Raw genomic sequence first — 456067 nt, 5'->3', positions numbered from 1 at the left:
TCCACAGGGCCCAGAGCAGCAGGCCCTGAACCAGGGCCAGCAGCAGGGGCAGGAGCGCGGCGGGCAGATGGGTGGTCATGGGCGTCTCCGTGGTTCAGAAGGGCAGGCCCAGCATACCGGCCAGCAGACTCAGGATCTGGTCCAGGGCCGGGGGCGGCAGGTCATCCAGCAGGTCGGGGGCCAGCAGGGGCAGGAGCAGCAGGCGCACGGGCACTTCCCAGCAGAAGAGCAGGGCCAGCACCCAGCCCAGGAAGGAGCGCCACAGGCGCAGCACGCTGGAAGGGGCCTGTTCCGTTTCCCGTTCGTTGAGGCGTATCTGGGCGGCCAGCAGGTCCCGCCGTTCCCGGCTGCTGCCTGCCAGGTCGCGCAGCAGCCGGCCGCCCAGGTCGCGCAGCAGGTCCCACATCACTGCGCCTCCCGTTCCAGATCGGCCAGATGCTGGTGCAGGGCCTTCACCCTGTTGCGCCAGCCCGTCAGGAAGACCTTCATGGACGGACGGGACGCGGCCAGACGCCGGTAGAAGGCGTCCCGCAGGCGCAGGCTGCTCCGGGCCGCGTACCAGTCCAGATGCACGTCGGCCAGCGCGTTGGCCAGTTCGCGGGTGTCCGGGCCCATGATGCCGTCCTCGGTGATGGGGGAATAGTGGTCGAGCTGGGTCTCGCCCGTGGCGTTCATGGCTTCCTGCAACTGCTTCACGGCCCGGCTGGCGCCCATGTTGACTGCACCGTCATAGAGCGTGACGGCCAGCGGCAGGGGCAGGCGGTCGCAGCCCAGGGCCTCCCAGAAATGCCTGCGGAACAGGCGGGCCGCCTGCTCCCTGGTGCAGGCGCGGATGTCGTCGGCGTCGATGTCGCCGTCATGGTCCAGATCCAGGCTGAAATAGTCGCAGTCCGGGCCCGTGCGCCGGGGGCAGGTGGCGCATTGCCGGGCGTCGCGCAGGCAGCGCTCCCTGGCCTGCCGGGCCAGATCCGTGACCCAGCGCAGGGAGATGCCGTGATTGGTGATGCCGCCGGGATCGGCTTCATGGTCGGAAAGGCCGCCTTCCCAGCGGGCCGTGAACGTATGGGCCAGAGTGAAGTTGTCGCGCATATGCCCTCCTGCGTGGTGGTGGCGTGATGGCGGGGCGGTGCCGCCCCCGTGAGGCCACCATGCCGGAAAAGGGCGTGGGCGTAAGTTTGAAGGATTTCAGCAGGCGAGGGAAAGGCTCCCGGAAAGGAAGAGCATGAGAAAGGGGCGGCGGTGGGCCGCCTGGGGAGCGGAGGACGCGGAAGGCGGGGACGCGCAGGAAGGAATACGGTGCCGGATCGCGGGGATGTCCCGTCTTCCCGGGGGGCTGTCCGCCGCACGGGGCAGGCCGCGGACAAAAAAACGGGAAAGGCCGCAGCCTTTCCCGTCCGGCCTGAAAGGGAGATCGGGGATCAGCTCCGGAGGGGGGCGCCGGGTCCCTCGGGGACTTCGGCCGGCAGTTCCGCCTCCTGCTTGAGCAGCTGCCAGACGCGCCGGTCCGTGATGCCGTAACGGCGGGCCAGGAAGCGCACCTCGGCATTGCTGGAGGTCCCGGCGGCCGTATGGCGACTGAAGGCGCCGAGCAGCTCCCGCTGGCGTACCTGGCGGGCGAGACGGGCGCAGCGGGGGATGTACAGACAGGTGCCGCCATAGGCAGCCAGCAGGCGGCGCAGGGCGGGCCCGGGCAGCAGGGCGCGCAGCGGATGCCCTTCCGCCGGGAAGCGGCGGGGGATGCGCAGGGGTCAGGCCGCCGCAGCGGCGCAGGAGCGCATGCAGGGCGGCATCGTCTTCCAGCACCAGGCGCAGCAGGCGCACGCTTTCGGGCAGGAGGGGCAGCAGGCTGTCCCAGTCCGGGGCGGCAGGCAGCGTGTCGTGTCGCCGGCAGGGCAGGGCCGGCCCGCCGCTACTGGACCACATGGCGGGCCTCCGGGGCCAGGGGCCCGAGGGGGTGCAGGGGGGCGCGCATCCCCGGGGACCGTCCCGTGTCGTCCGGCGGCCGTCCGGTGGTGCGGGGCACAGGGGCCGTCATGGCTTCCGGGGCGGGAGGCACGGCAGCGCCGGACCGCCGGGGGCCGGTCTGCATGTCTTCCAGCATGCGGGCGATGCGGCGCAATTGCTCCGCGGCCCAGAGCAGGGAACCCTCGGCGGGCTCCTCCTCGCTGCCGGTGTGCTGCGTCAGGAGACGCTGGAACTGTTCCAGGGATCGTGTGTTCATGTCGGCTACTCCCTTTCTGAGGATGGGCACGGGGTCCCGCGCCGGATGGCTGCGGAAAAGTTGTGCTGTCAAAAAGTTTTCTTTTGCCCTGAAAAGGCAGGCCCTGCCCGCTGTATCCATTGCCATTAGTTACAGGTTGTTCTATGTTTGACAGCAGCCATAGCCGTACTATTTACATGTTTTCTTTTTTCAATCAAAGGAAAAATTTTTAACTTTTCTTTTAAAAACATTTAATATATTGTTTTTAATGAATAAAATTTTTTGGAGCGCGCATGGAAGCCAAAAATAGATTTTCCTTTATTTCAACACAGGGCTTTGCCGACCGCCTGCGCCGTCGCCGCCTTGCCCTCGGCCTGCGCAAGCAGGACCTAGCCGCGCAGGTGGGGGTCAGCCTGACCACCATCCAGCAGTATGAGAACGGCCAGCTGCCCAAGGGGGAGTTCGCCGTCCGGCTGGGGGCCGCCCTGCGCTGCTCGCTGGACTGGCTGCTGGCCGGACAGGGGAATGTGGAAGGGGCCCTGCAGGAGCAGTGGGCCGGTCTGGTCATGGTGCCCATGGTGGAGGCGCGCCTTTCCGCCGGGACGGGGAGTTTCGAGACCAGCGCCGACGTGGTGCGGCACTATGCCTTCCGCGAGGATTTTTTGCGCCGCAAGGGCAGTCCGTCGCACATGGCCCTGCTGCGGGTCTCCGGCGACAGCATGGAGCCGCGCATCTGCCACAACGACGTGGTCCTTGTGGACCAGAGCCAGAAAGACCCGGTGCCCGGCCGCATCTATGCCGTGAGTGTGGAGGACCTGGTCTACCTCAAGGTGGTCAATGCCATGCCGGGGCGCCTGATCCTCAGCAGCTACAATCCCGCCTATCCGCCCATCGAGGCCTGCACCACCGACCAGCTGGCCGACCTGGTGCGCATCGTGGGGCGGGCGGTCTGGGTGGGGCGTGAGCTGGATTGACGGCGCGGCCCGCGGGCAGGGGGCGATGTCGTCAAAACATAGTAAAAAACTTTATTTTTTTATTATGTAAAATCACTAGGATAACAAAAAATATCCGTGATGCAGGCGTTTTTTCGGCCTTCGCTGACACTTTGCTGACAGCCGCAGGCGCAGTGTGGAGATGCGGACAGGGGCCTGTCCGCCGGAGCCGGTGACGCAAGGCCGCGCCCCGACCCCCGATAGTTACGGCTGGCGGCCATGCCGCCAAAGGAGATACCCATGCGTCTGCTGCTTTCTTGTGTGATGGTTCTGGCTCTTGCTTTCCCTGTCATGGCTGCCCAGGGCGGTTTCCAGGGACCGGGACAGGCTTCCGGCGGTTTCCAGGGACCCACGTCCGGCGTCCAGGCCGATACCGTGGCCAAGGCCCTCAAAGCCTGGGACGATGCGCCGGTGATGCTGACGGGCCACATCGTGGAACGTGTGGCCGGCAGTGATGACAAGTACAATTTCCGTGACGCCACGGGCACCATCGTGGTAGAGATCGACCATGAGGTGTTCGCCGGACGCACGGTGACGCCCTCCGACCGGGTGCGCCTTTCCGGCAAGCTGGACAAGGAGATGATGGATCCCACCAAGGTCGACGTGAAGGTCCTGGAAATCCTCAAGTAGTCTAGTCTGACAGGCGGGCCGTGCGCCACCGGCGGACGGCCCGCCAGCGGAGTCGTGATGCGAATTGTTTCTGTGCTGCTTCTGCTGGCCGCCGGCCTGCTGCTGCTCCCGCCGGGTACCGGTGCGGCGGGCTTCGTGGGCCCCGGCGTCTCGCCGACGCTGACCCGCGCGGCCGACGTGCTCAATGCCTGGGACGACGCCCCGTGCGTCCTGGAAGGCCACATCCTGGAAAAGATCCCCCGCAAGGACCGTTATCTTTTTGAGGACGGGAGCGGCCGCGTGGTGGTGGAGATAGAACACGAGACCTTCGGGCACCTGACGGTCACCCCGCAGGACAAGGTGCGCCTGGTGGGGCATGTGGACTGGAGCTCCAAGCATCCCAATGAGGTGGAGGTGGACGCGCTGGCCATCATCCCGTGATGTTCCGGCCCTGCGGGGCCTTTTTGACGGCGGTCCGTCCGCCGGTTTTTCCATCCTTCAGGGGGCGCACGGCGCCCCGTCCTTTTTTGCGGAGGTGCGCATGGTGCCTGTCTCTGTCCTGCTGGTGGAAGATAACGAGGACATCCTCGCCAACCTGTACGCCTATCTGGAGCCCCTGGGCTATGAACTGGATTGCGCCCGCAACGGCCGTACGGGCCTCGAGATGGCGGCGTCCGGCCAGTTCGACCTGGTGGTGCTGGACATCATGCTCCCCGGCCTGGACGGCATCAGCCTGTGCCGCGCCCTGCGCGGGGAACACGGCGTGCAGGTGCCGGTCATCATGCTGACGGCCCGCGATACCGTGGCCGACCGCGTGCTGGGCCTGGACGCCGGGGCCGACGACTATCTGGTCAAGCCCTTTGCCCTGCGCGAGCTGGAGGCCCGCATCCGGGCCCTGCTGCGGCGGGGCCGCGCGCAGGAGAACGCCCAGGGCGGCGAGCTGCGGGTGGATGACGTCTGCATCGATGTGGCCGGGCACCGGGTCACGCGGCAGGGCCGCGAGGTCAGGGTGAGCCCCACGGGCTTCCGCATCCTGTGCGAGCTGGCGCGCCGGGCTCCCGCCCTGGTCCGTCGCGAGGAGCTGGAGCGCCGCCTCTGGGGCGACGACCTGCCCGGCGGCAGTGCCCTGCGGACGCACATCCACGAACTGCGCCAGCATCTGGACAAGCCTTTCGGCAGCCCCGTGCTGCACACCATCTCCCATGTGGGCTACCGCCTTGGCCGTGAAGAGGAGCCGGAGGCGTGAGCGGCGGCTCGTCCATCCGGCGGCGGCTGCTGGTCGCGTTCATGCTGCTGGCCGCCGGCCTCGGCCTGACCATGGGCATGGTGGGCCTGCTCTCCTATGACAGGCTGGGCACCCACCTGGTGGACTGGTACGCGCGTCCGGTCATGAATGCCCTCATCGAGGCCGAGGAGCGCTCGCGCCGCGCCGAGGACAGGGGACGGCACAACAATCTGGTCTACGGGGCCGATCTGGCGGGCCTCATGGATCTGCAGTTCCGGGTGGGCAAGCAGATCCCCCAGGAATGGCGCACGCTGGACCCCGGACTGCATTTCTTCGACCGCATGGAGAATTTCGTCTTCCTTGAGGAGCACAAGGGCGTGCGCTACGCCCTGAGCGGGCACACGGGCCTGCTGGTGACCATCAAGGCCCAGCTGACCCGGGTGCTGGGCCTGTGCGCGGGCCTGGGCCTGGCCGTGGCGGCCCTGCTGGCCTTCCTGCTCAGCCGGCGGCTCACGGGGCAGCTGACCGCGCTGACCCGCACCGTGTCCCGCGGCTCTGTGCCCCGTGCCGGTGACGACTATCCCGGCCTGCCTCCGTTGCCGCAGGTGGCCCTCAATGACGAGGTGGGCGTGCTGGCCCGGGCCATCGCCAGCCGCGAGGAGGCCCTGCGCCGTTTCGTCCAGCGCGAAAGCTTCTTCACCGGTGATGTGAGCCACGAGCTGCGCACCCCCCTGACCGTCATGCAGGGCGGGCTGGAGGTGCTGGAACTGCAGCTGGAGCGCCTGCCCGGCGCCGAACGCTGCGCGCCCACGGTGGAGCGCCTGCAACGCACGGTGCACGACATGTCCGCCACGGTGGGCGTGCTTCTGCTGCTGGCCCGCCGCCCCGAGAACATCGAGCTCGAGCCCGTGGATCTGGCCCTGCTGGTGCGCGAGACGGCCCAGGGGCAGGACTGCTTTTCGCTGGACCTTCCCGAAAGCCGGGAAGTGCAGGCACAGCCCGCCCTGGCGGGTATCGTCGTCAAGAATCTGCTGGACAATGCCCGGCTTTACTCGGAAAATGGCCGCGTTGCCGTGCACCTGGACGGACATGCGCTCCAGGTGTGCAATGCGGGGCGCATCCCCGAGGATATGGACATCTTTGCCCGCGGGGTGCGTGCCCGTGTCCGGGGGGATGCCACGCCGGGCGGCAGCGGTCTGGGCCTGTCGCTGGTGCGTCGCGCCTGCGAGCATCTGGGCTGGTCGGTGAGCTACCGGCACAGCGGAGAAAACGAGACACTGTTCGAGGTGCGTTTCGTGCCGGACAGTGATGGAGAACATGTGTGAAGATCAGCATGAGCAAGGGCCGCTTGCTGGCCGTACTGGCCCTGCTGCTGGGCTGCGCGCTGCTCTGGCGGGGATTTTTCGAGCCCGGCAGGCAGCGCGGCATGCCGCAGGACACGCCGCCGGTGCGCGTGGCCACGGCCCTGGCGCAGGACATGCCCCATTTCCTCAACGGGCTGGGCACGGTGGAACCGTCCAGCGACGTGCTGGTGACCAGCCGGGTGGACGGGCATCTGCAGCGCCTGCATTTCACGGAAGGACAGTTCGTCCGCAAGGGCGACCTGCTGGCCGAGATCGACCCCCGGCCCTTCGAGGCCGCCCTGGGCGAGGCCCGCGGTGCCCTGGCCCGCGACACGGCCCAGCTGGAGAACGCCCGCCGCGACCTGGGCCGCTATGAAAAGCTGGTGAGCGGCGGCCATATCGCCCGGCAGGAATACGACAACCAGCGCGCCCTGGTGCGCCAGTACGAGGGCACGGTGCAGTCCGACAGGGCCGCCGTGGATTCCGCGGCCCTGCAGTTGCAGTACAGCCGCATCACGGCCCCGGCCGACGGCGTGCTGGGCCTGCGCAAGGTGGACGAGGGCAACATGGTGCGCGCCTCCGATACCGAGGGCCTGGTGCGCATCACCCTGCTGACGCCTTCCTATGTGGTCTTCACCCTGCCGGAAAGCCGTGTGCCCCTGGTGGCGCAGCACTGGCGCGAGGCCCGCAAGAACGGCGGCCGCCTGCTGGTCCAGGCCTGGGACCGCGAGCAGCGGGCCCTGCTGGCCCAGGGCTTTTTGCTGAGCATGGACAACCAGATCGACACCGCCACGGGCACGGTGAAGCTCAAGGCGGAATTCGCCAACGAGGACCACACCCTCTTCCCCAACCAGTTCGTCAATGCCCGCCTGCTGGTCACGGTCCTGCCCGGGGCCGTCACGGTGCCCACCGCCGCGGTGCAGCTGGGCAGCCGCGGCTCCTACGTCTATGTGGTGGACAAGGATACCGTCCGCCTGCGCGAGGTGACGCCCGGCGTGCGTACCGACAGCCTGACCGTCATCGACAAGGGCCTTGCCGCGGGCGAGGTCGTGGTGGTGGACGGGGTGGACCGTCTGCGTGACGGCCTGCGCGTGCGCGTGACGGCCAGCATGGAGACCCCGCGCGTGACCGTGCCCGACACCGGGAGCGGGGAGTGATCCCCGGAGAGGGAAGGGGAGCCTCCGGCACTGCCCCGATGCCCGTGGCGCTGCGGCCGGCGGGCACGGCCTGCGGCCGCCTTCCGGCGGCGCGGACGCGCAAGGCGTTCCCCTGGGGCCCTGTCCCTTCTCCGGCGTGCTCTGCCCTGGGGACCCGCTCCCCGGCAAAGGGGGCGCGCGGTGGGCGACCGGTGCCGTGGACAGGGGGCGTCCCTTGCGTTGCGGAGCCCCCGCAAGGGGCGGCACTGACGGCCCGTGTCCCCGTCCCTCCAGGACAGCGGGCGCAGGCCCCATCCCTTCCTTTCCCGGCTTCCCGATCCTCCGCAGGGCGGGGGCCCGCCGTTTCCCGCTGACAGCTCCGCCCCCGGTTCCAGAAGACAGACGAGCAGCTCCATGAACATTTCCCGCATCTTCATCCTCCGGCCCATCGCCACCTCGCTGCTGATGGTGGCCCTGCTCCTTTCCGGGCTGCTGGCCTATCATTATCTGCCCATGGCGGCCCTGCCGCAGATCGACTACCCCACCATCCAGGTGCAGACCCTGTATCCCGGGGCCTCGTCCGAGGTCATGGCCGCGGTGGTCACCTCGCCGCTGGAACGGCAGCTGGGCACCATGTCGGGCCTTGTGCAGATGACCTCCCTGTCCTCGGCCGGGGCCTCGGTCATCACCCTGCAGTTCGACCTTTCCGTGCCCCTGGACGTGGCCGAGCAGGAGGTGCAGGCCGCCATCAACGCGGCGGACAACCTGCTGCCCTCCGATCTGCCCAACCCGCCGGTCTACAACAAGGTCAATCCGGCGGACCCGGCCATCATGACCCTGGCGGTCTACAGCGACGCCATGCCCCTGACCCGCCTGGAAGACCTGGTGGACACCCGGCTGGCGCAGAAGATATCGCAGATAACCGGCGTGGGCCTGGTGACCCTGTCGGGCGGGCAGCGGCCCGCGGTGCGGGTGCAGGTCAACCCCTCGGCCCTGGCCTCGGCCGGGCTGACCCTGGCCGACGTGCGCTCGGCCATCGCCTCGGCCAACGTCAACGACGCCAAGGGCAGCTTCGACGGCCCCCAGCGCACCAGCACCATCGACGCCAACGACCAGCTGGCCTCGGCCGAGGAATACGCGCGCACCATCATCGGCTACAAGGACGGCGCGCCCCTGCGCCTGGAGGATGTGGCCACCGTGGAGGAGGGCGCGGAGAATGCCCGCCTGGCCGCCTGGGTGGCCGACGGGCAGCAGGGCTTCCGCCCGGCCATCGTGCTTTCCATCCAGCGCCAGCCCGGCGCCAACGTCATCACCGTGGCCGACAGCATCACCCGCCTGCTGCCGCAGCTGCAGCAGGCCCTGCCCGGGCATGTGCGGGTGCAGGTGGTGACGGACCGCACCACCACCATCCGGGCCACGGTGCATGACGTGCAGCTGGAACTGGTGCTGGCCGTGGCCCTGGTCATCGCGGTCATCTGGATCTTCCTGCGCAACGTGCAGGCCACCATCATCCCGGCCCTGGCCGTGCCCCTGTCGCTGGTGGGTTCGCTGGGCGTCATGTATCTGGCGGGCTTCTCGCTCAACAACCTGACCCTCATGGCCCTGGTCATCGCTTCCGGCTTCGTGGTGGACGACGCCATCGTGGTCATCGAGAACATCAGCCGCTACCTGGAGAACGGCTACAAGCCCCTGCAGGCGGCCCTCGTGGGGGCCGGGCAGATCGGCTTCACCATCATCTCCCTGACCCTGTCGCTGGTGGCCGTGCTCATCCCCCTGCTGTTCATGGGCGACGTGGCCGGGCGCCTGTTCCGCGAATTCGCGGTCACGCTGGCCGTGACCATCCTCATCTCGGCCGTCATCTCCCTGTCCCTGACGCCCATGCTCTGCGCGGTCATGCTGCGGCCGGAACGGCACAGGGAAGGGGAGGAGACCTTTTTCCCGGCCCTGCTGCGCTGGTATGAAGGCAAGCTGGACTGGGTGCTGGCCCACCAGCGCCTGACCCTGGCCGTGGCCGTGGGCACCCTGCTGCTGAGCGTGGCCATGTACGCGCTGGTGCCCAAGGGCTTTTTCCCCACGCAGGACACGGGCGTCATCCAGGGCATCGCGGAATTCCCGCAGGACACGTCCTTCGCGGCCATGGCCCGGCGGCAGAAAGAGCTTTCCGACGTGCTGCTGGCCGATCCGGCCGTGGCCCGGGTGGCGTTCTTCGTGGGCGTGGACGGCATCAACCCCAGTCTGGCCACCTCGCGCCTGACCATCGACCTCAAGCCGCTGGAAGACCGCGACCACCGCGCCCCGGTCATCGCCCGGCGCCTCATGGAGCGGGCGGACAGCCTGCCGGGCATGGATCTGTTCCTGCAGCCTGTGCAGGATCTGACCGTGGAGGACCGCGTCTCGCGCACCCAGTACCAGCTTTCGGTGGAGGCCCTTAGCGACGCCCAGCTGGAAGGACGCATCCCGGACATCCTGGCGGCGTTGCGGGCGCGGCCGGAGCTGAGCCATGTGACCAGCGACCTGCTGGGCCGGGGCCGCATGCTCTGGCTGGCCATCGACCGCGACGCGGCCAGCCGTCTGGGCGTGAGCATGGACGTCATCGACAATGCCCTGTATGACGCGCTGGGCCAGCGCCTGATCTCCACCATCTTCACCCAGACCAACCAGTACAAGGTGGTGCTGGAAAGCGCCCCGCAGTTCCGGCGCGGCCCGGACGACATCGAAAAGGTCTACGTCAAGGGCAGCGAGGGCAAGCCCATCCCGCTCTCGGCCCTGGTGCGCATGGAAGAACGCTCCGCGCGCCCGGCCACCATGCGGCAGGGCCAGTTCCCGGTGGCCACCATCTCCTTCAACGTGGCCGAAGGCTCGTCCCTGGGCGCGGCCGTGAAGGCGGTGGAGGAGACCCTCGCCTCCCTGGAGCTGCCCTCGTCCCTGCGCTGCCAGTTCCAGGGCGCGGCCCATGCCTTTGCCGCGTCCACGGACAACCAGGTCTGGCTGCTGCTGGCCGCCGTGGTCACCATGTACATCGTGCTGGGCGTGCTCTACGAAAGCTACATCCATCCCGTGACCATCCTGTCCACCCTGCCGTCGGCGGGCATCGGCGCCACGCTGGCCCTCATGCTCTGCGGCATGGAGCTGGGCGTGGTGGGCATCATCGGCATCATCCTGCTCATCGGCATCGTCAAAAAGAACGCCATCATGATGATCGACTTCGCCCTGGAGGCCGAGCGGCAGGAGGGCAAGGACCCGCAGGCCGCCATCCGGCAGGCCTGTCTGCTGCGTCTGCGGCCCATCCTCATGACCACCATGGCGGCCCTGCTGGGGGCCCTGCCCCTGATGATCGGCTGGGGCATGGGCGCGGAGCTGCGCCGTCCGCTGGGCGTGACCATGGTGGGCGGACTTATCGTCAGCCAGGTGCTGACCCTGTTCACCACCCCTGTCATCTATATCTGGTTCGCGCGGCTGGCCGAAAAGCTGGGCCGCCGCGGCGGGGAGGCCGGTCATGGGCAGGCCTGAGGAGACGCCGCGTGCCCCTGTGCCCGGCAGGGAAAACGGCCACGCCCCTGAGGGGCGGGAACCGGCCCCGGCCGGGGGACGGCGCAAGCGCTTCGGGCCGGAGTTCATCCCCCTGAACCTTTCCGCGCCCTTCATCCGGCGGCCCGTGGCCACCACGCTGCTGACCATCGCCGTGACCCTGGCGGGCATGGTGGCCTTTTTCCTGCTGCCCGTGGCGCCTCTGCCCGAGGTGGATTTCCCTGTGGTCAGGGTCCAGGCCAACATGCCCGGGGCCAGTCCCGAGACCATGGCCGCCACCGTGGCCACCCCGCTGGAACGGGCCCTGGGCCGCATCGCCGGTGTGACCGAGATGACCTCCAGCAGCAGCCTGGGCTCCACGCGGATCATCCTCCAGTTCGATCTGGACAGGGACATCAACGGCGCGGCCCGTGACGTGCAGGCGGCCATCAACGCGGCCCGTTCCACCCTGCCCACCATGCCGTCCAACCCCACCTACCGCAAGGTGAACCCGTCGGGCGCGCCCATCCTCATCCTGTCCGTCACTTCGGACGTCCTGAGCCGCACCCAGCTCTACGACGCCGCGTCCACGGTGCTGGCCCAGAAGATCAGCCAGATCGCCGGGGTGGGCGAAGTGACCGTGGGCGGCGGCGCCCTGCCCGCCGTGCGCGTGGACATCTCGCCCGATGCCCTGCACCGCACGGGCCTGTCCATGGAGGACGTGCGCGCGGCCCTGGCCGGGGCCAATGCCTTTTTGCCCAAGGGGCATCTGGAGAACGAGGACACCTCCTGGACGGTGGTGGCCAGCGACCAGCTGCGCACCGCGGCCCAGTACCGCAAGGTCATCGTGGCCGAGCGCGACGGCGTCACCATCCGCCTGGGCGACGTGGCCACGGTGACGGATTCCAGCCAGGACATCCGCCAGATGGCCCTTTCCAACGGCAAGCCCTCCATCCTGCTCATCGTGTTCCGTTCGCCCGGGGCCAACATCATCGAGACCGTGGACAGGGTGAAGGCCATGATCCCGCAGCTGCGTTCCTGGCTGCCCGAAAGCGCGGATCTTTCCGTGCGCATGGACCGCTCGCAGACCATCCGGGCCTCGCTGCACGAGGTGGAGAAGAGCCTGTTGCTGTCCATGGCCCTGGTGGTGCTGGTGGTCTTCCTCTTTTTGCGCAACGGCCGCGCCACCAGCATCCCGGCCGTGGCCGCGCCGGTATCGCTCATCGGCACCTTCGGGGTCATGTATCTGTGCGGCTACACCCTGGACAACCTTTCGCTCATGGCCCTGACCGTGGCCACGGGCTTTGTGGTGGACGACGCCATCGTGGTGCTGGAGAACATCGTGCGCCGTCTGGAGATGGGCGAAAAGCCCCTGCGGGCCGCCCTGCGCGGCGCGCGCGAGGTGGGCTTCACGGTCATCTCCATTTCCCTGTCGCTGGTGGCGGTCTTCATCCCCATTTTGTTCATGGGCGGTGTGGTGGGGCGGCTGTTCCGCGAGTTCTCCGTGGTGCTGGCCACGGCCGTGCTGGTCTCCATGCTGGTCTCCCTGACCACCACGCCCATGATGTGCGCCACCCTGCTGCGGCCCTTCGACGAGGAGCTTTCCCGCCGCAGTGCCCGCCTGCGTGCGGGAGAAGGCGGCCGGCAGGGGATCTTCACCCGTGCGGGGCAGCTGTGGGGCCGCTTCCTTTCCTCCATGCAGGAAGGCTATTCCCGCAGCCTCTATGTGGTGCTGGACCACTGGAAGCTGACCCTGACCGTGCTCCTGCTGGTGGTGGCGGCCAATGTCTGGATGTACATCGTGGTGCCCAAGGGCTTCTTTCCCCAGCAGGATACGGGCGTCATCATGGGCGGCATCCGCGCGGACCAGAGCGCTTCTTTTCAGGACATGGAAGTCAAGCTGGCCCGGCTGGTGCGCATCCTCAGCGCCGATCCGGCCGTGGACCAGGTCTCGGCCCACATCTCGGGCGGTCGCGGCGGCGGGGGCGTGTTCATCTCCCTCAAGCCGCTGGAGGAACGCGGCATCAGCGCCCAGCAGGTCATCGCCCGCCTGCGCGGCAAGATGTCCTCGGAACCGGGGCTGCAGATCTTTTTGCAGGCCGCGCAGGACATCATGATGGGCGGGCGCAGCTCCCGTTCCCAGTACCAGTATACCCTGCAGGCCGATGACCTGGACAGCCTGCGCCGCTGGGGACGGCGCCTGCAGCAGGAGTTCGCGGCCATCCCCATCCTCAAGGATGTGGACAGCGACATCGAGGAGCGTGGCCTGCAGACCCTGCTGACCGTCAACCGCGATGCCCTGGCCCGCCTGGGCCTGACCATGAAGGATGTGGACGCGGCCCTGAACAATGCCTTCGGCCAGCGTCAGGTCAGCACCATCTACGAGGAGAAGAACCAGTACCGCGTGGTGCTGGAATATGCCCTGCCCTGGCTGGAAGGCGAGGATTCGCTGGGCAAGGTCTGGCTGCCGGGCAAGGACGGGGCCGTGCCCCTGCTGGGCGTGGCCGAGGTCTCGCCGGCCTTCGCGCCCCTGTCCGTGGCCCATCAGGGCCAGTTCGCGGCCGTGACCCTGTCCTTCAACCTGGCGGAGGGCGCCTCCCTTTCGCAGGCGCAGGCCGCCATCGACGAGGCGCGCGTGCGCATCGGCATGCCGTCCACCATCGTGGGCAGCTTCCAGGGCACGGCCAAGATGTACAGCGATACGGTCAAGGAGCAGGCGCTGCTCATCCTGGCGGCCCTGGCCGCGCTCTATATCGTGCTGGGCGTGCTTTACGAGAGCCTCATCCATCCGCTGACCATCCTGTCCACCCTGCCGTCGGCGGGCATCGGGGCCCTGCTGGCCCTGCGGGCCTGCGGCATGGAGTTCAGCGTCATCGCCCTCATCGGCGTGCTGCTGCTTTGCGGCATCGTCAAAAAGAACGCCATCATGATGATCGACTTCGCCATCGAGGCCGCACGCACCCGCAACCTGCCCCCGCGCGAGGCCATCCACGAGGCCTGCCGCCTGCGCTTCCGCCCCATCATGATGACCACTGCCGCCGCCATCCTGGGGGCCGTGCCGCTGGCCCTGGGCCAGGGCGACGGCGCCGAGATCCGCCAGCCCCTGGGCATCACCATCGTGGGCGGCCTGCTGGTGAGCCAGCTGCTCACCCTGTATACCACGCCCGTGGTCTACCTGTGCCTCGACCGGGCCCGGTTGCGCTGGCGCCGGCGCTGGTGGCGGCTGCGCTACGGTGAACGCAAGGCGGCCCTGCTGACGGCGCTCTGCCGTCAGGGCTAGGCGTGTCATCACGGTGCGCGGGAAGGGCCACGTCACACCCTCCCTGCATGGCACAATGGGCGCTGCGCGGCTGACACGGGGGGAAGGGCCCCCCAGCCCTCCCCCAGCGCGCTTTTCCCCGGAGGATGGAAACGGATGGGGAAGGCCCGGCTCTTGCCTGGGTGACCGTCCCCTGGAGTAAAGCAGGGCGACGGCATTGTGCCGCCCGCCTCCGTCTCTCCGGGCCACCGTCCCGGGAAAAAAGGCCGTCTGCCGGCGGGGCACCGGGGACGGCCCCCGCGCAGGCAGGAAGGGATTTGTTTTTCAGCATGGTATGCCACACTGCCGGGGAGCGTCTCACGACACGTCCTCCCCCTGGACACACAGCCTGCGGAGGGAGCATGAAGATCAGGGACTTCGGACTGGAGATCTTTTTTGGACGCTATGAATTCAGTGCGCCGTACCTGCTGGCGCAGTCGGACTGCGAGTCCCTGAGCATCCGCGAGCTGCTGGCTTTGGAGCCGGGTTCGCAGGAAGGCTTTCTGGACACCTGGCTGGGTTACAGCGAGAACGACGGCGCCCCGGCCCTGCGGGAGGCGGTCTCCGGCCTGTATGCGCAGTGCGGCCCGGAGAACGTGCTGCTGCATGTGGGCGCGCAGGAGGCCATCTTCGGGGCGCTCAACGTGCTGGTGGAGCCGGGCGAGCATGTGATCTGCCAGTTCCCCACCTACCAGTCCCTGTACGAAGTGGCGCGGGCCGCGGGCTGCGGGCTCTCCCTCTGGCCCCTGCATCAGGGCGGGGACGGCTGGTACTGCGATCTTGACGAGCTGGAGCGGCTCATCACGCCCAGGACGCGCCTGCTGGTGCTGAACACGCCCAACAATCCCACCGGCTATGCCCTGTCCGCCGACGAGCGGCAGCGCATCTGCGCGCTGGCCCGCCGTCACGGCCTGCGCATCCTGGCCGATGAGGTCTACCGGGGCCTGGAAGCGCCGGATGCCGTGCCCCCGGCCTTCTGTGACAGCTACGAACGGGCCTTTTCCGTGGGCGTGCTCTCCAAGGCCTACGGCCTGCCCGGCCTGCGCGTAGGCTGGATCGCCTCGCAGGAGCGGGACGCCATCGGCGCCCTGAGCCGCTACAAGAACTATCTCAGCATTTGCTGCCCCACGCCTTCCGAGGCCCTGGCCCGCATCGCCCTGAAGCACGGCCCGGCCATCCTGGCCCGCAACCGGGAGATCATCGCCCGCAACCGCCGCATCGCCGCGGATTTCTTTGCCCGTTATGAGCACGTCTTCCGCCACAACCCGCCCCAGGCCGGGCCCATCGCCTTCCACGGCCTGCGGCCGGACTTCGTGGCCCGCTTCGGCTCAGCGCTGGCCTTTTGCGAACATCTGGCCCAGTCGGCCGGTGTGCTGCTCCTGCCCGGCAATGTCTATGACATGGACGAACCCTATGTGCGCATGGGCTACGGCCGCGCCGATTTTGCCGACAACCTGGCCGTGCTGGACAACTGGTTGCAGCAGAACAGCTAGTTCGGACTTCAGGACCCTTGATGGGTTAGGGAAAGGACTTTTGGAGCAAAGTCCTCCATGGGAAGTTTCCTGTGACGCATCAATGATTTTTTCGGAGTTGTGTCCAATGGAAGTGCGTCAAAGCGGTATATCTTCATTTGTGTCAAATAAAAGCCGTTTTATTTGACACAAACTGCTGAAACCGGCACACCTCCCCATCCAAAGCGGGAAAAAGGGGAGATCTACCGGAAATTTTTTCTGCTCCCTCAGTGGAAAACTGTTCCACCATGTAAAAAAGGACGCCCTGTAGCGTCCTTTTTTACATGGTGGGCCACTCGTTGCCCACTTGAGGCGCGGAACCAAACAACACTCGCCATGCGGAAGGGCGGACTGCTATGGTATCATGTCTCCGTATCCCATCTGCCCATCAGGCTGAAATGTCCCGGACCGTGCGGCAGCTATGAAGGCCAGCAGCCATACTGGAATTTTCTTACGAAAGAAGTTCCATGAGGGCTGTGAATCTCCATACAGCGGGGGTTCTGCCTTTTCCGGGAGCGGCTTTGGCAATGATGTCTGCCTGCTCCAGTTTGTGCAGGATGTTTGTGAAGCCCTGTCGTGTACGTGCCGTGCCCACATGTTTTTGGAGATCAGGCTGGGTAAACAGTGGCTTTGAAAACATGTAATCCAGTATCTGTACAGCGTTGACTGATCCTGTGATGGCAGGAAAAGTACTTTTGGACTGCTCATAAAGATCGTTCATGGCAGTAAGCAGGTCTTTGTTATGCTTGCTGCGAAGGATGACGGCATTGAGAAAAAATTCTATCCATTCTTTCCAGCTTCCTTGCTGGGAAATGTTCCCAAGAGCCGTATAGTATTCCGTACGGTGTTCCTGAAGATAGGCGCTCATATAGAAACAAGGCTTGGTCAGCAATTTTTTTTCTGCAAGCAGCAGGGTGATGAGCAGGCGTCCCATTCTGCCGTTCCCATCACAGAAAGGATGGATCATTTCAAATTGCGCGTGCATGACAGCGGCCTGTATGAGAGGGTTCAAGTCAGCGCGGCGCAGGAATTTTTCCCAGTTTTCCAGAAGGGCGGGGACATGGACGGGATCGGGCGGGATATAAGTCGCCGTATCAGGAGTCGAGCCGGGACGGCCAATGTGGACCTGGATAGTGCGATATTGTCCAGGGCTCTTCTTTTCTCCGCGTGTCCCTCCAAGGAGGAGCGCGTGAAGAGACTTGACGAGGGACAGCGTAATATCCCGTCCGTTGTTTATGGCCTGAAGTCCGGCCTCTGTGGCTTCTTTGTAGTTGATGACTTCCCGGACATCATCTTGGCGTTCTGCGGGAACGACAACCCCGGCGTTTTCCCCCAGGATTTCTTCGAAAGTTGTGACGGTTCCTTCGATGACATTGGAGCTCCGTGCTTCCTGAAGCAGCCAGGTGAGCCAGAAGAGATCGGCCTTGGCGGAGGATCGCATCATGCCGTTGAGCTCCGCAAGAGAGGAAACGGCATTGAACTCCAGCATACCGAAGCTTCCCCAGGCATCCTCGGAAATTGTCAGGGGGAGAAGAGGAGGCAGATAAGGCGTCGCAGGCATGAGCGTTCCTTTGCTGACGGCGTATTTGTGTCCAATGAAAGTGAGTCAACGTATCATACCGTTATTTGTGTCAAATAAAAAGCCGTTTTTTTGACACAAAAGGTTAAGGCCGGTGGACCTTCCCGTCCGAAGCCATAAAAAAGGACGCCATAATAGCGTCCTTTTTTATGGGGGGCTCCAGGGAGGAAGCGATATGGAGGGCCCCTGTCAGGCGGGATGTCCCTGGCCACGAGACAGCGGCGGGGACCAGCGTCCGTACCTGAAAAAGTTTTTTGGAAGAGGGGGCCCGGGGGAGAGGACCTTTTGTCCACAAAAGGTCTCTCCCCCGGAATGCCCGCCATTTCTACAGTGGCGGCATCTCGCCAGCCTGGCCGCGTGCGGCCTTGTCCAGCCAGTCGGCCCAGCGGCAGCCGGTCTCGATGAGCCTGTCCTGCGACAGACGGGCGCTGTCATAGAGGATGAGGGCCGAACCGCTCAGGGTATTGAGTTCTATATCCCGCACGCCGTCCACACGCAGGAGGGCGGCGCGGGCCTTGCCGGCAATGGCCGCGTCACGCAGGGCAGGGTGCCGGACGCGCACGCGTCCGTCCATGAAGCTGCGGACGTATTTCACGAAGCGCAGGCTGTCGAGCATCAGGCGGCCTCCAGCTGGCGGGCGTGGCGGCCGGGCAGATGCGGCCGCATGGCATTGAGAGTCACGCCCAGGGTCGTCAGGTTGTGCAGCAGGGCCGAGACGCCGGGCGTCAGGACCATGAACAGGCCCCCGGCCAGGAACAGGCTGTTGAGCAGCATGGTGGCCGCAAAGTTGGTGTGGATGCGCCGCAGGGTGGCCCTGCCCAGCAGCCGGGCCGTGATGAGCCCGCTGAGGTCCGGCCGGGTGAGCAGCACATTGGCCACTTCGCGGGCCAGGTCGGCGCCGTCGCACATGGCCACGCCCACATGGGAGGCGGACAGGGCGGGGGCATCGTTGATGCCGTCGCCCACCATGAGGACCTTGCAGCCCTGGGCGGTGAGGTCGGCGATGACGTCGGCCTTGTCGGCGGGCAGGACCTGCGAGCGGTATTCCTTGAGTCCCAGCTTGCCGGCCACGGCACGGGCGGTGCGCTCGTCGTCGCCGGTGAGCATGAGGATGCGGCGGAAGCCCAGCTCCTCAAGCTGTCTGAGGACCTGCGGGCATTCGGGACGCAGGGGGTCCTCGATGGCCAGGAACCCGGCCAGCTTGCCGTCGATGGCCAGGTAGAGCAGCGAACGGCCCATCCGGGCCTGGGCGTCGATCTCCGCCTCCAGGGGCGAAAGGTCGATGCCTTCGTCGCATTCGATGTAGTGACGGCTGCCCACGCGCACGGCCTTGCCGTACAGGGTGGAGGCGATGCCGTGGGCCACCACGTATTCCACCTGGGCGTGCTCCTCTTCATGCTGCAGGCCTTCCTCCTGGGCGCAGCGGACCACCGCCCGGGCCACGGGATGGGGAAAGTGCTCCTCAAGGCAGGCCGCGAGGCGCAGGATCTCGTCCCGCTCATGTCCTGCGGCGGGGATGACCTCCACCACACGGGGGCTGGCATTGGTGAGGGTGCCCGTTTTGTCGAAGACCACGGTATCGGCTTCGGAAAGGGCCTCCAGGAAGCGGCCGCCCTTGATGACCACACCGTGGCGCGCGCTTTCGCGCATGGCGGCCAGCACGGCCAGCGGGGTGGCAAGACGCAGGGCGCAGGAATAGTCCACCAGCAGCACGGACGCCGCCTGCATGGGATTGCGGGTGATGAGCCACACAAGGCCCGCCAGGGCGAAGGTGAAGGGCACGGCCATGTCGGCCATGCGTTCGAACTTGCCCTGGATGCCGGCCTTGAGGGCCTCGGATTCTTCGATGAAGCGCACCACCTGCTTGAGACGGGTACCGTCGCCCACATGGGTGGCGCGGATGACGAGGTGCCCCTGTTCCACCACCGTGCCCGAGTAGACGGCAGCGCCCCTGCTGCGGGGCACGCCCAGGGGCTCGCCGGTCATGCTGGCCTGGTTGACCACGGCCTCGCCGTCCTCGACGATGCCGTCCACGGGGATGGAACCGCCGTCGCGGACCACGACCAGATCGCCTTCACGCACATCAGAGAGCGGTACGCTGGTCTCCACGCCATCGGCCAGCACCCAGGCGGTGTCCACATTGAGGGCCAGGCTCTCGGTCAGGCTGGCCATGGAGCGGCGGCGCGTCCAGTATTCCAGGGCCTCGCCCAGCCCCAGCAGCAGGGTCAGCACCGTGACGGTACGGAAGTCGCGCCGCAGCAGGGAAACACCGATGGCCGCGGCATCCAGCACGTCCACATTGAGCTTGCCCTGGAGGAGCGAGGCGAGGCCCTTGCGCAAAAAGGGAAGGGCCCCCATGACGCTGCTGGCCACACGCAGCTTGAACGGCAGGAAAGGACGGACGAAGAGGAAGCGCATCAGGGGGCCGAACCCCTGGGCCCCCGTCTCGTCATCTTCATGGGCCGGCAGGCGGCTGCCGGAAGCGTGCCGTTCGAGGCTGCTTTCCAGTTCCTGGGTAAGGGTGGACAGGACGCTGCCGTCGTTGAGGGCACCGGCGTCCTGGGCGGCCAGGGAGCGGAGCACGTCCTGCCGGGCCTGCGCATGCCGGTAGAGCACGAGGACGCTGGGCACGCGCGGGTTGACCCGCACGCCTTCCACGCCGTCGATGGCATCCAGGGTGTCGGCCAGGATCTCGGCCTGCGCCTGCGTCATGGGGCGGCAGGCACGCGCACGCAGCCTTCCGGCCCCGTTGGGGCAGCTCAGTTCATGAACCAGAAAAAAGCGCATGCGCGTGCCCCCTCATCAGGCCTGGGGATCGGCAGCTTCGGCCTTGCGCTTGTCAGCGGCCTGACGGGCTTCGGCGGCCAGGTCTTCCATATCTTCCCTGACGGCTTCCACCTTGCTCATGATGGCGTCTTTCATGTCCATGCCGCGGCTCACCAGGTCGGTGGCCAGGGGCTTGAGATCGAGCTTGCCGCGGGTGACGGCAACGGTGCCCACGACGCCCAGCGCCAGACCACCCAGGAAGAAAAGACCGTATTTCAGACCGTTGTTCATGCTTGTGCCTCCGTTTGCACAGGTAAAAGGATACAGAGGGCCATCCGGGCCATGTTCTGGCACGGCCCGGACAGCAGAAAACGCACGGTTGGGAGAAGAGTGGGGCTAGTGGGAGACGTCGACGGTGATGTGGTCGGCTTCGCTGTTGCGCAGGGTGACGGTCACCCCGGAAAGGCGCAGCGCAACGGGGTCCTTGAGGGGCGCGCGGCCCACGATGGAAACGGTGGTCCCGGGGATCAGGCCCATGTCCCGGATGCGGCGGCCCATTTCTCCCAGGGCTTCCACCGTGGCGATCCTGCCGCTCTGGCCGATCTGCATCTGACGAAGGCTGATGATGTCGCTCATGATCTTCTCCTTTGCTGGTACGGGCCCGGAGCAGGAACCGGCATACCTGCGCAGTGCGATCCGGCCGGGACGATCCCGACCGGGCTTGGGGGGCGGCTGATCCGGCATGCCGCATCGCTACTCCGGGCTTGCAAAGAAGCATGGCGTAAACTAGGTAGTGTCTACACGAGATTTATATTATGAGGAGTGCATCAATTCTGCAAGGATGTGCTTATGACGAATCCTCAACGCCGCCATGACATTTCGGATGCTGCGTGGGCCTTATTGGAACCTCATCTACCTGGGCAAAGCGGGCAATGGGGAGGTGTAGCAAAGGATAATCGCCTCTTTATCAATGCCGTCTTCTGGATATTGCGTACTGGTGCGCCGTGGCGAGACCTGCCACCGGAATATGGCAAATGGGGAACCGTTCATCAACGCTTTATTCGTTGGCGAGACAAACGAGTATGGGAAAAACTCCTTGAAATATTGATTGATGAGCCAGATTTTGAATGGTTGATGATCGATGCCAGCCATTGCAAAGTCCACCCCCATGCGGCAGGGGCTAGAGGCGGTAATCAGGGTATGGGCCGCACAAAAGGGGGCTCAACAGTAAAATACACCTGGCCGTGGATGCGCATGGTATGCCGGTCAGAGTTGCTGTTACAGCTGGTACCACAGCGGATTGCACACAAGCCGTAGCCTTGATTGACGGTATTACCGCTCAATGTTTGTTGGCGGATCGCGGATATGACAGCAATGAGCTCATAGATAAAGCAACTGAGACTGGTTGCGAAATTGTTATTCCCCCCAAAAGGAATCGTAAGACGCAACGTTGGTATGATAAGAGCCTCTATCGAGTGAGGCACTTGGTGGAGAATGCTTTTCTCCATCTCAAACGGTGGCGCGGTATCGCTACAAGATATGCGAAGATGCTCACTTCATTTGAGGCTGCTGCACAAATACGCTGTATAGCGATATGGCTTAAGGTATTAACTTAAACTCGTGTAGACACTATCTAGGATGAGTGTCAAGAAAAAAGAAAATCACTTTCATTTTTTCTTTTGATGGCCATGTAAAAATTTTTATCCTTTTATTTTAATCTCTTATCAAAGGAGTTTCAGTATGGAAGAAGTCTGTCTCGCCACAGGGAGCCTGACTGCCCCCGCACGGCCCGCGACCAGAAAGCTCAGCGGGCGCAAACTGGCCATGCGCATCATGCTGGGGGCGCTGGGCGCGTCGGTGGTGCTGGGCCTTGCCGGCAACAAAACGGCCCATGTGCTGACCGGCGCCGTGTTCAGCGCCCTGCTGGCCGATCACGTCTGGAAACGCCGCAAGGCCCTGTAAGGATCGTCGCATGGAGCGTCCTTCCGACAGGAGAACGGCCCTGCCCGCCGCCCCGGTGGCAGGCATCCCCCGGTGGCGGGCCCTGCTGGCCGGAGGCATCCGGCGTCTGGTCATGGGGGGGACGGGCCTGCTGGCGGCCCTGGCGGCCCTGCTGGCCCTGGCCCAGATCGTCTGTCTGGCCCTGTGTCTGCTGGCGCTGGTGATCCTGGCCCTGTGTTTCCTGCTGGCCTCCTATCCCGAGGAGTGCCGCCAGTTCTGGCGCATGCTGCGGGAGACGCGTGCGGAGGGACGCGACAGCGATGCCTGAACCCCGGGGCGGCCGTCGCGGCCTGGGGGGCCGGCCGCTCCGCAAGGGGAAGGCATCCTGCAGGAGGACCGCGGGCAAAAAAAAAGACCACCCGCAGCGGATGGTCTTTTTTGTCGGGGAGCGGAGGAGGACCTATTCCTTGGGCTGGTCCTCATCGGGCAGGTTGGCCGTCTCGTGCTGGCCCTGCAGCAGGTTGCGGTGGCCGATGATGATGTGGTCGAGCACGTCGGGCTTGGCCAGGGCCGTGGTATCGCCCAGGTCGTCGTAGACGTTGCCCGCGATCTTGCGCAGCATGCGGCGGATGACCTTGCCGGAACAGGTCTTGGGCATGGCCTCCACGAACTGGATGTATTCGGGAGAGGCCAGGGCGCCGATGTCGCGGCGCACGGTGTCGCGCAGCTTCTTGCGCACGTCGTCGCTCCAGGGCACTTCGTCACGGGTGACGACATAGGCGTAGATGCCTTCGCCCTTGAGGGCATGGGGCATGGGCACCACGGCGGCTTCCGCCACTTCGGGGCAGGAGGCCAGCACGGCCTCGATCTCGGCGGTGGAGAGACGGTGGCCGGAAACGTTGATGGAATCGTCCACGCGGCCCAGGATCCAGAAGTAGCCGTCCTCGTCCACCTCGGCGCCGTCGCCGGACTCGTAGCAGCCGAAGCGCGAGAAGTAGGACTGGTATTTTTCCTCGTCGTTGTACACGCCCTGCATCATGCCGGGCCAGGGCCTGCGGATGACCAGATGGCCGCTGCGGGCGGAGCCGTCGCCGTCTTCCCCGTCGCGGGTGGCGCTGCCGCCCATGACGGCCGCGTCGATGCCGGGCAGGGGCCGCGATGCCGAGCCGGGCTTGAGCTTGGTGGCGTAGGGCAGGGGGCTGATCATGGCGCCGCCGGTCTCGGTCTGCCACCAGGTGTCCACGATGGGCAGCTCGCTGCCGCCGATGTTCTTGTGGTACCAGTGCCAGGCCTCGGGGTTGATGGGTTCGCCCACGGAGCCCAGGATGCGCAGGGTGCGCAGGTCATAGCGCTCGGCCCAGGCTTCGCCCAGGCGCATGAGGGAGCGGATGACCGTGGGGGCCGTGTAGAGGATGTTGACGCGGAATTTTTCCACGATGCGCCAGTAGCGGTCGGGCTTGGGCCATGTGGGCACGCCCTCGAACATCACCACCGTGGCGCCCAGGGCCAGCGGCCCGTACACGCCGTAGGTATGGCCGGTGATCCAGCCCATGTCGGCCGTGCACCAGTAGACGTCGTCGTCGCGCATGTCGAAGACCCATTGCGTGGTATGCGCCGCATAGGTCAGGTAGCCGCCCGTGGAGTGCATGATGCCCGTGGGCTTGCCGGTGCTGCCGCTGGTATGCAGCAGGAAGAGCGTGTCGTTGGCGTCCATGGGCTCGCAGGGAAAGTCCACGTCCAGGGTGAAGTCCTCGATGAGGTCATGCCACCAGATGTCGCGGTTGGGGGTCATCTTCACGTCGTAGAGGTCGGCGTGGTTCACCACCACAACGTGGGCCACGGAGGGGCACTTTTCCAGGATGGGGTCCAGGTTGGCCTTGAGGGGCTTGATCTTGCCGGCGCGGATGGCGGCATCGGCGGTGATGACGACCTTGGCCTTGGAGCCCTGGATACGGCTGCGCACGCCGCCCTCGGCATAGCCGGAGAAGATGGCCGTATGGATGGCGCCGATGCGCGCGCAGGCCAGCATGGCGATGACCAGCTCGGGGATCATGGGCATGTACAGGGCCACACGGTCGCCCTTGTTGATGTGCAGGGAGCTCAGGGCGTGGGCCACACGGCAGACCTCGGTATAGAGCATCTGGTAGGTGAAGCAGCGCACGTCCATTTCTTTTTCGCCCTGCCAGATGAGGGCGGCCTTGTTGCGGCGGCCGGAGATGAGGTGGCGGTCGATGCAGTTGAAGGCGGCGTTGAGCTTGGCGCCGGTGAACCATCTGTACTTGTGCCGCGCTTCGTCGGCCTCCAGTACCTTGTCCCAGCGCTTGAACCAGTGGATCAGCTGCGATGCGCGTGCACCCCAGAAGTCATTGGGGTCTTCCAGAGCTCGCCGGCAGATGGCGTCGGCTTCGTCCTGACCGCAGATCCACGCGGACGATTTGCCGTGCTCGGGGGGGAGGTAGCTACGCTTCTCGGTTAAGAGAGTGGTAATCCGTTCCTGGGACATGATGGCAACTCCATAAGCTTAAGACTGCAGACAACAGTGGAAAATCATCCATGCTACCGGCGTAAAGTGATTTTTTACGGGCGTCAAGGGCCAGAAAACTGTTTGTGCTACCAGTCATTGTGGAGAAAAAAAGGACAAGGTGGGGAAAGCTGCCGCCGCGAAACGGCAGCAGGCGCCGTTGTGCACGGGGATGAGAGATCGTGAAATAAATCTCAATCACGGCCTGTTTTTTATGAAATTTTTTAAAAAATTTTTCCGTTCCCCAGGGACAGGGGGCATTTTTCGGGGCAGGACGCCCGGGCCGGCGGCAGTGGCCCCGGCGTGGCGGACAGCGGACAGGCGAAAAGGAAAGGGCGGCCTTACGACGAGACCGCCCGGGAAAGCAGGATGGGGAAACGGAAGGGATCAGGCCTCGGAGCGCATCCAGCCCCCTTCCAGCAGCAGGGCGGCCAGACGGCTCACCGGCAGGCCCACCACCGTGGACCAGGAACCGTGCACGCTTTCCACCAGAAAGGCCCCCTGGCCCTGGATGGCATAGGCCCCGGCCTTGTCGGCCGGTTCGCCGCTGCGCACATAGGCGCGGAGCACGTCGTCCGGCCAGGCGTGGAAGCGGACGGCGCTGGTATCGGCAAAGCCCGCGCTGCTCCCGTCAGGGAAAAGGCAGCAGACGCCGGTGATGACCTCGTGCCTCCGGCCGGAAAGGCGCCGCAGCATGTCCAGGGCGTCCGTGTCATCGGCGGGCTTGCCCAGGATGTCGCTGTCCAGGGCCACCACGGTGTCGGCGGCCAGGATCAGGCCGTCAGCCCCGGCATCCGCCGAGGCGGCCACGGCCCGCGCCTTGGCCGTGGCGGCGCGGAGGGCGTAGGCGGCGGGCGATTCCCCGTGTCCGGGGCGCGGCTCCACCCCCGCGGGACGGACGACGGTATAGGGCAGGCCCCATTCGTCCATGAACTGGCGGCGTCGCGGCGAGGCGGAGGCCAGCACCAGACGGATGCCGGGCCGCAGGACGAAGAGGGGCCGGAGCGGGACCGCGTTCATCGGCCCGCCTGATGGGACCAGTTCTGGCGGGGCCAGTGGCGCAGCACTTCCCTGCCTTCCATGTCGTAAACGTGGAAGCAGCCGTCCTCGTACAGGCCGTAACTGCGGGGGGAACCGCCCTTGGGCAGGCTGAGGGAGCCGGGGTTCCAGAAGTGCAGGCCGTCCAGGCTCTCGCCGCGCGGGATGTGGGTATGGCCGCGCAGGATGACCGTGCCCGGGGCAAAGCCCGGCAGGGGCGGGTTTTCCGGCAGGCGGTGGCCGTGGCTGGCGAAGATGCGCAGGGCATCGGCTTCTATCCAGGCGTTTTCCGAGACGGCGAAAGGCGTGAGCATGATGTCCACCTCGGCATCACAGTTGCCGCGCACGGCGGTGACCGGGCAGGGGAGGTGGTTCAGGCGGTCCAGTTCATCCAGCACGGCGCGGGTATCATAGCCGCCGGGCAGGGGGTTGCGCGGGCCGTGATAGACCAGGTCGCCCAGCAGCACCAGCATGTCGGGCGCCAGCCGTCGGGCCGTGTCGCAGAGGAAGCGCAGACTGTCCAGCGAGCCGTGCAGGTCGGAAGCGATGAGCAGACGCATGGGCGGCCCTACCCCTTGTGTTCCTCATCCCAGCGGGCGCGCTCCACAGCGGCGTCCACCAGCATGATGGGGATATCGTCACGCACGGGATAGACCACGTTGCAGGCCGGGCAGGCCAGACCTTCGGCATGCCCGGCGGAAGGCAGGGGCTCCAGGGAGCCCATGCAGCGGGGGCAGGCCAGGATCTGCAGCAATTCCTGTGTGTTCATCATGATGTTTCCTTGTCTTGGGGGGCGGTGCCTCCCTGTTTTTCGAGGGCAAAAGCATAGCGTGTTGCTGTCTGTTCTTCAAGCCAAAGCTGCCGGGAACGCCTGCCGGAAAGCGTGACCTGCGGGGCAGCGCCTATCTTGCGGCAGCGGTGAGCGGCTTGCTTTTTTTTCATAAAGTCGTAGTTTACTTGAAAAGAAAAAGATAACTATCATGGATGAAAGCATGCAATTCATTGATTTACATACGCATTCACAGGCTTCTGACGGAACGGACAGCCCCGGGCAGCTCGTGCGCAATGCCCATGCCCAGGGGCTGGCGGCAGTGGCGGTGACCGATCACGACACGGTCTCCGGTCTGGACGAAGCCGAGGCCGCGGCCCGGGAGCTGGGGCTGGAATTCGTGCGTGGATGCGAACTGTCGACCAGTACGGAGCTGGGCGAGATGCATGTGCTCGGCCTGTGGCTGCCCCGGGACCTGGCGCCCCTGCAGGACAGGCTCAAGTATCTGCGCGGCAAGCGCAGCGAGCGCAATATCCGCATCGTGGAAAAGCTCCAGGGCCTGGGTGTGGAGATCACGCTCGATGAGGTGCTGCACGAGGCCCGCGGCGAGAGCGTGGGGCGCCCGCACATCGCCGCCGTGCTGGTCCGCAAGGGCTATGTGAAGGACGTCAGCGAGGCCTTCAGGGAATATCTGGGCTATTACGGCCGGGCCTATCTGCCCAAGGAGGTCCTGCAGCCCGAAGAGGCCGTGGGCGTCCTTTCCTCGCTGGGGGCCACGGTCTGCCTGGCCCATCCCATGTTGCAGAAACTGCCTGACGGCTGGCTGGAGGCCTTCATCGAACGCCTCCTGCCCTGCGGGCTCACCGCCATCGAGGCCTATCACAGCGAACACTCCGAGGCCGCCTCCCGGCGCTGCCTGGAGCTGGCCCGGCGTTACGGCCTGGGCGTCAGCGGCGGCTCGGACTATCACGGCACCAACAAGCCCCGCATCCGTCTGGGCACGGGCTACGGCTCCCTGCGCGTGCCCTACAGCGTGCTGGAAGGCCTGCGCGAGATGCGCGCCCGGCGCGGCCTGCCCTGCTAGGGCCTGTTGACCTGTCCCGGCTTGTTTTGGGGGGAAGGAAAGCCCCTCATCTCGCTGTCGATGCCCGTAAAGCTCCTTCGTCGCTAACGGGCACGGCCCTGCGGGCCGCCATTCGGTCGCTGCCCGCGCGAGAAGGGGTTCCCTTTCTCCAAGCCCCATCCTTGCCCCAGCGCGCTTTTTCAGATGAGCGCGGGCACATGCGGCGAGCGTCCTCTGGGGAGGGAGAGCTGATCTTCTTTACTTAGTTGAAAAAATTGCATTGAGCGGCCCGGGCAAAGGGGGCCCCGGGCAGGCCATCCTCCCCCGGGGCGCTTTGGCAGGTCCGGCGTGTGCACGGGCCCGGTCCGTCCGGCCCGGCTCCCGTGACGGGAGCGTCCCGCACCGCCGTCCTTCCGCCCGTTATCTTTGTCTGTCTGCTCCTGTCTGCCGTACGGCCTCCGCCGGCGGCAAAAAAAGCGGGCCCCTCACGAGGGGCCCGCTTTTTTTGTCAGTGATGGTCAGGAGCGGTGGCTAGGCCTTGCCCATGCCGCAGCACTTCTTGTACTTCTTGCCGCTGCCGCAGGGACAGGGGTCATTGCGGCCCACGCGGGGCTTGGCCCTGGCGGGCTGGTTGCCGGCATCCGTGGTCTGGCTGCCGGAGTAGGCCAGGTCATCGCTCTCCTTGTGGCGCAGGCTCAGGGTGGGTTTGGCCCTGGGGGCTTCCTGCTGCGGGGCTTCGTCCTGGGCATGGCCCTCTTCCGCGGCACCCTCGGCGGGCGCGGGCTCGGCAGGCTGCACATGCACGCGGGTCAGGGCGCGGAACACGCCTTCGCGGATCTGGAAGAGCATGGCCTGGAACATCTCGAAGCCCTCACGCTTGTATTCCAGCTTGGGGTCCTTCTGGCCGTAGCCGCGCAGGCCGATGCCGTCACGCAGGGCGTCCATGTTGCGCAGGTGTTCCTTCCAGGTGCGGTCCAGTTCTTCCAGCAGGAAATAGCGCAGGATGTCCTGATACAGGGGGCCGGCCTCTTCGCGCAGCTGCCGGAAGATCTGGTGGATGCATTCCTCGCAGCCGGCGCGGTCGGGCACGGGGGCATCGGCCGCCAGCACGCGGCCCAGGTTGAAGACATCGGCCAGGCGGGCCTGCAGGGCCTTGCGCAGTTCGGCGGCCGTTTCGCTATCGGCCTGTTCCAGCGGCGTGTAGGCGTCGTCCAGGATATCGTTGCGGAACTCGCTCAGCACGGGTTCCAGGTCTTCTTCCACCATCATGTCGCGGCGCAGGGCATAGATGACCTCACGCTGCTGGTTCATGACGTTGTCGTAATCCAGCAGGGTCTTGCGGATCTCGAAGTGGTGCGCTTCCACGCGCTTCTGGGCGTTTTCCACGGCACGGGTGACCATGGCGTTCTCGATGGCCTCCCCGTCCTTGAGGCCCAGCTTCTCCATGAGGCCGCTGATGCGGTCGGAGCCGAACAGGCGCATGAGGTCGTCTTCCAGCGAAAGGTAGAAGCGGGAGGAGCCGGGGTCGCCCTGACGGCCGGAACGGCCGCGCAGCTGGTTGTCGATGCGGCGGCTCTCGTGGCGTTCGGTGCCCAGGATGTGCAGGCCGCCCAGCTCCAGCACGCCCTCGCCCAGCACGATGTCGGTACCGCGGCCGGCCATGTTGGTGGCGATGGTCACACGGCCTTTCTGGCCTGCCTGGGCCACGATCTCGGCTTCACGGGCGTGCTGTTTGGCGTTGAGCACGTTGTGCGGGATGTTGAGCTTTTTCAGGCGCTGGGAGAGCATCTCCGAGGTCTCGATGGAGATGGTGCCCACCAGCACGGGCTGGCCTTTTTCGTACAGCTCGCGGATGGCCTCGATGATGGCATCGTACTTTTCCTTGCGGGTGCGGTAGATGAGATCGGGGTAGTCCTTGCGCTGCATGGGCTTGTTGGGCGGGATGGAGACCACTTCCAGATTGTAGATCTGGTGGAATTCCACGGCTTCGGTATCGGCCGTGCCGGTCATGCCCGCCAGCTTGTCGTACATGCGGAAATAGTTCTGGAAGGTGATGGAGGCCAGGGTCTGGTTCTCGGCGGCGATGGTGACGTTCTCCTTGGCTTCCAGGGCCTGGTGCAGGCCGTCGGAATAGCGGCGGCCGTCCATGAGGCGGCCCGTGAACTCGTCCACGATGACCACCTTGTCGTTCTGCACGATGTAGTCCACGTCGCGCTTGAAGACGTGATGGGCCTTCAGGGCCTGCAGGATGCAGTGCTGCTGGGTGATGTTGGCCGGGTCGAAAAGGTTGTCCACATGCAGCAGGGCCTCGCAGTGGGCCACGCCTTCCTCGGAGAGCATGGCGGTGCGGGCCTTCTCGTCCACGGTGTAGTCCTCGGGGCCCAGCTGGCGCACGATCTGGTCCATGGCGCGGTACATGCCCACGCTCTCGTCGGAAGCGCCGGAGATGATGAGCGGGGTACGGGCCTCGTCGATGAGGATGGAGTCCACTTCGTCCACGATGGCGTAGTTGTGGCCGCGCTGCACCAGCTGCGTGGCGTAGAACTTCATGTTGTCGCGCAGATAGTCGAAGCCGAATTCGTTGTTGGTGCCGTAGGTGATGTCGGCGCCGTAGGCCTCCTTGCGGGCCTGGTCGTCAAGGCCGTTGACGATGACGCCCACGGAAAGGCCCAAGAAATTGTAGAGCTTGCCCATCCACTGGGCGTCACGGCTGGCCAGGTAGTCGTTGACGGTCACCACATGCACGCCCTTGCCGGACAGGGCATTGAGGGCCACGGGCAGGGTGGCCACCAGGGTCTTGCCCTCGCCGGTCTTCATTTCGGCTATCTTGCCGCGGTGCAGCACGATGCCGCCCACCAGCTGCACGTCATAGTGGCGCATGCCCATGACCCGGCGGGAGGCTTCGCGGACCAGGGCGAAGACTTCGGGCAGAAGGTCGTCCAGGGTGCGTTCACCGGCCTGCACCTGCTGGCGGTATTCCGCCATGCGCCGGGCGAAATCCTCGTCGGCCAGTTCCTGCATCTGGGGTTCGAGCGCGTTGATGCGCGCCACGATGGGGCGCAGGCGGCGCAGGTAGCGGTCGTTCTTGCTGCCGAAAATCTTTTTGAAAATGAAACCGAACATGCGTTCTCCTCGTTTGGCGGGATGGCCTGCCCCGGGGCAGGCGCGCGGCCGCGTGCATCCAGAAAAAAGCCGGACTGGCCGTGCGTGAAAGGGCCCGGCACCGGGGGCCGGGCGTCACAAACGGTCGCGCATGCCGTAGAAGTAAGGTCAAAACACGGCTTTGGCAATGCACCGGGGGAGGAAAATGCCCTCACGGGCGGGGGAAAACGCCGCCGCTGCCCCTGCCGGAAGCACGGGATGGCCGTGCAAAACGCCGCCGGGGCTTTCCCCGGCGGGCGGTCAACGTCCCGGGCAGGGAGGGCCTGCCGTGCCGCGGGAGCGCTGCTTTACGGAACACGCCGGGGCGAGGAAGAAGGGGAAGGGGCCCCGCGGGGGACCGGCCACAGCCGCAGGCGGGGATGATGCAGGGGCTGCGGCCGCGCGGACCGGCCCTGCGGTGGCCATCGTGCGCCTGCACCTGTCGCCATCGGCCCTGCGGCGCGGCCCCTCCTCCGATAGCGGTGCGGGCCCTAGGCTTCCGGGCCGTGCTCCTGTTTGATGACGGCTTCGGACTTGATGCGGTCCAGCAGCTCGGCAAAGGTGGCTTTGACGTTCTCGCGGATGTCACCGGCCACCACCAGCAGGAGCAGGTCGTCACCGGGCTGCAATTCGCCTTCATTGGCCTGGGCCACGATGGCGAAGATGCCGGGCCGCTGCTCCATCTCATGACAGATGGCGTCCATTTTGGCCTGGTCATGGCTGACGGTGACGGAGCTGACCGGCGCGTGATCCTTGCGCGACCAGCCGCGGACCACGCCGTTGTGTACCAGCATCATGCCCACATGATCGGTGAAGCCGGGGCGGGCCTTGAGTTCCTGCAAAACCTTGTTGACGTCCATGCTGACTCCTTTGTCTGCGGCGCCGGATCGTCCCGGCGCGGAGCCAGCATACACGTCCCGGGCCCGCGGATAAAGGGAAGACGACGCGGAAAAACAGCTTTGCACGCGGAGCTTCCTTCCCCAACATCCTGGAATGCTTTGAGAATAAAAAAATATTACTTATTTTTGCGCTAGGTATTGATTTTTTAATTAAGAATCATTACTATTCAAAAAAGCACATGGAGGAGTATATGAACCGCCTGCAAGATTATGCTCTTTACGATATCTCCTGGAACCTGAGCCCCGAGCATGCCGTGACCATGTATCTTGAATGGGGCAACAACGACTGGCATTCCGAATATCCGCCCGTGCGCTCCAAGGAAGATGTGTCCCACTATTTCGTGGTGGACAGCTGGGGCAAGGAGCCCGTCATCCGCCTGGTGCGCCGCAATTCCGAAAACGCTGAAGACCTGTTCACCATGCCGCTGCCTTCCCACCTGCTGCCCGAATACGAATCCGTGCACGGCAAGTGGCGCGGCATCAGCGAACCCACCCCCGCCATCAAGAGCTGGCTGCGCCACGAACTGGGCCAGTAGACAGCATTGACGTCATAACGACCTTCCTTCTTCATCCCCTCCTCGAAACCCGTAAACCTCCACACCAAACGCACCAGACAGGGCCCCGGCAACGGGGCCCTTCGTCGTTGGGGCGCAACGATGCAGCATCAGCGCCAGCCCGGACCGGACAAGGGAGCGCAGCGCCCGGCATCCCCGGCTCCTGCCCGCACGGATGTCCGCCACGGGACGGGCCGTTCCCCACGCGCATTCCCCGGCGGCGGGCATGAAAAAAGCCGGTGGCCAGAGGCCACCGGCTTTGCCATATCCGTCAGGCGCGTGTCCTACTTGTTGGTCTTGAGGAAGGTCTTGGCACGGGCTGCTTCGGGCGAGTTGGGGTACTTCTTGATGAGCTCGTTCATGCGCGCCTTGGCGGCGGCCTTCTGGTTCATCTTGCTGAAGCAGATGCCCTGCTTCAGGTAGGCGCCCGGCGCCCGGGAGCTTTTGGCGAACTTGGTGATGACCGTATCGTAGGCCAGGGCGGCATCGGGGAACTGGTTGCGCTGGAAGTAGCACTCGGCCAGATAGTACTGCGCGTCGGGGGCCATGCTGTGCGTGGGATAGTTCTTCATGAAATCGGCGAAGGAGCGCTGGGCCTCATCGTACTTGCGGGCCGTGAAGGCATTGAGGCCCGCGTCATAGAGGGCCAGGGACAGGTCCTTCTTCGCAGCGGGCTTGGCTTCGGGCTGGGGCGTGGGCTGCCCCCAGGTGCTGCCCGTGGCGGCCGGAGCGGCGGCAGGGGCAGCGGCGGCATCCCCGTAAGGGCCGGTGGCCAGACCGGCGGCGGCACCGGCGGCAGCACCGGCCGCGGCACCGGCGGCGGGTGCCGCATAGGGGTTCTGCTGCGGCTGGAACAGGGGCGCATTGGCCTGGGGCGCGGCGGCATGGGCGGGCGCGGCGCCGGCAGCGGGCATGGGCTCGCCCAGGTTGAGGTTGAGGGCCATGCTGGTCTCCACCTGGCGCAGGGCGGCATCATGGGCGCGCACGCGTTCCGCCAGGGCCGCGGCACCGCCCACGTTCTTCAGGTCGTCCACCAGGCCCTTGAGGGTGTTCAGTTCCTGGCGCATGGCCTGCACCTGGTTCCAGACCTCGGCCTGGGCGGGCTGCATCTGGCGCAGCAGGGCATCATGCTCCTGCACGCGCTGCTCAAGATACATGCTTTCGTTGGCAGCACTGCTGCTGCTCTGGCCCACGCAAGCGCCCAGCATGGCGGTGGCGCAGATCAGGCCACACAGAGGAAGAAGACGTTTGCTGTTCATAGAGTCTTGGTCTCCCGTTTTAAATTTTTTCACCGGCGTGCCTGCGACCGGCGAAAATATAGATCAGGCCCCCCAGCACAGGCAGGAACACGGCGATGACCAGCCAGACGGCCTTTTGCTGGAAGGAAGAGAAGCGGTGGTTCCAGATGTGCCAGATGCTCCAGAGGTTGGGCAGGATGGGGATCAGGGCCACCAGGACATGCCACCAGGCGAAGGTCATGATTTTTTCTCCTTGCGCTTTTCCGGGGCTTCCGGGGTACGCCAGATGACGATGCAGGCCAGGATGGCGCCGATGCAGATGGCCATGTCCGCCACATTGAAGGCGGGCCAGTGCCACTGCCCCACATAGACATCCACGAAGTCGATGACCGCCCGGAAGCGGATGCGGTCCACCAGATTGCCCAGCGCGCCCCCCAGCACCAGGCCCAGAGCGGCGCTGAGCCAGGCATTGAAGCGGGAGCTGCGCAGCAGGGCCACGATGGCCGCGGCGGCCACCACGGTCGCGCCCAGGAACAGCCAGAACTGCCACTGGATGTCGGAACGGTTCAAAAAGCCGAAGGCCGCGCCCCGGTTGTGGACCAGCACCAGATCCAGCAGGCCGGGGATGACCGTCACGGGGTGCGGGGGATCGATGGCGGCCACGGCCCACCATTTGGTCAGCTGGTCAAGCACCAGCGCCAGCAGGCCGTAGCCGCCCAGGATCGTATATTTTCGCATTACGCCTCGGGCAGTTCCGCCATGACCTTGGCACAGCGGGGGCAGAGGGTGGGATGCGCGGGATCGCTGCCCAGTTCGGTGCTGTAGATCCAGCAGCGTTCGCACTTTTCACCGGCGGCCTTGGCCACGCCCACGGCCAGGCCGGCCACTTCGGCGTCCTGCACGGCGTCGGCCGGAGCTGCGGCCAGGGGCGCCAGATGCAGCTGCGAGACGATGAAGAAGGCGCGCAGGTCGGTGTGCAGGCCTTCCAGGCGTTCACGCAGCTCGTCGGCCACATAGAGGGTCACGCTGGTATCCAGCGAATGGCCCACCACGCTGTCGCGGCGCAGGGGCTCGATGGCGCGGGTCACGGCGCCGCGCACGGCCAGCAGCACGTTCCAGTCGTCGCGCACGCCGTCTTCCAGCAGATAGGGCCTGCTGTCCACGGGCGGCAGGGCGAAGACCGTGGGCACGTCGTCGCGCAGGTCGTTGGGCAGGTGGTGGAAGATCTCTTCGGCGGTGAAGGACAGCACCGGCGCCATGTCGCGCACCAGCAGGCAGAGCAGGTGGTACAGGGCGGTCTGGGCCGAGCGGCGTTCCGTGGCGGCAGGGGCGGAGGAATACAGGCGGTCCTTGAGGATGTCCAGATACACGGCCGAGAGGTCGGTCACGCAGTAGTTGTGCAGGCTGTGGTAGACCTTGTGGAAATCATAGGTCATGTAGGCATCCTGCACGCGGTCATGCACCTGGGCGGCGGCATGGAGCGCGTAGCGGTCCAGGGGCAGCAGCTGGTCCAGGGGCAGCAGGTCGGCGCGGGTCAGGTCGTTGATGGTGCCCAGGATGAAGCGGCAGGTGTTGCGGATACGGCGGTAGGCATCCACCAGGCGGCCCAGGATCTGGTCCGAGATGCGGATGTCTTCGCGGTATTCCACCGAGGAGACCCACAGGCGCACGATCTCGGCGCCGTATTTGTCGATGAGCTCCTGCGGGGCGATGACATTGCCGATGGATTTGGACATCTTGCGGCCGTCGCCGTCCACCACATAGCCGTGGGTCAGCACGGCCTTGTAGGGCGGAACATTGCGGGTGCCCTCGGCCACCAGCAGGGAGCTGTGGAACCAGCCGCGGTGCTGGTCCGAGCCTTCCAGATAGAGGTCAGCAGGCGCGGAGAGCTCGGGGCGGGTCTCCAGCACGGCGGCGAAGCTGGTACCGGAGTCGAACCACACGTCGAGGATGTCGTCTTCCTTTTCCCAGTGCCGGCCGCCGCAGTGGGGGCAGGTGAGGCCTTCGGGCACGATCTCTTCCAGGGGGGCTTCATACCAGTAGTCGCAGCCCGTGGGGTGCTTGGCGAAGCGGTCGGCCATCTCGTGCATCCACTGGGCGTCGTTCCAGGCTTCGCCGCAGTCCTTGCAGAGCAGGGCCATGATGGGCACGCCCCACTGGCGCTGGCGCGAGATGCACCAGTCGGGACGGGACTCGATCATGTTGTAGATGCGGTCGCGGCCCCAGGCGGGGATCCACTGCACCTTGGTGTCGATGGCGTTGAGGGCCTTCTTGCGCAGGTCGTTCTTCTCCATGCTGATGAACCACTGGGTGGTGGCACGGAAGATGACCGGCTGCTTGCAGCGCCAGCAGTGCGGGTAGGAGTGGCTGATCTTGGCGGTCTTGAGCAGGGCGCCCACTTCGGTCAGCTTTTCGATGACCCTGGGGTTGGCCTCAAAGACGTTGAGACCGGCGAAAAATTCCACGGACGGCAAAAAGCGGCCCGCGTCGTCCAGGGGCGAATAGACGTCCAGCTTGTAGGCCAGGCCCACTTCGTAGTCCTCGCGGCCGTGGCCGGGAGCGGTGTGGACGCAGCCGGTACCGGCATCCAGGGTCACGTGGCGGCCCAGGATCAGGGGGGACTGGCGGTCATAGAAGGGGTGGCGGGCCATGAGGCCTTCCAGTTCCTGGCCGGTGGCGCGGCCCACCACGCTCACGTCTTCCCAGCCGAAGGACGCGGCGCAGCCTTCCAGCAGCTCTTCGGCCAGCAGGTACTGGCAGCCGCCGGTCTCCACCAGCACATAGGTGAATTCGGGGTGCAGGCAGACGGCCATGTTGTCCGGCAGGGTCCAGGGCGTGGTGGTCCAGATGACCACATAGGCGCGGGACGGGTCGGCGCCGGGGATGCGCCGGGCCAGGTCGGCGTCGTTGAGGGCGAAGCGCACGAAGATGGAGGGCGAGGTGTGGTCGCCGTATTCCACTTCGGCTTCGGCCAGGGCCGTATGGCAGGAGCAGCACCAGTAGATGGGCTTCTTGGCGCGCACCACGCCGCCCCTGTCCACGAATTTGGCCAGTTCGTGGGCCGTGGCGGCCTCATAGGCGGGGTTCATGCTCTTGTAGGGGTCGTCCCAGTCGCCCAGCACGCCCAGGCGCTTGAATTCCTTGCGCTGGATGTCGATCCACTTGCCGGCGTAGTCGCGGCACATCTTGCGCACCACATGGGCGGGCAGGGTCTTTTTCTTTTCCTTCAGTTCCTGTTCCACCTTGTGCTCGATGGGCAGGCCGTGGCAGTCCCAGCCGGGCACATAGTGGGCGCGGTAGCCCTGCATGTTGCGCGACTTGACCACGATGTCCTTCAGGATCTTGTTCAGGGCCGTGCCCATGTGGATATGACCGTTGGCGTACGGCGGGCCGTCATGCAGGACGAACGCGCCCTTGCCGGTGCAGTTTTCGATCATGGCCTCATAGGCCTTGGTTTCTTCCCACTGCTTGAGCTGCTGGGGCTCGCGCTGGGCAAGATTGGCCTTCATGGGGAAGGCGGTCTTGGGCAAATTCAGGGTTTTTTTATAGTCGCTCATGCTGGCTCCTCAGGCAATGTAAAAAGCGCCTAAGTTTCGGCAAATACGTTTGCAAAGTCAAGGAAAGGGCGGCAGGAAAGGCCGCCCTGTCCTGCTTTTCCGCGGGAAAATGCGGCCGGCGGCACGAGTGCCGCCCGGCACCTGCGGAAGCGGGCTTTGCCGGACGGGCCGAAGGCCGCAGCGACCGGCAGGGAAGGGGACCGGCAAGGGCGGCGGACGGCGGGGGAGCAGGCCGCGGGCGTGCACCGGCGGGAGCCCATCCCCGCTGCCGGATGACGAAAAGGGCTTTCCCGCGGGAAAGCCCTTTGCTGTCGCTGCGGATCAGAACAGGGGTTTCTGGCCTTCGATGGCCTCGGCCACCTCGCGCAGGGCCGCCAGGCTCTCCTGGGCCTGCTCGGGCGTGAGGCTGTGCAGGGCGAAGCCCGCATGGACGATGACATAATCACCGACCCTGGGCGGCTCGGGCAGCAGGAGCATGGAGGCGGTAAGGTAGGTCTGGCTTTCGCCCACGCGCACGCGGGCCATGCCCTGTTCCTGGAGTTCGACCACCTGGGCCGGAATGGCAAGACACATGACTCTTCCTCGATGGTTAGCAGGTAGTGCCGGGATCGTTCCCGGCGTATTGGCGGGACAGGCGCAAAATCTCCTTGCGGACCTCGTCCAGATAGGCGGGGAAGCGTTCCCGCACGGCCGGGGAAAGCTCCATGCTCCAGGACGTGTAGTCCGCGGGCTCCATGCCCATGACGGTAAGTCTGGGACGGGAGCCGTGGAGCATCTCGGCCATGCGCAGGGAATCCAGCAGGTCGATGTCGTGGATGGAGAGGCGCTGTTTCTCGTTGTCCACCAGCTGGCTCTCGCTCAGGCGATAGACCGTGCCGGGCCCGGCATGGCCGTGGACGATGTCCAGGATGAGCACATGGGCGAAGCCCTTGAACAGATAGAAGACATCCTGGGTGAAGGTGCCCGCTTCCATGATGGTGACGTTTTCGGGCCAGGATTCCCCGGCCAGGGTCTGGGCGGCATGGACGCCGACACCATCGTCGGTGAGGAGCAGGTTGCCGATACCCATGACAAGCACTTTGTCCATACAATCCTCGGTACAGGAGTTGCGCCCGGCAGGGCGAGGGGGGGCCGCCGTGCCGGGCCCGCACGGGCACCGGCCGTCCAGGCGCGGATGCCCCGGCAGGGGCGGCTGCGGACAGGCACCAGCATAGCAGCCCGGCGGGGCAGCCGCAAGGGGATGCCGGGGGAAGGGGCACAGCACGCTGCCACAGAAGGCCGCCACAGGAAGGCCGCCGGGAGCCGGGCACGAAAAAAGGGCGGGGTCTCCCCCGCCCTTCCGGTTTGTGGTGTGCGTACGGCCTAGTGCTCGTCGTCGTCACCGAAGAGCCAGGGGCCCTTCTTGGGGAACAGCAGGGTGTTCCAGTAGAGGACGTAGACGGGCAGGGTCACGAACATCATGACGTAGGCCCAGTTCTTGGTGTAGAGGAAGTAGTCGTAAAAAGTATGGAATTCCATGATGTTCCTCCTGTCCTAGTGGGCATCCTTGAAGTCGGGGTGTTCGTACAGCACCGGCATGTGATAGACGATGAAGCGGTACACGGTCACGATCAGGGTCACCACGAAGATGGAGATGCACACTTCCCAGATGCTGGGGAAGTAGCGCTCGTCAGCGGGCAGGGTGTAGTTGAAGGCGATCATGGACACGTTGAAGCGGTTCAGGACGATGCCCAGCACGGCATTGGCGGAAGCGAAGCGGCAGAGCTTGATGTTGCGGTCGCGGGAGCCCTTGGCATACAGCAGCGCGGGCATCAGCACGAAGAACAGCATTTCCACCAGCCACCACAGACCGTAACCGCTGCAGAGGTAGGGCAGGTTGGCCTGGACCAGCATGTCGATGAGCTTCAGCATGAAGTAGCCGAAAAGGATGAAGGCACCGGCCTTGGAGAAGCTGAAGACCACTTCGTCGGCTTCGCGCAGGTGTGTTTCGTCCATGTAGTGGTGCACGCCCTTGTGGGCCCACATGCCTTCAAAGATGACCATGGAGCAGCCGGCAGCCATGGAGCTGACGAAGAAGAACATGGGCATGAAGGGGGAGTACCACAGCGGATGCAGCTTGCCGGGGGCGATCAGGTAGAGGGCGCCCAGCGAGGACTGGTGCAGGGTGGACAGGCACACGCCGAAGATGGTCAGGATGATGGTGCAGCGCACCACGACCTTGCGCCACTTCTTGAGGAAGGGGAACTTGCAGGCCAGCCATTCCATGGGGGCCACCGAGAATTCGATGAACAGCACGGTCAGGTACGTGGCCACGCACAGGCCCACTTCGAACAGGACCGAGGTGGTGCCGGGGAAGAAGAACATGTAGGGCAGACGCAGCGGGTGACCAAGGTCATACAGCAGGGCGAAGACCACGAAGGCGTAGCCCAGGAAGGCGGTGGTCACGGCGGGGCGCACGGCCGAATGGAAGTGCTTCATGCCCATGACGTAGCAGGCCACGGTGGTGAAGTAGCCACCGGCGGCCAGACACACGCCGCAGAGCAGGTCGAAGCCGATCCACATGCCCCAGGGCTGGGTATCGGACAGGTTGGTGATGGAGCCGATGCCCTGGGTGAAGCGGATGAAGGTCAGTACGAAGCCCACGACCAGGATGACCGCGGTGATCATGTTGCCGGGGCGACGCAGGGAAAACTCACCAAGGTTGAACAGTTTGTCCTTGGTGGGGATCACGATTTGGTGCTGGGACATTTACTTATCCTCCCCGTGCTTGCAGCCGCAGCAGCCGTCGCAGCCGTTTTGAGCCTCACGGGCCTTGAGGGCCTCGATCATGGCCTTGCGGGCCTCATCGGCGGCCACGGGGCCCTGGTTCTGCTCGATGCTGCGCACAGCGGCGTCCATGGCGGCCGTCACATCTTCCTTGGCGGTCTGGACGGTCTTTTCCTGGGCGGCCTTGCTCATGGCCTCGCGGCGCTTGGTCATGCCGTAGGCGCCACCGAAGAGGATGGGCCAGAAGGCGATGATCATGGGCACGGCACCCAGGGCGCCGTAGGTCAGCTCACCCATGGGACGGTTGCCCAGGTGGGTGTCCAGACCCAGTTCCTTGAAGGTATGGCCGGCGTCGGCCGTACCGGCGGCCTTGACGGCCGACGGGGTGGGCTTGGGAGCCAGGACCATCCAGGCGGTGCCACCGGCGTCCCACTCACCATAGATGTAGTCCACATACTTGCCGGGGTTCTCGGCGATGCGCTTGCGGGCGATCTTGATGAGGTCGGAGCGGCGACCGAAGGTCAGGGCATCCATGGGGCAGGCTTCCACACAGCCGGGCAGCTTGCCTTCCTTCAGGCGGGGTTCGCAGAAGGTGCACTTCTGGACCAGCGGGTCCCAGGCCTCGTTGTACTGGAAGCCGGGCACATAGAAGGGACAGGCGATCATGCAGTAACGGCAACCCACGCACTGGGAGCCGTCGTAGGTCACGCTGCCGTCGGGCTGCTTCTGGAAGCATTTGGCGAAACAGGCGGAGGCACAGGCCGGGTCGTTGCAGTGGAAGCACTGCAGCTTGCGGAACACGGGCTTGCCGCCCACTTCGTACTTGTTGACCACCGTCCAGGTATCGGCGGAAGTACGGCGCCGCGTGTCGCAGACGGAAAGGTCGGTGAAGGGCTTTTCGGGCTTGGGCAGGTGGTTGACCTTGTTGCAAGCCTCTTCGCAGCTGCGGCAGCCGATGCAGCGGGTGGTATCGTGCAGGACGCCGTAGCTGTCTTCATAGTAAGGGAACATGTGGGTGCCGCCGGCCTTGGCCACTTGTGCCGTGCCCAATGCGGAAGCGACGCCAGCGCTGCCCAGGATGGTCAGAAATTTTCTACGATTCATAATCGTACTCTCCAGCTAGTTGGCGTTCTCGGTCGCACGCGGCTTGTGGCAGGACGCGCAGGACGTATCGAGGGGACGGGCAACGTCCATGCCGTCATGGCAACCCATGCACTGCAGATGATACGCGGCCTTCAGCGTGGGACGGTCGGGCACGCGGGGATCGATCTTGGCGGAATGGCAGCTGCCGCACTTGGGCGGAGTGGCCGACAGGGGGCTGCGATGGTGGCAGGTGGTGCACAGGATCTCGGGTTCGCTGTGGAACGCCTTGGCCAGATTGTCGCCTTCGATGCGCTTCATGAGCGAGGAGACGTGGCGACGATGGTTGAAGAGGTTGGGCTCGAACTTGTCGGACAGGCTGCCGATGACCACCTTGTAGGGGCAGGCTTCGGGGGCCATGTAGTCCACGGGCTTGCGTTCTTCGATGGTGGCTTCGGCCAGGGCGGTGCGGTCCTCGGCGGACAGCTTGCCGGCCACGCCCAGCTGGTACTGTTCGGGGGTCATCTTGGAGGTGACCACATGGCACACGCCACACCACCGGGCGTCACGCTTGGGGGTGACGATCTCGTGGCAGCCGGCGCATTCGCGGCGTTCCTTGTACTGTTCTTCGTGACAGCTCACACAGCTCTTGGGCGTGACGCCATCCTTGCGCGGGGCGATCTTGGTGGCGTGCATGGCGCGCTCAAGGGTGATGAAATTGCCCTCGGCCTTGCCTTCCACGGTATGACAGGTGCTGCAGGCCACCATATCGCCCGTGTGATGGCAGGCCGTGCAGTCGTCGATTTTGTCGACGTGGGCCTGATGGTTGAATGTCACCGGCGTCATGCTGGCGCCCTTGGGATTGGGCTTTTCGCTGACCGGAAAGAGAACCGTGGCATTAGGCATTTCCGCGTCGGATTCTTCCAGGCCCACCGCCACAGCGCGGTTGGCTTCGGGAAGCATCAGACAGGCCACGCCGGCCAAGGCAATCACCGCCGCCAAAAGCAGTGCTTTACCGTTCCTCATGTGCTCGTCCTTTTGAAACAGACTTTTCCCCATTCTCCCGCAGCGCAGGGCCGCGGGCGTCCTCCGGCTCTCATGAGCCAAACACACCAATAATGTGTGGCAAGTTACCGCAGGCACAAGGTCTCGTCAAGGGGGGGGCGCAGGCTGAAAAGCTTACTTGCACACTGGTATTGGGGCATCCGGGCGGGGCCGGGACGAGGGCGCGGCGGGAAAAATCCTTTGCGGCTGGCCCTGTTTCGGGAACGGAGCGGGCAAGGGGGGGAACGGCGGGCGGGGCCGGGGCCCCCGGCAGGATGCCGGGAAATGTTTTGAGAAATTTTCTGTGATCTGCGATGGGGCGGGGCTTCCGGCCGCTTCGGCGCGCCCGCCGCCCGGACGGGCCGGATGCAGGGGGCACGCGCCATTCCCCAGCCGGCGCCGTGCCGGCATGGTGCCGTGAGCCGTGGCGCGTGGCCGCCGTGCCGCTTCAGCAGGCCTGCCGGGCAGCCGCCAGCAGGCCGTCCAGATCCTGCGGCGCGAAGAAGCGGGCCCCGCTGCGGGCCCGGAACCAGGTACGCTGGCGCTTGGCGTAGGCGCGGGTGTTGTGCAGCCAGAGGCGGCGGCACTCCGCCAGGGAAAGGTCCCCGCGCAGATGGGCCAGCACCTCGGCGCAGCCGATGCCGGACCAGCCCGGGGCCGCGGCGTCGTCACAGCGCTGCCGGGCGGCGCGGGCCTCGTCCAGGGCCCCCTGTTCCAGCATCAGGTCGATGCGGCGGGCCAGGCGGGGCGTCAGGGCATCCAGCTCCATGTCCAGCACCAGCAAAGGCCCGGCGCAGGGCGGTGCGGGCATGGCGTGTTCGTGCCACCAGCTGAAGGAATGGCCGGTGGCGGCCAGCACTTCCAGGGCGCGCACGATGCGCTGGCGGTCGTTGGGATGGATGCGGGCCGCGTAGGCGGGATCTTTGGCGGCCAGTTCGGCATGGAGGGCGGCCGGGCCTTCTGCGGCCAGGCGGGCCGTGAGGGCGGCGGTGACGGCCGGGTCGACGGCCGGGATCTCGGCGATGCCGTGCAGCAGGGCCTGGAAATACAGGCCGGTGCCGCCCACCAGCAGGGGCACATGGCCCCGGGCCAGCACGGCCCTTGCCGCGGCCACGGCCTGGCCGGCCCAGCGCCCGGCGCTGATCTTCCGTTCCGTGGGCAGAAAGCCGTACAGGTGATGCGGGCAGCAGGCCCGCTCCGCGGGAGAGGGCTGGGCCGTGATGAGGGGGAAATCGCTGTAGACCTGGCGGGAGTCGGCGTTGATGACCTCGCCGTCCAGGGCTTCGGCCAGGGCCAGGGCCGCGGCGGTCTTGCCGCAGCCCGTGGGGCCGGCCAGACAGATGACGGGCAGGGGCGCGGCCATCTTATTTGGTGACGCGGAAGCCGCCGTAGGGGGCGGACAGGCAGGGCGTGGCCTGGCGCACTTCGCCGCGCTGGTATTTTTCCATCAGGCGCAGGCGCACGTTCTCGGGCACCAGGCCCACGATGTCGGCGCCGTGGCTGGCCGCGGCCTTGACGATGGTGGAGCTGATGAACAGCCACTGGTAGTCGGTCATCAGGAACACGGTCTGGATGTCGCGCTGCAGGCGGCGGTTCATGAGGGCCAGCTGGAATTCGTATTCGAAGTCCGAGACGGCGCGCAGGCCGCGCAGGATGGCACAGGCCCCGCGCCTGGCCGCGTATTCCACGGTCAGGCCGGTGAAGGGCTCCACCAGGATGCGCTCGTCGTCGCCCACGGCCTCGCGGGCCATGGCCACGCGCTCTTCCTGGGAGAAGAGGGGGAACTTGGGCGTATTGTCGGCCACGGCCACCACGATCTGGTCGAAGACGGCCAGGCCGCGGCGGATGAGGGCCAGATGCCCGTTGGTCAGGGGGTCGAAGGTACCGGGATAGAGTGCCAGTTTCATGCGAGTGTCCATATCAGTATGCGGGTTTGACCAAAATGGCGTTCCACCAGCAGTTCCAGGCTGTCGGGCGCGGCCACGGCGGCGTCTTTCTCGATCTCGGCGCAGACGAGGGCGCCGGGTGCCAGCCAGTTGCGCCTGAGCAGGCCCTGCAGGGTGGCGTTGAGCAGGTTCTTGCGGTAGGGCGGGTCCAGGAAGACCAGGTCGAAACAGCCCAGGGGCGTGTTGTTGAGGGTCTTGCGCACGTCGTCGCGGATCAGGCGCACGCAGTCCTCCACGCCCAGCTGGCGGATGTTGTCGGCCAGGCAGCGGGCGGCCGCGGCGGAGTTCTCCACCAGCACGGCCAGCGCCGCGCCGCGGCTCACGGCCTCGAAAGCCAGGCTGCCGCTGCCGGCGAAAAGATCGAGCACGCGCGCGCCTTCCCAGACCACGCCGCGCGAGGTGAGCATGGAGAACAGGGATTCGCGCGTCTTGCCCATGGCCGGGCGGTAGCCTTCGCCCTCCACGGTCCTGATGCGTCTGCCGCCCAGTCTGCCGGAAATGATGCGCATGGTTTTTCCTGTGTTTTCTGTGCCGTGGATGGACGGCGGTTGACGGTGCAAAGGCTGCCCCGGGGCAGGGAAATGACTTTTACCTGCGGGGCGGCCCTTCCGTCAATGGGCGGCTCCGCAGCCCTCCGGGAACGGCCCCGGCTCCCGGCAAGGACGGGCGCCGTCACGGGGCCACGGCACGATCCCCGCCCTTTGCCCTGTCGCCGGGGGGACTGCTGCGGGCAGGCCGCAGCCTCCCGGTGCCGCAGCCGCCCGCATGGCACGTCGTGGGGGAGGGGGGGACATGGGAGGAAGGGTCCCGTTCGCCCGCCAGGCAAAGGGACCGCTTCCCCCCATGAGACATGCGGACAGGCCGGCTCGCCTCACATGCGGGAAAGCAGGCGGGTCAGGGCATAGTCCATCTTGGCCAGGGCGTCCTGCAGTTCGGTCTGCTGGACCCAGGGGCTTTGCTCGATGTCGGCCAGCTTGCCCTTGAACATGTCCCACTTGCGTTCCACTTCGCCGGTGAGGAAGTCCCAGTTGACGCGGGGATGGGCCAGGGCCTCGTGCTGGACGGTCTGGGCCACCTGATGGCCTTCCAGGATCATCTCTTCCATGTAGCCGGGCACCAGGGGGGTCACACCGAACTTTTCCCTGATCAGGCCGGCAAGGACGGACTGGGCCTTTTCTTCTCCGTGGACCAGGACCACGTTGGCCTTGTCGTGGACCAGGGGCTCCAGCCAGGAGAGCAGCTGGTCCTGTCCGGCGTGGGCGGAGAAGCCGTTGATGGTGTAGATGCGGGCCGCGATCTCCATATCCTCGCCGAACAGGGTGATCTTGCTGGCTTTTTCCACGATCTTGCGGCCGGGGGTGCCCACGGCCTGGTACCCCACGAAGACGATGCTCGCCCCGGGCCTCCAGATATTGTGCTTGAGGTGATGGCGCACGCGGCCCGCGTTGCACATGCCGCTGGCCGAGATGATGATGGCCGGGCCCTTGTATTCGTTGATGCTCTGGGATTCCGCGGCATCCAGGGTATAGCGCAGGTTGGGCAGCTCGAAGGGGTCGTCGCCCTGATGGAGCATCTTCTGCGCGTCCTCGTCGAAGAGCTCGCGGTTGCGGCGGAAGACCTCGGTGGCCCGGATGGCCAGGGGGCTGTCCACGAAGACGGGCATGTCCGCGGGCAGCTTGCCCTTGCTCTGGAGGATGTGCAGGCAGTAGAGGATCTCCTGCGTGCGTTCCACGGCAAAGGCGGGGATGATGACCTTTTCGCCCTTGCTGTAGCTGTAAGCGATGGCGTCGGCCAGCTCCTGGTCGCTGATGTCCTCGTTTTTGTGGTTGCGGTCGCCGTAGGTGGATTCCATGAAGATGTAATCGGCCTTGGGCGGGCTTTCGGGATCGCGCACGATGAGGGCCTGGGGGCGGCCGATGTCGCCCGAGAAGATGATGCTGGTGGTCTTGTCGTCTTCGGTCACTTCCAGGCGCAGGGAACCGGAACCGAGGATGTGCCCCGCATCGTAATAGGTAACCTTGATGCCCGGGGCGGGCTCGAAGTCCTCATGGTAGCCCACGGGGTGCAGGAGCCCGGCGGTCTTGAGGGCGTCCTCGGTGGTGTACAGGGCCTCGGGCGGGTTCTTGAGGCCGCGGCGGCTGTATTTTTTGGCTTCCCACTGGGCTTCCATCTCCTGGATGTGGGCGCTGTCCTGCAGCATGATCTCCAGCAGCTCGCTGGTGGCCTTGGTGCAGTAGATGGGCTTGCTGAAGCCTTCGCGCACCATGAGGGGCAGCAGGCCCGAATGGTCGATGTGCGCGTGGGTCACAAGGATGAAGTCGATATTGCCGGGGGCGTAGGGACGGGGATTGCGATTGCGCTCCTCGATGGCCTTGTTGCCCTGATGCATGCCGCAGTCGATGCAGAAACGCTTGCCGCAGGCCTCTATCATGTAACAGGAGCCGGTAACGGTCTGGGCAGCGCCAAGGAACTGGACTTTCATGGGGTGCTCCGGGGTGATGTTCTGCTTGCCGGGTGCAAGCGGGTGATTCTTCACTATGCGCTTCCTGCCCCGGAAGCGCAAGGCCCCCCTATAAACCTTTGACGGCCTGTGCCCGGCAGTTTAGGATGAAGGTTCATTCTTCTTTCCTGCGATCCGCGCAACAAGGAGGCTTTCATGGAGATCCGGCAGAACGTCATCGACGATCTCAATGCCATGACCACGGAGTCCTGGCGTACCATCCGCATCATGGCCGAAATGGTCCAGGCCCTGGATACGCTGAACAAGCTGGACGCCAACTGCGTGTCCATCTTCGGTTCGGCCCGCTCCACGTCCGACAGCCCCGAATACCGGGATGCCGAGCGCCTGGCCAGGATGCTGGTGGAAAAGGGCTTCGGGGTCATCACCGGCGGCGGCCCCGGCGTCATGGAAGCGGCCAACAAGGGCGCCGCCGAGGCGGGCGGGGTTTCCGTGGGCCTGCATATCGAGCTGCCCCACGAGCAGGGCTGCAACCAGTATGTGAAGACGCGCTGCAACTTCCGCTACTTCTTCACCCGCAAGTTCATGTTCGTGAAGTACGCCATGGCCTATGTGGTCATGCCCGGCGGCATGGGGACCATCGATGAACTGTCCGAGGCCTTCGTGCTGGCCCAGACCGGACGTATCCGTCCCTTCCCCATCATCCTTTACAATGCTTCCTACTGGTCGGGCCTGCTGGAGTGGCTGCGCACGAGCATGGCCAACGGCCGCTTCATCAACAGGGAGGAGATCGACAAGCTCGTCACGGTGTGCGACACGCCCGAGCAGGTGGTGGAGCATCTGTGCAAGATCGTGATCCTGTAGGCGGCGGCGCCCTGGTGCGCCCCTGCGGCGGTCCCGTGCCCCCCGCGCCGCCGGGCTGGCGCTGGGAGGCCCTCATGCATCTGGCCCTGGACGAGGCGCGGCAGGCCGCCCGCGAGGACGAAGTGCCCGTGGGCGCGGTGCTGGTGGCGGCGGACGGCCGTCTGCTGGCCCGCGCCCACAACCGGCCCGTGGCCCTGCACGATCCCACGGCCCATGCCGAGATCCTGGCCCTGCGTGCCGCCGGGGCCGCCAGCGGCAATTACCGCCTGGGCGGCGGGGTGCTGGTGGTGACCCTGGAACCCTGCGCCATGTGCGCCGCGGCCCTGGTCCATGCCCGGCTCGCCGGGGTGGTCTACGGCGCGGCCGACAGGCTGGCCGGTGCCGTGACCTCCTGCACCGAGACGCTGGACCAGCCCTTCTTCAACCACCGGGTCTGGCATATGGGCGGCGTGCTGGCCCGGGAGAGCGTGGCCCTGCTGCAGGATTTTTTTGCCGGACGGCGGGACTGAGCCCGCTTTTTTTGCGGGTACGCCCGCGTACGGGACGACGATGCTGGAGATCATCGCTTTTTGTTGCGGCGCCCTGGTCATGGTGCTGGAGATGGTGGGCGCCCGCGTGCTGGCCCCGCATGTGGGCACCTCGGCCGTGGTCTGGACCAGCCTCATCGGCGTGGTGCTGGCCTGTCTGGCCCTGGGCGCCTGGCTGGGGGGCCGCCTGGCCGACAGGCACCTTTCCCGGCGCGGCCTGGCCCTCATCCTGCTGGGGGCCTCCCTGGGCAGCGCCCTGGCCGCCGGGACGCACCGTCTGGTGGGCGGGGCGCTGAGCGCCGCCATCACGGACATCCACCTGGCCGCCGTGGCCTGCGCCCTGGGCATCCTGGCCCTGCCCGCCCTGTGCTGCGGCATGATCAGCCCCTACATCATCCGGCTGCGCATCCGGGACGTGGCCACTTCCGGCGCCACGGTGGGGCGGCTGTACGCCCTGTCCACGGCGGGCAGCATCGCGGGGACCTTTCTGGGCGGCTTCGTCCTCATCTCCTTCTTCGCCAGCGGCACCATCCTCTGGGGCGTGGCCCTGGGCCTGCTGCTGCTCTCGCTGCCGGCCGAGCCTTCCCGTCCCTGGGGACGGCTGGCCCTGCTGTGCCTGCTGCTCCTGCTGGCCGTCTGGGACCGGCAGTGCCGCCAGGCGGACGGGCCCCTCATGGTGGAGAGCCCCTACAACTGCATGGTGATCCACGAGGGCCGCGACAGGGGCAGGCCGGTGCGCGTCCTTTCCACGGATCCCGGCTACAGCCAGTCCGGCATGTATCTGGACGACCCGGACGAGCTGTATTTCGACTATACCCGCTTTTACGCCCTGGCCGTGCTGGCCCGGCCGCAGGCCCGGGACATCCTCATGCTGGGCGGGGGCGGCGGCTCCGTGCCCAAGTGGCTGCTGTCCGGCAGGAGCGGTCTGGACGCCGCCGGCCTGCGCCTGACCGTGGTGGAGCTGGACCCCGGCATGACCGCCGTGGCCCGGCACTGGTTCCTCCTGCCCGGGGAAGACCCGCGCCTGCGCCTGGTCCACGCCGATGCGCGCACCTTCCTCAACCGGCAGCGGGAGCAGTATGACCTCCTGCTGGTGGACGTGTTCAACTCCTGCTATTCCATCCCCTTCCATCTGGGCACGCAGGAGGCCTTCGCCGCCATGCGCCGGGCCCTGCGCCCCGGCGGCGTGCTGGCCATGAACGTCATCGCCGCCGTGGAAGGCGAGGACGGCCGTCTGCTGCGGGCCATCCATGCCGGGCTGCGACGGCATTTCGCCCGGGTGGAGATCTTTTGCGTTACCAGCCCCCGGCATCCCGGACAGCTGCAGAACCTGATGGTGCTGGCCTTCAGCCAGGCCGCCACGGCCGCGGCCCTGCGTGACGCCCCGGGCCGTTCGCCGGAGATGGCGGCCATGCTGGCCTGCCGCTATCGTGCGCCCCTGCCGGCGGCGGAGCCCTTGCGCGACGATTTCGCCCCGGTGGAGCGTTTCGCCCTGTCGCTGCTGCGCCGCCCCTGAGCCGGATGGCCCGTGCCGCCGTGCCGTACCGGCTTGGCGGCCGCCTGCCGTCGTCCCCCTGCGGCAGGCCGTGTGCGGCCCCTCCCGCTGCCCGCGGCGCGGCATGCGGGCACGGGGCAGGCCCCCGTCCCCCGTTCCGGGCCCGGACGCCACCGCTTCCCGAGACGGGCCGGGAACGTGCCCGCCCGGGGCAGGCTTGCCGTTTGGCCACGAAATGCGTAGATTGTGCGCCATGAGAGGGGCGGCACGGCCCCGGCGGCCCGTGCAGACTCTTTACTTCAACCGCGCACGCTCCCGGGTGCGCGTTCGCAAGGGAAGGCAGTTTTGAGCGAATCCATCGATGATCTCACAGTGGAATATGAGGAGAACGGCCAGGTCATCCTCAAGGAACTGGGCAAGATCGTCCTGAGCAAGGGCGCCTGGACCACGATTCTCTTCCGCTATCAGGAGTGGAAGCCGCAGACCTCGTCCTACGGCCCCGACAAATATGTGATCCGCCGCTACAAGAAGGTGGGCGGCGAATACCGGCAGCAGAGCAAGTTCACCATCTCCAGTGCCGATCAGGCCCGCAAGATCGTGGATGCCCTGCAGACCTGGATCGGAGAGGCCGGGCAGGAAAAGTAGCCGGGACAGTCTGTGCCTTCCACAAGGTGCTGTTTGAGGAAAAAAGGGCGCTGCGCATGCAGCGCCCTTTTTGTGTCCGGGGGATGGAAAAGGACCGCCGCGAAGGGCGGTCCTTGAAGGGACGGGATGCGGGGGAGCAGTCCCGTCCGCGCGGGGGCGGGAAGGAAGCGCGGCAGCAGGCTGCCGGTCAGGAAATCATGGCGCAAGTATAGGATATCGTCCGCGCAAGGCAATGCCCCGGGCCCGGACTGTACAGTTTGATACATGGCGGCGCCCTTCCCGCAGGAGCGTCCTGCGGCCGGATGGTGGCGCGTCAAAAAAAGCAACATTTTTGTAGAAATTTATAATATAGTGGTATTATTTATTCTTTTATCATATTTCCCCCGCATGTTTTCTTTGAGTGCTCAAAGAAACAACGTTTTTGCAGTAGTTCCGGCCATGCCTGCCGTGCCTGCATGCGCGGGGCCCGGCAGACGATGCCCCTGCGGCCTTTGCGGAAAAAAACGGAAAGTATAATTATACCATATTGATATAATATATTTTTATTTCATGGGCCATAAGGTTTGGGGCCGGATGTGCCGGCTGTCCGGTGCCGGTGCGCAGCGATGGTCTCCCCTTGTCCGGGGGCCCTGTGCCGCAAGGCTGCGGCGCAGGGCGCCATATTTCCACATTTTTGTAACTTCAGGGGGGCTGCGCGGCCATCCGTCTGTTCCCTTTCAGGGATCAGTATCAAAAAAACATGTATTATCAATATGTTTTCGATGCATGTCCGCTGTGGAACGATATTTGCTTCATAGCCGGCAAGACATCCCCGAATCCTGGACGGGATGCTTGAAGTGAGGAGAAAGCATTATGAGAAGACGGGAATTCTTGAGACAGGCTGGCATCTGTGCGGCGACCGCGATGGCGACAGCGGGAGCGGCGAAGACGAGCTCCGCTGCGGAGCCCATCCGCTGGCGCATGCAGACATACGCCGGCGCGGCCCTGGCCGAGCATGTGATCAAGCCCCAGATCGATGCCTTCAACAAGGCCGCCAATGGCGAGATGGTCATCGAGCTGTACACCTCGGACCAGCTCGTGCCCACCAGCGAGCTGTTCCGCGCTGTCCAGCGGGGGACCATCGATGCCGCCCAGTGCGACGAGGATTCCATGTCGTCCCCCGCGGACGTGGCCATCTTCGGCGCCTACTTCCCCTTCGCCACGCGCTATTCCCTGGATGTTCCGGCCCTGTTCGAGCACTGGGGCCTCAATAAGATCTGGCAGGAGGCCTACGCCGAGATCAAGGGCGTCACCTGGCTGGGGGCCGGTTCCTGGGACCCCTGCAACTTTGCCACCACCACGCCCGTCCGCTCCCTCGCCGACCTCAAGGGCAAGCGGGTGTTCTCCTTCCCCACCGGGGGCCGCTTCATGAGCAGGTTCGGTGTGATCCCCGTCTCCCTGCCGTGGGAGGACATCCAGGTGGCCCTGCAGACGGGTGAGCTGGACGGCGTGTGCTGGTCAGGGATCACGGAGGACTATACCGCCGGCTGGGCCGACGTCTGCAAGTATTACCTGACCAACAACATCAATGGCGGCTGGATCGGCAGCTATTTTGCCAACAGCGAAAAGTGGAACGCGCTCCCCGAGCATCTGAAGGTCCTTTTCCGCCTGACCTGCGACAGTTCGCATTATTATCGGCAGCACTGGTACTGGTGGGGCGAGGCGCACTACCGTGTCACCGGCGGCAAGATGCAGCTGACGTCCATCCCGGATGCCGAGTGGAAGCAGGTGGAGACCGAGGCGCACAAGTTCTGGGACGAGGTGGCGGCCCGCAGCCCGCGCTGCGCCAGGGTCGTGGAGATCCTCAAGCAGTACAATGCCGAGATGGAAAAGGCCGGCCGTCCTTACCGTTACTGATCCTTGTCCTGATCCTTACCGGCACCCCCTGCCCCGCGGGGCAGGGGGAAGGGGGAAAATCATGTTCGCGTATATGAAGCTGTATGTGCGCTATGTGGATGCGCTCAACCGTCTGGTCGGGCGCTGCGTGATGTATCTGGTCTTCGCCATCATGGCCATCCTGCTGTTCTCCTCCCTGTCCCGCACGCTTTTCGACAGGCCCGTGCTGTGGGGCGTGGAGATGGCCCAGTTCGTCACGACGGCCTATTATCTGCTGGGCGGCGGCTTTGCCCTGCTGATGCATTCCCATGCCCGCATGGACCTGTTTTACGGCCGTCTGGGCGCCAGGGGACGCGCGGCCATGGATGCCGTGACCGTCATCTGCCTGCTCACCTTCCTGGCGTTCCTGCTTTATGGCGGGATCTCCAGCACCGTCTATTCCATCGAATTCAACCAGCACAACAATACGGCCTGGGGGCCCGCCGTGGCTCCGGTCAAGTGCTTCATGGTGCTGGGCATCGTGCTGACGCTCCTGCAGGCCGTTTCCGAATTTTTCAAGGACATCGCCCGGGTCTTCGGTGTCGTCATCGGACTGGACATCCCCGAGCTGCTGCTGGTTGACGGCAAGGACACGGAAACCCGGGATCCGGCGGTGCATCCCCAGCCCGCCCTGACCTCCACGGAGGTGAGCCACGCATGACCTTCACCTTTTCCTATGAGACAGTGGCCCTCATCATGTTCGCGTCCATGGGGCTGCTCATGCTCACCGGACAGCGGGTCTTTGGCGCCATCGGTTTCGTGGGGGCCGTGGCGGGGGCCTTCCTTTGGGGGACGGGCGGCACGGAGATGGCCTTCAATGCCAGCATGTCCCTGATGAACTGGTTCCCCATGATAACCCTGCCCCTGTTCATCTTTATGGGCTATATCCTGTCGGAATCGGGCATCGCCAACGACCTTTACCGGATGTTCCATGTCTGGATGGGGCCCCTGCCCGGCGGGCTGGCCATCGGTACCGTGGTCCTGATGGTGGCCATCTCGGCCATGAACGGCCTGAGCGTGGCCGGTATGGCCATCGGCGCCACCATCGCCCTGCCCGAGATGCTCCGGCGCGGTTACGACAAGCGCATGGTCTCGGGGGTGATCCAGGCCGGCAGCTCGCTGGGGCTCATGATGCCGCCCAGCGTCGTGCTGGTGCTGTACGGCATGATCGCGCGGCAACCGGTCAACAAGCTGTGGCTGGCCGGTGTGGGGCCGGCCCTGCTGTTCGCGGTGCTCATCATCGCCTACATCGTCATCCGCTGCCGGCTCAATCCCTCCATGGGGCCGGCCCTGCCGGCAGAAGAGCGGGCCATGCCGCGGGCCGAGAAGTTCCGTCTGCTGCTGGCCGGGCTGCTGCCCCTGGCCATCATCTTTTCCGTGACGGGCTTTTTCCTGCTGGGGGTGACCAGCCTGGTGGAAAGCTCGGCGGTGGGGGCGCTTGCCGCCATGATAGCCGCTGCCCTCAAGCACAGGCTGACGGCCAGGGTCCTGCGCGTCTCCCTGCTGCAGACGCTGAGCGTGACCTGCATGTTCATGTGGATCATGGTGGCGGCCCTGTGCTTCAGTTCTGTCTTTGACGGTCTGGGGGCTGTCCACGCCATCCGCCGCCTTTTCCTGGAGGACTGGGGCCTCAGTCCCTGGGGGGTGCTCATCGTCATGCAGCTCTCGTATCTGCTCATGGGGATGTTCCTGGACGATACGGCCATGCTGGTCATCGTGGCGCCGCTCTATATCCCGCTGGTCAAGTCCCTGGGCTTTGACCCGATATGGTACGGTGTGCTGTACACCATCACCTGCCAGATAGCCTACATGACGCCGCCGTTCGGCTATAACCTGTTCCTGATGAAGGCCATGGCCCCGAAGGAGATCACGCTTGCGGACATCTACAGCTCCATCATCCCCTTTGTGGGCATCATGCTCGTCGGGCTGGTGCTGGTCATGCTGTTCCCCGGGATCGCCATGTATCTTCCCGACAGGTTCCTGTAACCTTCAAGCCCATGGAAAGACGTTGTGAACGAACGTTCCTTGCGCGAACTGCTGGCCAAGGCGTCCCCCCTGCGCTCGGGGGACGTGCTGGCCGGCATCGCGGCCGAGAATGAGGAAGAGCGCATCCGGGCCCAGATGGCCCTGGCCGATGTGCCCCTGAAGCGCTTCCTGTCGGAATGCGTGGTGCCGTACGAGACGGACGAGATCACCCGGCTCATCCTGGACAGCCATGACGCGCGGGCCTTCGCGCCGGTCAGCTCCTTCACGGTGGGCCAGCTGCGTGACTGGCTGCTGACCCCTGCCGCGGATACGGCGGCCCTGACGGCACTGGCGCCGGGCCTGACCCCGGAGATGGTGGCCGCGGCCAGCAAGCTCATGCGCATCCAGGATCTGGTGCTGGTGGCCTCCAAGTGCGGCGTGGTGACGCGCTTCCGCGATACCATCGGCCTGCCGGGGCGTTTTTCCTCGCGCCTGCAGCCCAACCATCCCACCGATGACGCGCGCGGCGTGCTGGCCTCCATCATCGACGGCCTGCAATACGGTTCCGGCGACGCGGTCATCGGCATCAACCCGGCATCGGACAGCCTGCCCGCCATCGGGCGCCTGCTCCATCTGCTGGACGATGTCATCGCCCGTTACGGCATCCCCACCCAGAGCTGCGTGCTGACCCACGTCACCAATACCCTGGAGATGATCCGGCGCGGCGTGCCCGTGGACCTCTGTTTCCAGTCCATCGCCGGCACGGAAAAGGCCAATGCCAGTTTCGGCATCTCCCTGTCCCTGCTGGACGAGGCCTGGGACGCCACCCTTTCCCTGAAGCGCGGCACGGTGGGAGACAATGTCATGTATTTCGAGACCGGTCAGGGCAGCGCGCTTTCCGCCGGGGCCCACTTCGGCGTGGACCAGCAGACCCTGGAATGCCGCGCCTATGCCGTGGCCCGGCGTTACCGCCCCCTGCTGGTCAATACGGTGGTGGGCTTCATCGGGCCGGAATACCTGTTCAACGGCAGGCAGATCATCCGCGCCGGTCTGGAGGACCATTGCTGCGGCAAGCTGCTGGGCCTGCCCATGGGCGAGGACGTCTGCTACACCAACCACGCCGAGGCCGACCAGGACGACATGGACATGCTCCTGACCCTGCTGGGCGTGGCAGGCTGCAATTTCGTCATGGGCATCCCCGGCGCCGACGACATCATGCTGGGCTACCAGTCCACGTCCTTCCACGATGTGGCCTGGCTGCGCCGGGTGCTGGGCAAGCGGCCCGCACCGGAATTCGAGGAATGGCTGGAGCGCACGGGCATCCTGTCCGCCGCGGGCGAGCTGCTGCCGCCCGGCGGGCGCCGGGGCATGGCCGCGCTGGGCCGGGAACTGGAGGAGGGCCGTCATGGCAACTAGGCAGGATGCGCTCGCGGGCGCCGCGCCCGCCATCGTGACGCCGGATCCCTGGGAAGAGCTGCGCCGCTTCACCGATGCGCGCATCGGTCTGGGGCATTGCGGGGTGAGCCTGCCCGTGAAACGCTGGCTGGAATTCCGTCTGGCCCATGCCCGCGCCCGGGATGCCGTCATGACGCCGCTGGATGAGGAGCGGGTGCGCGCCGGTCTGGCCGCCCACGGTCTGGAGTGCCTGTCCCTGGGCAGCGCCGTGGCGGACAGGAACGAATACCTGACCCGGCCGGACAAGGGGCGCCGCCTTTCCGTGGCCTCGCGGCAGCTGCTGGATGCCTGGACGGACGCGCATCCCGGCAGCGCGCCGGACGTGAGCGTGGTCATCTGTGACGGTCTGTCCGCGCGGGCCGTGCACGAGAACGCCGTGCCCTTCGCCTCCCGTTTTCTGGAAGAAGCGGCCGCTGCCGGGCTCAGTGCCGCGCCGGTGGCTCTGGTGAAATTCGGCCGCGTGGCTGTGGGCGACGATGTGGCGGCCCTGCTCAACGCACGGCTGGTGGTCGTGCTGGTGGGCGAACGCCCCGGCCTCAGCTCGCCCGACTCGCTGGGCGTCTATATGACCTACGCGCCCACGCCCGGCCTGACCGACGAGGCCCGCAACTGCATCTCCAACGTGCGTGCCGCGGGCCTGCCCGTGGAGGAGGCCGTGCGCAAGCTCTGCTATCTGGTGGAGAACGCCCTTGCCCGCCGCCTGTCCGGCGTGGCGCTCAAGGACGACGTGCCGCCCGGCTATCTGCCGTTCGCCGGGATGCGGGCATTGGGATAGGCCCGAAGACAGGGAGGTTCCGGCAGGACGCCGGGATGCCCTTTGCAAAATGAAAAGGCAGGTTTCCATGAAGGGAACCTGCCTTTCAAATATTGGTGGGCCCACCAGGACTCGAACCTGGGACCTGCCGGTTATGAGCCGGAGGCTCTACCAACTGAGCTATAGGCCCGCGAAGGAAGCGAACTATAGCCGGAAGGGCGCGTCATGGTCAAGCCCTTCCGCAGGCGGTCCCGGCAGGCCCGGCCGGCGTGCGGGGAAGGGAAGGGGGGGCCGGGGAGCGGCAGCACGCCGTGCCTGTGGCGCGTCCCCGGCCGCCGCGCCGCAGGAACCGTGGCCGCAGGCGGCCCGCGTCCGTCCGGGGAGGGGGGGCAGGCCGCCCGGCCGGCGGCGGAGACAAGGGCCTCCAGGTCTGCCGGTGGCGGGCCGCAGGGCATCGCCGGGGGACAGCTGCGCGCCCCCGAGGGGATGGCCGCTCCGTGAAAACGGCCCGGGGCCGCCCGCACACGCGGACGGCCCCGTAAACAGGCGGATGATCGCAGCGGGGCGTTACATGGCGCCGCCGGCGTTGAGCTTGTTGATCTGTTCGTCCATGGCCTTCTTCAGGGGCGCGGGCAGGCCCATGATGTCCACGTTGAGGAAGCCGCGCACGATGGTGGAGGTGGCTTCGTCCTCGTCCAGACCGCGGGCCATGAGGTATTCGATCTCTTCCTGGGCGATCTTGCCCACGGCGGCTTCGTGGGAGAGTTCCACGCCGTCGCGGCAGCTGTCCAGTTCGGGGATGGCGTGCACGCGGCCGCCGCCCACGATGAGTCCCTTGCACTCCAGATGGCCCTTGACCGGAGTGGCCGAGGCGCCGATGAAACCGCGGTTGATGATGGTGCCGCCGGTGGTCAGGGTGCGGGAGATGATCTCGCCGCGGGTATGGGGCGCGTTGAGATGGATGGCGCTGCCGCTGTCCACATGGGAGCCCGTGGGCGTCACGATGACCGAGTTGAAGGTGGCCACGGCGCCTTCGCCGTTGAGGTCGATGCGGGGATAGGACTGCAGGCTGCCCACGCTCTTGAGCAGGATGTAGTTGTTCTGGAACACGCCCCCGGCTTCCACCACGCCCGCCGAGCGCGGCCGCACGGTGGTGGAGTCGCCCCAGTTGTGGATCATGGTGAAGGTGAGCTTGCCGCCCTTTTCCACATAGTATTCGGTGATGCCCAGATGCGCGGCGTCGTTGCTGTGCTGGGAGGTGGCGCAGCCGCCCAGGATGTTGAGCTCGGCGCCTTCTTCCACCACCACGATGTTGTGCACGGCCTGTCCGGCGGCATTGCCCTTGATGAACATGCAGGACTGCACGGGCTGGCTGATCTTCACGCCCTTGCGGGCGCGCACGAAGTAGCCGCCGTTGAGGTGTTCGCGGGCCATGCGGGTGATCTCGTCCTTGTCGGGATCGAGCAGCTTCCAGTAATACTGCGGCAGGCCGTCGAATTTCTTGAGGGCCGCGCGGATGTCCATGAGTTCCAGGCCTTCCTGCCGGGTGGTGCAGTGCACGTCGGCGTGGTTGAGCTGCATGAAGGCGCCGCTGACCTTGTCGTCGTGCACGTCGATGCCGGCCAGGACCAGGCGCTGCTGGTCTTCCCGGGGCAGGCGGGTCAGGTCTTCGATGGGGGCGGCGTTCTCGCCGCCGCTGAAGTTGAAACGGGAAAGGTCGATGCTGCTCATGCCAGGGGAGCCTCCGCGATTTTGCCGTACATGTCGCCGGCCAGGCAGCGCAGGCATTCCTGGTAGCCGTGCTGGGCGATATGGTCGAGGATGACGCGCGGGCGCGCTTCACAGCAGAGTTTGCCGTGATACATGACCTGCCCGCGGTCGGCATTGACATATTCAAGGATGTGGCCGGTGTGGGTGATGATGAGCCCGCTGGTGGAACGCTTGCGCCCCTGCTCGCGCAGGGTGGCGCTACAGCAGTCGGGCACGCCGTCCAGCAGCTTGCGCACGGTCTTGCCCACCAGGGCCATGTTTTCCAGATCCACGCCCGATTCCGGTTCATCGAAGAGCAGCAGGCTGGGCTGCTGGGCCATGAGCTGCAGCAGTTCGGAGCGTTTGATCTCGCCGCCGGAGAAGCCGGCATTGACGTCACGGTCGAGGAAGGTGTCGAAATGCACACGTCTGGCCATGGCGGGGATGTCCATGGCGCGGCCGCGGCCGCACAGTTCCACCATCTTGCCCGTGGGCAGGCCGTGGATGGTGGGCGGCCGCTGGAAGGACATGCCGATGCCCAGGCGGGCGCGCTCGTACATGGGGGCGTAGGTGATGTCGTGGCCCTTGAAGATGATCTTGCCCCGGGTCACCTCATAGCCGGAAAAGCCCATCAGCGTCATGAGCAGGGTGGTCTTGCCGGAGCCGTTGGGGCCGAACAGGATAAAGGTTTCGCCCGCTTCCACCTTCAGGTCGATGCCCTTGAGCACCGGCGTGCCGTGGACGGAAACGTGCAGGTCTTGGATCTCAAGCATTGTTTCCCTCAATTATGCCGGAAGCCCGATCCCTTGCGGGGGCCCGGCAGGCTTTCTAGTCCTGGGGTTCGGTTTCTCCCAGATATTCCATGACGTCGTAGTGCACGTGGTCCAGCACATGGGTCAGATAGGAGACGCATTCGTCGCCCACGGCATGGCCCAGCAGGTCCACGATGAAGGCGGCGCGCTTGGCATTGACAAGGGCGGCATGGCCGGGGGCACCGTCATCGGGGATGGCGCTCACGGCTTCGTGGAAGGCCGTGAGGTCATCTTCGCTCAGGTGCTTGATGGGCTGGGGCTCATCATTGATGTAGGGGACGCCTTCCCGCAGTTCCAGCATGACGGGCTTGCCGTGCATGATCGCGATGCAGACTTGCATGATGTTGTTACCTCGCTGTGACGTTGGGGGCATAGTGGCAAACTTGGACAGGCATGTCCAGTGGGGCCCCCGGTGCGGGACACGTGCCCGCTGCGGGCCGGCGGTCCTGTGCCTCCGCTGTTAAAGATGGGGATGCGGCGGCAAAAGGCAAGGCCGGTCCCGGCCGGGCCCCGGACTTTCGGGACAAAAAAAAGGCCGGGGCGGGGCCCCGGCCTGGAAAGGCGTGCTCAGGCTAGTTCAGCTGGGAGATCAGGGTCTCCTTGATGGAGTCGATGCTGCCTTCGCCATTGAGCTCGATGTATTTGGTCTTGCCTTCGGCGGCCAGGTTCTTGAAGAAGTAGGCCGCGGCCAGGGTGCCGTTCTTGGTGTCGTAGTAGATGTCGTGACGCTTGTTGATGGCGGCTTCGTCCTGGTCGTCGGAACGGGTGGAAAGCTCACCGCCACAGACGCGGCACCTGTCACCGTTGGGCTTGATGGCGTCGATGAAAATGTTGTTGGGATGGTTGTTGTTTTCCTTGCACAGGCGACGGCCCATGATGCGGTTCTTGGCGATCTCGCGGGGCAGCAGGATCTCGATGACGTAGTCCAGTTTCAGACCTTCGGCCTGCAGGGCTTCCCACAGTTTCTGGGCCTGCACCATGTTGCGGGGGAAGCCGTCCAGCAGCCAGCCGTCCTTGCCCTTGGTCTTCAGGGTCTCCAGCACCATGGGGATGGTGATGTCGTCGGGCACCAGGTCGCCGCGATCGATGTATTCCTTGGCCTTTTTGCCCAGTTCGGTGCCGCCGCCGATGTGTTCACGGAAGATGGCGCCGGATTCGATGTGAGCAAGATTGTACTTGGCCTTGACCAGATTGCCCTGGGTGCCCTTGCCGCTGCCGTTGGGACCAAAGATGAGGATATTCATGGCGCTTCTCCTTATTGTGACGGACCGTCGTTGGGTTTGTGCAAAAAAGAACAGATACGGCCTGTCTACCCTTTGCAGGCCGTTCTGTCAACGGGGGCGGGGAAAGTGCAAGGCCTTTTTTCCGGCAGGGGCCGGACCTGCCGGGACCGTGGCGGAAAGCCCCGGGGTGCGGGATCAGCGGAAAAGGTTCCAGGTGCCTTCCATGACACCGCCCAGCAGTTCGAAGATGCCGTGGGTCAGGCTGGTGACGGCGTAGAGGATGGCCGTGCCCGCGCTGACCGAGGTCTTGGGATCGTGGAGCGTGCCGGTCACGCGCACGGGGAACTCCTGCATGCGGTCGGTCTTGACGAAGAGGTTGCAGTCCAGGTCCTCGCTGTTGAAGTCGATGCGGCCGCCGCCGCGCACGCGCATCTCGGCATCCTGATAAAAGATGTTGCTGCTGCGGGCCACGCCGTTCTGCATGTTGCCCGAGGCGCTGAGGCGCTGGAAGCGGGTGGGCCTGCCGCCGGGCCGTCCGGCCTTGTCGCGGTCCTGGTAGCTGCCGTTGATGATGGCCACGCCCCAGGTGCCGGAAAGGGCCGCGGGCATCTGGCCGCCGCCGGTCAGATGGGCGCTCATCTCCGATTCCACCGAGGCCAGGCCCCGCACGGCGCGCTTGTCGTTGCGGTCGTTGCTGGCGGCGCCGAGGTCGATGTTCAGGGCCCTGACCCTGGTGGTGTAGCTCAGGCCGCGGTCGAAGTGGAAATCGCCCGAGGCACGCAGGCGCGAATTGTAGAAATCGCCCTCCAGGGCAGGCACGGCAAGGTGGCCGTCCTTGAGGCTGAAACGGGTGCGCATCTTTTGCATGCGCAGACGCATGAAGCGCACCCTGTCCACGTCCAGGCTCCCCCGGGCCTCCACGGCCTTCATGAAGCGCAGGTCCCAGGGAGCGCCCGGGGCCCTGTTCCGCCCCTTGCTGCGGGCCTGGTCGGGAAAGAGCTCCGCCAGCAGACGGTCCAGGTCGAAGTCCGCGGCGTGCAGGCGCAGGTCCAGCTGCGGCGTGCCGCTCCAGGTCACGGCAGCCTCGCCGTCCACCTGCTGCCAGCCCAGGCCGCAGCGCAGATCCCTGAGGCGCAGGCTGTCCAGGGTACCGGAGGCCGTGCCCCTGAGGCGCAGGCTGTTGAGGGAGGCGGGCAGGCGGGCGGGCGCGCTGCCCCGTATCTGCCGGAGGCTGTGCTTCAGGTCGCGGGCGGTGAGGTCCACGGTCCCGCCCCAGGTCAGGCCGCCGCGTCCGTTGCCGACGTCCAGGTCGCCCTTGAGCTGCAGGCCCAGTGCCGAGAGCGTGGCCTTTTTCAGCTTCAGACCGGCAGGGCCCGCGCAGCTGAACAGGCCGCCGGCGTCCAGATCCATGCCCTGGGGCAGCAGATCCTTTTCGCGGGACGGCAGGTGCAGGCGCAGGGAGCCGGGCAGCTCCTGCCAGGCCACGAACTCCTTGCCGCCGAACCAGACGAGGCCGTCCAGCTTCTGGGTCAGGGACAGGCCCTCCTCTTCCAGCGAGGCCGTCCAGCGGCCTTCGAAACCGGCCCGGGCCGGCGTGGGGCGCAGGTCGCGGCGGGCGCTTTGCAGGTCGAGGCGCAGCGAGAGCCTGTCGAAGGGCAGGCTCTTTTTGCCTCCGGCGGGCAGCAGGCCCTTGCTGCCCTCGGCCGTGACCGTGCCGCGCATGCTCTTCAGGAATACATCCAGGTCGCTGCCCCGGCTGGTGATGGCCGCCTGGGCGGACAGCATGCCGCGCCGCACGGGGATGAGGTCGAAATCCCTGGACAGCTTGCTGCCGTGGATCTTGTCCAGGCGCAGGTCGATGTCGAAGGTGGGCATGTCCGTGGGGCCGCCGATGGCGCAGCGGCCCTTGAGGCGGCCTTCGTAAAAGTCGCCCGTGGCGCGGATCACGGCCGTGCCGTTGCCCGCCTTGTCCGGTGTGCCGGGTTCGATGACCACGGCCGCGCCGGTGATGGTCACAGGGCCGTAGTGCACGGTGCGGGCATTGAGGCGGATGTCATAGCCGATGTGCAGGTCCGTGGCGGGATCGGGCGACGGCAGCGGCGTGGAGCGCGAGGCCCGCAGGCTGGTCAGGGGACCGTGCGGGAAATGGACCTGCAGGGGCAGGGTGCCCACGGCTTCCGGGATGGCCCGGCCCAGCGTGACTTCCGGGGCGGTCAGGTCCAGGGCCACCACCGGCTCGGCCCAGCGGGCCACGCCGCCGGAACCGGTGAAGCGCGAACCCGAGGCATGGGCCACGATACAGGGCACGCGCAGGCCCTCGGCGTCCAGCTCGAATTCCAGGAGGCTGTCCGTGAGGTTGTCCAGGGCCATCTGCAGGCCCGGGGCCAGCCCGCGGGCAAAGCCCAGCCAGCGTGTCAGGCTCAGGCGGTGGGCCTGCAGGCTGCCGTTGAGGACAGGGCCCCGCCGGCTGTCGAAAGTCAGGTTGCCGTCGAGGGTGGCGCTGTCCTCGTCCAGCTCCAGCCGGATGCGTTCCAGGCGTATGGGCGGATGCGTGCCGCCCGCGGCGGGCAGGCCGGGCTGGGGGACCGCATGGGCTGCGGGGGCGGATGCCGTGGCGGCGGTACCGGCGGCCGGTGCTGTGGGGGCCGCCGCAGCGGGGGGCATCGCCGGGTCTTCCTTCCCGGCGGCGGCCAGCTCCTGCGGATCGGGCAGGAAGACCTCGCGCAGCATGCGCCGTACCGAGGCCTGCGGCGCGTTCCTGTCCTGCACAAGACGTCCGGCCACGGCAAAGGGGATGGGCTCGTCGTCCTGCATCAGGTCGCCCTGGATGTCGTGATCCAGCTGCCAGCCCGCGGCCGTGGCCGTGAAATCGAGGTTCATGCGTATGCGGGGCAGGTGGGGCGGCAGATGCAGCAGGGCCCGCAGGCGCAGGCGGGGGGTATCGCTCAAGAAACGGAGCGGACGGCTGCGGCCTTCCACCAGCAGGTTCTCCAGGTCCAGCACGGGCGTCCCCTCTCCGGCGGCCAGATTGCGGATAAGGCCTGCCTGCAGCTTGCCGCGCACGTCCCGGAGGCCGCGCAGATGCAGCACGCAGGAAAGGTTGCCCGCGCGCAGGGACGAGGCGTCCCGGGCCTGGAAGGAGAAATTGCCCTGGTCTATCTCTATCTGGAGGGTACCGGGCAGCAGGCCGTCCAGCCGGGCCAGGGCCCCGGCATCGCCGCTGCCGCCCCCGGCGGCGGAGGAAAGCTTGCGCAGATCCAGTGTGGGCAGCGGCAGGCTGCCGGACAGCACGGGATTCTGCAGGGCCACGTACTCCAGCTCCAGCCGCCCCTGCAGCAGGGCCGTCAGGCGGGGCCGCAGCCGGGCCGTGCGCACGGCGATGTCCAGCTCCTGGCCGCGGATGCGCACGTCGTCGGCCTGGACGGCCGGAGGCAGCCAGGAGAGCCCGATGGATCTGACATGCAGGGCGAGCCCCGTGCGCCGGGTGAAGTCTTCCAGCAGGGCATGGGTGATGGCCACGGAATTGTGCTGCACATAGACCATGGCCGCGCCGGCCAGCAGGAGGATGCCCAGCAGCAGGGCTGCCAGACAGCGGAGGAAAAGACGCAGGCGGCGGGATGGTTCGGGCATGGCAGGAAGGCTGCTTGACGATGAAAAGGGGCGAGGCTAGGTTGACGAAGCGCTGTTGCGGCGTGCCGGAAGGCACGGTAAAAGCCCCGCCGGAGGGGAAAGCCCGTTTCCGGGCAAAACGGGCCGCAGGCCTAGCGGCCGCTGTCCATGTGCAGGTCCAGGCCCGGGTCCACCACCGGCGTGCGGGGCGCGGCCCTCCTGGCTGCAGGCGCATCGAAGCTCAGATGCAGCAGGGGGTCCTGTGCCGCGGGCGTGGCCTGCACGGCGGTTTCGGCCAGTTTGGGGGCAGGGCAGCCCAGGGCATCCAGGCGGGATTCCATGGCGCGCAGCAGCACACGCATCTGGGCGTGCTCGTCGCGCAGGGCGCGGTTCAGGCGTTCCTGGCTGCGCAGCATGTAGAACTGTACGGCAAGCATGCCGAGAAAACAAAGAAAAATAAAGAGCATCAGGGAAAACATGGGGCGGCCTCGCGGATATTCTGGCGGCCGTCGTGCCCATGTTTCCGGGGCTGGCCGCAGCTCCGCTTATATACATTCGGACGCGGCAGGGCAAGATGCCGCAAGGAAGGAAAATGGCAACAGCGAAGATCGAACCGCACATGGTCATGGCCGATGCCCAGGGCAATATCTACGATGATCCCGACCTGCTCATGGTCTGCCGCCGCGGCGAGGAATGGGGCACGCCCCGCCCTGACGAACTCATGCCCCTGCCCGAGGAGAGCGAGCTCTTCCTCCTGCCCGGCCGCCGGGCCGTGGGCCTGAATCCCGGGACCGGCGAGATAGAGCGCACCGAGGATCTGGCCGTGGCCGCCTTTGCCGCTCCGGCCCATACGCTCTCCGCCCATCCGGCCTACACCAGCGATGCCGACGCCCCCCTGCTGCCCCTGTTCGCCTACGGCGCCGTGGGTTTCGCCAGGGGACGCTTCTACATCTGCGCCCGCAAGGTGGATGCCGACCAGCGCCAGGAGTTCCGTCACATCCCGCGTTCCCGCATCGAAAAGAACGTGCGCGCCCTGCTGCGCCGGTTCCCCGGGAACCGGCTGGTGGGCCACATCCTCGAAGACTGCGTCATGAAGTACGACTGCCCGGCGGCCCGCAACTTCGCCCTGGGCCGCTTCGAGGCGCCCCTGCCCAGCTCGCGCACCTGCAATGCCCGCTGTGTGGGCTGCATCTCCGAGCAGGACAAGGATTCGCCCATCAACGTGACGCCCCAGTGCCGCCTGACCTTCACGCCCACCCCCGAAGAACTGGCGGAGGTCATGAGCTTCCATGCCAGCCGCGAGACGAAGACGCCCATCTATTCCTTCGGCCAGGGTTGTGAGGGCGACCCCCTCATGAATCCCGACCTGCTGGTGGAGAGCGTGCGCCTGTTCCGCAGCCGGGGCGGTGCGGGCACGGTCAACTGCAATACCAATGCCTCCCGCACCGAGGCCGTGGAGCGTCTGGCCAGGGCGGGCCTCTCCAGCATCCGCGTCAGCCTCAACAGCGCCCGCCCCGACGTCTACGAGCGCTATTACCGGCCCCACGGCTACAGCTTCGACGACGTGCGCCGCTCCATCGCCGTGGCCCGGCAGAACGGCCTCTGGGTCTCGCTGAACCTGCTCTTCTTCCCCGGCGTCACCGACAGCGAGGGCGAGCTGGAAGCCCTGGCCCGCCTGGTGGGCGAGAACGGCGTGAGCATGATCCAGTGGCGCAACCTCAACATCGACCCCGAATGGTATCTGGGCCTCATGCGCGGCATCGACCACGGTCCCGTCATGGGCCTCAGCCTGTTCATGAAGCGCCTGAAAAAGCTCTGCCCCTGGCTGCGCTTCGGCTACTTCAATCCCTATGTGGGCGAGAAGGCCGAGCTCACGGCCCCCCTGCCCGGACAGTGGCGGATGCCTGACCTCTCCGTGGCTGACGCGCCCCTGGCCGGGCCCGCTTCGGAAGATGCCGCCGGAGAGGCGGACACGGAAGCGGAAGAGTAGTTTTTGCGGAGGGGGGCTTGTTTTCCGGGAGAGGAGGGCGCTTTTGGAAAAGCGTCCCCCTCCTCCGGGCCCCCTCTCTCCGTAAAACTTTTGCTCTGGCACGGATGGCAGGTCCCCGTCTTCGGCTTGCGGGGAGTGATTTTGTCCCGTGACCGGGAAAGGGGGATGCTGTACGGCGCCCCCTGTGTCTGGAAGAGGCCGGGGCTGCCCGGGAGCATGTGGGGACGGCGGTTGTCGGACATGTTGCCGTGCGGGAGTCGTGCAGGGCGCAGGGCGCGATCCACGAGAAGGGCGACCCGGCCGTGGGATGCGGGACGCAAGGGCAGGAGAGGGCAGACACACGCACGGCGGATACAGATGGAAGGCGCAGCCGTGCGCTGGTCCCCTGTTGGATATTTTTGGGGTGGAAAGCTAATGTTTCTGGTTGGATATAAAGAGTTTTCATCGAAAGACGGTCTTTCGCTTGACGTGCGTCCTGTTCTTTTATAGCTTCTTTTTGAAATTGAATTTCTTTTTCTAAACATCCAACGGCGGCCGTGCCGCCAGGGAGTTGTCATGAGCAAAGTCCTGATCGTTTTTGGTTCCAGCACCGGCAATACCGAGGGCATCGCCCAGAAACTGGAAGAGATCATCGCCGCCGCCGGCCATGAGGTCACGCTGAAAAACGCCGCCGACGTGGATGCCGCCGGTCTGGCCAAAGGCTATGATGCCGTGCTGCTGGGCTGCTCCGCCTGGGGCGATGACGAGCTGGAGCTGCAGGACGATTTCATCCCTCTTTATGAAAACATGGAAGGCATGGGCCTTTCGGGCGTCAGGCTGGCGGCGTTTGCCTCCGGCGACAGTTCCTACACGCATTTTTGCGGTGCGGTGGACGCCATCGAGGCCAGGGGCAAGGATCTGGGGGCGCGGATCGTGGCCGAGGGGCTGAAAGTGGACGGCACGGCCAGCGATGCCCCTGATGCCGTGCAGGAATTTGCGGCCGCTGTTCTGGCAGCATTGTAGCCGCAAAAGGACCCCGGCCTTCGCCGGGGCGCGTCCTGTGCCTTGCGCGGAGTCTGGCCATGGACTCCGCGCTTTTTTCATGTCCGCCCCGTCGCCTTCGCGGTCCCCGGCATCCCGGGCCTTGCCAGCGGGAGGCAAACATCGTAGCGTGCCGCCATCATCATCTTTGCTGTGGAGGTCTGTATGGCGATCCTTGTTTGCGGCGGTGCGGGCTATATCGGTTCCCACGCGGTCCATGCCCTGGCGGCGGCCGGGCAGGAAGTCGTGGTGGTGGACAATCTCCAGACGGGCCATGCCGCCGCCGTGGCGGGCAAGGCTGCCTTCGTGCGGGGCGACATCCGCGATGCCGCCTGTCTGGACGGCATCTTCCGCCGCTTCCGCATCGACGGCGTCATGCACTTCGCCGCCGATTCCCAGGTGGGCGAGAGCATGGTCAAGCCCCTCAAGTATTTCAACAACAACGTGGGCGGCATGCAGAGCCTGCTGGAGGCCATGGTCCGTCATGGCGTGGGCCGCATCGTCTTCTCGTCCTCGGCGGCGGTCTACGGCGAACCCGACAGCGTGCCCGTCAGCGAGGATGCCCCCACCCGGCCCACCAATCCTTACGGGCACAGCAAGCTGATGATGGAAGCCATGATGCGCTGGGTCTCGGCGGCCCACGGCATCCGTTACGTCTCCCTGCGCTATTTCAATGTGGCCGGGGCCCTGGCCGACGGCAGCATCGGCGAGGACCACAGCCCCGAGAGCCATCTCATCCCCCTGGTCCTGCAAGTACCGCTGGGCCGGCGGCCGCATATCACCATCTTCGGTGACGATTACGCCACGCCCGACGGGACCTGCATCCGCGATTACATCGCCGTCACCGACCTGGTGGACGCCCATGTGAAGGCCCTGGACCATCTGCAGCGCGGCGGTGACGACCTCATCTGCAACCTGGGCAACGGGCAGGGCTTTTCCGTGCGCCAGATCGTGGACTGCGCCCGCAAGGTGACCGGTCATGCCATCCCCGTGGTCATGGGGCAGCGGCGCGCGGGCGATCCGGCCCGGCTTGTGGCTTCCGCCCGCAAGGCGCAACAGGTGCTGGGCTGGCAGCCCCGGCTGGGCGTGGAGGCCATCATCGAATCGGCCTGGCGCTGGCACCGGGAACACCCGCACGGCTACGGCGAGCGGCAGTAAGCCGCGCCGGCATTGCCGGGGCGCCGTCCGGGCGCCGCTCCTGGGGCGGAGGATCTGCCGCAGGGGGAGGCAAAGACAGGCTCGTCTGCCGGAAAAAGGCACCATGTCACCCGGGGAGGCTTATGCCTCCCTTTTTTTGTGTCCGTGCCCGGGCTTGCTTTTCCCCGGAGGCATCGCTATCTTCTTATTGGTAATTTATATTGATAAGGAGGTGCCATGTACGGCTATCCCTGCGCGCGACGCGCCTTTTCCTTTTTCATCCTGGCGCTGGTCCTCGCCGTTTCCGGGACCGGCGCCGTAGCAGCGGAATTTTCCCGCCCCACCTTCGACCCCTTACGGGAGAAAGCCCCCATGAATGACAGCGGTTTCCGAATCATTGCCCGCGGCGATGCCGCCGTGCCGCCCCTGACGCCCCGCGAGGCGGACATCATCCTCCGCAAGGCCACGGAAGCCCCGTGGTCCGGTGAATACGAAAAAAATACGGCCGCCGGGACCTATCTGTGCCGCCAGTGCGGCGTGGCCCTGTACCGTTCGTCGGACAAGTTCGATTCCGGGTGCGGCTGGCCTGCCTTCGACGATGCCCTGCCGGGCATGGTGCGCCGCCAGCCCGATGCCGACGGCCGCCGGGTGGAGATCGTTTGCGATCACTGCGGCGCGCATCTGGGGCATGTGTTTGAGGGCGAGGGCCTGACGGCCAAGAACACCCGCCATTGCGTCAATTCCCTGTCCATGCGTTTCGCGCCCGCGGGCAGCGACAAGGAAAAGCTGGGCCTGGCCCTGTACGAACAGGTGCGCCATACGCAGGTGGCCGTGCTGGCGGGCGGATGTTTCTGGGGCGTGGAAGATGCCCTGAGCAGGCTCCCCGGTGTGGTGGACGTGCGTTCCGGCTACACGGGCGGCCATACCGACCGGCCTTCCTATGAGGATGTCTGCCGGGGCGATACCGGACATGCCGAAGCCGTGCTGGTGCGCTTCGATCCCGAAAAGATCAGCTATGAGGCCGTCGTGCGCCGCTTTTTCGAGGTCCACGATCCCACCCAGCTGGACAGGCAGGGGCCGGACGTGGGCAGCCAGTACCGTTCCGCCGTCTTCTGGCTGGACGAGTCCCAGAAGCGGACCGCCCAGAAGCTCATGGATGAGCTGCGCGGCCTGGGCTATGACGTGGTGACCCGTCTGGAAAAGGCCGGGGCCTTCTACGAGGCCGAGGCCTACCATCAGGACTTTGCCCGCCGCACGGGCCGGGGCGGCTGCCATCTGGCCGTGCCCCGCTTCGAGCGTCGTGCTGACGGCAGCCCGCGCTAGGGAAAGCTCGTATCCGTAAACACGCTAAAATAAAAAAGCAGGCACGCCGCGACGGTGTGTCTGCTTTTTTGTGTCTTTCAGGAGCGCAGGAAAAAGGCGTTGTGTCATTTTTCCGCGGGGATGCCGGATCCTCCTTGAGCGTTCCGGGGGAAGGGGGGCGGAGGGACGGCCCCCTTTTTTGCAGGCGCTGGGCCTGCCGCCGGCCCGTGCCCGTCGTGCCGCAGAAAGCCGCGGGCTGGACAGGAGACCCGAGGGGCCTTCTTCCCGGAAAAGGGCTTTCCTGCCCTCAGGCCCTGATGCGCCGGACCAGAGGCGCCAGGCAGAAGATGGCCACGCCCACCACCACGATGGGCGACAGGGCCCAGCGCAGGTCGAACTGGTGGGAAAGGAAACCCACCATGGGCGGGCAGCCCAGGAAGCCCAGGAAGCTGAGGGACGAGACCAGCGAGATGGCCACGCTGGGCGGCACGCGCGTGGACTTGCCCGCCAGGCTGTAGCAGAGCGGCACCACGGAGGCCATGCCGAAGCCCACCAGGGCCAGCCCCGCCGTGGCGGGCAGCAGATCGGGCCAGAGCAGGGCCAGGCTCAGACCGGCGGCGATGGAGAGGCCGCTCAGCTGGAGCACGGGCGTGACCCCGAAGCGGTTCACCAGGCCGTCGGCCAGCAGGCGGCCCGTGACCATGGCGCACATGCAGGCCAGGTATCCGGCGCGGATGAGGCTTTCGCCCGGCTGGACCACCTGGGCGAAATAGACGGAGCTCCAGTCATACATGGCGCCTTCCGTGGCCATGCTGCCCAGGGCGATGCAGCCGAGCAGCGCCAGATAGAGGTCGGGACGGAAGGAACGCTTCCCGCTTTCGGGCGCAGCGGCGCCGATGCGCACTTCCCGGGGCATGGTCCAGGTGCGCAGGCAGCACAGGGTCACCAGCGTGATGACGAGGATGGCGGCAAAGTGGGGCAGGGGCGCCACGCCCAGCGGCGCCACGATGGAGCCGATGATGCAGCCGGCCACCCCGCCCAGGCTCCACATGCCGTGGAAGGTGGCCATGATGCTGCGGCCGTAGAGGGTCTCCACGCCCACGGCCTGGGCATTGAGGGAGATGTTGAGCATGTTGTTGGCAAAGCCGAAGCCCAGCAGGGCCGCGGCCAGCCAGTGCGGGCTGCCGGCCAGGGCCAGGCAGAGCAGGGCGCAGGGCATGAGCACCAGCCCCAGCATGATGACGCGGCGGCTGCGGAAGCGGGCTATGAGCCAGGCCGTGGGCACGATGGAGAGCATCTCGCCCAGCGGGGAGGCCAGCAGGACGCTGCCCAGGGCCGCGTCGTTCATGTGCAGGGCGGCCTTGATGTCCGGGATGCGGACGGCCCAGGAAGCAAAGACCATGCCCATGACGAAGAAAAAGGCATTGATGGCGGTACGGTAGAAGGCCCGGGGGGTATGCGGCAGGATGCGGGCCGCGGAAAGGCGGGCGGTGGCGATGGTCAGTTCCATGACGTCTCCTCCAGAGGACGCTGGTACGCTCCCGTGATACTGTTTGAGCGCACACACAACCTGTAGGCACTTTCGTGCGCCTTGAAAAGGGGCTGGCGGGGTGTGAAAAAAATTTTTTGCCCGAGACCGGCCCCAGGCCGTTGACAGCGGACGGCAAAAACGGGGAAGAATGGAGGCCTGGCTGTGGAGATCGGCAACGATGACAGGCGCATGCGCAACACATGGATATGACCGGGTACGGACCATGACATGCATCATCGATCTGGGCAGGATGCCCTACCGGGAGGCGCTGGCTGTCCAGCATGCCCGGCATGAGGCGGTCCTCCGGGGCGCGGAGGATACGCTGCTGCTGGTGGAGCACCCGCCCGTCATCACCTTCGGGCGGCACGGCGGCGAGGAGAACCTGCACTGCAGCCGGGAAGAGCTGGCCCGCCGGGGCGTCGATGTCGTGCAGACGGAGCGGGGCGGCAACATCACCTGCCATTTCCCCGGGCAGCTGGTGGTCTATCCCATCTTTCGCATCGGCAGACGGACCGGCGGCCTGCATGGCTTCGTCCACCTGCTGGAAGAGACCGTCATCCGCACGGCGGCCGCCTTCCGGGTACAGGCCGCCCGCTGGCCCGGCCGCCCCGGGGTCTGGATAGGGCACCGCAAGCTGTGTTCCCTGGGGCTCGGGGTGCGCCGCTGGGTGACCTTCCACGGCTTCGCGCTCAATGTGGGGCGCGACCTTTCGCTTTTCGATGCCATAACCCTGTGCGGCCTTGCCGATGCCCGGGCCACGTCCCTTTGCCGTGAGCGGGGCGACGATGCCCTTTCCCTCCAGGAGGTCAAAGATGTCTGTGTCCGAGAATTCCAGGCCCTCATTGCGCATCCCCCCGTGGCTGCGCGTGAAGCTGCCCTGTAGCCCGGCCTATGCCGCCACGGGCGCGCTGGTCCGGGACATGGAGCTGCACACGGTCTGCCGGAGCGCCCGGTGCCCGAACATTTTCGAATGCTATTCCCGCAAGACCGCCACGTTCCTCATCCTTGGCGATACCTGCACCCGCGGGTGCGCCTTCTGCAATATCGGCAACGGCGCGGTCCGCGAGCCTGACCCGGACGAGCCCGCCCGCGTGGGCAGGGCCACGGCGGCCCTGGGGCTGCGCCATGCCGTGGTGACCTCCGTGACGCGCGACGACCTGCCCGACGGCGGCGCGGCGCATTTCGCGGCCACCATCGAGGCCATCCGCCGGAGCAACCGCCCCTGTCCCACCATCGAGGTCCTGATCCCGGATTTCCGGGGCGACGAGGCGGCCCTGCGCACGGTCATGGCTGCCGTGCCCCATATCATCAACCACAATGTGGAGACCCCGCCCGCCCACTATGCCCGCATCCGGCCGCAGGCGGACTATGCCCAGAGCCTGGAGCTGCTGCGGCGGGTGCGGGAAGGCGGGCACGTCTGCAAGAGCGGCCTGATGGTGGGCCTGGGCGAGACCGACGGGGAGGTCTGCGGCGTGCTGGAAGATCTGGCCGCTGTCGGGTGCGACATCGTGACCATCGGCCAGTACATGCGGCCGTCGCGCCGTCACCCGCAGGTGGAGCGCTATGTGCATCCCGACATGTTCGCGGCATACGCCCGCAAGGGGCGGGAGCTGGGCATCCCCTTCGTGTTCTCCGCGCCGCTGGTGCGCAGCAGCTACAATGCGGAGCAGGTCCATGCGGCCCTTGCCGGGCAGCGACGGCTCCCCGGCCCGGCGGCATCCGGCGACGCTGCGTGCCGCCCCGCCTGAGGGCTCTGCCCGGTCCGTCCCGCTGCGGCGGCCTTCCCGGACAGGCGGACCCTGGTGCGGCTCCCTGCCCGCGGACAGGACGGGGCACGTCAACGGGGGACCGGGAGGGCGGCATCCCTGTCCGGCGGCAGGGGATCCGGCCTGCAGGGCAGGGCGGCACGAGGCGCAGGGCCCTGCAGGGACGATGATGTGGGGAACGCACAAGGAGGCATGTCATGGGAAAGATGCTGCGGATCAGCCTGGTGATGCTGTTCCTGCTGGGCTGGGCCCTTCCGGCCGCGGCCCTGGAGATCCATATCGACAACAGCCAGGCCCTGGGCGGGAGCCTGGCCCTGCGCTATCTGCGTGCGGACGGGGTGTGGGTCACCAGGGGCTGGGTGAACTTCGGCCCCCACAGCAGGCGGACCGTGAGCCTGGAGACCTGGGAGCCCGTGTTCTACCTGCATGTGGAGATGGACGGCGGCGCCTCCGTGGAGCTGCCGGGCGAGAAGCACCTCTTCTGGGTGGTACGGGACGTCTTCGAGCTGGAAGGGGATGCCCGTCCGGCGCATGGCCGGCAGGCGGACTTCGTCAAGGTGGAGGTCCGGGGGGATGTCCCCCGCTTCACGCTGCGTTTCTGATCCGTGTGCCGTTGTGGCGGGCACAGGAGGGCACGGCCAGGGCATGCCGGTCCGGCGGTGGCCTTTCCGGCCGGCCCGGCGGCTTTCGGGCCGGATGACGGCATCCCGCTAGCGGCAGTTGCAGAGCGTCCTGTCGCGCAGGGAGGGCAGGCGGATGCCGCCGCGCGTCAGCTCCAGGCGCAGTTCGGCAAGACGGCGCTCGATGGCGGCGGGCAGGCGCACCCCGGCATGACGGGCCCAGACCTGCGGCGGGACGATGTCCACGCCGCCGTTGGCCAGGTCATAGGTGATGATCTCGTTCCCGGCAAAAGCGCCCTGGGCCGTGGCTTTGACGATCTCGAACACGGCGCGGTCGGCCCGCTTGACGATGCTGGTCAGCATCAGCCCGGGGGCCAGGGCCTGCTGGTCCCTGTCCGCGCCCACCACGGGCCTGCCTGCGGCCACGGCCGCTTCCACGGCGCCCAGTCCCGAACGCCCGGCCAGCACGGCCAGGGCATTGATGTCCAGCCCCAGCAGTTCTTCCGCCTTGGCCCGGCCGGCCTCAGGGGAGCTGTAGCTGCCCGCCACGCCGTTGATGACGCGCGCGCCGGGGCTTTCCAGCCGGACCCCCTCCACGAAACCGTTGAGCATGGACTTCAGCTGCGGGTCGTCTTCTCCGGCCAGCCAGCCGAGGGTCAGCTCATCGCCGCTGCCGCGTGCCCCGGAGGCGGGCAGCAGGCCGTGCCGGTGCAGCTGGGAGAGCAGGGCACCGGCCAGGAAGGCGGCCTGCTCGTCGGCAAAGGTCACGCTCATGATGTTGGCGGCGCGTATGCCCGTATCGATGCAGCCGAACTTCGTCTGCCGGAAGTTGGCGGCATTGTCGCGCAGGATCTCGTGCAGCCGGGCCCCGGAGAGCAGGACCAGGTCGGCCTGCCGGGCGGCAGCCTGGAAGATGGCCTCCTGGGAAAGGCCGTTGCCGCCCCGGGGCGGGGCCACCACCACGGCGGTACGGACCCCGAGCTCCTTCCGGGCCTGTTCCAGGCCCTGGCGCAGAAGGTCGTTCCAGCCCTGGTCGGGGGCTGCGTCCTCCAGCAGCAGGGCCACACGCAGGCCGGAAGCCCCGCCGGACGGCGCGGCCGGGGCGGCGGACAGGCACACGACGGACAACAGGATGGACGCCAGCAGCAGGCAGGTGATATCAATGCATTTTTTCATGGCAGACTCCCGGCGGCATACTAGCAGGAGGACGGAGGGGCCACAAGGCTCCGGCAGGGCTGCGGGAGAAATGTTGAGCAGCTGAACAATTTATATACTAAAAATTTCATATTTTTTAACCTATTGTTTTTTAATGCTAAAAAAATTGACATGAAAAATGTCATATCATTTTTTGCCGTTTTGTCATGCGTTGCGGCATTTTTCTGTGAAAAAAAGAACTAGGCAAGCTGTGAAACTTGTGCTAAGTGTCCTGGTCAGGAAACGTGTACGCGTGTTTCGTCCCTGCGTATGGGTTGCGCAGGGGCGGGATGCAACTCCTTGGGACATTGCTTGGAAGGATACGTTATGTCTGCATACGAGCTGCCTGCATGGCTTGACACCCGGTTCATCGAAAACGCGCTCAGTCGTACGGCTGCACCGGACAAGGCGGAGCTCCGGGATATTCTGGACAAATCTCTGGCTCTGAAGTCACTGACCATCCAGGAGGCGACCGCTCTCATGCGGGTGACGGATCCTGAAGACGTTGCCCTGATGATGAAAACGGCGGATGCGGTCAAACAGAAGGTCTATGGTGACCGTATCGTGCTGACCGCTCCGCTGCACATCTCCAACCATTGCGGCAGTGAATGCCTTTACTGCGCCAACCGCAAGAGCAATACGCTCATCCAGCGCAAGTACATGACCTCGCCCGAGATGCGCGAGGCCGCCGGCAAGCTGATCCGCCAGGGGCACAAGCGCATCGTGCTGGTCTCCGGCCAGCTGCCCAATGCCGATGTGGAGTACCTGGCCGAAGCCATCAGCATCCTGTACACCGTGTTCGACGGCCACGGCGAGGTCCGCCGCGTCAACGTCAACGTGGGGCCCCTGAGCGCCGACCAGTACAGCGTGCTGCTGGATGCCGATGTGGGCAACGTCCTGATCTATCAGGATACCTACCATCCCGATTACTACAAGGCCGCCCATGTGGCCGGGCCCAAGAGCCATTACGAAAAGCGCCTCAACGCCCCTGAAGTGGCCCTGGGCGCCGGTGTGCGCGACGTGGGCCTCGGCCTGCTGCTGGGGCTTTCCCCCTGGCAGTTCGATGTGCTGGCCCTGATGCTGCATGTGGCCCATCTCAACCGCCTGTTCGGCGCCGGCGGCCACACCATCAGCATGTTCCGTCTGCGTCCCGCGCCGGGCAGCCTGTTCGTGCCCCCGCATCCGCTTTCGGACGACGAGTTCCTGCGCTGTGTGGCCATCATGCGCCTGGCCGTTCCGCCTGCGGGCATCGTGGTCACCACGCGCGAACCCTCCGGCCTGTGGCGCGATGCCTGCAGCCGGGGTGTCTCCCAGGTGTTCACGGGCAGCGTGGGCAGCGCCTACGAGACCTGGAGCGAAAAGCCCGGGCCCGAAGGCATCCCCTTCCCGCTGGGCGAAGACACCCACCTGGACGAGGTGGTGCGCTTCCTCATGGAAGAAGCCGAGCACCTGCCCTCGTTCTGTACCGCCTGTCCCCGTCTGGGCCGCAGCGGCGCGGACTTCATGGGCATGGTGCACGAGTGCGGCATGCGCAGCCAGTGCGGCCCCAACTCCATCGCCTCCTTCGAGGAGTTCCTCATCAATTATGCCACGCCCTACACCCGCGCAGTGGGCGAACGCCTCATCGCCCGCAAGCTCCCGCAGATGAGCGAGGTGGAGCGGGGCGCGGCAGAACGCCTGTTGCAGAAGGTCAAGTCGGGCCGCATGGACGAATTCATCTGACAGGCAGCGGCCAGGGCCGTTCTTCAGCGAAACCGCCGCCACCGGCTGCCACAAGGCAGGCGGTGGCGGTTTTTCATTTTTATTGGCATAGTTCCGTTATCCTGCTTTTCCCGCATCGGGCAGCAGGCAGGGAAAAAAGGAAGACGCTGTGGCAAGACTCACTGACCGTATTTTTTTTGACAGGCAGGACAGGGACATACTCGTCCTGGTCAACCGCATCCTTGAGGCGCCCAACGTGCCCTCGCGGGACAATCTCTTCAACCCCGAGCTGCATCCCCACGGCATCAAGGAGCTGGTCACCTCTCCGGCCTCCCGCATGGCCTATGCCGTCATCAACCTGCTGCGCAATCTGGAGGTCGGCGGTTCGCGTGACCGTCTGCTGGCCCTGCAGACCCTGTACGACGAGGTGCTGACCAGCGCCCATTCGGCCCTGCGCCGCAATACCGCCCGTGCGCTCATGCAGATCATGAAGGACATGGTGCGCGCCCACGGCGACGAGACCCGCCAGCTCATGCTGGCCCACGACTTCCGCAGCACCGCCCTGGGCACGCCGCGCGTGGTGCGCCGCATGCTGGCGCGCTACCATCTGCCCGAGATGCCCGAGGCCTGGAACCAGCTGGCCTTCGATGACCATGTCTATGACGTGAACACCAAGGGCCGCAAAACGCCCACCCACCTCATCATGGACGCCTGGATCAAGGGCCTGCGCTCCATCACGGTGGTCTATGACAACAGCGTGGATCTGGAGGCCGCCACCGAGGTCATCCATGCCTCGGGCATCGTGGGCATCTCCGTGCGCATCGGCCTGGAATTCAGCGTGCCCTTCTATGACCGCTTCGTGAACCTGGTCTGGATGCCGCGCGGTTTCAGTTCGGGCAAGGGCTTCCTGGACTTTTTGCGCAGCCCGCAGATGCGGGAGATGCTGGAAAAGGGGCGCGAGGTGCTGCACTGGCGGCGCGAGGTGGCCCTGCACACCCTGGAGGTCTGGAACGAGGACGAGCGCCCCCGCCTGGAAAAGCTCTGGGGCGTGTCCGTGGCGCCCATGGGGCTGGAGGAGTTCCTCGATTTCGTGGGGCGCGGCCATGCCTCCCTGCTGCGCCTGGCCGAATACCTGCACAAGCACATCCAGCCCAGCCTTCAGGCCCGGGCCGAGATCCTGCGGGCCCGTCCCGATGACCCCGAGGCCCGGGAGGAACTGCAGCGCCTGGACAATCTGGGGCCCGACGACGTGCAGGCCCTGTGGCTGGACCCGGGCCGCAACCCGCGCATCCCCAATACGGAACGGCCGGGCGCCTGCGACAGCCTGCCGGAACTGATGCGCATGAGCGCCCAGGCGCTTTCCGCCTATCTCAGCGGCCTTGCCACGGGCAACCGCCTGATCCTGGGCACCGAGGGCCTGAGCGTGGAGGACGTGGTGGAGCTGCTCTGGGACTGCGAGGGGCGCATCACCCATCTGGAGCTCTTCAACATGAAGAGCTGGGTGGAAGGGCACCTCAACAATATCGCGGCCATCAACGAATTGCAGCGCGTGCTCAACCAGGGGCTTGCCCCGCGCATGAAGCAGATGGTGCGCCAGATGATCCGGCAGATGGAGGTGGTGGGCGACGAAGAGCGCCTGGAAAAATTCCATGCCATCCTGCGCGACATCCCCAAGCTCTGGGCCGCGTACCGCCACGAGCCCCTCAAGTCGCGCCTGGGCAGCAATTCGGCCAGCCGCTCGCGTTCGTACGGCATGGGCCTGGCCATCCGCGAGACCCTGCCGCGCCGGGCCCTGGCGTCCATGAAGAAGGCGGGCAGCCAGCAGTCCGCCATCCCCATCTATTCACCGGTGGAAGAGCAGATCCGCTACAACGAGCCGGAGAACCCCTCGCCCGGGCAGGCCCTGCTGGCCCATTTCCGTTTTTTGCCGGGCTGCGGCCATCTGGGCATGGAGCGGCGCCGCGTCTGGCGGGCTGCCAGTGAGGACTGCCGTGTCAGCAACAAGGGCAACATGGTCAACCTCGGCGGCCTGAGCCCCTTCCAGGGCAACGGCCTGACCGATGCGCCGCAGGGGGAGGAGGCAAGGCCCGGCGGCCGGTATCTCAACAGCAGCCTGAGCAACTGCCTCAAGGTGCTGCTGGGCTTCATCCCGGCCTTCGTCTCCTTCATCTATACGCAGGACTGGTGGTTCCTGGCCTGGTTCGGCACCTTCATCTGGTTCGGCATCACCGGCGTGCGCAACGTGGTCCAGATGGTCATGGCCGCCCGCGGGGCCAAGCGCAGCACCCTGACCCACTGGCGGGAGCACGTCAGCGTCAAGCGCATCTGCGACTCGCTCATGTATACGGGCATCTCGGTGCTGCTGCTGGAGGTGATGATCCGTGTCTGGCTTCTGGAGGACTGCTTCGGCGTGACCGTGGCGGAACAGCCCGTGCTGGTCTTTACCGTGCTGAACATCGTCAACGGTTTCTATATATTCGCGCACAACGTCTACAGGGGCTTCCCCCGCGAGGCGGCCATCGGCAACCTGTTCCGCAGCGCCCTGGCCATCCCGGTCTCGTCCCTGTATGACTTCATCCTCTTCCACCTGCTGCTGTTCTGGGGCATCGCCGATCCCCATCTGTACCTGGTGCCCAGTGCGGCCGTCATCTCCAAGATGGCCTCGGACACCGTGGCCGCCATCATCGAAGGCTACGCCGACAGCCAGGTGAACCTGCGCATGCGCCGCTGGGACTATGAAAGCACCATCAAGCGCATCTTCGACTGCTATACGCAGCTGGAGCTGCTCTTCCCCCGCGAGGACGCCCTGATCTGCCTGGCCCGTCCCGGCGGCCTGCGCGGACGCGGCGGCGAAGAGGCCCAGCGCCTGGAGCGCATCCTCATCATCTGCGCCCTGGACCTGATGTACTTCTGGTTCTACCAGCCGCGTGCCCAGGAGGCCTTCCGCCACAAGGTGCGCTCCATGGCCGAGGCCGACAGGGCCGTGTTGCTCAGCGCCCAGCTGGTGCTGATGCGGGAACGGGAGGTGAGCCAGTTTTTGGTGGACGGTCTGCTGGGACGAAATTTTTCAAAGCCGTTGGCCTTCTTCCTCGACAGGCGCAAGGAATACCTGCGCCTCATGGCCCGCATCTGCATACTCTCCAAGCCCCGCGAAGCCCCGGCCTGTCCGGTCCTGTTCGGGGAGGACAAAAAAAGTTGAATCCATTTTATAAAATCTTATTGCCATGACGGGGCTGGTCGCGTATGTTGATTCCAGTACATCCACAAACGTTTCCAAACCGGGCCTGAGCGGGGATCCAGACCGTTCAGATGCCCAAACCAAGGAGTTGCACAATGAGCACGGATGTCAAGAGCATGCATATGGGCCAGATTACGTCCTTCTTCATCCCCACCGTGACTCTGGTCGGCCAGAACTGCTCTACCCAGATCCCCGATCGCCTGAAGAGCCTCGGTGGCAAGAAACCCCTGATCGTCACCGACCAGGGTATCGTGGCCGTGGGCATCCTGAAGCAGATCACCGATATCCTTGACGCCGCCGGCATGCAGTATGCCGTGTACGACAAGACCGTGCCCAACCCCACGGACAACAACGTTGCGGAAGCTACCGAAGCCTACAAGAGCAACGGCTGCGACAGCCTGATCACCCTGGGCGGCGGTTCCTCGCATGACTGCGGCAAGGGCGTCGGCTTTGTGGTCAGCAACGGCGGCAAGATCCACGACTACGAAGGCGTGGACAAATCCAGCAAGCCCTTCCCGCCCTATGTGGCCGTGAACACCACCGCCGGCACCGCCTCTGAAATGACCCGTTTCTGCATCATCACCGACACCTCCCGCAAGGTGAAGATGGCCATCGTCGACTGGCGCTGCACCCCCAGCGTCGCCATCGACGACCCGGTCCTGATGATGGGCATGCCGCCGTCCCTGACCGCCGCTACCGGTATGGACGCCCTGACCCACGCCGTGGAAGCCTATGTTTCCACCGCTGCCACTCCCATGACCGACGCCTGTGCCGAAAAGGCCATGGAATACATCAACCGCTATCTGCGCCGCGCCGTTGCCAACGGCAAGGACATGGAAGCCCGCGAAGGCATGTGCTATGCCCAGTACCTGGCCGGTATGGCCTTCAACAACGCCAGCCTGGGCCACGTGCACGCCATGGCTCACCAGCTGGGCGGCTTCTATGACCTGCCGCACGGCGAATGCAACGCCATCCTGCTGCCCCATGTGTGCGAGTACAACCTGATCTCCAGCCGCCGCCGCTTTGGCCGCATCGCCAAGCTGCTGGGCGAACGCGTGGACGGCCTGAGCCCCACCGACGCTTCGCAGGCTGCCATCAAGGCCATCCGCATCCTGTCCAAGGACGTGGGCATCCCGGAAGGCCTGATCGCCCTGGGCAAGAAGTACGGCAAGGAAGTGAAGGAAGAAGACATCCCCACCATGACCGCCAACGCCCAGAAGGACGCCTGCGGTCTGACCAACCCGCGCATCATGAGCGACGCCGCCGTGGCCGCCATCTACAAGGCCGCCCTGTAGTCCTCGCTGCATAGCTGCATAATGGAGGCCCCCGGGAAACCGGGGGCCTTTTTGTGTTTTGGGCTCCAGCCTGCTGGGCGTCACGGCGCGAAACGAAAAGCCACCCGCATGGCAGGCGGCTTCGATACTTCGCAGGATACGCTTCAGGCTGCTGGTGATGATCCGGGCCCGGTCTGTTTTTCTGCGGGGAACGTTGTCTTGTCTCGGCAGTTCTTCAGAAAAACATGCCGGGAAAACGCGGAGGGCAGGGAAGGAGGGCCCTTTGCCCGGAAAGGTCTCCCCCGTGATGCGGCCTTACGCGAACATCGCCGGCCGGGCGGCACGGCAGACGGCTCCTGCCACGGCATCGGCGGCCAGGGCCCCCAGCAAAAGCTCGTTCCAGGGGCCGTGCCCGTCGGGCAGGGGCTGTTTGCTGGCCAGCGCGAACACGATGTCACCGTCGAAGAGCATGTGCGCGGGGACGATGTGCCGGGCCAGCCCGGTGGCGGCCATGCGGGCCAGTCGGCTGCACCGGGTCTTGTCCAGGGGGACATTGGTGGCCACCACGGTGAGCACGGTGTTGCCGGTGGGGACGTCTCCGGCCAGCGCGTCCAGGGCCCGGTCATGGGGCACGGGCGTGCCGTCGGCGTAGCGTCCCCCGGCCAGGAAGCGCCCCTGGGCGTCATAGACATTGCCCAGCGCGTTGAGGACCACCAGGGCCGCCACTCGTATGCCCTGCCGCTCCAGGCACAGGCTGCCCAGGCCGCTCTTGTCCGAAAGGTCCAGCGGCCTGCCCGCGGCATCCCGGCAAAGGCAGAACAGGCGACCGCAGCGGGCCCCGCAGGCCGCTCCCACGGCCCCTTCGGCCAGCGGCGCCGCAGAAGCCGCCCGGGCCGCGGCATAGCCCATGGCCGCATCGGGCAGCACGCCCGGCCGGGCATTCATGTCCAGATCGTAGATGACGGCCCCCGGGACGATGGGGATGACGCCGTGGGGCATGGCAAAACCGTGCCCCTGTTCGCGCAAAAAGCGCATGACACCGTCGGCGGCGGCCAGGCCGAAGGCGCTGCCCCCGGCCAGCAGCAGGCCGTGCACGGTGTCCACCTGGGCTTCGGGCCGCATGAGCTCCGTCTCGCGGCAGCCCGGCGCGAAGCCCGGCACGGCGATGCCCGGGGTGAAGCCCTGCGGGCAAAGGATGGCGGTGCAGCCGGTATGGTTCCGTTCGTCCGTGGCATGGCCTGCCAGCAGGCCGTCGATGGCGGTCAGGGTGGTATTGGTCATGGGAGCTCCTGTGTCGGCGGGTGCGGCCGTGCCCGTGCGGCCGTGCGTCGGGGGCCGTGGGACGAATCTTGCATGTTCGCGCGGAAAAGGAAAGCCCCCCGCTGGGGGAGCGTTCCCCGCAGGCCGCCCTGCGCTGGTGCCGGGCAGGGCCGGGGAGGGCAAGCCCCGCCCGGTGGGGCGTGCGCCGGATGCCGCCCGGGGAAGGAGCGCCGTGATGCAGCGTCAGGCGACGGGCCGGAGCGTCTTGAAGGGAAAGGCGACGGGAGCCCTGCTGCCGCCGTCCGTCGGAGCATGAAGACGGAAAGCCCCGCGCGGAACAGCGAATGTCCGGCGCGGGGCCCGTTGTGTGACGGCAAGTGCCGCGGATCAGGCCAGCATGTCCAGGAAGTACCGGTGCAGGCGCAGGTCCGGGGTCAGTTCGGGGTGGAAGGAGGTGGCCAGCACATGGCCCTGGCGCACGGCCACGATGCGTTCGCCGCGGTCGGCGTCCAGACGGGCCAGCACCTGCACGTCCTCGCCCACGCGGCTGATGAGCGGCGCGCGGATGAACACGGCCCGCAGGGGCCCGCCGGCCAGACCGTCGATGTGCAGGTCGGTCTCGAAGCTGTCCACCTGACGGCCGAAGGCGTTGCGGCGCACGGTGGCGTCCAGCACGCCCAGGCGCGGCTGGCCGGAGCCTTCGATCTCCTTGCAGAGCAGGATCAGGCCCGCGCAGCTGCCGTAGACGGGCATGCCGTCCAGGATGCGCCGGCGCAGCGGTTCCAGCATGTCCCATTCCACCAGCAGCTTGCCGATGGTGGTGCTTTCGCCGCCGGGGATGACCATGCCCTCAAGGCCTTCCATGTCCTTGAGCTGGCGTACTTCGCGGACATCGGCGCCCAGACGGCGCAGTGCCGCGGCATGTTCGCGGAAGGCCCCCTGCAGGGCCAGGACTCCGATACGGGCCATGCTACCAGCCCCGCTCCTGCATGCGTTCGGCCGGCGGGATGGTGGAGATGTCGATGCCCACCATGGCTTCGCCCAGGTCGCGGGAGATCTCGGCCAGCAGGGCATAGTCCTTGTAGTTGGTCACGGCCTGCACGATGGCGCGGGCACGCTTGGCCGGATCGCCGGACTTGAAGATGCCGGAGCCCACGAACACGCCGTCGCAGCCCAGATGCATCATCATGGCGGCGTCGGCGGGGGTGGCGATGCCGCCGGCGGCAAAGTTCACCACAGGCAGGCGGCCTTCCTTGCGCACGGCCAGGCAGACTTCCAGGGGAGCGCCGTTTTCCTTGGCGAAATTGGGCACTTCGGCCTCGGGCAGGGAGCAGAGCACGCGGATCTCGTCCATGACCTGGCGGCAATGGCGCACGGCTTCCACCACGTTGCCGGTGCCGGGCTCGCCCTTGGTGCGGATCATGGCCGCGCCTTCGGCGATGCGGCGCAGGGCCTCGCCCAGGTTGCGGCAGCCGCAGACGAAGGGCACGGTGAAGTCGCGCTTGTCGATATGATACCGGTCATCGGCGGGGGTCAGCACTTCGCTCTCGTCGATGTAGTCCACGCCCAGGGCCTCAAGGATGCGGGCCTCCACGAAATGGCCGATGCGGGCCTTGGCCATGACGGGGATGCTCACCACTTCCATGATGCGCTTGACGATGGTGGGGTCGGCCATGCGGGCGATGCCGCCGGCGGCGCGGATGTCGGCCGGGACGCGTTCAAGGGCCATGACGGCGCAGGCGCCGGCTTCTTCGGCGATCTTCGCCTGTTCGGGGGTGGTCACGTCCATGATGACGCCGCCCTTGAGCATTTCTGCAAGACCGGTCTTCAGGCGAATGGTGCCCTGTTCCATGAAAAAACTCCTTTGTCCATACAGCGGGACATGCAGCGGAAGGGGAAAAAGGCCCTTCTGTCCACCGCTGGGAACAGAAGAGCCGCCTGCCCGTGGCCTTTTATGGATGCATATATCGAAGGGGGGGATATGCCGGTCATCCACAGGCAACGACCGGCTGCAGGCTATGCGGGCAGGCAAAGTTCAGACAGAAGGCGCTCGGGTTCCGGCTGGGGGGTGCGCGCCCGGATAAAGGCCGCTGCTTCGGACAGTCGCTCACGGAGCAGGACGGCCGCCGTCAGAGCGATGTCGGCCAGCAGCTCAAGTTCCTGCCGGGTGGTGATCAGCATTTTCAGCGATCTGTATTCTTCCCGGCTGGCGAGTAATGAGAGCATGGCAGCCTGTCCCGGCCAGAGGCCGCCACCGGCGGCTGTGGCATGGACAGCCTGGCTCATGAAAGAGGTGCCGCCGATCTCCTGCTCCAGGATGTCGGCGAGGGCAGCCGCCAGAGCGACTTTTTGGGCGGAGGTCCGGGCCCTGGCGTAGTCTTGTCCCAGCTTGGAAATCTTTCCTCCCAGGGCCTGGGACGCCCGGTCAAGCTCACCGGGACGGCGGGGATAGGCCCTGTCATTGACGACGGCCCGGGCATGGCATTGCCGGGCGGCCTGTACCAGACACCAGCCTACGGTGGGATTGTCGCTGTCCTGGTTCCAGCGGATCCAGGGGCGGCTGGCCGCAAGGCCGTCGCTGTCGCCGGGGCTGTATGCCTTGGATTCCAGAACGATGCAGGGGATACGGCACATGCCCAGTTCCTGCATGAGCCGCCCCTTGCTGCCCACAGGCAGGATGCCTTCGCTGTCTTCCACCGGTCCGCTGCCGTCAGGAGAGGCATTGATCGTCAGCATCCAGGCGCAGGCCGTTCCCTCGAGAGAAAGCATGCCGCCCAGAAATTCACCGCAGCTGCCGGGGATGTCGTCCGTGATGTGGCGGACCCCGGCGGGCCAGTGCCGGCGGATGGCGTCCAGCAGGGCACGGGCGTGGGCCAGGATAAGGACGGCCCCCCTTTTGTCCATGCCCTGGCCGCGGATCCTGCCCAGGACCCTGGTGGCCAGGGTCTGCGAGGAAAGCTCGCAGAGGCCCGTGCCCCGTTGCAGCAGGTCCGCTTCAAAGGGAGAAAAACCGCCGGGCAGGGAAGCCTGTCCCTGTCCTCCGCAGGCCAGAGAGACCGTCAGCCTGTCCCCGTCCGTACAGATGGCCGTCACGGTCATATCCAGCGGGCATATCCGCAGGAGCAGGGCCAGCAGGGCGGCAAAACCGGCGGCATCGTCCTGGACGAAGCCCTGGTGGCTGTTGACGTGCCCGACACCGATATGTCCGGCAAAGGCCAGATCCGCTTTGTGATCGCAAGGGAGGGGAAAAAGTTTCATGGCAGTGCGGGAATGGTGGTTGTCCACCCGGAGGGGCGAGCGGACAACCACCCAAGGAGGTTGCTAGGCGTTGTTCGCCGCCGCCGGGATATCCAGCTTGCGGTTCCAGCCCGTGATGGCGGAGAACAGCAGCACCACGAGCAGGGTCCAGGAATAGGGATTGTACAGGGCCGTGCTCAGGGCGGGGGCCGGGATATTGTAGCTCTGGGCAGCACTATACAGGGCACCGTACCAGGTCGCCACTGCGATATGCCAGGGCAGGATATAAAAAACGGTGCTCACGGCGCAGTCCATGAGATTGGCCCGGCGGGCGGCACTCAGGTTGAAGCGTTCGCCCATGGGCCGGACGATGGAGGGGCCCACCAGCAGCTCGGCCGGAGCATTGGCCGAGATCGGGATGGAGGCCAGCACCGTGACGCCCACGATGAAGAGCTCGGCCTGGCGCACCGTGCTGACCAGAGATTTGTGGGCAAAGTCGAGGATGCGCTTCATGATGCCGCATTCCACCATGATCTGGGTCACGGCAAGGATCAGGATGGCGAAGATGATGGGGCCCACCACGCTGAGGATACCGTTTTCGATATAGCCGGTGGACTGTCCGGCCTGGGCAGGGATGCCGAAGATCTCCGTCGGCTTGATATGTCCGGTAAGGATGGCGATGACAGCAGCGCAGACGTTGCCGTAGACCAGGGATTCGATGATGTGACGGCCCAGCATGGCGGAGCCGACGACCACCACCAGGGCGAGGAGCATCAGCACGCCGGCGGGGTCGAAATCCTTCTGGATATCAGGCAGGGCCGCTGCCTGGTCCGCATTGCCGAAGATCAGGAAGATGACCATGGCCATGACGGCGGCGGACATGGAGAGCGGGAAGCGGCTGCGGACGACCTCCTTCATGGTCGCGCCCTGGGTATAGGCGGAAACGATGGTCGTATCAGCGATGGGGGAAAGGTTGTCGCCAAAGGCCGCACCGGAAAGGATGGCCAGACCGAGCATGGCCGGGTCGGCACCCAGAAAATAGCCGGCAGGGTAGAGCACGGGCGTCAGGGCGATGCAGGTACCGGTGGAGGTGCCTGTCCCCAGGGCGAACAGCATGGAAGCAAAGAAGACGAGGCCCACAAAAATGCTGCCCTGGGCACCGGTGCTCATGCCCATCCAGAGCAGACCGTCCACCAGACCGCCGGCAGCCATGAGCTGGCCGAAAACACCGGCGAACAGCCAGGCCGTGATGATGACGATGCCGTTTTCATCGCCGATGCCGCGCATGGCGGCAAGGCAGTAATCTTCCTTTTTGCGGGCAAAGAACAGGCCGATGACAAGAGCCAGCCAGGCACAGGCCCAGAACGGCTGGGTACCGCCACGTTCCGCAAGACAAAGCCAGATGAGGCCGACGATGAGTACAACCAGAGGAACGGCACCGCCCAGGATACCGCCATACATATCGAGTCTTTTTTCTTCAGGCATATGCCCTCCACGTCTACGGGCTGATGGTTTGGAGGTGGGGTGCAGCAAGGGGACGCGACCCGCAGGCCACGCCCCCTCGTATTTTAGCGGAAGCAGGGCAGATAGGCGTACAGAGCCGGCGAACCGCCGGTGTGCAGGAACAGCACCTTGGAGCCCTTGGCGAAATAGCCCTTGCGAGCCAGGTCGATCAGGCCGGACATGGCCTTGCCGGAGTACACGGGGTCCAGCAGGATGCCTTCGGTCTCGGCCAGCATCTTGACGGCTTCGACCATGGCGTCCGTGGGCAGGGAGTAGCCGGGGCCCACATAGTCGTCAAAAGCCACGACCTTTTCGGCAGGCACGCGGGCTTCCACCCCCAGCAGATCCAGGGTCTGGTTGGCCAGGGTGTGCACGGCATTTTCCTGCACGGGCTTGGGACGGTTGACGCCGATGCCGGTGACAGGGATGTTGATGTTGTTGCCGATCATGCCGGCGATGATCCCGGCGTGGGTACCGGCGCTGCCGCTGGGCACGACCATGTGGTCGAAGTTGAGGCCCATCTCGAACATCTGGTGCATGATCTCTTCCATGCAGCCCACATAGCCCAGGGCACCCAGAGGCGTGGAAGCACCGCCGGGGACGATGTAGGGCTTTCTGCCTTCGGCCGTCAGCCTGGCAGCCACTTTTTCCATGGCTTCCATCATGTTGCTGCCGCCGGGCACCACGGTGATGCTCTTGACGCCCAGCAGCTGGAACAGGAAGTTGTTGCCGGAGGCTTCAGGATTGTAGCTGTCTTTCACGCGTTCTTCCAGCACCAGATGGCAGTCCATGCCTTCATGGACAGCCCAGGAAAGGGTCAGGCGGCAGTGGTTGGACTGCACGGCGCCGCAGGTGATGACCGTGTCGCAGCCTTTCTGCAGGGCCTCGGCGATGCAGAAGTCCAGCTTGCGGGTCTTGTTGCCGCCGGCGGTACCGGGGAGCATGTCGTCACGCTTGATATAGACATCGATGCCCGCGCCCAGGGCCTTGGAGAAATTGGGACAATACTCGATGGGGGTGGGGGTGGTGACATAACCGCGACGGGGGAACTGGGCAAGATTCATGAGGACCTCCTGGGATGATGCGTGCATCCCGCAATGATATTTTTGTCCGCAGCAGGGCTACAGGACGACGATGGCTTCGATTTCCACAAGCCCGTTGAGGGGCAGTTCCTTGACAGCAACGCAGGACCGGGCGGGGCAGTCCGTGTCGAAAACAGCCGCGTAGGCTTCGTTGACTTCCTGGAAGTCGGCCATGCTGGTCAGGAACACGGTGGTTTTGACGACGTTCTTTTCCGTGGCTCCCACTTCAGCCAGCAGCGCCTGGACATTCTTCAGGGACTGGCGGGCCTGGGCGCCTACACCGCCTTCAGCCAGTTTGCCGGTTGCGGGGTCGATGCCCAGCTGGCCGGAAAGGTAGACGGTATCTCCGGCCCGGTTGCCCTGGGAGTAGGGGCCGATGGCCGCGGGCGCCTTGCTGGTGTGGATGATGTGCTTCATGGCTTCCTCGTGCGTAATTTAACATTCGTATGTCGAATGTCGACATTTTAAAAATACACAAAAAATAAACAGCTTGGATTACTGCGGCCTTTTTTGTGATATTTTCTTGCCGAATGTCGACATACTACATTTGACAACTTTTGAAGTCAACGGCAAAAGGGGGCTTCGTGAAAAATTTTTTAAAGGCCAGGGCACTGTTGCTCCCGGGGCTGCTCTGGAAAGGAAAACCGGGAAGGGGGGAGCCGCATGGCCTCCGTGAGCAGAGCAAAACGCCGCCAGGCGGCATAAACGACAAGCGATTGGTATGGTATTCAAAAAACAGACGTATTCCACTGTGGTTGCGGACTACATCAAACGGCAGATCCAGCAGGGCGAGTTGCTGCCGGGACAGGCCATCAAGGAGGTGGCGCTTGCCGAGCACCTGGGCATCAGCCGGGCGCCCGTCCGCGAGGCCCTGGAAAGCCTGGTGCAGGAAGGCCTGGTGACTTCGGAGCCGCAAAAGGGCAAGCGGGTCCGCCTGATGTCGCCGGAAGAGATCAGGAACAGCTACAATGTCGGCGGGATACTGGAGGCCACAGGCGTGGCCGACAGCCTGCCCGACTGGAGCGATGCGGAAGTGGACGAACTGGAACGCGTCCTCAAGGACATGCATAAAAGCAACCCGTCGTCCGGGGGGCAGCTGGGACTGACCGAGCTGGATGACATCTTCCACGGCAGGCTGCTCATGCATTGCCACAATCCCTATCTTGTGGATCTGGCACGCCATTCCTGCTCTACCATCTCCAAATATCTGATGTACCGGCAGTGGACGGCCTTCTACTCGTTCAATGAACTCTACGAACGGCATGTGATGCTGGTGGAGGCCATGCGGAGCAGGGACAGGGCGGCTGTGTGGAAAAAGATCCGTGAGCACTATGAGGAGCTTGGGGCGTATATGGCCCAGCTGATGGAAAAATCAGACTGGACACAGGAATAGGAAAGCCCCGCGCGGAACAGCGAATGTCCGGCGCGGGGCCCGTTGTGTGACGGCAAGTGCCGCGGATCAGGCCAGCATGTCCAGGAAGTACCGGTGCAGGCGCAGGTCCGGGGTCAGTTCGGGGTGGAAGGAGGTGGCCAGCACATGGCCCTGGCGCACGGCCACGATGCGTTCGCCGCGGTCGGCGTCCAGACGGGCCAGCACCTGCACGTCCTCGCCCACGCGGCTGATGAGCGGCGCGCGGATGAACACGGCCCGCAGGGGCCCGCCGGCCAGACCGTCGATGTGCAGGTCGGTCTCGAAGCTGTCCACCTGACGGCCGAAGGCGTTGCGGCGCACGGTGGCGTCCAGCACGCCCAGGCGCGGCTGGCCGGAGCCTTCGATCTCCTTGCAGAGCAGGATCAGGCCCGCGCAGCTGCCGTAGACGGGCATGCCGTCCAGGATGCGCCGGCGCAGCGGTTCCAGCATGTCCCATTCCACCAGCAGCTTGCCGATGGTGGTGCTTTCGCCGCCGGGGATGACCATGCCCTCAAGGCCTTCCATGTCCTTGAGCTGGCGTACTTCGCGGACATCGGCGCCCAGACGGCGCAGTGCCGCGGCATGTTCGCGGAAGGCCCCCTGCAGGGCCAGGACTCCGATACGGGCCATGCTACCAGCCCCGCTCCTGCATGCGTTCGGCCGGCGGGATGGTGGAGATGTCGATGCCCACCATGGCTTCGCCCAGGTCGCGGGAGATCTCGGCCAGCAGGGCATAGTCCTTGTAGTTGGTCACGGCCTGCACGATGGCGCGGGCACGCTTGGCCGGATCGCCGGACTTGAAGATGCCGGAGCCCACGAACACGCCGTCGCAGCCCAGATGCATCATCATGGCGGCGTCGGCGGGGGTGGCGATGCCGCCGGCGGCAAAGTTCACCACAGGCAGGCGGCCTTCCTTGCGCACGGCCAGGCAGACTTCCAGGGGAGCGCCGTTTTCCTTGGCGAAATTGGGCACTTCGGCCTCGGGCAGGGAGCAGAGCACGCGGATCTCGTCCATGACCTGGCGGCAATGGCGCACGGCTTCCACCACGTTGCCGGTGCCGGGCTCGCCCTTGGTGCGGATCATGGCCGCGCCTTCGGCGATGCGGCGCAGGGCCTCGCCCAGGTTGCGGCAGCCGCAGACGAAGGGCACGGTGAAGTCGCGCTTGTCGATATGATACCGGTCATCGGCGGGGGTCAGCACTTCGCTCTCGTCGATGTAGTCCACGCCCAGGGCCTCAAGGATGCGGGCCTCCACGAAATGGCCGATGCGGGCCTTGGCCATGACGGGGATGCTCACCACTTCCATGATGCGCTTGACGATGGTGGGGTCGGCCATGCGGGCGATGCCGCCGGCGGCGCGGATGTCGGCCGGGACGCGTTCAAGGGCCATGACGGCGCAGGCGCCGGCTTCTTCGGCGATCTTCGCCTGTTCGGGGGTGGTCACGTCCATGATGACGCCACCCTTGAGCATTTCTGCAAGACCGGTCTTCAGGCGAATGGTGCCCTGTTCCATATCTTCTACTCCTTACGGCACCGTCGGGCGGTGCGCTGGTTACGTGGGGCCGTTAGCGGCCAGAAGGGCCTTATATGCCATATCGTTGCCAGTGACAATAACTATACGCAGACAGGCTGTTTTTCCGGCAGGTTGCGGCTATCGGCCTGCTGCCCGCATTTCGGGCGCGGGCCTGGAAGACCTGTCCGCCGCCGCAGGACAGGCTGCCGGGGAAGCACGCCTGCCCGGCCTTCCGCCGTCATCGGGGGGCCGCCAGCCCTGACCTCCTTCCCCGCACGGGCCCTTCTGCGGGCAGGCGCCGCAGCAGTCAGGGAATGACGGCTTTGGCCTTGCAATGGTGTCCCCCTGTGGCGTATGCTAAAAACTCCAGCTTAACCAAGGATGAGACATGTCCGCACTCTGTATCCGTGTCCCCGCCCTGCGCGGTCCCCTGCCCGGGGAGGCACCGCTTTCCCCTGCGGCGGGTTGCTGTCCCGTGTTGCGTCTGTGGCCCGGCCTGCCGGAAGAATTTTCCCGTCCTGCCGCCGGAGGGCTGACGGCATCCGGTCGTCGCGCCGTGACCGTTACGGTCCCGGCTCCCCAGGGGCCGTGGCATATGCCGGACAACCTGCCTTTTTCGCCGCGTGAGGCCGCGGTCTGCCTGGATGACCTCCAGCGCATGGGGGATGCCGCCCTTTCCGGCCAGCCGGTGGGCACTCTGGGCGCCGATGTGGGCCGCGCCCGCCGCAACAGCGCGGAAAGCGCCCTGCGCGCCGGCCTGATGGCCGACGGCACCCTGGAGACGGCCCAGGCCCTGGAAGCCGCCCGCGAGGAGCGGGAAAAGGCCTGCGCGGCCCAGCGCATGCTGCTCTGGAGCTGGCTGCAGGAAGAACGCCTGGCCGAACTCCAGGCCCTGAGCTCCAGCCTGAGCAGCAGCAATGCCCGCTTGCAGGCCGCGCTGGACATGGACCCCGCCGATCCTGACGAGGCGGCCCTGCTGGCGGGCGATGCCCGCGATACGGAAGCCGCCCTGGCCACCCTGGCCGCCTTCAACAGCCCCGTGCAGGTGGACGATTCCCTGCTGCCCGCCTGGCCCCGCCTGCTGGACGCCGTGGTGCGCTTTGTCCCGGCGGACTGCCTGCTGCTGGCCGAGGGCCGCATGCGCCGCGACCTGCTGGACGGCCAGGGCGAGCTGGCGTTCCGGCCCCTGCCCGGTGACGGCCCCCTGCGCCTGTGTGATGCGGACGGCCATGCCGTGCCCCTGCTGCAGGCGCGCGCCCCCCTGTGGCGCATCCTCGGGCGTCCGCGTGCGCCCCGCTGCTGCCCCGGCTGGCAGGAGGAACGTACCGTGGTGCTGCGCGGGGACGACTGATGGGCAGACTTTTCCCGCACGGCCTCACCGGCATCATCTTCGACTGTGACGGGGTCATGATCGATTCCCGCGCCGCCAACGCCATCTTTTACAACAAGGTGCTGGCGGCCCTGGGACTGCCGCCCCTGACCCCGGAGCAGGATGCCTATACGTTCATGGCCACGGCGCGGCAGGCGCTGGAATACATCGTGCCTCCCGAGATGCACCGGCGCATGTATGAAGTGGTGCGGACAAAGGTCATCTATTCACGCGACATCGTCCCCCTGCTGCAGATCTATCCCGGTTACCGGGAATTCCTCGAGCTTGCCCGCGGCCACGGCATGCGCCTGGCCGTGCATACCAACAGAACTGCGGAAGGGATGCAAAGGGTTCTGGACTTTTTGGCGTTGCCCTCCTATTTTAATCCTGTAGTCACGGCAACGGATGCCGCCCCCAAGCCCGCCCCGGACGGCGTGCGGCTGATCCTTGAACAGTGGGGGGCCGATCCTGCGCAGGTGCTTTTTGTGGGCGACAGCCCCAATGACCAGAAAGCCGCCACTGCCGCTGGCGTCGTGTTCGCGGCATTCGGCGGGGATCTGCAGGGCCCGCTCGCGGCGGCCGGTTATGACGAACTGGCCGGGCTGCTGCAAAATGAATGGGAGTAGGCATGTTTTTTGTACAGAACGTCATCCTGGCCGTGGTCGATCTGCTGGCCATAGTCCTCAATCTGTATTTCTGGGTTGTCATCGTGGCGGCCGTGCTCTCGTGGGTGCGGCCCGACCCCTACAACCCTGTGGTGCGCGCCCTGCGCACCCTGACGGAACCGGTGTTCTACCGGGTGCGGAAATGGCTGCCCTTCACCTACACCAACGGCATCGATTTCTCGCCGGTGGTGGTGCTGCTGGTCATCCAGCTCATCAACCGCATCGTCATCGCATCACTGGCCCAGTTTGCCGCTACTCTGGTGTAGCGGTTTGCCGTAACGGGCGCCATCCGTGGCGCCGAACATCTAACGCTGGAGATTTCTTATGGATCAGCATGAAATTGAACTCATCGAACAGCTACTGCCCACTGATCCGGAGCTGAAATCCCTATGGGAAGACCACGTCCTTTACAGCAAGCAGGTAGACAAGCTGGAAGCCAAGGCTTTCCGTACTCCCACCGAGGAACAGACCCTGAAGCAGCTTAAGAAACAGAAACTTGAAGGCAAAACCAAGCTCATGGAGCTCTTGGATAGCCATCGCGCCGGAGCATAACTGCTGGCGCAGGAGTTGACCCTATGGAACTCACAGGTGCGCAGATTCTCCTTGAATCCCTTAAAAAAGAAGGTGTTGATGTACTGTTCGGTTACCCGGGCGGTGCTGTGATTGATATTTATGACGAGTTGCCGCGGCATCCCGAACTGAAGCATGTTCTGGTGCGGCATGAACAAGGGGCTGTGCACGCGGCTGATGGCTATGCCCGTGCCTCCGGCAAGGTAGGGTGCTGCCTGGTCACTTCCGGACCGGGTGCCACCAATACCGTTACGGGCATAGCCACAGCCTACTGTGATTCCATTCCGCTGGTCGTCTTCACGGGACAGGTCCCCACGCAGCTCATCGGTAACGACGCCTTCCAGGAAGTCGATATCGTGGGCATCACCCGTCCCTGTACCAAACACAATTTTCTGGTGAAGGACGTGCGCAACCTGGCCAAGACCATCCGCCAGGCCTTCTATCTTGCGCGTTCCGGACGCCCCGGGCCCGTCCTCGTGGACCTGCCCAAGGATGTCATGCAGGCCCGTACGGAATTCGTCTGGCCCGAGGACATCTTCATGCGCAGCTACAACCCCACCTACAAGCCCAACCTGAACCAGCTGCGCCGTACGGCCGAAGAGCTGGCCAGGGCCCGCAAGCCCGTCATCCTGGCGGGCGGGGGCGTCATCATGGCCGATGCCTCCGAGGTCCTCTGCGAACTGGCCCACGAACTGGACATCCCCGTGGCCACCACGCTCATGGGGCTGGGGGCCTTCCCCGCCAACGGGGACCTGTGGCTGGGCATGGTGGGCATGCACGGCACCTATGCCGCCAACATGAGCATCAACCATGCGGACCTGCTGGTCTGCGTGGGCGCGCGCTTCGATGACCGCGTGACCGGCCGTCTGCAGGACTTCGCCTCCCATGCGCGCATCGTGCATATCGACATCGACCCCACCTCCATCCGCAAGAACGTGGAAGTGGACGTGCCCGTGGTGGGCGACTGCCGCCAGGCCCTGGAAGGCATCCTGGAGATCTGCCGCGCCAAGATGGCCGATACCGACTGGTCGGGCATGCATGCCGACTGGCTGCAGACCGTGCACGAATGGAAGGCCAACCATCCGCTGGCCTACACCAGGAACGGCCACATCAAGCCGCAGCAGGTCATCGAGGCCATGTACGCCATCACCAAGGGCGATGCCATCATCGCCACCGAGGTGGGGCAGAACCAGATGTGGGCCGCGCAGTTCTATACCTTCACCAAACCGCGCACCCTGCTGACCAGCGGCGGGCTGGGCACCATGGGCTACGGCTTCCCCGCAGCCATCGGCGCGCAGTTCGCCTTCCCGGACAAGCTTGTCATCAACGTGGCCGGTGACGGCTCCATCCAGATGAACATCCAGGAACTGGCCACCGTGGTGCAGAACAAGCTCCCGGTCAAGGTGGTCATCCTCAACAACGGGCATCTGGGCATGGTGCGCCAGTGGCAGGAACTCTTCTACAATCGCAACTACAGCCATACCAATATGGAGGCCCAGCCCGACTTCGTGAAGCTGGCCGAGGCCTACGGCGCCGAAGGCTACCGCATCAGCAAGCCCGAAGAGCTGGAAGACGTGCTGCGCAAGGCCCTGACCTCGCCCAACCCGGCCTTCATCGACGTCATGGTTGAGCGCGAGGAAAACGTCTATCCCATGGTGCCCGCCGGGGCCGCCCTGGATGAGATGCTCTTGGTGTAGAGGAGGGACGCCATGCAAAGACATGTTCTTTCCGTGCTGGTGGAGAACGAGCCCGGTGTGCTCAGCCGTGTGGCCGGCCTGTTCAGCGGCCGCGGTTTCAATATCGATTCGCTCAATGTGGCGCCGACCCTGGAGGACGGCGTCTCGCACATGACCATCACCACCTACGGCGACAGCCAGATCCTGGAGCAGATCATGAAGCAGCTCCACAAGATCGTGACCGTCATCAAGGTGATGGATTTCGCCGACATGCCCGCCATCGAACGCGAGATGATGTTCGTCAAGGTCCAGGCCGAAGGCCCCGCCCGCAGCGAGATCCTGCGCACCGTGGAGATCTTTCGCTGCAAGGTGGTGGACGTGAGCTCCAGCGAGATGACCATCGAGGCCACCGGCGACCACGACAAGCTGGACGCCATCCTCAGCCTGCTGCACCGCTTCGGTATCAAGGAAGTGGCCCGCACCGGCTCCGTGGCCATGCGCCGCTCCAAAAAATGTGAATAGCCTCTTCCGGCCCGGGGCCGCAGACAGCCCCGGGCCGGAAGATGACGGCAAATTTTCCCGGGGCCTGCCGTAGCGCTTGACATTTGCGCCACGGCGGCCGAAATAGAAGTTTCCCCCTCGGGGATACCGAGTATTTTTCCATTGAAAAGGACAAGAGCCATGAAAGTTTACTATGATCAGGATGCCGATCTTTCCGTCTTGAAAAACAAGACCGTGGCCATCATCGGTTACGGCAGCCAGGGCCATGCCCATGCCCAGAACCTGCGCGACTCCGGCGTGAAGGTCGTCGTGGGCCAGCGCCCCGGCGGTGCCAACTACGAGCTGGCCAAGCAGCACGGCTTTACCCCCGTGTCCGCTGCCGAAGCCGCCGCCCAGGGCGACCTGATCATGATCCTGCTGCCTGACGAAGTGCAGGCCGCCGTGTACGAAAAGGACATCAAGCCCCATCTGACCAAGGGCAAGGCCCTGCTGTTCGCCCACGGCTTCAACATCCACTTCAACCAGATCGTGCCTCCCAAGGACGTGGACGTGTTCCTGATCGCCCCCAAGGGCCCCGGCCATCTGGTGCGCCGCACCTTCACCGAAGGCGGCGGTGTGCCCTGCCTGGTGGGCATCCAGCAGGATGCCACCGGTGAGGCCCTGAAAGTGGCCCTGGCCTACGCCAAGGGCATCGGCGGCACCCGTTCCGGCGTTATCGAGACCAGCTTCCGTGAAGAGACCGAAACCGACCTCTTCGGCGAACAGGCCGTGCTCTGCGGCGGTATCTCCGCCCTCATCAAGGCCGGTTTCGAGACCCTGGTGGAAGCCGGTTACCAGCCCGAAATGGCCTACTTCGAGTGCATGCACGAAATGAAGCTGATCGTTGACCTGATGTACGAAGGCGGCCTGTCCCGCATGCGTTACTCCATCAGCAACACGGCTGAATACGGCGACTATGTGACCGGCCCCCGCCTGATCACCGACGCCGTGAAGAAGGAAATGAAGGCCGTGCTGAAGGACATCCAGAGCGGCAAGTTCGCCCGTGACTTCATCCTCGAAGCCCGCGCCAACTATCCCATGTTCATGGCCACCCGCCGCAACGAAGCCAACCACCAGCTGGAGCAGGTGGGCAAGGAGCTGCGCGGCATGATGACCTGGCTGAAGAAGGACAAGAAGGACTAGTTCCGCTGTCCGTCATGACGCTCGCAAAGGGGGACTCCGGTCCCCCTTTTTTGTTTTTCGGGTCTGGCCGGAGGGCGTCCCGGAGAAGCCTGTGATGTGGTCAGGCAGTCCGTGACCGGCCATCCTGCTCCGGGACTTCCTGCGGCAAGGCAGCGGCAACGGACAGGCCCTGCGCCCCTTCCGGGAAGGGCAGGGCCATCCGCCCATGACCGGCTATGTCCCGGCACCATGAGATGAAGGGAGGGCGCCTATGGCACCGGATACGGCATTCTATGACCAGCGCGCGGCCAGCTACGCTGCGGCATCCCATGATATGGACCTGCGGCCCCTGTATGCCCGTTTTTTGCCGCATGTGCGCCCCGGCGGGCGCATCCTTGATGCCGGTTGCGGGTCGGGACGGGACGCGCTGGCTTTCCGTCAGGCGGGCTTCCGGGTCGAGGCCTTCGATGCCTCGCCGCAGATGGCCCGGCAGGCAGCGCTCCTGCTGGGGCAGGACGTGCCTGTGCTCTGTTTCGAAGAGGTGGTATGGCAGGAGCGTTTCGACGGCATCTGGGCCTGCGCCAGTCTTCTGCATGTGGCCCCGGCGGATCTGCCCGACGTCTTGCGGCGTTTGCAGCGTGCCCTGCGTCCCGGCGGCGTGATGTTCTTCAATTTCAAGTACGGTCAGGGGCAGCGCCACAGCCCGGACGGGCGCCGCTTCACCGATATGGACGAGGCCGCTGTCCGGGACCTGCTGGAGACGCTGCCGGGGCTTGTCTGCCTGGACATGCGGACAGGGGAGGACGACCGCGCAGCGGAGCTGCGGGAGCGCTGGATACAGGTCCTTGTCCGGCGCATCCCGTCCTCTGATTGAGGCGGCCTATACCGCCCAGCAGGCCACGCTGTGGCCGTTCTCGCAACGGGCCACAGGAGCGCTTTCAAAGCAGCGCGGCAGGGCTTCGTCACAGCGCGGGGCAAAGGGGCAGCCTTCGGGCATGTTGTCCAGGCGGGGGACGCTGCCGGTGATGGCGGGCAGGCGCCGCATGCCCATGGCCGCGCGTCCCGGTGCGGAGCGCATGAGCCCGCGCGTATAGGGATGCAGGGGATTGCGGAACAGTTCGGCCGTGGGGGCGTGCTCCACCAGATGCCCCGCGTACATGACCCCCACGGTGTCGGCGATGCGGGCCACCACGCCCAGGTCGTGGGTGATGAAGAGCACGGCCATGCCGCGCTTGCGGCTCTGCTCCGTGATGAGGCTGAGGATCTGGCCCTGGATGGTGGCGTCGAGGGCCGTGGTGGGTTCGTCCGCCAGCAGCAGGTCGGGCTTGCAGGCCAGGGCCATGGCGATCATCACGCGCTGGCGCATGCCGCCGGAAAGCTGGTGGGGGTAATCGTCGTAACGGCTCTCCGCCGCGGGGATGCCCACCTCGGAGAACAGGCGGACGACCTCCCGCCGGGCCTCGCTGCGGGACAGGCCCAGGTGCAGGCGCAGGGGCTCCGCGGTCTGCATGCCCACTTTCAGCACCGGGTTGAGCGAGGTCATGGGCTCCTGGAAGATCATGGCGATATGGCGGCCCCGCAGGGCGCGCATCTCTTCCGGGGTCATGGTGCGCAGGTCGCGGCCGCGGAACAGGATGCGGCCGCTGATATGGGCATTTTCGGGCAGCAGATGCAGGATGGCGCGGGCCGTGAGGCTCTTGCCGCAGCCGGATTCGCCCACCAGGCAGGTGATGCCCGCCGGGGGCAGGCTGAGGCTGACGGCATGGACGGCGGGCAGGACGCCGTCGTCCGTGCTGAAACTGACGGAAAGCTGTTCCAGAGTGAGGGTGTCGTCCAGGTTCATGGGCTGTGCGGTCCCCGCTGTTGGGTTGGGCGGCCGGTTCCTGACTGGGACACGGCACGGCGGGCTGGAAAAGGGGAAGGAGGCTTTCCTTGCGGAAGCGGCTCCTTCCCCCGGATGGCGTCGGGATGGCGGCGGCTCAGCGCTTGACGCGCGCCTCGCGGTACTGGATGTAGGCCTCGCGCACGGCGATGTACGGGTCCACGGCGATGCCGCTCAGGCTCTCGTAGGTGGGCAGCAGGTCGTCCAGGGCATTGAAGCGCAGGTAGAGCTCGGAGGCCGTGGCCAGCTCCCAGGGATGGACGAAGAAGAAGACATCGGTGGCGCAGTCGCCCGCAAAGCCGATGGTCTCGCGCACGGAGCTGGGCCCCAGGAAGGGCCAGACGATGTAGAAGCCGTGCCCGATGCCCCAGCGGCCCAGGGTCTGGCCGAAGTCCTCGCCGCCGGGATCGATGTCCACCAGGATCTTCTTGGTGCTGGCCACATCGGCAAAGCCGCCCAGGCCCACGGTGGTGTTCATGCAGAAGCGTCCGAACTCCACGAAGGCTTCCTTGATGCGGAACTGCAGCAGGCTGTTGATCATGCGCCTGGGCATGAGGATGTTGGCATAGAAGTTTTTGACGCCGCCCCGGATGGGCTGGGGGACGATGGTCTCGTAGAAGTTGTAGACCGGCTTGGCGACATGCAGGAAGAAGATGTCGTTGAAAGCGAACCAGAAGCGGTTCCAGGGCTCCAGCGGGTCGGCGATGCTGGTCAGGGGCTCGCTGTCGTAATCGTCCAGGGAATCCCCGTCGGCCATCTGCTCGTGGGCATAGGGATGCACGGAGATGGCCCCGGCCGGCATGGTGGGGCTGCTGCTGTCGTACAGGCTCGACGGCGCGTGTTCCGTGGCCGGAGCGGCCGGAGCGGCACCGGCGGGCACGGCGCACAGGAGCGTCAGCAGCAGGAGCGGGACAAGGATGTGGGGACGCATGCTCTCTCCGTTTGGCGGCTATTTGCCGACCGGCTGCTTGCGCACTTCGTCGGCCTTGGCCCTGACGCGGGCGATGAGCTCGTCAGGGGTGCCGCTGGTCAGGATGTCCTGGAACTGGGTGCGGTAGTTTTTGACCAGGCTCAGGTTCTCCACGATGATGTCATAGACGCGCCAGCTGTTGTCCTTGGCCATCATGCGGTAGGCCACGGGCACGCGGGTGCCGTCCTTCATGGTGATCTCGGTGCGGACTTCCACACGGGTCCTGGCGGCATTGGCGATCTCGCCGGTATAGGCCACCTGTTCGCCGTTATAGCCGTCCACCTTGTTCAGATAGGTGGTCAGCAGCAGGTCGGCGAAGGCATTGCTGAAGCTCTTTTTCTGGGCGGCGGAAAATTCCTTCCAGCGGGGGCCCACCGTACGGGATGAGAACTCGCCGAAATCGAAGATGTGGTAGACCTCGTCTTCGATCTGGCGGCGCAGGGGCGGCCGGGTGGCGGGGTTCACATAGTCGGGGTTCTTGATGCAGTCCAGCACGCGGCTGATGGACACCTCCAGCGCCTTGCGGGCCGGAGAGGCCTCGGCGGCGACGGCGGCGGGGGCAAAGGCGGGCAGGGACAGACACAGGGTCAGGGCAGCGCCGGCCAGCAGGCCGAGCACCGTGCGACGGTTGTTCATCTTACACACCTCCCAGGGCGTATTTGCTGATAAGGGATTCGATGTCCACGGCGGATTCCGTCTCTTCCAGGGTGTCCCCGGAGGCGAGGACGTCTTCGGAACCGCCGGCGGTCAGGTTGACGTACTTGTCACCGATGAGGCCGCTGGTCTTGACCGAGGCGATGGTATCGGCGGGCAGCTGCAGGTCCTTGTCCAGGATCAGGACCACGCGGGCCTGGCGCCGGGTCAGGTCGTCATCCAGCCTGATGGAGGCCACGCGGCCCACGGGCACACCGGCCATCTCCACATCGGCGCCCACGCGCAGGCCGGAAACGGAATTGAAGTTGGCCACAAGCTCAAAGCCCTTGCTGTCAAAGACCTCCATCTTGCCGAGCTTGATGGTCAGGTAGGCCACACAGACAAGGCCCAGCAGGACGAAGATGCCGACAGCGGTCTGGCGGAAAGGATTCATGGCAATTTCCTTGTGCGGCAATGCCGCGCTATGGTTATACGCCCGGCAGGGGCAATCTTCAAGGTGCGTCCGCAACGGTATACGGCAACGTTCGTTGGCGGCTCGCCGGGTATCGGACAGGGGATGCGGCCGCACGGTCCCTTTGCAGGGCCGCAGGGCCGGAGGATATGCCGGCCCCGCCTAGGTCCTGAACCATCTGTCCAGGGCGGCGCTCACGCGCGGGTCGGCGGGAGCGTCGGCCAGGCTCTCCTCGTCGCCGCCCTCGCGGCGCAGGAACTGGCGCAGGTACGGATCCCGGCTGGCCTCCAGTTCCGGCAGGGTGCCGGAAAAAATGGCCCTGCCCTCGCGCAGCACCAGCACATGGTCGGCGATGCAGCGCAGGCTGGCCAGGTCGTGGCTGACCACCACCAGGGTCATTTCCGGGTACTGGCGGTGCATGGCCTGCAGCAGGGCATCCATGCGCGCGGCCGTGATGGGGTCCAGGCCGGACGTGGGCTCGTCACACAGCAGGATGCGCGGTTCGGCGATGAGGGCCCGGGCAAGGCCCGCCCGCTTGCGCATGCCGCCCGAAAGCTGGTTGGGGAAATAGTCGGCAAAATCTTCCAGGCCCACCATGCGCAGGACGCGCAGCCCGGCTTCGCGCAGGACGCTCCTGGGCAGGCGCAGATGCTCGCTGAGGGGCAGGCAGACGTTCTGCACCAGGGTCAGGGCGCCCAGCAGGGCACCGTCCTGGAAAAGCACGCCCATGCGGCGGCGGATGCGCCGGGCCTCGGCATGGGGCAGGCTGAACAGGTCCTGGCCGCCGATGCGCAGGCTGCCGCCGATGGGGCGGGAAAGGCCGATGATGTGGCGCAGCAGGGTGGACTTGCCGCAGCCGGAGCCGCCCAGGATGACGGAGACCTTGCCGCCGGGCAGGGTGGCGTTGATGTCGTGCAGCACGGCGTGGTCGCCGTAGCCTACGGAAAGGGAAGAAAAGGAGATGTCCCAGGCGTTCATGATCACCTACAGCAGGAAGGAGGTCAGCACATAGTCGGCCACCAGGATGAGCACGCAGGAGATGACCACGGCCGAGGTGGTGGCGTTGCCCACGGCTTCGGGCCCCACGCTGTCACGCCGCAGGTGGGTGGTGTAGCCCTGGTGGCAGCAGACCGTGGCCACCAGCAGGCCGAAGACCAGGGATTTGATGAAGCCCCCGGCCACGTCGTTCATGGTCACGGAGCTGGCGATGCGGTACAGGTAGGCGCCTTCGTTGATGTGCAGCATGAGCACGCCGGTCAGGTAGCCGCCGATGATGCCGATGACGTCGAAGATGGCCGTGAGCAGGGGGAAGGCCAGCAGCGAGGCCACCAGGCGGGGGCTGACCAGATAGGCCATGGAATTGATGTCCATGACGTCCAGGGCGTCGATCTGGTCCGAGATGCGCATGACGCCGATCTCGGCCGCCATGGAGGACCCGGCGCGCCCGGCCAGCATGATGGCCGTGAGCACGGGGCCCAGTTCGCGGATGAGGCTCAGCGAGACGGCCGAGCCCAGCATGCCCACGGAACCGAACTGGACGAGGGTGTAGTAGCCCTGCAGGCCCAGCACCATGCCGCAGAAGATGCCGATGAGCAGGATGACGAACAGGGATTTGTAGCCGATGACGTACAGCTGCTGGATGGTTCGGGGGACGATGCGGGGACTGGAAAAGATGTGGCGCAGGCCGTCGAGCATGAAAAGGGTCACGGCGCCCAGACTGTCCAGCATGCGCAGCACAGCGGCGCCCAGCCGGTTGCAGAACGTCAGGATGCTGCTCATAAAGGGTAACACGCCTCACTAGCGGGGGCGGGGTTTGCCGCCCACCTGTTTTTTGGATTTTTGCAGGGGAGAACCGAGCCGCATGCGTTGCAGCTCTTCTTTCAGGTTGGCGGCGTCCAGATCCGTGCCGCGCATGTGGACCATGACCAGGGTCAGTTTGCCGCTCTTCTGGCCGCGGGTGCGCAGGCCCTGGCCTTCCAGACGCTGGCGCAGGCGGTCGGCGTCGTCCACATTGCGGAAGGCCGCCACCTGGAACACGAAATCATACAGGGGCACGGTGGGCGCCGTTTCACGGGGCTTGCTGGCCGGGGCCGCCGTTTTTTCGGAAGCGGGCCGTGCCGCGCCCTTGGGGGCATTGCCCCAGGCCGCGAGCCCGTCGCCCGAAGGCGTGTTGAAGGGATGCGAGCTTTTGACGGCCGGGGCCCCGGCTGCGGCCGGTGCGGCGGCAGCCCCGTCAGGGGCGGCAGGGGCGCCGCCCACGGGCTGCTGGGCCAGGTCGGCCAGTTTGTCCCGCAGGCCCGCCTCCTCGGAACCGGCCAGGGCCTTGTCCATCTCGGCCAGGGTCTCCCTGTCGGGGCGGCCGATGCCGGTCAGTTCGCGCATCTCTTCACCGGGGTTCTGGCCGTGGCCCACCATATAGCCCATGAAGAAGGCCCAGCCCGTGCAGGCCAGCATGACGACGCAGACGGCCGCCGCGGCCAGGGGCGGCAGCGTGAAGCTGAAACCGCCCCTGGGCACAGCGGGAGCGATACGCTGGCGGATCTTGCGCAAAGGCTGGGCCATAGGGTCTACATGGCCTCGGGAGCGCTGACGCCCAGCAGGTCAAGGCCGTTGCGCAGCACCTGGCTCACGGCGCGCAGCAGGGCCAGACGCGAGAGGGTGCGGGCCGTGTCGTCGGCCAGCAGCACCTGATGCCTGGCGTAGTAGCTGTGCAGCATGCCGGCCAGGTCCATCAGGTAATGGCTGACGTGATGCACGGCCAGGGCCTGGGCAGCGGTGGCCACCATGTCCTCGAAACCGGCCATCTTGCGCAGCAGGGCCATGTCTTCGGGGGTGTCCAGGGCCGCCAGCAGCTCGTCCGTGGCGGCGGCGGGCAGGGTGATGCCGCGTTCCCCGGCACGGCGCAGCACGGCGCAGATGCGGGCGTGGGCGTACTGCACATAATACACCGGGTTGTCCAGGCTGCGCTGCTTGGCCAGCTCCAGGTCGAAGTCCAGGCTGGTGTCGCTCTTGCGCGAAAGGAACATGAAGCGGGCCGCGTCGGCGCCCACTTCCTTGACCACGTCGGCCAGGGTCTCGAAGGTGCCGGCGCGGGTGGACATGCTCACGGGCTTGCCGCCCTGGAGCAGGTTCACCAGCTGGATGAGCACCACGTCGAAGCTTTCCCGGGGCTTGCCCATGGCGGTGATGGCGGCGCGCATGCGCGGCACGTAGCCGTGATGGTCGGCGCCCCAGATGTCGATGAGCCAGTCATAGCCGCGCCGGAACTTGTTGTGGTGGTAGGCGATGTCCGAGGCGAAATAGGTCAGGCTGCCGTCGGACTTGCGCAGCACGCGGTCCTTGTCGTCGCCCAGGGCCTGGGTGGCGAACCAGAAGGCGCCGTCCTTGCTGTAGGTGTGCCCGGCTGCGGTCAGGGCGTCGAAGGCGGCCTTGACGGCGCCGCTCTCCACCAGGGTCTTTTCCGAGAACCAGTGCTGGTGCTCCACGCGGAAGTCGGCCAGGTCGGCCTTGATGCCGTCCAGGATCTCGTTCATGGCGCGCTCGTAGCAGCGGTCCTGCCCGGCCTGGTCTTCCATGTCGGGCAGACCGGGGTCTTCGGCCAGCATCTCGCGGGCGATGTCGATGATGTAGCTGCCGCGGTAGTAGTCTTCAGGCCATTCCACGGGACGACCGGCCAGTTCCTTCACGCGCAGCCACACGGAAAGGCCCAGGATGCGCATCTGGCGGCCGGCGTCGTTGATGTAGTATTCGGTCTCCACGTCGAAACCGGCCTTGCGCAGCAGGCGGGCCAGGCTGTCGCCCACGGCGGCGCCGCGGCCGTGGCCCACATGCAGGGGGCCGGTGGGGTTGGCGGAAACGTATTCCACCAGGGTCCTGCGGCCCTGGCCCACGCTGCTCCGGCCATAGTCGGCGCCGGCGGCTTCCACTTCACACACGGTCTTGCGCCAGAAGTGCTGGCTGAAGGTCACGTTGCAGAAACCGGGGCCGGCCACTTCCACCTTTTCGATGTCGGCGCAGCGCTGGGGCAGCTTTTCCACGAAGACCTGGGCCAGTTCGCGAGGGTTCTTGCGGGCCTCGCGGGCCAGCAGCATGGCGATGTTGGCGGCCAGGTCGCCGTGTTTGGGGTCGCGGGGCGGTTCGATGACCGCCTTGGCGGGCCAGGCAAGGCCCATCTCTTCCACAATGCCCATGAGGGCGGAGCGCAAAACGTCAGTAGCGCGCATGTATCCTATCTCCTGAGGCGGGGCTCGTGCCTACGCCGAAAAATTTTCCACGCTTTCGAGGCTGTTGACCAGTTCCACCCGCAGTTCCTGGCGGGCGGCCTCGTCCAGATGATTGAGGCAGGCGGGCACCATCTTGCCCAGCACGGCCTTGGGCCCCACTTCGACCCAGCGGCGCACGCCGTCGGCGTACTGGTTGCGCACGGTCTCGATCCAGAGCACGGACGAGGTCATCTGCCTGAGCAGGCTCTCCCTGGCGCTTTCGCCGTCGGTGACGGCGCGGCCGTGCAGGTTGCAGTAGACCGGGAACCGCGGCTTGCGCCATACGGCCTTGCGCAGCAGGGGCTCCAGCTCGCGGGAGGCCTTTTCCATCATGGGGCTGTGGAAAGCGCCGCTCACCTTGAGTTCGATGGCGCGTCCGCGGTGTTCCTTGGCCTTGCGGCAGGCCAGGGCCACGGCGTCGCGGTGGCCGCTGACCACGAACTGGGCCGGGGTGTTGTAATTGGCCACGATGAGCAGGGCGTCGGCTTCGGCGGCGGCCTCGCGGACCAGGGCCTCCACATCTTCCTGCTTCATCTTGAGGATGGCGGCCATGCTGCCCGTGCCGTCGGGATCGGCCTCGGCCATGAGGCGGCCGCGCAGGGACACGATCTGCAGCACGGTCTCGGGATCGAGCACTTCGGCGGCGGCCAGGGCGCTGAATTCGCCCAGGCTGTGGCCGGCGGCCGCACAGGGGCGCACCTTGCCCGCCAGCTCGCGCCAGAGGTTGATGTTGACCACGGTCAGCGCGGGCTGCAGGGCGCGGGTGTCGCTCATGGCGGCGTCATCGCCTTCCCAGTAGATCTCGCGCAGCGGCAGGCCGCTGACGGCTTCGGCGCGCTTCCAGAGCGTCATGGCTTCAGGACGGGCTTCGGCCAGCTCCCGGCCCATGCCCGCTTCCTGCGAGCCCTGGCCGGGAAAAAGCAATGCACACGATGTCATTCTCATAACTCCAAAAATGGATTGGCAAGCGGTATAAAGTTGTCTTTTTTACGACAGAGCGCCAGAGCTTGCAAGTCCCGCCGCCAGAGGCTACACAAGGCCCATGAAGCCCAATGCGAAACACGACGACATCCCCCTGTCCGCCCTGGCGCAGTGCGCCCGGGAGGCGGGCGTGACGGTGCCCGGGGCGGTCCTGCCCGGGCTGGCTGACTATCTGCAGCTGCTCTGCCGCTGGAACAGGGCCATGAACCTGGTGGGCGCCCGTCACTGGCGCGACGTCATGCAGCGCCTGGTGGCCGACAGCTTCCATCTGGCGGCCTTCCTCGACGGCCTGCCCCTGCCCGAAGAGCCCCTGTGCTGGGATCTGGGCTCCGGTGCGGGCCTGCCCGCCATCCCCCTGCGCATGGTCTGGCGGCGCGGCACCTGCTGGCTGGTGGAGGCCCGCGAGAAGCGGGCGCTCTTCCTTTCCACGGTGCTGGCCCGCGTGCCCCTGCCGGGGACCCGTGTTTTCCGGGGCCGGGTGGAGCACTTTTTCCCCCAACAGGCGCGCAAGGCCGACTGCATCACCAGCCGGGCCTTCATGCCCTGGCCGCGGCTGCTGGAACTGGTGGCCCCGCATCTGGCCGATGGCGGCATGGTGGTGATCCTGGCCCGCGAGGAACCGCCCGCCGCCGGGGACATCGACGGCTGGGAGCTGGTGGGTTCCCTTGCCTACACGGCCGGCAGCGCGCACCGCTGGTTCTGGGCCCTGCGCCGGAGGGCCGAAGGATAGTTTTTTTGAGGGAAGGGGCCCCTCTGTCCATGCGGGAGGCTCCCTTCCCCAGGCCCCTCCCCAGCGCGTTTTAGCCGTGTCCCCGGATACGTTTTCCTGCTGAAAACTCTCTGCCACAAAGGAGAGCACGCATGACGGACAAACCGGTCTCCGTCTATTTTACCGCCGAGAACCGCACGTTCTGGCTGCACGGCCTGTTCTGGGGCCTGGTGACCTTTGGGCTGGCCTTTGCCCTGCGCATGGTGGAATGGCCCTGCTGGCAGAACCCGGAGTACCGTCTGGGCTCGGAATGGCTGCTGGCCACGCACGACGCCTACCACTGGGTGGCCGGTGCCGAAGGTTTCGGCCATGCGGTGGGGCATCCCATGGCCGTCATGCTGCGCGGCATGGCCGACCTGCTGGGGACCTATCCCGCGGCGGTGGCCTTCTGGTTCCCGGCGTTGCTTTCCTGCTTCGTGGCCGTCATCGTCTACGCCTGGGTCTGGGCCCTGGGCAGCATGGAGGCCGGTGTGGCGGCGGGCCTGCTGACCAGCCTGGCGCCGGGTTTCCTGGCCCGTACCCTGCTGGGATACTATGACACGGACCTCGTGACCCTGTTCTTCCCCCTGCTCATGACCCTGGCCCCTGCCTGCTGGGCCATGCGCTACATGCTCCTGCCCCAGCTGATCCTGAAAAAGCTCATCGTCGGTTCCGGCCTGGCCGCGGCCAAACGCCTCTGGGGCAGCTCGCTGGCCGAGCAGGACCTGCGTCTGGGCAATCCCCTGCGCTGGCAGTGGGTGGTGCTGCTGGGCGTTTCCGGCGTCATCTCCTGGTGGACGCAGGAGTGGCATTCGGTCTTCCCCTATCTGACCCGCTACAATGTCTGCCTGCTGGCCTTCATGAGCCTGGTCATGGCCCCGCGCGGCCGCCGCAACCTCCTGCTGCTGGGCTCGCTGGCCTACGCCCTGCCCACGCTGGGCGGCCCCCTGTTCTTCGGCTTCAGCGCCCTGCTCATGACCGCGGGCTGGACGCGTGCCCGCCAGATGTACCGCCTGCGCCAGTGGCTGTGCCGCCCCTGGGTCCTCATCCTCCTCTGGCTGGGGGTGGGCTTCCTCTTCCTGTCGGGCGAACTGCTGCAGACCATCACCCACCAGCTTTCCCTGTACATGAAGAAGGCCGAGGTCTCGGGCGGCAGCGGGGCGCTGGCCCTCATCTACCCGCCCGCGGGACAGGCCCTCACCGAAGTGCAGGACCTGGGCCTGCTGGCCGTGCTGGCCTATTTCCATCCCTGGCATGAGGCCGCGGCCCTGGGGCTGCTGGGCTTCGTGTGGGTGATCTTCCGCCGGCCCGGCGCGCTCTTCCTGCTGCCGCTGGCGGCGCTGGGCCTGCTCAGCACCAAGATGGGCGGGCGCATGGTCATGTTCGGCGCGCCCATCGTGGCCGTGGGCCTGACCCTGCCCCTGTACTGGCTGCTCCAGCGCCTGCTGCGCAGGCTGCGCCCCGACGTGACGGGCATCCTGACCTCCGCGCTGCTGCTGGCCCTGCTGGTGGCCCCCTTCGTTAACATCATCCCGGCCATGTCGCAGGGGCCCATGATCAACCGCCGCCATGCCGAGATGCTCAGCCGGGCCCAGACCGTGGTGCCCAAGGACGCCACGCTCTGGCTGTGGTGGGACTGGGGCTATGCGGCCCATCATTTCGCCCGTCGCCACACCATCGCCGACGGTGCCCGCAATGCCGGGGCGCCGCTCTACCTTTCGGCGGCGGTGCTGGGCACGGACAATCCCCGTTTCGCCCGTCAGCTCATCCGCTATACCAGCCGGTTCGCCAAGGGGCGCGACCCCTTCGACGAGGAGGTGGCCGGCGCGGTCTTCGCCGGGCTGGATGCCCAGCAGGCCCAGGATCTCATGGACAGGCTGCGTTCGCCGGAAACGGCGCTGGTGGAAGGCGAAGGGCGGCAGTTCGTGACGGTCAGCTTCGAGATGCTGCGCCTGGGGTTCTGGATCAGCAATTTCGGCAACTGGGATTTCGTGACCCGGCAGGGAGAGGGCGCGGCCCTGTCCATCCTGCCGCAGGCCCTGGCCTACAACCTGGACAAGGGCGAGGTCCTGCTGGACGACGGTGCCACGCCCATCCGTCCGGCGTCCATCAGTGTGTTCGAGGAGACGGGCGTCACCCGCCGGGACTACATCCAGCAGTGGTTCGACAGCCATCCGCGGGCCACGGCGGCCCAGCGGCAGGAGTTCCTTTCCGGGCGCCGCAACGTGCATTTCTTCTTCAACCGCATCACGGACGAGAAGCTGGCCATGGATGCCAACCTCTACAATTCGCTCATGGTGCGCCTGCTGGTGGGCAACCCGCAGGATCCGGCCATCTCGCCCTATTTCAAGCTGGTCTACGACAACGTGTTCTGCCGCATCTACGAAGTGCTGTAGGGAAGGCGGGCGGTGGGGGCCCTCATGAGCTGGGGCCTTCGGGCTCTTCCCTCTCCCCGGCCCCTCCCCCTTTCCCCGGCGCGTGCTGCCGGAAGGATGGGGAGCCCTTTGGCCGGCCCCCGGGGCAGCCCCTTCCCTCAGGGAGAGCGGCGTCCGCAGGCCGCATCAATGATGGTAGGGCACCTTGCGGATGATGCATTCCGCGCGGTAGAGCTGCTCCAGCAGGAGCACGCGGGCCAGCTCGTGGGGGAAGGTCATGCTGCTGAGGCTGACCAGCTTCCAGGCGCGCCGGCGCACGGCCTCGTCCAGGCCGTAGGCGCCGCCGATGATGAAACAGGCGCGGCCCAGGGCGTCGTCATCGATCTTTTGCAGCAGCCGGGCCAGCTGGGGCGAGGTCAGGGCGGTGCCGCGCTCGTCCAGCACCAGGGGCACGTCCTGCGGGTCCAGGGCCTCCAGCAGGCGGCGGCCTTCCAGCTCGTTGCGCCGGGCCTGGGGCAGGGCGGGGTCCCCGTCCCGGACTTCCACACATTCCAGACGCCGCCAGCGGTTGATGCGCTGGCTGTAGTGGGCGGCGGCGTCTTTCCAGAACGGTACTTTCAGTTTGCCCACACTGAGCAGGCGCAAGGGTTTCCCTGTCATGATTCCTCGATCGTTATGTCAGATATCCACGGCGGAAGACGCCGCCCGCAGACTGCGCGAGGGCGGCGTGCTGGCCTTTCCCACAGAGACCTTCTACGGCCTGGGCTGCTGTGCCGACCAGGCCCTGGCCGTGGCGCGAGTGTATCAGGCCAAGCGCAGGCCCGTCCATATGCCCCTGCCCCTGCTGGCGGGCAGCCTTGACCTGCTGCGCCCCTATGTGACGCTGGAGCAGGCCCCCGAAGCGCTGCTGGCGGCCTTCTGGCCCGGCCCGCTGACCGTGGTGCTGGCCGCCCGGCTGACGCCGCTGGAAGGCCGCCGGCCCCTGGCACCGCAGCTGGTGAACCCGCGCGGCAAGGCCGCCGTGCGCCTGACGCCCCATCCGCTGGCGGCGCGTCTCTCCTGTCTGGCCGGGGCGCCGCTCACGGCCAGCAGCGCCAACATCAGCGGACAGGCGGCCGCCCGCGTGCCTGACGAGCTGGACGAACGCCTGCTGGCGGCCCTGACCGGGCCCGGCGACGGCGTGGTGGTCAGCGGCCCGGCCCCGGCAGGCGGCGTGCCGTCCACCATCGTGGAGCCGCTGGCCGGCACGGACCTGCGCGTGCTGCGCCTGGGGGCCGTCAGTCTGGAGGCCCTGCGGGGCGCGGGCTTCACGCCGCATTTGTCCTGATGCGGCCATCCCGGCCTGTCCTGACGTGACCTGCCTGCCGACGGGGGCGGAGGCAGGGCCTTGCGGGGCGCCGGGACCCTGTCGAACATGGAGCTTGCGGCCAGCATGCTGCTGGCGTACCATGCGCCACTGGAGGCACCCATGCAGAAAGAACTCACCTGTCCCGCTTGCGGCCACAGCGTCATCCGGTATCTGAACCCCGCGCCCACCACCGATGTGGTCATCCATGAGCCCGGAAGGGGCATTGTGCTCATCGAGCGGGCCAACGAGCCGCACGGCTTTGCCCTGCCGGGAGGTTTCGTGGACGACGGCGAGCAGGTGGAACATGCCGCCGTGCGCGAGATGCGCGAGGAGACCGGCCTTGATGTGGAGCTGCTGGGCGTGCTGGGCGTGTACTCGCGCCCGGACCGTGACCCGCGCCGCCACACCATGAGCGTGGTTTTCGTGGGGCGCCCGCGTGACGCGGCGGCCCTGCAGGCCGGGGACGATGCCGCCCGGGCGGCCTTCCATCCTCTGGACAGGCTGCCGCAGCCCCTCTGTTTCGACCATGCCCGCATCCTGGCGGACTTTGGCCGCTGGCTGGCCGGGGAACGCACGCTGGCGCCGGTGGAGCCGTCAGGGGAGGATGCCTGATGGGCTACCGCAACCTTCAGGAGTGCGTGGCCGACCTGGAAAAGACCGGACAGCTGCGCCGTATCGATGCCCCCGTGGACCCGTATCTGGAGCTGGCGCACATCCAGCGCCGGGCCTTCCGGGCCAAATCCCCGGCCCTGCTGTTCACGCGGGTCAGGGGCTGCGCCTTCCCCATGCTGGCCAACCTGTTCGGCACCAGGGAGCGCCTGCACTACATTTTCCGCGACAGCCTCGCCGGGGTGGAAGCCGTGCTGGCCGCCAGGGCCGATCCGGCCGCGGCCCTGAAGCATCCCCTGCGCAGCCTGCGGGCCCTGCCCGCCCTGCCGCGCATGCTGCCCCGCCGCACCTCCAGGGCGCCCGTGCTGGAGAACCGCTGCGCCCTGTCGGCCCTGCCCCGTCTGGTGGGCTGGCCCCTGGACGGCGGGCCCTTCATCACCCTGCCGCTGGTCTACAGCGAGGATCCCGCGCGTCCCGGCCTGGATGCCTCCAACCTGGGCATGTACCGCGTGCAGCTGGCGGGCAACGACTACGCCGCCGACGAGGTGGGCCTGCACTACCAGATCCACCGCGGCATCGGCGCGCACCATGCCGCGGCCCTCGAACGGGGCCAGAGCCTGCCGGTGAACATCTTCGTGGGCGGCCCGCCGGCCTTCACCGTGGCGGCGGTCATGCCCCTGCCCGAAGGCCTGTCGGAACTGCGCTTCGCGGGCCTGCTGGGGGGGCGGCGCGCGGCCATGCATTACAGCCGCCGCCTGCCGCTGCCGGTGCTGGCCGAGGCGGATTTCTGCATCAGCGGCCACATCCTGCCGCATCTCAAGCCCGAAGGCCCCTTCGGGGACCATGTGGGCTATTACAGCCTGCGGCATGATTTCCCCGTGCTGCAGGTGGAGGCCGTGCATCACCGCACCGGCGCCATCTGGCCCTATACGGCCGTGGGACGCCCGCCGCAGGAAGACACGGTCTTCGGCGACTTCATCCACGAGCTCACCGGCGCGCTGGTGCCGCAGGTCTTCCAGGGCGTGCGCGAGGTCCACGCCGTGGACGCCGCCGGGGTGCATCCCCTGCTGCTGGCCCTGGGCAGCGAGCGCTACACGCCGTACGAGGCGCAGCGCCGCCCGCGCGAGCTGCTGACCGCCGCCCTGCACATGCTGGGCACCACGCAGACGGCCCTGGCCAAATATGTGCTGGTGGCCGCGCATGAGGATGCGCCGGACCTGCGGGCCCGGGACGTGGTGGCTTTTTTCCGCCATCTGCTGGAGCGCACCGATTTCGGGCGCGACCTGCACTTCATCACCCGTTCCACCACGGACACCCTGGACTACACCGGTTTTGCCCTCAACGAAGGTTCCAAGCTCATCTGGGCCTCGGCGGGCGGGAAGCGCCGGGACCTGGGGCTGGAGGTGCACGATCTGCCGTCGCTGCCCGAAGGCTTTGGCGACGCCCGCTGCGCCGGGCCGGGCATCCTGGTGCTGCGCGGTCCCCGTCATGAGCTGGGCCGCAACGAGACCGATCCGCGCATGGACGGGCTGGCCGCCTGCCTGGCCCGCTGGCCGCAGCGCGAGGCCTTCCCGCTGGTGGCCGTGGTGGACGATGCCGCCTTCTGCGCCGCGGATTTCGACAATTTCCTCTGGGTGGCCTTCAGCCGTTCCGACCCCGCTGCCGACATCTACGGCACCGGGGCCGTGGTCCGCGCGCGGCACTGGTCCTGCGAAGGGCCGCTGCTGCTGGATGCCCGCGTCAAGCCCTTCCATGCGCCCGCCCTGGAGGAAGACCCCGCCGTTCAACGCCGTGTGGATGCCCTGGCCGCGCCGGGCGGCCCGCTGCACGGCCTTATCGAATAAGGATCGCCTATGAAGATCGCCCTCTTGCAATGCAATACCGTCACCGGAGACGTGGCCGGCAATGCCGAGCGCATCCTTGCCGCCGCGCGTGAGGCCGCCGCCCAGGGCGCCGACCTGTGCGTCACTCCCGAGCTGGCCCTGTGCGGCGCGGCGCCGGGCAGTTATCTGCGTGCCGAAGATTTCGCCGAGGGCTGCAAGGCCGGCTTGCAGATGCTGGCCGATGCCCTGAAGGACGGGCCGCCCCTGCTGGTGGGGGCCCCCGTGGCCAGCGTGTATGCCTCGGGCCTGCTTTCCAACGCGGCCATCCTGGTGCAGAAAGGGCGCTGGTCGGTGGTCTCGCGCAAGGTCTACCAGACCTACGGCCAGGACAGCGAGGCCCGCTTCTTCGACCGGGGCGTCTCCTGCGGCATCCTTGCCCTGGACGGCTGGCGTCTTGGCGTGGTGCTGTGCCAGGAGTCGGCCACCGAGGACGGCGCCTTCTGGAAGACCCAGTATGCCAGCGGCCACAACCCGCTCATGGAACTGGTGCAGCGCGGCGTGGACGCCATCGTCCACATGGCGGCGGTGCCCTTCAGCAAGGGGGTGCAGCGCCTGAGCGAGCAGATGCTCTCGCATGTGGCGGCGCGGCATCATGTGCATCTTTTTTCCGTCAACATGGTGGGCGGCAACGACAGCCGCGTCTACAACGGCCAGAGCCTGGCCTTCGATCCCACGGGGCAGATCCTGGCCCGCGGCAAGGCCTTTGCCGAGGATGTGCTGCTGGTGGACACCGCGGGCAGCGGCGGCATCGTGCACCCGCGTCCCGCCTGCCTGCCCGAGGCCATCTGGGACGCCCTGACCCTGGGCGTGCGGGATTTTGTCCACAAGTGCGGCCTGGAAAAGGCCATCGTGGCCCTTTCCGGCGGCATGGACTCGGCCCTGGTGCTCTGTGTGGCCGTCGAGGCCCTGGGCGCGGACAACGTGACGGCCGTGCTCATGCCGTCGCCCTACAGCAGCGAAGGCTCGGTGACCGATGCGCTGGGGCTGGCCGAAAATCTGGGCGTGCGGACCGTGACCCTGCCCATCGCGCCGGTCATGGAGAGTTTTTCCGCGGCCCTGGCACCGGGGCTGGACCTGTTCGGGACCTTCCCCGGTGACACCACTTTCGAGAACCTGCAGGCCCGCATCCGGGGCGTCATAGTGTCCTCGCTGGCCAACAGGGCGCGGGCCCTGGTGCTCAACACGGGCAACAAGAGCGAGTGCGCCGTGGGCTACAGCACCCTGTACGGCGATACCGTGGGCGCACTGGGCGTCATCGCCGACCTGACCAAGACCGAGGTCTACACCCTGGCCGGCTGGTACAACCATCACCGCCAGGCCGCCATCATCCCGCAGGCCATCTTCGACAAGGCCCCCTCGGCCGAGTTGCGGCCCGGGCAGAAGGATGCGGACTCCCTGCCGCCCTATGACGTGCTGGACCCCGTGCTGGAAAGCCTGATCTTTGCCGGGCAGGCGGCGGCCCAGCCCCAGGATGCCGACGAGGACCTGCGCAGGGAAGTGCGCCGCAAGCTGTTCGCCGCGGAATTCAAGCGCCGCCAGGAGCCCCTGGCCCTGCACATCAGCCGCATGCCCTTCGGCACGGGCTGGCAGGTGCCGGTGGCCGGGCGCTACCGTATGCCCTAGACGGGTACGGCGGCCCGGGGGAAGGGCATGTGCCGCAAGGCGCGCAGGACATTTGCTACCAAGGGAAGGCGGCTGCGGGAACGAGCATGGCCGCCGAGACGCTCGCAGGAGCACTGACAGACATCATCCGTATCGGAGGAGAGACCATGCCTGAAGCACCAGAGAAAAACCTGGCTCTTGACATCGTTCGCATCACGGAAGCCGCCGCGCTTTCGTCGGCCCGCTGGCTGGGCCGCGGCAACAAGGAAGCCGGTGACGGCGCCGCCGTGGACGCCATGCGCAACAGTTTTTCCACCCTGCATGTGGACGGTATCGTGGTCATCGGGGAAGGCGAGAAGGACCACGCCCCCATGCTGTACAATGGCGAGAGCGTGGGCATGGGCGACGGCCCGCAGCTGGATGTGGCCGTGGACCCCGTGGAAGGCACCAGCCTGCTGGCCTATGGCCGTCCCAACGCCATCTCCACGGTGGCCGTGGCGCCGCGCGGCAGCATGTTCAATCCCGGCCCCAGCTATTACATGCAGAAACTGGTGGTGGCCCGCGAGGCCCGCGACGTCATCGACCTGGACGCCCCTGTGGCCGTCAACCTGAACAATGTGGCCCGCGCCCTGGACAAGAACGTGCAGGACCTGGTGGTCTTCGTGCTGGACAAGCCCCGCCACAAGAAACTCATCGAAGACATCCGCAGCACGGGGGCGCGCATCCAGCTGCATACCGACGGTGACGTGGCCGGCGCCCTGATGGCCGTGGACCCGCGTTCCGAAGTCGACATCATGATGGGCACCGGCGGCACCCCCGAAGGCGTGCTGGCGGCCTGCGCCATCAAGGGGATGGGCGGCCAGATCCTGGCCCGTCTGGATCCCCAGTCCTATGTGGAGAAGGAAGCCATCAACGAGGCCGGCATCGACATCCGCGAAGTGCTGACCGTGCACGATCTGGTGCGCAGCGATGATTGCTTCTTTGCCGCCACGGGTATCTCCGGCGGCGATTTCCTGCGCGGCGTGCGCTACAGCGCCCGCCATGCGGTGACCCATTCCCTGGTGCTGCGCGGCAAGACCGGGACCCTGCGCTATGTGGAATCCTACCACAACATGGACAGGCTCTCCAAGATCAGCGCCGTGCAGTACTGAGCGAGGCTTGTTGCTTGATGAGAAAAACAGGATGCCAAGGCTGGCTGGCCGGCGGGCTGCTCTGCTGCCTGCTGCTGTGCGGTCTGACCGTGGCGGCCCCGGCGGGCGCGGATGCGGCCGCCGTGACGACGGTCTATGACGGGCAGGGCCCGGTGGAAGAAAAGGAATTGCTGCGCTTCCTCGAGGTGCTGCCCCAGTTCCGCGGCTGGGCCCGTGAGAACAGGATCGAGGCCCATCCCGTGGCCCGGAAGGGCAAGGCGGATTTCCTCTATGCCGATGAGGCCGCCCGCTGGGTGGAGGCCAGGGGCTGGGATGCCCGGCGCTTCTTCTGCGTCATGGGCCGCATGGCCGCGGCGCTGGTCATCGTGGAAGAAGGCAATGACCTGCAGGTCCGCCCCAGGGACATGCCCGTGGTGGACAAGGCCGAAGTGGAGCTGGCCCGCAAGCATCTGGGGAGCCTGCTCAAGGTGAGCATGCCTGACGAGGGCATGTCCCGCTAGCGTCGGCAGGCCTCCTGCCTGCTGTTTGGGAAAAAGCGCCCGTCCCGTGAGGGAGGGGCGCTTTTTTCATGCCCCGTTCGTAACGGCCCGGTATCAGGCATGCGCGGGAGGGGCCGAAGCGGGATACGTCCCCTCCCGGCGGCCCAGGAGACAGGGCAGGCAAAAGGGGAGGGCCCGGGCAGGCTCTCCCCTTGTTTTTTTGTCTGTGGACGGGCTCTAGCGGGCCGGAACGGCTTCCGGCGGGATGGGCGCGCCGTGTTCAGGCCCGGCGGGCAGGGGCTGCACGGCGGGTGCTTCCTGCGCGGGTTCGTCAGGCTGCGCGTTTTCCGCAGGCGCGGGGGTGCCTTCCGCGGGAGCGGGGGCCGCAGCTTCCTGGGCCGGGTCAGCCTGTTCAGCCGGAGCGGCAGCTTCCGGCGTTTCCGGGGCCGGGGCGGCTTCTGCCGGAGCAGCGGTCTCAGGAGCGGCAGGGGCCGTGCCTTCCGTCGCGGGAGCGGCCTCGGGAGCCGGAGCCGCTTCCGGGGCTGCCGCATCAGCAGGCGTTTCCGGTGCGGCCGTTTCAACAGCGGCTTCGGGGGAGGCGGGAACGGCGCTTTCCTCAGCAGCGGCCGGAACGGCGGGGGCAGCGGCGTTCAGGGGCTGGGCGGCGGCGAGCTTGAGCTCGGCATGTCCGGCCAGCTGGGGCGCCAGCCACAGATGGGCGGGCTGGGCCAGGAGGATGGCGAACAGGGTGCAGACCAGCAGGGAGCCGCCGGGCCAGGCGCGGCGGGTGAAGCGGGCCAGCAGCACGGCAAAGACGATGCACAGGCCGCCCAGGACGGGCAGGGCATCCAGGCTGGTCAGCAGGGCCTCATACTGCCGGGGGATGGCCAGCGAGGTGGACGTGCGGAGCCATTCCAGGGCCACGGGGAAGTGCAGGGCGGCCAGCAGCATGCCCGCGTGCAGGAAGAGCAGGGCGATGACCAGGTAAAAGAACTTGCTGCCCAGGCTGCCCATGCGGACCAGGGCGCGGCCCAGCAGGATGGCCAGCAGGCAGAGGGCGGGCGTGGCGCCGGCAAGGCCGGGGCCCAGCAGGGACAGGGGCAGGGAGAAGACCAGGGCGATCCAGAGGAAGGAGCTGCCGCTGTTTTCCTTGCGGCTGGCCCGCAGGGTCTTCCAGCTGGTGGCGAACACGCGGCCCCAGTTGACGCCGGTGACCACGAACAGCCAGGGCAGGAGACCGAGCACGGCCAGCGCCGGGGCCAGCCACCAGAAGGCGGGCAGGGGCCAGGGCAGGCTGATGAACTTGCCCGACACGGCCTGGGCGTAGCCTTCGGCCTGCACCCAGAAGATGATGGCGGCCGCCCAGAGGGCGCCCAGCAGCAGGAGCAGGAGGAAGCCCGCCAGCGCGTCCAGGCGCTGGGCGCGACGGATGCGCCAGGTCCAGAACAGGTGGACGAGGCTGGTCAGCAGGGGCAGGAGCAGGAAGACCAGGCCGCCGGTCAGCGCGGCCAGCCCGGAGGTCAGGAAGGCCAGAGGCAGGGAGATCCAGGCATGTTCCTTTTTCCAGCCCAGGCAGAAGAAGGCCAGGGAGAGCAGGCACAGCCCGGTGGCCAGCCCCTGCGGGCCCATGAAGTGCGCCAGCTGCGGGAACAGCAGGCTGGAGAGCAGGATCAGGCCTGAGGCCAGGGCCGCCTGAGGGCCGGAACCGGCGGCACGGCTCAGGGCCCAGGTGCCCCACAGACAGGCCAGACCGCCCAGGGCGGCGCCCGCCGGCCAGACGAAGGCCGCAAGCTGCGGCACCATGCGGGCCGCCAGATCAAGGGCCGCCAGCAGCCAGACGAAGACGGGCAGCTGGGCGTCACCGTTGTGCAGGGGCGCGAACCACTGGCCATTGGCCAGCGCTTCGCGGACGGTATCCATGAGTTTCATTTCCGGCGGGCAGTACAGGCCGCCGGTCAGGAAGGTGGGCCAGAGCTGGCAGGCCAGGAGCAGGAGCAGGGCCAGGGGGCCCATCTTGGCCAGCACGGCAAAGATCTTCTGGGCGGGCCCGGCCTCCAGCACGGCCACCGGCGCGGCGGCGGGAGCGGCCGGGGCCTCTTCTCCGGCGGGCGCCTGGCCGTCTTCCGGCAGGGGGGCGGCGCCGGGGACCGGGATCTGATCCCCTACCGCGGCGGGCTGCATGGTGGCCAGGCCGCGACGGCCGCTGCGGGGCACACCGCTCATGGCGGCAGCCGCGGCGGCATCGGCAGGCACGGCCTCCGCAGGGAGGGGAGCCCCGGTGTCGTCGGCCTTTTCTTCTTCGGCCGTGGCGGCAGGTCCGGCCACAGGCGCGGGCCGGGCCGCGTCGGCAGGGGCGGCAGGCGCTTCTCCGTCTGCCATGCTCAGGGGCGCTTCGGGCGTCGGCGAGGGGGCAGCGGCGGGGCTTCCCACCGGCGCGGCAGCGGGCGCCGCAGGGGCGGCAGGGGCCTCCTCAGGCTGCACGGTCTCTGCGGCGGGCATGGGGATGGGGGCCTCTTCCTGGGGGGCGGGCGCCGGTTCCGGGGCCACAGACGGTGTGCCGGGGGCCGGGATCTTCTGGCCGTCGGCAGGGGCGGGGCGACTTGCCCGGGCCCGGGCCTCTTCATCCAGCTGGGACCAGGGCGTCATGCCCACGGGGATCTCCTCTTCAGGGCGGGCCAGCTTGCTGGCGGCATCGGGCGTTTTTTCTGTCATGATGGCTCCTTGGGCGATGCGGCGGCTCCGACCAGGTAGTGCCGGGCAGAACGGCCGTTCAGGGTCACGGTCAGACCTCCCTGGACAGCCAGGGACGTCTGGTCAACGATATCTTGCGCTGCCCCGGAAACGGGCAGGGGGATGCGGAGGGTGGCGCTGCCGCTGCCGAAGTTGGCGGCCAGCACCCAGCAGCTGCCGTCGGGCAGGCGGGTGACGGTGGCCAGGGTCCCGGCAGGGCCGCTGACCACGCGCAAGAGCTGACCCCGGGCCACACCGGAGACGGCGCGGGCATGCAGCAGCCGGGCCATGACGCTTGCCGGGCTCCGGGGCAGGCGCAGCTCTTCCGACAGCGGGCCGAAGGCCAGCGGTGCGGGGGCCGCTTCTCCGGCGGTGGTCTCCGGCTCCAGCAGGGGGACGAGACCGGCACTGGCAGCCGTGCCCGGCGTGGACCTGGGCAGGGGCAGGGCGCCCTGCAGTTCCTGCGGGCTCACGAAGGCCAGACCGGGCAGGGCCACGCGCCAGGCAAGCAGCAGCAGGCAGGCCTCTTCCAGTTCCGCGTCGCGCCGGTCACGGGCGGGAGCGGCATCGGGCTTGCGGCCCAAGGCTTCCCGGGCCAGACCGGCGGGCGTGGTGGGCCAGAAATAGTCGTCGTCATGCAGACCGGAAAGACGGCGGGCACGCTGGAACAGGGCCTCGCCGCCGGGCAGGTCGCGCAGGGGGCGCCAGTCCACGCCCCGCCACTGGTGCAGGCCGCGGGCCAGGCCTTCCTGCCGCACACCGCCGCTCATGGACTGGCGCAGCAGGGTGGCCAGAGGCGCGGCATCCCCGGTCAGCAGGGCGTATTCGGCGGCGGGGCTGGTGACGGTATCGCGGGTCAGGTCCACGGGGGCCCGCTGGATCAGGGGCGTCAGCGACGGGGGCAGGATGTCGGCCTGCATGGCCCAGCCGCCGTAGCGGTGGATCTCGCGGGCAAGGGCGTCCAGGGCCTCCAGACCGGGGGCCAGCTGGTCACGAGGGGAGGGCGTCCCGCCGTCGGGCGGCACGTCCAGCCCCATGATGGCTTCGAGGTGCAGTCCGGCCAGGGTCTGCTGCTGCAGGCCGGTATGCCGGATGACCGCGGCGGAGAGCACGCGCCGGGCCTGTCCCGAGGGATCCTGCCAGAGCAGCACGGGGCGCAACACGTTGCCCGCATAGCGGTACAGCCAGCGTCGGGGCTTGCCGTCGGCCCCGCGCACTTCGCCGGTGACGGCCCAGCCGCCGGGCGTGGCCCAGGGCAGGCTGTCGCGCAGCAGGGCCGGGGGCAGCAGGCCCTTGTCGGTAAGGGCGCGGCATTGCTGGGCGTTGAGGGGGAGGCACTCCCATTCCTGGGGCGAGGCGGGCAGCGTGCCCCAGAGGGAGGCCGGGGCCTCCATCATGGCGTACAGACCGCTGAAGCGGCTGGCGTGGCGGGCCTGGAGGAAAAAGTCAGGGCCCAGGCCCGTGGCGGCCGGGGGCAGGGAGCCGCCCAGCTGGAAGCCGCCGGTGGCGGCGCGGGCGTTGAGCCGGGCGAACTGTTCGTCGTCGCCGCTGCGGGCGTCGAAGGCCAGGGACGTGGTGCCCGTGCCGAAATCGGGGCGGAGCTGGTTGTGCCAGAGGGCGCCCTGTTCCTGGGACGGGGACAGGTAGAGGCCGGAAAAGCCCATGCGCCGGAAGGCTTCCAGGGTGCCGGAGCGGGCCAGGGTCTGCATGGCCGTGGCCTTGCCCCGCAGGGTGTGGGGATTGACCTCCAGCCAGCAGGGGGCGGCGTCCAGCAGCAGGGGCAGGCGGTCATTGCTGCCGCTGTTGCCCCACAGGCGTTCCGAGCCCGAGACCTCGGCGGCCAGGTCGTCGGCATTGCCCAGCATGGACTGGCGTTCCAGCCACTGGATGTAGCCGGGATCGGCGCGCAGCAGGCTGCCGGGGGTCCTGTCGGGGCGTTCCGCCCCGGACAGGAGCAGCGGCTTGCGGCCGTGCGGGCCCATGACCTCCTGCGCACAGGCGCAGAGCAGCAGGGCCAGCACGAGCGTCAGGAGCCGCCAGAGGGCGGAGGTCGCTACCGGGCGGCCTTTTCTTCTTCCTTGGCCGCGTTCCACAGCTCGTCCTTCTCATCCAGCGACAGGTCGGGGAAGTCCTTGCCCTGCTGCCGGGCCAGTTCTTCCATGCGGGCAAAGCGGCGCAGGAAGCGGGCCGTGGCCAGGTCCAGGGCCTCGCTGGCCTTGATGCCCTTGCGGCGGCCCATCTCGGTGATGCTGAAGATCAGGTCGCCCAGCTCGTGCTTCTGGGCTTCGGCGTCGTCCCCGGCGGAGGCGTCCAGCCATTCCAGCCATTCGGCTTCCACCTGCTGTTCCACGTCTTCGTCCTCGGGCCAGGTGAAGCCCACGCGGGCGGCCTTGGAGTGGATGCGGTAGGCCTTGGTCAGCGGCGGCAGGCTGGCGGGCAGGGAGTCGAACAGGCCCTGGGGCTTGCCGTCGGCATCGGCATGCTCGGCGCGCTTGATCTTTTCCCAGGTCTTGAGCTGCTCGTCCAGATTGTCGAAGGTCACGTCACCGAAAACATGGGGATGGCGGCGCACCATCTTGGCCCGGTTGTTGTTCAGGGCGTCGTCCAGGCTGAACTGGCCGCGCTTCTGGTACAGATGGGCCACGAAGAGCAGCAGGAAGGCCACGTCGCCCAGTTCCTCGCACACGTCGGCCGTGTTGCCGGAACGGATGGCGCTGACCAGCTCGTGGCTCTCCTCGATGAGGTATTCGGTCAGGCTTTCGGGGGTCTGCTCCCTGTCCCAGGGGCAGCCGTTCTCGGCATCGGTCAGCCGTTCGATGACGGCCTGCAATTCTTCCAGAGCGCTTTTCATGAAACTGTTCCTTATGGAGGGTTAAAGTCCGAAACGGCTGATGAGGTCAGGCGGCAGCCAGCCGCGCACCTGGCTTATCAGGGAATTGAAATAGGGCAGGGCGCGCGAGTGGCGCAGGAACTCGGCATCGCCGAAGAGCTTCTGCAACAGCAGCAGGACCACGGCGCAGAGCAGCACGCCCTTGGCCAGGCCCAGCAGGCCGCCGGTGAGCTTGTCTATCCAGCCCACGAAGGAGAAGGCCAGCAGCTTTTGCAGCAGCCGCGCCAGCAGGCCCACGGCGATGAGCACGCCCAGGAAGAGCAGCACATAGCTGGCGATGTTGCGCCAGGCCGGTTCGGTGATGAAGGTGAGGTGCGGGGCCAGCACGGTATGGAAATGGTGGGAGACCCAGAAGCCGCCCACGATGGACAGCAGCCCGGCGACCTCGCCCACGAAGCCGGTCCAGAACCCGCGGGCCGCGAAGGCCGTCAGGACCAGCACGATGATGACGTCGAAAATATCCTGTCCCATAAGCTCCCTGTAAGGAAAAGATCCTCCTGCGGCCGTCGGGGCGGCACGGTGGCGGGGCGCCGGAGTTTCCGGCGGCCTGCGGCGGGCCGTGTCCGTTCGTGCAGGTACGGGCGCAGCATAGCAAAAGGGGGGGCAGGACACAATCCGTCCGGCTGTACAGATGGGGCCCGATACGCTATGCTTGCGGGATGGATACGCGACAGGGACACATGACGGAACAGGACGGGCCGGCCTGCAGCAGCGGGGCGGAATCTCCGGCGGCAGGGGCCGCTCCCGGAGCCGGGGAGGAAAGCCACGGCCTCACGGCCTACACTCCCTGCATCTCCGTGAGGGCCTGCGGCCGTTTGTGGCGCCTGCAGCGCGCCGCCGACCTGGAGAGCCTGTGGAACGCCATGCTGGACGATCCGCAGGACTTCGAGGACGAACGCCTGCCCTACTGGACGGAACTGTGGCCTTCCAGCATCGCCCTGTGCCGCTGGCTGGAAGAGCGCCGCGCCGAGATCGCCGGGCGCCCCTGCCTGGACCTGGGCTGCGGCCTGGGGCTCACGGCCATGGTGGGCCAGTGGCTGGGCGCGCAGGTCATCGGCATGGACTATGAGGAAGAGGCCCTGCGCTTCGCCAGCCTCAACGCCCGGCACAACGGGGTGTCCCCGCCCCTGTGGACCGTCATGGACTGGCGGCAGCCCGCCGTGCGGCCCCGCAGCATCTTCCGCCTTTGGGGCGGCGACATCATGTACGAAAAGCGCTTCGTGGCGCCGGTGATGCGCTTTCTTTCCCATGTGCTGGCCGACGACGGCGCGGCCTGGGTGGCCGAGCCCGGACGCGGCGTGTACGAGGCCTTTTTGCAGGCCCTGCACGGCGGCGGCTTGGAAGGGCGGCGCGTGTTCAGCGAGCGCGTGGAGCCCCTGTACGCCCAGCCCGTGCCCGTCACGGTGGCCGTGTGGGAGATCCGCCGCCGCGTCCGGCCCGCATAGACCGGGAGCGCCGGCGGGGGCCCCTCCCGCCCCGGTATCATCCGCCCCTTGCCTGTGCGGGCACGGGACCGTTTGCAGTCTTGGAATGTCGGATAAGATCGAGGAACCCTTGCCTGCGCGGGCGCGGGACCGTTGCCCGCAGGCCTTGCGGCCGGGATGCGCCGGCCGGGGCCTCCCGCATCCTCTGCCGCAGCGGCTCCGGCATGAGGCGCGCCTGCGGCCGTCATCCGGCCTGTCTGCCTGTTGCGGCCCATTTTTGCGAGGGGCGCCGCGCCGGCGGGCAGGGCCGGGGAAAGGCCTCTGGATTTTCAGGAAGATTTTGCTAGATTCACCACCGGGCACCGCCGGACGGTGTCCCGGCCGCATGAGGGCGAACAATGGGAAAACTGACACGTTTTGGTGTTTCTCTGGATGAAGAGCTGCTGGAACCTTTCGACGCCCTGTGCGCCGTCAAGGGCTACAGCAACCGCTCCGAAGCCATCCGTGACCTCATCCGCAAGGCCCTGGTGGCCGAGGAATGGCATCAGGCCGACGGCCAGGGCGCGGGCACGCTGACCCTGGTCTATGACCATCACAAGAACGATCTGGCCCGCCGCCTGACCCAGATGCAGCACGACGAGCATGACATCATCATCGCCACCCTGCATGTGCATCTGGACCATCACAACTGCCTTGAGGTGCTCATCCTCAAAGGCGAGGCCGCCCGCGTGCGGGCACTGGCCGACAAGCTCATTTCCTGCAAGGGTGTCAAGCACGGCACCTTCAGCGGTACAACTACAGGACAGGATCTCGCATAATGGAAGACGTGCAACGCCATGCCCCCAAGGTTCCCATCAATATCGACCGCGTCGGCATCCGCGGCATCACCGTGCCGCTGCTGGTGCGCGACCGCGCCCAGGGCAGCCGCCAGACCGTGGCCCGGGTGGATCTTGGTGTGGATCTGCCCGCCTCGTTCAAGGGCACGCACATGAGCCGCTTCATCGAAGCGCTGGAAGGATGGAACGACGAAATCAATTACCAGTCGGTGCGCCGCCTGCTGGCCACGGTCAAGGAACGTCTGGGGGCGCGGCGCTCCTATGTGCGCTTCTGTTTCCCCTATTTCGTGCACAAGCCCGCGCCTTCGTCGGGCATCAGGAGCATCATCTCGTATGAATGCCGCCTGACCGGGGAGCTGGACGAGAAGGGCCAGTCCTTCCTGCTGGAAGTGGACGTGCCCGTGATGACCGTGTGCCCCTGCTCCAAGGCCATCAGCCGCGAGGGCGCGCACAGCCAGCGCACCATGATCCGTCTGGCCGTGCGCATGTCGGGCTTCAGCTGGATCGAGGAATTCATCGAGATGGCCGAGGCTTCGGGCTCGTCCGCCGTCTATACCCTGCTCAAGCGCGAGGACGAGAAATACGTCACCGAACACGCCTTCGCCCAGCCCACCTTCGTGGAGGACGTGGTGCGCAACGTGGCCCAGCGGCTGACGGAGCACGAGCATGTGCGCTGGTTCCGCGTGGAGGTGGAGAGCATGGAATCCATCCACAGCCACAATGCCTTTGCCTGCATCGAGCGTGACCTGCGCACGCAGGACGGACAGGCCTAGCAGGCACGGGAAGGAAGCCGGGATCTCCCGGCTTTTTTTTTGCACGTCGCTGCGGTCAAAAAATTTTTCCCAAAAAGTTTTTTACACTGGACAGCTGCCTGTGCTAAGACACTCACGCCCAAGCTTCGTATGGCCTTGGGGCGGGACAGGCCGTCCGGCCGCTGCCCGGCCCCTCCAGGGACTGTCCCTCTGCCGGCGGCTCACGACCCCATCCCTGCCGCCCGGGCCCTTCCCCCCGTTTTGGTTGCGATTTCTTACCCCGGAGAAAGCATGCGTCTTGTTCCAAGACTGCTGATACCCCTTGTCATGGGCCTGCTGGCCCTGAGCGCCGGTTGCGCCTCCCATTCCGGGTCCGGCTCTTCCGGCTATCCCGAGGAATCCTGGTACGCGCAGCGCCAGCGCGCGGCGCAGGAAGCCCGCTTCCGCCGTTCCTATGAAGCCGTCTTCGATGAGAGCGTCGAGGAGAGCGGCCCCCGGCAGGCCAAGGCCGTGCAGGTGGCCCGTTCCGCCATCGGCACCCCCTATGTGCCCGGCGGACGCAATCCCGGCGGCTTCGACTGTTCCGGCCTTGTCCAGTGGGCCTACAAGAGCGTGGGCATCAACCTGCCGCGCACGGCCCGGGAACAGGCGGTTGTGGGCAAACGCATCACCCGCGTGGAAGACATGCGCGCCGGTGACATCGTGGCCTTCCACCATCCCCGCCGCGGCTACCATACGGGCATCTATGTGGGGGACGGGAAGTTCGTCCACAGCCCCCGCCGCCGGACCCGCGTGCGCATCAACAGCCTTGACGATCCCTATTTCAGGACTACCTTCATGGGAGCCCGCCGCGTGGAAGGCAGCGACGCCTTCAGCGCCGAGGAACTGCGCATGGCCGCCTATGCCGAAGAGCAGGCCGTGCGCGAGATCTCGCACAGCCGCAGCAAGAGCAAGGCCGGTGTCAGCCAGAAGAACACGCGGGACAAAAAGAGCAGCGTCCAGAAGAGCAGCCGCGGCAAAAGCAAGAGCAGCGTCAGCCGGAAGGGCGGCAGCGCCCAGAAAAAGAGCAGCGTCCAGAAAAGCAGCCGCAGCAAAAGCAAGAGCAGCGTCCAGAGAAAGAGCAGCGCCCAGAAAAAAAACAGCGGAAAGACGTCTGCCCGGCGCAGCAGCCAGGGACGCACGACCAAGAAATAGCCCGTCCTTTCGCCGGCAACGGGAGGGCGGCATGACCCGGACCCGTGCGTCCGGCATACACGGGAGTGAACCATGCTTCCCCTCATGAGCCCCCAGGACGTCCAAAGGAAACTGGAAGCCGGCGAGATCCGGCTCGTGGACATACGCGAACCTGACGAAGTGGCGTCCCTGCGCATCGAAGGCGCGGAGATCGCCCCCCTGTCGGTCATCCGCTGGCAGGATTTCCGTCCCGTGACCGACAAGCCCGTGGTCTTCACCTGCAACTCGGGCCGCCGCACCAAGAACAGCAGCGACCTTCTGGAACAGCTGGCCGCCGGTGAGGCCTGGCAGATGGAAGGCGGGGCCGCGGCCTGGGACAAGGCCGGTCTTCCCGTGGTGCGCGGCCGCCGCAGCCTGCCCATGTTCCGCCAGATCCAGATAGGCGCGGGCGGCATGGTGCTGCTGGGCCTGGCCCTGGGCCTTGCCTGGCCCCAGTGGCTCTGGCTGAGCGCCTTTGTGGGCGCGGGCCTGGTCTTTGCCGGGGTGACGGGCTTTTGCGGTCTGGGCCTGCTGCTGGCCCGCATGCCGTGGAACAAAAAATAGTCTGCCCGCGCAGATGATGTTTTCCCGAAGGGGAAGGGCGCTCCTGCCAGGGGGGCCCTTCCCCTTTCGTTCACCCTTCACCATACACAGACGGCCCGTACCGGGCGTTTTCGGAGGCGGCATGACCTTCTCCTGCGTACTGCCCAGCAGCCTGCACGCATACTGTTATCATCCCCCCTCACCGTCGGCTCCCCGTCCCCTGCGGGGACGGCTGGCCCCCAGTCCCACGGGATACATGCATCTGGGCAATGCCTGGGCCTTCCTCCTGGCCTGGCTGGCGGTACGCAGCGCCGGCGGGACGCTGGTCCTGCGCATGGAGGACATCGACCCGCAACGGTCGCGCCCCGCATATGCCAGGGCCCTGGTGGAGGACTTGCGCTGGCTGGGGCTGGACTGGGACGAGGGCCCGGCCGTGGACGGCGTCATCTCGGCCGACGGCAGCGACATGACGGAGCAGGGCCCGTGCGGCCCCTATTTCCAGAGTGCCCGCACGGCCCTGTATGATGCCACGCTGGATGCCCTGGACCGTGCCGGGCTGGTCTATCCCTGCTACTGCACCCGCAAGGAGCTGCGCCAGCTGGCCGGAGCGCCCCATGTGGACGATGCCGGGGCCCCCTATCCCGGCACCTGCCGTCATCTGGGCCCGGAAGAGCGGCACCGGCGCGAGGCCCAGGGGCGGCGTGCCTGCCTGCGCCTGCGCTGTCCCGAGGGACGTTTCCATTTTCAGGACGGCCTGCTGGGCGGGCAGTCCTTCACGCTGGAGGACTGCGGCGGCGATTTTGCCCTGCGCCGTTCCGACGGTGTGGTGGCCTACCAGCTGGCCGTGGCGCTGGACGATGCCCTGATGGGCATCACCCAGGTGGTGCGGGGGCGCGACATCCTGATGTCCACGCCGCGCCAGCTGGCCCTGTTGCGCCTGTGGGGCTTCGAGCCGCCCGCCTATGCGCACATCCCGTTGCTGCTGGACGGGCGGGGAGAGCGTCTGGCCAAGCGTCACCAGAGCCTGGGGGTGCGCGAGCTGCGCCGCCAGGGGGTAACGGCGGCGGAGATCGTGGGCGTTCTGGCCCTTCTGGCCGGTCTGCGCCCGGACATGCGGCCGGTGGCGGCAGCGGAGCTGCTGCCGGACTTCCGGCTGGAGCGGCTGCCCCGCCATGACGTCTGCCTGTGCGATCTTCCCCGCATACCGGACTGGCTGCGCCCCCTGTGTCTGCCGTGCTGACGGGCGGATTTGTCTTTTATGAAAAAAAAAGCTATGTTTAGCTCTTAAAATTTCTTGCCCGTTGTCGGGCTGGAGGCAATATGAGCAAGGTTCTTGATAAGGCCTTTCTTGACAGCGTGTTCCCCCCGGAACGCACGGAGGCGTTTTTCGACGCCCTGTTCGGCGGTGCTGAGGAAGGCGCCTATGACATCGTGCTGGTCTGCCGCTCCGAAGGAGAAGGAAAGGCGGAACTGGCTTTTGAGCTGCACCAGCGTCCCGGAAAATGTCTTGCCTGCAATCTGACCTACGGCCTGCCGCAGGTCTTCCAGCGCCATCCTGTCCTCAATGTGGCCGGTGTGGCCCGCGCCGTGGCGGAAAAGCTGGGCTGGCCGGCGGACAAGGTCCGCTGGTGGCTGGGGCATACCGAGGAAGTCAGCCGCAGCCTGCACGTCATCCCCCTGTACCTGGAAAGGACTGCCGACTGATCTGGAAGGCAGGACATATTTCCGCTTGACAGTCAGGCCGTATTTTGACACAACAAACCGTCCGCCAGCTTAGCTCAGTTGGTAGAGCAGCTGATTCGTAATCAGCAGGCCAAGAGTTCAAGTCTCTTAGCTGGCTCCAGAAAGAAATAAGCCCTTACGGAAATCTCCGTGAGGGCTTTTCTGTTTATGGGCTTTAGCCTGTTGAGCGCCTGACAGGCGCGAAACAAAAAACCACCCGCTATGCGGGTGGAGACAATACGTTATACACACAAAAACACCTTTCCGATACGATGAAGTTGTTCAAGCCCATCACAACGTTAACGGAAAGGTGTTTTTGTTATGGGAACCAAGGCTCATAGCCTAGCGCATGCGAAATGGTTGTGCAAGTATCATATCGTCTTTACTCCAAAATATAGAAGGAAAATAATCTTCGCACAGCTCCGTGAAAGTATAAAAGAAATTCTGCAATGCCTCTGCAAATATAAAGGGGTTGAGATTCTGGAAGGGCATCTGATGCCGGATCATGTCCACATGCTGGTGTCCATTCCTCCTAAAATCAGTGTGGCAAATTTCATGGGCTACCTGAAAGGGAAAAGTTCGTTGATGATATTCGATAAGCACGCAAACCTTAAGTATAAGTTCGGCAACAGAAAATTTGGGGCCGAAGGATATTATGTCAGTACGGTGGGGCTTAATGAGGCAACGATCAAAAAATATATCCAGGATCAGGAACGCCACGATATTATAAGAGACAAGCTGACATCACGCGAATATCAAGACCCCTTTAAGGGGTAGCCAAGGCGGCAAGGGCACTGGGCTTGAACAGCGTGAAAGCCAGCGTCTTTAGGCGCAGCCGGTAACAGGCCCTTACAGGGCCAGAGCAAACCACCCGCTTTGCGGGTGGTTCTGATTGGGGTTCCACCGGGGGCCATGAAAACGAAAATCAAAGGGTGCGTGCGTGAGGATGGGGGCGCGGATCATTGCCTATACCGCTTAGTTTCTTCTTGGGGATAATACCAGATGTTATGTCAAAAGAAGCATATTTCATTTTGTAGTTATATGTTATTGATAAATAATCTTTAGTTATCTTTATGTTAAATATATAGATAGTTTATTATTAATTTATATAAAATCTACTATTTAACAGTTCAAGATATATCAATCATGGTCTTGTGCGTTTTCTGAAATTTTCTCGCCTGAGCTCCAAGAAGTGAGGAAATCAATTTTGCTTTATCACAAACTTCATTTATCAATAATGAAGAAAGTTCTTTAGTTATTCTTACTGTAGGTACAGAACACCCTAATGTTGCAACGATGCTTCCACTATAGTCGAATATTGGTGATGCAACACATCTGACACCTTCGAAAATCTCTTCATAGTCAAATGCGATTCCTTCATTCCTGACATCTGCAAGTTCCTCAATGAAGGATGTGATGTCTTCTGCAGAAATCTTTGGATTTTCTTGGCAGATCTGGCCAAGTACACGCATGACATCCTGTTCATTTTGAAAGGCAAGCCAAATTTTTCCTGATGCTGAAGGATAGATTGGAAAAGATGAGCCAATTATAGAGTCAAGACGGAGATGGTGGCGGGACATCTGCTGATCGACAACGACCATATCGCTCCCCGAAGCCATGCAAAGGTTGACTGTCTCATTGACGATACCGACCAGTTCCCGACAATGCGGGCGGGCGAGTTCAACAAGATTGTTGTTGCCTACGATCCGGCGCCCTAGCTGAAAGAATTTTAAGGTCAGCGCATAGGCTCCACCACGATGTTCCTGGCGCACATAGCCTAGTTCTTCAAGAGTTAGCAAGATGCGTTGCAGGGTCCCTTTTGGTAAGGCTGAGACTTTTGCCAGCTCTCGAAGATCCCAGAGGGATTTATGTGTCATGAGTTCAATGACGGAAAAAGTTTTCGCAAGGCTGCTTATAGTATAGTATTTTTGTTCTGCCATAACGATTCCTGCGATCCTTCTGCAACAGGGTAGCAACATAGCACAATCGAAATTATTTTGTAATTATAGGTTATTATGCCATCGTTTGACAAGGCCGTTCTCCAGGCCCATCTGGTCGAGTATCCTCCCACAGAAATGCACCAGTATGTCTTCTATATTTTGTGGTAAAACATAGAATGCGGGCATGAAAGGCATGAGTACGGCCCCGGCCATGGCCAGCCTGTGCATATTTTCAATATGGATGACATTGAGAGGGGTTTCCCGAGGGACGATGATGAGCTTTCTTCCTTCCTTGAGTGTGACATCCGCAGCCCGATGGAGCAAATTCATGCCGGCACCACTGGCAATGGATGCCAGCGAGCTCATGGAACATGGACAAATGATCATGCCGTCATGGTGCCAGGATCCACTGGAAGGGCCTGCCGCCATATCGGCCGCATCATAGACGGTATGGGCATAAGCTCGGAAGGAATCCGCCTTGCAATGGCATTCATGCTGCAAGACGCGTTCTGCCCCAGGTGATACTATAAGATGAACTTCCACGTCGGCCAGATAATGGAGGTTCTGCAGCAAGCACGCTGTCAGCGGCATGGCGCTGGCCCCGCTGACGCCAACGATCAATCTTTTCATGTCCGAGCTCCTTGAAGGGGATTATTGTGCCAGCCGCCGGCGCTCCAGGATTTCCATGCCGATTTTGACAATGCATACACAGATGCCCGCCGTGATGAACATCATGAACAAACCGCTGAAAACCGCCATGCCGCGCAGACCGGAAAGGCCTGTCGTCGAGATCAGCAACAGGGCCATCACTCCGGCAGTGATGCCCCAGACGGCCTTCAGCCGTCGGGGAGCCTCTTCATTGATGGACAGTCCCTTGGTGGATAAGGTTGCCAGCACCGTGGTCATGGGATCTGCCAGGGTGGCGAAAGAGGTCATGGTACAGATGATGAACAGGAAGATCAGTACCCCACTCAGGGGGAAGGTCTGGAGAACGGCGACCACGGTGGATTCCAGTCCGTGGCTTTGCACGAAGCCCCAGACGTCCATGACGTTGTTCCACTGAAAGTAGATGGCAACGCTGCCAAAAGTGTTGATCCAGAAATATACGAAAATGGTGGGCGCGAAGATGTTCATCAGCAGGAATTGGCGCACGGTGCGGCCTTTGCCGAGACGAGCCAGGAACAGGCCGATGGGCGGCGCATACCCAAAGAAAAAGGCCATGTAGACCACCAGCCAGGAGTTGGACCAGGGGTTGTCCATGAACTTGGTGCTCATAAGCGAGCTGTTGTGGAAAAAGGAGCTCAGCGTATAGCCGAAGACTTCCGTGCCCATGGTCAGGATGAAGGAAGTGGGGCCCACAAGGAAGACGAAGAACATCAGGAAGATGAAAAGGCGCGTGGTCTGTTGCGAGAGGAAAGACATGCCCCGGCGCAGGCCGCTGATGGCCGAGATGACGAACAGGCCGGTACCGGCGACGCAGATAAGCGTGTCCATCATAAAGGAACGCGGCAGGCCCGTCAGATGGGAGAGCATGCTGGAGACCATCATGATCAGGGAGCCCATGCTGCTGATGACAGCGAAGCACAGGGAGAACAGGCAGATGGTATGCACCACGCAGCGGCTGAGCTCAAAATACCTGGAAGGCACGATGACGGCGAAACAGTCGATGATGGAGAGGGGACGGTTGTTGTTGAAGCACATGACCGCGAAGGTCACGCCACAGATAGAGTAGAGGCAGTACTGGGCCACGCTCCAGTGCATGATACTCTGCGAGATGGCAAAAACAGCGGCCTGGTGAGAGCCGGGGGCAATACCAAGGTTCTCGGTGGGGGGCTGCATCAGATGGTAGATGGGTTCACCTATGCCCCAGAACAGGATGCCGATACCGATACCGGCACACAGAGAAATGGCAAACCAGCGCCACAGGCTGAAGTCGGGCTTGGCATGGCGGCCGCCGATCCTGATGGAACCAATGGGAGAAGCGATGATGCAGAGCGTGAAAACGACGATGCATACGGAAAGGAAGACTGTGAGCCAACCGGTATTATTGAGCAGAAAAGTTTGGACGACCTCCATCATTGCAGTGAAATTCGCAGGAAAGATAACAGCGATAAGTACAAAAAGGAATATGATACTGTAGCCTATGGCAAAAGTCAGTTTGTCTACGCTATATGGTGATTCACTCATGAAAATCTCCTTAAGAACGCGGCCCAGATAGCATTTGGGGTATCATGAAGACAAAAAGGGGGAGCTGATGCTCCCCCTATGCCATTGTGATATCCTGCATTTGTGAGGCTGGAGTCGCATGCCTCGATGAAGAGTGCCTTACAGATGCACCGTCATGGCGCTGAAAAAATAGCTGTTGAGGAAGGCAGTGCCGCCCCCTGTCTTTGTTCTGTCCCGATGTTATTCCACGACGCACACACAGTCGAGTTCCAGCAGGCAGCCATGCGCTATATTGCTGACTTCGACACAGACACGGGCAGGCCGGTGCTCACCCATGAAATCGGCATACACTGTGTTGAAGGCATCGAAGTCGTGCATGTCCGTGATGAATACGGTCACTTTGGCGATATGGGCGATGGCCAGCCCGCAGGCATCCAGCACCGCTTTCATGTTGGTGAGGGTCTGGGTGGCCTGTTCGGCCATGTCTTTTCCCACCACTTCACCCGTCACGGGATGGAAAGGCACCTGGCCGGAAAGGTAATAGGTGTTACCGGCCTTGACGGCGTGGGAATAGGGGCCGACAGCGGCGCAAGCCTTGGGAGCATGCACAAATTCCATGATGACCTCCAGAGAGCGTATTGGATAGGGGATGCTATGGGAAAGGAGGCGCGGGGCGTAGAAGGGAGCCGCCCCACGCCAGGCACATGGGAGCTAGATTTCGCTTTTGGCGTTGAACTCCTCCCACATCAGGCGGGCGGTGGCGCCGATGGTAGGCAGGGGTTCCGGCGGCAGGTGGCTCGGGGTGGCGATACGGCGCAGGAAGCGCAGCTCCTCGCTGTCGATGCCGTTGATCCATTCGGCCACATAGTGGCCCATCAGGCAGGTCTTGGCCACGCCGGCACCTTCGCCGCTGGCCGAGGCGTACACGCTGGGATGCTTTTGGATCATGAGCGGCCGGAAGTTCATGGTCATGTTGATCATGCCGCCGTAAAGGTATTCGAAGTTGACATGCTTGATCTCGGGGAAACGGTTTTCAAAGGCCCGGCGCAGCTTGGGAACGGCCCGGCGGATGCGCTGGAAGGAGGTGGTGCGATGCGTGGCGTAGCTGAAACCGTTCCGTACGAAGATACGGTTGTCGCAGGTGAAGCGGACGGTGGTGCCGGCGGGATGTCCCGCGGTGCAGCCCCAGGGCTTGACGTCCTTGAAGTAGATGAGCTCGTCTTCGTTGAGCTGGCGGGTGAAGGCGCCGTAAGAAAGCACGGGGCAGAACGTGTTCTTCACAATGCCGAATTCCTCGATGAAGGGGCCACCGGTGACGACGACGTTCTTGGCCGTCAGTTCCTTGCCGTTGAGCAGTTTCACGCGGGCACGGGCGCCTTCCTCAATGCTCATAACGGGGCACTCTTCGAACACGTCAACATTTTCGGGCAGCACGGTGAACAGTCCGCGCAGCACGTCGGCAGGGTTCACCAGCAGGGTCCCGGGGGTGTAGAGGGCCTTTTTGTAGTAACGGGTGCCCAGACGCTTGGCCAGGACTTCGCCTTCATAGATCTCATACTTGACGTTCATGTGCTCGAGCTCTTCGACTTCGGTATCGATGAGCTTGAAGCTCTTGGTCTCGGAGCAGCACAGATATTTGCCGCAGGGATCCCAGTCCACCTTGATGCCGGAATCTTCGATGGCCTTGCGCATCCGGCCGATGATGAAGGTGTTGAGCTTATAGTACATGAAGTTGTCTTCAAAATTGGAATTGCCCTGGTCACCGAAATTATGGGGCACGTCGATGATGAAACCGGCATTCTTGCCGCTGTCGCCGTTGCCGATCTTGATGGCTTCGAAGACAGCGATTCTGGCACTGGGCTGCAGTTCAGCCAGACGGCTGGCGCAGCCGTATCCGCCGTAACCGGCGCCTACGACGATATAGTCATATTCCTTGGCGATCTTGTCATGGCTCTTGAACAGATGATCTTTGAAAGAGGACATCTCAAGCCAGCTCTGACCAGTGGTGGTGGGGAAACGCTTCACTTCACGCATGGTAGTTCTCTCTTCCTAAAAGATGCTTGTGCATACGCCGGCGGATCGTGCCTGCCGGCGGTCTGGCGGGCAAAAGGACGCTACTTCACGGGATGCAGGACGATGCGGGCATCGGCCACGGCCAGTCCTTTTTCCCAGGCAAAAACGGGGTTGAGGTCGACTTCGGCGACATCACGCAGCTCATCCACCAGGTGGGAGACCAGACAAACGGCCTCGGCCAGGGCTTCCAGATCGCAGGGCTTGGCGCCGCGCGCACCCTGCAGCATGGCCAGACCGCGGATTTCACGCACCATCTTGCGGGCGGAGGGCATGTTGATGGGGGCCACGCGGAAGGACACGTCCTTGAGCACTTCCACGAAGATGCCGCCCAGACCGAACATGACCGTGGGGCCGAAGGTCACGTCATGGCTGGCGCCAATGATGCATTCCACGCCGCCGGGCAGCATGGGGGTCATCAGCACGCCGAAGATGTCCGCGTCAGGCTTGTAGGCCAGGCCGTTCCTGACCAGGCGCTCAAAGGCTTCACGGGCGCTCCCGGCGGATTCGATGTTCAGGGCCACACCGCCGGCATCGGTCTTGTGCAGGATATCCGGGGATACGATCTTCATGACGGCCTTGCCGCCTATCTTCTGCCACAGCTCTGCCGCTTCGTCGGCGTTGCGCGCCAGGTAGTGCGGAGCCAGGTTCAGGCCATAGGCTTTGAAAATGTCGCGGGCTTCTGTCTCGACCAGGTTGCAGCGGTTCTGGGCGCGCACGGAATCGAGGATGGCACGAACTTTTTCGTGGCGGTCGGCGGGCAGTTCCACACTGGCACCGGCCAGTTCTTCTTCCAGGGCCTTGCGGCGGTCGGCATAACTCACCAGCGTACCCATGGAGCGTACGGCAGCGTCCACGGAACCGAATACCGGGATGCCGTTGTCGCTCAGGTAACGCAGGCATTCAGGCTGCTGTGGCTGGTAGATGGAATGCATGACCACAGGCTTGTTGGCCTTCTGCACGCGGGCAGCCATGCTCTTGGCCACGTCCATCTCCATAACGCGGAATTCTTCGGAAAGATCGGCATAGCCGCCATAAAGGCCCACGATGATCACACCATCCACATCGGGGTCGTCCAGCAGGACCTCCAGGCACCGGTCGAAGACCCACATGTCGGCTTCGGGCGTGCCGGCCAGGTCCACAGGATTTTTGATGGGGCAGTGCGGACGCAGGATGGCGCGCAGCTTTTCCTGGGTGGCCTGGGACAGCACCGGGGCTTCCAGCTTGAATCGCTCGCAGAAGTCGGTAGCCATGACGCCGTGACCGCCGCCGTCGGTGAGCACGGCCATGCGTCTGCCGATGGCGGGCTTGCACTTGGCGAAAGTCTCGGCGGTATCGAGCAGTTCGTTGGGACTGTCCACACGAACGACGCCCGCCTGCTCCAGGGCCGCGTCGAAGATTTTTTCACTGCCGGCCAGGGAGCCGGTGTGGGAAGCGGCGGCACGGGCACCGGCGGCGCTGCGGCCGATCTTGATGGCGGCGATGGGCGTCTTGAGCGAGGTCTTCTGGGCGGCCTTCAGGAACTTGCGGCCATCTTCCTCATCTTCCACACGCAGGCCTTCCATGTACAGCAGCAGTACCTTGGTATTTTCGTCCTGTCCGATATAGCTGACGAAGTCATTGAAGCGGATATCCATCTGATTGCCGATGGTGGCCCAGCAGCTGTAACCGAGGTTGCGGCTTTTGGCATTGAAGTTGATGTCGATACCAAAGTTGCCGCTTTGCAGCACGAGGCTCATGGGGCCGGGGGCCAGATCGATGATGCTCGCATTGAGGCTCACGGCAGAACTGTACATCCCCATGCAGTTGGGGCCCATGATGCGCAGATTGCCCTTGCGGGCCACTTCCAGCATCTGGCGTTCGATCTCCTTGCCCTCGGGACCGGTCTCGCCAAAGCCCGTGGAGACGACGATGGCGGTCTTCACGCCCTTTTCGGCACACTGCTCGATGATGGGGACTATATGCCTGGGAGCAATGGCCACGATGGCCAGGTCCACTTCACCGGGCACGGAAAGGATGTCGGGATAGGTAGGGTGACCGAGGATTTCACCGCCGGATCGGGAGACCAGATAGATGTCACCCTGGAACTTGTTGTCTATCAGGCTCTTGGCTGTCCAGTAGCCGTATTTCTTCGTATCGGACGAAGCGCCGATAAGAGCGACGCTTTTGGGACGAAAGAGAGGGACAAGGTCAGACATTGCATTCCTCCCGGGAGCTCTTGCAGTCACGCTGCCCCCGATGGCAGCGTGACCCGGTACATCTTGCCGTTTCCTGAGGAGCTAATCCTCCACCACGACGCCAATAGCCACATCCGGGCAGACGATGCCGCAGATATTGCATTTGATGCATTTTTCAGGATGGACCTGTTCCACATAATTGTATCCCTGGCCGTTGATATGGGCACTGATGGCCAGTACCTGCTTGGGGCAGGCATCCACACACAGGCCACAGGATTTGCAGCGACGCGCGTCAATGATGTGAACTTTAACCTTGCTCATAAGTTACCCCTTCAGGCCCGCTTCATAGCCGGTGTGCAGTGCCTTGATATTCATTTCCAGCAGGGCAGGCTTTTTGGCGCCCATGGTCTCCGTGAGGACCTGTTCGACGGTCTCCAGCTTGAGCAGGCCTGTCCTGGCCAGGACAGCTCCCAGCATGACCATATTGGCAGAGCGGACGGAACCGGCTTCCATGGCCATATCGGACACAGGCAGGCCCACCTGGACGAAACCCTCAGGGGCCCGGGGCTCTTCCACCAGCGAGGTGTTGCAAAACAGGGTGCCACCGGGAGCGGTGCCTTCGAAGCACAAGTCATAGATGGATTTGCTCAGGGCGACGGCCACAGTGGCATCCTTTTCTACGATAGGGCTGCCGATGGGGCCATCGGAAACGATCACATAGGCCGTGGAGTCGCCACCGCGCTGTTCGATACCGTAGGTCTGGGTCATGACGACCTTGAGCCCTTCCTTGATGGAGGCCAGGCAGACAAGCTTGGCCATAAGAGCGGAACCCTGACCGCCAGAACCGGAAAACATGCATTTAGTCAGCATTGTTCTGCTCCATTTCGTCCTTGAAGATTTGGGGCTGGAAATAACCGTTCATCTGGTTGGCACACCAGTCATAGGAGTCGCGTACGGATTTCTTGAGGCCGGTGGGACAGGGGACGATCATTTCCACGAAGGAGTAACCAAGACCGCGAACCTGACATTCGAAGGCCTTTCTGATGCTTTTCTTCGCGTGCATAATATGTTTGGCAGTGGCCACGCTCTCGCGTGCCAGGAATTTCACACCGGGCATGGCGCGCATCATCTCGGGAACCAGCAGGGGATAGCCCTGCCAGGTCACGTCACGTCCCTTGGGCGTAGTGGTGGTCACCTGGCCTTCGAGCGTGGTGGGGGACATCTGCCCGCCGGTCATACCGAACACGGTATTGTTGATCATGATGGTGGTGATGGGCATGCCCTTGTTGGCCGCATGGAGAAGGTCGCCGATGCCGATGGCGCTGGTGTCGCCGTCGCCGGCGTAGGTGAAGACGATGTTGTCGGGACGGGCCAGCTTGTATCCCACGGCGAAGGAAGGTGCGCGGCCATGGGTGGCTTCGATGGCATCGATGTCCATGTAGTGATGGGAAAAACCACCGCAACCGATGCCCACGATGGCTATCGCACGCTGGCGGATGCCCAGCTCTTCGATGGCTTCCGCCACCAGGCGGGTTACAACGCCGTGACCGCAGCCGGGACAGTAGCTGGTGAGTTTATCCAGGTTCAGGGTCTGGCCGTAATTCTTGCTAAGATTCTGCATCCGCTTACTCTCCCAGCAGGCTGTTGGTTTTGGCGATCATTTCATTGAGCGTGTACATGGGCATGTCGCCACCGGTCTTGCCGAAAAAGTGCACGGGTACACGGCCGTTCACGGCGAGACGCACATCGTCCACCATCTGGCCCAGATTCATCTCCACTACCAGAATCTGCTTCACACTGGCAGGGAGCTTGTCGAACGCCCTGACCGGGAAAGGCCACAGGCTGATGGGACGGATGCTGCCGACCTTTTTCCCTTCCGTACGCAGTTTGCGCACCAGATCCTTGCACATACGGCCATGGATGCCGAAAGCCACGACCACCAGTTCCGCGTCGTCGACGCTGTCCTCTTCCCACAGCTGCTCGTTTTCTGTGATGATCTCACACTTTTTACGCAGGCGTTCATTCATCTGGTAGCCGTCTTCGTGCGAGTAGCTGCCGGTGATCAGGGCGCGTTTGGGGTGGTCCTGCGTGCCGGTATAGGCCCAGTCGGACGTATCGAATTCGGCAGCGTAGTCATGGTACGCGGGAAGGATGGCGGATTCCGTGGTCTGAGCTGTCACGCCGTCAATAACGAAGAGCACCGGCGTGCGGTATGCATAGGCCAGGCGGATGCCGCGCGGCATGAGATCCACGATTTCCTGGCCGGAGGCAGGGGCCAGCACAGGGATATGGTAGTCACCGTGCCCACCGCCGCGGGTAGCCATATAGTAGTTGCTCTGTGCCCCTACGATATCGCCATCACCAGGGCCCACACGCATGGAGTCCAGCATGATGCAGGGCAGTTCGGCGCCGGCCATGAAGGAGATGGCTTCCTGCATCAGGGACATGCCGGGACCTGAGCTGGATGTAGCCGCCAGTTTGCCGGTGCAGGCCGCGCCGGCCAGAGCGCTGGAAACAGCCAGTTCGCTCTCCATCTGCATCATTTTGCCGCCGTATTTGGGCAGGATGACTGCGGTGCGCTTCATCACGTCCGTTGCCGGGGTGATCGGATAGGCGAAGTGATATTTGACACCGCAACGCGCCATGCTTTCGGCAAATGTTTCCGTATTTTTCAAGAACAAGGTTTCCTGCGACATATCCACCTCGGTGCTGTGAGGTCCTGGCCTCGATGAAGGTTGTTGCATTCTTTCCTGAAAAACTCAGAAGTCCTGATTGGTCGTTTTGTTTGTACCGTATTACGGTATTATATACCGTTTTTTAGACGGTACGCAGTTAGAGCTTATGTGTCAACGGGTTTACGGGATTTTATGAAAAAAAATTTTTAAGAATTTTTTGGGAAGGAAAAATTTTCCTAACCATTGACAGGAAATTTTTTTCTAAATATCGTTTGATATGGTATATAATACCGTAATACGGTATTATAAAAACAGAGCCATTACCCTCTCCCGGCCTGGAGCTGCTCACGCCGGGCCCTCACTTCAACCCGACCGGAGGGAACCATGTCATTCGCCACACCTATCAGCTTCGAGGAAGCCACACCGCACGCCATTCACAAGAAAGTTGCCACCGGCGCTTTCCTTGGTGTGATCACTGACGGCTACATCCTGGGCATCGTAGGCATCGCGCTCAGTTATGCCCAGGGCCCGTTGGGGCTGAACAGTTACTGGATGGGCCTCATCGGTGCCGGTGCCATGCTGGGCATCCTGTTCGGCAGCCTGCTCATGGGCCCCATTGCCGACCGCATCGGCCGTCGCAAACCCTTCCTCATCCTGATGGCTCTGTCCGTGGGCCTGTCCCTGTGGCAGTTCTTCATCACGGATCCCGTCTGGCTGGCCGTGGTCCGCTTCCTGCTGGGTATGACCGTGGGCGCCGACTACACCAGCGGCATCCCTCTGCTGAGCGAATGGACCCCGGCCAAGAGGCGCGCCCACATCCTGAGCTGGCACCTGGTCATGTGGACCCTGGGTTTCGTCATGTCCTATATCGTGGGGTCCTTCGTAGGCAGCCTTGGGGCCGAGAGTATGGGAGATGACGGCTGGCGCTGGATCATCATCTCTTCCGCAGTACCGGGACTGGCCGCTTTTCTCTATCGTTTCGGAACGCCCGAATCTCCCAGCTGGCTGGCCCGCCAGGGACGTGAAACCGAAGCTCTGGAGTTGATCCATACCTGGCTCGGCAAGGGCTACTGCCTTCCTGATTTGCAGGAAGAGCAGAAGGCTTCCGGATCGTGGTGCCGTTTGTTCAGCCCGGAATTACGCTACAACACGCTTGTTTCCGGTGTATTTTTTGCTGCCCAGGTCGTCCCTTTCTTTGCCATCGGCATCTTCCTGACCATCGTGCTGGAACAGCTCAATGTCAGTAACCCGCATGTATCCGGTATTCTGTATAACGTCTTCACCATGGCAGGGGTGCTGATCGGCACCTGGATCATTGATAAGATCACCCGGCGTTTTTACCTGCTCTCAACGTTTTATGGTGCGGCGGCTATCCTGACTGTTATGATTCTCTGGCAGACCATGCCGGGCACTCTGGCCATGATCCTGCTGGCGGCGCTGGCTCTGGTACTGGCCATGTCCATCGTTCTTGAATTCGCGTATCCCCCCGAGCTTTTTCCCACGGAACTTCGCGCATCTGGCGTGGGCCTGACTGTTGCCGTAAGTCGTATCGGGGCCGGCGGCGGTACATTCCTCCTTCCGGTTATCAGTGATGCCTGGGGGATCTATGCCTCCCTCTGGATGTGTGTCGGCGCGTTGCTCGTCGGTGGTATCGTGTGCCATTTGTGGGCGCCCGAAACTTCCGGCAGGGGCAGTAAGTAAGCATTCCAACCTTTCTTCATATCGTACCAAAGACACCCGCTGGAACGCTCCAGCGGGTGTCTTTGGTTCATCTGGGCTCAGGCCGCCCTGCGGGAAGATTCATTATAGGCGATCCTGTTATTCCCACCCGTATCGCAGAGCCAACGACTGACATGCCGAGTCCACAGGGGATACCAGCAGGAGCAGGGGGATGACTGGGGGCTGACACCCCTTTTGTGCCAATGTCGGTATCGCCTTGTAGGCGGTATGGGGGATTGGCGCCGGGTGCCAAAAAAGTGCTTGAAAAGTTGAAAATGGAAGGGAGAATTTTTATATATTATAAATAAAATGAGTATAATAGAGAAAAAGAACACGAACTTTCCATAAACTCCATGATCTGGAACGATCCCGTAGCAGGATGGGACATTCACTGCCGGACAGTGTCACCCCATCCCTGAGAGGTCAGCCATGCCTGTGTGTCCCACCTGCGGTTTCCCGGGAACGATCTACAAATGCGATGTTTGCGGCGATGTCCGTTGCAACGGCCATACGGTGAGCGCCGGCGGCCAGCGCGGCGCCTGCGGCACCACCAAGAGTCCCTTCGGTACGGCACAGCCGGCTGTGCCCAACGGCCGTTGCCGTGTCTGCCGCAAGGGCAGGTACAGAAAGATCTAGACCCCGCCGGGCGGTCCCGTCATGCGGGCCGCCCGCAAGGCCGGCCGTGCCCGGAAAGGGCGCTTCCCCGCATCGGGGCGGCGCCATGCCCGCAGGATGATGGCAAACGCCCTGCGCCGGTGCTATCCTCGCGCCCGGAACGGAATGTCCGGGCAGGAGGCTGTCCTGGAGGTCATGCCCGGCCTTCCTTTCCTTCTCCCGTGGAGTGCCGTTTCGGGAAAGCGTCCTTCTCATGGGCGCATCCCTTGCGGCGCTTCGTCGTGCCGTCACAATCTACCAAGGAGAGCTGTCATGCTGGGAGCCATCATCGGTGACATGGTGGGCAGTCCTTACGAGTTCCATCCCTGGCGGGGGGCCGCCGAGGCCTTTCCCCTGTTCTCTCCCCGTTCCCGCTTCACGGACGATACGGTGATGACCGTGGCCGTGGGCCGGGCCCTGATGCGGTCCCACGGTCAGGAGCAGGCCTGCCGGGAGGCCTTCATCGACGCCATGCACGAATATGGGCGTGCGTACATCCGGGCGGGGTACGGACAGCGTTTTTTCCGCTGGATCGTCACGGGCAGCCGCGAGCCGTACAACAGTTTCGGCAACGGCTCGGCCATGCGCGTCTCGCCCGTGGGCTGGGCCTGCGGCAGCCTGGAGGAGACCGAGCAGTATGCGGCCCTGAGCGCCTCCGTGACGCATGACCATCCCGAGGGCATCAAAGGGGCCTGCGCCACGGCGGCGGCCGTATTCCTGGCCCGGGACGGCGCCGGACGGGATGCCATCCGTGATTATGTCGCCTCCCGCTACGGCTATGACCTGGACCGCTCCCTGGCCGGGATCAGATCCTCCTACCGCCACAAGGAAAGCTGCCAGGAATCCGTCCCCGAAGCCATCATCGCCTTCCTGGAGAGCCATTCCTTCGAGGAGGCCGTGCGCAACGCCGTCTGGCTGGGGGGCGACAGCGACACGCAGGCCGCCATCGCGGGCAGCATCGCCGAGGCCTTTTACGGTGGCGTGCCGCAGGCGCTGCTGGATGCGGCGCTGGCACTCCTTGATGACCGTCTGCGCGGCGACGTGGCGGCCTGGTATGCCTGGCTGGCGGAGCACAGGGGCATCCGGCTTGACAGGAGGGCCGTTCCCGTTCAGGAACAGAAGACAGCTGTATCCGCAACAGGGAGGGACCGCATGGAGACCATGCCGAAAGCCGGGATGACAGGACAGTGGGAAACGACGGTGGACGAAGGGATGCTGGCCGCGGCAGTGGGCAGCGGGGAGGTCCGGGTTCTGGCCACGCCCGTGATGATCATGGGCATGGAGCGCGCCGCCATGGAGGCTGTCCGTTCCTGCCTGCCGGAAGGCGTGACCAGCGTGGGCACCCGTGTGGAGGTCAGTCACATGGCGCCGACACCCTGCGGCATGAAGGTGCGCTTTGCGGCCAGGCTCACAGCGGTCTCGGCCAACGGTCGCGGTCTGACCTTCGCGGTCTCCGCCCATGACGAGACGGGCCCCATCGGGGAAGGCGTCCATGAGCGCGTGGTGGTGGACAGGGAAAGATTCCAGAGCCGTGCCCAGGCCCGTGGCGGTCAGGGCTAGCACACAGGCCGCCAGGCCGGGCAGGAGCGCGGCGAAAAGGACCAGGCTGTATGGACAGGGAGGGGCAAAAGCTCCTCCCTGTTTTGGTGCCAGGCCGGAGCAGCGGCAAGGCTTTCGTGCCGTTGGGAGGAACAGGCGTGCCCTTCCGGCGGCGATCCCCCGTTTTCCCGTACGGTGCAAGGAAACGCTCTGGTCCGGTGCTGCCCGCCGCTACAGCCGGGGTGCCGGTGCATGAGACAGGGCCGGCGGACGGGAAAGGACTTGCCCGCCCGGGGAAGGGTAGGGTCAAAAAGTCTTTCCGCGGAGAAAAATGCGGGCCGCAGGATACGGCGGGCCGTGCCTGTCCTGTGCGACGTTCCCTGGTCATGGCCCCGGGCCTGCGGCTCCTGCCGTTACGGAGCCTGCGGCCTCACCGGCCTGCACGGGGCGCCACGGACAACATGGCTTGCCCTTTGCCGCGATACTGCGTACTTGTCTGGCAACCGCTCCCCCGGCCGCATGTCCCGGGGACGAAGACGGTACGGCAGCCCCCTGTTCCGTGCCGGATCGCAAGGCATCGAGGAGGCACGCGTGTTTTTTATCGGCTCACTGACCTGTCTGAGCATCTTTCTGGCCTGGCGCCTGGCCGCGCCCTGGTGCGCGCCGTTCCTGGCGGTCTGCGTGACAGCCCTGCTGCAGGTCCTCGCGGCCATGGGGGGCGTCTATCATGAAGTCCGCCTTGCCGTGGCCGTCCTGTCCCTGCTCTCCCTGCTGCCGGTCTGCCTTTCCCTGTTCGCCGCCGGGGCCCCCTGGCGCCGTTATGCCCGGACGGCGGCGCCTTCCCTGCTGTTCGCGGGCCTGCTGCTCCTGTTTGCCTGGCATTATGCCGGGGCCAGGCTCGTCTACTGGGACGAATTTTTCTGGGGCGGCTTCGTCAAGCACCTGGTGCTGGAGGATGGCCTCTGGACCTGGGGGGCCGTGCTGCCCCGTCATGACTCGGTGCTGCTCTATCCGCCCATGGTCACCATCCTGCAGGCCCTGCTCCAGCCCATGGGGAGCTTTTCGGAGCCTGCCGTGGCCCTGGGCGAGGCCGCAGTCCTGCTTTCCGCCACCGGTGTCGTCATCCATCTGGCCCGCGAGCGGGGCCTTTCGTTCTGGCCGGTCTGCTTTTGTGCCCTGGTGACGTTCGGCCTGCTGCGTTCCCTGGGGGCCCATGTGGATTATGGTTCCTATGTCTTCGGCTATGCGGAAAGCCTGCAGGTGGCCCTCTACACGGCATTGGCCATGCTGGTAGTCTTCTCCTGCCAGGAACGGTTGCCATATCTGATCTTGCAGGCGGGCTGCGCGGTGCTCATCCTGTGCAAACCCACCGGGATATTGCTCGTCCTGTGCGTGCTGGGCGCCTTTGCGCTGCGGCAATGGCACGGTGCGGCAAAGCAAAGATGCCGCCATGTGGCGTGGTCGATCGCCAGAGTGGTCTGGCCGGCTGTCCTGTGCTGGGGACTGTGGAAGATCTACCGTGCCATCTGCATCACGGGGGCGGCCGGAGCGGATTTCTCCGCCATGACCAATGCCTGGGGCCTGGAGACCATCGTTGATGCCGTGCTTGTGTATGCCCGGGCGTTTCTGATGCGGCCTCTCGTCAGTATTCCGGCCATAGGCCTGCTGACGTTCGCGACCGGCACGGCTCTGTTGCTGCTCCTCTCCTGCGGCGGGAGCTGGTACCTGCTGCGCAAGGATCCCCGGCTGCTGCCGGGGGGCAGGGGCCTTGCCGCACTTCTTCTGGCGGCAGGTTTTCTGGCCTGGGTGGCAGCCCATGCCTATGCGACCATGGCCTTTATGGATGCGCGGGAGCTGGCTTCCGCGGCCAGCTATGAGCGTTATGCCGCTGTCGGCATGGGGCCTTTGCTGGTCGGGACGGTCTTTCTTTTTCTGCTGCATGCCGCACAACAGGGGCATCTGTGGCAGGCCAGGCTCGTCCGCTGCCTCACTGTGGTGCTCATGGCCGTGGTCATGTATTTTTCGCTGCAACGGCCTGCGGGTGTCCCCGGACATCTGGCCGAGATGGAACAGGCCGCCCGGCTCCTGCAGCGATCTACGCCGGAGGGGGCTTCCTGGTGGCTCGTGGCCGGAGAGGCTTCCTATGAATATGGCATGATCTGCCGTTATCTGGTAATGCCGGAACGCAGCGCTGGTCGTGTGAGCGAGCGGGTGGAATTCAATCCCGTGGATTCCCTGGAGGAACAGTTGCTCGGCGGCAGGCTGCCTGCCGATTTGCGGGAAACAGCCCGGCGGCAGAATGTGGATTATCTGCTCCTGTGGCGTGTCCCCGACGATTTCGTGGCGCGCTACGGCAAGGAGCTGGGCTTGCATGAAGGTGAGGGGTTCCCGCTCCTCCTGCGTCTTGATGCCTGGCGCGAGGGAGCACGGGACTTTCCTGAGAAGATCGTCCTGCCGGCGGGGAACGGCCGGTGATGGAGGCGGGATGCGGTGCGGCCGCATCCCGGCCAGGGGAAAATGCTATGGAACATACGTGTGAACTGACTATCCTGATGCCCTGCCTGAACGAATCCGAGACACTGGCCACCTGCATCATGAAGGCCAAGGCCTATCTGGAGCGCTCCGGCGTCGACGGAGAGGTGCTGATAGCGGACAACGGCAGCACGGACGGATCCCGGGAGATAGCCCGCGGCCTGGGGGCCCGGGTGGTGGATGTGGCGCAGAAAGGCTACGGTGCGGCCCTGCTGGGAGGCATCGCCGCGGCGCGCGGCAAATACATCATCATGGGTGATGCCGATGACAGTTACGATTTCTCCAGCCTCCAGGTCTTTGTGGACAAGCTGCGCCAGGGCGTGGATCTGGTCATGGGCAACCGCTTCAGGGGCGGGATCGCTCCCGGGGCCATGCCGCCGCTCCACCGTTATCTGGGCAATCCGGTCCTGAGCTGGATCGGGCGCCTGTTCTTCCGTATCAGTATCGGGGATTTCCATTGCGGGCTGCGTGGTTTCAATACCGAGGCCATCCGGCGCTGCGGCCTGAAGACCACAGGCATGGAGTTCGCCTCCGAGATGGTGGTCAAGGCCTCCCTCTACGGCCTCAGCATGGCCGAGGTGCCCACCACTCTGGCCAGGGATGGCCGCAGCCGCCCGCCGCATCTGCGTACCTGGCGCGATGGCTGGCGTCATCTGTGCTTTCTGCTGACCTATGCGCCGCACTGGCTGTACATGTATCCGGCGCTGGCCCTGATGGGCGTGGGCCTGCTGGGCGTGCTGCTCCTGCTCTCCGGTCCCCTGTCCGTGGGCAGCGTGACCTTTGCCAACAAAAGTTTCGTGACCTTCGCCATGCTGCTCATGCTGGGCATGCAGGTCATGGGGCTGGGGGTCGTGGCGGCCGGGCTGGCCGGGACGCATCTGCCGGGCCGGGGCGTCAGCCTGCTGGCACGCCTGGCCTCCCGTGACAGGCTGGCGTTCGTGGCCCTGGCCTTCCTGGTCCTGTTCGGGGTCAGCTACGGCTATTGCTTCTCCGCCTGGTCAGGTGCCGGTTACGGTGATATGGCATCGCCCTTTGTGGACAATCTGAGCATCCTCGCCATCGTCTTCGGCGCCATGGCTGTTTTTTCCTTCATGCTGGCGTTCATCATCGCCGTGTGCAAGGAATTCGGCATGCGGCAGTGAGCCCCGGCAGGCGCGGGAAAGAGAGAGGGCCGGAGCCGGGGCCTTGCCTGCCATCATCAAAACAGGTAGGGGATCAAGCATGAGATACTGCGCTCTCTTGCTGTGCTGCCTCCTCTGGGGGGCCCTGACCGTCGTCGCCTCCCCCCTGGATGCGGACAGCTTCTTCACCGTGGACATCCCTGAAGGCTGGAGCATCGAGGCCCGGGACAAGGGCTCCGTGACCTTGCTTTCCCCGGATGCCGGCATCATGGTGAGCCTGGTGACGGGCCTCAACGGGGGGCGCAGCCGTGCCGATATCGTGGAAGCGTACCGCAAGATGCTGGATGCGCCGGATGTCCGCCCCCGGGCCGATGATGTCTACGAGCTGCAGGGCCATGCGGGGGAGATCCCCATGCGGGGCGTGCTGGCGCTGGGGGCCGACCGGCATGTGCTCGTCCTGCTGGCCGGGAAGGTGGACGATGCCCGGGCCCAGGCCATCGTGGATTCGCTGGCCCTGAAAAAATAGCGTGCGGGCCGTTCCGCTTCCTTGCGGGGGCGGGGCACCGGCCCTGATCCTGAAAACGCATCTGTCCCTCGCGGGGACGGAGCGGCATCCCCCCGGCATGGGCGCCGGGGGAGAGCCCGTCCCGCATGGGGGGCCGTCTGTCCTGCCAACTGAAAATTTCAAATGGAAGCGTCCGTCCCGCATGGGAGAGGAGCGGACCTTGCGTGAAGAAAGATCGTCGTCCCTGGGATGGCGGTCTTTTTTTATGGCAAGGAGAAAGGCGACGCGTACGGCTGCCCCGGCAGGCGGCTGTCCGTGCAGGGAAAAGATGGCGCGGTCCCGGGCCTGGGACCATGCCCGCCGCCGGCATCAGGGGCGGGAGGACGTGAGGGGTCTGGCACGGGACCGGCCGTGTCGGGCGGGCCGGGAGGACATGGCAGGGATGGCGGGTCGCACCACAGGCGCGGCCGGGGCCGGAAAGGCCGCTGCCACGCGCAGGATGCGGCTGCCGGCCCCTTGTGGGGCGGCTGCAATGGGTATATGCTCCAAAGATTCCGCCTGCCTCTGGCGTGAGCAGGCGCACCGTTTTTACAAGGGATGTTTTCCATGTCGAATCATAGCGAGTACCTGAACAAGGTGTTGTTGAGCCGGGTCTACGACGTGGCCGTCGAGACCCCGCTGGATGAGGCCGTGAGCCTTTCCCGCCGCCTGGGCAACCGCGTGCTGCTCAAGCGGGACGACCTGCAGCCTGTGTTTTCCTTCAAGCTGCGCGGCGCCTACAACAAGATGGCCCGTCTTTCCCCCGAGGAGCTGCGCCGCGGCGTCATCGCCGCCTCGGCCGGCAACCATGCCCAGGGGGTGGCCTTGGCCGCCCGCCGTCTGGGCTGTGAGGCCGTCATCGTCATGCCCGTGACCACGCCCGCCATCAAGGTGGACGCCGTGCGCCGCCTGGGCGGACAGGTGGTGCTGTTCGGTGAGTCGTTCAGCGACGCCTGGCGGCATACGCTGGACCTCATCAAGGAGACCGGCTACGTCTTCATCCCGCCTTTTGACGACCCCGATGTCATCGCCGGACAGGGTACCATCGGCATGGAGATCCTGCGTCAGCATCCCGACCCCATTCACGCCATTTTCGTGCCCATCGGCGGGGGCGGGCTTGCCGCCGGCGTGGCCGCCTATGTGAAGAACCTGCGGCCCGAGATCCGCGTCATCGGTGTGGAACCTGTGGACTCCGACGCCATGCGCCGTTCCATCATGGCCGGGCACCGCGTGGAGCTCAAGGACGTGGGCCTGTTCGCCGACGGCGTGGCCGTGAAGCTGGTGGGCGAGGAGACCTTCGTCCTCTGCCGTGACCTGCTGGACGACATCATCACCGTGGACACGGACGCCATCTGCGGCGCCATCAAGGACATTTTCGAAGATACCCGCGTGGTGGCCGAACCGGCCGGCGCGCTGGCCCTGGCCGGTCTGCGCGCCTATGCCCGCGCGGGCAATCTGCGCGACACCACCCTGGTGGCCGTGGTCAGCGGCGCCAACATGAACTTCGACCGCCTGAGCCATGTGGCCGAGCGGGCGCGCTTCGGCGCCAACCGCGAAGCCCTGCTGGGCGTGACCATCCCCGAGAAGGCGGGCAGCTTCCGCCAGCTGGTGCAGGCCATCAGCAACCGCAACATCACCGAGCTGTGCACCCGCTTCGCCGACCCGGTCAACGCCCATGTGCTGGTGGGCATCGACATCAAGAACAGCGACGAGGTGGCCTCCGTGCTGGAAGACCTGCGGGCCGCCGGTTTCACCGCCTGCGACCTCACGGACAACGAACTGGCCAAGCTGCACCTGCGCCACATGGTGGGCGGCAACGCGCCCCAGGTGCACAACGAACGCCTGATCCGCTTCTTCTTCCCCGAGCGGCCCGGTGCCCTGCTCAATTTCATGGACGCCATGCGCGTGACCTACAACTTCACCCTGTTCCAGTACCGTTATCACGGGGCGGACTTCGGCCGCGTGCTGCTGGGGGTGGAGGTGCCCGAGGAACGGCGCGAGGACTTCGAGGAGTTCCTGGCCCGCGTGGAACGCATGGGCTATCCGCATGTGGACGAGACGGACAACCCGGCCTACAAGATGTTCCTGGGCTGGCATCACGACAACTGATGCCGGTCCGCACGGGCAGACCGTTCCGTGTTCAGGAGGCCGTTCCTTCGGGGGCGGCCTCCTGCCGTTGGGAGGCCGGAGGCACGGGGGCCGGGGCGGAGCTTCCATGCCGCGGCGCAGGGCAGGTCCGGCGCCGCCGGAATGGCCGCGGCCGCGCGCCGCAGGCTGTACGGGACCTGTCCCGGCCCTCCCCGGCAGCCGTCCCGTCGTCATTGACAAGCCGGGACAGTTGGCCGAACATGGACAAAACCGGTATCGCCAACTTTTTACCGTCTGGCAGGACGCTATGATTCGCATTCAGGAAATTCTCGACAAGGTGGCGGCCAACAACCATGACGCCAATCTGGAGCTGATCCAGAAGGCCTATGTGTTCGCCGCCACAGCCCACGCGGGGCAGACGCGCCTTTCGGGCGAGCCCTATCTGTCCCATCCGCTGGCCGTGGCCTATACCCTGGCCGACATGGGTTTCGACGAGCCCACGGTGGCGGCGGGCCTGCTGCACGATACGGTGGAGGACACCGGCACCACCATCGAAGAGATCGACGACAAGTTCGGCGAAGATGTGGCCGACATCGTGGACGGTGTCACCAAGATCAGCATGATCGTCTTCGAGAACAAGGAAGAGGCGCAGGCCGAGAACATCCGCAAGATGATCCTGGCCATGAGCCATGACATGCGCGTGCTGATGGTCAAGCTGGCCGACCGCCTGCACAACATGAGCACCCTTGATTTCCAGAAGCCCCACAAGCAGCGCCGCATCGCCCAGGAGACCATGGACATCTACGCGCCCCTGGCCAACCGCCTGGGCCTGTACCTGCTCAAGCGCCAGCTGGAGGACCTGAGCTTCAAATACCTGCGGCCGGACATCTACAACCAGATCGACCACTGGCTGGACGCGCATCAGGTGGTGGAAAAGCAGATCATCGAAAAGGTGGTCTCCCTCATCCAGGACCTGCTGGCCTCCAACGGCCTGGAGGGGCAGGTCTACGGGCGCATCAAGCACAAGTACAGCATCTACAAGAAGATGCAGTCCCAGTCCCTGACCCTGGACGAGATGCACGACATCATGGCCTTCCGTGTGCTGGTCAAGGACATCCGCGACTGTTACGCGGTGCTCGGTCTGGTGCACTCGCAGTGGAAACCGGTGCACGGGCGCTTCAAGGACTACATCTCCATGCCCAAGGCCAACGGCTACCAGAGCCTGCACACCACGGTCATCGGGCCCGAGGGCGAGCGCATCGAGATCCAGATCCGTACCGAAGAGATGCACCGGCAGGCCGAGCACGGCGTGGCCGCGCACTGGCTGTACAAGGAGAAGGGACGGGTCAACTCCAAGGACCTGGAGCAGTTCTCCTGGCTGCGCGAGATCTTCGAGCGCCAGAGCGACGAGGCGGATTCGCGCGAGTTCATGCATTCGCTCAAGCTGGACCTGTTCAAGGACGAGGTCTACGTCTACACCCCTGCCGGTGACGTGAAGGAGCTGCCCGAAGGCGCCACGCCGCTGGACTTCGCCTTCCACATCCACAGCAAGGTGGGGCACCACTGCGCCGGGGCCAAGATCAACGGCCGGCTCATGCCGCTGGGCACGCCGCTCAAGAACGGCGACATCGTGGAGATCATCACCGATCCTTCGCGCAACCCCAACCGCGACTGGCTCAAGATCGTCAAGACGGCCCGCGCCCGCAGCCGCATCCAGCGCTACCTGCGCACCGAGGAGCGCGCCCACGCCCTGGCCCTGGGCCGGGACATGCTGGAAAAGGAAGGCCGCAAGGTCAGCCTCAACGTGGCGCGCGCCCTGAAGGACGGACAGCTGGCCATCGTGGCACAGGAGATGAACTTCGAGAACGTGGACGAGCTGGTGGCCTCGGTGGGGTACGCGCACATCACGCCGCGCCGCGTGCTCAACAAGCTCTATGCCGTCCTGCACCCCGACAATGCCGCGGCCGCGGAACCGGCCACGCCCACCATCAAGGAAAGCAAGGAAGCCGCCAAGCGCAAGAGCGACGGGGTGGGCATCTCCGGCTGCGACGGCGTGCTCATGCGCTTCGCCAAGTGCTGCAACCCGGTGCCCGGGGATCCCATCATCGGCTACATCAGCCGCGGCATGGGGGTCACCGTCCACCGCGCGGACTGTCCCAATGTGAGCAATATGGAGCCGGAGCGCCTCATCTCCGTCCATTGGGACGGCGAGGAGAAAAAGCCCTACGAGGCCGGCATCTTCATCCTGGCCCAGAACCGCAGCGGCGTGCTGGCGGGCATCGCCCAGCTGCTGGCCCTGCAGGGCATCAACATCACGGCGCTCTCGTCGCGGGCGCTGGTGGACGGGCGTGCCGAGCTGCGCCTGACCGTGGAAGTGTGCAACGCCACCCAGCTCTACGATGTCATCGAGGCCATCCGGGGCCAGTCCGGCATCCTGGAAGTGGTGCGCGATACCGAAGAGGCCTAGCCCGGAATGCCGGGCTGCCGTGGCACGGCCTTTTTCCGCCGGGGAAAGACGCAGGGGACACCGCACGGTGTCCCCTTTTTCGTGGGGCATACCGCGACAGTTTTGGGCAACAATTTGCCAGGAACGGGTCTGTACCCGGCAGCCGTGGCGGCGTATCCCGGGATGCACAGGACAACGGTCCGTCCCCCGGCCGTGATCTGCCGGAGCGGGCGGGCACTGCCGGGCTGCGCCGACGGGAAGCGGAGCGCATCGCTGGGCTCCCTTCCCGGGCATGGCGGCAGCGGGCCTTCCATGCCGGGTATCCGGCACAACCGTGGCACCACAGGGTGGGAAGAGTATGGACAGGATACGGAAAGCAGAGGCGTACAGGAAGGAACAGGGAAGGACGGGGGCGTCGGCACTGGCCGGCACCGACCCCGAACTGGCGGCCATCCGGGACCGCCTGGAATATGGCGAGATCGCCGGGCAGGGCTGCCTGGATGCACGCCAGCGCCGCCTCATCACGCTGGTGGTCCTGGCCGCCATCCAGACGCCGGAGGGCATAGGGGAGGAGACACGGGCCGCCCTGCATCAGGGGGTGCGTCCCGAAGAGATCCGCGAGGCCCTGTACCAGTGCGCTCCCTATATCGGCTTCCCGAGGACGGAGGCGGCCCTGCGTCACGCCGATGCGGCCCTGGAGGCGGCGGGGATGGCCCTGCCCCTGCCTGAAGGCGGCACGGTGAGTGAAGAAGACCGCTTTGAGAAGGGGCTCGCCGTCCAGACCGGGATTTTCGGGGACGCCATCAGCAAGATGCACGCGTCGGCCCCCGAAGGGCAGCGGGAGATCCTCGTCCGCCATCTTTCCGCCTTCTGCTTCGGCGACATCTATACGCGCACGGGGCTGGACCTGCCGCTGCGGGAGCTGCTGACCTTTTGCATCATCAGCGCGCTGGGGGGCTGCGAGGCCCAGGTCAGGGCCCATGTACAGGGCAATGCCGCCGTGGGCAACGGCAAGCAGCTGCTGGTGGACGCCCTGCTGCAGATGCTGCCCTGCATCGGCTTCCCCCGCACGCTCAATGCCCTTGCCTGCGTCAACAGCGTGCTGCCCGAGGCCTAGAGCGCCCTGGCAGGCGGGCCCGGGCGTGCCGGACGCTTTCCCGTGGCGGTCTCCGGGGACACCGGGGAACGGTCACCGGGGCGGAGCGGCGGGGACGGCGCCGTCCCCGGGAAAAAGGGCGCCTGCTGCGGTGGCCCGCCTTCCCTGCCGGGCGAAGGGCCGGGTGCATCCCCACGCCTTTCCCGGACATGGAGAGGCCCGCAGGCACATGGCGCGGCCTGCGCCCTAAAGACCGCCTGCCCCGGTTTCGCCCAGGGGCAGAAGCGTGCGTTTCCGGCGGATGTCCCTGTGGGGCGGCTCGCCGAACAGGCGCTTGTACTCCCTGCTGAACTGGGTCACGCTCTCGTAGCCCACGGAAAGGGCCGCCGAGGCCGCCCGCATGTCCTCCATGAGCATCAGGCGCTGGGCCTCGTGGAGCCTGAGCTGCTTGAGGTATTGCAGGGGGCTCAGGCCGGTGACGGTCTTGAAATGGCGGTGGAGCGTGGACAGGGACATGCCCACCTGCCGTGCCAGCGTCTCCATGCGTACCGGGGCGCCCAGGTCCCGGCGCAGGATGGAGACGGCCTGCAGCACCTGGCTGTTCTGCGATCCCTGGGCATAGAGCCCGCGCAGCACATGGCCCAGGGGCCCGATCAGCAGAAGGTAGTGCAGTTCCTGCATGATCATGGGCGCGCGGATGGCGATCTGCTCCGGCTTGTCCAGCAGTTCGGCCAGGCGCAGCACCGCTTCCAGGAATTCCGGTTCGGCATCCGCCACGGCGACGCCGGGGCCGCCTTCCTGCGGCGCTTTGCCGGCAGGCCGCATCCTGAGCATGAGGTCCGTCAGGATCTGCCTGTCCAGATGGAAGAAGAGCGAGAGGAAGGGCTGCCCGGGGGCCGTATCGAAAAAGGAAGACGAGCTGGGCATGTCGATGCCGGAGACCAGGAACTGCCCCCGCCGGAAGATGAATTCCTGCGAGCCGATGAGCGAGCGCTTGCTCCCCTGGACGATGACGGACGCCAGGGGCTTTTCGAAACAGCGGTCAGGCGCGGGCGGGTCCTCGCGCCGGACGAGCACCAGGCCGTCGATGGGGCTGGGGCGGATCTCCGGGGCGGGAAGGTGCCGCAAGAGGATGTCTTTCAGTGCGGCAAGGAGCGTTTCGGTGGTGGGCAGGGCTGGAGACGGCATGGGATCCTCCCGGTTCTGTGTGTCCAGTGTAACCAAAAGACGGCATGGAGAGAAGATGCCGCGGATGGTGCCCGCAGGCAGATGGCACAAACGGGCAAATGGCCGGAGGAGGCCGTCTGTCTTCCCTGAGGAGGCTCCGTGCCCCGGGGCCGCGCGCTGTCCCGGCCCTGGTGAGGCTGGACATGCGGCAGGAACACCGGCACGGCGGCCCGGACATCGCCGGTATGGCGGGATGTCCGCAAGGCCGATGCGGCCGGACATGTCCGTAACACGCAACACAAGGAAACGATCATGCAGGAGAACAGGGGGCCTTTCGCCCGGGGCGGTGCCAACACGGCCTATGCCCGCTATTTTGTCGGCAACAGTTACTTGAACATGCTTTCCACCGAAGGGGTCATCATCGGTAACGTGACCTTCGAACCGGGATGCCGCAACAACTGGCACATCCATGAGGCCGCCAGCGGCGGCGGGCAGATACTGCTCTGCACAGCCGGGCGCGGCTGGTACCAGGAGTGGGGCAGGCCCGCACGCGAACTGCATGCGGGCGACGTGGTCCACATCCCCGCCGGGGTCAGGCACTGGCACGGCGCGGCCCGGGACAGCTGGTTCGTGCATCTGGCCGTGGAAGTCCCCGGTGAGGACTGCCGCTCCCGGTGGCTGGAGCCTGTCAGTGAAGAGGAGTATGCCCGTCTGCCCTAGGCAGGGGCGCCTTGCGTCCGGTGCCCGCGGCGCCGCGTGAGCCCGCCGTGCCGCCCCGGGGCAGGGAAAAAAGGGGCCGCCGCTGTTCCTGCAAAAAACAGCGGCGGCGGGGCGCGCGGGAAGGAGAAGCACGCGCGGGAGGGGGGCGGGGACCCGCCCCGGGAGGACTAGAAGGAGTAGGCGAAGATCAGCTGGGCTTTCCAGGCGTCCTGCTTGGACCAGTTACGGTCGCTGACGTAGCTCTTGTCCCAGGTGTCCCTGTCCATCATGTTGATGATGTAGCCGAGCTCGAGGTTGGCCTCCAGGTTCTCGTAGATCTGCCAGGAGTTGACCAGGTTGAATTCCAGCAGGCCGTCGTTGGTGGTCAGGTACGGGCCGTCCTGGACGGCCGTGGTGTCGTCCCAGGCCACGGCGGAACCCATGTACTTGACCATGGAGGGGCTGTTGGTGCCGCCCCAGTAGGCCACGCGGAAGGTGTGCTTGAGGTCTTCCACAAAGCTCACGTCCGCGATCTGCAGGCCGATGCCCCAGGTACCGGCGTAGGTCAGGTTGTTGTCGTAGAAGTTGTAGCCGGTGCCCCAGGCCAGGTTGCCGTCACCCATGAAGGACGTGAAGTTGCCCGATCCGGCGATGGAGGGCAGGCGTTCGGACCCGTTCTTGACGTTGCCGTCGTCACCGGAGGCATACCAGCCGAAGATGCCGGGGGTGCCCCAGTCCATCTTGTATTCCACCAGGGCCTTGACCAGCCAGCCTTCACGCTTGCTGTTGCCCAGTACCGATTCCACACCGCGCTTGAGCACGTCGTAGCGGCCCATGGCTTCCACATAGCCGTAGTTGATGTCGAATTCGATGTTCAGGGGATCGAAGGCCGTGATGGCCACGGGCAGGCCGGCCCAGAACATGGAACCGTAGGACTTGCCGGTGTGGCCGAGGCCGCCGGGGCCGAAGTTCATGCCGGGGTAGTAGCCGGGCAGGGTCACGTTCAGGGCGCCGTCGGCGGTCTCCACGCCGCCTTCGTTGAAGCGGGTGTTCTTGCCCTGCAGGCCGTACATGGCCCAGGGGGTCAGCTCCACGCCGTCGAACTTCAGGGGCAGCATGAGGGCGAAGAGATCCATGTTGTCCAGATAATTCTTGTAGCCGTTGCCGTAGGCTTCGCCATCGGCATTGGTGCCGGTGTAGTTATCGTTGAGCGGGCGCATCCAGAGGGCGGTGAGGCCCACGTTCTCGTTGAACTGGTAGCTGGCGACCACGGCGGCGGCGTCACCGTCCATGATGGCCGAGCCGCCGGCCACGTTGGGCAGGGCCACGGCCTGCAGGCCCATGCGGAGCTTGAGGTCGGTGTTGGGGACCATCCAGTCGATGTAGGCGTTCTTGAGCTTCACCACGCTGGTGGAGTCGGCCCCCAGGGCGCCGCCGCTTTCGGACTGGCCCCACATCTGGTCGCCGATCTCGAAGAACACCGTGCCGGACAGGGTCTCGGAGGCCACGGCATCCAGCTGCAGGCGGACGCGCTGACCGGCATTGAACGTATCCTCATGGTGGCGCTTTTTGTTGTCCACATCCTTGATGAGGCTGCCGTCACCCAGACCGAAGCCCACCAGCCATTCGCCGGAAGCCTTGAAATCGATGGCCCGGGCGCCGCTTGCGGCCCCCAGGAGCATGCCGGCGGCCAGCATGAGGGTAAGAATTTTTTTCATGACCTTCTTCCTTACTGTTTGAGGTTCACATCCATCAGGCGACAGCGGCGCCCCCCGACGCCGTGGCCGCCGCCCGGGCCGTATTCCGCGCCCTGGCGCGGGCCTTTTTGTCCTTGCAGCGGCAGTTGGGGCAGGTGCCCTTGCAGACATGCTTTGCCCTTTCAGGAACGATGAGGACCTTGTTGCCGCTCGCCGCCAGCTCGAAGCCGCGGGAGCCTTTATAGTGGATGCGCTGCGGTGCTATGCAAGGCTGGGGCGCGCCGCGCAGGGCGGCTGCCGCAGCGGGCTGGATGCGGGTCACGTGACGCACGTCGATGAAAAACTTGTTGCAGTCGCTACTGTGGCAGCGCATGAGGTTCAGGATGGCACGGGCCTGTTCCAGATCCAGATCCTCACCGGTGGCGATGTGCAGGTTGTTGGCGCTGCGGCGGAAAGAAAGCTGGTTCCGGGGAAGGTTTTCCAATCTCGGCATGGTGGCTCCTGTGATGAGGTGTTTTGTTGGGGACAACATGTCATGATTGAAAACAAATGTCAACGGAATTGAAAATTATTTTCAATTAGTCTGCTTCTTAAAAATAAAAAAGCAATCATATCAAAAGAATGAAAGCCATGCTGCTGATCCTCGTCTTCCGGGATGCAGGCCATCACACCGGAACGCCGTCCTGTCCTCCGGCTGTTTTTTACGGGGAGGGCAGCGGCGGTGCAGGATGGTTGTAATACTTTTTTAAAAAACGTGCTACTTTTTAGCCATTGTCATCACGGATGTCAACATTGGAGCCGGGCCGGGATGGCCAGCGGGGCCCCGCCGTGCGGGCGGCTCGAAAAATCTTTCACTTTGCGCTATGGTGCGCCACAGGAAGGCCTCGGGGAAGATCATGGCGACAGCCGCCTGCCTCGCCTGCCCCGAAGGCCGCCCGGCACCAGGCGGCGGAACGGGCATCCCGCCGGGGCTGACGGGATAGACCTTTAGCAAGGGATGGGCTGCGGCCATGAAAGATACGGCATCGGAAACATACCGGTCCACGGACCTGGTCCTGGTCCTGCTGGCGGGGCTGTTCTGCTGGTGCGCCCTGCAGGGGACGCTGGATCTCAACCCCCGGGGCATCGGCATGGACAGCGACCTGCAGAACTATGCGCAGATCCTGGAGGCCGCGGAATGCCCCGCCGCTTTCGCGCTGGACTCCGTGGCGCCTTTTTTCCCGCAGGATCCGGGCGTCCCCAACCTGCTGACCGCCCTGGCGGGCCTCTTCCCCGGTAGGGACAACGCGGCCACGGATATGCTGCGCGTGGGCGCGCTGGGCGTCTTCTTGCACTTCCTCGCCTATTATGTCCTGGGCCGCTGCCTGTTCCGCAGCCCGTCTCTGGCGGCCCTGCTCTCGATTTTGATGGGCATCGCCGTGCACTGGTCGTTCGGCACCTTCTGGGGCAGCATGCGCTCCGACCCGGTGCCGCGCATCTTTTACGCCGACCTCTGGCCCTTTCTCCTGCTGCTGGCCTGCGCGGCCGTCAAGCGCCCCCTGCTGCAGCCCGTGACTATGTTCCTGGCGGGCTGCGCCATGCTGGTGCACACGGTCAGCGCCCTCATGGGCGGGGCCATGTTCTTCATGGCCTTCTTCCTGCTTTGGCAGGGCAGAGGGCTGTGGCGCCATGCGGGCCTGAGCCTGCTTAACCTGTTGAGCTTCGCGGTCCCCGTTGGTATATACGGGGTGCTCTTCCTTTCGGATACGCCCGCGCCGCCGGCCGAACACGCCGGGCTTTTCGCCGGGGTGCGCGCCCTGCGCTACAGCAAGGACTGGCATGATGTCTGGCAGAGCCTCGCGGACATCCTGCGCTACTATACGTTCGTGATCCCCATCTTTCCCGCGGCGGCCGCGGCGGCCGTGGTGCTGTTCAGAAAACGGCAGCAGCTGGCCGGGCCGGTGCGCACCCTGCTGCGGCTCATGCCGGGCATGGTGCTGGGCATCGCGGGCGGCTGCGTGCTTTGCGCGCTGGAGATGTGGCTGGCCCGCCATCTGGGGCGGCAGAACATGAGCCAGGAGATCCTGCGGGGCACGCGCTTTCTGGTGCCGCTGTCCTGGCTGCTGCTGACCTGCCTTTTATCCCTGTACTGGCGGCGTGCCGCTCCCCTGCTGCGCCGGGGCCTCGTCGTCCTGCTGGTCCTCGTCCTGCTGGCCCTGGGCCAGGGCAAGCAGGTGGTGGCGGCCCGGCACGCCCTGGCGGACGCGACCGGCATGAGCTGGCTGGATACGGAGGAGGCCCGGCAGATCAGGGCGCGTTCCCTGAGGCTGCAGGAGGCCCTGCAGGCCCTGCGCGCGCAGGCGGGGCCGGACGAGATCGTTTTCAGTGACGGGGATTGCATGGCCGTGCGTTTTGTGGCCCGTATGCCCATGCTGCCCGTGCACAAGGACGGGAACATCATCTATTATGCGGGCGATCCTGCCCTGGCCCGGCGCTGGCTGGCCATGCAGCGGCGCATGGCGGCCGATGCCGCCGGTTATGTGGAAGTCTGGCGCACAGGGCAGGCCGCCTTGCTGCTGACGCGCCATGTGGAGCACAAGGCGCAGCTGCTGCGCCACGGCTCCCTGCTTTTTGAAAATGAAGACTGGCTGTTGTTGCGGCGTTCGCCGTCTGCTGCCGCGGACGGCGATGCACAGGCCACGAGGAGTGGACATGCAGACTGAAAAAAAACGCGACAGGATCGCGGTCCTGATCCCCTGCTATAACGAGGCGCTGACCATCGGGAAGGTGGTCAGGGACTACCGGCAGGCCCTGCCGGATGCCGATATCTATGTGTACGACAACAATTCCACCGATGAAACGGCCCGCCTGGCCCGCGAGGCCGGAGCCATCGTGCGTCCCGAGCCCCGTCAGGGCAAGGGCAACGTGGTGCGGACCATGTTCCGCGATATCGAGGCCGACTGCTATCTGATGGTGGACGGGGACGATACCTATCCGGCTTCCCAGGCGGCGGCCCTGTGCGCGCCCGTGCTGGAGGGGCGTGCGGACATGGTCATCGGTGACCGCCTGTCCTCCACCTATTTCACGGAGAACAAGCGTCCCTTCCACAACAGCGGCAACATGCTGGTGCGCCGCTGCATCAACATGTTCTGGAAGCGCGGCCGGCATGTGGAGGACGTCATGACGGGCATGCGGGCCATGTCGCCCCTGTTCGTCAAGTCCTTCCCCATCCTTTCGCAGGGCTTCGAGATCGAGACGGAGATGACCATCTTTTCCCTGGCCAACAGCTTCCGCATCACGTCCATGCCCATCCAGTACCGTGACAGGCCGGAAGGCAGCTTTTCCAAACTGAGCACGTTCCGGGACGGCTTCCGGGTCCTGCGGACCATCGCCGTCCTGTTCAAGGACTATCGCCCCCTGCTGGTCTTCTGGTCACTGGCCTGTCTGCTGGCCGTGTTCTCCCTGGGGCTGTTCCTGCCCGTGCTGGGGGAATACATGTCCAGCGGGCTCGTGCCCCGCTTCCCTTCCCTGATCGTGTCCGGTTTCTGCATGCTGGCGGCCCTGTTGAGCTTTGTCTCCGGCCTGATCCTGGATTGCCAGCGCAAGCGGGCCCGGCAGGCGTTCGAGATCCAGCTCAATGTGCTGACGCTCCTGCTGCGCCAGGAAAGGACGGCAGCGGCCTCCGGCGGGGACAGGCCGGCGCGGGACGAACAGGCATAGCTGACGAAAGCCGGGCGGGGAGCCCGGCTTTCGTCATTTTGCGGCAGCGCGGGGAAGGCCGCGCAGGGAAGGCCGCGCAGGCGGGCGCCTTTCCCTGCCGTCTAGCTGAGGGCCTTGCGCTTCATGATGTAGTTCCAGATCATGACCACGCCCGTGGCCACCACTTTGGCCAGCATGTAGTGCAGGGCCAGCCTGTCCACCAGCAGCCACATGCAGATCTGGTTGATGCCCAGACCGGCCAGGCTCGAACCCGCAAAGACAACCTGCCGGGCAAAGCTGCGTGCCGCCTGATGGAAGACGAAGAACACACAGAGATAGTAGTTGACGATGACGGCCACGATGAAGGCCCAGGCGGACGACCAGAGGTAGTGGACGTCCAGCACGCTGGTCAGCAGGAACAGCAGGCCGTAGTCCACCAGAAAGGTCAGGCCGCCCACGATGCAGAAGCGGAAGAATTCCGCGCCGCGGCTGGCAAGGGACATAAGGACTCCTTTGGGATGGGGGCTGCCCTGACTTACCCTGTTCCCCGCCGGGGCGCAAGACGGACGGACAGGCGTGCGGCACAAGGGACGCGCGGGAACAGCCTGTCCCGGGATGCCCGCGCTGAAGGGAAGGGACAGGCAGCCCGCTGCCGCAGGGACGGCAGGGCGGAAAGCGCAGGCCCCGTGAACCATCAGGCATCACGAGCCGCACGACGCGTTGCATGGCGGGGAAAGGCAAGGCCCCCTTGCCGGGGATGTGCCCTCCTGCCGGTGGCCCCGTCGCCGGGCGCTGTCCTCCCCGGTGCCTGCCGTGCGTGGGCGGGCATTCAGGGACGTGAGGGCCCTTCTGGCGTCTCCTCCGGCCCGGCGGGGCGGATCCGGCCCTTGTCCAGGAGGAAGAAGGGGGCGCCGGGCTGCATCTCGCGCAGCAGGGCCGCCGTATGGGGATGGCAGGTGAAGAAGAGCAGCTGCTGCCGGACACCGTATTTCCCCTGGCTGAAGTCCCCCAGGATGCGGGCCGTGCGCCGTGCCCGGCCGGGATCGAAGTCCACCAGCACATCGTCCATGATGACGGGCAGGGGGCCGGCCTGTGCCGCGTGATCCTGGATATAGGCCAGGCGCAGGGCCAGATAGAGCTGCTCCTGTGTGCCCCGGCTCAGCTGTTCCGGGCTGACGGGCTCGCCCTGCGGCGGCATGACCCGCAGGCCGGAATCGCCCACCACGGCCCCCACGTCCTGCCAGGCGCCCGCGGTGATGTCCCGGAAGATGGCCGCGGCACGGCGGATGACACGGGGCTGGCGTTCCTTCTCGAAGGCCAGTTTCGCCCTGTGGAGCAGGGCGTGGGCCAGACGGAGGCGGCACCAGGCGCGGGCCTGGCGCTGCAGTTCCTCCCGCTGGCCGGCTTCCTGCTGCAGCAGGTCGGCCAGGGTTCCGTCCTGCTGCATGGCCTCCACGCGCACGCCCAGAGCGGCGACATCTTCCGCCAGCGCGTCTTCTTCCTGCCGCAGTTCTGCCAGCAGGCGCTGCTGCTCGTCGCGGCCCTGTTCCTCTTCCTCCCGGGCCTCTTCCCGGAAAGCGGCCAGAAAGGTCTCCAGCGGCTGGTCCCCGGCCACCAGGCGCAGGCTGTCCTCCAGCAGCAGGCGGCGCTGTTCCGCCTGGTGCCGTTCTTCCAGCAGGTCCGCTGTCTGCAGGAACGCGCCGTCGTCCCGGGCTTCTCCCTGACGCAGCAGGGCCGCCAGGTCGGCACGGATGCCATCCAGATCGTTTTCCGCACGCTGGCAGGCCGTTTCCTGCTCAGCCAGCAGCCGACGCAGGCGGGCCTGTTCCGCGGCATGATGGCGGGCCTCTTCCGCCGCCTCGGCCAGCATGTCCAGGTGCCGGAGCCAGTCGGCGTCCTGCGGCGGCACGGGCCGCCCCAGCTCCGTCAGCAGGGCCGCCAGCGGTGCCCGCAGGGCCTCCACGTCGTGGTGCAGGCGTTGCAGGCGCGAGTCCTCCTGCTGCAGCTCCGCCTCAAGGCGCAGACAGGCGTCCATGCCGTCCAGGGCGGCATGGACGGTGCCAGGGGCCAGATCTTCCGGCAGGCCCAGGGAGCGCAGGCCCGCTGCCCAGCCTGTCCGGGCCGTCTCCAGCTTGCGGGCCGCTTCCCGCGTGCGGCAGCGGCTGTCCTCCAGGGCCTTGCGGCAGCGTTCCAGCAGCCCGGCACCGGCCGTGGCCTCGGCGGCTGCCTGCTGATGCCTGGTGCCGGCCTCTTCCACCTCCCGGCAGAGGGCAAGAGCGCGGCGGACGGCCTCCGGCAGGTCGGGGCAGGCGGCATCGGGAGGAAGCAGGGCCAGCAGGTCGCGCACGGCTGTTTCCGTCTGCTGCAGGGACAAGGCCGCATGTCCGGCATCGTCCCCGGCCGTGCGCAGGGCCTCCGCCAGCGTGGCGGCGGTGGCCGCCCGTTCGAAAAGCAGTCCCGCCGCTGCCGGTGCAAAGGCCGCCGCGGTGGCTGCGGGCAGCATGGCCTGCCAGCGTTTTTCCCCTTCCTGCACGGCGGCGAGGAGCTCCTGCTCCTGTTCGGCCAGGCGGGCCAGCGTTTGCCTGACGCTTCTCAGTTCCTGCCGCAGGCTGTCATGCTCCAGCAGGAGCTGGTCCAGCTGGCGGCGCAGGAGCTGCTGTTTTTCCAGCCGGGCTTCCAGTTCGTCGGCATCCGGGATGTCATCGGCCACGGTGCGCGGCAGGGGCAGCTGGGCAAGGCGGCGCTGCTGTTCCCGCAGGCGGCCGGAACAGGCTTCCAGCAGCTGCCGGAGGCGTTCCGCTTCTTCCCGGCGTCGGCGTTCCTCCTTTCCGGCATGGGGCATGCCGCCCGCCAGCAGGGCGAGCCCGCAGAGCGCGGCCAGCCCGCCTGTCCAGGGCGGGGCCGCCGGCCCGGGCCAGGGGAGCAGCTCCGGGGCCCAGTGCCCGGCCAGCAGGAGGGCCAGACCGGAGAGCAGGAAGACGATGCCCATGCAGAGCAGGGGCAGGCTGCCGCCTGTCAGGGGACGTGCCAGCTGCCGGGCCTGCTGGGCCAGGCCTTCCTGCCGGACCGTCTCGGCGGCGATGCCGGCCCGGAGCGTACGGCACTGCCGCACGGCAGCGGCAAAGCTTTCAAGGGCCTCCTGCTCCGGGGCCGGGTGGTGGTCGATGGACGGGACAAGGGCTGCCTCGCGCTGCTGCAGGGCCTCCTGCTCCCGGCGTGCGCGATCCTGACGGGCCCGGAGGCTGTGCAGCTCCTCTTCCAGCCTGTGCAGGCGGGCCGACAGGGACAGGGCCTCGTCCCTGTGGCGGAGCAGCCGCTCCGGCCCGGCAAGATCGTTTTCATCCAGGTGCAGCGGCGCGCAGGCGCGGCAAAAGGCTTCCCGGGCCCGTTGCTGCCGCCGTTGCCAGCGGGGGAGATCGTCCTGTTTTTCCTGCCGGCTCTCCAGCAGGCGTTGCAGGCGTTGCTGCTGGTCGCTGTCCAGAGGCGGCTGGCGGTGGGGCAGGGCCGCAAGGCGTTGCAGCTGCGCCTGACGGGTCTCCTCCGCCTGTGCCAGCGCGGCGGCGGCCTCGTCTTCCCGCCGGCGGGCCATCTGCAGGGCCGTCGTGCCGGTCGCCAGCGTGGCGGCCTGCCGTTCCAGCGCCTCCCGGCCGAAGACAGAGCGGTCTGCGGCCCGGATGCGGGCGCAGTCCCAGCCGGGGCCCAGACGGGAAAGCCCTTCCTGCAGACGGCGGCAGAGCTGTTCCTTGCGCAGGTGTGCCAGCGGCAGGTCGGCCAGGGCCTGCCGGTAGGTGGCGCTCTGTTCCGTCAGGGCGCGCAGGCGGGGCAGGACCGCCGCAAGGGCCTGATCCGGGCACAGTTCCCGGAGCTGTCCGCGCGTCCGGGCGCACTGTTCCCGCAGGCCCTGCAGGGCACGCCGGTTATCCTCCTCCCGTTCCCGCAGGCGGGCCAGACGCTCGCGTCCCTGCGGCGGGAAATCCTGCGGCAGGCCGGAAAGACGCTCCAGCCGCATCCCCAGCAGATGCCACTCCCGCCACTGTTCCCAGACGGAAAGGCGCCGCTCCGTACGGCGCAGGCCGGTCTCCAGCTCCGTCTTGCGGCGGCGGAGGCCCTCCAGATCCTGTTTGCGCTGCTGCCACCGGGCGCACAGGTCATCGTAGCGGCTGCTCCGGGCGTCGGCCTGACGGATGCGGGCCCGCAGCTCCTGCCAGCTCCCCGCCTGGACGTTGAGGGGCAGCTTGCGGCCCTGCGGGCGATAGATGGCATCGGCCTGCTGTTGCAACGCACGCAGCACATCGGCCGGGGAGCGCAGGCCCGTGCCGAAGCTGGCCCCGTAGAGGGCGTGACGCACGGCCTCGTCGTCCAGGCTCTCGAAGCGCTGCAATTCCCCCAGGCTGAAGCCGAACACATTGCGGTAGACCTGACGGTCGATGCCCCGGAAGAGCTGTTCCAGCAGGCTTTCCGGCACAGGGGAGCCGTCAGGGCCGGTGAGCTGCAAACGGCCGCTGCCCGGGCCCGGGCGGCGATGCAGGTGCAGCAGGCCGTGGGGGCCGCCTTCCAGTATCAGGCTGCCCCCGGCCTGGCCGCCGCGCAGGGGCTGGCCTGCCTGCCGTTCCTTGCGCCCGGAGGGATAGCCGGTGAGCATGGCCCGCAGGAAGGTCAGACAGGTGGATTTGCCGGCTTCGTTGTCGCCCAGAAAAATGTTGATGCCCGGGCCGAGGCCCTCGGCGCCCGTTCGGGCGAGGATGCCGAAACCGTCCGCATGGAATGACAGCAGGCGCATCACTTCCCCTCCAGCATGTCCAGGCAGAGATAGCGGGCCTCATCCAGCAGGCGCTCAAGTTCCTCCCCTTCCGGCATGGTGAGCATCCCGGCGGGGCAGTGCCGGAACAGGGGGGCCAGCTCCTCCTCGGCAAAGGCGGCCAGCGCTTCGGGCTGCCGTTCAAGTCCTTCCGCCAGGCGCAGGGCCTCGCCCAGCAGATCCTGGCGTTGCAGGCAGGCGGCCATGTCCACAGCGGGGGCCGTCTCCACGCACAGATCCTTGATATGGACGGGCAGGGGCAGCGGAGCCTGATGCAGGCGCTCCCGCAGGTCGCGGCAGGTCTCCGGGCGGCGCAGCAGGCTGTCCAGGGGCGTGCGGCCCCGCAGGCAGAGGCGCACGACCAGGAGCGTGCAGGAAGCGTCAGCGGCTTCCGTGGCCGTGCCCAGGGCCTCCAGCAGCCTGTCTTCCACGGCATCGAGCCGGTCCACGGCCTCCAGAGCGATGACCAGACGCCGCCACTGCACCGGCCCCAGCGGCAGGAATGTTTCCCGGCAGGCGAAGCCGCCGTCGCAGGCCTCGGCAGTGACCAGCAGGCAGCCGCGCGGGCCGTCCTCATGGATGTGCCGCCCCTGGGTGTTGCCGGGATAGGCGATGAAGGGGCGGCGGGACAGGACGCGGCGTTCGTGCACATGGCCCAGGGCCCAGGCATCCAGACGGGCGGCGCGCAGGTCGGCCAGCGCGCAGGGGGCGTACCTGTCCTGCGCGGGGCTGCCTTCCACGCTGCAATGCAGCACGCCCAGCTGGAAGCACGCCATATCCGGCTGACGGTGGAAGAGGAGCGCCAGGTTGCGGGCCTCCCTGATGCGGGCATGGCTGATGCCGTGGATCACGGCCACGGGGGCCCCGTCCCGGTACAGCACATGCTGCCCGGGCTCCGGGCCGAAGATGGTCACGTTGCCGGGCCAGTCCACGGTCTTCAGACGCGAATCCAGCGGATCATGGTTGCCGTGGGCCCAGAAGACGGGGATGCCGCAGGCCTGCAGGCGCAAACAGCCGTCGCGCAGGGCCAGCTGGGCTTTGACGCTGTGTTCTTCCTGATTGTAGATGTCCCCGGCCAGGACGAGGAAGTCCGGCCGCAGCTGTTCGCACAGGTCGAACAGGCGTTGCAGGGCCGTGAAGGTGGCGTCGCGCAGCTGCGCTTGCAGGGCCTCTCCGGCATCGCTGCGGGTCAGGCCCAGGAAGGGGGTGTCCAGATGCAGGTCGGCGGCGTGGATGTATCGGAGGCTGTTCATGGCGTGTCCTCGGCGTGGGCTCCTCCGGCAGAGATATGTTTTTTCCGGCAGCAGGACAAGGTGCCCGTGGCAGGGCATGCGGTTGACGCTGCCACAGCCCGTTGGTATGACTAGCGTTCATATCACAGGGGGAAAGAATGGCGCGAATCCTTTACGGCATCCACGGGACAGGGCATGGCCATGCCATGCGCGGGCTGACCATCGCCCGCCGTCTGGGCGCACACGAATTCCTGTTCGTGGCCAATGACGACGCCCCCAAGATACTGGAGCCCGAATTCCGGGTGCACCGCATCCCCAACCTGGGCACGGTGTTCCGCAACTATCAGGTGGATGTGGGGGCCACGGTGCGCAAGGCCATCCCGCTGCTCTGGCACCGCCGGCGCTATGTGGATGAAGTGCTGCGCCTCATCGACCAGTTCAGGCCCGATGTCTGCATGACGGACCTGGAATACTTCGTGCCGCGTGCGGCCGAAAAGGCCGGTCTGCCCTGCCTGACCCTCGACCACCAGCACGTCATCACCTGCTGCCGCCACGGCTGGCTGCCGCCGCGCATGTGGTGGGATCACCTGTTGCAGGGCATCACGCCCCGCTACCTGTTCCGGCCCACGGAGCAGAACCTGCTGGTCTCCTTCTATGCGCCGCCGGTGCAGCCCCGCTACCATGCCCGTGTGGTGCCGCCCATCCTGCGCGAGAGCGTGCTGCGCCTCAACCCCCGTGACGACGGTCATGTGGTGGTCTACCAGAGCAATTCCACGCACCGCAAGCTGGTGGACTTTTTGCTCCAGGCCACGGACAGGCCCTGCTACGTCTTCGGCTATGGCCGGACGGAAGGCCGGGAGGGCAACGTCATCTTCATGAAGAAGAGCGAGGAGGGCTTCCTCAAGCTGCTGGAAGGCTGTTCCTACGTCATCCAGGGCGGCGGCCACACCCTGATGACCGAGGCCCTGCACCTGGGCAAGCCCATCCTGAGCCTGCCGCTCAAGGCCATGGTGGAACAGTGCTTCAACGCCCTGTACCTCGAACGTTTGCACTACGGCATGCAGGCCGACATGATGACCCTGGAGCCCGCCCTGCTGCGCCGCTTTGAGGAACGCCTGCCCGAGTTCCGGGCCGCCATCGCGCGCGGGCATTTTTGCGGCAACGACCTGGTCTTCGGCCTGGTGGACACCTTCATCCGCACCGGCACCCTGCCGGTCTCGGGCACGCCAAAGGTGGTGGAGTAGGAAAGACGCCACCTGTCCAGGGCAGGGGCCCATCCCTGCGTTCCATGATGTCCAAGAGCCTCTTCCGTCCGGTACGGGAGAGGCTCTTTCGCTGAAGAGCCCCACGCGTGCGGGGCATGCGGACAGAACAGCGGGCGACGCGAGCTTCGCATGAAGATCCTTGCGGCGTTCCCGCGACCCCAACGATGCGCTCCCTGTCCGGCTCATCCCTGCCTGCGGCCCGTATCGGCAGACAGACAACGCCCGTATTTTTTCAGTCCATCCCTGCCTGCGGGGGATGCCCTTCCGCACCCTGCCGGGATGACAGGCGGTGAGCCGCGCTCCGCGCACGGCCGCGCCATGCCCGCGGCGCGCTTCTCCGGGGACCATGACAAAGGGGAAGGAGCGTTGTGCAACACGGCCCCTTCCCCCCGCAAAACACTGCCCGGCAGGGGGCAGTCATGATGAGCTGCTGGTCTTACATGCCCAGATAGGCGGAACGCACGTCCTCGCTCCTGAGCAGGTTCTCGGCGCTGTCGCTGGTGACGATGCGGCCGTTCTCCATCACATAGCCGCGGTGGGCGATGCGCAGGGCCTGGTTGGCGTTCTGCTCCACCAGGAAGACCGTGGTGCCGTTGGCATTGACGCGCTGGATGATCTGGAAGATCTGCTGGATGATGATGGGCGCGAGGCCCAGCGAGGGTTCGTCCAGCAGGAGCAGCCTGGGCCGGGCCATGAGGGCGCGGCTGATGGCCAGCATCTGCTGTTCGCCGCCGGACAGGGTGCCGCCGGTCTGCTTGCGGCGCTGGGCCAGGATAGGGAAGAGATCGAACACATAGTCCATGTCTTCCTTGATGCCCTGCACGTCCTTGCGCAGGAAGGCGCCCAGGTCGAGGTTCTCGCGCACGCTCAGGTCGGGGAAGATGAGGCGGCCTTCGGGCACCTGCGAGATGCCCAGGCGGACGATCTCGTGCGGGGGCAGCTCGTGGATGGGCTCGCCGTTCCAGAGTATCTCGCCCTTGCGCGGCCGGTTGATGCCGCAGATGGTCATGAGCGTGGTGGATTTGCCGGCGCCGTTGGCGCCGATGAGGGTCACGATCTCGCCGTCATCCACGCGCAGGGAAACGTCGCGCAGGGCCTGGATGTTGCCGTAGTAGGTATCAATGCCCTTGACTTCAAGCATCTTCGCTCTCTCCCAGATAGGCCTGAATGACGCGCGGGTTGCTGCGCACTTCCGCGGGGGTGCCGGCAGCGATGCGCGAACCGTATTCCATGACATAGATGCGGTCGGACAGGGACATGACCATGCCCATGTCGTGCTCGATGAGCAGGATGGAAAGGTCCCGGTCGGCGCGGATCTGGAGCACCAGCTCCTTGAGCTCGTTGGTCTCCTGCGGGTTCATGCCGGCGGCGGGTTCGTCCAGCAGCAGCATGCGGGGCTCGGTGGCCAGGGCGCGGGCGATCTCCAGGCGGCGCTGGGCGCCGTAGGCCAGGTTGCAGGCCTTTTCGTTCCACAGGTCCTGCAGGTGCACGGCCTCCAGCAGGCTGTAGGAGATGTCGATGGATTCCTGCTCTTCACGGCGGGCGCGGGCGTTGCGGGTCAGCGCGCCCCAGATGCCGGCCCTGGTGCGGCAGTGACGGCCGATCATCACGTTCTCCAGCACGGTCATGTCGCTGAACAGGCGGATGTTCTGGAAGGTGCGGGCCATGCCCAGCGCCGTGATGAGGTGGGGCTTGCGCCCGTTGAGCAGATGCTTCTCGCCGTTGGCGCCGTACAGGTGCACGGTGCCTTCCGTGGGCTTGTAGATGCCGGTGACGCAGTTGAAAAAGGTGGTCTTGCCGGCGCCGTTGGGGCCGATGAGGGCCACGATCTCGCCTTCGTTGACGGTCAGGTCCAGCTCGTTGAGGGCGCGCAGACCGCCGAAGTCACGCGTCAGGCCCTTGACTTCAAGAACGGGTTTCATGCGCGTTCTCCTTTGCTGCCGCCCTGCAGGGCGGTGATGCGGTAGCGGCGGCGCTCGCCGGTGACGAGCCCCTGGGGCCGGAAGATCATCATGATGACCATGATGGCGCCGAAGAGCAGCATGCGGTACTCGGAGAAGGCACGCAGGTATTCGGGGGCCAGGATGAGGATGGTGGCGGCGATGACCACGCCCACGATGGAGCCCATGCCGCCCAGCACCACCATGGACAGGATCATGGCCGATTCCATGAAGGTGAAGCTGGCGGGATTGATGAAGGTGGTCTTGGCCGCGAAGATGACACCGGCGAAACCGGCCCAGCAGGAGCTCAGGGCAAAGGCCGAGAGCTTGACGCGGGCCAGGTCGATGCCCATGGCCTCACAGGCGATCTCGTCTTCGCGCAGGGCCTGCAGGGCAAGCCCCACACGGGAGTTCTTGAGGCGGCTGATGACGATGATGGTCAGGATCACGGCCAGCAGCACCAGATAGTAGATGAAGATGGTGTTGGCGGCGATCTCCAGCTCCTGGCCGAAGAAGGAGGGGCCGGGGATGTTCTTGATGCCGCCGGAGCCGCCGGTGAGGCTGGTCCAGTTGAGCAGCACCAGGCGCACGATCTCGCCGAAGCCCAGGGTCACGATGGCCAGATAGTCGCCGCGCAGGCGCAGCACGGGGAAGCCCAGGGCCAGACCGAACACGATGGCCATGAAGCCGCCCACGGGCAGACAGGCCCAGAAGCCCAGGCCGAAGGCCTGGTTGAGCAGGGCGTAGGAATAGGCGCCCACGGCGTAGAAGGCCACATAGCCCAGCACCAGCTGGCCGGCGATGCCCACGGCGATGTTCAGGCCCAGGGCCAGGATGACGTAGAGCATGGCCGAGATCATGATGTTGGTCTGGTAGAAGGAGCTCACCAGAGGCATGACGATCATGACGGCCAGCAGCAGGCCGAGGCTGGTCAGGCGGGTGGCGGTGCTGCGTCCGGGCAGGGTGACCAGCCTGTGCAGGCCCCTGCCCAGGCCCTCAGGCAGGCGGATCAGCGGGATGCCGCGGGCCTTGCGGCTGAAACACCAGTTCCAGAGCATGGAAAGGAAGAAAATGGCCACGCCCAGCAGGATGACCCTGTCGAACTGCCATTCCACGGTCTGGTCGACGCTGTTGAGCTTGATGCCCATGACCGGAAAGGTCAGGAGCATGAACCAGCAGGCGGCCAAAAGGGCTTTTGTGAGATATTGCATCATGATTGGCTACACCTTCTGCACTTTCGCTTTGCCGAGGATGCCGTCGGGGCGGAAGATGAGGATGAGGATGAGCAGGGCGAAGGCCAGGGCATCCTCATAGTTGCCCGACAGGTAGCCGGTGGTCATGCTCTCGGCGATGCCCAGCACGAGACCGCCCACCATGGCCCCCGGGATGGAACCGATGCCGCCGAGCACCGCGGCCGTGAAGGCCTTGAGGCCGGCCAGGAAGCCGATGCCGAAGTTGACCTGCCCCATGTGGGAGGCGATGAGCACGCCGCCCAGGGCCGCCAGGGCCGAGCCGACGATGAAGGTGAGCGAGATGATGCGGTCGGCGTTGATGCCCAGCAGCAGGGCCATCTTGCGGTTCTGCGCGGTGGCGCGCATGGCCTTGCCCATGCGGGTGTAGCGGATGAAGAGGCTTAAGGAGACCATGGCCAGCGTGCTGGTGACGAGGATCAGGAAGTCGCTGGGCCCCATGATGTTGCCCAGGTAATCCAGAAATTCCATATCCGGCAGCAGGCGGGGGAAGGGGACGTAGTCGGAGGTCTGCGCCAGCAGCACATAGTTCTGTAGGAAGATGGACATGCCGATGGCCGAAATGAGGGGCGACAGGCGCGGGGCGCCGCGCAGGGGTTTGTAGGCCACCTTTTCCAGAGTATAGCCGTAGGCCGCGCTCCAGACCACGGCCGCGAGGGCCGCCACGATGAGGATGCCTCCGGCGGGGAAACCGACGATGCCCAGCACGCCGGCTACCAGCAGGGCCGTGAAGGCGCCCAGCATGTAGATCTCGCCGTGTGCGAAGTTGATCAGTTCGATGATGCCGTACACCAGCGTATAGCCCAGGGCGATGAGGGCATAGATGCTGCCGCGTGTGAGGCCGCCGAAGAAAAGTTCGATAAAGTACTGGAAGTCCATGCCGTTACAGGGGCTGCGGTTTACCCGGGCGCAAGCGGGCAAGAGGGCGCGGAGGCCGTGCCCCCGCGCCCGTGCGCCATCGTATCCGATTAATGCAGGGTGATGCTGTGGTCGCTTTCGACGAACTTGCCGTCCTTCACCACATAGACGGACAGGCCCAGACCGGTGGCGTCACCGGCCTTGTTGAAGGACATCTTGCCCAGGGGGGTGTCCACTTCGGTGCTCTTCAGAGCGGCCATGATCTTGTCGGTGTCGGTGCTGCCGGCCACTTCGATGGCCTTGAGGAGGGCCTGGATGGCGGCATAGGCGTTGTAGTAGCCGAAGCCGGGCTCGCTGCCGAACTGCTTGACGTGGGCGTCGCGGGCCTGCTTGTACATGGGCAGGGTGCTGGTATCCTTGGGATAGGAGGCCATGACGCCTTCGCTGTCCTTGCCGGTCATCTTGAGGAAGGTCTCGTCCTTCACGCCGTCAGGGCCGATGAGGGGGGTCTTGACGCGGTCGCGGCGCATCTGCTGCACCAGCTTGGAGGCGGTGTTCTGGTAGCCGCCGAAGACCAGCACGTCGGCCTTGGCGCGACGCAGCTTGCGCACCACAGCGGAGAAGTCCACGGCGTCGGGGGTCACGGCTTCGAACAGGACGGTCTCGACGCCGGCCTTTTCGAGGATGGTGCGGTTCTGCTGGGCAAAGCCCTTGCCGTATTCGCCGTTGTCATGCAGGTAGGCGACCTTCTTGGCCTTCAGCACATCGGTGATGTAGCTGCTGGTCAGCTGGGCCTGGGCATTGTCGTTGGCCACGGTGCGCAGGAACAGGGGGTGCTTGCCTTCCAGGGTCAGGGCAGGCGTGGTGGCCGTGGGAGAGATGCTGATGATGTTGGCGCTTTCGAACATGGGCAGGGAGGCGTTGGTGGCGCCGGAGCAGATGGGGCCCATGATGGCCACGACCTTGTCGGAGATCAGCTTGGTCGCGGCGTTGGTGGCCAGTTCGGGCTTGCACTGGTCGTCCTGGGACACCAGTTCGATCTTCTTGCCCAGCACGCCGCCCTTGGCGTTGGCTTCTTCAATGACGATCTTGGCGGCATTGAGGCTGGGGACGCCGTACGAGGCCAGGTCGCCGGAATGGGCGCCCTGCACGCCGATCTTGATGGTGTCGGCGGCCACGGCGGGAGCCGCGACGGCAACGCTGCACAGCGCGGCCATGAGCCAGGTCATGCACTTTTTCATTTTCTCCCTCCTTGAGAGACTCCATGCACTGCCGCGCGCCGCACAACAGCAAAGCGACGTCTACCTTGCGGCAGTATAAGCCCTTTCTATTGCATCTTTACCTGATTCCTGTCAATGCGGTCCGCCAGATGGACAGACAGGTCCCGGCATCCGCATCCCGCTTTTTTTACTGTGATTTCTTGTGGCTGGAACGCAGGTGCAGGCGCATGGGCGCATGCGTGATGCCGAAGATGCGGCGCAGGGCGCGTTCCAGATAGCGGGCATAGCTTTCCGGCACGCGGTCGGCGTCACTGACGAAAAAGACGAAGGTCGGCGGCTGGGACTCGGCCTGGGTCAGATAGAAGAACTTGGCGCGCACGCGCTTGACCACCGGGGGCTGGTGGCGGGTCAGCACTTCTTCCATGGCCCGGTTGAGCTGGCCGGTGGGCACGCGGATGGCGCATTCCTCATGGATCTTGCGGGCCAGGGGCAGGATCCTGTTCAGGCCCGTGCCCTTGAGGGCCGAGACCGTGAGGATGGGCACATGCCTGCAGAAGGCCAGCATCTCGCTCACGTTCTGCAGCAGCTGCCTGAGCTGGCCGGCGGGCACCAGGTCGCATTTGTTGACCAGCACCATGAAGGGGATCTTGCGGGTATCCAGCAGGTCCATGAGGCGTTTGTCCTGCTGGCTCACGCCTTCGGTGGCGTCCAGGGTCAGCAGGGTCACGTCGGCCTTGGTGGTGGATTTGAGGGCCGCATTGACGGAATATTTTTCCACGATGTCCGTGATCCTGGTACGGCGGCGCACCCCGGCGGTATCCACGAAGACGTAATCCTGGCCGTCGCGCGCGAAGCGCACGTCCACGCTGTCGCGGGTGGTGCCGGCCACATCGGAGACGATCATGCGTTCCTCGCCGGCCAGGGCGTTGATCAGGGAGGACTTGCCCGCGTTGGGGCGGCCCAGCATGGCCAGGCGCAGGGCCGGGGGCTCGTGCACGGCCTCGTAATCCTCGGGCAGCAGAGCGGCCAGTTCTTCGGTGAGGGCGCGGATGTTGTGCCCGTGCTCGGCCGAGACCGGCAGCAGGGGGAAGCCCAGGCTGTGGAACTCGGCCAGCAGCTCGTCTTCCTTTTCCAGACCGTCCACCTTGTTGACCACGCAGAGGGTGGGCAGGCCCATGCGGCGGATGTGGGCCGCCAGATATTCGTCCAGGGGCAGCAGGCCGTCACGGCCGTCCACCACGAAGGCCACGGCACAGGCGTCCTTCATGGCCGCCTCGGCCTGGCGCAGGATGTCGGACTCGAAACCGCGGATGCCTTCGGGGCCTTCGGTGACCATGGCGTGGGCGTCCAGGGTGATGCCGCCGGTGTCCACGATGCCGAAGTCAGGGTGCCCCTTGCGGCGGACCACCCCTTCCATGCGGTCGCGGGTCACGCCGGGACGGTCATGGGTGATGGCGCGGTTGCTGCGGATCAGGCGGTTGAACAGGGTGGACTTGCCCACGTTGGGGCGTCCCACCAGAACGATGCAGGGTAATGAGGACATGGGTCTCCCTTTGGCCATGACAGGCCGTTGTTGCGGAAATGGGGCCGCGCAGGGGCGGCGGGCATGGCGCGGGGAAGCGGGATGGAAAAAAGGCCCCGTCAAGCGGGGTGAGCGCCACACGCTGCGCTTGTGTAGCATCCTTGAGGCCGTTTGAAAAGCAAAAAAATATCCTTCGGGCCCCAGCGGGGGGCACGGCCGGAGAGGGGCTGGCAACATGGCGGGATGACAGGTTTTTTCGAGGGGACGGGCGGTGCGGCGGACGGGACGGGGCGCCCGCGCGAAAAAAGCAGCCCCTGCCGGCCGGAGGGGCTGCAGGGGCTGCGTGTGCGGCGGTGTCCGCCGGGGGCGCCGGAATGCCGGTCCCGGCAGGGGGGGCCGTGAGCGCGGCGGCGCGGGAAGGGATCAGGGGGTGTCTTCGTTCCGGCCTCCGGCCGCGGGCAGGGGCAGCAGCAGGCGGAACAGGGCCCCGCCTTCGGGGCGGTTGGCCGCCGTGATCCGGCCGCCGCGGCCGTGGGCCAGGCCCGTGGCCACGGACAGGCCCAGACCGGCGGCCCGGCCCGCCTGGCGGTGGGTGGTGAAGAAGGGCTCGAAAATATGGGGCATGATGTCGTCGTCGATGCCGGTGCCGTTGTCGGCCACCCAAAGCTCGTACCAGGCGGTGCCGTCGGCATCGGCGGGCAGCAGCCGGGCGCCGATGTCCAGCGTGCCGCCCTCCGGCATGGCGTCCAGGGCGTTCTCCACCAGATGCAGGCAGATCTGCTCCAGTTCCAGCGCCGACCCCAGGGGGCGGGGCCCGTCCTCGCCCCATTCCGGCGGGAAATGCAGCCGGCAGGCCACCTTCAGGCTGTCCATGCGGCCCTGCAGCAGGGTCAGGACGCGGGAGACCACGGCCCGCACGTCCATGGGCGCGCTGCGGGGGTCGAGGCCCACACCGGCCATGAGCAGCTTGCGGGTGATCTCGCGCACACGCATGCTCTGGGTCACGATGGTCCTGAGGGACTCGCGCAGGTCTTCGATGTCGGGCAGGGCCCCGGCCTCGGGACTGTCCAGGCTGTCGCTCATGAGGCCCGCGGCCTGGACGATGATGTTCAGGGGGTTGTTGACTTCGTGGGCCACGCCTTCGGCGATGCGGCCCAGGCTGCGCAGGCGGGCCTCTTCGGCCAGGCGGCGGGCCTGGCGCCGGGCGTCGGCCCGTTCACGGGCCTTGCGGCATTCTTCCAGCACCGCGTCCAGGGAGACGGGCTTGGCCAGCCAGTTGAGCGCGCCGCGCCGCATGGCCTTGACCGCCTGGCTCATCTCCGTGGCGCCGGAGAGCATGACCACGTCGGGGCGGGGCTCATGCTCCTGCAAAAGCTTGAGCAGGGAGACACCGTCCATGCCCGGCAGGCAGACATCCAGGAAGACCAGGTCCCACTCCTGCCGGGAGAGCATGTCCAGGGCCGTTTCCGCATCGCCGGCCACGGCGGCCTCGATGCCGCGCAGCTCCAGGCGTTGTGCCAGCGGTTCGGCAAAGGCCTGTTCGTCGTCGACGATGAGTACACGCATGACGTCCTCCCCCTTGCGGCGATGCGGAAACATGGGGCACGGCCGGGGGCCGTGCGGGGTCTTTCCTGTCCGGCGGTGCTGCCGCCGGACAGGGGCAATGGCGGCCTAGAGCTTGTGCTCGGCCAGGAGGTCTTTTTCGTTGAGGACATCCTGGGCGGAATCGAAATCACCGCCTTCGGCCAGGCTGACAGCCACCATGGCGTTCTCCACCTTGTCACGGTAGGCCATGCGGATGCTGTTCAGCAGTTCGTCGATGTCCATGGGTTTTTTGAGGAAGTTGTAGGCGCCCATGCGGTAGGCCGTCTGTTCTTCGGCATCGCCGCCGTGGCCGGTCAGGATGATGACCTGCACCTGGGGGTTGCTCTTCTTGACGCTGCGCAGCACTTCGAAACCGTCCATGCCGGGCATGCGCAGGTCCAGGACGATGACGTCGGTGGGGTCTTCAACGGCTTTGAGGGCCTGCGGGCCGTCATAGGCCACGCGCGCTGAAAAACCGCGCATGGCAAGGCGCTCGGCAAGCGTGTCCACAAACTGTTTTTCGTCGTCTACCAGCAGAATCTTGATCTCTTCCTTGCTCATGCCATTCTCCTTCACCCGGTGATGCCGGGAAAAATGTCGTTCTAGTCTTCACTCCCGCAGGCGGAAATGGAGAGGAAAAAGCGCTGTGCCGGATCGCGCCAGGGCATCAGCAGGGCCTGCCAGCCGGGCCGGGGCCGGGCATTGAGCAGGGGGCTGCCCGTGAGGGCCGCCAGGGCCATGTCGCGATTGGCGCCGTCGCAGACTTCGATGATGATGCCTTCCACCTTGTTCTGGCGACCGGCGGAAAAGCGGAGTTTCACCTGCCCGCCCACGGAGGCGCACAGGTCGAAGATGTCCAGCAGGGCACGCAGCACCGCCAGGGCGGGCACGGCGGACCACACGGGCTCCTCGCTGCCGGCGGATTCCAGCACCATCTGCACGGCGCGGGCCCGTCGGGCCGCCATGAGGCAGAACGTGCCGGCCACGCGCACCAGGTCGCAGGGCGCGTTCTCGTTCTCGCTGTGGCTGATCTGGGCCAGGTACTCCATGCACTCGGCCAGGGCCGCGCCCCGCAGTATCTGCTGCTGGGCCTCCTTCAGGGCCTTGATGACGCGCGGATCGGCGGGCTTGTCCGGCCCGGCGGCCAGCTGCACCATGTCCTGCGCCAGCCCGGCGGATTCGCGGATCACGGCCAGCACGTTGCGCATGTCGTGCGTGGCCGAGGCCAGCAGGCGTCCCATGCATTGCGAATCGGTCATGCTACGCCCCCCTGGCCGGATTCGTGCCGTTGCCGCCGGAACGGGCCGCGGCTTCCAGCGTTTCCAGGAACATGCCCAGGCTCAGCGGCTTGGTCAGGCAGGCGAAGGCACTGGCCACGGGGCTGTCGCCGGAATCGTCCACGGAGTCATGCCCCGTGAGCACGATGACCGGCAGGCCGGGATAGGTCCGCCGCACCTGCTGCAGGACGGCGTCCCCGGTCATGCCGGGCATGAGCAGGTCCACCACCATCACATCAGGCAGGGCTTCCGCGGCCGCCATCTCGTCCAGGGTGGTCAGGGCAGCCTTGCCGTCCAGGGCCACCCGCACGTCGATGCCGCGCAGGTCCAGGCGCTCGGCCAGGGTCTCCACGAATTCCTTCTCGTCATCGGCCAACAATACACGCAGTGCCATCTCAAGCCTCCACAGGACGTTCCGGCGGTGTAAGCGGCAGCGTGATGCTGACCGTCGTGCCCTTGCCTTCGGTGCTGTCCACGGTGATCTCGCCGCCGAGACGGCGCACGATACCGTAGGTGATAAACATGCCCAGACCGTTGCCCTTCTCCTTTTTGGTGGAATAGAAGGGCTCGAAGATGTGCTTGATCACTTCCGGGCTCATGCCCTTGCCGTTGTCCGTGACGCGCACCAGCAGGCCGCCGCCGTCCGTCCGGGTGCAGGCGATGTCCACCTTGCCGCCGTCGGGCACCGCATCCAGGGCATTGCCCATGATGTTGAGGAAGACCTGCTGCAGCTGGCCGCGGTCGGACACGATGTCCGGCAGGCCTTCGGCGAAGTCCGTGCCGATGTTCACGCCGCGGTTCTTGGCACCGCGTTCCAGAAAGCCCATGGTCTCGGTCAGCACTTCGGGCACGCTCAGTTCCTGGCGGTTGGCCTCCATGCGCCGGGCAAAGCCCAGCAGACGGTGGGTGATGCCGCGGGCGCGTTCCACGGTGCTCTCGATGGCCTCCAGCAGGTTGATGAGCCGGTCCTTGCGCTCGAAGTCGCCGCTCATGTGCAGCAGGTCGAGGCCAAGGCCCGCCTTCTCGTTGATGACGGCCAGGGGGTTGTTGACCTCATGGGCCACCCCGGCCGCCAGCCGGCCGATGGAGGAGAGCTTCTGGTTGTGCTCCATCTGGGCGAAGACCGCCACGCGGCGTTCGTCGCTGGCCTGCAGGCGTCCCACCAGATGCTTCATCAGCAGGTGCGAGACCAGCACGATGACGGCGATGCCGCCGCAGAAGACCAGCAGCAGTTCGCTGCGCAGGGCCGTCCAGGGTTTGTAGATGTCCAGGGTGGGCTTGACCGCCAGGAGCATGAAGTCCGTGCCCGTCAGGCTGGTATAGGCCACCATGAGGTCCTGTCCGCTGTCATCCTTCCAGGGCCGCACCGTGGTCTCGAAGGACTGGGGCGGCAGGGTCAGGGGCAGCTTGTCCAGCACCTTGCCGTAGAAACGGGAGTTGGTCTGGAGGATGCCCCGGCTGTCACAGAGGAAGGCGTCGGTGTCCTGCATCAGGCCCACGGCGGCCACCAGGCGTTCCAGCCGGGAGGTGTCGATGGTCACGCGCAGGGTCCATTCCCGGCCGCTCTCTTCCATGCGGTGCACGGCGATGACCATGTGCGGGAAGCCGCGCAGCCCCAGGAAGACATCGCTGATGTAGCGGCCCTTGACCTGGGCCTCGCTGAGCCAGGGCTGCCCGGCGTAGTCGGCGTCCTTGAGCTTGTAGGGGCCCACATAGGCCACCTGCCGCCCGTTCACGTCCACCAGGCCCATGTCCACGAAGCCCTGGAACTCGCTCTTGAGCGCCAGGAAGACGCGGTTGAGGGTCTGCTCGTTGGTCAGATCGTCAAAGCTGTAGGCATGGGCGATCAGGCTGACGGTGGAGGCCCGCTCGCCGAGGAAAAGCTCCAGCGAGGCCTGCGATTTGCGCACCATGGCGTAGAGCGGGTTTTCCATCTCCCGTTCCAGGGTGCTCATGTACTGGGCGTGGTTGATGCCGGTGAGGATCAGCAGCGGCGTCACCGACACCGTGACCATCAGGATGGTCATGATGCGCCGCAGTGAGCGGTAACGCGCTGGTGATACGGCATCCGGCACTTCCAGCAGATGCCCGAAATACGTTTTGATTGCAGAGAACATGCGACCTCCCGCGCAGGATCGGCGCGGCCTGTGCTCCGTCGGCCTAATGGCCGCCGCCCACCAGGATGCCGGAGGCGGCCAGCACCAGCACCAGCACTTCGAGGATGGCGATGACGCACAGCAGCCACTGCTTGCGACGCGCCAGCGAGAGCGCCAGCTGGACGAAACAGACGATGGTCAGGCCCGCCAGGATGATGATGCCCACAAAGTTGCAGATGTCGCCCTTGCCGATGAGGGACAGCCAGCCCCAGCCCTGCGGGATGTGCCCGGCGGCGCGGTAATCGGCGGCGCTGCCGGTCCACAGGTGCGGCAGCTCGTCCAGGGGGATCTGCGGGGTGAGGATGCCCGTCACATACAGGATGTAGGTGATGAGCATGATCACGAAACCGATGAGGGAACCATAGAACAGAGTATCGGCATAGCGCAATTGCGCGGGCGAAGCCTGGATGTCATTCTTGTTCATTTTTCTGTCTCCTTCACTGCCCGGCGCTTACCAGCCCAGGCCCTTCAGCAGCGCCTTGGCGCCAGAGAAAAACAGCACGGCGATGACCATGATGCGGATGAACTTGGGCTTGGCCTTGGCCAGCAGGCGCACGCCCACCACGGAACCGAGCATCAGGCCCACGATGGACGGGATGGCCATCAGCGGGATCACGCAGCCCTGGTTCAGATAGACCCATGCGGCGGAGGTGTCGGTGATGGAAAGCAGGAACTTGGAGGTGCCCACGCTGACCTTCAGCGGCACGCCCATGAGCAGGTTGAGCACAGGCACGTTGGCCCAGCCGGCGCCCAGGCCGAACATGCCGGCCATGATGCCGATGACGATGAACAGCAGCAGACCGGCCAGGGTGCGGTGGGTCTTCCAGTCCACCACTTCGCCGGTGCTGGGTTCGAGGAACACGCCGTTCATGCCCAGGGCCATGCCCACGGCGTCCTGCCTGCTGACCTCGGGACGCACGGAGTTCTTGGAGAAGAAGAGCAGCACGGCGATGCCCAGGATGGTCACGCCGAGGCAGATCTGGAGGATGTCGGTGGGCAGGGCCAGGCCCAGCATGGCGCCCGCGATGGAGCAGGCCGAGGCGATGAGGGCCACGGGCAGGGCCAGACGCAGGTTGGCGAAGTTACGGCGCAGCAGGCCGGGACCGGCAGCCAGGGCACCGGCCAGGGCCACCAGCAGGCCCGCGCCGCGGACGAAGTCCAGGTGGAAGGGGAAGAAGCCCGAGACCAGCGGCACGAAGAGCACGCCGCCGCCCACACCGGCCATGACGGCGATGATGCCGAGGATGAAGCAGAAGAAGAGCAGCGCCACGGGCCAGAACCACCACGGGTGGTTGTCCACGACCGGGGCGGTCTGCACGTCGCCCGTGGTGGCGGCCACCGGCGAAGGCGTCACGGCCGCATCCTGGGCATCGGCCACGGTGGTGACGACGCCCGTCTGGGCGGCAGGAGCCGCCGTGGCGGCGTCGGCCGCCATGCTGATGGCCGGACACGCCAGGGCGAAGGTCAGGAAAAACAGAACGAGCCACTGCCCGGCAGCGGCTTTGACGGCACGGGCCGTCGTTGCAAGTGCGTTGCGCGCCATGTGATCCCCCTTTACTGTCTGGTGGGGCGATGCCCCACATGCATTCCTTTTGATGGCTCCAGCCTACGCGCCCGGGGGGACATCCGGTATCAGGAGAATCCTGAAATTGGGGCAAACAGCCGCCAGCGGCCGGGAAATGATGGACAAGGTTCTGTTTTTGCTTGGTTATTTTCTTCACAAAAAACATCTCCCGCCCGTATACGGGAGGGAGGCTGCCCTAGGAGGAGGCCCCGGACATGGGGAAATCTCCCCATAGCGCCGGGGTCCTCCCGGGAGGCGGGACAGAAGAAAGCCCCCGCGTAAGCAGGGGCTTTCCGGTCAAGAGCGGACAGCGGCAGGATATGACGGATGCCGCTGCGGGGCGCACCGGGCAGGAGGGGGATCCCCCGCCCGGGGGCTAGCTCTCGGAGCTGCTCCCCTGTCTCAGGGAGCGCAGGTAGGCCATGGTCTCGGCCTTGACCACGGGCGTCAGCATGATGAGGCCTATGAGGTTGGGGAAGGCCATGAGGGCGTTGAAGATGTCGGACAGCACCCAGACCAGGTCCAGCTTCATGGACGAGCCCAGGCCCACGGAGATGATGAAGGCCCAGCGGTAGGGGACGATGGCCTTGCTGCCCAGCAGGTATTCGATGGCCTTTTCACCGTAATAGCTCCAGCCGAGGATGGTGGAGTAGGCGAAAAGGATGATGCCGATGGTCACGATGAGGCCGCCCAGTTCGCCGGGCAGGCCCGTTTCGAAGGCATAGGAGGTGAGGGGCGCGCCGTTCTTGCCGGAGGTCCAGACCCCGGTGACGAGGATGACCAGGCCGGTCATGGAGCAGACCACCAGGGTGTCGATGAAGGTCTGGGTCATGGAGATGAGGGCCTGCACCACGGGCTGGCTGGTGCGGGCGGCCGCGGCGGCGATGGGGGCCGAACCCAGGCCGGATTCGTTGGAGAACAGGCCGCGGGCCACGCCCAGACGGATGGCCATCATCACCGTGGCGCCGGCAAAGCCGCCGGTGGCCGCCACCGGTTCGAAGGCGCTGGACACGACCATGGCCAGGACGCCGGGGATCTCGGTGATGTGCATGATGAGCACCGCCAGCGCCCCCAGCACATAGAGGGCGATCATGACGGGCACCAGCAGGGCGGTGACGCGGCCGATGCTGCGCACGCCGCCGATGATGACGGCGGCGGTCAGGCCCATGAGCACGATGCCGGTGATGCCGGGAGCGATGGAGAAGCTGTGGTTGAGGGCGTCAGCCACGGAGTTGGACTGCACCATGCTGCCGATGCCGAAGGTGGCGATGGAGGCGAAGAAGGCGAAGAGGGTGGCCAGCCATTTCCAGCCCAGCCCGCGCGAGATGTAGTACATGGGGCCGCCGCTGAAGGTGCCGTTCTCGTTCTGCACGCGGTACTTCACGGCCAGCACGGCTTCGGCGTATTTGGTGGCCATGCCCACAAGGCCGGTCATCCACATCCAGAACAGGGCGCCGGGCCCGCCGATGTAGATGGCCGTGGCCACACCGGCGATATTGCCGGTGCCCACCGTGGCCGAAAGGGCCACCATCAGGGCCTGGAAGTTGGAGATGTCGCCCTGTGCCTTCTTGTCGGGCGTCTTGCGGACGATGAGGCCGAAGGCGTGGATCAGATGGCTGAACTGCAGGGCACGCAGGGAAAAGGTCAGCCACAGGCCCGTGCCGACCAGAAGGATCATCAGGGGCCATCCCCAGACATAACCAGCGACCACGTTCAAGAAATCCAGCATGTTCCCTCCCGGAGAAGAGGCTGCGCCCTGCGCGCCTCCCGGCGTTTTCGATTTAAAATAAATACGCCGTTGTTTACAAACATTAAACCATGCTATAAAATTTTTTTGCGACTGCAAAGGGGTTTCAGCCGCAAAAGTTCACATCGTCCACATTTCATCCAATGCCGTTCCCGCGGGGACGTCCCGGGGAGCGGACACAGGGGGAACCATGATCCGTTCACTTCTTTCCTGCCTGCTGATGCTGCAGGTGCTGCTTTTTTCCCTTCAGGTCGCCACGGTCCAGGCCCGCGCGGATGCCGCCACGGAATACCGGATCCAGACCTTTCCCCTGGAGCGCAACGGCATGGCCCTGCACCTGCAGCGTCTGACCGTGGCCGGGACGCAGCCGCAGCGCCAGATCCTGCTGGTGCATGGCCTGACCTATTCCTCGCATGAATTCGACGTGGATTATGCCGATTACAGCCTGGCCCGCTATCTTGCCGCGCGCGGCTTCGCCGTCTGGACCTTCGATGTGGCGGGCTATGGCGAGTCCCAGGAGGTGAAGGACGGCTTCATGCCCGATTCCGACTATGCCGCCGAGGATGCTGCGGCGGCCGCTGCCGAGATCCTGAAGGTCTCCGGCCAGAAGAAGCTGGATGTGCTGGGCTGGAGCTGGGGCACCGTCACCAGCAGCCGCTTCGTGGCCCGCCATCCCGAGATGGTGAAGAAGCTGGTGCTGTACGCGCCCATCATGGTGGGCCTGGGGGCGGCGGACGTGAAGGTGCCGTTCAACCACAACACCTGGCTGCATGCCGCGGGCGATTTCCAGACCACCAAGGACGGCGCCATCGATTACAGCATCGTGGATCCGCAGGTGGTGGCCGTGTTCCAGTCCAACTGCTGGCGCTATGACAAGGATTCCAGCCCCAACGGCGGCCGCCGCGACCTGCTGGTCTCCGCCGAGACCCCCCTCATCGATCCTGCCTCCATCCAGGTGCCCACGCTGGTCATCGGCGGAGACAAGGACCCGTACCTGAACCTCGACAGCATGCGGGCCGCCATGAGCAAGCTGCCTTCCGGCTCCAGGCTGGAGATCATGCCCGGCGCTGCCCATGCCATGATGATGGAAAAGCCCTATTACAGGGAATTCCGCCAGAAGGTGGTGGCCTTCCTGGAACACTAGACGCGGGCCGGGGCAGACCGGACCTCGCGGCTTGACGGGAGCGACCCGTCCTGACATGCCGCCCCGTTCACCGGCCTGCGCCGACAAACGGGGCGGTATCCCGTTTCCGGGAAGAAAAGGATGTGACGGCGTTTTTCCGCCGTACCGTGCGCACGGCACGGCCGTATCACGGGGCATCCTCCGGCGGGACGGCAGCGGCAGCCGCGGCGGCGAAGGGCGGCACGAAAGGGCGGGGATCTCCAGGCGGCCTGCGCGGCCGTGCCCGTCACGGCGAGGTGAGCCGGGGGCACCGGCAGCAGGGCCAGGGGCCATCCCCCGTCATCCGGCTGGCCGCTGTTAGGCCTCCATCTCCACAGGCAGGCCGAGCATGGCGCGGCGCAGCATGTCCAGGGCATGGCTGGCGGCGCGCTGGCGGGTCCAGGCCCGGCCCATGTAGCGGCCGTGGGGGCGCATGACGCGCAGCCAGGTCCGCCCCCCGTCGCTGAGGGCGATGTAGACCAGGCCCACGGGCTTGGTGGCCGTGGCGCCGCCGGGCCCCGCGATGCCGGAGATGCCCACGCCCCAGGTGCTGCCGTAGCGGGCGCAGGCCTGCTGGGCCATGCAGCGGGCCACTTCGGGGCTGACGGCCCCCACCCTGGCCAGCAGCTCTTCGGGCACGCCCAGCAGGCGGGTCTTGGCCTCATTGGCATAGGTCACGAGGCCCTGATGGAATACCGACGAGGCACCGGCCACATCGGTGATGCGCTTGGCCAGCAGGCCGCCCGTGCAGGATTCGGCCGTGGTCAGGGTCTCGCCGCGTTGCAGCAGCAGGGGCACGACGACGCTCTCCAGATTTTCCACATCCACGCCGTAGACGTGGTCGCCCAGGCGCCGGCAGACGTCCTCCCGCACGGGGGCCACCAGTGCCGCGGCCTCTCCGGCGGTGGCGGCCTTGGCCGTGATGCGCACGAACATCTCGCCGTCGGTGGCGTAGGTGGCCACCGTGGGATTGGCGCCGCCGGTCAGGTCGCGCAGCCGCAGTTCGGCATCCCCTTCGCCCAGGGCGAAGGTGCGCACCATGCTGGACTGGATGCAGGCCCCGGTCTTGCGGGCGAGCCAGGGCACGACCCCGTCATGCAGCATGGGCAGGAGCTCGGACGGCGGTCCGGGCAGCAGGATGACCAGCTTGTGCCCTTCCGCGGGCACGGCGCAGCCCGGGGCCGTGCCCACGCTGTTGGCGAAGGCATGACTGCCGCGCGGCAGCCATGCCTGCTTGTACTGGTTCTCGCCCACGGGCCGGTCACCGAAGTATTCCCGCAGCCTGCGCAGGCTGTCCGCGTGCTCTTCCAGGGGCAGGCCCAGCACGCGGGCCACGGTCTCCTTGGTGAGGTCGTCACCGGTGGGGCCCAGGCCGCCGGTGGTGATGACCAGGTCGCTGCGTTGCAGGGCGGCGCGCAGGCACGCTTCCAGACGGGCGGCGTTGTCGCCCACCACGCAGGCATGGTGCAGGTCGACGCCCAGGGCGGAAAGGGCGCGGGCCACATGGGCGGCGTCCGTATTGATGGTGTGGCCGAGCAGGAGCTCGGTGCCCACGGCAATGATCTCGGCTTTCATGTGCTGCTCCTTGTCTGTGGGGGCGCCGGGGGCTCAGGCGGCGAAGACGCTGTCCAGCCAGCGGCGGAAGAACTTCTGTCCGGCGGCAGCGGCACGGCCGCCCAGGTCGCGGGCATCCTGCCGGATGGCCGCCACGTCCAGGCGGGCGGCGGCCAGTTCGCAGGCATGGCCCATGAGCCAGTGCTCCATGCGGGCGGCGTCGGCCTCGGCATGGAACTGCAGGGCCAGCTGTCCCGGCCCGGCCCGGAAGGCCTGGTGGGGCGTGATGTCCGTGGAGGCCAGCAGGCTGGCGCCGGGCGGCAGGTCGAAGGTATCGCCGTGCCAGTGCAGCACGGGGGCCCCGCGCAGGGCGGCCAGGGGCGAGGCTTCCCCGGCCTCCGTCAGGTGCAGGCCGCCCCAGCCGATCTCCTTGGCCTTGCCGGCATAGACGGCCGCGCCCAGGGCCTGCGCCATGAGCTGGGCGCCCAGGCAGATGCCCAGCAGGGGACGGCCTTCGGCCAGACGGCTGCGGACGAGTTCCTGTTCCCGCGCAAGGAAGGGGTAGGCCGCCCCGTCGTGGACGCCCATGGGGCCGCCCAGGACGACACACAGGTCGGCATCGAGCCAGTCCCGTGCGGCGGGCAGCCCGTCCGCCACATGGCAGGCCCGTATGGTCCAGCCCGCTTCACGGAGTACGGGCGCGAAGGTCCCGAGGTCTTCAAAATCAAGATGTTGCAATACAAAACAGCGCATATGTCCCTCCTGTCCGGGAGGCCGGCCGGGCGGGCGCGGCCTCTCCGCTGCTCCCTGTCATACACGCGGAAGGCCGGGAGGGAAAGGCTTGCCCCCCCGATATGCTTTTGATAGGAAATAACATATGATACCCGGATGGACCCTATGAGTGATGTACCGTTGCCGGCCGACTGGTTCGAATCTCATGTCATGGATGCTGCAGATCCCCTTTGGCAGTGGCGTGTCCACAGTGACCGCGTCGTCCTGAGCCCGGAGGCCGCGAGCCTGCTGGAAGGCGGGACCGCAGGGAGCTACCGGGGCGGATCCGCTGCGTTCTGTGCCGGTCTTGCCGCCGGCCGCCAGGAGGGGGGCCGGCAGCTTTTCGGCACCCTGCGCCGCTCCTCCGGCAGCGCCCTGGAGATCCTGCAGGCCGTGGGCGGAGACATCATCTGCTGCCGTGCCATCGTGCTGGAACGCTTCCCCTGCGGTACGCCCCGTCTGCTGGTGGGGGCGCTGACACGCCTGGACGGCAGGGGCAGATGGTACCAGCCGGGCGCTGAGGGCCGGTGGATCTATGACCGTGCCCGGGAAGAGTACACGCTGGACAGGAACTGCGCCCGTCTGCTCCATCTGCCCGACAGCGGCGCCCTGCGCCTTTCCCGGCAGGCCATCCGGGACATGATGGGGCCCGAGACGGTCCGGGTCCTGTCCACCCGTTTTTCCCGGCTCCTGTCCGCCCGTGACCATGACGGCAGCTTTGTGGAGCGCGTGCTGCTGACCCTGCCGGACGGCAGCCGCAAGGACTTTCTGGCCTGCGGCACCCTGGTGGGCCATGACGACAGCGGCACGCCCGTCTATGTGACGGGGAACCTTGTGCCGCGGGGCGGGGAGGAAGGGCAGGAGGCCCTTTCCAGCAAAAACTGCGAGATCTCCCTCATGGCCCTGTTCGGCAGCGGTGACGGCCTGTGGGACTGGAACATGGAGACCAACACCATCTATTACAGTCCCCGGTATATCGCCATGCTGGGCTATGACCAGCGCAGGTTCGGGCATACCTTCGAAAGCTGGCGGGACAAGCTGCATCCCGATGAACGGCCGGCGGTGCTGAAGCGGCAGATGGACATCATCATGTCGCCCCGTTACGGGGACAGTTACGAACAGTCCTTCCGCATGCTCAAGGCTGACGGCACATACTGCTGGATCCTGAGCCGCGCCCGCGTCCTGCGGCGCAACGCCCACGGCCGTGCCACACGCCTTATCGGCCTGCATACGGACATTACCGCCACCCAGGGCGAACGTGACCGTCTGGCGGAGATGATCGAATATGACTCCCTGACGGACGTCCACAGCCTGGTCTATTTCCACAACGAGCTGGACCGGCTGGACAGGCAGCCCGACAGGGAGGTCAGCGTCATCAGCTGCGATGTCAACGGGCTGAAGCTGATCAACGACTATCTGGGGCACGACACCGGCAACAGCATGCTGCAGACGGCCGCCCGCCTGTTGCGGAGCTCGCTGCGTTCCACGGACTGCGTGGCCCGCCTGGGCGGCGACGAGTTCGCCGTGCTGCTGCCCCGGTGCAACCTGCGCGACGCCGCGCGGGTCCTGGAGAAGATCAGGGAAGTTTTCCGGCATTACAACGAACATTCCGGCCATGTGCCGGTCATCATGTCCTTTGGCCTTTCCGGTGCGGAAGAGGCGCCCTCCCTGCGGGAGGCCCTGGCCCTGGCCGACCGCCGGATGCTCCACGAAAAGCACGGCAGCCGGCTGGTTTCCGGCCATGCCATCAAGGCCTGGATAGAAAAACGCAAGGATTGCGTGGTATCCCTGGAGGAGAGCCGCTATGATGGGTGAAGCGCCCGACCCCAATACAGTCACCGTGGATCCCCGCGAAGGCGGGCAGAAGCTGCTGCAGTTCCTGCAGCGGCGCCTGGACTTGCCGCCGTCGCTGCTGCACCGCTGGATCCGCACGGGTCAGGTCCGCATCAACGGAGGCCGGGCGAAACCGTTCGGTCTGGTGGCCGCGGGCGACGCCGTGCGCCTGCCCCCCTTCGCCCTGGGCATGAGCCGCAGGAGCAAGGCTGCGGGGAGCCTGTCTTCCCCGGCACCGGGCCAGGAGCCGCGCCCGCGGGCGCAGGCCCTGCCGCCCCTCCCCCGTCCCCTGCTGCAGGACGGGGACCTCTGGGTCTTCTGCAAACCGGCCGGGCTGCCCACCCATCCCGGCACCGGGCATGAGGACAGCCTGTCCAGCCGCCTGGCGGCCCGGGCGGGCGATGCCCCCTTCAAGCCGACGCCTGTCCATCGCCTGGACAAGGACACCTCGGGCATCCTGCTGGTGGCCGCCAGTTTTTCCGTGCTGCGCGAGCTGACCACGGCCCTGCGCGAGCGGCGCATGAAAAAAGAATATCTGGCCTGGGTGGAAGGCCGCTGGCCCCATGCCGGCGTGCGCCTGTTCCGGCACTGGCTGCGCAAGGAGACCGGGAACGGCCGGGAACAGATGCATGTCCGGCAGACGGGCGCGCCGGGCAACGGCGAGACGGAAGCCCTGCTGCTGGTCCGGCCCGTGCGCGTGGAGCAGCGGCACAGCCTGCTGCTGGTGCGGCTGCTGACCGGCCGCACCCATCAGATCAGGGCGCAGCTCTCGTCCCTGGGGCATCCCATCGAGGGCGATGTCAAATACGGGGCCCGGGGACGCGCCGCCGGGACGCCCATGTACCTGCACGCCATGCGGGTCATCCTGCCGGACGGGCGGCGTTTCGCCTGCCTGCCCGACTGGCCCGCCGACAGGCTGCCGCAGGCCCTGCCGGACGAGATCGACGAGGCAGCGGCCCGGCAGGGGCACTGAATCCCGGGGGCATCTCCGGGACGACGACAAAAAAGGGGGACGGCATGAAGCCGTCCCCTTTTCGCATGCCGGGGAAGACGCGGAGAGCGGGCCGCCCCCGGAAAGGCAGCCTGGGGGGGGGCTTGTCCCCGTGCCGGAGAGCGCTGGCCCGCGTGGCGCCGGGGCCGCGGCGTTTTCCAGGGGCGCCCTAGCGGGGCAGGGGCACGTTGGTCTGGAAGCCGGTGGCCATGCACCGGGCCACATGGGCCCCGCTGCCGTCATAGACATTGACATCGTAGGTGAGCACATGGGCGCCGTTGCGCACCAGGCGGGCTTCGGCCTTGAGGGGGCTGACCATGCCGGGGCGCAGGTATTCGATGGTGGTGGACAGGCTGACCACGCCGTGCTCGTTGCCGGCATTGGCCGCGCAGCCGAAGGCCACGTCGGCCAGGGAGAAGATGGCGCCGCCGTGGGCCACGCCCATGCCGTTCTTGTGGTTCTCGGTGATGGGCATGGTCACGCGGGCATATTCGCGGCTGGCTTCTTCGATGCACATGTCAAGATAGCGCACGAGCTTGTCGTGCTTGCGGACATAACATTCCATGTGAACTCCTTGTCCCGTCTGGCGGGCATGAAAAAGGCCGGAAGAACTTCCGGCCCGATTGACTAGTAACAGTTCTTCTTTGCGTAGCTTACGCCACTTGCTGGATGCCGTCCAGCTTCCAGGTGCCGCCGTCGAGCTCACGCACGAAATGCCAGATCTCGCGCACGTTGGACGGTGTGGTCTGGTCAGGACGTTCGCGCATGAGGACATCGAAGTAGACCTGGGCGCGCTGCTCCTTGTCTTCGTTGACCACGCTCAGGAGCTGGGCATTGACCAGGAGGATCTCGGTCTTGCTGGGTTCGGTCTCTTCGGCCAGCTGCTGGCGCACGGCATCCATGACGGCCGGGCTGGCGAACTGGGCGATATCGTTGAGGTCACGGTTGTCCCAGGCAGCCTGGAGGCGGTTGTAGGCCATCTTGGCGCCGCGCAGGAATTCTTCGGCATCGAAATCGGCGGGCATGGGGATGACCACTTCGGGCTGGCTGTTGTAGGTGCTGCCCTGGCTGCTCAGGCTGTCCCAGCCGGTGGCCGCGGTATCGCTGCGCTGCAGGGGGGGCTCCATGCCGCCCGCGGGGGCGGTGCCGGCACCGGCGGGCGCGGGCGCGGTCTTGTTGCGGGCACGGGCGAAGAGCTTCAGGCCCACGAAGAGCAGGATGCCGAGCAGCAGGATGTCCATGATGCCGCCGCCGGAGAAGCCGCCGCCAAAGAGCAGGGAGCCGATGAGCGAACCGGCCAGAAGGCCGCCCAGCAGGCCGCCCATACCGCCGAGGAAGCCCTTGCGCTGGGGCTGCTGGGCCTGGGCCGCCTGCTGGCGCTGCTGCGTGGACTGGCGCTGCATGGCGCTGGGGGCCTGGGCAGGCTGGGACATGGAGGGACGGCTGCCGAAGGAGCGCCCGCCGCCCAGACGGGCCGCATCGGCCGTGTCGGGCAGGGCGTACATACAGGCGCCTCCCAGCATGATGAGCATGGTCAGAATGGCTTTGATCTTCATGGGTGTCTCCGTAAGGGTGAAAGATGCGCGTGTGCTTCTTTTCTCAATAGCATGTACTATAGCTGGCTTGGTCAAAAAGGCAAGGGGCGCAGGGCTCTCCCGGAGGGACGGCCGGGCCTTCCCGAGGATAATCACGGGAAATAGCTGTCAAAAAAAGTGTGTTTCCCGGCCCTAGCGATTTTTGTCGGGCTGCTCCGCCGCGTCCACATACAGCCAGAGGACGCTCCCCAGGACCAGGGGCATGGGCTGGCCGTCGGGCCCCTTGAGGGGCTGGCCGGGGACCTCCACCACGCAGCACCACCAGCCGGGCGCGCCCGGGGTGAAGGTGAACTGGCCGTCGGCGCCGGTGCGGGCTTCCAGGTCATGCTGCCAGGGCAGGGGGCCTGTCTTTTTTTCCGTGCGGATACGGTCCATGTAGACGCGGGCATGGGCCAGGGGACCGTCAGGCCCCAGGGCCCTGCCCGTGAAGCTGCTGCCCGCGGTCAGGCCGAAAGGCCGGGTCAGGGGCAGGATCTCCAGGCGCAGTCCGGCAGGCCGGTCCCAGCCGTCTTCCACGCCGCAGACCGGCAGGATGCTCTTGACGTACTGCTGTTCGAAGCACTGTCGTTCCGCATTGAGGCGCGGGCGGGTCTCGGTGATGAACTGGTAGAGGCCGGGCCGGTCGATGGCCACATTGGCGCCCCAGGCCCTGGTATCCAGGTACAGGCTCTCTTCCATGTCGCCCAGCAGGTCGCGGCGTTCGGGCTGGGGCGTCCCGTTGACGAAGCGTGTCCCGGCATCATGCCGCAGCACGGCGAAGAGCTGGGGCATCTCCAGGGGCTGGGCGGCATGTTCCCGGGGACGCATCAGGCTGATGAGCATGTCCACTTCCTCATCGAGCGGCGGCGGGGCGGGCTGGGCAGCCGCCTGGGCCTTGTCCTCGCCGTCCGCGGGGACGGCCGCGGCGGGGGCTTCCGTGCCGCTCTCCCCGTTCCGGGCCTCCTTGGCGGCGGGCGCTTTGACGGCCTGGCCTTCCGCTCCTTTCTTCGCGGCGGGAGCGTCGATGACGGTACGGCTGGGGATGAGCAGGGTGACTTCGGCGCGGGCCGGGGCGGGGACGGTCAGGGAGACGGCCAGGGACAGCATACAGCCCAGCAGGGCGGCACGTGGCAGTGACATGCTTCAATCCTTATTTTATGGGTAATACAGGGAAGATGTAGCAATTTTCCCCGTTTTTGTCATGCGTCATTTCCGGGGGCTCAGGGCAGGGGCGTGCGCGCCAGGGCCAGCACGTCCACGCGCGCGGCCCCGGCACGGCGCAGCTCTTCACCGGCGGCCCGCAGGGTGCTGCCGGTGGTGATGATGTCGTCCACCAGCCACAGGCGCAGCCCCCGGACACCGTCGGCCCGGAACGTCCCGGCGGCGTTGCGCCGTCGCCGGGAGGCCGTGAGCCCTGTCTGGTGCGGGACGGCCGCCGGCCGCCGCAGCAGGCCGGGACGGACGGGGAGGGAGAGCATAAGCCCCAGCGCCACGGCCAGCTCGTGTGCCTGGTTGTAGCCGCGCCGGCGCAGGTGGTCCTTATGCTGGGGGATGCCCAGCACAGCGTCGGGCAGGGGCAGACAGGACGCGGCATCCAGCAGCAGACCGGCCAGCAGGAAGGCCAGGGACGGCCTGCCGCCGTGCTTGAAACGCAGGATGAGCCGGCGCAGGGCCCCGCGGTACTGGCCGTGCAGCGCCAGTCCCTGCCAGGGCGGCGGCGAGGCCAGACAGTCCCCGCACAGCAGCGGCTGTCCGGCGGCGGGCCAGGGCAGGGGCAGTCCGCAGGCCCGGCAGCGCCCCCCGCCGGAAGGGCGCAGGGCCCGGGCGCAGGCGGGGCAGAGCCCGTGGGCCAGCATCCCGGCCTCCGGGCCGGAGAGATCCTTTCCGGCAGCGTCCACGGGCGTGCCGCAGACCGGGCAGCGGTGCTCGGTGAATCCCAGCAGCCGGGCCAGCCGTATCAGGGGGAAGGGCCGCCGCGGCGACGCGTCCCGGTCCCTCTCCCCGGCGGCATCCTGCCCGGCGGGCATCACGGGCGGGCCTCCGCCAGGCGGGCGGCCCAGTCCCGGCCCCAGCGCTCAAGACCGGCGCACAGGTCGGGACGGGAGAGCAGGTCCCCGGGACAGGACAGGCCCCGCAGGGTGCGGGTATCCGCCATCCGGGCGCCGAAACTGGCGAAAAAGTATTTCAGGCCCAGCAGGCTGCCGGTGAAGAGCTGCTCCCCGCGCGGACGGGCCGCCGCCAGGGCCGCCAGCACCAGGGGTCCCTTCCCGGCGGGACGGCCCGCCTCGACCCCGGCCCAGATGCGCTGGGAGCGGTCCACCAGGGCCTTGGCCTGGGCGGGCAGGCCATAGAAATAGACGGGCGATGTCCACAGGACCACGTCCGCGGCGGCGATGGCCGCAAAGACGGCCTCGGCATCGTCCGTCCGTGCCAGCGGGCAGGCATGGGGCGCGGCGGCACAGCTCTGGCAGCCCCGGCAGGGGCGGATGTGCTTTTCCCGCAGGGCGATCTCCTCCACCGCCCCGCCGCAGGACAGCCCTCCGGCGATGAGGCGGGCCACGGTGTGGGTGGTGCCGTTGGCGCGGGGGCTGCCCAGCAGGGAAAGGATGCGCATCAGACGAAGTCCCCGCAGAAGGGGTTGTTGCGGCGTTCGTTGCCGATGCTGGTGGCCGGGCCGTGACCGGGCAGGACGGCCGTTTCTTCCGGCAGGGCGAAGAGCACCTTGCGGATGGAGCGCAGCAGGGTGTCGTGATCGCCGCCGGGGAAGTCCGTGCGGCCCAGGGAACGGTAGAAGAGGGCGTCGCCGGTGAAGACGGCCTTTTCGTCCGGGAAGTAGTAGGAGACACCGCCGGGGGTGTGGCCGGGAGTGTCCAGCACGGTGCAGGCCATGCCGCCGAAGACCTGTTGTCCCGTGGGCAGGTCACGGCTCTCGAAGGCGGGCACCGGCGGGAAGCCCCAGATGCCGCCGTCGGAGGATTCCGTGCCGATCAGGCAGGCATCGTGGACGGGGGAGTAGACCGGGGCGCCGGTCTCTTTCACCAGCGTGGCCACGCCGTACATATGGTCGAAGTGGCGGTGCGTGAGGCAGATGGCGGCCAGCGTCAGGCCCTTGGCGCGCAGGTCGTGCAGGATGGGGGCGGGGTCGCCGCCGGCATCGATGACCACGGCCTGACCGTCCTTGTGGACGAGATAGCTGTTGGTCTCCAGCGGCCCCAGAGGATAGACGGAATACGGCATGGGATCCTTCCTTTTGCGAGATGGGGTTTTCTTCTTGGTAGCGCAGGAGGGAGCGGGGGGCAAGCCCGCTCCGGGCGGTATGTCCCGGGCATCATTTCTTGATTTTTTCTAGACAATACGGAGGGGGACAACTACACTGGCGGCATGAATACCGCTCCTTCCGCCTGTGACCTGACCCGCAGGGACCTCATGGACATGGACGCCCTCCTGATGCAGGAACTGGGCAAGTTCATCCAGTGTTCGCACCATGCCCTGTATTTCCCCACCGCCCATGCGCCGCGCCAGCCGGAACTGCTGCCGCGCGAACGCCGCCTGCTCCTGCCCCTGTACCGGCAGGGGAGCCTGCTGGGCGTGCTCATGCTGCACGGCGTCAAGGTGCGGGATGCCCGTGCCCTGCTGCCGCAGCTGCCCGCCATCGCCGGCCTTTGCCTGGAGCTGCTGGCCCGGGTCAAGGCCACGCGCGTGGATGCCGTGACCGGCCTGGCCACGGAGAACGTGCTCTACGGCGCCATGGAAGACGAGGCCGCCCGGGTGCGCGAGCTCTTCGCGGACCCTTCCCGGGGGGACGGCGAACACTCGCCCCTGCACCGGCTGTGCATGGGCCTGGTGCTGCTGCATTTTTCCAACGGGCGCGAGATCGTGGGCCGCATGGGCTTCCGTTTCGCCGATGAGCTCATGCGCCGCGCGGCCGAAGCCCTGCGGGAGGAGCTGCCGTCGGATGTGGTGGCCGCGCGCGTGGGACGCTTCGGCATGGCCCTGCTGCTGCCCTCGGTGAGCGGCCGCAGCGCCTGCCAGAAGACGGCCGAGGCCGCCCTGGCCCGCATGGCCGGTGCCGCCCTGCCCGCGCCCCTGACGGGCAGGACCATACGTCCCCGCCTGAGTGCCGGTCATGCCGTGTACCCGCAGGACATGGAAGGCGCGGAACTGCGTCTGCCCATGTTCGAGCAGGCCCGCATGCTCATGGAGCGCGCCCGGCTCGCGGCCCGCATGACCTCCCAGCCCGGGGCGCCGCGCGTCATGCCCTTTGCCCGCATCCTCCAGGACGGCGGCACCGTGCTCCGGGCCCTGCCCCAGGGTCGGGTGCGTGTGGGCCTGGGGGCCCAGGCCAAGGCCCGGGAAGGCATGCGCTTCGCTGTGTGGGGCCCTTCGGGACAGGACGGGGCCGGCAATCCGTACAAGGGCGAAGTGGTGCTGCTGCAGGTGCGGGAATTCCATTCCGTGGCCGAGACCGTGCATCTGGCCGATGCCACGGCGCCGCTGGAAGCCGGTGACAGGCTCAGCCTGCTGGAAGTGCCCTCCCTTGCCGCTTTCCCTCATGCGCCGGGCGGCAGGGCCGCTGCCGCCGATGTGCCCGGCACGCCCGGGCAGGAAGGAAGCGCCGCGGCGGATACGGAGCCGGACGGGGCCCCCGCCGCCGGGAGCGTGCGGGAAGGGCGCGCCCGCATCCCGGCGCTGGAGGACGGCGCCTGCGCGGGCATCTACGGTCATGGGGATTTTTTGCATCTTTTCGCCCAGGAGAAAGAGCGCACGGGGCGTTTCGTGCTGGCCATCGTGCGGGTGGATGTCCCGCATGACGCACGGCAGGAAGCGGCCCTGGGCGAATGCCTCGCGGCCTGGCGGCAGATCCCCGAACTGTGCGCCGGAGAGCCTCTGGCCGGGCTGTACGGCAGCAATGCCCTGATCTTCTTCCATGCGGACAGCAGTGCCGAGGCCCTGCTGCCCCACTACACGGCCCTGTGCGCCCGCCTGGAAGCGGCCGGGCTGCCGGTCTCGGCCGGTCTTGCCGGCTATCCCTTCCTGCATTACCGCAAGGGCGAGATGCCCGACTGCGCCCTCAAGGCCCTGGAGTACGCCCAGCTGCTGCCCCCGCCGCGCGCGGGCCTGTGCAACTCCCTGGCCCTGAACATCAGCGCGGACCGCCGCTATGCGCTGGGGGACGTCTTCGGCGCCATCGACGAATACAAGCTGGCCCTGCTGGCCGATGCGGAAAACGTGCTGGCCCGCAATTCCCTGGGCGTCTGCATGGCCGCCCTGGGCCGGTATCACGAGGCCCGGCGCCACTTTCTGGAGGCCCTGCGCTACAAGGGCGATGCCGGACCGGAACGCCAGGCGCGCATCGCCCAGACCCATTACAATCTGGGCACGGTCTGCCAGCAGCTGGGCGAGCGCCGTTCCGCGGCCCGCTATTACCGGGAATGCATCAAGGACGCCCCGGAGCATGTCTATGCCCATCTGCGTCTGGGGCAGCTGTGCGAGGAAGGCGGGCGCCGCAACGAGGCCCGGCGCTTCTACGAGCTGGCCGCCGCCATCGAGGACAGGCAGTCGGAGCAGGCCGGGGAACAGCGGCCCAGCCTCGCCCGGCGCTATCTGGCCCGGCTCGCGGCCCGGCAGCGGCATGGCGGCGAGGCCCGCGAGCTGCTGCACGATACCCTGCTGCGCAATCCGTTCGATGCGGCGGCCATGCTTTTGCTGGCCCGCCTGTATCTGGACGGTGACGAGGATCCGGCCATGGCCGAGCTGCTGGCCCGCAAGAGCGTGGGCCTGCGCGACACGCCCGAAGGCTGGCAGGTGCTGGCCCGGGCCCTGCGCGCTCTGGGCCGCGAAGAGGAAGCCAGCCTGGCCGAGGCGCACGCCTCCGTGGGCTAGCAGGAAGGCGCGGAAGGACGGGGAAGGGAGCCCGTGCACCGTCACGCCCCGTGTCCGTGCGGGCGGGGACGCGTCCTGCGCATGGCAGGGGCGCCGCCGGCGGCCCCAGGCCATTCCTTCCGAACGGGACGCGGGAAGGAAACGAAGAGGGCGGCATCCGCCATCTGGAGGGCAGGAAGATATTTCTCCGCTTCGTGTGTCCGGCGGAGAGGATGCGGGGACGGATCATCCGTGCCGTGCATCGTGGAGGGGGGGCCTGCGGGCCCTCCCTTTTGCTTTGCCGGAAGCGGGCATGAAAAAAAGGGCCACCCGCATGGCGGATGGCCCGGATGGCTGCGGCAAGGGCGGAGGCTAGCGGCCCAGCAGGGCCTTGCTGGCCGGGGTCAGGCCGCGCAGGCTGTCCACGACCCTGGCCGTGCCCAGTCCGGCGGGGTCCTGTTCCATGATGATGAGGATGCGGGCATCATCGGCGCTGACGCGGGTCAGGGTCTCCATGGCCAGGGCCCGGCTGCGGGGCGTGCCGCGGAAGGTCCACATGGTGCCTTCCTGCTGCAGTTCGGTGGGCGCGTCCTGCATCTCGCGCATGCGGGAGGCGAAGGTCCTGGCGTCCATCCCGTCCTTGTTGGGCAGGATGAAGATGCTGATGTGGGCCTCCACGGCTTCCTCGCCGCGTTTGCCCAGCAGGAGCATGTACTCGTCCGGGTGGCCGCTCTGGAAACCGGGACGTTCATCGCTGGTCCAGCCGTCGGGCAGGTCCACGGCGAACTGGCTGAAGGTCTTTTCGGCGGCCGGGGCACTGACGGCGGCGGCCAGCAGGAACACGAGAGCAAGAAGAATGTGGCGCATGGCAGATCCTTTGGAGTGGGATGAGGGGTCCCCGCCAGCATAGCCCGCGGCAGGGCCGGGGGCAAGCGGGGTCAGGGCCGCGTCAGTTGCAGCTGGGCGAACGGCACGGCCATGCGGATGATGAGGAAGCCCCAGGGCAGGAGTTGCAGCACGAGGCTGCGGGCCTTCAGGGGCCGGTACAGGAAGACGCTCCAGCCGATGATGGCCAGGGCCGCCAGCACCGAGAGGACAAGGGCGTGCATCTGGGGCAGGATGTCGAAGGGGATGCCGCTGTGCAGACTGCGCAGCAGGGCGGCCAGCAGGGTGCTCCAGAGGTCGATGATGGAGGGCAGGTAGCCCACCACGGCCCAGACGGCGCACCAGCGGACGGCCAGGCTGAACGTCCTGTCGTCCGTCAGCGGCCGCTGGTGGCGCAGCTGCCAGAGCCGGAGCAGGGCAGCGCCGCCCGCCAGCGAGAGGTAGCGGAAGAGCAGATGCAGGCCCTGGCGGATCTGGAGCAGGATGAAATCGCTGCGTTGCATGCCCTGCGGCGGGTCCAGCAGCAGGCCCGTGGACAGCAGGCTGCCCAGAAGGAAGAGCAGCAGGGCCAGCAGGCAGCCCCAGAGCGTCAGGCGCAGGTCGCCGGTGCGATAGGCCGTGATGCCCGGGTCCGCGGTGTCGGGCCAGTGCCGGGAGGCGCGCAGCAGGGCCCAGAGCAGCAGGGTGGCCGGCAGCCAGGCCAGCAGGGCCACGATGGCGGGCTGGACCAGGAGATCGGCCAGGGGAGGCATCTGCGGTCGCCGCAGGGCCTCCGGCAGGAGCATGAGCGGGAACAGGGGCAGGGCCACGGCGGCACAGAGCAGGCCCAGGCGCAGAAGCTGGCGGCCGCCCCAGAGGCACAGGGCCGCGTTGCCCCTGCGGCCGGCCAGCAGGGTCATGAGGATGAGGAAGGGCAGGGCCTGGGCCGTCTGCGCGAGCAGGGCCTGCAGGTTGCCCAGCCAGTATATGAGGATGAAAGTCGTTTGCATGGGTCACTCTCCTGCCCGCTATATAAGCGTTGCCCGTGCGGGCCGCAAGAGGAGGGCCCGCACGTCCCCGTCGTCTCCCGCGGCACGCGCCGGACGGGAGACCTGCCGCGCGGCCGGGTGATGGCGCCGGGCCTTTGCCGGGCGGCCCCCCGTCCTCCGTCCGCTGCCGTGCCGGGGGAGGCCCGCCGGGAGGCTTGCCGCCGCCGTGCGCTTGGGGTATGACTCGTCTGTTTCACCTCCGTCAACCTGCGGGATGCTCCATGTCGTTCTTTACTGTTTTTCTGCTGGCCGTGGCCCTGTCCATGGATGCTTTTGCCGTGGCGCTGGCCTCGGGATGCGCCATCCGCGAAATACGTCTGCGCCAGTATGTCCGGGTCAGCGCGGCCTTTGGCTTTTTCCAGTTCTTCATGCCGGTGCTGGGTTGGTTCCTGGGACAGTCGGTGCACCATTTCATCGAAGCCTGGGACCACTGGCTGGCGTTCGTGCTGCTGGCATGGATCGGCGGCAACATGCTGCGCTCCGGCATCGGCGGCCTGCGCAAGGCCGAACCTGTCGCCTGCCCCCGGAGCGACCCCACCGCCGGCTGGAACCTGCTCCTTCTGGCCGTGGCCACCAGCATCGATGCCCTGGCCGTGGGCCTGACCTTTGCCATGACGGATACCAATGCCTTCCTGCCTTCCTGCCTCATCGGGGTGGTCTGTGCCTGCATTTCGGCCTGCGGGCTCTTCCTGGGCAAAAAGCTGTCTTCGCTGCCCATGCTCAACGGCTGGGCCGAAGTGCTGGGCGGCGTGGTGCTGCTGGGCATCGGTCTGAACATCCTGCACGAGAGCGGCGTCTTTTAGGCGGGGGCGCCTTCCCTCCGCCTCTGCATGTCGCGGAGGAGGGGAGCGCTTTTCCCGCATGGGAGCGGCAGGCCCATGCCCCTGCGGCGGGAGCGCGCCGCGCGCGGCCCTCTGCCCGGGCCCTGCCGGGAGAGTTGCCGAGCCGCGTCAAGATGCCCTATAGTGCCGGAGGCCCGGAACCCGCCCGTGCCGCACATGGACGACGCCGTCCGGCGTGCCGGAGCGTTGAGAGGAGACGATGATCAGTATCTGCCGTTATCATGACATTTCCGTGGGGCACCGCATCTGCGGCCACGAATCCCACTGCGCCCGCCTGCACGGGCATAATTACCGTATCCATTTCACCTGCACCGCCGACGAGCTGGACGCCCTGGGCCGCGTGCTGGACTTCCAGGTGGTCAAGGAGCGCCTGTGCCGGTGGCTGGAAGACCACTGGGATCACCGCTTCCTGGTCTGGGACAAGGACCCCCTGCTGGAGGGCCTGCGGGCGCTGGATCCTTCGGTGAGCGTCCTGCCCTGCAATCCGTCCGCCGAGAACATGGCCCGCTACCTGGGCGAAGTGGTGGGCCCGGCGCAGCTGGAAGGCACCGGGGCCCGTCTGGTGGCCGTGGAGGTGGAGGAGACCGCCAAGTGCAGGGCGCGCTGGAGCCTGTGATGCGGACCCTGGCGGTCAACGAATTTTTCGTCACCCTGCAGGGCGAGGCCGCCTTTGCCGGGACGCCCGCCGTGTTCGTCCGTTTCCAGGGCTGCCCGGTGGCCTGCCCGTGGTGCGATACGCAGTATGCCGCCCGCCTGGACGGCGCGACGCTGGACTTTGCCGCCGTGCGTGCCAAACAGGGGCCGGGAGCGGGCTATGCCGACGTGGAGCCCGCCGCCCTGCTGGCGGCCATCCGGCAGGCCGGGCCGCGCCATGTGGTGCTGACCGGCGGCGAGCCCTGCCGCCATGACCTCACGGAGCTGACCTCGCGGCTGGTGGCGGAGGGCTTTCGTGTGCAGATCGAGACCAGCGGTACCATGCCCATCCGCTGCCATGCGGCGGTCTGGGTGACCCTGAGCCCCAAGCTGGGCATGCCCGGCGGGCTGGACGTGCGTCAGGATGCCTGGGAACGGGCCGGCGAGATCAAGTTCCCCGTGGACACGGCCGAGGACCTGGTCCGTTTCGAACAGGCGCTGGCAGCGGCCCGCAGGGCGGCGGCCCGGCCGCTGACGGAACTGGTCTGGCTGCAGCCCGTGAGCCAGGGGAAGGAAGCCACACGCTTGTGCGTGGAGGCGGCCTTTGCCCGTCAGTGGCGTGTGAGCGTGCAGGTGCACAAATATCTGGAGCTGCGCTGATACCCTGCGCTACAGATAAGAACACAAGGGATGTGAAAGGCGGCGTGCGTCGGCATGTCGCCTTTTTCCGTGGCGGCGCGAGCGTTGCACGGGCGCCCGGCTGCTTTCCCCGCCGGGAGGCTGCCGGGAGAGGCGGGCATCAGGCCAGCGGGTTCTGCCCTGTCTCCGGCGCAGGGGGCTGGCAGCGTTTTGCCGGAGAGACGGGGCAAGGATCATGCGGGGCATCCATGCCCACAGCCGCGTATCCGGCGAGGCGCGCGTCCTTCGTGGCGTCCAGCCACGGTGCTCGCCACCTGGGCAAGGAGGGGAACACCTTCCTGCCCGCGGAACGAAAAAAGCCACCCGGAGGTGGCTTGCTGTGTGCGGCGGCGTGCGGCTAGTGGCGCTTCAGGCGCTTCATCTCGTCCTGCATGAGCTCGAGGCCCACCAGGATATTGCGGCGCATGGCTTCCATGAGTTTGTCATCGTCCTTCTCCCGCATGGCGCTGAGGATGTCCTTGTGCTGCTGGATGAAGAGCGAGATGTCTTCGGGGGAGTAGCGGCGGGTATTGAGGAAACCTTCCACATAGTCCAGCAGGTGGCTGTCTACGGCCAGCAGATGATGCATGCGCGAAAGGGAATAGAGCTGCAGGTGGAAGTCCCTGTCCTTGTGGAAGAAAAAGTCGGCATCACGGGTATCGGCCAGGTCGCCGGCCAGCTGCTCCAGCCTGTGCATGTCCTCGGCGGTCGCCTGGTGCATGGCCTCCCTGGCCAGGGCACACTCCACCTGTATGCGCAGGTTGAAGATGTGCTCGATCTCCTTGGAGGAGGGCGGCATCATGACGATGGCCCCCTTGTAGGGGATGTTCTGGACCAGGCCGGACTTGTCCAGACGCATGAGGGCATCCCGGATGGGACCGCGCCCCACGCCGAGCTTTTTTTCCAGATCCACAAGGACGAGACGGGTGCCGGGCAGGGCCTCGCCGGACAGGATCATGTCACGGATCAAATCGTAGGCCGCCAGCGATTTGATGGTAGAAGCAGTACTCATGGAAACTCCTTCTGTAAGGTACATATTTTGATAAATAATTTATAAAATTATGTCAAATGGCCCCCTGGAGGGCGAAAAAGGGAGGGAACCCGCCCGCATGACACGGGTTTTTGCGGCCCCGCACGGAAGGGTGTGGTCTTTCGGGCGGCCTGCAACAGGGGATCACAGGCGGGGAGGGCACGTCCGGGTACGAAAAAAGGGGCTTTCCCCAAAGAGAAAGCCCCCGGAATGGCTGGAGCGGGAGACGGGATTTGAACCCGCGACTTCAACCTTGGCAAGGTTGCACTCTACCACTGAGTTACTCCCGCGCGGGATGCGGAACGATCCGCTATGGATAAGGACTTCAGAAAAGTCCGTGTCGGCTTTTGGAGCGGGAAACGGGACTTGAACCCGCAACCTTCAGCTTGGGAAGCTGACACTCTACCGTTGAGTTATTCCCGCCCGGAAGGGCAGTTTTTTATGGAGCGGGAGACGGGATTTGAACCCGCGACTTCAACCTTGGCAAGGTTGCACTCTACCACTGAGTTACTCCCGCATGCATACGGTATATCGCGATCGTTTTTTATGGAGGCGACATCCAGATTTGAACTGGAGAATGGAGGTTTTGCAGACCTCTGCCTTACCACTTGGCTATGTCGCCTTATGTTGTGGAGCGGGAGACGGGATTTGAACCCGCGACTTCAACCTTGGCAAGGTTGCACTCTACCACTGAGTTACTCCCGCGCATACGCACGGCATATCCACCGATCGTTTTTTGGAGGCGACATCCAGATTTGAACTGGAGAATGGAGGTTTTGCAGACCTCTGCCTTACCACTTGGCTATGTCGCCTCATCTGTTGGAGCGGGAGACGGGATTTGAACCCGCGACTTCAACCTTGGCAAGGTTGCACTCTACCACTGAGTTACTCCCGCTCAACGAAAGAGGGTTCTACGCTAGAGACCCCCTTTCTGTCAAGCAGCTTTTTCCATTTTGCCGGAAAATAAAAAGGGTATTTCCCAAGGCACTGCTTTTAAAGGAGTTATTCCGTAGGCCGCTTGTCGATGATGCGCTTGGCCTTGCCTTCGGAGCGCTGGATGGAATGCGGCTCCATAAGGCGCACCTTGGTGGTGACGCCCAGGAATTCCTTGATGTTCTTCTGGATGGTGCTTTCCAGGCTCTGCAGCTTGCGGATCTCGTCGGCGAAGAGGGTCTCGTTCATCTCCACCTGGACTTCCAGGGTGTCCAGGTTGTTCACGCGGTCCACGATGATCTGGTAGTTGGGGCTCAGGTTCTGGTTTTCCATGAGCAGGGCCTCGATCTGCTGCGGGAACACGTTGACGCCGCGGATGATGAGCATGTCGTCGCTGCGGCCCCGGATGCGGGTCAGGCGCACATGGGTGCGGCCGCAGCGGCAGGGGGTGTAGTCCAGGCTGGTGAGGTCGCGGGTGCGGTAGCGGATCAGCGGGATGCCTTCCTTGGTGAGGGTGGTGATGACCAGTTCGCCCACCTCGCCCTCGGGAAGCTGCTCACCGGTGACGGGGTCGATGATCTCGGGCAGGAAGTGGTCTTCCCACAGGTGCATGCCGTATTTGGATTCCACGCATTCCATGGCCACGCCGGGGCCCATGACTTCGGAAAGGCCGTAGATGTTCAGGGCGTTGATGCCCATTTTCTGCTCGATGTCCTGGCGCATCTCCTCGGTCCAGGGTTCGGCGCCGAACACGCCGGTGCGCAGGGGCAGGTCGCGGAAGTCGATGCCCACTTCCTGGCCGGCCTCCCACAGGTGCAGGGCGTACGAAGGCGTACAGCACAGGGCCGTGGCGCCGAAATCGCGCAGCAGGTAGGCCTGGCGGCGCGTGGCGCCCCCCGAGGCCGGGACCACCGTGGCGCCGATGCGCTCGGCCCCGCCGTGGGCGCCCAGGCCGCCGGTGAACAGGCCGTAGCCGTAGGCCACGTGCACGATGTCCGTCTGGTTGACGCCGGCGGCGGACAGGCTGCGGCCGGCCAGTTCGGCCCAGTTGTGCAGGTCGCGGGCGGTATAGCCCACCACCACGGCCTTGCCGGTGGTGCCGCTGGAGGCGTGCAGGCGGACGATGTTGTCACGGGGCACGGCGAACAGGCCGAAGGGGTAATAGTTGCGCAGGTCCTGCTTTTCGGTGAAGGGCAGGTTCTTCAGATCGGCCAGGCTCTTGATGTCGCCGGGTTTGATGCCGCTCTCGTCAAAGCGTTTGCGGTAGAAGGGCACATTGGCATAGACACGGGCACAAAGATTTTGCAGGCGGCGCAGTTGCAGGGCTTCGATATCCTCGCGGGGCAGCGTTTCTTTCTCGATGTTGAAAATCACGGCATCTCTCCTTGAAATCCTGAGTAGTATAATGGATGACGCAAAAGCCCCCCAAGGTCAAGATATCTCCTTGAAAAACATGGATAACATATTGCAATGCAATGGCTTTTTTTATGCCGCGCGCAAGGCTCCGGCGTCTCCGGCCCCGGCGGGATTGTTGCCCTCGGGTACGCTTTGGGGTATGGGAGGGGCATGCAAAACCTTATCTCTACCCCCAAAAAATATTCGGAACTGCCCACGGCGGAAAAAATGGCCGTCATCAGGGCATGGCTTGAGGAACACAAGGCCGTGGACGTGACCGGGATCGACCTTGCCGGCCAGGGGGCCTTCACGGACGCCCTGCTGGTGGCCAGCGCCACGTCCGTGCGTCATGCCCAGAGCCTGGCCGACGGTGTTTCCGCCCTGTGCCATGAGCGGAACTTCGAATATCTGCGTATGGAAGGCTACACCACCGGCCAGTGGATCCTGGTGGACTGCAACGACATCGTGGTCAATATCTTCCAGCAGTCCGTGCGCGACCTCTACCAGCTGGAAAGCCTGTGGGGCGCGGCCGCCGCTGCCCTCAACAAGGAGCCCCGTGCATGACCCCCACCCTGTTGCTCATCCTTGACGGCTGGGGCCTGGCGGACAAAGGGGAAGGCAATGCCCCCTGGGTGGCGGCCACGCCCCATCTGGATGACCTGACGGCGCGCTGTCCGCACAGCCGCCTGGCCGCCTCTGGGCGCGAAGTGGGCCTGCCTGCCGGCTATATGGGCAACTCCGAGGTGGGGCACCTCAACATCGGCGCGGGACGCATCGTCTATCAGGACATGACGCGCATCGACCTGGCCCTTGAGGACGGCTCCCTGCTCCACAACCCCGTGCTGCTGGACGTGCTGGAAAAAACGCGCCGCAGCGGCGGCCGCCTGCATCTGGCGGGCCTGCTCTCCGACGGCGGCGTGCACAGCCACATCAACCATCTGGTGGCCCTGTGCGCCATGGCCTTTGCCGCCGGGGTGCCGGTGCGCATCCACTGCTTCATGGACGGGCGCGACACCCCGCCCCGGAGCGGCGCCTCCTATGTGCGCAGCCTCCTGGAACAGATCGTCCCCATGAAGGATGTGCGCGTGGCCAGCCTGGCGGGGCGCTTCTACGCCATGGACCGCGACAAGCGCTGGGAGCGCGTGTCCGAGGTCTGGGACCTCATGGTCCACGGCAAGGGCCGCCATGCCGCGGATGCCGTCCAGGCTGTGGAAGACTCCTATGCCGAGGGCGTCAGCGACGAATTCATCAAGCCCGTGCTGCTGGAAGGCGGGGACGCCTCCACCCTGCAGGACGGCGACGGCCTGTTCTTCTTCAATTTCCGCGCCGACCGCATGCGCGAGCTTTCCCAGGCGTTCGTGGATGCGGACTTCACCGGATTCGAGCGGGGCCGGGTGCCGCAGCTGGCCGCCGTGGCCTCCATGACGGCCTATGACGCCCACTTTCCCCTGCCGGTGGCCTTTCCCAAGGAATCCGTGAGCATGGGCCTGGGCGAGGTGGTCTCGCGGCAGGGCATGCACCAGCTGCGTCTGGCCGAAACGGAAAAATACGCGCACGTCACCTATTTCTTCAACGGCGGGGTGGAAGAGCCCCTGCCGCTGGAAGACCGCATCCTCGTGCCTTCGCCGCGCGATGTGCAGACCTATGACCAGAAACCGGCCATGAGCGCCCGCGAGGTCACGGACAAGTTCGTGGAAGCCTGGCAGAGCGGCCAGTACGATCTGGTGGTCTGCAATCTGGCCAATGGCGACATGGTGGGCCATACGGGCGTGCTTTCCGCCGCTGTGGAAGCCTGCACCGTGGTGGACGAATGCGTGGGCCGCATGGCGGCTGCCGTGGAGGCCCGCAAAGGACGGATGCTGCTCATCGCCGATCACGGCAACTGCGAGGTCATGAAGGACGGACAGGGCAGGCCCCAGACCGCCCACACCACCAATCCCGTGCCCTGCATCCTGCTGGACGCCTCCGGCAGGGAATGGCGCCTGCATGACGGCAAGCTGGCCGATGTGGCCCCGACCCTGCTGCGCATGTGGGGCATCGCCCGGCCCGATGTCATGACAGGGACGCCGCTGGTGGAGGAAGTCCATGTCCGGTAGCCAGAGACCCCTGGAACCCGTGGCGCCTGACGGTATGGAGCTGCTGTTCTTCTACCGCTGTCCCCACTGCCTGCGCCATGTGCCGCTGGTCAATCCGGTGGAGCCGCGCAACGTGCGCTGCGACGGCTGCGGCAAGCAGTTCCCCATCATCCCGGTGGACGAGCACGGCCTGCATTACGTGCGCATCATGCTGGCCAACGGCAAGGCCGCTGCCGATCCCGACTATCTGTAAGCATCGACATCCGGCCGGAGGGGCATCCCTCCGGCCGTTTCCTCTGCTGGTGATGCGGCTCTTCCCATCCACGCTTCCAACCACAGCGAGCAAACGACATGAAGATCTGTCCCGTCATCCTCTGCGGGGGCGCCGGCACACGCCTGTGGCCCCTGTCACGCCGTAAATATCCCAAGCAATTCATGGACCTGGGCGGTCATACGCTGTTCGGGGACACGCTGCAGCGCCTGGCCGCGCTGCCCGGTCTGGCCGCGCCCGTGGTCATCTGCAATGAGGAGCAGCGCTTCCTGGCCGCTGCTGCCTTGCAGCGGCAGGGCCTGGAGGGCCGGATCCTGCTGGAACCGGAACCGCGCAATACGGCACCGGCCATCGCCGCTGCCGCCCTGGCCGTGACGGCCGCCTGCGATGTGGAAGACGGCGACCCTGTCCTGCTGGTCCTGCCTTCGGACCATGTGCTGGAAGATCTGCCGGCCTTTGCCGCCGCTGTCAGCCGGGCGGTGGACTGCGCCCGCGAAGGGGCCCTGGTCACCTTCGGCGTCACGCCCGACCGGCCCGAGACCGGCTACGGCTATATCGAAAAGGGCGATGCCCTGGCCTCCGGTTTCGCTGTCCGCCGTTTTGTGGAAAAGCCCGCGCGGGAGGCTGCCGAAGCCATGCTGGCGCAGGGCGGCTATTTCTGGAACAGCGGCATGTTCGTGTTCCGTGCCTCCCAGTACCTGGCCGAGCTGGAGGTCCAGGCACCGGCCATCATGGCCGCGGTGCGCAAGGCCTGGGCCCTGCGCCGGACCGATTACGACTTCATCCGCCTGCATGGCGAATCCTTTGCCCGCTGCCCCTCCGACTCTGTGGACTATGCCCTGATGGAAAAAAGCGCCCGTGTGGCCATGGTGCCGCTGCCGTGCCGCTGGAGCGATCTGGGCTCGTGGGAAGCCGTTTACGAGAACAGCGCCAGGGATGCGGAAGGCAATGCCTGCGTGGGCGACGTGCTGGCCCAGGACAGCCGGGGATGTTACATCCATGCCGCCAGCCGCCTGGTGACGACCCTGGGGGTGGAGGATCTTGTGGTGGTGGAGACCGGCGATGCCATCCTGGTGGCCGACAGGGCCCGCAGCCAGGAGGTCAAGGCCCTGGTGGCCCGTCTTGCCGCCCAGGGGCGCCACGAGCAGGATATCCATCTGCGCGTCTACCGGCCCTGGGGCTGGTATGAGACCCTGGCCCTGGGCGAGCGTTTCCAGGTCAAGCGCATCCAGGTCAATCCCGGTGCCGCGCTTTCCCTGCAACGGCACCGGCAGCGGGCCGAGCACTGGGTCGTCATTGCCGGGGAAGGCCTGGTGCGCGTGGGGGACGAAGAGATGCACCTGCATGTGGACCAGTCTGTCTACATCCCCCAGAAGACCATGCACCGTCTGAGCAATGCTTCGGCGCAGCCGCTGGAGATCGTGGAGGTCCAGACCGGGGATTACCTGGGAGAAGACGATATCGAACGGTTCGACGACCGTTACGGCCGTGGATGAGCCCTGACACAACGGAAGGACCGGTAATACAGAGAAAGGCTGCGGGAAAACATCCCGCGGCCTTTTCTATTATGGGGTTAGTTCGGGGCGTTAGCGGGGCGTGCCACGACGTGAGAATGAAAAAACGCATGACGGATGATTTTGATGATGCCTTCAGGAGCAGGGATCCGGGCAGATGACCGGCGGCTCCTCGCGATCCCTGTATGTGCGCTGCATGACATGGTCCGCAGCCGTGGATGGCGAGGGCGCCGGATGTGTTCTTCCGATCGTCCAGGGGCTTTCCAGGTGGCACAAGGCAACCGCGGGACAGAGGGGCAGACCCGGAAGAACGTTTTTGGGAGAGGAGGGGAGTGCGAGGGGGAGGACGCACCTTTGGCGCATCACAGGGAAGCCTCCCCCGCGCGGGGCACAGGGAAAACGCTGCTGCCGGCGGAGGTGGTGCCGCTTCTCCCGTTCTGCGGGCACAAAAAAAGGGGAAGCATGACTGCTCCCCCCAAAAGGCTGCAATGGTTGAAGATTACTCTTCGTCGCCTTCCCACTTGATGAAGCCGGGATTGACGTTGACCATGGCGTTGACGATCAGTTCCACCAGGCCGCCGTAGGCGAAGCTGTTCTTGGTGTACAGGTCGCTGTGTTCCAGCATTTCACGGATCTGGCCCTTGCAGTTGGAGCAGGGAGCGCAGATGTACTTCTTGGTCTCGGGGCCAAGGCAGTCCTTGAAGGCCTGGGCGATCTGCCACATCTTTTTACGGCCGGAGATGTTGCCGCGCCATTCGTCGATGTTCTGACGGGTCATGATGGCGAAGCCGGAACCACCGCCGCAGCAGTAGTTGTCCACGCCGTGGCAGGGCATTTCGCGGAACTGCGGGGCGATCTTGTGCAGGATCTCGCGCTGGGGCTGCACGATGCCCATCAGGCGCACGGCGTTGCAGGGGTCGTGCAGGGTGACGGGGAAGTTGTTGCGCGAGGGATCCAGCTTCAGGCGGCCGGACATGACGATGTCGCGCAGGGTCACGTAGCAGGATTCGCGGGGCACCTGGTATTCGTAGGGGATGACGCGGTCGGCGATGACGGTCATGGCCTTGTGGGCGTGGCCGCATTCACCGATGACGATCTTCTTGACGCCCAGTTCCTTGGCGGCCTGCATGTGCTGCAGGGCGATGCGGGCGGTCTGGGCATCGTCGTAGAACACGCCGTAGTTCACGCCGTCATAGGCCACAGCCTTGCTGGACAGGGTCCAGGACAGGCCGGCTTCCTGGAAGATCAGGGAGAAGCTGGCGATGTTCTCGGGCCAGGCCATGACTTCGCCGGCGTTGTGGATCAGCAGGATGTCGGCGCCCTTCACGTCGAAGGGGGTGTGGATGCCCACGCCGGTGATTTCGGTGTAGTCCTCGTCGATGAACTCCACGTTTTCCTTCACCACATCGGGGGTCATGCCGGTGGAGGAGCCCACCTTCATCTGGTTGATGGTGCCCTTTTCATGCAGCTCGCGGGGCGAGAAGCCCAGTTCCTGGCTGAACAGCTTGCGGATCTCGCGGGCGATGAGGCCGTTGTCCACGCCGATGGGGCAGGTCTGGGCGCAGCGGCGGCAGAGGTTGCAGCGGTAGGCCAGTTCGCCCAGGCGGGCAACGGTCTTCCAGTTCAGGCCCATGTCACCGTAACGCCATTTGGCCAGAGGCTCCTTCTTCACATACTGCTTGTAGATGCGGCGGAAGATCTCGGAGCGGAAGTTGGGGCGGTACATCTCGTTGTGGCCGGACATCTCGTACAGATGGCAGGCGTCGGAACAGGAGTTGCACTGGGCGCAGTAGTCCATGCTGGTTTCCAGCATGGGCAGGAAGGTCCAGTTGTTCTCCTTGCTGAACAGTTTGCGCATGCCGTCCAGGAAACGGTTGACCAGCTCTTCTTCTTCCTGGGGGGTCTGGGGCTTGGGGATGTTCAGCACGCAGACTTCGTCCAGGATGCAGGCCACCTTGGCCTTCTGCTCGTCGGTAACGGGCTTCCAGGGCATCTTGACGAGGTCAAGGCCTTCCACATCGGGGATGTCCTTGAGGTCGATGCTGACCATCTGGCCTTCGGCCGTGGAAATATCAGTCAAACGCAGCGTATCTTTCATGATGTACTCCCTAGTCCTTCTTGGGGGATTCGGTAGCGATGTCCAGCCAGGTCTTGGTGCCCTGACCGTTGATGTGGTCGGCAGCCCAGCTCACCTTGAACTGCAGGGCCTGCTTCATCTTTTCGTTGTTCTTCTGGCTGAAATCGGTGGGGGTGTCGCCCCAGCGGATGTCATGGTAGGTGAAGTACTTGAAGATCAGGTGGCCCATGTGGGTCATGGGGATCCAGATCAGCACGAAGAAGCCCAGCAGCATGTGCAGCATGAAGGTGCTGCTGTTGATCTCGGCAAAGTTGAAGGTGAGCAGGTTGTAGATGAAGTCACCGGACAGGCGGGCGAAGGAAGGATTGAAGGCCCAGGCCACCAGACCCACCAGGGCGAAGACGATGAACACGCCCAGGTTGAAGAAGTGTTCGGGGGTGGTGTACTTGCGCAGGCCTTCGTCGTGCAGGCGGCGGCAGATCAGGCCGATGCCGCCACCGATGATGCCGAACATGCCCAGCAGGCTGATGGCATTGATGACGTTGTGCACGAAGGTCAGGAAGCCGCCGTCAGGGTTCATGCCGAACAGGCGCAGGAAGGCGGCGATGACCAGGATGATGGTGCCGCCCATCAGCATGTACAGGCCCAGGTGGAAGGGGTAGGTGCGGAACCACAGCTTGAGGTTGTGGGTGAAGGTGGCGTGCAGGAAGAGCACTTCTTCCAGCAGGGCCTTGATGTCGCCCAGGTGGTCCACGTGACGGGGCTTGGTCCACCAGTCGGTCTCTTCCATGAAGCTGCCGCCATAGGAGCCTTTGGGGCCTTCATGCGGCACGGGGTAGAGCTCCCAGCGGGCGTGCAGGGGGCTGGCAGCCAGGTAGCCTTTCACCTTGATGGCGGCAGTCGCCACAAAGCCGATTACTGCAAGGTAGGCCAGGATGTAGAACAGAGTTGTCATGCGTTTTCTCCCATGAGTCGAGATGCCTGCGGCATCGTGGTTTCTGCGCATGGCCGAGCCAGATCCGGTCATGAGCAAGAGGTGCTGCGCACCAGGAACCAACCTCTCCAGAACGATGCGCCGGGAGCCGTCGGGGCGGACCGTGCCGGGGCATGATCCGCCGCCGCCTGGTCTCAGGCGCGGAACAATTCCTGCCTTCTACCGTAAAATGCAAGAATTGCAAAGATGGCACGCAGATTCCCAAAATACTCCGTCTTGGCTATGTTTTTTAATTTATACAATTATTTTATTGTGTTGCAGTAAACGAAGCCTTTTTCGGCGCATGAAAAATTTTTTGACCTCCTTTGCATGGCACGGCGGCTCCGGCGGAGGGGGATGCGTCTTTGCCGGCAGGCCCTCCCGGTTTTGCCGGAAGGAGTCCTTTCTCTCTTATCAGGAATTAATCACAAAAAGAAAGGTGGGAAGGGGCGCCCCGCATTTTGCGGCAGACGGGGCGGCCAGCGCCGCCGGCAGGCCGTCCCCGGGGGAGGGCGCGGCAGGGGGCCGGAAGGCGGCGGAGACGGCTGCGGGCACGGGCCGCCATGACGGGCGCGCAGCGGGCGGAAAAAAAGGGCGACCGCCAATGACGGTCGCCCTGATAGGAAGCGGGGGGAAGGCCTACTGGCCCAGATCCACCAGCACGGGGTTCTCTTCCAGATCCTCCAGGAACTTGTCCGGGCGTTCCTTCTGGTCGGGCACGGTGATGTCGCCGTGGACATATTCGCGATAGCCCGTCCCGGCGGGGATGAGACGGCCCACGATGACGTTTTCCTTGAGGCCGCGCAGGTAGTCCATCTTGCCCTTGAGGGAAGCCTCGGTGAGCACCTTGGTGGTTTCCTGGAAGGAAGCCGCCGAGATGAAGGACGAGGTGGTCAGCGAGGCCTGGGTGATGCCCAGCACCAGCGGTTCGGCGGTGGCGGGCTGGCGGCCTTCGATGATGGCCTTGTGGTTCTCGGCCTTGAACTCGGCCTTGTCCACCTGCTCGCCCACCAGGAAGCTGGTGCCGCCGGAATCCAGCACGGTGACCTTCTTGAGCATCTGGCGCACGATGACTTCGATGTGCTTGTCGTCGATGCCCACGCCCTGGAAGCGGTACACTTCCTGGATCTCGTCCACGAGGTAGCGGGCCAGGTACTTTTCACCGCGGGTGCGCAGGATGTCGTGCAGCTCGGGCGAACCTTCGGTCAGCGGATCGCCGGCTTCCACAAAGTCGCCGTCGGCCACGGTGATGTGCTTGCCCTTGGGCACCAGGTATTCCTTGGCGTCACCGATCTCGGGGGTCACCACAAGCTTGCGCTTGCCCTTGGATTCGCCGGCGTAGGACACGGTGCCGGAGATCTCGGAGACCACGGCCATGTCCTTGGGCTTGCGGACTTCGAAGAGCTCGGCCACGCGGGGAAGACCACCCACGATGTCCTTGGTCTTGGACGTTTCGCGGGGCTTGCGGGCGATGATGTCGCCGGCCTGGATGGCCTCGCCGTCCTTGACCATGATGATGGAGCCCACGGGCAGGCTGTACACGGCGGACGCCACGCTGTGCGGACGCTGCTTGACGTTACCGTTCTCGTCGCAGACCGAGATGGACGGGCGGTAGTTGGTGGTGCGGTATTCCATGATGGTCAGGGAGGCCTGACGCGTCACGTCGTCCACCTTTTCCTGCACGGTCTTGCCGTCCACGATGTCGGTGAAGCGGATGATGCCCTCTTCCTCGGACACGAAGGGTTCGTTGAAGGGGTCCCACTCGGCCAGCACGGTGCCCTTGGTCACTTCCTGACCGTCGGTCACATGCAGGCGGGCGCCGTTGGGCAGGATGTACTTTTCGCGTTCGCGGCCCTGCGGATCCACGATGGTCAGCTGGCCGCTCTTGCCCAGCACCAGCTGGATGCCGTCGCGGTTGGTGACGGCGCGCACGCGGTTGAGGATGACGCGGCCGGTGTTCTGGGCTTCGAACTTGTTCTTTTCGATGGTGCTGGATGCGGTACCGCCGATGTGGAAGGTACGCATGGTCAGCTGGGTGCCGGGTTCACCGATGGACTGGGCGGCGATGATGCCCACGGTCTCGCCGGTGTTGACCAGGTGCCCGCGGGCCAGGTCGCGGCCGTAGCACAGGGCGCAGATGCCGCGCTCGGCCTGGCAGGTGAGGGGCGAGCGCACCGTGATGGAGCTGACGCCGTGTTCACGCAGCACAGCGGCCTCGGCCTCGTCGATGAGGGTGTTCTCGGGCAGCAGCACCTTTTCCGCGTCTTCGGGATCGTAGACGGGGTAGAGCAGCACACGGCCCATGGCGCGTTCCCACACCGGGGTCTTGATGTCGCCGCCTTCGCGCAGGTGGGTCAGCTCGATGCCGTCCACCGTGCCGCAGTCGTGTTCGGAGACGATCACGTCCTGCACCACGTCCACCAGACGGCGGGTCAGGTAACCGGAGTTGGCCGTCTTCAGGGCGGTGTCGGCCAGACCCTTGCGGGCGCCGTGGGTGGAGGTGAAGTACTGCAGCACCGACAGGCCTTCGCGGAAGGACGAGGTGATGGGCGTTTCGATGATCTCACCGGAAGGCTTGGCCATCAGACCGCGCATACCGGCCAGCTGGCGCATCTGGTCCTGGTTGCCTCGGGCACCGGAGGTGGACATCATGAAGATGGAGTTGAAGCTCTGGTTCTTCTCTTCACGGCCGGTCTTGGGATCCTTCAGGATATCGTACGAGATCTCCTTGATCATTTCCGTGGAGACGTCCTGGGTGGCCTTGGTCCACACATCGACGACCTTGTTGTACTTTTCGGTACGGGTGATGATACCGTCGCGGTACTGGCGTTCGATGTCGTCCACCTCGGCCTGGGAAGCGGCCAGGATGTCCTTCTTGCGGGCCGGGATGATGAGGTCCTTCACACCGATACTGACACCGGCGCGGGTAGCGAACTCATAACCCATGTTCTTCAGATTGTCGCAGAGGATGACCGTGGCCTTGATGCCGCACTGGCGATAGCAGTTTTCCACCAGCTTGGCGATCATCTTCTTGGTCAGCACCAGGTTGACGTTCTCGAAGGACATTTCCTTGGGCAGGATGTTGCTCACCAGCACGCGGCCGGGCGTGGTGCGGTACTTCTTGCCGTCGGGCATGCGCACGTTGATGCGGGCGTGCAGGGACACGGCATCGGCGTCATAGGCGGCCTCCACTTCCCAGGGACCGCAGAAGGTCATGCCCTCGCCCTTCTCGAAGCTGCGCTCGGAGGTCATGTAGTACAGGCCCAGAACGATGTCCTGGGAAGGCACGATGACAGGACCGCCGTTGGCGGGCGAGAGGATGTTGTTGGTGCTCATCATGAGCACGCGGCATTCGATCTGCGCTTCCACGGAAAGCGGGATGTGCACGGCCATCTGGTCACCGTCGAAGTCGGCGTTGTAGGCCGAGCAGACCAGGGGATGCAGACGGATGGCCTTGCCTTCCACCAGCAGGGGCTCAAAGGCCTGGATGCCCAGGCGGTGCAGGGTAGGGGCACGGTTGAGCATGATGGGGTATTCGCGCACCACTTCCGAGAGGATGTCCCAGACCACCAGCTCCTCACGCTCCACCATCTTCTTGGCGCTCTTGATGGTGGAGGCGTAGCCGCGCTTTTCCAGCTCCGAATAGATGAAGGGCTTGAACAGCTCCAGGGCCATCTTCTTGGGCAGGCCGCACTGGTGCAGCTTGAGGTAGGGGCCCACGGTGATGACGGAACGGCCGGAGTAGTCCACGCGCTTGCCCAGCAGGTTCTGGCGGAAGCGGCCCTGCTTGCCCTTGATCATGTCGGACAGGGACTTGAGCGGACGACCGTTGGTACCGGCGATGGCGCGACCGCGGCGGCCGTTGTCGAACAGGGCGTCCACGGCTTCCTGCAACATGCGCTTTTCGTTGCGGATGATGATGTCGGGAGCGCCCAGTTCGATGAGGCGCTTCAGACGGTTGTTGCGGTTGATGACGCGGCGGTACAGGTCGTTGAGGTCGGAGGTGGCGAAACGGCCGCCGTCCAGGGGCACCAGGGGACGCAGCTCCGGCGGGATGACGGGAATGACTTCCATGATCATCCATTCGGGCTTGTTGTTGGACTCCAGGAAGGCCTCGACGATCTTCAGGCGCTTGGTGAGCTTCTTCTTCTTGGTCTGGCTCTTGGTGGTCTCGCTTTCTTCGCGCAGTTCGGTGCGCAGCTTTTCCAGATCCAGCTCTTCCAGAAGGGAGCGCACGGCCTCGGCGCCCATGCCCACGGTCAGGGCGTCTTCGGTGCCGTAGTGGTCCAGGATCTGCAGGTACTGGTCTTCAGAGATGACCTGGCGGCGCTGCAGATTGGTCTGGCCGGGATCGAGCACGATGTAGGAATCGAAGTACAGGACCTTTTCCAGATCGGCCATGGTCATGTCGAGCAGGGTACCGATCTTGGAGGGCAGGGTCTTGAGGAACCAGATGTGGGCCACGGGCGCGGCCAGTTCGATGTGGCCCATGCGCTCGCGGCGCACCTTGGAGGCAATGACTTCAACGCCGCACTTTTCGCAGACGATGCCGCGGTGCTTCATGCGCTTGTACTTGCCGCAGTTGCACTCGTAGTCCTTCACGGGGCCGAAGATCTTGGCGCAGAACAGGCCGTCGCGCTCCGGCTTGAAGGTACGGTAGTTGATGGTTTCCGGTTTCTTGACCTCACCGTAGGACCATTCGCGGATGGCTTCGGGCGAGGCGATGGAAATCTGGATGGCTTTCAGGTTGCGGATGTTGGTCACATTGGCCGACGTGCCGCGTGCAGTGAAGAGATCGTCCAGGCTCATATATCTACCTTGCTTGTCAAAAGCTCGTTACAGTCGTTGTGGCGTATGGTTGACGCTCCGTCCCGGGGAATGGCGCGGCCGGGCACCGCGCGCTGGCGTGATGCCCGGCGCATCCATGAACTATTCCTCGGGTTCCTGGTCGCGCATGAAGCCGATACGCTTGGGCTTTTTCTTGCCGTCTTCCTGATGCAGGGTCACGTCGAGGCCCAGGCTCATGAGTTCCTTGACCAGAACGTTGAAGGATTCGGGCAGACCGGCTTCCAGGAAGTTGTCGCCCTTGACGATCTTCTCGTACATCTTCACACGTCCGGTCACGTCGTCGGACTTGACGGTGAGGAATTCCTGCAGGAGATAGGCGGCGCCGTAGGCTTCCAGAGCCCAGACTTCCATTTCGCCCAGACGCTGGCCACCGAACTGCGCCTTGCCGCCCAGCGGCTGCTGGGTGACCAGGCTGTAGGGGCCGGTGGAACGGGCGTGGATCTTTTCGTCGACCAGGTGGTGCAGCTTCAGGATGTACATGACACCGGTGGTCACGCGGTTCTTGAAGGGCACGCCGGTGCGGCCGTCGTACAGGATGGTCTTACCGTCGCTGTCCTTGCCGGCCTTTTCCATCCAGCCCCAGATCTCTTCTTCGGTGGCGCCGTCGAAGACCGGGGTCTTGGTCACGATGCCGTTGCGCAGCTTCTTGACCGAGGCGATGAACTCCTCGTCGTCCATCTTGTCCACCAGCTCGCTGATGGCCGGGGAGTCGAAGACGTCCTTGACCTCGTCACGCACCACCTGCAGGGCCGCGCCGGAATCCAGCAGTTCGGCCAGCTGGCGGCCAAGTTCCTTGGCGCCCCAGCCCAGGTGGGTCTCCATGATCTGGCCGATGTTCATACGCGAAGGCACGCCCAGGGGGTTGAGCACGATGTCCACGGGGCGACCGTCGGCGAAGAAGGGCATGTCTTCTTCGGGCAGGATGCAGGAGACCACACCCTTGTTGCCGTGACGGCCGGCCATCTTGTCGCCCACCGAGAGCTTGCGCTTGATGGCGATGTGGACCTTGACCATCTTGATGACGCCGGGAGGCAGGTCGTCCCCTTCGGTGACCTTCTCGCGCTTGGAGTCATAGATGGCGTGCAGGTAATCCACCTGATGGTCGTAGTCCCTGAGCTGGTCGGCCACGATGTCGTTGACTTCCTTGCTCTCGAACAGGCCCTGCAGCTTCTTCACCGGGATGGCGTCCAGCTGCTCGCGGGTCAGGGCGGCACCGGCTTCCACCAGCACTTCGCCCTTCTTGCTGCCGGGGACGCTGACGGCGGTCAGCTTGCCCAGCACATGGGGGGCCAGCACCTGGCGGGTGCGGTTGCCCAGGGCGCGCATGTGGTCGGCTTCCTTCTGGTCCAGCACGGCGGTGTCGTGGGCCTCGATGGCCAGGGTGCGGTCGTCCTTCTCACCGGAGCGGCGGTTGAACACCTTGACGTCGATGACCGTGCCTTCCACTCCCGGGGGCACCTTGAGGGAGGTGTTCTTCACGTCGCGGGCCTTCTCGCCGAAGATGGCGCGCAACAGCTTTTCTTCCGGGGTCAGCTGGGTCTCGCCCTTGGGGGTGATCTTGCCGACCAGGATGTCGTCGGGCTTCACGGCCGCGCCGATGCGGATGATGCCGCTGTCGTCCAGGTTGCGCAGCATGTCTTCGCTGACGTTGGGGATGTCGCGGGTGATCTCTTCGGGTCCGAGCTTGGTGTCGCGGGCCACCACTTCGAATTCTTCGATGTGGATGGAGGTGAAGATGTCCTCTTTCACGGTACGTTCGGAAATGAGGATGGAGTCTTCGTAGTTGTAGCCGCACCAGGGCATGAAGGCCACCACCAGGTTCTTGCCCAGGGCCAGCTGGCCTTCGTCGATGCCGGGACCGTCGGCGAGGATCTCGCCCTTCTTGAACACCTGGCCGGGGTAGCAGGTGGGCTTCTGGCCGAAGCAGGAGTTCTGGTTGGACTTGTGGAACTTCAGCAGGTCATAGGCACGCACGCCGCCCTGTTTCTTGTACAGGTCGCCTTCGTAGGAGACCACGATGCGGTCGGCGTCGGCGTATTCCACCTTGCCGTCGGCCTGGGCCACGATGCAGGCGCCGGAGTCGCGGGCCACGTCGATTTCCATGCCGGTGCCCACCAGGGGCTTTTCGCTGCGCAGCAGCGGCACGGCCTGGCGCTGCATGTTGGAACCCATGAGGGCGCGGTTGGCGTCGTCGTGTTCCAGGAAGGGGATGAGCGCGGCCGAGATGGAGACCATCTGGCTGGGCGAGATGTCCATGAGGGTCACCTCGTCACGGGAGCGCATTTCCACTTCGCCCTTGACGCGCACGGTCACGAACTCGTCCAGGAAGTTGCCGTCGGCGTCCACGCGGGCGTTGGCCTGGGCCACCACCTGGTCGCCTTCGCGGGAGGCGTCCAGATGCACGATCTCGTCGGTCATGCGGCCATTGCGCACCACGCGGTACGGGGTCTCGATGAAACCGAAGTCGTTGACCTTGGCGAAGGTGGTCAGCGACACGATCAGACCGATGTTGGGACCTTCGGGCGTTTCGATGGGGCAGATGCGGCCATAGTGGGAGGTGTGCACGTCGCGCACTTCGAAGCCGGCGCGCTCACGGGTCAGACCGCCGGGGCCCAGGGCCGACAGACGGCGCTTGTGGGTCACTTCGGACAGGGAGTTGGTCTGGTCCATGAACTGCGACAGCTGGGAGGTGCCGAAGAATTCCTTGAGCACCGCGGCCACAGGCTTGGGATTGATCAGGTCGTGGGGCATGAGCGTGGAGATCTCCTGGATGCTCATGCGTTCCTTGATGGCGCGCTCCATGCGCACCAGACCGATGCGGTACTGGTTTTCCACCAGTTCGCCCACCAGACGCACGCGGCGGTTGCCCAGATGGTCGATATCGTCGGCCGGGCCGTGGCTGTCCTTCAACTGCACCAGCACCTTGATGGCGGTGAGGATGTCGTTGTCGGTCAGGGTACGGGAATCTTCGGTGTCGGGCAGGCCCAGGCGCTGGTTGAGCTTGTACCGGCCCACCGGCGACAGGTCATAGTAGTCCGGGCTGCGGAACAGGTTGTCGAAGAAGCTGGCGGCGATCTCGGCGGTGGGCGGGCTGGAAGGACGCAGACGACGGTAGATCTCTTCCTGTGCCTTTTCCTGATCGGGGATGCGGTCCTGCATCAGGGTGTCGCGGATGGAGGAAGAGGTGTCGGTGCCCTTGGTGTGCAGCACGGCGATGCGCTCGATGCCGGCTTCGCGCATGCGCTCCAGCAGGCCGGGCGTGATCTCGTCGGCGGCTTCGGCCAGCACTTCGCCGCTGCCGGGGGCGATGACGTCTTCGGCCAGGAACATGCCGTCCAGGGTGTCGGGACGCACTTCGATGGCCTTGATGCCCGCTTCACACACCTGGCGCCAGCCGCGCTTGGTGATGGGCTTGCCGGCCTTGATGAGCACGGTGCCGTCTTCGGTGACGATGTCGGAGTAGGCGTTGTCCTTGCGGTACAGGGACTTTTCCACTTCCCACATCAGGGTGTTGTGCGGCTTCAGCAGGTAGTGCTCGCGGGTGTAGAAGTACTCCAGGATGTCCATCTTGCTCATGCCCATGGCCTTGAACAGGATGGTGGCGGGCATCTTGCGGCGACGGTCGATGCGGACATACAGGATGTCCTTGTGGTCGAAGTCGAAGTCCAGCCAGGAGCCACGCATGGGGATGACTCGGCAGGAATAGAGCACCTTGCGGCTGGTGTGGGTCTTGCCGCCGTCGTGTTCAAAGATGATGCCGGGAGAACGCTGCAGCTGGTTGACGATGACGCGCTCGGTGCCGTTGATGATGAACGTGCCCTTTTCCGTCATCAGGGGCAGGGTGCCGAAGTAGATGCCCTGTTCCTTGATGTCGCGGATGGTGCGGTTGCCCGTGGCTTCATCGGTGTCATAGACCACCAGGCGCACCTTGATGTGCACCGGGGCCTCGTAGGTCAGGCCCTTGGAGATGCACTCGGCCTGGTCGTACTTGGGCTCGCGGATTTCGTAGCTGACGAATTCCAGGCTGGCGGTCTTGTTGAAATCTTCGATGGGGAAGACGGTGTGGAACACGCCTTCCAGACCTTCCTCCTTGTTCCGATCGGCTTCGGCAACGCCTTCCTGCAGGAACTTGCTGTAGGAGTCGATCTGAAGATTGAGGAGGTGCGGAATGGGGAGAGTAACGTTGATTTTGCCGAACTGTTTGGTAAGCTGGCCCATGCGATACCTCAAGGTAGGTAGCGGTTGCGCTTCGGCTGCCGGCGTTGCACCGGAACGTCCGGTCGGCATTCTGCCCGTGCAGACCGCTGTGGACAGACTGCCAAAACGCCAGTCATGCCGCGATCCGAAGCGTACAATCTATATCTCTCAGTGGGATCCGGTTTTCACAACGCGCAAAAAGGACAAACGACACTTCCCCGCGTTACCGGCAGGGGTGAGGCCGCTTGTCTTGAAAGAAAAGGCTATGCGCGTCGGGTGTTGTCTACCAGAAAAACCAGATACTTCTCCCACAACAGTTTTGGAACGAAGAGAGATACCGCAGAAGCATGGTTTTTGCAAGAACTTTTTCCGCGATCCGGCAGCTCCCGTCAGAAGGGGAGCGGAAGGGGCAGGAGGCGCCCGGGCCTGCGGCATGCCGCGCCGCGGGGCGGGGCTGCCAGGGCATCTCCGTCTTTTGTGTATGGAAAACGGCGGGGCGTCAATGGAAAAAAGCAGACGGCATCCAAAAAGACACAAAAGCGGCAGCCGGGGTGCGCCGCAGGCGGCGTACGGGCAACAAAAAAAGGCGGGGTTCACACCCCGCCTTCAAAACGATCGGAAAAACCGAACTTACTTCACTTCGACGACAGCGCCGGCTTCGGTCAGCTGCTTCTTGGCTTCTTCGGCTTCTTCCTTGCTCACGCCTTCCTTCAGGGTGGAGGGGCAGCCGTCGACCTTTTCCTTGGCTTCCTTCAGGCCCAGGCTGGTCAGAGCGCGCACGACCTTGATGACGCCGATCTTGTTGGCGCCGGCTTCCTTCAGGATGACGTCGAATTCGGTCTTTTCTTCGGCGGCGGCAGCGGCGCCACCGTCAGCGGGGGCGGCCATCACCATGGCAGCGGCGGGAGCGGCAGCGGACACGCCGAACTTTTCTTCCAGTTCCTTGATGAATTCGGACAGTTCCAGGACGGTCATGTTGGAGATGAACTCAACAACCTGTTCTTTGGTCACGGACATGGTAAACTCCTAGCTCTTTGGCTAAAATTTGGTTGATTGCTTTTTTCTGCTGCGAAAGCCTTAGGCGGCTTCGCCCTTCTTTTCTTCGATGGCCTTGAGCGCATAGAGCAGGCCGCGGAGAACGTTGGCGAACAGCGAAACAAAATTGGTGGGCACGGCGTTCATGGTGCCGAGCAGCTGACCAAGGAGCTGTTCCTTGGACGGCAGCTTGGCCAGGGCTTCGACCTGTTCGGCAGACATTTCCTTGCCTTCCAGGCTGCCGCAGCGCAGCTGGAACAGCTTGCTCTGCTTGGCGAAATCACTCAACGCCTTGGCCACCGCCACGGGGTCGTCGAAACCAAGGGCAATGGCGCTGTTGTCATGGAACTTGTCCTTGACAACGTCATGCGTGCCACCGGTAAAAGCGATACGGGCCAACGTGTTCTTGACGACGTAGAATTCGCCGCCAGCCTTGCGCAGGTTCACACGGAGGTTCGTCAGCTCTTCCACCGTCATGCCCTTGAACTCGGTCAGCACCGCAAAGGAAGCGCGTTCAGCATTGGCTTTGATCGCTTCGATGACGGCTGCTTTTTCAGACCTGGTCACGTGATACCTCTCACGTTCGGGGTTGCCGGGTGGAATGCCGAGCCAAAGATAAGTCTGGACAGGTAAATTAAAGGCCATGCGGCCTGCCTGCCGTCTTCGACTCGAATTCCCTTGCCTTAGCCAGTAAATCAAATGCGGGGATTGCTATTACTGCAATCCCCGCACGATGTCAACTAAAAAACGGGCTTAGCCTTCCAGGAATTTTTTCACCTGGGACATGTCGATCTTGAAGCCGGGGCCCATGGTGGTGGATACCGCCATGGAGAGCATGTAGGTGCCCTTGGCGCCGGAGGGCTTCAGACGATTCACGGTTTCCAGCAGGGCCTTGAGGTTGCCCAGGATCTTTTCGGGACCGAAGGAAACCTTGCCCAGAGGAGCGTGCAGAACACCGGCCTTGTCGACCTTGAAGTCCACGCGCCCGGCCTTCAGTTCGTTGACGGCCTTGGTCACGTCGAAGGTGACGGAACCGGTCTTGGCGTTGGGCATCAGGCCGCGGGGGCCGAGCAGACGGCCGATCTGGCCCACCAGGGCCATGACGTCAGGGGTGGCCACGGCGGCGTCGAAGTCCAGCCAGCCTTCCTTGATCTTGGCCACCAGGTCTTCGGCACCCACGAAGTCGGCGCCGGCGGCGGTGGCTTCGGCCTGCTTTTCACCCTTGCAGAAAACGGCCACGCGGACGGTCTTGCCCAGGCCGTGGGGCAGGGTCACGGCGCCGCGCACCATCTGGTCGGAGTACTTGGGGTCAACACCCAGGCGGATGGCCACGTCGACGGTTTCGTCGAACTTGGCGAAGGAAGCGCCCAGGGATTTGCTCACAGCGTCTTCAACGCTCAGGCGTTCCTGCAGGTTCACGCCTTCGAGAGCTTTACGGAAATTTTTGCCATGCTTGGGCATGTCTTTATCCTTTCGTTTTATCTCCTGCCACACATGGACTGCTCCAGGTCTGGCAGTACAATTGATCAACGAGGGGCAGCCAGGCTGCCGTCATCCGGTAAACCGGTCCCTACTTGATTTCGATGCCCATGCTGCGGGCGGTGCCGGCGATGGACTTCACAGCGGACTCAAGGGTGGCGGCGTTGAGATCGGGCAGCTTCAGCTTGGCGATTTCTTCCACCTGGGCCATGGTCAGGCTGCCGACCTTGTTACGGTTGGGTTCACCGGAGCCCTTTTCGATCTTGGCGGCCTTCATGATCAGCACCGCGGCCGGGGGGGTCTTGGTGATGAAGGTGAAGGAGCGGTCAGCGTAGACCGTGATGACCACAGGGATGATCATGCCCTTCTGGTCCTGGGTACGGGCATTGAATTCCTTGCAGAAGCCCATGATGTTCAGGCCATGCTGACCCAGGGCGGGACCCACCGGCGGGGAGGGGTTGGCGGCGCCGGCCGGGATCTGCAGTTTGATTTTGGCAACTTCTTTTTTGGCCATGATGTTCTATCCTTATGACTGGAACAGCGCCCTGCGGCGCTGCTCCGATGCTAGCCCTTGGAAACCTGCACGAAATCCAGTTCCACCGGGGTCTGTCTTCCGAAGATGGAAACGGACACGCGCAGCTTGCCCTTTTCGTAGTTGACATCGTCCACGACGCCATTGAAGCCCTCGAAGGGGCCCTCGATAACCCGAACGTCGTCGCCGCGTTCGAAGTTGAACTTGGGCCGGGGGGTCTCCTGGCGACTTTCCATCAGCGAGAGGATGCGCGCGGCATCGCTTTCGCTCATGGGAGTGGGGCGGTTTTTCCCCCCCACAAAACCGGTGACCTTGGGGATGGACTGCACCAGATGGCAGGAAAGATCCGTCATAATCATGCGGATCATCACATAGCCGGGGTAGAATTTGCGGGTAGTGGTGCGAGGCTGCGAACCGTTCTTGGAAGGTTCGATGACCTTTTCGGTAGGCACGACCACTTCCTGGATGAGGCCATTGTCCTCGCCGGAATCCATCATCGCCTTGATGGTCTTCTGCACGCGCTGCTCAAAACCGGAGTAGGTGTGCACGATATACCAGCGAGACTTCTTCCCCAGTTCGGAGTTCTCGTCGATAACGGGAGTGTTCATATGTGCCTTCAGGAGAGGATGCTCTTGATGATGGCCGAAAGCCCCAGATCCACGAGGCCGAGCACGACCGCCATGACGGCAACAAAGCCCAGAACCGCGAACGTCGCTTTGCGCGTTTCCTTGAGCGTGGGCCACGTAACCTTACGCAGTTCGCCGCGAGAATCTTCGATATATTGCGCCAGACGGGAGATGGGGTTGGGGGTCTGTTCGGTCTTGGAGTCGGCTTGCGCGGATTTCTTTACCATGGTGCTTCCCACAAGATAAAAAATGGCAGGGCAGGAGGGATTCGAACCCCCAACTTGCGGTTTTGGAGACCGCCGCTCTAGCCGTTAGAGCTACTGCCCTGCGTACCGTCCGGGGGGAGGGGACTCCCCCCGGCGGAAGTATTGTTACCTGGTTTCTCTGTGAAGCGTGTGCTTCTTGTCCCAGGGACAATATTTTTTCATTTCCAGACGCCCGGTGGTGTTCTTCTTGTTCTTCCGGGTGCTGTAGTTGCGACGCTTGCACTCAGTGCAGGCAAGGATGATGTTCACTCTCATGGTACTACTCGATGATTTCGGTCACCACGCCGGAGCCCACGGTGCGGCCACCTTCACGGATGGCGAAGCGCAGGCCGGCTTCCATGGCGATGGGGGCGATCAGTTCCACCAGGAACTGGCTGTTGTCGCCGGGCATGACCATTTCCACGCCTTCGGGCAGGTTGATCACGCCAGTGATGTCAGTGGTGCGGAAGTAGAACTGAGGACGATAGCCGGAGAAGAACGGGGTGTGACGGCCACCTTCTTCCTTGGACAGGACGTACACTTCAGCCTTGAACTTCTTGTGGGGCGTGATGGACTTGGGAGCAGCGAGCACCTGGCCGCGTTCCACTTCGTCACGCTTGGTGCCGCGCAGCAGCACGCCGATGTTGTCGCCGGCCTGGCCCTGATCCAGCAGCTTGCGGAACATTTCCACGCCGGTGCAGGTGGTCTGGGCGGTGGGCTTGATACCCACGATTTCCACCACATCGCCGACCTTGATGACGCCGCGTTCCACACGACCGGTGACCACGGTGCCGCGGCCGGAGATGGAGAACACGTCTTCAATGGGCATCAGGAAGGGCTTGTCGATGTCGCGTTCGGGATCGGGGATGAAGTCGTCGCAGGCCTGCAGCAGGTCGATGATGCACTTGGCTTCAGGGGCGTCGGCGCTTTCGCATTCCAGGGCCTTCAGGGCGGAGCCGCGGATGACGGGCACGTCATCACCGGGGAAGTCGTAGGAAGACAGCAGTTCGCGCACTTCCAGTTCCACCAGTTCCAGCAGTTCTTCGTCGTCCACCAGGTCGCACTTGTTCAGGAACACGACCAGCTGGGGCACACCCACCTGACGGGCGAGCAGGATGTGCTCACGGGTCTGGGGCATGGGGCCGTCGGTGGCGGCCACCACCAGGATGCCGCCGTCCATCTGGGCGGCGCCGGTGATCATGTTCTTGATGTAGTCGGCGTGGCCGGGGCAGTCCACGTGAGCGTAGTGACGCTTGTCGGTTTCATATTCCACGTGGGCGGTGGCGATGGTGATGCCGCGTTCCTTTTCTTCGGGAGCCTTGTCGATCTCGTCGTAAGAAACGAAGCTGCCTTCGCCCTTCAGACCGGCGATCTTGGTGATGGCGGCGGTCAGCGTGGTCTTGCCATGGTCGATGTGGCCGATGGTACCGATGTTAACGTGGGGCTTTTTGCGTTCGTATTTTTCCTTGCCCATTGTACGTCTCCCTGAGGATAAAATTTGTTGCGGTTACTGTACTTTCAACCTTGAGCATGGTTTCGAACGCCTGCTCCCGGTTTCTTGCCACTGCCCGCATAAGTCCCTGTGTTGTTGCCCAGGGAACGTGCTTTGACAGGAAAAAGGATGACTGGAAGGGAAAAATGCAGGAATGGAGCGGGAAACGGGATTCGAACCCGCAACCCTCAGCTTGGAAGGCTGATGCTCTAGCCGTTGAGCTATTCCCGCACTTTCGAGGCGCGTTGTCGCAGGCCAGCCTTGCTGACCCCCGGGCATCGGCATGCCCGGTACTGCACCGTAGTTCCCGACAGTCAACCTGTCTCCTACAGCCAAGGCAGTTGTTAGCATGTGCCACACTTCTTGTTCAGAAGTGGTGGAGGGGGGTGGATTTGAACCACCGAAGTCTTACGACGACAGATTTACAGTCTGTTCCCTTTGGCCACTCGGGAACCCCTCCACTCTGAGTTGCAAGCGATGTCGGCTTGCAAGATTTTCAGTCTGGCGTGGGCTTGTCCGGCGTTGTTTTCCGGTGCCCTGCTGCCCCGTCCGGCTTTCGCTTTCGTGAGGCATTCGTCAGCAGCAAGGATGTGTTTACGGAAAACCGGCCCCTTTGGCAAGCACTTTTTCGTGTTTTTTCGATTTTTTTTCTTCTGAAAATAAAAAATAAACAATATCAATATATTGCCTTTTCATTGCGAACGCCTTTCCTGCCTGCCCCCGGGCCTGTCAGCGACTTTTTCGATCAGGCGGGCCTCGGAAAGGGCCCGGAAAAGCTGGTGGAGCTCGTGCCGGATGCGTCCTTCAGGGACGCGGGGGAAGGTCTCGGCCAGCAGGGAGGCGGCCTCGTCCCGCGAAAGCGGTGAGGCCAGCAGATGCCAGACCGCGGCCCCGGTGCCGTCGAGCCGGAAGATGCGGTTGCCGGGGCCGTCACTGAGGAAAAGGCTTTGTCCGGCCTGCCGGCAGGCCAGGCCCGGCCGCTGCCGCCACAGCGTGCTGCTGTCCCCGTCGTCCTCCCGCGGAGGGAGGGAAGGGGGCCGGCCTTCGGGGATGGGGCGTTCCGGCATCGGGGGCGGGGCGTCGGCCAGGGGCGCGGCCGGCGGCAGCAGGAGGGCCTGCTGCGCCACGAGCCCTGCGGCCTCGTCCAGGTCATCATAGCGGAGGATGCGGCAGGGCAGGGAATCCAGCAGCTGTGTGCCCAGCCCGAGGATCCCCGGTGCGCCGCCGCCAGGGATCAGGAAACGGGCCAGCACGCTGTCCATGCCGGTGGCGGCAGGCGCGGGCAGCAGGGCGGCCCGGCTGCGGGGCGTGCGTTCCAGCAGGATCACGGCGTCCGGGCGGTTCCTTTCCCCCCAGGGGGCCAGTCTGTCCGGGCCTGTCGCCAGGTAGCCGTAGTGGCGGTCCCGTATGCCCGGAAAGGCGGCAGCGAAGCGGCGCAGGACGGGAGAGGCGGGCAGGGGCAGGCGCAGCCGGGGAGGCACGCCGAAGGAGAAGACCCTGCCCTGATGGAGGGCCAGCATGTCGTCACCGAGGCCTCGTGCCGTATCGGCCATGAGGCGGGCGACCAGCGTGCTCTTGCCGGCGCGGTTGTCACCGCAGAAAAGCAGGGTGCGGCCGTGCAGGCGTACGGCCGCGGCATGGAGGGACGCCAGACCGGGGCAGGCGTGGCAGCAGGCGGCCGCCAGCTCTATGGCCAGACTGCACAGCAGGCAGGCCCCGGACGGCTCGTGGCGGGGAGCGGGCAGCCAGGGAGAGCGCAGGCGGTAGCCCCGCCCCTGCGGAAATATCGCCAGCAGCGGCCTGGGCCCGCGCCGGGCGGACGGAGGCGTGCCGGGGATGGCGGGGAGCCCTTCAGGCTGCGGGGCATGCGGCCAGAAACGGAAAAATTCGCCCAGAGCGGGCAACAGTCCCTCGCAGTCGTGCAGGCGCACGGCCCCCGGCACACCGGCGAAAAAGATGTCCCGGCAGGTCATGCCTAGCGGTCCGGCCGGAAGCCTCCTCCCAGCGTGTCCTGGAAGGTGTCGCGCAGGCGGTCCCCGGCCTCGCGTCGCCAGCCCTCGTCATAGCGGCCGTCGTAACGGTCATCATAGCGGTCATGGTAATCATAGTTCCGCGAGGGACGGCTGCGGCGGCTGCGCCTGGAGTATCGGCTGCGGCGGGAATACCGGCTGCCGTGGCTGTACCGGCTGCGCCGGCGGTGCGAGGGCCGGGAATGGGCCTCGGCCTCATTGACGCAGAGCAGGACCGGTGTCGCGTAGATCAGGCCCGTGGCGGCCAGACCGGCCAGGAGCGCGCGGCGCCTGCTGCGGAGCCTGTCTTCGGAAGGGGCGGACGGTGCTGTCTTCATAATGCCCTCCTGCCCGGGAACGGGCCGGGTAAACGTCGTCGGGAAAACGGTCGATGCACGATTCTTCCAGGCATAGTGCCAGTAAAGCGAGGGCTTGCCAAGGGGCAGCCCCGCGAGGCAGATGCGGTCCTGAGGGCGCCGGGGAAAAAGGGGCAGGAGGACGGCACATGCACAGGGATGATGCCGCTGCTGCCCGGGGCGGCCCCTGCGGTGAAAGGCCTTGCCAAGCGGTCAGGATTCATCTAAAAGTGGAGAGATGCTGGTGTGGCTCAATCGGTAGAGCAGCTGATTTGTAATCTGCAGGTTATGGGTTCAAGTCCCTTCACCAGCTCCAGGAAAAAGCAAAAAGCCCTCACGGAAATTTCCGTGAGGGCTTTTTTGTTCGGGGTTCCTCGGGGCCTGTGTGCTTGGTTTGCTGCCGGGCCCGGCGGCAGCCCGTGAGGTGCCGGGGGCATGGAAAAAGTCCCCTGTCCGGGACGGGCAGGGGACTTCGGGCTTCAGATGGTGTTCACATCTACTTGTTTTCGGCCAGGTTGGCCTGCTCGAATTCGTCCAGGGCCTTGCTCACGACCTTGGCCAGGCCGATGAGGGCGATAAGGTTGGGGAAGGCCATGAGGCCGTTGAACATGTCGGCCAGTTCCCACACCAGGTTCACCTGCAGCAGGGAACCCATGACGATGAAGCACATCACCACCAGGCGGTAGGGGGTCACGCCGCGGGTCCCGAACAGGTACTTGACGTTCTGCTCACCGAAGAAGTACCAGCCCACGATGGTGGAGAAGGCGAAGAAGAGCAGGCAGATGGCCACGAACTTGATGCCGAAGGCCCCCAGACCGGTGGAGAAGGCCTTCTGGGTCAGGGCGATGCCGGTGGTGGTGCCGTCCAGGGCGCCGGTGACGAAGATGACCAGAGCGGTCATGTTGAGCACGATGAAGGTATCGATGAACACGCTGACGATGCCCATCAGGCCCTGCTGGGCAGGATACTTCACCTTGGCCACGGCGTGGGCATGGGGGGTGGAGCCCATGCCGGCTTCATTGGAGAACAGGCCGCGGGCCACGCCGTAACGGATGGCCTCCTTGACACCGGCACCAATGATGCCGCCGGTGGCGGCCGAAGGATCGAAGGCGCCCACGAAGATCATCTTGAAGGCGGGGATGATCTGGTCGGCATTGCTGAGGACCACGAACAGGCCGCCGATGACATAGAGCAGGGCCATGAGGGGCACCATCTTTTCGGTCACGGCAGCGATGCGGCCGATGCCGCCGAAGAAGACGAAGGCGCCGCAGGCGGCGATGATCACGCCCATGACCAGGGGCGGCACGTCAAAGGCGGTCCTGAAGGCATCGGCGATGGAGTTGGACTGCACCATGTTGCCGATGCAGCCCAGGGCGATGATGATGGACACGGAGAAGAACACGGCCAGCTTGTGGCTGCCGAGACCGTTGGAGATGTAGTAGGCGGGGCCGCCGGTGATGTGGCCGGCGTCGTCGCGGGTGCGGTAGACCTGGGCCAGCACGGCTTCGGCAAAGATGGTGGCCATGCCGAAGAAGGCGGCGATCCACATCCAGAAGATGGCGCCGGGCCCGCCCATGGCGATGGCGGTGGCCGCACCGGCCAGGTTGCCGGTGCCCACCTGGGCGGCGATGGCGGTGGCCACGGACTGGAAGGAGCTCATGCCGTGCTTGTCGGCGCGCTTGCCCTTCAGGGAAAGGTCACCGAAGAGCATGCGCACGGCCTGTCCGAATTTGCGGACCTGGATGAACCGCAGCCGGATGGTGAAGTATATGCCCACACCACACAGCAGCGGGATAAGGCAGTACATGCCCCAGATGAAGCTGTTGATGTTGGAGACAAGTTTCGTCAATTCTTCCATGGTTTCCCCCTCAGGCTATCCGGCCTGCATGTCATCCGGCAAGAGGAGCCCTGTGTCCGTCCGTCGTCTGGCAAGGCATGTCGAATATGAAGTGATGGTGTTGCACATCCGGCAGCCGTGCGGGATTCACGCATGAGTGAACAGGCTGCATCCATACCGTCGCAAAAAAACAGTCTCCCCTCCGCATCCTGCCCGGGTCCCGTCCCGGAGGGGATGGGCATGGAAGGAGGAGACTGCCGCCTGTCCGGTACGGCGGCGCCGCCGTACCTTCCCCGTCATGGTTGTCGGCAATTTATCCATGCATCTATGACATTAAATCGTAACGGGAAAAATGTCCATGCCGGAATTGATTGGGAAGGATTTCTCAACTCCCGGCGGGCCGCTGTCACCGATACCCGCCGCCTGCCGGTCAGGCAGGGGGAGGGCGGGACGGCCAGGCGGCAGAGGAGGATGTGCCCGCCCGTCAGGGGCAGGGCGCAGCGCGCACGGAGAGGGCGGGCGATACGGGGCGGGAGCAGCGGCGGCGGGCGCCGCAAAAAAGACATGGCCGGAGCGGAAGGGCAGGCAGGGCAGCGCAGCCCCGCGCCAGGCAATGACGCCGGAAGGGGCAGGGATCCGGCCCCGGAAGGGGAAAACAAAAAAGGGACCGCGCGGATGGCCGTCCCCCAAAGGCATCAGTCCTCGTCACGGACGCTGCTGCGGCGTCTGCGGCGGGGCTTTTCTTCTTCCACTTCCTCGGGCAGGTCGGGCGTGGAGAGCTGTTCGCGGATGCGGTCGCGCTCCTCCCGGGGCTTGGCCACCAGGCGCAGCTGCTTGACCAGCACCTTGCCGATGACCAGCACTTCTTCCACATCGGCCAGCTGGTCGAAATCCGGGGCATCGGGGCTGAAATCGTCGGGAGCGTCCCGCAGTTCTCCAGAAGTCATCCTGAAAATATACATGACGTGCCTCCGTGGCAGCAGTTTGGAGTTTTTCGTGTCCAGCTGGACAAAGGGCGACGTGCGCAGCAGGGCCAGCCGTTCTTCCGTCATGGCGCGACAGGGGAAATGCCGGCAGGCCAGACAGGCCAGCAGGGGCCGCTGATGCCCCTTGAGCGGGCAGCGGATGGCTTTTTCCGTGGGGTCTGCGTATCTTCCCATGACGAACACCGTTGCCTTGCTATAGCAAAGAGTGTCTTCCGGGCCTAGCCGGGAAGAAGGGAATTTTTTCGCCCGTGTCCGGCCTTGGGGCGTGCGGCGTGCCCGGCGGAATATGCGGCGGGACGGAAGGCTGGTCCCGTCCTTCCCGTACAGGCCGCTGCGGGGAGCGGAGGTGGAAAAATGTTATAAAGATGGACGCAGCTCACGGGCGGCACAGATCGCAGGGCCTGTCCGCGTCCACGATGGCGTGTGCCGCAGGGGGAGCGGAAGGCAGCCCCCGGGCCGTTCCCGCCGGTGCGAACCGACAGGGCGTCCGCCGCCCTTACGGATTTTCCTCCCGGCGGATCAGGCCCGGCGGGCCCAGGTGCAGCGGTCCAGCCCGGCCAGATCCTGCTCGGTGCGGGGCGCACGGTAACCGGCTTCCGCCAGCAGGCGGCGCACGGCCCCGCCCTGGCGGTAGCCGTGTTCCATGACGATGAGGCCGCCCGGTTTCAGGGCCTGCCGCCCGGCGCGGATGACGGCCCGCAGGTGCCGCAGACCGTCCTGCCCGGAAAAGAGCGCGCTGTGCGGTTCGTGGCGCAGGACTTCCGCCATGACCTCGCCTTCTTCCGCGGCGGCGATGTAGGGCGGGTTGCTGACCAGCACGTCCAGCCCGCGCGGCATGAGCGGCGGCATGAACATGTCCCCCCGCACCAGGGCCAGACGGTCCGCGGCGTGCAGGCTGCGGATGTTGCGGGCCGCCACGGGCAGGGCCCCGGCACTGTATTCCAGCAGCAGGCCCCGGCTGTGCGGCAGCTCCAGGGCCAGCGTGATGCCGATGCAGCCCGTGCCCGTGCCCAGATCCGCAAAGCGCACCTCCCCGGGGCCTGCGCATTCCCGCAGCACGATCTCCAGCAGCAGTTCGGTCTCCGGCCGGGGGATGAGGGTCTGCGGGCTGACCTCGAAGTCCCGGCCGAAGAATTCGCGCCGCCCCGTGATGTGGGCCAGCGGTTCTCCGGTACAGCGGCGGGCGGTCAGGCCGCGGATGGCGGCGGCCGCGTCCTCCGCCACAGGGGCGGGTATGGCCAGCATCAGGCCGATGCGGTCCAGGCGCAGCACATGGCCTGCCAGCAGGCGGGCCTCCAGCGCGGGAGCGTCCGTACCTGCGGCCTGCAGGTCACGGATCAGCGGGGTCAGCAGTTCCTGAAGGGTCATATCCTTGTCCTCTGCGCGGCTGGGCAACACAAAAAAGGCCCGGGGCAACGCCTTGTCGCCCCGGGCCGTCCGCGTCTCCACCTTCCGGGGCGGCAGCGGCGTTATTTCGTTTCCGCGGCCGGAGCGGCTTTTTTGGCGCGCGCGGCCGTCTTTTTGACAGGTTCGAAGGCCAGGGCCAGCACATCGTCATAGGTGTGCGCGGGGTGGACCTTGATCTTTTTCAGCAGTTCTTTGGGGACCTCTTCCAGATCCTTGACGTTCTGGCCAGGGATGATGACATGCTTGAGCCCGCGTGCCACACCGGCCAGGATCTTTTCCTTGATGCCGCCCACGGGCAGTACCCGGCCCTGCAGGGTGATCTCGCCGGTCATGCAGGTATCGGCCCGCACGATGCGGCCGCTCAGGGCCGAGATCAGGGCCGAGGTCAGGGTGACACCGGCGGAGGGGCCGTCCTTGGGCACGGCACCGGCAGGCACATGGATGTGGATGTCCTGCGTGTCGCTGAAGTCCGCGTCGATGCCCAGGCTGTCGGCCCGGCTGCGGATGTAGCTCATGGCGATGCGGGCGCTTTCCTTCATGACGTCGCCCAGCTGGCCCGTGAGCTGCAGGTTGCCCTTGCCCTTCATGCAGGCGCATTCGATGGTCAGCACCTCGCCGCCGGCCGGGGTCCAGGCCAGGCCCAGGGCCATGCCGGGCATGAGGCGCTTGTCCTTCTCGTCCTCGATGAAGCGCGGCGCGCCCAGCAGCTTTTCCACCGCGGCGCTGTCCACGGTAAAGCTGCCCTTCTTGCCTTCGGCACGCTGGCGGGCCAGCTTGCGGCAGATGGCGCCCAGCTCCCGCTCCAGATTGCGCAGCCCGGCTTCGCGGGTATAGCCGCGGATGACGGTGGTGATGGCGGTGTCGTCCATGACCACGTCCCCCGCCTGCAGGCCGTTCTCCGCCACCTTCTTGGGCAGCAGGTGACGTTTGGCGATCTCCACCTTTTCCTGCATGGTGTAGCCGGGCAGGCTGATGACCTCCATGCGGTCGCGCAGGGGGGCCGGGATGGTCTCCAGATGGTTGGCCGTGCACAGGAACATGACCCTGGAAAGATCGAAGGGCACGTTCAGGTAGTGGTCGCTGAAGGTGTGGTTCTGTTCGGGGTCCAGCACTTCCAGCAGGGCGGACGAGGGATCGCCCCGGAAATCGGAGCCCAGCTTGTCCACCTCGTCCAGCACGATGACCGGGTTGCGGGTCCCGGCCTGCTTGATGGCCTGGATGATGCGGCCGGGCATGGCGCCGATATAGGTGCGGCGGTGGCCGCGGATCTCGGCCTCGTCATGCATGCCGCCCAGGGACAGGCGCTGGAAATGACGGCCCAGGGCCCGGGCGATGGAGCGGCCCAGCGAGGTCTTGCCCACGCCTGGAGGGCCGGCGAAGCAGAGGATGGGGCCCTTGGACTGGGGATTGAGCTTGCGCACGCTGAGGAATTCCAGGATGCGGTCCTTGATCTTGTCCAGACCGTAATGGTCCTCGTCCAGGATGGCCTTGGCATGGGCGATGTCCAGGCGGTCGCGGGAAAGCTTCTTCCACGGCAGTTCCACCAGCCAGTCCAGATAGGTGCGCACCACGTTGGCCTCGGAGGAGTCGGCGTGCATGCCGGACAGGCGGCGCAACTGCTTGTCGGCTTCCTTGCGCACCTCTTTGGGCAGGCCGGCCTTGTCCAGGGCCTTGCGCAGCTCGTCCAGCTCTTCTTCGCCTTCGGAGGCCGCGTCGCCCAGCTCGTGGCGGATGGCCTTGATCTGTTCGCGCAGGAAGTATTCCTTCTGCGCCTTGTCCATGCCTTCGCGGGCCGTGCTCTGGATGTGGGCCTGCATGGTGGCCACTTCCACCTCGCGTTCGAGCTGGATGTTGACCAGCATCAGGCGTTCCACGGGGTTCACGGCTTCGAGGATGCGCTGGGCATCGGCGGTCTTCATGCGCAGGTTGGCGGCGATGAGGTCGGCCAGACGGCCCGGCTCGTCCACGCCCTGGAGCACGGCCAGGATGTCCGGGGAGGCCACGCCGCGCAGCTGGAGCACCTTTTCGCTCTGTTCGCGGGCGGAGCGCAGCAGGGCTTCTATCTTGGCATCGCGCGGGGGCGTCTCTTCCTGCAGGACGGTGATGCGGGCCTCCAGATAGGGTTCCACGCGGTGGTAGCCCTCCACCCGGGCGCGGCTGGCGCCCTGCACCAGGATCTTGATGCGGCCGTCGGGCATCTTGAGCATGCGCATGACCTGCACCACCGTACCGGCGGTGTAGAGGTCATTGGGGCCGGGATCTTCGGTGGATTCTTCCTTCTGGGTGCAGACCAGCAGATGGCGTCCCTTCTTGAGGGCGGCCTCCACGGCCTTGACGGATTTTTCGCGACCGATGAACAGCGGCAGGATCATGTAGTTGAACACTACGACATCCCGAACGGGCAGCACCGGCAGCAGGTCGGAGATCTGCTGTTCGCCGGGGGCCGCTGCCTGTTCGTCGCCGGTGGTCCCCTGGTCCCGGCCGGCGGCTTCCGTCGCCTGGCTCAGGGCATCCTGCAACTGGGACAGCATGTCTTCCAGCGGATGGTCGTTCTTTTTCTGATCAGACATATATACTCCCGGACTGCCTACAGATGTCTGCACTGGCAGATGCTGTAGCAGCCATTGTCGGTGACGATCACATGGTCCAGAAAGCGCAGCCCCATGTTGACGGCCAGCTCCCGCACGGTATTGGTGAAGACGAGGTCGGGACGGGAGGGCCGCGTCTGGCCGCCCGGATGGTTGTGCACCAGGATGATGCCGCTGGCCTTGTAGCGCAGGGCGGGTTCCAGCACGTCACGGGGCAGCAGGGGGACACTTTCCACATTGCCCTGGCGCAGGCGTTCCCAGGCCACGAGGCGGTTGCCCGCATTGACCATGGCCAGCCAGCATTCTTCCTGCTGGCTGCCGGCCAGACGGGCCCGGGCCATTTCGGCCACGGCCTGGGGCGTCGCCATTTCCACCCCCTGCAGCAGGGGGGCAGCCGCATGGCGGGCCAGCACTTCGCGCAGCACCTGCCACAGGGAGAGCAGACCGGGGCCGAAGCCCGGCACGGCCAGCAGCTGTTCCGGCGGCGCGTCCAGCACGCCGCGGATATTGTGGAAACGCAGCAGCAGTTCCCGGGCCAGCGGCTTGGTATCCTTGCGCGGCTGTCCGTAGCCCAGCAACAGTTCCAGGACCTCATAATCGGCCACAGCCAGAGGCTCGCGAGCCAGTCGCTGACGCAGGCGGCTGCGGTGGCCGCTATGGGGAGAGGCAGAGGATACGGGCATTGCGGTCATAAAGTAAGATGCATTTTGGCAAGCGCAAGGGGGGGAGGGTATCTTTTGGGGGGAACCCCTCATCTCTGCTGTCGATGCCCGTAAAGCTCCTTCGTCGCCAACGGGCACGGCCTGCGGCCGCCTTCGGTCGCTGCTGGCGCGAGAGGGGGTCCCCCTCAAACTCCCCCTTCCCCAGCGCCCTCTCTGGCTTCGTGACAGTCATAAGGTCGAACGAGCTGATGATGCAGTCCTTTCCCCACTGTGGCAGAGAGTTCCATGACCGTTATCGACGATTTGTTAGCATAAAGCATGGTTGGAGAATTGGGGCCAGCCGTGTCTCATGCTTTTCTGGAAGACACGGCCCTTTTGAGCCGAAGGTCTGACCGTCATGCAAAAATTTTTCAGAAGAAAGCGCGTTTGGGGGAGGATGGGGGTCCCTTCCCCCAAAAAAGCGCCGCAGGCCGCGCCCGCCGGCGCCACAGGAGACCTGCGGCATCGACAGCGGAAGGGGGCCCTTCCCCCCCCAAAAAAATCAGCGGGTTCCCCAAAAAAATCTAGCGCCGGGCAGCGGCGAAGAGGGCCACAAGATCGGTGGCCAGCTTGTCCAGGCTTTGTTCAGGCGTGCAGCGGCCGCTCTTGACGGCCAGTTCGGCGTCCATGACCATGCCCAGGCAGCGGGCCAGGGCGGCGGGGCCCAGACGGCGGGCCAGCTGCTGCTTGGCACTGGCCTCGGAGGGATGGAAGCGGACCTTCTCGCCCGCGCAGGCTTGCCAGAGCTGGCGGAACTCGCGGGCCAGCAGGGAGAGCAGGGGGAAGAGCAGGCCTTCCACGTCCTTGCGGCCCCGGGCCAGCTCTTTCCAGACAGCGGCCAGGTTGCCGGCTTCCATATGGCGGATGCAGGCGAAGATGTTGCATTCCGGGGCCCAGGAACTGGTGGCCAGCATGTCCGTGGTGACGGACCAGGGCATGGCCTGCCCGTCAGCCGCCGGACGCAGGAGCAGGAGTTTTTCCAGCTCGTTCTCCACGGCCTGGGCATCGGGGGGCACGGAGGTGCAGAACTGTTCGAAGGCGTCGGCCTCGAAAGGGATGCCCAGGGCCTGGGCCCGGTCGCGGACATATTTCTTGAGGCTGCGCTCGCTCAGGCCTTCGCTGCGCCAGATCCAGCCCTGCTGGTCGGCAAAGCCCAGGCAGCGCAGCTTGGCGATGTGGGCCGGGATCTTGGGCTGGCCTTTTTCCCAGGGCACTTCCAGACAGAAGAAGGGCCAGCACTGTTCCGAGGGCCGGGCCAGGGCGGCGGAGATCTTTTTCCATACCGCGGCGGGCCAGAGATGGGCCTGCCGCACCACCAGCAGGCGCGGCGTGCCGAACAGGCCCTGGAGGGTGAGCTGTTCCCAGAAGCGCGGGGAGGGCTCCTCGTCCCCCCAGTGGACGTGCCGTTCCCAGCGGCTGCTGCCGCCCTGGGCGCTCACGAGGGCTTCCAGACGGGCCTGCAAAAGGCGGCTGTCCGGGCAGACGAGAAAGGAAAAACCGGGTCTGGGCATGGTACGTCCTGGGTTCGGGAGGGAAAAACGACGTTGCGGGGAAAAAAGGCGGACGGCATGTCCGGGCCTTCTTCCCCCGCAACGGTTGGGTTCATGGGGTGGAGCGGGGCTCCCTGCGGGCTAGTTGGCCACCACGTTGACCAGCTTGCCGGGCACCACCACGACCTTGCGGATGGTCAGGCCGCTGGTGTGGCGCTGCACGGCGGCGTCGGCCAGGGCCACTTCTTCCATCCGGGCCTTGTCGGCACCGGCGGGCACTTCGATGGTGCCGCGCAGCTTGCCGTTGACCTGCAGGGCGATGGTGACGGTATCCTGCACCAGGGCGCTTTCCTCGCATACGGGCCAGGCTTCTTCCTGCAGGGAGGAGGTGTGCCCCATGCGCTGCCACAGTTCCTCGCACAGATGCGGGGTGATGGGCGAGAGCAGGGTCAGCACCGTGGCCATGGCCGAAGAGAAGACGCGGTTCTCGGCGTCGCTCTTGCCCAGCTTCTCGCGGGACAGGTACATGGCGTTGACCAGTTCCATGACCGCGGAGATGGCGGTGTTGAACTGGAAGCGGTTGCCCATGTCCTCGGTGACCTTCCTGACCGTCAGGTGTTCGCGACGGCGCAGGTCGCGGGCTTCGGGCGTGGTCACGTCGCCGGCGCCGGCGCCGCAGGCCTTGACCGCGGACAGGCGTCCGGCCTCGTCCATGAACAGGCGCCAGACGCGGTGCAGGAAGCGGGAGGAGCCTTCGATGCCGCTGTCGGACCAGTCGAAGTCACGCTCCGGCGGCGCGGCGAAGAGACAGAACAGGCGCACGGTGTCCGCTCCGTACTTGGCGATCATGGCCGTGGGGTCCACCACGTTGCCCTTGGACTTGGACATCTTGCTGCCGTCCTTGAGCACCATGCCCTGGGTGAGCAGGTTGGTGAAGGGCTCGTCCAGACCTTCGGGGTAGAAGCCCAGGTCGCGCAGGACCTTGGTGAAGAAGCGGGCGTAGAGCAGGTGCAGGATGGCGTGTTCCACACCGCCGATGTACTGGTCCACGGGCAGCCAGTACTTGAGGGCGTCCATATCGAAGGCGCTCGCGGTGTTGCGGGCGGCGGTGTAGCGGGCGAAGTACCAGGAGGACTCCACGAAGGTGTCCAGGGTATCGGTCTCGCGACGGGCCTCGCCGCCGCAGACGGGGCAGGTGCAGCGCACGAAGGAATCGGTCTCGGGCAGGGGGGAGCGGCCGTCCTCGCGCACATGGGCATCCAGGGGCAGGAGCACGGGCAGGTTCTCTTCCTTCTCGGGCACCACGCCGCACTTTTCGCAGTAGATGACCGGGATGGGGGCGCCCCAGTACCGCTGGCGCGAGATGTTCCAGTCACGCAGGCGGAACTGCGTGGTGGCCTTGCCCTTGCCTTCCTTCTCCAGGCGTTCGGCCACGGCCTTCTTGCCGTCGGTGTTGGGCATGCCGTCGAAATCGCCGGAGTTGACCATCACGCCTTCGGCGGTGAAGGCGGCCTCCATGCTGGCGGGGTCGAGGACCTGGCCTTCGGGGCTGATGACCACCTTGACGGGCAGGCCGTACTTGCGGGCGAATTCGAAGTCGCGCTGGTCGTGGGCGGGCACGCCCATGACGGCGCCGGTACCGTAGTCGGCCAGGACGAAGTTGCCCAGCCACACGGGCACCTGCCGGCCGGTGAAGGGATGGGTCACATAGGCGCCGGTGAAGATGCCTTCTTTTTCCAGATTGTCGGACTGGCGCTCCAGACGGTCCATGTTGCGGATGCGGGTCACGAAGGCGCGCACTTCGTCGGCCTTTTCGTAGCCTTCGATGAGCTTTTCCACCAGCGGATGCTCGGGGGCCAGGGTCAGGAAGGTCACGCCGAACACGGTGTCGGGACGGGTGGTGAAGACCTCCAGATGGTCGACGCCGTCCAGGGGGGCGGGCAGGCCGAAGCGCACGGCCGCGCCGGTGGACTTGCCGATCCAGTTGCGCTGCATGGAGAGCACGCGGTCGGGCCAGCCGCCTTCCAGCTTCTGCAGGTCCTGCAGCAGTTCGTCACCGTAGGCGGTGATGCGCAGGAACCACTGGGTCAGGTCCTTCTGCTCCACATGGCTGTCACAGCGCCAGCACAGGCCGTCGATGACCTGTTCGTTGGCCAGCACGGTATGGCAGGAGGGGCACCAGTTCTGGGGCGCCTTCTTGCGGTAGACCAGGCCCTTTTCCAGCAGGCGCAGGAAGAAGCCCTGCTCCCAGCGGTAATATTCGGGACGGCAGGTGGCCACTTCGCGGGACCAGTCATAGGAATAGCCCAGGCGGCGCAGCTGCGCGCGCATGTTGTCTATGTTGGCATAGGTCCATCTGGCCGGATGGGTGTTGTGCTTGATGGCGGCATTTTCCGCGGGCAGGCCGAAGGCGTCCCAGCCCATGGGGTGCAGCACGTTGAAGCCCTGCATGCGCTTGCAGCGGGCCACCACGTCACCGATGGAATAGTTGCGCACATGGCCCATGTGGATGTTGCCCGAGGGGTAGGGGAACATCTCCAGCACATAATATTTGGGTTTGTCGCTGTGATGGTCGCAGGCAAAGGCATCCTGCTGCTGCCAGCGCTCCTGCCATTTCTGTTCGATGTCCTGCGGGGAGTAACGTTCTTGCGTCATGGTACTTGTCTGCTTTTAGTTGGTGGAATCCTCTCCGGCGGAGAGGGAACCCTTTTCCAGAGCCTTGGCGGCGGCGTCCAGAATACCGTTGACAAAACTGGTGGCATTGTCTTCGCCGAACTGGCGGGTCAGCTCCAGGGCCTCGTTGATGGCCACCTTGGCGGGCACGTCCTGGCGGTACAGCAGCTCGTACATGGCCAGGCGCAGCAGGGTCAGCTCCACGCGGCCCATGCGGTCCACGCGCCAGTTGCGCGAGAAGCGGCTGATGGTCTTGTCCAGTTCGTCGCGCCTGCTCCACACGCCCTGCACCAGATCCCAGGCGAAACCGGAAGGCAGCCCGTCCTCTTCGCTCTCCTGATGGTCAGGGGACTGCAGGAAGGCGCGGCGCACGTCTTCCGGCGAGGTGGCGTCAGCGAAGGACAGCCCGTACAGAACCTGAAAAGCCTGGGCGCGTTCGCCCCGGCGGCTGGCGGATTTACCCTTGCTCATGGATTACAGCTGCTCCAGCACGCGGATGGTTTCCAGCATGGCGGCGGCAGCTTCCACGCCCTTGTTGCCGCCTTTGGAACCGGCGCGTTCGATGGCCTGCTCGATGCTGTCGCAGGTCAGCAGGCCGAAGCCGATGGGGGTCTTGGACTGCAGCATCACCTGGGCGATGCCCTTGCTGGCTTCGCTGCACACATAGTCGAAGTGGGGGGTGGCGCCGCGGATCACGGCGCCCAGGGCCACGATGCCGTCATACTTGCCGCTGGTGGCCAGCTTCTGGCAGACCAGGGGCATCTCGAACGCACCGGGGATGCGCACGATGGTGATGTTCTTGGCATCGAGGCCGTGGCGTTCCAGATAGTCCAGGGCGCCGCCGGTCAGGCGGTCCACGATGAAATCGTTGAAACGGGTGGCCAGGATGGCGATCTTGAGGCCTTTGGCATCAAGCACGCCGCTGATGGTAGTGGGATTGCTCATGGTCTGCTCCTAAAGAAAACCGTTTTGCAGTAAAAATTCCTTGTTGATGCCGCTGCTCTTCTGCGGCGCGGCGGGCCCGTCGGCCTGGCACTGCATGATGCGGCGCACATACTTGCCGATGAGGTCCGTCTCCATGTTCACGCGGCTGCCCGGGCGCCAGTGCAGCATGGTGGTGCGTTTCTGGGTGTCCGGGATGACGTTGACGGTGAGGAAATCCTTGCCGCAGGCATTGATGGTCAGGCTGATGCCGTCCAGGGTGACGGAGCCCTTTTCGATGACTTCCGCCGCGAAGGCCGGCGGGAAGGCCAGCGTGCAGCGCAGGGAGGAGCCGGCCTGTTCCACGGAACGCACCGTGGCCACGCAGTCCACATGGCCGCTGACCAGGTGCCCGCCCAGACGGTCGCCCAGGGCCAGGGCCCGTTCCAGGTTGACCAAGTCGCCCTTGCGCAGATCGCCCAGGGTAGTGCGGGACAGGCTCTCGCCCGAGGCATAGACGGTGAAGGTGGCGCCGCTGTGCCGTTCCACGGACAGGCAGGCGCCGTTGTGGGCGATGGATTCCCCGTCCACGATGTTTTCCAGGGGGAAGAGGGGGCGCACGTCCATGCGGCATTCCTGGCCGCTGCGGCGCAGGCCCACGATCTCGCCCTGTCCCTGGATGATGCCGGTAAACATGGTCTACTCCTGAGGAATGGCCGGGCGCAGCTGCAGGTGCACATCGCCGTCACACAGGGAGGTGCGGCAGACGCGCAGTTCCAGGGCCTCGGCCATGGTGAGGGGGCTGCGGCCGTCGAACAGGGGAGCGGCCTCGTTGTCGCCCAGGATGCGCGGCGCCAGATGCAGCAGGAATTCGTCGGCAAAGCCCGCTTCCAGCAGCGACAGGGCCAGATGCCCGCCGCCTTCGCAAAGCACATAAGGACAGTGCAGGTCCTCGTACAGCATGCGGAACATGGCCGCGAAATCAGGACAGCCGCGCTGCCCGGGGCCCAGGGCCAGCACCCGCACGCCCATCTGGCGCAGGGCGTGGGCCGCCGTGGAAGCCGCCGCAGCAGGCGAGCAGAGGAAGACGGCCTGACCGGGACGCTCCTTGAGCAGATGGATGTCGCCCGCCGGATTGGGCAGGCGCGAGGTCAGCACGCAGGCCAGGGGCTGCCGCTCCACCGTCTCGCCGGGGATGCGGGCCGTGAGGCAGGGATTGTCGGCCCGGAAGGTGCCGCCGCCCACCAGCACGGCGCCCCCGGCACGGCCGATGCCGGCACGCAGGCGATGCACCAGGGCGCGCGACCCCTCGCTGCTGATCCAGCGGGAGTGGCCGGTACGGGTGGCGATGCGCCCGTCCATGGTGGCGGCCAGCTTGAGGATCACATAGGGGCGGCCCTGCTGCCAGGCCAGGAAGTCGGCCACCTGGTCGCGGCATTCCTGCTCGCAGACCGGGCCGATGACGTCCACACCGGCGGCGCGCAGGCGTTCGGCGCCGCCCGCCGCCTTGGGGGTGGGATCGTGCAGGCCGATGACCACCCGCCGGATGCCCGCGGCCAGCACGGCTTCGCTGCAGGGCGGGGTCTTGCCGTAATGGTTGCAGGGCTCCAGCGTGACCACCAGGGTGCACTGGGCGGGATCGATGCCCTGACGCTGCGCGTCGCGCAGGCACTCCACCTCGGCGTGGGGCTGCCCGGCGGCATGGTGCCAGCCGCGCGCCACCACCCGGCCGTCGCGCACCAGCACGGCGCCCACCGTGGGATTGGGGCAGGCGCTCCAGCGGCCGTTCTCGGCCAGGGCCAGGGCCTCACGCATGAAAGGGGCAAAAAGGGACTCAGACATGCTGCGGTCCTCTGGGCATGTCGGGCGGGAAGGGGATCTGCTCAAAGGTCACGCCGGCCTCGCTGAGCATGGCCAGCCCCAGTTCGTCGGGATAGTGCTCGCTGTACCAGATATGCCTGATGCCGCAGTTGATGAGCATCTTGCTGCACATGGCGCAGGGGAAGGTGGTGCAATAGAGCTCCGCCCCGGCGATGCTCACGCCGTGCACGGCGGCCTGGATGATGACGTTCTGCTCCGCGTGCAGGCCGCGGCAGATCTCGTGGCGCTGCCCGGAAGGGATGCCCATCTGCTCGCGCAGGCAGCCCGTCTCCAGGCAGTGGCGCACGCCGGAGGGCGCGCCGTTGTAACCGGTGGCCAGGATGTGCCTGTCCTTGACGGCGATGGCGCCCACCTTGCGGCGCAGGCAGGTGGAACGCTCACGCACCAGATAGGTGATGTTCATGAAGTAATCGGGCCAGGGCATTCGTTGCATGACAGTACTCGCAATAAAAAGTTGGACTACCTTACACGCAGCCGGGGCAAAAGCCAAGCCCGCCGGCGGCAGGACCACGGACGGAAAAGGCCGCCAGAGGCGGCCTTTTCACAAAGAGGGGCGTTCCGTGGGGCGCCCGCCACGCAGCGACGACCGGCAGGTCGGGGCCGCCGGCGGGCACGGCGGGAAAAAGGGGAGGGGCGGCGTCCCGTGCGGGACAGCGGCGGCCTTTCCCCTGTGGTGCGCCGTTACCAGGTGAACAGCGGGTAGGCGCGGGCGAACTCCTCCACGCGGCCGCGGATGGCGGCCAGGGAGGCGGGCTCGTCGCGCTTTTCGATGGCCTCCACGATGAAGGCCGCCACCTGGCGCATCTCGTCTTCCTTCATGCCGCGGGTGGTCAGGGCGGCAGTGCCCAGACGCACGCCGGAGGTCACGAAGGGCGAGCGGGTCTCGAAGGGGACGGTATTCTTGTTGACCGTGATGCCGGCGGCATCCAGGGCGTGTTCGGCATCCTTGCCGGTCACGTCCTTGTTGGTCAGGTCCACCAGCATGAGGTGGTTGTCCGTACCGCCGGACACCAGATTGAAGCCGGCGGCGGTCAGGCAGTCGGCCAGCACGGCGGCGTTCTTGACGATCTGCCGGGCATAGGTCTTGAAAGCGGGGCGCAGGGCCTCGCCAAAGGCCACGGCCTTGGCCGCGATGACATGCATCAGCGGGCCGCCCTGGATGCCGGGGAAGATCTGGCTGTTGAGGCCCTTGCCGCGGGTCGCGTCGGAAAGGATCATGCCGCCGCGGGGACCGCGCAGGGTCTTGTGCGTGGTGGTGGTGGTGATGTGGGCGTACGGGATGGGGCTCTCGTGCAGACCGGCGGCCACCAGGCCCGCGATGTGGGCCATGTCCACCACGAGGACGGCACCCACCTCATCGGCGATGGCCCGGAAGCGGGCGAAGTCGATCTTGCGGGGATAGGCGCTGGCGCCGGCCACGATGGCGGCGGGCTTGTGCTCGCGGGCGATGCGGGCCACTTCGTCATAGTCGATGCAGCCGGTCTCGCGGCTCACGCCGTAGAAGACGTTGCTGAACAGCTTGCCCGAAAAGTTGACGGGGCTGCCGTGGGTCAGATGGCCGCCGTGGGTCAGATCCATGCCCAGGATGGTGTCGCCGGGCTTGAGGAAGGAGAAATAGGCGCCCATGTTGGCCTGGGAACCGGAGTGGGGCTGCACGTTGACGTATTCGCAGCCGAAGAGCTTCCTGGCGCGTTCGATGGCCAGGTCCTCGACCATGTCGACATATTCGCAGCCGCCGTAATAGCGCTTGCCCGGATAGCCTTCGGCATACTTGTGGGTCAGCACGCTGCCCTGGGCTTCCCGCACGGCCGGAGAAACGAAGTTTTCCGAAGCGATCAGTTCCAGTTTGGTGACCTGGCGCTGGGATTCCAGGGTGATGGCACGGGCCAGTTCCGGGTCCTGAAGCAAGATTTCGTCCATTCTACCGCTCTTCCTTTGGGCTAGTGGTTCCACTTCTTCAGGATCAGGCTGGCATTGGTGCCGCCGAAACCGAAGGAGTTGCACATGGCGTATTCACAGGGGATGTGGGCGGAGCCGCCGGCCATGTAATCCAGATCGCAGTTGGGATCGGGATTTTCCAGATTGATGGTGCCGGGCAGCCAGCCGGTGTGCAGGGCCATGGCGGTGAACACGGTCTCCACACCGCCGGCGGCACCCAGCAGGTGGCCGGTCATGGACTTGGTGGCGGAGATCTTGATCCTGGAAGCGTGCTCGCCGAACACCAGCTTGATGCCCTTGGTCTCGGTCTTGTCGTTGAGCTGGGTGGAGGTGGCATGGGCATTGATGTGCCCGATGGCCTCAGGTGGCAGACCGGCGTCGCGCAGGGCGTTCTGCATGGCGCGGGCCATGCCTTCGCCGGAGTCGGCGGGAGCGGTCATGTGGAAAGCGTCGTCGGAAGCGCCATAGCCCACCACTTCGGCATAGATCCTGGCGCCGCGGGCCCTGGCATGTTCCAGTTCTTCCAGCTGCAGCAGGCCGGCGCCTTCACCGATGACGAAGCCGTCGCGGTTGGCGTCGAAGGGGCGGGAAGCCCTGGCGGGTTCATCATTGTAATGGGTGGACAGGGCCTTCAGGGCCGTGAAACCGGCCACGCCCAGGGGGGTCACGGTGGCTTCCACGCCGCCGGTGATGGCCGTGCTGATACGGCCCAGCAGGATCTCGCTGAAAGCGGTGCCGATGCCGTGGATGGCGGAGGCACAGGCCGTGGTGGTCACGATGTTGGGGCCCTTGGCGCCGGTGAAGATGGCGATCTGGCCGGGCCCCATGTTGGAGATGAGCATGGGGATCAGGAAGGGCGAGACCTTGCCGGGGCCACCCTGCAGCAGCTTGGCGTGATAGGTCTCGATGGTCTTCAGGCCCCCCAGGCCGATGCCCAGGATGACGCCCACGTCGTAGGCGTTGTCGTCATTGATGACCAGGCCGGAGTCTTTCAGCAGCTGCTGGGCGGCCACCACGGCGAACTGGGTGAAGCGGTCCATGCGGCGGGCCTGTTTGGCAGGGATGAAATCTTCGGCAACGAAGTCTTTCACTTCGCCGGCAACGCGCGAGTCATAGTCGGTGGCATCGAAAAGGGTGATGGGGGCGATACCGGATTCGCCGGCAAGCAGGCGCTTCCAGGTGGTTTCAAGGTCATTGCCCAGGGGGGTGATGGCGGAAAGACCGGTGATGACAACGCGCGGACGATTCATGGATACTCCTTGGACAGGCGGGGTCTTGTGCCTGGGAAAAAATACTCGTGTTGACCGGCCGGAAGGGGAAAACGCACCGGGCAAGCCCGGTGCGTTCCAATTTTTCCGGCAGACAGGGAAAACTTAGCCCTGCTTGCTTTCGATGTAGCTGATGGCGTCCTGCACCTTCAGGATCTTCTGGGCGTCGTCATCGGCGATCTCGATGTCGAATTCTTCTTCCATGGCCATGATCAGTTCGGTCAGGTCCAGGGAGTCAGCGCCCAGGTCTTCCACGAAGGAAGCTTCGGGCTTCACTTCTTCAGCGCTCACGCCCAGCTGGTCCACGATGATTTTGGTCACTTTGGCTGCAACTTCAGACATGGTTATCCTCCAACTCGCTTTGTGTTTTCAGGTAGTGGGAGCGGCAGCATGCGCGGCCGCCGTTTGTCAGCAGTACATGCCGCCGTTGACGGCCAGCACCTGGCCGGTGATGTAGGCTGCCCTGTCCGAAGCCAGGAAGGCCACGGCGTCGGCGATCTCCTGGGCGGTGCCCATGCGCTTCAGCGGGATGGCGGCCTCGTAGGAGGCGCGCACCTCGTCGCTCAGGGCGGCGGTCATGTCGGTTTCGATAAATCCGGGGGCCACGGCATTGACCGTGATCTGGCGCGCGGCCAGCTCCTTGGCGCAGGACTTGGTCAGGCCCAGCAGGCCGGCCTTGGCGGCGCTGTAGTTGGCCTGGCCGGCATTGCCCATCTGGCCCACGACGGAAGAGATGTTCACGATGCGGCCGTGACGGGCCTTGGTCATGATCTTGGCGGCCTCGCGGGTGCAGATGAAGGCGCCGCGCAGGTTGATGGTGATGACGCGGTCGAAATCGTCATCCTTCATGCGGACCAGGAAGCCGTCCTTGGTGATGCCGGCGTTGTTGACCAGCACGGCCAGATTGACCTTGCCCTTGATGTGCTCGGCAAAGAAGGCGGCCACGGCCTCGCCGTCGCCCACGTTGAGGGGCAGGGCCAGGGCCCGGCCGCCGGCAGCTTCGATCTCCGCCACGGTCTTGTCGGCTTCCTCGGGACGGCTCACATAGGTGAGGATGACCTGACGGCCGTCACGGGCCAGGGTCAGGGCAACGGCACGGCCGATGCCCCGGGAACCGCCGGTAACCAGCGCGGTGGGGGTGGTGGGATCAAGGGTACTCATGATGCTGCCTCAATGGATTGTATGATATAGCAGAAAAGGGCCGAGTTCAACGCCGCGGCAGCCTAGAACTGCAGCAGGGCCGCGCCCCAGGTCAGGCCGCTGCCGAAGGCGGTCACCAGCACACGGTCCCCGGCCTTGATGCGGCCCTGGGCCAGGGCTTCCACCAGGGCCAGAGGCACGGAGGCGGAAGAGGTGTTGCCGTATTCGGCCACATTGGTGAACACATGATCCAGATCGATCTTCAGGCGGCTGCCCACGGCCTCGATGATGCGCATGTTGGCCTGGTGGGGCACGAAAAGATCCACGTCGGCGGCCGTGAGGCCGTTGCGCGCCAGCAGTTCCTGGCAGACGCCGGACATCTGGCGCACGGCATGCTTGTAGACCTCGCGGCCCTGCATGGTGATGAAAAAGTCGTCGCCCACGGGATCGCCGGGCTTGTAGCGGCAGCTGGTGCCGCCGCCCACGATGATGAGGTCGTGCAGGCTGCCGTCGCTTTTGCAGATGCTGTCCTGCACGCGGGCCAGGGCATTTTCGGGATCGCTGTTGAGGATGCAGGCACCGGCGCCGTCACCGAAGAGCACACAGGTGCTGCGGTCGCTCCAGTTGACGCGGCGGGTCAGGGCCTCGGTGCAGACGAAGAGGATCTGGGAAGCCGGGTCCTGGCAGAGCAGGGCGTCCGCCAGATGCAGACCGTAGAGGAAACCGGAGCAGGCGGAGCCGAAATCGAAGGACATGGCCGGACCGGCACCGATGTTGCCGCCGATGATGCAGGAAAGCGAGGGGCTGAGATGGTCCGGCGTACAGGTGGCCGTGAGGATGTGGGTCAGCCTGGCGGCGTCGAGGCCGGCATTTTCCAGAGCCTTGCGGGCGGCATGGGTCCCGAGGTCGGAGGCGTTCTCCTCCCCGGAAAGCCGGTGGCGACGCTTGATGCCGGTACGGGTGGTGATCCACTCGTCGTTGGTCTCCACCAGTTTGCTCAGGTCGTCGTTGGTCAGGACCTCGGCGGGAACATGGCTGCTGAGGGCGTGCAGGTAGCAGTTTGGCTTCATAGAAATACCCGTGGCTTAGATGGCGCGTGAGAAGCGGGTGAGTTCCTCGTTGGCCAGGATGGTTTCGGCAAGACGGTCGTTGGTGCCCTTGCGCACGAAGGTACCGGCCATCTTGATGGCGTTCTGCATGGCGCGGGCGCTGGAACGGCCGTGGCAGACGATGGCCAGGCCCTGCAGGCCCAGGAGGGGGGCACCGCCGTATTCGGCGTAGTCGATGGTGGTGGCGAACTTTTTGAAAGCGCCCTTGGCCAGCATGCCGCCCAGGGCGGGCAGGAAACCGGAGGTGAACAGGCGCTTGAGCATGCGGACCAGGGCCGAGGCCAGGCCTTCGCTCATCTTGACCACCACGTTGCCCACAAAACCGTCACAGACCACGACATCGATATCGCCCGTAAAGATGTCGCGGCCTTCGGCATTGCCCACGAAGTTGAGGTTCTGGGCCAGTTTGAGCAGTTCGTAGGCTTCCTTGACCTGGCTGTTGCCCTTGCCTTCCTCTTCGCCGATGCTCAGCAGGCTGACACGCGGGGCCGCATAGCCCAGCAGGTCTCGTGCGAAGGCATCGCCCATGAGCCCGAACTGGAAAAGATGATAGGGCCGGCAGTCCACATTGGCGCCGGCGTCCAGCACGACCACGGGGTTCTTTTCCGTGGGCAGCAGGGCAGCCAGCGCCGGGCGTTCGACGCCCGGCAGCCGACCCATGATGAACATGCCGCACGCGACCGTGGCGCCGGAATGACCGGCACTGACCACGGCATCGGCCTTGCCGTCCTTGACGAGACGGCAGGCCACCTGGATGGAAGCGTTTTTTTTGCGGCGAAGGATGTCCGAAGGCTTTTCATTCATGTGCACCACATCATCAGCCTGGACGATGTCGAAATGCACGTTGGCAAGGTCGAGCTTGGCGAGTTCCGCTTCTACCTTGGGGGTATCCCCCACAAGGAGGACGTGCAAGTCATGAAGCCTGGCGGCATCGATGGCGCCAGGAACGACCACGGAGGGGCCAAAATCCCCCCCCATGGCATCAACGGCTATGATGGGGCGCGCGTTCATTACTCGGCTTCGGTCTTGGCGATCACCTGACGGCCCTTGTAAGCGCCGCAGTTGGGGCACACGCTATGGGGCACGGTGGGCTCGCCGCAGGAGCAGTAGATGACGGTGGGGGTGGCCACGCGGTCGTGGGAACGGCGCATGCCCTTGCGGGAACGGGACTTTTTGTTTTGCTGGACAGCCATGATGTTCTCCTTCTCCGAGAGATCGGAAATGATATGCTTTTGGGCGTGAGTGACCCTATGGGCCAAGCTCAAGAGGCAAGAGTCTAGCAGAAAAAATTTTTGATGTCTAGTTTTTGCGCAATTTCAACCCGCGCAGGACGGCCATGCGCGGATCGCCCTCTTCGGGGGCGCACCGGCAGGGGCCGTCATTGAGGTTGGCGCCGCACTGGGGGCACAGGCCCTTGCAGTCAGGGCGGCACAGGGGATTGACCGGCAGGGCCAGGACGAACTCTTCCCAGCAGATGGCGCCCAGATCGAGATACGACACGCCGTTCTCCGTGACGACGCGGCTTTCCAGCAGGTCTTCGCCGGTGGTCGCGGCCTCTTCGTCCTCGGGCTCGGCGGCGGTCTCCTCAAAATTTTCAAAATGCGCATCCACGGTCACGGTCACGTCTTCGGCGCAACGGTTGCAGGGCAGCACCACGGTACCGGTGATGCTCCCGCGCACCAGATAGTCGCCTTCCAGGGGCATGATGCCGAGCTCGGCCTTCAGGGGAGCGACGATGCGGCAGTCCATCTGGAACTCGGCCAGCGGTCCCTGCCAGATGGCGGGATCGTCCAGCGTCATGTCCTTGCCGGAAGGGGGAATCTCACTGAGCGGGATACGATAGTTCTGCATGGTCACCTCAATGCGGCCTTCTTACTCGGGGCTCAAGCCCGTGTCAAGCCCGGCGGGGCGGCGGCACAGGGCTTTGCGCGGCTCAGGCCAGCCAGGAGACGACCAGCATCACGGCCAGGACCACGAAGACCAGGCCGGCCACACGGTGCATGAGCATCTGGCCGCGCGGCGAACTGTTGAACCAGAGCGCCAGACGGCCGCCCAGGGCCGAGACGGCCGTGAAGACGAGGAAGGCCGCCAGCATGAAGAGCAGCCCCAGCTCCATGACCTGCAGGGCCACGCTGCCGCGTTGCGGCACACAGAACTGCGGCAGGAAGGCCAGGAAGAAGAGCGTCACCTTGGGGTTGGTGATGTTCATGAACACGCCGCGCCGGTACAGGGCCCCGTACCCCAGAAAGCGGCTTTCCTGCAGATGGGCCATGCTGGCCCCGGCCCGGAAGGAGAGCCAGGCCAGGTAAAGCAGGTAGGCCGCGCCGACGAGGGTCAGCAGGCCGAAGGCCAGGGGCGAGGCCATGAGCAGGCCCGCCACGCCCACGGCTACTATTGTTGTATGGAAGCACAGGCCGGAGATGAGACCCAGGGTGGTGGCCACACCGGCCCGCATGCCGTAGAGGGCGGACTGGGTGAGGACGAAGATGATGTCCGGTCCCGGGGCAAGGGCCAGCAGGAGGGCGGTGGCGAAAAAGGTCAGGACGGTATCCAGGGGCAGCATGGGGAAAACTCTTTCAGGGCCTGTTCCTTGCGGGAGCGGGGCAGTCGTTTGATGTGATGTTCCAGGCGCAGGGCCTCCCGCCGGGAGGTGCAGGCCCGGGCGAGCAGCAGGGCCACCGGCCTGCGCGGGCGTGTGTAGCGGGCCCCGCCGGCCAGCCGGCCGTTATGCTGGGCCAGGCGCCGGTCAAGGTCGGTGGTCACGCCGCAGTACAGGGTGCCATCGGCGCAGCGCAACAGGTAGACATGCCATCTGGCATCACTGGAAGCCACCGGAAAGCCAGCCTACCAGCACGAAGCTGATGGTCCAGCTGAGGATGCGGCCGGGCCAGGGGTTGGGAGGGTTGCCCGCCAGCAGGGAGCGCATCTCGCGCATGGAGTTGAGAACGGAGCCGATGGCATGGAAGACCATGAAGCCGATGCTGGCCAGCAGGCCGAACTGGATGCCGGCGATGATGATCAGGGCCAGGGTGATGCCGGGCGCAAGGCCCGCCTGCCGGCTGCCGCCCGAGGTCCAGATGGTCTGGAAATGCAGGCCGCCGTTCCAGGGGCTGCGGCTGCCGCGGAACTGTTCCCGGCCGTAACCGCCCCGGCAGGAGTGGCCGTAAGGGCCCTGGTCCCTGCCGCCGTCACAGCCGTCATGGATGATCTCGGCCTCGATGACGCGCTCACCATCGCGGGACTGGCCGTTGCCGTCCCGGGGAGAGGGGTATCTGTTCTGGGGATCGGGATTGTAGGGGGACATGATGCTCCTGTATCAGGTAGGAAGGTTAAAGCGGGCGGCGATGGCCCGCAGCACGCCCCTGCCCAGGCAGCGGGCCCGTGGGGACACCTTGTCCAGGGGCACGTGGTCCAGCGGTTCGATGTCGCATACCTTGGCCCCGGCGCGCACCGGAAGGCCGGAGCGCAGCAGGCCGCGCAAACGGCCGGACAGGGGCGCCGGGACGGGGACACCGTCCACCCGGCCCACTTCCTGCCCCCGGAGGACATGGCCGCCCAGGGGCAGGGGGCTTGCGAAGACACCGGCACACGGGGCACGGCCCACGCGCTGTTCGGGGCGGCCGTTCTCGCAGGGGATGCCGGTATCGGCAAGGGCCTGTCCCTGCCAGAGGCAGCGTCCCGTGTCCGGGCCGAAACTTTCGATGATGCAGTGGACGTCCCGCCCGGCTTCGATGCCAGGCCCCAGGGCGATGACCAGATCCGCCATGTCCGGGGAAAGGCCGCGGGCCTTCTTGCTCATGGTGGCATCCACGAAGACCTGGGGGCGAAGCTCGCGCAGGCTCGTGCCGTCCTCGTCCACCAGCAGGGGCAGGGCCTCCCCGCTCTGCCGCAGGGCGCGGCAGGCGGCCACATCGGGACACAGACGGGCCTCAAGCCCTTCCACCCGGGCCGCGCCTTCGAAGACCGCCTCGGAAAAGACCACGAAACGGCGGATGGCGCGCGGCCGGGCGCACTCCAGCAGCACGAGCCCGTGCAGGCCCGCGTGCCACAGCTCCAGGGCCACGCCGGTGCCCATGTCTCCGGCGCCCCGGATGACGATGAGGGGGCAGAATCCTTTGTGCATCATGACAAAAATGCATCTTGCCGGGCCAGTCGTCAAGGGCAGGGGGATGACAGGACGGGACGCTTGTGTCCCGCCGGGGGGCGGCGTATGCTGGCCTGCACGCGTGCCCCGGCCTGATGCCGGCAAAGGAAACGGCACGCAAGGAGAAATCATGAACAAGATACTCGCAACAGGCCTGCTGGGCCTTGCCCTGGTGAGCGCTCTCCCTGCCGTGGCCGCGGACAGCAAGGCGGACAAGACCTGGCAGGAGGCCTGGACGGCCTACAATATCGGCCAGTACAAGAAAACGCTGCGCCTGCTGCAGCCCCTGGCCACGGAAGGCGATGCCCGCTCGCAGGTGCTGCTGGGCCGCTGCTACGAGAACGGTCTGGGCGTCCCCCAGGATCTGGCCACGGCCTTCAAATGGTACATGCTGGCGGCGGAGCAGAACGATGCCGAAGCCCAGACCCTGGTGGCCTACATGCTGCGCTCCGGTGCGGGCGTGCCGCGCGACACCAGCGGCTATCTGCAGTGGATGCAGCGCGCGGCCCAAAGCGGCTATGCCGAGGCCCAGTTCAACATGGCGCTGATCTGCGCCGACGGCGAACTGGTGACCAAGGACCCTGAACAGAGCTTCGACTGGGCCAAGCGTGCCGCCGAACAGGGCAATGGCCAGGCCCAGCGCTTCCTGGGCGCCTGTTATGAAGTGGGCTTCGGCGTGCCGCAGGATGCCGCGGAGTCCGCCCTCTGGTATGCCAAGGCTGCCCGGCAGGGGCTGGAGCGGGACGGCAGCATCTTCTCGCACATCCGCCAGTATCCCAAGCCGTAGACCTTTTCCCGCCCGCCACCATCCTGCGGCAAGACAGTATGCCGCAGCTGGAGTCAGATGGATAAAAAAACAGGGCCTGCCTCCCTTTCCCGGGGAGGCAGGCCCTGTTTCATGAGCAATCAAAAAAAGGGTGGCGCACCGGCATCTCGTATGCGCGCCGGAGGGCGCCCCGTATCGGGCCTGATCCTGTCGCCTGGCGCATCGCATGCGCGGCGGCAAGGCGCCTCGTGCCGGGGAGCAGCCCTTCTTGCCATCATGCCGGGCAACGTTCTTCCCCTTCCCGTATCATGCCGGGGACGGTGAGTCGCGCACAGCCTGCGCAACGCGGGACCTTGCCAGTCATCCGGCCAAAAGTTTTTGGCAGGGATGGGGGAGTTTGAGGGGGAAGGAGAGACCTTTTTCAAAAAGGGGCTCCTTCCTCCGCATCCCTTTATTGCAGCTCTTCGGCTTCCATATCGGCCAGCAGCTGGCGGATGCCGTCCAGACGGGCGGCGGCCGTGTCCTTGAGACCGGCGTGGAGCTCGTTGCCCATGATGTCTTCCAGGGTAGCGGCCAGCCAGGGGAAGAGGCTGTCGGCCAGGGCCTCGGCCCGGGTCACCGAAGAAAGACCGTTGAGGGCCTGACGCTGCATGCGGATGTAGATCTCTTCCGCCGTGGCCAGGTTGCGGTGGCGGGCGGTGAACAGATCGCCCAGGCAGGGCGTGGTGCAGTCCCGCGCGGCGGCTTCCAGCGACTGGCGCTGGGCCTGCATGGTCTGGCGGAAACCGTCTTCGGGCAGGCCGTCCTTGTCTTTTTTGTTCCGGGCATAGGTCTGGGCAGCGGCGGCATAGGCCTGGGCATCACAGACCAGGGGCAGGAGCTCGGCGGCCTGTTCCAGGCTCTCGCGCTGGCGTTCCAGACTGTGGATGATCTTGCGGGCAAAGGCGGCCATCTTGCAGGCCCCGGGCTGCCCGGCGGCATGACCGGCTTCGGCGGCCTCGGCCTCCTGCATGGCCAGGTTCAGGTCTTCGGCCACATGCAGGATCTCCAGCCCCAGCATGGCCTGGAGGTTGTTCCCGGCGCGGGCCTGTTCCAGCAGCAGGATGTCCAGACGGGTCTCCCGTTCCAGATCGAGATATTCGGGCGACATGCGGCAGACCTGATCCATGACCAGGGCCACATGCTCTTCCCAGACCTGCTGCAGCACGCTCTGGTCGGGTTCCTTGACGTGCTTCTGCTGTGAGGGCAGGGCGGCCACATCGATGCCGTCCAGATTGAAATTCTCCAGTCCCTTGGGGCCGTAGCAGCGGGCCAGACGGGCGGCCAGGGCCTGATCCAGCGGGTACTGGCTGATGAGGGCGGTGATGGCGTTCTCGTCGGCGCCCACGCGCTGGGCCTGGGCGATGTCCTGCAGGACGCTTTCCTTGTACGCGGACAGCTCTTCGGGCTGCATCATGACGAACTCCTGAAAAGCCGGGCGATCCCGGCGTGTCATCTGTTGAAGGTACGGCGCGGCCCCCGTGTCTCGCGGGACGGACGGTGCCGCGGGCGGCCGTGCTGCCTGTCCCTGACTGTCTGCCGGAACAGGAGGTCAGGCGGGAGGGCCGGGCCGCAACGGCGATGCCCGGGCACGGGAGGCGTTCCCTGGTCTGCCGTTGGGGCTGCCGTGTTCAAAGGGTAAGCCTCAAATGGATTCTGTGAAGGATGCGGAAGGAAATTTCCGGGGATTTCATGGCAGCGGGCAGACATGCACAGGGCAGGGGCGAGTTCCGTCCGGGAGGGGGAAGGGCGCCTGCGCACGCTGGCGGCGATGTCGCGGAGGCGGGGCCGGGGCGGCAGCCCGGGAGGGCCGCAGCTGCCCGTGACACGCAGCCCGTGGGGGGCCGCGGCAGAGGGGAAGAGGGGGGCGGGGGACGCGCTACCCGGGAGCAGCAACGAAAAAGGCCCCTTCCGCAGGGGAAGAAGGCCCTTCGGCACTATGGTGGGCGCGTGCTAGTCGGCCACGGGCTGCCAGTCCTTGATGCCCACATCGATGGAAGCCACGCCCCGGTAGTAGTCCAGGCGCGGCGTGTAGGCCACACGGATGCGCGAGCCCACGGAAGAGGGCGGGAAGGCCGTGGCCATGTTCCAGCCCTTGGCCATGAGGGTGATGCCGCTGGCGCTGTCCTTCAGGCGCAGGCGCACATGGTCGCCGCTGTAGCCCAGGGGGCTGCGGTCCACCACGGTGAGTTCCGGGGAGGCGAAGACCGGCTCGGCATTGCCCGCCCCAAAGGGCTGCATGAGTTCCAGCTCCTGCAAAAAGGCGGAATCCGAGGCCTGCTGGAAATCCAGCTCGCATTCCAGCAGCAGGGCCGGGGTCAGGGGCTGCCCGCCCAGTTCGTCCGCCACGACCTGTTCGAAAGCCTCGCGGAAACGCTCCAGCTGGTTGGGTTCCAGGCGCACGCCCGCGGCCAGCTTGTGACCGCCGAAGCCCGCCAGCACATGGGCCGTCTTCTGGAGCCCGGCGTACAGGTCGAACTCGCGGATGGAGCGGCCCGAGCCCTTCATCATATTGTTGTCGTCGCAGAGGATGATGGTGGGCCGGTAGAATTCTTCCACGATGCGCGAGGCCACGATGCCCACGATGCCGGGGTGCCAGTCCCCGCCGTAGAGCACCAGGGCCGGGCGCTGGCGCTGCTCCAGCTGGCGGCGGGCCTGCTCGCGGGCGGCGGCCCAGATGCGTTCCTCCTCCTCGCGGCGCTGGGTGTTGAGGGCATCCAGATGCCGGGCCAGGCGGAGGGCCTCCACATGATCCTTGCTGCGCAGCAGCCGGAGGGCGGTATCGGCCGCACCCATGCGTCCGGCGGCATTGATGCGCGGCGCCAGACGGAAGACCACCTGTCCGGCGTTGAGGCGGGCGGCCGCGTCGGAACCGCTCACGGTCTTGAGGGCGGCGATGCCGGGACGGGCGGCCTCGGCCAGCTTGTCCAGCCCGCCGCGCACGAGGATGCGGTTCTGCCCGCCCAGGCGCATGACGTCGGCCAGCGTGCCCAGGGCCACCAGGTCCAGCACCCTGTCCATCTTGAAGCGGCGGCCCGTGTGCGGGGCCAGGGCCGCGTTGACGGCGGCCATGAGGAAGAAGGCCACGCCCACACCGGCCAGATGGGGGCAGGGCATGTCGTCTTCCGGGCCCAGGCGGGGGTTGCAGATGGCGTCGGCCGGGGGCAGTTCCGGCGGCGGCAGGTGATGGTCGGAGACGACCACGGTCATGCCCAGCTCGCGGGCGCGGGCCACGGCGGCCACATCGGAGATGCCGCAGTCCACGGTGAGCAGGATGCCGCAGCCCTGGGCGGCCAGTGCCTCGATGGCCGGGACGTTCAGGCCGTAGCCTTCGCTGCGGCGGTCGGGCACATGCCACAGGGTTTCCAGACCGTGGGCTTCCAGCACGTCCAGCACCAGCGTGGAGGACGTGATGCCGTCCACGTCATAGTCGCCCCAGACGGCCAGCTTCTTGCCGTCCAGCAGGGCTTTGCTGATGACCTCGGCCGCCTGCGGGAACTGGGGCCAGCGGGACGGCGGCACCAGATCGGGCAGACGCGCGGAAAGATAGGCGTCCAGCTCCTCGGGGCTGTCCAGGCCGCGCCGCCAGAGGATGTCCAGCAGCAGGGGCGAGATGGAGAGCTCACGGGCCAGACCGCGCGGCGGCGAACCGGCGGGGGGCTCACGGAACAGCCAGCGCTTCATGCCGCCACCTCCACGACGGACGTACGACGCCGCATGCCGCGGCGACGGGACGTGACTGGGGTGCGGAAGAGGGCAGGAAGGGGGCTGGCTGTCATGCTGTCTCCTTTAGACGGCGGCTTGCATCTCGGCCTGGATGGCACGGGCGGCCCCGGCGGGCGAGGGGGCCTTGAGGATGGGACGTCCCACCACCAGGAAGTCGGCGCCGGCCTGCACGGCACGGGCGGGCGTCATGATGCGCTGCTGGTCGTCGGTATCGGCGCCCGCGGGACGGATGCCGGGGCACAGGCAGCGCAGCCCCTGACAGGAGGCCTTGATGCGGGCGGCCTCATGGCCGGAACAGACCACGCCGTCCAGGCCCCAGCCGCGGGCCTTGCCGGCCAGCTCCAGGGCAAAGTCCGAGGGATCGGCGCTGATGCCGGGCATCTCGCCGGGGCCGAAGCTGGTCAGGGCCGTGACGCCGAAAAGCCGGGGAGCCTTGCTGCCGTAGCTGTCGGCGGCAATACGGGCCTCGCTGCACATGCGCTCGCCGCCCTGGCAGTGCAGGGTCAGCAGTTCCGCACCGGCGGCGGCAGCGGCCTTGACGGCCTGGGCCACGGTGTGGGGGATGTCGTAGAATTTCATGTCCAGGAAGACATGGAAGCCGAGGTCGTGCAGTTCGCGGATGATGTCCGGGCCGGCCAGGGTGAACAGTTCCATGCCCACCTTGCACCAGGGCACGGCGCCTTGCAGTTCGCGGGCCAGGACGAGAGCGTCTTCCTTGCGGGGCAGATCCAGAGCGACAATGAGTTGGGCAGCCATCGTTCTTCTTCCTTAAAGGAGGTGTCCGTTGTTCAGGGCCTCCACCAGTCCGGGGCGGCAGCGGGGGGCCAGGGTCGCGGCCAGGTAGGCGGCGCGCAGGTGGTCGTAAGCCGTGTCCAGGTCGTCATTGACGATGAGGGCATCATAGTGGGGCGCTTCCTGCATCTCGGCACGGGCGTTGGCCAGGCGGCGCAGGATGACTTCCTCGCTGTCCAGGCCGCGGCCGCGCAGACGGCGTTCCAGCTCTTCCACGGAGGGCGGCAGGATGAAGAGGAAGCGGGCGTCGGGCATGTTCTTGCGCAGCTGGGCGGCACCCTGCACGTCGATGTCGAACAGGATGTCCTGGCCTTTGGCCAGCATCTCGCGCACGGGGGGCAGGGGCGTACCGTAGAAGTTGCCGTGCACTTCGGCCCATTCGGCAAAATGGCCCTGGTCGCGCAGCTCCACGAAGCGCTCGCGGCTCAGGAAATGGTAGTCCCTGCCGTCCACTTCGCCGTCGCGGGGGGCGCGGGTGGTGCAGGAGACGGAATAGCCGAAGGTGGGGAATTCCTTGCGCAGGCGCTTGATGAGCGTGGTCTTCCCTGTCCCGGAGGGCGCGCTGATGACCAGCGCGATGCCGAGTCTGTTCATGATGTCAAAATCTCCTTCCGCAGGCGGGGCCCGCGGAGCTCAGTGTCGGACGACCGTGACGGCATACCGCCGGCTATTCGAGGTTCTGGACCTGCTCGCGGCACTTTTCCAGTTCGTTCTTGAAATCGACCACCATGCGCGAAAGCTGCACGTCGGGGATCTTGTTGCCGCAGGTGTTGATCTCGCGGAAGCATTCCTGCAGCGTGAAGTCCAGGCGGCGGCCGGCATCCTTGCCGGCATCCAGCAGCTCGTGCAGACGGGCAAGGTGGGTATGCAGGCGGGTCAGCTCCTCGGTGACGTCCAGACGGTCGGCCAGGATGGTGATCTCCTGCAGGAAGCGGTTCTCGTCCAGGCCGTTGACGGCTTCCAGCGCCTCGTTGAGGCGTTCGCGCATGACGGCGGCGCGCTCTTCCTTGATCTCGGGCGCGCGCTCGGCGATGAGGCCGGTCCATTCCTCCATGCGCAGGATGCGGGAATGCATGTCGCGGGCCAGGGCGCGGCCCTCGGCGGCGCGGGCGTCGTTCCAGTCCTCCAGGGCCAGGGAAAGACCTTCTTCCAGGGCCAGGGTCAGGCCCTCGTCCACTTCGTCACCGGCATCGCCCCACAGAGCGGGCAGGGCGAGCAGGGCGTTGTAGTCGGGGGTGAAGGTCTCGCCGCGGCGGGCGGCCAGTTCTTTCAGGCTGTCCAGCATGGCGTCGGCCTGCATGGCGTCGAAGCGCGGCGCCGGGCCGGTGCCGCCGGTGTACTGGAGGGTCAGGCTGATGTCCACGCGGCCGCGGGAGGCGAAGCGGCGCACCACTTTTTCCAGGCGCGGCTCAAGGCTGCGCACGCTCATGGGCAGGCGCCATTTGAGGTCCAGATGGCGGCTGTTGACGCTTTTGACTTCCCATTGCTGGGTAAAGCCTTCGCTCTCTACCAGGCAGCGGCCGAAGCCGGTCATACTGCGCAGCATAATATCCCCCTGAAGTGAAAATATTCCGAAAGAATAGGCCAAGCAGCTCCATAATGCAAGGAACGCGCCCGCGCGGCCGGATACATGCCGCGGAAGGCGCGTTCCAACGATGGACGCCTCCTGACAGGAGACGCGGAGCCTAGGCTCAGGAGAACTTGCCGTTGCCGCCGCAGGCGGAACCGGAGCCGGGCGCGGCGGGGGCGCTGCCACAGCCGCCGGCCTGACCGCAACCGGCAAGGCCCTTGCCCATCCTGGAGGCCAGCGGATGCACCGGGCCGGGCTTGAAGGGGAAGGCGCCGGTCTTGAGCGGGCTGGGCACGCTCATCTGGCGCTGGGTCTCGGCATGGCCGCACTGGGGACAGGCGGGCGTTTCGTCGCCGAACGCCAGCTCCTCGAACCGGGCCCCGCAGGCGGGGCAGACAAAATCATACAGGGGCATGGAGCACTCCTTGCCATGTTTGGGGCCGCGACCGGGGCCGCGGGACAGTGAGGTGTATCGGCAGGCAGCCGGGACGGAAAAGCTCCGGCCTGCCTCTTGTCTGTAACGTTCCGCTGCTTATATAAGCAGCATATGAACGATGGCAAGAGCGGGCCCGGCTTCTTTGTCGGGGCGGGACGCCTTGCCGCACAGGAGTGTCACGATGAAAAAGATTCTGCTGCTGGCCGGCGATTATGTGGAAGATTACGAAGTGATGGTGCCTTTCCAGATGCTGCTGATGCTGGGCTACGAAGTCCACGCCGTCTGCCCGGGCAAAAAGGCCGGCGACTTCGTGCGCACGGCCGTCCATGACTTCGAGGGCGACCAGACCTACAGCGAGAAGCGCGGCCACAACTTCGCCATCAACCATGACTTCGACAAGGTCGATGTGGCCGATTATGCCGGTCTGGTGGTGCCCGGCGGGCGCGCGCCCGAATACCTGCGCCTCAACGAGCGCGTGCTGGAGATCGTGCGTGAATTCGACGCCGCCGGCAAACCCATCGCCGCCATCTGCCACGGCCCCCAGCTGCTGGTGAGCGCGGGCATCCTCAAGGGCCGCACCTGCACCTGCTATGCGGCGGTCAAGCCCGATGTGGTGGCCGCGGGCGCCACCTGGCATGACTTCAACGCCACGGCCAGCAACGCGGTGGTGGACGGCAACCTGGTCACGGCTCCGGCCTGGCCCGCGCATCCGGCCTGGATCGCCGCCTTCGTCAAGCTGCTGGGCGCCCAGATCAGCATCTAGCCGGTAAATATCCCCTGACGGGAAAAGAGGGAGCCCTGCCTTGCGGCACGGCTCCCTCTTTTGGCATCTGGCGCTGGCCGGTTGAGCGCCCGGGGCGCGAGACTGCACTCCACCCGCCATGCGGGGGCGGGCCGGTCAGCGTGTCCGTCCGCTCCCTGCGGCATCGGCAGCGGCACTGCGGCGAGGGCCCTCCCTGGAGCCCCCCGGCAACGAGGCCTAGTCCGCCAGCGGTTCCACCAGCAGGCCCTTGTCCGTGACGGAAAGGGGACGCACGGCCAGCAGGTCGCGACCGGGATGGGCCCCGGCGGGCAGGATGCAGGGCACATAGAATTCATTGACGCCCTTGACGGCCTTGCGACGGCGGGCAGGGGCCTGGCCGGGGGCGGGGCTGTCGGCGGCCAGCAGCATGCGCGGCAGGGCCAGCTGGGCCTGCCAGAAAGCCTGACGGCGCTCCTCCACGGCGGCGCGGACACGGGCGGCCCGCTCCTGCTTGACCTGCTGGGGCAGGTGCCCGTCGAAACGGTCGGCGGCGGTGCCGGGGCGGCGGGAATAGGGGAAGACGTGGGCACAGCTGAAGGGCGTCTCGCGCACGAAATCCAGCAGGCAGGCCACATCTTCCTCACGTTCGCCGGGGAAGCCCGCGATGATGTCCGCCCCCAGGCCCATGACGGGCCAGTGGGCGCGCAGGCGTTCCACGGCGCGCTGGAGCATGGCCGCCGTGTAGTGGCCGCGCCCCATGCGGCGCAGCACGGGCTGGCTGGCATGCTGCAGCGAGATGTGCAGCTGCGGGCAGAGCATGCGGCAGGACATGAGGGTCTCCACCCCTTCGTCATCAAGCTGCGAAGGCTCCAGGGAGCTGATGCGGAAGCGGCCGCGCCCGGCGAATTCCGGGGCCAGGGCGGCATCCAGGCGGCGGAGCAGGCTCCAGAAATCCCCGAAAGCGGCATGGTCCCGGCCATACTGGCGCAGATTGATGCCCGAGATCATGATCTCGGCATGTCCGGCCAGCAGCAGGCGCCGGGCCTCGGCGATGACGTCTTCCGGCGGACGGCTCAGGCAGCGGCCGCGAGTGAGGGGCACGATGCAGTAGGTGCAGCGGTGCTGGCAGCCGTCCTGTACCTTGAGCACGGGGCGGGCGCGCCGGAAGCCGCTGATGGCAAAGGGCGGGTAGGAGGGGGCCCGCGTTTCTTCCGCCGGAGCCCGGGCTTCTTCCGTCCAGGGCCCGGCCAGCAGCAGGCGCTTGTCGCCCTGGGGCAGGACGAGGTCCGGCTGCACGCAGTCCTCGTGGCCGTGCCGGCGGAAGTCCTCGAACAGGCGGGCCGCACAGCCGGTCAGGATGAGGCGGGCGGCGGGGGCCGCACGGCGCAGACGGAACACGGCATTGCGGGCATCGCGTTCGCCCCGGGCCGTGATGGCGCAGCTGTTGACGCAGACCACATCCGCCTGGGCGGGGTCGTCGCACTCCACACCGCCACGGGCCTGCCAGGCCTCGCGCAGGGATTGCGTTTCGTACTGGTTCACCTTACAGCCAAAGGTAATGAAGAAGAATTTCCATGCTTGCATGGCTGCTATGTAGGGCAAAGGCCGTCCCCTTGACAAGAGGCGGCCGGGACCCGCTGGAGATGGACGATGAAAGGACGTGTGTGGCGGCATCCCTCCCGCTGGGGCGGGCTGCTGCTGTGGCTGTGGCTGCTGCCGCTGTGCTGTATGGCGGAGACGGATGGCGGTGAAAAGGGCGGGGCGCTGTCCGGCCTGTCCGCCGAGGACCGCATCAACCTGCTTTGCCTGCGTTCGGCCTATCCGCAGATAAGGGCCGTGGAATCCGGGCCCGAGGGCATCTGGCTGCGCCTGGAAGGGGAGCGGCGGGTGCTCTATGCCTCGGCAGCGGAACTGGCCGCCCATCCTTATGAGGATGCGACCCTGCTGGACAGGGAGCAGCGCCTGGCCCGGCGTCTCGATCCCGCACGCATGGATGTCTCGCTGCGCGCCAGCATGCACCTGCCCTATCTGCCGGACCCGGAACGGGCGGCCACGCCGCTGGGCTATTCGCCCGGTCGCTGGCGCAGCTATGCCTTTTTGAAGGCCCTGTACGGCGCGGACGCGGCCGCGGTCCGCCGGGGGCTGGGCGGGACCTCCCTGCAGGGCCGCAAGGTGCGGATGAGCGGGGCCGCCGTGCGGGCGCTGGCCGCTGTGGATGGCCGTTTGCGCGAGACCGTGCGGCGGCGGCCGGAGCTCAGGCCCTGGCTGGTCTCGGCCGGAGGCTTTTTGTGGCGCCCCATCGCCGGGGAGCAGCGCCTGAGCCCGCATTCCTTCGGTATCGCCATCGACCTGAGCCCGCAGCGGGCGCCGTACTGGCGCTGGGCCAGGGTGGAGCGGCATCCCCTGCAGCAGTCCTACGACAGCGAGATCGTCCGGGCCTTCGAGGCCGAGGGCTTCATCTGGGGCGGCAAATGGCACGAATATGATCTGATGCACTTCGAATACCGGCCCGAGATCATGGCCAAGGCCCGGCTGCTGCACCAGCTGGAGACGGCGGGCGGGAGCGCGCTTGAAGGCGCCCCGGGCGGGCCCGGCCGGGATGGCGGGAAAGCCGCCTCCCTCCAGGATCCGCCTGCCCTGTCCCGGACGGAAGGCAATAACAGCTGAAGGGCGCGTATCCCCGCGGGCCGCTCCCCGGCAGGGCAGCGGCCCGGGGATGACCTGGGGCGTGAGACGGCGGCGCAGAAAGCGTCCGCAAAAAAAGGAGGGGTCCCGCGGGGCCCCTCCTGTGTCGTCATCATGGCAGGACAGGCTAGTCCTGGCCGGTGGCCGCAGCCTCGTCCACGACCCAGATCAGGTCGCCCACGCCGGGGCGCACCATCTGGGCGGGCAGGGTGGGTTCGGCCAGCAGGTCCAGCACCTGGCTCAGCACCTGATGCTTTTCCTTGCCCGTGACCAGGAACATGCAGCAACGGGAGTTGTTGATGACCGGCAGGGTCAGGGTCAGGCGGTCGGCCTTGCGTTCGGGCACATACTGGTCGATGACCAGGCGTTTGCGCTCGGCCAGGGCAGGGGAGTTGGGGAAGATGGAGCCGGTGTGGCCGTCATCGCCCATGCCCAGGATCATGAAGTCGAAGCGGGGCAGGTCGTTGGGCCCGATGTTGAAGTCCTGGCGGATCTGCTGCTCGTATTTGACGGCGGCTTCCACAGGGTCGATGTCGCCGCGCATGCGGTAGAAGTGGGTGGCGGGCACATGGCTCAGCAGCTCGCGGCGGGCAAGGCCGTAGTTGCTGTCCGGGTGTTCGGGGCCCACGCAGCGTTCGTCCACCCAGAAAAAGGTCATCTTGTCCCAGGGCAGGCGGTCGGCCCAGTCTCTGGCCGCCAGCAGACGGAACAGGGGGATGGGCGTCTGCCCGCCGGAAAGGGCGATGCGGAACACGCCGCGCTCGGCCACGGCTTCCTCACAGGCGGCGGCCAGGATATGGGCGGCGCGCTCGGCCATGGCGGCAGGATCTTTATGGATATGCACGGAAAGATGGATGGATCTGCTGCGCGCTTTCATGGTGGTCTCCTTATTATGGACTGTGCAATAAAAACGGCGCGGCGCGGGATGCCGCCCGTGTTGCTGGCATTTCCTTCAGGACGTACCACCATAATGCAGGCCGGTGCCGGCGGCAAGCCCCCAGAGGCCTGTCCGGGGATATCTGGGGGGCGGGAAGGCCGCGAATCCCCTGCCCTGCGCTGTCCGGGAACAGAAAAAATTTTTCCTGTGATTCAGGGATGCTGCTTTTGTGCCGGCGGGTGTCCGCTGGTGCGCAGGGCGTCGCATTCCATGACGGGGCGGGAGGTGTCCAGACGGGGACGCAGGCGCAGGGGCAGGGGCGTGCCCGTACGGCGGGGCGCCATGTCCAGGCGCAGGACGCACCAGGCCCCGAAGGGCAGGCGGGAGAGGGCCGCGGCGCGCACCTTCGTCCCGTGATGCCAGCGGCAGGCGGGCCGCCAGAGGCAGCTTGCCGCGTGCAGCCGTCCCGGACGGGCGGCCAGCAGGCGCCAGACCGTCCAGAAGGGCAGGGAATGCCCGGGCCAGGCATGGCGACGCCCGTGCAGCCGCCAGGCCAGCCAGGGCAGCGAGGCGCTGTTCCAGAAGGTGATGATCAGACCGCAGGCCGCCACGCGACAGGCTTCGCCCAGTGCCGCGGGCAGGGCGGCGGGCGGCAGTTCGTCGGCCCGCAGCAGCACCCAGTCGAAGCTGTTGTCGTCAAAGGGCAGCCAGTCCGGGGCCGCGGCTTCGATCTCCACGCCTTGCGGGGCCCGGTGACGGGCCTGTTCCCGCAGGGCCGGAGAGGGCTCGCAGGCGCTCAGGTCGAAGCCGCCCTGCCAGAGCGGGGGCAGGATATGCCCCGCGCCGCAGCCGGCCACCAGCAGTTCCCTGCCCCGGCGCGGCCAGGGGGCCAGCATGGAGAGCAGCAGGGCTGTCCTTTCCGGCAGGGCGATGTGCTGGTGGAACGGGTGTGGGGGCTGGAGGGGCATGCGGGCTCCTTGGTGGGGGTTCTCTGTCCTGTTACTGTAGGGCCTGCCGGAGGGTCAGGCAAGGGGGCTGCGGGATGCGTCCCCGCTCCCGCAGGGGGAGCGGGCCTGCGGGAGAGGGAAAGAGGGGCCGGTGGATACGGCTCAGGGGGCGACGTCTGGCTGCGGCGCGCGCAGGACCAGCAGCAGGATCTCGGAAGGCACGCCCAGGCGCAGGGGAAAGCCGCCCCACAGGCCGCTGCCGGGCCCCACATACAGCCGGGCCTTGTCCCGGGCATACCAGCCGCGCACGAAGCCGCCGTTGAACAGGGCCACGCCCTGATCCAGCAGCAGGGCCAGCCCGCCGTGGGTATGGCCGGAAAGCTGCAGGTCGATGTCCGGGGCCGTCTGGAGGAAGAGCTCCGGCTTGTGGGCCATGAGGATGCGCGGCCGGGGCGTCCCCTCCAGGGCCGTGTGCGGATCGGGGCCGGGCAGGCCGAAGCGTCCGGCCGCATTGTCGGTGACACCGGCCACGGTCAGGTGGCTGCCCCGCACCGGCAGCACCACGGCCCCGTTCTCCAGCAGGGTGATGCCGTGGGCGCGCAGCACAGGCCGCCAGGCGGGCAGGCCGGAATAATATTCATGGTTGCCCGGGCAGGCGAAAACGCCCAGCGGCGCCCGCAGGTCGGCCATGGGAGCGAAATCCCCGCGCCGCAGGGCGGGGCTGCCGTCCATGAGGTCGCCCGTGAGCAGGATGAGGTCCGGCCTGAGGGCATTGGTCCTGTCCACCACGGCCCGGGTCCATGCGGCGGGAAAGTTGCGGCTGATGTGCAGGTCCGTGAGATGGGCCACGCGCAGGCCGTCCAGGGCGGAGGGCAGACCGGGCAGGACGATCTCCTGCGTGCGGACCTCGGGGATGCGCAGGGCCGCGGGCACGGCCAGGGCCGTCATCACCAGGGCCATCAGCAGCAGGACGGCCATCTGCCGGTTGCTGCCGGGCAGGGCCGGAAGGCCCGGACGCAGGCGGCGTGCCAGCCACCAGACAAGGCAGGCTCCGTCCCGGAGCAGCGAGAGCAGGGCCAGCAGGAAGAAGAGCACATGCGGCACGCCCGTGCTGACCAGGACCCAGCGCGGCAGCTCGGGGTTGAAGGTGGCGTAGAGCAGGGAAAAGATGTGCAGCCGGAAGCCCACCAGCAGTACCAGCAGGGCCAGCAGCATCTTGAGCGGCCGCGTGCAGCGCAGGGGCAGCACGCAGCGGACCAGCATGTAGACGCAAAGGAGGGTCGTGACGATCTTGAGCATAGGCAGGGACGAAGCGGAGCGGGGGGCGAGGCTCCGGGACAGGCGGCAGGGAGAGCGCCCGGGGAACGCCGGGGCCGGATGGGGGAAGGAGGGGCATCCCCGGGGGACGCCCCTCCCGAAGGGGCCTAACGGGCGGCGATGGCTTCCACTTCCACCTGGGCGCCCAGCGGCAGGCTCTTGATGGCCACGCAGGAACGGGCGGGGAAGGGTTCGCGGAAGTACTTCTTGTAGACTTCGTTGACCTTGGGGAAGTCGTTCATGTCGGCGATGAACACGGTGGTCTTGACCACATGGGCGGTGGTCAGGCCCTGGGATTCCAGCAGGGCCACCACGTTCTTGCAGCACTGCTCGGCCTGGGCGCAGATGTCGCCTTCCACCAGCTTGCCGGTGGCGGGGTCCAGCGGGATCTGGCCGGAAAGGAAGAAGATGTCGCCCACGCGGATGCCCTGGCTGTAGGGGCCCACGGCGGCGGGAGCGTTGGGGGTGCTGATGACGTCCTTGTTCATGGGGAACTCCTTGGATGTTGCTGCTACTTGAAGACAGGCAGCAGGTTGAAGACGTACAGGGTGTGGCAGACGGCCACGATGATGCCGTAGACCAGCAGCAGGGGCACGGTGGTGGAGCCGCCGGGCACGCGGTACAGGCTGGCCTGGAACTTGCGGCGGCTGGCGCGCAGCAGCAGGGCGGGCACGATGACCGACCAGATGGAGGCCGCCAGACCGGCCCAGCCGATGGCGGGCAGGAAGCCGTCGGGCCAGATGATGCCGCCGATCATGGGCGGCACGAAGGTGATGAGCATGGTCTTGGTGCGGCCCAGGCGGCTGTTGTCGAAGCCGCACAGGTCGGCCATGTAGTCGAACAGGCCAAGGCCCGCGCCCAGGAAGGACGTGGCGATGGCGAACAGGGCGAAGGCCTCCAGCATCTTGAGGATGATGCCGCCCAGGCTGGTGCCGGAAGCGGCCACCAGGTCGCCCACGTTGGTGATGTGCTTGAAGTCCTCGCGCGGGATGATGCCGTCGGCGGCGGCGATCCAGACCACATAGCAGAGCAGGGCGATGACCGTGCCGATGCGCAGGCAGCTGTTGATGGTGCGGGCGTCCTTGCCCAGATATTTGATGAGGCTGGGCACCGAGGCGTGGAAGCAGAAGGAGGTCAGATAGGTGGAGGCCGCGCCGAAGATGAAGATGAATTCGCCGCTCTGGCCATCCAGGCCCAGCATGGCATCCAGGCGGGCCTGGCCGATCATGCCGCCGATGGACAGCAGGAAGGTGATGACCATGCCGCCCATGAGGATGGCGGACAGGCGGTCCACCGCCCTGGAGCTCCACCAGACGCAGGCCGTGAGCAGGATGGTGAAGATCAGGCTGGTGAGGACGCGGGGCGGCGTGATGCCCCAGCTGGACTGCAGGGCATGCTGGACCACGGAGCCGCCGCTGCTGACGTAGGCATAGACCAGCGTGTAGAGCACGAAGGCCACGGAAAAGCCGTTGAGCACGCTCCAGAAGGAGCCCAGGGTGTTCTGCACCAGGGTGTGCAGGCTGTCGCCGGGCTCGAAGAGCAGGTTGACTTCAAGAATGGCCTGGCTGGCGCGCAGCATGCAGAACCACGAGAGCAGCATGAGCACCATGGACCAGTTGAACCACATGCCGGCCGAGGTCATGGGCAGGGCCAGCATGCCCGCGCCGATGGCCGTACCGGCCACCATCATGGAACCGCCCAGAGTGCGTTGGAAACCCTCACCGAAAATGAACTTCATGAATCCTTCTCCCCGGAATCAGACGTTACGGGACGCGTTGCCCAGAAGTTGGAGAGCAGCGCGCCGGAAATGTTCTGCCAGACGCTGAACAGGGCGCCGGCAATGGCGGCGGCAGGCGTGAAGTGCGCCAGCGCCAGGGCTGTGGCCAGCCCGGAATTCTGGGTGCCTATCTCTATGGCCAGGGCGCGGCGGCGCGGCGGCGAAAAACGCAGCCGGCAGGCGGCGAACCAGCCCACGGCCAGGCCAAGGCCGTTATGGGCGATGACCGCCGCGAAGATGGCGGGCCCGGCCGAAAGGATGTTCCGCGCATTGACGGCGATGATGCCGGCGATGACCAGGGTGATGACCAGGGCCGAGGCCAGCGGCAGGAAGGGCATGAGCCTGTCCACCAGGCCGCGCTGGAAATGGTGCAGCAGCAGGCCCAGCAGCACGGGCACCAGCACGATCTTGACGATGGACCAGAACAGGCCGCCCATGTCCACCGGCACCCAGACGCCGCCCAGCAGCCAGGTCAGCGGCGGGGTCAGCAGCAGCGAGACCAGGGTGGCCGCCGCCGTCATGGCCACGGAAAACGCCACATCGCCGCGGGCGATGAAGGTCAGCACGTTGGAGGCCGTCCCGCCCGGGGCCGTGCCCACCAGGATCATGCCCATGGCCAGTTCCGGCGGCAGGGCGAACACATGGCACAGACCGAAGGCCAGCAGCGGCATGCAGCCGAACTGCACCACCAGGCCCAGCCCCAGGTCACGGGGGTGCCGCAGCACATGGCTGAAGTCCTGCCAGTGCAGGGTCATGCCCATGCCCAGCATGATGATGCCCAGCATGGCGGAAATATGCGGCGCCACCCAGGAAAAGATCCAGGGCTGCCACAGGGCCAGCGCCGAGAAGGCGATGATGATGCCACCCATGAAGCGGGTCAGGGCGACACTGAGCCTGCGCAGAACCGACAGCATGCGGCCTCCTCCTTTGCGGACAGGATGAACCATGCATCTTGGCAGAGTCAGGGCGGCAAATCAAGCCGTTCATCCGGCCGCGGGAACAGGCGGGCCTCCGGCCGGGGATGCGGCCCAAAGGCCGCCCGCGCTCTCCGGCCGCCGGGCGTGTGCCCGTGCCTGCGGCGCGTGCTTGAAATGTGGCGCAAGCCCGGCTAGACTGTACGCCCTGCCGGCCTGGCCGGCACACATCACTTTTGAGGATACTATGAGCAACGAACCGGACAAGATCATTTATTCCATGATCCGCGTGTCCAAGCGCCACGGCCAGAAAGAAGTGCTGAAGGACATCTCCCTCTCGTACTTCTACGGGGCCAAGATCGGCGTCCTGGGCCTCAACGGCGCGGGCAAGTCCAGCCTGCTGAAGATCCTGGCCGGTGTGGACGAAGCCTTTGACGGCAAGACCGTGCTGGCTCCCGGCTACACCATCGGCTATCTGGAGCAGGAACCCCTGGCCGGGGAGACCCGCACCGTGCGCGAGGTGGTGGAAGAGGGCGTGAGCGAACTCATGGCCATCGCCAGGGAGTTCGAGGAAATCAATGCCCGTTTCGCCGAACCCATGGAACCTGAGGAGATGGACGCCCTCATCGAGCGCCAGGCCCAGGTGCAGGAACTGATGGACCACAAGGGCGTGTGGGATCTGGATGCCCGGCTGGAAATGGCCATGGACGCCCTGCGCTGCCCGCCGGCCGACATGCCCGTGGACAAAATCTCCGGCGGCGAGCGCCGCCGCGTGGCCCTGTGCCGCCTGCTGCTGCAGGCCCCGGACATCCTGCTGCTGGACGAACCCACCAACCATCTGGATGCCGAGTCCGTGGCCTGGCTGGAGCGTTACCTCTCCACCTTCCCCGGCACGGTCATCGCCGTGACCCATGACCGCTACTTCCTGGACAACGTGGCCGGCTGGATCCTGGAGCTGGACCGCGGCCGGGGCATCCCGTGGAAGGGCAACTACTCCTCCTGGCTGGAACAGAAGCAGAAGCGCCTGGCCGGTGAGGAAAAGGCCGAAGCCGACCGCCAGAAGACCCTGGCCCGCGAACTGGAGTGGATCCGCATGTCGCCCAAGGGCCGCCACGCCAAGGGCAAGGCCCGCATCAACGCGTACGAAGCCATGCTCTCCCACGAGAGCGAGAAGCGCGCCCCGGATCTGGAGATCTACATCCCGCCGGGACCGCGCCTGGGCAAGAGCGTCATCGAACTCGCCGGCGTCAGCAAGAGCATGGGCGACCGTGTGCTCATGGAAGATGTCAATGCCATCATCCCGGCCGGTGCCATCGTGGGCATCATCGGTCCCAACGGCGCGGGCAAGACCACGCTCTTCAGGATGCTGGTGGGCCAGGAACAGCCCGATACCGGCACCGTCAAGGTGGGCGATACCGTGCAGTTCGCCTATGTGGACCAGGGCCGCGAGTCCCTGGAACCGGGCAAGAGCGTGTACGACATCATCAGCGAGGGCCACGACACCATCAGGCTGGGCAGCCGCGAAGTCAACGCCCGTGCCTACTGCACGCGTTTCAACTTCCACGGTGCCGACCAGCAGAAGAAGGTGGACGTGCTTTCCGGTGGCGAGCGCAACCGCCTGCACCTGGCCCGGATGCTGAAATCCGGCGCCAACGTGCTGCTGCTGGACGAACCCACCAACGATATCGACGTCAATACCATGCGCGCCCTGGAAGACGCCCTGGACAACTTCGCCGGCTGCGTGCTGGTGGTGAGCCACGACCGCTGGTTCCTGGACCGCATCGCCACGCACATCATGGCTTTCGAGGGCGACTCCAGCGTCATCTTTTTCGAGGGCAACTTCAGCGAATACGAGGAAGACCGCAAGAAGCGCCTGGGCAAGGAGGCGGAGACCCCGCACCGGCCCAAGTTCCGCAAGCTGACCCGCTGATGCCCGCCGCGGCTGCCCCGTTGCTCCGTGCCCCTGCCGGCACGTCCGCCTCGGGGCAGCCCGGCCCTTGCCGCCGGGACATGCCGGCAGGCAGGGCCTCCCCGGAGGCGCGGCATGGTGCCGCGTCCCCGTCCCGGCCGGGGCACCCTTCCCGGCCTTTTCCGACGCATTCCTGTCCGGGGCGTCCGTCCCGGGTATCCCGTTTTCCTTCCCCGGTCTGGACCCGGGCCGCCTGCCGGTCCCGGACAGGACGACATCACTGACTTGGAAAGTCAGGAACAGGATGATGAAGCAAAAGACAACCGGACACCGTCGTATCCCTTTCCGCCTGCTGGGGGCCTCGCTCCTGCTGGCGGGCATGAGTCTTGTCCCCGTATCCGGGCCGGTCTGGGCCCGCGAGGGCGCCACCGCGGCCACGTTCGGCCTGGTGGACGAAGCGCCGCACACCTTCCTGCGTCCCGCACATGTTTCCCTCTTCCCCACCCATGCTCTGGTGCAGGGGGAAGAAGAGCTGGAGGTCCGTGTGCGGGACGGCGTGGGGCGTGTGGAACTTTTTGTGCCCGAGGGCGCCCGCAACCTGCAGTTCGATCTGGGGGACGTGCGTCTTGCCAGCTGGCGCAGCCGGGTGGCTCCGGCCGCCGTGGGCGATGGTGACGCCCGCCGCCGCCAGGACCTGCTGGCCCGCAAGCGCGCCGTGGAAGGCGAGCTGGAGGCCGTCTCGGCCCGTCTGGGCCTGTGGACGGCCCACGCCGGGGAACGGAGCCTTGAGGCCCTGGAAAAACTGGATGCCCGCATGGCCGAAGTCATCCCCCGGCTGCGTGAGCGCCAGGGCGCCCTGCAGCGGGAGCTGAAGACCCTCAGCAGCGTGCTGGTCAGCCTGCCGCGCGTGACGGAGAGCGGCCAGCTGGTGATCCTGCTGCTGGACGGCATGCCGGCCGGGAAGGTCCGCGTGCGCTATGCCTACACGCTGGACAACAGCGGCTGGGATCCCGTCTATGACCTGGACGCACGGCCGGAAGAAGGGATCGTGCGCGTGCTCCTGGCGGCCCGGCTGCGCCAGAACTCGGGCATGGACTGGCGCGGTTGCGACCTTTCCATCGTCTGGCAGGACGCCCGGCCGCTGGATGCGCCCGCCCTGCCGGTCTGGCGGGTGGACGAGGGCCCGGTGCCGCGTCCCTATGCCCGGGCCGCCGCGGAATTCAAGTCCGCGCCCGTGATGCTGGCCGACAGCGCGGCCGGCGCTCCCGCCGCGCCCGTGCCGGTACTGGACAAGGGCACCTATGCCCGCTGGGACCTGGGCCGCGTGACCCTGCCGCAGGGACAGGAACACCTCGTTTTGCGGCAGGAGGAATGGAAGGCCCCCCTGCAGTGGGTGGCCCGGCCCGACGGGCAGGGCAGCCCGGTGTGGCTGATGGTGGAACGGGTGCTGGACAGCACCCCCTGGCCTTCGGCACAGGCCGAGTTCTCCGTGGACGGCCTGCCGGTGGGCTCTGGGCGTTTCGTGCCCGAGGGCAACAGGGTGCGCCTTTATTTCGGGGTGGACCCCCGGGTGTCGGTGACCACCACCACGGACGACAAGCGCCGTGGCGAGACCGGGATCATCGGCAAGCGCCAGACCTGGAGCTGGAACTGGACTTATACGGTGCACAATGCGCGTGCCCGGGCCGTGACGGTGCGCGTGGAGCGCCCCGAGCCCCTGCCGGTCAACAAGTCCGTGGACGTGTCGCTGGACGGTACCCGGCCGCAGAAGGGCGGGGACCACAGCCTGTTCTGGAAGGTGGAGGTGCCCGCGGGCGAGAGCCGCAGCATCAGCCACGGCGTGAACGTCAGCGCACCGGCCGAGCTGGACCTGAACCCTGTGGCACCGTGATGCTGTTTTTTTGACGTGATGCCCTTCCCGCCGTCGGGGCGGCAGAAGGGCAGAAGACAAGGGCGGGGCATCCCGCCCTTTTTCCGTTCCCGCCCGGGCTGTCCGCCGGGAGGGAAGCGGGAAGGGAAAGGCATCCGTGCATGCCTGGAGAGCGGGCATGGTATGCCGGGGGAAGGCGGGGACGTTTTTTGTAAAAACTGTCCCCGCCTTCCCCCGGACCCCCATCCACCCCTGAAAAAACGTTTGTCCAGGTCTGTCTGCCGGTCCCCGTCGCTGGCTGGAGAGGGAGCAGGCAGGGCATTTGTCCATATCAAGGATGGCAGGGAAAAAAGGCAGGCTGGTACCCGGCAGCATCGGCCAGGGCGATGCGCCGGAGAAGGGAGTGCCCTGGGCGCAGGGCAGCCCGGTCCATGCGGGGCGGCAGGCCGAAGGAGCGCGTGCGCGTCCTGCCGGGGCGGATACGGCAGGGCGCCCTCCGGGGGCACAGGGATGCGGTGCCGGTGCGCGCGGCACCGGCGGCCATGAGAGCAAGGCAAAATGCCGTATGTGATATTTTATAAAATAAAACCGGGGAGTTCCCCGGATTTTAGGCTTGCGGCCCGCGGGCGAGGGGCCTATAGTCGCGAACCTCTGCGGAGCTGTTCCGCTGTTTTCTGGCCTTAGAGGGAATGAGGTGCGTCATGTCAGAACATACGCTGCACTATGGTGATATTTCCTGGACCATGCCGGTGGCCGACAAGAACCTGGCGGCCGTGCTGGAGTCCAATCCTGTGTCTTTGCCGGTCATGGAACCGGATCAGGCCGTGCGTGAGGCCCTGCGCCATCCCATCGGCTCGCCCTGCCTGAAGGACATCGTCAACCCCGGCGAGAAGATCTGTCTGCTGGTGCCCGATGTGACCCGCTTGTGGCAGTCGCCCGCGGTCTACGTCCATGTGATGGTGGAAGAGCTCAACGCCTGCGGCATCCCCGACAGTGACATCCTCATCGTCACGGCCACGGGCACGCACCGTGCCCATGTGGGCGACGAACAGGCCCGCCTGCTGGGCGAGGACATTTGCCGCCGCATCCGCGTCATCGACCACGACTGCCGCGATACGGCCCATCTGGTGCATGTGGGCGATACCAGCCGCGGCACGCCGGTGTGGTTCAACAGCTACGCCATGGCCTGCGACAAGATCATCATCACCTGCGGCGTGGTCTATCACTTCCTGGCGGGCTTCGGTGGCGGCGGCAAGATGCTGCTGCCCGGCATCGCCGGGTACGAGACCATCCAGCGCCACCACAAGCAGGCCCTGAACCCCGGTTTCGGCAACGGCACCAATGCCGACGTGCGCAGCGCCAACATGGCGGACAGCAACATCTTCCATGCCGACATCTTCGAGGCCGCGGCCATGGCCCGCCCCTGCTTCGGCCTCAATGTGGTGGTCAATGACGACTACCGCATCCTCAAAGCCTTCGCCGGCGACTGGGTCCAGTCCCATGCGGCGGCCTGCCGTCTGGTGGACAGCATGGAGGGCGTGACCATCCACGAGCGCACGCCCCTGGTGGTGGCCAGCGCGGGCGGCTATCCCAAGGACATCAACCTGTACCAGACCATCAAGCTGCTGAGCAACGCCCTGAGCGCCGTGCAGCCGGGCGGGACCCTGATCCTGCTTTCCCGCTGTTCCGAAGGCTTCGGCAACCCCGACACGGAGAGGCAGATCTGTGCCTACAGCGACATGCAGGCCCGCGAGAAGGCCCTGCGCGATACGTTCTCCATCGGCAGCTATGTAGGCTTCCTGTTCGCCGAGGCGGCCGAGAAACACAACCTCATCCTGGTGACGGACATGGATGCCGCCCTGTTCGGCAAGACGAAGCTGCACGTCTGCCACACCCTGGACGAGGCCCTGGACATGGCCCGCCATTTCCTGGGGCAGGAGCTGGACGTGCGCACCACCATCATGCCGCACGGCGCCTCGACCCTGCCCAAGCTGGCGGTCTAGCGGCACCAGGCCGGCGCGGGCATCCCCGGGGTGCCCGCGTCAGGGACAGGAGGGCTTCCGGCCGGATGGCGCGGCCCGGGCGGTACGCCATCCGTGCCCGGGGCCGTGCCGTTTTCCCTGCCCTGTTTTTCCGGGGGAGGCCTGTTCCCCCCCGCCGGAAGGGGACGCCCGGCCGGCCGGGAAGCTGTGAAAAACAGCGCAGGCAGCGCGGCCTGCAAAGCCGGAAATCCCGCCAGCCCAGAGCTGGCGCGGGCTTTGGCAAATTGCCTGTCTTGGCGCAGAGTTGCGATTTTTTACAAGTATTTCAAGTTGTTAAAAAATACTTACAAAAAACCTGTGTTGACACTTGAGGCACCTTTTGCCATCTTGAGCGGGCAGAAGCGCTGCTACGAGCTTCATCGGGAATCCCGTGAGATCCGGGAGCGGACCCGCCGCCGTAAGTCGCAGAACCTGCTCCCCCCGTGGGCCACTGGCAGCCGCCGGGAAGGCCGGGAGCAGGGTGACGAGCCGGAAGACCTGCTTCTGCCGCTTGTCCATGGGGACAGCCTCACGGCAACGGGTTTTTGCCGCTGGGAAGGGACGTCATGACAGTCTGTCGCCGTATCGGCCGCCGGACGTCCGCATCTTTTTTCCACCTTTTTCGTGATTTTTCAGGGCCCGGGACCTCCCGCACAGGGAGGGTCTTTTGTGTTGACCCTAAAACGGGCCGCAACAACAACCATCTTGGATCTGGAGCAGGAAAACATGCTTGCGAGCATCATCAAGCGGGACGGGACCGAGGTCGCCTTCGATTCCGTCAAAATTCTCAATGCCATCACCAAGGCCAACAAGGCGTCCGGCGAGGACATGTCCCCCACGGATCTCCTGTTCGTCACCGAAAAGGTCTGCCGCAAGCTCGAAGCCCAGAACCTCCGCCATGTGGAAGAGATCCAGGACGTGGTGGAAGAGACCCTGATCCAGTACGATTACGCCAAGACCGCCAAGGCCTACATCCTGTACCGGGCCGAGCACACCAAGCGCCGCAACGCGGAATCGTACCTGATGGAGATCTACAAGACCCTGACCTACGCGCCCGCCATCGAGGAAGACATCAAGCGCGAGAACGCCAACATCGACGGCGATACGGCCATGGGCACCATGCTCAAGTACGGTTCCGAAGGGGCCAAATATTTCACCGACAACTACGTCCTGCCCAAGGACGCCTCGGCCGCGCACATCAACGGTGACATCCACATCCATGACAAGGATTTCTACATGCTCACCGAGACCTGTTGCCAGATCGACCTGATCCCGCTGTTCCGCAACGGCTTCTCCACCGGTCACGGCCATCTGCGCGAGCCCAATTCCATCGAGAGCTATTCCGCCCTGGCCTGTATCGCCATCCAGGCCAACCAGAACGAGATGCACGGCGGCCAGAGCGTGCCGCATTTTGATTACGCCATGGCCGGCGGCGTGGCCAAGACCTTCCGCAAGGAATACCGCCATGCCTTCACCGCCTTCGTGCGCATCAGGACGGGCATGGATGCCGCCCGGGCCGAGGAGTTCAGCCAGCAGATCCTGCTGCCCGTGATGCCCGCCATCCGCATGGCCGATGTGGACGAACTGGGCAAGCGCCTGGAAGGCCTGGTGGCCGGGAACGAGCGCGAGCTGGTGCGTGCCGCCCATGCCTACGCCGCCGAGGAAGCCCTGCGCATCACCGACCGCCGCACCTATCAGGCCATGGAAGCCTTTGTGCACAACCTGAACACCATGAATTCCCGCGCCGGCGCGCAGGTGCCCTTCAGCTCCGTCAACTACGGCACCGATACCTCCGCCGAGGGCCGCATGGTGGTGCGCAACCTGCTGCTGGCCACCCAGGCCGGTCTGGGCAGCGGCGAGACATCCATCTTCCCGGTGCAGATCTTCAAGGTCAAGGAAGGCGTCAACTACAACGAAGGCGACCCCAACTACGACCTGTTCAAGATGGCCATCAAGACCTCGGCCATGCGCCTGTTCCCCAATTTCAGCTTCCTGGATGCGCCGTTCAACCTGCAGTACTACAAGCCCGGCGACTACAACAGCGAAGTGGCCTACATGGGCTGCCGCACCCGCGTGCTGGGCAACGTGTACGACCCCGACCGCCAGGTGACCTGCGGCCGCGGCAACCTGAGCTTCACGTCCATCAACCTGCCCCGTCTGGGCATCGAGGCCAGGGGCGACCAGGACCGCTTCTTCCAGCTGCTGGATGACCAGATCGACCTGGTGTTCCGCCAGCTGCTGCACCGCTTCGACATCCAGTGCTCCAAGAAGGTGCGCAACTATCCCTTCCTGATGGGCAACGGCATCTGGCTGGATTCCGAAAAGCTGGACTGGGACGACAGCGTGGCCGAAGTGCTCAGGCACGGCACCCTGACCGTGGGCTTCATCGGCCTGGCCGAGACCCTGGTGGCCCTGACCGGCAAGCATCATGGCGAGAGCGAAGAGTCCCAGAAGCTGGGCCTGCGCATCGTGGAGCATATGCGCAAGCGCTGCGATGACGAAGCCGCCAAGACGCATCTCAACTTCACCCTGATCGCCACGCCTGCCGAGGGCCTGAGCGGCCGCTTCGTGGCCCTGGACCGCAAGAAGTACGGCGTCATCAAGGGCGTCACGGACCGGGAGTACTACACCAACTCCTTCCATGTGCCCGTGTATTTCCCCATCAAGGCCTTCCGCAAGATCGAGCTGGAAGCGCCCTACCACAGCTTCACCAATGCCGGTCACATCACCTATGTGGAGCTGGACGGCGATACCTGCAAGAACCTGGAAGCCTTCGAGACCATCATCCGTTTCATGCACGACAAGGGCGTGGGCTACGGATCCATCAACCATCCGCTGGACCGCGACCCCGTGTGCGGCTATGTGGGCGTCATCAACGGCCAGTGCCCCCGCTGCGGGCGCAAGGAGGGCGAGGCCGTGAGTCAGGAAACGCTCAAGATGCTGCGCCGCAAGTATCCGCACATGCCCCGCTGCTGCCGTTAGTTTCCGTCACTTTTTACCCCAAGAGGAGGAGCCTGGACCATGCTGATGAAATCTGAACTGACCGAGACCAAAGCCGAAGTGAAGATGGTGGGCGAAGGCGTGCCCTTTGAGCGCGTGCGCCGCATCACCGGCTATCTGGTGGGGACGCTTGACCGTTTCAACAACGCCAAGCGTGCCGAAGAACGCGACCGCGTCAAGCATGCCTAGGCTCCGCATCAGCGGCATCGTGGAAGAGTCCATCGTGGACGGCCCCGGCCTGCGCTATGTGGTCTTCACCCAGGGCTGTCCCCATCATTGCCCGGGCTGTCACAATCCGCAGACCCATGATTTCGACGGTGGAGAATTCCGGGACACGGACGACATCCTGCGCCAGTTCATGGAAAATCCCCTGTTGGCGGGCATGACCTTTTCCGGCGGTGAACCCTTCGTCCAGGCCGGGCCCCTGTGCCACCTGGCCGATGCCGTGCACGCCGCGGGCAAGAACGTCTATGCCTACAGCGGCTATACCTGCGAGGAGCTCTACGGCCTTGCCCGGAAGATGCCGGCCGTGGGGCAGCTGCTGGACAAGGTGGACGTGCTGGTGGACGGCCCCTATGTGGAGGCCCTGCGCGATCTGGAGCTGGACTTTCGCGGCAGCTCCAACCAGCGTGTCCTGGACAGGGCCGCCATCGAAGCCCTGCGCCCCGTGGAGGCGTGATTTTTAGCGGGGGCCCGGCAGGGGGAAGGGGCGTTTTTTGTAAGAACTCCCCCTTCCTTCCCCCAGGCCCCCATCCAACCCCGAAAAAACTTTTTCAGGGCTGCATGCCGGTCCCCATCGTTGTGCGACGGTGGCTGGTGTGGCAGCCCTCCTGTCAAAACGCCTGCCTTGTGCAGGCTTTTTTTGTCGCAGGAAAAGACGGCCTGCCGGCGGCAGTCCCGGAGGGCGTGTCCCGCTGTTGCCGCATGCCTCGGCCGGATGGCGGGGAAAGGGGGCTGTCTGTCGTCATGGCGGTGCCGAAGCGGACGCCTCAAGACCAGGGGCCGGGTGACCGATGTCGGCCTGGGGGCGATGTCTGTCCCGCCTGCGGGAAGACGGCGCGGCCTTCAGCATCCATACGGACACCGGGCGTGACGGCGTGCAGTGCGGCGTCGATCTGGCGGTTCCGCGTCATCTGGACGAGATTTCCGCCGTGCCGGCCAGCAGCCGTTGGTCTTCTCCCGGCATCCCCGGCCGCACGGGGCAGGGGGCTCCGGGAGAAGACTCCAGGCTAACTCGTGCGCAACAGGATCATGCCGATGATGAGCAGGCCCATGCCGGCAAAGGCGCAGGGCCTGAGACGCTGGCGCAGGAAGAGCCAGCCGCACAGCGAGGTGCCCAGAATGCCGAGGCTGCCCCACATGGCATAGGCCACGGCCAGATCCATGTACTGGACGGCCAGCGAGAGGCAGTAGAAGGCCAGACCGACCAGCGCCAGCGCGCCGATGCCGGTCAGGCGTTTTTTGAAGCCGTCGGAGCGGGCCAGCATGAGGTTGGCCGCCACGTCCAGCGCCGCGGCCCCGGCCACCAGACCGGCGGAAAGAAGGAGATGCAGCGTTTCTGTGCTCATGGCGGCCCCCTTATCCGGCATCGCGGCCGGCATGGACGGGATCCTGATCCTGGACAGTGCCGTGATGGACCAGCAGGGCGCCGCCCAGGGCGCAGAGCAGACCGGCCAGGCGTTGCAGGGAAAAGGGCTCGCCAAGGATGCAGATGCTGGAGAGCGTGATGAGGGCCAGGCCCAGGGCTTCCCAGAAGGCAAAGGCCACGCCCACGGGCAGACCGGTGGTGGCTTTGGCAAGGGAGTAGTAGGAAAGGCCGATGGCGATCCACATGAGGACAAGGCCGGCAAGGGCCGCGTGGGCAAAGCGCCAGCCAAAGGACAGCTTCATGACGGTCGTACCGGCGACCTCGAAAAGAATGGCCGCCAGCAGGCAAAGCCAGTGGTAGGGACGTGCGGGATTCATGATGCACCTTCCAGGATACACGGTCGAACGCAAAGGGCCCCGCAAGGGTATTGCGGAGCTGCAGCAGACGTGCCGGGCCGGAGCGGCCTGGCGGCAAGGGGCATCGGGATTACAGGTGGCTGCGCCAGTGTCGCTCTGCCATGACGGCGAAGAAAAGCCGTGAGAGGATGGGCAGAGGATGTTGCATCAGTATATGATAGGCCAGAAGATGGCGTGAAGCAAGCTCACCGCCGCCCCGGACAGGAGAGGGACGGGGACTGAAGGCGTGGAACGCTGATACGGGGCGATGGGCCCGCACCGCGCAAAGGTGCCGGAGGGCCCATGCCGGGAAGGCGTCCTTTTTGGGCAGGCCGGAAAGAGGCATGTGCCGCATGCGGAGCAGGCCCTGTGAAGGACGGCAGGCCCGGGAAGGGGGATGCTGACGGCGGATGCCGGGAGCGGAACCCGCCGGAGTCCGGCCTCCCCGCCTGTTCCAGGGATGCCGGAGGCATCAAAAAAGGGAAGGAGACGTGAGCTCCTTCCCTGTGCTGTTTGCCGTATCCGGGGGTTATTGCTGGGCGGCGATCCAGGCGTTGGCTTCCACAAGGTCGAGCGTGCCCTCGTACAGGGCACGGCCGCTGATGGCGCCCTGCAGGTTTGCCTGCGTGCTGAGCGGGTACAGGGCCTGCACATCGGCCAGCGTGGCCACGCCCCCGGCAGCGATGACCGGCACGGTGGAGGTCTCGGCCAGATGGCGCAGGGCCGTCAGGTTGACGCCGCACTGCATGCCGTCACGTTCGATGTCCGTATAGATGATGAAGGCCGCGCCGTCTTCCTGCAGGCGGGGCAGGACGTCGTCCACGCTCAGGCCGGCATCGGCCACCCAGCCCTTGGTCTTGAGGCGTCCGCCTTCGGCATCAAGGGAGACCCCGATCCGGCCGGGAAAGGTCTTGCAGAGGGCAGCAAAGGCCTCGGGCTGCTCCAGGGCCATGGTGCCGATGATCAGGCGCTGCACCCCGGCTTCAAGATAGGCGCGGGCCGTCTGCTCGTCACGGATGCCGCCGCCCAGCTGCACGGGGATATCCAGCTCGCGGCAGATAGCGCGCACGATGTCCCGGCTTTTGGGCAGCCCGTCGAAAGCGCCGTCCAGATCCACCACATGCAGCCAGCGGGCGCCCTTGTCCCGCCAGGCCACGGCGGCGGCCACAGGATCGGGGGAAAACACGGTGCTTTCGTGGGCACGGCCCTGTTTCAGGCGGACGGCCTTGCCGTCCTGGATGTCGACAGCGGGAAAGATAATCATAACTTCAGATCCTTTACGGCCTTGATCATGGCTTCGCGGGCCAGCTCCTCAGCAGTGACCCACTTGCCCTGGCGTTTGAAGAAGTCGCCCACGTTGAGCAGGTTTTCCGTCAGTCCCTGCTGCTCCACCTCGTAGACGGAGTGACCGATGATGGTGCCTTCCTTGATGTTCAGCAGGAAGAACTCCAGCCGCACATGGGCGGGTTCGGTGACACCGGCCGCCGAGCCCTGCCGGTCCCGCCAGGTGAGGACCTGCGGGATGAACAGGATGTCCGCCGACGTCTTGCGGGCGTATTCCACCCACAGGGGCAGGGCCTGGGGCCGCTCCGAGGTATGGAAACGCTTGAGGTCCGGCAGGGGACGGGTGCGGGGCAGGAAGTCGTAGGAACGTTTGGTCGTGGTGTACAAAACGTCACGCAGCTGGCGGTCCTGGGCCATGAGCACGTCACGGGCGGCCAGCCCCTGAGGCTGGGGGATCTGGCCCATGATGAGCTGGCTGGTGTCGCGGGGCTGGGTGAAGGGGGCCACCGCGATCTTGTACTGATGGGACAGCGAGCGCGGCACGTCCGCCGTGCTGGCAGGTTTGCGGTTGCAGCCGCCCGCCAGGAGCAGCAGGGACAAAAGCGCACACACTATCCACAGGAAACGGTTCTTCATCAATCCAGCCCTCCCTTGGTGCTGCGGATGACGTTCCCGCTACGCCGGACAGCCTGGGCAAGCGCCAGTCCCAGGCTTTTGGCGACGGATTCCAGAAGGTGGTGACCATTTTTGCCGTAATGCATGGTCACATGCAGGTTGCAGCGGGCGCTGCTGGCAAAGGCCTTGTAAAACTCCCGCCAGAGGTCTTTTTCCTCACCGGCGATGACCGGGGGCAGGAGCTCGTCACCGCGCCATTCCAGCCAGGGGCGCCCGGAAAGGTCGATGGTGACATCGCTCAGGGCCTCATCCATGGGGACGCGGCCGTAGCCCACACGGGCGATGCCCACGCGGTCCCCCAGGGCCTCCAGCACGGCCTGGCCCAGGACCAGGCCGATGTCCTCGGCACTGTGGTGGGCGTCGATGTGCAGGTCGCCCCGGCAGCGCAGGTGCAGGTCCATGCCGGCCCAGAAGGCCGTCAGGGTCAGCATGTGATCCAGCATGCCGAAGCCGGTCTGGATATCGGTCGTGCCCGAGCCGTCCAGGGTGAGGCTCAGGCTGATGTCGGTCTCGGCGCTTTTGCGGGCGTGCCGGGCCGAGCGCTGGGGCAGTGCAGTTTCCATCATCATTCCTTGTCCTTGGCGGGCGTTGCGGGCTCGTCGTCAGCGGCAGGGATTCCTGCCACGGCAGCGGTGTCGTCCTGCTGTGCTGCGGGCGTCGCCGCGGCGGTATCGCCGTCCGTGGTGGCTTCCTCCGCCGCGGGACTGTCCTGCGGCGTTTCGGAAAGCTCTGCCGCGTCCTGTTCCTCCGGTGCAGATGTCCCGTCCGTGGTGGCCTCGTCCGGCTCCGTGGCGGGAGCGGGCGTTTCCTCTTCTTCGGGCGGCATGCGCTGGGCGTCGTCATCGCTCATGGCAGTCATCGTGGCGGCAGCGGCGGCAGCAGCCACCGTCGTGCCGTCCGGGCCCTCGGGAGCGGGGGACGCGGGCGCGGGATCCGCAGGCGCAGGGTCGCCGGGCGTGCCGTCTTTCTCTTCCTTCTTTTCCTTCTTCTTGCGGCCAAAGGCCGCGGCCACCAGGATGCTGATCTCGTAGAGCAGCAGCATGGGCATGGCCATGAGCAGCTGGGAGACCACGTCCGGCGGCGTCAGGATGGCGGCCACGATGAAGATGCACAGGACGGCATAGCGGCGCGCCTTGCGCATCATCTGGGCCGTGATGACCCCCATGCGGGAGAGGAAGAAGGAGAACAGGGGCATCTCGAAGATGAGGCCGAACGCCAGGAGCAGCTTGATGACGAAATCAAGGTAGTCCGTGATGCGGGGCATGGCCTGGATCTGTGCGGACGAGAACCCCAGGAAGAAGTTGAAGGCATAGGGGAAGACGATGAAGTAGCAGAACACGCCGCCGCCGATGAAGAAGACGGCCGAGAGCAGGGCGATGGGCAGCAGGCCCTTTTTCTCTTCCTCGTACAGGCCGGGGGAGATGAAGGCCCAGATCTGATAGAAGATGTACGGGCTGGTCACGAAAAGGCCGGTCACGAAGGCCACGAACATGCGCACGAAGAAGGGTTCGGGCAGGGTGGTGTACATGGCCGTGCCGTGTTCGGGCAGAGCACTGAGCAGCGGGGCCGTGATGAAGTCGAAGATGGGCTCGACCACAGCCCAGCAGAGCAGGAAGCCCACACCGGCGGCGATGAAGCAGCGCACCAGGCGCCAGCGCAGCTCGTTGAGGTGATCCATGAGGCCCATGGTCTTTTCCTCGGGCTCGGGCGTCCCGCCGGCGCCGGCGGCGGCCGTGGCGGGCGGGACGGGGGGCTGGCCCGCGTCATCCCCGCCGTGCGGCGCGGGAGCGGCCACGGCATCAGGAGCCGGGGCGGCCGTATCCGGCAGAGGTTCGGCAGAAGCTTCCGCAGCCGCGGAGGCGGCATCGTCTGCCCGGGCTTCGGGAGTGGGGGCAGCAGGCTGCTCCACAGGGGCGGGGGCTTCCTCGGCTTCGGCCCGGGCCTTGGCAAGGGCCTGGGCCAGAGGGCTGTCCGCCGGAGGTTCGGGCACGCCGTCGGCCGCTTCTCCGGCCGCGGCGCCAGGGACGGTGGTCTGCGTCTCCTGCGCAGGGGCTGTCATGGATGCGGGCGACGGCGCGTCCACGCCGGATGCCGGTTCAGGCCCTGTACCGGAAGTCGCGGCAGGAGCGGCCCTGTCCGCGGCGGCTTCGGGCAGATCTTCGCCCGCCGCTGTTTGCGGGGCCTCGGAAGAGACGGGCGCGTCCTGCGGGGAAGGCGTGACCGTGACGGCCAGATCCTGCTTGTCCTGGATGGTGCTCATGCTTTTGCTCCGCTGGCAGGAGTGGCGGCAGCCGGGGCCGCCGTGGCAGGGCTGCCGGCTTCGGCCTGGGCCAGGGGGCTTTCCGCAGGCGGTACGGGCGCGGCAGCGGGGACGACTTCCGGCTGGGCGGCGGGACGGGCGGCCGCGGTCTCCGTGGCGGCAGGCGCGGCGCCAGCTGCGGGAGCCGCCTGCGTCTGGGGGGCCGCGGGTTGTGCGGCTGCCTGCGCCTGGGCGGCTGTCTGGGCCGCATGTTCGGCACGGGCTTCGGGGCTGAAAAATTCCTTTTCAGCTTCCTGCTTGCGCTTGAGATGCTCCTCCTGCTCCACTTCGGCATTCAGCGTGCGCTGAAAATCGGTGGAGACGCGGCGGAATTCTCCCATGGCCTTGCCGAGGGTGCGGGAAACACTTGCCAGGCTCTTGGGCCCCAGCACCACGAGGGCCACAAGAAGGATAACCAGAAATTCCGTACTGCCGATACCGAACATATCTTCCTCTGCTTTTTAGTCCTGTGCGTCAGGGACGCGGAAATGCTAAAACGCAAAATTACCTGAGCCCGCAGGCCTTGTAAAGTACATCGGCCGCCTGCCGCATCCACTCTTCGGCGGGGCCTTCCCGGCGGCTGTGCAGGCCGCTGCCCCTGGCCGGGCAGATGCCGCAGCTGTTGAATGCCGCGGCCGGGAAGGATAGACTGTCATGGTAAAAAATATCCTGAAAGCACCTGCCATCACGAGGGGGACCGGCTGTGGCATTCAGCAAGACGATACAGATGTATATTTTTGACGGCAATCCCAATGGCCGCATCATGTGCGAGCTCTCCAACTGGAACGGCCGTGTCTACAAGGTCTCGCGCAATGAGCTTTCCGTCTTTTCCCAGAGGGCCGATGCCGGGAACACCGGCGTCTACTTCCTGCTGGGGAAGGATGAGAACAATACGGATACCGTCTACATCGGTGAGGCGGAAAAGGTCTGCACACGCCTGAAACAGCATCTGCATGATGCGGACTACTGGAGCGATGCCATCGTCGTCATCAGCAAGGACGATCTGCTCAACAAGGCGCATGTGATATCTTGAGAACAGGTTCTATTGCCTGGCCCAGGATTCGGGGAGAGCGGTCATCCTCAACAGCACGATCCCCACATGCTCCTCGATCTCGGAATATGACGAGGCCATGTTGCAGGAGTTCATCGGCAACGCCCGTCTGCTCGTCAATACGCTGGGCTACAAGTCTTTCGATACGCTGGAAGAGAGCAGCGTGGGACAACAGGATGAGCCGACCTGCTTTTTCATCAAGACGGCCAAAGGGGCCGATGCCAGGGGACTTGTCGTGGCGGATGGCTTTGCCGTGCTCAAGGGCTCGGCCATCGCCGCATCGGTCGTGCCCAGCATGGCGAAAAGCCTGAGCCGTCTGCGCGACAGCCTGTTTGAGAAAGGGATCGTCGATGCGGAATTCCATTTTGTGAAAGACCATATCTTCACCAGCCCTTCTCTGGCGGCCTCTGTGGTCCTGGGCAGGAACGCCAATGGCCGTGCGGTATGGAAGACGGCGGGGAACAGGGCGCTGCGCGATGTGGAGGAAGACGGGCTGGCATAGCGTTGCGGCACCTTGATAAAAAAAGAGCCGACAGGCTTGGCTGTCGGCTCTTTTTTTATGCTGTCTTCACAGTGCGCCGGACTGTGGCCGGGAGCAGGGCCGTCCCGGGCCTTATTCCCACTCGATGGTGCTCGGGGGCTTGGAGGAGACGTCGTAGACCACGCGGTTGACGCCCTTGACTTCGTTGATGATGCGGCCGGACATGCGGGCGATGAGGTCGGCGGGCAGGCGGGCCCAGTCGGCGGTCATGGCGTCCACGCTGTCCACCACGCGCAGGGCGATGACGTGCTCATAAGTACGGCCGTCGCCCATGACGCCCACGGTCTTCAGCGGCAGCAGCACGGCAAAGCCCTGCCAGACCTTGCGGTACCAGCCGGACTCGCGCAGTTCTTCCTGCACGATCTTGTCGGCCTGGCGCAGGATGTTCAGGCGCTCTTCGGTGATCTCGCCCAGCACGCGGATGGCCAGGCCGGGACCGGGGAAGGGATGGCGCCAGACGATGGAATCGGGCATGCCCAGTTCGGCGGCCACCTTGCGCACTTCGTCCTTGAAGAGTTCGCGCAGGGGTTCCACCAGCTTGAGCTTCATGGTCTCGGGCAGGCCGCCCACGTTGTGGTGGCTCTTGATGACGGCGCTGGGACCCTTGTGGGACACGGATTCGATGACGTCGGGGTACAGGGTGCCCTGGGCCAGGTATTCCACTTCGGGTAGCTTTTTGGCTTCTTCGTCGAAGATGTCGATGAAGGTGTGGCCGATGATCTTGCGCTTCTTTTCGGGATCTTCCACGCCCTTGAGCAGGTCGAGGAAGCGCTTCTGGGCCTGGACGAAGTTGAGGTTCAGGTCAAAGTGCTCACGCAGGTAGCTGACCACTTCCTCGCCTTCGTTGAGGCGCAGCAGGCCGTTGTCCACGAAGATGCAGTGCAGGCGATGGCCGATGGCCTTGTGCAGCAGCACGGCCACCACGGTGGAGTCGATGCCGCCGGAAAGGGCGCAGACCACGTGCTTGTCGCCGATCTTTTCGGCCATTTCCCTGACCACGCGCTCCACGAAGCTGGACATGCTCCAGTCGGGCACGATCTTGCAGACCTTGAACAGGAAGTTGCGCAGCATGGCGTCGCCGTCCACGCTGTGGTGCACTTCGGGATGGAACTGCACGGCGTAGATCTTGCGGCTTTCATCGGCCATGGCGGCCACTTCGAGGGTGGGGGTGCTGCCGGTGATCGCAAAGCCGGGCGGGGGGGTCTTGACCTTGTCGCCGTGGCTCATCCACACGCGGCTGGCCTTGGAGCTGTCCAGGCCGTCCCACAGGGCGCAGGGGGCTTTCAGGGTCAGGTCGGCCGGGCCGTATTCGCGCGTCAGGGACTGGGCCAGTTCGCCGCCCAGGTTCTGGGCCAGCAGCTGCATGCCGTAGCAGATGCCCAGCACCGGCACGCCCAGTTCCAGGAAGCCCTTGTCCAGAGTGGGGGCATCGGCTTCGCCCACGCTGGCAGGACCGCCGGAAAGGATGATGGCCGAAGGAGCCATAGCGGCCACTTCGGCGGCGGTGACGTTGCAGGCATGGATTTCGGAATACACGCCGGCTTCACGCACGCGCCGTGCGATGAGCTGGGTGACCTGCGAACCGTAGTCAATGATGATGACCTTGCTGTGCGCCATGAGTGTTCCTTGCAATGTATGCGGACGCCGCCCGGAAGGGACGGCGTCCTTTTGTAGTGTCATGAACGGGCAGCCTGGCTGCCGGAAAACGGGATGCGGGCATCAGACGGCTGCGGGCGGTCGCTGCAGCGATCGCCCGCGGGTCGGAGACTAGTTGTCGATGCGATAGTTGGGGGCTTCCTTGGTGATGATGACGTCGTGCACGTGGCTTTCACGCAGGCCCGCCGCCGAGATCTCGCAGAAGGTGGTGTTGTTGAACAGGTCGTCGAGGGTGCGGGCCCCCACATAGCCCATGCCGGAGCGCAGGCCGCCCATGAGCTGGTAGATGGCCTCCATCACGTGACCGCGGTAGGGCACGCGGCCCACGATGCCTTCGGGCACCAGCTTCTTGCTGCGTTCCTGGAAGTAGCGGTCGGAGCTGCCGTCCTTCATGGCGTCGATGGAGCCCATGCCGCGGTAGATCTTGTAGGTACGGCCCTGGTAGAGGATGGTTTCGCCCGGGCTTTCTTCGGTACCGGCGAAGAGGGAGCCGATCATCACGGAGTGGGCGCCCACCACGAGGGCCTTGACGATATCCCCGGAGAACTTGATGCCGCCGTCGGCGATGCAGCAGCGGTCCATCTCGCGGGCGGCGCGGCTGCCGTCCATGACGGCGCTCACCTGCGGCACGCCCACACCGGCCACGATGCGGGTGGTGCAGATGGAGCCGGGACCGATGCCCACCTTGACGGCGTCGGCACCGGCTTCGAGCACGGCACGGGCCCCTTCGTAGGTGGCCACGTTGCCGGCCACCAGCTGGCAGTTGGGGTAGGCGGTCTTGACCTTGCGGATGGCCTTGAGCACGTTCAGGGAGTGGCCGTGGGCGGAGTCCAGGACGAGCACGTCCACACCGGCCTGGATGAGCTGTTCGGAACGCTCGTCACAGTCGCGGCCGATGCCGATGGCGGCGCCCACGCGCAGACGGCCGGCGCTGTCCTTGCAGGCATTGGGATATTTCTGGACTTTGTCGATGTCCTTCATGGTGATGAGGCCGCGCAGGCGGGCATTCTCGTCCACCACGAGGAGCTTTTCGATGCGGTGTTCGTGCAGGTGGCGCTTGGCTTCTTCCAGGGAGGTGCCCATGGGCACGGTGACCAGGTTCTTGCTGGTCATCACTTCGCCCACGCGGATGGCGGAGGCGTCCTCGATGAAGCGCACGTCACGGTTGGTGAGGATGCCCACCAGCTTGCCGTCGTCCACGACGGGCAGCCCGGACACGCGGAAATCCGCCATCAGGTCCAGGGCTTCCTGCACGGAGTTGCGGGAAGACACGGTAACGGGGTCAAGGATCATGCCGCTTTCGCTCTTCTTGACGCGTTCCACTTCCAGGCGCTGGCGTTCGATGGGCATGTTCTTGTGGATGATGCCGATGCCGCCCATGCGCGCCATGCTGATGGCCATGGCCGATTCGGTGACCGTGTCCATGGCGGCGGAGAGCAGGGGGATGCGCAGTTCGATGGAAGGAGTGAGCCAGGTGGAGATGTCCACGGCGTCGGGAGTCACTTCCGAAAAGCTGGGGACAAGCAAAATATCGTCAAAAGTCAGGGCCTTGCCGCGATTGGTGAACATATTTGCCTCGTAATGTGCTGGAATTGTTCAACAAAATTTAATATACAATCATATACGTTCCTCGTGTCCATGTCAATGCAAGAAAAGGGCCGGAACGGTCGCGGCAGCTGGCAAAAATCTTTACGGAACACGGGACGCGGGAGAAAGCTGACCGGTATACGGCATGTCCCGTTCCCGAAAGGCCACTGGCGGTGCGGGGACCGCGACGCCGGACATGCCTCTGAAGGGGCGGCGCCGCCCGGCTTTCCACGGGCAGGAGCGCGAAGGATGAACATTGATGAATATTATATAAGGATGGAAGCCGCGGCTCTGCCGCGTGCCCCCGGAAGGAAGGCCGGTTCGTATGGCGGGCTCCCTTCCGGCACGCACGGGACGGCAGACGGAGGGCGGCGACGTGGCAGACGACTGTGCCGGGATTCCCGGCTGGGGATCGGACAAAAGCCGTTACGGGAGCTCTGGTCGATGCCGGGGCGACGGGGCATGCCTTCCCGTGGCGGGGCTTTCCCGGCCGGGGAAGAGCCCGGGGGCGTGGCTCCGGCTGCCGTGCCCTGTTCCGGCGACAGGGCGGGGGCGGGCACGGACCCCGTGTTTTCGTGATTTTTTATGGGTTTTCACATCATATTTTTGTACGGATATTCCTGTGTATCTCATTAAAAAATTTGATTTTTTCTAATATGGAGAAGAGCGTTCCGCATCGGTGATATCGTTTTTCCATAATAATATTGACAAACAGATAAAAGGGGTTTAAAAATTTTTACAAGTTCGACGGGCAAGCAGGCTTGCGTGCCGCGGACTTTCAACAACGAGCTTTTGCTCCGGCCGTACCGGCCGGGATCCCTGCTCCGCTCCGCACAGGGCAGGGATGGGGTCCCGCAAGGGAAAAAGATCCCGCAGAGGGCGGGATCGAAAGATGCGGAAGTAATGAAGGAAGGTATATCATGAAGAAGCTTATGACTCTCGCTCTGGCTGCCGCTATGATGCTGGGTGCCGCTACCGGCGCCAACGCTATCGACTTCAAGGCCAAGGGCCAGTGGATCATGTCGTTCGACTACGGCATGCACGGTGATTTTGCCAAGAGCAAGGCCGCCCGTAACTCTGGTTACACGAATAGCAAGGGCAACGAAGACGAATTCGAAGCCCGCCAGCGTGTCCGCCTGCAGTTGGACGCCGTGGCCTCCGAATCCCTGTCCGGTACCGTGTTCTTCGAAATCGGTGACCAGCTTTGGGGCCAGAATGAGACCGGCGGCGCCTTGGGTGCTGACAACAACAGCGTGGTGGAACTGAAGCGCGCCTACATCGACTGGATGGTTCCCCAGACCGACCTGAAGGTCCGCATGGGTATCCAGGGCCTGGCTCTGCCTGCCTTCACCACCAACGCTTCCCAGATCCTCGACGATGACGTGGCCGCCGTCAGCCTGAACTACCAGTTCAACGAAAACGTGGGCCTGACCGCTTTCTGGGCCCGTCCGTACAACGACAACTACGGTTACAAGAGCACCGATGCTGGTACCAAGTGGGACAACTACATGGACAACATGGACATGTTCGCTGTGCTGCTGCCCCTGACCTTCGACGGCGTGAAGGTGACCCCCTGGGTCATGTACGCTGCCATGGGTCCCGGCATGTATGGTGATGGCACCAAGAGCTATGGTTCCGCTTGGGGACGTGCTTCCAAGGGCCTGGTGTCCGGTTTTGTGGGTACCGATAACAATGACTCCTACGGCAATGCCTTCTGGGCTGGCGTGACCGGCGAAGTGACCTACTGGGATCCCTTCCGCATCGCCTGGGATGTGAACTACGGTTCTGCTTCTTACGAAGACGAAAAGATGAACCGCGAAGGCTGGCTGGCCAGCCTGCTGCTGGAATACAAGCTGGATTGGGGTACTCCCGGCATCTACGGCTGGTATTGTTCCGGTGACGACAGCAATCCGCGGAACGGTTCCGAGCGTATGCCTGTGGTGAGCGCCAACGGCAACAATGACTTCTCCAACTTCGCCTTCAACGGCAACCCCTACATCGCCCGTGAATGTGTCCTGGGTTCCACCATGGTGGGTACCTGGGGTGTGGGTGTTCGCCTGAAGGACGTGAGCTTCCTGGAAGACCTGAAGCACACCCTGCGTGTGAACTTCATGGGCGGCACCAACGCTCCCAAGATGGCCAAGTATGTGCGTGGCGCTGCTGAAAAGCCCGGTACTTTCGTGAGCGGTCCTGCTGCTCCTTACTATGATGGTGCTTACGACCCGATTTATCTGACCACCGAAGATTACGCTCTGGAAATCGGCCTGACCAACACCTACAAGATGTACGACAACTTCACCATCATGCTGGACGCTGCCTACATCGCCATGTGGCTGGATGACAGCCGCAGCACCTGGGGCAAGAACCCCATGTCTGGCTTCACCGGTCGTGATGGCGGCACCTACGACGCCTGGAACGTGAACCTGTCCTTCGTGTACTCCTTCTAAGCTTCGGCTTGAGAAGTTCGACCGTGGGGGCTCCGGCCCCCCGGTCTTCCAGCCCCGCTTCGGCGGGGCTTTTTCATGTGCTTTGCCCTGCGTTGCCTTCTGGAAGCGGTATTGTTCCTTTCATGGACTTCCCGGAAGGGCATGAGTCGTTCCAGGGGGCAGCCAGGGGGCGGGGGGGCATGCAGGAAACGTGAGGTACCGGGGCAGCCAGTCAGAGGGCACAGGGCCGGGCCCCCATGACAGAAGCCCTCCCGGCCTGGACCGGGAGGGCTTCTGTCATGGAAGTATGGAGCGTTTTTTGAAGGGAATGGTGCGGGGAGGGGCTCCCCCTCCCCGCGATCCTTGCTAGTTCTTGAACGGCGAGATGTCGCGCAGGGTCTTGATGACCAGGGGCATGTTCTCGATCACGAAGTCGATCTCTTCTTCCGTGGTGTAGCGGGAGAGGGAGAGGCGGACGGAGCCGTGGGCGTAGTTGAAGGGCACGCCCATGGCGCGCAGCACATGGGAGGGCTCCAGGCTGCCGGAGGTGCAGGCGGAACCGGAGCTGGCGCAGATGCCCAGCTGGTCCAGCATCAGCAGGATGGCTTCGCCTTCCACATTCTTGAACGCGATGTTGGTGGTGTTGGGCAGGCGGTTCTCGGGATCGCCGTTGACCATGCAGTCAGGGACGGCAGCCAGCAGGCCCTGTTCCAGCTTGTCGCGCAGGCGGGCCACCCGGGTGCGCTCTTCCTGCATGTGCTGTCCGGCCAGCTGGGCGGCCGTGCCCAGGCCGACGATGTAGGGCACGTTCTCGGTACCGGCACGGCGGCCGCGCTCCTGGTGCCCGCCGCGCAGGAAGGGACGGAAGCGCACGCCCTTGCGCACATAGAGCACACCGATGCCCTTGGGCGCATGCAGCTTATGGCCGGACAGGGAGAGCATGGAGATGGGCTGCCTGCCGAGGTCGATGGCTTCCTTGCCCACGGCCTGCACGGCGTCGGTATGGAAGAGCACGCCCTTTTCGGCGGCCATCTCCGCCATGCGGCTGATGGGGAAGACATTGCCCACTTCGTTGTTGGCGTACATGATGGAGACCAGCGCCGTGTCGTCGGACAGGGCGGCGGCGTATTCGTCCAGATCCAGGCGGCCCTTGCTGTCCACGCCGAGCAGGGTCACGCGGTAGCCCTGGCGCTCCCAGTACTGCGCCACGTTGAGGATGGCGGGATGCTCCACGCGGGTGGTGATGAGGTGGCGCTTTTCGGGCTGGGTCTGCAGGGCGGACCAGATGGCGGCGTTGTCGCTTTCGGAGCCGCAGGACGTGAAGATGATCTCGTCGGGATGGGCGCCCAGCAGGGCGGCCATGCGTTCGCGGGCTTCCTCCACGGCGCGGCCCACCTGGCCGCCGAAGGTATGCATGCTGGACGGGTTGCCGTACAGGTCCGTGAGGTAGGGCAGCATGGCCTCCCGGACTTCGGGAGCCACGGCGGTGGTGGCGTTGTTATCGAGATAGATGGTCTTCATGGCTAGGCTTCCTCGACGACGATGTCGGCTTCCACATGTTCACGCAGGACACGTTCCACCAGGTTGCGGATGGTCACTTCGCTGGAGCGGCACTGGGCGCAGCGGCCGCGCAGGGACACGACCACGCGCTTGCCGTCCACGTCCACCAGCTCGATGTCGCCGCCGTCGGCGGCCAGCTGGGGCCGGATCTCCTCTTCGATGGTCTTCATGACCAGCTGCATGCGCTGCACATTGGTCATGCGGGGCTTGCTGACCGGGCGCAGCTCGGTGAGGGGCTTCTGCTGGAGTTCGGCGGCCAGGATCTCGGCGATCTGGTCCTGGCAGTCTCCGCAGGCGCCGCCGGCCTTGGTGTAGTTGGTGATCTCTTCCACGGTCTTGAGGCCGTTCTCGCGGATGGCGCGGATGATCTGGGCATCGGTCACACCGAAGCACTTGCAGACCAGGCGGCCTTCCTCATGGGCGTGGGGCACGGGCGTCTCGCCCTTCCACTGGCGGATGGCGGCCTCCAGGGCTTCCTGGCCCATGACGGAGCAGTGCATCTTTTCCTTGGGCAGGCCGCCCAGGGCTTCGGCGATCTCCTTGTTGGTGAGCTTGAGGGCGTCCTCGGCCTTCATGCCCTTGACCATGTCGGTCAGTACGGAGCTGGAAGCGATGGCGCTGGCGCAACCGAAGGTCTCGAAGCTGGCCTTTTCGATGATGCCGTCATCGTTGATCTTCAGATAGAGCTTGAGGGCGTCGCCACAGGCCAGGCTGCCCACTTCGCCGATGGCGTTGGCGTCTTCCATGGGGCCGGCGTTGTGCGGATGGAGAAAATGTTCATGGACGGCGTTCGTGTAGTTCCACATGATGTTCTCCCGGATCCTGGCAACAGGATCTTTCTGATTCGATGATGTTTTGCAGGGTCTGGTGGCGCAGGAAGTCACGGACGTGTTCGTCCAGCTGGTGCCAGAAGGCCCTGGTGGAGCAAAGCCCCTCGCGCTGGCAGACCTTGCCGCGTCCGAGGCAGGAAACGGGGGATATCTCGCCTTCCAGATGCAGGAAGACATCCTCCATATTGATTTCTGACGGTGGTTTGGACAGGGCGTAGCCCCCGCCGGAACCGCGCACGGCCCGCAGGATGCCCAGCGGCTTGAGGGCCCGCACGATCTGTTCCAGGTAGCCGGGGGAGATGGATTCCTCCTGGGCCACCTGCCCCAGCTGGAGCAGGGAGTTGTCGGGCTGGGCCGCCAGGCGCAGCAGGAAACGGAGACCGTAGCGGGTTCTGGTGGAAAACTTCATGGCAGCCTCGCTCAGGAGTTTTGGCCCTGCATGACGAAGTCGTAGGGGGTTTCCTGATAGACGTAATAGTTGAGCCAGTTGTTGTAGAACAGGTGGGCGTGGGCCCGCCAGTTCATGCGCGGCAGCTGGCTGGGGTCGTCATTGGGGTAGTAGTGGCTGGGCACATGGGGATCCATGCCGCGGGCCAGGTCCCGGCGGTATTCCGCGTCCAGGGTCCCGCGGTCATATTCCAGATGACCGGTCATGAAGACCTGGGAATGGTCCAGGCTCTCCACCAGGGTCAGGCCCGCCTCGTCGGACTCGGCCAGGATGCGCAGATTGGGCGTGCGGCGCACGTCTTCGGCGCGGACTTCGGTATGGCGCGAATGCGGCGCCGGGAAGTCGTCATCAAAGCCGCGGAACAGACGGCAGTCGGGATGCAGCACCTGATGGCGGAAGATGCCCGACCGTTTTTCCGGCAGTTCGTACTTGGGCACGCCGTAAAAGTGGTACAGCGCGGCCTGGGCGGCCCAGCAGATATAGAGCGTGGAAAAGACATGCCCGTTGGCATAGGTCATGATGTCCAGCAGTTCCTGCCAGTAGTCCACCTGCTCGAAGGGCAGATGCTCCACGGGGGCCCCGGTGACGATCATGCCGTCGAAGCTGCGGTGGCGGATCTCGCTGAAGGTCTTGTAGAAACGCTCCAGATGCTGCAGGGGCGTGTTCTTGGACTGATGCTCCGCCGTGCGCAGCAGGGTGATGTTGACCTGCAGGGGCGAGTTGCCCAGCAGACGCAGCAGCTGTGTTTCGGTGGCGATCTTGGTGGGCATGAGATTGACGATCACGATGTCCAGCGGGCGGATGTCCTGCCGGATGGCGCGTTCGTCCGTCATGACAAAGATGTTTTCGCTTTCCAGAGCGCTGCGTGCGGGCAGGTCGGCGGGAATCTGGATGGGCATGTCTTCCTCGTTGGTCAGGATGTGTTCCTGTCTAAAACATAGTTTTCAGCTATGTTTTTGTCAAGATTATTCCGGGATTTTTTGTAGGGATTTACCGGGGCAGGTGGACGGTGTGGCACTGCAGGGCGGCATGGCTGCCGGCGGCTTCCTGCGCCTGGCGGGCCAGATGTTCTAGCGCGGCGCAGCAGGGGACGCTCATGCGCAACAGGGTGACGCTGGCGGGCCGCATGGCGAACAGGCGTGTCAGACGCTCGGCATAGTCGCCGTTATTGTCCAGCTTAGGGCAGGCGATGACGGGGATGCGGCCCTGCAGCCAGTCGTCATGCAGGCCGGGCAGGACGAAACCGGCGCACTGGGCGGCCAGCAGGACATGGGCCCCGCTCAGGAAGGGGGCCTGGGGCGGCAGCAGGCGCAGCTGGATGGGCCAGCTGGGGGTGCGGGCGCGCAGGCTGGGGGGGACGTCGTTGCCGGCGGCGGAAATGAGGGGCGTCAGGGCGGGCGCGGCTGCGTTGCCGGGGACAGCGAAGGTGCGCACCCGGCTGCCGGGGCAGCCCTGCGGACGGGCCTGGCCGTCGCGGGCGGCCTTGGCGGCCAGGGCCGCGGCCTCGTCAAAGGCTTCGGCCTCGCGCATGACGATGCGCAGGGCGCCTCGGGGACAGTTCAGGCAGGCGCCCAGGCCGTCGCAGTAACTGTCGCGGATCAGGCGGGCCTTGCCGTCCACCACGGCAAGGGCCCCTTCGGCGCAGTCCAGCACACACTGGCCGCAGCCGTCACACTTTTCTTCGTCGATTTCGATGATGGGACGTTCCATACTACCTCAGGCTCTCAAAAGGATATGTGCAAGTTCTTCGGCATCGGCGGCCACCCTGTCCGCGCCGGCGGCCTGCACCTCGGCCGCTCCCCGGAAGCCCCAGGCCACGCCCACGGCCGTCATGCCCGCGTTGCGCGCCGTCATCATGTCCACGTCGCTGTCGCCCACATAGGCGCAGTCCCGCGGGGCCACGCCCATGCCCGCCGCCATCTGCAAAAGGACCGTGGGGTCGGGCTTGAGGGGGGCGTCCTGCCGGCCGCCGCGCACCGCATCGAAGCGGACGGCGGGAAAGTGCAGCGGGACCAGGGCGCGGGTGAGGTCTTCCGGCTTGTTGGAAAGCACGGCCAGCCGGAGCCCGGCATCCTGCAGGCGGCCAAGGACCGCGGCAAGGCCGGGATAGGGGGCGGTGCGGATGCTGAGGTGCGCGGCGTAATAGCGGCGCCCCTCCTCGGTCAGGGCATCCAGACGTGCTTGCGGGCCCTGGGCCACCACGGCCCCGGGCAGGGCCCGGCGCATGAGGATGGGGAAGCCGTTGCCGACCATCTGCCGGTAGGCGCTGACAGGATGGACAGGATAGCCGTGGGCGGCAAGCACGGCATTGCAGGCCCCGCCGATGTCGGCAAGGGTGTCCAGCAGGGTGCCGTCCAGATCAAAAAAACAGGCTTTCATGTGACCTCCGAAAAGACGGGCCGGGCAGGGGCCCTCAGGGCAGGAAAGAGTATAGCCGCAAAATCGTCCGGCGGCAAATGTCGTGCCGTTTTCACAAGCCGCGGATACCATGCAGCTTCTGGACAGGGGCGCGGGCTGTTTGTTATTCTGGAGGCCAGTGGCGGATCTGCGTCACTGTCCGATTTGGGAGGTTGTTTATGCCCCGACACGTTTTGACACTCAATGATCTTGGTGAAGAAGGCTCCTGGCTGCTGGTGCAGCAGGCACGCGGGATCCCTGATGCGAAGGGCCGTACCGACTTCATGACGGAGCGCACGGCGGTCCTGCTGTTTGCGCAGGATTCGTTCGCCGAGCGTTTGTGCGTCTCGGCGGCTGTGCGGCAGATGGGCGGTTCCATCGTCTTCCAGGGTGCCACGGGCGGCTGGAAGTCCGAAGTGGAGCGGTACCAGCGCCAGATGCTGGCCGTCATCGATTATTTCGTGGACTGCATGTATGTGTACGGGATCCCCGGTCTGGCCACCAAGGTGGACAGGGATCTGGTGCAGTTCCCCATCATCAATGCGGGCAGCCCGGACGCCCATCCGGCCCATGTGCTGGCCGACGTGGCCTGCATGCTGCGCTATACCCGTGACGATCTGAAGAAGGCCCGCGTGGGCTGGCTCGGTTGCACCAACGGCACGCTGTTCTCCCTCATCGAGGGCCTGCGCTACTTCCCCTTCAGCCTGCAGGTGGCCCTGCCGCCACTGGAAGACCGCCCCACGCTGGAGACCTATGCCCGCCATTGCGGCGTGAAGGTGGACTTTGTGGATACGCCCCAGCAGGCCGTGGAAGGCTGCAATTTCGTCTATGCCGGTTGCCGTTCGGGCCTGGACGAGGAGATGTCGCAGCAGTGGAAGGTGGATGATGCCCTGCTGGCCCATGCCGCTCCGAAGGCGCGCGTGCTGCTGGGCACCAGCCCCATGCAGGCCATCGAGGTCGCCAGCGACATCCTCGCCAGCCCGGCCTCGCTGCTGCTGCTGCAGTCGGAAAACCGCCTGCGCGTGCACAAGCGCCTGCTGCACTGGGTCTTTTTGGAAAACGAACGGGCCATCTAGCCCAACCATCCTCCAGATGTTCGCGATGGCTGTCCGGGCTTTCCGGGCAGCCTTTTTTTCTGGGCCTGGCCGTTGCCTGTCTGCGGCCCCTGTTCCTGCTCCTGCGATCCCGTCCTGCCCGCCGCAGGACGTTCCCCACAGCACACGGGCATTTTTCTTTTCATCCCGCGCCTCTTTCATTTTCCCTTTCCGCGTGTGGTTCTGCCCTCCTACGGCAGACCAGGCATGCGTCGGATGGCATGCTGGCTGGCTCCAGATGCTTCGCTGTCTCTTTGCTTTCACCTCTTTTGCCGGGGGACCGGCAGACGACGCGCCTGCCTGTATCGCCCCGTATCCGTTTTTGACCGGAGCAGCGGTTTTGGGGGTGAGGGGGAGAGCACGAGAGGGGGAGAGGGACTTTTTTCCGCTGGAAAAAGTCCCTCTCCCCCTCTCGTCCAACAAAACTTTTCTGAATAATGCGCTGCCTAGTCCGCCGCGATCTCGTACTGGTCCAGTTTGTCCCAGATGGCGGTGATGACCAGGGCCATGACCGCGGCCAGACGGGCCTGGATCTTCTTCAGGGTCTCCGGGGCGATGCGGCTGTCTTCATCATAGCCCAGACGGCGGCAGAAGAGCACGGGGCACTGGTGCTGCTTTTCCTGCGCCAGCAGGGGCATGTAGGCGGCAAAGGGGCCGTCCACGAAGGCATTGAGGCTGTCCTCGGTGACCGGCACGGCCTGGGCAGGCAGGCTGGCGCCTTCGGCTTTGGCCGTGGCGGCCAGCAGCTCGCCGGTGCGGCGCAGATAGCCCACCAGCACGGTGTTGGGCGCGTGCTGCATGAGCCCGGCCGTGACCGTGGCATGGACGAAGGCCCGCCACTCGGCGCAAAAGTCGGGCAGGGCGCCGGGCTCTGTCAGGCAGGCTTCGGGGATCTCCGCGCCAAAAGCCAGATTGACGATGTGTTCGCGCTTGCTGTTGAGCTCGAAGAGGATGCAGGCGGCATCCATGCCCTGGGCGGCGGTCAGGTGTTTTTTGTCTGCCATGAGGGCCTCACTTCCGGTGATAGCGGGAAAGATAGACCTCATAGCCGTGGGCGCGCAGCTTGCAGGCCGGGCAGCGGCCGCAGCCGTAGCCCCAGGGATGGCGCTCACGGCGCGTGCCTTCATAGCAGGTGTGGCTCTGCTCAAGGATGCAGTCCACCAGCGGCATGCCGCCCAGTTCCTCGGCCAGACGCCAGGTGTCGGCCTTGTCCCGCCACATGAGCGGCGTATGCAGCACGAAATGGCTGTCCATGCCGGCATTGAGGGCCACCTGCATGGCCTTGATGCTGTCGTCGCGGCAGTCCGGGTAGCCGGAGGAATCGCTCTCGCACACGCCCAGCACCAGATGGCGGATGCCCTTGCCGTAGGCCCAGGCCGCGGCGTGCATGATGAACAGCAGGTTGCGGCCCGGCACGAAGGTGTTGGGGATGCCCCCGTCTGCCTGCTCGATGGGCATGTCCGAGGTCAGGGCCGTGTCGGCCAGCTGGCGGAACAGGCCGATGTCCAGCAGGGTGTCGGGCCCCAGGCGGTCCCGCCATTCCGCCCTGAGGGCCGCGATGGCGCTGCGGACCTTGCCGCGGCAGGCCAGTTCCACGGAATGGCGCTGGCCGTAATCGAAGCCCAGCGTGCGCACGGCGGCAAAGCGGGACAGGGCCCAGGCAAGACAGGTGGCCGAATCCTGGCCGCCGGAAAAGATGACCAGGGCCTGCCGGTCGGAAAGGGGGGGCTGATGGGACATTAATTTTCCTCCGGCCAGAAGGGGCAGACGCGCGCCGGGGCGTAACCGGCCATGAAGGCATCCATGAGGGTGCCGAAATGGATGCGGTTGCGGGGCTTCATCTTCCGGGCGTCAGGGCAGTCAGACGGGAAGAAGCGCAGGGAATTGCGGTTGCCGGTGTAATTTTTCAGGGCTTCGGGGCGGGAGAGCACCTCGGCCCACATGCCGCGCCGTTCCTTGATGGCCTCGGCCTGCAGGGCCAGCAGCCAGTCCTGGTAGGTGGTGTCCAGCCCCTTGTGGGGATAGAAGAAGGCCGCGCCTTCGCGCACCATGATGCCGTTGAGCGAGCGCCCGTCCTTGAGACGCACGTCCGCGATGATACGGCCGTACTTGTCCCTGTCCTCCTTGCCCACGGCGAACAGCAGGATCTCCTGGCCGCGGGCCAGACGGGTGAGCAGTTCCCGCGCCTCGCGGGCGTAGAACTGGGGCTTGCCCTTGCGCGGCTTGAGCTCCGGCGTGTCGATGCCGGCCAGGCGCACGCGGCTGCGGTTGGTGAGCTGCATGGTGTCCCCGTCCAGGCAGGAGGCCACCACGGTCTTGCCCCGGACGGTCATCTGCTCCAGACGGGGCAGGGCGTCCGTCTGCGCGCGGCCCGTGCCGGGGAAGGCCCCGGCCACGAGCACGCCGCACAGGAAAAGGATGAGGCAGAGACTACGCAGCATGGCTAGTTTTCGTAGTAGGAACGCAGGGGCTGGCTGCGCACGGGATGACGCAGCTTGCGCAGGGCCTTGGCCTCGATCTGGCGGATGCGTTCACGGGTGACGTTGAAGAGCTTGCCCACTTCTTCCAGGGTATGGTCGCTTTTTTCGGCGATGCCGAAACGCTTGCGCAGCACCTGCTCCTCGCGGGGGGTCAGATCGGCCAGCACGGCCGCCAGCTGTTCGGACAGCTTGGTGTTGATGACTTCCTCGGCGGGGGCCACGGCCTTCTTGTCCTCGATGAAATCGCCCAGGCTGGAATCTTCCTCGTCGCCGATGGGCGTCTCCAGAGAGATGGGTTCCTTGGCGATCTTGAGCACCTTCTTGACCTTTTCCACCGGATATTCCATGCGTTCGGCGATCTCCTCGGGCGTGGGGTCGCGGCCCAGTTCCTGCACCAGATACCGCGAGGTGCGGATGAGCTTGTTGATGGTCTCGATCATGTGCACCGGGATGCGGATGGTGCGGGCCTGGTCCGCGATGGCGCGGGTGATGGCCTGGCGGATCCACCAGGTGGCGTAGGTGGAGAACTTGTAGCCGCGCTGGTATTCGAACTTGTCCACGGCCTTCATGAGGCCGATGTTGCCCTCCTGGATGAGGTCGAGGAACTGGAGGCCGCGGTTGGTGTACTTCTTGGCGATGGAGACCACCAGGCGCAGGTTGGAGCGGATGAGCTCCTGCTTGGCGCGCATGGCGGCGGTATTGCCGCGCTTGATGCGCCACAGCACTTCTTCCAGGTCGGTGACGTTGTGGCAGCACTTTTCCTGCAGGCGGCTCAGGATCTCGATCTTGCCGATGATCATTTCCTTGAAGGAGAAGAGCTCGTCCACGCTGAGCTTGAGCTCGCGGGCGGCATCGCTGGGATTGATGGTGCGCTGCTCAAGGCCGGTGAACATCTCCTGGATCTCGGCCTGGGTGCGGCCGGTGGACAGGATGTAGGCCGAAAGGTCACGCTGGCAGTTGTGCATCTGGCGCACGTAGTCCTCGACCGTTTCGATGATGCGGTCGATGAGGGTCTTTTCCAGCTTGATGTCGCGCAGGCGGGTGACGATCTCTTCCTTGTAGCTGATGATCTCCTTCTGGATGGCGGTCACCTTGCGGTCAAGGGTGTTGCAGTCGTCCAGCTTTTTATAGATCTTGCGCTTTTTCTTGAAGATCTGCTTGATCTCGTCCAGCAGCAGGATGACGCGGGAGCGCTGGTTGAGCTCGTCTTCGCTGGGATCGTCCTCTTCGATGGTCTTGACCACGTCCTTGAGCTTGATGCGGTTCTGGCGCAGGTCCTCGCCCACGTTGATGAGCTCTTCCACGGCCACGGGCACTTCCACCAGAGCGTAGAGCACGTCCTGTTCGCCCATCTCGATCTTTTTGGCGATGACCACTTCACCGTCGCGGTCCAGCAGGGGCACGGCGCCCATCTCGCGCAGGTACATGCGCACCGGGTCGGTGCTGCGCGAGGAATAGTCGGCGGACTCTTCGTCTTCGGTCAGCTCCAGGGAGCTGTCCATGGCGTCATCGTCGGTTTCGGTGGGCGTGGCGGAGATTTTTTTGCCGTCCTTTTCGGAATCGACGATGGCGATCTCCAGCTGTTCAAAGATGCCGATGATCTCCTCGAACTGCTCGGGGGTGTTCATCTCCACGGGAAGGGCTTTGTTGACCTCGTCGAAGGTCAGGTAGCCCATGCCCTTGCCCTTGGCGATGAGGCTTTGAATTTGCTGGATCTCTTTAAGATTGCTCATGTCCCTGCTCCAAGGTTTCCTGCAGTGCGCGAAGATATTCCAAATCAGCGGCAAAGTCGCCGGTGCCGGTGTTCTGCCGCAGGGCGGCCGTCACGGACTGGCGCTGGGTTGCCGCGTAATAGGCATCAAGATCATGGCGCAGGGCTGCCAGTTCCCTGTCGCCACCGTCGCGGGGGGCCGCTTCGGCGCCCCGGCAAAAGGACCAGAAATTCTTTTCGCGCTGGTCCAGATGGTAGGGGGCCTCGTCGGGGCCCCATTCTTCAAGCTTGTCCCACAACTGGCGGGCGATGTCCGACTGCAGGGCCAGGTCAGCGCCCAGGTCCCGCAGAGCGTCCAGCCGGTCGGGGTAGCGGACCGCGTACATCATGATCTGGCGGTCACGCATGTTCTGCCGCGCCCTGCCGGGGCGCGCGGCCTGTCCGTCAGGGCCGGGACGTCGGCTGTCGGCCAGTCCCTGACGCAATTCCGCCTCGGAAAGCTGCAGATGTGTGGCCAGCCGTGACACGTAGGGGCTGACCAGCTCCGGCACTTCCACATGGCGCAGAAAATTCTTGGCCCATTCCACGGTCTCGCGCGGGGCCAGGGCGCGCAGCACGTCCAGACAAAAACGCAGCCCGTCCGGCGCCTGGGCCTGCAGGGCCTCGAAGGCCTCCACGCCCTGCGTGCGCAGCAGGCTGTCGATGTCCTCGCCTTCGGGCATCAGGACCACGGTGCAGGCCAGGCCGCGGGTGAGCAGCATCTCGCAGGAGCGCAGGGCGGCCTTGCGGCCGGCGCGGTCCCCGTCGAACAGCAGGGTGAGCTGCGAGGTGAAACCCGAAAGGCGCTTGATCTGGTCCGGGGTCAGGGCGGTGCCCAGCACGCCCACGGCATTGTCGTAGCCGAACTGGTGCAGGGTCAGCACGTCCATGTAGCCTTCGGTCAAAAGGGCCCGTCCCTTTACAGTAATGCCTTTTCTGGCCTGGGCAAGACCGTAAAGATGCTCTCCTTTCTTGTAGATGGGCGTATCGGAACTGTTGATGTACTTGGCTTCGTCCTCGTCCGCGATGATGCGCCCGCCAAAGGCGATGATCTGGTTGGAAAGGTTCTTGATGGGAAAGATGAGGCGGCCCCGGAAGCGGTCATAGACCGAGCCCCGTTCCGAGCGTCCCACCAGTCCGGCCTCGGCGGCCAGATGCATGTCATAGCCCGCGCGCTGCAGGGCCAGATCCAGCGAATGCCAGTCGCGCCGCGCCCAGCCCAGGCCGAAGCGCTCCACGATCTCCGGGCTCAGGCCCCGCCGCTGTATGTAGGCCCGGCATTCTTCGGCCTCCGGGCTTTTGAGGGCCGCGGCGAAGTGGGCCGCCGCCAGTTCGTACATGCGCAGCATGGTCTGGCGGGAAGAACGCCGCTGCCGGTCTTCTTCCTGCCGTTTTTTGTCCGCGGGCCCGCGCTCCAGGGTGATGCCGGCCTCGGCGGCCAGCTGCTCCAGGGTCTCGCGGAAATCCAGGCCGTTGATGCGGCCGTAGAAATCGAAGATGTCCCCCGAGGCCTGACAGCCGAAACAGTAGAACAGGCCCTGTTCCTCGTTGACCGAGAAACTGGGCTTGGTCTCCTGATGGAAGGGGCAGGGCGCCACCCAGCGCGGTCCGTTGCGCTTGAGATCCACATAACGGCGCACGATATCCGTGATGTTGAGCCGCTCCTTGATGGCGCGGATGGCATCTCTGGACTGCATGAGGCCCCCGCCGGACTGTCCGGCCGTGCTAGCGCAGGTTGACGATGGTCATGCCATCGCCGCCGCGATCCTCCGGGGCGGTGGCAAAACGGGCCACGGCCGGGAAGGAGCGCAGGAAATCATGGATCTGGCGGCGCAGGGCGCCGGTGCCGCGGCCGTGCACGATCTCCACTTCACTGAAACCGGAAAGCAGGGCCTTGTCCAGAAAGCGTTCCACTTCGGCCTGGGCCTGGTCGGCACGCATGCCGCGCAGGTCCAGGCGCAGGGCGGGCGCATCGTCGCTGGCGGCGATGGCGGCCTTGACCGGGGAGACGCGCTGGGGCGCACGGGGGGCCGCAGCCTGGGCGGACTGGCCGCTCTGGCGCACATCCTTCATGGCGGCCCACAGGCTCACGCCGTTGAGGTCCACGCGCACGCGCTTGCGGCGCTCGTCCACGTCGGTCACCACGCCGCGCTTGTTGAACACGGTATGGAAGACCTGCTGGCCGGGCGCGAAATGCTCGATCTGCGGCAGCACCGAGGTCTCTTCCCGCGCCACGGGCGCGGCCAGGCCGGCACGCAGGCGCGACATCTCCTTCAGGGCCTGCTTGTGCGTGGCGCGGCCTTCCTTCCAGGCGCGCATGAGCTCACCGGCCTTGGCGCGCACTTCGTCATGCAGGCGCAGGCGCTCCTTCTCGGTCTTCTCGCGCATGGCCTGGATGTCGCGGCGGGCCTTTTCCTGCTCCTGGCGCAGGCGGGCGATCTCCTGTTCGCGTTCGGCGGCCAGGGCATTGAGGCGGCCCAGCAGGGCGCTGGTGTCCTGCCCGTCCTGCAGGAGATAATGCTCCGCACGGCGCAGGATGCTTTCCGGCAGGCCGTGCTCGCGGGCCACGTCCAGGGCCTGGCTGGCGCCCACCTGGTCGTAGGCCAGCTTGAAAAGGGGCTTCTTGCTCTGCGGGTCGAAGAGCACCGAAGCGGCCCGCGCGCCTTCGCGCGACAGGGCGTAGGTCTTGAGGGCCGGGAAGTGGGTGGCGGCCAGCACGAAGGTCCGTTTGTCCAGCAGGCCGTCCAGCACGCCCTGGGCCAGGGCCGCGCCCTGGGCGGGGTCGGTTCCGGCACCGAATTCGTCCAGCAGCACGAGGCCGGTGCTGTCCAGATGCTTCCAGGCTTTGGCCAGATGCCGGATCTGGGCCGTGAAGGTGGAAACGTTGTCTTCCAGGCTCTGTTCGTCACCGATGAAGGCATCCACGCGGCCGAACCAGGGCAGGTGTGAGCCGGCGGCCGCGGGCACGGGCAGGCCGCTCAGGGTCATGGCCACGCACAGGCCCAGGGTCTTGAGGCAGACGGTCTTGCCGCCGGCGTTGCCGCCGGTGATGATGAGGGCCCGTTCGCCGGGACGCAGCACGATGTCCAGCGGACGCACCTGCTGCAGGCCGCCGTTCCTGCCGTGTTCGTCCCTGCGCTGGCGCAGGCTGGCCAGGGCCAGCAGGGGATGGCGGGTCTCCAGCAGGCAGACGCCTTCCTCCACGGGCGAGAGCGGCACGCAGCGGCCGTCGTATTCGGCGGCCAGGCGGCGCTTGGCCTGCAGAACGTCCAGCTGGGCCAGCAGTTCCAGGGCGGCGCGCGCCCCGGGCAGTTCGGCCAGCAGCAGGCCGCGCAGATAGGCCAGCACCTTGTGCTCTTCCTCGCGCTCCTCGCGCTTCAGCTCCTGGAGGCGGTTGTTGATCTCCACCAGGAACATGGGCTCGAAATAGCAGGTCTCGCCGGTCTGGGACCAGTCATGGATGATGCCCTGCATGCGGCCCTTGAAATTGGCCTTGAGGGGCAGCACGTAGCGGTCCGAGGAGAGGGTCATGAACTCGTCCTGCAGCCAGGCCAGCATATTGTACTGCATGGCGTAGTCCTTGACCCGGCGCATGCAGTTCTGGTGCAGGCGGCGCAGTTCGCTGCGCACCTGGAAGAGTTCGGGCGAGCTCTCGTCGCGGATCAGGCCGTCATCGGAGATGCAGCGCAGCAGGGCCGCCGTGAGCTGCACGGGCAGCGGCGTCTCCTGGGCCAGGGCCAGCAGGTGCGGCCACTGGTCCTCGGCTTCGGGCAGGGCGATGGAGGCATGGGCGGCCCTGGCCAGCCGCAGCATCTCGCGCAGGGCCCAGAAGGCATCGGTATCGGGCTGCAGGCCGGGCTTTTCGGCCACCCGCAGGAAGGCGCCCACATCGGGGAAGGACCCCAGGGCAAAGCCGCCTTCGCCCGTGGGGCGGGCGGCCCAGACGGCGGATTCGTCATACAGGCGCGCCGCGTGGGTGACGGCGGCGGCGTCTTCCAGCGGACGCAGCTCAAGAGCACGCTCGCGGCCGGCCGGGGAAAGGCACAGGCCGGCGAGGTGCTCCGTGATCTGCGGGAATTCGAGCGCGTGGAGGGTGCGGCTGTGGATCATGGAGGCTCTTAGGCGGTCAGGCGGGCCTTGACGGCGGCGGAAAGGGCCTTGCCGTCCACACGGCCCTTGTGGGTGGCCATGATGGCGGAGATGACCTTGCCCATCTCGCGGGGCGAGGTGGCGCCCACTTCGGCGATGGTGGCATCGATGAGGGCGGTCAGTTCTTCCTCGGTCAGGGGCTTGGGCAGGTAGCCCTGGATGACGGCCAGCTCGGCGGCTTCCTTGTCGGCCAGGTCCTGGCGGCCTGCGGAGGTGTACTGCTCGATGGAGTCCTGGCGCTGCTTGCCTTCCTTGATGATGAGGTCGAGCATCTCGGCGTCGTCCAGGGTGCCGCCGGGACGGCACAGGTCCACCAGGCGGTTCTTGACGGCGGTCTTGAGCAGGCGCAGGACGGTCAGGCGCACGGCGTCCTTGGCCTTGTAGGCCTGGACGTAATCTTTTTCGATGGTTTCAAACAGGCTCATGGCGTTGGGATGGGTAGGGGTGAAAAGAGGAACTGCGGAAGACCACGAGGGCCTTCCGCAGTTCAAAGGTGACGTGCAAGGCCTGAGAACTAGGCCATGTTCATCTTTCTGATTTTCTTCATCAGGCGCTTACGGGCAGCAGCCTTCTTCTTCTTGCGCATCACGCTGGGCTTTTCGTAGTGCTGGCGCTTTTTCATTTCGGACAGCACACCGGCCTTTTCCACCTGCTTCTTGAAGCGGCGCAGCGCGATATCGAAGTTGTAATCGTCTTCGTTCAGAAACACTCCGGGCACGAATATCACCCCCTCCTGCGAGAGCTCCGGCCAGGCCGGGCAATGACGCGGGCGTCATCCGACCTTGTTTGCAAGGTCAAGGACAGTCTTGTAGTCCTGATGCCCGAAAAAGGCAAGCGTTTTTTTGCAGGGCAGCATAAAGGAGAGGGCAGCGGGCGCGGGCCCCTGCCGGAAGGTGCCGAAACGGCGGAAGGTCTACTCCTCCTCGTCGTCTTCTCCGCAGGCGTCAAAGACGCTTTCCTGCATGTCCAGCAGCAGCTCCACATAGCGGCGCAGGTTGCTGCGGAAGAGTTCCGGCGTGGCCAGGCCCTCCACACAGAAGCGGATCTCGAAGCATTCGTCCTCGATCTCGCCGATGTAGGCCTTGGCGATCCGGTATTGGCGGGAGGCTTCGGAGGCGGCGCTGTAGAAGAGCTCCAGCTGATCCATGTCGTCCACTTCGAAGGCGCAGACCAGGGAGAAGAAGTCCTTGTCCTCCTCGTCGAGGAGCAGGGAAAGGGAGACCTCGCCCGCCAGGAAGGAGATGTCGCCGTCTTCGTCGATCTCGGGCTGGAAGCCTTCTTCGGCCAGGGCATCGAAACAGAATTTCTTGTCCATGGGGTGATCCTTTTCCCGGCGTGGCCGGGGGCGGGGCTTGGCGGTCCTGGGGACCAGGGGGAGGCGGCGGAGAAAAGATAAAACAGGCGGGGGCCTGTTTTATCTTTTCAGGAAAAAGGGTCGGCTAGTCGAGGGCGTCCTTGAGCATCTTGCCGGGACGGAATTTCACCATCTTGCAGGCGGGGATGGTCAGGGTCGCGCCGGTGCGGGGGTTGCGGCCCTGGCGTTCCTTGCGGGTCTCCACCATGAAGGTGCCGAATCCGGTCAGGGTCAGCTTGTCGTCCTGGGCCAGGGATTCTTCCACAGAAGCCAGGAAGGCATTGAGCGCACGTTCGGCAGCGGCTTTGGTCAGATTGGCCTTGGCGGCAATCTTTTCAACCAGGTCAGCCTTGGTCATCGGGATATCCTCCTCATCTCGTCAGTGATATGCCATGTCCGCCGCAGGGCGGATCCCCTCTGGCGTGTCGTGTCCGTAAGACTCTTTGTCAGGCAATCAGTTTTTCAAGGGGTTGTCAAGCAAGGAAGCCCCGAAACGGCTGATATGCTGAAAGTCCGCCACCGTGAGCTGCTCCGGCCGCAGGGTGGGCGTGATGCCGGCCTGTTCGATGGCCGCGGACAGCCACGGCGCCGGCGGACAGCGTCGGGCGATGCTGCCCAGCTGCTTGCGGCGCTGCTGAAAGCAGATTTTGATGACCAGGGCCAGCAGTTCCGGGCGTTCCGGGCGCTGGTCCAGGGGCAGGGGCTCGAAGGAGAGCACGGCGGAATCCACCCTGGGCGGCGGGCTGAAGGCGCCGGGGCCCACGACGAATTCCATGCGCGGCCGGGCGAAGCTCTGCACCCAGACCGACAGGGCCCCGTAGTGGCCGTTGCCCGGCGCGGCGGCCAGGCGCTGGCCAACTTCCTTCTGGACCATGAAGGCCGCCCGCACCAGGCCCGTGGCCCGTGAGAACAGGTCCCACATCATGGGCGAGGCCACATTGTAGGGCAGGTTGCCGATGATCTTCCACGGATCGGCGGGCGTGATGCGGCTCCAGTCAAAGCGCAGCGCGTCCGTCAGCACGGCCTGGGTGCGCGCCGCGCCCAGGCGCTGGCGTTCGGCCGCCCAGTGGCTGTCCTTTTCCAGCAGCACCAGCCGGGCATGGGGCTGGGCCTCGAGGGCGCGGGTCAGGGCGCCGGGGCCGGGGCCTATCTCGATGACGTTGTCCGTGTCCCTGGGCAGCAGCAGGGAGGCGATGCGCTTGCAGATGCTCTCATGCCGCAAAAAGTGCTGGCCCAGACTTTTTTTGGCCTTGGGTTGGGTGTTTTCGTTCATCAGGGCAGATCGAAGCGGTCAAAGGTGAGCACGAGCCCGGCCCGGCCCTGGGTGGCCGAGCGCAGGGAGGTCGAAAAACCGAAAAGCTTGCGCAGGGGCGCCAGACCGCGCACATGCTTGAGCCCGGAGCGGTCCTCCAGGTCTTCCACACGTCCGCCGGCCGTGCCGAACAGGCTGATGGCCGCGCCCAGGAATTCGTCGGGCACGCTGATCTCCACCTTCATGAGCGGCTCCAGCGCCACGGGCGATGCCGCGGCCAGGGCCTCGCGCAGGGCCATGCCCGCGGCCATGTGGCAGCCGGGCACGGTGGTCTGGCCCTCGCGCCGCTCCACGGCGGTCAGGGTCACTTCCACATCTTCCACGGGATAGCCGGTCAGGGCACCGCTCTGCAGGGCGTCGCGCACGCCTTCCAGGGCGGCGTCCAGCAGGGGCCTGGGCAGCAGCTTGCGCGCCTCGGCCTCGTCGGCGGGCAAAAAGTCGCCCACCAGCACCCGGTTGCCCGTGCCGCGGGGCAGGGGGCGCACATGCAGCTCCACATGGCCGAAGTGATGCTCCTTGCCCAGTTCGCGGTCGAACTCGCCCCGGCCGTCGGCCTCCTTGCGCACGGTCTCGCGCAGGATGACCTGCGGATGTCCGGCCCGGGGCGAGATGCCGTATTCGCGGGACATGCGTTCCAGCAGCACGTCCAGATGCAGTTCCCCCATGCCGGAGACCATGCGGCAGGCCGTTTCCTCGTCCATGCGCACTGCCAGCGTGGGATCCTCGGCGGCGTAGCGCGCTAGGGCCTCGTCCAGCACCTTGCCTTCGTCGGCATTGCGCGGCTCCAGGGCCAGGGTGATGACCGGCGCGTAGGAATCGATGGCTTCCAGGGCCAGCAGGCGGCTTTTGTGGCAATAGGTCTCGCCGGTATGCGCGCCGCGCAGGCCCACGAGGGCCACGATCTCGCCGGTGGAGGCGCTTTCCAGCTGCTCGCGGCGGTCGGCGTGCATGCGGTAGATGCGGCTGATGCGGTCCTCGGTCCTGCCGGCGGTGTTGGTCAGGGCGTCGCCTTCGTGCAGGCTGCCTGCGTAGACGCGGGCAAAAGCCAGCTTGCGGCCGTTCTCCATGAGCACCTTGAAGATTAGTACCACGGCGGGCGCGGCGGCATCGGGGGGCACGGGCACCTCGTGGCCCTCACTGTCGCGGCCCACGGGCGCGGGCACGTCCAGCGGCGAGGGCAGCAGGTCGCAGACCGCATCCAGCACGGGCTGCACGCCGCTGTTGCGCAGGGCGGAGCCGCAGAACACCGGGGTCACGGCCCGGCTCAGGGTGGCCCGGCGCAGGGCGGCGCGCACGTCGTCCAGGCTGTATTCCCCGCCCAGATAAAGGTCGAGGAAGGGCTCGTCGGCCTCGGCCAGATGCTCCAGCAGGCTTTCCCGCCAGGGCTCGGCCACAGCGGCTTCCGCATCGCTCCAGGGGCGGCGGGTCACGGTGCGGCCCTGGTCGGCCTGGTCGAAGTCCAGATGCTCGCGGGCCAGCAGGTCCAGCACGCCGTCGAACGCCTCGCCCTCCCCGTTGGGGATGGTCAGGGGCAGGGGATTGGCGCCCAGGCGTTTTTTCATGCCTTCCAGCACATTGGCGAAATCGGCACCCATCCGGTCCATCTTGTTGATGAAGGCGATCTTGGGCACGCCGAACCCCTCCGACTGCCGCCAGACCGTCTCGGACTGCGGCTCCACACCGGCCACGCCGCAGAACACGCCCACCGCGCCATCCAGCACGCGCAGGGAGCGCTCCACCTCGATGGTGAAGTCCACATGGCCGGGCGTGTCGATGAGGTTGATGGTGTGCCCGTTCCACTGGCAGGTGGTGCAGGCCGACATGATGGTGATGCCGCGCTCCTGCTCTTCGGGCATGTAGTCCATGGTGGCGGTGCCGTCGTGGACTTCCCCCAGGCGGTGGATCTTGCGGCTGTAGTAGAGCATGCGCTCCGAGAGCGTGGTCTTGCCCGCGTCGATGTGGGCGATGATGCCGATATTGCGGATGTTCTTCATGGCAGTCTCGTCAACGTGTGGGCCGGGACATCCCGGCAGGATGGCGAAAGTATGCGCTTTCCCGCCGTCGCGCGCAAGCGGCGGGCCGGTGGGGGCTGTGGAGCCGCGGGCATCGACGGTCTGGCCGGGCGGCTTACGGCAGGCTGAAGGCCCGGCGACGGCAGCGGAAAAAGTCCGGTGTCAGGCCAGGATGCAGCCAGAAGGCCTCGCAGCCGGGCGCGAGCAGCAGCTCCACCGGAGAAGTCTCGTCCGTCATGGCCAGGCGGGCCGCTTCGTCCTCCTCCAGCACGGCGGCGGGCAGGCAGGGACCGGGCAAAGGCCCGCCGTCCAGCACGGCCCGGGCGGCCTTGCCATGCAGGGCCTGTGCCGCGCAGTCCGGGCCGTGGGCGAAGGCCAGCAGCTCTTTGTCCACGGCAACGTCCTGCGGCAGCAGGAACAGGGGCAGGGCGTCTTCGCGCCAGATGCGGCCCGGCAGCCTGTCGCGCTCCGGCAGGACGGCCCCGTCCAGGCCGTGCAGCAGGGCCACGCGGCACCGGGGCAGCTCGCCCGCCAGGCGCGCGAAGTCGTCGGCCGGAAGGGCAAAAGCGTCTTCCACACCGGCCAGCTCCAGGGTCACCAGCGCTTCGGGCGTGGGCTCACCGCCAAGACAGAACGCTCCTGTCAGCGGCACACCGGCCAGGATGGCGGGCATGAGGGCCGCCGCCAGCCGGGCGGGCGAACGCAGGGACGCCGGGAAGGCCACCAGGGCAAAGGGCGCCGGGCCGTCCGTAGCCGTCCGGCGGAAGCCCCGGCGGGGGAAACGCTCGTCCCGGCAGGTCCGGCTGTCCATCTCCCCGGCATGGGCCTGATGCAGGGCCAGCGCGGTCTTGATGGCGGCACGCAGATGCGCGGGCGTGCCCTCGTAGGCCGCGGCGCGCGGGCCGTCAGGAACCCGGAAGGTGTCCAGCCACTGGGGCCAGAGCGGGCCGCTGTCCTCTTCCGCGAAGATGTCCTCACAACCGGTGGGCATGCGGATGCTGTCCATGAGGGCCTCCTACAGGCTGTCGCAGGCCAGGGCGTACAGGCGGGCCTCCATGAGGCGGCGGGCCGCCAGCCGTTCCGGCCAGAAGACCGCGGCACGGCGCAGGGCGGCATCCGAAGCCCGGTCGGCGGGCGCAAGGCCGTGCCAGGAGAGCACGGCGGCATCATCGGCGGCCAGGGCCAGCAGCTCGTCCGTGAGGGGCCAGCCGCTGGTCAGGGGCGCGGCGGCGCACTGTTCCGGGCCCTGGCCCATGCACACGGCGTGGGCGTTCTCCAGCACCAGCTCGGGATCGCGGCTCAAAAAGATCTTGGCGCCCGCGCGCAGGGCCATGTCCAGCAGGGAATGGTCGGGCTCGCCCCATTCGGGCAGGGCCATGAACAGTTCGAAGGGCGCGTAGATGGCGGCCGTGATCAGGTCGCAGGCCAGACCGCACTGGGCACCGCCCAGCCAGGCGATGCGCAGGCTCTCCCAGTCCCCGTGCCGGTCGGCCAGCAGGGCAAGGTCGGCCAGGGCCTGACCCGGCGCGCCCTTGTCGTTGCCCGCATTGACCACCGCGCCCGGCAGGCCGGCGGCCAGGCAGTCCAGGGCGCCGCCCTTGAGCCCGGCGGTCAGACAGAGCCCGGCATGGGCGTAGAGCGGGGCCTGCAGGTCACAGGAGGCCATGTCCTGTGCCCAGAGCGCGGGCGGCAGCAGGTCCACGTCCATGCCCAGCTCACGGGCCGCGGCCGTGGCGGCCAGCACGTCCTGCGTGTCGGCGCCGTCAGCGGCCAGCAGCAGGGCCGTTTTGCCGGTCAGGGGGGCGGGCTGGCCCTCCATCTGCACCAGTTGCCAGAAGGTGGCCTGCCCCAGGTCACGGATACGCAAGATCTGCCGGGCCATGATAACTCCTTGTGCTGTACATGAAGGCGGCGAAAGGGTGGGACGAGGGGGAAGAGGGAAACCTTTTGGAAAAGGTCTCCCTCTTCCCCCTCGAGCTCCCCCATCACCCTTGCCAAAACTTTTTGTTCAGGTCCATGGGACTGTGCCGCTGCGCCGCAGGCAGCCGTCCCGCTCCGGTCCCCCGGTGCTGTGGAGGGACTGCCCGGATGGAAGTCCGTGTACTCCCTGCATCGTCATGTCCGGGTGGCGCCAGCAGCGTGTCCCGGCAAGACAGCGGGAAGCGTTTTCTAAAACTCCACGGGCAACAGCGGCGGAAGGGGCCGGGCTCCCGGCGGAGGCAGGCGAGGACTTCCTTTTTTAGCTGCCGGAGCGTGACGGACATCAGTCCGGCACAGCCAACAGGCTGGACAAATCCTGCGCTATGGTCTGCCACAAATCAAGAAAATTTCTGTTTTTTGCGGGCAGGGTCCTGTGGACGGCGCCGGCGTCCTTTGGGGGCGAAGGGCAGGGACGGGCAAATTTGTCGTACGGCGGCGGCAAGAGAGCGATGGCTGGTTCAGAGAGCGGAGGGAAAAGATGGCGCGGAGGGGGGAGAGCCCGGGCTGTCAAGACGGGAAAGGACGGCAGTGGTATCCGCGGACAGGCAGGAATGCCGTACCGGGCCGCGGTGCAGAAGGTGCCTGCCGCGTTGGGCCTGCGCCGGAAGGACTTATGCCGGAAGGAGAAGGTCCGGCCGTGTGTGCGGTTCCGAAGCCACACGGAGCATTGGCATGTCCCGGGCCGAAGGGCATGTCTGCTTTTAACGATTCAGGACCGTACCCTTTTGCAGAAAGTCTTGCCCTGATGAAGCGCGCTGGGAGGGGGAGGGACTTTGAGGGAGGGGGGACCTTCCCGCGCTGGCAGAAGGTCCCCCTCCCTCAAGAAAACAGCCTCCTCTGCTCAGGGCCGGGGACATTCGCGCCAGCGGGCGTTGAGCAGGAAGTGGGCGTCGGTCTGGACGCCGGGATCCTTCATGGCCTTGGCGGCAAAGGCCCCCCAGGGCAGGGTGGCGCAGTCCCTGGCGGCGCTGCGGGCGATATGCATGAGCTTGCCTTCGCGCTTGTGCGGATCGAACAGGAGCACGGCGGCCACGCAGGCGGCATCGAAGCGGTCCATGTCCAGCGATTTGTCGATGAGGGCCGCCAGGCGGGCGTCCTTGCTGTCATGGGGAGCGAAGCCCGTGGAAGCATTGGTGATGGACTCGCGCAGCAGCTTGCCTTCCGGGTCGGCGTCCAGGTCGATGTGGTAGGTCTGGGCCGCAGCCACGAGACCGGGCTCCAGCGGCGGCACCTCGGGCTTGTCCAGATTGCGCCACAACCAGGTGCCCAGCACGGCCACCCCCATGACGGCGCAGAAGAGCAGGGGCACTTTCCAGCCGGTGGCTTTTTGCTGGCTCATGCGCGCTCCTGCAGCCAGGTACGCAGCTGCTCGATCTGGCGGGCCACGGAACGGGGGCCGGTACCGGCGGGCGTTTCGCGGCGGCGTACGGCGGCGGCGTAGTCCAGCACGGCATAGACGTCATCGGTGATGCGGGCATCCAGCTGCTGGAGCTCGGCCAGCGAAAGGTCTTCCAGGCCCTTGCCCTGTTTTTCGGCCAGGGCCACGGCATGGCCCGTGACATGATGGGCCTCGCGGAAGGGCAGGCCCTTGCCCACCAGATAGTCGGCCAGTTCCGTGGCATTGAGGAAGCCGCGGGCGCAGGCGGCGCGCATGCGGTCGGTACGGAAGGTCAGCTCTTCCAGCATGCCGGCCATGAGCATCAGGGAGGCGTCCACGGTGCGGTCGGCATCAAGGAAGCCTTCCTTGTCTTCCTGCAGGTCGCGGTTGTAGGTCATGGGCAGGCCCTTCATGATGGTCAGCATGCCCATGAGCGCGCCGTAGACGCGGCCGGTCTTGCCGCGCATCAGTTCGGCCACGTCGGGGTTCTTTTTCTGGGGCATGATGGACGAGCCCGTGGAATAGCCGTCGGAAAGCTGCACGAAGCCGAAGGCCGGGTTGGCCCAGATGATGAGCTCTTCACACAGGCGGGACAGGTGGGCCATGATGCAGGAGGCGGCGAACAGGGCCTCCAGCACGAAGTCACGGTCGGAGACGGCGTCCATGGAATTGCCGTAGATGCCGTCGAAGCCCACCTCGTCGGCCACGCTCTGCGGATCGAGGGGATAGGTGGTGCCGGCCAGGGCGGCGGCGCCCAGCGGCGAGATGCGCACGCGCCTGAGCACGTCGTCCAGGCGCATACAGTCGCGGCGGAACATCCAGGCATAGGCCAGCAGATGGTGGGCCAGGCTCACGGGCTGGGCGGGCTGCATGTGGGTGCAGCCGGGCAGGATGTCGTCCTGATGGCCGTCGGCGCAGGACACCAGGGTGGCGCACAGGTGGGCGGCGCGCTGCTGCCAGGCCGTCAGGCGGTCGGCCACGAACAGGCGGAAGGTCAGGCCCACCTGGTCGTTGCGGCTGCGGCCGGTGTGCAGTTTTTTGCCCACGTCGCCGATGATCTCGGTAAGGCGGGCCTCGATGTTCATGTGCACGTCTTCCAGCGCCGGTTTCCAGACAAAGGCGCCGGATTCGATCTCCTGCTTCACGGCATCGAGACCGTTGACGATCTGTTCGGCCTCTTCGGGTGTGATGACGCCCTGGCGGCCCAGCATGCGGGCGTGTGCCTGGGAACCGCGGATGTCCTGGGCATAGAGGGCGCGGTCATAGGTCTGGGAATCGGTATAGGCGGCCACGGCTTCTCTGGGGCCTTCGGCGAAGCGGCCGCCCCAGCTCTGATTGGTGCTCATGGAAGGATCTCTCTGCCCCGGGAGGGGCCGGTGTATGCGCTGCGGCGCGCGATGACAGGGGGCCGGAAACGGCGGCGCCCCGTGCGGGATGCGGACGGGGCGGCCTTCCGGGCGGAAAGGACGGGGCGGACGGGTCGCCCCGTCCGCCGTAAGGAAGGCTTACTTGCCCAGCTTGTTCCGGACCGCGGCGTACATGCCGAGGCGCAGGCAGTTGAGACGGATGAAGCCGGCAGCGTCCTTGTGGTCGTAGTTGCCGCCTTCGAAGGTGGCCAGGTCTTCGGAGAACAGGGAGAAGGGAGAGGTGCGGGCCAGGGGCCACACGCCGCCCTTGTACAGCTTGGCGCGCACGGTACCGGTGACGGTCTCCTGGGACTTGTCCATGAAGGCCTGCATGGCTTCGCGTTCGGGCGAGAACCAGTAGCCGTTGTATACGGCGTGGGAGTAGGGCACGGCCAGCATGTCGCGCAGCTGCAGCAGTTCGCGGTCCATGCACAGGCCTTCCAGGTCGCGGTGCAGGGCGTAGAGCAGGGTGCCGGCGGGGTTCTCGTACACGCCGCGGCACTTCATGCCCACATAGCGGTTTTCCACCATGTCGTCACGGCCGATGCCGTGCTTGCCGGCCAGTTCGGCCAGGGTCTTGATGATGGTGTAGGGCGACATCTTTTCGCCGTTGACGGCCACGGGGTTGCCGCGCTCGAAGCTCACTTCGATGATCTCGGGCTCGTTGGGGGCCTGTTCCACGGGCACGCAGCGCTCGTGGCAGGACTCGTGGGGCGCGTTGCCCGGGTCTTCCAGCTCGCTGCCTTCGAAGCTGGTGTGCATCATGTTGGCGTCCATGCTGTAGCGCTTGGCTTCCTTGGAGATCGGGATGCCGTGCTTTTCGGCAAAGGCGTTGAGGGCCGTACGGGACATCAGGTGCCATTCGCGCCAGGGGGCGATGACCTTCAGGTCGGGGGCCAGGGCCTTGGCGGCGAACTCGAAGCGCACCTGGTCGTTGCCCTTGCCGGTGGCGCCGTGGGCGATGGCGTCAGCGCCCTCCTTGCGGGCGATGTCCACCAGGGCCTTGGTGATGATGGGGCGGGCGATGGAGGTGCCCAGCATGTAGCGGTTCTCGTACCGGGCGGCGCCGCGCATCATGGGGAAGACGAAGTCGCGGGCCATCTCTTCACGCAGGTCCACCACGTAGGCCTTGGAAGCGCCGGTCTTGTAAGCCTTGGCTTCCACACCGCTCAGGTCTTCGGGCTGGCCCAGATCGGCAGTGACGGTGATGACGTCGCACTTGTAGGTTTCGATCAGCCACTTGAGGATGACGGAGGTGTCCAGGCCGCCGGAGTAGGCGAGCACAACTTTCTTGATGTCTTTGTTCATCGTAAGGCCTCGTAAAAAAGATTGAGAGGGAAGCAGTATTCTCCAAAAGCCCGCCCTTGGCAAGTACGAAAGGGGCACAAGGCCCGCAGGCGCCCGCGCCTGCCGTCCTGCCGGGAAGGAGGGGCAGCATCTTGACGAAGACGGCGCGAGCGGATAGAAAAAAACGTTTTAACCGGATGTCTTCTGTGCAATGCGCCATGGGGCGGCAGGGGAGGCGCCCGGAGGGGCAGGGCCGCACCCCTGCGATTTCCCCAACCATACAGGAACATCCAATGCCCAAACGCACGGATCTACACAAAATTCTGGTTATCGGCGCAGGTCCCATCGTCATCGGCCAGGGCTGTGAATTCGACTATTCCGGCTCCCAGGCCGTGAAGGCCCTCAAGGAAGAAGGCTACGAGGTGGTGCTGGTCAATTCCAACCCGGCCACCATCATGACCGACCCCCACATGGCCGACGCCACCTATATCGAACCCATCGAGCAGCAGACCCTGGCGGCCATCATCCGCAAGGAACGCCCCGATGCCCTGCTGCCCACCCTTGGCGGACAGACGGCGCTCAACGCCGCTCTTGGTCTGGCCAAGAGCGGCGTTTTGGCGGAGTGCGGCGTGGAGCTCATCGGTGCGCGTGCCGAAGTCATCGAAAAGGCCGAAAGCCGCGAACTGTTCCGGCAGGCCATGGAGAGCATCGGCCTCAAGGTGCCTGCCAGCGGCATTGCCCACAACATGGATGAAGTGCGCGCCCTGGGCGACGTGCTGCCCTTCCCGCTCATCATCCGCCCGGCCTTCACCCTGGGCGGCACCGGCGGCGGCATCGCCTACAACATGGCCGACCTGGAAGAAGTGGCCGGTCACGGCCTTTCCGCCAGTCCCGTGTCCGAAGTCATGATCGAGCAGAGCGTGCTGGGCTGGAAAGAGTTCGAGATGGAAGTCATGCGTGACAAGAATGACAACTGCGTCATCGTCTGCTCCATCGAGAACGTGGACGCCATGGGCGTGCACACCGGTGACTCCATCACCGTGGCCCCGGCCCAGACCCTGACCGACGCCGAGTACCAGATGATGCGCGACGCTTCCTTCGCCATCATGCGCGAGATCGGTGTGGAGACCGGCGGCAGCAACGTGCAGTTCGGCATCAATCCCGACAATGGCGAGATGGTGGTCATCGAGATGAACCCGCGCGTGTCGCGTTCCTCGGCCCTGGCCTCCAAGGCCACCGGTTTCCCCATCGCCAAGCTGGCCGCCAAGCTGGCCATCGGCTATACCCTGGACGAACTGCGCAACGACATCACCCGCGAGACCGCGGCCAGTTTCGAGCCGGCCATCGACTACTGCGTGGTCAAGATCCCGCGCTTCACCTTTGAAAAATTCCCCGGCGCCAAGGACGAGCTGACCACCTCCATGAAGAGCGTGGGCGAGGCCATGAGCATCGGCCGCACCTTCAAGGAAGCCCTGCAGAAGGGCCTGCGTTCCATGGAGATCGGCGCCTCCGGCCTGGGCTTCAACTTCCGCCGCGAGCTGCCGCCCCTGGCCGAGATCATGGCCGGTCTGCGCAAGCCCCATTCGCGCCGCGTCTTCACCCTGCGCCAGGCCCTGCTGGCCGGCGTGAGCGTGGAAGAGATCCACGAGGCGTCGGGCATCGACCCCTGGTTCATCCGCCAGATGCGCGACATCGTGGACATGGAGACCCGCATCCGCGACTTCGGCCTGGCCAACGACATGACGCCCCTGAACCCCGAGCTGCCGGAGATCCTGCGCGAAGCCAAGGAATACGGCTTCTCCGACCGTCAGCTCTCCGAGATGTGGAAGCGTCCCGAGACCGACATCCGCCGTCTGCGCAAGGAGATGGGCATCGTGCCCACCTTCTACCTGGTGGATACCTGCGCCGCGGAATTCGAAGCCTACACGCCCTATTACTATTCCACCTATGAAAAGGGCGACGAAGTGCAGACCAGGGACTGCCGCAAGGTGCTGATCCTCGGCGGCGGCCCCAACCGTATCGGCCAGGGCATCGAGTTCGACTACTGCTGCTGCCATGCCTCCTTCGCCCTGCGCGACGCGGGCATCATGGCCATCATGGTCAACTCCAACCCCGAGACCGTCTCCACGGACTACGACACCTCCGACCGCCTGTACTTCGAGCCCCTGACCTTTGAAGATGTGATGAACATCGTGGAAAAGGAAAAGCCCGAGGGCGTCATCGTGCAGTTCGGCGGCCAGACCCCGCTGAACCTGGCCGTGCCGCTGATGCGCGCCGGTGTGCCCATCCTGGGCACCTCGCCCGATGCCATCGACCGCGCCGAAGACCGCGAACGCTTCCAGGCCCTCATCGAGAAGCTGGGCCTGCTCCAGCCGCCGAACGGCACCGCCATGGACCTGGATCAGGCGCTGGAAGTGGCCGAGCGCATCACCTATCCCGTGGTGGTGCGTCCCAGCTACGTGCTGGGCGGCCGCGCCATGGCCGTGGTCTACGACAAGGAAGAGCTGGTGGAGTACTTCCGCGAACAGGTGCCCGAAAAGCCCGAGCATCCCATCCTCATCGACAAGTTCCTGGAACATGCCGTGGAAGTGGATGTGGACGCCCTGTCCGACGGCAAGGAAGTCTATGTGGCCGGCATCATGGAGCACATCGAGGAAGCCGGCATCCACTCCGGTGACTCGGCCTGCGTGCTGCCTTCCTTCTCGCTCTCCTATGATCATGTGGCCCTCATCGCCGCCCAGGCCGAAGCTCTGGCCCGCGAGCTCAAGGTGGTGGGCCTGATGAACATCCAGTTCGCCATCAAGGGCGACGACCTGTACATCCTGGAAGTGAACCCGCGTGCCTCGCGCACCGCGCCCTTCGTCTCCAAGGCCACCGGCGTGCCGCTGCCCTACATGGCCACCCAGGTCATGCTGGGCAAGACCCTGGACGAGCTGGACCCCTGGAGCATGCGCCGCGGCGGCTTCACCTGCGTCAAGGAAGCCGTGCTGCCCTTCCAGCGCTTCCCCGGCGTGGACATCATCCTCGGACCCGAGATGCACTCCACCGGCGAAGTCATGGGCATGGGCAGCGATTTCCCCGAAGCCTACTACAAGAGCCAGCTGGCTTCCGGCCAGGATCTGCCGCAGGGCGGCAATGTCTTCATCTCGGTCAACGACCGCGACAAGCCCATCCTGCCCGAAGTGGCGGCCATGTTCGCCGACTTGGGCTTCCATCTGCTGGCCACGAGCGGCACGGCCCGCTACCTGCGCGAACGCGGCCTGGAAGTGGAAGAAGTGCTCAAGGTCTACGAGGGCCGTCCCAACATCGTGGACCGCATGATCAACGGCGACGTGGCCCTGGTCATCAATACGGCCTCGGGCAAGAACACGGCCCGCGACTCCAAGTCCATCCGCCATACGGCCGTGAGCTACGGCGTGCCGTACTGCACCACCGTGGCCGGTGCCAAGGCCTCGGCCATCGCCATCGGCAAGCGCCGTGAAGACACGCATGTGGAAAGCCTGCAGGAATACTACGCGCGGGAAGCGCGGGGGTAAGATATGAAAGCATTACTGGTACTTGAAGACGGTTTCTGCCTTCAGGGCAAATCCTTTACCGGCGATTTCGAGACCGGTGGGGAAGTGATTTTCAATACAGGCATGACCGGCTATCAGGAAGTGCTCACCGACCCCTCCTATTACGGACAGATGGTGTGCATGACCTATCCGCTCATCGGCAACTACGGCATCACCGCCGAAGACATGGAATCCGGCCGCGTGCACATGCGCGCCCTGCTGGTCAAGGAATGCTGCAAGGAGCCCTCCAACTGGCGTTCCAGGGAATCCCTGCCGGACTTCCTCAAGCGCTGGAACGTGCCCGGCATGGAAGGCCTGGACACCCGCGCCCTGACGCGCCACCTGCGCATCAACGGCGCCATGCGCGGCGTCATCTCCACCCGCGACCTGGATGTGGAGAGCCTGCGCGCCAAGGCCTGCGCCCTGCCCAGCATGGAAGGCCAGAACCTGGTGCCCTTCGTGGCCGCCCGGAAGCCCTACATCCTCACGGCCGACGGCCCCAGGGACGTCCAGTTCGACGCCGACGGCGCCTATGCCTGGCAGGGCACGGGCATCCCGCTGCTGGTCTATGACTTCGGCGTGAAGTGGAACATCCTGCGTCTGCTGGCCGAAGCGGGCTTCGAGCCCCTGGCCGTGCCGCCTTCCTTCACGCCGGACCAGGCCCGCGCCAGCGGTGCCAGGGGCGTGTTCCTGTCCAATGGCCCCGGCGACCCCGCCACCCTGAAGGACGAGATCGCCATCATCCGCGAACTGGTGAAGGAATTCCCCGTGACCGGCATCTGCCTGGGCCACCAGCTCATCGGCCACGCCCTGGGCGGCACCACGGCCAAGCTGAAGTTCGGCCACCACGGCTGCAACCATCCGGTCAAGGATCTGGGCACGGGCCGCATCGAGATCTCGTCCCAGAACCACGGCTTCCACGTGGTGCTGGACGGCCTGGACGATGTGGAAGCCACCCACATCAACCTCAATGACCAGACCCTGGAAGGCCTGCGCCACAAGACCCTGCCCGTCATGAGCGTGCAGTACCATCCCGAGGCGGCCGCCGGTCCCCACGACGGGCGCTACCTCTTCGAGCGCTTCCATGAGATGATGAAGGCCGCTCTGGCCTAAAAGATATACGGCCTGAGGAGGGGAGCTCTTCTTCCTCCCCAGCGCGCGTTGTTGAGCGCATCGGTGACAGGGCTCTTTCCGTGCGGGAAGGGCCCTGTTTTTTTGTCGTGGAGGGAAGGGGCGGTGATGGATGCGCAGGGATGGACCTGCGGCAAAAGGGCAGGGGAGCCCCCGGGGATGCGGACAATATCCGTCCAGGGATAGCCGCTGACGAAAGCTCTTGAGCCGGCACAGCCATAGCGGGGATGCGCGGCTGTCAGCGGGCGAAGAGCTCAGGAGCGGGAAAAAGAAAAAACACCGCTATTCCCGGGCCCTGACGTTTCGCTCACACGAGCGGTGCCAAGGTTTCGGCACAGGCTTGCCATCACCTGCGCACTTGGGCTATCGTCGTGATACCGGTCCGAATCTGCGCAGGCAGGTCGGCCTTCAACCGTCCGCAAGGGCAACGGATCAAAGGAGTCTGGAGTGAAAAAAGCCATCATGAGCCTTTGCCTGGCTGCAGCGCTTGTTTTCGGAGCTGCCGGCGTCCAGGCGGCAGACCAGGACAAGGGCAACAACCCCGTGCTGCAATTCACGGGCAGCGTGTGGCAGAAAAGCAGCCTGGACAACAAGCTGAGTTTCCTGTTCGGTATGGATACTGCCATCGTCACGGAATATTTCGTCAACAGCCGGGAAGCCGAACTGGCCGCCAAGAACGGCAAGATGCCCGTATCCAACCTTTCCAAGTTCGAAAAAGGCTGGATGAAGGCGTTCAAGGACGTGAAACGCACCACCATCGTGGAAGAAGTGGATGCCTGGTATGCGGCCCATCCTGACAGGCTGGATCGTCCTGTCCTGGGTGTGCTGTGGTTTGAACTCATCGAGCCGCGTCTTGCGGCCGCTCAATAACGGATCGTCCCTCACGAGCTGATACGCCGATGCGTATTGTGGAGACTTCTATGAAAAAACTGTTTGCGATCATCTTGATGGCCGCCTTCATGGCGACGGGCGTCGCCTGCACCAACATGTCCCCCACCCAGCAGGGCGTGGCCAGCGGTGCCGCGCTGGGTACGCTGGGCGGTGCCGGTGTGGCCGCCATTTCCGGCGGTTCCGTGGGCTGGGGCGCGCTGGCCGGTGCCGGTATGGGGGCTCTGGCCGGTGGTATCGTAGGCAACCAGCAGGAAAAGAGCCGTTACCACCATCGCGGCTGGTAATCCCTCTTTCTTTGTCCTGTGACAGCGACCGCTCCCTTCGGGGGGCGGTTTTTTTATTATGGCTTTGACCTTGTTGCGCTCCACGGTGCGAAAGGGAAAACCATCCGCCATGCGGATGGCCTTGATCCCCGGGGCATCATTTTTCCACTTCCGCTCCTTGTGCCTTTCCATATGAAAGATGCCGGATGGACCTTCCCTATATTCCCGGGGGACAGAGGCGTCGGGCACGGTCTGCCACGCTACTTCATCCTGCCATAGACCAGAGCAAACGTTTTTGGGAGAGGATGGGGGACTTTGAGGGGGAAGGAGAGGACTTTTTCCAAAAAGTCCTCTCCTTCCCCCTCATCACATACTTGTTTCAGCTCCTCGTATCCGAAGGCCCCTGCCAGCGGCGGCATAACTGGTGGGACAGCCCCAGCTGGTCGAAGATGCGGCCGCAGAACTGGCCCATGAGCCCTTCGAGCGTATCCTCCCCGCTGTAGAAGGCGGGCATGAAGGGCATGATGACGGCCCCGGCCTCACTGGCCCAGAGCATGTTGCGCAGATGGATGCGGCTCAGGGGGCTTTCCCGGGGGACGAGGATCAGGGGGCGGCGCTCCTTGAGGGCCACGTCGGCGGCCCGGTGCAGCAGGTTGGTGCCGGCACCGGTGGCGATGCAGGCCAGGCTGCTCATGGAGCAGGGGCAGACCACCATGCCGTCGTGCTGCCAGGAGCCGCTGGCCGGGGCGGCGCCCAGGCAGGCTGCGTCGTGGCTGACGTCGGCCAGGGCGTGCAGGGCGGACGGGGCAAGGCCGCATTCCGCTTCCAGCACGGCGTGGGCCCCGGGAGAAAGGATGAGGTGGCTCTCCACGGCGGGCAGGGCGGCCAGGTGGCGCAGCAGGCCCAGGGCCAGAGGCATGCCGCTGGCGCCGCTGACGCCTACGATGATTCGTTTCATACAAGCTCCTTGGCCGTATCCGTCCCGGAGGGGCATCCCGCCGCGGGCAGGGGAGGGCCGGTACTCCGCACCGGACAGGCTGAAGGGAACGGGGACGGGAAGCCGAGGATACGGTGGGAGAAAGGAAAAGAAAAGTCCCCCCCGCCGCACGGGCAGGGGGGACAAAGCGACAAATCGCGCGGAACCTAGCCCAGGTTCACGATGGATTCTTCGCCGGTCTCAGCGTGCAGCACGTGCACGGCACAGCCCAGTCACGGGTCGAAGGCGCGGATGGTGCGCCCCACATTGACGGGGTTGTTGATGTCCGGGACCTGCACGCCGATGAGGGCTTCTTCCAGAGGACCACGGCGGCCCTTGTCGTCGCGGGGCGAGCAGTTCCACAGGGTGGCGGAGATGATCTGGTAGCTGTCGATCTTCTGGTCCTTCACACGGATGTAGTGGACCAGGGAACCGCGGGGCGCTTCGGAGCAGCCATAGCCTTCGGCGCTCTGCGGGATCTCGAAGGGGGTGAAGGTCTCGCCGTCGGGCTTGACTTCCTTCAGCCAGCCTTCCACGGCATTGGCGATGAGCAGGGCTTCCTCGGCGCGGGCCACATGGCGGCCCATGATGGAGAAGACCTTGTCCCAGCCCAGGTCGCGGATGGTGCGGGCCTCGATGCCGAACTTTTCCTTCAGCATCTTCACGCCCACTTCGGACAGCGGCGCGTTGGCCACCCACATGCGGGCGGCGGGGCCCACTTCGATGACTTCGCCGTCGTAACGGGGAGCCTTGACGAAGGAGTAGGCGTCCTTCTTGTCCAGGTCGGGGCTGGTCTCGGCGCCGGCGGCACCCTTGCCGGTGGTGGCGTCGTCGTACCAGGCGTACTTGAGGTCTTCGGTGATCTTCTTGGGATCGAATTCCACGTCACGGCCATTGAGGAAGACACCGGCCTTGAGCAGGTGGGTCTTGCCGTCGTCGGTCATGGGGAACACGCCGAAGCAGGAGCAGCCGTGCACGCCCTGGCCCTGTTCGAACAGGTCCTTGTACACGGAGCCCACGATGTAGGTGATGGGCAGGTATTTTTCGACGATGAACTGGCGCACCTTCTTGAAGCGGGCCGCGTATTCCAGCAGGGCTTCCTTGGTGGGCATTTCCGTGGCGCCGCCGGGCACGATGCCCTGCACATGGGGCATGCGGCCGCCGAAGAGGGCGACCATCTCATGGGCGATGCGGCGCACTTCCAGGGCTTCCAGATACTGGTCCACGCCCACCTTGTTGGCTTCGGGGGGCAGGCGCAGGTCGGGCTGGGCGAAACGCGGCACGAAGGGCGCGGTATCGGGGCCGGCCACGAAGTCCAGGGCGGCCAGATGGTAGAAGTGCAGGATGTGCGACTGCAGGTAGTTGGCGCCCAGGATCAGGTTGCGGGTGATACGGCCGTTGCCGGTCACCTTGATGTTGAAGGCGTCTTCCTGCGCCAGGGCGGAAGCCATGGCATGGGAGGTGGGGCACACGCCGCAGATGCGCTGCACGATCTGGGTGGAGTCACGCGGGTCGCGCCCTTTCAAAATCTGTTCAAAACCGCGGAACATCCCACCGGTGAGGTGGGCGTCCACAACCTTGCCGTTCTCCACCACCACTTGGGCCTTGAGATGGCCCTCGATTCTGGTGACGGGATCGATGGCGATAGTGGCCTTGGCCATAAAGCTCTCCTTTGAACGTCAGAAAAAATGGAAACGCCGGGCCGCTTCTAGTTGCTGTAGAAGGGGCTCTGTCCGTCGGGGAACGTGGGCTCGGTGCAGCCGATGCAGATGGCGTTGGCCACGCACCAGTTGACACCGTTCCATTTGCGTTCAAACGAGTCGCAGTACGCACCGGGGCCCTTGCAGCCCAGGTCGTAGCGGCAGCCGTCCTTCTCGGTGAAGGTGGCGGAGAACTTGCCTTCGTCGTACTTGCCCAGATAGGGGCAGTTCTCGTGCACGTTGCGACCGTAGAAAGGCAGCGGACGGCCTTCGCTGTCCAGCAGGGAGACCACTTCGGCCAGACCGGCTTCCAGGCCCTTTTCCTTGATCTTCTGGAGGGCCAGGGCGATGGTGCCCACGATCCAGTCGGGCTGGGGCGGGCAGCCGGGGATGTTGACCACGGGGGTCTTGATACCGGCCTGCTTGAGCAGGGCGCCGGTCCCCACGGCTTCGGTCACGGAACCCTTGGCGGCGGGGATGCCGCCGTAGGCAGCGCAGGTACCCAGGGCCAGCACGGCGGCGGCGTCGGGAGCCAGCTTTTTGACCAGGTCGGCCATGGTGATCTCGGTGTGGCCCTCTTCGGCCACCACGCAGTAGCGACCATCCTTGGCCAGCGGGATGGAACCCTCGATGGCCAGGAAGAACTTGCCCTTGAAGTTCTTGGCAATGTTCATCATGTGGGTGTAGGCGTCGTGGCCTTCACCGCCCATGACGGTAGGATGGTACTCGAGGCTGATGATCTTCAGCAGCACATCAGCGATGGAGGGGTTGACGTTGTTCAGCAGCGACACTGAACAGCCGGTACAGCCCTGTCCCTGCAGCCAGATGACAGGGGGGCGCTCGCCAGTCAACGTGCCGGCCAGGGCTTCGCGCACCGCAGGATGGAACATCTGCGCCACGCCGAAACCCGCCACTGTGCCGGTGCACAGTTTGACGAAATCACGCCTGTTGAGACTCATGCATGCCTCCTCATGTTGGCGTAGTGAAAAAAAACGGCAGTCGGGTTATGCCAAATGACATAAGTAATATGGATGTACCAAGGCCGGAAGATTGTGTCAACGTAACAATCCGAAGAAACAGGCTTGGGACAAGGGATTCCGAGCTCTTTGCGTGTTTTTTTGACGGGCCTTTCAGCAGCTGAAGATACGCAGTCCGGCATAGCCCACGACGTGTTCCGTATCGTGCGACACCGCGGCGGACGTCTCGTGCATGACCAGGGTGGCGCGCACTGCCGCACCGGGCGCCCAGGCGCGCAGGGCGTAGAACGCCAGGGCCAGCGGCGCGGCCCCGCACATGCTGATGCCTTCCCGGGCCACGGTGACCAGCAGGGCATCGGCATCGCCCCTGAGGGCGGCCTCCAGGGCCAGGTCGTCCTTGCGCAGGGTGGTCTGCTGGTCTTCGTAGTGGTTCATGTCCGAGCTGACCAGCAGCAGGGGGCGCCGGCCGTCGCGGACCCGGCAGCGTTCCAGCACCCGGGCCAGACGCTGGCCGGCGGTGCGCAGCACGGGGGCCTGCCCGGTGCCCACGCAGACCGGCACCACATGCAGGGGGGCATCGCCCGCGCAGACCTGGAGGAAGGGCAGCAGGACCTCGATGCTGTGTTCCCGTACATGGCCCATGACATCGGCGCTGAAATCCTCGTCGGCCTCGCAGAGCAGGCGGGCCATCTCGCCGTCCACGGGCACGGGGCCCAGCGGGGTCTGCCAGGCACCGGCGGGCCAGACGGACAGGGGCGTGCCCAGGCCGGTGTGGTTGGGGCAGAGCAGGAAGACGGTGCGCGGCAGGCGCACATGGGCCAGGGTGGCGCCGATGACCCGGCCGCTGTAGACATGCCCGGCATGGGGGAGCATGAGCCCCGCCAGACGGTCCGCATCCCCGGCGGCGAGGGCCGAAGCGGGCAGGGCCGCCCCCTGTTTCAGGAACGACTCCACTTCGGCACGCAGATCGGCCGGGACATCAGTATAAAAACGGCCTGCGACAGCAGGCTGGCGAAGATGCATGGCGGTATCCTCCCGAAAAGATCTTGGACTGGAAGAAGCATAGCGCCGGCGGCGGACAAAGGCCAGCGGGAGCGGACGGCTTTCCCGGCGGGAAAAGACGACCGGAGGAAAGAGGCGATAACGGCAGGGAACGGTCTGCGGAGGGGCGCCGACAGCCCTTCCGCAAGAGCCGTGTACGGGTCTGGCCATGATGTGCGTACTCCGCCCCCGCTTCCTTTGGGGCAGGCCATGACCATATGAAAAAGAAAAAGGCACTTTTGTTTCTCAAAGGTGCCTTTCCGCGTCCGTGCGGCTGCGTCCGTCAATGCTCGGCAAATGTCCGGCAGCGGTGGAAATATCCTCCGTGTGCGGGCACAACGTCGGCCGCAGTCCGTACCTTTGCGACAAAGGTATCTGTCACCAGCAGCCGCGATGCAGGGATCCCTTTCCCCCATGCGACGAAAAGTGCCATGCCCGTCGGCACAGACACCGTTCGGGCATGGCACAAGGTTACAAGGGCTTTTCCCTGTTTCTAGAACAGCTGTACGCCGCCCAGCCAGTGATGGCGGACGCGGCCCTGCATCTCCTGGCCCAGGAAGGGGGTGTTGCAGCTCTTGGAGTACAGGGTCTCGCGGCTGACGGTCCACGTTTCTTCGGGATCGAAGAGGAAGAAGTCGGCCGGATCACCGGGCTCGAAACGGTTGAGGGGCAGCTTGAAGATCTCGGCCGGGCGCACGCTCCAGAGGCGGTGCAGGTCGGCCTCGCTGATGACGCCTTCGCGCACCAGCCGCCAGGTCAGGGTCAGGGCCAGATCCATGCCGGTGAAGCCGCAGGGGGCCTCGTCCAGGGTACGTTCCTTCTCGTGGGCGGCGTGGGGGGCGTGGTCGGTGGCCAGGATGTCGATGGTGCCGTCCTTGATGGCCCGGCGCAGGGCCTCGCGGTCTTCGGGGCGGCGCAGCGGCGGGCTGACCTTGGCGTTGGTGTTGTAGCCGTCCAGCGCGGATTCATCCAGCGTCAGGTAATGGGGGCAGGTCTCGGCCGTGACCCTGACGCCGCGGGCCTTGCCCCAGGCGATGATGTCCACGGTGAGGGCGCTGGAGACGTGGGCGATGTGCACGGGCAGGTTCAGGTATTCGGCCAGCATGATGTCGCGGGCGGCCTGCACGGCCTCGCCCACCGGGGGCTGGCCCTTGACGCCCAGGCTGCCGCTGAGGGGGCCTTCGTTCATCACCCAGCCGCGGGCCAGGGTGCTGTCCTCGCAGTGATCGATGAAGGTCAGGCCCAGGTCGGCGCCGTATTCCATGACGCGGCGCAGCAGTTCGGTGCCGGGCATGGGGCGGCCATCGTTGGAGACGGCCACGCAGCCAGCGTCCTTGAGCTCCTGCAGGGGGGCCATCTCCTCACCGGCCAGGCCCACGGTGGCGGCGGCGATGGGGCAGAGGCGCGGACCGTGGGGATGGGTCTGGGCGGCGCGGTCCAGCATGAAGCGGGTGACGCTGGCGTTGTCGTTGACGGGCCTGGTGTTGGCCATGCACATGACCGAACCGAAACCGCCGCGGGCGGCGGCTTCCAGACCGGTATTGATGTCTTCCTTGTACTCGAAGCCGGGCTCGCGCAGATGGACATGGGCATCCACCATGCTGGGCATGAGGATCAGGCCGCGGGCGTCCACGATCCGGCTGCCTTCAGGCGCGGCATGGTGGCCGGCGGGGGTCATGGTCACGATCTTGCCGTCCCGCACCAGCAGGTCCACGGGGGCGTCCAGGTGGCGGGCGTTCTTGATGCACAGGGTCATTTAGCAACCTCCATCGTTACGGGTGGCCAGCAGGTACAGGACGGCCATGCGGGTGGCCACACCGGAGGCCACCTGATCGAGGACCAGGCTGCGCGGGTCGTCGGCCACGTCGTCGGAAATCTCCAGCCCGCGGTTCATGGGGCCGGGATGCAGAACCTTCACGCCGGGGTGGGTGAGCTCCAGATGGCGTTCGGTCAGGCAGAAGCGGCGCGAGTATTCGGCCAGGTCGGGCAGCAGGCCCGCCTGCTGGCGTTCCAGCTGCAGGCGCAGGCACATGACGGCATCGGTATCGCGCACGGCCTGGTTGAGGTCGCCGTACACGTCCACGGGCCAGGATTCCACACCGGCGGGCAGCAGGGTGCGCGGCGCGCACAGGCGCACCCTGGCGCCCAGCATGGTGAGCAGGTGCACGTTGGAGCGGGCCACGCGGCTGTGGGCGATATCGCCCAGGATGAGCACCTGCTTGCCGGCAAAGGCATCGCCCCAGACCTGCCGCAGGGCGAAGCTGTCCAGCAGGGCCTGGGTGGGATGGGCATGCCAGCCGTCACCGCCGTTGACGATGCCGCAGGAGACGCGCTCCGCCAGGAACTGGGCCGCACCGCTGCTGGGATGCCGGATGACGATGACGTCAGGCCCCATGGCCTGCAGGGTCAGGGCCGTGTCCTTGAGGCTCTCGCCCTTGTTGAGGCTGGAACCGGACTTGGCCAGGGAGTAGGTGTCGGCTGACAGGCGTTTGCCGGCCACATCGAAAGAGGTCTTGGTGCGGGTGCTGTTCTCCACGAAGAAGAGCACCACGGTCTTGCCCTTGAGGGTGGGCACCTTTTTGACGGGTCTCAGGTTGATTTCCTGGAAACTGGCGGCCACGTTCAGCAGATGGCGCACGTCCTGTGCGTCGAGCTGGGTGACGTCCAGCAGGTCTTTGTGCGGCCAGCGGTACGTAGTATCTGTAGTCATGGCGTCGTGGGGTTGCAGGATTAAAAAAAAGCCCGCTCAACGGCGGGACAAGAGAAAAACCGGGCAGAACCCCTGCGAACGGCGTTCACAGGGCGCAGATCACCGCGGTACGTTGCCAGACATTTCATGGGGGCAAAACTAGACGCTGCCGGGCGCTTTGTAAAGGAAAAAGTCAGTTGACGCCTTGGGGGGCTTTGTCTACTTTCTGGGGGATTGCGCCGGACCGGCGGCAGAGGTCCGGCGGCTGCACCCGGGGCGTGACGGGGCCTGTGATCCGGCGCCTTTTTTTTGTTTTTCTGCCGTTTCGTACCGCGATCGCGCCTCCGGGCACGACCTGCGCTGTCATGGAGGAAGGTCGTCATGCTCGTTTCCATCCTTGTCTATCTGTGCTGCGGCGCCGTGGCCGGTGTGCTTGCCGGCCTGCTGGGCGTGGGCGGCGGGATCGTCATCGTGCCCATGCTGGTGGCGGTCTTCCCCAGCCAGGGCATCCCTGCCGAGTATGTGCAGCAGCTGGCCCTGGGCACCTCGCTGGCCAGCATCATGATCACGTCCATCTCCAGCAGCCGGGCCCACCACAAGCGCGGCGCCGTCCACTGGGACATCTTCCGCAACATCACGCCCGGCATCCTGCTGGGGACCTTTGTGGGCGGTCTGGTGGCCACCCATATGCCGACCCTGTTCCTGAAAGTCTTCTTCATCTGCTTTTTGGGCTTCGTGTCCCTCCAGATGCTTTCCAGCTATCGTCCCCCGGCCAGCCGCGAGATGCCCGGCCCCCTGGGCACCGCCGGCGTGGGCGGCATCATCGGCCTGGTCTCCAGTTTCGTGGGCATCGGCGGCGGCACGCTCTCCGTGCCGTTCATGAGCTTCTGCAACGTGCCCCTGCACCATGCCGTGGGCACCTCGGCCGCCATCGGTTTCCCCATTGCCGTGGCCGGTACGCTGGGCTATATCGTGGGCGGCTGGAACACGCCCGGCCTGCCTGCCGGCTGTCTGGGCTTCGTGAACCTGACGGCCTTCCTCGGCATCGCCGTCGCCAGCTTCATGACGGCCCCCCTCGGCGCCAGGCTTTCCCATTCCCTGCCCACGGCCAGGCTCAAGAAGGGCTTTGCCGTCTTCCTCATCATCGTGGCCCTGCGCATGCTGCTGGGCCTGTTCTAAGATCCTCCCCGGGCGAAGCGGGACCGCTCCGCCGCGGGTCCCGCGGCCCCGCCGGGGGCTTCGTTCTTCTGCCGGAGCGCCGCCGCCCCGGACGGAACGGGCTCCCTCGCCCCTGTCTCAAGGCTGGCACGCGGCCTTCCTCCGTAACCATTCCGATCCGGGAGACCCATGAAGCTGAAAACATACAACAGCAGGCTCGCAGAGTCCGTCTGGTGGAACCTGCTCTGGCTGACCATCGGCGCCTTTTTCGTCACCGTATGCATCAAGAGCGTGGTGGCCTCGCATGCCATGCTGTCGGGCGGGGTCCTGGGCATGGCCCTGCTGGTGTTCTATACCACCGGCCTGCTGACGCCCCTGGTCTGGTACCTGCTGCTCTCCATCCCCATCTGGGTCTGGGGCTGGTTCTTCGTGGGGCGCCGTTTCCTGCTCTATACGGCCTACGGCACCATCTGCACCACCATCTTCGGCATGTTCGTGGACTTCCAGATCCCCATCAACAATGAGGTCTACGCCGCCGTGGTGGCCGGGGTGCTGCACGGCGCCGGCGTGGGCATGATGCTGCGCACCCTGGGCAGCAGCGGCGGGACGGACATCATCGCCGTGGCCCTGAAGCAGCGCTGGAACATCCCCATCGGGCAGTTCAGCTTCGCGGTCAACGTCTGCATCTTCATGGCGGGCGCGTTCAGCCTGTCACTGGACATCATCATCGCCTCCACCATCATGATGTTCATCTCGGCCAATACCCTGGAATACGTGGTGGGCCTGTTCAACCACCGCAAGCTGGTGATGATCATTTCCGAGAAGGGCGAGGAAGTCAGTGAGGCCATCCTGGCCAGCGAGCGTTTCGGCGTGACCCTGATCCGGGGCAAGGGGGCCTACTCCGGCGGCGACAGGGAGATATTGCTCACCGTCACCAACAATGTGGCCCTCAAGCGTCTGGAGAACCTGGTCTTCATGGTGGACCCCAAGGCCCTGTTCGTGGTGGAAAACACCTTTTACGTTGCCGGCGGACAGTTCTCGCGCCGGAGCTGATGCCCTATGCTGCAGGAACATGACGACAGGCTCCGCGTCATCCGCGCGCGGACCATCCTGGACATGCTCGGGGAGCGCCCCGCCACGGGCCGCGACCTTTTCCGTCCCCTCAGGGGACTGGACAACGCCGCGCTGCTGGTGCGCGGCGGGCGTGTGCTGGACGTGCTGCCCTGGAAGAGCGTGCGCGTGCCTGCCGCGACCCCGGTGACGGACATGGGCGACGTGACCCTGATGCCCGGCTGCATCAATGCCCACTGCCATCTGCAACTGTCGCACACGGCGGGCAGGACGCTGTTCGGCGCGGGGTTCACGGCCTGGCTGCGCAGCCTCATCGCCCTGCTGCGCGAAGAGCACGACGGCACGGCCCTGGCCCTGGCCTGCCGGGACATGGCCGCGGCGGGCACGGCCCATGTGGGCGATTACGCCGGGGACGGCCTGCTGGCGGTGGATGCCGCCGTGCGGGCGAATGGCATGGGCGTGACCCATTTTTGCGAGTGGTTCGGCGGGCAGGCCCCCTTCATCGACGGCGGGCGCCCCTGGCCGCCGCGCTGCCGCGCCCTGCTGGAGCCGCGGCCCGAAGTGGCCGCGCACTGCGCCCCGGCCGGGCATGCCCTGTATTCCACGGATGCCCGGGTGCTGCAGGACGCGCGGCAGTGGTGCCGCCTGATGGGGCGGCCTTTCGCGCTGCATCTGGCGGAATCCGAGGACGAGACGCGCCTGCTGCTCGACGGCGAGGGCCCCCTGTGGGACTGCTACCGGGGCATGGTGCTGCCGGAAGACTGGGCCGTGCCGCATCTGCGGCCCGTGGCCTATGCCCGGCGTCTGGGCCTGCTGGGCCCGGGCACGCTGGCCGTGCACGGCGTGCAGCTGGAGCCCGCCGAGGTGGAGGCCCTGGCCGCCAGCGGCAGCGCCCTGTGCCTGTGCCCCCGTTCCAACGAGCATCTGGCCGTGGGCACGGCGCCCGTGGCCTCGCTGCTGGAGTCCGGTCTGCTGTGCTGCCTGGGCACGGACGGCCTCAGCTCCAACACGGATCTGGATGTGCGCCGGGAAGCCGTTTTTTTGCGCGAAACGCTGGACGTTGCCCCGCAGGCCCTGATACGGTGCCTCACTGTGAACGGGGCCGCCGCGCTGGGCCTTGCCGGCCACGGGCGACTTGAGCCCGGGAGCAGGGCCGTTTTCAGTGTGCTGCCCGGGAGCCTCTCCGTCTGATCCATGCCCTTTCGGCCGGCATGTCTCCGGCCTTCCACGACAGTTGTCCTTCATATTCACCGAATCATTCAGAACGAGCAATAACGGGAAAGGTTATGAGCGAAGCAATCCTTGACTGGAAGGAAGCCATGACGCGCGTGGATACCACGCGCGGGCTCTATGTGAAGCGGCTGCGAAACTTCATCGAGACGGAACGGGACACCTCCGTGAAGGTCTCGGTGGCGCTGAAGAACGGCCGGCAGGAAGAAGCCCGCGCCATGGTCCACGCCACACGTGAAGCTGCCGCCGAACTGGGCGGCAAGGCACTGGCAGCGGCCGCGCTGGAGCTTGAGATGGCCATCAAGGCCGGTGCGGACACCACGGCGGCCCTGCACCGTTTCGACAGCGTCACCACGGACACACTGGTGGCCATGGCCACGGTGGCCGCGCAATAGAACGGATGTTTTTTTGCCCGTCCCGCGTCCGTGATGCGGGGGAGGGGCAAAAAAGCCCTTTTTTTTCCATCGTTGTAACTGTTGCGGGATGCCCTTTCCGCCCTGGACGGGGAAAGAGGAAAGGGCTTTTTCTTTTGGACGTTTTGGGATATGCTGTCCGCTTGCAACAACTCGTACCTTTGGGAGAGTAGCTTATGAAAAAGCTCGGGCTTTTGCTGGGAGTGGTAGCCTTGCTCGTGCCTTCGCTGGTTCTGGCGGGCGACATCAAGATCGGTCTGATGTGCCCGTTGACGGGCAAATGGGCCTCCGAAGGGCAGGACATGAAGAATATCGTGAGCCTGCTGGTGGATGAGACCAATGCCAGGGGCGGCATCAACGGCAGCAAGGTGGACCTGGTGGTGGAAGATGACGCCGGTGACCCGCGCACCGCTGCCCTGGCGGCCCAGAAGCTGGCCTCCGCCGGTGTGGTGGCCGTCATCGGCACCTACGGTTCCGCCGTGACCGAAGCCACCCAGAACATCCTGGCGGAATCCGAGCTGGTGCAGATCGGCACCGGTTCCACCAGCGTGCGCCTGACCGAGAAGGGCCTGCCGCTCTTCTTCCGCACCTGTCCGCGTGACGATGCCCAGGGCAAGGCCGCTGCCGCCGCCATCATCAAGGCCGGCTACAAGAAGGTGGCCCTGCTGCACGACAACTCCTCCTATGCCAAGGGCCTGGCCGAAGAAAGCCGGGCGGCTCTGGAAAAAGCCGGCGTGAAGATCATCTTCTATGATGCCCTGACCCCCGGCGAACGCGATTACACCGCCATCCTGACCAAGCTGAAGGCCGCCAGCCCCGACCTGATCTTCTTCACCGGCTATTATCCCGAAACGGGCATGCTGCTGCGCCAGAAGAAGGAAATGGGCTGGGACGTGCCCATGATGGGCGGTGACGCCGCCAACCATCAGGACCTGGTCAAGATCGCCGGTCCCGAAGCCGCCGCCGGCTACTTCTTCGTGAGCCCGCCGCTGCCGCAGGACATGGATACCGACGAGGCCAGGAACTTCCTGAAGGCCTTCAAGGAACGTTACAAGACCGTGCCCGTTTCCGTGTGGGCCGTGCTGGCCGGCGACGCCTACAAGGTGCTCGAAGCCGCCATCGCCAAGGGCAACGACGATCCCGAAAAGATCGCCGCATGGCTCAAGCAGCTCAAGGATCTGCCCACGCTGTCCGGCAAGATGGGCTTTGACGAAAAGGGCGACCGTGTGGGCGATTTCTACCGCATCTACAAGGTGGACAACGCAGGCAAGTTCGAGCTCCAGGCTCGATAGACAGTCATCCGAGGCGGGGCGGCGGGCAGTGGCCCGCCGCCCCGCAAACTGCGCCGCGGGGCGCATGACCGAGACATGGAACAGTTTTTTCAACAACTTTTGAACGGCCTTGCCGTGGGCGGCATCTACGCGCTGGTGGCCCTGGGCTACACCATGGTCTATGGCGTGCTCAAGCTCATCAACTTCGCGCATGGCGACCTGTTCACCATCGGCGCCTATCTGGGCCTGACCCTGCTGGTGAGCTGCAACCTGGCGGGCGTGCTGCCGCCGGTGGTGGCCGTGCTGGCGGTCTTCATCATGGTGGGCATCATGGTGGCCATCATCGGCTGCCTGCTGGAGCGTACCGCCTATCGCCCCCTGCGCAAGGCCGGGCGCCTTTCGGCCGTGGTGTCCGCCCTGGGCGCCTCCATCTTTTTCCAGAACGCCGTCATGCTGGTCTACGGCGCGCGCTTCTACGTCTATCCCGACTGGCTGCGCCCTGATTTCACCGTCGATCTCTTCGGCATCGCCGTGCCCGGCGTGCGCCTGATGGTCATCGCGGCCAGCGTGATCCTGATGCTGGCCCTGTGGGCCTTCATCCAGCGCACCCGCATCGGCGCGGCCGTGCGCGCCGTGGCCATCGACCAGGGCGCGGCCCGCCTCATGGGCATCAATGTGGACCGCATCATCTCCCTGGTCTTCTTCATCGGTCCCGGCCTGGGCGGCGCCGCCGGCCTCATGGTGGGCATCTACTACGGCCAGATCGACTTCACCATGGGCTGGTCCTACGGCCTCAAGGCCTTTACCGCCGCCATCCTGGGGGGCATCGGCAATATCCCCGGCGCCATGATCGGCGGCCTGCTGCTGGGCGTTATCGAAGCCCTGGCCGCCGGCTACATCGCCATCGCCTGGAAGGACGCCATCGCCTTCACGGTGCTGATCCTCATCCTGATCATCCGTCCCACGGGCATCCTGGGCGAAAGGACGGCCGACAAGCTATGAACCGCACCATCGTCATCGTCACGCTGGCGGCGGCCCTGCTGGTCCTGCCGCTGTTCACCAACCCCTACTGGACCGACGTGTGCGTCAGCATCGGCCTGTATGCCCTGCTGGCCCTTTCGCTCAACGTCATCCTGGGGCAGGCCGGCATCTTCCATATGGGACATGCGGCCTTCTTTGCCGTAGGGGCCTACAGCACGGCCATCCTGAACACCATGCACCACTGGCCCATCTTCCTGACCATGCCGGTGGCGGGCTGTGCGGCGGCCCTGTTTGCCCTGGTGGTGGCGCGGCCCATCATCCACCTGCGCGGTGACTACCTGCTCATCGTGACCATCGGCATCGTGGAGATCGTGCGCATCGCGCTCATCAACGACGTGGGCGGCCTGACCGGCGGCTCCAACGGCATCTTCGGCATCAGCCGTCCGGTGTTCTTCGGTTTCCGCATCTTCAAGCCCCTGCATTTCTACTATCTGGTCTGGGGCATGGTGGGCATCAGCCTGCTGCTGTTCTACGGCCTGTGGCGCTCGCGCATCGGCCGCGCCCTCAACTGCATCAAGGAAGATGACGTGGCCGCCGAAGGCTGCGGCATCAACGTGACCCATTACAAGCTCATGGCCTTCGTGCTGGGCGCGTTCTGGGCCGGCATGGCCGGTACCCTCTATGCCGCCAAGATGACCACCATCGCACCGGAATCCTTCAATTTCATGGAATCCGTCATCATCTTTGCCGTGGTCATCCTCTCGGGCGGCAGCCAGCTGGGGGTGCTGGTGAGCGCCTTCCTGTTCATCGGCCTGCCCGAGCTGCTGCGCGAGTTCTCCGGGGCGCGCATGCTCATCTTCGGCCTGGCCATGATGCTGATGATGATCTGGCGTCCCCAGGGCCTCATGCCGCCCAGGAGCCGCCGCTACGGCGTGGCGGCGCTGCTGGAGGCCATCAGGGCCCGCGCCTGTGCCGCTGCCGGCAGCGCGGTCCCTCCGGCGGAAGCTGCCCGCGCCGCGGAGAAGGAAGGAGGCCGCGCATGAGCCTGCTGGAACTGCATGAGATCAGCAAGATCTTTGGTGGCCTGATCGCCATCAACGAGCTGTCCTTCTCGGTGGAGCAGGGCAGCGTGGTGGGCCTCATCGGCCCCAACGGGGCGGGCAAGACCACGGTCTTCAACTGCATCACGGGCAACTACAGGCCCGAACACGGCAGCATCTCGTTCGGCGGCCGCGACATCACCGGCAGGCGCCCGCACAATATCGTGGAGATGGGCATCGCCCGTACCTTCCAGAGCATCCGCCTGTTCGGCAGGCTGCCCGCGCTGGAAAACGTGCTGGCGGGACGCCATTGCCGCCTGAAATCCGGCTTCCTGTCCTCCATGCTGCACACGCCCTGGCAGCGCCGCGAGGAAAAGGCCGCCGTGGCGCGCTGCATGGAAGAGCTGGAGTTCGTGGGCCTGGCCGACCATTACGCCGAGGCCGCCAGCAGCCTTTCCTACGGCAACCAGCGCCTGCTGGAGATCGCCCGCGCCCTGGCCTCCGACCCCCGCCTGCTGATCCTGGACGAGCCCGCGGGCGGCATGAACGACCAGGAGACCGTGGCCCTGGTGGACACCATCGCGGCCATCCGTGACCGGGGCATCACCGTGCTGCTCATCGAGCACGACATGCGTCTGGTCATGAAGATCTGTGAACATCTTGTGGTGCTGGAAAACGGCACCCTCATCGCCCAGGGCACGCCCGACCATGTCCGCAACCATCCTGCGGTCATCGAGGCCTATCTGGGTTCCGACGATTCCGAGACGTGGTAACATGGCACTGCTGACGCTATCCAACATACATGTCCGTTACGGCAGCGTGGAAGTGCTGCACGGTATCGACCTGCACGTGGACGAAGGGGAGATCGTGACCATCCTGGGCGCCAACGGCGCGGGCAAGAGCACGACCCTGCTGTCCATCAGCGGTCTGGTGCGGCCCTGCCAAGGGGAGATCATCTTTGACGGCAAGCCCCTGCTCAAATACCCCAGCCACGAAGTGGTGAACCTGGGCATCGCCCAGTCGCCCGAAGGCCGCCGTGTGTTCGGCACCATGAGCGTGCTGGAGAACCTGCGCCTGGGGGCCTTCTGCATCCGCGACAAGGAACGCAGCGAACGGACCCTGGAGTGGATCTTCGAGCTGTTCCCGCGCCTGTTCGAGCGCAAGCAGCAGCTGGCGGGCACGCTGTCCGGCGGCGAGCAGCAGATGCTGGCCATCGGGCGCGCCCTCATGGCCGGGCCGCGCCTGCTCCTGCTGGACGAACCGTCGCTGGGCCTGGCTCCGCTCTTGGTGCGTTCCATCTTCGAGACCGTGCGCGCCATCAACCAGAAGGGCGTCACCGTGCTGCTGGTGGAGCAGAACGCCCGCGCGGCCCTCAAGCTGGCCTCGCGCGGCTATGTGCTGGAAGTGGGCAACGTGGCCATGGAGAACACGGCCGCCAACCTGCTGGCCGACGCCAGCGTGCGCGAAGCCTATCTGGGCGGCTAACTCCGCCCGGTCCTGTGCCAAAAAAGAAGAGCCCCTGCCTGGTGCGCAGGGGCTCTTTGGCGTTATGGGCTCCACCGGCGGCGTATGCTGCGCGGGTGGGAAACAGCGGCATGCTGCGGGCGGTTCCAATTACGGGCGGTTTCGATGCCGGGATGGCATCGGGCTGTGCGACAAACGGTCATGCGCAGGTGCCCATGATCCGCAAGCCGGGCGGGCATGTCCTGCCCGCCCCGCGTCCTCTTCTGCTCCTTGCTCTTGCCCGGCTGCCGTGCCTGTGCCGCCTGCGACCGTCCTGTTCACCGGCCTTATTTGTCGATCTGGCTTTCCGTAAAGGCGTCCGCGCGGTGCCCCATGAGCGTGATCTTGGCGTATTCCCGCCCGAATTCCTCCAGTTCCGCGGGCGTCAGGCGCACGGTGGCGCCGCCGAGGAAGTCGTCCAGATGGGCCGGATCGGTCGTACCGGGGATGGGGGCTATCCAGGGGGCCTGGGCCAGAAGCCAGGCGATGGCGAACTGGGACATGGTGCACTGCTTGCGTTCGGCCCACGCGCGGATCAGGTGCGGCAGGGGCATGTTGTGCTTCAGGGCCTCCGGGGTGAATTGCGGCAGGGTGGACAGGCGCCCTGTGGTGAAGCGGCTGTTCTCGTCGATGGCGCCGGTCAGGAATCCCCTCCCCAGCGGACAGTAGGGGACAAGGCCGATGCCCAGCTCCCGCAGGGTGGGGAATATCTTGGTCTCCGGTTCGCGCCACAGAAGGGAGTATTCGCTCTGCACGGCGCTGACGGGCTGGACGGCATGGGCCCGCCGGATGGAGGCCGCACTGGCCTCGGACAGGCCGAAGTGCAGGACCTTGCCTTCCCGGATGAGGTCTTTCACCGTTCCGGCCACGTCTTCCATGGGGACCTTGGGGTCCACACGGTGCTGGTACAGCAGGTCGATGTGGTCGGTGCGCAGGCGCCGCAGGGAACCCTCCACGGCCCGCCGGATGTGGTCAGGGCGGCTGTTGAGGGCCGTGGGCCGGCCTTCTTCGACGCCAAAGCCGAACTTGGTGGCGATGACGACCTTGTCGCGCACCGGGGCCAGGGCTTCGCCCACCCATTCCTCACTGGTGTGGGGGCCGTAGACCTCGGCGGTATCGAAAAAGGTCACGCCCCTGTCGTATGCCCGCCGGATCAGGGCGATCATGTCCTTTTTGGCATAGGTGCCGCCGTAGTAGCCCACCATGGGCAGGCAGCCGAGACCGATGGCAGAGACCTGCAACGAGCCGAGACGGCGTTGCGGCAGGGAGGGGGACTGCTGCGTCTTTTCCGTGGCGGATGCGGCGGGCGGTGTCGCGGCATGGACCATGCCGGACAGGGAGGAAGACAGAAGGACGGCCGCTCCGGCGGCCAGGCCACCGGCAAGGAAGCGTCGGCGGGCAAGCTGGTTTTCTCTTGTGATCGTATTCATGACGTACCTCCGTCAGCATCAGGCTGTCATCCCTGTATAGGCAGGGGACACGAAGGAAGAAAGAAACGATCGTTGCAATTACTTGCCTGTTTTTGGCGATGCCGGCAGATCCGGCCGGATGCCGGAACATGTTGTCATCCCCTCATCCCCGTGAGTCAGCGACGGGGACCTGCCATCCCGCCCCAAAGGAACGTTTTACAGGGATGGGGGTGAGGGGAGAGGCGCTTTCCCCAGGCGACCTTCCCCCGCAAAACACAAGAAAAATGCCTACTTGCCCGCGAACAGGGCCAGGGCCCGCCCGGCGGCCATGCCGCTGGCCCAGGCCCAGTGCAGATTGTAGCCGCCCAGCAGACCGGTGACGTCCAGCAGCTCGCCCACGATCCAGAGATTTTCCCGAACCGTGCTCTGCAGGCTGTAGGGATCCACCTGCCGGGTGTCCACACCGCCGCGGCAGGCCTCGGCTTTTTTCAGCCCGGCCAGACCGGCGGGGACCGTACGGAAGTCCTGGATGCGGGCACAGATCTGCTGCCGGGCGGCGCGGGAAAGCTCGGCTATCTTGCGGCCCGCGCTTTCCGGCGGCAGCAGGGCGTCCACCAGACGCTGGGGCAGCAGGCGGCGCAGCAGTCCGCGCGGGGTCTGTTTGCCCTGGCCGGGGCCGTCCAGCAGGGCGGCCAGATCGCTGCCGGGCAAAAAGTCCAGGGCCACCTCCTGCCCCGGCCGCCAGAACAGGGAAGCCTTGAGGCTGGCCGGGCCGCTGATGCCGTCGTGGGTGAAGAGCAGGTCGTCCTGCCAGACAGGATCCGCGGCCAGGGCAGGGGAAAGCCCGGCCTGCGGCAGGCCGATGCGCACCGGCAGGCTGATGCCCGCCAGATTGTCGTCCAGCCAGCCGGGCGCCATGCGGAAGGGGGCCAGCGCCGGAGCGTGCTCCACAAGGCGGTGCCCCAGTGCCTGGGCCAGGCGGAAACCGCTGCCCGTGGCCCCGCACTGCGGCCAGGCGGGGCTGCCCAGGGCCAGCACCAGACGGCGGCAGCGCCAGAGGCCCTGTGACGTGCCCACCTCGAAGCCCGCGCCACCGGGCAGGGGCGCCACGTCATGCACATCGGTCCGGCAGTGGATGGCACAGCCCTGACGGCGGCAATCCTGCACCAGGGCATCCAGCAAACGTTTGGCCGGGACAGTCAGGAACAGCTGGCCGTGGGCGCGTTCTTCCACGGGCAGGCCCCAGCCATGTACCAGACGCTCCATGTCCTGCGGGGGGAAGGCGTCCAGGGCGGGCTCGCAAAAGGCGGGATCAACGCAGGCATAGTGGTGGGCCGCCAGACGGCGGTTGGTGAAGTTGGCCTTGCCGCCGCTGATGCAGAGCTTGCGGCCGGGGGAAGGGGCACGTTCCAGCAGGGCCACGGCCAGGCCGCGGGCCGAGGCTTCGCGGGCGCACATGAGGCCCGCCGCCCCTGCCCCCAGGATGAGGACGTCCGTTTTCCGGGGAGCGGCGTTTGACAGGGCCTTTCCGGCAGGTCTAGGATGAAGGTTTGCTTGCATCCCACCGTTCTTACACGAGGCCTGCCGTCATGCCAATACTGCCCAGCCGTTACCGCGCGCCGCTCTGGCTGCGCAATGCCCATGTCAACACCATCTGGTCCGCCAAATGCCGCCGTCTGGATTTTCCCGATGCGGCACAGGCCGCCCGCTGCCAGAGGGTACGTCTGGATACGCCGGACGGGGATTTTCTGGATGTGGATGTGCATATGCCCCCGCCGGGCCTGCCGGAACGCGGGGTGGCCGTCCTGTCGCACGGGCTGGAAGGGCACAGCCGCCGCAGGTACATCCTGGGTCTGGCGCGCGTGCTGCTGGAAGAAGGTTTCCGGGTGCTGGCCTGGAACATGCGCGGCTGCTCCGGCGAGCCCAACCGGACGGACCGCCTGTACCACATGGGCGTGACGGTCGATCTGGCCACGGTGGTGCGTTACGCCGAGCAGTGGGACCTGCCCATCCTGCTGGCCGGGTTCAGCATGGGCGGCAACCAGACCTGCATGTATCTGGCCAGGGAGCGGGTATCGCCCCTGGTGCGTGCGGCGGCGGTGGTCTCCGTGCCCTGCGACCTGGTGGGGGCGGCCAGGGTCATGGACGGGCCCGGCTGCCGCATCTACCTGCGCTATTTCCTGCGGACCATGTGCCCCAAGGTACGCGAAAAAGCGGCCCGGTTCCCCCACTATCCCTCGGTGGAAGGCATCGAGAAGTTCCGTACCTTCGCGGAATTCGACGGCCGTTTCACCGCGCCCCTCTACGGCTACGCCAGTGCCCGGGATTACTGGCGCGACAACAGCTCGCTGCCCTGGCTGCCCTCCATCCGTGTGCCCCTCTACATGCTGATGTCCAGGGACGACCCCTTCTGTTCGCCCTCCTGCTATCCGGTGGACATGGCGGCCCAAAGCGGGACCCTGCATCTGGAGGTGACCCCGCACGGCGGGCATGTGGGTTTTGCCCGGCCCGGCAGGGATTATTACAGCGAAGAACGCATACGCGATTTCGTGCGCTCTCTGTGGTGAGTCTTGGCGGAGGGAAGTGATGGCTTTGAGGGGGAAGGGCCCTTTTTCCGGCGGAAAAAAGGGGCCTTCCCCCTCAAGCTCCCCCATCCCCCAAAAACCGCTCATATGATCTTTTGACAGGGACTCGTGATGCGGCGGGCAGTCTTTGCTGCCGGTCCCCCGGTGGCATGATGCGGGATGGACCAGGAGATGTTTTGTGAAAGCACACCGTTGTGACATGTGGTGTAGCCGGGGGATGCGCACGGCGGAAAGCCGGTATTGCCCGGGAGGGCGGATGGGCTGAGGGCATTGTGCCGAAGGGACGTCCCCGGCGGAGGCCGTGGCTGTTTCCCCGGGAGGGGGGCAGGGGACAGGTCGCAAAAGCGGATGGGATTTTTGCTGTGCGCACGGGCGGCGTGTGGCCTTGGTCATACGACCGGCCCTGTTTTGCACCGCTCTGGTCGGGCGCACGTTCTTTCCCACCTTTTTTGCTTACGCACGCTTTCTTCCATCTTTGTTCGTCATGGTGTGCCGGGGGACCGCGGGCAGTGGGAACGCCGTGGCCTGTCCGCAACCGCCATGCTCCCGAAGAAAGCGCGTTGGGGGAAGGGGTGGGGCCTGGGGAGGGGGACCCCCTTTGTGCGCCAGCCAAAGGGGGTCCCCCTCCCCAAAAAACACCTATTTGCTGCGGGCCAGCTGGCGGTTGGTGCGGGCCAGCTGGCGGTTGGTGCGGGCCGTGGCCTGGGCGGTCAGCGGGTCATCGGGCCAGGGATGGCGCGGATAGCGGCCGCGCATCTCGGCACGCACCTGCGGATAGCCGTTGCGCCAGAAGTGGCCAAGGTCGCGCGTGATCTGCAGGGGGCGCCCGGCGGGCGAGAGCAGATGCAGGGTCAGGGGCACGCGTCCGTCAGCGATATGGGGCGTATCCTCACAGCCGAAGAATTCCTGCAATTTGGCGGCCACGAAGGGCCCGCCTTCGGCATCATACACGATGGGATGGGACTTGCCGGAAGGGGCCTGCCAGTGCACGGGCGCCAGCTGTTCGAGGCGCCGCGGCAGAGGATAGGGCAGCAGGCAGTGCAGGGCATGGGCCAGCCGTGCGGGGGAGAGCTGGCGCAGGTCGGTGCAGGTGTCCAGATGGGGCGCCAGCCAGGTTTCCAGCTCGTCCAGCAGCCAGGCATCGGAAAGGTCGGGCCAGGGATCGCCCCATGTCCGGTGCAGCAGGCGCACACGGGCCAGCCACTGGCGCGCGGGCTCGTCCCAGGGCAGGACACGCAGCCCCTGGTCGCGGATGAACGCGCACAGGGCCAGGGCGCAGGCGTCGCCATCGGGACGGGGCAGCGGGGCATCGTCCAGCAGCAGGGCCCCCAGACGGCGACGGCGGCGGGCATTGATCTGTCCTTCCGGGCTGACGTTCAGGTCCTCGCTCACGGTGATCTCCGGGCGGAAAAGTTGTTCCAGCACGTCCTGCGACAGCGCCGCGGCCAGACGGATGCGGCCGCGCGTGCCCGCATCCACGGCGGCCACGGCCAGCACGTCCTGCCGGGCCAGACTGTCCGTCAGGGGCAGGACGGCAGCCTTGCCGTTGCGCATGAGGTACTGGGCCATGCCGTTGTTCCCGCCGCTGCGCAGGGCCACCCGTTCGGGATAGGCCAGGGCCACGACCTCGCCCAGACGGGGCAGCTGCTGCCGTGCCGTGCGCAGCAGGGAGGCCCCGGAAGTATGGGAGCCGTTGCCGGTGGGGATGTCCGCCAGGCGTGCCATGTGTTCCGCCCACTGGCGCAGGCGGCGGAAAGGGCCGTGGTCGTCACCGGGGGCGCAGAAACGGTCCAGGCGCAGGGCAAGGGAAGCGTCCGCCAGCGGCAGGGGATCGCGCTCGTCCAGCAGGGCCGTCACACAGGCCGCCAGGGCGCCGTACCCGTGTTCCCGGGCGCGCAGCAGCAGACAGGCCAGCCGGGGCGGCAGGGGCAGTTTCACCAGCTGCCGGCCCAGGGGCGTGGGCAGCAGTTCTTCCGTGCCGGGCGCGATGGCTCCCAGTCCGGCCAGCTGTTCCCGGGCCACGGCCAGATGGGCCCTGGGGGGCAGGTCCAGCCAGGGCAGGTCCTCGGGCCTGCGTGCGCCCCAGACGGCCAGGTGCAGGCAGAACGGCGCAAGGTCCGCATCCAGGATCTCCGGTCGCTGCCGGGGGCGGAAGCCGTGTTCCTCGGCCTGCTGCCACAGACGGCAGCAGATGCCGGGCTCCAGGCGGCCGGCGCGACCGGCCCGCTGCCGGGCTCCGGCCAGCGAGACGCGCACGGTCTCCAGACGGGAAAGGCCGCTGGCCGGATCGAAGCGGCTCTCGCGGGAAAGGCCCGCGTCCACCACCAGGCGGATGCCCTCGATGGTCAGGGAGGTCTCGGCGATGGCCGTGGCCAGGACGACCTTGCGTTCGCCCGCGGCCGCCGGAGCGATGGCCGCGTCCTGCTCCTGCGGGCTCAGCATCCCGTGGAGGGGGTAAAGGCGGGTATCGGCGGGCAGGCGCCCTTCCAGCAGTTCGGCCACGCGGCGGATCTCGCCCGTGCCGGGCAGGAAGGCCAGCAGACTGCCGGATTCCTGACGCATGAGGGCCGCGATGACATCGGCCATGTGCGGCCACAGGGCCTGGGGGCCGCTGTGGGCCGCGGCGGGCGGCAGCGGCAGATAGCGCTCCTCCACGGGGAAACGGCGGCCCTCGCAGGCGATGACCGGCGCGTCTTCCAGCAGGGCGGCCACCTTGCGGCTGTCCAGCGTGGCGGACATGACCAGCAGGCGCAGGTCTGGCCGGAGCACGGCCCGGCTCTCCAGGCAGAGGGCCAGTCCCATGTCGGCCTGCAGGGAACGCTCGTGGAATTCGTCGAAGATGACGCAGCCCACACCGGACAGTTCGGGGTCGGCCAGCAGGCGGCGGGTCAGCACGCCCTCGGTGATGATCTCCAGCCGGGTCCGGGCCGAGACGGCGCTCTCCTGCCGCATGCGGTAGCCCACGGTCTGGCCCACATCCTCGCCCAGCAGGCGGGCGGCGTAGCGTGCCAGGGCCCGGGCAGCCACCCGGCGCGGCTCCAGCAGCAGGATCTTCCTGCCTTCCAGCCAGGGGGCCTCCAGCAGCCACAGGGGCACGCGGCTGCTTTTCCCGGCGCCGGGAGGGGCGCTCAGGACGGCATTGCCCTGCTCCAGGGCGCCGGCAAGTGCCGCACGGACGGCATCCACGGGAGCGGGGGGAAGATCGGGACAACGGCGGGGCCGGGCTGCGGCAGGGGAATCTTTCATGACGGTCGCGCGGAAAGGGATGTGCATCCCTGTTTTTTTACTGGAAATTGATGGCCTGTCAGTGTATTGACAGTGTAAAGGCCATGAACGTGGAGAATATTCATGGAGCTCAAGAGCAATGGAATCATCGGGCAAAGCGCCAGCCTGGCCGGTGTGTTCAAGATCCTGGGCAAAGTGGCGCCCACGGACAGCACTGTGCTTGTAACCGGGGAATCGGGAACAGGCAAGGAATTGCTGGTGCGGGCCCTGCATGCCGCCAGCCCCAGGGCTGACAGACCCTTCGTGCCCGTCAACTGCGGCGCCATCCCCCGCGATCTTCTGGAAAGCGAACTTTTCGGCCATGAAAAGGGCGCCTTCACGCACGCCCTGCGTTCCCGTCCCGGCCGTTTCGAACTGGCGGACGGGGGCACCCTCTTCCTGGACGAGATAGGCGAGATGGAACCCGGCCTGCAGGTCAAGATATTGCGCGTGCTGCAGGAGAAGGAAATAGAGCGCGTGGGCGGCACGGGCTGCCGCAAGGTGGATGTCCGCATCGTGGCGGCCACCAACCGGGATCTGGAAGCCGCCGTGGCCGCGGGCACCTTCCGCGAAGACCTTTACTACCGTCTCAACGTCATCCCCATCCATCTGCCGCCCCTGCGCGAACGGGGGCGGGATGTCCTGCTGCTGGCCAGGCATTTCCTGGGCCGCTTCTGCCGCAAGAAGGAACGGCCGCCCCTGGAGCTTTCGCCCCTGGTGCAGCGCATTCTGCTGGCCTATGCCTGGCCGGGCAATGTCCGCGAACTGGAGAACGTCATGGAGCGCCTGAGCGTGCTGGTCGACGGGCATATCGTGGCCCCGGAGGATCTGCCCGCGCGTCTGCTCCAGAGCGTGGGGGATATTGCCTTGCTGCCGGAAGTGGACGAGTATGCCCCTGAGGCTGACGTCCTTCCGGGATCCGGGAACGGGGAGCCCGCGGCGGCCGTCGAGGCGCCGTCGCGTGGTTTTGCCTGGCCTGACCTCCAGACCTTGGCGGCACAAGGGATGGGGCTGAAAGAGTTTCTGGATGCCGTGGAGATGCACCTTATCGAAGAAGCCCTGCAGCGGACCGACGGCGTCAAGAACCAGGCCGCGGAGCTTTTGGGCATCAAGCGGACGACCCTCATCGAAAAGCTGAAGAAAAAAGGCCTGTAGCCGGCAAGGCCGGCGGCTTTTGACTGCGGGCCCTGCCCGCAGGTTTGCCTGCCCGTGCGGCAGGAGGAGGCTATCATGAACATGAGAATGGCGAGTATCCTGTGTCTGGTCATCATGCTGGCCGGTTGCGTGGCCGGGCAGCAGCGCGGCCTGGTGGGCGATACCTATGTTTCGTCTTCCCAGCCCGCCCTTGCCCTCAAAGCCCGTGACCTGCCCCTGATGGGGAGCACCATGGGCGCCTCGCGCCTGACCAGTTCCGGCGCCATGGGCGGGCTCATCGTGGACAGCTGGATCACGGTCTACGGCAAGGGCGACGGCGTCTCGCCGCTGGCCATCGTGGCCCACGGCGAAGTGCCCGACGGCTGGTACTGGGACGGCATCATGCGCCACCCGTTCAGCATCGACGAGGGCGTGGAGACCATCGGCGGCGTGGGCTTCCAGGCCTGCACCTACGTCACCAGCGAGAAGCGTGACGCCTTCCTGCCCCTGGAAGACCCCGAAGGGGCCCGCATCCTCGCACAGGACGGCCAGCCCCCCCGCCGCTGGCTGGCGCGCATGTTCGCCAACCGCTTCGATTTCGACAGCGACAAGATCGTGCTGGAATACCGCGAGCCCCTGCCCGAGGACATCACCTCCATCACCGCCCTGCCTCTGGGCCGCGCCGACTATATCGCCGCTTTTGAACAGCGGGCCCGTGAAGCTTTTGTGGTCGAGACCTCAGGCATCCCCGCTGCAGGCATCATGCAGCAGCGCGGCATCGGCGCATTGCAGTGGCGTTACATGGATGAAACGTTCTGGGGAACGGTCTCTCCTTATGACCGCATGGACTGGCGTTAGTCCATCCTGGCGAAAAATATACGATTTTGCGTTTCATCTTTATTGACGAAAGGCTGCTCTCTATTGTAGGCAGTAACAGGTTGTTGAAATCCGTGCAGCGTGGGACGATGCAGGACCACTGTTGCAGGCATACGCATGAGGTACACCATGGATGATTATTTGAAAGAAGCACTGGAGATCGCCAGGGCGCAGGCCAGCGTGCGCGTCATGTCGGAAGAAGAAATCACTTCGTTTATCCAGAAAGTGGCTGCCGGTATCCGTACCGTCGCCGAAGGCGAGATGCCTGTGGAGCTGGATTCCGCCGACATGCAGCAGGATGCCCGCAAGTCCATCAAGGAAAAGTCCGTCACGTGTCTTGAATGCGGCAAGACGTTCAAGATCCTCACCAAGCGCCATCTGGCCATGCACGGCATGGATGCCGCGGCCTATCGTGAAAAATGGGGCTTCAAGAAAGATACGCCCCTGGTGTGCAAGGCATTGCAGCGCGAGCGCCGCCGCAAGATGAAAGACATGAAGCTGTGGGAGAAGCGTCGCAAGACCCAATAGCACAAATACCCGCCGCCCGGCGGGTTTTTCTTTGGCCGGAACGGCGTCCTGTCCCCCGGGGGGCAGGAGCGTGGGCCCTTTCGCCGGGCCGGCCGCCATCTTCCCTTCCCCCGGAGGGGCCAGAGCGCCCGCGCCTGCCCCTTTGTCCCAACGTCGTTTTCCGCAAGGATCCATCGCATGAACCATCCTGTCTGTCCCGTGCCCGCCTCGCCCGCCGAGGCGGCCCGTCTGCTCTCCGAGCCGCTGGAAACGCTGCTGGACAGCGCCGCCGTCCTGCGCGAGCGCCGTCACGGCAAGCGCATCAGTCTGTGTGCCATCATCAATGCCCGCAGCGGCGATTGCGGCATGGACTGCCGCTTCTGTTCCCAGAGCAGCCACAACCATACGCCCATTGCCCATTTCCCCTTTCTGGAGGCCGCCGAGCTGCGTGGACGCATCCTGCGGCTGGCGGCCTGGCCCGTGCGCCGTATCGGCATCGTGACCAGCGGGGGGGCCCTGGAGGAACAGGAACTGCACTGCCTGCTGGCGGTGGTACGCGACCTGCCCGAAGACGTGCGCCGCCGGATCTGCACCTCGCTGGGGCGGCTGCCGGAAAAGCATCTGCGGGAACTGGAGCGGGCCGGCGTGCGGCGTTACCACCACAATCTGGAAACCTCGCGTGCCTACTATCCCCGCATCTGTTCCACCCAGCTCTGGGAGCAGCGGCGGGATACGGTGGTGCGTGCGCAGGCAACGGGCCTTTCGGTTTGTGCCGGCGGGCTGTTCGGCCTGGGCGAGAGCTGGGAGGACAGGATAGACTTCGCCTTCAGCCTGCGGGAACTGGGCGTGCGCCATGTGCCCATGAATTTCCTGCATCCCCATCCGCAGACGCCGCTGGCCGGCCAGCCCCTGCTGGAGCCGGAAGAGGCCCTGCGCATCATCGCCCTGTTCCGTCACATCCTGCCCGAAGCCAGCCTGCGTGTCTGCGGCGGGCGGCCCGAGACCTTGCGGGAACGTCAGGGCGACATGTTCCGGGCCGGGGCCGACGCCCTGATGACCGGTGATTACCTGACCACGCAGGGCATGGGCGTGGAAGACGACATCCGCATGATCGAGGCCGCGGGACTGGAGGTGGCGCGTCCATGAGGTCCGAGATGATGACAGCGGGCATCCCCGGCAGCAGGGGGCCCGTACAGGGATTTTTCGTGACCGGCACCGGGACGGACGTGGGCAAGACCGTCTTCACGGCGGCCTTGCTGCGGGCGCTGCGTGGCCGGGGGATGGCGGCCCAGGCCCTCAAGCCCGTCCAGACCGGTGTACGGCCGGAGCAGCTGGCGACCTCCGCCCTGGCCGACGGTGTGGCCTATGCGCGCGCCGTAGCCGACCTTCCGGCCCTTTGGCCGGCGCCTGCGGCGACCCTGCACTGCTTCCGCCTGCCCGCCTCGCCGCATCTGGCGGCAGGGGAGGAGGGGCGGCGCCTGACGGTGGCCGGCCTGGCCGCGGACGTCCGGGCCCACTGGCAGGGGACGGAGGCCTCCCTGCTGCTGGTGGAAGGGGCGGGAGGCATGGCTGTGCCCATCAATGCGGAAGAAGACACGCTGGACTTCATGGCGGCCCTGGATCTGCCTGTCCTGCTGGTGGGCGGCAACTGTCTGGGGGCGCTCAACCATGTGCTGCTTTCCCTGCAGGCCCTGCGCCTGAAGGGGCTGCGCCCGGCGGCTGTGATCCTGATGGCGCCGGAAGAGCCGGAAGGCCTGGGCGCCGGGGAACGGCATGACCGGGAACGGGTGCTGGCCGACAACCCCGTATTTTTGCGCCGTCGTCTGGCGGCCTGGGGCGAGGACGCGCCGGTGGTCGTCCTGCCCCGTGTGGCCCGGCTTGACGCGGCGGGCTGGCAGGAGCTGGCCGATGCCTGCGCCGTGCTGCTGCCCGCCCTGGCCCGGCACGTGCCTTCCCTGACGGGACAGGCGGCAACGGACAGCGAAGAGCCCCTGCCGCTGCGGGACAGGCGCATCCTCTGGCATCCGTACACGTCGGTGGTGGATCCGCTGCCGGTCTTCGCGGCCGCGCGCAGCCACCACAACCGCATCGTGCTGGACGACGGCCGGGAGCTGGTGGACGGCATGTCCTCGTGGTGGACGGCCATCCACGGCTACAACCATCCGCGGCTGGTGGCCGCGGCCCAGCGTCAGGCCGGGCGGATGCCGCATGTGATGTTCGGCGGGCTGACCCACGCGCCGGCCGTGGAGCTGGGCGAACGCCTGCTGGCCATGCTGCCGCAGGGACTGGCGCGCGTCTTTCTGGCGGACTCCGGCTCCGTATCGGTGGAGGTGGCGCTGAAGATGGCCCTGCAATACCAGCAGGGCATCGGCCAGAAGCAGCGCACCTGCTTCCTCACGCCCCGGGGCGGCTATCACGGTGATACCACCGGCGCCATGTCGGTCTGCGATCCCGTGACCGGCATGCACTGCCTGTTCACGCATATGCTGCCGCGCCAGCTTTTCATGGAGCGGCCTTCCTGCCGTTTCGACCTGCCCTTCGATCCGGCCAGTCTGGAGGATGCCCGGCGCATCTTCGCGGAGCAGGGCGAGCGCATCGCGGCGGTCATCCTTGAGCCGCTGGTGCAGGGCGCGGGCGGCATGTGGTTCTATCATCCCGACTACTTGCGCGGCATGGCCCGCCTGTGCCGTGAACACGGGGTCCTGCTGGTCTTCGACGAGATCGCCACGGGCTTCGGCCGTACCGGGACGCTGTTCGCCGCGGAGCGGGCCGGCGTCTGCCCGGACATCCTGTGTTGCGGCAAGGCCCTGACCGGCGGCGTCATGACGCTGGCCGCCACGGCCTGCACGGAAGAGGTGGCCCGGGGCATCTGCCGGGACGGCATGGTCTTCATGCACGGGCCCACCTTCATGGGCAATGCCCTGGCCTGCGCCGTGGCCTGCGCCAGCCTGGACATCCTGGCGGAAAACCGCTGGCAGGAACAGGTGGCCATGCTGGAAACGGCCCTGACAGCGGGCCTTGCCCCCTGCCGGGAGCTGCCGCAGGTGGCGGATGTGCGCGTGCTGGGCAGCATCGGTGTGGTGGAGACCACCCGGCCGGTCAACATGGCCGCCATGCAGGACTTTTTCGTGCAGCGGGGCGTCTGGATCCGGCCTTTCAACCGGCTTGTCTATGTGATGCCGCCCTATGTGAGCCCCCGCGAGGACGTGCAGCGCCTTTGCGCGGCCATGCACGATGTGCTGGCCCTGCCCGGCATGCTGGGGTAGGGCAGGCGTGCCGGGAAAGGATGCTTTGCGGGGGAAGGGAGCCCTTTGGCCAGCGTCCCAAGAGGGGCCCTTCCCCTCCGGGCCCCCATCCTCCCCCGATGCGTTTTATTCGGGAGGATGGAAACGCGGAGCGGTGTCACAGTTCCGCCTGTCTGCCGGTCCCCGCGCAGGGCAGGAAAGGATGCCCCCGGCCCTGTCCTGATGATGGCAAAGGCCCCGTCTGCTGGTGGCAGACGGGGCCTTTGCGGAAGAACGTGTGCCGGGGCCGGGGAGCGCGGAGGAGAATAGCCCATCCCGTGCGCCGGCCTGACCGGGGCGGCCCGCAAGGGCCGTGCCCGTTCCGGGCAGGGAGTTCACAGGCACCAGGAGCAGCGACGCGTGAAGGGCTCCTTTCGCGCAGGCAGAGAGGGGCTGCCCTTGGAGCACCTTAAAAGACGGCTATCTCGCCCCGTCGTGCACGCAGCGGGGGGCTGCATCTCGAAAGATGCTCCCCCGCTACTTCTCCCCGCCTTCTCCTTGCGGCGCGGCCCCCGCACCGGCCAGCAGGCCTATCTGGCCCCGGAAGATGACCCTGGTGGCCGTCTCGTCGGCCAGTTCGGCCACATCCATGAATTTTTCCAGCAGTTCCAGCAGATAGTAGCGGTCGTTCTCGCAGCCGTCCTTGAAATCGGTCTCCAGTTCGCCGGAGCGCATGTAGTTCTCGAATTCTTCAAGATCTTTCACCGTCAGCATGGTCGTTCTCCTGTAGCCTCCAGAGACGGCGCAGGCCGCAGGCCCCCAGCATGCGGGCCAGGGCCAGGACCGTGTCTATCTCCTCGCGGCTGATATGGTCATAGTGGATGCCCGCGCTGACGCACACCGCGGCGCCCAGCGCGCGGCAGTAGTCCCGGGCCAGCGGCAGGGCGGCTTCGTCGTCGTGATGCCCTGCGCGGCGCAGGACGTGCAGGCGCACGCCGTCTTCCGTCCCGGAAAAGATGCCGGCGGATGTGGCGTCCGGTCGTGCCGTGCTCCCGGCGGACGCGGCCTTCGAGGCATCCGGGGGCGTGCCGTCCCCGGGCTCGGCCAGGATCACGGCGCCGATGTGGGCATCCCCGCCGGTCAGCAGCAATTGCCAGTCCTGTCCGGCGGGCAGCAGGCGCAGCTCCAGGGCCAGGCGGCCGTGTGTGCAGCGCAAAAGGAAGGGCTGGTGTCTTTCCATCGGCAAAGCATGCTGCAGATGCCGCGCAAAGGCAAGCCGGAGGCAGGCATCCGCTTGACCCAAAGCCCGGTGAAAGGATAAGTAACAGGCAAACGAAAAAGGAGAAGCCATGGCTCTTGATCCTACCAAGCACCCTGACTGGCAGATCGCCCAGGATGCTGAAAAATCTATGAAAACTGTGGAAACCCTGGCTGCGGAGCTGGGCCTTGAAAAGGACGAGCTGCTGCCTTACGGCCACTACATGGGCAAGATCGAGCAGCAGGCGGTGTTGCGCCGTCTGGCCGACAGGCCCAATGGCAAATATGTGGACGTGACCGCCATCACGCCGACCCCCCTGGGCGAAGGCAAGTCCACCACCACCATCGGCCTGGTGCAGGGCCTCTCCAAACGCGGCGTGAAGACCACCGCGGCCATCCGCCAGCCTTCGGGCGGCCCCACCATGGGCATGAAGGGCTCCGCCGCGGGCGGCGGTCTGGCCCAGTGCATCCCGCTGACCCCGTATTCCCTGAATTTCACCGGCGACATCCACGCCATCACCTCGGCCCACAACCTGGCCATGGTGGCCCTGACCTCGCGCATGCAGCACGAGCGCAACTATGACGACGAAAAGCTGGAGCGCCTGTCCGGCATGCGCCGCCTCAACATCGATCCCACCCGTGTGGGCATGGGCTGGGCCATGGACTTCTGCTGCCAGGCCCTGCGCAACATCATCATCGGCATCGAAGGCGACGGCCGCCGCAACGACGGCTTCATGATGCGCTCGCACTTCGACATCACGGCCGCTTCGGAGATCATGTCCATCATGTCCCTGGCCCGCGACCTGCCCGACCTGCGCAAGCGTCTGTCGCGTGTGGTTCTGGCCTTTGACCGCGCGGGCAATCCCGTGACCACGGCCGATCTGGAAGTGGACGGTGCCATGATGGCCTGGCTGCTGGAAGCCAGCAAACCCAACCTGATCCAGACCATCGAAGGCCAGCCCGTGCTGGTGCACGCCGGTCCCTTCGGCAACATCGCCCTGGGCCAGAGCTCCATCATCGCCGACCGCGTGGCCCTCAAGCTCAGCGACATCCATGTGACGGAATCCGGCTTCGGTTCCGAGATCGGTTACGAAAAGTTCTGGAACGTCAAATGCCACATGAGCGGCCTCAAGCCCGATGCCGCCGTCATCGTGGCCACGGTGCGCGCCCTCAAGAACCACGGCGGCGCCCAGCCGCCCATGCCCGGCCGTCCGCTGCCAGAACCCTACACCCGCGAAGACGTGGGCCTGGTGGAAGCCGGCTGCGTGAACCTGCTGCGCCACATCGGCATCGTGCGCCGTTCCGGTGTGTCGCCCGTGGTCTGCATCAACGCCTTTGCCACCGACAGCAAGAACGAGATCGCCGCCATCCGCCGCATCTGTGAAGAAGCCGGTGCGCGCGTGGCCCTGTCCGAGCATTGGCTCAAGGGCGGCGACGGTGCCCTTGAACTGGCCGATGCCGTCATGGATGCCTGCAACGAGCCCAACAACTTCGCGCCCCTGTACGACTGGTCCATGCCCTTCGAGCAGCGCATCGAGACCATCGCCAGGGAAGTCTACGGCGCCGACGGCGTGGAATTCTCCTCGCTGGCCAGGCAGCGCATCAAGGAGCTGCAGGCCCGTCCCGACGCCGAAGAACTGGGCATCTGCATGGTCAAGACCCAGTACTCCCTGTCCGACAACCCTGCCCTCAAGGGGGCGCCCACGGGCTGGCGCCTGCATGTGCGCGACTGCCTGTTCTACGGCGGCGCGGGGCTGGTGGTGCCGGTGGCCGGCGACATCAGCCTCATGCCCGGTACGGGTTCGCGTCCGGCCTTCCGCAATGTGGACGTGGATCTGGAATCCGGCCAGGTGACCGGCCTGTTCTAGGCCGGGCTGACGACACAGCAAACGCAAGGAGACCTCCGTGCCCTCCCGGGCCGGAGGTCTCCTTTTGGGCCGGGGCGCCACGGCGTGCCGGTGCGGGGAAGGAAGCGCGGCCGCAGGGCAGCGGAAGATACGGGAAGAAGGCCGCAGCGGCCGTCCGGGGCGGGCCTCCGCTCCGGGCGGGACCTGTCTGCCTTCGCTGGCTTGCTGTCCGGCCTGGCGGCCCCTCCCCGAGGTGCCCATGCCGGCAGGACGGCGGGCTTCCGGCGCCGCGACCAGCTGCGGCAGGGGCGCTGCGCCCATGAGCGCCACATCCCGGCGCACGCGGATGTTTTTTCCGGCGGGCCCGCCCTGTGCCCCTGAGGGATGGATATTGACATTTTCATCAAAAAAACAGTAGTTATTTGCAACAGGCTGTCATTGATGGACGGCCTGCAGCGTTCCTGCCTGATTCCAGGGATTTGCGTCACCGTGTTCCTTACAGGGGCAAAGTATATGCGATCATCTGGCGTGGCAGGATTTTTTTATGCCTTTTCCTGTCCGGCGCCGGGCGCTCCCTGAGCGTGCCGTGCAAAGCCGAGCCCTGCCCTGGCCCTGCGTTGGTGCAGGGCTTTTGACGTTCACAGATTTTTTTGAAAGATCATACATGTTTCCGGGGGTCCCTCATGGCCGATATCCGTCTTGCCAAGCCTGCCGCTGGTACCACGCAGACCGTCCCCAGCGCTCCTGACGGGCGCTTCATCTTTGATTTTCCCGCGGACGCGGCGACGCTGACCCGCAATGGCGACGATCTTGTCCTGACCTTTGAGGATGGCGCTGCCATCCAGTTGCAGGGGTTCTATACCACCTATTCCAAGGAAGAGATGCCCTCCTTCCAGGTGGACGGCGTGGAGATCAGCGGGCAGGACTTCTTCGCCGCCCTTGACGAAGACCTGATGCCCGCCGCCGGTCCTGCCTCCGGCAGCAGCGCCGCGCGCGGCGGCCGCTATAACGAATACGGCGGCAGCGACCTGCTGGACGGCCTTGACCATCTGGGGCGCCTGGACATCGGTTTTGATGGCGGCACGCAGCTTGCCACAGATACGGTGGAGCCCAGCCCTTACTCTGAAGTCGATCATGGTGTGACTGTGACGCCTTCCACCCCCGGCACGGATCCTGATGATCCGAGCATCCCCGTCCAGGGAGAGGATTTTCCGCCGACCATGCCGCACGATGTGCTTCAGGTGGACGAATCCGCCCTGGATGGCGGCAGCGGCGGGGGCTCCGCGACGGCCGCCGGCAGCATGCGCGTCTCCGCCCCTGACGGTGTGGCAATCATCACCATCGGCGGCGTCGTCGTCTGGCAGAACGGCGCCCTGACGGGAAATCCCGTCCTTACGGATGAGGGGCACCTGGACGTGACCGGCTTTGACGGCACGAATCTGACCTATACCTATACGCTGACGGGTTCCACCCAGGAGCATACAAAGCTAAACGCTGGCGGCGAAAACGATGCCATCGCCCACGAAATGGCAGTGGTGGTGACGGATACGGACGGCGACAGCGGCTCGGCCGTGATCCGTGTCGAGATCACCGACGACGTGCCCACCATCGAGAGCTTTGAGAAGACGGTGACGGAAGGGGATGCCGATCCCATCGTCGGCAATGCCCTTGAGGGCGCTGTGGCCGGTGCGGATGGCGCGAACTTTGCGTGGACGAATCCCGATCAGCAGGGCAGGTACGGCAAACTCACGCTGAACGAAGACGGCACCTACAGCTATGAGCTCAACAATGACGACCCGGAGGTGAAGGCGCTCACCGACGGCGACACGCGGACGGAAGAGATCTCCTACGCCTACACCGACGCCGACGGCGACGTGGCCACGGGCAAGGTGACCATCACCATCAACGGCGTGAACAACGGCGTCGAGGTGGGTTCTGGGACTCTGACGGTCTATGAAGCCGGCCTTGACGACGGCTCTCAGGCCGGGCAGGCCGCTGCGCCCACCACGGCCGAAGGTTCGCTGACCGTCAATGCGCCCGACGGCGTGAAGGACATCAGAATTGATGGCGTGACCGTGTTTGAAAACGGCGCGCTTACCGGAAACACCGTATCCACGAATGAAGGCACGCTGACGGTGACGGGCTTCGACGAGGCTACGGGCGAGCTGAAGTTTACCTACGAGCTGACCGGCAACACCTTGGAGCACAATACAGACGCCACGGACAAGCAGCTTTCCCATGACCTTGCCGTGACCGTGACGGACGTGGATGGCAGCACGGATACCGGCGTGGTGACCGTGGTCATTACTGACGACGGACCGGTGGTCACGCCTGTGGAAACCGAGTATAAAGGAAATAAATATGTCAACACGGTTTCCGTTTCCTTCGGCGCGGACAACGATACCGGAACAGATTCGTCTCTTGCCGTGAACGCGCATGATGTCGATGGAACAGTCATAGAGTGGATAAAAGTCGACGACAGCACTTCCAGCGGCACCGATCTGAGCAAGCTTTCTCAGGGAGAATCCTGGACGAACGGCAACATCATCGTTTCCCGTGAGAACGGCAACTTCGTTTTCAAAATCAAGGAAAACGGCTCCAACGCCCACATTACGGTGACGGCCACGGACGCCGATGGCGATACCGACACGGAAGAACTGAACCTTACCGCGCCCGACGCGGGTCCCAACGCCATTATCGTGGATGAGGCGCTGCTGACCGACGGCAATGTGGTGAATTCGGACAATTCCGGCCATAACCCCTCGGGCACTGGTTCCTTTACCGTGAATCTGAACGGCGAAGACGGCACCGTTACGCTGAACTACGGCACTGGGGAGAACTCGTCCATTACCCTGAGCCTGATCAACGGCGAGACGTTCGACAAGGATTGGCTTTCCACCAACAAAACACTGACGGTGAACGGCGTCGTCGTGGAGGTGACGGGAGCCACGCAGCAGGACGGCTCGTGGAAGATTGAGTACAGTTATAGCCTGACCGGACAGCAGACTCACACGGGTCAGGGCGTCGGCGAAAATGACGCGCTTTCCGACGAAATCGACATTACGGTGACGGATGCCACCGGCGATACGTCTACCGGTTCGTTGACGGTGACGGTGCATGACGACGGGCCGGTGCTGACGGACAAGATCGATTTCACGGTTCCAGAAGGGAAAGAAAATTACTATGACAATTCGCCTGAGATCATGTTCACTATCGGTGTCAGTCCGAACAACACCAGACTGGAAGATCTCGAATTCGGTGCGGACGTAGGGGAAGACACGGCTTCCGCCGCCACGCTTACGGTAAAGGTCAACGGTGCGGAGTTCACCATCCAGGTGACGCGTGATGAAGATGGCAACCTGCACTTCTCCGGCGATAAGGGTGAGGGGAAGATCCTGTTTACGGGGCCTGCTGATGCCGATAAAGAGGATTCGCTGTCCTATGACAAGGAGACAGGCATATTCACCTATACCCGTCCCACGGCAGATATCGGCGGAACGACAAACAGCTATGATGTCAGCCTGACGATTACCGATGCTGACGGGGATTCGGCCACTGTCAGCAATATATATACCACCGTATTCCGCAATCCTACGGTTACAAACAGCACGGTCACCACCGATGAAGGGAATATTATCATGAATGATATTCCTATCGGTTCTGGAGATGAAAACGATAAAACTAGTCAGGTTGAAAATACTGCTCAAGGCAGTATCACCGTCAACCTGGATCATGCTGACGGGACCATAACCATTGGAGATATGCCCATAACAGTGGACAAGGACGGGAATATCCTATCCGTCAATGGGAATACTGGAGGGATCCTTGATGGGCAGACCATAAAAGGCACATATGGCTATCTGAGCAATATCTCATTAGTAGCTCAGGGTGATGGTACAATCACTATCAATTACACCTATACTCTCAATGCACCTGTGAATGGTGGCACGAATAATGTGTCCGGGAGGGGCGACTCCCACCTGGCGGATCAATTCACGGTGACTGTCACGACGCAAGGGGGAACGGAGACCGGTACGATTACGGCCAATGCCCTGGATGATGCGCCTGTGCTGGCTGTCAGTAATCCGGAATCTGTCAAGGATACTGCGGATACCATCGAGATACCGCTGGAAAAGTTCTCCGTTGGTGCGGACGTCATCTCGTTAGACGGAAAAACGGCCTCGATCTCTGTCGAGGTCGGGGAGAATGAATATACCTTCACAATCATCCATGAGAGTAATGGAACCTACTCTTTTATCGCTCCTAACAATCAAGACGACAACCTGAAGATCGAAAGCACTGCTGAAGGTGGCTACAAGATCGTCTACACAAGAGCCCCTCAGGACATTGCCGATGGCAAGGACGACAGCTATACGTTCGGCATCACGGTGACGGATGCCGATGGCGATACGGCCACAGGCTCTGTGACGGTGTGTGCAAAGGTCGTCCCGCCCACCATTAATGAGAGCGGCAGTAAGACGGATTTGCTGGTCGACGAAGATGGTCTGGTGCATGAGACCAATAGCAAGACCGACGCGGGCCAGCTGGTGGTGGACATGCACGGCCAGGCTGGTACGGTGACCATCGGCGGTGTGCAGGTGACGGTCAGTACTGAGGATCAGGTGGGCTGGGCGATGGAGCCGGCCCAGGGGCGCTACGGCAAGCTCACCATCACTGAGGCCACATGGAACGATGGCAAGCTCACCATCAACTATGAGTATACGCTGCAAACGCCGTACACGGATAGTGACAACGAAAATGGGATCAATACGGTGGTGGACGCGGACTCGTTCCAGATCTTGATCAATGGCGAGAGCTCCGGTTCCATTACTGTGGATATCGTGGACGACGTGCCCACGCTGACGGTGGAGAATTTCCACGGCGCATACGGAGAAGGCATCGATGGTACGGTGAACTTCGACTTCGGCGCGGACAACGGCGAAGGCACGAAGATCGAGCTTTCCGTGAACGGCGGTGAGAAGGTTGCAGGCGCCAGCACTGACGGCAAGAACTGGACGTTCGATGTGGACGGCCAGACCGTGACGCTGAATGCGGAGACGGGAGAGTTCCACTATGATCTTCCTGCTTCCGGTTCCAACAGGGAGTACATCTTCCAGTTCACGGTGACGGACGCTGACGACGACGAGGTGAGCAATGCTGCTCCTGTGACGGTGACAGTGGAAGGCACCGACCTGACCGGGGTGAAGGGCAGTGTGACCGGTGACGACGACAACGTGCTTACCGGTAAAGAAGTTGCCGTGACCATGCCTGAACTTCCGGCGGGCGTGACGCTGGTTGCGAACCAGTGGGTGAACGTGACGGATGCGGACGGCAAGGTGTACGGCCAGCTGCACGTGGATGAGAACGGCAAGGTGACGTTCGAGCAGACGGTGGCGTACAGCGGAAGTCAGCACAATGCTCAGGGCGAAAGCGAAAAGGCGACGGGCTTCAGCGGCAATCTTACAGTGAACCTTGCGGACGGCACGACCTCCAGCATCACCGTGGACGTGAGCATTCTTGACGCCATGCCGACGCTGGAGGTGAAGGAATTCGACGGCGCATACGGTGCAGGTATCAACGGCACTGTGGATTTCGGCTTTGGCGCGGACAACGGCGAAGGCACGAAGATCGAGCTTTCCGTGAACGGCGGTAAGAAGGTTGCAGGCGTCAGCAATGACGGCCAGAACTGGACGTTCATGGTGGACGGCAAGACGGTGAAGCTGGATGCGGCAACGGGCGAGTTCCACTATGATCTCCCCGCTTCCGGCAGCAAGGATACTTATACCTTCCAGTTCACGGTGACGGACGCTGACGGCGACGAGGTGAGCAATGCTGCTCCTGTGACGGTGGAAGGCACCGACTTGTCTGAAGTGAAGGGCCACGTGACCGGCGACGACGACAACGTTCTTACCGGTGAGGATGTTCCCGTGACCATGCCTGAACTTCCGGCGGGCGTGACGCTGGTTGCGAACCAGAGGGTGAACGTGACGGATGCGGACGGCAAGGTGTACGGCCAGCTGATCGTGGATGAGAACGGCAACGTGACGTTCGAGCAGACGGTGGCGTACAGCGGAAGTCAGCACAATGCTCAGGGCGAAAGCGAAGAGGCGACGGGCTTCAGCGGCAGCCTTACAGTGAACCTTGCGGACGGCACGACCTCCAGCATCACCGTGGACGTGAGCATTCTTGATGCCATGCCGACGCTGGAGGTGAAGGAATTCGACGGCGCATACGGTGCAGGTATCAACGGCACTGTGGATTTCGGCTTTGGCGCGGACAACGGCGAAGGCACGAAGATCGAGCTTTCCGTGAACGGCGGTAAGAAGGTTGCAGGCGTCAGCAATGACGGCCAGAACTGGACGTTCGATGTGGACGGACAGACCGTGACGCTGAATGCGGAGACGGGAGAGTTCCACTATGATCTTCCTGCTTCCGGCAGCAAGGATACTTATACCTTCCAGTTCACGGTGACGGACGCTGACGACGACGAGGTGAGCAATGCTGCTCCTGTGACGGTGACAGTGGAAGGCACCGACTTGTCTGAAGTGAAGGGCAGTGTGACCGGCGACGACGACAACGTTCTTACCGGTGAGGCTGTTTCCGTGACCATCCCTGAACTTCCGGCGGGCGTGACGCTGGTTGCGAATCAGACGGTGAACGTGACGGATGCGGACGGCAAGGTGTACGGCCAGCTGATCGTGGATGCGGAAGGCAAAGTGACGTTCGCGCAGACGGTGGCATACAGCGGAAGCCAGCACAATGCTCAGGGCGAAAGCGAAGATGCGACGGGCTTCAGCGGCAATCTTACAGTGAACCTTGCGGACGGCACGACCTCCAGCATCACCGTGGACGTGAGCATTCTTGATGATATCCCTACCATCTCCAATTCCGACATGTCTACGTCGGTTATCCTCGGCGATTCGAGTGATAACCTGGCGAAGGTGGATGAGGAGATATCCTTTATCAACTATAAGAAAATAGACGTTAATGATGGAAAGCCTGTTTATGAGCAAACATCCACTAAAGTATCAACGACATACTGGAATGGCCAGATTACAATATCTGCGGCTAAAGTGACTTATAACGGGGATGATGAACGAGGTAATCCGTTGATCACTGCTGAGGACACCAATGGTATGCAGCTGTTATACAGCTCATATAACGGAGGAACAAAGCAGTATTATAAGGATAATAATCCTCCCCAGGAAGATAAACAGAACAATATTGCTCATAAAGATAAGGATGGCAATTGGTACCGCGATGCTCCAGAATCTGACTGGGGCTTGACGGTCGGTAATAGTAAAGATGACGGAGAGATCAAAGCTACTGGAGATACGAGCGATGCGGTAGTTATTGATCTTGAGGGGTATGCCTATGGCATAACCATCAATTTCGGCGCGTTCTTCGCCGGTAAGTCAAGCCCGGACGATCCTGCAGCAGGCACCGGCTACGATAACGTATCCGAAAAGGCGCTTATCACGTTCTACAAGGATGGCAAGCTGGTCTACTCTACCGTTGAGTATGGCACCAATAGTGGGGAGTTCACGTTCAATACCGGCGATATCGTTCTTGAGGGCTTCGACAAGGTGGTCATCTCCGCAGTGGACAACAGTACGCCTGACTTCCCGAATGAAAACAGCGACTTCACCATCCAGGGCATCGACTTCATCACCAAGCGTGATGATCCCATCATCATCAATGAAGGCAAGGTGACGGCTAAGTCCGGTGCGGACGGTTTTGCCGACGCCTATACGGACAGTTATGCCAAGTTCGACCTCGCCGATATGGTGGAGCAGAATGGAGGAGAGCTCAATGGGGACGGCACCTCCGGCACCATCACGGTCCTGAAGGACGGGACGAAACAGAGGGTAACGCTGGAACTCAGCGAAGGTTCGTCCGGTGAATCCATCCTGACTGGCACGCTGGAGAGCGGCGAGCAGCTCTTCACCGCCACGCTGGACAAGGACGGCAACTGGACCATGGAACAGTACGAACAGTTCCGTGTTCCCGGTAAGCAGGGTTCCAACCAGTTCGAGCTGGTCTTCAAGACCGAAGACGCCGACGGCGATATTAGCAGCACCACGGTCAACGTGCCGCTGGAAGTGGTGGATCAGACAACAACAGGTACTGGTGTAGCTATCGGCAACGATAACGATAGCATCGTCATCACCGGTGGTGACGGCGTTGCTGGCACCGTGGCCGCAGGCGACAGCGGGTTATCCTCTAGGAATCTGGCCGATGCTGGTGACGACACCATCACGGCGGCAGGTTCCGATTCGTCCGTCATCGTCTATGGCGACGTGATGAACACCGACCGCCTGCTGTATGAGCTGAAGCAGCTTGAGCAGAGCAACTCTTGGGTGGTGGCAGGTGCCGTTGTTAGTGACCTGCCCAACTACGGCTCCGGTACGCAAGTCTTCCAGTGGCTGGAAGCGAACGGTGAGAAGCTCACCGGCACGGACTACGCAGGCTGGACGCATGCCGATACCGTGGACTACATGCTGCGGCATGCCGATGAACTGGGCTACGAGACCTGCGTGGGTGACACCGGTGAGTTCTACCTTGTGAAGCCTGACGGCACGGTGCTGGACATGGACGGCACGGAAGCCACTGTCGGACTGGACAGCCTCACCGGGCGCGGTGGCGGTGATGATACCATCACCGGCAGCAAGGCGGATGATGTCATCTACGGCCAGGAAGGCAACGATCTACTGGTTGGCGATGCTCCGTCTGGAAGTGGGGAAGGTAGCACCGTCGACTCTATCGAAGGCACTACCGTTGCATCTATTAAGGGGATGGACTCTGAAGATCTGGACGCCTTCATCCAGTCCGTGGAAGGCACGGATGCCGACGGCGACGACCGGCTCTTCGGCGGCACGGGTGATGACGTGCTGCTCGGCATGGGCGGTGACGACTACATCGACGGCGGTGCAGGTGAGGATGCCATCTTCGGCGGCAGAGGCAACGACATCATCGTCTACGACAGCAACGACTACCTGGTCAGCGGCGGCAGCGGCATCGACTTCATGGTGTCCGATGACAGCACGCTGACGTTGACGACGTTGCTCAGTGGCGGAAAGGACGGCCATGAAGGCCCCATCGTGGACAGCATCGAAGTGCTCATCACCGGCAAGGATGCCCTGAGCCTGACCAGTCTGGAGCAGATGGCCAAGGACTACGGTATCAGTATTACCGGCAGCAGCCTGAAGCTGAATGACGATCTCTGGACACAGGAGGGCAATGGCTATCGGTTTACCGGCGATCCGGATAACGGCAGCACCCCCGATGAGCTGTTCATGCAGGTGAACAACGATACGGATGCCCGGGTGTCTGTTGAACTCGTACCGTCCGACGACATTGCTGAAGCTGTGCAACGAGCGGAAATAGAACACAGCAACGGTTAATCCTGCACACCCGGCGGGGCGGCCCTGTGGCCGTCCCGCCCCGTGCAACATCCCTTCCAGAACACACCCATGCGCATCCTGTTCATCAACCACACCTTCCCGGGGGACCTGGGGCCGCTGCTGGCGGCCTTTGCCGCGCAGCCCGGGCACGAGATCCTGTTCGCCTCCTGCCGGGGCAGACGGGATTTCAGTGTGCCCGGGGTGCGGCATGTGGTGCTTTCGCCTTCCCGGTCCCGCCGTCTTGCCGGGGATGGGGCGGGCACGGTGCTGGACAGGGCCGTGGAGACGGGCCGGCAGGCCCTGCAGGCCTTCCGCCTGCTGCGGCAGAGCGGCTTTGTGCCGGATATGGTACTGCTTTCTTCGGCGCTGGAGCAGGGGCTGTTTCTCAGGGACGCGTTCCCCGACACGTTCGCGGTCTGCTTTGCGGAAGGGCTGCCGTCCGACGGGCTGGCTGCCGACGGGCGGGGCCTTGTCCGCCATCTGCTGCAATGCCGCCAGATGCGGCAGAGCGATCTGGTCATCAGGCTGGCGGCAGAAGCGGAAAGCCGCGATCTGGAACAGCGGGGCGCCGTGACCCTGCCGTATCCGGTGGATACGGACTATTTTGCCCCTGCCGGGGACGGGGCCTGCCGCCGGGCAGAAGGGGACGGGCAGGTGCTCTGTGCCGTCCGGGATGCCGCGGACGCGGGGCGGCTGCTGCGCCTGGCGGAAAACCTGCTGGACCAAAGGCCGGAGTGCCGTCTGACCCTGCTGTGCGAAAGCGCCACAGGGCGGGAGCGTCTGGCGGCCCTCGCCACCGCCCTGCCGCCGGGCGTGAGCATGCCGGAGCGGCTCTCCCTGCGGGCCTACCGGGATCTGCTCCGCACGGCGGCCGTCATCACGGCGCCGGAGGCCTCGTGCCTTTCCGCACCGGTGCTGCTGGAAGCCATGAGCTGCGGCGTGGTGCCGGTGCTGGCCGGGGATGCGGCAGGCTGGCCCCTGCTGCGTGCGGGCGGGGGCTGCCTCTGGTGCCATGCGGCGCTCCTTGTGCCCACGCTGGCGGCGGCCCTTGGGCGGCCGCAGGAACTGGCACGGCTCTCCCGCGCGGCCCGGGCCACAGTGGTGCGGCATTTCCGGCGGCAGGATGTCATCCCCGGGCATCTGGCCCTGCTGCATGCGGTACGGACCGCATGGCTGCGGAAAAAGCAGGACGGCACGACGGCCTGAGGCGGCGACGCGCATGGCCGGAAGCGGGAAGGGGCCATCCGTTTTTGTCCGTATCTCCTGGAAGGGATGCGGCAACCACGGATACGGCCGACAAGAACCGCGACGGACAAAAAAAAGACCGGCGCCCCTGCTGCGGGCCACCGGTCTTTTTTTGTATCTTTGGGCAGGGCAGACTGTCATCATGCCGGACAGCTCCCCCGTATGGCGGGGCGTGGTGAGGGCCGTGTCCGCTGGCGACGAAGACGCGTTGCAGGCATCGACAGCACCGCAAAGGGCCCCTTTTCGTGTTCAAAAAGCTGCATCTACATCCCGGGCTTCATGCCCGCGGGCCAGAAAGAGGAATTCCGGCGGCCTTCGCCGTCCAGGGCCCAGCCGAGCCCCCAGCCGGCCAGCGAGAAGGCGAAGCCCACGAAAAAGGGCGGCACCGTGGCCAGCGAGGGCCAGGGCATGGGCAGGATGGCGAACTGCGGGTGCGTCATGAGGTACCAGAGCATGCAGCTCACGAAGCCCGCACAGCAGCTGCACCAGGCGGCCAGGCCGCTGCGCTTGCCGAAGCGCACCAGGGCCACATAGGCCACCAGCACCGTGGAGCCCACGATGCTCCAGCTGGTGGTGCAGAGCATGGCGATGATCTGCCCCTTGATCTGGGCACAGCCGCCGCTGAGCAGCACGCAGAAGACGATGCCCGCGACCCACATGCCGCGCGAGGTCTTGCGGCCCGGCAGGTCTTCGGCGATGGCCGCCACGGCGATGTGGAAGATGGCCGTGGCCGTGGACAGGGAGGCCGAGACGATGGCCAGCACGAAGAGCTGCAGGCCGATGTCGGGCAGCAGCATCTTGACCAGGGCGGGCATGACGTCATCGGGCGAGGCCACCTCGGGCATGAACAGGCGGGCCAGGCTGGCCACATAGTAGGCGCCGCCCACCAGCACGGTCAGCACCAGCATGGCCAGCGGCGTGATGCGGTTGACCTGCCGGGCGGAGTTGAGGGCGAAATGGCGCTGGATCATCTGGGGCTGGGCCCAGACCGCCACGGACGTGACGATGACCAGCGAGATGATGAACCAGCCCTGCCCGCCGTCGGCCAGCGAGACGAAGCCGGTATTGGCCGTTGCGGTGGGCGCCAGCTCCGCCAGCCGGGCCATGCCCTCCAGCGGGCCGCCCACCTTGTCGAACACGGCCACGGTCAGCATGCAGATGCCCACCAGCATGACGAAGCCCTGCATGGCCTCGGTATAGAGCACGCCGCGCAGGCCGCCCATATAGATGGCCGCCGCCACCAGCAGGGCCACGATCCAGACCAGCAGCCAGACGGGCACGGGCATGATCTGGGCCAGCAGCAGGGCCGCGCCCTTGATGACGGCCGAGGCATAGACGCCCAGGAACACGGCAAAGACCAGGGCCAGGCAGCGCCCCAGCAGGGGGCTGCGGTGGCCGTTGGCCAGCAGCTGCACCGGAGTGCGGGCCTGCAGGTTGCGCTGGCACAGGCGGGTGGGCCAGGCCAGATAGCGGTAGACGATCCATGTCCCCAGCCAGACGTTGCCGGCGGCCACCAGCAGCATCTGCATGCCGTAGGCATAGGCCAGCCCGCCAAAGCCCACCAGGGCCACGGCGGAGATATAGGTGGCCACATAGGCAAAGGCCTGGATGCCGAAACCCACGCGGCCCGAAACCATGACATCGTGCCCGCTGCCCTTGCGGGACAGCCAGATGAACAGGGCGATGTAGCCGCCCCAGATGAGGACATCGGCCAGCATCTAGCGCCCCCTTCCCTGACGGATCAGGCTGAAGAGGGAAAGCACCAGCGCGGCCAGCAGCGAGAGCACCGCCAGCAGCACCGGCGCATCCGCCAGTCCCAGAACGGAAAACAGTTCCATACGCAACTCCGGTTACGGTCTGACGGGGGCGGCAGGGGCCGCCTCCTAACGATATCAGCCTAGACAGAATCCCCGCCCCGAGGCAAGTCCCTTTTGGCCTGTGAAGGAAGAAAGGGCGGGGGAGCTGCCGTGCGCGGGCGAAGCAGGCGGCGCATGTCGGCACGGTCCCGGGGAGCGGCCCGGGCAGGGGCCCGCCGTGCGGCGGGCTGCCGGTACGGTGGGGAGCGTGCCGGACAGGCCGGGGCGGCGGCAGGATGACGGCCTGCGGCGGCGGACACGCGCCAGGCGGAAAGGGCGGCAGAGGGTGCCGGACCCGGGACATGCGGTCGCAGGCGGGGAGCCCCATCATGGGGCCTGCGGCCCGGGATGCGGACGGCAGGAGGACGGCCCCGGGGGCAGGGCAGCCGGCAAGAGGTGGCCTACGGTCAGGGGGGCGCGATCGGGCATGGAAAAGGGCCCCGCAGGGCCCTCGTGCACGGAAGGTCAGGCGCGGTCAGCGCTTCCAGGGCGTGATGGCGCACTTGATGCAGTCGTCCTGCCGCTGCTCGAAAATACGGTAGCCTTCCAGGATCTTGTTCAGGGGCAGGCTGTGGGTGATGAGCGGATTGGTGTCGATGCGGCCGCGCTCGATGAGGCGGATCAGCTCCGCGCTGTGGGTGGCGTCCACGCCGCCGGTACGGAAGGTCAGGTTCTTGCCGTACATCAGGTGCAGGGGCAGGCTCTGCGCTTCCTCATACATGGCCACCACGGCCACGGTGGCATTGGGCCGGGCCACTTTCCAGGCGGTCTGGAAGGTATCGCGCCCGCCCGCGCATTCGATGACCGCATCGGCGCCCAGTCCGCCGGTGGCCTCAAGGATGCGCGCCTCCACGTCGTCCGCGGCGGCGTCGAGCGTCAGGTCGGCATAACCGCGCTCCTGCGCCAGGTGCAGACGGCCGGGCAGGATGTCCACGGCGATGACCTGCGCGGGACCGAACAGGCGCGCGCACTGCATGGCGCACAGGCCCACAGGCCCGGCCCCCAGCACGGCCACGCTGTCGCCGGGGCGGATGGCGGCCAGTTCCGCGCCGAAATAACCGCTGGCCAGCACGTCGCCCACCAGCAGCACGTCCTGATAGGACAGGGCATCAGGGATGGGGTCGAGGCCGTTGTCCGCAAAGGGCACGCGCACGTATTCGGTCTGGCAGCCGTCGATGCGGCAGCCCAGCTCCCAGCCGCCGTGGCGGCAGTTGTTGACGTAGCCCCGGCGGCAGAACCAGCAGGTGCCGCAAAAGGTCTCCACATTGGCGGCCACCCGCTGGCCGGGGCGCACCTTGCGCACCTCGCGGCCCGTTGCCACCACTTCGCCCACGAATTCGTGCCCCAGCACCGTGCCGGGCAGGGCACGGGGCACCGCGCCGTTGCGGATATGCAGGTCACTGGCGCAGATGCTGGAAAGTTCCACTTTGACGATGGCGTCACGCGGATCCCGCAGCTGCGGCAGGGGGCGCTCCTCCAGCCGCAGGTCGTTGGTGCCGTGATAGACCAGTGCATGCATGGTTTCAGCCATAAGCCCTCCTTGTGCGGACATGCAGCCGTCATGTCCGTCCACTATGGCGGGCTTTGGGCGGTGTGTAAAGGTTCCCCGCCACGGATCGGCCTGCCGGGAAGGGAGCCGCAGGCTACGGCGGCGCTTCGGACCAAGGCCCGCAAGGGCGGTGTGCCGGGCCGGAAGCAGGACGGCGGCGATGCGCTCGCCCGGGCAGCGGGCGTTTGCCGGCAGGCGGGGATGGTCCCGGCCGCTTTTCGGGCATGGAACGCATGGCCGGTCACGGCCTCTCCTTTGCTGTGGGCCTGTCCCGTAACGGTGCTGCCTTTCCCGCTTGTGGCCGCGGGCACAGCCCGTGGGCGGAAGCTGTGGTAGGATGGGCCTGCTCCACCGCTGGCGGGAGGCTGTGGGACGTGACAGCGGACGAACGACAGGCCGTCCCATGTGCGGACGGAAAAAACACGCAGGAGGGGTATCATGGAAAGGATCACGCGGGCGGACGCAGCTCCCCCGGATCATCCCCAAACGGGAAAGTGGAAGGGCCGCGCGGCGCTGGCAGGGGCCTCGCTGGCCTTCGTGCTGGGGGCAGCCCATTTTTACCGCGGCGGGCAGCATGGCCTTGTGCTTGTCTGTCTGGCCTGGGCCGGGCTGCTCTGGCGACCGGCGGCCTGGCTGCGGCGCAGTGCCGCGGTCTTGCTTGCGGGACTGGCCGCGGAATGGGGCATGACGACGCTGGCCCTGGCCCGCTGGCGTCTGCAACTGGGGCAGGACTGGCTGAGGATGGTCTGCATACTGGGCGCTGTGGCCGCGCTGACCCTGCTGGCGGCCGCCGCCCTGCGCAGCCGTCCCTGCCGCAGCACCGAGGCTCCCGGTCCCCGGGCCCAGGCACTGGCCTGCCTGCTGGTCTCGGCCCTGCTGTTGCTGCTGGACGGGCTGCGCCCTGATCTTTTGCTGCTGCACCGGCTCGTGCCGGGCTGGGGAGCGGGGCAGGCCCTGCTGGCCGGTCTGTGGGCGGGCCTGGTCTATGGCTGGCTTGCGGACAGGCGGCGGGCCCCGGTATGGCGGCGGCGCATCTGGCTGCTGTTTTCCTGCGTGTTTTTCGCACAGCTGCTGGCGGGCCTTTTCCTGCACAGCCTGTTCCTTTTGCAGGGCGTGCCGCACCTGCCCGTGCCGGGGCTCATCCTCTCCGGCCCGCTGTACCGGGGCGGGGGCTCGCTCTTCATGCCCGGGCTGTTCGCGGTCTCGCTGCTGCTGGCGGGCAGCGCGTGGTGCAGCCATCTGTGCTATCTGGGGGTCTGGGACGCCCGGGCGGCGGATGCCGGGCCCCGCAGCGGCCGGGGCGTGCCCGCGGTCTGGCGCAAGGTCCGCTGGGTCCTGCTGGCCATGAGCCTGCTCCTGCCCCCGGGGCTGCGCCTTGCCGGGCTGCCGTGGCCCTGGGCGCTGGTCCTTGCCCTGGCGCTGGGGCTGGCCCTGCTGCCCTGTGCCCTCCGGCTGAACCGGCGTCTGGGCATCCCCGTGTACTGTTGCGGCATCTGTCCGCTGGGGCTGACGGCCAACCTGCTGGGGCGCCTGTCTCCGTGGCGTCTGCGCCGGAACGGGCGCTGCACGGGATGCGGGGCCTGCGCGCGGGCCTGCCGTTACGGGGCCCTGCGTCTGGACGGCCCCGGCACGGTCTCCGGGCCGGACTGGCGCTGCACCCTGTGCCGGGACTGCCTGTCCGTCTGCCGTCACGGGGCCCTGGAGATCCGGTGCTGCGGACAGGGCGGGGCGGGGGTGGAACAGGCGCTGCTCTGTTCGCTGAGTGTCCTGCACACGCTCTTCCTCTTCATGGGGCGTGTCTGACACAGCTCCTGGGGGCTCCCGGCAAATCCCGCGTGTCTCCCTGACCTCTTTTCCCGCTTTTCGCGTATGAAAAAGGAGGACGGCCGGTGTGGCCGTCCTCCCGTTGTTTCGTCAGCGGGTGCGCCTTGCGCAGTGCCGGGATACGCCGTCAAGGGGCGCCGGGCTCACATGCTGTGCTCGAAGTACCGGGCCACTTCCGCGGGATCGGGACGGCCGTCGGGGCCGTACTGGCTGAGGATGAGCAGCAGTTTGAGGCGGGCCTTGGCGGCGCTCAGTTCCCCGGCCATGATGACCCCCATCCTGTGCTGTTGCAGCATGCCGCCCTCGTAGCCGTATTCGTCCAGCACGCGGCCGCCCGTGCGGGTGGCGTTGACCACGATGACCCCTTTTTCCAGGGCGCGCGCGATGCCGGGTATCACATGGGGGGGCACGTTGCCGCGGCCGAAGCTTTCCACCACGATGCCGTCCACACCGCGCGAGACGGCAAAGTCCAGGTAGGCCGCGTCAGAGCCGGTGACCAGTTTGATGAGGTCGACTTTTTTGCACAGGCTGTGGGGCAAAAAGGTCTGCCGGCCCAGCTGGGCCCTGCGGAAGATGACCCTGTCGCCGTCCACCACGCCCAGGGGGCCCCACCAGGGGGACTGGAAGGTGGCCACATTGGCGGCGTGGGTCTTGGTGACTTCGCGGGCGGCGTGTATCTGTTCGTTCATGACCACAAGGCTGCCCATGTGGCGGGCCGGGCGGGCGGCCGCCACACGCACGGCCGCCAGGATGTTGCGCGGCCCGTCGGGGCTGAGTTCGTCACCGGAGCGCATGGCCGCCGTGAAACAGACAGGCTTGTGGCCTTCCAGGGAAAGGTCGAGGAAATAGGCGCTTTCTTCCAGACTGTCCGTACCGTGGGTGATGACGACGCCGCTGACGTCGTCCCTGGCCAGATACTGCCGGACCATGACCGCCAGGCGGAACATATGGTCGGGGGTGATGGCCGGGCTCGGCAGGTTGTCGAACTCGCGCACTTCCAGATCGCAGACGCTGCCCAGGCCGGGGATGGCCCGGACGAGGTCCGCGCCGCTGACAGCGGGCACGGCCGCGCCGGTCAGGCTGTCATGCTGCATGGCGATGGTGCCGCCGGTGGTGATGATGACGACTTTTGACATGGAGGATCCCGTATGTCTTGCAGAAAAAAGGGAACAGCAGCCGGGAGCCGCCCCGGATGGCGGCAACGGGAGACTTGTATCCGACTTGCGGGGATTGCTCAAGGAGAGGGCGGGGGAGGGATGTTTTTCCCGGCAGCGGCTGAGGGCGTTTCCCTTCCTCATGCCTCATCCGCCCGTGGTATAAAAATCCGTTCTTTACGCCCCATCCGCCCCGTGGTATCAAAATCCGTTTATGGCCGTTCGCCGCCGAGCCCGCATTTTCCATCCATCCTTCCGGGTAGCCTCATGAGCATGCATGAAAAGATTCTGGATAACCTGCAGGAACTGGTCTACATCGCCGATATGGAGACCTACGAGCTGCTCTACTACAACAGGGCGCTGGCAGAAGAGTTCCACATCCCCCAGGGGTTGCGGGGCAAGTGCCACGAGATCCTCCAGAGACGGCAGTCCCCCTGTCCTTTCTGCACCAACAGCAAGCTTTCCCAGGACGGCTGCTATGTCTGGAAGTTCTACAACCCGCTCGTCAGGCGCCATTTCATACTGAGCGACAGCATCTGCGAGTTCAACGGCAGGCAGGTCAGGACAGAGATCGCCACGGACATCACGGAGCATATGCGCCTGCAGGAACAGCTGGACAGGAACCTTTCCCTGCAGAACTTCATCAACCACTGCGTCCGCAAGCTGTACCGGCAGGATGCGGACCTTCCGGTCATGATCGACGACGTGCTGGCCGCCATAGGCGAATATCTGCATGCTGACAGGGCCTACATCTTTGAGTTCGTCGAGGATGTCGTCCGCAATACCTTTGAATGGTGCCGTGAGGGCGTGGTGCCGCAAAAGGAGTCCCTGGCCAATGTCCCCGTGGGGGTCATCGACCGCTGGATGCCCAATTTCCATGCCCATCAGCCCATCCTGATCACGGACCCGGAAAGCCTGCGCCTGACCAGCCCCGACGAATACGCCGAGCTCAAACGTCAGGACATCCATTCCCTGCTGGTGTTCCCGCTCTGGAACGGCAAGACCCTGCGCGGCTTCGTGGGGGTGGACAACCTGGAGCCCGGACGTGTCGATTCGTCCCGGGTGCTGCTGTCGTCCATGAAATTTTTCCTCAGTTCCTCCCTGTGGCGGCGGGATTTGCTGCGCAAGCTGCATTTCCTCAGCTACCATGACCAGCTGACCGGCGTCTTCAACCGCAATGCCTTCCAGCGCGACGTGCACAAGCAGGATGCCGACGTCGGCATCATTTTTTTGGACATCAACGGCCTCAAGGACATCAACGACGGCAAGGGCTACAACGGCGGGGACGCCGCCCTGACCGCGGTGAGCCGTTCCGTCCATGAGCTGCTGCCGGATACGGCCGTCTACCGCATGGGCGGTGACGAGTTCGCCCTGCTGTGGCAGGAGGGTGACGAGCAGGCATTCCGCAGGGATGTGGAACGGGTCCGTTCCCTGTTCGCCGGGACACTGGGCTTTACCGCTTCCGTGGGCTGCGCCTGGGTGCGTCGCGGGGAGGATGCGGTTGCGGGCCTGGTGGCCGCCGATGCCCGGATGTTTGCCGCCAAGCGGGATTTTTACCGTTCTTCGCCCCGGAGCGGACGCTACCGGAGCGGGCTGGACGATGTCCTTGAGCTGGCCCGGCCCGGCCGTCTGGACGAGCTGCTGGCCTCGGACGCTTTCATCCTGTATTGCCAGCCCCAGTTCCGGGTGGAGGACGGGGCCGTGGTCGGCGGCGAGATCCTGCTGCGCCTGATGAGCGATGGCAAGGTCATCCCGCCCATGCAGTTCATCCCCCTGCTGGAATCCCTCTATGCCATGCCGCAGGTGGACCTGCATGTGTTCGGCAAGGTCTGCGCCTGCCTGAGCCGCTGGCGGGATGAGGGCAGGACGCTGGTGCCCCTGTCCGTGAATTTTTCCCGCACGACCCTGGCCTTCCCCGAGGTGGCCGGCAGGCTGGAGAAGATCAGGCAGGATCACGGCATCCCGGCCGGACTGTTGCAGGTGGAGGTCACGGAAACGGCCAGTACGGAGGATTACCATGCCTTTCAGCAGGCTGTGGACAGTATCCGGGCCAGGGGGTTCCGGGTGGCCATCGACGATTTCGGCGTGGCCTACGCCAATCTCATGACCCTGGCGCGTCTGGGCTTCGATGAGCTCAAGCTGGACAAAAGCCTGATGGATGACCTGGGCGACAGCGACAAACGGCAGCGTCTGCTGCGTCTGGTCATCGAGGCCGCGGGGGACATGGGCATCCGTACCGTCGCCGAGGGCGTGGAGACCAGGGAACAGCTGGAGATCCTGCGCAGGCTGCGCTGTCCCGTGGTCCAGGGCTATCTGCTCAGTCCGCCGCTGCCCGTGGAGGATTTCGTCTCCTTTCTGGCCTGACGACGGCCGGAGAGGAAACCGGGGGCCTTCGGGGCACGGCTCCCAGCCGGCTGCGCGGCCGGAGGCGCACGATCAGGGCCATCCGCAAGGCGGGTGGCCCTGACGTTCTTTCCCGGTGACGGCGGCATCCGTGTGCCGCGCCCCGGTCATCCCGTGACGGCAGCTGCCATGACCAGCTGACCGGCATCTTCAACAATGCCTTCCAGCGCGACATGCGCAGGCAGGGTGCCGGCATCGGCATCATCTTCCCGGACATCAACGGCCTCAAGGGCATCAGCGACAAGGGCTGCAACGGCGGGGACGACGCCGCCCCTACAGGCCCAGACATTGATAGATGGCCTTCAGGTCCACGTTCTGGCGCACCACGTCGGCCAGGCGGTCCAGCGAGGCTTCCAGATCGCAGCGCACCAGCTGGCGGCCCTGCGGCTCCAGGCCAGCATCCCGCCGAACATGGTCCAGCCAGGCACGGCGGAAGGTGTCGTCATCGAACAGGCCGTGCAGATAGGTGGCCCAGCGGCGGCCGCTCACATAGCCGCAGACACGTTCTTCCGGGGCGCCTTCGCCCTCACGCACGAAAAGGGGCAGGGCCGACGGGCCGTGCCGGGTCTGGCCGTGATGTATCTCGTAGCCGCCGGTCATGACCGGCAGCGGCGTGGCCGCCCGGCGCACGCTGACCAGCGTCTTGTCCGCCGCAAAGGTGGATTCCAGATCCATGAGCCCGAGGCCGGGCACGGAAGGCGCGGCTGACTCCAGCCCCAGCGGGTCGAGGATGGCGCGTCCCAGCATCTGGAGCCCGCCGCAGATGCCCAGCAGCCAGCCGTCCCGGGCCGCATGGCGGCAGATGAGGTCGGCCAGGCCTTCGGCCCGCAGCGCGGCCAGGTCGGCGGCCACGCTCTTGGTGCCGGGCAGGATGACCACATGGGGCTGCCCCCAGTCTTCGGCCCGCCGCACGGCCCGCAGGCGCACGTCCGGTTCGGCGGCCAGGGGCGTCATGTCCGTAAAGTTGGACACATGCCGGGGCATGACCACGGCGATGTCGAGGATGCCGGGCGGGGGCGGCGTGGTGTCCGCCGCCTGCGACCAGGGAAAGCCCGCCATGTCCTCGTCGGGGATGTTGATGTCGCGCAGCCAGGGGATGACGCCCAGCACCGGGATGCCGGTGGCCTGCCGCACATAGGCGTGGGCCGGTTCCAGGAAGGAGGCGTCGCCCCGGAACTTGTTGACGAGCCAGCCCGCCAGCAGGGAGCGCTCCTGCCGCTCCAGGGTCATCCAGGTGCCCAGCAGCGAGGCATAGACCCCGCCGCGGTCGATATCGCCCACCAGCAGCACCGAGGCCCGCGCATGGGCGGCCATGCGCATGTTGACGATGTCGTGCTGTTTGAGGTTCACCTCGCCGGGGCTGCCTGCCCCTTCCAGGACCATGACCTCATGCCGTCGGGCCAGCGTGTCATAGGCATCGCGCACGGTCTGCCAGAGCCCGGCCTTGTAGCGGAAGTATTCGCGGGCCTGCATGTGCCCCGCCGGTTTGCCCAGCACGATGACCTGTGATCCGGTCTCCGAATGCGGTTTGAGCAGCACGGGGTTCATGAGGGCCTCGGGATCGATGCGGGCCGCCTGGGCCTGGACGATCTGGGCGCGCCCCATCTCTTCGCCCAGGGCGGTCACCCCGGAATTGAGGGACATGTTCTGGGCCTTGAACGGGGCCACGTCAAAGCCGTCCTGCCGCAGGATGCGGCAAAAGGCGGCGGCCAGGATGCTCTTGCCCGCATCGGAGGACGTGCCCTGCAGCATGAGGGCAGGGCAGCGGGGGCGCGGGCGCGGCGGCACGGGCGCGGCGGGATGCAGGATGCCGCGCAGGGCATCGGCCAGCCGCTGGTGGTCTTCTTCCAGCCGTACGGCGGCCCGGAACCAGCTGCCGTCCTCCAGGCCGCGATAATTGGAGCAGTCGCGCACGGCGATGCCGTATTCCCGCAGCAGGCGGGCATACAGGTCCGCCGGGGCCTGTGCACAGCGGAACAGCACATAGTTGGCCAGCGAGGGGAAGACCGTGATGCCGGGCACGCCGCGCAGGCAGGCGCACAAATGTTCGCGACGGCGGCGGTTCTCGTCCCGTGTCCGTTCGGCAAAGTCCGAGGTGTCCGCCAGAACGGCCTGTGCGGCGGCCAGGGCGAAGGCGTTGACGCTCCAGGCGGGCAGCCGTCCGCGCCATCGCCGTGCCCGTTCCGCCCGCGTGACCAAGTAGCCCAGGCGCACGCCGGGCACGGCATGGAACTTGGTCAGGGAGCGCAGCAGCACGGCATTGTCCGGCAGCTGCGGGATGAGGGAAGAAACGTCGTCGGGGCCCGCATAGGCGGCAAAGGCTTCGTCGATGATCCAGAGCAGGTCGGGGCGGGCCTCCAGCAGACGGCGGCAGGAAGCGGGCGGCAGAAAAGAGCCGGAAGGATTGCCCGGATTGGCCAGCCAGACGGCAGCCCGGGCCGGGACGTCCGCCAGCAGGGAGAGCAGCCGCCGGAGCATGGCCTCGTCACTGTCCCCGTCACGGCGCACGCCGCCGTCCAGATGGCGTACCTCCAGCCCGGCCAGGCCGCAGGCCAGGGCGTATTCGCTGAAGGCCGGTTCGATCACGGCAGCGCAGGGGATGCCCTCCTCCTTGAGGACACGGGCCAGCAGGTGGATGAGTTCATTGCTGCCGTTGCCGAATACGAAACAGTCCGCGGGCAGGCCGTAGACGCGGGCGGCGGCCTCCGTGGCCTCTTCCGCATGGGGGGAAGGATAGGCCGAGATCTGGTCCAGGGCGCGGCACAGGGCCAGACGCAGGAATTCCGGCGCGCCTTCGGGACGGACGTTGACGCTGAAATCCAGCAGGCTGTCAGGGGCGCGCCCGGCCAGTGCGGCCATGCGCAGCCGGTCGCCGCCGTGTGCCTCAGGCTTCATGGGGATCCTCCTCAAGGGTCGGTGAGGGCATGGCCTTGCCGTGAAGGGCAAGGACGGAAAGGATGCGGGCCGCGCAGTGTTCCGGGCTGGTGCGGCTGGTATCCACACGCAGCTCACCGGGCAGGGGCGTGTGGATGTCCCGCGCCTGCCGGGCGGCATGGGGCCAGTCCGGCGCGCGGTCGGTACGGCTTTTTTCCCGGCGCTCCAGTTCGGCCAGCTCGCAGCAGACCTGCACGGGCAGGACGGGGATGCCCCGCAGGCGCTGCCACAGGTCGGTTATCCAGTCCGGGCGCTCACCCAGCACATGGTCCACGATGACCCATGCCCCGGCATGCGCGGCCTCGGCCGTGGCCGCGTGCAGGATGGCGGTCAGGGGCAGGCCCGTGGCGGCCAGCCCCTGCAGCAGGGCCCCCGGACGGCCGGGGCAGGCCCGCAGCAGGTCGTCCATGGACAGGATGATGCTGTGACGGCCGTGGTCGGCCAGCAGCTTTTCCTGCAGGGCGCGGGCCAGGGTGCTCTTGCCCGCGCTGGAGGGGCCGTTGAGCAGGATGACCTGTCCGGCGGTCCTGGGGGGGGCCGGAGCGGCAGGGGCCGCCTCCGTCTTCCCGTCAGCGGCCGCATCGGCCAGGCCGCCCCAGTAAAGATGCACATAGCCCGCCCGCACATTGCCGTGATGCACCCCTTCGGGGCGGGTGCCCGTACGGTCCGTGACGTCATAGAGGGGGGCGTAAGGCCGGTGCGGCTCGATGTGCGACCAGTGGAACTCGTGGCCCCGGCAGGTCTCCAGGGGCAGGCCCAGGGGCGCGCCCCCCGTGAAGCGGACATCGCGGTAGCCCAGCGAGCGCAGGCCCCGCCCCATACGGGCCGTGGCCTCCAGCACGCCGCACATGGGCCAGACACGGCGCTCGCCGTCCAGACCGTGACCTTCGGCGGCGGCCTCCAGACCGGAACACAGATACATGTAGCCGCCGCACTCGGCGTAGATCTCGCCGCCAGCGGCAGCGAAATCCCTGATGGCGGTGCGCATGGCCGTATTGGCGGACAGCCGGGCGGCAAAGGCCTCCGGGTAGCCGCCGCCCAGATACAGGGCATCCGTCTGCGGCGGCAGGGCCGTATCCCGCAGGGGCGAGAAGGGGACCAGTTCCCAGCCGCGGGCGCGCAGGGCGTCCTCGTTGGCGCGGTAATAAAAGCAAAAGGCCTCGTCCCGGGCCACAGCCAGGCGCCGGTGCCGTTGCCCGGGGGCGGGCAGGGGGGCCTCTGAAGGCCGGGGCCGGCGCGTCAGGGCCAGCAGGCGGTCCAGATCCATATGGTTTTCCGCCAGTTCCGCCAGGCGGTCCGTCCACGCCGTATCGCAATGGCTTTCAGCGGCGGGCAGCAGGCCCAGCTGCCGTTCGGGGATACGGCAGGCCTCGTGGCGGGGCAGGGCGCCCAGCAGGGGCGGCAGCCCGGCCTTTTCCAGCGCCTGACGCAGAATATCCGCATGGCGCGGGCTGCCGGCATTGTTGGCGATGACGCCCGCCAGCCGGACGCCATGACGCGCCGCCTGTTGGCGGAAACCTTCCACCAGCGCCGTCAGGGAGGCGGCCATGCCCCGCACGCTGACCACCAGCAGCACGGGCAGATGCAGCACACGGGCGCAATCCAGCGTGCTGCCGGAAAGATCGTCCGGGGAGCGGCCGTCCAGCAGGCCCATGACGCCCTCGCAGACAGCGGCATCGGCTCCCCGCACGGCGGCCCGCCACTGGGCGCGCACACCGGCCTCGCCCATCATCCAGGTATCCAGATTGCAGGCCGGGCGGCCGGTGGCCAGGGCATGGAAGGTGGGGTCGATGTAATCCGGCCCGCATTTGCAGCCCTGCACGGCAAGGCCCCGGCGGGCAAGGGCCCGCATCAGGGCCACGGCCACGGCGGTCTTGCCCTCGCCGGAACGGGGAGCGGCCAGACAAAAGGCATGGAAGTCCCGCATCAGCGACCGTCCGCGGCGGACGCGGGCGCGTCCTTGTCCAGATATTTTTCCGCATAGCCGCGGGCCTCGAACAGTGCGCCCTGATCCGTGACCGTGCGTGCGCTGCCGATGAGCACCAGCGTGGACATGTCCACGTCATCGGCGGGCAGGTCGGCCAGACGGCCGATCCAGCGCGTCTCTTCCGGGCGGCCGGCATGGCGCACGAAGGCGCAGAGGATGTCGCCGCCACGCGCTTCGCGGAAGATCTCCAGGGCCTCGGCCAGCAGCCGGCGGCGCTTGCGCCCGGCAGGATTGTAAAGGGTCACGGGCAGGGCCGACTGCGCCACGGCCCGCAGGTTGCGGCGCACCTCGTCAGCGGGCACCAGAAGGTCGGAAAGGCTGACCAGCGAAAAACCGTTCTGCAGGGGGGCCCCCAGCGCGGCGGCGGCCGTGCTGGCCGCCGTGATGCCGGGCAGCACCCGGATGGGCAGGGCGCTGAAGGCCTGCTCGCGGGCGCGCAGCTCGAACAGCAGCCCGGCCATGGCCAGGATGCCCGGGTCACCGGAGCAGACCATGCAGACCGTGGCCCCGGCAGCGGCAGCGGCCAGGGCGTCGCGGCAGCGTTCCACCTCGCCCTTCATGCCGGTCTCGATGAGCCGTTTGCCGCGGATGCGGTCGCGGATGAAATCCACATATCTGCTGTATCCGGCCACGGTGTCGCAGCGGCGCAGGGCCGCGTCCACTTCGGGCGTGAGCTGGGCGGGATCGCCGGAGCCCAGGCCTACCACGAGCACCTCGCCGCGCCGGGGCGAAGAGGCTGCTGGCGCCGTGGCAGCTGCCGGAGAGGCCGCATCAGGCGTGCCGCTTGCATGCTCCGCTTCCGCCGGGCCGGTGATGGCCAGCCCGCCGGTGATGCGGGCCACACGCCGGGTCAGCCGGTCCCCGGCATGATGCGGGCCGTCCAGCAGGCAGACGGCATGGCGGCCGCTCTCGGCGCAGCAGATGACGACAGCGTCCCCGGCGGCGGCAGGCAGCAGGGGCAGGACCTGCCGGGGCGTGCCCAGGATGATGTGCGCATCGAAGCGGGGCAGGGCTCCGGCCAGGGCAGCGGCCATGCCGGCCACAGGCTGGGGGGCGGGCTGCCGGTCATCGGCCGGGCATGAGGCGAAGATCACGGGAGCGGGGGCGCCGCCCTGGGCCAGCGCGGCGGCCAGCGTGCGCGCCTGGGCCAGTCCCGCCGGGCTGGCGGCGTACAGGGCGCAGGTGCCGTGGAAGGCCTCGTCGGGCAGGTTGTTGCGGTAGCCGTGGGAAAAAGCGCCGTCGTACAGGCGCGAGACGGCTTTCGGGGCGGCCAGGGCCCGGCCCACCAGGATAAGGGCCTGCCGCCGGAAGCCCGCATCGTCCACCTTGCGGGCCAGATCGGCCACCGTGCCGCGCACGACCTGCTCGTCAGGCCAGGAGGCACGATAGACGGCCGCGGCGGGCGTATCCGGCGCAAGACCGCCCGCATCCTGCAATTCCGCCATCAGACCGGCCACCTTGCCCGTGCTGAGGAAAAAGACCAGCGTGGCCCCTGTGCGGGCAAAGGCGGCGGCCTGCTCGCCCGCGGGCATGGGCGTGCGGCCGGGCGTACGGGTCAGGACCACGCTCTGGGCCGTTTCCGGGCCGGTCAGCTCGCAGCCCAGGGCGGCGGCCGCGGCGAACACGCTGCTCACGCCGGGGGTGATGCGGACGGTGATGCCCCGCTCGGCCAGTGCCCGGATCTGCTCGTCGATGGCGCCGTAGAGGGCGGGATCGCCGGTGTGCAGGCGCACCACGCGCTTGCCCGCCAGCGCGGCCTCGCTCATGACGGCCACCTGTTCCGCCAGATCCATGGAGGCGCTGTCCCGGCAAAGGCAGTCCGGGCGGCAGTGGCGCAGCAGGGCCGGGGCCACCAGCGACCCGGCATGGACCACCAGATCGGCTTGCTGCAGGGCCCGCAGGCCGCGCACGGTGATGAGGTCTTCCGCACCGGGACCGGCGCCGACGATTTCCACAATGGGCATGTTCATGGGCAAACTCACAGGGAGGGGTAAGGACCCCGGCCGCCGGGCGGTCAGGGCCTGTCGATGAAATAGCGCAGGCCGATATCCGGGGCCTGTCCGTCAGGAGACATGTCCTGCGGGCTGTCGTCCGTGCCGTCGTCCGGGGGCGGCAGGGGGGCCGCCATCGTGCCGGGAGCGCACAGCAGGCGTTCCTCGAACAGGAAGGTACCGTCAAAATCGAAGACCAGCAGGAGCAGGGAGGCAACGCCGGGAGCCCGGCGGGAAAAATGTTCCAGGGCCGCCCGGGCCAGCCCGTGCAGCACAGGCCGGCGCCCGGCTTCGGGGATGGAGAGCAGGGCCTCGCGCACGGAGGCGCTGTGGCGCAGGGCCTCGTGCAGGGCGGTCTCTCCGGGCAGGCAGGCCCGTACCTGCCGGCGCAGCAGGGCCATGTCCTGTTCCACCTGGTGGGCGTGGGTATTGGCGAAGCCCGCGGCATATTTGCAGAGCTTGCCCGCCATGCAGGCCACGACCACCTCCTGCATCCGGTGGCGGGCGGCGATGCCCAGACTGTCGGCGATGAAGTCCCCGATGCAGACGAAGGCGCTTTCCGGCCAGCGGGGCAGCCGGCGCCGGGCTCCCGCCTGGGTGCGCCCGCCGGTGCAGAAGACCATCCCGCGGCCGCCGCTGCGCTGCCGGGCCCGGACGCACAGGCGCACGGTCTCCACATAGGCGGCGTGGCTGTAGGGCCGCACCAGCCCCGTACTGCCCAGGATGGAGATGCCGCCTTCCACGCCCAGCCGGGGATTGAGGGTATGGCGGGCCAGTGCCGCGCCGTTCTCCACGCCCAGTTCCAGCAGCCAGCAGCCGCCAGCCAGGCCCGCGCGGGCCAGGTTTTCGGCCAGCAGGCGCCGGGGACCGCCGGTGACGGCCCATTTGCCGGGCGGGCAGTCCAGCCCTTGCCGGGTACAGATGCCGATACCTTCCACGGCGCGCAGGATGAGCACGGCCGCCCCCACGTCAAGGCGATGGTCCTCCGGCCGGGCATCGGCGGGCGCGCAGGCGGCAAGCCGGGCAAAGAGCACCGCGCCGTGCGTGCAGTCGGGATCGTCGCCGCCGTCCTTGACCATCTCGGCCATGCGGCCCGGAGCGGGCGGACGCAGGGGCAGGAGGCGTTCCCTGCCGTCGCCGAACAGCACGGGCACCACGGCCGGCGGCGTGCCCGTCCGCAGGGACTGCCAGCAGGCCACGGCCAGCGCGGCCGCGCAGGCGCCGGTGGAATAGCCCCAGCGCAGGGATGAATGCTTTGTGCGGCCCATGACGGTCTAGGCGCTCTCCATGACGGCGTGCAGGGTGGTGACGGCCAGGGCGCTGCCGCCGCGACGGCCTTCCAGCACGATCTGGGGCACAGGGCAGCAGGCCAGGAGCTCTTTGGATTCCACCACGTTGACGAAGCCCACGGGCATGCCCACCACCAGGGCCGGGCGGACGCCTTCTTCGAGGATATAGCGGGCGATGCGGGCCAGGGCCAGCGGCGCGTTGCCGATGAGCACGATGCCGCCGTCCAGCAGGGGGCGGGCTTTTTCGGCGCTGCACAGGGCGCGGGTATGCCCTTCGGCGCGGGCCCGTTCCACCACATCGGGATCCGTGATGTAGCAATGCAGGTCTTCAGGGCCGTAGCCCGGATGGAGCGTGCGCAGCCTGGGCAGGGACAGGCCGGAGCGCAGCATCCGGGAATCGCAGAAGATGGGGGCCTTGCGGCGCAGGGCGGCCAGTCCGGCAGCCACCGGATCATGACGGAAGACAAGGGTATCCGCGATGTGCATGTCCGCCGTGGTGTGGATAAGGCGGCGTGCCACGCGCCAGTGCGGGGCGGACAGGGTATGGTGCAGGTCGCATTCGGCCTCGATGCGGCGGAAGCTCTCCTGCTCGATCTCTGCGGGGCTCATGTTCCAGCGAATCGTTTTCATGGGGGCATCCTGCTGAACAGCAGTCAGAAAGGTCGGGCAAAACGTGACCAGAATGCAGAAAATCGGCGTGCTGCGCAAGAGGGGGGGAGGATGCCTTCCGCCATAGGCCGGAGACGCTTGCGGAGGGGCATCTTGCCTGGCGCAAACACGCGGGGGAACGCAGGGCCGTATAAAGAGCCGTGACGCCGCAGCGGGTACGGCGTCACGGAAAAAACGGGACATGCCTGGGACAGGCCTACAGCGAGGCGCCGAAGCGGAACGCCTGGTCCAGAACAGGCTGCCCGGCCACGGCACCGGCTTCGAACACGCCCCCGGCCAGGACCTGCCCGCGGTCCTTCCAGCCGAGGAAGCCCAGGAGCGCGTGGTAATAGTCCAGCACGGGCTTCCAGTTGTCCGCGCTGTCACCCTCGGCCGCCATGACGAGCGCGCACTCTTTGTGCGGATTGGCATAGCCGGGGAAGCATTCGGCCACGGCGAAAAGGCGGTCGAAGGCCGTTTTCAGCTGGCCGGAAAACCCCCAGTAGTACATGGGCGATGCCAGCACGACGAGGTCGGCCTCCCGGTAGACGGGATAGATGAGCCCCATGTCGTCCTTCTGCACGCAGGGGCTTGCGGGGTCCTTGCCGCCCTTCACACAGCCCAGACAGCCGTGGATGTCCAGCTTGTGCAGGTCGAAGCGGGTCACCTGATGGCCCGCGCTCCGGGCCCCGGCGCTGAAAGCATCGCACAGCATGGCCGTATTGCCCTTGCTGCGGGGACTGCCGTTGAGGATGAGGATCTTCTTGCTCATGATGGTTCCTCCTGTGCCGTCATACGCGGCACGGTGATTGTGCTGGAGGCCGGGTGCTGCGCGCATCCTGCCGGGACAGGCCGGACCGTGTCTCCTGCAGCCTTCCCGGGGCGGTGTCGTCTCCAGGGGGCTGCGGGGGAAGGGCCGGTCATGTGTTTCCTCTTCTTCAGGCGGATGGACGGTCTTTGACCGTATCCGCATGGATATTTTTGTAATAATTGTTAAGAAAATGTCAACACCTTGGTGACGCCGTGTGCGCGCGGATGGCGCGTCAGGAGAACGCATGAAGCGCAAAGGAGGGCGGACAGCGCGGGAGCGCAGGGGGAGGGAGCGGCCTAGCCGGCCTGCGGGAGGCGCGGGGGCAGCATGCGGACGGCGTGGGCCGCGATGGCTTTGAGCTCGGACTGGAAGAGCCCGTCCCGGGCCTGCAGGGACAGGCCTTCGAGCAGGGTGTTCAGGGCACCGGCCAGGGCCGGGACATCGGTATCCGGGGGGATCTGTCTGTCCTGTATGGCCCGGCGGAGTCTTTGGGCGAACATCTGCTTGGTGGCCAGCCGGAGCTGGCGGACGGTCTCGATGATCTCTTTTTCGTCCGCCGCGATGTTGACGGCCGCCAGGACCACCATGCAGCCGCAGGGCGTTTCCGGCGAAAGCAGGATCTGCGCGGCTTCCTGGAAAAAATCCCCGACCGCCGCATAGATGTCGGGGGCGGCCAGAAAGCGCCGGGCCGGGGCATCCCAGTAGGTCTGCTCGTAATGGCGCAGGGCCTCCAGGAAGAGCGTGGCCTTGTTGCCGAAGGTGGCGTACAGGCTGGGCGGATTGATCTTCATGGCCTTGCACAGGGATGCCACCGAGGCCGGGGCGTAGCCCTGCCGCCAGAAGACCTCCAGGGCCCGGTGCAGGGCCAGATCGCGGTCGAAGGCGCGCGGGCGGCCTTTGCCGCGTGCTGCGGCATCAGGGGGACGGTTCGTCGGCATGGGCATTCCTTTGCTTGGTGGTCTGTGATGATGTGTAGGCCAGGGGGCAAAAAATTTCAAATGCTCTTTCCGAACACGGCAAGGGATGGGGAGAAAATATTTTTTAGTTTATACTAAATAAATATGCCATAAAACTTGTTGACGGCAGGTGGATGCCCCCGGCCCCGCGGCGCATGCCGTCTAGGGCAGCAGGCATTCCCGTGCATCGGGCTGCCGGCGGCAGCGTTGCAGGTTGGCACGCACCGCCTGTTCCGAGCGGTTGGCGTAGCAATAGACGCAGAAGTGGGGGCAGCTGTCGTACGCGCCGATGTCCTTGCTGGGGATGCAGCCGCAGGCCGTGCGCTGGCCCGCATCCCTGGGAGCGGTGGCGGCCTCCCTGCCGGGCAGGAGGGAAAGCTGCCGGCGGGGCGTGAGCTCCGTCTGCACCAGCGCATCCTGCGGGCACAGGCGGCGGATGAGGGCATCGTCGATACATTTGTTTTTGTGGATGCCCAGGGCACCCAGGTCGATGCCTTCGGCGCAGGTGGCCAGCTCCAGCCGGTGCGGCCAGCCGGTGTTGAGGGCCGCGATGCCCCGGGCCAGCTCCCGCATCTCGTCCGTCGTGGGCGCGCGGCAGGCCGGATCGAGCCTGCGCAGGGCAGCGGCGGTCTTGCGGTACATGTCCACGAAGCTGAAGACGAGTTTTTCCGTATAGGGGGAAAGCTCCCGCCCCAGCCGGTCGATACGTTCCAGCAGGGAACCCGTGCTCAGACGGCCGCCCACGATGAGGGGATCGCAACGCCAGATGACCCGCTGCGGGCCGATGGTGTCCGCCAGCCGCTTGAACGTCTCCAGACGACGGCACAAGGAGGGCAGGCCGGGCTCCAGCCCCTCGGCCTCGTAGGCATTGAGGGTGTACTGGAAGTAGAATTGCCGCCCTGTGGCCGCGATCTCCGCCAGATGCGGCAGGAAGGGCGCGGGGTGCTTGCTCCAGAAGACGAAGACGCGTGTGCGGGCAAAGGAGATGAGGCTCTCCTGCCGGCTGTTGAAGGGATTGCGCCGACGGCAAAAGCCCGCCCGCAGCCGGGCCATGAACCATTCCCCGTGGAAGGCGGGGATGTCCGTGGCGCGGCTGGCGGAGACGACGAGGGGAAAATGGGAGGGGAAGGGGAGCGGCCTGTGTGCGGAGGCAGGCGACTCTCCTGCCTTGACGTTCCATGACGCATGGTGAGCGTTGCAGGGGCTTTTGTGAAATGACAGAAAAATCACCTCCCATCAAAGGCATTTTTCCTTCTCCCGCCTTTTTTCCAGCGCCTCCTGCCAGATGCTTTCCTTGAGCAGGGTACGGATGAAGGCCAGGGTATCCGGGTTGCGGATCAGGTCAAGGAAGGCCGCGCTGTGCATGGCTGTCTCTCCGGCGCCCGCCATGAAGGCCGTGTCGTAGACCATATCCCAGGTGGCGCGGTTGTCCTTGTCGGCAAGGCCCACGATGCGCGCATCGCTGGCAAGCACATGCTTTTGCAGGGCCCGGAAATTCTCCACCTGGTCCCCGGCGGTGAACTGCGTGCCGAAGCGCTGGTTTATCTTTTCCACGATACTGGAGAGGCTGTCGAATTCCTTTTGGGCCGGGGCGCCGGCATCGCCCTTGATGGCGGCATAGCCTTTTTCCGACGGCGTGAGGGGGATGCCGGTCTCTCCGGTCTTGACCAGTTTGTAATATTCCAGGTCTATCTGCCCGTCGAGGTTGACCAGGCCGTCGTTTTCGGCGGGCAGGGCGGCGGCCAGCTGTTTGGCGAAAAGGGAGTAGATGTGCATATCCTCGTCGAACATGCGGCAGATCTGGGTGATGAAGTTGTACAGGCGCACAAAGCGGAACAGGCCGGTACGGAAGGCGCGGCGGTCTTCCTCTTCCAGCGCGGCCACCCGGGCCAGCACCGGGGCCAGCGTGGCGGTGGCCCCGGCCAGGGCGCTCTGGCCATCTTTGGCGCGGGGATCGCGCAGGGCCTTGCCGAAGGCCTCCACCTGTTCCGGGCCGTAGACGTGGAAATCATCCAGGCGGTGGCGGATGTCGTAGACCAGGTTGGGGTCGGTCTCCTCTTCCAGCAGGGTGGCCTCGTAGAAGGGGGCGAAGGACTTTTGCATGTCCTCGGCGCTGTTCACGAAGTCCAGCACGAAGGTATCTTCCTTGCCGGGGGCGGTGCGGTTGAGGCGCGAGAGAGTCTGCACGGCCTTGACGCCGCTGAGCTGCTTGTCCACGAACATGGTGTGGAGCAGGGGCTCGTCGAAACCGGTCTGGTATTTCTCGGCCACGATGAGGATATTGAACTCCCCGGCAAAATGTGCGGGCAGCTCTTTTTCGGATATCCTGAAGCCGTGGGTCTCCTGGTTGAGGCCCTCTTCCGTATAGGTCACAGCCACGCCGTCCACCGTGTCGCGGACCTCGCCGGAAAAGGCCACCAGGGCCCGCACGCCGTTGATGCGGCCCTCGCGGATCTGGCGGGTGAACTCCCGCATGTAGCGCACGGCATGCAGGCGCGAGGGCGTGACCAGCATGGCCTTGGCCCTGCCGCCCATCTTGCGGGCCGTGACCGTGCGGAAGTGGTCCAGCATGACGGCCGTTTTCTGGGCGATGTTGTGCGGGTGCAGGCTTTCGAAGCGCATGGCGGCGCGGGCCGCGGCCGAGGAGTTGTAGCGCGGGTCCCCGGCACCTTTTTGCAGCAGTTTGAAATAGGCGTGATAGGTGGTGTAGTTGCGCAGCACGTCGAGGATGAAGCGCTCTTCGATGGCCTGACGCATGGAGTAGATGTGGAAGGCACGGAAGCGGCCGTCAGGCATCCGGCGGCCGAAAAGCTGCAGGGTCTTGTCCTTGGGCGTGGCCGTGAAGGCGAAGAAGGAAAGGTTGTGGTGCCGCCCCTGGGCGGCCAGCTCCTGCCAGAGGGCATCGTCCTTTTTGTCCTGCCCGGCTTCGGCCTCGTCTTCCAGGGCGGCGTATTCGGCCAGGGCGGCGTCGGTATCGGCCAGCGCCGTCTTGAGGGTGAGGGCGGCCCGGCCCGTCTGGGAGGAGTGGGCCTCGTCCACGATGACGGCAAAATTGCGTTGCCCGTGGCGCACCTCGCGGAAGATGACCGGGAATTTTTGCAGGGTGGTGACGATGATGGCCGCGCCCTCGTTGATGGCATCGCGCAGCTGGGCGGAATCCTTGCTGATGGCGCGGACAAGGCCGTCCGTCTGCTCGAACTGGAGGATGGTGTCCCGCAGCTGCCTGTCCAGCACGCGGCGGTCCGTGACCACGATGACGGACTGGAATATCTTGGCCTCCTGCGCGTCATGCAGGCCGCTGAGACGGTGGGCCAGCCAGGCGATGGAATTGGATTTGCCGCTGCCCGCGCTGTGCTGGATCAGGTACTGCTGCCCCGGGCCGTGAGCGCGGATGTCGTCCAGCAGCTTGTGCAGCACGTCCCACTGGTGATAGCGCGGGAAGATGAGGCGTTCCCTGACCGTGACCTTGCCGGTGACGGGATCTTTTTTTTCGGTCTTTTCCAGATGCAGGAACTTGTGCAGGAGCTCCAGCAGGGCATCCCGGCACAGCACCCGCTGCCACAGGTAGGCCGTGGGGTAGCCGCCGTCCGGGGCCGGAGGGTTGCCCGCGCCGCCCACTTCGCCCGCGCCGTTGCTGCCCTGGTCGAAGGGCAGGAAAAAGGTCTTTTGCCGCTCCAGGCGGGTGGTCATTTTGACGTGGAAGGGGTCCACGGCAAAGCAGGTGAGCACGCGGCGCTTGAAGCTGAAAAACAGGTCGTCCGGCGAGCGGTCCTGCCGGAACTGGCGCACGGCATCCTCCACGGTCTGGCCGGTGAACGGGTTTTTCAGCTCCAGGCAGATGACGGGGATGCCGTTGAGCAGCAGGGCCACGTCCACGCTGTTCTCGTGGGCCGGACTGTAGCGCAGCTGGCGTGTGCAGTGCAGGATATTGCTTTGGTAGCACCGCACGCTTTCGGGGTTGAGGCCGGTCTCCGGCTTCCAGAAGACCACGCGGAAGCGCGTGCCCAGCACGGAAAAGCCGTGGCGCAGCACGTCCAGCAGGGAGCGGCGGCGCACCTCCTCGCAAAAGCGGTCCACAAAGCTCTGTTCCGCCTTGCCGGGGTTCTTGAACTGGTGCATCTTCCAGGCTTTGGGCTGGCTGGTACGCACAAAGTCCAGCAGGGTCTGCACGTCCAGGGCCCGCGTGCGGTCAAAGCGCGCCGGGTCGCCCGGCCGGTAGCCGCCGTGGGTGCAGAGCCAGGCGCAGATATCGTCCTCGAAGTTGCGTTCCTTCATCTGTTCCAGCATGAGGGCACCTCCCGCTTGCCGGTGACACATTCAAAGATCAGGCTTTTTTTGTACTCCGCCAGTTTGTCCAGCAGGGCCTGCTTTTCTTCCAGCAGGGCGTCGATACGCGCGCACTTTTTGTCGAGGTAGGCGGCGATGCGCTCCTGTTCGGGGAGGGGGGGGCATACCACAGGAATTTTTGAGAGGTTTGACTGAGTAAGTTTTGGTTGCGTTGAACCAGTGATGTAGTTTGTAAGGTCAACGCATTCCAACTGATATGCCATATAATACAAATTATTTGTATTGTAGGGTTTTAGTATGTGGGCATGATTGTTTACCCAATATTTACCTTTTGCAATATATACAAGTGGAAGATTCCTGAGAGCCAAATTAGCGCCATCTTCACCTATAAGAATGAGAGTTTCGTCAAAAATAAAATCGTCTATTTTATCAATGATTCCAGAAGCTCCATAGTAGTCATAGGCCGCATCTGAACAGGTGCGGTTTTCTGCACTGATAGGCTTGCGTCTACCGTCAAGGTTTTCAAATTCCCATCGGACACTACTAAGTGTCCACCCCACCGGAATCTGACCAATCCACGGCACGCCGCTGTCCTTGAGGGGCACGTCCGGGTCCAGGCCTTTGGTGACGGCCTCGGTGATGCAGGAGAGCTTGTAGGCGCGTAGTTTTTCCATGCTCTGGCGGGTCAGCTCTAGGCACTGGTCGATATGGGCGCACTTGGCATCGAGGTAATCGGCGATGCGCTGTTGCTCCTCGAGAGGGGGATATGGGACAATAAAGTTACCAAGTTCGGAGCTAGAGAGCTCTAGGAACGTAGTCCCTTTTCCAAGGCTGTTTAATGCTGATGATTGAATCTTAAAAAAATAGCAAAAAAATTTCTCACTTATTTCATCGTTACTAACTAAAGCCTTACAGCCTTGATTAGTGCATAACTTATTCCCTGCAAGAGCAACTTGTCCAATTGGTGCACGAGATGAGATTAAAATACTATTTTTAGGAACAAGCGTAGTTCCACATGAAGTATATCCTAAAGTGGTTAATTTCCTTTTAGAATTATCTATTATATAGATATCATCGCTCATTTCTGCGGGTGTTACCCATATAATATCTCCATCCCAAAAATCAGAATAATCGCTTTTAGGCGTTGAACCATTAACGATAGAAAAAATTTTTTTTACTTTCCTTACTTCCCACCCTTCGGGAATCTCGCCGATCCATTCTATGCCGCTGTCTTTCATCTGTCGCATGGTGTGTCCTTGTAAAGCGCGCTGGGGGAGGGGCGGGGGTGCGGGGGAGGGGGACCCCCTTTCGCGCGAGCAGAGGGGGTCCCCCTCCCCCGCGCATCTTCCCGCCTTTCCCTTTCCCTTTTCCTGTTCCTAGTCCTCGAACAGGGCGGCCAGGCTTTCGCCCAGGCGCAGCTCCAGCTCGTGGAGTTCCACAGCCAGCTCGGCGGCAGGGCGGGGCGGCGTGTATTCATAAAAATAGCGGGTGAAGGGGATCTCGTAGCCGACCTTGCTCTTGCTCTCGTCGATCCAGGCATCGGGGGCAAAGGGCAGCACCTCGCGGGCAAAGTAGGCCTGTATGTCTTCCTTGAGCGGCACGTTCTCGGTATCGCGGCGGGAGGCGTCGGCCCTGGGCTTGCCGGGTTTGCGACCCCGCTTTTTGGGGGCATCGGCGGGAGCGGCCGGGGCGTCCTCCGTGCCGGAGGCGGGCAGGGCGGGGCGCTCCACGGTGATCCTGGTGTAGCCGAAGTCGGCCACGTCAAAGATCCTGCTCAGGGGGCTTTCGGCAAAGTCGCCGTACAGGCGGCAGATCTTGGCGATGGCGTCCTGGGGGATGTCGTTGCGTTTGTTGCCCAGGGCCTTGCGGCGCTTTTCGTACAGGCCGGAAGCATTGATGAGCTGCACCTTGCCGCGCCGGGCCTGGGGCTTGTTCTTGCAGAGCAGCCAGATATAGGTGGCGATGCCGGTATTGTAAAAAATGTCGTTAGGCAGGGCGATGATGGCGTCGAGGTAGTCGTTTTCGAGGATGTAGCGGCGTATCTCGGAGGGGCCGCTGCCCGCATCGCCGGTGAAGAGGGGCGAGCCGTTCTGGATGATGGCCGCGCGGCCTTCGGGCTTGAGGCGCGCCACGGCCGTCTGGAGGAAGAGCATCTGACTGTCCGAGATGCTGGGCAGGCCGGCACCAAAGCGGCCTTCGGGCCGGGCGGCCTCCCGTTCCACGGCGGCTTTCTCGTTTTTCCATTCGCGGCCGAAAGGCGGGTTGGACAGCACATAGTCAAAGGTCTGGCCCGGGAACTGGTCGTTGGAGAGGGTGTTGCCCAGCTTGATGTAGTCGGCATCCTGCCCCTTGATGAGCATGTCCGCCTTGCAGATGGCGAAGGTCTCGTCATTGATCTCCTGCCCGCACAGCAGCAGGCTCGCCGCGCTGTTGCAACGGTGGATGTGCTCCTCGGCCACGGAGAGCATGCCGCCCGTGCCGCAGGCCGGGTCATAGATGGTCGTGGTGGCGCCCGTGCCGGCCAGGGTGGCGTTGTCGTGGGTGAGCAGCAGGTTGACCATCAGCTCGATGACCTCGCGCGGGGTGTAGTGCTGCCCGGCGTCCTCGTTGTGCGCTTCGGAAAAGCGGCGGATGAGTTCTTCGAAGATGTAGCCCATCTCCAGATTGGAGACGCGGGAGGGGTGCAGGTCGGCCTTGCTGGTGGTGAATTCCTTGAGCACCATGTAGAGCACGTTCTTCTCGGCCATGGTGGTCAGGTGCGGCCCAAAAGGTTTGAAGCGCTCCAGTATCTGGCGCACGTTGGGGGAAAAGGCGTTGCAGTAGGCCCGGAAGTTGGGCTCCAGATCATCGGGGGCGTCCAGCAGCCGCGTGAAGGTGAAGGGGCTGGTGTTGTAGAACTTGTGCCCCGCCGCGTTGCGCAGCATGGTTTCTTCCAGCGGGGTGCCCGCAAAGGTCTGCGCCGCCTGCAGCACCATTTCCTTGGTGGGCTCCAGCACGCTGTCGAAACGGCGGATGACGGTGAGGGGCAGGATGACTTCACCATACTGGTGCGGCTTGAACACGCCGGTGAGCTTGTCGGCTATGGCCCAGATAAGGTTGGCTTTTTCGGCAACGGTGGCGGCAAGGGACATGAAAGGCAACTCCGGTAAGAGTGGGATACAGGTTATTCGATGACCGGAGTATAAAGGCTGCACAGGAGCGTGGCAAGGGAAGTGGAGATGCGGTGCAAAAGGCAGATACGGAACAAGGCACCTGCATCACTGCACGTGCCTTGTTGTTTTGCCTCTTCAAAAGGGGATGCCTGCGGCGGCGCCAGCGGCGTTGCGCGGACCTGATGCCGGCTTTCGCCTTTAGGCCGCTCCCGCTCCCCAACGGAGACCGGAGGGGCGCTTCCGGGGCAGCCAGCAGGCTGGGGCGAGATTCGCTCCCGGGCCGGGCGGGAGCCCCCGGGCAGCCCCGGGGGCCGGTACGGGGCCTGAGACCATGCCCCCGGGCGGCAGCGCCCCGGGGCCGGCCCCTCCCCTTGTCACGGGAACTAGAACTCCACCCGCACGCCTGCGCTCACGCTCCAGGGGGTGGAGGCCTTGCGGCCGTCTTCGCGTTCGAATTCGGCATAGATCCGGGCATTGCTTGCGAATTGCAGGTCAAAGCCCGCGCCATAATAGCCGCGCGTGCCGCGCACGTCATTGGTGAACCTGATGCCGTTGACCGTGACTTTCTGGTCGCTCATGAACTCGTGGTTGACACCGGCCTTGAGGTAGGGCTGGAAGTAGCGGTTGTCGTCCAGCTCCCACTTTTTGCCCACCACCAGACCGGCGCGGCCGGTAAGGGCGCAGGCATCGTCCTGATCCACGTCCATGCCGTTGCTGGTGGTGAAATCCATGCCCTTTATCCAGTACCAGGAAAGCTGCAGCTGCGGCTCGATGAACAGGCCGTTATCAAAACGGAACATGCGTCCCACTTCCTGGCTGATGCCCCCCGCATAGGTATGGTAGGAGCCGTGGACAGGCGTGCCGTCCAGCATGCGGGTCCTGAGGCTCTGGTCGTACCAGTCCCAGCTCAGCACGGTGTCCGCGTACCAGCCGTCGGCATGCTGCCAGGTGGCGTAGGCCGCGATGCCGTAGGAGCGGTTTTCGCCGGAACCGCCATGCAGGCCGTCGATGCGCTGGTGGGCTTTGCTGATCTGGCCACGCAGGCCCAGCAGCCATTTGTTGTTTTCATCCTGCTCCAGAAGACGGTCGTAACCGAAGGACGTGCCGTAAAAATTCTGGCTGAAATCCGTGCCGCCCAGGCCGGAAAGGCGGTTCTCCTCGGTAAAGCCGCGTATCCACAGGCCGTCCGTGCCGTTACCGTAACGGATCTCCCCCAGGCGCTCGCGCAGATCGGAGAGCTGGCCCAGGTGCATGGCATAGGCCGAGGTCATGCCCGAAAGCCCCAGGGCCATCTCGCCTGTAGGGGAAAACCCTTCCGTCCGGGCAAGGTACCATTCCCTGCCGTCGTTCCGTTCGCTCGTTTCCAGGGCATAGCTATGGATCCCTATGTCGATCATCTCCCGCCCGTTGACGTTTTTTCCGCCTTTCAGCGCAAAGGCGCTTGCGGGGGCGCCCACGCGCTGTTCCGTCCTGGCCAGATAGCTTTTGGTCTGCACCGCGACGGGTTCCGCTCCGCTTGCTTTCACATGCAGGCCATAGGTGCCGGACAGGGAGTCGCTCACCAGGACACTGTCGGAAACATCCGTATCCATATCCGTCCGCAGATAAAAGCTCCCGGTCCCGGAAAGATGGCTGATCTTCAGTTCGGCGGGCGCGTCCGTCTGGGACAGCACGCGCCGCTCCGCCGCAAAGCCGGTCCCGGCGTCCCACTGCCCCTGCCTGCTGCCCACATAGACGCGGGAGCCATCCAGGGCGAGCTTCGTCAGATTGCCGGCGTACCGGCCGTCGTTTTCCTTTGTGAGCTGGTTGGAGGAGACCACTTCCCATACGGCATTTTTGCCGAAAGACAGCTCAAGATCACCAAGGCTGCGTGCCCAGCCCCGCAGGTTGCCGCCATCCTGGATGGTTGCGCGCACGGTGGCGCTGCCGGTCGCCGCCTCTATATCGCCTTCCATGGTCGAGGCCCTGTCCACCGTGATGGTGTTCGGCGTGTCCCCCTTCACATACAGCGAGTAGACGTTTTGACCAGGGGCCGCGGCTGTGGCCGTGATGGCGGTCGTGCCCTTCAGGCTGATATCGCCCGACGTGTTGTAGACCGCTATGGCGGTATCGCCAGACGAGCGCGCCGTGATGACGCCATTCGTCAGTTCGATCGAAGACGCCTGGCCAGTGCCGGCTTCCCCCCCGGCACGGAGGCCGTAGGCCTTCTTGCCTTCCACGCTTACCCGCGTCGTGGCCCCGGCATCGCCATAGGTGATCCTGCTGGCGGGAAAGGCGTCCATGCCGCTGGAAGTGCCCGCTGAAACGACGGTGATGTCCCCTCCTGTCTTGGTGATGCTGCCGCCTTTGGCGTAGAGCCCTATGGCCCCGTTCCCTTTGCTGACCGCGGTCACGGACCCGCCGCGCATCGTGACGGACGAATCGCCTATCGACAGGATGCCGCCAATGGCCGAGCCGGCCTTGGCAGACAGGACCTCCAGGCTGACATCGCCGGTGGCCGTGAAGTTCGTCTGGGTGGCCCGTATGCCGTATGCCGGCCTGTCGACAGCCTCGCTCAGGATGGTTCCTCCGGCCATGCGCATGTCGGTATTCTCAAGCTGGATGCCGGAGGACCATCCGCCTTGCGCACGGATATCAAGGGTACCGGCGGTGATGCCATGCCTGCCGCTGGTCGCGCTGGTGACGATACCGACGGCAGACCCTGCAAACGTGCCCTCGGGATCTATGGTGGTCACCCGGATGGTGCCGTTCTTCATCGTCAGGGTCGATGCGGTGAACAGATGGATACCGGCAGCCCCGGATTTTTCAGGGGTACTGTTGCGCTCATGTACGGATATGTCAGCGTCGTTCATCGTTAACGTGCTATTTCCCTCGCCATATATCCCATTCACTTTTCTGGAAAAAACATTTCCGTTATGCGTTGCGGAAACTTTTACTGTTACTTTGTCACTCGTCATGCTGAGAGTGCTCCTGCCTGAAGCCTGGGCCCCGACAGTCTTGGGCTCTGCAGTGTGTTGATGTGATTCCGATGAGGATATGATGGAATTGACGCCCAGGACCGCCGAACTGTTATTGTTGCTCACAGCACCAACGCATTCACCAAGTCCGTTTTTTGATTGTGATGATGCCGTAATAGTACCTTCGTTGACAGATACAGAACTGCTTTTATCGCTAAATATACCATAGCTGATGGATTTTCCATTTTCCGTGATGGCTTTTGATGAAATATCAAGCGAATCCAGCGTCAGCCGGTTTCCTGCAGAACCTTGCACGAATACTCCCAAGGCACGGGCGCTTTGTTTTCCTATGGCCGTAGCCTCGGCACGCGTTACTGTATCAGGAACCGTGTATGTCGCCGCCGTATCAACTTTGATAGCGGAAGCAACGGCATTTTCCGACTGGTCTGTCGCGGAAATTGTCGTACCTGATGATGCCGGATCGGCCGCGTTATAGCCGGTGGTATTGCTGAACGCCTCTCCACTTGCTGCTCCCATGACCAGGATGGACGCAACAGCCAATGAACCGAACGTGTTCATGAGGTGGCATTTTTTCAAAACGGATCGATACCTGTTCAACAAATTCCCCATTGCTCTTTTTGTCATTCCTACTCCTCCTTTATCTTGGGTCCTTTTCATTCCCACCGTGGGAAATTGGGAACAAAAAAGGGGACATGGGGCAGCTGTACCCCCCATGCCATTGGGATCATTATTTCTTACAGGGAAAGTAGGTTATGGGGAATATAAGAAAATAATAAGGTTTTTTGCGTATCCTCACGCTGCATCCCCCGGCCATGGCGGGAAGATCCGCCCGGCACCGGGCCGATGCATGCCCGGGCCCTTGCCAAAAGCCTGTCCGGCACACAGCGCACAGCGCGGGAACCGCCGGGCCGGCAGGGCGGGAGGGGGCCTCTGCGAGGCTCTGGGGCTATGGTATGAGGCAGGACGCGCTTACCCGCGTAGCACGTTTTTCACGCTAAAGCGGCCAGCAAGGGCATTCTGCCGCTGGCCTGCGGCTGGGACGGAGGGCGCGCCAGTGTACGCCGGGCCCTGATGATCTTCATGCGGGACGGCTGTTGTGCTGGGGCAGGAAGCCCGGCAGAGATCAGCGGGAGGAAAAACGGCAGGCAGTGCATGAAGACACTCCGTTGGCGCTGTCAGCCTGGGCTACCTCGAAAACACCCCCACGGGTGTGGGGAAGACCCGGCACAGTATAAAGCGCTTGTGCGCGTCCTGGAAACACCCCCACGGGTGTGGGGAAGACGTACAGCGGAACAGCCTGCCATCGGGCGCACAGGAAACACCCCCACGGGTGTGGGGAAGACAGATTTCACACCTGAGTGCCCGGCGGGAACAGCTGGAAGCGCAAAATGCCTCGCTCTGGAACAGCTTCAAGGGGCTGGAGCCGTATCAGGCCGAAGGCAAGAGCTACCTTCTGACACCAGCGGGACAACAGATCGTCAATGCGGGCAAGGTGGGCCAACGGGACGCCTGGGAAGTGGTGCGGAGGTGACGCATGACCGAAATGGAAAGGATGCTGAAAGAAAGTCTACTGGCCCTGGAAGGAGAACTTGCCGCGAAGCTGCACCGGCAGGAATCATGGCTTTCCGGCCAGCAGACCCGCATGGAGGATCAGGGACGCCAGATTCAGTCCTTGCGCCGGGAGGTCCTCCAGCTACGGGAGGGACAGCAGACATTGATGCGGCACTTGCAGCGCTTGAGCGCCGTACACGAGAGCTTGTTGCCTGCGCTGACGCGCTTGAACAGTGTCTTGGGCAACAAATAGGTGTGCGCCCACGGCTGCACATGGGGAGGTAATGACGGGCTAGCGATTATCAAAGACAAATTTGTATATACTTTGTATTGACAATAGCGACGTTTTATCCTTTAGTTGAAATCAAGGAGGCTACCGCCATGAGTACAGCTACCGAAGTCATCAATGTGCGTATTCCCGCTGCGCAGAAGGCACTCATTGACAGCGCAGCCCAGTTGCTGGGCAAGTCGCGCACGGCCTTTATTCTGGATCTGGCCGTACGACATGCCGAGGACGTTCTGGCGGAAAAGACGCATTTCCAGCTTTCATCGGAACAGTGGGATGCCTTCACGCAAGCGCTGGACACTCCTGTGCGGCCTGATCCTGCTCTTGCCCAGTTGTTGAATACTTCTGCGCCCTGGGACAAGTAGCATGAAGATTTCCGCGCCCTGTCATCTGGAAGCGCATCACCATCTGGAGTCCTTCTGTTGCGGCGAGTCCCTGCTGGATACCTGGCTCAAGACGCGAGCCCGCAAAAATGAAGCCAGTGGAGCCAGCCGTACCTATGTCATTACGCGTTCCAATGACGTGATTGGTTATTACTCGCTGGCAGTGGGGAGCGTCAGCCACGCGCTCGTGCCGGGAAGAATCCGTCGTAATATGCCTGATCCCATCCCTGTCATGTTGCTGGCCCGCCTTGCTGTGGATACGTCTCTTCAAGGACAGGGCATAGGCCGCGCTCTGCTGCGGGATGCCATTTTGCGCACGGAACAGGCAGCGCACATTGCGGGTATACGGGCCATTCTAGTCCATGCCCTGCATGAGCGTGCCAAAGTTTTTTACAAGGGATGCGGCTTCACCCCTTCGCCCATCAATGAACTGACGCTTATGCTGCCCCTGTCCGTGGTGCGGGCCAGCATGGGCAGTCGATAGTTCCTCCATATTTATATTCAGACAAAATGATGAATATCAATTTTATAATATCATTCTATTAAATATATTCATTATATAAAATTGACATATAAATAAAATAATTTTACCTATACATTAATATTGTATTTGTGTAATAAAAATCAATTATGATGTATATTGTTATGTAGGATAGTATTATCAATAAGGAGCTTTTTGTTTTCAAGTAAAAGATAGCGTCTATCTTCTTCCATTTTTTCAATGAGCTTTTCCATCCACGTACAGTGTGGACATCCCGGCAACTGGATAGGTTGTCCATCATAGTCACGGGGAGGAACGTCATTAGGTTTGTCTCCCACTCCCCCCTGATATCTGGGACCTTCTCCCGTAAGGAGCCATTTGATTTCAATATGCTCCAATACGCAGATCGTCATAAGAATTTTTGCATTGGGCGAGCTTCTGTCATGTTCATAGTTGACCAAGGCACCTTTGCTGATACCCAAAAAATTAGCAAAGACGTTTTGAGAGCGGCTGCCACGAACAGCGCGAATACGTTTTCCAAGAGTCGTCATATTATTCTCCTGTATTTTGGGGGGAATTCCCTTGCGTCGTAGGGATGCATCCACTATATCCTTGATTCTTTCGTGGGAATAGAAAATCCGTCTTGTTGTTTACTGTGAATAACGATAATTCAGAATTTTAATAAAATGATTATCTGCCAGATAAGTCATAATAATATTTATCTAGGACTATTGACATCTATTGTCAGCTAAAAAATTTTCCTAATATATTTTATTGTCATGTAAATTAAGATCTAATGCTGAATAAATATGTTGTTTTCTATTAACAATTTTAATGATAGGTCATGAATTTGGAGATGGTGCTCCGTGCCCAGTATTGTTGAAGAGTGATATAATTTCTGTTGAATATCGCGTGCATATAGGTTTTTCCATAAGAAATACGGTACCTCTTTTGGATCTCGGAGATTTTTATAAACTTCAGGCATGATAGGAACGTGATCACCGTAAAAACAGAAGGAAATAGGTAGTGATAATTTATTAAATGTCGTGTGCAACATAGATAACATTGTGTCTGCATTTTTGAGATGATAAAGATAATTGTCGAGATCTTTATATATTTTATTGAGTGGTGTTGAATAAAATTTTTCAACTTTCATGTCTGGTATATGGTCAAATTGCAAAGGACCGTGATTCTCCATAGTGATCGCAAATATAAAAAGAGGGTCTGTGGCGCCTTTCAAAAGGGCAAGGATCTTCTTGGCTACTTCTATGTCACTGATGTAGGCTCCTGCTCGCTGTGCTCCCTGAAATGCGCCGATATCAAGGAAGGTATCAAATCCCAGACGCGGCAAGACGTATTTTCGTCCGTAGAAATTTCCCCAGTAGGGGTGAACGCAGACAGTACGGTAGCCCATTTTTTTCAGGAACAGGGGCAGGGCGTCTACCGACCATCCACGCGCAATGGCCCGGTAGGGATTGAAACGGTGAACGCCAAGAGCCTGCGCGGCAATCCCCGTCAGAAAGGAAAATTCTGTGCGTATGGTATTGGCCCCCCAAGCGGGCACATCCAGGGGGCCGTAACAAGCAGCTTCCATGCGCAACGCATCAAAAGTCTGCAGGATATCAGGCCGGATACCCGCAAACAGGTGACGGGCATCGAAAAAGGATTCGCTCTGTATGACGATCAGGTGAGGACGCGGACGCGTCGTCACGGTCGCAGAGGCAAAGGGCGACCGCACATGAGGCAACGTGCGTGAGGCCAGGGCATAGAGCCAGAGTGACGGCAGGAGCCCCAGGGTCTGCAAATCCTTTTCCGGGTCAAAGACAGCAAGCGAGGCATGATTGCGCTGCCGCGAGAGCAGAACCGCTGTGCCCAGCAGCAGGACAAGGGATCCACCAAGCTGGCCCTGAAGCGAGAAACGGGACGCGGGAGGCTCTTCCATCCAGAAACCCAGCAGCGCCAGTACAAAAAACAAGGCCGCCAGGCAGAAATTCTTCAGCCCGAGAAAGGGTAGATACAGACGGGGAAAGCGTAGCGTATCAAGGAAATAATCATAGTCCTGAGCAATAAAAGGTTCTCGCAGACTTTTGTATTTTGCATTACTGACGACCGTCAGCGTTATCAGAATGGCCGATACTGCAACGAGGGCGCACCATGGTCGTCCGAGAATCAGGATAAAGAGCGTATAGCAGAAGCACCACAGGCAGATATGCAGCAGCCATGCGCTGCCAGGACGAAAGAATCGGGGCCGGGGATGTAAAAAACGTTCTATGGCAACGGAAAGAATGAGTCCCATGAAGCCCGTTGTCCACACCTGCAGGAAGGCACTGTCAACGATCATAGCCGAACATCCTTGCTATGGGCATGGCCAGACAGGCGGGCAGGAGCGACAGTCCCCATATCCCGAGATTGAGCGGGAAAGGAAAGGAGATGCGTGCCCGGTCAAGCGCAAGGCCGCGCCGGATGCGCCGGGCGGCGCGTTCCGGCTGCCAGAGGAAGGGTTTGGGGCCCGGCATGGCCGCACACATGGGAGAGGACACATAGCCTGGCAGGATCACGCTGACACGGATGTGCTCAGAGCGCAGCCAGCCGCGCAGAGAAGTGCCGTAGGCTTTAAGACCTGCTTTGGTGGCGCAGTAGGTCGGCGTTGCAGGCAGACCGTAGTAGGCTGCAAGGGAACTCACGATGGCGAGCTGGCCGCCGCCTCTTTTACGCAAGGCGGGCAGCGCCCCATCCACCAGAGCCATGACGGAAAGCAGGTTGACTTCCACCAGACTCCTGACATCGGTAAAAGGTTCTCCTTTGCCGTGTGGGCCGATATTGGTGTTCAGCCCCGCATTGGCAATGATGAGATCCGGCGTGTGTTCCGCGCAGCAGGCAGATATCCAGCGGCGGAGCTCATCGGTTTTGCGCAGGTCAAGAGCATGTGTCTGGACATCGGCTCCTTTGGCCTGGCAGCGCACGGCAAGATCTTCCAGAACACCCTGTCGCCGTCCGAGCAGCACGAGCTGCATGCCTGGAGCCGCGTATTCCAGCGCCAGAGCGCTGCCCAGCGCCCCGGTCGCCCCTGTAATGAGCACACTCCCTGGCTGGAAGCGCTTTCTATGATCACTCCACGAAAAGAATAGCGTGAGGGAAAAACCGGAGGAGGCAAGGCCGCTGTAGAGGGATATCCAGTAATTCTCGTCCCATAGTCCTACACTGAAAGAGGCAAGCCCATAGCACAGAGAAAATGCTTCCAGCCAGACGAGCCGTCTGTTGATGGCAGGATGGCGTATCTTCTGGCGGCCACAGCCCTTGGGAGTCCGATGGAACGAGCCGTCGATCCCTGCGGCTACTTGGACGGCAGCACTGAAGTAATAAAGGGAAAGGGGAAAGTGCATGATGACATAGCCGAAGGCACTGCCGAGACGCCGGATAAAGGAAGCTCCTTGGCTGCCGTTGGCTGTATTGTACCAGGCCCAGATGATAGCTGCTCCCAGAAAGAGGGTACAGCAGACGTGGAAAAAAAGACCAGGCCGGAACAGCAGGCCCACAGGCAGGCAGAGCAGCAGGACGCAGAAAAAGGCGGCCAGGAGCAGGGAGGAGAACATGAGTGAGAGTGCGTACAGTCGTGCCAGAAGAGGCATGGAAGTCGCGAACATCTGCCGTACATGCCGCGCGGCATTCTGAATGAGTCCCCGTGCCCAGCGCTGGCGCTGCACACGAAAGGCTGCCATTGATTCGGGGAATTCGGCTTTGGAGGTCACATCGCGCAGCCAGACGTATTTCCAGTTTTCCAGTTGCGCTGCATAGCCCATATCCACATCTTCCGTAATGGTCGCCGTGCTGATACCGCCGATGGCCTCGATACAGCTCCGGCGCCAGACGCAGGACGTCCCGGTGAGCGATGCCATGAGGCCCTCCCGGGAGAGCCCCGAGGTCACGTCTTCCTTGTGTCCGGCCTCCATAGCCTGGAAACGCGTTAGAAAGGTGGCGTTTCTGTTGACATGTTCGATACCGGTCTGGAGGAAACCTACCCTGTCATCCGCAAAGCAGGGCATGACCTTGAGCAGGAAGTCAGCGGGAGGCAGGCAGTCCGCGTCAAAGATGGCGATGAAGTCGCCGCAGGCCAGGGTCAGACCGAACCTGAGATTGCCCGCTTTGTATCCAATGCGTTTTTCCCGCCGTGCGTGTCTGATGGGGACACCTTTGGCATGGTAGCGGGCGACGCGTTTTTCCGCCAGCTCATAGGTCTCGTCTGTGGAGTCGTCCAACAGCAGGATTTCCAGACGTTCCCGGGGATATTGCAGGGCGCAGGCGGCGTCAATGATCTTATGGACGATTCGTTTTTCGTTGTAGACAGGCAAAAGCACGCTGACCATAGGCCACTCTGCGATGTCTGAAGCAGAGGAGGAAGACATGGTGATAAAGTGCACTGCTTGATTCTTGTTGGCATTGCGTACGGAGCGAGCCTCAAGAAGCGTATAGAGAAGAAACAGGACTGCCATAATAGCGATGACTGCCTGCACGATCAAAAAAAACATGTCTGTACCTAAAAAATTTTAAAAGTTGACGGTATCTGCCAGCTGTTCAAGCCTGTGTTGCCAGGTATGAAGGCTGCGGACGTAGGCCGCACCGGCCGCTGCCCTCTCCTTGTCTTCAGGGGCAGGGCCTGCGGCCAGGCGGGTAAGCAGCTCCCGTGCCTGAGGGGCATCATGCACAATATGGCAAAAATCCCGAAAATAGCGTTCTACAACCGGACTGCTGTTGGTGACGAGGATACCACCGCAGGCAAGGATCTCCAGCAGGCGTCGCGAGTACATGGTTTCGGAATCCGTGATGGAATTGACGTTGAGCGAGATTGCGTAATGCTTGTATACCGCCCCTGTTTCCGTATAGGGCACTCGCGGATGCAGATGCAGGCCAGCATCGGCAGGAAAACGGAACTCAAGGAAGTGGGACAGCCTGTTGCTGTTCCTGTCATACACATGAAGGGGCATGGCGATGCGTTTACATGCCTCGAAGATCATGTCCAGGAACTGTCGTCTTCCGTTAAGGATATACCTGTAATAACTGCCAACGAAACAGGCCTCGTTCCTGACAAAGGAAAAGCCTGTGAAGTGGTGGAACGCCGGCTGGTAGGGCATAGACAGGACGCCGACCGTCGTATCGGGGGGAACTTCCTTCCGATAACGCGGCACACAGCTGCTGTCAGTCGTAAAGACATGCTGGAAATTATTACGCGCCACATCAATAAAGGCATCAAAAAAAGCACCGTCATCCTTGTTCCAAAATACCGTGGGAATCCCCAAATCCCGGGCATACCTGACCAGAGCGAAGATGGCACCTGGCCTGTACCAGTTGATATAGCGGGGCTGCTTGGCGAGCATGTAGCGCCATTCCCCTGCAACACCATGAAATGCAGACTCTACGAACACAAGGTCAGGACGCCAGTTGCGGAGGATATCCTTATAGTTCTGTGGCGTCATACAGCGGACACGGGTATCGACAGACAGGCTGACGGCCGTAAAAAAATCCGTCACAAGCGCGATCTTGAGGCGGCCGAAGGGACCTGGGCGAAGTGTGTCCTGCGGGACGACAGGATGGTGATAGACAAAATGTCCTATGGTACGGATCAACGCACCAAGCATATCTCTTCTCCGAGGATGTACGGGACGAAGTGTTTCCACTGGCGGCATGAGATGATGCGTTCCCTGCCCTTGCGGGCCATCGTGGCGCAGCGTTCGGGATTTTCAAGGGCGGTGGCCAGCACCTGTGCCAGATGGGCGGCGTCTCCCGGGCGGAAAAAACAGCCCGCATCTCCGGCTTCATCGTGGAAAAGAGGAAGATCCGGGACAATGACAGGTTTTTCCAGAGCCATGGCTTCAGCCAGCTTGAGGGGGGGGACGATTTTGCAAACTGTGAATGGCCTGCGCGGGATGCAGACCAGTGTACAGCGGGAAAGGCGGGCGCGGGCATCTTCCGGTGAAAGCCTGCCGTAAAAGCGCACGGCGTCATCAAGGCCAAGTTCCGTTGTCAAATGTTCCAGGGCTTCGTGGGCTTCCCCGTGTCCCGCGATCTCCAGACGCGTCGCCATGCCGGACTGCCGCAGCTGGCGCAGGGCATGGAGCAGGGTATCCAGCCCCTCATAGTTGATGAGTGAACCCGCATAACCGATGGTGAGCGGCTCTGCGGGCAGATGCGTGGGGCAAATGCGCCCGGCATCCACGCAGTTGGGCAACAGGTGCAGGCGGTCTTCGGGGATGCCCCAATGTTCCCGCGCATAGCGGCCGAGCTGGGTGGAAATGACAAAGACTCTGTCAGCATGGGATGCCACAAAGCCTTCCAGCGCCAGACCGAGCTTGAAGTTGTGCGACTGCGCGAAGGCTGGTTGCCGCGCGATGCGGGTTAGCTCCCACAGGCCGCGCATCTCGTACTGGAAGGGGATACCCAGACGCCGGGCGGCCAGGAGCGCGGGCAGGGCGTTGACATGGTTGGACGCGGCATGGATACAGGCCACACCCTCCTGCCGGGCGTAACGCTCCAGCACGGTGGCCGCCTGCGCTGCATAGATGGCGGTCAAGCGGTTATTGCGCGGAGTGCGGGCATGGACATAGCGCATGCCGTCCCGCAGAGTGTATTCCGCTTCGGGCAGGCAGAGGCTGTCGCGCCTGTCCCAGGGATAGCCCGTGCGGGTGATGACGCGCAGATCAGCGCCACTCTCTTTCAGGGCGCACAACAGTTCATGCGTACGCGAGGTATAGCCGCTGACATGATAGGGCAGACAGCTGGCCGCCACATACAGGATGCGTCCAGGCACCGGCGTCACAGGACGCCCGGGCTTTGCCCGGTGCAGCAGCAACTGGAGCAAACTCTTTGTCAGGCAGCTGTGCAGCTGTGAAAAGGGATTTTGCATGATATCAGGCCTTCTTGCTTGCCGGGAGTTCGGCTTTGTCCATGGACTCGGTATGCGTGAGGGCAATTTTGCCGCCCTGGATCAGGTCCAGCAGTTCCGCCGTAGTGATGACGTCATAGTCTTTTGTCAGGCACTTCAAAAAGCTGCGATAGCCTTCAATGCGTGCATCGTCCTTGTAGGTACCGTGACCGTTCTCGTCCCAGTACATCAGCGACCAAGAGTGCAGCAGAAAGACCATGAACGGCGTCCGGTGGCTGACGCTGCCCGGTAGAAACGATGCCCACCAGGGACGATAGCGGAAGAATTTCGACTGCGGATACTGGAGCCTTGCCCACCAGTTTTTTTGCAACCGGGGCAAGATGTATTTTTCCGACATGGGGATTTCTATCACCCCGTTTTCCCAGCGGAAGGGGATATTGGTCGGCAGACTGTGCAGACACTGCTGATTGTTGACCGCGCACATGGAGTTATTGAAGGACAGGGGAATGTTGTACTTTGCCAGGGCGCGGAGGGTCCCGGCGTTCCAGCGGAAAGAGCCGGCGCGGAACGCACGCAGGGGCCTGCCGAGGATGCCGGCAAGCATGCCGCCGAAATAGTCTATGACAAAATCATCCTTGTCATCCGCATACTGGTTCATGAAGCGCGGACGGTATTTGAAATGGAACTCCGGCCAAAAGTCTTTCGGCAGATACTCGGGATGCGCGTGCATCTCTACATCCTGGCCGTCATGGTCCAGCCAGCGTACTACTTCCTCAATTTCGTCACGCCGTGCGTACGCACCGCACATATCCACAAAAAAGACATGCTTGGCACCAAATTCATTGCCGATGCTACTTATTTCGCGCACACCGGCCGTACCATTGGCATGTTCGCCCCAGATCAGACGGCGCACATGATCCGTTTCTGCCCGATTGGGCAGAGCTTCGGTATCCACTGTCAGAACGACATATCTGTCTTTGCTCATATCGATCAGCTCGTTATTGCACTATATGTTAAGGTCGTACCGGTCCCGGATCATGGCAGCAGGCCGGATGTTTCGGCATGGATACTTCAAAAGAAAGGAGTAAGAGTGCCCGTTATGATGGGATAAGCTGCGCAAAGTCTTCCGCAGCGCACAACCCGGCCGACAGAGGGACGGCCACAGCCTCACGGTAGCGCCAGGCCAGATAGTGTTGTTTGCGTTCAGTGTAATCCGGGCCCGTACCGGAAATCTCCGGCAGATATTCCACCAGCCAGCCCAAACGGGAATAGAAGGCGAAATCCGCCAGCGCTGTCACCAGCACGGGCGCATATGCCAGGCGTGCGGCCAGCAGACGCTGCAAACCGCCGCAGGCCGCGCGGGAGGTGGTTTTGTCCGGCACATCCGACCAAATGAGCAGAATTTTGTTCCCGGATGCCGGTGCATGCTTGAGACCTGCCTGCCAGACCTGCTTTTGATAGCGGGCGCGGCTCAGACCCCAGACCCGCAAAAGACGTCCCAGTTTTTGGGAACAGCGTTTACTGAGTTCAGGCGCGGGCTTTTGCGGCAGCAGCTCATAGCGCACCAGCAGGGGCCATTCCGGGGCGGCTGCCCACTGCCGCAGGCGACGACGCAGTTCTTCTGTTTCGTGTAGCAGGGTCATGGTCTCCTCACTGCTGTGCCAGTTGCCAAATAGCTTCGGCGGCAAGATCGGCCCCGTTGAGAGCGAGGGCGCAGGAAACGTTATCTTTCTGTTCCGTACGCGCCAGCAGCTGTCGGACTGCTGTTTGGGCATCCAGCTCCGTCTCGCACGGGTTGACCACCACCGGCGCATGTGCCGCCAGCATGCGCGCCCGCGCCATCTGATCATCCGCCAGCAAGGTGTTGGGGACGATCAGGCTGGGGATCTGCGCCTGCGCCACCTCGCAGCAGGTATTGTAGCCCGCTGCCCCCACAAACACATCAAACGCCCGCAGATAGCGTGCCAACGGATAGGAGGACAGCGGCTGCACCGTGGCGGGCAGTTCCACATCCCGCACGGAAATGGGCGCGCAGGCCCAAACCGCAGTAAAGCCGGCATCCTGAACTTCCCGTACAAGGCGCAGGCCCGGCCCGCTCACGTCCTTGAGGTTGCCCGGCCCGAGGGAGAACAGGGCATACCGTCCTTCCGGCCGCAGCCCCAGCTGTTCCCGGGCTGCGGCCCGGGACAGGATGTCGTCATCATCCAGCAGCAGCACCGGAGGCACATGCAGCTGGCGTACCCCCTCCGGCGTGTGTTCCTCCCCGGGCGTGCTGCCCAGCTCGCCGGGCCGGATCAGCAGGTCAAAGAGGCTTTTGTCCACGGGGACGGTTTTTGCGTTTTTTTTCAGCAAGCCCCGATTGGACCAGACCAGCTTGAGCGGGCGTCCGTAGGCCCGGCAGGCCGCCAGAAAGCCCTGAAAGGGCCATGTGCCGTCAAAAACCACCACATCCGGCCGGGTGCGCTCCAGCATCATACCGAAGCGCACGGCCAGCTCGCAGTTCCAGTCGTAGGTGGTATTGGCAGACCAGAAGGGCGAGACAAAATAGTCCCCTGTAAAGCCCATCTCTTCCACCACTTCCATGGCTGACGACAGGGAGAAAAAGGTACACTCCGTCCTCTTCCGCAAACGGCGGGCATAGGCCAGACAGCGCGTCAGATGGCCCATACCCGAGCCGTTGACGGGGAAGAAGAGGGTAGAGAGAAGGTTACTCATGCTGCTTGCTAACGCAATAGGACAACCAAAAAAGCTGTGCCCATATCTCATTCACAGCAATTGATAGCTTTTTAATTTCATTCGGAATAGATTGATGTTTAATAAGCTTATCGACTATATAGAGTATGAACTGTAATATTATCTTGTTTTCTTGTGCGTCATGATTTCCAAATGCATGATATAACCATACAAATAAATTTTTATTTTTTTGTATGCCGTACTGTGGTTGCATAGCATATTTTTTCATCAATGGTATTAAATGGTTAATGACATGGACAGAATCTGTATCATTTTGTATAATTAAAGAATTTGATTTTGAATGTACTAGACGGTTTATCAAATTATTTCTGTCAAATTTATCATTTTCGTAAAGATTGATTCCAGTACATGTTATAAAAGCATTCGTGTATGAAAAATTTTTTATATCAATCTGCGGATTTATAGCAACTGCAAAAGTATTTTCCATATAAGTAGAAGCTTGAAGAGCTGCATATCCTCCCCCATTAGAACCATAAAATATGTTATGCGTAAAATTAAATTTTTTATTAATTATACGCACTATATTTGATATGTACTCATAGAGACAGTCATTGCTTGATCCATAGTACCAGCCTAAAGATAGATTTTTATATTTTCTTAACATTGGATCAGATATGTATAATACACTTCCGTCAAATGCCATATTCCAACTCCATCTTTTAAAAAGAGGTACGGAATCTTTAGCATTTTTGTATCCAGATAGTATAATATATAATTTATGATTATTTATAAAATTAAATAAACAATCAAATGTCCATGTATTAACATTTATATTAAATTTATGTGGAATATCTGCAGTATGCTGAAAATCTTCAAAAGAAAAAGATTTCGATTCTCCATCGAGAAGGTTTTTACGTATCTCTGTATTCCGTTGTTTTTTTATACTATCGCAAATTTCTTGATATTGATAAGACGGAATCTTTACGAATTTATCAAATATATGCATCAAATTTTCCTCTATGGCGTGAGTTAGCAAAAAGTAAATTGTTCGTGCAAACTGCTAATTCCAGCGCGTGTTTGGAAACTTATTTATCTATGATAAAGCGTTCCAGTAGCATGTGGAGATAACTCTTTGAATAGCAGATCACATGCCAGCGGATAGGTAGACAGCTGCTGTACCGTGGCGGGCAGTTCTACATCCCGCATGGAAATGGGCACGCAAGCCCAGAGCACGGCAAAACCGGCATCCTGGATTTCCCGTACAAGGCGCAGGATCGGCCCGCTCACATCCTTGAGGTTGCCCGGCCCGAGGGAGAACAGGGCGTAACGTCCTTCCGGCCGCAGCCCCAGCTGTCCACCGGGACGGTTTTGGCGTCTTTTTTCAGCAATCCCCGATTTGACCAGACCAGCTTGAGCGGCGTCCGTAGGCCCGGCAAGCCGCCAGAAAGCCCTGGAAGGGCCATGTGCCAAGACCACAACATCCGGCCGAGTGCGCTCCAGCATCATGCCGAAGAGTACGGCCAGCTCGCAGTTCCAGTCATAAGTGGTATTGGCAGACCAGAAAAGCGAAACAAAATAGTCCCCTTCAAAACCCATATCTTCCACTATTTCCATGGCTGCGACAGGGAGGAAAAGGCACATTCCGCCCTCTCCCGCAAACGGCGGGCATAGCCAGACAGCGCGGAGGAAGACAATGGACAATTTTGATGACTGGAGATATCGTAACTGATAACTAAGTGCTATGCATAGGCATCAAGCAATAAAACGTTACAGTCTCCAGTAGTCGATGCCCGCGGCACGCATGGCCTGCGGGTCGAAGAAGCCCTTTACGTCCATGAGCACGGCCTTGTCGCCGTCCTTGCAGCGGGCCTTGATGTCCTCGGGCGTCATGGCGGCGTAGGCCTTGTGGCTCACGGCCAGCAGCACGGCGTCCAGATCGCGCAGCTGGTCCAGATCCACCAGTTCCTGCCCGTATTCGCGCAGGGCCTCGGCCGGGTCGGCCTCGGCGTCATGCACCAGCGTCACCACGTTGTATTCCCTGAGCTCGCGGATCACGTCCACCACGCGGGTGTTGCGCAGGTCGGGCACGTTCTCCTTGAAGGTGAAGCCCAGAATGCCCACGCGCGCGCCGCTGACCACGTTGCCGTTCCTGATCAGGCGCTTGACCAGGCACTCGGCCACATATTTGCCCATGTTGTCGTTGGTGCGGCGGCCGGCCAGGATGACTTCGGGGTGGAAGCCCATCTCCTCGGCCTTGAAGGTCAGGTAGTAGGGGTCCACGCCGATGCAGTGGCCGCCCACCAGACCGGGACGGAAGGGCAGGAAATTCCACTTGGTGCCGGCGGCTTCCAGCACTTCGAGGGTGTCGATGCCCAGGCGCTCGAAGATGATGGCCAGCTCGTTCATGAGGGCGATGTTCAGGTCGCGCTGGGTGTTCTCGATGACCTTGGCGGCCTCGGCCACCTTGATGCTGGAGGCGCGGTGGATGCCCGCCCTGACCACGGAGCCGTAGACCTGGGCCAGCAGGTCGGCCGTGGCCTGGTCGGAGCCGGAGACGATCTTCTTGATGGTCTCCAGGGTGTGGACCTTGTCGCCGGGGTTGATGCGTTCCGGCGAGTAGCCCACGGTGAAGTCCGTGCCGCAGGTGAGGCCCGATTCCTGCTCCAGGATGGGCACGCAGATCTCTTCGGTGAGGCCGGGGTAGACCGTGGATTCATAGACCACCACGCAGCCCCTGGGCATGTGGCGGCCCACGGTGTGGCTGGCGCCCACCACGGGGGTGAGGTCGGGGGAGCGGTGCTCGTCGATGGGCGTGGGCACGGCCACGATGATCACGGCGGCCCGGGCCAGGTCGGCGGGGTCGCAGGTGTATTCGATCGTGGCGGCGGCCAGGGCCTCGTCGGTCACTTCGTTGGTGCGGTCGTGACCTTTGCGCAGTTCTTCGATGCGGCCGGCGTTGATGTCGAAACCGATCACGTTCATATGGCGGGAAAAGGCCACGGCCAGGGGCAGGCCCACATAGCCCAGACCTACGATTGCTATGAATTGCTTCTTATATATAAGTCCTTCAAAAATACTCATAATAGACGTCCCCAGAAAGTATTATATATTAATTTTTTGTGGATAGATCTGTGTATTAAAGATATGTAACGCATTAGCTACAGCTTTATCCATATCCCAATAGCGATATGCGCCGAGCCGTCCCCCTAGAATCAAACCAGGGATTTTATCTGCTTCTTCAGCATACTTAGAATATAAGCTCCTATTACGCTCATCATTGATAGGGTAATAGGCTTCATTTTGTACATGATAGCTAGCTGGATATTCTCGACAGATAATAGTTTTATTTAGATTAAATGAACTTGTCCGTTCTGGATGATAATGCTTAAATTCGTGAATTCTGGTATAAGGAACATCTAAATCTGCATAGTTGATAACAGATGTTCCTTGAAAGTCACGAAGGTTAATCCGCTCCCATTCAAAACGAAGCGAACGCCATTCTAGCATGCCATATTTATATTTAAATAGTTCATCAGGCATACCTGTATACATAATTATAGCATCGGAAGGAATCATACTTTGAATAGCAGTATAATCACAATTAAGTTTTACAGTAATGTTTGAATTTGATAACATTTTTTTAAACAATGTATGGTATCCATCTTTTGGCACTCCTTGCCATGTGTCACAAAAATACTCCATATTGTAGCAAGTATGAAAAGGCAGACGATTGATAATACTGGCAGGCAAATTCTTAGGGTCGCGTTCCCATTGTTTACGGGTATAGTTTTTAATAAATGCTTCATACAAAGGACGGCCGATAAGTGAGATAGCTTTTTCTTCTAGATTAGATGGCTGATCAACGCAGTCGCGTTGGATTTCAGCGGCAAGAAACGCTTCGGCTTCAGCTGGTGTAAAATTTTTCCCATAAAACTCATTGATAGTGAATAAGTTAATAGGCATGGAGAATATTTTACCATTGTGCCTGGTGAATACTTTATGGCGGTATGAAGTAAATTCACAGAAGCTAGAAAGATACTCCCATACCTCTGAGATGGAAGTATGGAAAATATGTGACCCATAATAATGACAATCGATACCAGTTTCTGCATCAAAAACAGAGTGGCAGTTTCCACCGATATGATTGCGCCTGTCAACAATAGTGACAGGCTCATTCATAACAGAAGCAATACGTTCTGCCATGACGGCTCCCCAAATACCTGCGCCAATGATAAAATATTTCATTATTTCCCCTGTGTGCTTCAAGTATTCTAAATTCGATTTGATGAGTTAGAGCATCTCCAGCATATAACTTGCTAAACTAGCTTTCTCCAGCTAATGAGATCATCCTTCTGTGAAAATAGTTTATATTCCCTCGAGTACACACATTAGTTAAAAGCGCAAAATCAACTGAGGAATAGAATTGTTTTACTCTTTGCTTAGTTTTTCTGTCGCTAGATTTGTTTTTTATGCGTTCAAAATAATCATTACATACCCGCCTCACTGTTTGGGCATGTAATTTATCGAGATTATTTTCTTTTGAGAATTCGAGTACATCAATGAGCCCCAATAAAAGATCTTGGATTTGCACAGTAGTCATTCCTTTTTTTTCAAATCTATAAGCATATACATCATAATCAATATATGTAATATCTCGTGCTGCAAATAAGGCGCGAACCAAGAATGGGGGATCTTGATAGCGTTTATAATCAGGAAATTTTATACTATATCTGTATAAAAGCTTACTTTTATATAAATATGTAGTATAGCCATAATCGCACTGTACCTCAGAATATTCTACCGTCTCATTTTTTCTCTTTAGTGGTGACGGCTTCAGCTTCCCATCTTGGAATTCAACCATATTTCCAGCAACTACATCTAGGTTATTTGCTTTTGCAGCATGATATAGCTTTTCTAGTGAATTAACATTGGGATAGAAGTCATCAGCATCCATAAAAGCAATGTATTCCCCAGTGCAATAATCAAGTCCTAAATTTCTAGCACTTCCTGATCCTCCATTCATCTTATCGAGAATAGATATTCTACAGTCTTGTGAGGCATATTGATCTAAGAGTGTCGATGACATGTCCGTTGAACCATCATTGACGCAGATAACTTCTATTTCTTCTAAAGATTGCTTAAGTATGCTATCTAAGCAAGCAGGAAGGTATTTTTCGTTATTATAAATGGGAATGATAATAGATATTTTTATATCTTTAGTAAAGCCATGCTTCTTTCTGATATAGTGTATCTTGTTATGCCCAACTATTTCTATAAGCCGCTCTAATTCATGTTTTTTTAGCATCTTAGGGTCAAGCTCATTTTGGACTAGTGCCTTTCCCATTTCTTTTGAAAAAAATTTTTTATACATATCCTTGTGGCTATCCGCAATTCGTTTTAATGTAAATGAAAATGATAAAAATTTTCTCAAAGTATAATGACATCTAAAATGTTGAAAAATCTCTTCATTTTTTTCTAGAAATTTTCTTATGAATTCGTATTCATCGGCTGTACAAAATATTTTTTCTTTACTATTAACTGATGAAAGAGGATTATCTTCCCTATGCATATAGAATGACTCTTTTATAAAGTATATTTTTTTTGCTAAGCAAAATGTTTGAAAGTGAAAACCATTATCCTGAAACGCGCTTCCAGGGGTTTCATTGAAGCGAATAGAATTTGCTTCGATAAAACTTCGATTAAAGATACAAGTCTGGTTTGTGATAATTGCCCTAAATATTTTATAATTATCTTTTGGAGTTATACATTTATAATAGTCTTGCTCATCTTCGAGGGAGGTAACAATCCTGAATTTTCTTTTTTTGTCTATGTCCGAAAATTCGGTTAGTGTTGATTTGACTATGTCACATCCAACGTTAACAATTGTATTGTATAGAAACTCGTATGTATTTGGCAGTACGTAATCATCACTTTCGACGATACCAACATAACTACCAGTGGCATTATCAAGGCCAACATTCATAGTATGGCCATAGCCTGTATTTTTTTTATTGATTAATTTTATCCTGGCATCGTTTTTTGCATACTCATTAAGAATTTCGACAGCTTTAGGGTCAGTAGAACCATCATTAAGTATTATTATTTCGATTTCTTTTAGTGTTTGCGATATAACACTATTGATACATTCATGGAGATATTGTGTGTTATTATAAACTGGAATGAGAATAGATACTTTGGGTTGATTATAAAATGCATGTGGATATGGGCTTTCACATGACATAGTATCTTTTAATTTTTTTTTGCACATGATAATATTGGCAACAAAATTGTTGCCTCCAAGCTGTTCTGCAAGTTCTTCATATAAGTTAAGTGCTTGCTCATATTTTTTTTCCGAAAAATAGTAGTAGGCCAATTTTATTTTTGAATCACTGCTATTCTCATTTGATGAACAAGGCTTATCTGAATCAATATTAATAGTATCTTTAAATGAATATGTGGCTGACGTTTTTGAAAATGTCATATTAATTCTCTCCGATTTTCTAAATAATCTCTGATATAGAGTATTTTACACTCTGTTATCATTATGATATTCATTCGAATTTGATATGGTCTTCCCACTAAGTAGGATAACTCTCATCCTCACTACCTCTCTTAGATAGTTAACATCAACTCCAATTGGTGGATTTATAAGTACATGACAATTTAGTACTTGTAATTTCTCAAGAATCTGCACTATCGGGCTATTCCGTAGGTCATCTGTCTCTGGTTTATAGCCAAGTCCACCGATAATTCCTACAGTCACATCCTTGATGCTCTTTTCCGGGTGTTCTTTCAGGTAGTCATCAATAGCCTGCTTGATTTTTTTCACTACCCACAGTGCTTTACTGTCATTGACCTCGCGAGCTGTACGAATGAGCTTTGCCAGCTCCGGTGCACTGTCCACAATGAACCACGGATCCACCGGGATGCAGTGTCCCCCCACGCCGCAGCCCGGTTGCAGGATGTTGACGCGGGGGTGATGGTTGGCAAGGCGAATCAGCTCCTCCACGTCAATGTCCAGTTTGTCGCAGATCATGGAAAGCTCGTTGGCATAGGCGATATTCACATCCCGAAAGCTGTTTTCCGCCAGTTTGCAGAGTTCGGCGGTGCGCACGCTGGTGATGTGGATTTCCCCCTCCACAAAAAGGCGGTAAAGGGCGGCGGCCATATCCGAAGCCGTGCGCGTCAGGCCCCCTACGATGCGGTCATTGTGGACAAGTTCTTCCAGCATCTTGCCGGGCAGGATACGCTCCGGGCAGTAGGCTATCTGCACGTCCGCCTCGTCGCCCGCCTGCTGCGGGAAGGAAAGATCGGGCCGGGCTTCGGCCAGCCATTGGGCCATCTGCTCCGTGGTGCCCACCGGTGAGGTGGATTCCAGGATGATCAGGTTGCCGGTACGCAGGACAGGGGCCAGGGAAAGAGCCGCACTACGCACATAGCTGATATCCGGCTTATGATCTTCCGTGATGGGCGTGGGCACGGCGATAATAAAAGCATCCGCCGCTTCCGGCTTTGTCACGGCCCGCAAGGCGTTGCCGGAGACCTGGGCAAGCAGTTCGGCCAGGCCCGGTTCCAGCGTCTTCACGTTGCCGTTTGTGATCGACTCGACCACATCCTTGTTCACATCCACGCCAACGACATTGCCCATACGGGACGCCAGTACTGCTGCTGTGGGCAGGCCGATATAACCAAGGCCGATAAGAGAAATCGTAGAAAAATGCATGATCAGTGTACCGTTTTTAAAATGCGGGTTATGCGTTGAGCGGCCTTGCCGTCACCGTAGGGGCTTTGCACGGCACCCATGCGGCTGCAGGTCGCAGGGTCGTCCAGCAGCCGGTTGACCTCGTACAGGATATGCTCTCTGTCCGGGCCTACCAGCAAAGCTGTGCCGGCCGCGACGGCTTCAGGGCGTTCCGTGCTGGTTCGTGTGACAAGCACCGGCTTGCCCAGGGCCGGGGCTTCTTCCTGTATACCGCCAGAGTCGGTCAGCACCAGCGCGCAGTGCATGAGCAGATAGACAAAGGCCGGGTAATCCAGCGGCTCCAGCAGAAAGACGTGGGAAAGGTGCGCCAGCAGCCGCCGTACCGGCTCCTGCACATGGGGATTGCAGTGTACAGGGTACACGATCTGCACGTCATCACGACGCGCTACGGCCGCGATGGCCTGGCAGATGGACTCGATGCCGTTACCGAAATTTTCCCGGCGGTGCCCGGTGACCAGCACCAGAGCTTTGTCTCTATCCAGGAAAGAAAAGCGCTTTTCCATCTGCGTACGCAGCGTATCATTTTGGCACAGGCGTTGTTTCATGGACAAAAGCGCATCGATCACCGTATTGCCCGTCACATGGATGCTCTCCGGCCTGATGCCTTCATACAGCAGGTTGTCGCGCGCCTGTGGCGTAGGGGCAAAATGCACATCCGCCAGCGCTCCTGTGAGGCGACGGTTCATTTCCTCCGGCCAGGGGGCGTACTTGTCCCCTGTACGCAGCCCCGCTTCCACATGGCCTATGGGCAGGCGTGCGTAGTAGGCGGCCAAAGCCGTGCCCAGGGTAGTGGTGGTATCCCCGTGCACCAGCACCATATCCGGCCGCCAGCGGGCAAAGACGCCGGCCATGCCGTGCAGTACGTTTTCCGTCAGCGCCTCAAGGCTCTGGTCAGGCCGCATCAGATCAAGGTCAAAATCCGGCCGGATGGCGAACATATCCAGTACCTGATCCAGCATCTGTCTGTGCTGGGCGGTGACGCAGACTTTGGCGTCAAAATAGGGATCGTGGGCAAGCGCGTGGACCACGGGAGCCATTTTGATGGCTTCGGGACGGGTACCGAATACGCTCAGGATCTTCATTGCCTTTTCTCGCAGATAGTTGGGTCGCGCTACTTGCTGGCCGACGCCCCCATGACGACACGCACCACCTGAGACAGGACGGGCTTGTCAGACTCGAAACGCGTGAGCAGGGTTTGCAGCATGTGTGCTGTCTGCACGGCAAGGGCGTCGGATTCTTTTTTCTGCGCTTCCATCTGGCGTTGCAGGGCGGCCTGTGCTTCACGCGCCCGTGCCGCCTCTTGCCGCGCCTGATCCGCCGCTTTTTTCAACTCGGGCAACTGGCTGTTGAGACGTGCCAGTTCCTGCTTGTGTTCCTCACGCTGTTTGCTAAGCTGGGCGGCGAGAGCTTCCTGCTGTTTTTTGCTCTCCTCGGCAGCCTGTTTGAGCTTTGCCATAGCCGCCTGCAGTTGCCCGGCCTCACTCTGCGAGGCTTTCATCATTTTCTGGGCCTGCTGGGCGCGCTCCCGCTTTGCTTCCTGCCGAAGGCGCGCAGCCTGTCGCTCTTCCGAATCACTCATGCTGATATCGTCGGGCAGCATGTCCAGCAGGGCTTCGGCGTTGATGGCGTCATCAGCCTCATGCAGGCGGAAGGCCAGCCATTTGAGCCGATAGGGCCGCGGGTCCGTCTCCCAGGCCAGGCGCGCAAGATCGGCGGCCTGACGGGCATCGGTCAGCATTACCTGCCGGGCCAGTGCCGTATAGGCATTGGCCCGCATCACAGGGGAAAGAAAGACGGAGTCCAGCAGTTTTTCCACAGCTTCGCTACCACCGGCGGCATGGGCGTCCAGCACCTTCTGGAAGCTCTTGCCCCCCAGCGCGGCCGGGGGCACGGTCTGGTCCAGGGCCTTCCACATCTGGCGCAGCTTGAGCGGCAAAGCGATAAAAGCGCCGGCGGAACTGACCCCGTGGATGAGCGTCTCACCCAGACGGGCGGCAAGGCTGTTCGTGCTTTCCACTTGCAGGGCTGCTTGCTGCTGCATCACCAGGGCGCGCAGTTTCAGGTTTTCCGCTAGGGCTTCATTGGCCTGGGGCGGGATGACCGCAACGGAACCATCATCGCTCGCACCGCTGCCTTTGCGCTGCTCGCACTCCTTGAGTTTGTGGTAGTATTTTTCCAGCTCTTCCTGGACCACATGCAGCTGCTCGAACAAAAGCTCGTTTTCTTCCGTCAGTTCCTTGATGCGGGCATCCTTGGCGTCAGCGCCTTGCGTTGTTTCCTGTACAGCCATGACCTTCCTCCTTTAGTCCACATGATCCAGAATGACGGCTTTCAAAAGATTCACGATACCGAGCACAAGCAGCGTAATGCACAGGGTCGCGACCACGCCATAAATGCGGCGCGGCTGCCAGGCGTATTCCGCCAGGACAGGAGCCTGCAATACAGAGACCTGTTTCAGGGCACGGGCGGCGTCCATCCTGCCTTTTTCCAGTGCCACGAGCGACGTCTTGTAAAGATCCTGCTTGAAATTCAGGTCCAGCTGTAACAACTGCTCCTCTTCCATGAGCGAGTTGAGCGGTCTGCCGCTCGTGGAGGCCAGCTTGGCCTGCTCCTGCATGATCTGCCGTTCCACGGCGGCAAGGGATTGTTGCAGGGATTTCCGAGTCGGATGGTTGCGATCCAGATTGCGGGGCAGGGAAGCCAGCTGGGTCTGCAGCTCGGTACGTTGTCCTTCCAGTTTGCCGATGATGGTATGGATGCTCTCCACGGTGGCCTTGGGGGAAACAAGGCCCTTCTGATTCTGGAAATCCAGCAAGGCCTTGCTGGCCTGCAACACCTGGGCGTGCGCCATCGCTACCTGTTTTTCCAGGAACTCCACTTGCGTCCTGGCCAGGGCGTGGCTCATCTCATTCATGAAGCGCTCACCCTCGTTGACCAGCATGTCGGCAATGGCCTTGGCCGTCCCGGCATCATAGGCCTGGGCGCTGATGCGCAGGACTCCCGCATAGTCATCGTATTCTACGGAAACGCGCGAGAGGTAGTGCCGATGGAACCATTCGATGGCGGCGTCCTTGAACCAGAGGCGTGAGGCAAAGTCCCAGCGCGAGTCGCTGTAGTGGGAGCGCAGGTCCAGGGCCGCATCCAGTTTGTTGAGCATGTCGACAGAGAGCAGATGTTCACGCAGCAGCAGCTGGTCCGAACTGTTGGTCTTGCCGATACTGCCCAGCATGGTCGCCAGGTCAAAACTGGGGGCGGAAATCTGTTCCGTATTCTGGACGATGACGATACCTTCCGACACATAGCGGTCAGAAGAAAACAGCCAGTAGCAGATGGTCAGCGCGCTCAAAAGCAGGATGATACGCGCTATCCAGCGAAAGAGTTTTTGCACGCGCAGAGTGGCTTGCCCTTCCTGTGCAGCGGCATCCGGGAGAGAAATCAGGTCGGTACCACCAGTCATAATCAATAGCTCTCCTTATAGGCGAGGAGGGCATCCTCCAGTTTGTCGAACCAGGTGGCCTTGCCGTCCTTGAGCAGGATGCCGGATTCGCAGAAGGCTCTCAGGGTAGCGTCATTATGAGCCACCATGATAATGCTGGCCTTGTGCGCCAGGTTTTGAAAGGCCTGCTGGGCTTTTTTGCGGAAGGCCGCATCACCGGCGGCCGTGACTTCGTCAGAGATGTACACATCGAAGTCAAAAGCCAGGGAAAGCGCGAACTGCAAGCGGGACCGCATGCCGGAGGAATAGGTCTGTATGGGCTCGTCAAATGCCTTGCCCAGTTCGGCGAATTCCTCGATACGCGCGATGCGTTCTGGCAGTTCGTTCTGGAAGCCGTGGATGCGGCAGACGAATTTGGCGTTCTGGCGGCCGGTGAGCGTGCCCTCCAGACCACCGTTGGCCATGGGCCAGGAAACACGACAGTAACGGCGCACCCGCCCCCGGGTAGGGTAGTCGGCTCCGCCGATGATGCGCAGCAACGTCGATTTGCCAGCGCCGTTGACGCCCACCAATCCGACACTGCGCCCTGTGGGGATGACCATATTCACCCCGCGCAATACCCAGTCGCCCACGCCACGTCGCGTGGTATAGCGTTTGTGTACGTTCTCTATTGTGATCATTGCGTCACCAGCCGTGTCTCAAGTGCGCGATACAGCGTCAGCCCCAGAGCGATGCTGATCAGGACCCAGCCGTACAGATAGCCGAAGCTGACATCCAGCGTGTGGTAGTTTTTGAAAAAGCCAAGCCGTACCATCTCCAGCCCATGCACCAGCGGATTCCAGAGTAGCCAGTCACGATAGGGCATCGGTATAAAGGATACAGGGACAATGACGCCGGAAATGAGGTACAGGGGCATCATCAATATCTGGAAAATATGCCCGGAATCCGGGACCAGGCGCATGCATACCGAGGTCACCAGTCCGTAGCCCAGGCCGAACAACCACAGACCGGCCAGAGCCAGCAGAGCGGTAAGCGGATCGTCCGGCAGGACATCAAGCCCCATCAGGGCCGCCGCCCCGAGGATGAACAGGGAGATAAAAAACATGGAAAAGGCTTCCACACTGGCCCGCATCAGAGCGACATCAAAAGGACGCACCTGCCGGAAGGCGAAAAAAGCCTTGTTGCAGTCCAGGGCATGCAGGGTCTGCACGGCAGTGCGGCGGAACAGAAAGAACGACAGCATGCCCAGGATGATCCACATGGAAACGTCGATGCCTCCCATGCTGTTCCTGCGCATCATCCCCCAGACAGCACTCATGAAGCCGATGTGCATGGCCGGTTCTATGATAAGCCAGCTCCAGGCCGCACGGCTGCCGAAAAAGCGGTCCAGGGCTTCACGCAAAAAGAGCGCCTGCCAGACCGTGACGGTATTGGTGAAAGGGCCGTTCATCCTATTCCGCAACCTGTAGCTGGTAACGTCCCAGATTGAGGGTCGGCGTCAGCACCATGCCCACCATGCGCAGGAATTTCTCGATCTCTGCGGAAGGCATGTTGGCGACATAGAGCACGTCCTTGTCCTGCATGGGGAAGTTTTGTGTGACGAAAAACGCTCCGGGATCGTTGAAATTGACCTGATAAACGACCGGGATTTTTCCGTTGACGGCGGGCGTGCCCTCCACCAGGGATGCGTCTTCAAAACGGAAAATGAAGACCCCGCCGGGATCGGCACGATTGTCATTGAGGCCACCGGACCTGGCCAGGGCTTGGGCCAGGGAGATGCCCCGGGCCTCAAAGGGGACCTCCTGGTTGCGTCCTGTGGCCCCCAGCACGGAAATGGTCCAGGGCTGATACAGAGCCGTGAGGACGTCACCCGGTTGCAGGGGGATGTTCTGTTTGGGCTCGTGGACGATGGTATCCAGAGGCATGGTGGCCGAGACTCCCGCACGCGTCAGCTGCAAGGAGACCTTGGTGACAGGCTGGGTCACGCCGCCTACACTGGCCAGAGCATCCAGCAGGCGTTCTCCCTTGGGGGTCAGGGGCATGTTGGCACTCTTAGCCACATCGCCGATAATGGCCACCTGGGATGTGGGGCTGCCGGACACGCGTACCATGATTTGCGGGTTGTTTGCCTTGCCTTGCAGACGGCTTGTGATCTCTTTTTCCACGGCCCGTACGGAACGGCCGGCGACCTTGATGCGTCCGGCAAAAGGAATGTTCACTGTACCGTCGTCCATGACCATCTGGGGCGGCAGAGCCTCGGCACTGGTGCTCAGCGTGCCTGTCTGGGAAGCTGTCAGGGCATTGCTGCCAAACAAAATACTGGGCGGCGTTTCCCACACGCTGATGACGATGGTATCACCGGGGCCGATGAGATATTCCCGGGGCTTGGCATCACCAAAGACATCCGAAAAGGCTTTGGAATTTTTTTCGGCGCTCAGTTTGCGCACGAGCATGTCATCGACTTGCTTTATCTGGATCCCTTCCAGACTTCTGGAGGACGACGCATGCTGTACCTGTATACGGCTGGCACCGGAGTTGGGCATGATCGCACAACCACTGAGCACCATGGCCAGCAGGCAGCAAATCAGTCCGGAGATCATGGGATATTTGGAGGACATCAGAGAGTTCCTTTTAGTGGACCATACGCACCAACAAGCGGCAGACCTGTTCGATGTCGCACGCACTGTGCAGGGCAGACACGAAAAAGCGCAAGCGTGCCGCTTTTTCCTCTACCGCAGGATGGATGATGGGCTGTACATTGATGCCCTCTGCAAAAAGCTGATTGGACAGAGTGATGGCCTTGCGAGAGCTGCCCAGGATGATGGGGATGACGGCATAACCTTGAGCATTGCCTATGTTGAGGCCGGCTTTACGGGCCAGATCCAGAAAAAGCGCGCCGCGTTCCCCTAAGCGGCGAACACGTTCAGGTTCCCGCAGCATGATCCGCAGGGCTGCCAGGGAGGCAGCCGCCAGTGGCGGGGCGATGCCGACGCTGTAGACAAAACCGGGCGCGGAACTTTTCAGGATATCGACCACGTCCCGGGAGGCGGCAATATAGCCGCCGCAGCCCGCAAGGGTCTTGCTCAACGTGCCCATCCAGATGTCCACATCGTTGCCGGAAAGTCTGTGATATTCCGCGCTGCCGCGTCCCGTCGGACCGAGAACGCCTAGCGCATGGGCCTCGTCCACCATGAGCAAAGCCCCATAGCGCTGCTTGATGTCCACAAGCACGGGCAGGTCGGGCAAATCTCCATCCATGCTATACAGGCCTTCAGCCACAATCAGGACCCGCCTGTACTGGCTGCGCAAGGAGGCAAGGAGCGCTTCGAGCGCCTTCAGGTCGTTATGGGGGAAGGAGCGGCGGGTGGCGCCGGACAGTTTGATCCCCTCCAGCACACTGTTATGAATCAGGCTGTCATGCAGGATGAGGTCCCCAGGTTCAAACAGCGTGCCGATAGTATTGACATTGGTAGCGTGACCACTGACAAAAACGACGCAATCGTCCACGCCGTAGATGGCGGCAAGCTCCTTTTCCAGTTCCCGTTGTATGGGGCGTTCGCCTGCGACTAGGCGACTGGCACCTACGGATGTGCCATAGCGCTCAATGGCTGCCGCGGCGGCCGCGTTCACTTCTGGATGACCGTTGAGGCCCAGATAGTTGTAGTGGGAAAAGTTCAGGTATTCTTTACCCTCGATGCTGGTCACAGAGCCTCCGCGGCCTTCGTGTACCTTGAAGAAAGGATTGCCGATGCCGAAGCGCTGCGCAGCCGCAGTGAGCATGCGCAACTCCACCAGGGCGGGATGATTGGCAAAACTGGTCAGGGCCGGATCCACCGGTGGGCATGCATCGCCATGAGGGCGCTGCAGGGGAGAGTCCCCGCAGTTGTGGTGCTCTTTGCGTTGCAGGATGCTGCTGATGAGTTTGAGGGAAGAGCTCATGACTTGTGCTGCTCCCCGGAAGGCGCATCGTTCAGGATGCTGGCGGCTTCACTTTCACTGAGATCGACGGCATGTCGGCGCGCCAGATCAGCGAGCAGGGCATCTTCGCTGATGTTCTCTTCGACACTTCCTGTCAGACGGGCAACGATGCGTTCGGCTATCTGTTCCACCGTGGGAGAGTCCTGAAGCATCATGGTAGGCAAGCGCACTCCGGTACGCTGTTCAAGACCGACGGCAAGTTCAACTGCCATGAGCGAATCCAGTCCCAAGGACTGCATCCCGCGATCCGTGGCGACCTGCTCTGCGGCAAGACCCAGTACCTGCGCGACCTCATCGATAATGAGACTGCGGACGATATCCAGCACTTCCGCGGGGGATTTTCCAGCCAGGAGCTGCTGGATATTGCCCGGAGTTTCCTGAAAGTCTGCCCGGCTCTCGCCATGGCCTACAAAGGCAAAACGGGGGCTTCTCCCCGGGAACATGCGCATGACTGTTGGCCAGTCCACATTGGCCAGGATATGCAGCCCCTGCTCGTTCAGGACGGCATCCAGCTCGCGCATGGCTTCGGAGGTCGTCAGCGGAGCCTTCCCAATGTGTTGCGTCAGGCTTTTTTTCACGTCCTCATGTCGTGTGAGATACCCCACATCGCCTACAGGGCCCCAGGCGAGACAGAGTGCGGGCAGCCCCATGGCAAGGCGCAGGCGTGTCAAACCCTCAAGCCCGGCATTGGCAGCAACATAGTTCGCCTGGCCAGGGTTCCCCAGCGTCACGCTGATGGAAGAATACAGGATGAAATGCGTCAGGGGTATGTCGCATGTGGCTTCATGCAGGTTCCAGGCACCGCGCAATTTGGGACCGACAACCTTCGCCAAGCTTTCCTTATCCATGTTTGCCAGCAGCTTGTCGTCAAACACCGCAGCTGCGTGAATGATCCCGCCCAGAGGGGGCATGATTGCCGTCACTTGCTCTATCAGGGCACGTACTGCGGAAAGGTCCGTCACGTCGCAGGCTTCCGCCAGCACCGTGACTCCCTGCGCGCGGAATTCCTGCAGGATCGTTTCGGCTCCTGGTGTAGTACTGCCGCGGCGGCTCACCAGTACCAGATTTTTTATGCCGTGTTGCGCCAAGTGACGCGCTGTCGCCAGGCCAAAGCCGCCAAGGCCGCCCGTCACCAGCCAGGTACGGCTGGTATCCAACGCCACTGCGCCGGTTGATTGGGCATGGAGCGAAGGCAGATCTTCCAGATTGACGACGATCTTGCCGATATGCTGGGCTTGTTGCATGGCGCGGAAAGCGGCGACCGCCTGATCCGCCGGGAACGATCGGCAAGGCAGCGGAACCAAATTCCCCGCATGCAGCAGGCGCATGACCTCCTGGAAAAGCTGTGCTGCGATCCTGGGCTGCGCTGTGAGCAGCTGGTCAACATCGATAGCGAAATAACTGATATTTTCCTTGAACGGCCGCAGACCGATTCCGGTATTCTCCACAAAATCCCGTTTCCCCAGCTCCAGGAAACGACCGAAGGGCTTGAGCAGGCCGATACTCCTGCGCATGGCCTCACCGGCCAGCGAATTGAGTACGACATCTACGCCCCTGCCGTCAGTAGCGGTCCGTACGTCTTCGGCAAAGGAAAGGCTGCGGGAGTCGAAAATATGGTCCACGTCCATGAGCCGCAGGAAATCACGTTTTTCATCGCTGCCTGCTGTGGCGAAAATCGTCGCGCCCAAAAAGCGCGCAATCTGGATGGCCGCTATGCCTACGCCTCCGGCCGCGCCATGAATGAGGATGCTTTCACCGGGCTGGAGCCGCGCCAGATGCTTGAGCGCGTACCAGGCGGTAAAGAAGACCGTCGGAATGGTAGCAGCCGTTTCGAATGACCAGTCCGCGGGGACAGCTGTCACGGCATGTGCAGGAGTGGTCACATGGCTTGCAAAACAGTTGGAGGCAAAACCTGTCACTCGATCGCCGATACGCAGGTCGTCGACGTTTTTACCCACCCGGGTAATGACACCGGCAAATTCAAGACCGAGATAAGGACCGGCAAAACCGTTTTCCACAGCATCATCGGTCAGCAGGCCCATGGTGAGCATGACGTCACGGAAGTTGAGCCCCACTGCCATGACGCGAGCTTCGACCTGACCGGCAGCGAGGGTATGAGCCGCATCCGTCTGCCAGCACAGATTGTTCAGCCTGCCCGGTACGGTAAAATCCAGACGGCAGCGCTGTGCCGCTGCGGCGGGGCCGCTATGATGATCCCCGCTGTTGACCCTGAGCACATAACGGGCCTTGGGAGTCAGCAACACTTCGTCATCTTCTCCGGCAGCAAGGAACTCCATCTCAAGGCGCTCGCTGATATCAGGACAGCGATCTGCTTCAGGGATATCCACAAGCGTGCAGTGCAGCCCCCCGTATTCCTGCATGATGACGCGCCCCAGGCCGGCAACGGCACACTGGGCAGGATTCGAAGGATGGCCGTCCGGCAGTCGGGTGGCCAGTGAGCCGCCGCGGGTGATGATCCACAACCTGGGCGGACACGTTTCGCTGGTCATACAGGCGCTGGCACAGCGCCGTAGATGATCGAGGATATCTGTCACCGTGTGTGTGGTCGCGTCATGGCCGAGCATGAAGACAACGTGGTCTGTCTGTGCCGGGATATCAATGTCCGCGTCCGCATCACAGACGCAGGCGACCTGCTGGCCGTGCGCCGCAAGACGCTGACACAGCTCTGTAGCCAGAGCGGTCGATGCGGCGTCCGTCACAAAAGTCCACGATGCAGGGGAATATCCATGTGCATCCACCGTGACCATGTCTGCAAGAGTGGATGCAAGGAGCAGGAAGGCTCCCTCATCCAGAGTATCCGCTGCGGGCTCCCGGAAGACACGACAGCAGGCGACGCCGTGGTCTTCCAGGATAGCTTTCCAGGACTCCGGCCCCGCCAATGAGGAGATCGGCTGGCCGTCGCTCCTGCCGGTATGCCACCAGGACGGATCCAGACCTGCCACTAGATCCGTGCTCCAGTCAGGGTATCGTTCCGCCACCAGCAACAGGCCGCCGGGAGCCAGCAGATCACGTACCCGCTGCAGTATGGCATCGTAGTCAGGGAAGCTATGAAGGGTATGCCGGAACAGGACGACATCAAAGCTGTTCGCCGCAAAATCCCATTGTGCACTGTCGGCCGCAACAATTCTGACCGCAGGGTGCTGTCCATAGTGCCCTTTGGCCTGCGTCAGTGCGTCTGCGTCCGCGATAGCCAGCGTACAGGTAAAATGATCCTTCGGCCGCAGCGAATCCAGGATATCCACCAGCAGACCGGGAGCCATATTCACTTCAAGGATACGCAGTATCCTGTGCTCAGGCCAGTGCTGTGCCAGATGCCGGATGATAGCCGTGATTGCCATGTCGATGCCTTGGAGCGCGGGATCTTGATGGCGACTCTCCCGGGTGACTGCGGCATTGCGTATCTGCTCCAGCAGTGAGCGTCCATCCAGGTCGCCGCGAAGCACGTCGTCCAGATGACGGCATACTCGCCCTAGCGGCAGGAGGGCCGGCAGACATTGCGGCGCGAGACGGAAGGCCTCAGACCACAACTCCCGGAACGAAGGCAGGCCGGGCTCGGAAGTCGGAGGGCAGGCCTCACTCCCGTCAGTCTGGGGGCAGAGTCCTTCATGGACGAGCAGTCCATGCAGCCAGCGTGCGTACGAACTTTGGCGGTACCAGTCATCCGGTAGATTTTTCAGGGCCTGTGCCGCGGCCGAGAGCACCATGGCTTCCATAAGCGGCAGAATCTGCATGAACCAGATTTCACGCTGCGAGGCGGAAGAGGACACGGCTTCTGCGGCGACGGCACCAAGCTCGTCAAGGGCCGGTACGGGGGCGGGAACAACGTCGGACTGCGGGGCGAGCCAGGGGATAACGGTCCAAGCATCCACATGTTCCTGACCTGCCCGGACCAAGGGGACAGCACGAAAACGACAGTGATGCGCCTGGGCGACAAGCTGTGCCTTATCGTCCAGCAGCAGGAAATCCGCTGACAGAGAACGACGGCCGCAGCGGCGTGCGCGGCCGAAAATCCGGCAGACAGGTCTGGAGGCATAGAGTGTGATTCGACCTGTGCCTATGGGGAGAAAGGCGAGGGGCGCATCAGTATATTGTGCGGCGTAGACTCCTGCCAGCGAATGGAAGCAGGCATCTAGTACGGCCGGAGGCAGGAGGTACTGTTCGTTCTCCGGCAAAGGAATAAGGCTGGCCTCAAAACTGTTTTCCGTCATGCGCAAATGATCCACGACGCGGAAACCCGGGCCATAGTTCAGGCCCAGCTTTGCGGTCAGGGCGTACAGCTCCTGTCCTGCCATGGTTCGTGCGGCGGGAGGCAGCTGGTCCATATCGGCAGGCTGTGTGCTTCCCGGTATCGCAATGGCCCGCGCCCGTGCATGTTCTGTCCATTCCCCGCTGCTCAGGCGGGGACGGCTGCTGATGCGGATACAGCCATCTTCGGGATTCAGGCTGCAGCGCACGCACTGTGCATGACCGTTCTCGAAAACAAGGGGCGTCGTGATATCAAGAAATTCAAGGCTGACCTGTTCCTTTCCCAGTCCCAAACGTGCCGCCGCCAGGGCGATTTCCACATATCCGGCTCCAGGGAAAACAACGGTCCCACCGACATTGTGATCTGCCAGCCAGGTATCCTTGGCAGGATCAAGGATATTCTCCCAGGAAGGACTCGCGGCGTCCAGGGACCAGCCCAGCAGGGGATGCTGACGCTTCTGGACCGACCGGCATTCGCTGGTATGGGTATACCAGCAGCGCTGTTTTTGCCAGGGGTAGTGCGGCAGGCGAATCCGTTTTGTAACGTGGGGGAAGAGGGAGCGCAAATCGGTCTGCCCACCCAAAAGATGGAGACGGGCAGCCAGATGCACCAGGCGGGACCTGTGGTCGTCCTCGCGGGACAGACTGGAGAGTATACGCCCTTTAACGCCGACAGCCGTCAGATTCTCCCGGATGTAACGCTGCAGGATGGCATGGGGGCCGATTTCGACGAAAATACGGAATCCAAGCCGGCCCAGCTCCTGGACGGCGGCGGCGAAGTTTACAGGCTGGCGGACATTTCGCCACCAGTACTCCTTGTCAAGGCCGCTGCCCCTCTGTGGTCCTCCGCTGACGGTAGAGACGAAGAGGATATCCGTGTCCCAGGACGGCTCAAGTCCATGGAGCTTGTGGGCAAGAGCTTGCCGGATGGACTCCATGTACCGACTGTGGAATGCATACTCCAGGGCCAGCGGACGGAAAAAGATGCCCTTTTGCTGCATCTGCTCGCCGAAATAGGCCAAGGCCTCACTGCTGCCGGAGAGGGTGATGTTGCCAGGAGAATTGATCCCCGCGACTTCTAGGTCCCCGTCCAGACCAAGCTGTTGTATGATCTCGATGGCGTTTTGGGCAGGCACTGCTGCCGCGGCCATGCGTCCCATACCCCTGGTCTTGCCCTGGGTACAGCTGCGCGCGTAAATGATCTGTACCGCCTGTTCTGTGGACAGAGCTCCGGCAGCCCATGCAGCGGCAATTTCCCCCACGCTGTGCCCTGTGACAGCCTGCGGTCTGATTCCCTGCTCGTGCAGGATCCTGGTAATGCCAAGCTGCAGAGCAAAAAGCAGCGGCTGGCTGACCGTCGTGTCAGCCAGATAACCCGTTTCGCCGTGTAAAAGTTCGTGGACAAGCGAAGAGCCTGTCAAGGGTGCCAGCTGCTGGTCCAGTTCATCCACGACAGCACGAAAAGTGGCAGACTCGACATAGAGATTGCGGCCCATGCCTTCCCATTGAGAGCCATTGCCCGTGTAAACGAAAACGATGCCGCTTTGCTCAGCTGGAGCACTTTCCATGACGATGGAGGAAGGATGTTCGCCCTTGGCAAAGGCGCGCAGGGCCGGAGCGACATCCGCAAGGCTCTCTGTCGAAAGGGCAAGCCGTTTTTCCCAGTGTTCACGGTGGAAGGCCGCAGTGTAGGTCATCTCGTAGTACGACGGCTCTGCGCTTTCCCAATAGTCGGCGTAGGACGCGGCAAGATCGCGCAGGGCGGCGTCAGAACGTGCGCTCAACAGCAGGGGAGGAAGGCTTTGGGCGGCCTGGATTCTTTCGGCGACAGGCTGTTTCAGTGTCTGCACGATGAGATGGGCATTGACGCCGCCGAAGCCAAAGGAATTTACGCCTGCGGTATGCACGTCCGCCTCACGCAGCGGCATGCCTGCAGCGGCACAGACAATATTCAATTTTTGAAAATCGATATGGGGATTGGGAGTAAAATCCAGCGGCATGGGCGGTAGAGCTGCCTGTTTCAGGGACAATATGGCCTTGATCAACCCAGCCATGCCGGATGCCGGCTCCAGATGACCGAAATTCGCCTTTGCGGAGCTGATAGGGATGGGGTGCTTCCTTCCCCTGCCATAGACACCACCGATGGAGGCGGCTTCCACTGGATCGCCTGCGGGAGTTCCCGTGCCGTGTGCCTCAATAAAGTCCACATCATCCGGGGCCAGTCCGCTCCGGGTAAGGACATCGCTCATCAGTTCCGCCTGGGCCGTTACACTTGGGATGGTCAGGCCGGATTTGCGGGAGCCGTCCGCGTTGACACCGCTGGCCAGGATGACCGCATGGATGGTGTCCCCGTCTTTTTGTGCCTGGAGAAGCGGTTTGAGCAGAAGCACGGCCCCGCCTTCACCGCGCACATAACCGTTAGCGGTCGCATCGAAGGGACGGCACTGTCCGCTGGCTGACAACATGGACGCATGGCTGAAACCGATAAAGGAGTATGGATGCATGAGCAGGCTTATCCCGCCAGCCAGTGCCATGGGTATCTCTCCATGGCGCAAGGCCTGGCAGGCCTGGTGCAGGGCGACCAGCGAGGAAGAGCAGGCGGTATCCACCGCCATGGATGGGCCATGCAGGTCAAAAACATAGGAAAGACGGTTGGCTGCGATACTGAGGGTATTCCCGGTCATGGAATACGCCGTCATGCTGGCCAGATCATCCAGGGCATGCTGGCCATAATCCATCCCGGAGATGCCGATATAGACACCGCACCGGCTTCCGGCCAGAGAGGTCGACTTTACCCCGGCATCCTCCATGGCCTCATAGGACATTTCCAGCAATAACCGCTGCTGCGGATCAAGCCAGGCAGCTTCGCGGGGCGAGATGCCGAAAAAAACGGCATCAAACTGATCTATCTGAGATAGGACACCCGCAGCGAACGTGACGCTCCGTCCCGGTTCGCTGCGCTTGGGATGCTGCAACTCTTCTACGGGCCAGCGGTCTTCCGGGATACGGGAGATACCGTGCTTGCCCTCGTTAAGCATGCGCCACATGCTGTCTTCGTCGTTCGCGCCGCCGGGAAAACGGAAGGCCATGCCTATGATTGCAATTGCAGTGAGATGTCGAGGCGAATTCATAAATAGCTGTTCCATAAGGTTACCAACAGGCGCACTGTCGGTGATTGTTGGAGAAACAGATACCCTAGATAATCTTTGGATGCAACTCTGGTGTAAGGTGTTTTATAGAAAAATTTATTTTTATATCCTAGCGAGATAAAATGTCACTTTTTCACAAACTTTTAGACGAGTTTTGGAAGTCACCGACAGTGCGCCTGTTGGTAATATGCTGATTTTTTTCGGGATTATCTCTGAAGTAGGGATTGACGAGTACGTAACCTTTTTGGGCATTTTCCCGGTGCAACAATTTTTTTTCGTCTTGACAGAAGAGATGGCGATGAGAGCAGGGCTGACCGGTGACATGGAGGCTCTGATGTCTTCAACAGCGCATGGTCGGAGGAGGGGAGGTTCGTTCCCACGGGCAACCTTTTTCTGGGGCGCGAAGCAGTTGCAATAGATGTATTTCCGAGGAATATGCTGACCGTACCCGCAGCTGCCAGCAGGGAATCATGCCCAAGATGGGCATAGCGCATGGTCGTGCGCGGATCACGGTGGCCCAGTAGCCGCTGTACCTCATAGAGCGAGTGGCCCGCATTGACCAGGATGCTGGCAAAGGTATGGCGCAGGTCATGAATGCGCACATCGGCAAGATTCAGCTGTCGGCGCAAGTGGTTCCAGAACAAATAGATGTCGGAGAGCGGTCTGCCCGCTGTGCGCCCGGGAAAGAGCCAGGGGCAGTCGGGGCGGCGTGGCAAAAGACGGATGATTGCTACGGCCTCGTCGGAAAGGACAATATGGCGTGGGCGGTTCGACTTGGAAAGGGGCACCGTCAGCAGATGTTTCTCCAGGTGGATATGCTCCCAGCGGGCCTTGAGGATTTCGCTCTTGCGTGCGCCGGTCAGCAGCAGAAGCTGCAGGGCCTTGGCCTCTAGGCGCGGGGAGCCGTGCAGGGCCTGCAAAAGCCGCCGTGCCTCATGCTGCGTCAGGTATCGCTCCCGCAGTTGCCGGGTCGGGAACGGAGCGATGCCCATGCACGGTGAAACAGGCAGCACTCCCCAGATGACCGCCAGTGAACAGACGCTCTTGAAAACGCTCAAGATGCGGTTGCAGGTGGCTGGGGCAAGCCCCTTGGCAGCCAGCAAGCCCAACCAGATTTCGACGTCATTGCGCGAGATATCTTGCAGCAGATGCCGGGCAAAGGTTGGCAGGATATGTTGTCGAAGTATTCGCTCATCGACTTGCCAGCTGCGCTTGCGCAGGCGGATATAAGGGAGATAAAGCGACAGGATCATATCCTCCAGCCTCTGTATGCCTGCTGCATGTCCTGTACAGTTTTTTCGCTTACAGATGGATGGTGATGGTGTATTTGCAGCGGCAAAGAGCGAACGGTATGCCATAGAGTGCCCCTTGATTGGTAAAAGGAGTGACAGACCATGGTTTGACGGCATACTGCCGCTATGGGCGTCAGCTCCATTTGAGTGGGTTGAAGCAGGAAGAGGATTCCCCTTTTTTCTGTGCCAGTTTAGTAACAAGCGTGGCGGAGCCCCGACAGGGGCGGGTATGCCCCAGGCAGCATAGCGCTGTGTCCTACGCCTGTTTATATAGGATGAGCAAATTTATAAAGGCGCATCTGGCTGAAAATACTAGATATTGATTTTTACAGGATGTTCGGTGTCCTGGCTGGGGAGTGGTCATGTCGGTAGCAGGGACGGTACATTACATGGGACTAAAGTCAGGAAGGCATGAATTGCGGGCACAGAGACCCACAAAAATGGAAAGTTGCCCTGTTCACGCTTTTTAGCTTCTATCAGCTTGGCGTATGATTCATCTTCTCTCCCCGCTGTTTCCTTAAGGTCTGTCTGATGAAGTGGAAAGTATTTGCCGCTGTTATGGTCACCTCTGAATGAAGCCAGAAGTTTACGAATATGGTGACTTGTTCTAGCCACAGGGTCTTGATGGCTTGGGAAGGGAAGGAGGCAAATCGATCGTCTCCATCAGCAATTATACCATACTAAAGGACCAGTCGGACCGATGAAAAAGACGGGAGAAATCCCGCTTTTTTTGTATGAAACGAAAACCTCCTGCTAGGCGGGAGATATTATGGAAGGCAAGAATGCAGCTAAAATTCGTGATTATATACAAAAACAACTGGATAAAAAATCTGGAAACGCAGCTGAGTCCCCCCTACTCTGGTAGCCTGTTTACGGGTCGCAAGTAGCAGAAGTGCAGGGAGCAGACCACTATGTGTCTGATAGAGCGGTAAAAAAGCCTTACAAGTACATATGAAGAACCACCGGATTTTCCGGTGGGTTCCCTTTATCTTTCTACTGTCCATACACACGCAAATTGCTGCCAATAGCGCAGCTATCTTATTCTATGTGGGGATAGAGTTGTTTACGCGATATCAGCCGTAACCGGTTGACAGCAAGCCTTGCAGAAAAAACATAGAACGACGAGAGCCGCGTCCAATATGAGGAAGGCGTGGGGCCGTGTAAAAGCGGCACTCCCACGCTTCTTTAAATTTAGCAATTACCGTGCTAGGTACGAAAAAACACCGAGCACCGTTCTCAAGTTGCGTGACAGCTCACAGAGGCAAAATTTTTTCAAAATGTGTGGGGCAGATGGTGGGGCAGATTTGCCCCATAATGAAAAAGCCCTTACGATTTCTCGTAAGGGCGTGATTTCTTGTTGGCGTCCCCAAGGGGATTTGAACCCCTGTCGACGGCGTGAAAGGCCGTTGTCCTGGGCCGGCTAGACGATGGGGACGCGCTATGAAGTTGTGATGGCTGGGCTGCAAGGACTCGAACCTTGATTAGCGGAGCCAGAATCCGCCGTCCTGCCAATTGAACGACAGCCCATCGCGAAAATGAAACCTACGCAAAACAGGCCATCTTGTCAAACAAAAAAATGAAAAAAATTGGATGATCTTGATATTTGGCAAAAAAGCAAGGTATTTTGGCCTGTTAAAATGGCATTGCCGTCTGGTTGATAGAAAGAAGGCCGTCCTGGGGACGGCCTTGGAGAGGGCAGGGGATGCCGCCGGAGCGGCCCTATTTCCAGTAGATTTTGACCAGGTTGGTACCGCGCGGGGTGGCCGTGGAGCCCTTGAGCTGGCCGGCGGTGATGACGGCGCATTCATTGGGCAGGAAGTCCGGGCTGTTGTGGATGAAGTTCTCGGCGCGGCTCAGGTGGCTGGGGTCGCTGGCCGGGTCGGCGACGAACACGGGGTGCACGCCCCAGACGAAGTTCAGGGCCTTGATGGTCACCGGGTCGGGGGTCAGGGCGTAGATGTCCTGGGGAGGACGGCGGCAGGAGACCTGGCGGGCCGACGCGCCGCTGAGGCTGTGGGAGACGATGGCCTTGGCATGGGCCTTTTCGGCCAGCAGGCAGGCGGAGTAGGCTAGGAATTCGGGGATGCCCTTGTTGGCGGCCGGCTCTTCCAGCTTGCGGTCATCGACCAGCAGCTTTTCGGCCTCGTCGGTGATCTTGCGCATGTACTGCACGGTCTCCACCGGGAAGTTGCCCATGGCGGTCTCTTCGGAAAGCATCACGCAGTCGGCGCCGTCCAGCACGGCGTTGGCCACGTCCGTGGTCTCGGCGCGGGTGGGCGCGGGGCTGTTGACCATGGAGAGCAGCATCTGCGTGGCCACGATGACCGGCTTGGAGATGGCGTTGCAGGCGCGGATGATGCGCTTCTGCAGGGCGGGCAGCAGGGGCAGGGGGCATTCCACGCCCAGGTCGCCGCGTGCCACCATGATGACATCGGTCTCTTTCAGGATCTCGTCCAGGTTGTCCACGGCGCTCTGGCGCTCCAGCTTGACCACCACAGGCACGCGGCGGCCCGAAGCGGCGATGAGCTGTTTTGCCTCGCGCACATCGTCAGCCGTCTGCACATAGGATATGGCCACGGCGTCCACGCCCAGGGCCAGGCCGTCGCTCAGGTCCTTCTTGTCCTTCTCGGTCAGGGCGCGCACCTTGGTGGCCTTGCCGGGCAGGGCCAGGCCCTTGCGCGAGGTCACAAGGCCGCTGTTGTTGGCCTCCAGCAGCACCAGGCCGTCGGGACGGTTCTGCTGCACGGTGAACTGCAGGCCGCCGTCGGCCAGCACCATGCGGTCGCCGGCCTCCAGGGTCTCCAGGATCTCGGGGTGGTCGAAAGGCAGGAAGGGCAGCTCGTCCGTGCGCTGGCCGGAAAGGCCCAGCAGCAGCTGCATGCCCTTGGTGACCTGGATGGTCTTTTCCTGCACGACGCCCAGACGGATCTTGGGGCCGGACAGGTCCTGCATGATGGTGATGGGCTTGTCCAGCTCCTTTTCCACGTCACGGATGTCATTGATGATACGGACGAAATCCTCGGCCGAACCGTGGGAGAAGTTCAGGCGGAAGACGCTGACGCCGGCTTCGACGAGCTGACGCAGCTTTTCCTTGGAGTTGGAAGCCGGGCCGATGGTGGCGACGATCTTGGTTCTCATAGGGTGTTCCTTGGATCATGCCCGTGCGGGGACACGGACTTTCTTTACAGCGCTGTATGCCCAGAAGAAACTATCCGGGCTTTCCAGCAGGTTGTCAAGCGCAAGGCGCCTTCAGCGCGTCCGCTGTCCCCGGGGGAGGCCCCGGACAGGGGGTTGAAATGATTCACAAATAAAATCACATGTCCGTCACCGTCCTGTCGCGCTCCCTTGACAGCGGGGGAAGGGGTGGGGCATAAGTGGGAAAACGTGGTAAATAGTGGGCGACAGGGGTAGGGCCGGTGGCAAATCTGTTTATCCAGAGCGCATATCGCAATCTCGATACCAAAGGCCGTCTGCTGCTGCCGCCAGAGTACAGGGATGCCCTGCTGGCCGCCGGAGACGGTTCCTTCTGGCTGACCATAGGCCTGTATGGAGGCCTCAAGGCCTACATGCCTGCGGACTGGGAAGCCATCGTCGAAAAGCTGAACAGCGTCCCTCTCCCCTCCATGAAGCTTTCCCACGTCAAAACGAAACTGCTCGGTCTTGCGCAGCGGATGGTCCCCGATGCGCAGGGCCGCATACGTATCCCGCAACCCCTGATGCGTGCGGCCGCCCTGGGAAAGGACGTGGTGCTGGTGGGGATGGCGGACAAGTTCGAGATCTGGGATCAGGCCCGTTTCGATGCCCTGCTGGTGGAGGACGTCAGCGATGAAGTGGCGGCCTGCCATCTTGATATAGCTCTTTAGAGGTAAGCATGACCATGCAGCAGCAGGGACAGGAACGAAATGCGGCCGATCTGCACATCCCTGTCCTGATGAAGGAAACCCTTGCGGCCCTGCAGCCCGTGCTGGATGCCGGAAGGGGTCGCCCCGTGCGCATCCTGGACGGCACGCTCGGCATGGCCGGGCACAGCTGCGCCATGTTGCGGGCCGCCCCCCGGGCGGAGCTCTGCGCCCTGGACAGGGACGAAGAAGCCCTGGAGCTGGCCCGGCGCCGGCTGGAACCTTTTGGCGGGCGCGTCCACACCTACCATTGCCGCTACAGCCAGTTCGGGGAAGCCCTCGACGATCTGGGCTGGGACAGGGTCGATGCCGTGCTGCTGGACATCGGCGTCTCCTCCCTGCAGCTGGATGAGGCGGAGCGCGGTTTCAGCTTTTACGGGGACGGGCCCCTGGACATGCGCATGGACCAGCATTCCGGCGCCCCCTCGGCCTGGCACTGGGTCAATCGCGAGAACTTCGACCGTCTCAAGGAATGCATCGCCACTCTGGGCGAGGAGCCGCAGGCCGGGCGCATCGCCCGGGCCATCGTGGATGCCCGCCAGAAAAGCCCCATCGATACCACCGCCCAGCTGGCGGCCCTGGTGGAGAAGGCCTACCCGCCCGCCTGGCGCGCCAAGGCCCGCCGCCATCCCGCCACGCGCACCTTCCAGGCCCTGCGCATGGCCGTCAACGATGAGCTGGGCGAGCTGCGCCGCTTTCTCGATGCCATCCTGGGCCGCCTGTCCCTGGGCGGTCGTCTGGCGGTCATTTCCTTCCATTCCCTGGAGGACCGCATGGTCAAGCAGGCCATGCGCCACTGGGCCGAGGGCTGCCGCTGCCCCCGGCATGTGCCGGTGTGCGTGTGCCACCATGTGCCGGAAGTCGAGATCCTGTACAAAAAGCCTGTACAGGCCGACGAGGAAGAGCTGGCCGTCAATCCGCGTGCCAGCAGTGCCAAACTGCGTGCCGTGGAGAAAATAGCCGAGGCCGTTTCATGAAGAAGCTGTCGGTCGGGCTGCCGTTCCGCGGACAGGGCAAAGTACAGACCAGGAGCTGGCTGCTCCTGCTGGCCGTGGGGCTGCTGGCCTGCATGACCATGTGCCTGATCCTGGTCTGGAGCAATATCGAGCGCATCGATACCACCTATTTCATCAATATCGCCCAGAACAAACTGCAGGAGCGCAAGGCCCTGCGCGCCAAGCTGGAAGTGGAGCGGGAGCGTCTTCTTTCCCCGTACGAGCTGCGCCGCAAGGCGGAGGAACTCGGCATGAAAGAGCCGAAGCCGGGGCAGGTCCGGCGTATGGAAGCGCACTAGCCGGCAAGCATCACAAGCGGGGGACGCATGTTCAAATTCTCATCCGATGCCGGAGACAGGAAACGTCGTCCGGGCCGTGCCGCATCACGCACCGTGCGCAGCGGCGGGGCCCGGCGTGTTTCTGTCGCGCCCAAGAACAGGGGCCTGAGCTGGGTCGACAGGGTGGACTGGGGCAAGGCCCGCATCACGGCTGTCGTGGCCATCTTCTGCGTCCTGTGGCTGGGGCTGTGGGGCCGGGCCTGGTACCTGCAGATGATCGAAGGCCCCCGCCTGGCCGACAAGGCCCGCCGCCAGCACATGGCCACGGAGCTGGTCACCGGCAAGCGCGGCATGATCATGGACCGCAACGGCCAGGTGCTGGCCCGCAGCGTGGAGGCCCGCTCCGTTTACGCCCGGCCGCAGGAGATCCAGGACTTCCTGACCATGGCCAATACCCTGGGGCCCATCCTCGGCATCGAGCCGCAAAAGCTCTATGACGAGCTTTCCAAGACCAAGCGCCGCTTCGTCTGGGTGCGCCGCAAGGTGGACGACTACACCGCCGAGGCCGTGCGCAAGGCGGGCCTGCCCGGCATCGGCCTTTCCAAGGAATACGACCGCGTCTATCCCTTCAAGCATCTGGCCGGGCAGCTGCTCGGTTTCGTGGGCGTGGACGACAAGGGCCTGGAAGGCCTGGAACGCTCGCTGGACGACCGGCTCGCAGGCACGCCCACCCGCATGGTGGTGCAGCGCGACGCCATGGGCCGCCGTTTTTACCTGCATGAAGAAGGCAAGGACGAGCTCCGGGGCGAAGACCTGATGCTGACCCTGGACGTGCAGCTGCAGTTCATCGCCGAAGAGGCCGTGGCCCGCGCCGCCCGGGACTTCGATGCCCGCTGGAGCGGGGCCCTGGTGGTGGACGTGCCCAGCGGCGACATCCTTGCCTGGGCGCAGTATCCCTTCTTCAATCCCAATACCTACCGCCAGTCCAGCCCCATGATCTACCGCAACCGGCTGGCCTCCGACGCCCTGGAGCCCGGCTCCACCTTCAAGCCCTTCGTCATGGCCTCGGCCCTGCAGGAGCGCAAGATCAACCGCAACACGGCCATCGACTGCGAGAACGGCAAGTGGGAGATCAAGAAGGTGACCATCCGTGACACCTCGCGGCAGGGCGTGCTGCCCGCGCACAAGGTGCTGCGCTATTCCTCCAACATCGGCATGGCCAAGATCGGTCTGGAGCTGGGCTCGCCCACGCTCTACAAATATCTGCGCGCCCTCGGTTTCGGCGAGAGCACCTGCGTGCCCGTGGCCGACAGCCGGGGCATCCTGCGCCAGCCCCGCTCCTGGAGCGAGGCCGACCTCATGTCCGCGTCCTTCGGGCAGAGCGTGTCCGTCACGGCCCTGCAGATGGCGCAGGGCTACTTGACCCTGCTCAACAACGGGGTCTACAAGCCCCTGCGTCTGCTGCGCGAGCAGGTCAACGTGGAGCAGCGCTACGAACGCATCTTTTCCGAACGTGTCTGCCGCGAGGTCATGGGCATGATGCGCGATGTGGTGGAAGAGAAGGACGGCACCGGCAAGCGGGCCCGCATCGAAGGCGTGGAAGTGGCCGGCAAGACCGGCACCGCCCAGAAAGCCGACCACAAGGCCGGCTCCTACGGCTCCAAGCGTCTGGCCTCCTTCGTGGGCTTTTTGCCTGCCGACGATCCCCGCTATCTGATCGTGGTGCTGGTGGACGAACCCACCAAGAACCAGTACGGGGGCGTGGTGGCCGCGCCGGTGTTTCGCGAGATCGCCTCGCGTGCCATCACCTACAGCGGCGCCATCGTTCCCGATGCGGTCAGGCAGGCGGAAAAGGACGACAAGCCGGACAAGGACAAGGGGCGTCAGCGCGGCCTCAAGCTTTCACGGCTGGATGTGCCCTTCCTGGCCAGGGAGGACGTCCAGACCAGCCGTCCGCCGTCCATGCAGCAGCCCGGCCATCTGGCCAAGGCTTCCAGCCGGGTCCCGGACGTCAAGGGCAAGACGGTGCGCAACGCCGTGGAACTGTTCGCCCGCGCCGGGGTCGTGCCGGAACTCAAGGGGACCGGCACGCGCGTGGTCAGGCAGAGCCCGCCGCCGGGCACGGCCTGGCCCAAGGAAGGGGAAAACGTCACTTACATTCTGTGGCTCTCGGAGAGGTAACCGTGAATCGCCAATTCGATCAATTGCTCGACAAGGTGCGCCGTGAGGGGGGGGAGATACGCTCCGACTCGCGTGAGGTCGGCAAAGGGGACATCTTTGTGGCTGTCCCCGGCGTCAACGCCGACGGCGCCCGTTTCATCCCGCCGGCCGTGGAGGCCGGTGCGTCCACCATCGTCTGCCTGCCCGGCAGGGCCGAGGCCGAAGCCGCCCGCGCCGCGGGCCGCACGGTGATCTGTCACGAGGATCCCCGCGAGGCCCTGTGGCGTCTGGCCGAGGCCCGCTGGCATACCGGCAGCCTGCCGCTGCGCGTGCTGGGGGTCACCGGCACCAACGGCAAGACCACCAGCGCCTATCTGCTGGAACATCTGTTCACGGCCACCGGGCACAAGGTGGGCGTGCTGGGCACGGTGAGCTACCGCTGGCCCGGCCATAGCGAGGCCGCGCCCCTGACCACGCCCGATCCTTTGCGCGTGCACGCCATGCTGGCGGCCATGGCACAGGCCGGTGTGGACATCGCCGTCATGGAGGTCTCCTCCCATGCCCTGGACCAGCAGCGCGTCTGCGGGGTGCCCTTTGCCGGGGCTTCCTTCAGCAACCTGACCCAGGACCATCTGGATTTCCACCAGGACATGGAAAGCTATTTCCGGGCCAAGTCCCGCCTGTTCCTGGAACTGCCCCGCGCCGACAAGGTCATGGCCATCAACGGCGATGACCCCTGGGGCCGCCGCCTGCTGGAGCTGTGCCCGCGCGCCCTGTCCTTCGGCCTGCACAGGGCGCTCCCGCAGCAGCGCCATCTGTGGGGCGAGCTGCTGTCCGCCGGGACGGACGGCTGCCATCTGCGGATGCATCTGGACGGCCAGCAATGGGAGCTGCGCTCGCCGCTGGTGGGAGCCTTCAATGCCTCCAACCTCCTTTCCGTGCAGGCCCTGGCCCTGGAGCTGGGCCTGATGCCGGACGATCTGCGCCATCTGGAAGATTTCCACGGCGTGTGCGGCCGTCTGGAGCGGGTGCCCAATGCCCGCAAGCTGCACGTCTTCGTGGATTACGCCCACACCCCCGACGCCCTGGTCAATGTCCTGAAGGCCCTGCGCGGCGCCGGTTTCAAGCGCATCGTCACGGTCTTCGGCTGCGGCGGCAACCGTGACCGCACCAAGCGCCCCATCATGGGCGAGGCAGTGGCCCGCTATTCCGACGTGGCCGTGCTGACATCGGACAATCCCCGTTTCGAGGACCCGGAAGCCATCCTCGAGGATGTGCTGCCCGGCCTGCGCGAAGCCAGGGAAGTCGTGGTGGAGGTGGACCGCCGCAAGGCCACGGCCAGGGCCGTGGAGATGCTCGGTCCCGATGACGCCCTGCTGATCGCCGGCAAGGGCCATGAGGACTATCAGATCATTCAGGGCACCAAACATCACTACAGTGATCAGGAAGTGGTGCGGGAGCTGTTGGGGTGCGCCTAGATCTTGCTGAAATCGTTCGTTGTCTGGGCTGTGCCCGGGATGTGAAGGTGGCCGACGGCAGCGTGACGGTCACTTCGGTCGTCACGGACAGCCGCGAGGCCGCGCCCGGCAGCCTGTTCGTCTGCATCGCCGGTGAGCGTGTGGACGGCCATGATTATGCCGCCCGTGCCGTGGAGCAGGGCGCTGTGGCCGTGCTGGCCGCCCGTCCGCTGGAAGGTCTGTCCGTGCCTGTCCTGACGGTCCAGGATACGGTGCGGGCCCTGGGCGCCGTGGCCGCCCTCTGGCGCGGCAAGTCCTCCGCCCGGGTGGTGGGCATCACCGGCTCCGCGGGCAAGACCACGGTCAAGGAACTGCTGGCCCATGTGCTGTCGCGGCGCGGCAAGACCGCCTGCAATGCCCTCAACCTCAACAACCAGGTGGGCATGCCCCTGTGCATGCTCAAGACCGACGGGGACGAGGACTTCTGGGTCTTCGAGGCCGGTATCAGCCACGAGGGCGACATGGACGAGCTGGGCGCCATCCTCAAGCCTGATCTGGCCCTGATCCTCAATGTGGGCGCCGCCCATACCGAGGGCCTGGGCGAACGTGGCGTGGCCTGGCACAAGTCCCGCCTGCTGGCGCATCTGGCCCCTGAAGGGCAGGCCCTCGTGAGCGCCGACTATGATGACCTTGTCCGCGAGGCACGGGCCGTGTTCGGCGACGTGATCTTCTTCACGGCCAGCGGCCGCCCGCTTTCCTATCGTGCGGCCTATGCCGGGTGCAGCGATGGCGTGCACGGGCAGTACCGCCTGTGGCTGGACGGCCGTCCCTGCGACGTGACGGCGCCTTTCCGCGGCGATTACGGCACCGAGAACTGCATCGCCGTGGCGGCCGCCGCCCACATGCTGGGCCTGAGCGCCGAGGAGATCGCCGCCGGTTTTGCCGACGCGCAGCTGCCGCCGCAGCGTTTTGCCCGCAGCCGCCGGGGCAGCTGGGACATCGTGGACGATACGTACAACGCCAACCCGCTTTCCATGGCCCGCATGCTTGACGCCGCGGCGGAAAGCGCCCAGAAGCGGCCTTTCGTGGTGGTGCTGGGCGAGATGCGCGAACTGGGCAGCGTGGCGGACAGGGAGCATGAGCGTCTGGGCAGGCATCTGGCCCAGCTGCGCCCGGTGCTGGTCTTCTGGCGCGGCGGCCATGCCGATGCCGTTCGTGACGGGCTGGAGCACGGCCTGTATACGGGCAGGTTCCTGCCTGTGGAGTCCGGCGAAGGCTTCGTGCAGGCCCTGCGTGAACATCTTCCCGCCGATACGGGAGGGCAGGGGGGGCTCATGCTCTTCAAGGGGTCGCGCGGCAACCATCTGGAAGAATTGCTCGAAGCCCTGGAGCGGAGCGACTGGCTGCCCGGCAGCCGTACGGAGAGTCTGTAGATGCTGTACAACCTTCTGGTACCGTGGGCGTCCGAATGGACGGCGCTCAATGTTTTCCGGTACATCACCTTCCGTTCCATGGCCGCGTTCATCACGGCCCTGGTGCTCTCCATCCTGCTGGGGCCCCGGTTCATCGCCTGGCTGCGCCGTCTCAAATGCGGCCAGCATATCCTGCATGAGGTGACGGCCCATGCCTGCAAGGAAGGCACGCCCACCATGGGCGGCCTGCTGATGCTCTTCAGTCTCACGGTCAGCCTGCTGCTCTGGGCGGATCTGGGCAATTTCTACATCTGGCAGACCCTGCTGGTGTTCTGGGGCTTCGCGGCCGTGGGCTTCTGGGACGACATGACCAAACTGCGCCATGCCGAGAACCGCGGCATCAGCGGCCGGGCCAAACTGGCGGGCCAGCTGGTGGTGGCCGTGGTGGCCATGCTCTTTTTGGTCATGGACCCCGGCTATTCCAGCCAGCTGAGCATCCCCTTCATCAAGGACTGGGCCCCCGACCTGGGTCCCTTCTACCTGCCGTTCGGGGTCTTCGTGATGGTGGCCTCGTCCAATGCCGTCAACCTCACCGACGGTCTGGACGGCCTGGCCATCGGCCCCTGCATCGTGGCCGGCATCGTTTTCGCCATCTTCATCTATGTGACCGGCCATGCCCGCTTCGCCACATATCTGCTGCTGCCCTACATGCCGGGCGTCGGTGAGGTCACGGTGTTCTGTGCGGCCCTGGTGGGCGCGGGGCTGGGCTTTTTGTGGTTCAATGCCTATCCGGCCCAGGTCTTCATGGGCGATGTGGGCTCGCTGGCCCTGGGCGGTGTGCTCGGCTATCTGGCCCTGCTCTGCAAGCAGGAACTCATCCTGGCCGTGGTGGGCGGCCTGTTCGTGGCCGAGACCCTGTCGGTCATCATGCAGGTGAGCTATTTCCGCTGGACAGGCGGCAAGCGCCTGTTCCGCATGGCTCCCCTGCATCACCATTTTGAACTGAAGGGCGTCCCGGAATCAAAAATCATCATCCGGTTCTGGATCACGTCCATCCTGCTGGGTCTGGTGGCCCTGTCGGTGCTGAAACTGCGCTGATCCCGGAGGGCCCGGCCGTATGGCGGCCGGAGCCTGTTCGCCGTTTTCGTATCCTGTCCGCCGTGCCTGCCGTGCAGGGCGCGGCACTATATGCGCGAGGAATGTGACATGGCTCAGAATGAAGATCGTGGCCGGTGCATCAAGGCCGGTGAACTGGCTGTCGTGGTGGGCGCCGGGCGTTCCGGCAAGGCCGCGGCCCGTCTTCTGCTGCGGCAGGGCGCCCGGGTGCGCCTGCTGGAGAGCAATCCCCAGGCCCTGGACGAAGCGCAGGCCGCGGCCCTGCGCGCGGAAGGCATCGAGCTGGTGCTGGGGGAACAGGGACCGGAGCTCTTTGCCGGTGCCGGGCTGGTGGTGCCCAGCCCCGGCCTGCCCGTGGTGCGTCTGCGCGAGCTGATGGGCCCTCATGCCCATGCGGCCGGCACGGAGATCCTGGCCGAGATGGAACTGGCCTGGCGTGCGCTTGACGGTGAACCCGTGCTGGCGGTGACCGGCACCAGCGGCAAGACCACCACGGTCAGCCTGGCGGCGGCCATGTTGCGGGAGCAGGGCCTGCGCGTCTTCCTGGGCGGCAATATCGGCACGCCCCTTTCGGAATATCTGCTCGCCGGCGAAAAAGCCGACGTGCTGGTGCTGGAGACCTCGAGCTTCCAGCTCCAGTGCTGTTCCACCTTCCATCCCCGTGTGGCCGTGGTGCTGAACATCTCGCCCAACCATCTGGATTACCACAAGGACATGGAAGAATACATCGAGGCCAAGTTCCGCCTGTTCCGCTGCCAGACGGAAGATGATCTGGCGGTGCTGGCGCCCGGTCTGGAAGAGGCCGCCGCCCGTTTCGGCCTCAGGGCCCGCAAGGTCTGGATCCGGCCCGAAGGCCGTTTCCCCGACTGCCCCCTGTTCGGGCAGCACAACCAGTTCAATGCCGAGGCCGCCTGGCAGGCCTGCCGTCCCTTCGGCGTGACGCTGGAGAATGCCGCGCGTGCCGTGGCCGCCTTCAAGCCCCTGCCCAACCGCCTGGAATCCGTGGCCCGCGTGCATGGCGTGCTCTATGTGAACGATTCCAAATGCACCACGGTGGCCGCCCTGAAGGTGGCGCTGGAAGCCATGGATCATCCTGTGCACCTGCTGTGCGGCGGCAAGTTCAAGGGCGGGGATCTGGACGGCATGAAGGAGCTGCTGCGCCGCAAGGTCCGAAGCGTGAGCCTGTACGGGGCCAGCCGCGAGATCTTCGAGGCGGCCTGGCAGGGCGTGGTGCCCCTGAGCTGGCATGAGCGCATGGAAGACGCCGTCCTGGCCCTGCAGGGCCGGATGGCGGCAGGCGATGTGGTCCTGCTGGCACCGGCGACCTCCAGCTTTGACCAGTACCGCAACTATGTGGAACGCGGCAACGACTTCAAGCGCATCGTGGGAAGCCTGGCATGAAGAACATGTTCCTGAGCAGGAAGGAAAAGAAAAAGGAAGCGGCCGCTCCCCAGGGCGGGGGCATCTCCCGTGCCCTTGGCAGAGTGAGCTTCGAGGGCTTCGACTGGTGGCTGTTCACCCTGATGCTCATCATCCTGGCCATCGGCCTCATCATGGTGCTGTCGGCCAGCGGCATCGTGGCCGAGCAGGTCAACGGCGACAAGTACTACTTCTTCAAGCGGCAGCTGGTCTTTGCCTGCGGCGGGGGCGTCGTGCTCTGGGGCGCGGCCCTCATGCCCCGCAGCTGGCTTTACAGGCTGCAATATCCGGCCATCTTCCTGTCCCTGTTCCTGCTCCTGCTGACCCTGTCGCCCCTGACGCCGTCCATCAACGGCGCCAAGCGCTGGATTCCCCTGGGGCCCGTGAGCCTGCAGCCCATGGAGTTCGTCAAGATCTCCCTGGCCCTGTATCTGGCCTATTTCATGAGCTCCAAGCAGGCCCTGGTCAAGACCTTCAGCCGGGGCGTCATCCCGCCCTTTGCCGTGACGGGCCTGTTCTGCGGCCTGCTGCTGCTGCAGCCCGACTTCGGCAGCGCCGTGGTGGTGGCCAGCATACTGTTCTTCATGTGTCTGGCCGGGGGCACGCGCTTCATCTACCTGTTCTTCGCCATGATCCTGTCCTGCGCCGGCGCCATGGCCCTGGCCATCCTCGAACCCTATCGCCTGCGCCGCCTGCTGGCCTTCCTGGATCCGTTCGCCGATCCCACCAATACGGGCTACCATCTGGTGCAGTCCCTGCTGGCCATCGGTTCGGGCGGCTTTTTCGGCGTGGGCGTGGGCGCCAGCCGGCAGAAGATGTTCTATCTGCCCGAAGCCCACAACGACTTCATCATGGCCGTGCTGGCCGAGGAGCTGGGTTTCGTGGGCGTGACCGTGGTCATGCTGCTGTTCGGCCTGCTGTTCTGGCGCTGTTACCGCATCATCATGCGCCAGACCGAGCTGCGCGACCGCCTGACGGCCTTCGGCCTGACGGTCATCCTGGCCATGGGGGCCGTCATGAACCTGGCCGTGGTCATGGGGGTGGCCCCGCCCAAGGGCGTGCCCATGCCCCTGATGAGCTACGGCGGCAGTAACCTTATGGCCACCATGCTCTGTGTGGGCCTGCTCATGAATTTTTCGCGCACGGCCACGGGCAAGGAGGGGAGCATATGGAAAGAGTCCTCTTGACCACCGGCGGCACCGGCGGGCACATCTTCCCGGCACTGGCCGTGGCGGAAGCCCTGCGCCTGCGCCATCCCTGCGTGGAGCTGCTGTTCGTGGGCTCGCAGTACGGCCCGGAACAGCGTCTGGCCCGGGCGGCGGGCATCGACTTCATCGGCCTGCCCGTGCGCGGCTTCCTGGGGCGTGGCCTGCGGGCCTTTGCCGCGGCCGGGCGCATGGCCTGTGCCGTTTGCCGGGCCCGGGGCATCATCCGGCGTTTCCGGCCCCAGGTGGTGGCCGGTTTTGGCGGCTATGCCGCCTTCGCGCCCATGCTGGCGGCCCGTCTGGCCGGTGTGCCCACGGTGCTGCATGAACAGAACGCCATCGCCGGCATGAGCAACCGCATCCTGGGACGTCTTGCCCGGCGCATCTGCCTGTCCCTGCCGGGGACAGAGGGCTTCGACGCCTCCCGGACCGTGCTGACGGGCAACCCCGTGCGGGCCGCCGTGGTGGCTCTGGCCGGACGGCAGCATGATTTTTCCGGCAAGCGTCTGCTGGTCATGGGCGGCTCCCTGGGGGCCCATGCCCTGAACGTCCATGTGTGCCGTCATCTCGGCGCCTTGCGGGCCGCGGGCATCGAGGTGCGCCACCAGACAGGCGTGCGCGACGAGGCCGTGACCCGCGAGGCCTACGCGGCGGCGGGCTATGATCCGGCCTGTGTGAGTGCCTTCATTGATGACATGGCCTCGGCCTATGCCTGGGCGGATCTGGTGCTGTGCCGCGCCGGGGCCACCACCGTGGCCGAGCTCTGCGCCGCGGGCCTGCCCTCGGTGCTGGTGCCCTTCCCCTATGCGGTGCATGACCACCAGACGCGCAACGCCCAGGCCCTGGTGGCCGAAGGCGCGGCCCTGATGCTGCCCGAGGCCCGCATGGAGAGCGACGGCCTCATGGCGCAGGTGACGGACCTGCTGCAGGATGCGGACAGGCTGCGCGCCATGGCCGCGGCGGCCTCCGGCTGTGCCCGCGTCCATGCGGCGGAGCTGGTGGCCGCGGAGCTGGAGACCGTGTGCGCACGGTAGGTTCACGACAACATCTTCTTCCCGATAGAGAGAGACGACATATGGACAGCAAGATTCGGCAGATTCACATGGTGGGCATCGGCGGCGCCGGCATGAGCGGCATCGCCGAGGTCCTGCTCAACCTGGGCTATGACATCTCGGGCTCGGACATGAGCGATTCGGCCGTGGTCAAGCATCTGCGCAGTCTTGGGGCCCGCATCGCCGTGGGCCATGCGGCCGAGAACGTGGGCAACGTGCAGGTGCTGGTCAAATCCACGGCCATCCCCGAGGACAACCCCGAAGTGGTGGAAGCGCGCCGCCGCAATATCGCCATCATCCCCCGTGCCGAGATGCTGGCCGAGCTGATGCGCCTGCGCCAGGGCGTGGCCATTGCCGGTACGCACGGCAAGACCACCACCACGTCCCTGACGGCCTCCATCTTCGACACGGCCGGTCTGGACCCCACGGTCATCATCGGGGGGCGGCTCAATGTCTACGGCACCAACGCCCATCTGGGCAGCGGCCACTACCTCATCGCCGAAGCCGATGAGTCCGACGGCTCCTTCCTCTGTCTGTTCCCCATCATCAATGTGGTCACCAACGTGGACGAGGACCATCTGGACCACTACGGGACCCGGCAGGCCATCGACGATGCCTTCGTCCAGTTCATGAACAAGGTGCCCTTCTACGGCCTCAACGTGGTCTGCGGCGATGACCCGGGCGTGCGGGCCCTGCTGCCGCGCGTCAAGCGTCCGGTGCTGACGTACGGTTTTGCCGCCGACAACCAGCTGCGCGCCGTGCTGCTGGAATCGGGCATGACCAGCCGTTTCGAGGTCTGGCGCGGTGAACAGAAGCTGGGCGAGGTGAGCCTGCCCCATCCCGGCCGCCACAATATCCTCAATGCCCTGGCCGCCATCGGTGCCGCCACGGCCGCGGACATCCCCTTTGAACGCTGCGTGGAAGGTCTGGCCACCTTCCGGGGCGTGGGGCGGCGCTTTGAGTTCAAGGGCGAACGTAACGGCGTGACCGTCATCGACGACTACGGCCATCATCCGGCCGAGATCGCGGCCACGCTGGCCACGGCCCGTCAGGTCTTTCCCGGCCGCCGCCTGGTGGTGGCCTTCCAGCCGCACCGCTTCAGCCGCACCCAGGCCCATTTCGGCGAGTTCTGCAAGGTCTTCGACGTGGTGGACCAGCTGGTGCTGACGGAGATCTACGCCGCGTCCGAAAAGCCCATCCCCGGTGTTTCCGGCGAGAGCCTGGCCCAGGGCATGCGCCAGGTCTCCGAGACCCCGGTCACCTACTTCCAGACCATCGACGCCATGGTCAGGGGCCTGGACGATATCCTGCGGCCCGGTGACGTGCTGCTGACCCTGGGGGCCGGCACCATCACCCGTGTGGGACCGGCCTGGCTGGAGGGCGGCAAGGATGCGTGAGATCCCTTCCCCGTCACTGGCGGGGCGGACATCACTGCATCTCGGGGGCCGGGCCATCGCGGAACTGGTGCTCGAGCGTGCGGAGGATTATCCGCTGCTGGCGGAACGGTTGCGGCAGCTGGGCGGGAGCCCGTTCATCATCGGTGCGGGCACGAATCTGCTTGCCAGGGATGGCGAATTACCAGTCGTGCTGCTCCGTTCTGCAATCAAGGAAGGTCCCGAGGTCGTCTGGGAATCTGCAGAACGGGCCCATGTGCGCGTGGGGGCCGGCGTGCCCCTGCCGCGACTGCTCGGTTTCTGTGCACGGCGGGGGTTCGGCGGCCTTGAGGGGCTCGTCGGCATCCCCGGGAGCGTCGGGGGGGCCGTGGCCATGAACGCGGGCTCCTACGGGTGCGAAACTTGCAGGAACCTCCTGGAAATCAGGGCTGTTGTCGATGGTCGTCCGCAAATCTTCCCGGTCGCGGAACTGCAATATGGTTACAGAACTTTGCTGGTGAACGGCAAAAAAAACGGTTTTCTTGTGCTCGAAGCCATATTTGACTTGACCAAGACTGACAGGAATGGCATCTCTAAACTCATGCATCGCAATATTTGCGAGAAAAAGTCTAAACAACCTGTGACAGCATGGAGTGCGGGCTGCGTGTTCAAAAACCCGGCCCCGGACAAGCCAGCCGGCATCCTTCTGGATAGGGCCGGCTTTCGCGGCAGGCGGCTCGGCGGGATGGCTTTTTCGACCATGCATGCCAATTTTTTGATAAATGAAGGAAAGGGCAGCGCGAGCGCCGCGTTCGAACTGATAGAGATGGCGCGGCAGGGGGTGCTGGAGCAGACCGGCATCATGCTGGAAACGGAAGTCAGGATCGTGCCGTGACGTTTTCGCTGAAAAAAAATCGTCGCAATACACGCTCGTACGGCGGCAGCGCAAAGGCTGCCCCCAGCCGCAGCACGGCTTCGCGTCCCAACACCCGCAACCGGGCCAGACCGGTGAAGGAAAAACGGCCGTTCGCCTTGTGGAGCAAGCTGCGGGGCGGGCGTGTGCAGCGTTTTTTTTGCGTCCTGCTGCTTGCGGGGCTGGTCGCTGCGGTGACGGGGGTGTGCGCCGGATCCCTCTGGCTGTACGGCAAGGCCACGACCAGTGACTTTTTCGCCACACGGCACATCGATGTGGCCGGGAACGTCAGGCTTTCGCGGGAGATGGTCCTGCAGTACGGCGGCCTGAAGGAAGGGGAGAACTCCCTGGCGGTCAGCATCGCGGAGGTGGAGCGCAAGCTGCGTGCCACGCCCTGGGTGGAAGAGGTCTCGGTCAAGCGGCTGCTGCCGGACCGTTTCGTCATCAAGATCAAGGAGCGTATGCCCACCTTCTGGGTCCACAAGGACGGGGTGCTGTATTACGCCAACGAATCCGGCGAGGCCATCGCCCCGGTGGAGAGCCGCAACTTCCTCTCCCTGCCGACCCTGACCGTGGAAGCGGGGGCCGAGGATGATGTGGCCTATCTGCCGCGTTTCATGAAGGATCTGCATGCGGGCAGCCTGCCGGTGGAGGCGGGGGCCATCGCTTCGGTCATGGTGAGCCCCGCACGGGGTATCGAGATATATCTGGAAGACCGCGAGATGCGGCTTTCCATCGCAACGGACGACTGGGCCGGCAATCTTGCCCGGATCGGTCTGACGCTGGGAGATCTGGCACGCAGGCACGAGCTGAAGAACGTGCGTGAGGTGCGCTCGGTCAACGGCAGTGTCTGGGTGACGCTCAGCCAGCCCATGCGCGGATGATGTTTGGTGAGGAGTAACTATGGCGGATCTCATTGTAGGCCTGGATATCGGCACTACCAAAGTGTGCGCGGTCGTGGGGGAAATGGCGGAAAACGGCCTGGTGGATGTCGTCGGGATCGGCACCCGTCCTTCTCACGGCATGCGCAAGGGCGTGGTGGTGAACATCGAGCAGACCGTGCAGTCCATCCGGGGCGCCATCGAAGACGCCGAGCTCATGGCCGGCTGTGAGATCAATTCGGTCTATGTGGGGATCGCCGGCGGGCATATCGCCGGAATCAACAGTCATGGCGTCATCGCCGTCAAGGGCGGCGAGGTGGGCCAGCGCGACGTGGAACGCGCGCTCGATGCGGCCCGCGCCGTGGCCATCCCCGCCGACCGTGAAGTCATCCACATCCTGCCGCAGGAATATATCGTGGACAACCAGCGCGGCATCGCCGATCCGCTGGGCATGGCGGGCGTGCGCCTGGAGGTCAAGGTGCACATCGTGACCGGGGCCGTGACCTCGGCCCAGAACATCGTGCGCTCCTGCCACCGCAGCCAGCTGGAAGTCTCGGACATCGCCCTGGAGTCCCTGGCCTCGGCCAAGGCCGTACTGACGGAAGAAGAACGGGAGCTGGGCGTCGCCCTGGTGGATATCGGCGGCGGCACCACGGATATCGCCATCTTCGCCAACGATTCCATCAAGCATACCCATGTGCTGGCCCTGGGCGGCCAGAACCTGACCAACGACATCGCCTTCGGCCTGCGCACCCCCATTGCGGCGGCCGAACGCATCAAGCTCAAGTACGGTTGCGCCCTGACCGACATGGTGCGGCATGACGAGTTCATCGAAGTCCCCACCGTGGGCGGTCGTGACCCCAGCCGCATCTCCCGCCAGATCCTGGCGGAGATCTGCGAGCCGCGCATGGAAGAGATCCTGTGCCTGGTGAACCGCACGCTGGAAAATTCCGGTTACAAGAATTTCCTGGGCGCAGGTGTGGTGCTGACCGGCGGCACGGCCCTCATCGAGGGCTGCCAGGAGCTGGGCACGCAGATCTTCAACCTGCCCACGCGCATCGGCTACCCCCGCAATGTGGGCGGGCTCAAGGACGTGGTGAACAGCCCCAAGTTCTCCACGGCCGTGGGGCTGCTGCGTTACGGCGCGGAAAAGGAAGTTTCCGGGCAGAAAAAGTTTACTCCCACGCACAGCGAAAGCGGCGTTTTCGAAGGCCTGCTGGCGCGTATGAAAAAGTGGTTTTCCGACATTTCCTAAAAAACAAAGCGGGCAAGCTTTTAGAGCAGTTGAGGAGAGGGAACTATGTCACAATCCATTGTTGATGATATCGACATCACGCTGGGCAATAATGCCAAGCTCAAGGTCATCGGTGTAGGCGGTGGCGGCGGCAACGCCGTGCAGAACATGATCTCGTCCGGTTTGCAGGGGGTGCAGTTCATCTGCGCCAATACCGATATGCAGGCCCTGAGCCGCAACAATGCCCCGGTCAAGATCCAGCTGGGTGAAAAACTCACCAAGGGCCTGGGGGCCGGTGCCAATCCCGCTGTGGGCCGTGAAGCCGCCCTGGAGAGCGTCAATGCCATCCGGGAAGCCATCGGCGATGCCGACATGGTCTTCGTGACTGCCGGCATGGGCGGTGGCACGGGCACGGGGGCCGCGCCTGTGGTGGCCCAGACCGCCAAGGAGATGGGCGCCCTCACCGTGGGCGTCGTCACCAAGCCCTTCTCGTTTGAAGGAGCCCGGCGCCGGCGCTTCGCCGAAGAAGGGCTGGAAGAGTTCAAGCAGCATGTGGACTGCCTGATCACCATCCCCAATGACCGCCTGCTGGCCTTTGCCCCCAAGAAGACCCCCTTCTCCGCCATGCTGCAGAAAGCCAACGACGTGCTCTTCTATGCCGTCAAGGGCATTTCCGACGTCATCCTGGCCGACGGCATGATCAACCTCGACTTCGCCGACGTGCGTACCACCATGTCCGAATCCGGCATGGCCCTGATGGGCACCGGTGTGGCCGCCGGTGAGAACCGCGCCCGCGAGGCCGCCCAGCGCGCCATCAACAGCCCGCTGCTGGAAGACGTTTCCCTGGAGAGCGCCAAGGCCGTGCTGTACAACATCACGGCGTCCATGGACATCTCCACCGACGAGATCGCCGAGATCGGCGACATCATCGCCGATGCCACGCCTGAAGATACCAACATCATCTTTGGTGTGGTCTACGACGAGAACATCGGCGACGAACTGCGCCTGACCGTCATCGCCACGGGCATCGATCCCAGCGCCGCGGTGGTGCCGCCCGTGCCCGAGCCGGTGAAAAGCTCCAGCGTGACCAAGTTCCCCGGCTCGCAGGCCGCGCCCGCGGCCCGCCCCATGGAAGCGCCGCAGGCCCCTGCCTACGAGCAGCCCCGCCCGCGCCCCGTGCGCCAGCGCGGTGACTGGATCCCCCAGAACTCCTATCCGCAGGGGGGGTACGGTCCCTATTCAGCCCAGGACCAGTTCGAGAAACCGACCTACCTGCGCACAGGCGCCACGCTGGGCCAGCAGCCCCTGCCCCGGCGCCAGCACAACCCCGGTCATGAGGACTTCACCTACAGTGAAGAAGACTTCGAGATTCCCACGTTCATCCGCACCCAGGCCGACTAGGCCGTGCGGCGGGCCGCTAGGCCATGAACGCATGAAATTTCAGGGTTCACCTCTTCGGCCCTGAAATGCCCGCCGGGAGGCCCATGGGGGGCCTCCCTTTGTACCGTTTCGGTGCACAAAAACGCCCGCAAGTTCGTGTTGCGGGCGTTTTTCGTTTCATGTGCTGGCGTGTTGCAGCAGCGGCAAGGCACAATGCCGGAGGATCACCGGAGCCGGCGGCAGCACGGAGGAAGGGCCAGAGGAAGGGCCTCCCGCTGTATGCCTCCACTGCCGGAGGAGCCACGGCAAGGCCCGCCAGCGCTGCGGACAGGATCAGGGAGTTTTGCCCCGGTGAGCGTGGATGGCCGCCAGACACGATGGGCAGGATGGCGGGGATGGTGGCAAGGGCCACCGGCTTGCCGCTTTCGGGCAGGGAGCGCGGGAGGCTGCGTCACAGCAGGGCACCGCTGTCCAGATCGGGGAAGTGGGGCTTGATGTCCAGCAGGGGCGTGCCGTCCAGCATGTCCACATGCGTGACGTGGAGGATGTTCCCGTCCCGGCGCAGCAGCGGTACCAGGCTCATGCCGATGCCGCCCGGACGGCAGGGGGCCCGGGTGGTGAAGACGCCGCGCTCCTGCGTCCGGCCGTGCGGGATGACGTGCAGGCGCGGCGTGTCTGCCCTGTGGAAGGCAAAGAGCAGCCAGATGCGGGCAGAGTGTTCCAGCCCTTCAAGCCCGGCCGCGAATTCGGGGAAGACCTCCACCTGGCCGGTGAAGCCTGCGGCGTGGATGGGCTGCCGGGGCGTTTGGGCCGGATCGGTGTGCGGGGTGTGGATGATGCCGATGGGGCGGCAGGTGAACAGGGGCAGGGACATGGGCATCTCCTGTAGGGCTTGCCGGGGAATGTCACGAGGTACGAGGGGCGGGCAAGGGACAGGCCGTACCGTCCCGGATGACGTTGTCCGGGACCGGTGAACGCGCATGGGTAGGGGCGGCATGGCCCGGCAGGCGCCGTGTTTTCCCGCTAGCGCTGGCCGTGGCGCTGAGGGAAACGGGGTCGAGGCCCACCCTGTCCCTGCGGGCCGTCTGCCGTGCCCCCAGTTTCCTGCGGACGCAGCTGTGGTGCGTGGATGGCCAGCCAGATGCAGGGCTTGCTGGTCTCCAGCACACGATGGCGTACATGTCTGGGCAGCAGCAGACACCGGCCGCGTTCCAGGGCCACTTCACGACCATCGGCAAAGCCCAGCCGGGCGGAACCTTCCAGCAGCAGGACCCATTCGTCCTTTTCCTGGTCGTACCACTGGCCTTCCGGCGTCACATGGCCCCAGGAGACGATGCGCTCCACCAGCAGGCCGCTGTCCGAGGCGAGCAGGGGAGTGAAATGTTCCGGTATGCCGGGAAGACGGATGTCTTCCGGCAGCGTGAGCAAAGAATCCATGATGCCTCCACAAGGTGCGCCGGGGCCGGATGGCAGGCAGTCCGGGCAGCCCGGCAAAAAAGGATGGCCGAAGAGGGCATGATGGAGAGGCCGCCCTCTTGCTGCGGCCCGGGGCGGGCGGGACGCCTTGGGGCGGGAGCGGAGCTGCGAAGAGGCTGCCCGGCCCCTGCCGTTTACGAAAGCAAAACGCGACCTAGTCCAGCCCCATTTTTTTCATGCCGGAATTGAACAGGGATTCCATGCTGTTGCCGAAATCCGACAGGCCCTTCTCGATGTCGTCCATGGTCGTGGAGCGGCGGGCAGGCCTGTCCGCCAGTGAGGGGTCGAGGCTCTCCAGATCATGGATGCGCTTGCGCAGCTGGTCGATCTCGAGCCAGGCCAGGTTTTCCGTGGCGCTCTGGCTGTTGGGATGGTTCTCGGCCACAGGGCGCATGCTGGCCTTGTACGCCAGCCAGCTGTGCTGGTTTTCTTCCAGGGCATCCAGGCAGGCGGCGCCGCGTTTTTCCGCTTCGGGGCCGGAAAATTTTTTGCAGATGCCCTGCATGGCCTGATAGCGGGCATCCAGCTTTTTCTGCCAGTAGTCACGCTCCATATCCAGGCACTGTTTCTGGTCCGAACGTTTGGGATTTTTCTTGATGCAGGCTTCGAAGCCCGGGGCATGTTCGGCCGCCGCGGCAGGGGCGGCCAGCAGCAGGGCGGCCAGCAGGGCAGGCAAAAGGCGTTTCGTGGGCATGGGGCCTCCTTGTGTGGTGTGCCGCAAGCATACGGCATGCGGCTGTTCCTGTCAGCAGGCCTACCAGCCGGTACGCCATCGGCCGTGGGCCAGCAGCCCCATGCCCAGCAGCAGGGTCAGGGCCTCGGCCAGGGGAATGGCCCAGAAGATATGTTCGTCTTCCAGCCAGAGGGCGAACAGGCTCAGGAACAGGGCAGGGAAGACCAGGCTGCGTCCCAGGGCCATGCCCGCAGCCTGCAGGGAACGGTTGAGCCCGGTCAGGTAGCAGGCGATGCCCATGTTCAGACCGCTGAAGAAAAAGCTCCAGCGGAAGTCGGCAATGAAATGGCAGGCCAGGCCGCCCACAGCGGCGTTGCCGGGCAGGAAAAGGCGGACAAGCTCCTGCGGGTAGAGGCTGAAGACAAGGAACATGACCACGCCCAGCGCCAGCAGGCTCAGCAGGGCGACGCGCAGGAAGCTGTGCGTCCGCTGGCGCAGCCCGGCGGCATGATTGGCACTGACCAGCGGCGACAGGGTATCGCTGAGGCCGTAGGCCAGGGTCAGGCCGAACCACGAACCGTAGCTGACCACAGTGAAGGCGGCCACGCCGGAAGAGCCGAAACGGGCCATCATCAGATGGTTGATGAGCAGGATGATGCTGCCCACGGAGAGCTCGTTGATGCTCTCCGCACTGCCGTTGAGGCTGGCCCGCAGGATCTCGCTCCAGCCGCAGCCCTTCAGGGTCAGGCGCAGCAGGGCGCGACGGGACAGGAAGTGGCACAGGAACAGGAGCAGGGTGCAGCTGTAGCCCAGGCCTGTGGCCAGGGCCGCCCCCTGCACGCCCCAGCCGAGACGGGCGATGAACAGGTAATCCAGGACGATATTGACGCCGGCGCTCAGGATGAGCCCCAGAGAAGCCAGGGTGGGATGCTGGTCCACCCGGGCGAACTGCGAAAGGGCGTAGGAGGCGGGCAGCACGGGGCTGAAGCACAGGATGGTGGTCAGGTACTGATGTGCGGGCCGCATGACATCGCCCCCCGCTCCCAGCAGTGTCAGCAGCAGCGGCCGGAACAGCAGGGAGAGCAGGGCCAGCATCAGACCGGCCAGCAGGATGAGCAGCATGGTACGGCCAAAGACCGCCGAAGCGGCCTGCAAGTCGCCACGTCCCACATGGTGGGCGCTGCGGACCGTACCGCCCACGGAGAGCATGACGCCCATGCCGAAAAAAATGCTGAAGGCCGGGCTGACGATATTGACGGCTGCCAGGGCCTGGGCCCCGACATAGCGGCCGATGAAGATGGTGTCCACCAGGCCGGCGGACGAAAGCAGGAGAAAGGCCGCGGACCAGGGCAGGCCGTAGCGGAAAAAGGTCTGGGCCACGGGACGATGCAGCATGCTGGTTCGATGTTGGGACATGGGGACCTCGTGAGAGCTGCGCGGGGCAGGCCCCGGCCTTGTACCACGGGGCCAAGAAAAGCGTCAACGCGCTGCGCGAAAGCGGAAAAAAACGGCGGGATCCGGGAAAGGGGCTTGACATGGCTGCCGCAAGGATTATGCTCAATTGTGCAAAACGTCCGCAGCCTGACGTCCTTCCGGCTGTGAGTCCGTTTTGCCAGACAATTGGAGAAATCATGCCGCGTCCCAGACAGTGCCGCTATGTGGCCAGCACTCCCAGTGTCACCTACTTCAAGCCGCGGGGCATCCCCATGACGGCCCTGGAGGAAGTTTGCCTGGGCGTGGAAGAGCTCGAAGCCCTGCGCCTGGCGGATCTGGAAGGCCTGACCGGTTCCGAGGCCGCCTGCCGCATGCGTGTGTCCCGGCATACGTTCGGCCGCACACTGGCCGCGGCCCGGCGCACGGTGGCGCTGGCCCTGGTCACGGGCCGGGCCCTGCGCATCGAGGGCGGCCATTACGCCCTGGCCGGACCGGATCCCCGCACTGCGGGCGCAAAGGAGAATACCATGCAGAAGATTGCCATTTCCAGTGAAGGCCCCACCCTTGACGATCTCGTCGATCCCCGCTTCGGTCGTGCGGGCGGTTTCGTGGTGGTGGATCTGCCGGACATGAGCGTGAGCTATATCGACAACGGCGCTTCCCAGACCATGAGCATGGGGGCCGGTATCGAGACCGCCGAGCGCGTGGCCAACGCGGGCGTGCAGGTGGTGCTGAGCGGCTATGTGGGCCCCAAGGCTTTCGACGCCCTGAAGGCTGCGGGCATCAAGGTCTGTCAGGATGTGAGCGGTACCGTCCGGGAAGCGGTGGAGCGCTTCCAGAAGGGCGAATTCCCCTTTGCCGACGCGCCCAACAAGTAGGGGACCCGTATGCGTATCGCCATCGCCAGCGGCAAGGGCGGGGCAGGCAAGACCAGTGTGGCCGCCTCCCTGGCCAGTGTCTGGGACAATCCCCTGGTGGCCGTGGACACGGACGTGGAAGCGCCCAACCTCCATCTCTTCCTGCCGCCGCAGGTGGAGGGGAGCAGCAAGGCCTGGCTGGAGGTGCCCTCCCTCGATCTGGCCGCGTGCAGCAAATGCGGCAAATGCCGCGAGATCTGCAGCTTCAAGGCCATCGCCTCCTTTGCCGGCAATATCAGCATCTTCCCCGATATGTGCCACGGCTGCGGCGGCTGTTTCGCCGTCTGCGCGGACAAGGCCCTCAAACCCGTGGGCCGGGAACTGGGCGAACTGGAATACGGCACGGTGCTGGACGGCACGGTCCGCTTCCTCATGGGACGTACCCGCATCGGCGAATCCATGACGCCGCCCCTGCTGCGCTGGCTGCGGGCCCGTCTGGAAGCCATGCTGGCTGCGGTCCCGGCCGACGCCATCCTCGACGCGCCTCCCGGGGTCAGCTGTCCGGCGGTCACGGTCACCCGTGACGTGGACCTGATCCTGCTGGTGGCCGATCCCACGCCCTTCGGCTTCCATGATTTCAAACTGGCGCATCAGGCCTTCCTGCCCCTGGGCAAGGCCATGACCGTGGTCATCAACCGGGCCGGGGCCGCAGGCAATGCCGATGGCGACGCCGCGGTGCGTGACTACTGCCGTGAGCACGGCCTGCCCCTGCTGGCGGAGCTGCCTTTTGAGCGGGCCGCCGCCGAGCAATATGCCAATGGTCGTCTGCTGGCCGCGCTGTCCCCGGAATGGAAACAGCGTTTCGAACACTTGCGCGATGCCCTGCGCCGTCTGGGCGGGGAGGTGTGCCATGCGTGAGATCGTCGTCATCAGCGGCAAGGGCGGGACGGGTAAAACCACGGTCTGTGCCTCCTTTGCCCATCTGGCCGAAAGCAAGGTCATCTGTGACCTGGATGTGGACGCCCCTGACCTGCACATCCTGCTGCAACCGGAGATCAGGGAACACACGCCGTTCATCTCGGGACACAG

Annotated in this window: 381 protein-coding genes, 15 tRNA genes, 1 pseudogene and 1 riboswitch (2 of these 398 only partly in view); of the genes and pseudogenes, 144 read left to right on the top strand and 253 right to left on the bottom strand. The window is 64.6% G+C overall.

What is annotated here, in order from left to right; translation table 11 throughout:
• From DESPIGER_RS06465 to DESPIGER_RS06445, 5 genes are all read right to left on the bottom strand, one after another.
• Window positions 1-79 carry the 5' end (the start) of a hypothetical protein gene (locus DESPIGER_RS06465; RefSeq protein WP_072334574.1) on the bottom strand. Its footprint begins 332 nt before the window's first position, so only the first 79 of its 411 coding nucleotides appear in the window; its start codon is at window positions 77-79; its stop codon lies off the left edge, out of view.
• Window positions 80-94: 15 nt separating this feature from the next.
• The gene (locus tag DESPIGER_RS06460) at window positions 95-406 is read right to left on the bottom strand and encodes a hypothetical protein (protein WP_072334571.1); all 312 of its coding nucleotides are present in this window, start codon (window positions 404-406) and stop codon (window positions 95-97) included.
• Window positions 406-1089: a glycoside hydrolase family 108 protein gene (locus DESPIGER_RS06455; RefSeq protein ID WP_072334568.1), complete on the bottom strand. Its 684-nt coding sequence runs from the start codon at window positions 1087-1089 to the stop codon at window positions 406-408. Before DESPIGER_RS06455 ends, DESPIGER_RS06460 begins: the two co-directional genes overlap by 1 nt.
• 329 nt (window positions 1090-1418) lie before the next feature.
• Window positions 1419-1667 (bottom strand): Mor transcription activator family protein, encoded by a 249-nt coding sequence (locus tag DESPIGER_RS13470; RefSeq protein ID WP_419865652.1) that lies wholly within the window; start codon window positions 1665-1667, stop codon window positions 1419-1421.
• Between the two features lie 242 nt (window positions 1668-1909).
• The gene (locus tag DESPIGER_RS06445) at window positions 1910-2221 is read right to left on the bottom strand and encodes a hypothetical protein (protein WP_072334565.1); all 312 of its coding nucleotides are present in this window, start codon (window positions 2219-2221) and stop codon (window positions 1910-1912) included.
• A 272-nt stretch (window positions 2222-2493) separates the two neighbouring features.
• Here DESPIGER_RS06445 and DESPIGER_RS06440 point away from each other — a divergent pair, with 272 nt between their 5' ends.
• The 9 genes from DESPIGER_RS06440 to DESPIGER_RS06400 all read left to right on the top strand — a co-directional run bounded on the left by DESPIGER_RS06440 (window position 2494) and on the right by DESPIGER_RS06400 (window position 15803).
• Entirely contained in the window at window positions 2494-3174 is a 681-nt protein-coding gene (locus DESPIGER_RS06440) for a S24 family peptidase (RefSeq protein ID WP_072334562.1), read from the top strand.
• 258 nt (window positions 3175-3432) lie between these two features.
• A complete protein-coding gene (locus DESPIGER_RS06435) occupies window positions 3433-3822 on the top strand; it encodes a YgiW/YdeI family stress tolerance OB fold protein (RefSeq protein ID WP_072334559.1) in 390 nt (129 codons plus the stop codon).
• 57 nt (window positions 3823-3879) lie between these two features.
• Window positions 3880-4242, top strand: a complete 363-nt coding sequence (locus DESPIGER_RS06430) for a NirD/YgiW/YdeI family stress tolerance protein (RefSeq protein WP_072334556.1) — start codon at window positions 3880-3882, stop codon at window positions 4240-4242.
• A gap of 100 nt (window positions 4243-4342) precedes the next feature.
• Entirely contained in the window at window positions 4343-5047 is a 705-nt protein-coding gene (locus DESPIGER_RS06425) for a response regulator transcription factor (RefSeq protein ID WP_072334553.1), read from the top strand.
• Entirely contained in the window at window positions 5044-6351 is a 1308-nt protein-coding gene (locus DESPIGER_RS06420; RefSeq protein ID WP_156831641.1) for a sensor histidine kinase, read from the top strand. Before DESPIGER_RS06425 ends, DESPIGER_RS06420 begins: the two co-directional genes overlap by 4 nt.
• A complete protein-coding gene (locus tag DESPIGER_RS06415; RefSeq protein WP_173783289.1) occupies window positions 6348-7526 on the top strand; it encodes an MdtA/MuxA family multidrug efflux RND transporter periplasmic adaptor subunit in 1179 nt (392 codons plus the stop codon). Before DESPIGER_RS06420 ends, DESPIGER_RS06415 begins: the two co-directional genes overlap by 4 nt.
• A gap of 393 nt (window positions 7527-7919) precedes the next feature.
• Window positions 7920-11015 carry a multidrug efflux RND transporter permease subunit gene (locus DESPIGER_RS06410; protein WP_072334550.1) on the top strand — a complete coding sequence of 1032 codons (3096 nt, stop codon included), beginning with the start codon at window positions 7920-7922 and terminating at the stop codon, window positions 11013-11015.
• Window positions 11002-14292 carry an efflux RND transporter permease subunit gene (locus DESPIGER_RS06405; RefSeq protein ID WP_269456897.1) on the top strand — a complete coding sequence of 1097 codons (3291 nt, stop codon included), beginning with the start codon at window positions 11002-11004 and terminating at the stop codon, window positions 14290-14292. The genes DESPIGER_RS06410 and DESPIGER_RS06405 overlap by 14 nt, the downstream gene beginning before the upstream one ends.
• 380 nt (window positions 14293-14672) lie before the next feature.
• Window positions 14673-15803: an aminotransferase class I/II-fold pyridoxal phosphate-dependent enzyme gene (locus DESPIGER_RS06400; RefSeq protein ID WP_072334547.1), complete on the top strand. Its 1131-nt coding sequence runs from the start codon at window positions 14673-14675 to the stop codon at window positions 15801-15803.
• Window positions 15804-16272: 469 nt separating this feature from the next.
• Here the strand turns inward: DESPIGER_RS06400 and DESPIGER_RS06395 are convergent, their stop codons facing one another.
• The 5 genes from DESPIGER_RS06395 to DESPIGER_RS06375 all read right to left on the bottom strand — a co-directional run bounded on the left by DESPIGER_RS06395 (window position 16273) and on the right by DESPIGER_RS06375 (window position 20802).
• Window positions 16273-17382, bottom strand: a complete 1110-nt coding sequence (locus DESPIGER_RS06395) for a Fic family protein (RefSeq protein WP_072334544.1) — start codon at window positions 17380-17382, stop codon at window positions 16273-16275.
• A 343-nt stretch (window positions 17383-17725) separates the two neighbouring features.
• A complete protein-coding gene (locus DESPIGER_RS06390; RefSeq protein WP_072334541.1) occupies window positions 17726-18016 on the bottom strand; it encodes an HMA2 domain-containing protein in 291 nt (96 codons plus the stop codon).
• Window positions 18016-20187: a heavy metal translocating P-type ATPase gene (locus tag DESPIGER_RS06385; RefSeq protein WP_072334538.1), complete on the bottom strand. Its 2172-nt coding sequence runs from the start codon at window positions 20185-20187 to the stop codon at window positions 18016-18018. Before DESPIGER_RS06385 ends, DESPIGER_RS06390 begins: the two co-directional genes overlap by 1 nt.
• 15 nt (window positions 20188-20202) lie before the next feature.
• Window positions 20203-20457, bottom strand: coding sequence for a DUF6110 family protein (locus DESPIGER_RS06380; RefSeq protein ID WP_072334535.1), 255 nt, complete (start codon window positions 20455-20457; stop codon window positions 20203-20205).
• A gap of 105 nt (window positions 20458-20562) precedes the next feature.
• Window positions 20563-20802 carry a FeoA family protein gene (locus tag DESPIGER_RS06375; protein WP_072334532.1) on the bottom strand — a complete coding sequence of 80 codons (240 nt, stop codon included), beginning with the start codon at window positions 20800-20802 and terminating at the stop codon, window positions 20563-20565.
• A 213-nt stretch (window positions 20803-21015) separates the two neighbouring features.
• Between DESPIGER_RS06375 and DESPIGER_RS12635 the strand changes: the two genes are divergently transcribed.
• The 3 genes from DESPIGER_RS12635 (at window position 21016) to DESPIGER_RS12890 (ending at window position 22435) form a co-directional block, all read left to right on the top strand.
• Window positions 21016-21782 (top strand): IS5 family transposase gene (locus DESPIGER_RS12635; protein WP_156831586.1). Its coding sequence is split into 2 segments (ribosomal slippage): window positions 21016-21376 and window positions 21376-21782, totalling 768 coding nucleotides; the frame shifts between segments, so codons are not numbered across the junction.
• A 124-nt stretch (window positions 21783-21906) separates the two neighbouring features.
• A complete protein-coding gene (locus DESPIGER_RS06360) occupies window positions 21907-22128 on the top strand; it encodes a hypothetical protein (protein WP_072334530.1) in 222 nt (73 codons plus the stop codon).
• Window positions 22129-22138: 10 nt separating this feature from the next.
• Window positions 22139-22435, top strand: a complete 297-nt coding sequence (locus tag DESPIGER_RS12890) for a hypothetical protein (protein WP_072334528.1) — start codon at window positions 22139-22141, stop codon at window positions 22433-22435.
• A gap of 132 nt (window positions 22436-22567) precedes the next feature.
• Here the strand turns inward: DESPIGER_RS12890 and acs are convergent, their stop codons facing one another.
• The 4 genes from acs to DESPIGER_RS06335 form a co-directional block, all read right to left on the bottom strand.
• Window positions 22568-24610 (bottom strand): acetate--CoA ligase, encoded by a 2043-nt coding sequence (acs, locus tag DESPIGER_RS06350; RefSeq protein WP_072334525.1) that lies wholly within the window; start codon window positions 24608-24610, stop codon window positions 22568-22570.
• A 405-nt stretch (window positions 24611-25015) separates the two neighbouring features.
• Complete coding sequence (locus DESPIGER_RS06345) at window positions 25016-25648, bottom strand: Maf family nucleotide pyrophosphatase (RefSeq protein WP_072334522.1); 633 nt, start codon at window positions 25646-25648, stop codon at window positions 25016-25018.
• A complete protein-coding gene (gene yfcE / locus DESPIGER_RS06340; RefSeq protein ID WP_072334519.1) occupies window positions 25645-26226 on the bottom strand; it encodes a phosphodiesterase in 582 nt (193 codons plus the stop codon). The genes DESPIGER_RS06345 and yfcE overlap by 4 nt, the downstream gene beginning before the upstream one ends.
• 8 nt (window positions 26227-26234) lie before the next feature.
• Window positions 26235-26438: a Trm112 family protein gene (locus tag DESPIGER_RS06335; protein ID WP_072334516.1), complete on the bottom strand. Its 204-nt coding sequence runs from the start codon at window positions 26436-26438 to the stop codon at window positions 26235-26237.
• A 220-nt stretch (window positions 26439-26658) separates the two neighbouring features.
• Between DESPIGER_RS06335 and DESPIGER_RS06330 the strand changes: the two genes are divergently transcribed.
• Window positions 26659-27519, top strand: a complete 861-nt coding sequence (locus tag DESPIGER_RS06330) for a PHP domain-containing protein (protein ID WP_072337588.1) — start codon at window positions 26659-26661, stop codon at window positions 27517-27519.
• Between the two features lie 510 nt (window positions 27520-28029).
• Here the strand turns inward: DESPIGER_RS06330 and secA are convergent.
• Complete coding sequence (gene secA / locus DESPIGER_RS06325; protein WP_072334514.1) at window positions 28030-30621, bottom strand: preprotein translocase subunit SecA; 2592 nt, start codon at window positions 30619-30621, stop codon at window positions 28030-28032.
• A gap of 509 nt (window positions 30622-31130) precedes the next feature.
• Complete coding sequence (locus DESPIGER_RS06320; protein WP_072334510.1) at window positions 31131-31499, bottom strand: molybdenum cofactor biosynthesis protein MoaE; 369 nt, start codon at window positions 31497-31499, stop codon at window positions 31131-31133.
• Window positions 31500-31729: 230 nt separating this feature from the next.
• On the opposite strand from DESPIGER_RS06320, the gene DESPIGER_RS06315 reads away from it, so the two are divergent.
• Window positions 31730-32074: a DVU0772 family protein gene (locus tag DESPIGER_RS06315; RefSeq protein WP_072334507.1), complete on the top strand. Its 345-nt coding sequence runs from the start codon at window positions 31730-31732 to the stop codon at window positions 32072-32074.
• Window positions 32075-32376: 302 nt separating this feature from the next.
• Here DESPIGER_RS06315 and ybgF read toward each other — a convergent pair whose 3' ends face one another.
• The 14 genes from ybgF to DESPIGER_RS06250 form a co-directional block, all read right to left on the bottom strand.
• The gene (ybgF, locus tag DESPIGER_RS13415) at window positions 32377-33351 is read right to left on the bottom strand and encodes a tol-pal system protein YbgF (protein WP_072334504.1); all 975 of its coding nucleotides are present in this window, start codon (window positions 33349-33351) and stop codon (window positions 32377-32379) included.
• Between the two features lie 19 nt (window positions 33352-33370).
• Window positions 33371-33571, bottom strand: a complete 201-nt coding sequence (locus DESPIGER_RS06305; protein WP_072334501.1) for a PLDc N-terminal domain-containing protein — start codon at window positions 33569-33571, stop codon at window positions 33371-33373.
• Window positions 33568-34068, bottom strand: a complete 501-nt coding sequence (lspA, locus tag DESPIGER_RS06300) for a signal peptidase II (RefSeq protein WP_072334498.1) — start codon at window positions 34066-34068, stop codon at window positions 33568-33570. Before lspA ends, DESPIGER_RS06305 begins: the two co-directional genes overlap by 4 nt.
• A complete protein-coding gene (gene ileS / locus DESPIGER_RS06295; protein WP_072334495.1) occupies window positions 34068-36887 on the bottom strand; it encodes an isoleucine--tRNA ligase in 2820 nt (939 codons plus the stop codon). Before ileS ends, lspA begins: the two co-directional genes overlap by 1 nt.
• A 321-nt stretch (window positions 36888-37208) precedes the next feature.
• On the bottom strand, window positions 37209-37460 hold the full coding sequence (locus tag DESPIGER_RS06290; RefSeq protein WP_072334493.1) for a HypC/HybG/HupF family hydrogenase formation chaperone: 252 nt from the start codon (window positions 37458-37460) through the stop codon (window positions 37209-37211).
• Between the two features lie 16 nt (window positions 37461-37476).
• Window positions 37477-37974, bottom strand: a complete 498-nt coding sequence (gene hysD / locus DESPIGER_RS06285; RefSeq protein WP_072334490.1) for a NiFeSe hydrogenase maturation protease — start codon at window positions 37972-37974, stop codon at window positions 37477-37479.
• 275 nt (window positions 37975-38249) lie between these two features.
• Window positions 38250-38405, bottom strand: a complete 156-nt coding sequence (locus DESPIGER_RS13130; RefSeq protein WP_173783288.1) for a hypothetical protein — start codon at window positions 38403-38405, stop codon at window positions 38250-38252.
• 15 nt (window positions 38406-38420) lie between these two features.
• Window positions 38421-39635, bottom strand: a complete 1215-nt coding sequence (hmcC, locus tag DESPIGER_RS06280) for a sulfate respiration complex protein HmcC (protein WP_072334487.1) — start codon at window positions 39633-39635, stop codon at window positions 38421-38423.
• Complete coding sequence (gene hmcB, locus DESPIGER_RS06275; RefSeq protein WP_072334484.1) at window positions 39636-40757, bottom strand: sulfate respiration complex iron-sulfur protein HmcB; 1122 nt, start codon at window positions 40755-40757, stop codon at window positions 39636-39638.
• A 15-nt stretch (window positions 40758-40772) separates the two neighbouring features.
• The gene (locus DESPIGER_RS06270) at window positions 40773-41726 is read right to left on the bottom strand and encodes a cytochrome c3 family protein (protein ID WP_231927653.1); all 954 of its coding nucleotides are present in this window, start codon (window positions 41724-41726) and stop codon (window positions 40773-40775) included.
• Window positions 41727-42225: 499 nt separating this feature from the next.
• A complete protein-coding gene (miaA, locus tag DESPIGER_RS06265) occupies window positions 42226-43140 on the bottom strand; it encodes a tRNA (adenosine(37)-N6)-dimethylallyltransferase MiaA (RefSeq protein ID WP_072334478.1) in 915 nt (304 codons plus the stop codon).
• A 1-nt stretch (window position 43141) separates the two neighbouring features.
• The gene (gene coaD, locus DESPIGER_RS06260; RefSeq protein WP_173783287.1) at window positions 43142-43696 is read right to left on the bottom strand and encodes a pantetheine-phosphate adenylyltransferase; all 555 of its coding nucleotides are present in this window, start codon (window positions 43694-43696) and stop codon (window positions 43142-43144) included.
• Complete coding sequence (rsmD, locus tag DESPIGER_RS06255) at window positions 43681-44232, bottom strand: 16S rRNA (guanine(966)-N(2))-methyltransferase RsmD (protein ID WP_072334472.1); 552 nt, start codon at window positions 44230-44232, stop codon at window positions 43681-43683. The genes coaD and rsmD overlap by 16 nt, the downstream gene beginning before the upstream one ends.
• Before the next feature lie 362 nt (window positions 44233-44594).
• A complete protein-coding gene (locus DESPIGER_RS06250) occupies window positions 44595-46205 on the bottom strand; it encodes an MBL fold metallo-hydrolase RNA specificity domain-containing protein (RefSeq protein ID WP_072337586.1) in 1611 nt (536 codons plus the stop codon).
• 174 nt (window positions 46206-46379) lie between these two features.
• On the opposite strand from DESPIGER_RS06250, the gene DESPIGER_RS06245 reads away from it, so the two are divergent.
• From DESPIGER_RS06245 to eutC, 9 genes are all read left to right on the top strand, one after another.
• A complete protein-coding gene (locus DESPIGER_RS06245) occupies window positions 46380-47045 on the top strand; it encodes a TIGR00730 family Rossman fold protein (RefSeq protein WP_072334469.1) in 666 nt (221 codons plus the stop codon).
• Window positions 47046-47119: 74 nt separating this feature from the next.
• Window positions 47120-47554, top strand: a complete 435-nt coding sequence (gene tadA / locus DESPIGER_RS06240) for a tRNA adenosine(34) deaminase TadA (protein ID WP_072337584.1) — start codon at window positions 47120-47122, stop codon at window positions 47552-47554.
• A gap of 40 nt (window positions 47555-47594) precedes the next feature.
• Window positions 47595-49088: a fused MFS/spermidine synthase gene (locus DESPIGER_RS06235; protein WP_072334466.1), complete on the top strand. Its 1494-nt coding sequence runs from the start codon at window positions 47595-47597 to the stop codon at window positions 49086-49088.
• A gap of 324 nt (window positions 49089-49412) precedes the next feature.
• Window positions 49413-49712, top strand: a complete 300-nt coding sequence (locus DESPIGER_RS06230) for a hypothetical protein (RefSeq protein ID WP_072334463.1) — start codon at window positions 49413-49415, stop codon at window positions 49710-49712.
• Between the two features lie 960 nt (window positions 49713-50672).
• Window positions 50673-51608, top strand: a complete 936-nt coding sequence (locus tag DESPIGER_RS06220; protein WP_231927652.1) for a TRAP transporter substrate-binding protein — start codon at window positions 50673-50675, stop codon at window positions 51606-51608.
• A gap of 61 nt (window positions 51609-51669) precedes the next feature.
• The gene (locus DESPIGER_RS06215; RefSeq protein WP_072334453.1) at window positions 51670-52287 is read left to right on the top strand and encodes a TRAP transporter small permease subunit; all 618 of its coding nucleotides are present in this window, start codon (window positions 51670-51672) and stop codon (window positions 52285-52287) included.
• Complete coding sequence (locus tag DESPIGER_RS06210) at window positions 52284-53612, top strand: TRAP transporter large permease (protein ID WP_072334450.1); 1329 nt, start codon at window positions 52284-52286, stop codon at window positions 53610-53612. Before DESPIGER_RS06215 ends, DESPIGER_RS06210 begins: the two co-directional genes overlap by 4 nt.
• 24 nt (window positions 53613-53636) lie before the next feature.
• On the top strand, window positions 53637-55007 hold the full coding sequence (locus DESPIGER_RS06205) for an ethanolamine ammonia-lyase subunit EutB (RefSeq protein ID WP_072334447.1): 1371 nt from the start codon (window positions 53637-53639) through the stop codon (window positions 55005-55007).
• Window positions 54997-55821 carry an ethanolamine ammonia-lyase subunit EutC gene (gene eutC, locus DESPIGER_RS06200; RefSeq protein ID WP_072334444.1) on the top strand — a complete coding sequence of 275 codons (825 nt, stop codon included), beginning with the start codon at window positions 54997-54999 and terminating at the stop codon, window positions 55819-55821. The genes DESPIGER_RS06205 and eutC overlap by 11 nt, the downstream gene beginning before the upstream one ends.
• Window positions 55822-55914: 93 nt before the next feature.
• Here the strand turns inward: eutC and DESPIGER_RS06195 are convergent.
• The 7 genes from DESPIGER_RS06195 to DESPIGER_RS06160 form a co-directional block, all read right to left on the bottom strand.
• Window positions 55915-55990: transfer RNA gene (locus tag DESPIGER_RS06195), tRNA-Ile, on the bottom strand.
• A gap of 377 nt (window positions 55991-56367) precedes the next feature.
• Complete coding sequence (locus DESPIGER_RS06185) at window positions 56368-57531, bottom strand: SufB/SufD family protein (RefSeq protein WP_072334437.1); 1164 nt, start codon at window positions 57529-57531, stop codon at window positions 56368-56370.
• Window positions 57528-58322, bottom strand: a complete 795-nt coding sequence (locus DESPIGER_RS06180; protein WP_072334434.1) for an ABC transporter ATP-binding protein — start codon at window positions 58320-58322, stop codon at window positions 57528-57530. The genes DESPIGER_RS06185 and DESPIGER_RS06180 overlap by 4 nt, the downstream gene beginning before the upstream one ends.
• A gap of 55 nt (window positions 58323-58377) precedes the next feature.
• Window positions 58378-58701, bottom strand: a complete 324-nt coding sequence (locus DESPIGER_RS06175; protein ID WP_072334431.1) for a hypothetical protein — start codon at window positions 58699-58701, stop codon at window positions 58378-58380.
• 232 nt (window positions 58702-58933) lie between these two features.
• Complete coding sequence (locus tag DESPIGER_RS06170) at window positions 58934-59605, bottom strand: adenylate kinase (protein WP_072334428.1); 672 nt, start codon at window positions 59603-59605, stop codon at window positions 58934-58936.
• A 174-nt stretch (window positions 59606-59779) separates the two neighbouring features.
• The gene (locus DESPIGER_RS13410) at window positions 59780-63214 is read right to left on the bottom strand and encodes an AsmA-like C-terminal region-containing protein (RefSeq protein ID WP_072334425.1); all 3435 of its coding nucleotides are present in this window, start codon (window positions 63212-63214) and stop codon (window positions 59780-59782) included.
• Window positions 63215-63345: 131 nt separating this feature from the next.
• Window positions 63346-63630, bottom strand: a complete 285-nt coding sequence (locus DESPIGER_RS06160; protein WP_231927651.1) for a hypothetical protein — start codon at window positions 63628-63630, stop codon at window positions 63346-63348.
• A 155-nt stretch (window positions 63631-63785) separates the two neighbouring features.
• Between DESPIGER_RS06160 and DESPIGER_RS06155 the strand changes: the two genes are divergently transcribed.
• The 4 genes from DESPIGER_RS06155 to DESPIGER_RS06140 all read left to right on the top strand — a co-directional run bounded on the left by DESPIGER_RS06155 (window position 63786) and on the right by DESPIGER_RS06140 (window position 68663).
• The gene (locus DESPIGER_RS06155; protein WP_231927650.1) at window positions 63786-65183 is read left to right on the top strand and encodes a radical SAM protein; all 1398 of its coding nucleotides are present in this window, start codon (window positions 63786-63788) and stop codon (window positions 65181-65183) included.
• Between the two features lie 555 nt (window positions 65184-65738).
• On the top strand, window positions 65739-66185 hold the full coding sequence (locus DESPIGER_RS06150) for a flavodoxin (protein ID WP_072334417.1): 447 nt from the start codon (window positions 65739-65741) through the stop codon (window positions 66183-66185).
• Between the two features lie 183 nt (window positions 66186-66368).
• Window positions 66369-67361: a UDP-glucose 4-epimerase GalE gene (galE, locus tag DESPIGER_RS06145; RefSeq protein ID WP_072334414.1), complete on the top strand. Its 993-nt coding sequence runs from the start codon at window positions 66369-66371 to the stop codon at window positions 67359-67361.
• 216 nt (window positions 67362-67577) lie between these two features.
• Window positions 67578-68663: a bifunctional methionine sulfoxide reductase B/A protein gene (locus DESPIGER_RS06140; protein ID WP_231927649.1), complete on the top strand. Its 1086-nt coding sequence runs from the start codon at window positions 67578-67580 to the stop codon at window positions 68661-68663.
• Window positions 68664-68949: 286 nt separating this feature from the next.
• Here the strand turns inward: DESPIGER_RS06140 and DESPIGER_RS06135 are convergent, their stop codons facing one another.
• The gene (locus DESPIGER_RS06135) at window positions 68950-70152 is read right to left on the bottom strand and encodes an MFS transporter (protein WP_072334411.1); all 1203 of its coding nucleotides are present in this window, start codon (window positions 70150-70152) and stop codon (window positions 68950-68952) included.
• Between the two features lie 244 nt (window positions 70153-70396).
• Between DESPIGER_RS06135 and lipB the strand changes: the two genes are divergently transcribed.
• The 3 genes from lipB (at window position 70397) to DESPIGER_RS06120 (ending at window position 72541) form a co-directional block, all read left to right on the top strand.
• A complete protein-coding gene (lipB, locus tag DESPIGER_RS06130; RefSeq protein ID WP_072334408.1) occupies window positions 70397-71056 on the top strand; it encodes a lipoyl(octanoyl) transferase LipB in 660 nt (219 codons plus the stop codon).
• Window positions 70986-71921 carry a lipoyl synthase gene (lipA, locus tag DESPIGER_RS06125; RefSeq protein WP_072334405.1) on the top strand — a complete coding sequence of 312 codons (936 nt, stop codon included), beginning with the start codon at window positions 70986-70988 and terminating at the stop codon, window positions 71919-71921. The genes lipB and lipA overlap by 71 nt, the downstream gene beginning before the upstream one ends.
• Window positions 71922-72136: 215 nt before the next feature.
• Window positions 72137-72541 (top strand): hypothetical protein, encoded by a 405-nt coding sequence (locus tag DESPIGER_RS06120; protein WP_072334402.1) that lies wholly within the window; start codon window positions 72137-72139, stop codon window positions 72539-72541.
• A 108-nt stretch (window positions 72542-72649) separates the two neighbouring features.
• Here DESPIGER_RS06120 and DESPIGER_RS06115 read toward each other — a convergent pair whose 3' ends face one another.
• Complete coding sequence (locus DESPIGER_RS06115; RefSeq protein ID WP_072334399.1) at window positions 72650-73735, bottom strand: BMP family lipoprotein; 1086 nt, start codon at window positions 73733-73735, stop codon at window positions 72650-72652.
• Between the two features lie 345 nt (window positions 73736-74080).
• Here DESPIGER_RS06115 and hydG point away from each other — a divergent pair, with 345 nt between their 5' ends.
• The 3 genes from hydG to DESPIGER_RS06100 all read left to right on the top strand — a co-directional run bounded on the left by hydG (window position 74081) and on the right by DESPIGER_RS06100 (window position 79987).
• Window positions 74081-75475 (top strand): [FeFe] hydrogenase H-cluster radical SAM maturase HydG, encoded by a 1395-nt coding sequence (gene hydG / locus DESPIGER_RS06110; RefSeq protein WP_072334396.1) that lies wholly within the window; start codon window positions 74081-74083, stop codon window positions 75473-75475.
• Between the two features lie 148 nt (window positions 75476-75623).
• Window positions 75624-78653 carry a hypothetical protein gene (locus tag DESPIGER_RS06105; protein WP_072334394.1) on the top strand — a complete coding sequence of 1010 codons (3030 nt, stop codon included), beginning with the start codon at window positions 75624-75626 and terminating at the stop codon, window positions 78651-78653.
• A gap of 134 nt (window positions 78654-78787) precedes the next feature.
• Complete coding sequence (locus DESPIGER_RS06100) at window positions 78788-79987, top strand: iron-containing alcohol dehydrogenase (protein ID WP_072334391.1); 1200 nt, start codon at window positions 78788-78790, stop codon at window positions 79985-79987.
• A gap of 294 nt (window positions 79988-80281) precedes the next feature.
• Here the strand turns inward: DESPIGER_RS06100 and DESPIGER_RS06095 are convergent, their stop codons facing one another.
• The 7 genes from DESPIGER_RS06095 to DESPIGER_RS06065 form a co-directional block, all read right to left on the bottom strand.
• Complete coding sequence (locus tag DESPIGER_RS06095) at window positions 80282-81247, bottom strand: P1 family peptidase (RefSeq protein ID WP_072334388.1); 966 nt, start codon at window positions 81245-81247, stop codon at window positions 80282-80284.
• Window positions 81248-81613: 366 nt separating this feature from the next.
• A complete protein-coding gene (pdxT, locus tag DESPIGER_RS06090; RefSeq protein WP_072334373.1) occupies window positions 81614-82195 on the bottom strand; it encodes a pyridoxal 5'-phosphate synthase glutaminase subunit PdxT in 582 nt (193 codons plus the stop codon).
• Between the two features lies 1 nt (window position 82196).
• Window positions 82197-83078, bottom strand: coding sequence for a pyridoxal 5'-phosphate synthase lyase subunit PdxS (gene pdxS, locus DESPIGER_RS06085; protein WP_072334371.1), 882 nt, complete (start codon window positions 83076-83078; stop codon window positions 82197-82199).
• A 164-nt stretch (window positions 83079-83242) separates the two neighbouring features.
• On the bottom strand, window positions 83243-84484 hold the full coding sequence (locus DESPIGER_RS06080; protein WP_072334386.1) for a hypothetical protein: 1242 nt from the start codon (window positions 84482-84484) through the stop codon (window positions 83243-83245).
• Window positions 84485-84547: 63 nt separating this feature from the next.
• Complete coding sequence (locus tag DESPIGER_RS06075; RefSeq protein WP_072334383.1) at window positions 84548-85948, bottom strand: Na+/H+ antiporter NhaC family protein; 1401 nt, start codon at window positions 85946-85948, stop codon at window positions 84548-84550.
• An 83-nt stretch (window positions 85949-86031) separates the two neighbouring features.
• The gene (locus DESPIGER_RS06070) at window positions 86032-87030 is read right to left on the bottom strand and encodes a D-cysteine desulfhydrase (RefSeq protein ID WP_072334380.1); all 999 of its coding nucleotides are present in this window, start codon (window positions 87028-87030) and stop codon (window positions 86032-86034) included.
• Between the two features lie 57 nt (window positions 87031-87087).
• Window positions 87088-87465 carry a RidA family protein gene (locus tag DESPIGER_RS06065; protein WP_072334379.1) on the bottom strand — a complete coding sequence of 126 codons (378 nt, stop codon included), beginning with the start codon at window positions 87463-87465 and terminating at the stop codon, window positions 87088-87090.
• 304 nt (window positions 87466-87769) lie between these two features.
• Here DESPIGER_RS06065 and DESPIGER_RS06060 point away from each other — a divergent pair, with 304 nt between their 5' ends.
• A complete protein-coding gene (locus tag DESPIGER_RS06060; RefSeq protein WP_072334376.1) occupies window positions 87770-88441 on the top strand; it encodes a GntR family transcriptional regulator in 672 nt (223 codons plus the stop codon).
• A gap of 66 nt (window positions 88442-88507) precedes the next feature.
• On the opposite strand, the gene pdxT (DESPIGER_RS06055) is transcribed toward DESPIGER_RS06060, so the two are convergent.
• Both pdxT (DESPIGER_RS06055) and pdxS (DESPIGER_RS06050) read right to left on the bottom strand, forming a co-directional pair.
• Window positions 88508-89089, bottom strand: coding sequence for a pyridoxal 5'-phosphate synthase glutaminase subunit PdxT (gene pdxT, locus DESPIGER_RS06055; RefSeq protein WP_072334373.1), 582 nt, complete (start codon window positions 89087-89089; stop codon window positions 88508-88510).
• Between the two features lies 1 nt (window position 89090).
• A complete protein-coding gene (pdxS, locus tag DESPIGER_RS06050; RefSeq protein WP_072334371.1) occupies window positions 89091-89972 on the bottom strand; it encodes a pyridoxal 5'-phosphate synthase lyase subunit PdxS in 882 nt (293 codons plus the stop codon).
• Between the two features lie 388 nt (window positions 89973-90360).
• On the opposite strand from pdxS (DESPIGER_RS06050), the gene DESPIGER_RS06045 reads away from it, so the two are divergent.
• The 8 genes from DESPIGER_RS06045 (at window position 90361) to DESPIGER_RS06010 (ending at window position 96788) form a co-directional block, all read left to right on the top strand.
• Entirely contained in the window at window positions 90361-91323 is a 963-nt protein-coding gene (locus DESPIGER_RS06045) for a hypothetical protein (protein ID WP_072334368.1), read from the top strand.
• The gene (locus tag DESPIGER_RS06040) at window positions 91323-91967 is read left to right on the top strand and encodes an HAD family hydrolase (RefSeq protein ID WP_072334365.1); all 645 of its coding nucleotides are present in this window, start codon (window positions 91323-91325) and stop codon (window positions 91965-91967) included. The genes DESPIGER_RS06045 and DESPIGER_RS06040 overlap by 1 nt, the downstream gene beginning before the upstream one ends.
• A gap of 2 nt (window positions 91968-91969) precedes the next feature.
• Entirely contained in the window at window positions 91970-92272 is a 303-nt protein-coding gene (locus tag DESPIGER_RS06035; RefSeq protein ID WP_040369507.1) for a YggT family protein, read from the top strand.
• 58 nt (window positions 92273-92330) lie between these two features.
• Window positions 92331-92558, top strand: a complete 228-nt coding sequence (locus tag DESPIGER_RS06030) for a DUF465 domain-containing protein (protein WP_072334361.1) — start codon at window positions 92331-92333, stop codon at window positions 92556-92558.
• 23 nt (window positions 92559-92581) lie between these two features.
• Entirely contained in the window at window positions 92582-94273 is a 1692-nt protein-coding gene (ilvB, locus tag DESPIGER_RS06025) for a biosynthetic-type acetolactate synthase large subunit (RefSeq protein WP_072334358.1), read from the top strand.
• Between the two features lie 12 nt (window positions 94274-94285).
• Complete coding sequence (ilvN, locus tag DESPIGER_RS06020) at window positions 94286-94774, top strand: acetolactate synthase small subunit (protein WP_072334355.1); 489 nt, start codon at window positions 94286-94288, stop codon at window positions 94772-94774.
• A gap of 159 nt (window positions 94775-94933) precedes the next feature.
• Window positions 94934-95935, top strand: a complete 1002-nt coding sequence (gene ilvC, locus DESPIGER_RS06015) for a ketol-acid reductoisomerase (protein ID WP_072334352.1) — start codon at window positions 94934-94936, stop codon at window positions 95933-95935.
• Window positions 95936-96185: 250 nt separating this feature from the next.
• The gene (locus DESPIGER_RS06010) at window positions 96186-96788 is read left to right on the top strand and encodes a class I SAM-dependent methyltransferase (protein ID WP_072334349.1); all 603 of its coding nucleotides are present in this window, start codon (window positions 96186-96188) and stop codon (window positions 96786-96788) included.
• Window positions 96789-96794: 6 nt separating this feature from the next.
• Here the strand turns inward: DESPIGER_RS06010 and DESPIGER_RS06005 are convergent, their stop codons facing one another.
• The 9 genes from DESPIGER_RS06005 to DESPIGER_RS05965 form a co-directional block, all read right to left on the bottom strand.
• On the bottom strand, window positions 96795-97757 hold the full coding sequence (locus DESPIGER_RS06005; RefSeq protein ID WP_072334346.1) for an ABC transporter ATP-binding protein: 963 nt from the start codon (window positions 97755-97757) through the stop codon (window positions 96795-96797).
• 136 nt (window positions 97758-97893) lie between these two features.
• Window positions 97894-98727 carry a VacJ family lipoprotein gene (locus DESPIGER_RS06000; RefSeq protein WP_072334343.1) on the bottom strand — a complete coding sequence of 278 codons (834 nt, stop codon included), beginning with the start codon at window positions 98725-98727 and terminating at the stop codon, window positions 97894-97896.
• An 18-nt stretch (window positions 98728-98745) separates the two neighbouring features.
• Window positions 98746-99402, bottom strand: a complete 657-nt coding sequence (locus DESPIGER_RS05995; protein WP_072334340.1) for an ABC transporter substrate-binding protein — start codon at window positions 99400-99402, stop codon at window positions 98746-98748.
• A 1-nt stretch (window position 99403) separates the two neighbouring features.
• A complete protein-coding gene (gene mlaD, locus DESPIGER_RS05990) occupies window positions 99404-99853 on the bottom strand; it encodes an outer membrane lipid asymmetry maintenance protein MlaD (RefSeq protein ID WP_072334338.1) in 450 nt (149 codons plus the stop codon).
• A gap of 180 nt (window positions 99854-100033) precedes the next feature.
• Entirely contained in the window at window positions 100034-100849 is an 816-nt protein-coding gene (locus DESPIGER_RS05985; protein WP_072337581.1) for an ABC transporter ATP-binding protein, read from the bottom strand.
• A gap of 6 nt (window positions 100850-100855) precedes the next feature.
• On the bottom strand, window positions 100856-101650 hold the full coding sequence (locus DESPIGER_RS05980; protein WP_072334335.1) for an MlaE family ABC transporter permease: 795 nt from the start codon (window positions 101648-101650) through the stop codon (window positions 100856-100858).
• Between the two features lie 18 nt (window positions 101651-101668).
• Window positions 101669-102433: an SPOR domain-containing protein gene (locus DESPIGER_RS05975; protein WP_072334332.1), complete on the bottom strand. Its 765-nt coding sequence runs from the start codon at window positions 102431-102433 to the stop codon at window positions 101669-101671.
• A 5-nt stretch (window positions 102434-102438) separates the two neighbouring features.
• A complete protein-coding gene (gene argS / locus DESPIGER_RS05970; protein ID WP_072334329.1) occupies window positions 102439-104094 on the bottom strand; it encodes an arginine--tRNA ligase in 1656 nt (551 codons plus the stop codon).
• Between the two features lie 30 nt (window positions 104095-104124).
• The gene (locus tag DESPIGER_RS05965; protein WP_072334326.1) at window positions 104125-105078 is read right to left on the bottom strand and encodes an acyltransferase domain-containing protein; all 954 of its coding nucleotides are present in this window, start codon (window positions 105076-105078) and stop codon (window positions 104125-104127) included.
• 97 nt (window positions 105079-105175) lie between these two features.
• On the opposite strand from DESPIGER_RS05965, the gene DESPIGER_RS05960 reads away from it, so the two are divergent.
• On the top strand, window positions 105176-105844 hold the full coding sequence (locus DESPIGER_RS05960; protein ID WP_072334323.1) for a 16S rRNA (guanine(527)-N(7))-methyltransferase RsmG: 669 nt from the start codon (window positions 105176-105178) through the stop codon (window positions 105842-105844).
• A 131-nt stretch (window positions 105845-105975) separates the two neighbouring features.
• Complete coding sequence (locus DESPIGER_RS05955) at window positions 105976-108258, top strand: STT3 domain-containing protein (RefSeq protein ID WP_072334320.1); 2283 nt, start codon at window positions 105976-105978, stop codon at window positions 108256-108258.
• A 165-nt stretch (window positions 108259-108423) separates the two neighbouring features.
• On the opposite strand, the gene DESPIGER_RS05950 is transcribed toward DESPIGER_RS05955, so the two are convergent.
• Complete coding sequence (locus DESPIGER_RS05950; protein WP_072334317.1) at window positions 108424-108897, bottom strand: 23S rRNA (pseudouridine(1915)-N(3))-methyltransferase RlmH; 474 nt, start codon at window positions 108895-108897, stop codon at window positions 108424-108426.
• Here DESPIGER_RS05950 and DESPIGER_RS05945 point away from each other — a divergent pair.
• The 6 genes from DESPIGER_RS05945 to DESPIGER_RS05920 all read left to right on the top strand — a co-directional run bounded on the left by DESPIGER_RS05945 (window position 108896) and on the right by DESPIGER_RS05920 (window position 115330).
• On the top strand, window positions 108896-109564 hold the full coding sequence (locus DESPIGER_RS05945) for an L-threonylcarbamoyladenylate synthase (RefSeq protein ID WP_072334314.1): 669 nt from the start codon (window positions 108896-108898) through the stop codon (window positions 109562-109564). The two genes, DESPIGER_RS05950 and DESPIGER_RS05945, sit on opposite strands and share 2 nt — an antisense overlap.
• Before the next feature lie 141 nt (window positions 109565-109705).
• The gene (locus tag DESPIGER_RS05940) at window positions 109706-110197 is read left to right on the top strand and encodes an NUDIX domain-containing protein (RefSeq protein WP_072337579.1); all 492 of its coding nucleotides are present in this window, start codon (window positions 109706-109708) and stop codon (window positions 110195-110197) included.
• Window positions 110197-112038 (top strand): UbiD family decarboxylase, encoded by a 1842-nt coding sequence (locus tag DESPIGER_RS05935; protein WP_072334311.1) that lies wholly within the window; start codon window positions 110197-110199, stop codon window positions 112036-112038. The genes DESPIGER_RS05940 and DESPIGER_RS05935 overlap by 1 nt, the downstream gene beginning before the upstream one ends.
• 9 nt (window positions 112039-112047) lie before the next feature.
• A complete protein-coding gene (locus DESPIGER_RS05930) occupies window positions 112048-113700 on the top strand; it encodes an NAD+ synthase (RefSeq protein WP_072334308.1) in 1653 nt (550 codons plus the stop codon).
• A gap of 146 nt (window positions 113701-113846) precedes the next feature.
• A complete protein-coding gene (gene glpX / locus DESPIGER_RS05925; RefSeq protein WP_072334305.1) occupies window positions 113847-114830 on the top strand; it encodes a class II fructose-bisphosphatase in 984 nt (327 codons plus the stop codon).
• Between the two features lie 17 nt (window positions 114831-114847).
• Window positions 114848-115330 (top strand): hypothetical protein, encoded by a 483-nt coding sequence (locus DESPIGER_RS05920; RefSeq protein ID WP_072334302.1) that lies wholly within the window; start codon window positions 114848-114850, stop codon window positions 115328-115330.
• A 216-nt stretch (window positions 115331-115546) separates the two neighbouring features.
• Here the strand turns inward: DESPIGER_RS05920 and DESPIGER_RS05915 are convergent, their stop codons facing one another.
• From DESPIGER_RS05915 to DESPIGER_RS05900, 4 genes are read right to left on the bottom strand one after another with little or no spacing between them, the layout of a single operon-like run.
• The gene (locus DESPIGER_RS05915) at window positions 115547-118021 is read right to left on the bottom strand and encodes a hypothetical protein (protein ID WP_072334299.1); all 2475 of its coding nucleotides are present in this window, start codon (window positions 118019-118021) and stop codon (window positions 115547-115549) included.
• Window positions 118018-120132 carry a hypothetical protein gene (locus DESPIGER_RS05910; protein WP_156831639.1) on the bottom strand — a complete coding sequence of 705 codons (2115 nt, stop codon included), beginning with the start codon at window positions 120130-120132 and terminating at the stop codon, window positions 118018-118020. Before DESPIGER_RS05910 ends, DESPIGER_RS05915 begins: the two co-directional genes overlap by 4 nt.
• Entirely contained in the window at window positions 120093-120890 is a 798-nt protein-coding gene (mazG, locus tag DESPIGER_RS05905; protein WP_072334293.1) for a nucleoside triphosphate pyrophosphohydrolase, read from the bottom strand. Before mazG ends, DESPIGER_RS05910 begins: the two co-directional genes overlap by 40 nt.
• A 21-nt stretch (window positions 120891-120911) precedes the next feature.
• Window positions 120912-121400: a CvpA family protein gene (locus tag DESPIGER_RS05900; protein WP_006006337.1), complete on the bottom strand. Its 489-nt coding sequence runs from the start codon at window positions 121398-121400 to the stop codon at window positions 120912-120914.
• A gap of 209 nt (window positions 121401-121609) precedes the next feature.
• Here DESPIGER_RS05900 and DESPIGER_RS05895 point away from each other — a divergent pair, with 209 nt between their 5' ends.
• The 9 genes from DESPIGER_RS05895 (at window position 121610) to tnpA (ending at window position 128195) form a co-directional block, all read left to right on the top strand.
• Entirely contained in the window at window positions 121610-122374 is a 765-nt protein-coding gene (locus tag DESPIGER_RS05895; RefSeq protein ID WP_231927647.1) for a class I SAM-dependent methyltransferase, read from the top strand.
• A gap of 377 nt (window positions 122375-122751) precedes the next feature.
• Window positions 122752-123171 (top strand): nickel-responsive transcriptional regulator NikR, encoded by a 420-nt coding sequence (gene nikR, locus DESPIGER_RS05890; protein ID WP_072334291.1) that lies wholly within the window; start codon window positions 122752-122754, stop codon window positions 123169-123171.
• Window positions 123171-123962, top strand: a complete 792-nt coding sequence (folE2, locus tag DESPIGER_RS05885) for a GTP cyclohydrolase FolE2 (RefSeq protein WP_072334288.1) — start codon at window positions 123171-123173, stop codon at window positions 123960-123962. The genes nikR and folE2 overlap by 1 nt, the downstream gene beginning before the upstream one ends.
• A 270-nt stretch (window positions 123963-124232) precedes the next feature.
• The gene (locus tag DESPIGER_RS05880) at window positions 124233-125135 is read left to right on the top strand and encodes a C40 family peptidase (protein WP_231927646.1); all 903 of its coding nucleotides are present in this window, start codon (window positions 124233-124235) and stop codon (window positions 125133-125135) included.
• Between the two features lie 72 nt (window positions 125136-125207).
• Entirely contained in the window at window positions 125208-125717 is a 510-nt protein-coding gene (locus DESPIGER_RS05875) for a rhodanese family protein (RefSeq protein WP_072334285.1), read from the top strand.
• 121 nt (window positions 125718-125838) lie between these two features.
• A complete protein-coding gene (gene gluQRS / locus DESPIGER_RS05870) occupies window positions 125839-126936 on the top strand; it encodes a tRNA glutamyl-Q(34) synthetase GluQRS (RefSeq protein WP_072334282.1) in 1098 nt (365 codons plus the stop codon).
• 80 nt (window positions 126937-127016) lie between these two features.
• Complete coding sequence (locus DESPIGER_RS05865) at window positions 127017-127400, top strand: hypothetical protein (protein ID WP_072334279.1); 384 nt, start codon at window positions 127017-127019, stop codon at window positions 127398-127400.
• Window positions 127401-127463: 63 nt separating this feature from the next.
• A tRNA-Thr gene (locus DESPIGER_RS05860) sits at window positions 127464-127539 on the top strand.
• Window positions 127540-127739: 200 nt separating this feature from the next.
• Complete coding sequence (gene tnpA, locus DESPIGER_RS05855; RefSeq protein WP_072334276.1) at window positions 127740-128195, top strand: IS200/IS605 family transposase; 456 nt, start codon at window positions 127740-127742, stop codon at window positions 128193-128195.
• Window positions 128196-128548: 353 nt separating this feature from the next.
• Here the strand turns inward: tnpA and DESPIGER_RS05850 are convergent, their stop codons facing one another.
• The 10 genes from DESPIGER_RS05850 to DESPIGER_RS05805 form a co-directional block, all read right to left on the bottom strand.
• A complete protein-coding gene (locus DESPIGER_RS05850; RefSeq protein ID WP_072334273.1) occupies window positions 128549-129358 on the bottom strand; it encodes an IclR family transcriptional regulator in 810 nt (269 codons plus the stop codon).
• 63 nt (window positions 129359-129421) lie between these two features.
• The gene (locus DESPIGER_RS05845) at window positions 129422-129988 is read right to left on the bottom strand and encodes a UbiX family flavin prenyltransferase (RefSeq protein ID WP_072334270.1); all 567 of its coding nucleotides are present in this window, start codon (window positions 129986-129988) and stop codon (window positions 129422-129424) included.
• Window positions 129989-130009: 21 nt separating this feature from the next.
• The gene (locus DESPIGER_RS05840; protein ID WP_072334267.1) at window positions 130010-131545 is read right to left on the bottom strand and encodes a BCCT family transporter; all 1536 of its coding nucleotides are present in this window, start codon (window positions 131543-131545) and stop codon (window positions 130010-130012) included.
• Window positions 131546-131764: 219 nt separating this feature from the next.
• Window positions 131765-132142 (bottom strand): Rid family detoxifying hydrolase, encoded by a 378-nt coding sequence (locus DESPIGER_RS05835; protein ID WP_072334264.1) that lies wholly within the window; start codon window positions 132140-132142, stop codon window positions 131765-131767.
• A 93-nt stretch (window positions 132143-132235) separates the two neighbouring features.
• The gene (locus DESPIGER_RS05830; protein ID WP_072334261.1) at window positions 132236-133558 is read right to left on the bottom strand and encodes an NAD(P)/FAD-dependent oxidoreductase; all 1323 of its coding nucleotides are present in this window, start codon (window positions 133556-133558) and stop codon (window positions 132236-132238) included.
• Window positions 133559-133638: 80 nt separating this feature from the next.
• Complete coding sequence (locus tag DESPIGER_RS05825; RefSeq protein ID WP_072334257.1) at window positions 133639-135792, bottom strand: acetate--CoA ligase family protein; 2154 nt, start codon at window positions 135790-135792, stop codon at window positions 133639-133641.
• A gap of 81 nt (window positions 135793-135873) precedes the next feature.
• Window positions 135874-136092 carry a 4Fe-4S binding protein gene (locus DESPIGER_RS05820; RefSeq protein WP_072334254.1) on the bottom strand — a complete coding sequence of 73 codons (219 nt, stop codon included), beginning with the start codon at window positions 136090-136092 and terminating at the stop codon, window positions 135874-135876.
• A gap of 3 nt (window positions 136093-136095) precedes the next feature.
• Window positions 136096-136641, bottom strand: coding sequence for a 2-oxoacid:acceptor oxidoreductase family protein (locus tag DESPIGER_RS05815; protein ID WP_072334251.1), 546 nt, complete (start codon window positions 136639-136641; stop codon window positions 136096-136098).
• Complete coding sequence (locus DESPIGER_RS05810; RefSeq protein WP_072334248.1) at window positions 136631-137392, bottom strand: thiamine pyrophosphate-dependent enzyme; 762 nt, start codon at window positions 137390-137392, stop codon at window positions 136631-136633. The genes DESPIGER_RS05815 and DESPIGER_RS05810 overlap by 11 nt, the downstream gene beginning before the upstream one ends.
• A gap of 4 nt (window positions 137393-137396) precedes the next feature.
• Window positions 137397-138416 carry a pyruvate ferredoxin oxidoreductase gene (locus tag DESPIGER_RS05805; protein WP_231927645.1) on the bottom strand — a complete coding sequence of 340 codons (1020 nt, stop codon included), beginning with the start codon at window positions 138414-138416 and terminating at the stop codon, window positions 137397-137399.
• A gap of 414 nt (window positions 138417-138830) precedes the next feature.
• On the opposite strand from DESPIGER_RS05805, the gene DESPIGER_RS05800 reads away from it, so the two are divergent.
• From DESPIGER_RS05800 to DESPIGER_RS05760, 9 genes are all read left to right on the top strand, one after another.
• Entirely contained in the window at window positions 138831-140147 is a 1317-nt protein-coding gene (locus tag DESPIGER_RS05800; protein WP_072334243.1) for an MFS transporter, read from the top strand.
• A 447-nt stretch (window positions 140148-140594) separates the two neighbouring features.
• Complete coding sequence (locus DESPIGER_RS05795; protein WP_072334241.1) at window positions 140595-140801, top strand: hypothetical protein; 207 nt, start codon at window positions 140595-140597, stop codon at window positions 140799-140801.
• 291 nt (window positions 140802-141092) lie between these two features.
• Window positions 141093-142379, top strand: coding sequence for a thioesterase, FlK family (locus tag DESPIGER_RS13275; protein WP_072334239.1), 1287 nt, complete (start codon window positions 141093-141095; stop codon window positions 142377-142379).
• Between the two features lie 570 nt (window positions 142380-142949).
• Window positions 142950-144833 carry a hypothetical protein gene (locus DESPIGER_RS05785; RefSeq protein WP_072334237.1) on the top strand — a complete coding sequence of 628 codons (1884 nt, stop codon included), beginning with the start codon at window positions 142950-142952 and terminating at the stop codon, window positions 144831-144833.
• A 47-nt stretch (window positions 144834-144880) separates the two neighbouring features.
• Window positions 144881-146032 (top strand): glycosyltransferase family 2 protein, encoded by a 1152-nt coding sequence (locus DESPIGER_RS05780; RefSeq protein WP_072334235.1) that lies wholly within the window; start codon window positions 144881-144883, stop codon window positions 146030-146032.
• A gap of 79 nt (window positions 146033-146111) precedes the next feature.
• Window positions 146112-146537: a hypothetical protein gene (locus DESPIGER_RS05775; RefSeq protein ID WP_072334233.1), complete on the top strand. Its 426-nt coding sequence runs from the start codon at window positions 146112-146114 to the stop codon at window positions 146535-146537.
• 585 nt (window positions 146538-147122) lie between these two features.
• Window positions 147123-148664 (top strand): threonine ammonia-lyase, biosynthetic, encoded by a 1542-nt coding sequence (gene ilvA / locus DESPIGER_RS05770; protein ID WP_072334231.1) that lies wholly within the window; start codon window positions 147123-147125, stop codon window positions 148662-148664.
• Between the two features lie 286 nt (window positions 148665-148950).
• Window positions 148951-151110 (top strand): RelA/SpoT family protein, encoded by a 2160-nt coding sequence (locus tag DESPIGER_RS05765; RefSeq protein WP_072334229.1) that lies wholly within the window; start codon window positions 148951-148953, stop codon window positions 151108-151110.
• A gap of 337 nt (window positions 151111-151447) precedes the next feature.
• Window positions 151448-152206, top strand: a complete 759-nt coding sequence (locus DESPIGER_RS05760; RefSeq protein WP_072334227.1) for a carboxymuconolactone decarboxylase family protein — start codon at window positions 151448-151450, stop codon at window positions 152204-152206.
• A 225-nt stretch (window positions 152207-152431) separates the two neighbouring features.
• Here DESPIGER_RS05760 and DESPIGER_RS05755 read toward each other — a convergent pair whose 3' ends face one another.
• Window positions 152432-153373, bottom strand: a complete 942-nt coding sequence (locus DESPIGER_RS05755; protein WP_072334224.1) for an AraC family transcriptional regulator — start codon at window positions 153371-153373, stop codon at window positions 152432-152434.
• 291 nt (window positions 153374-153664) lie between these two features.
• On the opposite strand from DESPIGER_RS05755, the gene DESPIGER_RS05750 reads away from it, so the two are divergent.
• Window positions 153665-154072: a cupin domain-containing protein gene (locus DESPIGER_RS05750; protein WP_072334222.1), complete on the top strand. Its 408-nt coding sequence runs from the start codon at window positions 153665-153667 to the stop codon at window positions 154070-154072.
• Window positions 154073-154239: 167 nt separating this feature from the next.
• Here the strand turns inward: DESPIGER_RS05750 and DESPIGER_RS05745 are convergent, their stop codons facing one another.
• Window positions 154240-155769: an outer membrane homotrimeric porin gene (locus DESPIGER_RS05745; RefSeq protein WP_072334219.1), complete on the bottom strand. Its 1530-nt coding sequence runs from the start codon at window positions 155767-155769 to the stop codon at window positions 154240-154242.
• Between the two features lie 34 nt (window positions 155770-155803).
• Window positions 155804-156241: a hypothetical protein gene (locus tag DESPIGER_RS05740; protein WP_072334216.1), complete on the bottom strand. Its 438-nt coding sequence runs from the start codon at window positions 156239-156241 to the stop codon at window positions 155804-155806.
• 517 nt (window positions 156242-156758) lie between these two features.
• Between DESPIGER_RS05740 and DESPIGER_RS05735 the strand changes: the two genes are divergently transcribed.
• Both DESPIGER_RS05735 and DESPIGER_RS05730 read left to right on the top strand, forming a co-directional pair.
• Entirely contained in the window at window positions 156759-158450 is a 1692-nt protein-coding gene (locus DESPIGER_RS05735) for a hypothetical protein (RefSeq protein ID WP_072334213.1), read from the top strand.
• Window positions 158440-159447 carry a glycosyltransferase family 2 protein gene (locus tag DESPIGER_RS05730; protein WP_072334210.1) on the top strand — a complete coding sequence of 336 codons (1008 nt, stop codon included), beginning with the start codon at window positions 158440-158442 and terminating at the stop codon, window positions 159445-159447. Before DESPIGER_RS05735 ends, DESPIGER_RS05730 begins: the two co-directional genes overlap by 11 nt.
• A gap of 101 nt (window positions 159448-159548) precedes the next feature.
• Here DESPIGER_RS05730 and DESPIGER_RS05725 read toward each other — a convergent pair whose 3' ends face one another.
• The 3 genes from DESPIGER_RS05725 to DESPIGER_RS05715 form a co-directional block, all read right to left on the bottom strand.
• The gene (locus DESPIGER_RS05725; RefSeq protein WP_072334207.1) at window positions 159549-159929 is read right to left on the bottom strand and encodes a GtrA family protein; all 381 of its coding nucleotides are present in this window, start codon (window positions 159927-159929) and stop codon (window positions 159549-159551) included.
• 326 nt (window positions 159930-160255) lie between these two features.
• Window positions 160256-164206: an AAA family ATPase gene (locus tag DESPIGER_RS05720; protein WP_072334204.1), complete on the bottom strand. Its 3951-nt coding sequence runs from the start codon at window positions 164204-164206 to the stop codon at window positions 160256-160258.
• Window positions 164206-165477, bottom strand: coding sequence for a metallophosphoesterase family protein (locus tag DESPIGER_RS05715; RefSeq protein WP_072334201.1), 1272 nt, complete (start codon window positions 165475-165477; stop codon window positions 164206-164208). Before DESPIGER_RS05715 ends, DESPIGER_RS05720 begins: the two co-directional genes overlap by 1 nt.
• A gap of 137 nt (window positions 165478-165614) precedes the next feature.
• Between DESPIGER_RS05715 and DESPIGER_RS05710 the strand changes: the two genes are divergently transcribed.
• A complete protein-coding gene (locus tag DESPIGER_RS05710; protein WP_072334199.1) occupies window positions 165615-166700 on the top strand; it encodes a glycosyltransferase family protein in 1086 nt (361 codons plus the stop codon).
• 457 nt (window positions 166701-167157) lie between these two features.
• Here the strand turns inward: DESPIGER_RS05710 and DESPIGER_RS05705 are convergent, their stop codons facing one another.
• The 14 genes from DESPIGER_RS05705 to DESPIGER_RS05640 form a co-directional block, all read right to left on the bottom strand.
• Window positions 167158-167862: an ABC transporter ATP-binding protein gene (locus DESPIGER_RS05705; RefSeq protein ID WP_072334196.1), complete on the bottom strand. Its 705-nt coding sequence runs from the start codon at window positions 167860-167862 to the stop codon at window positions 167158-167160.
• Window positions 167855-168643, bottom strand: coding sequence for an ABC transporter ATP-binding protein (locus tag DESPIGER_RS05700; protein WP_072334193.1), 789 nt, complete (start codon window positions 168641-168643; stop codon window positions 167855-167857). The genes DESPIGER_RS05705 and DESPIGER_RS05700 overlap by 8 nt, the downstream gene beginning before the upstream one ends.
• Window positions 168640-169872, bottom strand: coding sequence for an ABC transporter permease subunit (locus DESPIGER_RS05695; protein ID WP_072337574.1), 1233 nt, complete (start codon window positions 169870-169872; stop codon window positions 168640-168642). The genes DESPIGER_RS05700 and DESPIGER_RS05695 overlap by 4 nt, the downstream gene beginning before the upstream one ends.
• Before the next feature lie 9 nt (window positions 169873-169881).
• Entirely contained in the window at window positions 169882-170790 is a 909-nt protein-coding gene (locus DESPIGER_RS05690) for an ABC transporter permease subunit (protein ID WP_006003511.1), read from the bottom strand.
• Window positions 170791-170879: 89 nt separating this feature from the next.
• Complete coding sequence (locus DESPIGER_RS05685) at window positions 170880-172010, bottom strand: branched-chain amino acid ABC transporter substrate-binding protein (RefSeq protein ID WP_072334190.1); 1131 nt, start codon at window positions 172008-172010, stop codon at window positions 170880-170882.
• 166 nt (window positions 172011-172176) lie between these two features.
• Entirely contained in the window at window positions 172177-173532 is a 1356-nt protein-coding gene (gene der / locus DESPIGER_RS05680) for a ribosome biogenesis GTPase Der (protein WP_072334187.1), read from the bottom strand.
• Between the two features lie 402 nt (window positions 173533-173934).
• The gene (locus DESPIGER_RS05675) at window positions 173935-175077 is read right to left on the bottom strand and encodes a response regulator (RefSeq protein ID WP_072337572.1); all 1143 of its coding nucleotides are present in this window, start codon (window positions 175075-175077) and stop codon (window positions 173935-173937) included.
• A gap of 105 nt (window positions 175078-175182) precedes the next feature.
• A complete protein-coding gene (locus DESPIGER_RS05670) occupies window positions 175183-175656 on the bottom strand; it encodes a response regulator (RefSeq protein WP_072334184.1) in 474 nt (157 codons plus the stop codon).
• Window positions 175657-175697: 41 nt separating this feature from the next.
• Window positions 175698-176354, bottom strand: coding sequence for a HAMP domain-containing histidine kinase (locus DESPIGER_RS05665; protein WP_072334181.1), 657 nt, complete (start codon window positions 176352-176354; stop codon window positions 175698-175700).
• A gap of 1 nt (window position 176355) precedes the next feature.
• Window positions 176356-176766 (bottom strand): response regulator, encoded by a 411-nt coding sequence (locus tag DESPIGER_RS05660; protein ID WP_072334179.1) that lies wholly within the window; start codon window positions 176764-176766, stop codon window positions 176356-176358.
• A gap of 1 nt (window position 176767) precedes the next feature.
• The gene (locus DESPIGER_RS05655; RefSeq protein ID WP_072334177.1) at window positions 176768-178489 is read right to left on the bottom strand and encodes a sensor histidine kinase; all 1722 of its coding nucleotides are present in this window, start codon (window positions 178487-178489) and stop codon (window positions 176768-176770) included.
• 43 nt (window positions 178490-178532) lie between these two features.
• The gene (locus tag DESPIGER_RS05650) at window positions 178533-178952 is read right to left on the bottom strand and encodes a DUF1634 domain-containing protein (RefSeq protein WP_072334174.1); all 420 of its coding nucleotides are present in this window, start codon (window positions 178950-178952) and stop codon (window positions 178533-178535) included.
• A 27-nt stretch (window positions 178953-178979) separates the two neighbouring features.
• Window positions 178980-180071, bottom strand: coding sequence for a sulfite exporter TauE/SafE family protein (locus tag DESPIGER_RS05645; RefSeq protein ID WP_173783286.1), 1092 nt, complete (start codon window positions 180069-180071; stop codon window positions 178980-178982).
• A gap of 397 nt (window positions 180072-180468) precedes the next feature.
• Window positions 180469-181821, bottom strand: a complete 1353-nt coding sequence (locus DESPIGER_RS05640; RefSeq protein ID WP_072334171.1) for an alanine/glycine:cation symporter family protein — start codon at window positions 181819-181821, stop codon at window positions 180469-180471.
• A gap of 208 nt (window positions 181822-182029) precedes the next feature.
• Here DESPIGER_RS05640 and DESPIGER_RS05635 point away from each other — a divergent pair, with 208 nt between their 5' ends.
• Window positions 182030-182983 carry an alpha/beta fold hydrolase gene (locus DESPIGER_RS05635; protein WP_072334168.1) on the top strand — a complete coding sequence of 318 codons (954 nt, stop codon included), beginning with the start codon at window positions 182030-182032 and terminating at the stop codon, window positions 182981-182983.
• A 336-nt stretch (window positions 182984-183319) separates the two neighbouring features.
• Here DESPIGER_RS05635 and DESPIGER_RS05630 read toward each other — a convergent pair whose 3' ends face one another.
• Window positions 183320-184576, bottom strand: coding sequence for a competence/damage-inducible protein A (locus tag DESPIGER_RS05630; RefSeq protein ID WP_072334165.1), 1257 nt, complete (start codon window positions 184574-184576; stop codon window positions 183320-183322).
• 33 nt (window positions 184577-184609) lie between these two features.
• Complete coding sequence (locus DESPIGER_RS05625) at window positions 184610-185308, bottom strand: glutamine amidotransferase (protein ID WP_072334162.1); 699 nt, start codon at window positions 185306-185308, stop codon at window positions 184610-184612.
• A gap of 144 nt (window positions 185309-185452) precedes the next feature.
• Between DESPIGER_RS05625 and DESPIGER_RS05620 the strand changes: the two genes are divergently transcribed.
• Together DESPIGER_RS05620 and DESPIGER_RS05615 are read left to right on the top strand one after the other, a co-directional pair.
• Entirely contained in the window at window positions 185453-187141 is a 1689-nt protein-coding gene (locus DESPIGER_RS05620; protein ID WP_072334158.1) for a sensor domain-containing diguanylate cyclase, read from the top strand.
• Complete coding sequence (locus tag DESPIGER_RS05615) at window positions 187131-188132, top strand: RluA family pseudouridine synthase (protein WP_072334155.1); 1002 nt, start codon at window positions 187131-187133, stop codon at window positions 188130-188132. The genes DESPIGER_RS05620 and DESPIGER_RS05615 overlap by 11 nt, the downstream gene beginning before the upstream one ends.
• A gap of 187 nt (window positions 188133-188319) precedes the next feature.
• Here the strand turns inward: DESPIGER_RS05615 and DESPIGER_RS05610 are convergent, their stop codons facing one another.
• The 6 genes from DESPIGER_RS05610 to DESPIGER_RS05585 form a co-directional block, all read right to left on the bottom strand.
• The gene (locus DESPIGER_RS05610; RefSeq protein ID WP_072334152.1) at window positions 188320-188715 is read right to left on the bottom strand and encodes a PaaI family thioesterase; all 396 of its coding nucleotides are present in this window, start codon (window positions 188713-188715) and stop codon (window positions 188320-188322) included.
• 88 nt (window positions 188716-188803) lie between these two features.
• Window positions 188804-189706, bottom strand: a complete 903-nt coding sequence (locus DESPIGER_RS05605) for a Tim44 domain-containing protein (RefSeq protein ID WP_072334149.1) — start codon at window positions 189704-189706, stop codon at window positions 188804-188806.
• A 171-nt stretch (window positions 189707-189877) separates the two neighbouring features.
• Window positions 189878-190864, bottom strand: a complete 987-nt coding sequence (locus tag DESPIGER_RS05600; RefSeq protein ID WP_072334146.1) for a DUF4198 domain-containing protein — start codon at window positions 190862-190864, stop codon at window positions 189878-189880.
• An 80-nt stretch (window positions 190865-190944) separates the two neighbouring features.
• Window positions 190945-191751: a ComF family protein gene (locus DESPIGER_RS05595; protein ID WP_173783304.1), complete on the bottom strand. Its 807-nt coding sequence runs from the start codon at window positions 191749-191751 to the stop codon at window positions 190945-190947.
• The gene (locus tag DESPIGER_RS05590) at window positions 191751-192338 is read right to left on the bottom strand and encodes a flavodoxin family protein (protein ID WP_231927644.1); all 588 of its coding nucleotides are present in this window, start codon (window positions 192336-192338) and stop codon (window positions 191751-191753) included. Before DESPIGER_RS05590 ends, DESPIGER_RS05595 begins: the two co-directional genes overlap by 1 nt.
• Window positions 192338-192961 (bottom strand): MBL fold metallo-hydrolase, encoded by a 624-nt coding sequence (locus DESPIGER_RS05585; RefSeq protein WP_072334140.1) that lies wholly within the window; start codon window positions 192959-192961, stop codon window positions 192338-192340. The genes DESPIGER_RS05590 and DESPIGER_RS05585 overlap by 1 nt, the downstream gene beginning before the upstream one ends.
• Before the next feature lie 144 nt (window positions 192962-193105).
• Here DESPIGER_RS05585 and DESPIGER_RS05580 point away from each other — a divergent pair, with 144 nt between their 5' ends.
• Complete coding sequence (locus DESPIGER_RS05580) at window positions 193106-195607, top strand: tetratricopeptide repeat protein (RefSeq protein ID WP_072334136.1); 2502 nt, start codon at window positions 193106-193108, stop codon at window positions 195605-195607.
• 351 nt (window positions 195608-195958) lie between these two features.
• Here the strand turns inward: DESPIGER_RS05580 and DESPIGER_RS05575 are convergent, their stop codons facing one another.
• On the bottom strand, window positions 195959-196453 hold the full coding sequence (locus tag DESPIGER_RS05575; RefSeq protein ID WP_072334133.1) for a hypothetical protein: 495 nt from the start codon (window positions 196451-196453) through the stop codon (window positions 195959-195961).
• A gap of 71 nt (window positions 196454-196524) precedes the next feature.
• On the bottom strand, window positions 196525-197460 hold the full coding sequence (locus DESPIGER_RS05570) for a hypothetical protein (protein WP_072334130.1): 936 nt from the start codon (window positions 197458-197460) through the stop codon (window positions 196525-196527).
• A gap of 260 nt (window positions 197461-197720) precedes the next feature.
• Between DESPIGER_RS05570 and DESPIGER_RS05565 the strand changes: the two genes are divergently transcribed.
• The 3 genes from DESPIGER_RS05565 to queE all read left to right on the top strand — a co-directional run bounded on the left by DESPIGER_RS05565 (window position 197721) and on the right by queE (window position 199634).
• Window positions 197721-198302: a manganese efflux pump MntP family protein gene (locus DESPIGER_RS05565; RefSeq protein ID WP_072334127.1), complete on the top strand. Its 582-nt coding sequence runs from the start codon at window positions 197721-197723 to the stop codon at window positions 198300-198302.
• 238 nt (window positions 198303-198540) lie between these two features.
• Window positions 198541-198957, top strand: coding sequence for a 6-pyruvoyl trahydropterin synthase family protein (locus DESPIGER_RS05560; protein ID WP_072334123.1), 417 nt, complete (start codon window positions 198541-198543; stop codon window positions 198955-198957).
• Window positions 198957-199634, top strand: coding sequence for a 7-carboxy-7-deazaguanine synthase QueE (gene queE, locus DESPIGER_RS05555; protein WP_072337565.1), 678 nt, complete (start codon window positions 198957-198959; stop codon window positions 199632-199634). The genes DESPIGER_RS05560 and queE overlap by 1 nt, the downstream gene beginning before the upstream one ends.
• Before the next feature lie 376 nt (window positions 199635-200010).
• Here queE and DESPIGER_RS05550 read toward each other — a convergent pair whose 3' ends face one another.
• The 9 genes from DESPIGER_RS05550 to DESPIGER_RS05510 all read right to left on the bottom strand — a co-directional run bounded on the left by DESPIGER_RS05550 (window position 200011) and on the right by DESPIGER_RS05510 (window position 202989).
• Window positions 200011-200664 (bottom strand): GntR family transcriptional regulator, encoded by a 654-nt coding sequence (locus DESPIGER_RS05550; RefSeq protein ID WP_072334120.1) that lies wholly within the window; start codon window positions 200662-200664, stop codon window positions 200011-200013.
• A 233-nt stretch (window positions 200665-200897) separates the two neighbouring features.
• Window positions 200898-200972 (bottom strand) — tRNA-Gly (locus DESPIGER_RS05545).
• Between the two features lie 58 nt (window positions 200973-201030).
• Window positions 201031-201105: transfer RNA gene (locus tag DESPIGER_RS05540), tRNA-Gly, on the bottom strand.
• Between the two features lie 19 nt (window positions 201106-201124).
• Window positions 201125-201199, bottom strand: a tRNA-Gly gene (locus DESPIGER_RS05535).
• 30 nt (window positions 201200-201229) lie between these two features.
• Window positions 201230-201304 (bottom strand) — tRNA-Cys (locus tag DESPIGER_RS05530).
• Window positions 201305-201312: 8 nt separating this feature from the next.
• A tRNA-Gly gene (locus DESPIGER_RS05525) sits at window positions 201313-201387 on the bottom strand.
• Window positions 201388-201419: 32 nt separating this feature from the next.
• Window positions 201420-201494, bottom strand: a tRNA-Cys gene (locus DESPIGER_RS05520).
• A gap of 8 nt (window positions 201495-201502) precedes the next feature.
• Window positions 201503-201577 (bottom strand) — tRNA-Gly (locus tag DESPIGER_RS05515).
• Between the two features lie 107 nt (window positions 201578-201684).
• Window positions 201685-202989, bottom strand: a complete 1305-nt coding sequence (locus DESPIGER_RS05510; RefSeq protein ID WP_072334117.1) for a phenylacetate--CoA ligase family protein — start codon at window positions 202987-202989, stop codon at window positions 201685-201687.
• Window positions 202990-203181: 192 nt separating this feature from the next.
• Here DESPIGER_RS05510 and rsfS point away from each other — a divergent pair, with 192 nt between their 5' ends.
• From rsfS to DESPIGER_RS05490, 4 genes are all read left to right on the top strand, one after another.
• Window positions 203182-203574, top strand: coding sequence for a ribosome silencing factor (gene rsfS / locus DESPIGER_RS05505; protein ID WP_072334115.1), 393 nt, complete (start codon window positions 203182-203184; stop codon window positions 203572-203574).
• Window positions 203571-205106, top strand: a complete 1536-nt coding sequence (gene gpmI / locus DESPIGER_RS05500; RefSeq protein ID WP_072334112.1) for a 2,3-bisphosphoglycerate-independent phosphoglycerate mutase — start codon at window positions 203571-203573, stop codon at window positions 205104-205106. The genes rsfS and gpmI overlap by 4 nt, the downstream gene beginning before the upstream one ends.
• Complete coding sequence (locus DESPIGER_RS05495) at window positions 205096-205338, top strand: hypothetical protein (RefSeq protein ID WP_072334109.1); 243 nt, start codon at window positions 205096-205098, stop codon at window positions 205336-205338. The genes gpmI and DESPIGER_RS05495 overlap by 11 nt, the downstream gene beginning before the upstream one ends.
• A 98-nt stretch (window positions 205339-205436) precedes the next feature.
• The gene (locus DESPIGER_RS05490) at window positions 205437-206852 is read left to right on the top strand and encodes a mannose-1-phosphate guanylyltransferase/mannose-6-phosphate isomerase (protein WP_072334107.1); all 1416 of its coding nucleotides are present in this window, start codon (window positions 205437-205439) and stop codon (window positions 206850-206852) included.
• A 517-nt stretch (window positions 206853-207369) separates the two neighbouring features.
• Here DESPIGER_RS05490 and DESPIGER_RS05485 read toward each other — a convergent pair.
• The 17 genes from DESPIGER_RS05485 to DESPIGER_RS05405 form a co-directional block, all read right to left on the bottom strand.
• Window positions 207370-208968 (bottom strand): (Fe-S)-binding protein, encoded by a 1599-nt coding sequence (locus DESPIGER_RS05485; protein ID WP_072334104.1) that lies wholly within the window; start codon window positions 208966-208968, stop codon window positions 207370-207372.
• Window positions 208969-208978: 10 nt separating this feature from the next.
• Window positions 208979-209902, bottom strand: a complete 924-nt coding sequence (locus DESPIGER_RS05480; RefSeq protein ID WP_072334101.1) for a respiratory nitrate reductase subunit gamma — start codon at window positions 209900-209902, stop codon at window positions 208979-208981.
• A 657-nt stretch (window positions 209903-210559) separates the two neighbouring features.
• On the bottom strand, window positions 210560-214729 hold the full coding sequence (gene rpoC / locus DESPIGER_RS05475; RefSeq protein ID WP_072334098.1) for a DNA-directed RNA polymerase subunit beta': 4170 nt from the start codon (window positions 214727-214729) through the stop codon (window positions 210560-210562).
• Window positions 214730-214849: 120 nt separating this feature from the next.
• Window positions 214850-218986 carry a DNA-directed RNA polymerase subunit beta gene (rpoB, locus tag DESPIGER_RS05470; RefSeq protein WP_072334095.1) on the bottom strand — a complete coding sequence of 1379 codons (4137 nt, stop codon included), beginning with the start codon at window positions 218984-218986 and terminating at the stop codon, window positions 214850-214852.
• Window positions 218987-219595: 609 nt separating this feature from the next.
• Complete coding sequence (gene rplL / locus DESPIGER_RS05465; RefSeq protein WP_006003610.1) at window positions 219596-219982, bottom strand: 50S ribosomal protein L7/L12; 387 nt, start codon at window positions 219980-219982, stop codon at window positions 219596-219598.
• 60 nt (window positions 219983-220042) lie between these two features.
• The gene (gene rplJ / locus DESPIGER_RS05460) at window positions 220043-220567 is read right to left on the bottom strand and encodes a 50S ribosomal protein L10 (RefSeq protein WP_072334092.1); all 525 of its coding nucleotides are present in this window, start codon (window positions 220565-220567) and stop codon (window positions 220043-220045) included.
• A 186-nt stretch (window positions 220568-220753) separates the two neighbouring features.
• Complete coding sequence (gene rplA, locus DESPIGER_RS05455; protein ID WP_072334089.1) at window positions 220754-221461, bottom strand: 50S ribosomal protein L1; 708 nt, start codon at window positions 221459-221461, stop codon at window positions 220754-220756.
• A 109-nt stretch (window positions 221462-221570) separates the two neighbouring features.
• The gene (rplK, locus tag DESPIGER_RS05450; RefSeq protein ID WP_006003616.1) at window positions 221571-221993 is read right to left on the bottom strand and encodes a 50S ribosomal protein L11; all 423 of its coding nucleotides are present in this window, start codon (window positions 221991-221993) and stop codon (window positions 221571-221573) included.
• A 50-nt stretch (window positions 221994-222043) separates the two neighbouring features.
• The gene (gene nusG, locus DESPIGER_RS05445; protein ID WP_072334086.1) at window positions 222044-222619 is read right to left on the bottom strand and encodes a transcription termination/antitermination protein NusG; all 576 of its coding nucleotides are present in this window, start codon (window positions 222617-222619) and stop codon (window positions 222044-222046) included.
• Window positions 222620-222627: 8 nt separating this feature from the next.
• On the bottom strand, window positions 222628-222864 hold the full coding sequence (gene secE, locus DESPIGER_RS05440; RefSeq protein WP_072334083.1) for a preprotein translocase subunit SecE: 237 nt from the start codon (window positions 222862-222864) through the stop codon (window positions 222628-222630).
• Window positions 222865-222887: 23 nt separating this feature from the next.
• Window positions 222888-222964: transfer RNA gene (locus tag DESPIGER_RS05435), tRNA-Trp, on the bottom strand.
• 44 nt (window positions 222965-223008) lie between these two features.
• The gene (rpmG, locus tag DESPIGER_RS05430; protein WP_072334080.1) at window positions 223009-223158 is read right to left on the bottom strand and encodes a 50S ribosomal protein L33; all 150 of its coding nucleotides are present in this window, start codon (window positions 223156-223158) and stop codon (window positions 223009-223011) included.
• Between the two features lie 4 nt (window positions 223159-223162).
• Window positions 223163-224356 (bottom strand): elongation factor Tu, encoded by a 1194-nt coding sequence (gene tuf / locus DESPIGER_RS05425; RefSeq protein ID WP_072334077.1) that lies wholly within the window; start codon window positions 224354-224356, stop codon window positions 223163-223165.
• 173 nt (window positions 224357-224529) lie between these two features.
• Window positions 224530-224605: transfer RNA gene (locus tag DESPIGER_RS05420), tRNA-Gly, on the bottom strand.
• 143 nt (window positions 224606-224748) lie between these two features.
• A tRNA-Tyr gene (locus tag DESPIGER_RS05415) sits at window positions 224749-224834 on the bottom strand.
• A gap of 232 nt (window positions 224835-225066) precedes the next feature.
• The gene (locus DESPIGER_RS05410) at window positions 225067-226347 is read right to left on the bottom strand and encodes a PqqD family protein (protein ID WP_072334074.1); all 1281 of its coding nucleotides are present in this window, start codon (window positions 226345-226347) and stop codon (window positions 225067-225069) included.
• Between the two features lie 2 nt (window positions 226348-226349).
• The gene (locus tag DESPIGER_RS05405; protein WP_072334072.1) at window positions 226350-226721 is read right to left on the bottom strand and encodes a hypothetical protein; all 372 of its coding nucleotides are present in this window, start codon (window positions 226719-226721) and stop codon (window positions 226350-226352) included.
• Window positions 226722-226979: 258 nt separating this feature from the next.
• On the opposite strand from DESPIGER_RS05405, the gene DESPIGER_RS05400 reads away from it, so the two are divergent.
• Window positions 226980-227055: transfer RNA gene (locus DESPIGER_RS05400), tRNA-Thr, on the top strand.
• Between the two features lie 180 nt (window positions 227056-227235).
• Here DESPIGER_RS05400 and DESPIGER_RS05395 read toward each other — a convergent pair.
• The 24 genes from DESPIGER_RS05395 to yqeB all read right to left on the bottom strand — a co-directional run bounded on the left by DESPIGER_RS05395 (window position 227236) and on the right by yqeB (window position 250804).
• Window positions 227236-228597, bottom strand: coding sequence for an alanine/glycine:cation symporter family protein (locus tag DESPIGER_RS05395; RefSeq protein ID WP_072334069.1), 1362 nt, complete (start codon window positions 228595-228597; stop codon window positions 227236-227238).
• Between the two features lie 674 nt (window positions 228598-229271).
• Window positions 229272-229736 carry a hypothetical protein gene (locus tag DESPIGER_RS05390; protein ID WP_072334066.1) on the bottom strand — a complete coding sequence of 155 codons (465 nt, stop codon included), beginning with the start codon at window positions 229734-229736 and terminating at the stop codon, window positions 229272-229274.
• Window positions 229737-230081: 345 nt separating this feature from the next.
• Complete coding sequence (prmC, locus tag DESPIGER_RS05385; RefSeq protein ID WP_072334063.1) at window positions 230082-230930, bottom strand: peptide chain release factor N(5)-glutamine methyltransferase; 849 nt, start codon at window positions 230928-230930, stop codon at window positions 230082-230084.
• A 101-nt stretch (window positions 230931-231031) separates the two neighbouring features.
• On the bottom strand, window positions 231032-233539 hold the full coding sequence (gene lon / locus DESPIGER_RS05380) for an endopeptidase La (RefSeq protein WP_072334060.1): 2508 nt from the start codon (window positions 233537-233539) through the stop codon (window positions 231032-231034).
• Window positions 233540-233556: 17 nt separating this feature from the next.
• Window positions 233557-234249: a JAB domain-containing protein gene (locus tag DESPIGER_RS05375; RefSeq protein ID WP_083575315.1), complete on the bottom strand. Its 693-nt coding sequence runs from the start codon at window positions 234247-234249 to the stop codon at window positions 233557-233559.
• A gap of 533 nt (window positions 234250-234782) precedes the next feature.
• A complete protein-coding gene (gene holA / locus DESPIGER_RS05370; RefSeq protein WP_072334053.1) occupies window positions 234783-235769 on the bottom strand; it encodes a DNA polymerase III subunit delta in 987 nt (328 codons plus the stop codon).
• Between the two features lie 120 nt (window positions 235770-235889).
• Window positions 235890-238403, bottom strand: coding sequence for a leucine--tRNA ligase (leuS, locus tag DESPIGER_RS05365; RefSeq protein ID WP_072334051.1), 2514 nt, complete (start codon window positions 238401-238403; stop codon window positions 235890-235892).
• A gap of 15 nt (window positions 238404-238418) precedes the next feature.
• Window positions 238419-238892, bottom strand: a complete 474-nt coding sequence (nusB, locus tag DESPIGER_RS05360; RefSeq protein WP_072334049.1) for a transcription antitermination factor NusB — start codon at window positions 238890-238892, stop codon at window positions 238419-238421.
• 3 nt (window positions 238893-238895) lie between these two features.
• Complete coding sequence (gene ribE, locus DESPIGER_RS05355) at window positions 238896-239366, bottom strand: 6,7-dimethyl-8-ribityllumazine synthase (protein WP_072334047.1); 471 nt, start codon at window positions 239364-239366, stop codon at window positions 238896-238898.
• A 9-nt stretch (window positions 239367-239375) separates the two neighbouring features.
• A complete protein-coding gene (locus tag DESPIGER_RS05350; protein ID WP_072334045.1) occupies window positions 239376-240038 on the bottom strand; it encodes a riboflavin synthase in 663 nt (220 codons plus the stop codon).
• Window positions 240039-240041: 3 nt separating this feature from the next.
• Complete coding sequence (gene ribD, locus DESPIGER_RS05345; RefSeq protein ID WP_072334043.1) at window positions 240042-241184, bottom strand: bifunctional diaminohydroxyphosphoribosylaminopyrimidine deaminase/5-amino-6-(5-phosphoribosylamino)uracil reductase RibD; 1143 nt, start codon at window positions 241182-241184, stop codon at window positions 240042-240044.
• Window positions 241177-241656 (bottom strand): deoxycytidylate deaminase, encoded by a 480-nt coding sequence (locus tag DESPIGER_RS05340; RefSeq protein ID WP_072334040.1) that lies wholly within the window; start codon window positions 241654-241656, stop codon window positions 241177-241179. The genes ribD and DESPIGER_RS05340 overlap by 8 nt, the downstream gene beginning before the upstream one ends.
• Window positions 241657-241904: 248 nt before the next feature.
• Complete coding sequence (glyA, locus tag DESPIGER_RS05335) at window positions 241905-243143, bottom strand: serine hydroxymethyltransferase (RefSeq protein WP_072334037.1); 1239 nt, start codon at window positions 243141-243143, stop codon at window positions 241905-241907.
• Between the two features lie 20 nt (window positions 243144-243163).
• Window positions 243164-244411: a beta-ketoacyl-ACP synthase II gene (gene fabF, locus DESPIGER_RS05330; protein WP_072334034.1), complete on the bottom strand. Its 1248-nt coding sequence runs from the start codon at window positions 244409-244411 to the stop codon at window positions 243164-243166.
• Between the two features lie 123 nt (window positions 244412-244534).
• On the bottom strand, window positions 244535-244771 hold the full coding sequence (gene acpP, locus DESPIGER_RS05325) for an acyl carrier protein (RefSeq protein WP_006003837.1): 237 nt from the start codon (window positions 244769-244771) through the stop codon (window positions 244535-244537).
• 66 nt (window positions 244772-244837) lie between these two features.
• The gene (gene fabG, locus DESPIGER_RS05320; protein ID WP_072334031.1) at window positions 244838-245590 is read right to left on the bottom strand and encodes a 3-oxoacyl-[acyl-carrier-protein] reductase; all 753 of its coding nucleotides are present in this window, start codon (window positions 245588-245590) and stop codon (window positions 244838-244840) included.
• A 62-nt stretch (window positions 245591-245652) separates the two neighbouring features.
• Entirely contained in the window at window positions 245653-246639 is a 987-nt protein-coding gene (locus DESPIGER_RS05315; RefSeq protein WP_072334028.1) for a beta-ketoacyl-ACP synthase III, read from the bottom strand.
• A gap of 15 nt (window positions 246640-246654) precedes the next feature.
• Window positions 246655-247689 (bottom strand): phosphate acyltransferase PlsX, encoded by a 1035-nt coding sequence (gene plsX / locus DESPIGER_RS05310; RefSeq protein WP_072334025.1) that lies wholly within the window; start codon window positions 247687-247689, stop codon window positions 246655-246657.
• On the bottom strand, window positions 247689-247871 hold the full coding sequence (gene rpmF, locus DESPIGER_RS05305; protein ID WP_006003844.1) for a 50S ribosomal protein L32: 183 nt from the start codon (window positions 247869-247871) through the stop codon (window positions 247689-247691). The genes plsX and rpmF overlap by 1 nt, the downstream gene beginning before the upstream one ends.
• 106 nt (window positions 247872-247977) lie before the next feature.
• Window positions 247978-248529 (bottom strand): YceD family protein, encoded by a 552-nt coding sequence (locus DESPIGER_RS05300; RefSeq protein ID WP_072334022.1) that lies wholly within the window; start codon window positions 248527-248529, stop codon window positions 247978-247980.
• Window positions 248530-248611: 82 nt separating this feature from the next.
• A complete protein-coding gene (locus DESPIGER_RS05295; protein WP_072334019.1) occupies window positions 248612-249241 on the bottom strand; it encodes a LysE family translocator in 630 nt (209 codons plus the stop codon).
• A complete protein-coding gene (locus tag DESPIGER_RS05290; protein ID WP_072334016.1) occupies window positions 249217-249510 on the bottom strand; it encodes a GIY-YIG nuclease family protein in 294 nt (97 codons plus the stop codon). Before DESPIGER_RS05290 ends, DESPIGER_RS05295 begins: the two co-directional genes overlap by 25 nt.
• The gene (locus DESPIGER_RS05285) at window positions 249497-249982 is read right to left on the bottom strand and encodes a hypothetical protein (protein WP_072334013.1); all 486 of its coding nucleotides are present in this window, start codon (window positions 249980-249982) and stop codon (window positions 249497-249499) included. The genes DESPIGER_RS05290 and DESPIGER_RS05285 overlap by 14 nt, the downstream gene beginning before the upstream one ends.
• A gap of 12 nt (window positions 249983-249994) precedes the next feature.
• Window positions 249995-250804, bottom strand: a complete 810-nt coding sequence (yqeB, locus tag DESPIGER_RS05280; protein WP_072334010.1) for a selenium-dependent molybdenum cofactor biosynthesis protein YqeB — start codon at window positions 250802-250804, stop codon at window positions 249995-249997.
• Between the two features lie 148 nt (window positions 250805-250952).
• Here yqeB and DESPIGER_RS05275 point away from each other — a divergent pair, with 148 nt between their 5' ends.
• Window positions 250953-251609, top strand: coding sequence for a tetratricopeptide repeat protein (locus DESPIGER_RS05275; RefSeq protein WP_072334008.1), 657 nt, complete (start codon window positions 250953-250955; stop codon window positions 251607-251609).
• A 430-nt stretch (window positions 251610-252039) separates the two neighbouring features.
• On the opposite strand, the gene DESPIGER_RS05270 is transcribed toward DESPIGER_RS05275, so the two are convergent.
• The 6 genes from DESPIGER_RS05270 to DESPIGER_RS05240 all read right to left on the bottom strand — a co-directional run bounded on the left by DESPIGER_RS05270 (window position 252040) and on the right by DESPIGER_RS05240 (window position 258130).
• Window positions 252040-253044, bottom strand: coding sequence for a hypothetical protein (locus DESPIGER_RS05270; protein WP_072334005.1), 1005 nt, complete (start codon window positions 253042-253044; stop codon window positions 252040-252042).
• Window positions 253045-253580: 536 nt separating this feature from the next.
• A complete protein-coding gene (recJ, locus tag DESPIGER_RS05260; RefSeq protein ID WP_072333999.1) occupies window positions 253581-255311 on the bottom strand; it encodes a single-stranded-DNA-specific exonuclease RecJ in 1731 nt (576 codons plus the stop codon).
• A gap of 105 nt (window positions 255312-255416) precedes the next feature.
• A complete protein-coding gene (pyrF, locus tag DESPIGER_RS05255) occupies window positions 255417-256109 on the bottom strand; it encodes an orotidine-5'-phosphate decarboxylase (protein ID WP_072333996.1) in 693 nt (230 codons plus the stop codon).
• A gap of 12 nt (window positions 256110-256121) precedes the next feature.
• Complete coding sequence (gene gmk / locus DESPIGER_RS05250) at window positions 256122-256739, bottom strand: guanylate kinase (protein WP_072333993.1); 618 nt, start codon at window positions 256737-256739, stop codon at window positions 256122-256124.
• A gap of 73 nt (window positions 256740-256812) precedes the next feature.
• Window positions 256813-257691 (bottom strand): YicC/YloC family endoribonuclease, encoded by an 879-nt coding sequence (locus tag DESPIGER_RS05245; protein WP_072333990.1) that lies wholly within the window; start codon window positions 257689-257691, stop codon window positions 256813-256815.
• A 145-nt stretch (window positions 257692-257836) separates the two neighbouring features.
• The gene (locus tag DESPIGER_RS05240) at window positions 257837-258130 is read right to left on the bottom strand and encodes an FmdB family zinc ribbon protein (protein ID WP_072333987.1); all 294 of its coding nucleotides are present in this window, start codon (window positions 258128-258130) and stop codon (window positions 257837-257839) included.
• A gap of 202 nt (window positions 258131-258332) precedes the next feature.
• Here DESPIGER_RS05240 and DESPIGER_RS05235 point away from each other — a divergent pair, with 202 nt between their 5' ends.
• The gene (locus tag DESPIGER_RS05235; protein WP_072333984.1) at window positions 258333-258914 is read left to right on the top strand and encodes a DJ-1/PfpI family protein; all 582 of its coding nucleotides are present in this window, start codon (window positions 258333-258335) and stop codon (window positions 258912-258914) included.
• Window positions 258915-259130: 216 nt separating this feature from the next.
• Here the strand turns inward: DESPIGER_RS05235 and DESPIGER_RS05230 are convergent, their stop codons facing one another.
• Window positions 259131-260477, bottom strand: coding sequence for a MiaB/RimO family radical SAM methylthiotransferase (locus DESPIGER_RS05230; RefSeq protein ID WP_072333981.1), 1347 nt, complete (start codon window positions 260475-260477; stop codon window positions 259131-259133).
• A 66-nt stretch (window positions 260478-260543) separates the two neighbouring features.
• On the opposite strand from DESPIGER_RS05230, the gene DESPIGER_RS05225 reads away from it, so the two are divergent.
• Window positions 260544-261560: a M15 family metallopeptidase gene (locus DESPIGER_RS05225; RefSeq protein WP_072333978.1), complete on the top strand. Its 1017-nt coding sequence runs from the start codon at window positions 260544-260546 to the stop codon at window positions 261558-261560.
• A 145-nt stretch (window positions 261561-261705) separates the two neighbouring features.
• Here the strand turns inward: DESPIGER_RS05225 and pgl are convergent, their stop codons facing one another.
• The 6 genes from pgl to DESPIGER_RS05195 all read right to left on the bottom strand — a co-directional run bounded on the left by pgl (window position 261706) and on the right by DESPIGER_RS05195 (window position 267410).
• Window positions 261706-262455: a 6-phosphogluconolactonase gene (pgl, locus tag DESPIGER_RS05220; RefSeq protein WP_072333975.1), complete on the bottom strand. Its 750-nt coding sequence runs from the start codon at window positions 262453-262455 to the stop codon at window positions 261706-261708.
• Between the two features lie 212 nt (window positions 262456-262667).
• Window positions 262668-263423: a class I SAM-dependent methyltransferase gene (locus tag DESPIGER_RS05215; RefSeq protein ID WP_072333973.1), complete on the bottom strand. Its 756-nt coding sequence runs from the start codon at window positions 263421-263423 to the stop codon at window positions 262668-262670.
• Between the two features lie 141 nt (window positions 263424-263564).
• The gene (locus DESPIGER_RS05210) at window positions 263565-264701 is read right to left on the bottom strand and encodes a metallophosphoesterase (protein ID WP_083575313.1); all 1137 of its coding nucleotides are present in this window, start codon (window positions 264699-264701) and stop codon (window positions 263565-263567) included.
• Between the two features lie 125 nt (window positions 264702-264826).
• Window positions 264827-265207, bottom strand: a complete 381-nt coding sequence (locus DESPIGER_RS05205) for a RidA family protein (RefSeq protein ID WP_072333970.1) — start codon at window positions 265205-265207, stop codon at window positions 264827-264829.
• A gap of 23 nt (window positions 265208-265230) precedes the next feature.
• Window positions 265231-266457, bottom strand: coding sequence for an aromatic amino acid transporter (locus DESPIGER_RS05200; RefSeq protein WP_083575312.1), 1227 nt, complete (start codon window positions 266455-266457; stop codon window positions 265231-265233).
• Complete coding sequence (locus DESPIGER_RS05195; protein ID WP_072333968.1) at window positions 266454-267410, bottom strand: bile acid:sodium symporter family protein; 957 nt, start codon at window positions 267408-267410, stop codon at window positions 266454-266456. The genes DESPIGER_RS05200 and DESPIGER_RS05195 overlap by 4 nt, the downstream gene beginning before the upstream one ends.
• Before the next feature lie 247 nt (window positions 267411-267657).
• Here DESPIGER_RS05195 and ettA point away from each other — a divergent pair, with 247 nt between their 5' ends.
• The 6 genes from ettA to nrdG all read left to right on the top strand — a co-directional run bounded on the left by ettA (window position 267658) and on the right by nrdG (window position 276889).
• Entirely contained in the window at window positions 267658-269340 is a 1683-nt protein-coding gene (ettA, locus tag DESPIGER_RS05190) for an energy-dependent translational throttle protein EttA (RefSeq protein ID WP_072333965.1), read from the top strand.
• A gap of 283 nt (window positions 269341-269623) precedes the next feature.
• Entirely contained in the window at window positions 269624-271210 is a 1587-nt protein-coding gene (locus tag DESPIGER_RS05185; RefSeq protein WP_072333962.1) for a DUF4139 domain-containing protein, read from the top strand.
• Window positions 271211-271890: 680 nt separating this feature from the next.
• On the top strand, window positions 271891-273192 hold the full coding sequence (gene larA, locus DESPIGER_RS05175) for a nickel-dependent lactate racemase (protein ID WP_072333956.1): 1302 nt from the start codon (window positions 271891-271893) through the stop codon (window positions 273190-273192).
• 361 nt (window positions 273193-273553) lie between these two features.
• A riboswitch (cobalamin riboswitch) is annotated at window positions 273554-273731 on the top strand.
• A 205-nt stretch (window positions 273732-273936) separates the two neighbouring features.
• Complete coding sequence (locus DESPIGER_RS05170) at window positions 273937-276192, top strand: anaerobic ribonucleoside triphosphate reductase (RefSeq protein ID WP_072337560.1); 2256 nt, start codon at window positions 273937-273939, stop codon at window positions 276190-276192.
• A 39-nt stretch (window positions 276193-276231) separates the two neighbouring features.
• Window positions 276232-276399 carry an anaerobic ribonucleoside-triphosphate reductase gene (gene nrdD / locus DESPIGER_RS12885; RefSeq protein ID WP_072333953.1) on the top strand — a complete coding sequence of 56 codons (168 nt, stop codon included), beginning with the start codon at window positions 276232-276234 and terminating at the stop codon, window positions 276397-276399.
• Entirely contained in the window at window positions 276392-276889 is a 498-nt protein-coding gene (gene nrdG, locus DESPIGER_RS05160) for an anaerobic ribonucleoside-triphosphate reductase activating protein (RefSeq protein WP_072333950.1), read from the top strand. Before nrdD ends, nrdG begins: the two co-directional genes overlap by 8 nt.
• Window positions 276890-277439: 550 nt before the next feature.
• Here the strand turns inward: nrdG and DESPIGER_RS05155 are convergent.
• From DESPIGER_RS05155 to DESPIGER_RS05125, 7 genes and pseudogenes are all read right to left on the bottom strand, one after another.
• A complete protein-coding gene (locus tag DESPIGER_RS05155) occupies window positions 277440-277778 on the bottom strand; it encodes a DMT family transporter (RefSeq protein WP_072337559.1) in 339 nt (112 codons plus the stop codon).
• Window positions 277779-277788: 10 nt separating this feature from the next.
• Window positions 277789-278175 (bottom strand): DMT family transporter, encoded by a 387-nt coding sequence (locus DESPIGER_RS05150; protein WP_072333947.1) that lies wholly within the window; start codon window positions 278173-278175, stop codon window positions 277789-277791.
• Window positions 278176-278722: 547 nt separating this feature from the next.
• Complete coding sequence (gene hisA / locus DESPIGER_RS05145; protein ID WP_072333944.1) at window positions 278723-279457, bottom strand: 1-(5-phosphoribosyl)-5-[(5-phosphoribosylamino)methylideneamino]imidazole-4-carboxamide isomerase; 735 nt, start codon at window positions 279455-279457, stop codon at window positions 278723-278725.
• Window positions 279454-280113 (bottom strand): hypothetical protein, encoded by a 660-nt coding sequence (locus DESPIGER_RS05140; RefSeq protein WP_072333941.1) that lies wholly within the window; start codon window positions 280111-280113, stop codon window positions 279454-279456. Before DESPIGER_RS05140 ends, hisA begins: the two co-directional genes overlap by 4 nt.
• The gene (locus DESPIGER_RS05135) at window positions 280113-280703 is read right to left on the bottom strand and encodes an imidazoleglycerol-phosphate dehydratase (protein ID WP_173783303.1); all 591 of its coding nucleotides are present in this window, start codon (window positions 280701-280703) and stop codon (window positions 280113-280115) included. The genes DESPIGER_RS05140 and DESPIGER_RS05135 overlap by 1 nt, the downstream gene beginning before the upstream one ends.
• Before the next feature lie 386 nt (window positions 280704-281089).
• A pseudogene (gene tatC, locus DESPIGER_RS13465) lies at window positions 281090-281839 on the bottom strand (twin-arginine translocase subunit TatC); the annotation flags it as partial.
• A gap of 569 nt (window positions 281840-282408) precedes the next feature.
• Window positions 282409-282897 (bottom strand): twin-arginine translocase TatA/TatE family subunit, encoded by a 489-nt coding sequence (locus tag DESPIGER_RS05125; RefSeq protein WP_072333933.1) that lies wholly within the window; start codon window positions 282895-282897, stop codon window positions 282409-282411.
• Between the two features lie 257 nt (window positions 282898-283154).
• Between DESPIGER_RS05125 and DESPIGER_RS13180 the strand changes: the two genes are divergently transcribed.
• Both DESPIGER_RS13180 and DESPIGER_RS13175 read left to right on the top strand, forming a co-directional pair.
• Window positions 283155-283484 (top strand): GIY-YIG nuclease family protein, encoded by a 330-nt coding sequence (locus tag DESPIGER_RS13180; RefSeq protein WP_197678023.1) that lies wholly within the window; start codon window positions 283155-283157, stop codon window positions 283482-283484.
• A gap of 97 nt (window positions 283485-283581) precedes the next feature.
• On the top strand, window positions 283582-284004 hold the full coding sequence (locus DESPIGER_RS13175; RefSeq protein ID WP_197678022.1) for a DUF4357 domain-containing protein: 423 nt from the start codon (window positions 283582-283584) through the stop codon (window positions 284002-284004).
• Window positions 284005-284115: 111 nt separating this feature from the next.
• Here DESPIGER_RS13175 and guaA read toward each other — a convergent pair whose 3' ends face one another.
• Complete coding sequence (guaA, locus tag DESPIGER_RS05115; protein ID WP_072333930.1) at window positions 284116-285660, bottom strand: glutamine-hydrolyzing GMP synthase; 1545 nt, start codon at window positions 285658-285660, stop codon at window positions 284116-284118.
• Between the two features lie 150 nt (window positions 285661-285810).
• The gene (gene guaB, locus DESPIGER_RS05110; protein WP_072333927.1) at window positions 285811-287268 is read right to left on the bottom strand and encodes an IMP dehydrogenase; all 1458 of its coding nucleotides are present in this window, start codon (window positions 287266-287268) and stop codon (window positions 285811-285813) included.
• Between the two features lie 938 nt (window positions 287269-288206).
• Between guaB and DESPIGER_RS05105 the strand changes: the two genes are divergently transcribed.
• Window positions 288207-289733, top strand: a complete 1527-nt coding sequence (locus DESPIGER_RS05105; RefSeq protein WP_072333925.1) for an outer membrane homotrimeric porin — start codon at window positions 288207-288209, stop codon at window positions 289731-289733.
• A gap of 345 nt (window positions 289734-290078) precedes the next feature.
• On the opposite strand, the gene nifS is transcribed toward DESPIGER_RS05105, so the two are convergent.
• The 6 genes from nifS to DESPIGER_RS05075 form a co-directional block, all read right to left on the bottom strand.
• A complete protein-coding gene (gene nifS, locus DESPIGER_RS05100; RefSeq protein ID WP_072333922.1) occupies window positions 290079-291233 on the bottom strand; it encodes a cysteine desulfurase NifS in 1155 nt (384 codons plus the stop codon).
• A 2-nt stretch (window positions 291234-291235) separates the two neighbouring features.
• Window positions 291236-292078, bottom strand: a complete 843-nt coding sequence (gene nifU / locus DESPIGER_RS05095) for a Fe-S cluster assembly protein NifU (protein WP_072333919.1) — start codon at window positions 292076-292078, stop codon at window positions 291236-291238.
• Entirely contained in the window at window positions 292050-292511 is a 462-nt protein-coding gene (locus DESPIGER_RS05090) for an RrF2 family transcriptional regulator (protein WP_072333917.1), read from the bottom strand. The genes nifU and DESPIGER_RS05090 overlap by 29 nt, the downstream gene beginning before the upstream one ends.
• A gap of 11 nt (window positions 292512-292522) precedes the next feature.
• A complete protein-coding gene (metA, locus tag DESPIGER_RS05085; RefSeq protein WP_072333914.1) occupies window positions 292523-293449 on the bottom strand; it encodes a homoserine O-acetyltransferase MetA in 927 nt (308 codons plus the stop codon).
• 91 nt (window positions 293450-293540) lie between these two features.
• Window positions 293541-294260, bottom strand: coding sequence for an ATP-binding protein (locus tag DESPIGER_RS05080; RefSeq protein WP_072333911.1), 720 nt, complete (start codon window positions 294258-294260; stop codon window positions 293541-293543).
• Between the two features lie 6 nt (window positions 294261-294266).
• The gene (locus DESPIGER_RS05075; RefSeq protein WP_072333908.1) at window positions 294267-294929 is read right to left on the bottom strand and encodes an HAD family hydrolase; all 663 of its coding nucleotides are present in this window, start codon (window positions 294927-294929) and stop codon (window positions 294267-294269) included.
• Window positions 294930-295126: 197 nt separating this feature from the next.
• Here DESPIGER_RS05075 and DESPIGER_RS05070 point away from each other — a divergent pair, with 197 nt between their 5' ends.
• Complete coding sequence (locus tag DESPIGER_RS05070; protein ID WP_072333905.1) at window positions 295127-296023, top strand: hypothetical protein; 897 nt, start codon at window positions 295127-295129, stop codon at window positions 296021-296023.
• Between the two features lie 464 nt (window positions 296024-296487).
• Here DESPIGER_RS05070 and DESPIGER_RS05065 read toward each other — a convergent pair whose 3' ends face one another.
• The 17 genes from DESPIGER_RS05065 to DESPIGER_RS04985 form a co-directional block, all read right to left on the bottom strand.
• Window positions 296488-297045, bottom strand: coding sequence for a hypothetical protein (locus tag DESPIGER_RS05065; RefSeq protein WP_072333902.1), 558 nt, complete (start codon window positions 297043-297045; stop codon window positions 296488-296490).
• A gap of 7 nt (window positions 297046-297052) precedes the next feature.
• Window positions 297053-297781: a 7-cyano-7-deazaguanine synthase QueC gene (gene queC, locus DESPIGER_RS05060; RefSeq protein ID WP_072333899.1), complete on the bottom strand. Its 729-nt coding sequence runs from the start codon at window positions 297779-297781 to the stop codon at window positions 297053-297055.
• A complete protein-coding gene (locus DESPIGER_RS05055) occupies window positions 297781-298482 on the bottom strand; it encodes a thermonuclease family protein (protein ID WP_072333896.1) in 702 nt (233 codons plus the stop codon). The genes queC and DESPIGER_RS05055 overlap by 1 nt, the downstream gene beginning before the upstream one ends.
• 2 nt (window positions 298483-298484) lie before the next feature.
• On the bottom strand, window positions 298485-300254 hold the full coding sequence (gene rpoD / locus DESPIGER_RS05050) for an RNA polymerase sigma factor RpoD (protein ID WP_072333894.1): 1770 nt from the start codon (window positions 300252-300254) through the stop codon (window positions 298485-298487).
• On the bottom strand, window positions 300241-301968 hold the full coding sequence (gene dnaG / locus DESPIGER_RS05045) for a DNA primase (RefSeq protein WP_072333889.1): 1728 nt from the start codon (window positions 301966-301968) through the stop codon (window positions 300241-300243). Before dnaG ends, rpoD begins: the two co-directional genes overlap by 14 nt.
• Before the next feature lie 28 nt (window positions 301969-301996).
• Entirely contained in the window at window positions 301997-304381 is a 2385-nt protein-coding gene (locus tag DESPIGER_RS05040) for an endonuclease MutS2 (RefSeq protein WP_072333885.1), read from the bottom strand.
• An 8-nt stretch (window positions 304382-304389) separates the two neighbouring features.
• The gene (locus DESPIGER_RS05035) at window positions 304390-304845 is read right to left on the bottom strand and encodes a GatB/YqeY domain-containing protein (protein WP_072333882.1); all 456 of its coding nucleotides are present in this window, start codon (window positions 304843-304845) and stop codon (window positions 304390-304392) included.
• Window positions 304846-304934: 89 nt separating this feature from the next.
• Window positions 304935-305138, bottom strand: a complete 204-nt coding sequence (gene rpsU / locus DESPIGER_RS05030; protein WP_040368982.1) for a 30S ribosomal protein S21 — start codon at window positions 305136-305138, stop codon at window positions 304935-304937.
• A 195-nt stretch (window positions 305139-305333) separates the two neighbouring features.
• Complete coding sequence (locus DESPIGER_RS05025; RefSeq protein WP_072333879.1) at window positions 305334-305735, bottom strand: YbjN domain-containing protein; 402 nt, start codon at window positions 305733-305735, stop codon at window positions 305334-305336.
• A 124-nt stretch (window positions 305736-305859) separates the two neighbouring features.
• The gene (locus DESPIGER_RS05020; protein ID WP_072333877.1) at window positions 305860-306132 is read right to left on the bottom strand and encodes an HU family DNA-binding protein; all 273 of its coding nucleotides are present in this window, start codon (window positions 306130-306132) and stop codon (window positions 305860-305862) included.
• 96 nt (window positions 306133-306228) lie between these two features.
• Window positions 306229-307047, bottom strand: coding sequence for a 16S rRNA (adenine(1518)-N(6)/adenine(1519)-N(6))-dimethyltransferase RsmA (rsmA, locus tag DESPIGER_RS05015; protein ID WP_072333874.1), 819 nt, complete (start codon window positions 307045-307047; stop codon window positions 306229-306231).
• Complete coding sequence (fusA, locus tag DESPIGER_RS05010; RefSeq protein WP_072333871.1) at window positions 307047-309080, bottom strand: elongation factor G; 2034 nt, start codon at window positions 309078-309080, stop codon at window positions 307047-307049. The genes rsmA and fusA overlap by 1 nt, the downstream gene beginning before the upstream one ends.
• A 133-nt stretch (window positions 309081-309213) precedes the next feature.
• Complete coding sequence (locus tag DESPIGER_RS05005) at window positions 309214-310104, bottom strand: hypothetical protein (RefSeq protein WP_072333868.1); 891 nt, start codon at window positions 310102-310104, stop codon at window positions 309214-309216.
• 9 nt (window positions 310105-310113) lie between these two features.
• On the bottom strand, window positions 310114-310980 hold the full coding sequence (locus DESPIGER_RS05000; protein WP_072333865.1) for a hypothetical protein: 867 nt from the start codon (window positions 310978-310980) through the stop codon (window positions 310114-310116).
• A 939-nt stretch (window positions 310981-311919) separates the two neighbouring features.
• The gene (locus DESPIGER_RS04995) at window positions 311920-312417 is read right to left on the bottom strand and encodes a hypothetical protein (RefSeq protein ID WP_072333863.1); all 498 of its coding nucleotides are present in this window, start codon (window positions 312415-312417) and stop codon (window positions 311920-311922) included.
• A complete protein-coding gene (gene argH / locus DESPIGER_RS04990; protein WP_072333860.1) occupies window positions 312414-313802 on the bottom strand; it encodes an argininosuccinate lyase in 1389 nt (462 codons plus the stop codon). Before argH ends, DESPIGER_RS04995 begins: the two co-directional genes overlap by 4 nt.
• A gap of 159 nt (window positions 313803-313961) precedes the next feature.
• Complete coding sequence (locus tag DESPIGER_RS04985; RefSeq protein WP_072333857.1) at window positions 313962-315170, bottom strand: argininosuccinate synthase; 1209 nt, start codon at window positions 315168-315170, stop codon at window positions 313962-313964.
• A gap of 272 nt (window positions 315171-315442) precedes the next feature.
• Between DESPIGER_RS04985 and carB the strand changes: the two genes are divergently transcribed.
• The 4 genes from carB to DESPIGER_RS04965 all read left to right on the top strand — a co-directional run bounded on the left by carB (window position 315443) and on the right by DESPIGER_RS04965 (window position 321009).
• Window positions 315443-318685 (top strand): carbamoyl-phosphate synthase large subunit, encoded by a 3243-nt coding sequence (gene carB, locus DESPIGER_RS04980; RefSeq protein WP_072333854.1) that lies wholly within the window; start codon window positions 315443-315445, stop codon window positions 318683-318685.
• A 3-nt stretch (window positions 318686-318688) separates the two neighbouring features.
• Window positions 318689-319816, top strand: coding sequence for a glutamine-hydrolyzing carbamoyl-phosphate synthase small subunit (gene carA / locus DESPIGER_RS04975; protein ID WP_072333851.1), 1128 nt, complete (start codon window positions 318689-318691; stop codon window positions 319814-319816).
• Between the two features lie 465 nt (window positions 319817-320281).
• Window positions 320282-320704 (top strand): hypothetical protein, encoded by a 423-nt coding sequence (locus DESPIGER_RS04970; protein ID WP_072333849.1) that lies wholly within the window; start codon window positions 320282-320284, stop codon window positions 320702-320704.
• Window positions 320705-320754: 50 nt separating this feature from the next.
• On the top strand, window positions 320755-321009 hold the full coding sequence (locus DESPIGER_RS04965; protein ID WP_040368933.1) for a glycine zipper domain-containing protein: 255 nt from the start codon (window positions 320755-320757) through the stop codon (window positions 321007-321009).
• Between the two features lie 358 nt (window positions 321010-321367).
• Here the strand turns inward: DESPIGER_RS04965 and DESPIGER_RS04960 are convergent, their stop codons facing one another.
• The 6 genes from DESPIGER_RS04960 to DESPIGER_RS04935 all read right to left on the bottom strand — a co-directional run bounded on the left by DESPIGER_RS04960 (window position 321368) and on the right by DESPIGER_RS04935 (window position 328392).
• A complete protein-coding gene (locus DESPIGER_RS04960; RefSeq protein ID WP_072333846.1) occupies window positions 321368-321946 on the bottom strand; it encodes a UbiX family flavin prenyltransferase in 579 nt (192 codons plus the stop codon).
• A gap of 185 nt (window positions 321947-322131) precedes the next feature.
• The gene (gene hysA, locus DESPIGER_RS04955) at window positions 322132-323625 is read right to left on the bottom strand and encodes a NiFeSe hydrogenase large subunit HysA (protein WP_083575310.1); all 1494 of its coding nucleotides are present in this window, start codon (window positions 323623-323625) and stop codon (window positions 322132-322134) included.
• Between the two features lie 47 nt (window positions 323626-323672).
• Entirely contained in the window at window positions 323673-324623 is a 951-nt protein-coding gene (hysB, locus tag DESPIGER_RS04950; RefSeq protein ID WP_072333840.1) for a NiFeSe hydrogenase small subunit, read from the bottom strand.
• Window positions 324624-324794: 171 nt separating this feature from the next.
• Window positions 324795-325664 carry an AmmeMemoRadiSam system protein B gene (amrB, locus tag DESPIGER_RS04945; protein ID WP_072333838.1) on the bottom strand — a complete coding sequence of 290 codons (870 nt, stop codon included), beginning with the start codon at window positions 325662-325664 and terminating at the stop codon, window positions 324795-324797.
• Window positions 325665-326175: 511 nt separating this feature from the next.
• Window positions 326176-327438: a dihydroorotase gene (locus DESPIGER_RS04940; RefSeq protein ID WP_072333835.1), complete on the bottom strand. Its 1263-nt coding sequence runs from the start codon at window positions 327436-327438 to the stop codon at window positions 326176-326178.
• Window positions 327439-328392, bottom strand: coding sequence for an aspartate carbamoyltransferase catalytic subunit (locus DESPIGER_RS04935; protein ID WP_072333832.1), 954 nt, complete (start codon window positions 328390-328392; stop codon window positions 327439-327441).
• Between the two features lie 360 nt (window positions 328393-328752).
• Here DESPIGER_RS04935 and DESPIGER_RS04930 point away from each other — a divergent pair, with 360 nt between their 5' ends.
• The 9 genes from DESPIGER_RS04930 to DESPIGER_RS04890 all read left to right on the top strand — a co-directional run bounded on the left by DESPIGER_RS04930 (window position 328753) and on the right by DESPIGER_RS04890 (window position 337020).
• On the top strand, window positions 328753-329550 hold the full coding sequence (locus DESPIGER_RS04930) for a sulfite exporter TauE/SafE family protein (RefSeq protein WP_072333829.1): 798 nt from the start codon (window positions 328753-328755) through the stop codon (window positions 329548-329550).
• Window positions 329551-329718: 168 nt separating this feature from the next.
• Window positions 329719-330582 carry a YitT family protein gene (locus DESPIGER_RS04925; protein WP_072333826.1) on the top strand — a complete coding sequence of 288 codons (864 nt, stop codon included), beginning with the start codon at window positions 329719-329721 and terminating at the stop codon, window positions 330580-330582.
• A gap of 6 nt (window positions 330583-330588) precedes the next feature.
• Window positions 330589-331791 (top strand): amidohydrolase family protein, encoded by a 1203-nt coding sequence (locus DESPIGER_RS04920; protein ID WP_072333823.1) that lies wholly within the window; start codon window positions 330589-330591, stop codon window positions 331789-331791.
• 95 nt (window positions 331792-331886) lie between these two features.
• Window positions 331887-332225 carry a histidine kinase gene (locus DESPIGER_RS04915; protein WP_072333820.1) on the top strand — a complete coding sequence of 113 codons (339 nt, stop codon included), beginning with the start codon at window positions 331887-331889 and terminating at the stop codon, window positions 332223-332225.
• Window positions 332226-332419: 194 nt separating this feature from the next.
• The gene (locus DESPIGER_RS04910) at window positions 332420-333535 is read left to right on the top strand and encodes a branched-chain amino acid ABC transporter substrate-binding protein (protein ID WP_072333817.1); all 1116 of its coding nucleotides are present in this window, start codon (window positions 332420-332422) and stop codon (window positions 333533-333535) included.
• Window positions 333536-333610: 75 nt separating this feature from the next.
• Window positions 333611-334516, top strand: coding sequence for a branched-chain amino acid ABC transporter permease (locus tag DESPIGER_RS04905; protein WP_072333814.1), 906 nt, complete (start codon window positions 333611-333613; stop codon window positions 334514-334516).
• Window positions 334513-335538 carry a branched-chain amino acid ABC transporter permease gene (locus DESPIGER_RS04900; protein ID WP_072333810.1) on the top strand — a complete coding sequence of 342 codons (1026 nt, stop codon included), beginning with the start codon at window positions 334513-334515 and terminating at the stop codon, window positions 335536-335538. Before DESPIGER_RS04905 ends, DESPIGER_RS04900 begins: the two co-directional genes overlap by 4 nt.
• Window positions 335535-336308 carry an ABC transporter ATP-binding protein gene (locus DESPIGER_RS04895; RefSeq protein WP_072333808.1) on the top strand — a complete coding sequence of 258 codons (774 nt, stop codon included), beginning with the start codon at window positions 335535-335537 and terminating at the stop codon, window positions 336306-336308. The genes DESPIGER_RS04900 and DESPIGER_RS04895 overlap by 4 nt, the downstream gene beginning before the upstream one ends.
• Window position 336309: 1 nt before the next feature.
• Entirely contained in the window at window positions 336310-337020 is a 711-nt protein-coding gene (locus tag DESPIGER_RS04890) for an ABC transporter ATP-binding protein (RefSeq protein ID WP_072333805.1), read from the top strand.
• Window positions 337021-337325: 305 nt separating this feature from the next.
• Here DESPIGER_RS04890 and DESPIGER_RS04885 read toward each other — a convergent pair whose 3' ends face one another.
• Window positions 337326-338468 carry an aldo/keto reductase gene (locus DESPIGER_RS04885; protein WP_072333802.1) on the bottom strand — a complete coding sequence of 381 codons (1143 nt, stop codon included), beginning with the start codon at window positions 338466-338468 and terminating at the stop codon, window positions 337326-337328.
• A 267-nt stretch (window positions 338469-338735) separates the two neighbouring features.
• A complete protein-coding gene (locus DESPIGER_RS04880; protein WP_072333799.1) occupies window positions 338736-340007 on the bottom strand; it encodes an aminoacetone oxidase family FAD-binding enzyme in 1272 nt (423 codons plus the stop codon).
• Between the two features lie 29 nt (window positions 340008-340036).
• Here DESPIGER_RS04880 and DESPIGER_RS04875 point away from each other — a divergent pair, with 29 nt between their 5' ends.
• Window positions 340037-341014 carry a YheT family hydrolase gene (locus DESPIGER_RS04875; protein WP_072333796.1) on the top strand — a complete coding sequence of 326 codons (978 nt, stop codon included), beginning with the start codon at window positions 340037-340039 and terminating at the stop codon, window positions 341012-341014.
• Window positions 341015-341671: 657 nt separating this feature from the next.
• Here the strand turns inward: DESPIGER_RS04875 and hrpB are convergent.
• Window positions 341672-344278, bottom strand: a complete 2607-nt coding sequence (gene hrpB / locus DESPIGER_RS04870; RefSeq protein WP_072333793.1) for an ATP-dependent helicase HrpB — start codon at window positions 344276-344278, stop codon at window positions 341672-341674.
• Between the two features lie 102 nt (window positions 344279-344380).
• On the opposite strand from hrpB, the gene DESPIGER_RS04865 reads away from it, so the two are divergent.
• The 5 genes from DESPIGER_RS04865 to bioA all read left to right on the top strand — a co-directional run bounded on the left by DESPIGER_RS04865 (window position 344381) and on the right by bioA (window position 350079).
• Entirely contained in the window at window positions 344381-345451 is a 1071-nt protein-coding gene (locus tag DESPIGER_RS04865; protein ID WP_072333791.1) for a sigma-54 interaction domain-containing protein, read from the top strand.
• Between the two features lie 75 nt (window positions 345452-345526).
• The gene (locus DESPIGER_RS04860; protein ID WP_072333788.1) at window positions 345527-346288 is read left to right on the top strand and encodes a DUF4851 domain-containing protein; all 762 of its coding nucleotides are present in this window, start codon (window positions 345527-345529) and stop codon (window positions 346286-346288) included.
• A 147-nt stretch (window positions 346289-346435) separates the two neighbouring features.
• On the top strand, window positions 346436-346834 hold the full coding sequence (locus tag DESPIGER_RS04855; RefSeq protein WP_072337558.1) for a MucR family transcriptional regulator: 399 nt from the start codon (window positions 346436-346438) through the stop codon (window positions 346832-346834).
• A 177-nt stretch (window positions 346835-347011) separates the two neighbouring features.
• Window positions 347012-347959, top strand: coding sequence for a biotin synthase BioB (gene bioB, locus DESPIGER_RS04850; RefSeq protein ID WP_072333785.1), 948 nt, complete (start codon window positions 347012-347014; stop codon window positions 347957-347959).
• The gene (gene bioA, locus DESPIGER_RS04845; protein WP_072333782.1) at window positions 347956-350079 is read left to right on the top strand and encodes an adenosylmethionine--8-amino-7-oxononanoate transaminase; all 2124 of its coding nucleotides are present in this window, start codon (window positions 347956-347958) and stop codon (window positions 350077-350079) included. Before bioB ends, bioA begins: the two co-directional genes overlap by 4 nt.
• Before the next feature lie 495 nt (window positions 350080-350574).
• On the opposite strand, the gene DESPIGER_RS04840 is transcribed toward bioA, so the two are convergent.
• The gene (locus DESPIGER_RS04840; RefSeq protein WP_072333779.1) at window positions 350575-350811 is read right to left on the bottom strand and encodes a hypothetical protein; all 237 of its coding nucleotides are present in this window, start codon (window positions 350809-350811) and stop codon (window positions 350575-350577) included.
• Window positions 350789-351277, bottom strand: a complete 489-nt coding sequence (locus DESPIGER_RS04835; protein ID WP_072333775.1) for a hypothetical protein — start codon at window positions 351275-351277, stop codon at window positions 350789-350791. The genes DESPIGER_RS04840 and DESPIGER_RS04835 overlap by 23 nt, the downstream gene beginning before the upstream one ends.
• A gap of 109 nt (window positions 351278-351386) precedes the next feature.
• On the opposite strand from DESPIGER_RS04835, the gene DESPIGER_RS04830 reads away from it, so the two are divergent.
• The 3 genes from DESPIGER_RS04830 (at window position 351387) to DESPIGER_RS04820 (ending at window position 363751) form a co-directional block, all read left to right on the top strand.
• A complete protein-coding gene (locus DESPIGER_RS04830; RefSeq protein WP_072333772.1) occupies window positions 351387-353162 on the top strand; it encodes a formate--tetrahydrofolate ligase in 1776 nt (591 codons plus the stop codon).
• 662 nt (window positions 353163-353824) lie between these two features.
• Entirely contained in the window at window positions 353825-362545 is an 8721-nt protein-coding gene (locus DESPIGER_RS04825; RefSeq protein ID WP_072333769.1) for a VCBS domain-containing protein, read from the top strand.
• Between the two features lie 69 nt (window positions 362546-362614).
• Window positions 362615-363751 (top strand): hypothetical protein, encoded by a 1137-nt coding sequence (locus DESPIGER_RS04820; RefSeq protein WP_072333766.1) that lies wholly within the window; start codon window positions 362615-362617, stop codon window positions 363749-363751.
• Window positions 363752-364053: 302 nt separating this feature from the next.
• On the opposite strand, the gene DESPIGER_RS04815 is transcribed toward DESPIGER_RS04820, so the two are convergent.
• Both DESPIGER_RS04815 and DESPIGER_RS04810 read right to left on the bottom strand, forming a co-directional pair.
• On the bottom strand, window positions 364054-365508 hold the full coding sequence (locus DESPIGER_RS04815) for a sodium:solute symporter family protein (RefSeq protein ID WP_072333764.1): 1455 nt from the start codon (window positions 365506-365508) through the stop codon (window positions 364054-364056).
• Between the two features lie 613 nt (window positions 365509-366121).
• Window positions 366122-367177 (bottom strand): alcohol dehydrogenase, encoded by a 1056-nt coding sequence (locus DESPIGER_RS04810; protein ID WP_072333761.1) that lies wholly within the window; start codon window positions 367175-367177, stop codon window positions 366122-366124.
• Between the two features lie 456 nt (window positions 367178-367633).
• Here DESPIGER_RS04810 and DESPIGER_RS04805 point away from each other — a divergent pair, with 456 nt between their 5' ends.
• Window positions 367634-368998 (top strand): 4Fe-4S binding protein, encoded by a 1365-nt coding sequence (locus tag DESPIGER_RS04805; protein WP_083575308.1) that lies wholly within the window; start codon window positions 367634-367636, stop codon window positions 368996-368998.
• A 164-nt stretch (window positions 368999-369162) separates the two neighbouring features.
• Here DESPIGER_RS04805 and DESPIGER_RS04800 read toward each other — a convergent pair whose 3' ends face one another.
• Complete coding sequence (locus tag DESPIGER_RS04800) at window positions 369163-370155, bottom strand: asparaginase (protein WP_072333759.1); 993 nt, start codon at window positions 370153-370155, stop codon at window positions 369163-369165.
• A 285-nt stretch (window positions 370156-370440) separates the two neighbouring features.
• On the opposite strand from DESPIGER_RS04800, the gene DESPIGER_RS04795 reads away from it, so the two are divergent.
• Complete coding sequence (locus DESPIGER_RS04795; protein ID WP_072333756.1) at window positions 370441-372537, top strand: putative bifunctional diguanylate cyclase/phosphodiesterase; 2097 nt, start codon at window positions 370441-370443, stop codon at window positions 372535-372537.
• Between the two features lie 312 nt (window positions 372538-372849).
• Here DESPIGER_RS04795 and DESPIGER_RS04790 read toward each other — a convergent pair whose 3' ends face one another.
• From DESPIGER_RS04790 to DESPIGER_RS04735, 12 genes are all read right to left on the bottom strand, one after another.
• Window positions 372850-375471 carry a cobyric acid synthase gene (locus tag DESPIGER_RS04790; RefSeq protein ID WP_072333753.1) on the bottom strand — a complete coding sequence of 874 codons (2622 nt, stop codon included), beginning with the start codon at window positions 375469-375471 and terminating at the stop codon, window positions 372850-372852.
• The gene (locus DESPIGER_RS04785) at window positions 375461-377437 is read right to left on the bottom strand and encodes a cobyrinate a,c-diamide synthase (RefSeq protein ID WP_072333750.1); all 1977 of its coding nucleotides are present in this window, start codon (window positions 377435-377437) and stop codon (window positions 375461-375463) included. The genes DESPIGER_RS04790 and DESPIGER_RS04785 overlap by 11 nt, the downstream gene beginning before the upstream one ends.
• On the bottom strand, window positions 377437-379467 hold the full coding sequence (gene cobM, locus DESPIGER_RS04780) for a precorrin-4 C(11)-methyltransferase (RefSeq protein WP_072333747.1): 2031 nt from the start codon (window positions 379465-379467) through the stop codon (window positions 377437-377439). Before cobM ends, DESPIGER_RS04785 begins: the two co-directional genes overlap by 1 nt.
• A gap of 44 nt (window positions 379468-379511) precedes the next feature.
• A complete protein-coding gene (gene cbiD, locus DESPIGER_RS04775; protein ID WP_072333744.1) occupies window positions 379512-380756 on the bottom strand; it encodes a cobalt-precorrin-5B (C(1))-methyltransferase CbiD in 1245 nt (414 codons plus the stop codon).
• Window positions 380757-380762: 6 nt separating this feature from the next.
• Window positions 380763-381407 carry a precorrin-8X methylmutase gene (locus DESPIGER_RS04770; protein ID WP_072333741.1) on the bottom strand — a complete coding sequence of 215 codons (645 nt, stop codon included), beginning with the start codon at window positions 381405-381407 and terminating at the stop codon, window positions 380763-380765.
• Window positions 381408-381642: 235 nt separating this feature from the next.
• Window positions 381643-382197, bottom strand: a complete 555-nt coding sequence (locus DESPIGER_RS04765) for a flavodoxin family protein (RefSeq protein ID WP_072333738.1) — start codon at window positions 382195-382197, stop codon at window positions 381643-381645.
• Between the two features lie 335 nt (window positions 382198-382532).
• Window positions 382533-383174, bottom strand: coding sequence for a TetR/AcrR family transcriptional regulator (locus tag DESPIGER_RS04760; protein ID WP_231927642.1), 642 nt, complete (start codon window positions 383172-383174; stop codon window positions 382533-382535).
• Between the two features lie 180 nt (window positions 383175-383354).
• Complete coding sequence (locus DESPIGER_RS04755; RefSeq protein WP_269456896.1) at window positions 383355-384422, bottom strand: DUF1848 domain-containing protein; 1068 nt, start codon at window positions 384420-384422, stop codon at window positions 383355-383357.
• Window positions 384423-384428: 6 nt separating this feature from the next.
• On the bottom strand, window positions 384429-387479 hold the full coding sequence (locus DESPIGER_RS04750; protein WP_072333732.1) for a type I restriction endonuclease subunit R: 3051 nt from the start codon (window positions 387477-387479) through the stop codon (window positions 384429-384431).
• On the bottom strand, window positions 387464-388726 hold the full coding sequence (locus DESPIGER_RS04745) for a restriction endonuclease subunit S (RefSeq protein ID WP_072333729.1): 1263 nt from the start codon (window positions 388724-388726) through the stop codon (window positions 387464-387466). The genes DESPIGER_RS04750 and DESPIGER_RS04745 overlap by 16 nt, the downstream gene beginning before the upstream one ends.
• A 129-nt stretch (window positions 388727-388855) precedes the next feature.
• Window positions 388856-390610 carry a type I restriction-modification system subunit M gene (locus tag DESPIGER_RS04740; RefSeq protein WP_072333726.1) on the bottom strand — a complete coding sequence of 585 codons (1755 nt, stop codon included), beginning with the start codon at window positions 390608-390610 and terminating at the stop codon, window positions 388856-388858.
• A 404-nt stretch (window positions 390611-391014) separates the two neighbouring features.
• Complete coding sequence (locus DESPIGER_RS04735; RefSeq protein ID WP_072333723.1) at window positions 391015-393483, bottom strand: autotransporter outer membrane beta-barrel domain-containing protein; 2469 nt, start codon at window positions 393481-393483, stop codon at window positions 391015-391017.
• Window positions 393484-393820: 337 nt separating this feature from the next.
• Between DESPIGER_RS04735 and DESPIGER_RS13080 the strand changes: the two genes are divergently transcribed.
• From DESPIGER_RS13080 to DESPIGER_RS04715, 5 genes are all read left to right on the top strand, one after another.
• Window positions 393821-394084 carry a hypothetical protein gene (locus DESPIGER_RS13080; protein WP_162273851.1) on the top strand — a complete coding sequence of 88 codons (264 nt, stop codon included), beginning with the start codon at window positions 393821-393823 and terminating at the stop codon, window positions 394082-394084.
• Between the two features lie 855 nt (window positions 394085-394939).
• A complete protein-coding gene (locus DESPIGER_RS04730; RefSeq protein WP_072333720.1) occupies window positions 394940-395140 on the top strand; it encodes a hypothetical protein in 201 nt (66 codons plus the stop codon).
• A 3-nt stretch (window positions 395141-395143) separates the two neighbouring features.
• Window positions 395144-395413: a hypothetical protein gene (locus DESPIGER_RS04725; protein ID WP_072333718.1), complete on the top strand. Its 270-nt coding sequence runs from the start codon at window positions 395144-395146 to the stop codon at window positions 395411-395413.
• Between the two features lie 128 nt (window positions 395414-395541).
• Window positions 395542-395811, top strand: coding sequence for a DUF1778 domain-containing protein (locus DESPIGER_RS04720; RefSeq protein ID WP_072333715.1), 270 nt, complete (start codon window positions 395542-395544; stop codon window positions 395809-395811).
• 1 nt (window position 395812) lies between these two features.
• Window positions 395813-396313, top strand: coding sequence for a GNAT family N-acetyltransferase (locus DESPIGER_RS04715; protein ID WP_072333712.1), 501 nt, complete (start codon window positions 395813-395815; stop codon window positions 396311-396313).
• Window positions 396314-396453: 140 nt separating this feature from the next.
• Here the strand turns inward: DESPIGER_RS04715 and DESPIGER_RS12880 are convergent, their stop codons facing one another.
• The 26 genes from DESPIGER_RS12880 to pyk form a co-directional block, all read right to left on the bottom strand.
• Window positions 396454-396861, bottom strand: a complete 408-nt coding sequence (locus DESPIGER_RS12880; RefSeq protein WP_156831637.1) for a helix-turn-helix domain-containing protein — start codon at window positions 396859-396861, stop codon at window positions 396454-396456.
• Between the two features lie 242 nt (window positions 396862-397103).
• Complete coding sequence (locus tag DESPIGER_RS04710; RefSeq protein WP_072333709.1) at window positions 397104-398651, bottom strand: LTA synthase family protein; 1548 nt, start codon at window positions 398649-398651, stop codon at window positions 397104-397106.
• A complete protein-coding gene (locus DESPIGER_RS12625; RefSeq protein WP_083575304.1) occupies window positions 398641-400836 on the bottom strand; it encodes an SDR family NAD(P)-dependent oxidoreductase in 2196 nt (731 codons plus the stop codon). The genes DESPIGER_RS04710 and DESPIGER_RS12625 overlap by 11 nt, the downstream gene beginning before the upstream one ends.
• Before the next feature lie 18 nt (window positions 400837-400854).
• Window positions 400855-401943, bottom strand: a complete 1089-nt coding sequence (locus tag DESPIGER_RS04695) for a CgeB family protein (protein ID WP_072333706.1) — start codon at window positions 401941-401943, stop codon at window positions 400855-400857.
• The gene (locus tag DESPIGER_RS04690; protein WP_072333703.1) at window positions 401928-403208 is read right to left on the bottom strand and encodes a glycosyltransferase family 4 protein; all 1281 of its coding nucleotides are present in this window, start codon (window positions 403206-403208) and stop codon (window positions 401928-401930) included. The genes DESPIGER_RS04695 and DESPIGER_RS04690 overlap by 16 nt, the downstream gene beginning before the upstream one ends.
• A gap of 4 nt (window positions 403209-403212) precedes the next feature.
• Window positions 403213-404172, bottom strand: coding sequence for a polysaccharide deacetylase (locus tag DESPIGER_RS04685; protein ID WP_072333701.1), 960 nt, complete (start codon window positions 404170-404172; stop codon window positions 403213-403215).
• Between the two features lie 112 nt (window positions 404173-404284).
• On the bottom strand, window positions 404285-404830 hold the full coding sequence (locus DESPIGER_RS04680) for a hypothetical protein (protein ID WP_072333698.1): 546 nt from the start codon (window positions 404828-404830) through the stop codon (window positions 404285-404287).
• A 7-nt stretch (window positions 404831-404837) separates the two neighbouring features.
• The gene (locus DESPIGER_RS04675; RefSeq protein ID WP_072333694.1) at window positions 404838-405902 is read right to left on the bottom strand and encodes a glycosyltransferase; all 1065 of its coding nucleotides are present in this window, start codon (window positions 405900-405902) and stop codon (window positions 404838-404840) included.
• Window positions 405895-406887, bottom strand: coding sequence for a hypothetical protein (locus tag DESPIGER_RS12875; protein WP_156831636.1), 993 nt, complete (start codon window positions 406885-406887; stop codon window positions 405895-405897). Before DESPIGER_RS12875 ends, DESPIGER_RS04675 begins: the two co-directional genes overlap by 8 nt.
• Window positions 406888-406970: 83 nt before the next feature.
• Window positions 406971-407495 (bottom strand): hypothetical protein, encoded by a 525-nt coding sequence (locus DESPIGER_RS04670; protein ID WP_156831635.1) that lies wholly within the window; start codon window positions 407493-407495, stop codon window positions 406971-406973.
• A 153-nt stretch (window positions 407496-407648) separates the two neighbouring features.
• On the bottom strand, window positions 407649-408962 hold the full coding sequence (locus DESPIGER_RS04665; protein WP_072333689.1) for a nucleotide sugar dehydrogenase: 1314 nt from the start codon (window positions 408960-408962) through the stop codon (window positions 407649-407651).
• A gap of 21 nt (window positions 408963-408983) precedes the next feature.
• Window positions 408984-410126, bottom strand: coding sequence for a UDP-galactopyranose mutase (glf, locus tag DESPIGER_RS04660; protein WP_072333685.1), 1143 nt, complete (start codon window positions 410124-410126; stop codon window positions 408984-408986).
• A gap of 76 nt (window positions 410127-410202) precedes the next feature.
• Window positions 410203-412362, bottom strand: coding sequence for a glycosyltransferase family 2 protein (locus tag DESPIGER_RS04655; RefSeq protein WP_083575303.1), 2160 nt, complete (start codon window positions 412360-412362; stop codon window positions 410203-410205).
• A 45-nt stretch (window positions 412363-412407) separates the two neighbouring features.
• A complete protein-coding gene (gene wecC, locus DESPIGER_RS04650) occupies window positions 412408-413604 on the bottom strand; it encodes a UDP-N-acetyl-D-mannosamine dehydrogenase (protein WP_072333678.1) in 1197 nt (398 codons plus the stop codon).
• A 2-nt stretch (window positions 413605-413606) separates the two neighbouring features.
• Window positions 413607-414725, bottom strand: coding sequence for a non-hydrolyzing UDP-N-acetylglucosamine 2-epimerase (gene wecB / locus DESPIGER_RS04645; protein WP_072333675.1), 1119 nt, complete (start codon window positions 414723-414725; stop codon window positions 413607-413609).
• Between the two features lie 29 nt (window positions 414726-414754).
• Window positions 414755-415933, bottom strand: coding sequence for a hypothetical protein (locus tag DESPIGER_RS04640; RefSeq protein ID WP_072333672.1), 1179 nt, complete (start codon window positions 415931-415933; stop codon window positions 414755-414757).
• A 12-nt stretch (window positions 415934-415945) separates the two neighbouring features.
• Window positions 415946-417031 carry a chain-length determining protein gene (locus DESPIGER_RS04635; RefSeq protein ID WP_162273867.1) on the bottom strand — a complete coding sequence of 362 codons (1086 nt, stop codon included), beginning with the start codon at window positions 417029-417031 and terminating at the stop codon, window positions 415946-415948.
• Between the two features lie 71 nt (window positions 417032-417102).
• On the bottom strand, window positions 417103-417759 hold the full coding sequence (locus tag DESPIGER_RS04630; RefSeq protein ID WP_072333670.1) for an ABC transporter ATP-binding protein: 657 nt from the start codon (window positions 417757-417759) through the stop codon (window positions 417103-417105).
• The gene (locus tag DESPIGER_RS04625) at window positions 417756-418529 is read right to left on the bottom strand and encodes an ABC transporter permease (protein ID WP_072333667.1); all 774 of its coding nucleotides are present in this window, start codon (window positions 418527-418529) and stop codon (window positions 417756-417758) included. Before DESPIGER_RS04625 ends, DESPIGER_RS04630 begins: the two co-directional genes overlap by 4 nt.
• A 1-nt stretch (window position 418530) precedes the next feature.
• A complete protein-coding gene (locus tag DESPIGER_RS04620) occupies window positions 418531-419697 on the bottom strand; it encodes a polysaccharide biosynthesis/export family protein (protein WP_072333664.1) in 1167 nt (388 codons plus the stop codon).
• Between the two features lie 13 nt (window positions 419698-419710).
• Window positions 419711-421018: an aminotransferase class I/II-fold pyridoxal phosphate-dependent enzyme gene (locus DESPIGER_RS04615; RefSeq protein WP_072333662.1), complete on the bottom strand. Its 1308-nt coding sequence runs from the start codon at window positions 421016-421018 to the stop codon at window positions 419711-419713.
• Entirely contained in the window at window positions 421015-428469 is a 7455-nt protein-coding gene (locus tag DESPIGER_RS04610; protein WP_083575302.1) for a type I polyketide synthase, read from the bottom strand. The genes DESPIGER_RS04615 and DESPIGER_RS04610 overlap by 4 nt, the downstream gene beginning before the upstream one ends.
• A gap of 209 nt (window positions 428470-428678) precedes the next feature.
• Complete coding sequence (locus DESPIGER_RS04605) at window positions 428679-429830, bottom strand: tyrosine-type recombinase/integrase (RefSeq protein WP_083575301.1); 1152 nt, start codon at window positions 429828-429830, stop codon at window positions 428679-428681.
• Between the two features lie 1292 nt (window positions 429831-431122).
• Window positions 431123-431199, bottom strand: a tRNA-Glu gene (locus DESPIGER_RS04600).
• A 17-nt stretch (window positions 431200-431216) separates the two neighbouring features.
• A tRNA-Gln gene (locus tag DESPIGER_RS04595) sits at window positions 431217-431291 on the bottom strand.
• 192 nt (window positions 431292-431483) lie between these two features.
• Window positions 431484-432902 (bottom strand): pyruvate kinase, encoded by a 1419-nt coding sequence (gene pyk, locus DESPIGER_RS04590; protein ID WP_072333656.1) that lies wholly within the window; start codon window positions 432900-432902, stop codon window positions 431484-431486.
• A gap of 278 nt (window positions 432903-433180) precedes the next feature.
• On the opposite strand from pyk, the gene DESPIGER_RS04585 reads away from it, so the two are divergent.
• The 15 genes from DESPIGER_RS04585 to ftsZ all read left to right on the top strand — a co-directional run bounded on the left by DESPIGER_RS04585 (window position 433181) and on the right by ftsZ (window position 450559).
• Window positions 433181-433627, top strand: coding sequence for a division/cell wall cluster transcriptional repressor MraZ (locus tag DESPIGER_RS04585; protein WP_083575300.1), 447 nt, complete (start codon window positions 433181-433183; stop codon window positions 433625-433627).
• Between the two features lie 8 nt (window positions 433628-433635).
• Complete coding sequence (gene rsmH, locus DESPIGER_RS04580) at window positions 433636-434640, top strand: 16S rRNA (cytosine(1402)-N(4))-methyltransferase RsmH (RefSeq protein WP_083575299.1); 1005 nt, start codon at window positions 433636-433638, stop codon at window positions 434638-434640.
• Window positions 434637-434957, top strand: coding sequence for a hypothetical protein (locus tag DESPIGER_RS04575; protein WP_072333652.1), 321 nt, complete (start codon window positions 434637-434639; stop codon window positions 434955-434957). Before rsmH ends, DESPIGER_RS04575 begins: the two co-directional genes overlap by 4 nt.
• Before the next feature lie 27 nt (window positions 434958-434984).
• Window positions 434985-437117 carry a penicillin-binding transpeptidase domain-containing protein gene (locus DESPIGER_RS04570; RefSeq protein WP_072333649.1) on the top strand — a complete coding sequence of 711 codons (2133 nt, stop codon included), beginning with the start codon at window positions 434985-434987 and terminating at the stop codon, window positions 437115-437117.
• 2 nt (window positions 437118-437119) lie between these two features.
• Window positions 437120-438574, top strand: a complete 1455-nt coding sequence (locus DESPIGER_RS04565) for a UDP-N-acetylmuramoyl-L-alanyl-D-glutamate--2,6-diaminopimelate ligase (RefSeq protein ID WP_072333646.1) — start codon at window positions 437120-437122, stop codon at window positions 438572-438574.
• Complete coding sequence (locus tag DESPIGER_RS04560) at window positions 438565-439986, top strand: UDP-N-acetylmuramoyl-tripeptide--D-alanyl-D-alanine ligase (RefSeq protein ID WP_072333643.1); 1422 nt, start codon at window positions 438565-438567, stop codon at window positions 439984-439986. The genes DESPIGER_RS04565 and DESPIGER_RS04560 overlap by 10 nt, the downstream gene beginning before the upstream one ends.
• Window positions 439987-441063 carry a phospho-N-acetylmuramoyl-pentapeptide-transferase gene (gene mraY / locus DESPIGER_RS04555; RefSeq protein WP_072333640.1) on the top strand — a complete coding sequence of 359 codons (1077 nt, stop codon included), beginning with the start codon at window positions 439987-439989 and terminating at the stop codon, window positions 441061-441063.
• A 108-nt stretch (window positions 441064-441171) separates the two neighbouring features.
• Window positions 441172-442482, top strand: coding sequence for a UDP-N-acetylmuramoyl-L-alanine--D-glutamate ligase (gene murD / locus DESPIGER_RS04550; RefSeq protein ID WP_072333637.1), 1311 nt, complete (start codon window positions 441172-441174; stop codon window positions 442480-442482).
• Window positions 442479-443687: a putative lipid II flippase FtsW gene (gene ftsW / locus DESPIGER_RS04545; RefSeq protein WP_072333633.1), complete on the top strand. Its 1209-nt coding sequence runs from the start codon at window positions 442479-442481 to the stop codon at window positions 443685-443687. Before murD ends, ftsW begins: the two co-directional genes overlap by 4 nt.
• Window positions 443669-444739 (top strand): undecaprenyldiphospho-muramoylpentapeptide beta-N-acetylglucosaminyltransferase, encoded by a 1071-nt coding sequence (gene murG / locus DESPIGER_RS04540; protein WP_072333630.1) that lies wholly within the window; start codon window positions 443669-443671, stop codon window positions 444737-444739. Before ftsW ends, murG begins: the two co-directional genes overlap by 19 nt.
• A gap of 41 nt (window positions 444740-444780) precedes the next feature.
• The gene (murC, locus tag DESPIGER_RS04535) at window positions 444781-446154 is read left to right on the top strand and encodes a UDP-N-acetylmuramate--L-alanine ligase (RefSeq protein WP_072333627.1); all 1374 of its coding nucleotides are present in this window, start codon (window positions 444781-444783) and stop codon (window positions 446152-446154) included.
• On the top strand, window positions 446147-447025 hold the full coding sequence (gene murB / locus DESPIGER_RS04530; protein WP_072333625.1) for a UDP-N-acetylmuramate dehydrogenase: 879 nt from the start codon (window positions 446147-446149) through the stop codon (window positions 447023-447025). Before murC ends, murB begins: the two co-directional genes overlap by 8 nt.
• Complete coding sequence (locus DESPIGER_RS04525) at window positions 447022-447927, top strand: cell division protein FtsQ/DivIB (RefSeq protein WP_072333623.1); 906 nt, start codon at window positions 447022-447024, stop codon at window positions 447925-447927. Before murB ends, DESPIGER_RS04525 begins: the two co-directional genes overlap by 4 nt.
• A gap of 19 nt (window positions 447928-447946) precedes the next feature.
• Window positions 447947-449179 carry a cell division protein FtsA gene (ftsA, locus tag DESPIGER_RS04520; protein WP_072333620.1) on the top strand — a complete coding sequence of 411 codons (1233 nt, stop codon included), beginning with the start codon at window positions 447947-447949 and terminating at the stop codon, window positions 449177-449179.
• Window positions 449180-449224: 45 nt separating this feature from the next.
• Entirely contained in the window at window positions 449225-450559 is a 1335-nt protein-coding gene (gene ftsZ, locus DESPIGER_RS04515) for a cell division protein FtsZ (protein WP_072333617.1), read from the top strand.
• A 430-nt stretch (window positions 450560-450989) separates the two neighbouring features.
• Here the strand turns inward: ftsZ and tsaA are convergent, their stop codons facing one another.
• The 4 genes from tsaA to DESPIGER_RS04495 form a co-directional block, all read right to left on the bottom strand.
• The gene (gene tsaA, locus DESPIGER_RS04510) at window positions 450990-451412 is read right to left on the bottom strand and encodes a tRNA (N6-threonylcarbamoyladenosine(37)-N6)-methyltransferase TrmO (RefSeq protein ID WP_072333614.1); all 423 of its coding nucleotides are present in this window, start codon (window positions 451410-451412) and stop codon (window positions 450990-450992) included.
• A gap of 149 nt (window positions 451413-451561) precedes the next feature.
• Window positions 451562-451975 (bottom strand): cupin domain-containing protein, encoded by a 414-nt coding sequence (locus DESPIGER_RS04505; protein ID WP_083575297.1) that lies wholly within the window; start codon window positions 451973-451975, stop codon window positions 451562-451564.
• 193 nt (window positions 451976-452168) lie between these two features.
• Window positions 452169-452708, bottom strand: coding sequence for a lysozyme inhibitor LprI family protein (locus tag DESPIGER_RS04500; protein WP_072333610.1), 540 nt, complete (start codon window positions 452706-452708; stop codon window positions 452169-452171).
• A 60-nt stretch (window positions 452709-452768) separates the two neighbouring features.
• Window positions 452769-454103, bottom strand: coding sequence for an MATE family efflux transporter (locus tag DESPIGER_RS04495; RefSeq protein ID WP_083575296.1), 1335 nt, complete (start codon window positions 454101-454103; stop codon window positions 452769-452771).
• 215 nt (window positions 454104-454318) lie between these two features.
• On the opposite strand from DESPIGER_RS04495, the gene DESPIGER_RS04490 reads away from it, so the two are divergent.
• The 3 genes in view from DESPIGER_RS04490 to DESPIGER_RS04480 are tightly spaced (at most 9 nt apart) and all read left to right on the top strand, a layout consistent with a single transcriptional unit that may run on beyond the window.
• Entirely contained in the window at window positions 454319-454999 is a 681-nt protein-coding gene (locus DESPIGER_RS04490; protein ID WP_072333604.1) for a DUF134 domain-containing protein, read from the top strand.
• Window positions 455000-455008: 9 nt separating this feature from the next.
• Window positions 455009-455896 carry a 4Fe-4S dicluster domain-containing protein gene (locus DESPIGER_RS04485; RefSeq protein WP_072333601.1) on the top strand — a complete coding sequence of 296 codons (888 nt, stop codon included), beginning with the start codon at window positions 455009-455011 and terminating at the stop codon, window positions 455894-455896.
• Window positions 455889-456067, top strand: the beginning of a protein-coding gene (locus DESPIGER_RS04480) for an ATP-binding protein (RefSeq protein ID WP_072333598.1). It continues 691 nt past the right edge of the window; 179 of the gene's 870 nt are visible here — the first part of the coding sequence; it begins with the start codon at window positions 455889-455891; its stop codon lies beyond the right edge, outside the window. Before DESPIGER_RS04485 ends, DESPIGER_RS04480 begins: the two co-directional genes overlap by 8 nt.

The organism is Desulfovibrio piger (genome assembly GCF_900116045.1).
GTDB lineage: Bacteria > Desulfobacterota > Desulfovibrionia > Desulfovibrionales > Desulfovibrionaceae > Desulfovibrio > Desulfovibrio piger_A.
Note: the sequence above shows the minus strand (reverse complement) of the source record. Positions and strands in the feature narration are given on the sequence as shown.

What these genes read in the sequence shown, in the direction of transcription:
- DESPIGER_RS05075 (WP_072333908.1), bottom strand. Translation starts at nt 294,929, where the DNA reads ATGAAAGCCTGTTTTTTTGATCTGGACGGCACCCTGCTGGACACCCTT.
- DESPIGER_RS06245 (WP_072334469.1), top strand. Translation starts at nt 46,380, where the DNA reads ATGGAGATCCGGCAGAACGTCATCGACGATCTCAATGCCATGACCACG.
- DESPIGER_RS04485 (WP_072333601.1), top strand. Translation starts at nt 455,009, where the DNA reads ATGCGTATCGCCATCGCCAGCGGCAAGGGCGGGGCAGGCAAGACCAGT.
- DESPIGER_RS06075 (WP_072334383.1), bottom strand. Translation starts at nt 85,948, where the DNA reads ATGCCTGAAGAAAAAAGACTCGATATGTATGGCGGTATCCTGGGCGGT.
- DESPIGER_RS05055 (WP_072333896.1), bottom strand. Translation starts at nt 298,482, where the DNA reads ATGCTGCGTAGTCTCTGCCTCATCCTTTTCCTGTGCGGCGTGCTCGTG.
- murD (WP_072333637.1), top strand. Translation starts at nt 441,172, where the DNA reads ATGGCTCAGAATGAAGATCGTGGCCGGTGCATCAAGGCCGGTGAACTG.
- DESPIGER_RS06410 (WP_072334550.1), top strand. Translation starts at nt 7,920, where the DNA reads ATGAACATTTCCCGCATCTTCATCCTCCGGCCCATCGCCACCTCGCTG.
- yqeB (WP_072334010.1), bottom strand. Translation starts at nt 250,804, where the DNA reads ATGATGCACAAAGGATTCTGCCCCCTCATCGTCATCCGGGGCGCCGGA.
- DESPIGER_RS05960 (WP_072334323.1), top strand. Translation starts at nt 105,176, where the DNA reads ATGAAGCCCAATGCGAAACACGACGACATCCCCCTGTCCGCCCTGGCG.
- DESPIGER_RS06440 (WP_072334562.1), top strand. Translation starts at nt 2,494, where the DNA reads ATGGAAGCCAAAAATAGATTTTCCTTTATTTCAACACAGGGCTTTGCC.
- DESPIGER_RS04665 (WP_072333689.1), bottom strand. Translation starts at nt 408,962, where the DNA reads ATGAGTATTTTTGAAGGACTTATATATAAGAAGCAATTCATAGCAATC.
- DESPIGER_RS05670 (WP_072334184.1), bottom strand. Translation starts at nt 175,656, where the DNA reads ATGAGCAAGGAAGAGATCAAGATTCTGCTGGTAGACGACGAAAAACAG.
- der (WP_072334187.1), bottom strand. Translation starts at nt 173,532, where the DNA reads ATGTCCTCATTACCCTGCATCGTTCTGGTGGGACGCCCCAACGTGGGC.
- pgl (WP_072333975.1), bottom strand. Translation starts at nt 262,455, where the DNA reads ATGAAAGCGCGCAGCAGATCCATCCATCTTTCCGTGCATATCCATAAA.
- guaB (WP_072333927.1), bottom strand. Translation starts at nt 287,268, where the DNA reads ATGTTCACCAATCGCGGCAAGGCCCTGACTTTTGACGATATTTTGCTT.
- DESPIGER_RS04960 (WP_072333846.1), bottom strand. Translation starts at nt 321,946, where the DNA reads ATGAAACGAATCATCGTAGGCGTCAGCGGCGCCAGCGGCATGCCTCTG.
- DESPIGER_RS05940 (WP_072337579.1), top strand. Translation starts at nt 109,706, where the DNA reads ATGCAGAAAGAACTCACCTGTCCCGCTTGCGGCCACAGCGTCATCCGG.
- DESPIGER_RS06250 (WP_072337586.1), bottom strand. Translation starts at nt 46,205, where the DNA reads ATGAAAGTCCAGTTCCTTGGCGCTGCCCAGACCGTTACCGGCTCCTGT.
- DESPIGER_RS05950 (WP_072334317.1), bottom strand. Translation starts at nt 108,897, where the DNA reads ATGACAGGGAAACCCTTGCGCCTGCTCAGTGTGGGCAAACTGAAAGTA.
- DESPIGER_RS04725 (WP_072333718.1), top strand. Translation starts at nt 395,144, where the DNA reads ATGACCGAAATGGAAAGGATGCTGAAAGAAAGTCTACTGGCCCTGGAA.
- DESPIGER_RS06120 (WP_072334402.1), top strand. Translation starts at nt 72,137, where the DNA reads ATGGGAAAGATGCTGCGGATCAGCCTGGTGATGCTGTTCCTGCTGGGC.
- DESPIGER_RS05565 (WP_072334127.1), top strand. Translation starts at nt 197,721, where the DNA reads ATGTCGTTCTTTACTGTTTTTCTGCTGGCCGTGGCCCTGTCCATGGAT.
- murB (WP_072333625.1), top strand. Translation starts at nt 446,147, where the DNA reads ATGCGTGAGATCCCTTCCCCGTCACTGGCGGGGCGGACATCACTGCAT.
- holA (WP_072334053.1), bottom strand. Translation starts at nt 235,769, where the DNA reads ATGCCCAGACCCGGTTTTTCCTTTCTCGTCTGCCCGGACAGCCGCCTT.
- DESPIGER_RS06175 (WP_072334431.1), bottom strand. Translation starts at nt 58,701, where the DNA reads ATGCAAGTCTGCATCGCGATCATGCACGGCAAGCCCGTCATGCTGGAA.
- DESPIGER_RS05285 (WP_072334013.1), bottom strand. Translation starts at nt 249,982, where the DNA reads ATGTCCCCCTACAATCCCGATCCCCAGAACAGATACCCCTCTCCCCGG.
- DESPIGER_RS05975 (WP_072334332.1), bottom strand. Translation starts at nt 102,433, where the DNA reads ATGGCCCAGCCTTTGCGCAAGATCCGCCAGCGTATCGCTCCCGCTGTG.
- carA (WP_072333851.1), top strand. Translation starts at nt 318,689, where the DNA reads ATGAAAGCATTACTGGTACTTGAAGACGGTTTCTGCCTTCAGGGCAAA.
- hysB (WP_072333840.1), bottom strand. Translation starts at nt 324,623, where the DNA reads ATGAGTCTCAACAGGCGTGATTTCGTCAAACTGTGCACCGGCACAGTG.
- DESPIGER_RS04720 (WP_072333715.1), top strand. Translation starts at nt 395,542, where the DNA reads ATGAGTACAGCTACCGAAGTCATCAATGTGCGTATTCCCGCTGCGCAG.
- queE (WP_072337565.1), top strand. Translation starts at nt 198,957, where the DNA reads ATGCGGACCCTGGCGGTCAACGAATTTTTCGTCACCCTGCAGGGCGAG.
- DESPIGER_RS05395 (WP_072334069.1), bottom strand. Translation starts at nt 228,597, where the DNA reads ATGGAAGAATTGACGAAACTTGTCTCCAACATCAACAGCTTCATCTGG.
- DESPIGER_RS05490 (WP_072334107.1), top strand. Translation starts at nt 205,437, where the DNA reads ATGAAGATCTGTCCCGTCATCCTCTGCGGGGGCGCCGGCACACGCCTG.
- DESPIGER_RS04795 (WP_072333756.1), top strand. Translation starts at nt 370,441, where the DNA reads ATGAGCATGCATGAAAAGATTCTGGATAACCTGCAGGAACTGGTCTAC.
- DESPIGER_RS05720 (WP_072334204.1), bottom strand. Translation starts at nt 164,206, where the DNA reads ATGCGCCTGCTGTCATTCCATGCGGACGGTTTCGGCATCCTCGCCCGA.
- DESPIGER_RS05780 (WP_072334235.1), top strand. Translation starts at nt 144,881, where the DNA reads ATGGAACATACGTGTGAACTGACTATCCTGATGCCCTGCCTGAACGAA.
- DESPIGER_RS05580 (WP_072334136.1), top strand. Translation starts at nt 193,106, where the DNA reads ATGAATACCGCTCCTTCCGCCTGTGACCTGACCCGCAGGGACCTCATG.
- DESPIGER_RS04965 (WP_040368933.1), top strand. Translation starts at nt 320,755, where the DNA reads ATGAAAAAACTGTTTGCGATCATCTTGATGGCCGCCTTCATGGCGACG.
- DESPIGER_RS06290 (WP_072334493.1), bottom strand. Translation starts at nt 37,460, where the DNA reads ATGTGTCTTGCCATTCCGGCCCAGGTGGTCGAACTCCAGGAACAGGGC.
- DESPIGER_RS05570 (WP_072334130.1), bottom strand. Translation starts at nt 197,460, where the DNA reads ATGCAAACGACTTTCATCCTCATATACTGGCTGGGCAACCTGCAGGCC.
- ilvC (WP_072334352.1), top strand. Translation starts at nt 94,934, where the DNA reads ATGAAAGTTTACTATGATCAGGATGCCGATCTTTCCGTCTTGAAAAAC.
- DESPIGER_RS05935 (WP_072334311.1), top strand. Translation starts at nt 110,197, where the DNA reads ATGGGCTACCGCAACCTTCAGGAGTGCGTGGCCGACCTGGAAAAGACC.
- DESPIGER_RS06395 (WP_072334544.1), bottom strand. Translation starts at nt 17,382, where the DNA reads ATGCCTGCGACGCCTTATCTGCCTCCTCTTCTCCCCCTGACAATTTCC.
- ribD (WP_072334043.1), bottom strand. Translation starts at nt 241,184, where the DNA reads ATGTCTGAGTCCCTTTTTGCCCCTTTCATGCGTGAGGCCCTGGCCCTG.
- DESPIGER_RS05225 (WP_072333978.1), top strand. Translation starts at nt 260,544, where the DNA reads ATGAAAGGACGTGTGTGGCGGCATCCCTCCCGCTGGGGCGGGCTGCTG.
- pyrF (WP_072333996.1), bottom strand. Translation starts at nt 256,109, where the DNA reads ATGGCTGCCCAACTCATTGTCGCTCTGGATCTGCCCCGCAAGGAAGAC.
- DESPIGER_RS04710 (WP_072333709.1), bottom strand. Translation starts at nt 398,651, where the DNA reads ATGATCGTTGACAGTGCCTTCCTGCAGGTGTGGACAACGGGCTTCATG.
- DESPIGER_RS05705 (WP_072334196.1), bottom strand. Translation starts at nt 167,862, where the DNA reads ATGCTTGAAGTCAAGGGCATTGATACCTACTACGGCAACATCCAGGCC.
- DESPIGER_RS05815 (WP_072334251.1), bottom strand. Translation starts at nt 136,641, where the DNA reads ATGCTGACTAAATGCATGTTTTCCGGTTCTGGCGGTCAGGGTTCCGCT.
- hisA (WP_072333944.1), bottom strand. Translation starts at nt 279,457, where the DNA reads ATGATTATCTTTCCCGCTGTCGACATCCAGGACGGCAAGGCCGTCCGC.
- DESPIGER_RS05210 (WP_083575313.1), bottom strand. Translation starts at nt 264,701, where the DNA reads ATGCTCAAGATCGTCACGACCCTCCTTTGCGTCTACATGCTGGTCCGC.
- DESPIGER_RS05390 (WP_072334066.1), bottom strand. Translation starts at nt 229,736, where the DNA reads ATGGGAAGATACGCAGACCCCACGGAAAAAGCCATCCGCTGCCCGCTC.
- rpoB (WP_072334095.1), bottom strand. Translation starts at nt 218,986, where the DNA reads ATGGGCCAGCTTACCAAACAGTTCGGCAAAATCAACGTTACTCTCCCC.
- DESPIGER_RS05955 (WP_072334320.1), top strand. Translation starts at nt 105,976, where the DNA reads ATGACGGACAAACCGGTCTCCGTCTATTTTACCGCCGAGAACCGCACG.
- DESPIGER_RS04735 (WP_072333723.1), bottom strand. Translation starts at nt 393,483, where the DNA reads ATGAACGACGCTGACATATCCGTACATGAGCGCAACAGTACCCCTGAA.
- DESPIGER_RS05590 (WP_231927644.1), bottom strand. Translation starts at nt 192,338, where the DNA reads ATGCGCATCCTTTCCCTGCTGGGCAGCCCCCGCGCCAACGGCACCACC.
- DESPIGER_RS05000 (WP_072333865.1), bottom strand. Translation starts at nt 310,980, where the DNA reads ATGGCCCGGCAGATCTTGCGTATCCGTGACCTGGGGCAGGCCACCTTC.
- DESPIGER_RS05615 (WP_072334155.1), top strand. Translation starts at nt 187,131, where the DNA reads ATGATGGGTGAAGCGCCCGACCCCAATACAGTCACCGTGGATCCCCGC.
- DESPIGER_RS05495 (WP_072334109.1), top strand. Translation starts at nt 205,096, where the DNA reads ATGTCCGGTAGCCAGAGACCCCTGGAACCCGTGGCGCCTGACGGTATG.
- DESPIGER_RS06140 (WP_231927649.1), top strand. Translation starts at nt 67,578, where the DNA reads ATGTACGGCTATCCCTGCGCGCGACGCGCCTTTTCCTTTTTCATCCTG.
- DESPIGER_RS06330 (WP_072337588.1), top strand. Translation starts at nt 26,659, where the DNA reads ATGCAATTCATTGATTTACATACGCATTCACAGGCTTCTGACGGAACG.
- DESPIGER_RS06385 (WP_072334538.1), bottom strand. Translation starts at nt 20,187, where the DNA reads ATGCGCTTTTTTCTGGTTCATGAACTGAGCTGCCCCAACGGGGCCGGA.
- rsmA (WP_072333874.1), bottom strand. Translation starts at nt 307,047, where the DNA reads ATGAACGAAAACACCCAACCCAAGGCCAAAAAAAGTCTGGGCCAGCAC.
- DESPIGER_RS04940 (WP_072333835.1), bottom strand. Translation starts at nt 327,438, where the DNA reads ATGACCCTGTGCATCAAGAACGCCCGCCACCTGGACGCCCCCGTGGAC.
- DESPIGER_RS05895 (WP_231927647.1), top strand. Translation starts at nt 121,610, where the DNA reads ATGACGGAACAGGACGGGCCGGCCTGCAGCAGCGGGGCGGAATCTCCG.
- DESPIGER_RS04925 (WP_072333826.1), top strand. Translation starts at nt 329,719, where the DNA reads ATGAAGCTGAAAACATACAACAGCAGGCTCGCAGAGTCCGTCTGGTGG.
- DESPIGER_RS05480 (WP_072334101.1), bottom strand. Translation starts at nt 209,902, where the DNA reads ATGACAACTCTGTTCTACATCCTGGCCTACCTTGCAGTAATCGGCTTT.
- DESPIGER_RS04805 (WP_083575308.1), top strand. Translation starts at nt 367,634, where the DNA reads ATGGAAAGGATCACGCGGGCGGACGCAGCTCCCCCGGATCATCCCCAA.
- DESPIGER_RS05020 (WP_072333877.1), bottom strand. Translation starts at nt 306,132, where the DNA reads ATGACCAAGGCTGACCTGGTTGAAAAGATTGCCGCCAAGGCCAATCTG.
- dnaG (WP_072333889.1), bottom strand. Translation starts at nt 301,968, where the DNA reads ATGCAGTCCAGAGATGCCATCCGCGCCATCAAGGAGCGGCTCAACATC.
- DESPIGER_RS06160 (WP_231927651.1), bottom strand. Translation starts at nt 63,630, where the DNA reads ATGCTTGCCGTACAGTTCTACATGCTGCGCAGCCAGGAACGCCTGAAC.
- DESPIGER_RS05835 (WP_072334264.1), bottom strand. Translation starts at nt 132,142, where the DNA reads ATGGAATTTGTGCATGCTCCCAAGGCTTGCGCCGCTGTCGGCCCCTAT.
- DESPIGER_RS06375 (WP_072334532.1), bottom strand. Translation starts at nt 20,802, where the DNA reads ATGAGCGACATCATCAGCCTTCGTCAGATGCAGATCGGCCAGAGCGGC.
- DESPIGER_RS04985 (WP_072333857.1), bottom strand. Translation starts at nt 315,170, where the DNA reads ATGAACAAAGACATCAAGAAAGTTGTGCTCGCCTACTCCGGCGGCCTG.
- DESPIGER_RS05735 (WP_072334213.1), top strand. Translation starts at nt 156,759, where the DNA reads ATGAAAGATACGGCATCGGAAACATACCGGTCCACGGACCTGGTCCTG.
- DESPIGER_RS12625 (WP_083575304.1), bottom strand. Translation starts at nt 400,836, where the DNA reads ATGTTTTTTTTGATCGTGCAGGCAGTCATCGCTATTATGGCAGTCCTG.
- DESPIGER_RS05640 (WP_072334171.1), bottom strand. Translation starts at nt 181,821, where the DNA reads ATGCTGGATTTCTTGAACGTGGTCGCTGGTTATGTCTGGGGATGGCCC.
- DESPIGER_RS05985 (WP_072337581.1), bottom strand. Translation starts at nt 100,849, where the DNA reads ATGAACGCCTGGGACATCTCCTTTTCTTCCCTTTCCGTAGGCTACGGC.
- DESPIGER_RS06060 (WP_072334376.1), top strand. Translation starts at nt 87,770, where the DNA reads ATGGTATTCAAAAAACAGACGTATTCCACTGTGGTTGCGGACTACATC.
- DESPIGER_RS04690 (WP_072333703.1), bottom strand. Translation starts at nt 403,208, where the DNA reads ATGCAAAATCCCTTTTCACAGCTGCACAGCTGCCTGACAAAGAGTTTG.
- nifU (WP_072333919.1), bottom strand. Translation starts at nt 292,078, where the DNA reads ATGTGGAACTACACGAACGCCGTCCATGAACATTTTCTCCATCCGCAC.
- DESPIGER_RS05170 (WP_072337560.1), top strand. Translation starts at nt 273,937, where the DNA reads ATGCTTGCGAGCATCATCAAGCGGGACGGGACCGAGGTCGCCTTCGAT.
- DESPIGER_RS05230 (WP_072333981.1), bottom strand. Translation starts at nt 260,477, where the DNA reads ATGCAAGCATGGAAATTCTTCTTCATTACCTTTGGCTGTAAGGTGAAC.
- DESPIGER_RS05660 (WP_072334179.1), bottom strand. Translation starts at nt 176,766, where the DNA reads ATGGCACTGCGTGTATTGTTGGCCGATGACGAGAAGGAATTCGTGGAG.
- DESPIGER_RS06070 (WP_072334380.1), bottom strand. Translation starts at nt 87,030, where the DNA reads ATGAATCTTGCCCAGTTCCCCCGTCGCGGTTATGTCACCACCCCCACC.
- DESPIGER_RS05915 (WP_072334299.1), bottom strand. Translation starts at nt 118,021, where the DNA reads ATGACAGAAAAAACGCCCGATGCCGCCAGCAAGCTGGCCCGCCCTGAA.
- ribE (WP_072334047.1), bottom strand. Translation starts at nt 239,366, where the DNA reads ATGAGCAATCCCACTACCATCAGCGGCGTGCTTGATGCCAAAGGCCTC.
- DESPIGER_RS05995 (WP_072334340.1), bottom strand. Translation starts at nt 99,402, where the DNA reads ATGAACAACCGTCGCACGGTGCTCGGCCTGCTGGCCGGCGCTGCCCTG.
- DESPIGER_RS13130 (WP_173783288.1), bottom strand. Translation starts at nt 38,405, where the DNA reads ATGGAATTCCATACTTTTTACGACTACTTCCTCTACACCAAGAACTGG.
- DESPIGER_RS04760 (WP_231927642.1), bottom strand. Translation starts at nt 383,174, where the DNA reads ATGCCGACGAACCGTCCCCCTGATGCCGCAGCACGCGGCAAAGGCCGC.
- fabF (WP_072334034.1), bottom strand. Translation starts at nt 244,411, where the DNA reads ATGAATCGTCCGCGCGTTGTCATCACCGGTCTTTCCGCCATCACCCCC.
- DESPIGER_RS04740 (WP_072333726.1), bottom strand. Translation starts at nt 390,610, where the DNA reads ATGTCCCTTGCCGCCACCGTTGCCGAAAAAGCCAACCTTATCTGGGCC.
- DESPIGER_RS05195 (WP_072333968.1), bottom strand. Translation starts at nt 267,410, where the DNA reads ATGCTGTCGGTTCTGCGCAGGCTCAGTGTCGCCCTGACCCGCTTCATG.
- DESPIGER_RS06180 (WP_072334434.1), bottom strand. Translation starts at nt 58,322, where the DNA reads ATGCTTGAGATCCAAGACCTGCACGTTTCCGTCCACGGCACGCCGGTG.
- pdxS (WP_072334371.1), bottom strand. Translation starts at nt 83,078, where the DNA reads ATGGAACAGGGCACCATTCGCCTGAAGACCGGTCTTGCAGAAATGCTC.
- rplK (WP_006003616.1), bottom strand. Translation starts at nt 221,993, where the DNA reads ATGGCCAAAAAAGAAGTTGCCAAAATCAAACTGCAGATCCCGGCCGGC.
- bioA (WP_072333782.1), top strand. Translation starts at nt 347,956, where the DNA reads ATGAGGTCCGAGATGATGACAGCGGGCATCCCCGGCAGCAGGGGGCCC.
- DESPIGER_RS05625 (WP_072334162.1), bottom strand. Translation starts at nt 185,308, where the DNA reads ATGCGCTGTTTTGTATTGCAACATCTTGATTTTGAAGACCTCGGGACC.
- ftsA (WP_072333620.1), top strand. Translation starts at nt 447,947, where the DNA reads ATGGCGGATCTCATTGTAGGCCTGGATATCGGCACTACCAAAGTGTGC.
- DESPIGER_RS12890 (WP_072334528.1), top strand. Translation starts at nt 22,139, where the DNA reads ATGGAGCGTCCTTCCGACAGGAGAACGGCCCTGCCCGCCGCCCCGGTG.
- secE (WP_072334083.1), bottom strand. Translation starts at nt 222,864, where the DNA reads ATGGTAAAGAAATCCGCGCAAGCCGACTCCAAGACCGAACAGACCCCC.
- DESPIGER_RS05105 (WP_072333925.1), top strand. Translation starts at nt 288,207, where the DNA reads ATGAAGAAGCTTATGACTCTCGCTCTGGCTGCCGCTATGATGCTGGGT.
- ilvA (WP_072334231.1), top strand. Translation starts at nt 147,123, where the DNA reads ATGTCGAATCATAGCGAGTACCTGAACAAGGTGTTGTTGAGCCGGGTC.
- DESPIGER_RS06320 (WP_072334510.1), bottom strand. Translation starts at nt 31,499, where the DNA reads ATGGACGTCAACAAGGTTTTGCAGGAACTCAAGGCCCGCCCCGGCTTC.
- glyA (WP_072334037.1), bottom strand. Translation starts at nt 243,143, where the DNA reads ATGGACGAAATCTTGCTTCAGGACCCGGAACTGGCCCGTGCCATCACC.
- rpoC (WP_072334098.1), bottom strand. Translation starts at nt 214,729, where the DNA reads ATGAGCCTGGACGATCTCTTCACTGCACGCGGCACGTCGGCCAATGTG.
- DESPIGER_RS04895 (WP_072333808.1), top strand. Translation starts at nt 335,535, where the DNA reads ATGAGCCTGCTGGAACTGCATGAGATCAGCAAGATCTTTGGTGGCCTG.
- DESPIGER_RS04905 (WP_072333814.1), top strand. Translation starts at nt 333,611, where the DNA reads ATGGAACAGTTTTTTCAACAACTTTTGAACGGCCTTGCCGTGGGCGGC.
- DESPIGER_RS05700 (WP_072334193.1), bottom strand. Translation starts at nt 168,643, where the DNA reads ATGAAACCCGTTCTTGAAGTCAAGGGCCTGACGCGTGACTTCGGCGGT.
- DESPIGER_RS04765 (WP_072333738.1), bottom strand. Translation starts at nt 382,197, where the DNA reads ATGAGCAAGAAGATCCTCATCCTCAACGGCAGTCCCCGCAGCAAGGGC.
- tadA (WP_072337584.1), top strand. Translation starts at nt 47,120, where the DNA reads ATGCATCTGGCCCTGGACGAGGCGCGGCAGGCCGCCCGCGAGGACGAA.
- DESPIGER_RS05760 (WP_072334227.1), top strand. Translation starts at nt 151,448, where the DNA reads ATGGACAGGATACGGAAAGCAGAGGCGTACAGGAAGGAACAGGGAAGG.
- DESPIGER_RS05765 (WP_072334229.1), top strand. Translation starts at nt 148,951, where the DNA reads ATGATTCGCATTCAGGAAATTCTCGACAAGGTGGCGGCCAACAACCAT.
- folE2 (WP_072334288.1), top strand. Translation starts at nt 123,171, where the DNA reads ATGGAAGACGTGCAACGCCATGCCCCCAAGGTTCCCATCAATATCGAC.
- DESPIGER_RS04670 (WP_156831635.1), bottom strand. Translation starts at nt 407,495, where the DNA reads ATGGAAATAGTGGAAGATATGGGTTTTGAAGGGGACTATTTTGTTTCG.
- ettA (WP_072333965.1), top strand. Translation starts at nt 267,658, where the DNA reads ATGAGCAACGAACCGGACAAGATCATTTATTCCATGATCCGCGTGTCC.
- rpmG (WP_072334080.1), bottom strand. Translation starts at nt 223,158, where the DNA reads ATGAGAGTGAACATCATCCTTGCCTGCACTGAGTGCAAGCGTCGCAAC.
- DESPIGER_RS04915 (WP_072333820.1), top strand. Translation starts at nt 331,887, where the DNA reads ATGAGCGAAGCAATCCTTGACTGGAAGGAAGCCATGACGCGCGTGGAT.
- hrpB (WP_072333793.1), bottom strand. Translation starts at nt 344,278, where the DNA reads ATGAAAGATTCCCCTGCCGCAGCCCGGCCCCGCCGTTGTCCCGATCTT.
- DESPIGER_RS06155 (WP_231927650.1), top strand. Translation starts at nt 63,786, where the DNA reads ATGGCAACAGCGAAGATCGAACCGCACATGGTCATGGCCGATGCCCAG.
- DESPIGER_RS13080 (WP_162273851.1), top strand. Translation starts at nt 393,821, where the DNA reads ATGGATTTTCCATTTTCCGTGATGGCTTTTGATGAAATATCAAGCGAA.
- prmC (WP_072334063.1), bottom strand. Translation starts at nt 230,930, where the DNA reads ATGACCCTTCAGGAACTGCTGACCCCGCTGATCCGTGACCTGCAGGCC.
- DESPIGER_RS04995 (WP_072333863.1), bottom strand. Translation starts at nt 312,417, where the DNA reads ATGAGCCAGCAAAAAGCCACCGGCTGGAAAGTGCCCCTGCTCTTCTGC.
- DESPIGER_RS05350 (WP_072334045.1), bottom strand. Translation starts at nt 240,038, where the DNA reads ATGTTTACCGGCATCATCCAGGGACAGGGCGAGATCGTGGGCCTGCGC.
- DESPIGER_RS06100 (WP_072334391.1), top strand. Translation starts at nt 78,788, where the DNA reads ATGAGCACGGATGTCAAGAGCATGCATATGGGCCAGATTACGTCCTTC.
- DESPIGER_RS05410 (WP_072334074.1), bottom strand. Translation starts at nt 226,347, where the DNA reads ATGACCTGCCGGGACATCTTTTTCGCCGGTGTGCCGGGGGCCGTGCGC.
- hysD (WP_072334490.1), bottom strand. Translation starts at nt 37,974, where the DNA reads ATGGACAAAGTGCTTGTCATGGGTATCGGCAACCTGCTCCTCACCGAC.
- DESPIGER_RS04770 (WP_072333741.1), bottom strand. Translation starts at nt 381,407, where the DNA reads ATGAAAACGATTCGCTGGAACATGAGCCCCGCAGAGATCGAGCAGGAG.
- DESPIGER_RS05340 (WP_072334040.1), bottom strand. Translation starts at nt 241,656, where the DNA reads ATGCAACGAATGCCCTGGCCCGATTACTTCATGAACATCACCTATCTG.
- DESPIGER_RS04835 (WP_072333775.1), bottom strand. Translation starts at nt 351,277, where the DNA reads ATGGAAAGACACCAGCCCTTCCTTTTGCGCTGCACACACGGCCGCCTG.
- DESPIGER_RS06305 (WP_072334501.1), bottom strand. Translation starts at nt 33,571, where the DNA reads ATGACCTTCGCCTGGTGGCATGTCCTGGTGGCCCTGATCCCCATCCTG.
- DESPIGER_RS04860 (WP_072333788.1), top strand. Translation starts at nt 345,527, where the DNA reads ATGAACATGAGAATGGCGAGTATCCTGTGTCTGGTCATCATGCTGGCC.
- nusB (WP_072334049.1), bottom strand. Translation starts at nt 238,892, where the DNA reads ATGAGCAAGGGTAAATCCGCCAGCCGCCGGGGCGAACGCGCCCAGGCT.
- bioB (WP_072333785.1), top strand. Translation starts at nt 347,012, where the DNA reads ATGAACCATCCTGTCTGTCCCGTGCCCGCCTCGCCCGCCGAGGCGGCC.
- DESPIGER_RS05150 (WP_072333947.1), bottom strand. Translation starts at nt 278,175, where the DNA reads ATGAATCCCGCACGTCCCTACCACTGGCTTTGCCTGCTGGCGGCCATT.
- DESPIGER_RS05655 (WP_072334177.1), bottom strand. Translation starts at nt 178,489, where the DNA reads ATGTTCTCTGCAATCAAAACGTATTTCGGGCATCTGCTGGAAGTGCCG.
- DESPIGER_RS04840 (WP_072333779.1), bottom strand. Translation starts at nt 350,811, where the DNA reads ATGCTGACGGTGAAAGATCTTGAAGAATTCGAGAACTACATGCGCTCC.
- DESPIGER_RS04865 (WP_072333791.1), top strand. Translation starts at nt 344,381, where the DNA reads ATGGAGCTCAAGAGCAATGGAATCATCGGGCAAAGCGCCAGCCTGGCC.
- DESPIGER_RS05825 (WP_072334257.1), bottom strand. Translation starts at nt 135,792, where the DNA reads ATGTCTGACCTTGTCCCTCTCTTTCGTCCCAAAAGCGTCGCTCTTATC.
- acs (WP_072334525.1), bottom strand. Translation starts at nt 24,610, where the DNA reads ATGTCCCAGGAACGGATTACCACTCTCTTAACCGAGAAGCGTAGCTAC.
- DESPIGER_RS05630 (WP_072334165.1), bottom strand. Translation starts at nt 184,576, where the DNA reads ATGAAAGCCGAGATCATTGCCGTGGGCACCGAGCTCCTGCTCGGCCAC.
- DESPIGER_RS05900 (WP_006006337.1), bottom strand. Translation starts at nt 121,400, where the DNA reads ATGGGACAGGATATTTTCGACGTCATCATCGTGCTGGTCCTGACGGCC.
- DESPIGER_RS06315 (WP_072334507.1), top strand. Translation starts at nt 31,730, where the DNA reads ATGAACCGCCTGCAAGATTATGCTCTTTACGATATCTCCTGGAACCTG.
- DESPIGER_RS05080 (WP_072333911.1), bottom strand. Translation starts at nt 294,260, where the DNA reads ATGGAACGTCCCATCATCGAAATCGACGAAGAAAAGTGTGACGGCTGC.
- DESPIGER_RS05595 (WP_173783304.1), bottom strand. Translation starts at nt 191,751, where the DNA reads ATGCCCGCCGGGCAGGATGCCGCCGGGGAGAGGGACCGGGACGCGTCG.
- DESPIGER_RS04810 (WP_072333761.1), bottom strand. Translation starts at nt 367,177, where the DNA reads ATGGCTGAAACCATGCATGCACTGGTCTATCACGGCACCAACGACCTG.
- DESPIGER_RS04675 (WP_072333694.1), bottom strand. Translation starts at nt 405,902, where the DNA reads ATGAGTAACCTTCTCTCTACCCTCTTCTTCCCCGTCAACGGCTCGGGT.
- DESPIGER_RS05585 (WP_072334140.1), bottom strand. Translation starts at nt 192,961, where the DNA reads ATGCCGTATTCCGTCTATCCTCTGGGGCCGCTGGAGACCAACAGCTAT.
- DESPIGER_RS05035 (WP_072333882.1), bottom strand. Translation starts at nt 304,845, where the DNA reads ATGAGCCTGTTTGAAACCATCGAAAAAGATTACGTCCAGGCCTACAAG.
- DESPIGER_RS04615 (WP_072333662.1), bottom strand. Translation starts at nt 421,018, where the DNA reads ATGAGCTCTTCCCTCAAACTCATCAGCAGCATCCTGCAACGCAAAGAG.
- DESPIGER_RS05200 (WP_083575312.1), bottom strand. Translation starts at nt 266,457, where the DNA reads ATGAAGTTCATTTTCGGTGAGGGTTTCCAACGCACTCTGGGCGGTTCC.
- DESPIGER_RS05070 (WP_072333905.1), top strand. Translation starts at nt 295,127, where the DNA reads ATGCCCCGACACGTTTTGACACTCAATGATCTTGGTGAAGAAGGCTCC.
- DESPIGER_RS06040 (WP_072334365.1), top strand. Translation starts at nt 91,323, where the DNA reads ATGGGCAGACTTTTCCCGCACGGCCTCACCGGCATCATCTTCGACTGT.
- pdxT (WP_072334373.1), bottom strand. Translation starts at nt 82,195, where the DNA reads ATGGCCCGTATCGGAGTCCTGGCCCTGCAGGGGGCCTTCCGCGAACAT.
- yfcE (WP_072334519.1), bottom strand. Translation starts at nt 26,226, where the DNA reads ATGCGTCTGCTCATCGCTTCCGACCTGCACGGCTCGCTGGACAGTCTG.
- DESPIGER_RS06335 (WP_072334516.1), bottom strand. Translation starts at nt 26,438, where the DNA reads ATGATGAACACACAGGAATTGCTGCAGATCCTGGCCTGCCCCCGCTGC.
- lon (WP_072334060.1), bottom strand. Translation starts at nt 233,539, where the DNA reads ATGTCTGATCAGAAAAAGAACGACCATCCGCTGGAAGACATGCTGTCC.
- DESPIGER_RS05270 (WP_072334005.1), bottom strand. Translation starts at nt 253,044, where the DNA reads ATGATGCAGCCCGAAGAGCTGTCCGCGTACAAGGAAAGCGTCCTGCAG.
- mraY (WP_072333640.1), top strand. Translation starts at nt 439,987, where the DNA reads ATGCTGTACAACCTTCTGGTACCGTGGGCGTCCGAATGGACGGCGCTC.
- cbiD (WP_072333744.1), bottom strand. Translation starts at nt 380,756, where the DNA reads ATGGGCCGCACAAAGCATTCATCCCTGCGCTGGGGCTATTCCACCGGC.
- DESPIGER_RS05875 (WP_072334285.1), top strand. Translation starts at nt 125,208, where the DNA reads ATGCTTCCCCTCATGAGCCCCCAGGACGTCCAAAGGAAACTGGAAGCC.
- wecB (WP_072333675.1), bottom strand. Translation starts at nt 414,725, where the DNA reads ATGAAGATCCTGAGCGTATTCGGTACCCGTCCCGAAGCCATCAAAATG.
- DESPIGER_RS05560 (WP_072334123.1), top strand. Translation starts at nt 198,541, where the DNA reads ATGATCAGTATCTGCCGTTATCATGACATTTCCGTGGGGCACCGCATC.
- mlaD (WP_072334338.1), bottom strand. Translation starts at nt 99,853, where the DNA reads ATGAATCCTTTCCGCCAGACCGCTGTCGGCATCTTCGTCCTGCTGGGC.
- ybgF (WP_072334504.1), bottom strand. Translation starts at nt 33,351, where the DNA reads ATGAACAGCAAACGTCTTCTTCCTCTGTGTGGCCTGATCTGCGCCACC.
- DESPIGER_RS04920 (WP_072333823.1), top strand. Translation starts at nt 330,589, where the DNA reads ATGCTGCAGGAACATGACGACAGGCTCCGCGTCATCCGCGCGCGGACC.
- DESPIGER_RS04815 (WP_072333764.1), bottom strand. Translation starts at nt 365,508, where the DNA reads ATGCTGGCCGATGTCCTCATCTGGGGCGGCTACATCGCCCTGTTCATC.
- DESPIGER_RS05605 (WP_072334149.1), bottom strand. Translation starts at nt 189,706, where the DNA reads ATGAAGATCAAAGCCATTCTGACCATGCTCATCATGCTGGGAGGCGCC.
- argS (WP_072334329.1), bottom strand. Translation starts at nt 104,094, where the DNA reads ATGCGCGCTACTGACGTTTTGCGCTCCGCCCTCATGGGCATTGTGGAA.
- acpP (WP_006003837.1), bottom strand. Translation starts at nt 244,771, where the DNA reads ATGTCTGAAGTTGCAGCCAAAGTGACCAAAATCATCGTGGACCAGCTG.
- DESPIGER_RS06345 (WP_072334522.1), bottom strand. Translation starts at nt 25,648, where the DNA reads ATGAACGCGGTCCCGCTCCGGCCCCTCTTCGTCCTGCGGCCCGGCATC.
- DESPIGER_RS06460 (WP_072334571.1), bottom strand. Translation starts at nt 406, where the DNA reads ATGTGGGACCTGCTGCGCGACCTGGGCGGCCGGCTGCTGCGCGACCTG.
- DESPIGER_RS04680 (WP_072333698.1), bottom strand. Translation starts at nt 404,830, where the DNA reads ATGACCCTGCTACACGAAACAGAAGAACTGCGTCGTCGCCTGCGGCAG.
- tuf (WP_072334077.1), bottom strand. Translation starts at nt 224,356, where the DNA reads ATGGGCAAGGAAAAATACGAACGCAAAAAGCCCCACGTTAACATCGGT.
- DESPIGER_RS05295 (WP_072334019.1), bottom strand. Translation starts at nt 249,241, where the DNA reads ATGCTGCCCCTGGATACCGTCCTGACCTTTTTCGCCACCGCCCTCCTG.
- nusG (WP_072334086.1), bottom strand. Translation starts at nt 222,619, where the DNA reads ATGAACACTCCCGTTATCGACGAGAACTCCGAACTGGGGAAGAAGTCT.
- DESPIGER_RS04830 (WP_072333772.1), top strand. Translation starts at nt 351,387, where the DNA reads ATGGCTCTTGATCCTACCAAGCACCCTGACTGGCAGATCGCCCAGGAT.
- cobM (WP_072333747.1), bottom strand. Translation starts at nt 379,467, where the DNA reads ATGAACATGCCCATTGTGGAAATCGTCGGCGCCGGTCCCGGTGCGGAA.
- DESPIGER_RS05730 (WP_072334210.1), top strand. Translation starts at nt 158,440, where the DNA reads ATGCAGACTGAAAAAAAACGCGACAGGATCGCGGTCCTGATCCCCTGC.
- DESPIGER_RS05005 (WP_072333868.1), bottom strand. Translation starts at nt 310,104, where the DNA reads ATGGACAGCATCCGCATGCCCACCGGTTGTGAGGACATCTTCGCGGAA.
- DESPIGER_RS04495 (WP_083575296.1), bottom strand. Translation starts at nt 454,103, where the DNA reads ATGTCCCAACATCGAACCAGCATGCTGCATCGTCCCGTGGCCCAGACC.
- DESPIGER_RS04875 (WP_072333796.1), top strand. Translation starts at nt 340,037, where the DNA reads ATGCCAATACTGCCCAGCCGTTACCGCGCGCCGCTCTGGCTGCGCAAT.
- DESPIGER_RS04605 (WP_083575301.1), bottom strand. Translation starts at nt 429,830, where the DNA reads ATGGCATACCGTTCGCTCTTTGCCGCTGCAAATACACCATCACCATCC.
- DESPIGER_RS06150 (WP_072334417.1), top strand. Translation starts at nt 65,739, where the DNA reads ATGAGCAAAGTCCTGATCGTTTTTGGTTCCAGCACCGGCAATACCGAG.
- DESPIGER_RS05740 (WP_072334216.1), bottom strand. Translation starts at nt 156,241, where the DNA reads ATGCCGAGATTGGAAAACCTTCCCCGGAACCAGCTTTCTTTCCGCCGC.
- wecC (WP_072333678.1), bottom strand. Translation starts at nt 413,604, where the DNA reads ATGCATTTTTCTACGATTTCTCTTATCGGCCTTGGTTATATCGGCCTG.
- DESPIGER_RS05810 (WP_072334248.1), bottom strand. Translation starts at nt 137,392, where the DNA reads ATGCAGAATCTTAGCAAGAATTACGGCCAGACCCTGAACCTGGATAAA.
- ftsZ (WP_072333617.1), top strand. Translation starts at nt 449,225, where the DNA reads ATGTCACAATCCATTGTTGATGATATCGACATCACGCTGGGCAATAAT.
- DESPIGER_RS04855 (WP_072337558.1), top strand. Translation starts at nt 346,436, where the DNA reads ATGGATGATTATTTGAAAGAAGCACTGGAGATCGCCAGGGCGCAGGCC.
- DESPIGER_RS06435 (WP_072334559.1), top strand. Translation starts at nt 3,433, where the DNA reads ATGCGTCTGCTGCTTTCTTGTGTGATGGTTCTGGCTCTTGCTTTCCCT.
- DESPIGER_RS04750 (WP_072333732.1), bottom strand. Translation starts at nt 387,479, where the DNA reads ATGCTGGAACAGATGAAGGAACGCAACTTCGAGGACGATATCTGCGCC.
- DESPIGER_RS06445 (WP_072334565.1), bottom strand. Translation starts at nt 2,221, where the DNA reads ATGAACACACGATCCCTGGAACAGTTCCAGCGTCTCCTGACGCAGCAC.
- DESPIGER_RS05725 (WP_072334207.1), bottom strand. Translation starts at nt 159,929, where the DNA reads ATGTCCCTTGCCAGCCGCGGCGCGGAATTCTTCCGCTTCTGCATCGTG.
- queC (WP_072333899.1), bottom strand. Translation starts at nt 297,781, where the DNA reads ATGTCCCATCAGCCCCCCCTTTCCGACCGGCAGGCCCTGGTCATCTTT.
- DESPIGER_RS06080 (WP_072334386.1), bottom strand. Translation starts at nt 84,484, where the DNA reads ATGAAACTTTTTCCCCTCCCTTGCGATCACAAAGCGGATCTGGCCTTT.
- recJ (WP_072333999.1), bottom strand. Translation starts at nt 255,311, where the DNA reads ATGAAGCGCTGGCTGTTCCGTGAGCCCCCCGCCGGTTCGCCGCCGCGC.
- rpmF (WP_006003844.1), bottom strand. Translation starts at nt 247,871, where the DNA reads ATGGCTGTCCAGCAAAACAAAAAGTCCCGTTCCCGCAAGGGCATGCGC.
- metA (WP_072333914.1), bottom strand. Translation starts at nt 293,449, where the DNA reads ATGCCCATCCAGATTCCCGCCGACCTGCCCGCACGCAGCGCTCTGGAA.
- ftsW (WP_072333633.1), top strand. Translation starts at nt 442,479, where the DNA reads ATGAAGAACATGTTCCTGAGCAGGAAGGAAAAGAAAAAGGAAGCGGCC.
- DESPIGER_RS06010 (WP_072334349.1), top strand. Translation starts at nt 96,186, where the DNA reads ATGGCACCGGATACGGCATTCTATGACCAGCGCGCGGCCAGCTACGCT.
- DESPIGER_RS04800 (WP_072333759.1), bottom strand. Translation starts at nt 370,155, where the DNA reads ATGTCAAAAGTCGTCATCATCACCACCGGCGGCACCATCGCCATGCAG.
- DESPIGER_RS05215 (WP_072333973.1), bottom strand. Translation starts at nt 263,423, where the DNA reads ATGCCCCTCCAGCCCCCACACCCGTTCCACCAGCACATCGCCCTGCCG.
- DESPIGER_RS05750 (WP_072334222.1), top strand. Translation starts at nt 153,665, where the DNA reads ATGCAGGAGAACAGGGGGCCTTTCGCCCGGGGCGGTGCCAACACGGCC.
- lipB (WP_072334408.1), top strand. Translation starts at nt 70,397, where the DNA reads ATGACATGCATCATCGATCTGGGCAGGATGCCCTACCGGGAGGCGCTG.
- tnpA (WP_072334276.1), top strand. Translation starts at nt 127,740, where the DNA reads ATGGGAACCAAGGCTCATAGCCTAGCGCATGCGAAATGGTTGTGCAAG.
- DESPIGER_RS05405 (WP_072334072.1), bottom strand. Translation starts at nt 226,721, where the DNA reads ATGAAGACAGCACCGTCCGCCCCTTCCGAAGACAGGCTCCGCAGCAGG.
- secA (WP_072334514.1), bottom strand. Translation starts at nt 30,621, where the DNA reads ATGTTCGGTTTCATTTTCAAAAAGATTTTCGGCAGCAAGAACGACCGC.
- DESPIGER_RS04900 (WP_072333810.1), top strand. Translation starts at nt 334,513, where the DNA reads ATGAACCGCACCATCGTCATCGTCACGCTGGCGGCGGCCCTGCTGGTC.
- DESPIGER_RS06220 (WP_231927652.1), top strand. Translation starts at nt 50,673, where the DNA reads ATGCAGACATACGCCGGCGCGGCCCTGGCCGAGCATGTGATCAAGCCC.
- tsaA (WP_072333614.1), bottom strand. Translation starts at nt 451,412, where the DNA reads ATGTCCCTGCCCCTGTTCACCTGCCGCCCCATCGGCATCATCCACACC.
- DESPIGER_RS05635 (WP_072334168.1), top strand. Translation starts at nt 182,030, where the DNA reads ATGATCCGTTCACTTCTTTCCTGCCTGCTGATGCTGCAGGTGCTGCTT.
- DESPIGER_RS06390 (WP_072334541.1), bottom strand. Translation starts at nt 18,016, where the DNA reads ATGCTCGACAGCCTGCGCTTCGTGAAATACGTCCGCAGCTTCATGGAC.
- DESPIGER_RS04715 (WP_072333712.1), top strand. Translation starts at nt 395,813, where the DNA reads ATGAAGATTTCCGCGCCCTGTCATCTGGAAGCGCATCACCATCTGGAG.
- DESPIGER_RS04610 (WP_083575302.1), bottom strand. Translation starts at nt 428,469, where the DNA reads ATGGAACAGCTATTTATGAATTCGCCTCGACATCTCACTGCAATTGCA.
- DESPIGER_RS06005 (WP_072334346.1), bottom strand. Translation starts at nt 97,757, where the DNA reads ATGAACCTGGACGACACCCTCACTCTGGAACAGCTTTCCGTCAGTTTC.
- DESPIGER_RS05125 (WP_072333933.1), bottom strand. Translation starts at nt 282,897, where the DNA reads ATGTTCGGTATCGGCAGTACGGAATTTCTGGTTATCCTTCTTGTGGCC.
- DESPIGER_RS06380 (WP_072334535.1), bottom strand. Translation starts at nt 20,457, where the DNA reads ATGAACAACGGTCTGAAATACGGTCTTTTCTTCCTGGGTGGTCTGGCG.
- DESPIGER_RS05090 (WP_072333917.1), bottom strand. Translation starts at nt 292,511, where the DNA reads ATGAAGTTTTCCACCAGAACCCGCTACGGTCTCCGTTTCCTGCTGCGC.
- DESPIGER_RS12875 (WP_156831636.1), bottom strand. Translation starts at nt 406,887, where the DNA reads ATGCATATATTTGATAAATTCGTAAAGATTCCGTCTTATCAATATCAA.
- nrdD (WP_072333953.1), top strand. Translation starts at nt 276,232, where the DNA reads ATGCTGATGAAATCTGAACTGACCGAGACCAAAGCCGAAGTGAAGATG.
- guaA (WP_072333930.1), bottom strand. Translation starts at nt 285,660, where the DNA reads ATGGCGCACAGCAAGGTCATCATCATTGACTACGGTTCGCAGGTCACC.
- DESPIGER_RS05240 (WP_072333987.1), bottom strand. Translation starts at nt 258,130, where the DNA reads ATGCCCCTGTATGATTTTGTCTGCCCCGCCTGCGGGGCCCGGTTCGAG.
- DESPIGER_RS05235 (WP_072333984.1), top strand. Translation starts at nt 258,333, where the DNA reads ATGAAAAAGATTCTGCTGCTGGCCGGCGATTATGTGGAAGATTACGAA.
- DESPIGER_RS05205 (WP_072333970.1), bottom strand. Translation starts at nt 265,207, where the DNA reads ATGAACAAGGACGTCATCAGCACCCCCAACGCTCCCGCCGCCGTGGGC.
- pyk (WP_072333656.1), bottom strand. Translation starts at nt 432,902, where the DNA reads ATGAGAACCAAGATCGTCGCCACCATCGGCCCGGCTTCCAACTCCAAG.
- gpmI (WP_072334112.1), top strand. Translation starts at nt 203,571, where the DNA reads ATGACCCCCACCCTGTTGCTCATCCTTGACGGCTGGGGCCTGGCGGAC.
- pdxT (WP_072334373.1), bottom strand. Translation starts at nt 89,089, where the DNA reads ATGGCCCGTATCGGAGTCCTGGCCCTGCAGGGGGCCTTCCGCGAACAT.
- lspA (WP_072334498.1), bottom strand. Translation starts at nt 34,068, where the DNA reads ATGCGAAAATATACGATCCTGGGCGGCTACGGCCTGCTGGCGCTGGTG.
- rplL (WP_006003610.1), bottom strand. Translation starts at nt 219,982, where the DNA reads ATGTCCGTGACCAAAGAACAGGTTGTTGAGTTCATCTCCAACATGACC.
- DESPIGER_RS05650 (WP_072334174.1), bottom strand. Translation starts at nt 178,952, where the DNA reads ATGAACAAGAATGACATCCAGGCTTCGCCCGCGCAATTGCGCTATGCC.
- DESPIGER_RS04640 (WP_072333672.1), bottom strand. Translation starts at nt 415,933, where the DNA reads ATGGCTGTACAGGAAACAACGCAAGGCGCTGACGCCAAGGATGCCCGC.
- rsfS (WP_072334115.1), top strand. Translation starts at nt 203,182, where the DNA reads ATGCAAAACCTTATCTCTACCCCCAAAAAATATTCGGAACTGCCCACG.
- DESPIGER_RS04790 (WP_072333753.1), bottom strand. Translation starts at nt 375,471, where the DNA reads ATGAAGCCTGAGGCACACGGCGGCGACCGGCTGCGCATGGCCGCACTG.
- DESPIGER_RS05185 (WP_072333962.1), top strand. Translation starts at nt 269,624, where the DNA reads ATGATGAAGCAAAAGACAACCGGACACCGTCGTATCCCTTTCCGCCTG.
- gluQRS (WP_072334282.1), top strand. Translation starts at nt 125,839, where the DNA reads ATGACCTTCTCCTGCGTACTGCCCAGCAGCCTGCACGCATACTGTTAT.
- DESPIGER_RS04890 (WP_072333805.1), top strand. Translation starts at nt 336,310, where the DNA reads ATGGCACTGCTGACGCTATCCAACATACATGTCCGTTACGGCAGCGTG.
- DESPIGER_RS04825 (WP_072333769.1), top strand. Translation starts at nt 353,825, where the DNA reads ATGGCCGATATCCGTCTTGCCAAGCCTGCCGCTGGTACCACGCAGACC.
- DESPIGER_RS06425 (WP_072334553.1), top strand. Translation starts at nt 4,343, where the DNA reads ATGGTGCCTGTCTCTGTCCTGCTGGTGGAAGATAACGAGGACATCCTC.
- DESPIGER_RS05155 (WP_072337559.1), bottom strand. Translation starts at nt 277,778, where the DNA reads ATGAGCACAGAAACGCTGCATCTCCTTCTTTCCGCCGGTCTGGTGGCC.
- carB (WP_072333854.1), top strand. Translation starts at nt 315,443, where the DNA reads ATGCCCAAACGCACGGATCTACACAAAATTCTGGTTATCGGCGCAGGT.
- hydG (WP_072334396.1), top strand. Translation starts at nt 74,081, where the DNA reads ATGTCTGCATACGAGCTGCCTGCATGGCTTGACACCCGGTTCATCGAA.
- DESPIGER_RS05485 (WP_072334104.1), bottom strand. Translation starts at nt 208,968, where the DNA reads ATGAAAGATACGCTGCGTTTGACTGATATTTCCACGGCCGAAGGCCAG.
- DESPIGER_RS06210 (WP_072334450.1), top strand. Translation starts at nt 52,284, where the DNA reads ATGACCTTCACCTTTTCCTATGAGACAGTGGCCCTCATCATGTTCGCG.
- DESPIGER_RS06235 (WP_072334466.1), top strand. Translation starts at nt 47,595, where the DNA reads ATGCTGGAGATCATCGCTTTTTGTTGCGGCGCCCTGGTCATGGTGCTG.
- DESPIGER_RS05715 (WP_072334201.1), bottom strand. Translation starts at nt 165,477, where the DNA reads ATGAACAGCCTCCGATACATCCACGCCGCCGACCTGCATCTGGACACC.
- coaD (WP_173783287.1), bottom strand. Translation starts at nt 43,696, where the DNA reads ATGGACACTCGCATGAAACTGGCACTCTATCCCGGTACCTTCGACCCC.
- DESPIGER_RS06035 (WP_040369507.1), top strand. Translation starts at nt 91,970, where the DNA reads ATGTTTTTTGTACAGAACGTCATCCTGGCCGTGGTCGATCTGCTGGCC.
- DESPIGER_RS04575 (WP_072333652.1), top strand. Translation starts at nt 434,637, where the DNA reads ATGAAGAAGCTGTCGGTCGGGCTGCCGTTCCGCGGACAGGGCAAAGTA.
- DESPIGER_RS05745 (WP_072334219.1), bottom strand. Translation starts at nt 155,769, where the DNA reads ATGAAAAAAATTCTTACCCTCATGCTGGCCGCCGGCATGCTCCTGGGG.
- DESPIGER_RS04570 (WP_072333649.1), top strand. Translation starts at nt 434,985, where the DNA reads ATGTTCAAATTCTCATCCGATGCCGGAGACAGGAAACGTCGTCCGGGC.
- DESPIGER_RS05040 (WP_072333885.1), bottom strand. Translation starts at nt 304,381, where the DNA reads ATGATCCACAGCCGCACCCTCCACGCGCTCGAATTCCCGCAGATCACG.
- lipA (WP_072334405.1), top strand. Translation starts at nt 70,986, where the DNA reads ATGTCTGTGTCCGAGAATTCCAGGCCCTCATTGCGCATCCCCCCGTGG.
- plsX (WP_072334025.1), bottom strand. Translation starts at nt 247,689, where the DNA reads ATGAACGCGCGCCCCATCATAGCCGTTGATGCCATGGGGGGGGATTTT.
- DESPIGER_RS06185 (WP_072334437.1), bottom strand. Translation starts at nt 57,531, where the DNA reads ATGAGCAGCATCGACCTTTCCCGTTTCAACTTCAGCGGCGGCGAGAAC.
- DESPIGER_RS04625 (WP_072333667.1), bottom strand. Translation starts at nt 418,529, where the DNA reads ATGAACGGCCCTTTCACCAATACCGTCACGGTCTGGCAGGCGCTCTTT.
- glf (WP_072333685.1), bottom strand. Translation starts at nt 410,126, where the DNA reads ATGAAATATTTTATCATTGGCGCAGGTATTTGGGGAGCCGTCATGGCA.
- DESPIGER_RS05695 (WP_072337574.1), bottom strand. Translation starts at nt 169,872, where the DNA reads ATGCAATATCTCACAAAAGCCCTTTTGGCCGCCTGCTGGTTCATGCTC.
- DESPIGER_RS04490 (WP_072333604.1), top strand. Translation starts at nt 454,319, where the DNA reads ATGCCGCGTCCCAGACAGTGCCGCTATGTGGCCAGCACTCCCAGTGTC.
- DESPIGER_RS05980 (WP_072334335.1), bottom strand. Translation starts at nt 101,650, where the DNA reads ATGAGCAGCATCCTGACGTTCTGCAACCGGCTGGGCGCCGCTGTGCTG.
- DESPIGER_RS05620 (WP_072334158.1), top strand. Translation starts at nt 185,453, where the DNA reads ATGAGTGATGTACCGTTGCCGGCCGACTGGTTCGAATCTCATGTCATG.
- fabG (WP_072334031.1), bottom strand. Translation starts at nt 245,590, where the DNA reads ATGAGTACCCTTGATCCCACCACCCCCACCGCGCTGGTTACCGGCGGT.
- DESPIGER_RS05965 (WP_072334326.1), bottom strand. Translation starts at nt 105,078, where the DNA reads ATGAGAATGACATCGTGTGCATTGCTTTTTCCCGGCCAGGGCTCGCAG.
- DESPIGER_RS05665 (WP_072334181.1), bottom strand. Translation starts at nt 176,354, where the DNA reads ATGACCGATTCGCAATGCATGGGACGCCTGCTGGCCTCGGCCACGCAC.
- DESPIGER_RS05675 (WP_072337572.1), bottom strand. Translation starts at nt 175,077, where the DNA reads ATGCGTGTACTCATCGTCGACGACGAACAGGCCTTTGCCGAACCGCTG.
- mazG (WP_072334293.1), bottom strand. Translation starts at nt 120,890, where the DNA reads ATGAAAAGCGCTCTGGAAGAATTGCAGGCCGTCATCGAACGGCTGACC.
- DESPIGER_RS04745 (WP_072333729.1), bottom strand. Translation starts at nt 388,726, where the DNA reads ATGCGACAGATGAAAGACAGCGGCATAGAATGGATCGGCGAGATTCCC.
- pdxS (WP_072334371.1), bottom strand. Translation starts at nt 89,972, where the DNA reads ATGGAACAGGGCACCATTCGCCTGAAGACCGGTCTTGCAGAAATGCTC.
- DESPIGER_RS06170 (WP_072334428.1), bottom strand. Translation starts at nt 59,605, where the DNA reads ATGAATATCCTCATCTTTGGTCCCAACGGCAGCGGCAAGGGCACCCAG.
- DESPIGER_RS06400 (WP_072334547.1), top strand. Translation starts at nt 14,673, where the DNA reads ATGAAGATCAGGGACTTCGGACTGGAGATCTTTTTTGGACGCTATGAA.
- miaA (WP_072334478.1), bottom strand. Translation starts at nt 43,140, where the DNA reads ATGGCCGCGCCCCTGCCCGTCATCTGTCTGGCCGGCCCCACGGGCTGC.
- DESPIGER_RS05800 (WP_072334243.1), top strand. Translation starts at nt 138,831, where the DNA reads ATGTCATTCGCCACACCTATCAGCTTCGAGGAAGCCACACCGCACGCC.
- rplA (WP_072334089.1), bottom strand. Translation starts at nt 221,461, where the DNA reads ATGCCCAAGCATGGCAAAAATTTCCGTAAAGCTCTCGAAGGCGTGAAC.
- rsmH (WP_083575299.1), top strand. Translation starts at nt 433,636, where the DNA reads ATGACCATGCAGCAGCAGGGACAGGAACGAAATGCGGCCGATCTGCAC.
- argH (WP_072333860.1), bottom strand. Translation starts at nt 313,802, where the DNA reads ATGAGCACCAATCAGAGCTGGGGCGGCCGCTTCGCCGAAGGCCCCAGA.
- DESPIGER_RS04910 (WP_072333817.1), top strand. Translation starts at nt 332,420, where the DNA reads ATGAAAAAGCTCGGGCTTTTGCTGGGAGTGGTAGCCTTGCTCGTGCCT.
- DESPIGER_RS05710 (WP_072334199.1), top strand. Translation starts at nt 165,615, where the DNA reads ATGGCGCGAATCCTTTACGGCATCCACGGGACAGGGCATGGCCATGCC.
- leuS (WP_072334051.1), bottom strand. Translation starts at nt 238,403, where the DNA reads ATGACGCAAGAACGTTACTCCCCGCAGGACATCGAACAGAAATGGCAG.
- DESPIGER_RS05795 (WP_072334241.1), top strand. Translation starts at nt 140,595, where the DNA reads ATGCCTGTGTGTCCCACCTGCGGTTTCCCGGGAACGATCTACAAATGC.
- DESPIGER_RS04785 (WP_072333750.1), bottom strand. Translation starts at nt 377,437, where the DNA reads ATGCGGGACTTCCATGCCTTTTGTCTGGCCGCTCCCCGTTCCGGCGAG.
- DESPIGER_RS05880 (WP_231927646.1), top strand. Translation starts at nt 124,233, where the DNA reads ATGCGTCTTGTTCCAAGACTGCTGATACCCCTTGTCATGGGCCTGCTG.
- DESPIGER_RS06095 (WP_072334388.1), bottom strand. Translation starts at nt 81,247, where the DNA reads ATGACCAATACCACCCTGACCGCCATCGACGGCCTGCTGGCAGGCCAT.
- DESPIGER_RS04935 (WP_072333832.1), bottom strand. Translation starts at nt 328,392, where the DNA reads ATGACTACAGATACTACGTACCGCTGGCCGCACAAAGACCTGCTGGAC.
- hmcB (WP_072334484.1), bottom strand. Translation starts at nt 40,757, where the DNA reads ATGAATCGTAGAAAATTTCTGACCATCCTGGGCAGCGCTGGCGTCGCT.
- DESPIGER_RS05845 (WP_072334270.1), bottom strand. Translation starts at nt 129,988, where the DNA reads ATGAAAAGATTGATCGTTGGCGTCAGCGGGGCCAGCGCCATGCCGCTG.
- DESPIGER_RS05645 (WP_173783286.1), bottom strand. Translation starts at nt 180,071, where the DNA reads ATGGCGCGCAACGCACTTGCAACGACGGCCCGTGCCGTCAAAGCCGCT.
- DESPIGER_RS05275 (WP_072334008.1), top strand. Translation starts at nt 250,953, where the DNA reads ATGAACAAGATACTCGCAACAGGCCTGCTGGGCCTTGCCCTGGTGAGC.
- DESPIGER_RS06135 (WP_072334411.1), bottom strand. Translation starts at nt 70,152, where the DNA reads ATGGAACTGACCATCGCCACCGCCCGCCTTTCCGCGGCCCGCATCCTG.
- DESPIGER_RS05315 (WP_072334028.1), bottom strand. Translation starts at nt 246,639, where the DNA reads ATGAAGCCAAACTGCTACCTGCACGCCCTCAGCAGCCATGTTCCCGCC.
- DESPIGER_RS13275 (WP_072334239.1), top strand. Translation starts at nt 141,093, where the DNA reads ATGCTGGGAGCCATCATCGGTGACATGGTGGGCAGTCCTTACGAGTTC.
- DESPIGER_RS06455 (WP_072334568.1), bottom strand. Translation starts at nt 1,089, where the DNA reads ATGCGCGACAACTTCACTCTGGCCCATACGTTCACGGCCCGCTGGGAA.
- DESPIGER_RS04930 (WP_072333829.1), top strand. Translation starts at nt 328,753, where the DNA reads ATGCTCGTTTCCATCCTTGTCTATCTGTGCTGCGGCGCCGTGGCCGGT.
- DESPIGER_RS06065 (WP_072334379.1), bottom strand. Translation starts at nt 87,465, where the DNA reads ATGAAGCACATCATCCACACCAGCAAGGCGCCCGCGGCCATCGGCCCC.
- DESPIGER_RS04685 (WP_072333701.1), bottom strand. Translation starts at nt 404,172, where the DNA reads ATGAGCAAAGACAGATATGTCGTTCTGACAGTGGATACCGAAGCTCTG.
- DESPIGER_RS05820 (WP_072334254.1), bottom strand. Translation starts at nt 136,092, where the DNA reads ATGAGCAAGGTTAAAGTTCACATCATTGACGCGCGTCGCTGCAAATCC.
- amrB (WP_072333838.1), bottom strand. Translation starts at nt 325,664, where the DNA reads ATGCATCTTCGCCAGCCTGCTGTCGCAGGCCGTTTTTATACTGATGTC.
- DESPIGER_RS05865 (WP_072334279.1), top strand. Translation starts at nt 127,017, where the DNA reads ATGAGCAAGGTTCTTGATAAGGCCTTTCTTGACAGCGTGTTCCCCCCG.
- DESPIGER_RS05920 (WP_072334302.1), top strand. Translation starts at nt 114,848, where the DNA reads ATGAGAAAAACAGGATGCCAAGGCTGGCTGGCCGGCGGGCTGCTCTGC.
- murG (WP_072333630.1), top strand. Translation starts at nt 443,669, where the DNA reads ATGGAAAGAGTCCTCTTGACCACCGGCGGCACCGGCGGGCACATCTTC.
- eutC (WP_072334444.1), top strand. Translation starts at nt 54,997, where the DNA reads ATGGCAACTAGGCAGGATGCGCTCGCGGGCGCCGCGCCCGCCATCGTG.
- DESPIGER_RS04500 (WP_072333610.1), bottom strand. Translation starts at nt 452,708, where the DNA reads ATGCCCACGAAACGCCTTTTGCCTGCCCTGCTGGCCGCCCTGCTGCTG.
- DESPIGER_RS04885 (WP_072333802.1), bottom strand. Translation starts at nt 338,468, where the DNA reads ATGAATACGATCACAAGAGAAAACCAGCTTGCCCGCCGACGCTTCCTT.
- DESPIGER_RS06360 (WP_072334530.1), top strand. Translation starts at nt 21,907, where the DNA reads ATGGAAGAAGTCTGTCTCGCCACAGGGAGCCTGACTGCCCCCGCACGG.
- DESPIGER_RS05550 (WP_072334120.1), bottom strand. Translation starts at nt 200,664, where the DNA reads ATGAGTACTGCTTCTACCATCAAATCGCTGGCGGCCTACGATTTGATC.
- DESPIGER_RS05690 (WP_006003511.1), bottom strand. Translation starts at nt 170,790, where the DNA reads ATGGACTTCCAGTACTTTATCGAACTTTTCTTCGGCGGCCTCACACGC.
- DESPIGER_RS05805 (WP_231927645.1), bottom strand. Translation starts at nt 138,416, where the DNA reads ATGGCGCGTTGCGGTGTCAAATATCACTTCGCCTATCCGATCACCCCG.
- DESPIGER_RS06215 (WP_072334453.1), top strand. Translation starts at nt 51,670, where the DNA reads ATGTTCGCGTATATGAAGCTGTATGTGCGCTATGTGGATGCGCTCAAC.
- DESPIGER_RS05575 (WP_072334133.1), bottom strand. Translation starts at nt 196,453, where the DNA reads ATGCGCCACATTCTTCTTGCTCTCGTGTTCCTGCTGGCCGCCGCCGTC.
- DESPIGER_RS04655 (WP_083575303.1), bottom strand. Translation starts at nt 412,362, where the DNA reads ATGACATTTTCAAAAACGTCAGCCACATATTCATTTAAAGATACTATT.
- nikR (WP_072334291.1), top strand. Translation starts at nt 122,752, where the DNA reads ATGGGAAAACTGACACGTTTTGGTGTTTCTCTGGATGAAGAGCTGCTG.
- DESPIGER_RS05830 (WP_072334261.1), bottom strand. Translation starts at nt 133,558, where the DNA reads ATGCGTGAAGTGAAGCGTTTCCCCACCACCACTGGTCAGAGCTGGCTT.
- DESPIGER_RS05065 (WP_072333902.1), bottom strand. Translation starts at nt 297,045, where the DNA reads ATGGCAGACAAAAAACACCTGACCGCCGCCCAGGGCATGGATGCCGCC.
- DESPIGER_RS06030 (WP_072334361.1), top strand. Translation starts at nt 92,331, where the DNA reads ATGGATCAGCATGAAATTGAACTCATCGAACAGCTACTGCCCACTGAT.
- DESPIGER_RS04695 (WP_072333706.1), bottom strand. Translation starts at nt 401,943, where the DNA reads ATGCTTGGTGCGTTGATCCGTACCATAGGACATTTTGTCTATCACCAT.
- DESPIGER_RS05755 (WP_072334224.1), bottom strand. Translation starts at nt 153,373, where the DNA reads ATGCCGTCTCCAGCCCTGCCCACCACCGAAACGCTCCTTGCCGCACTG.
- DESPIGER_RS06115 (WP_072334399.1), bottom strand. Translation starts at nt 73,735, where the DNA reads ATGAAAAAATGCATTGATATCACCTGCCTGCTGCTGGCGTCCATCCTG.
- DESPIGER_RS05375 (WP_083575315.1), bottom strand. Translation starts at nt 234,249, where the DNA reads ATGACCGCAATGCCCGTATCCTCTGCCTCTCCCCATAGCGGCCACCGC.
- DESPIGER_RS04620 (WP_072333664.1), bottom strand. Translation starts at nt 419,697, where the DNA reads ATGTCCTCCAAATATCCCATGATCTCCGGACTGATTTGCTGCCTGCTG.
- gmk (WP_072333993.1), bottom strand. Translation starts at nt 256,739, where the DNA reads ATGAACAGACTCGGCATCGCGCTGGTCATCAGCGCGCCCTCCGGGACA.
- nrdG (WP_072333950.1), top strand. Translation starts at nt 276,392, where the DNA reads ATGCCTAGGCTCCGCATCAGCGGCATCGTGGAAGAGTCCATCGTGGAC.
- DESPIGER_RS06045 (WP_072334368.1), top strand. Translation starts at nt 90,361, where the DNA reads ATGTCCGCACTCTGTATCCGTGTCCCCGCCCTGCGCGGTCCCCTGCCC.
- galE (WP_072334414.1), top strand. Translation starts at nt 66,369, where the DNA reads ATGGCGATCCTTGTTTGCGGCGGTGCGGGCTATATCGGTTCCCACGCG.
- DESPIGER_RS05025 (WP_072333879.1), bottom strand. Translation starts at nt 305,735, where the DNA reads ATGGACAAGAAATTCTGTTTCGATGCCCTGGCCGAAGAAGGCTTCCAG.
- DESPIGER_RS05600 (WP_072334146.1), bottom strand. Translation starts at nt 190,864, where the DNA reads ATGTCACTGCCACGTGCCGCCCTGCTGGGCTGTATGCTGTCCCTGGCC.
- DESPIGER_RS05685 (WP_072334190.1), bottom strand. Translation starts at nt 172,010, where the DNA reads ATGAAAAAGTGCATGACCTGGCTCATGGCCGCGCTGTGCAGCGTTGCC.
- glpX (WP_072334305.1), top strand. Translation starts at nt 113,847, where the DNA reads ATGCCTGAAGCACCAGAGAAAAACCTGGCTCTTGACATCGTTCGCATC.
- DESPIGER_RS06430 (WP_072334556.1), top strand. Translation starts at nt 3,880, where the DNA reads ATGCGAATTGTTTCTGTGCTGCTTCTGCTGGCCGCCGGCCTGCTGCTG.
- DESPIGER_RS12880 (WP_156831637.1), bottom strand. Translation starts at nt 396,861, where the DNA reads ATGACGACTCTTGGAAAACGTATTCGCGCTGTTCGTGGCAGCCGCTCT.
- rsmD (WP_072334472.1), bottom strand. Translation starts at nt 44,232, where the DNA reads ATGCGCATCATTTCCGGCAGACTGGGCGGCAGACGCATCAGGACCGTG.
- fusA (WP_072333871.1), bottom strand. Translation starts at nt 309,080, where the DNA reads ATGAAGAACATCCGCAATATCGGCATCATCGCCCACATCGACGCGGGC.
- DESPIGER_RS05840 (WP_072334267.1), bottom strand. Translation starts at nt 131,545, where the DNA reads ATGAGTGAATCACCATATAGCGTAGACAAACTGACTTTTGCCATAGGC.
- DESPIGER_RS05610 (WP_072334152.1), bottom strand. Translation starts at nt 188,715, where the DNA reads ATGGAATGTTATGTCCGCAAGCACGACAAGCTCGTGCGCTATCTTGAC.
- DESPIGER_RS05300 (WP_072334022.1), bottom strand. Translation starts at nt 248,529, where the DNA reads ATGCAGAACTATCGTATCCCGCTCAGTGAGATTCCCCCTTCCGGCAAG.
- DESPIGER_RS06405 (WP_269456897.1), top strand. Translation starts at nt 11,002, where the DNA reads ATGGGCAGGCCTGAGGAGACGCCGCGTGCCCCTGTGCCCGGCAGGGAA.
- rpoD (WP_072333894.1), bottom strand. Translation starts at nt 300,254, where the DNA reads ATGAGCAATCTTAAAGAGATCCAGCAAATTCAAAGCCTCATCGCCAAG.
- DESPIGER_RS05245 (WP_072333990.1), bottom strand. Translation starts at nt 257,691, where the DNA reads ATGCTGCGCAGTATGACCGGCTTCGGCCGCTGCCTGGTAGAGAGCGAA.
- ileS (WP_072334495.1), bottom strand. Translation starts at nt 36,887, where the DNA reads ATGAGCGACTATAAAAAAACCCTGAATTTGCCCAAGACCGCCTTCCCC.
- larA (WP_072333956.1), top strand. Translation starts at nt 271,891, where the DNA reads ATGTCAGAACATACGCTGCACTATGGTGATATTTCCTGGACCATGCCG.
- DESPIGER_RS05945 (WP_072334314.1), top strand. Translation starts at nt 108,896, where the DNA reads ATGATTCCTCGATCGTTATGTCAGATATCCACGGCGGAAGACGCCGCC.
- ilvB (WP_072334358.1), top strand. Translation starts at nt 92,582, where the DNA reads ATGGAACTCACAGGTGCGCAGATTCTCCTTGAATCCCTTAAAAAAGAA.
- DESPIGER_RS04880 (WP_072333799.1), bottom strand. Translation starts at nt 340,007, where the DNA reads ATGCAAGCAAACCTTCATCCTAGACCTGCCGGAAAGGCCCTGTCAAAC.
- DESPIGER_RS05775 (WP_072334233.1), top strand. Translation starts at nt 146,112, where the DNA reads ATGAGATACTGCGCTCTCTTGCTGTGCTGCCTCCTCTGGGGGGCCCTG.
- DESPIGER_RS05850 (WP_072334273.1), bottom strand. Translation starts at nt 129,358, where the DNA reads ATGGCAGAACAAAAATACTATACTATAAGCAGCCTTGCGAAAACTTTT.
- nifS (WP_072333922.1), bottom strand. Translation starts at nt 291,233, where the DNA reads ATGAAGACCATCTATCTCGATAACAACGCCACCACCGCCGTGGCTCCC.
- murC (WP_072333627.1), top strand. Translation starts at nt 444,781, where the DNA reads ATGGACAGCAAGATTCGGCAGATTCACATGGTGGGCATCGGCGGCGCC.
- DESPIGER_RS13410 (WP_072334425.1), bottom strand. Translation starts at nt 63,214, where the DNA reads ATGCCCGAACCATCCCGCCGCCTGCGTCTTTTCCTCCGCTGTCTGGCA.
- DESPIGER_RS04630 (WP_072333670.1), bottom strand. Translation starts at nt 417,759, where the DNA reads ATGATCACAATAGAGAACGTACACAAACGCTATACCACGCGACGTGGC.
- DESPIGER_RS13175 (WP_197678022.1), top strand. Translation starts at nt 283,582, where the DNA reads ATGTTGCAGGAGTTCATCGGCAACGCCCGTCTGCTCGTCAATACGCTG.
- DESPIGER_RS04820 (WP_072333766.1), top strand. Translation starts at nt 362,615, where the DNA reads ATGCGCATCCTGTTCATCAACCACACCTTCCCGGGGGACCTGGGGCCG.
- DESPIGER_RS06000 (WP_072334343.1), bottom strand. Translation starts at nt 98,727, where the DNA reads ATGCGTCCCCACATCCTTGTCCCGCTCCTGCTGCTGACGCTCCTGTGC.
- hmcC (WP_072334487.1), bottom strand. Translation starts at nt 39,635, where the DNA reads ATGTCCCAGCACCAAATCGTGATCCCCACCAAGGACAAACTGTTCAAC.
- DESPIGER_RS04505 (WP_083575297.1), bottom strand. Translation starts at nt 451,975, where the DNA reads ATGGATTCTTTGCTCACGCTGCCGGAAGACATCCGTCTTCCCGGCATA.
- DESPIGER_RS05930 (WP_072334308.1), top strand. Translation starts at nt 112,048, where the DNA reads ATGAAGATCGCCCTCTTGCAATGCAATACCGTCACCGGAGACGTGGCC.
- ilvN (WP_072334355.1), top strand. Translation starts at nt 94,286, where the DNA reads ATGCAAAGACATGTTCTTTCCGTGCTGGTGGAGAACGAGCCCGGTGTG.
- DESPIGER_RS05140 (WP_072333941.1), bottom strand. Translation starts at nt 280,113, where the DNA reads ATGAAGAACCGTTTCCTGTGGATAGTGTGTGCGCTTTTGTCCCTGCTG.